This is a genomic window from Lichenicola cladoniae (assembly GCF_013201075.1).
In the GTDB taxonomy this organism is placed as follows: domain Bacteria; phylum Pseudomonadota; class Alphaproteobacteria; order Acetobacterales; family Acetobacteraceae; genus Lichenicola; species Lichenicola cladoniae.
Genome location: NZ_CP053708.1, coordinates 4,192,978 through 4,651,029 on the forward strand (window position 1 = coordinate 4,192,978; position 458,052 = coordinate 4,651,029).

A 458,052-nucleotide genomic window follows, 5' to 3' on the forward strand; every position below is an offset into this window, starting at 1 on the left:
GGTTCACGGCCGGGTTCTTCAACCAGCCGAACAACTCCACCTCTTGGTCAACTGACTGGGAGTATTCAAGAAGCTACCTTATTGGTGCGAAATGTGAGAAGAAGAAGAACTTCCGTGTTCAGTTGGAGGTTCCCGCCCATGATGTACTGAACCGCCTGCAAGCTATCGGTGCGATGCCGAAGTATGAAAGCACGCCTACTGGCGAGGAAGCTGCAACCTGGGGAACCGGCAGGACGGAAATCGGGCGAAAAGCTAATAACGAACAGAATGCTGGTCTGCATAGCCTCTACCTTCAGAGACAAGCCGACCTCATGGATACGAGCCTCCAGAACCTTTCGAAAAAGAATGCCTTGAGCACTAAGAACGCTAAGGAAGTACAGAACGCCCTTTTCAGGACGATGTTCAAGGACAAGGTGCCTCTGGCACGTGTTGTCGCACGTCTGGTTGGCTAGCTCGCAGGACAGAACTGTCAGACTACAGGATCGGGTACCCTCGGGTAGGTCTTGCCTAGGTTCGCCATTGTCGGCACGCAACACCGGCCATTGCGTCCCCGCATCGGCCTGATCAGGACGATGCGGGGACGCAATGCAGCCCGCTCCAGCAACACCGCCGAGTGTATCGGCTGACCAGATCGAGCTGCCGGTTGGCAGCCCTCTGCGGGTCGGGCCTGGCTGCGCTGCGCCAAGTGGTTGTGGCGCTAAGCAGATGCTTGGACTGCCGATCTACAACCGCTCGAGAACGGCCTGGAGCGTCGCCTCGACGGTGTCGTGTGCCACGACCGTCAGCGCCTGCTCGTCCGGACCGGGCTCTTCCAGCGTGCCGAGCTGGGTCGGCAACAGGCTGCTCGGCATGTAGTGGTGCGAACGATGGGCGAGCCGGTCCTTCAGCACGGCTTCCGGCACCTTGAGATACAGGAACCAGACGTCGGGCAGGCCTTGCGACAGGGTTTCGCGGTAGCTGCGCTTCAGGGCCGAGCACGTCAGCAGCCCGCCCTCGCCGGCATCGTGCCTGGCGCGTATCCAGGCAGCGCAGGTCACCAGCCATGGCGCCCGATCGGCATCGTCGAGCGGGATACCGGCGCTCATCTTGTCGACATTGGCCTTCGGATGAAGCTCGTCGCCCTCCTGGAACGGCCAGCCAAGCTGGTCGTGCAGTCCGAGTGCCACACTCGACTTGCCGCTGCCCGACACGCCCATGATCACCAGGATACGTTTCTGCGTCATGAAACCTCGTAGCGGACGACGCCGCCCTGTCCGGCGACGAGTGCCAGCGATGAACGACCGATGAACAGCCCGCACTCGAACACGCCGACGATCGCGCGGATCGCCTGCTCGGTGGCGGCGGGATCCTCGATCGGTCCCAATGCACAATCGAGGATCATGTTGCCGCCGTCGGTCACGAACAACTGGCCCTGCGCGCTCCGCCGCGGGGTCACGCGCGCACCGAGTTGTCCGAGCTGATGTGCCGCCGACTCCCAGCCGAACGGCGAAACTTCGACGGGCACCGGCGTATGCTCGCCGAGCCGGTGCACCATCTTCCGGTCGTCGGCAACCACGACCATGCGCTTTGCCGCAGCGACGACGATCTTCTCGCGCAGCAGGGCGCCGCCGAGCCCCTTGATCAGGTTCAGCGTGCCGTGCTCGATCTCGTCGGCACCGTCGATGGCCAGGTCGATGACCGGATGCGTGCCGAAGGTGACGATCTCGATCCCGAGCGCCCGGGCCCGCGCTTCGCTTCGCTTCGCGCCGAGCTGGGGATCCCGACGAAGCGGAGCCCCTGCTTCACCCGCTCGCCCAGGCTGTCGATCACCCGGTCCGCGGTGGAACCGGTGCCGAGTCCGACCACCATGCCATCCTCGACCAGGGCAGCAGCCTCGTCGCCGACCTGACGCTTGAGGGCAGCCTCGGCCTCGCTCTCCGGATCAGCCATTCGAGACCGTGCCGGCGGCGGCCTTGTCGAGCATCCAGATCAGCTCGCCATCCGTCGTGATATGGGTCGACGGCAAATCCGTGTCGCCACCGCGAACCGCCTTGACCACATCCGCCTTGCCGGCACCGGCGACCAGGAACACCACGAAGCGGCTGCTGGCGATGGCGGGATAGGTAAGGCTCAGCCGGGTGTGCGGCGCGTCGTCCGGAACGCAGGTGCCGACCCAGGCCTGGGTCTCCTGCAGGATGTCCGTGCGGGGGAACAGCGACGCCGTATGGCCGTTCTCGCCCAGGCCAAGCAGCACTACGTCGAACAGCGGACGGCCCGATTCCAACGTCACGGCGCCATACTGGGTATGCAGTTCGCGCTGATAGCGTGCAGCCGCATCCGCCGGATCGCCGTCGGTCGGCATCCGGTGCACGTTCGCCGATGGCACCGGCACCTTGGACAACAGCGCGAGATTGGTCATGTGGTAGTTGCTGGACTCATCCCCGGGCGGCACGAAACGTTCATCGCCGAAGAACAGCTGCACACGATCCCACGGAAACCGCGACGCATAGGCGGAACTGGCCAGGATCTCGTAGAGCCGCTTCGGTGTCGATCCGCCCGAGAGCGCGATGACGAACGGCCCCTGCTTCGCCACTGCCTGTGCGGTCAGGAAGTCCGCGGCAGCGACCGCCACCGCTTCCGCGTCGGCCAGGATCTCGACCCGGCCGTTGCATGCATCCTGGCTCAAGACGCCTCTCCCAGCACGTAACGCTCGATCGCCTTGGCGAAGCCCTCATCCTCAGCGGAGTCGCTGACATAGGTCGCCTGCGACTTCACCTCATCGCTCGCCTGGCCCATCGCGATCGACATGCCGCTCTTCTTGAACATCAGAACGTCGTTCGGCTGGTCGCCGAGCGTGGCGATCTCGGACGCCTTCACACCGAGCATCCGTTCCAGGCTTGTCACGACACCGCCCTTGTTCGCGTCGGGATGGGTGACGTCGAGATAGTAGGGCTGCGACCGCGCCGCGGAAGCGGTGTTGCCCAGTGCTTCCTGGGCGTCCTTCTCGACCTTCTTCATCAGCTCGAGATCGTCGCTGATGCCGACGATCTTGACGACACTATCGAGTGCGGCGCCGAAATCCTTCACGACCTTGGGCGGGAATTTCACCGTCCATTCCTCGCGCGAAACATGCGGCGCCTTGTTGTCGTGGACCAGCCAGTCCTCGCCGCTATAGACCCAGACATCGACCTTGTGATCGAGCAGGATCTGCACGGTCTTTTCGGCCGCATCCCTCGGCAGGGTCTTGGCCTCGATGATGGTGAGGTCCGGCTTCACGAACAGCCCGCCATTGAAGCCGGCGATCGGCTCGGTAATTCCGAGCGGGGCGATCAGCATGTTGGCACCCTTGGGCGGACGACCGCTGGTGATCGCGAACCGGATGCCGCGCCGGCGTAGTTCCTGCACCGCACGGATGGCGCGCTCGGTCAGCAGCTTGTCCTTGGTGACCAGCGTGCCGTCGACATCCGCCAGGACCAGGCTGATTTTCTGCAGGTCGGCCATTATGTCTCTCCCACCGCGCGCCCGGCTGCCCGGGGAAGGATCAGTGTTTCCACCGCTTCGGCCCAGCCATCCTGCTCGTTCGTACCGGTCAGGAAATGTGCCGAGGCAGCGACCTGTTCGGGAGCGTTGCCCATGGCGACCGACAGGGAAGCGGTGCTCAGCATCGAGATGTCGTTGTCCATGTCGCCGATGCAGGCCATCTCGGACGGATCGACCCCCAGCAGGGCCGCAAGCCGGTGCGCCGCGCGGCCCTTGTTGGCCAGCGGGTGGGTCACGTCGAGATACCAGGGAGACGAGCGACGCGAACTGACCCGGTCGCCGAGCATCGTCTGCAGCTCGATCTCCATGCGCTCGAGTAGCGGATAGTCGGTCGTGGCGCCCATGATCTTGCCGATCCGGTCGATATAGGGCTCGAACGAATCCACGACGGTCGGCTCGAACTGCACTGCCTTGCGCTCACGCGGAACATACGGCGCGGCGATGTCGCGGATCAGCCATTCCCGTCCGGTGAAGGCCCACGCATCGACATGATTGGTGGTCAGCGTCTCCACGGTCAGCCGTGCGACGTCGGCATCGAGCGACTGGGTTTCGAGAACCGTCCCGCCTGCGTCGACGATCTCGCCGCCGTTCAGGCCGGCCGACGGCGTATCGTTGCCGATCGCATGCATATACATCTGCATCCCGCGCACCGAACGGCTGCTCACCAGGCACAGCCTGACGCCTGCTTCACGCAGCTTCGCGATCGCGGCGAGGGTGGCCGGGGTGACTTCCTTATGGCCGTTGATCAGGGTCCCGTCGATATCGGACACCAGCAGGCTGATCCGCGACGAAGCCGGCGCGCGCGGGGGAATGATCATCCGTTCAACCTCAACCAGTGGCGCCCATCCCGGGCCAGCAACGCATCCGCGGCATCGGGGCCCGCCTTGCCGGCGGCATAGAATTGCAGCTTGCTCTGCGCGTTCCGGCCACCGTCTTTCCAGGCCTCGATCGCCGGCTGCACGACCTTCCAGCCGGCCTCGACGTTGTCGGCCCGCTGGAACAAGGTCGCATCGCCGATCAGGCAGTCGTAGATCAGCGTCTCGTAGCCGGTGCTGGGTCCTTCCTGGAACCAGTCCGCATAATCGAATTTCATCCGGACACCGCCGAGCTTCACGGTCGGCCCCGGCATCTTGGCCGAGAACTGCATGGTCACGCCCTCGGTCGGCTGGATCTGCAGCACCATGATGTTGGGCGTCAGCTTCTCGACCGGGGTTTCGCGGAACAATGCATACGGCGCCTGCTTGAAATGGATCGCGATCTCGGTCTTGCGCAGGGCCAGCCGCTTGCCGGTACGCACATAGAACGGCACGCCGGCCCAGCGCCAATTATCGATCGAGAGCTTCATCGCGATGAAGCTTTCCGCCTGCGAGTCTGGTGCGACATCCGGCTCGTCCCGGTATCCGGCAAGTGCCCGGCCGGCGATGCTACCGGCGGTATATTGCCCCCGCACGATGTCGTTGGCGGTAATGGGATGCACGGCCGCCAGCACCTTCGACTTCTCGTCCCGCACTGCATCGGCGTCGAACGAGATCGGCGCTTCCATGGCCACCATCGCCAGCAACTGCATGATGTGGTTCGGCACCATGTCCCGCAACGCGCCGGTCGTTTCATAGAAGCGCCCGCGCTTCTCGACACCGACCGTCTCGGCGGCGGTGATCTGGACATGGTCGATATTCTGGCGGTTCCAAAGTGGTTCGAAGAACCCGTTGGAGAACCGCAGAGCCAGGATATTCTGGACGGTTTCCTTACCGAGGTAATGATCGATCCGGTAGATCTGGCTTTCTTCGAGGGCGTTGCGCAACTGGGCATTCAACGCGCGTGCGGAGATCAGGTCGGAGCCGAACGGCTTCTCCACGACGACCCGCCTGAACCGGCTTTCGGTCTCTCGGGTCAATCCGGCCGCTTCGAGCTGCCCGACGATCGGGGCGAAGAACCGTGCTGCCACCGCCAGATAGAACACGCAGTTGCCGACGCCGCACAAGCTGGACAGCGTCTGGTAGGTCTGGCTGTCGTCGAAGCCGCCACGCAGGAAGGAAATGCGCTGGCTCAGCCATTCCCAGTCCGCTTCGTGCAGTTCGGACGCGCTGGAGCGGCGCTGCGCCACGAACTGGCGCATGGTTTCGCCGAGCTGGCTGCGCAGCGTCTCGGTATCGAGGTCCGACCAGTCCACGGCGATGATCGAGAAGCCCTCGTCGAGCAACTGCGACCCGACGAGATTGTAGATCGCCGGGATAAGCAGTCGGCGGGTCAGGTCGCCGCCGCCACCGAAGATCACCATGGTGCAGGGCGGGCTCCGGCGGGGCGCCGGATCCGCTTCCTCGGTATCGATCAGGTCGGACGCCGGTTCGATATCCGCGCGCGCGGAGTATTTGCCTTGCAGGCCGGGATGCAGATCGACGGGAGGCGACATGCCTATTCCTTCTTTTCCGACACCTCGCTGCCGTGCTTCTTCTCGGTCAGGTGCTGCTCGATATGGCCGCCGAACTGGAAGCGCATTGCCGACAGCAGCTTCTCGCCGAAATTGTTGCCCGAACGGCTGCGGAACCGTGTGAACAGCGCCTGACTCAGCACCGGGACCGGCACCGCTTCCTCGATCGCCGCCTCGATGGTCCATCGACCTTCGCCGGAATCGGCCACCTGTCCGGTATAGTCCGAGAGCGTCTCGTTCTTGGTCAGCGCATTGGCGCACAGATCGAGCAGCCAGGACGACACGACGCTGCCGCGCCGCCAGACTTCGGCGATATCGGGCATGTTCAGGTCGAAGCGCTCATGCTCGGGAAGGTCGCCCGAGTTCTTGTTGCGCAGAACGTCGAAGCCTTCCGAGAAGGCCTGCATCATGCCGTATTCGATGCCGTTATGGACCATCTTGACGAAATGCCCGGAGCCGGCCGGACCGCAATGCAGGTAGCCCTGCTCGGCGCGCGGATCGAGATGACCGCCCTCGCGACCGGCGGTACGCTCGACATCGCCGATGCCCGGCGCCAGCACCGACAGGATCGGGTCGATATGGTCGACCGCCTCCTTCGCGCCGCCGATCATCATGCAGTAGCCACGATCCAGGCCATGCACGCCGCCCGATGTGCCGACATCGACATAGTGGATGTTCTTCTCGCGCAGCGTCCGGGCGCGGCGGATGTCGTCCTTGTAGTAGCTGTTGCCGCCATCGATGATGATGTCGCCAGACTCGAGCAGGCCGGACAAGGTGTCGACGGTGTCCTCGGTGATCTTGCCGGCCGGCAGCATCACCCAGACGATGCGAGGCGCGTTGAGCTTGGACACGAGGTCCTGCAGGCCGGTGGCCTCCAGGCTCTTCTCGGAGCGGCCATGCACGGCGGAGACGACCGCCTGGTCCCGATCGAACAGAACGACCTCATGTCCATGTCGCGAGAGACGGACCGAGATGTTCCCGCCCATCTTGCCAAGTCCGATGATGCCGATCTGCATTTCAATTACCTCGTCAGAAACCGTATGGCGCTAAGCCGCACGGCGTGGGTCTCAATGAAACAAGGTGCCGCGACGTGTCAGTCGCGACACCATGATCGTCAGGCGACAGCGCTGGCGATCGCGCTGCCAAGCCGCTCCAGACCGGCAGACAGGTTGCCCTTGATGTGCACGCGCAGCGCACGACGTCCGCGCTCCGCCAGCACGTCGAAGTCGCCGCGAGCCTGGGCTGCCTTGACCACGCTGAAGCTGTAGGTCTCGCCGGGCACTGCAAGATCGGCCTTGTCGTCGGCAGTGATCTGCAGGAACACGCCGCTGTTCGGCCCGCCCTTGTAGGCCTGACCGGTCGAGTGCAGGAACCGCGGTCCGAACTCTGCTGCCGTGGCAACGTGCTTCGCGTCGCGAATCGCCAGGCGTGCCTTCTGGATCCAGGCGATCGTCGTAGAGTCGCGCTCGATATACGCGAGCAGCGCCGCATAGTCGCCAGCCTTGGCCCGTGCGAAGTGCGCCTTCACGACCGCTTCCAACGATCCACCCTTGAGGGCGGCAGCGTTGGTCTCGTCGGCGAAGAAGCTGAAATCGCCGTCGGTGCCGAACGGTGCCTCGGCCGGCAGCTTGCCGCTGCTGGCGTACGCATCGGTCAGCTTGCGCGTCTCGATCTTGCTGGCCTCGACGTCGGGCTGGTTGAACGCGTTGATCCCGAGGATCGACCCTGCCACCGCGGTGGCGAACTCCCAGCGGAAGAACTCCTGCGCAATCTGCATTTTCGATGCCAGCGAGATGGTGACGACCGGCTGGCCGGCAGCCTCCAGCGCCTTGATCGCCGCGTCCTGCGTCGCATCGGGACTATCGGTTAGGCGCAGATAGGCAAACACCCGGTCGCTGCCATAGACCGACGGCGCACCGAGCGTCTCGCCCTCGATCGGGATGATGCCCTTGCCGTCCTTGCCGGTGGACTCGGCAAGGAGCTGCTCGAGCCACGCGCCGAGGTCGGCAATTCCCGGTGACGCGACGATGGTGACCTTGTCGTGGCCGAGCTTGGCGCCGACCCCGAGCAGGGCTCCCAGCAACACGCCGGGGTTCTGGCCCGGCGGCGTCCCGGCGGAGCAGGCCTTCACCATGCGGTCTGCGTTCGACAGGAACTCGGCCAGATCGAGGCCGATCGCCGCCGCGGGTACGATGCCGAAGTTCGACAGCACCGAATACCGGCCGCCGATCGCTTTCTCGCCGTGGAAGATCTTCCAGAAGCCGTCCTTGGTCGCGACATCTTCCATGTGCGAACCAGGATCGGTGATGGCAACGAAGTGGCTGCCGGCCTTGTCGCCGACGGCCTTCTGCATCTTGTCGAAGAAGTAGGCCTTCAGGATGTTCGGCTCGAGGGTACCGCCCGACTTGGAGCTGACGATCACTAATGTCTTGGCCAGGTCGACCTTGGCCTCGAAGCTCGCGACCTGCTGCGGGTCGGTGCTGTCCAGCACATGCAGTTCCGGGAAGCCGGCACGCTGTCCGAATGTCTCCGCCAGGACTTCCGGCCCAAGGCTCGAACCACCCATGCCGAGCAGCAGCACGTGGCTAAACGCCTTCTCCTTCACTTCGGCCTGGAACGCCGTCAGCGCATCGAGGCCTTCGATCCGGTCGCCGACGATGTCGAGCCACCTGAGCCAGCTCGCCTCGTCGGTGCCGGTCCAGACCGATGCCTCGCGCTCCCACAGGGCGCGAACCTTGCCGGACTTCCGCCAGTCCTCGAGGCTCGCCTTGACGGCGTCATCGAGATCCTTGGGCAGCTTGAAGACGCTGGCGGCAACGGTGTCTCCGGCCATCTCGGCCTTTTTGGCGGCAACCGCGCCGAGCAATGCGTCGAAGGAGTCCGCGAACGAGTCGACGCCGTCCTTGACCAGCTTGTTGGTGACACCGGTCAGGTCGAGGCCGAGCCGCTCGGCTTCGGCAAGCACGTGCTTTGCGCCCTCTACGTCTTCGGTGATCGAGTTGCGCGCGGTGCCATGGTCGCGGAACGCATCCATGGTTGCCGGCGGCATGGTGTTCACGGTGTCGGCGCCGATCAGCTCCTCGACATACAGCACGTCGCTGTAGGCCTTGTCCTTGGTGCCGGTCGAGGCCCAGAGCAGGCGCTGCGGGTTTGCACCGATGGCCTTGAGAGCCTGCCAGCGCGGGCCGGCGCTGACCTCGACGTAATGCTGGTAGGCCAGCTTGGCATTGGCGATCGCCACCTTGCCGCGCAGGGTCTTGAGGATCTCGCTGTCCTTGTCGTTGGCAGCCAGGCGCGTGTCGATCGCCTTGTCGATCAGCCCGTCGATCCGGCTGACGAAGAAGCTGGCGACCGAAGCGATGTGGGTGATGTCACCGCCATTCTTGTGGCGCTCCTCGAGGCCGGAGATGTAGGCCTCCAGAACCTTCTTGTAGGCATCGATCGAGAACAGCAACGTTACGTTGATGTTGATACCCTCGGAAATGACCTGGCGGATCGCCGGCACGCCCGCGTCGGTGCCCGGGATCTTGACCATCAGGTTCGGCTTGCCGACCGCTTTCCAGAGGCGACGGGCCTCGATGATGGTCGGCTCGGTGCGCAGGCCGAGATAGGGGGAAACCTCGAGGCTGACGTAACCGTCCAGCCCTTTCGTCTCGTCCCAGACAGGCTTCAGCACGTCTGCGGCGGCGCGGATGTCGTCGATCGCCAGCGTCTCGTAGATCTCGGAGGCATCGGTATTGCCTGCCGCGACGATCTTCTTGAACTGGTCGTCATAGTCGGTGCCATGACCCATGGCCTTCTCGAAGATCGCGGGGTTCGAGGTGACCCCCTTGAGCCGGTCGTCGCCGACCAGCTTGGCAAGGCTGCCATTCTCGATGAACGAGCGCTGGATGAAGTCGAGCCATGGCGACTGGTGGAACTTCTCGAGCGCCTGCAGCGGATTGCCGGCATCCTGTGCGCCGGGTGGTTTCTGGACGACGTTCATGGGCCTTGGCTCCTACGAGGGCATGATCGAAATCATGCCCCTCAGGTTTGGATCGTCAGCGGACCTGTTCCGGACCGGCCCCCGGAACCTCAAATCTTGTGTCCGCCCAGCCTGTCGACCGGTCGAGATCAGTCGAGGCGGTTAGATCTTGCCGCCGATCGCCTTGCCGCCTTTTGCCTGGTTGCGCGCTGCCTCGAGCACCTTCTCCGGCGTGAAGCCGAACTTGGTCAGCAGGTCGCTGAGCGGTGCCGATGCGCCGAACGTGTGCATCGCGATGATCGCGCCGGTCAGGCCGGTATAGCGATCCCACCCGAAGGCCGCCGCCTGCTCGACGGCGACGCGACCCTTCACCGCCAACGGCAGCACGCTCTCCTTGTATTCGTCGGACTGCTCCTCGAAGAGGTCGAACGAGGGCATCGAGACCACTCTTGCCTTGATCCCTTCTGCGATCAGCGTCTCATAGACGCCAACCACCAGGGCCAGCTCGCTGCCGGTACCCATCAGGATCACGTCGGGCGTACCCTCGCAGTCGCCAACCACATAGGCGCCCTTGGCCAGCCCGGAGGCCGGCGCATACTTCGTGCGGTCGAGCGTCGGCAACGCCTGGCGGCTGAGGATCAATGCAGCCGGCTTCTCCTTCAGCGGCAGGATCACCCGCCATGCCTCGGCGACCTCGTTCGCGTCGCCGGGACGGATGGTCATGATGCCGGGCGTGGCGCGAAGCTGGGCCAGCTGCTCGATCGGCTGATGGGTCGGTCCATCCTCTCCAACGCCGATGCTGTCATGGGTGAAGATGTAGACGACCGGCAGCTCCATGATCGCGGAGAGCCGGATCGGTGCCTTCATGTAGTCGGAGAAGATCAGGAAGCCCGAGCAGTAGGGACGGATGCCGGACAGCGCGATGCCGTTCGAGATCGAGCCCATGGCATGCTCGCGCACACCGAAATGCAAGTTGCGGCCGCCGTAATTGTCGGGCTGGAAGCTGCCGGCGCCCTGGAAGGTCAGGTTGGTCTTGGTGGACGGCGACAGGTCGGCCGATCCACCGATCAGCCATGGCACATGCGGCGCGATGGCGTTCAGGATCTTGGCGGAGCTTTCACGCGAGGCCACGCCCTTGGCGTTGGTCTCGAACACCGGCATTTCCTGGTCCCAGCCGGCAGGCAACTCGTGCTGGTTCATCTGCTCGAGCTCGGCAGCGAGCTCGGGATACTCGGCCTTGTAGTTGGCGATCATCGACAGCCAGCCGGCATTCAGGCCCTTGCCGCGCTCGCCGATACCGGCCTGGAAATGCTCCATGACGCCATCGGGGACAAAGAACTTCTTGTCCTCAGGCCAGCCGTAGAACTTCTTGGTCCCGGCAATCTCCTCGTCGCCCAGCGGCTCGCCATGTGCAGCCGCCGTGCCCTGCTTCTTGGGGGCGCCATAGGCGATCTTGCTGTGCACGACGATCAGGGTCGGCTTGCCGTTGGGCGCGCCATCCTGGGCCCGTGCCATCTCGTAGGCACGCTTCAGCAGGTCGATGTCCTGTGCATCGTGCACTTCGACAACGTTCCAGCCGTAGCCTTCGAACCGCTTGTGCGTGTTCTCGGTGAAGGCAAGCTCGGTCGAGCCCTCGATGCTGATCTGGTTGCTGTCATAGAGCCAGGTCAGGTTCGACAGCTGCAGATGGCCGGCGATCGAGGCGGCTTCGCTGGAGATGCCCTCCATCTGGTCGCCGTCGCCGCTGAAGGTCCAGACATGGTAATCGAAGATCGGGAAGCCCGGCTTGTTGTAGCGGGTAGCCAGCCAGCGCTGCGCCATCGCCATGCCGACGGAGTTGCCGCAACCCTGGCCGAGCGGACCGGTGGTGGTCTCGACGCCCGACGTGAAGCGGTATTCCGGATGACCCGGGGTCTTGCTGCTGAGCTGACGGAACTGCTTGAGGTCCTCGAGGGTGAGCGACGGCGCATTGCGATCCTCGCCCTCGTTGACCGACTTCACGCCAGCCAGGAAAATCAGCGAGTAGAGCAACATCGAGGCATGGCCGACAGACAGCACGAAGCGGTCGCGGTTCGGCCAGTTCGGGTCGACCGGATTGTAGCGGAGGATTTCGTTCCACAGCACGTAGGCGGCCGGTGAGAGCGACATCGGCGTGCCGGGATGACCCGAATTGGCCTTCTGCACCGCATCCATGGACAGGGTTCGCATCGTGTTGATGCAAAGCTGGTCCATCGAGATGGAAGGCCCAGCGGCCGATCCATCGGGCGCACGCAGAAAGTCAAACTGGCCTGAACGCATGTATACGGTCCTTCGTCGTCTTGTGGGCGTTGCCCGCCGTCGCCGCCGGTCGCCCCGTTCTAGCTATGCTGCACTGCACTCTGCAAGCCGCCGCCTGATGTCAAAGTAGCCGGCCCCTCCATTTGGGGGGTCGCTGGCCATCTCTCGGCCCTCACAGGGAACGCCAGTTGCCTCCGTCTCGCCACGGTTCAGCTGATCACGAAACCTCGATCGGGAGCAACCCGACCATCATTCCGCTGCGTGATGATGATCCTTGGGTCCCGCCGTTCCGACCTGGGAGGCAATGCCGAGCTTCCGGTGGAACCACTCCCGCATCGTTTGGAAGGTTACGTAAAGCATCGGAATGATGAAGATTCCGACGCAGCTTGCGGCAAGCATTCCGGCGAACACCGGTGTCCCGACATCGCGACGACTGATCTGGGCGGCACCCGTCGCGGTCACCAGCGGCAAAAGGCCCAGGATGAAGGCGAACGAGGTCATCATGACCGCGCGGAACCGCATGTGGGCGCCCTGGATCGCGGCCTCCCGGATGCTTTCGCCTGCCTCGCGCCGCTCCTTGGCGAATTCGACGATCAGGATGCCGTTTTTCGCAGACAAGGCGATCAGCACGACGAGCCCGATCTGGGCATACAGGTCAAGCGCCAAGCCGGCGATCTTGATACCGATGAAAGCCCCCAGCACGGCAACGCTGACGGACATCAGCACCGGGATCGGGATAATCCAGCTTTCATAAAGGCCGACAAGGAACAGGTAGGCGAACAGGATCGCCATCGCCAGGATGATGCCGGTCTTCCCGCTGGCCTGGACCTGCTGGTACGCCGTGCTGGTCCACTCGTAGCCATAACCGGTTTTGAGGGTCCTGGCGGAGATCCGGGCCATGGTGTCGAGCGACGTGGCGGATGACACGCCCGCGGCCGGACTGCCCTGGATCGTCACCGCCCGATAGTTGTTGTACCGGGTGATTGCCTGCGGGCCGGTGATGGTCTTCAGGCTGGCCAGCGCACGCAAGGGCACGGTGCCGCCGCTGGAGTTGCGGATATAGAGCCGCCACAGATCGTCGATGGTCTGGCGATTATAAGATTCGCCCTCGACATTGACCTGCCAGACACGCCCGAACAGGTTGAAGTCGTTGACGTAGGTGCCACCCAGTGCCGTCTGCAGCGTCGTGAAGATATCGCTGATGTTGACGCCGAGCGCCTGCGCCTTGACCCGGTCGATATCGAGATAGAGGGACGGCGTGGTCGACGTATAGGTCGTGAAGACACGCGCTTCGTCGGGACTCTTGTTCGCCGCGGCGAGGAGCCCCTGCACCTGGGCTCCGAGAGCGCTCGGATCCTGACCTTCCAGAGCCTCGAGCTCGTATTCGAACCCGCCGCCCGGGGACAGGCCGATGATCGGCGGCAGGTTGAACGGGAACACCGAGGCCTGCCGAATGCCCTGGACCTCGCCGGCTACCCGGGCGATCAACGCGTTCGCACTCTCGGTCGCCTTGGTCCGATCCGCGAACGCCTTCAACCGCACGAACACGAACCCGGTGTTGGATTCCTGGACGGTGTCGATGATCGAATACCCGATCACGCCGAAGGTGTGTGCCGCCCCCGGCAGCGCCGCGGCCAATTTCTCGACCCGGCTGATCACTCCGCTGGTGCGGGCTACCGACGCGCCGTCGGGAAGCTGGACGTTGATGAAGAAGCCGCCCTGGTCTTCCTCTGGCAGGAAGCCGATCGGCATTGTCTTCTGCATGAAGCCGATGATCACCGCGCACGTCACGACGACGATGACGCCACCGAACGCAAACCCGAGCAGCCGTTTGACGACCCGGGAATAGCCGTTCCGGGTGCGGTCGATCGCACCCATCACCTTGGCCATGATACCGCGCCTCGGGCCGGAATGCCGCAGGAACACACCGCACAACGCCGGCGACAAGGTCAGGGCGTTCAGCGCGGAAATCAGCATCGCGATGCAGATCGTCACGGCGAACTGCTTGAACAGCACGCCTGACAGCCCCGGGATGAACGCGATCGGCACGAACACCGACAACAGCACCATGGTGATCGCGATGATCGGCCCGGTGATCTGCGTCATCGCCTTCTTGGCGGCGTCAGGCGGGGACAGATCAGGCTCCTCCTCCATGACCCGCTCGACGTTCTCGACCACCACGATTGCATCGTCGACCACGATGCCGATCGCCAGCACCATGGCCAGCAGCGAGACGGTATTTGCCGAGAACCCGATCGCGGTCATGCCGGCGAAGGCGCCGATCAGGCTGACCGGCACCGCCGCCGTCGGAATGATGGTGGCACGGACACTACCCAGGAACAGGAACACCACGAGGACGACGAGCAAAAAAGCCTCGCCAATCGTCTTGATAACTTCATGGATCGTGTCGTGCACGAAGTCGGTGCTGTCGTACGTGACGTTGTATTTGAGGCCTGCGGGGAAACGCTGGCTCAGCCGGCTGACCAGCTTCTTGATCGCGTCCGCACTGTCCAGCGCGTTGGCGCCTGGTGCGAGATAGATGGCGATCGCGACCGAAGGCTGGCCATCGAAACGGGTTTCCGAGTCCAGCGTCTGCGCACCGAGCTCGATCCTGGCCACATCGCGTAGCCTGAGAGTGGATCCATCGGGATTGGCGCGAATGACGATCTGCCCGAACTGTTCGGGGGTGACGAGCCGGCCCTGGGTCTGCACGTTGAGCTGGTATTGCTGGTTCGGCCCGGTCGGGCGCGCGCCGATCCGTCCGACCGCAGCGACCGTGTTCTGTGCCGAAACCGCTGCGGTAATATCCGAAGGCGACAGGCCGAGGTTGGTCAGGCGGTTCGCGTCGAACCAGATACGCATCGAGTATTTCTGGCGCGACAGCAGGGATGCCTGGCCAACGCCGGTGGTGCGGGCGATTTCGTCAATCACGTTGATCGTCAGGTAGTTGGCGATGAACAGCGGGTCGAACTTGCGGCTCGGGCTATAGAAATTGATGAACTGCAGGATCGCCGACGAACGCTTCTGGACAGTCAGGCCCTCGGTGTTGACGATCGCCGGCAACTGGGCCTCGGCGGTCGTCACGCGGTTCAGGACGTTGGTCGTATTGACGTCGGGATTGGTGCCCAGCAGGAAGCTGACGGTCAGGTTGTACGAACCGTCATTGCCGCTGACCGATCGCATGTAGATCATCTTGTCGACGCCGACGACCTGGGCCTCGATCGGCTGGGCGACCGATGCTTCGACGACCGCGGCGGACGCACCCGGGAAGGTCGCCGCGACCTGCACCTGCGGCGGGACGATATCCGGGAACTGCGACACCGGAATACGCGCCAGCCCGACGATACCAGCCAGCGTGATGATGATCGCAATGACGATCGCCAGCCGGGGCCGGTCGATAAAGACGCCGGAAATCATGAGCGGTCCTTAGCGCTGGCCGGGCGTGGCGCCGGGCGAAGGGCTACCCTGAGTGGCGGCCGCCTGGTTCTTCGTTGCCTGAGCTGCGCCGGCCTGGTTGGACTGCGCATGGGCCGCCGGTGCTTCCTGGCCCGGATCGGGTACGACCGCCTGCGGCGCCTCGGGAACAACCTGCTCGCCATCATGGATCTTCTGGATGCCGTCCACGACGATGTCCTGGCCCTGCTTCAGGCCCGACAGCACGACCGTATCGGCTCCGGTGGATTGACCGAGCTTCAGGTTCGTACGCACGACCTTATGCTGCGCATCCAGGGTGAACACGTAGTCTCCCTGCTGGTCGGACAGCACCGAGGCGCGCGGGATGATCATCTGCTCGACCGGGTTCGGATCCTGCACCGTCACGGTGACGAACTCGCCATCGACCAGTTGACGGGTGCTGACGCCGGCGCCGGTTTCGCCGCGCTTGGGATTGGCGACCGTCGCCCTCAGCGTGATGGTATCGGTCTGGTTCGACACGGTGGGTGCCACGTAGTCGAGGCTGGCGTTCTGATCGTAGGTCGTGCCGTCGCTCAGCTGGATCTTGATCGTCGCCTTGGACAGACCGCCGATCGAGCCGTACTTCTTCTGAAGGGTCAGCACGTCGCGGCTTGCTGCCGGAAATTCGACGTACATCGGGTCCTGGGTCACGATCGTCGCCAGCGTGCCGCTGCTGGGGCTGACCACGTTGCCCTGGTTGACCGAGGTCTCGGTGATACGACCATCCACCGGCGCACGAATCTCGGTATAGGCAAGCTGGATCTGCGCGCTCTGCAGGTTGCCCTGCGCGGTGAGTACACTGCCGGCACCGGTCTGCGCCGTCGCCGCTGCATTGTCATAGGCCTGCTTCTGGCCTGCAGGAGTGCTCAGCAGCGCCTTCTGCCGCCCGAAATTGACGCGCGCGTTCAGGACGGTCGCCTGCGCCTGGGCCAGCGTGCCTTGCTGCGCCAGCACCTCTGCCTGAAACGGCCCCTGCTCGAGCACATAGAGTAGGTCGCCCTTCTTGACCTCGGACCCCTCGTCGAACAGCCGCTTCTCGAGATAGGCGGTCACCCGCGGCACCAGAGCGACACGGTCGATCGCCTGGATGCGGCCGATATACTGTGAAGAACTGGTGACCGGAGCCATCCTGACCTGCGAGACGCCGACCGGCGGGGGTGGGGGCGGAGCCGGTGGCCCAGCTGCGAGCGCAGACCCGGTGATAGTCACTGCCGTCGCTAGGGAGAGAGCGGCAAGCGCGAGAACCGGCGCCGGAGTGCGCTGCATCCAGTATTTCCTCAATGGCACGCGACAAGAGATGGCCGGGGCTTGCATCCGGGCATGACGTATTACAGGCCGCAACGATGGCGCTGACCGTTTGGTCACTCGCATATAGACTTTATTCCGCAGTGCGCAACCAGACAGTCGTCACGACGTTGGCCAAAGCTGTTCCATGGTGACGGTAGGGCTTTCCGGACGCCAGAAGCTCACGGATTGCCTGCCGGATGACCGATATTTCCAACCAAGGCGGCTTGTCGCCCCAGGCATCCACGCTGCCATCCGGCACGCACCGGATCGTCGTCATCGGCGCGGGTTTCGGTGGATTTTCGGCGGCCCGGGCTCTCAAGGCCGCAAAAATCCACATCACGGTCATCGACCGGACCAACCACAACCTGTTCCAGCCACTCCTGTATCAGGTCGCGACCGCCGCCTTGAGTTCCAACGACATCGCCTTGCCAATCCGCTCCGTGTTCCGATCACGCCCCGAGATCATGGTCCTGATGGCCGAGGTGACCGGCATCGATCGTGCCGGAAAACGCGTGGAAATCGATGGCGCCACAGCGGTCCCCTACGACACCCTCATTCTCGCGACCGGCTCGGTCTATTCGTGGTTCGGCCATGACCGATGGGCGGTACGGGCTCCGGCGCTCAAGACCGTGGCGGACGCATTGTCCCTGCGCAACCGGCTGCTCGACGTGTTCGAGAGGGCCGAGCTGAGCGAGGATCCGGTCGAGACCACCCGGCTCATGACCTTCGTGGTCGTGGGCGCCGGACCGACCGGGGTCGAGATGGCCGGCGCGATCGCCGAACTCAGCCACAACACGCTGGACCGGGACTTCCGTCGCATCCACCCGTCCCGGGTCCGAATCGTGCTGTGCGATGCCGGGGACCGGGTGCTGGCAAGCTTTCCGAAGCGGCTTTCCGACTATGCGGCCAGGCGTCTCGAGACGCTCGGTATCGAGCTCAGGCTCAATGCCGGCGTCGAGGATATCGATGCGCGCGGGGTCGTGGCCGGCGGGCAGCGGATCGACGCCGAATGCGTGTTCTGGGCCGCCGGCACCAAGGCAACGCCGGTCGCCTCCTGGCTCGGCGTTCAGCCTGAACGGAACGGACTGGTCCGGGTCGAGCCCGATTGCAGCCTTCCCGGGCATCCCGACATCTTCATCATCGGCGATGCCGCCTCGCTGGCCGGTGCCGACGGCAAGCCATTGCCCGGACTGGGCTCCGTGGCGAAGCAGCAGGGCAAGTATGTCGGCAAGCTGGTCGCCGCCCGGCTCGGCGGCGGGCATCGCGTGGCCCCGTTCCGCTACAGGAACTGGGGCGAGCTCGCGATGATCGGCGGCTCCTCCGCCGTCGGCAAGTTCGGCCGGTTCCACCTGACCGGGTTTCCAGCCTGGGTCGTCTGGAGCATCATCCACCTGCTGTTGCTGGTCAGCGCCCGCAATCGCACCGTGGTTTACGTGAACTGGATCTGGGCTTGGCTGACGTACGGACGGGGAGCACGCGTCATCACCCGGACGCCGTCGCATATGCCCGATGACCAACGGTAAGCTGAGCAGCCTGCCCTTCCCGGTTTCCGACCATTGCGACGGGACCCGCTTCCACAACCCCGCCAATCCCGCCGACGCGTCCCCGCCCCAATCAGCCCGTAGCCTGCTGCCGATCCTGCGGTGGCGGCTGGGCGGCACGCGATCGCCATGGCCGGACCGGGTGATCGACCCGCCCCCGATGGGCAATCCGCTGGATTCGCCGCCCGACGGGATGATCGGCCTGACCTTCATCGGCCATGCGAGCTTTCTGCTGCGCATGGGCGGACTGACCATCCTGACCGACCCGATCTTCAGCGAGCGGTGTTCGCCGGTCTCCTGGGCCGGACCGAAACGGGCCCGGGCCCCGGGCAGGCGTCTCGACGAGCTGCCGCCGATCGACCTGGTCCTGGTCTCGCACAACCATTACGACCATCTCGACCTGCCCAGCCTGCGCGCCATCGTCGCGCGCGACCGGCCCGCCTTCGTCACGCCGCTGGGCAACCGGCGCCTGCTGCTCGAAACCGGCGCTGCCCCGATCACCGAACTGGACTGGTGGCAGTCGCACAGGATCGGCGACACCACCATCACCGCGACCCCGGCGCGGCATTTCTCGGCCCGCACCCCGTTCGACGCGCGCATGGCGCTCTGGTCCGGTTTCATGATCGAGCAGCCGGGCGCCCGGGTCCTGTTCGCGGGCGATTCAGGCGACGGGCCCCACTGGAGCACGATCGGTGACCGGCTCGGCACACCGGACCTGGCCCTGCTGCCGATCGGGGCCTACGACCCGCGCACGCTGATGGCAGCGGTGCACATGAACCCGGAGGAGGCGGTCGGCGCCCATCGTTCGCTGGGGGCACATCGCTCGGTCGGCATGCATTTCGGCACCTTCCAGCTGACCGACGAGGCGATCGACGAGCCGCCCATGCGTCTGGCCGCCGAACTTGCAAGAATCGGGCTGGCCGCCGATGCCTTCACCACCCTCGGTGCCGGAGACACGTGCCTCATCGCACCCGGATCATCATCGGGCACAGGCGGAACCGGGCGGCGCGAATAGGGTTCTCTGGCGGCAAGTCATCCGATCTTCCGCCCGAAGGAAACAGCGTGTCCGGTTTCATCAAGAACAACCTCCGTGAAGGTCTTCCCTACCCGCGAGGTGCCATGTGGGACGGCAAGGGGGTAAATTTCGCACTGTTTTCCGCCAACGCCACCAAGGTCGAGGTTTGTCTGTTCAGCCAGGACGGGCATACCGAGCTCGAGCGCATCACGTTGCCCGAGTATACCGACCAGATTTTTCACGGCTATCTGCCGAACATCGGTCCGGGGCAGGTGTATGGCTATCGTGTCCATGGACCTTACGAGCCGGAAGCCGGTCACCGCTTCAACCCGAACAAGCTGCTACTCGATCCCTATGCCCGTGCCCATGTCGGCGAACTGAAGTGGGATCCGGCGGTGTTCGGCTATACGCTCGGCCATCCGGACGACGACCTGAGCTTCGACGAGCGCGATAGTGCGCCGTTCGTGCCGAAATGCGTCGTGACCGACCCCAATTTCGACTGGCACGGGCAGGCGGCGCGCAACCCGATCGCCTGGGACAAGACCGTCCTCTACGAGACCCATGTGCGCGGCTACACCAAGCTGCATCCGGCTGTTCCGGAAGCGCTGCGCGGCACCTATGCCGGCCTGCACACCAAGGAAGTTCTCGACTACATCCGCTCTATTGGCGTGACCTCGGTCGAGTTGCTTCCGGTCCATAGTTTCGTCAACGACAGCCAGCTTCTCGAGAAGGGCCTCACCAACTACTGGGGCTACAACACGATCGGCTTCTTCGCACCCGACCCTCGCTATGCCCATGACCGCTTCGAGTGCCTGCGCGAATTCAAGGAGATGGTCGCCGGCATCCATGCGGCCGGGCTCGAGGTCATTCTGGACGTGGTGTACAACCACACCGCCGAGGGCAACGAGCGCGGTCCGACCCTGTCGTTCAAGGGCATCGACAACGCATCGTACTACCGTCTGACGGCCGGGCAGCCGCGCTACTACGTCAACGACACGGGAACCGGCAACACCGTCAACCTGTCGCATCCGCGCGTCATCCAGATGGTCACTGATAGTCTGCGCTACTGGGCCAACGAGATGCATGTCGACGGCTTCCGGTTCGACCTCGGCACCATCCTGGCCCGCGAGCCCAACGGCTTCGACAACCAGTCCGGCTTCCTGAAGGCCTGCGGCCAGGATCCGACCCTCGGCAGCGTGAAGCTGATCGCAGAGCCTTGGGATTGCGGTCCGGGGGGCTACCAGGTTGGTGAATTTCCGCCCGGATGGGCCGAGTGGAACGATAAGTTCCGTGACATCACCAGGGAATACTGGAAGGGCTCGGTGCCGGCGACCGCCCTGCTGCCCCGCCTGCTGGGCAGCCCCGGCGAGTTCGATCATCAGGGTCGCAAGCCCTGGGCCTGCGTCAATTTCATCACTGCCCATGACGGCTTCACGCTCAACGATTGCGTCACCTACGAGGAAAAACACAACGACGCCAACGGCGAGGACAACAAGGACGGCTCGTCCGACAACCGCTCGTCGAACTACGGGGTCGAGGGGCCGAGCGACGATCCGGACATCCAGCGCATACGCGCCCGGCAGATCCGCAACATGCTGTCGACCCTGCTGCTTAGCCAGGGTACGCCGATGCTGCTCGCCGGCGACGAGTTCGGCCGCACCCAGAACGGCAACAACAACGCCTACTGCCAGGATAGCGACATAAGCTGGGTGAACTGGAACATCGAGGAGAAGGGCCAGAGCCTGATCCGCTTCGTATCCCGGCTGACCGCGCTTCGCCGTCGTTTCCCGATCCTGCGCCGCGGCCGCTTCCTGACCGAGGCTTACAACGAGGAACTCGACATCAAGGAGCTGACCTGGGTCGATGCCGGCGGCGGCGAGATCGGACCGGATGGTTGGGATGGAACCCAGTGCTTCGGCCTGATGCTGGATGGCCGTGCGCAGCCGACCGGCATACGTCGCCGTGGTTCCGACGCGACGCTGCTGATGGTGTTCAACGCCTGGAGCGACCTGGTCGAGTTCAAGCTGCCGCCGACCATCGACGAACAGTGGAAGCTGCTGATCGACACCAACATCTCCGAAGAGGAGGAGGAGCGCGAGAACCAGATCTTCCCGTCGGGTCACACCTACGGCGTGACCGGCCACTCCTTCCTGATGTTCGAGCTCGAGCCGGACCATCATTCATGACGCACTCGGCCCAGCATCTCTCGCAGGGCGCCCAGATCGAAGCGGACGGTGTCCGCTTCCGGCTATGGGCACCCGGCTGCGACCATGTGTCGCTGTTCCTGGAAAAAGGCGAACGCGTTCTCGCGATGCAGCGGCAACCCGGAGATTTCTTCGAGCTGCTGGTGGAGGATGCCGGCCCAGGCACCCTCTACCGCTACCAGTTGCCGGACGGCATGAAGGTGCCCGACCCGGCCTCACGCTTCCAGCCGCAGGATGTGCACGGGCCGAGCGAGGTCATCGATCCGAACGCCTATGACTGGACCGAGACCTGGGGCGGCCTGCCCTGGGATCGTGTCGTCCTCTACGAGTTGCATGTCGGCGCCTTCACGCCCGAGGGCACCTTCGCAGCCGCTGCCGGGAAACTCGACCATCTGGCCGGGCTCGGGATTACCGCCATCGAGATCATGCCGGTCGCCGACTTTCCGGGTGGCCGCAACTGGGGCTATGACGGCGTCCTGCCGTATGCACCGGATTCAAGCTATGGCCGGCCGGAAGATTTCAAGGCGCTGGTCGAGGCCGCACACCAGCGCGGTATCGCCGTTCTTCTCGACGTGGTCTATAACCATTTCGGACCTGACGGAAACTATCTGCCTGTCTACGCGCCGCAGTTCTTTACCGACCGGCACAAGACCCCCTGGGGCGCCGCGGTCAATTTCGACGGCCAGCATGCCAAGCCCGTACGCGAGTTCATCATCCGGAATGCGCTGTACTGGATCGAGGAGTTCCACCTCGACGGGCTTCGGTTCGATGCGGTGCATGCAATCATCGATGATGGCGACAGGCATCTTCTCGATGAGCTCGCCGAGCGCGTCCGCGCCTCGGAAGATCGTCCGCTGCACCTTCTGCTCGAGAACGAGGATAACGACCCGGTCCGGCTGCAGCGGCGCGGCCGCGACCCTGTGCACTACACGGCGCAGTGGAACGACGATGTCCACCACGTGCTGCACACCGCGGCCACGCATGAGCGCACCGGCTACTATGCCGACTACGAAGGCAATACCGACCTGCTCGGCAAGGCCCTTGCGGAAGGGTTCGGATACCAGGGGCAGATGATGCCTTATCGCGGCAGTGCCCGTGGTGCACCCAGTGCGTCGCTGCCGCCGGGCGCGTTCGTCGCCTTCATCCAGAACCACGACCAGATCGGCAACCGCGCTTTCGGCAACCGGCTTGGCACCATCGCCAAGCCCGAGGCGATGCGGGCGCTGGCGGCGACCTATCTGTTGCTGCCGCAGACGCCGATGATGTTCATGGGCGAGGAATGGGGCGCCACCGAGCCGTTCCCGTTCTTCTGCGACTTCGAGGGCGACCTGGCCGACGCAGTGCGCAAGGGCCGCCGCGAGGAATTCGCCCGGTTCCCGGAATTCCAGGACCCCAAGCAGCGCGACCAAATCCCCGATCCGCTGGCGGACACCACGTTCGCCTCCGCCAAGCTCGACTGGTCGCATATCGACCGCAACCATCTGGCGCATTACCGGAACCTGATCGCGGCGCGCCGTCAGCATATCGTGCCGCTGCTTCCGCGCATCACCGGAGGCGGCACCGCAACACGCTTCGGCGACGAGGCGGTCCAGGTCCGCTGGCAGGCCGGTGCGGACACGCTGGTGCTTGCCGCGAACCTGTCGGCCCAGCGCGTCGATTTTCCGGCCGCTGCCGGCCTCGTCCTCTGGAGCGAAGGCGACACCATCCCCGCCCTCGGACCCTGGTCGGTCCGCTGGACCCTGGAGACCGCATGACCACGCCTGCTTCCGTAATGCCCAGGGCCACCTATCGCCTGCAGTTCCATGCGGGCTTCGGCTTCAAGGACGCCACCGCGATCGCGCCGTATCTGGGTCGCCTGGGCGTCAGCCACGTCTACGCCTCGCCTTACCTGAAGGCGCGGCCGGGCAGCACGCATGGCTACGACATCACCGATCACCAGGCGCTGAACCCGGAACTCGGCACCGAGGAGGATTTCTCCGCCATGGTGGCGGCATTGCGCCAGGCCGGGCTCGGGCAGATCCTGGATTTCGTGCCCAACCACATGGGTGTCGGCGGTTCGGACAATCCGCTCTGGCTCGATGTGCTGGAATGGGGTCCGGAGTCGGAACACGCAGGCTGGTTCGACATCGACTGGGATCCGGATCGCCGCTACCTGCTGAACAAGCTGCTGGTGCCGTTTCTCGGCGACCAGTACGGCGTCGAACTCAAGGCCGGCAACCTCGCGCTCAAATACGACGAGGACGAGGGCACTCTTGCGGTCTGGGCCTACGATACCCACAAGCTGCCGATCTGCCCGCTATTCTACGATCGCATTCTGGCGCATGAGAATGCGGGCCTCGACCGGCTCAGCGATCTGTTCTCCGACCTGCCGATGTGGCGGCCGCAGGTGGCTGAGCGCGCGCGTGCGCTGAAGGCCGAGCTTGCGGCGCTGCTGAACGACGATGCCGAGGCCCGTGCGGCACTCGACGCCCAGATCGCTTCGTTCAACGGGGATTGGAAGGCGCTCGACGCGCTGATCCAAGAGCAGTTCTGGCGCGTCGCGTACTACGGCGTCGCCGGCGACGACATCAACTACCGCCGGTTCTTCAACATCAATGATCTCGCCGGCTTGCGCATGGAACTACCGGCGGTGTTCCGCCATGCGCATGCGCGGATCATCCCCTGGGTCGAGGACGGCACGCTCGACGGCATCCGGCTCGACCATGTCGACGGGCTGCTCGATCCGAAGCGGTATTTCGACGATCTGCGGGCCGCCTCCACGCGCCCCTTCTATCTGGTGATCGAGAAGATCCTGGCGGCACACGAGCAGCTTCGCGAGGATTGGCCGGTCGAAGGTACCACCGGCTACGATTTCACCAACCTCGTGCTCGGCGCGATGATCAACCCGGCTGCCGAGGAAAGCTTCACCGAGACCTACAAGTCGTTCACCGGGCTGGTCACGCCGTTCGCCGAAATCGTGCGCGAGTGCAAGATCCGCATCATGGAAAACGAGATGGCGAGCGAGCTGAACGTGCTCGGCCGCGATGCCGGACGTGTCGCCCGCCAGAACCCGATGACCGCGGATTTCACCCGCAACATCCTGCAGCGCGCGATCAAGCAGATCGTCGCCAGCTTCCCGGTCTATCGCACCTATATCGACATGGACGGCGCCCAGGAGGATGCCGACCGACGCGATCTCGACTGGGCGATGGCGCAGGCGCGACGCGGCGATTCCAACATCGACCCGTCGGTGTTCGACTTCCTGCATGGCGCGTTGTCGGGCCAGGTGGTGGCCGCGCCGAAAAGCGGTTTCAGCCGTACCGCCGTGCTGCGGTTCGCAATGAAGCTGCAGCAGTATTCCGGCCCGGTCATGGCCAAGGGACTCGAGGACACCACCTTCTATCGCTACAACCGGCATGTCGCGCTGAACGAAGTGGGCGGCGAACCGGAACGCTTCGGCATCAGCGCCAACGCGTTCCACAAGGCCAATGCCCAGCGCGCGAAGAACTGGCCGCACGCGATGCTCGGCACCTCGACCCACGACACCAAGCGTGGCGAGGATACCCGCGCCAGGCTGGCCGTGCTCTCCGACCTGCCCGAGGAGTGGAGCCGCCAGGTCACCATCTGGAGCCGGCTGCTGCGTGCCCGCCGGGGCGATATCGGCGGGAACGCCCCACCCGATCGCAACGATGAGTACCTGCTCTACCAGCTTCTGGTCGGCTCCTGGCCGGTGGAACTTCTCGAGCAAACCGACGAGGCGGCGTTGCAGGTCTATGCCGAGCGTCTCAAGGGTGCGCTCGAGAAGTCGATGCGCGAGGCCAAGCTGCACTCGACCTGGACCGCCCCGGATACCGCCTACGAGGACGCGATGCAGGCCTTCGCCCGCGATGCGCTCGACACCAACCGTGGCGGCTTCCTCGCGAGCTTCCTGCCGTTCGCACAGCGGGTCGCCCGCCTCGGCGTACAGAACAGCCTGATCCAGACGGTGATGAAGCTGACCCTCCCTGGCATGCCCGACATCTACCAGGGCTGCGAGATGTGGGACCTGAGCCTGGTCGACCCGGATAATCGTCGGCCGGTCGACTACACCGTGCGGCAGGTGGCGCTGGCGGACCTCGAGCCCAGGCTGGAGCATGTCGAAGGCCGTGGCAGCCTGCTCGGCGAGTTGCTGCAGGACTGGCATGACGGCCGGATCAAGCTGGCCGTGACCGCGCTGCTTCTCGACCTGCGCCGGGAGCAGACCTCCCTGTTCGCGACCGGGAGCTATGAGCCGGTGTCGATCGAAGGCGGCAAGTCGGACCAGGCGCTCGGCTATATGCGCGGCGCCGACGACCAGCGGCTGGTGGTGCTCGTCGCCCGCTACCCGGGGCTGCGCGAGACCGATCCTGACTGGGGCGATACCGTGGCCATGCTGCCGGACGGGCGTTGGACCGACTGGTTGAGCGGCCGCGTCGTCGAAGGTGGCCAGGCGGTGAAGCTGGGCGAGTTGTTCGACGTGCTGCCGGCAGTGGTGCTGCGGTCGAGCTGATCTCCCCGCCCGTTCGCCACGTGTCCGCATGCCATGCGGATGACATCGGCGAGCGGGCAGGCTAGCCTCCGGGGCCAGAACCGGAGGATCACCCGATGCCCGATCCGCAGACCGACACCCACCCTGTTCCCGCGCCGCCGCTCGGCTTCACGCACGAACAGATCGAGGCGCTCTACTTCAACGCGGCGCGCGAAGGACAGGACGACCTCCTGGCGCAGTTTCTCGATGCCGGCGCAGACCCCAACCGGATCGACGGGAAGGGCTACACGCCGCTGATCCTGGCATCCTATAACGGTCATGCGGCGGCCACCGAGTTGCTGCTCGCTCGCGGTGGCGATCCGAAACTGCGCGACGGCAAGGGCAACACCGCTCTGTCCGGCGTCGCCTTCAAGGGCGACATCCCCATCGCGCGCCTGCTGCTCGAGGCGGGTGCTGCGATCGATGCACCGAATCATGTCGGCCGCACGCCGCTGATGTTCGCGGTGATGTTCGGCCGCGAGGCGATGGTGAACTTCCTGCTGGGACAGGGCGCCGACCCGACCATCCATGACGGCGAAGGCACCACCGCCATCATCCTGGCCGAGCGCCAGGGCAGCGTCACCCTTGCACAGAGAATGTCCACCCGGCGCTGAAACCCGCTTCAGGCTGAGCCCGGACCGACCCGGATCATGTCGATGAACGCGCGCAATGGCGCCGGGACCTGCCGCCGTCCGGGGTAGTACAGGTAAAAGTACGGCAGGACCGGACACCAATCCTCCAGAACCCGCGTCAGGCTGCCGTTCGCGATCTGCTCGGCTGCGATCCGCTCATAGACGTGGGCCAGGCCGACCCCTTCCAGGGCCGCCGTCATCATGAGCACGGTGTCATCGACGATGAGCCTACCCGTCACCTCGACCTCGATCACCTCGCCGTCCCGGGCAAATTCCCAGGAATAGTGCGTCCCGCTGGGGTAGCGGCGCTCGATGCAGGCGTGTGCATGCAGGTCCTGGGGCGCCCGGGGTTTCTCATGTCGGGCGAAGTAGGCCGGCGCTCCGACGACCGCGAAACGCCGCTGCGGCCCGACCGGCACCGCGATCATGTCCTGAGCCAGGCGGGCGCTCGGACGGATGCCGGCATCGAACCCGGCGGCCACGATATCGACCAGCCCGTCGTCGCTCACCACCTCCAGCCTGACGTCCGGGTAGGCTGCCAGGAACCTGGCCATCACCGGCCTCACCACCAGCTCGGCGGCCGTCCTCGGCACGTTCAGCCGCAACAGCCCGGCCGGCCGGCCGCGAACCGCCCGTGCCTCGCTGATCGCGTCGGCAATGTCGCCCACCGCCGGACCGATGCGCCTGAGCAGATGCTCGCCGGCCTCGGTCAGGCGGATGCTGCGGCTGGTCCGGTTGAACAGCCTGACATCGATGGTCTCCTCCAGCCCGCGAATGACATGGCTCAGCGCGGACGGGCTGACGTTCCGCTCCGCTGCCGCCTTGCGGAAGCTGCCGTGCCGGGCGACCGCCAGGAACGTTTCGAGCGCTGAAGAGGCTGGAAGCGCCATGGATGAGGATGCCTTCATCAGTCTGGTGAGAAGAACAACTATGTTCTCATCGTCGCCCCGACGTCCAATCTGGAGAGGACCGAAGCGCATCGACAGGACATGCCAGCATGCAACTCGATCTATCCGACAAGACCGCCCTGGTGACCGGAGCCAGTGCCGGACTGGGCGCAGCGATAGCCGGGTGTCTGGCGCGTGAAGGCGTGCATCTGGCGATCACCGCACGCCGCATAGACCCGTTGCGCAGCCTGGCGACCAAGCTTGAAGCCGGCGGCGCGATGCCGGTGCGTCTTATCCAGGGCGACCTCACCAGGCAGGACGATCTGGAGCGGATAGCCGCGGAGGCCATCCAGGGACTGGGCCGGGTAGACATCCTGATCAACTGTGCCGGCGCCTCCAGCCCGGTCTCGATCGAGGATGGCGACACGGTCTGGGACGAGGCCGCCATGCTGAACTTCACCGCGATCCGTCGCCTGACGCACCGGCTGCTTCCTGCCATGCAGGCGCGTCGCTGGGGACGGATCATCAACATCAGCGGCAGCATGGAACAGCGCCGACTCAATGCCGCGGCGGCCGCGAAAGGCGCGCTGCATATCTGGGCGAAAAGCCTGTCCTGCGTCGTGGCGAAAGACTGCGTCACCGTGAACACGATCGCGCCCGGCCGTCTCTGGAGCGAACAGATCCGCGAGCGGCTGCACCCCGACCAGCGGGAACGCGACGCCTTCATCGACGCCAACATCCCGATCGGCCGCTTTGGCGAACCGGAAGAGCTCGGCGTCCTGGCAGCGTTCCTGGCCTCTCCGGTCGCCTCCTACATCACCGGCACGGTGATCGCGGTGGATGGCGGCATGCAGCGATCCCCTCACTGAATTTCATATCGGCCCGAACCGGCGAAAGGATCTCCATCATGAAGCTCATCGAACTCACGGCTCCCCGCCTCGACGCATTCCGCACGGCGTCGCGCCCCACCCCGCGCCCGGCCCATGGCGAAGTACTCGTCCGATTGCGCGCCGCCTCCCTCAACTTCCTCGATATCGCCGTCGCGACCGGAGCCTATCCGGGGCCGGTATTTCCGATGGTCCCGGTGGCCGACGGGGCCGGGGAAATCGCCGAGCTCGGCACCGGTGTCGACGGATGGTCGGTCGGCGATCGTGTGGTCCCGCACTTCATGCCCGACTGGCAGGACGGAACGCTGACCCCATCCCTGTTTGGCGCCCGCCGCGGCGTGACTCGCCCAGGTAGCCTCGCGGAATACGTGGTGGTCCCCGCCGCCTCGCTGGTTTCCATCCCGGAACATCTGAGCTTTGCGGAAGCCTCGACGTTGCCGATCGCCGCGACGACGGCCTGGCGGGCGGTTCGCTCCGCGAAGCTCGGCCCACACTCCACGGCTCTCCTGCTCGGGACCGGCGGCGTCTCGATCTTCGCGCTGCAGTTCGCCAAGGCGCATGGCGCGAGGGTCATCGTCACCTCGTCGTCGGACGAGAAGCTCGAGCGCGCCCGCGGACTCGGCGCCGACCTCACCATCAACTATCGCGACATTCCGGACTGGAACACCGAAGCCCTGCGACTGACCGGTGGATCCGGTGCCGACCTGGTGCTCGAGACCGGCGGCACCGAGACATTCCCACGGTCGGTCGATGCCGCTGCACTGGCGGGAACCGTGTTCGTGATCGGCTTCCTGACCGGTACACAGCCCACCATCGACGTGCTGCCGATCATGGAGAAGGAACTGCGGATCCAGGGCAACAACACCGGTCCGGTCGCCGCTCTGCGTGCAGCCGCCGCCGCGATCGCCAGGCATCGTCTGGTCCCGGTGATCGACCAAAGCTTTGCGATGGACGACGTCGCCGAGGCCTACGCGCATCTCGCAGCCGGAGGACGGCATTTCGGCAAGCTGGTGATCACCATCGACTGACCTGCGCCGATCGATCCGGGATCCAGCTTTGCAGCAGCCTCGCCAGCACCCGCACGCCGAGCGCTGCATCGCCGGCCTGGATCGCCTCGGCGGGAGTGTGGCTGATCCCGCCCTTGCAGCGCACGAACAGCATCGCGATCGGACAAAGTGACGCCATCGCCATGGCGTCATGGCCGGCACCGCTGGGCAACCGTCGGGTCGCCACGCCCTCCGCGGCACAGGCCTGCTCGAGCCGGGACTGCAATGCAGTGTCGCATGGTGCGGCCGGGGCATCATGGACCGGTTCGATCGCCAACCGGACGCCATGCGCCTGCGCAATCGCGCCGATGTCGGCCCTGATCGCGTTCCACGCCTTTGTTCGGTCGGTGTCCAGCGGTGCGCGCAGGTCGAGCGTGAACATCGCCTGGCCCGGGATGACGTTCACAGCACCCGGCTGCACCTCGATCCGGCCGATCGTGGCGGTGACGTCCTGCAGGCCAAGGGCAATCCGCCTGATCGCAACCAGCATCTCGGCCGCTGCCGCCAGGGCATCGCGACGGCTGGCCATCGGCACCGTGCCGGCGTGTCCCGCCTCGCCCTCGACCAGCAGCCGGTAGCGGCCGGCCCCGTTGATTGCGGTCACGATCCCGAGCGCCAGACCCGCCTGCTCCAGCACCGGTCCCTGCTCGATGTGCAGCTCGACGAAACCCAGCACCGGGCCGGCGATCCGCGCCGTCGAGAGCCCATCCGGATCGCCGTCGAACGCCGAAAGCGCCTCGGCCAGCGAGATCCCGTCCGCGTCCGTGGCGGCAAGCTGGCGTTCGATGTCCAGCGTCCCGGCCAGCGCCCGCGATCCGGTCAGGGTGACCGGGAACCTGACCCCTTCCTCGTCCCCGAACGCCAGCAGCAGCACCCCGAACGGCAGCACCACGCCTCGTGCATGCAGCAGTTCCAGTGCAGCCAGCCCGCCGAGCACGCCGAGATTGCCGTCGAAGCGGCCGCCATCGCGCACGCTGTCGAGATGCGATCCGACCAGCAGGACCGGAACGCCCGGCGTCGGGCCGGCCAGCTCGCCGATCAAGCTCGCGGCCGCATCCATCCGCACCGACAGGCCTGCCTCGCGCATCCACCCGCCGACCAGATCGACCGCCCGGCGATGCGCCGGCGACAGGAACAGCCGGCTGAGCCCGTGGCCCGGCGTATCGGTGCAGTCGGCCAACAGGTCCAGCCGCTGCATCAGCCGCGCGGCGATCGCCTGCGCCTGCCCGTCATCATCCTGCCCGCCCACATTGCCTCCCGAAGCCGCGTCGCCGGTCTCTATGCTATCCCTGTGCCGAACCTCTACACCGGAACCAGGCCTCATGAGCGCTTCGACCACCGGACGGATCACCACCCATGTGCTGGACACCGCAACCGGGCGCCCCGGTGCCGGCATGGCGGTCACGCTGGTACGGTTGTCGCCCGGCGCCCGCGAGCCGATCGGCCGGTTCGTCACCAGTGCGGACGGCCGCTGCGACGGACCGCTGCTGCAAGGCGCCGCCATGACCTCAGGGGTGTACGAGCTCACCTTCGATGTCTCAGGCTGGCGAGGCGACGCGACCGGCTTCTACGACGAGATCCCCATCCGCTTCCGGGTCAGCGATGCGGCGGCACACCACCATGTACCACTAATCCTGTCGCCCTATGGGTATTCCACCTACCGGGGCAGCTGACGGCGGCCCACCATTTGCTTACGGCTTCGTGATCCTTCGACGCTCTGCCTGGAGACCGTTGTGCCCGACCAGATGACGTTCCCATCGAGCCCGGGTCTCGTTGCCCTCGAGCAACGGGTGCGGCGCGATCTCGCACTGATCGACTACCCCGCCCATGCCTGGGTGCCACCGCGTACGGGAGTGCTCGACGTGGCGATCGTCGGCGGCGGCCAGGGCGGCATCGCCACGGCTTTCGGGCTGATGCGCGAAAAGATCACCAACATCGCGGTGTTCGACCGTAATCCGGATGGGCGGGAAGGCCCCTGGGTGACCTTCGCCCGGATGCTCACGCTGCGCACCCCCAAGCATGTCACCGGCCCGGATCTCGGCATCTCCAGCCTGACGCCGCGTTCCTGGTTCGAGGCCACGCACGGTGCCGATGCGTGGGCGGCACTCGGCAAGATCACCCGCCAGGACTGGCAGGCCTATCTCGGCTGGTATCGGGGGGTGCTCGACCTGCCGGTGCAGAACGACACCGGCGTCGTGGCGATCGAGCCGCATCCCGGCCCTGACGGCGACCTTCTGCGCCTCACCCTGGACGGTCCCGGCGGCCGGCGAACGCAGCTTGCACGCAAGGTGGTGCTGGCGACCGGCATCGATGGCAGCGGCGCCTGGCACGTTCCGGACTTCATCCGCACGGCGGTCCCGGCCGACCGCTATGCGCACACCTCGGCGGACATCGATTTCGACCGGCTGCGCGGGCGGCGCATCGGCGTGCTCGGTGCCGGCGCATCGGCGTTCGACAATGCCGCCACAGCGCTGGAAGCAGGCGCTGCCTCGGTCACCCTGTGCCTGCGACGGCGCGACCTGCCGCGGATCAATCCGTATCGGTGGATGGAGAATGCCGGCTTCCTCGGCCACTTCGCCGAGCTGCCTGATCTGATGCGATGGCGTTTCATGCGTCGGATTTTCGACCTCAACCAGCCGCCCCCGCAGGACACCTTCTGGCGCTGCCGCCGGCACCAGAATTTTTTCCTGCGCATGGGCTGCCCATGGATCGGTGCCCGCATGGATGGCGACGAGATCGTCATCGACACGGGCGTCGGTTCGGGCGAACGCGAACTGCGGTTCGACCAGCTGATCGTCGGCACCGGCTTCCTGATCGATCTGACCCTGCGTCCGGAGCTTGCTCGTTTCGCTGGCGATATTGCCCTGTGGCGCGATCGTTTCAGCCCGCCCGACGCCGAAGCCCATGCGCTGCTCGGCAGCCATCCGTATCTCGGCGACGCGTTCCAGTTCCAGGAGAAGCATCCAGGGGCCAGCCCGGCATTACGCAATGTCCATAATTTTACCTTCGGTGCCACCCCGAGCATGGGCCTTTCCGGAGCCTCGATCAGCGGCATGCGCTACGGCATCTCGAGGCTGGTTTCCGGGCTGGCGCGGGACCTTTTCCTCGACGATGCCGGCCGGCATCTCGATAGCCTGCTCGCCTACGATGTCCCGGAACTGACCAGCCTGGACCCTCCACCTGCGTGACCTGTCGGCAACTTGCCAGAAGCTTGAGCCATGATTGGGGAACCACTGCCCCGGTACCGCGTCCGGAAGCAACCGGCATCGTTTCCGGTTGGCCGCGGCCATCCGATCGTGGTCTCGTTACGTGGAGTTTCCAGCATGGCGCGCCCGACTAAGCCCACCCCATCGCGCGCCGGAAAGGCCGCCTCCAAGCCGACCAAGGCTGCGACCCGACCGACGACTGCCGCGCGTGGAAAACAGGTTGCTGCTTCCCCCAGCAAGGACGAGTTGCGGGCTCGCGTCGAGAAACTGGAGCGCGCCAACACGATCCTGCGCACCAAGAACCGGGCCGGACTGGCCAATTTTCACGAGGCATCCGATCGCGTCACCGAGCTGGAGACCCGCTTGGAGAAGCTGGAAGTGCAGCTGTCCCGCTCTTCCGCCGGGACGAAGGCCAAGCCGGCAGCCGATGCTGCCAAGCCCAAGCGGTCGCCCAGTCGTCGGCAGCGCACGAACGAAAATTCGCACGATGCGGATGACGTTACCGCGATGAAAGACTCCAAACTCCATTCCGACCCGGACGAGACCGCGACAGCCAGCATGCAATAGCTGGCAGGCCAGCCACCCCCGATAGTCAGGTGCATTTTTATCCGATTGTTTTATCTCTCAATCGGATAAAACGCCTGTCGAAACAGCAAGCCGGGACTTTCTTCCTACCGGCCTGGGCCTGGGCCAATCCTCAGCGACGCTCGTAGGTCCCGACCAGCGTTCCGCGCGCGATCACATGCCCCCGCAGCGCATCCACGAGGGCGCCGCGGCCGGGCACGCTGCGGAACTCGGGCACCATGTCCAGCGCGAACATCTGGAACGAGTAGTGGTGCGGGCCGTGGCCGCGTGGCGGATCCGGCGGCAGCCACCCACGCTGCATGTAGGAGTTCCGTCCCATGCCGAGATCCTCGCCCTGGTGACCCGGGCTGGGTAGGGCGCCGGCGGCCAGTTCGCCATCGAACGGCTTCATGTCGGCCAGAATGGCATGCACCAGCGGACGCGGCGTCGGGCTGTCCTGGTCCTCGATCAACAGCACCAGGCTCTCGGCCTCGGGCGGCACGCCGATCCAGACCAGGGGCGGCGAGATCTGCTCGCCATCCGCCGTATAGAGAGCGGGGATGGCGGTGCCGGGTGCAAATGCCGGCGAGGTCAGCTGGATGATATCGGGAACCGCGGCGAAGGCCTCGTCGGCACAGACCAGTGTGTCGGAACCGGGTCGCACGCCCTGGAGGGCCCGGCCCAATCCGGCTGGAACGTTCTGCAGCATCGGTGTCTCTCCTGGTCTCTGCGGCCTGTACGTTGCGGTTCAGGCAATCCGTCTGAGGACGTTCGAGAGCGTCGACGGTTCTGACCCTCGCGACACCGTGCGTTCGGTTGCCTATATTCCGTCGAGCCGACCAACCCGAACCGACCGGATACCAGCATGAGCCGCTTCTGGAGTGCCCGCGTGCACACCCTCACCCCCTATGTTCCGGGCGAGCAGCCGAAGCGCCGCGACCTGGTCAAGCTCAACACCAACGAATGCCCATACGGCCCGTCGCCGCTGGCGCTGGCGGCGATCCGCGACGCCACCGACGACAGTCTGCGGCTCTATCCGGACCCGACCAGCACCAGGCTGCGCGAGGCGCTGGCGCGCCATCATCGGGTGACGCCGGACCAGGTGTTCGTCGGCAACGGCTCCGACGAGGTGCTGGCGCACATCTTCCAGGGCCTGCTGCAGCAGGACGCGCCGCTGCTGTTCCCGGACATCACCTACAGCTTCTACCCGGTCTATTGCGGCCTCTACGGCATCGGCTACGAGACGGTCGCCCTGGACGAGGATCTGCGCGTCCGGATCGAGGATTATCGCCGGCCCTGCGGCGCGATCATCCTGGCCAATCCCAATGCGCCGACCGGGATTGCCCTCGAACTCGAGCAGATCGAGAGGCTGCTCGAGGAGCATCCGGACCAGCCGGTGGTGATCGACGAGGCCTATGTCGATTTCGGCGGCCAGTCGGCAGTGACGCTGATCGCGCGCCATCCGAACCTGCTGGTGGTGCAAACCCTGTCCAAGTCGCGGGCCCTGGCGGGGCTGCGGGTCGGTTCGGCGATCGGCGCCGTGGCGCTGATCGAGGCGCTGGTGCGGGTGAAGGACAGCTTCAACTCGTACCCGCTCGACCGGCTCGCGGAGGCCGGCGCCACCGCCGCGATCGACGACGAGGACTGGTTCGAGGAGACCCGCGCCCGGATCATGCAGAGCCGTGACCGGCTGAGCGATGGATTGCGGCGCCAGGGGTTCGAGGTGCTGCCGTCATCGGCGAACTTCCTGTTCGCGCGCCACCCGCACCAAAGCGGGGCCGGCCTGCATGCGTCGTTGCGCGCACGCGGCGTGCTGGTGCGGCATTTCACCGTATCGCGCATCGTCGACTACCTGCGGATCAGCATTGGCACCGACGCCGAATGCGAAGCCCTGCTCACCGCGCTGGCCGGCATCCTCGACGACAACCGGGACTAGAACCTCTCCTGCTGACAGCCGCCACGCAGCCGGGGCCATTGCCGGCGGCGGGGCGAATCCGGCCACGGCCTCGTAAGCGTCACCGGCAACCGGAAACAGGCGCCCAGGCTGTCAGAAATGTCACAACTGCCCGGCTTGCGCCTGGGATCACGTAATAACGTTCGTCCCGCTATAGTCCATCCGATATAACGAAGCCGGACACTCGGGGTGAGACGATGACATCAGGATCGACGCGGCTGCTGGCCGTGGTGCTGGTGGCTGGCTTGCCGACCGGGGCCTTCGCCGCCCCTACAGCCGATGTTGCGCAGGCTCCGGCAGACGGCACGGAGCACATCCTGGTGCGCGGCGAAGCGCCATATGCATCCGTCGCGCAATACCACGCGAACACTGCACAACTCGGCCCGCTCGGTCAGACATCGATCCTGACGGCGCCGGTGTCGGTCACCGTGCTGACCCAGGACTTCCTCGCGAACCAGCAGCTGCGCACGCTGAACGATGCCCTCCGCGCACTGCCGTCGGTCGAGGTGCGCGACCAGCAAGGGCTCGAAGTTTCGCGCCCGCAATCCCTGGGGTTCCAGGGCTCGATCACCCAGAACACCCGGCTCGACGGCCTCAACATCATCGGCACAACCGCGGTCCCGGTCGAAAACCTCGACAGCATCCAGGTGCTGAATGGGCTCGGCGGCGCGTTGTTCGGTCCGGAAACACCGGCTGGGGTGTTCGACTACATCCTCAAGCGGCCGACCGACATGCCGCTCGCCCGCCTCGTCGGCAGTTTCGCGAGCAACGGGATGTTCACCACCGAGGGCGATGTCGGCGGCCGCGTCGGCAAGAACGGCTGGCTCGGCTACCGGATCGACCTCGTGCATGGCGAGGGCGAAAGCTTCGTGAGTGGCAGCTTCGCGGACCGCACGCTCGGCAGTGCTGCTCTCGACATCCATGTCGACGCCGACACGGTGATCCAGGTCAACGGCAGTCATTACGAAGACAGCGGCTACGGCCTGCCGGGTAGCATCGTCTATGACGGCGCCAGCACGAGTTCGACGAACAGGAACACGATCCTGCCGAGTGCGCCCGATCCGACCCAGCGCGGCCTCGGCCAACCGGGAGCAGGTACCGATCTCATCACCGACACCGGGCTCGTGAAGATCATCCATAATTTCGGGGGTGACTGGCGGCTCGAGCTCGGCGGGCTCTACCAGGACGCGCAGCGCAACCTGTTCGGCATCACCAACACGCTCACCGACAATCGCGGCAACTATACGACGACGAAGAACTTCACCGCCGTCCCGCATTTCACAGACGGCAGCAACGAGGCCTCTCTCAACGGCCACGTGACCATCGCCGGTATGCGGAACGACCTGACGCTGGCAACCAACGGCTTCATCAACGACCAGTATAATTTCCGCAATTCGATCGTCACGACGCTCGGCAGGTCGAACCTGGCCAACCCCGCGATCTTCCGTTACGTGGCGATCCCGTCGCACGGTAGCCAATATCTTGCCGGCGACCTGTTCCAGCAATCGATCATCGAGGGAGACACGCTGCATATCGATCGGCAATGGGCGGTGCAGGCGGTATTCAGTGAGTCCTTCCTCCGCTCGGAAAGCTTCAGCTCCAAGGACGTCCGGACGAGTGCGGGCAGTACGAACGGCACCTTCAGCCCGACGGTAAGCGGGATCTGGACCCCGACCGCCAAGGTCACTGCCTATTTCACCTACGCGAGCAGCGTCGAGGAGAGCGACCAGGCCCCGACGACCGCGATCAACGCCAACGCCTTCCTCGCTCCGTATCACGACGAGATGTTCCAGGCCGGGGTCAAGTACGCACCGTTCACGAACCTCTTGCTGACGGCGGACGCGTTCCGGATGACGCGGCCCTACGCGACCACGCTTAGCGACAATGTCTTCCAGGTGATCGGCGAGCAGCGCGACCAAGGGTTCGAGACCTTCGCGCAGGGAAACATCCTGCCTTCGCTGAGCGTGCTCGGCGGCTTCACCTATATCGATGCGCGACTGCTCGACTCGGGCAACGTGACAACGGATGGCGGAATGATCGTGGGCGTGCCGCAGTGGAAGAGCGATGTGACGCTCGACTGGCATCCGGCTTTCCTGCAGGGACTCGCCTTCACCGGCAGCGCGCATTACGAGAGCGAACGCGCGGCAACCGATACGAACAATTCCTTCGCGCGTCAGTACGCGACGCTCGACCTGGGCGTTCGCTACGCAACCCGCGTGCTGCGCCATGCGATGATCGCAAGACTCGGCGCGATCAACGTGACCGACAAGCATTATTATTCGTCGATCGCGGATGGCAACATCGTCGGCAGCCCCGGTGCCAACACCGCCTATCTCGGTGCACCGCGGACGGTGCTGGCGAGCCTCGAGTTCGACCTCTGATCGCGGTGCGGCTTGAGGATCCTGAAGAGCCGTGACCGGCATCGATCGATCAGGCCTCGATCGATGGACAGTTGCTTTCCCGACTCGATTGAGATCAGGCTGACCAACAACGCCTCGACGAGGCAATGATACCGGACCGGCCGGCAGCTTCGGGAAGACAAGATGCCACCAGATCACCGCCCCCCTCCCCGCGCGCCGCTCGGATCGCTGATTGTGATCGCGGCTGTCGTCGGCTGCACCGCCGCCGCGTTTGCCTACACCGCGGGCTGGCTGTCGCCGCACCGGCTCACTCCATCCCGGCTCGTGGCCGGTTTCGGCACGCCAACTGATCTGGGTCACCGCCGCAACCATGCGAAGGGCGTGTGCTTCACAGGACAATTCGAGTCCAGCGGCGCTGGTGCGGCCCTGTCCCGGGCGGTCGTTTTTGCGGCCGGCTCCTATCCGGTGGTGGGCCGCTTCAATCTCGGCACCCCGAACCCCGACGCCAAGGACGCCAGCGTCCGGGTGCGTGGACTCAGCATTCAGGTCAAGCCGCCGGGCGGACAGGAATGGCGCAGCGGGATGATCAACGCGCCGTTCTTTCCGGTTTCCACGCCGCAGGCTTTCTACTCGTTGTTGACCGCCAGTGGCTCGAAAGACCCGAATGCGATGGGGTCTTTCATCGCAGCAAACCCGGAGTTCAAGCCATTCGGCGTCTGGGCGAAGACCGGGCCGTGGACCGGCTCCTATGCCGAGGAACGTTATAACGGCTTGAATGCCTTCCGCTTCGTCGACGCCTCGGGCACGGCGCATGCCGTGCGCTGGTCTCTGTTGCCGGCGGCTCAGCCGGTCACGATCGATCCCGCCTCGCTCGACGCCGGCGGTGCCGACGTGCTGGAGCAGGAGATCACCAAGCGGGTGCAGGCCGGCCCGGTGCGCTGGACCATGCAGGTAGCGGTGGCCGACCCCACCGATCCGACCGCCGATCCTAGCAAGCCCTGGCCGGCCGATCGGCACACGGTCGATGTCGGCACGCTGGTGGTGAGCCAGGTGCAGCCGGAGCGCGACGGACCGTGCCGCGACATCAACTATGATCCGACCGTGCTCCCCGACGGGATCACCACCTCCGACGACCCCTTCCCGGCAACGCGGTCGGCGGCATACGCGGTGTCGTACGACCGGCGTACAGCCGAGGCAGCCCATTATCCCCGCACCGAGGGAGCCAATCCATGACCCAGGTCGCCACTGCCACGACCGTCCGGCGGCGCTTTACCCCGCTTCAGCGCGGGCTGCACTGGCTGATGGCAGCCTGCATCCTCGCCATGCTGTTCATCGGCGTCGGCATGGTCTCGACGGTCAGCCAGCGCTACCTGACCCTGGTCTCGATCCACAAGCCGCTCGGCATCGCCATCCTGCTGCTCGTGCTGGTCAGGATCGTGGTGCGCCTGCGCTCGGGCGCGCCGCCGCTGCCCGCAGACCTGCCGGAGCCGATGAAGCTCGCGGCGCATCTGTCGCACTACGCCTTCTATGCGCTGATGCTGGCGATGCCGCTGATCGGCTGGGGCATGCTGTCGGCGGCGGCCTATCCGGTGCAGGTGCTGGGCTTTATTCTGCCGCCGATCCTGCCGCAGAGCGACGCGTTGCACAGCCTGTTGTGGACCGCGCACCGTACCCTGGCCTTCGCGTTCTTCGCGTTGATCCTGCTTCATCTCGGTGCCGCGCTGTTTCATGCGCTGATCCGCCGCGACGGCGTATTCGAGGCGATGGCGCCGGTGCCGGACCATACCGTGGCTGGCCCGGGGGAATAGCCGGGACGACAGGCGTTTTGGCCCTATCGCCTGCGCATCGAGCCGTCGTCTTACGGGCATCATCGGACGACACGGTGGTCATCCGAGGCAGCGGATGCCCTATGGTGCTCGCAGCAATATTGGAAACATCCATCCCATGAAAATCAGCGCGCGCAACCAGATCAAGGGCAAGATCACATCGGTGACGAAGGGTGCGACCACGGGGCATGTCCACATCGATATCGGCAACGGCACGATCGTTCACGCGTCGATCACCAACGAAGCCATCGATGACCTCGCCCTGAAGGTCGGCGACGATGCGATTGCCGTCATCAAGTCGTCCGACGTGATGATCGCCGTCTAGCAATGGTCGGCGACCGCGCCCTGGACTCCCGCCAACGCACGGGCCCGATACTGGCCTCGCTTCTGCTGGTGGGCGGGTTCGTCGCGGGACATGGTTCGCAGGCGCGCGCAGCCGAGCAACCGGTGGCATCGGCCGGGCTGTCGATAGAGGGGCGCGTCGTCCACCGCCAGGTCGTCACGCTTGCGGAGCTGCAAGGCCTGCCCGCCGTCACACTGACGATCGACGATCCGGGGCATGCATCCGCGCACAAGGTCTATACCGAGGCGTTGCTCTGGACGCTCGTAAGCAAGGCCGGTCCCGTCGATGCCCCCGGCCAGAAGACGCGTCTCCAGCACGTGCTGCTCGCGCGTGGGCGTGACGGATACGCGGTGGCGTTGTCGCTCGCCGAGATCGACCCGTCCTTCGAGGGAAAGCAGGTCATCGTCGCCTATAGTCAGGACGGCACGGCTACGCACGACCTGCGCCTTGTCGTTCCGAACGACAGGAAAGCAGGACGCGCCGTGAAGAACTTCGCCGCTATCGAAGTCCGGTAGCGCGTCCCGCATGAAGCAGGTGGCTTCAACCGCGGGACGTTCGCCCCGCGCCCGGGACGCGTCGTCAGACCTGTTCCGTCATCTTCAACAGAACCAGCCTGCGCCGCTGGATAAGGCGCGACAGACCGACGCCGATCGCCGCCAGCGGCGTCAGCACGCCGCAGGCAAGCAGGATCCAGCCGGATCCGCCACACCAGATGGCGACCGGGACCACAAGCATCGCATCGTCGGGATCGAAGCTTCGGATCACCGGAGACCTCTGCCGCGTCCCGGCATGGGGAGGGTCCATTGCGAGCTGACCGAACGTAAGAACCGTCGACACCGCGCCCGACAGGCCGAGGACCGGTCCGGCCAGGGGCTGCAACCCGAGATCCAGTGGCAGCGCGGACGCCGCGCCGAACCCCAGCCCGATGAAGATCAGCGAGGTGGCGATGCAGTCGGAGATCAGGTCGAACCTGAACCCGAACTGGCTGAACCGGCGCGACTGTCTCGCCAGCTCGCCATCGGCACGATCCAGCAGGGCGGACAGAAGAAACAGCCCGGCTCCGACCATCATCGGTCCGCCGGCCTGGGTCACGCAGACGGCAGCCGCCAGCCCGGTGGCCAGGCGCAACAGGGTCAAGGCATCGGGGGTCACGGGTGTCTTGACGAGAAGGCCGACAGGACGCCGTAAGGCACGATGGATGAGTGTCTGGTGGCTCAGGATCGTTTCCTCTGTACCAACACAAATTGGCGTGTACGAAGGCCGCATGCAAGCCGGCATACCGCAGGGAAGGGCTTGGCCATGAACGGGCCCGTGGCGTAGAGCTTGAACCGAACCGGGCAGCTGGGCGTTCGGTAATCGGCCGTCGAACAAGGCCATCGATACAGACCCGGGCAAAAAGCGTCCGGGTCCAGGGGAGAATTCGCGTGCGCGCCTTTCAGGGACAATTTTCGGATAACCAGCCGATCCGCCGCAATGTGGTGGAAAAGCAGAAGCAGCTGCGCGACCTTCGCGAAACGCTCGCCACCATGAAGGCCCATACCGCGCCGACCTTGCGGGACAGCGTCCGCAAGCGGATCAACGAGCTCGAGATCGAGCTGCGCGGGACGACTCCGTCATCGCCACCGCCACCGCGCCGGCCAGCCTGAACGATCGGGCCAGGGACCATAATCCCATCGCAAGGCTTACGGGGCAGTCCCGTGCTTGTCGTGTAAGCGGGCATATCCGGTCGAACGATGCCGTCCGACCGGACTCTGCTTTAGTCGAACTCGGTCGGCAGGTCCGGCCGGGCGCGATGCTCGAACAAACGTGCGATCTGGTGCGACAGGATGCGTCCGGTCGAGAGGTCCTGCGGGATTTCGTCTCTTGCGAAGAACCGGGCGTCGCTGGTTTCGATGTTGGGCGCCATGCCGGCAGCCTCGTCGCCGGGAGCCTCGTCGAGCAGCTCGCAGATGAAGAACAGCTTGTAGATCGAGAACGGACCGGCCGGATGATGTCCCTGCCGGCCGCGGTCATGCACCAGGGCCAGCTTGGTCGCCCGGACTAGGTAACCAGACTCCTCGGCCACTTCGCGCACCGCGCATTCGGACGCGGTCTGGTTGACGTCGGCCCAGCCACCCGGAATGGTCCAGCGACCCTGGTCGGCCAGTTCGCGGACCATGAGCAGCCGTCCGTCCCGGTCGAACACCGCGCCGCGCACATCCACCTTCGGCGTCGCATATCCAGTCTCGGCTGCGAAAAGCTGCTGCAGTTCCGCAGCACTCCCCGCAAGCGGGCTCGAGGCCGCCATCATCCGTGCGGCCAGGGCGGTCAGCGACCGGTAGCGCTCGACATCGTAGGGGTCGCAGGTGAAGGCGAGGCCGCTCTGCGCCACCGCCTGGATCTCGCGTGCCCACAGCAGCCAGTCCGGCTCGCTATTCGTCATGACCAATTCCTCCATCCAGCACGACGATCGACACCGTCTTGATCAACGCGGTCAGTCGCGCCCCCGGGACCAGTCCGAGCCGGTGCACCGAGTCCCGGGTCACCCGCGCCAGGATGACTGCCGCGCCCGGACTTTCGCTGTCCGGTTCGAGCACCACCACCGCCAACGCATCCGTGCCGACCGGTTGCACGGCGCGCACCCTCACAGGGACCATGTTCTGCGCACTGGTGACGATCGGCACCGCCTCCGGAAGCCGCAGCAGCACGACCTCGCGCGCTGGGATGGTGAGCCGCAGCCTGGTGCCGACCGGATGCAGGGTCGGCTCCACCTGCCCGGCTGCCGGCTGGACCACAGAGAGGGTGAAGCCACCGGCCGATACGCTGGCCAGGCCGCGCTCGGCGTCCTGGCCACAGACGACCGCATCCAGCAAGGCGGACGCATCCTCGCGTTCGGCCAGCCGTCCCGATGCCAGCAGGTCGGCCACCGGTCCGCAGGCCTCGACGCGGCCATCCTCGACCAGGGCCAGCGTGTCGCAGAGCCGCACGACCTCGTCGAGCGCGTGCGTCACATACAGGATCGGCAGGAGGAGCCGGTCCCTGAGCCGGCCGAGATAGAACAGGATCTCGTGGCGGCGGGCCTGGTCCAGGCCGGATAGCGGCTCGTCCATCGCCAGCAGGACCGGCCGCGACAACAGGGCGCGCCCGATCGCGACGCGCTGCCGCTCGCCGCCGGAGAGCGCATGGGTACGCCGGCCAAGCAACCGTTCCAGGCCGAGCAGCACCGACACCTCCTCGAAACCGGGCAGGCCTTCGGCATGGCCGGGCGGAGGGGCCCGATCGGCGCCGTAGCGGAGGTTTCCGGCCACCGAGAGATGCGGGAACAGGCGGCTATCCTGGAAGACCATGCCGATGCGGCGCGCTTCCGGCCTGACCCAGATCCCGGAACCCGACAGGATGCGGGTGCCGACCCGGATGTCGCTGCGATCGGGCCGGAAGGTGCCGCACAGGGCGGCGACCAGCGTGCTCTTGCCCGCACCCGACGGCCCGAACAGGCCGACGATGCCGGGCAGCGGGGCGGACAGAGCGAGGTCAAGGGTCCGGCCGGTGGCGAAGCGGTGCCGCAGCGCGATCTCGAGCGTATCCGGTGTCACACCTGCCCGACCCGGCGGAGGCGGCGCAGCAGCAGTTCCGAGACCAGCAGCCCGGCCAGGGCCAGCAGAAGCGAGACCGTCGCCAGCCGGGCCGCGGTCGCCTCGCCACCGGGAACCTGCAGGGCGGCGTAGATGGCGAGCGGCAGGGTCTGGGTACGGCCGGGGATGCTGGCGGCGAAGGTGATGACCGCGCCGAACTCGCCAAGGCTGGCGGCATAGCCGATCGCCGCCGCGGCCAGCACGCCGGGAGCCGCGAGCGGCAGGGTGACGCTCAGGAACCGGTCGAGCGGCCTGGCACCGAGTCCGGCCGCCGCGTCGAGCAGTCCGGGATCGATCGCCTCGAGAGACAGGCGGATCGTGCGCACCATCAGCGGCAGCGTCATGACGCCGGTGGCCAGCGCGGCGCCGGTCGTGGTGAAGACCAGCCGGGCGTGGAACAGCCGCCACAACAGCCCACCGATCGGGCCGTGCAGCCCGAGCAGCACCAGCAGCAGCCAGCCGGTCACCACCGGTGGCAGCACCATTGGCAGGTGAACCAGCGCATCGAGCAGGGGGCGCCCGATCAGCCGTGGCCGCGCCAGCACCCAGGCCAGCAGCAGTGCCACCGGCAGCGTTCCCGCCACCGCCATGAATGCGACCTTCAGGGTGAGCCGGACCGCAACCCACTGATCCGGCTCAAGCAGCATCGACCCTCGAACCGTTTCCAAAGGCCCGCCTCTGGCGGGGTGTGGGGCAGAGCCCCACGCTCAAATCATTTCCCAACGGTCAAAAACCCCGCCTTGCGAAACGCCTGCTTCGCAGCGTCGGTGCTCAGGAACGCCAGGAACCGCCCTGCATCATCCGCGTCCCCGGCATTCTGCAGCACTGCCGCCGGGTAGACGATGGCGTCATGGCTGTCGTCCGGGAAGGTTCCGGCGATCCCGAGGCCGGGCGCTGCCGTGACGTCGCTGGCATAGACGATGCCGGCCGGAGCCTCGCCGCGCTCGACCAGCAGCAGCGCCGCGCGAACGTTCTCGGCAGGCGCCAGGCGAGCCGAAACCGAGTTCCACAGTCCGAGCTTGGTCAGTGCCTGCCTGGCATAGATCCCTGCCGGCACCGAGGCCGGATCGCCGACGGCGAGGCGCCCGCCCGGGCCGATGATGCCCACGAGATCCAGCCCCGGGGCGATCGTCACCGGCTTGAGCGCGTTGCTCCGTTCGACCAGCACCAGGCTGTTGCCGAGCAGGGTTTCGCGGCTGTCGGTGCGGATCAGGTGGCGGGTGGCGAGCCAGTCCATCCATTTGAGGTCGGCCGAGATGAACAGGTCGGCGGGAGCGCCCTGCTCCACCTGCTTGGCCAGCACCGAGCTGGACGCGAACGACAGGGTCGGCGCTGGAAGACCCTGGGCTACCCAAAGGGTGGCAATCTTGCGCATCGCATCGGTCAGGCTGGCGGCGGCGAACACGGTGACTGTGCGTTGGGGGGCCGGCGCCGCCTGCGCCGGACCTGCGATACCGAGCGCAAGCGCGAGCAGCATCACGATCCGCCGGCTGTTTTCACCCAATGTCATCGGTCGCTCCATCGTCCGCCACCATCTTAGCCTATAGCCCGGGTGCGCCCATCCGGGTGCTTGCGGATCGGACCTCCTGAATGGCAATATTTTCCGCCGCGTCATCCGCTGCGTCATCCGCTGCGTCGCCTGGCGCGGTTGCCGCCACGCTCCGGCGGGTGCGCGAGCGGGCGCCGCTCATACACAACATCACCAACGTGGTCGTCACCAACAGCACCGCGAATGCCCTGCTGGCGATCGGCGCGTCGCCGGCGATGGTCGAGGCGGCGGAAGAGGTGGCCGAGTTCGCACGGATCGCCGATGCGCTGGTGATCAACCTCGGCACGATGACGCCGGCACGGGGGCACGCGATGGACCTCGCTGCTGCCGCGGCGCGGGAGGCCGGGACACCGTGGGTGCTGGATCCGGTGGCGGTCGGGGCATTGTCCTACCGCTCGCAGGTCGCGGTCGGGCTGCTGGCGCATGCGCCGCAGGTGGTCCGCGGCAACGGATCGGAGATCCTGGCCCTGGAAGCGCTCTCGGCCACCGACGGAGACGGGGTCGGGGTCGGGGGCCGGGGCGTCGACAGCGCCCATGGGTCCGAACTGGCGGTGGAGGCGGCGATGCGGCTGGCAGCCAGGACCGGCGCGGTGGTTGCGGTCAGTGGGGCGACCGACCTCATCACCGATGGGTGCCAGGTGGTCGGCGTTCGCAACGGACATCCGATGATGCAGCGGGTCACCGGGCTGGGCTGCACGGCAACCGCCCTGATCGGGGCTTGCCTGGCGGTGGAGCCGGACGCGTTGGCGGCCTCGGTGCATGGCATGGTACTGATCGGCTTGGCCGGCGAGCTCGCCGCGGAGCGCTCGCGTGGTCCCGGTTCGCTGCAGATGGAACTACTGGATGCACTCTACCAGTTGGACGATGCCATGCTTACGGCGCGGACAATGATCGTTCCGGTTATGCCTGGTGACCAACTAATCAATCTTCATTCATGACTATGGAAACTTTTTGTGAAATCGCGACTGTGCCCCACGGTTCAAGTTGACAGCAGATGATCTATGCAGAAGAAGATCGGATATCGGGCTGAACGCGATTCAGCTCTATCCCCCTGGGATTATTCCAATTCGGCTGATCCGGCCCAAATACCTAGATTTGTTTTCAGCAACTGCCTGACGCGGCAATAACTTGTCTCTTCGTGCCCTGTCATGCAGCGGCCTTTCAGCATTGTAACACTGCCTCCGCTTGCCTTGCGGTCAGTATTAGGTATATTGGACCTCTGCTTGACGAAAAAGTGTATCCTCGTTCAGGATGCGCCCATCCTGAACCGGACGGTCATCAACTATACTCATGGATATGAACTGATCTTCAGGATCCATATCCGGGCGGCCATGCGATAGGACAATCGTGTTCCGATTGGACCGCATCCAAAGTGGTGGTCAGGCCTGCGGTTTCGAAAGCACCGGACGCAGAGAGCGCGACGGATCGTTGGACAAGCTTTTATTTACACACATGCAAAGACGTGGACTTTGAACAACAATAAACAGACGACCATCACACTGAATACGCCCCCTGATCAGGATGTCGCCTCGGATGAAAGGGTTCGCCAGTCGTTGAACCGGCTCGGACAGGTGCCGCTCCAGCGCCACTCATCGACCTCTTCTTCCGGGCCGTCGCCCCGCCACAGGTTCGTGCGCGATGGTGAAGTGCCGACGGTCTATACCAGCCGCAACTCCGAGCCTGCGAAATCCTCCGAACCCGCCGAGGCCATGACCGCAGTCCGGGCCGAGGTCTCGCGCGAGCGGGCCGCCCGGACCGAAGCGGAAAACGCGCTCGAAGACGCCAGGACCATGACGAGGAGCCTACAGACCCGGCTCGGCCACATGGAACTCGAACTCCAGGAAGCCAGGGCGCGCGCCGACAGGACCGAGAGCGAACTTCGGGCAGCGCGCGAAGCGATACCGGTGCGAGTTGCTCGGACGCGGCAGCCAAGCCCAGTCGCGGTGGCAGACGTCGCCGACGAGCCGGAGCCGGTAAAATGGTGGCTGAAATCCTGATCAGGGCGGAATGATGGTGTTCGGAACGTCCTCGATCCGGGAACCGTTCATTGGCTTGAATCCGAAATCGATCGGATGGATCTCGCAGATATAGTTTCCGGTCCGTGTTCCCTGCCCCTCGATCCTCAGGAAACGCCCCGCGACAAAAGCGAATGTCTGATAGGCCGCAGTGAAATCGAGATAATAGAGCTTGATGTCCAGTGCGGGGCTTTTGAAGATAACCACTTCGCCGGTATCACCGAGGACATGCGTCAGCATCACCCGACCCGGCTCGGATACGACGCCGAGGCTGGATTTGATGATGATCCGGGCATCGAAGATCAGCCGCCCCAGATCGTCGCGATCGGACGTAAAGCAGGCGCTGAAAGCCTGGAGTTGCGCGTGGTTGTGGATCTGCTCGTTCTTGCTGATCGCCAAGGTTCGCCGCCTCCGTTCATGACATCCGCCGTAGCCACCGTCTGGCGCCCGAAGCCCGGAGCCGCCACCGCTCCAGCGTAGCCGGGCTTCAGCATAGGCGGTCCGGCCCGCATAGGCAGGGCGCTGCCCGAAACAGCCACCCGAGTTGCCCGACCGTTTGACACCATAGCGTACCCGTGGTGGGTGCCCGCATTTGACTTGGCATTCAGGCTGCCTGCCCGAGCCAGGGCGCTCGAGATTCAGAGGCCGGTGATGAAACAGCTACGAACCGGCGGACGATTCTCGGATCCCGCATCCTGCATGCTGCTCGTCGCCCTTGTCGTCGCGCAGATCGTCCTGTGTCCGGCTGTCGGCCACGCTCAAACCGGACCCGCGATGCAGGCTAGCCCATCGACGGGTGCGACCGCCGACGAGCCAGCCGCAGATACGGGCCAGGAGCGTCCCGACTCCACCCGGGGCAGTGCCGACGCCACGGGGGGTACCGCACCCGCCGACGGATCCGACGCTCTCACGCCCGCCGAGCGGCAGCGCCTGAAGATCCTGCTGGCGCAACCACATCGACGGGACCCGGCACCGTCATCACACCCCGCATCCGACCCCAAGGCAGTCGCCACGACCGCGAAGCCGGCTCCGACCACGGCAACGCCTGCGGTTCCGGAAAAACCCAAGGTCGTCACGCTGGCCCCCGACAGCCTGGCCGGTGAAATGCTGGCCCAGGCGGCAACCGTACAGAAGGTGCTGCAGGCCCGGTCGCGCAACTTCAACATGATGTTCGGCGACATGGCGCTGGCCGGCCGGTGGTTGCACCGCGAGATGGTCGTTCCGTCCGCACGGGCGGCACTGCTCGACGCGTTGTGGCGCGGCGCCGCCGTGGTCCTGGTCGGCCTGGCGGTCGAGCACCTGCTGCTCCTTGCCCTGCGACGGCCGTTGCGCGGACTTGGACGCGATGCCCGCGCCGCCGAGGAGGAGCATGTCGAGGCGGCTCATGTCGAGGAACTGGCCGCGATCGAGTCGTCGGTCCCGTCGCCCGAGGATTCGGTCGCGTCCGGCCTCAATCCCGCCACGGCCGTAGCGACCCTGGTGCCGCAACTGGACGGCGCCCTGCCCGGCACCCCGGCCGAGCCGGCCACCCCGGTGCCGGAGGCGGTCGATCCCGCACTGCGCGCCGAGGCCGCTCAGCGCAGCGCCAAGCAGGCCGAGACCCGGTCGCTCGACGCCGTTCACCGCCGCCGGACCCTGAGGCTGTTCCGCAGGCTGCCGTATGCCGTGCTGCGGCTGGTGCTCAAGCTGGCGCCGCTCGCTGTGTTCCTGGCACTGGGCAACCTCGCCGCCACCACGGTCGCCACGCAGCCGAAAACGCAGCTGGTGATCGTGACCGTCACCAACATCTATGGTGTCGGCCGCGTGCTCTGGCTGCTGGCCGACATGATCCTGGCGCCGAAGGCCCCCGGCGTTCGGCTTCTGCGGATCGAGAACGACAGCGCCCGCTTCCTGACACGCTGGTGGAGCTGGCTGGTCGCGATCCCGGTGGTGGCGATCTGCTTCACCGATATCGGGCGCATCCTCGACCTGCCGACACGCCCCAGCCAGGCGATCACGCGGGCGGTCATACTGATCGAGCACGTGCTGCTCGCCGTCCTGATCTGGCAGACGCGCCACAAGGTCGCGGCCGCGCTGCACCCGCCGAGACGCCTCAGGGAGCGCAGTTTCGGCCGCATCCTGGTCAGGCTGGCCGATTACTGGTGGATCGCGGCGCTGTTCTTCGACGGTGCGCTCTGGGTGGTCTGGGCGGCACAGATACGCGGCGGCTACGCGAAGATGTGGCAGCTGTTCCTGTCGAGCGTGATCGTCATCGTGGTGTGCCGCCTAGTTGGCATCATGCTGCTCGGCGGACTCGCCCGCGCCTTCCGGGTCGATGCCGAAGCCGGGGCCGAAGCCGGGGCCGGACACACCGGGGTCGAACACCGGGCCAGCCGCTACTACCCGGCGATGCGCCGGATCGTGACCTGGTCGCTGTTCATCATTGGCGCGGTGGCCCTGGCGCAGGCCTGGGGCATACCGGCGATCGGGTTCTTCACGCACGGCACGCTCGGCACGCACCTGCTGTCGGCCTCGACCACCATCCTGGTGTCGCTCATCGTCGGCGTGGTGGTGTGGGAGCTGGTCAACGGCGCCCTCGACCGGCAGATCAGCCGCTTCAGCAACAGCGGCCAGGTGCCGCGTGCAGTCCGGCTGCAGACCCTGCTGCCGATCCTGCGCACGCTGCTGTTCGTGGTGCTGGGCACAATCCTGGTGCTGACCATCCTGAGCGAGATCGGCCTCAACATCGCGCCGCTGCTGGCCGGTGCCGGGATCATCGGTGTGGCGGTCGGCTTCGGCTCCCAGAAACTGGTACAGGACTTCATCACCGGCATCTTCCTGCTGGTCGAGAACGCGATGCAGGTCGGCGACAACGTGACGGTCGCGGGCATCAGCGGTGTGGTCGAACACCTCTCGATCCGCACCCTGCGCCTGCGCAGCGGCGACGGCTCGATCCAGATCATCCCGTTCTCGTCGGTATCGACCGTCGCCAACCTGAGCCGCGACTATGCGGTCGCCGCGATCACCGTCAGCATCGCGTTCTCGGAAGACACCGACCGGCTCTGCGACCTCCTGAACGACATAGGGCACGAGCTGCGCACCGACGCGGTATTCGCGGAGATGACCCTGGCGGATTTCGGCCTGAACGGCGTCGACAGTCTCGGTGAATATGCGGTCACCATCAGCGGCACCATCCGCTGCACGGTCGGCGGTCGCTGGCCGATCCAGCGCGAGTTCAACCGTCGCCTGCGCCGCCGCATGGCCGAGCTCGACATCGCCCTGCCACAGGCACAACGATCCATCTCCATGCCGAAGCTCGCCGCATTGCTGGCGGAGCATGCGATCCCGCCGAACCCGACCGCGCCGCACGCTGTGCCGCCCGCGGCCGATGCAGGCAACCACCAAGCAAACCCGGATACACGCCATGAGTGACCAGACGCCGGCGTTCCAACTTGCAGCGGTGGGCTATGCCTTCCTGCCGTCGGCGGATATGCGGACCCTGATCGAACAGGATGGCCTCGAACCGGATGCGCTCGATCGATGGGACAGTTTCGCGGAAAGCTGGGCGCATCTCGGCATCGATCGCTACATGGCCGACGGCGGCCGCTACCGCAGGCGTCGCCACGCAGTGTTCGCGGTCGGTCCGCAGATCATCGAGCGCAAGCCGCACCAGCCGCACTACCAGAGCCGCGACTACAACGAGCTCAATGGCGGCATCGAGCGCTGGTTCACACCGATCGAGAACCAGATCGCTAGCCATCCGACACTGCTGGCGATCCTGCGTGCCTGCCACACGCTGTTCGAGGGCCTGACCCCGCCGGTCGCCCGCCCGCCGGTCTGGCATGTCGAGCTGCACCAGTTCCGGATCGAGGCGCATGACGGTGCCGACGGGCAGCCGACCCCGGAGGGGCTGCATCGCGACGGCGTCGACTGGGTCCTGGTGCTGCTGGTCGGGCGCGAGAACATCGCCAGCGGCGTCACCAGCATCCACGACCTGCAGCGCCGCCTGCTCGGCAGCTTCACGCTGGAGACGCCGCTCGATGCCGCCTTGGTCGATGATGGCCGCGTCTATCACGGCGTCACCGCGGTGCATCCGCTCGATCCGGCGAAGCCTGCGCATCGCGACGTGTTGGTCGTGACGTTCCGCAGGCAATAGGCCGGGCGCGCCCATGCTGTTCAACAGCCAGCTCTTCCTGCTGGTCTTCCTGCCGATGGTGCTTGCCGCCTTCTACGGTTGTGCCCGGCTGCCCGAACCGGCCGGACGGACGGCGCGCCAGCTCGTGCTGGTGATCGGGTCACTGGTGTTCTATGCAGCCTGGAACTGGCTGTTCGTACCGGTGCTGGTGCTGCTGGCACTCGCCACATGGTGGATCGGACGGCGCTATGCCGACACCGGCCGCGCGATCTGGCCGATCGCCGGCATCGTGCTCAACCTCGCCATACTCGGCGTCTTCAAATACGCCAACTTCATCGCCGCCAACGTGGAGTCCCTGGTCGGCGCCAGCCACAGGGCCTGGTCGATCGTGCTGCCGCTCGGCATCAGCTTCTTCGTGTTCCAGAAAATATCATACCTCGTCGACCTGAAGCGCGGTGGCCACGACTATGCGCGCCAGCATCGCTACCGGCTGCTCGACTTCTCGGAATTCGTCACGTTCTTTCCCGCCCTGGTTGCAGGACCGCTGGTGCGGCACAACGAAATCATCCCGCAATTCGAGAAGCCGGTGCTGACTGCGCGCACCGCGGAAAACCTGTCGCGTGGCGCAGTGCTGTTCCTGATCGGCCTGACCAAGAAAGCCGGCATCGCAGACACCATCGCGCAGATCTGCGACCCGCTGTTCGCCAAGGCCGCTGCCGGAACCGTGCTGAACGGTGCCGAGGCCTGGGCTGCATCGATCGCCTACAGCATGCAGATATTTTTCGACTTTTCCGGCTATTCCGACATGGCGATCGGCCTCGCGCTGATGTTCGGCCTGACCCTGCCGGTCAATTTCAACGCACCCTACCGGTCGACCTCGCTGCGCGACTTCTGGCGCCGCTGGCATATCACGCTGAGCCGGTTCCTGCGCGACTACCTCTATATCCCGCTTGGGGGAAACCGATCCGGGCTGGCCAGGCAATGCGTCAATCTCGGCCTCACCATGCTGCTCGGCGGCCTGTGGCACGGTGCCGCCTGGACTTTCGTGGCCTGGGGCGGCCTGCATGGGTTCGGCTTGGCAGTGAACCATCTCTGGACCCGCGCCGGGCTTCGCATGCCATCGTGGCTCGGGTGGATCGTGACCATGCTGTTCGTGATCGTCGGCTGGGTCGTGTTCCGCAGCCCGAATTTCACCACCGCCTGGCATGTGCTCGGCTCGATGGCGGGGCTGCATGGGATCGGCGGGCTGCATCTCCGCAATGCAATCGTGCTCTGGATCGCGGTTGCCGTCGCACTGGTCGGGCCGAGCAGCCAGAAGGCCGCACTCTCGATGCTGCGCCCGTCGCCCTGGCTTGCCGTCCCGGCCGGTGCGGCCTTCATCTTCCTGCTGTTCCTGACCGGCGGCCGCGTTCCGAATGAGTTCATCTATTTCCAGTTCTGACCCGGAGCCCGCGCGCTGGCGGCAGTTCCTGCGCCTGTTAGCGGCAACCGCGGCCGGCCTCGGCATCGCCGTCTATGTGTTCATCGTCACGGTCGATCCGTGGAACATGCTGCCGTTGTCGCCACCCCTGGCACGCGCGCCGATCTCGACCAACGCGCGTTTCTCGATGCCGTCGCTTGCCATCAGCTCACGGTTCGACTCGGCGATCATCGGTACCTCGACCAGCCGGTTGCTCCGTCCGGACATGCTCGACCGGACGCTCGGCGCACGGTTTGTGAACCTGTCCATGAACAGCGCCACGCCCTGGGAACAGGGGCAGATGCTGACCCTGTTCGCACGCCACCATCCGTCGCCGAAGGCGATCGTGGTCGGGCTGGATAGTGCGTGGTGCCTGGCCCGCACGGACCAGCGCACAGTGACCGGCCGGCCGTTCCCGGAGTGGATGTACAGCGGCAGCCCCTGGCGCGGATATTTGCACATGGCCAATCTGTATGCGCTGCAGGAAGCGGCCAACCAGTTCATGCTGCTGATCCATGCCAAGCGACAGCGCTACGGATCGGACGGTTATACCGACTTTCTTCCTGCCGAAGACCGCTACGATCCGAAGCGGGTCGACCGGAGCTTCGCCGGATGGGATCCTCCCCAGCGGGAGCCGGCCGGCTCGGCGACGATCGATGCGCCGGCGCTGGCGATCCTGGCCGACCGGTTCCGGACACTCCCCGTACTCACCCTGAAGATTCTCTACCTGCCGCCGATCACGATCGAGCAGCTCGGCGCGGAGGGCACGATCGATGCAGCAAGATGGGCGTCGTGCCGGGTGGCGGCGACGCGGATCGCCGAGGCGACGCCGAACACCGTGCTGGTGGATTTCGCGTATCCCAACAGTGTCACCACCACCCGGTCCAGCTTCTGGGACCCGGTCCATTACCGTGTGCCTGTCGCCAACCGGGTGATGCAGGCATTGGCGCGTGCTGCGTTGACCGGCAAACCGGCCGCCGGCGATATCGACCGTGTTCTGGTTCGACCATCTCATCCAGATGAAAGGTGATGCAGCCAACATCTCGTTGTTGCGTTGATCTTCCCGCGACGCATGGGAGCACATCGATGGGAACCGCCTTCAAGATCTTCCTGACCGGAATGGCGCTGGCCGTCATCTCGACGGTGTTCAGCCACAGGATCGTCAGTCGAACACCACCGCTGCAGGACGATGCCGGCAACCCCGCGCCGAACTGAGCCAGAGGTTACGTCCGCGGGCATCATCCAGGCCGGATGATGCCCTACCGCGCGCCGGCACGCAGGGGCGGCTTGATCGTCGAACGGACCACGACGAACCGGCTCAGCATGTCGAACCAGAACGGCGCGCCCAGCATGACTGCGAACCCGGTGACGGCCCAGCCGATCAGCATCTGGATCACGGCCATCGGATCGACCCGTGTCACGGCATCGTAGCCGGTCTCCCCGGCCGCACCCGGTCCGTCCTCGGGTGCAGCGGTCTCGGCGCCTCGTTGCAGATGTTGCGGCGGCGGCTCCCAGCCGGTCGGGAACTGGATCAGGTTCAGATCGTGTTGCAGCGCCGAGAACGCGTCCTGGGCCTGTACCGACAGCGGATGCCCGTTGTCGCGTGGCAGCAGTTCCGTCGCCTGCGCGACCGCACCGTCCCGTAGCGCCTTGTCCTGGAACAGCGCCCGGCCGACGCTGAACGCATCGATATTCATCACCCCCGCGGTGACCAGGCCGATCGCGAACAGGATGATCTGGGTTCGCCGCTTATACCAGCCGGATACGCGGTCCATGCAGGCATCGAACCAGGCTTCGAGGTTCCGGCGCACCCGGTCCAGATCGCCGTCCGCAGTGTCGAGCGCACTCAACAGTGCCCGCCGGATACGGTCATCCGGCATGTCTCTTGCCGTCGCCTTCAATGATTCGATCGACATGACGCGCAGGACCGCTTCCGGGCCGCTTGGCGCATCACCGATCGGCCCGCGCAGGGTGATGTCGAGAAACGCGCGGGCGAAATTGGCAGCTGGTATGTATGCCGGCAGGCTCGCGCGTGCGCGGATCGGCATGCAGAGCCCGACCGTGCCGGCGAGCAGGCTGCGACGCGGCCGCAATCGGCCCGGGGCATAGGTGCCGGGATACAGCGAGAACACCAGCGGATGGTCATACAGCGCCCGCGCTGCGCCGACGCCGGTCGGGTCGTCGAGCAACTCGCGGATGCCACGCTCCAGGTCGGCGGCCCGCATGTTGAGCACAGCCTCGATCGCTTCGCGGATCGCCGAGCAGATCAGGCTGACGAACAGGAACAGCAGGCTGAGCCCGATCGCCACGTCCAGAACGACCGATCCGAACATCCCTGCACTCCCTGCCCTGGCCCATGCGAGCCGAGGCGGAGTCTGGCTGTCTCATCCTGTCAGCGCAACGTCCGCAACCGGCCGGCCCTATAGCCGACGGGCAGCCTGCCGCGCCACGATGGCCGTGGTGATCCCGAACAGCATGTGGATCAACCCGTGGATCGCGATGCTCGACCTGCTGTCCCGCCACAGCACCGGGCTTATCCTCGCCGACGGCCCGACCAGGCCATAGGCGAGAAGGTAGAACGCGCCCCCGAAGATCGAGCCCGCCACCAACGGCGACGCATCGTCCGGTGTCAGCGTGCCGTAGATCGCGCCGGACAGGCCCGAGAGCGCCAGGTGGCCGCCATGCACCGCCATCTGCTCGCCGATGCTGGGATCGGTATTATCGGCCTGCGCCGCGCCACCGAGATTGGCGATGCTGCGACGCTTGAGCTTGATCAGGTCCGAGGGCTCGCCGGTGGCAGCTTCGAGACCGGCCAGGACCGCGGACACCAGGATTCCGGCCGCCGTGGCACCGATGACGCCGGCGGTAATCCGGCGGGCGGCGGCGTTCAAAGGCTGGGTGATGGTACCCGGCCGTGCGTCCGGGGTATTCGGTCGGCGACCTTCACGGCCGAGCGCGCTGCCGAACGGGCACGCCGCCGCATCGGACAGCCCGATCGCCGCGGTCGGCTCGTGGATCGGGCAGCCATTATGCCTGGCCCGGAAGTCGGCGGACATCCTGTAGGCATCCTTGCGGGCGCGATTGATGGACCCGAGCGGCTGGTGGTCGGCGATGCCATGCCACGGGCTGAACGACAGGCCGTCATCGGCCTGCATCGCGCGTGCCTCGCTCCAGGCCGGCTGCGGCGCCACGGTGATTCGTGCCACCGCGACATACGGGCTCTCCGTCTCCGGCCAGGGCACCGAGGCATCCTCGACCGGCATGCTTTCCGGATTGGTGCGGAGCTGCACCCGCAGTTCCCATTCGCCGCCCTGGGCACCGAAATAGTCGATGACCGCGCCGCGCAACCCGTTCGGCTTGCCGGCGAGGTCGACCGGCTGGTCCTTGAGCCGCTTCAGCGTGGCGCTGACCGGCGCCAGCGACAGCTTCGCCACGTGCTTTCCATGGCGGTAGGGCGTCTGGGTGTAGAAGGTCTCGCCGAGCGGATGGGTCATCGGCTGGCCGCCCAATGCCTTCAGGGGGCCGGCATCCTTGCCGAGCGCACCCAGCGCGGCCACCGCGCCGCGCAGCAAGGCGGAGAAGCCCTTCTTCCACAGCTGGCCGGTGTTGGTGGTCGCCGCGAGCAGCTTCAGGCTCTTGTTGAAGTGGGCGGCGTCCGGCGCCACGAACGCCGACCCGTTCACCAGGATGAAATCCTGCGTTGTCTCGCCTTCGGAGCCGGGCAGCCGCTCGCCGTCCACGCCGATGATCTTCATGGCGATGCCACGCGGCGCAGACACCGTGTCGTCAAGGATGTCACCGGGATTGGTCGAGATCCGCAGCACCACCGGATAGGTGGCCGGACGCGCGAACACGCCCTGCGCCAGTTCCGGCGGCAATCCCTCAAGCACCTGTAACTCGCCCTCGAGCAGGCCATGGCTCTTGGCGTGCACGCTGCGAACCGAGTGACCGTAATCGCTCCAGGTGGTTTCCAGGATGCCCTGCATCAATGCGTTGATCGATGCGATCGCCTGTTCGTCGCCGGGCTGGGGCTGCTCGACGGATCGATCGAAAGGCAGCGGCTTGGACAGGGAAGTTGCAACCACGGGAAGCTCCGATCTCGCACGGGACTGACAATAACCCGTTGCAACGATGACCGGCTTAGGGAGGTTGCCTTCACGAACCCAGGTTTAACGCATCACGAACACGACCGGCCTTACAGCATATTTTATTGAAAAGTCGCAACGTGTGCACGGCAGATGAAGCGACATCGACGCCGAAGCGTCTCAGCCCGACAGGTAACAACCGCTTCATCACTTAAGTCAGCGCGGCGTGATATGTCGGTCCATGCACCCAGACTCCGACGCTCAGTAGACAGAGCCGGACGTGCCCACCGCAGGCCGGGCGCATCCATAGCGCGCCGCCAGTGTGTCGCTGCCGCGTGCCAGCAGCGATACGTCGGTCCCAACCGCAACGAAACAGGCGCCGGCGGCGATAGCCTGGCGTGCCAGCGTCTCGTCGCCCATCAGGATGCCGGCGGCCTTGCCCGAGGCAACGATCCGGCGAACCCCCTGGTCGATCGCCGCCAGCACCGCCGGCGCAGTCGGATTGCCCGGATGCCCAAGAGATGCGGAAAGATCCGCCGGTCCGATGAACAGCCCGTCCACCCCATCGACCGCGGCAATCGCCTCCAGATTATCCAGTCCGAGCCGGGTCTCGATCTGCACCAGCAGGCAGATCTCCGTAGCGGCCTCGCTCATGTAGTCACGCCGCCGATCGAAGCCGGACACCCGCGCCACAGCCGCCCCGACACCGCGCACGCCGTGCGGCGGATAGTGCACCGCCCGGACCAGCATCGCCGCCTGCTCGGCGGTCTCGACCATCGGCACCAGCAGGGTGCGGGCGCCAATATCGAGCAACTGCTTGATCATCCAGGTCTCGCCGGAGGGCGGCCGAACGACGGGATGCGATGGGTAGGCCGCGACCGCCTGCAACTGAGCCAGGATCGACCGCAGATCGTTCGGCCCGTGTTCCCCATCGATCAGCAGCCAGTCGAACCCGGCCCCCGCGCAGATCTCGGTGGTGTAGGAATTGGCGAGGGAGAGCCACAAACCGACCTGCAGGGTTCCCTGCCCCAGCCTGGTCTTGAAGGAGTCACCTTGTGCCGTCCGATCCGTCATGCCGACCTCGCTACGCTGTAACTTCATGATCAACCATTGTGCGCCATTGGAGAAATTCAGCACCCGATTTCCGTCGAGTGCGACCAGATCATCGGGTCGCTTCCCGATCGCAGCGATGTGCCCCCTCGCATCATCCACGTTCTCCACATCTGCTTGACCAATAACCTGCAAGTGTGTAGTTAGTGTGTGTGGATAGCCGACAGATTATCGCAGCGCTTCAGGTCGACGGATGGTCGCACGTCGCGACGAAAGGTGATCACTGGCAGTTCAAGCACCCGATCAAATCAGGCCGTGTGACGGTGCCCCATCCGAAGCGTGATCTGCCGATCGGCACACTGAAAAGCATCGAGAAACAGGCTAGGTTGAAGCTGAGGACATGAGGATGGCAACCTATATCGCGCTGCTGCGAAAAGACGCCTCCAGCGACTACGGCGTCGATTTTCCTGATCTTCCTGGTTGCGTGACCGCAGGCCGCACCCTGGAAGAGGCCCGCATCGCCGCCGCCGAAGCGCTCTCGCTGCATCTGGAAGGCTTGGCCGAAGATGGCGAAGCTGCCCCTGAACCTTCATCCACAGACCAGGTGATGGCCGATCCGCACAACCGTGACGCCGTAGCATTCCTGGTCGATGCCGCACCATCGACCAAGCCGGTCCGGGTCAACGTCATGCTGCCAAGCGACCTGCTGCGCCGGATCGACCAGACCACCCGGAACAGAAGCCGCTTTCTGGCCGAAGCCGCACGGGAAAAATTGGAGCATATCTGATCGGGCGGGTTTCGGGTCAGAGGGTGCCGACCTGAAGAACCTGCTCGACCGGCGCGTCATTGAGTTCACGAAAACCGACTGCCCGCGGCTTGGGAAAAGATGCCGACGTCTCCGCTACACCGATACCGAAGTTCACAGGAGCCGCCAGGGTCAGACACGCTGGTCTCGATCAGACCGAAAGAGCTAGCTCTTGTCCCGCCCCAGCAGGAACAGCGCCTGTTCGCCGAACAGGTTTGCCAGTTGCACCGACCGCTGCCACGGCGCACGGTCGCCCTTGTCGTCGACGGCCATCCAGCGCTGCACCGCATAGCCCTCCTCCGCGCACAAGGCGAAGAAGTCGCGGATCGTGCAGGGATGGATGTTCGGTGTCTCGTACCAGGGCCGGCCCCAGGCATCGGTCATCGGCATGCGGCCGCGCAGCAGCAGCTGCAGCCTGAGCTGCCAATGACCGAAATTCGGGAACGACACGATGGCGCTGGTCCCGATCCGCAGCATCTGGCGCAGCACTTCGCGCGGCCGCTCCACCGCCTGCAGCGTCCGCGACAACACCACATAGTCGAACGCGGCATCGGGATAATGCGCGAGATCGCTGTCGGCATCTCCGTGCATCACCGGCAGGCCATGCGACACCGAGCGCGTCACCTCGCCCATGTCGAGCTCGATGCCGCGCGCGTCGCAGTTGCGGGTGCGGAACAGATGCTCGATCAGCGAGCCGTCGCCGCTGCCGATATCGAGTACGCGCGTGCCCGGCTGGATCATTTCCGCGATCAGCTTCTGGTCGAGGCGCATGGCGCTAGCCGAGCCCCGCATGTTCGGCGCAACCGGACAGGAAGCCGCGTATGGTGCGGTCGAAATCCGGCTCGTCCAGCAGGAAGGCGTCGTGGCCCTTGTCGGTATCGATCTCCACGAAGCTCACGTTTGCGGCGGCCTTGTTCAACGCGCGTGCCATCGTCCGGCTCTGCGCGGTCGGGAACAGCCAGTCGGACGAGAACGACACGATGCAGAAGCGCGTCCGGGTGCCGGCGAACGCCGCGGACAGGTCGCCGCCATGGTCCATCGCCACGTCGAAATAATCCATCGCTCGGGTGATGGTCAGGTACGAGTTCGCGTCGAACCGGCGCACGAAACTCGATCCCTGGTGACGCAGGTAGCTCTCGACCTCGAACATCTCGCCGAACAGGCTCAGCGGTGCATCGGCATCGACGGGTGCCACGTGCGGATCGCGCCGGACCCGGCGGCCGAACTTCCGGGTCAGCGCTTCCTCTGACAGGTAGGTGATGTGCGCCATCATCCGGGCGACCGCCAGGCCACGCGCCGGCACCAGCCCGTCCACCCAGTAGCGCCCGCCGCGCCAGTCCGGATCGGCGAAGATCGCCTGCCGGCTGACCTCGTTGAACGCGATGTTCTGCGCCGAATGGAACGAGGCGGCGGCGATCGGCACCGCGGCGAACACCCGGTCCGGATAGGTCGCGGCCCAGGACAGAACCTGCATTCCGCCCATCGATCCGCCGATCACCGCGAACAGCCGATGGATGCCGAGATGCGTCACCACCTTCGCCTGCGCCGCCACGATGTCGCGTATGGTGACCGGTGGGAACTCGGTGCCCCACGGTTCCGCCACGCCGCCATCCCGCGGCGAGCGCGGTCCGGTCGAGCCCATGCAGCCGCCGAGCACGTTGATGCAGATGACGAAGAACCGGTCGGTATCGATCGGCAGGCCGGCTCCGATCAGCCTGGCCCACCAGCCCGGCTTGCCGGTGAGCGGATGGGTTTCGGCGGCATACTGGTCGCCGGTCAGCGCATGGCACACCAGGATGGCATTATCGGCAGCGGCGCTGAGCGTCCCATAGGTCCGATACGCCATCGTGAGGGGCGCCAGGGCGATGCCGCACTCGAGCTCCAGCCCCTCCCCGAAGGTGACGTGGCTATGCGGATTGTCGATCAGGGCAGCGGACTGGTCCATGGCTCGGGAGCGTTCTCTGGATGCGCAGGTCGGGACCGGCACAATGCAGCAGGCTCGCCCCCGCGTCACCAGACCTCCTCGTGACCCTGATCCGTGTTCGCGGCCCAGGTGACGGCAGGCGGACACCAACTGCACGCCGCCATTTGGCACGCTGATCACTGCCACCGCGGCACGGAGCCCACTTTTCCTATTGGTAACGAAACGACCTCTTGCTGTCCGGGGAGCCGCATGCCTAACGTTCACTAACGTTTCGTTACCGGATATCGACCAGGATCAATCATGAGCGTCGCCCCATGAGTGTTGTCCCATGAGCACAGGCCTGCTCGTGGGCCCGATCGGCAGCACGTTGGATCTGCTCGACCAGTCCGGCCTGTTCGACGTCGACTACTATGTCGCCTGCAATGCCGACATGGCCGGGCCAAGGCCGGAGGCGATGGCGCACTACCACGCGCATGGCTGGCGCGAGGGCCGCAAGCCCAACCTGTATTTCGATCCCGGCTGGTATCTGGCGGAGAACCCGGACGTCTCGGCCGAGGGGATCGACCCGCTGCTGCACTACATCATGCGTGGCGAGACCGAGGAGCGCCGCCCGAGCAGCTGGTTCGATCCTGCCTGGTACAACCGGACCTATACGGTGCCGCAGGGCATGCTGGCGCTGCGCCATTACCTGCTGCACCGGGCCGGCGGCCTGGTCAGCGCGATGGCTGAGTTCGACAGCCCGTTTTACCTGAAGGCCTATCCGGACGTCGCCGCCGCGGGGCTGGATCCGCTCGAGCACTACATGGTGCAGGGTTTCCGGGAGGCCCGGAAACCGTTCGCGGGGTTCGATCCCGCCTTCTACCGGCAGCGCTACCTGGGCGGCGACCTCGAGGCCAACCCGCTGCTGCACTACCTGGTCCACCGCGACCGGCCGGGAGTTCACCCAAGCCTGCCGTCCGGCGAAACCACTTTGCCGCGCGAGATGCGCCGCAACACCCAGGCCGGGCCGTTCTTCGAGACCAGGCGGGGCCTACCCGACACGGTCACGCGCCGGGCCCGGGTGATCGCCTACTACCTGCCGCAGTTCCACGCGGTCGCGCGCAACGACGAATGGTGGGGAACCGGCTTCACCGAGTGGACCAACATCGCCCGCGGGCTGCCGCGCTTCGCCGGCCATTACCAGCCGCGCATCCCGCGCGATCTCGGGCATTACCGGCTCGAGGGTACCAGCGTGCTGCGGCAGCAGGCGGCGATGGCACGCGCGGCCGGGATCGACGGGTTCGTGTTCTATTTCTACTGGTTCAACGGCGAGCACCTGCTGGACTTGTCTGTTGTTTTACAACTGGTTGGCTAGAGTATCGGGGAGATCTAGTTTGGATTTTTAAACGGTCGGGCTTCACTGGGGCTTCACCTCTTCTCAATCCGAAATTTCATGTTTGGCTGCCCGCCGCATGAAGCTCAGACACCACGGCCGGCGCTGGACCTACTCCCAGAAGCACCTCACCAGCGCGTATGCTGTTGAAAGTAGGTTCCTGCGGCGTCGATGCGTTGTGGATTACCCTCGAGGCTTGGCTGCCTCGACCATCGCCTGAACGCTCAGCAACCGCTCCCGTGCCACCGCCACAACCTCCGGTCCGAAACCTTTGTCTCTGGGCATCTCCTCCACCGACTGGATGGCTATGTCCATCATCGCAGCGACCAGTTTCTGGGGGAGCACCCCGGTTCGAATGAGAGCATGTAGGATTTGCGTTTGCAGCACGACTGCTGCCAAGGCGGTTCCGCTTGCGAGTGGATCGTCGTTCAATGGGTTTTTCCTTGTGAGGACGGTCTGCGTCAGATGGCGGGGCATTCGAAGACCAAACGTCAGCCACCAATCAGCTCGTCCAGGCTCATCCCCGTCACCTTCCGAAGCTTTGCCAGGATCTCCAGCGGTGGTTCCCGGTCCGCGCGCTCGTAGGAACCGTAGCGGTCCTTATCGATCCCCAGCAGCTCGGAGAAGGCGCGTTGGCTGAGAGGGCCGCGGCCGAGGTGGCGACCGTGGTCGGCGCGAAGCTCCTGGAGGCGAAGGGCGAAGCTCTGGCGGATAGTGCTCGGCACGTCATGCTGACGGATTTTGGGCATGGGAAGAAGGGTAAGCTGTCTCTATGAGAGGCGGAAGCTGTTCGAGACGCTGCGGGCGCTGATGGAGAAGTAGGGCACCTTCTGCGCCAGCCTACCGGCATGACGTAATCCCCAGCTTGGCAGAATCCAGCCTGAAACGTCTGGATACGTCGTAGCGATTGCATCACAGAGGGGCTCGCCCCATTATCATTTCGGAGTCAAGGTCTTCCAGGGCCACTCCCCAGACTACCTGGAAAACCGAGAGGGCCTTACCCGTGAAGCCGGCCGAAAACCTCATGGCGGCATTCAGCGTCGACCACGTTCAGCGACTGACGCAGCTGAGCAAATCGCAGCTGAAGTACTGGGATCGGACTGGGTTCTTCTCACCCTCATATCCGACGGACGAGCCCTTCGGCTCCAGTCCGCGGTTCTATTCGTTCCGTGACATTGTCGGCTTGCGCATCCTGGGCATGCTGAGGGTCCAGAACAACGTGCCCCTGCAGCACCTCCGCAAGGTCGCCGAGCAGCTGAGCATCAACCAGCCAGAGCATTGGGCCAGGACGAAGCTCTATGTCTTGAACCGGCGGGTGATCTTCCAAGAACCCGGCACCGGAAAGCCACAAGAGATCGTAGGCGGACAGTATGTCATCGGCATCCCGTTGAAGGTGGTGATCGATGATACCCGTCGAGACGTCGATGCGATGCGCCAGCGCACTGACGACCAGGTCGGGCATGTCGAGCAATCACGGTCGATAGCTCGCAACAAGCCTGTGGTCGCCGGGACCCGTATTCCCGTCCGTCTAGTGCAGCAGCTCCACGAGGACGGTTACGACATTGACCGTATCCGGTCCGAATATCCCGACCTGGCGGAGGCCGACATCATGGCGGCAATCAATGGATATGCGGCCGCCGCGTGACCGGCGAAGCGAAGCTTAAAATCTTCGCCGATCAGTGCGTTCCTGACTCTGCGGCCCGTACTTTCGAAAAAGCTGGCCACGAAACCCAGTTCTTGCGGATGGCCATAGCGGTCCGCACGCCCGATCCAATCGTCGCCGCCGTCGCCATGGCAAACCGGGCGATCCTATTAAGTGTCGACAACGACTTCCTGCAGATCGCGCGGGGTGCCGGGTTCAGCAAGAGCAAGGCGAAGAAGCTCCACCTCATCAAAATTAGCTGTCGCCCGGCTCGCGCGGCAGAACGCCTTGAGGCTGCCATGTCGTTTATAGAGAACGAATGGGCACTGTTCTTGCGGGGTGGCATGCCACGCCTATTTATCGAAGTGTCGGATGGATTCGTAAAATCTAATCGCTAATCATAAATGACCGGACGTAGCTGCCGGTCTTATGGGACGCTGCATGTAAGCATGACAAGCGCCAGCCCAAACCACCGTTCGACCAGACACGTCACTGCCCATTACGGGTCTCCCGATCGCCCCCTGCCTTGGCCGCTTTCTCACACTCGTAATCGCCCGCCGCGGTCCGCCCGAACCAGCGTTCGCCCTCGAGGTGGTAGACGCCGCTGTTCGTGTTGACCCACACGACGCGATCGCCGGGACACGAGATACCATAGGTGGTCTTGGCATAGGCCTTATGGTGATGGACGACCAGATCACCAGGTGTCGCTGGATTGAACGTCGAGCCGAGGCCGGACGCGCTCGTAGAGGTCTGGGCGCTGGCGGGGACAATGCCGGACCATATGGCGGCAAGGATGACGAGGACTGAGAGGCCGCGCACGATGGCTCCTGTTGATGTTGAAGGCGGAACGATCGGCTGCCGAAGGGCACGACGTCAAGCACATCAACCTGACCTGATCCGCGCCCCCAAAGTTTCTGAGCTAATTTCGGCTGAGCAAAAAGACTTGCTCGGTTATCACGAGTCAAACCTAACCCTGGACACAACAGAATGTCCACGAACAAGAGCGGACAGAAGGACAGATTGCGCTATATATTTCGTTAAGCTTCACTTTCCTTTCTTTTTTTGCTATATTGGAGGACGGACTTTCGCTTTAGAGCGAGAGATGAGAAGATTTAAGGAGTTCCACGTTGCGAACTTTTCTCCTGACAAAGCGTGAAGCAGCAGAGCGTGCGCGCGTCCATGTGGTGACGCTAAATACACTCATCCGATCTGGACATGGCCCGGCTGTCACAAGGCTCGGTGGGAAAGCGCTGATCCGAGAGGACTCGCTGCAGGCTTGGCTCGAGGCCTCAACCGAACGCTCACCGACGATGGTAGCCGAGTAGTGGCCGCCCCTATCCCACCGCCTGCCGGCGCCGAGCGCCAGGCGATCCTGGCGGACATGGCACGCGCCGGCACGCCGACGAGTAATCACGGCGGCCGCCCAGGCAATATGCTCATCGCCGCGCAAGCTCCCACGAGCCAGCCCGTAAGCGCCTTCGCCGGCAACCAGCTCGCGCCGGGCGCCGCGTCCGTTTCCACTATCCAGCCCGCGCCTCCGCGGATCGGTTCGGGCACGACGCCGGGCTCGCTGGTGCCACCGCCAGCTACGATATCCGCTGCACAACCGCAGCAGGCCAGTTCAGATCCCGAACAAGCGCTCGAGACGCTGATGCAGCAGATAAAGGCTGCGAACCTGACCCCAAGCCAGCTCGACCAGCATGCTGTTGCAACCGACGCGGCCGTTCACCACCTCGGAACCCTTCTTCAAAAAGGCCCGTCCGTAACCCATGGTGATATTATTCGGGAAGCCATGACTGCCGTGAAATCCGGAGCAGTCTCGCCCGAGGTAGCAGCTCGATTTGTCGACAAGATGAAGGGCTCGCCGTCGCAGTTGCAAGCCAAGCTTCAGCAAGCTGTCGGGGACGCAATGTCGATGAATGTCGCTTTGGCTGCGATCAAACAGAAAACGGGCGGTGCGACAGCATCAAGCGGGCAACCGCCAATTAACCAGACGGCGGGCAGGCAGTCATGAGCGGAAGTCTCTGGAGCCCACAACAATCTACCGTCGCGCTGCAGGCCGGCCAGGGCGTTGTGCCGCCGGGCAATCCGCTGGCGATTGCATCACAGGTGCAGGATTTTCAGCGCAATCAGCTCGCGATTCAAAGCGCAAAACAGACACTTGCGTCGCAGAACGCGCTCGGACGTATCGCGCAGTCAGCCATAAATGCGGATGGGTCATTCAACTCCCAAGCATTTGCAACGGGCGTGAAGAACGACCCGGATGCAGCGTATGGTGCAACAGAAGCCATCAAGCAGGGCCAGGGGCTCGCAGGTGGCCAATACGGCCTGAACCAGGACAGCCTCGCCCAGACGACCAACCGCACCAACGCAGTCGGTGCTGGCATGGCGGGTCTTCTTTCGAATCCGAACCTAGCGCCAAGTGATATCTACCAGTCGGTCGCCGGCCAGGCCGCTGCCGGGAAGCCGGTCGGCGCCTTCGTGCAGAGCGTCCTACCAAGCATGCCGACGCTGGGCAACGGTGAGGCGCCGTCCGCCTACTCTGGGCGTTTGAAGACTTGGCTAGCAGGGGTCGCAGGCCAGGCAGCTGGACCGGAGGCAGCGATCCGTACGCTTACTCCGAACGTCGCCACCGTGGGCCTTGGCGGTACGACGCAGACCATGGACGTCAACCCGTACACCAACCCGGGCGCGACCAACACGAGCTACCAGAACACGCTGAGCCCCGAGGGTCAGGTCGCACCGCAGACCGGTACTGCGGCTGACGGTAGCAGCTTCAGCATTCCGACGGCACTTCGTGCGGGTCAGGTCGGCCTCGGCAATCTGGTGCCCAAACAGTCGCCCTTTGGCACCGGCCGCATCCTACTGCCAGGCGGATCCGTCCCGGCTGGCGGTGCTGGAGCTCCAAGCGGCATTGGCGCCGCATCGGGACCGGCACCATCTGGCGATTCCTCGGCTCCAAGTGCGATCTATCCGACCGGCGCACCACCCGACAATTCGGGTTCGGGCCTGCCGGCTGGCGCCATGCCGACCGGGATCAGTCCTGCGGCAACCGCGGCACAAACGCAGGCTGGCAGTGGATCTGGCAGCGACCTGCACACGCTTTATTCCTCGGTCGCTGGCTCCGGCGGCCGCCTCTACCAGCTCGGCAAAGCTCTTACCTCCTTGCAGACTGCAGGTGCGACCGGACCTGGGAGCGAGACCACGCAGGCAATTGCATCGTTCTTCAACACCCAAACGCCGTTTGGTCTGGGTAAGTATCTGCCGGGTGTGAACCCGTCGCAGATCCAGAGCTATGACGAAGCGTCAAAGTACTTGACGCAATATGCATCGAACGCCGCCGGCGCGATGGGCTCAGATTCCAAGCTCGCGACCGCACTGTCCTCGAATGCCTCGACGAAGATCAGCAACCTTGCGGCGCAGGATGTGGTCAAGGCGACGATCGGCATTGAGCGACAGCAACAAGCCCAGGCCCAAAGCTTTGCGCAGACCGGCCTTCCACCGGATAAATACGACCAGTGGGCCACGACCTGGAACAGGACGGCCGACCCACGCGCCTACATCTTCGACGAGATGTCACCGCAGCAGCGATCGACCGTGCTCAATGGCATGTCACCGTCATCCAAGTCGGGCTTTCTCGATCAGGTGTGGCACGCGTCGCAGAACGGCTTTATCGACCCGACCAAGCTTGGGCTGGCCACCCCTGCCAGCACCACTCCGGCAGTCCCCGACAGCGGCCCTGCCGTCGCCGCCACAGCAACACCAGCGGCTGGCCCGCATGCCGTCCCGATGAACTGAGGCAAGCACATGTCCCAGACCGTGCCGTCGCTCGATACCTACGCTCCCGTTTTCCAGAAAGCCGGCCAAGCCTGGAACGTGGATCCCGATCTGCTTCGCGCCGTTGCCGGCGCAGAAAGTAACGGCAACGCAGCCGCGATTTCGCCCAAGGGTGCGATCGGCCTCATGCAAATCATGCCGGCCACCGCACAAGGGCTGGGTGTGAATCCGCACGACCCTGAGCAATCCATCTATGCCGCCGCAAAGCTGCTCAGCGACGGGATCGATCAATACGGTTCGCCGGACGCATCTCTGAAAGCCTATAACGCGGGGCCAAATCAAGCTCACTGGAACAACCCGGAGACTGCCGCGTACGGCGGCCGGGTCGCTTCTTTCTATCAGCCCGGCACCGTCGCCGCAGCGGTCGGTCAGTCGCAGAACAGTGCGTCGGCCGCAGCGCCGTACCAGATCGCGGCCGCCAACACCGGCAGCATGTCGGACGCCGCGCCGTCGCCAATGGCACCACCGTCATCGTCGGCTCAGCCCGCCACCCCGACTGCCGCCGGCCGGCCCGACGATCAAGCGTTCCAAGCCATGCTAACCGGCGGTGCCGCGCCAACCTCGTCCGCCAGCGGATCGTCTGCACCTGGCCGGCCATCCGACGAAGCCATGATGCAGGCCATGACCGGAAACGCCCCGCCTGCATCTGCTGGACCGTCCGCCAGCGCGCCAGCGTCCGCGACAGGAACCTTCGGCAATCTCCTGGGCGGCCTGAAGGCCGGGTATTCGAGCGTTGCCGGGACAGCCAACCGGCTCATCGGCGGTGCCGACCAGGCGATCCCGTTCCTGCAGACCTTGGACGATGGTCTCGGCTATACGGCAACCCGGCAGGCGCAGAACGACCAGCTGGCCAAGGATGATGCTGCCGCATATGCGGCTGGCCCCGGGCAAACCACCGCCGGCAAGGTCGGCAACGTCATCGGCCAGATCGCGACGTCGCTGCCTTTCATCGAGACCGGGGCCGGACTTGCAGGTGGTGCCCTCGGTGCGGGCGCTGCTGCTCTTGGCGGCGAGGCAACCGTGGCAGGACGAGCGGCACAAGCAGGCGCCACCCTGGCAACGGGTGCTGGTGCGCCCACCATAGCCGGGCGCGTCCTTTCCTCGGTAACGAGTGGCGCGCTTAAAGGCTCGATCGGTGGCGTCGCAACAAGTGACCCCGACCAGACAGGCGCTGATGCTGGTTGGGGCGCGTTGCTGGGCGCCGGGCTCGGTCCGGTTGGGCTTGCCGCGGCACCGCTGGCAAAGGGGATCGCCCTCTATACCGGCAAGGCTGGTGGCAGCCTTCTCGACATGCTGTCACCGGCCGCGAAAAACACCGCGGCAGAGGCGCCAGGTGCTGCAGCTGCAGGAACCGGTGGCGCGGCTGCAGATGCAGCGTCTCCAGATGCTGGGCCCGCCGGCCATACAGCCGGGGATGCGACTGCGGCTACCCCCTCGCCCTACGTAAACGGTCTCACGTCGGGTCCATCTGCGCCGACCAACCCACTTGCAGGAGCAGCTGACGGTTCTGGTGCCGGTGGCCCATCAATAACGGCGCCATCCCAGCCGCCCCAGGCAATCCCCACCGCAATCAAGCCGCAGGGTCTCGTGCTCACGCAAGGCGGGGCCGGCGATGTTGCTGACAAGCTTGTTCGGCTGTTTGCTCAAGGTGGCCCCACCGCCATTGCGCCGAGCAGTGTCCTGCCGGCGGGCGCTTTTGATGCAGCCGAGGCCACCGGCAATCCTGGTTTGGCCGCCCTGAAGACCTACCTGACGAGCAGCAATCCCGGCGCGGGCAATCTGTTCGCCGGGATCAAGGACACCAATAACGCCGCGCGCATGCAGGTGCTCAGCGGGATTATGGGGACGCCTGCCGACGTCGCGCAGATGGAAGCAGCTCGCGACGCAGTCACCTCGCAGGCGCATGATGCGGCGTTCTCGAACGCGCAGCCAGTCGACATCCAGCCATTTTCCGACCAGTTGCAGACCGCGATCGACAGTAAGAAGGGCTACCCGTCCGTCCAGAAGCCTTTGCTTGACCTCCAGCAGACGCTGCAAGACGTAACACAGACCGATCCCCAGACGGGCGCTGCGACGGCCGACCCCGAGCACCTGTGGAATGTCCGCCAACAGATAAATGCAATGATTTCGCCGAAGGCCGCAGGCACCGCGCAGGACGGGCGCCAGGCCGCCGCCCAACTGATTGGGCTCAAACCGGGCCTGGACGCTACCATCGAGCAAGGCGCACCGGGTTTCGGCAACTTCATCAAACAGTACAGCGATCTTTCGGCGCCGATCGACGGCATGAACTGGCTGCAGAAGCAGGGCATCGGCATCACGGACAGCCAGGGCAACATCACGCTCGCCAAGCTGGACAGCACGATCAAGACGCTGCAGCGGCAGCAGGAAGCGCCGGGCGCCAATACAGCTGATGGTGTAACACCTGACCAGCAGCAGGCCCTGATCGCGCTGCGGGAAAACCTGAGACAAGCCGGCGCGGCCGTTTACAAAGGCCGGCTGCCGGGCTCTGACACCTTCCGGAATCTCGGCTCGAACTCTCTGATCAACGCGGTCAGCAGTGGCGCCGGCATGCCCGGGCACATGGTGAACATGCTGTTACCTGGGGTCGGAGAGGTTGCTGCGGGTCCGATCGGTACGATGCTCGGCAGCGCTGCAGCAGCAACGCGATATGGCGCCAATGCCCTCGCCACCCGCGGCTCCAACATGGTCACTCAGGAACTGATCAATCGACTTACGAACCCGGCTGCCTATCAGAAGGCTGTTAACCCTCTTGCCGGCGGCGGGAATTAGTATGCTCGGGTCGATCGGCCAGGGAGATGCCCCTGATATGCCGGTAAAACCACATCGCGCGCAGCCTGTAGAAGGTCACGTAGCCCCACAACACGAAGCCGCTGCCAACTAGGAGCAGCAGGTGGGGCGGCAGATGGATGATCCAGGGGATCACACTCAACGATCCCTGAACGCCACGCTCTTGCTGTCCTCAAGCATGGCCTGCCGGATAGCTGCACGATTGCGCCAAGCAAACCGGGTCAGGAATGGTGCGAACGAGAAGCCCAGGATGAAGGCGAACTGCGGCAGCGTACAGTTTGCGCCGGCGAAAAGGCTCCACGCCACGGCTAGAGCAAGGCCGATGAACCACCAGCCGCAAAGCCAGAAGTAGAGGAAGCCAAGGCCGAGAAAGACTGCAGATAGTGCTGCCATAGCGACAAGCATAGCACTAACGCAATCGTCGGACCACGATCAGCCGGCCGAACTTTTCATCACGCCCTTGAACCTGGCTAGGATTCTAAGCTTAGGCGGAAGACGAGGAGCAGTCGGATGACAAGTTCCATTCTCCGTATCCTGCAGCAGGGCTGCACCAATCCGCCACTGTTTCTGATACCTGGTCTGGGCGGCAGCATGAATGAGCTACTGCCGCTGGCGGTCGCGATCGGCGCCGACGTCACGATCTACGGCTTCCACACGCCAGACCTGGATGTGGCGGGTTCGTCAAATCGTATTGAGCATCTGGCGGCGCTGTATGCGGACGCTTTAGCGACCCTGCAGCCTGATGGTGACTACATACTCGCGGGCTATTCATTCGGTGGCCTGATTGCCTTCGAAATGGCGCGTCGGCTGAAGCAGCGCGGATTGTCAATTCGCTTACTTGGCCTGATCGAGACCTGTCCGGACGAGGGCTTATCTATGCGGTTATTGAAGCGCAAGGTCGCCGGCATCTTCCGCACACCCGTTCAACAAATCCCCGGAAAGCTGATTGTCATACAGAAGAACCTACTGTTCCGGATCATGGTCAGGCTTGGTAGGCCGGTGCCCGGCCTATCTCAAGGCCAAACCATTTCGGCGGATCCGTTTCAAGCAGAGAAACTTATCAACAAAGCTGCCTTGCAAACCTATCAGCCAGCGAAATTTTCCGGCGACATGACGTTCTTCAAGGCTGCGATCCGGCTCGGTGAGTTTCCGCCTGACCCTGTGGGAGTTTGGAAACCATTGTTACGTCGATTGACAGTTGAACAGGTTGCCGGTGACCATCACACGATGGTGCGGGCTGAGGCCGCCTCGTTAGCTATTGCGCTGCGTCGGCATCTTCGTAAGCGTCTGACACCCATAGCTTGACGATCTGCGTCTGATCTTGCGGACACGATGGACGTGATCGGCTAAGTCGTGTGGATGCATCGTTCTGGTATTCTGCTTGCCCTGCTCTCCTCCGTCCTCTTCGGGGCGAGCACGCCGTTCGCCAAGCTCTTGCTCAGCTTGGTCGATCCGCATCTGCTAGCTGGATTGCTTTACTTCGGGGCAGGAACCGGCCTTGCCGTCGTCCACGTGTGCCGTGCCGCCTTGCGGTTGCCAGCCACCGAGGCGCCTTTGCGCCGATCGGACCTCCCTTGGTTGGGATTGGTTATCCTGTTCGGCGGCATCGGCGGCCCATTACTGCTCATGCTGGGCCTGACCCAATACCGCCGCCGCCATGGGGTCCTTGCTGCTGAACCTTGAGGGTCTGGCGACGATGAGCATCGCCTAGCTGTGGTTTCGGGAGAACGTCGATCGCCGCCTGCTCCTCGGCGCCTTCGCCATCCTGATGGGCGGTGTGCTGCTATCGTGGCAAGGACGAGCATCCTTCGAGTTGGGAGGATTGCTGATTGCGGGGGGCCTGCCTCTGTTGGGGCATCGACAACAATTTGACCCGCAAGCTCTCCTCGGCTGATCCGGTTTAGATCGCCATGCTCAAGGGCCTCGTCGCGGGCATCGTCAACCTATCGCTGGCGTTGGCGGGCGGCGCGGAGATCCCGGCAACCACAGTTGTCCTATCTGCCGGCGTCGTTGGTTTTTTCGGCTACGGCGTCAGTCTAGTGCTGTTCGTGCTCGGCTTGCGTCATCTCGGCGCAGCGCGGACCGGAGTTTACTTCTCCCTAGCGCCATTTCTCGGCGCTGTGCTGGCCGTCGTCATATTGGGCGATACGATCTCGGTGACGTTGTTGGCGGCTGCCGGACTGATGGGTGTCGGACTGTGGCTGCACCTGGCCGAGCGGCATGAGCACGAGCACTTCCACACGTTATTGGAGCACGAGCATCGTCATCGTCATGACGAGCACCACGAACATGATCATGCACCGGGCATTGACCAGCGTGAGCCGCATACCCATCCGCATCGGCACTCGCATTACCCCGACCTACACCATCGGCATGGGCACCAGCATGCATTGAAGATGAAGCTTGGGTAACAGCCATTGCGCTTGGCGGTCGGTCGATAAGATCTGTCGGGCCTAACATCGGCCGGCCGCGAAATGGCTAGGACGCGAGCGCCGAGCCTCCTGGACCCGCTTTTTCTTGGATTTAGCACAGCCACCTCTAGCTAGTGGGCTGCTTGAGCCGCTCCATTCACCACGGCTCCAGCGGGCGTCGGTGGTGGGGGCAAGCTGCCGGAGTGATGTGGATAAAGCACAGCGGCGAGCACCCCGATGATCACCGCTAGACCCGCGGCTGCAAGCAAGACTGGAAGCTGTGAACCTCTCATCGTCGCGCTGCCCACTAATTGAGACTCTCACCGTGCCGGGGTGGCTGATAGTTGTCCATGGGCATCCTGCAGGCGAGCCTCCCGTGCCCTAGGCAAATCTCGCCGGGCGGCGATCAAAAGTGGGAGTGCCAGCGTTCAGGCGGAGCTCACAGCGGCAGGCTTCGCGACTGAAGGCTCTATCAAGGAGTGGATCACCGATGGGATCGATCCGCCGCTGGCTTCGGCCACGCTTCCGGCACGTAAGCAGAAGGGCTTTCAGGGGGAGGTAACTAGCCCCGGCGCAAAAATATGCCCGGGAGACCCATTGGCGAGCAGCACCGTCATCTTGTGGAAGTCCGGCATTGGGCACGTTGTCGCTTGATACCTCGAGAGGACCGAGGCGCATATTGTCGCCATCAGTGGTGAAAAGACCAAGAAGCGGTTTGTTCGTTGGCCGTAGCCTTCGTTGCTCACCAGCAGGCAAGCTTCCTTCGGAGACAGCGCTGTCATCCATGGGCCCTGGCACGCAGCCATAATGCAGGCCTCATCTCTGGCCGACGACATGCTGCTCGTGAGTGCGATCATCATCCAAGGCATCAGGATGTTCCTCCTTTTACCGTGTCGAGCTCAGCTCAATCATCAGCAAGCGGGCTTACTCAGATCCAAGCAGAAGCTCCTCAAACTTTCGACTTGCGTTGAGGCTTTCCTTGGCTACGCGTATTTCACGACGAGCCTCGGCAATCTGATCGCGCATCCGGGCGGTGGCAGCCCGATGCTCAGCACGAAGTTGCCGGCCGGCTTCACGAAGTGCCTGCGACACTGCAATCTCTGCTTCTAGCCTACCCACCATCCGGGACCCCACCGCGATCAATCTCGGACGCGCTTCTACAGGGCCACACCTGCAATGGGTCTCACAAGCGCAGGAGGTGCGGTCGAGTGTGTAATTTGGCTTGTCCGCCCGTAGCAACCGCATTTAGCATTTTCGAGCGTTAACCAGCCGCGTTATACCGGCTTGCAACACACCTTCTTGGTGCCTCGCCAGATTTCGACGTAATTGCCCGTGGCCATAAGCATGCTGGCAAAGTTGAAGGCGTCATCATCGTCATTGTACTCAACGTCGGATCCTGCCCCCTTAATGTTCCCCGCCACGTCGAGCGGATAGACGCGGTATGTTGGCATGGACGATCCCTCTGGTACTTGCCTCTGGGTTGCCGAACGACGGGTCCCAGCTGTTTTGTACAGATCACGGGTCAGTGTGTCACGCTTTCGAGAGGGTGTCGCCGTGCATGGTGCGGACGTAGCCACGGGCTCTTGTCACGCCGTCCCCCACGTCGTCGGCCGCTTCGGGCTGGCGATCCGCAGCCACTCATTCCGCGCGCCGGTCTCGAAGGCTTCCGCCGCCAGATAGGCCTTCCTTCGAATATCCGGCCTCGAGCACCGCGTTCCGGATCAAGACGACCTGCTCGCCCAGGGCCAGCATGAGCGTGGCAGGATCCGAGCTGACGAGCACACGAGCGAACTGAACGCCGGCGACGAATGCCTAATCGGCGGCTACCGGGCGGCATACCTTCGTCTCTCAGTTGGAAACTACCTTTCTTCCGGGACGACATCGTGTTGGGGTTGGAAAATTCATCACCTGCTGAGATCCTCCGCCTATGCCGCCGGATACCGCCAACGTCACCCGAGAGGTCTTGTACGAGCAGGTCTGGTCCACACCCATGCTGCGCTTGGCCAAGGATTACGGCGTCAGCAGCAATGCGCTGGCAAAAACCTGTCGGAAGCTCGCGATCCCAGTTCCGGCTCGGGGGTATTGGGCCAAGCAACAAAATGGCAAGAAGGTGCCATCGAAGCCGCCGCTTCCTCCGGTCAGTCAGCCGCACCAGAACATGGCCACCATCACACGAACCGTTCCTGCCACACTGGAACTAGAACCACAGTCCGATCCTGTTTTGGTCGCATGCGTTCGATCTTTCGAGGTTGAGGAAAACCGCATCCGGGTTTCGGACGAACTGCGGAAGCCTCATCCCGCGGTTCGCCCAGCGCGACCTCTCCACCCGGCAGGCCGCGACCCGTATGGGCGCCACAACACCATCCCGGATGAGCCGAAGAGCCTCTCAGTGTCGGTTGTTAAGGAGCATCAGGATCGAGCGCTGCGCATCTTGGACGCCCTGGTGAAAGCACTTGAGGAACGAGGCTATCCGGTAACGGCGGAAGGCGTGCTGATTGAGGGTCACACGGTGAAGCTGGGCATCTTGGGCAAGCAGGACCGGACACCGCATATTCCCACCTCGGCAGAACGGCAGGACGAGGCCAGATGGGGCAAAAAGGTCCCTCTATGGGACTATTTTCCTAGCAGCCTACTAACCATTCATTCCGACAGCTACGTCTGGTGGCGCAGGGACCTTCGGAAGCGCTGGAGCGATACGAGAAGCGCGCGGTTGGAGGGCATGCTCGACAACATTCTCATAGGTTTGGTCGCTCTGGGAGTCGCGATGCGCCAGCGGGAGGACGAACAGCAGGCTGAGGCTGAGCGCCGCGCTGAACTGGCGCGCCAAAGGGAGGACCGTGAGTATCAAGAACGTCTGACGTTGGCCAGGCGAGACGACATCACCGCGGCCGCGAGATCTTTTTCCGACGCTGGATTGGTCTGTCGCTTGATCGAGGCCGTCGAGATGCGGGGAAAAGCCGACGGTCTACTGCCGCCACTGGAGGCATGGCTACAACGCGCTAGAGAAGTCGCTGTCGGCCTTGATCCCCTATCCGACGGGCTTGAACAGATGGTTGATCGGCACGATCGGACGGCTGCGGAAGAGGCGGAACGGAAGAAGCCGGCGCCAAGGCCGCATTGGGCATAGCATGGAACGACAAAACCACGCCGGTTGAGGGCGGGGTTTCTGCGGTGCCGACAAGCTTGTCATTGCCTGATCGTCGGACCCATCGGCTTCCTCACAGAGGCCTTGTAAGCCGGGCACGACCGAAGCCGTGGAGCGGGGGACTATCGAGAGGACGTGCTCGAACTCTTTGTGGGCGAGGACGAGGACGAAGAGGAGGACGAAGCGGCCGGTTTTACCGGAGGCATTGCAATGCGGAGACTAGACGGCGGTATCGCGCCGTCTTTAGCAAGAACAGCGGTTTTGGTCATACTTGTCACTTCTTACTCGTTGGCGCAGGCGCTGGCGGAGCGGCTGGCTTTACCGGCGGCATGCCGATCCGCAATGTCGAGGCTGGCACGATGCCACCTTTGATCTCTAGAGGCTCATGGATCAACGTCGGTCGATCGGTCATCGCAGCACCTCCATATCAAACAGTCCCTTGAAATAGGCAGCTGTCTCGGTCTCTGCCACCTTCAATAGGTCGGACCTGCGGGTTAGGCCGTAAGGAAAGTGTTTGGCCTGCAGGTCGTGTTCTACAGTCATGATACGCCGTCGCGCCGCAGAAATCTCCTCCTCTTCGAGTTTGCCCGCAGCGATCCGCTCCCACTCGAACTGCGCCTCGATGAATAGGGCATCCAGGCTCTGCGTGAGGCGCGCTGCACCCTCATGGACTTTCGCCAGGGGCAAGGTGCCTTTAATCACATCAGCGACCTGCGCGATCGCGATTACACCGCCCCAGACGAGAGGATGTGCCTGCACGATCGCCCACGCTGCGATCGCCCCGCTCGATGCTACTGCTTTGATCAGATCGAACAGCCATATCCGGCCCGCCACGCGCTCGCGATAAGCCTTAATGTATTCGGCACCGACCTTCAGTTGGACGAGCTGGTTCCAGTAGAGCGATTGCTGCCGGACGGGTGGCGGGTAATGTTCCAGGATCAACGTTACGTCGTTGGGCGTCATGGACGGTACGTTATTGCTCATTTTCGATCCGCCGTTGCGAGCATCCCCCGCCGCATCCACGCCAGCACCGCCTGCACGGTCCGGATCTCCTGCGCCGTCATCTCCCCGGCATGCAGCCGGATCGTGTGGGGCGACATGTCGAGCATCGCCGTTGCATCGCGCATGGCTCGGGCGTAGCCGGCGGCCTCGGCACCGTGTTCTTCGCCTAAGGTCATTCCCGCACTTTCGGCTCAGCAAGCCCAAGACGGTGAGTGGCCCGAACATCCCGGCATTCCGCCTCCGATAGCCGCCGCTTGGCCAGCAACGCATCGGCCAATATCCCAATCTCTGTCCACCATCCCGCGACAAGATCACGCGCCTGCTGATCCCACAGTCGAACCAGCAGATTGGCTGCTTTGGCAGAGCCGCCGCACAGCTCCATCGCCTTTACGGCTACTTCCTCGCGATCACCTTCGCCATGGTGCACGCGGATGCTGCGAGGGTTGTATCGTCGCTGAGCAGCTTCGCCTGCCATCGCGACCACCGCCCCCTTGTGAGTTGCTTCGAAGCCGGCATTGGCTCGCAAGAAACGAACATGTCCCGCTGATCCTCTCTGCATATCCGCCTCGACCGTCACGTAGTCGAACCGCACCCCTTTGAGGATCGCGGCGAAGGCATGCCCAGCCTCATGGTGTGCAGTGGCGGCAAGGGCGGATCGGGTCATGTGGCGCTCCTTCCCTGGCAAACCGCCTTTGCCTGCGCGATCCGCATTCACGACAGGCGCGCGTCGTCTGGTAGCTGCGGCAGAGTGACCTCAATCACCAAACAAATCTCCATGCCTGACCTCCCGCGCCACCGCCTGCGGCATCGATGCGGCCACCGCCGTCGCTGACCACCGCCCCCGAGCGGTCGCCACCCGCAGTCGTTGCGCCTCACCAAGCGGCCGGATCGAGGCCCTGCCCTCCTCGAAAGCCTTCAAGGCATGGGCCGCGCCTTCTTCCATGAGCGCCGTCATCGACTGCCTGGACCAGTAGGACGCAGCACGGAGCCGCTCGAACAGTTCGGGCTCAAGCATCAGGGTGATCTTGCGCCGCGGCACGAGCTTGCTGGTTGCCAAGAACGCCTGCCAGCTGCGGCGAAACCACTCAGCCGGGCCCATCGCACGCTTTGCCAGATTACAGGCGCCGTGCATGAGCTGCATGTTCTCGAAGATGTCTTGCCCACCACCAGCCAGCGGGACCACGTGATCGACGTGGATGTCCTCGCCAAGCGGCTTGTGGCAACCGGCGCAGCGGCCGCCCTGTTCAGAATATAGGACCGCCCAACGAACCCGGCTGATGTTAATCCTGGCAGGGCGGGCCATTGTTATGGGGTCTCGCTGGTCGGCTTCTTCAGGCGCACGCCTGCTCCGCCACCGTTTTCAGGGATGAATTGGACGCCGGCGGCTTCAAAGGCTGTTTGGAGAGCATCAAGCGTCCGTTCGTAGGGCTGACGGATCCCACGTTCGAAGTCGGCGATCGTCTTCTTGGCCACCTTCGCTGCCTTTTCCAAATCCGCCTGGGACCATTCGAGGAGCGCTCGAGCAGCACGGCATTGTGTCGCTTCAAAGGACAAAAGGTGTAACCTTACATCAAAGGAGTTGACCTACTTCGGTCGCAGGGTTACACCATACATGTAACCTAACTTCTGAGCAACCATGTCCTATCAGACCCGCCACCTCGAAGCAGCCGCTCACCCGCTCCGGTCGATCCCAATGTTTCGCCCGGCTAGCCCTCGGCGCCGCGTTCATGCCGAAGCAGGACCCTCTGACCATTGCCCGGCAGATGGCCGCTCGTACTCTCGAGCTCGCCCGTTTCGAGATTGCCGACGCTTAGGAGGCCTACGGCAAAGCGAAGGCCGCCATAGGCGGGGTCAACCGCATGAGCCGCAAGGACCGGCACGACAGGGCTATCTCGTCGGATCGCTACGTCGCCCGCCGCCGCAGCGAGGCTTTCTGCACCATGAACCGCCGTCGCGGACGCTTCCTGCGGGCCCACAAAGCGCTGTTCGCAGCCGACGCTGCCCTGCTGGCGCTGGCGAAATGAGATGATCAGCGTCCTCCTCCTGATCGTGGCCGCCGCCGCGGTTTTCGTCATCGGCTGGTGCTTCGGGTTCCGCGACGCGGCCAAGCAGGACCGGCAGACCATCGATGCGCTGACAGCACCATGGGACGGCACCGAGCGTCGCCAGGACACGAACGGGGCGTCGGTATGAACCGCTCGATCGCCATCCCGCCGATGCCGCCAACCCTGAATGCACCGGCCTACACGCCGCTCGCCCTCGCAGCCCGTGAGCGCTTCCTGCGCGACGCTGCATCGGCTTGGGCCCGTGCTGGTGATGCTCAGACGGCCCTGCTCCTGGCTCGTGATGCCGACGTGCAGCACCGCCGCCACCGCCCGGAGAAATGACGAAACAGATTGCTCGCCCGATTTGTGGTCGCCGCGACGCGCAGGACCAGGATCGGAATTGAGCCATCCGCCCGGGCGGAAACCCGGTGAGTCCTGCGACAGCGGGGCAAGGTCGGTGCGATCGAGGCTGCGCCCCCGATCGCACCTGACCCCAAGCAAGGTGATGAGACCATGCGAGAGGCTGTTTTAATTCCTACCATGTTGCGGCCGCGGGCCAGCAACATCATCCCGCTGCCGGTGCGCGAGAAGACGCTCGCCGTCTTGCGCGAGGCGGTTGCCGACCTCCCCGCCCACGAGCTGCCGGCTGTCGCTGCTTCGCTGGCCAGTCTGGCACGCACGGCACACGCCGCCGGCGAAACGGCCGATTTCTACGACCGTACGAAGGCAGCCTATGCCGCGCTCGAGCGCGTCCTCCGTGAAGGGGGGCGTATCTGATGGCCCGCACCACCCGCCGCGACCTGCTCGGTGCAGGCGTTGGCACCTTCACCTTCCTGACCGGCATTGCCGCGGTCGCGAACGCCAAGCCTGACACACAAGCTGGAGAGGCTGTCCCAACGCCACGAGACGATGCCGAGCTGATCATCATCGGTCGCGAGGCCGCCGACCTGATCGAGAAGCGTAGGCCGTTGGAAGCGCGGTGGTGGGCGCTTCCAGCAGACACTCGCCAGTACGACAATGCTCAGAGGGCCGAGCTTTACGCTGTCAGTGAAGCAATGCAGCCCATCGATGATCGGCTGTCTGAGTTGTCAGATCGTTCGGTTGTTCTGCGGGCGTTCAGCCGTGCGGCCATGATCGCGAAGGCCCATCTGATCCGTCATGAGATGGAAGTCGTCCATGTGACGGCCGGTGTTCTGGATCCTGAGATGTTCGATCCGCACGAGGCCATCGTGTGGTCGCTGCTCGAGGATCTTCTAGGAGGGTCGGTGTGATGGCTTCCCTGTTCGATCTCGGGCTCATCCCGTCCGACAACGCGCCACCCGACGCCATCCTCATGGCCCGTGTCGAGCGGTTCATCGACCTTCGGCCTCACGTAATGGCGATGGCTCCCGAGACAGCCACCGCGTGGTTGCGATGCGGGGAGAGGATGCTCGATGGCATGCCCTTCCCCGTCGCCGCCTACCTGTTCCATCGCGAGATCGGCAGCGGACAACGGGAGGCACAAAACGCTGTCGCCCTCGCAATCACCGGCACCGCGCTTGCCCCATCCTGGGCGGAAGCAGGCACCATCGCCCGACAGGCCAGGGTAGTCGCCAACCTGCGGCTGCAGAAGCAGGAGACGGCTCGTGCTCGCCGGAAGCGCATCCGTCAGGTCGACAAGGTCATGCGGCGCCTGGGGCGCCGCTGGCCGGCGGTTTTCACCGACCCGGTGCCCCTGGCGATCGGCGTCACCGTGCAAATCCGGGCCGGCATGGGAAAGGGCGTCACCACCACCGCGATCAGACGGGCGGTCCAGCGGTGGGTGACGTCGGTTGGTTACCTCAGCGCCCTGGCCGGCGGCGAGGAACGCAGGAACCTCGACGGCAGCCCGGCAGGCGCTCCGTCTCAGGAGCGCCGCCAGCGGGCACAGACGCAGCTGGGCACGATGTGTGCGCAGGTGACGGCATGAGCTCGGCACGCAGTTTCAGCGCCGAGCAGGACCGGTTGATCGTCGACGGTCGGGCCGCAGGCCGCTCCTGGACTGACATCGCGCGAGATATCGGCAGCACTGGCAAAGCTTGCCAATATCGTTTGTCCCGGGGTCTGGGGTTGCATGATCCGAAGGTTGTCCAGGTCGGTCGCAGGAAGGAACGGCGTGACTACGACGACCCAGACGAAGCGCAGCTCAAGCGCCCGCCCCTTCCGGCCGGGGACGCCGCGACCTGGCAGGCGATCACTGCCGGAACGTTGCTGGATGGGAGGGCTTTCCGATAAAGGCGGCCGAGCTCACATCCCAACTTCGGCAACTAAGGTCGTCGGCTGAGGCACTTACTCGACAACTTCCTATGGACGGTTCAACCTAATCGCGTAGATCCTGAGCTTCTGACATAGGCACGAACTCCGCTCTGGTGAGGCTCCAAACTTCGGAGAATAACGAGAATGACCCGATGAGCGAGTTTTCACCCAATCCGAGCTTCATCATTCGCGATAGAGAGGAGGTTCGAAGCCTCGTCGGTCTGACGCATGACTTAGCGATCCAGAAGGTTCAAAATAAGCTCGGCAAGCATGCCAAGGAATTGATCCGGCGCTCGCCATTCGTCTGTATCGGCTCCCAAGGCTTGGGAAGCGGAGCTGATGTAAGCCCCCGTGGCGATCCCCCCGGCTTCGTCCAGGTGCTAGATGATCGTACGCTAGCGATTCCCGATCGGCCTGGTAACAATCGCGTCGACACGTTGTTTAATATAATTGAAAATGACTGTGTGGGACTGTTGTTCGTCATCCCAGGTTTTGATGACACTTTGCGCGTGAATGGACGAGCAACCCTAACCAACGATCCAAGCTTATTAGCGGCGGATTCAAGTTCCGGAGCGAACACCCACGCCGAAGACTTTGTTTACACCAGCCTGCCCGGCCAGCAACATGCTGAATTGCTCGCTTGGCGTCGCGTAGTCGAGCGTCTTTCGAGGACGGCTATTCAGGCTGTCGGCAACGATGTCGAGATCGTCCTGATCCAAGCCCGACAGAGCCGTGCCTTTCGGGAAATACTGGCGCAGCAGACCATTGGTGTTTTCGTTGGAGCCACGCTGCCAAGGTGAGTGAGGGTCGGCGAAGAAGATCCTCATGCCAGTGCTCAGCGCCACGCTTTCGTGCTGTGCCATTTCCTTGCCTTGGTCGTAGGTCAGCGTCTTGCGCAAAGATGCGGGAATGGCATTCAGCGCGCCGGAGAAAGCGCTCGCCACCACATCGGACTTGCGCGTAGGCATGTGCACCAGCACCACAAAGCGGCTTGTCCGCTCGACCAACGTGCCGATGGCACTCGCTCCGCCGGTGCCCAGAATAAGATCGCCTTCCCAATGGCCCGGGACCAGCCGGCCCTCGATTTCCTCAGGTCGTTCCTTGATGTTGGTCATGTTGCAAAGTTTGCCGCGGCGTTCGCTGCCCTTTGGCTTGCGGCCGCGCATTGGCTTGTCCTGTCGCAAATACGAGATCAGCTCACGGCGTAGTTCACCGCGCGGCAAGGCGTAAATCGCCGTGTAGATTGCCTCGTGCGATACCGACAGACCAGGTGGCTGCTCCGTTCCCGCCTCCATCCGCTTACGCCTGCCCGATATCTGCTCGGGGGACCAACCCAGACGCAAAAGCCCCGCCACACGGCCGAACAGCTCACCATCATGCGCCAGAACAGGCCTGCGTCCAGTCAGGCGACGATCTGCCTCGGCCTGCGTCGCCGCAGCCTGCGCCCGGTAGGAGGTCGCGCCGCCATGCCGATTGATCTCGTCCGAAATCATGCCCGCAGAGCGATCCAAGTCGCGTGCAATCGCCCGCACGCCCCAGCTATCACAAAGGCGAACCTCGATCATCGATCGATCAAACACCGTTAGCTTACGTCGTTGCCCTGCCATCCCACCACCCTACACCCGTTGGCCCGGCGTGGGTGTTCGCTCCGGAACTTGAATCCGCCAGCTGAAATGACTGTTAACGGTCGCAGTCCTGAACTGGCAATCATAGTTCAAATAGACGAAGTTTTTATACACTGTGCAAAAGCGTTCAGACGCTCTCACCTCTGGAACCCTAATTTTTTCCAAGATCGCAGTGAAATGCCCTCGCTTGTAAAGATTGTGTCAGATGAAACAACAGAGCTAGTCTACAGTCCTGAAGAGCAACGGCAGATAGATGCAGAGCTAGAACAAGCCTATAAGACTACACTATATTAGAACAAGGCATTTGATAGAAATGTTTTTGAATACACTGACGGCGTTTAGTACGGTTGAAGGGATCGCCCGATCGTTGGCTTAGGTAGGGATGCGGGGCAGTCCCGCCACTAGACGGGGTAAGATTGCCATTCCGTTCAAAGCCCACGGGGAGCATTGCCACCATATTTTAAACCAGGGCTGTCGGGTCACAAACTCTGCCGTTTAGGCCGGAGTAAGACGCAGCATCTACCACTGCCAACCGTGGGGCGAGGCTTGCTTTGGCCAGGTGATCCACAAACTTGCGGCGCGATAACAGCCCGAACAATGCTTGAGGGTGTTGCTTACCGATGATGGACGAATGCGCCCTCCCCGCCTTCACCTCGGACGAACTGCTCGAGGTAGCGATCGAGCTTCGCCGCCATGCCGCCCGGCATGCCCGGACTGAAACGGAGATGACCCACTTTCTTGACCGCGCAGACGAGATCCTGGCTGAGGCTCGAGCTATGGTCGAATGCAGGCGTAGCAAACGTACAGCGGCTATGACCTGAAAACATGGCACGCGACAAGGGCCCTTCACCAGGGTTTCAGAACGGCGCCACCAGGCCTGCTGTCGCCGGCACAGCTTCTCGACGCGGCAAGATTCCTCACCCGCTTTGCCGATGCGGCCAGAGCCAGAGGAGAGCCGATCATGGAAGAGAAGTTCCGCCGCCGGGCGCATGAGCTGCGAACCAAAGGCCGTCGGGGCATATCTGGATGAGCGCGTCGGGTATCGACGTTCATATACGAACCACAAGGAGTAGCCGTGACCGGATTTAATCCAACACTTGCCGCCTTGTTCGGCAGCATCGCCACTGCCGCGGCAATCTTCGCCGGTGGATTAGCTGTCGAGTCCTACAAACGCGATCGCGACCGCGCCGGGATGGCATTGGCTCTTGCCGGCGCTATCGACGCACTTTTAAGCTTGATTGCGACCCGTGAAATGATTCAGGAGCTCATGGAATCACTGGAACCGTTAGATGCAGGTCAACACGTGACCTTCGGCTCGATCATTGGCGAGAACGCAGCGTTCAAAACCATGACCCTCGCCTACGCCGACCGGATCGGCCATCTCGGCCACGATTTGCCTTTCCGAGTTGCCCGTTTCTTGGCCTACACAGAAGGTCTTCTCCACGATCTCGCGCGGCTGAACCAGAACGGAGACAAGCCTCAGGTCCAGGCCATGCTTATTCGGCGCATGAAGCCGGTTTGGCTACAGACCGAAACGCTGGGCAAAGGGCTTGTGCTCGACCTGAAGCGAGAAGGCGCCTCTCGTAGTCGGCGTCCTGCTAAGAATTAGCAAAAAATGCGCGCCTCTCCTGCCAACGCTGACCGTGCTGGAGATGAATGACGTCGCTGCCGAAGAGGTAGACCCGCCGGATCAGGGGTTGCAAGGCGGTCCAGGTCGTCAGCGTGAGGCCGGTCCCGGAGACTAGAATTGAGGTGGGCTGAAGATCCAGCCGGCGGGAACAACCGGTTCATGAGGACCACCAAGCTATGCTGGCCAGGTAGGGGCTCGACGTGATTATGGGCAGGCGGAGCGGTCCTGATCCCAAAGCCATGCTGGCGTGCATGGGCGATCTCTGCCCGTCGCACCAAGCGCTGGCTGCCAGGGCTGGGGTCGGGCTGATGACGGTGGCACGGCACCTGGGCTTAATGGTGCCGCTGGAGCTCCTGACATGGTTCCGGCGACTAGTGCGCAGGCCACGGCCGGGGGGGTGGGCGTGGCGCGGTCCGTATGAGGTGCGACCTGCGGGGAGACACGACGTGGCCATCAGGCCAGAGCCCGATCCAGCGAAAGCCAACGCATGACGGCCCCGCGCGAGATCTACAGGTTCCGGCTTGGGCGAGATGCCAGCGGCGCCTATGTCGGCGAACTAGTCGATGATTGGGGTTGGGTGTAAACTCCCCACGCGGTCACGGCGGAATTAACTAGAGTTTAACATTTGGTAGCAACGATATGGCGGGGCGCGTGTTGAAAGGAAGCCGGTGCGCACGGGTGCGGAGTAGATCATGACATTCGACGATCCATCGATGGCAACTCTACTTGAGGCCATGGGCGATGCAGAAATCAATGACCTTGATTATGGCGTGGTAGGGCTCGACCAAGAAGGCCTGGTCGAATGCTATAACGTGCATGAGGAGCGTTATTCCGGCCTGTCACGTACCCGGGTGGTCGGCCGGCCTTTCTTTTTCGATGTAGCGCCGTGCATGAACAATTACCTGGTCGCGGAGCGTCTTGAGGAGGCCAGCCTCGACGTGACCCTACCGTACGTGCTGACGTTTCGTATGCGGCCGACGCCGGTAAAGCTCCGCCTGATCCGCACGCCGACGTTCCGACGTCGCTGGGTGTTGATTTCGCGTGTCTGACGCGTACACCCCAAGTCAGATCGCCGATGAACATGAGGCGCTGCTGCAGTTCCTCTATCTATGCCCGCACGGCATGGCCCAATTCGACCGCAGTGGCACCATTCTGATGCTAAACCCGGCTTTCACCTGCTTAGTGATGCCGCTGGTTGGGCCTGATATCCCCACATTCAACATCGTCGAGCTGCTGGAGCCATGGCTGCCGGAACTGCGCAGTCTACTGCAGGATCCCCGTCCGCGCGGCATGATCTGCGACGGCACACCGATATATCCGGGATCGGCGGCACCAGGACATGATCCGAGCGTGCTGGCGCTGACGGTAGTACGTATGGATGCCGACCGGCACATGGCGGTGCTGGCCGACGTGACCAAGTCGGTCGCTTTTAAGCGGGGCGTCCACGACAACTAGGACCTGTTGACGAAAGGCGGTAGCCAAATACGACTGGCGGCCAGTCGGAGAAAACCGAGAAAAGACACGGCGTTGTGTCGTATCGGGTAGCGAAGCGGTTGGGTGATCGCAATCCAAGCTAAAGTGGTCGACCAGGACGGCGCTAAGGTGTTTGAAGGGACTGGAACGTTAACAAATACACCTAGGCATAGCGATGGCTGAACGTATCATTGACCGCCTCCTGCCTTTACGAGAGGTCAAAGACCGGGTCGGGTTCAGCCATACGGCTATCTATCGCAAGATGGCAGCCGGCGAGTCCCCCCAGGCGCGCGCTGTCGGTCCGCGGTCAGTCCGTTGGCTCGAGAGCGACATTGAGAAGTGGATCCACGGCTTGCCGCTCACCTCGCACGCCCGACGGACGTAGCCAGAGTGAATAACTTCCAACCCCGACATTTATAATCCCCGGATCTGAGAATTTCGGCGAGACATGCTTAATGCCGGCTGATTCAGAGTAAGCGTTCGACCGGTGCGCGTTGAAGTCCGCAGTCCCACGGTCTAAGGATGCTTGGAATGGTCGCGTTCGCAAAATGATGGCAATGATCCTATTGATCGCGATTTCCGTATCTCTTCAGAAAAGTCGACATGCAGGGGATTGCAGTCACCCGATAGCGACGACAACGGGGGGTAGGCCTTGGAGGAAGCTTTTGAATTGCTGGAAGCCGACATAAACGGCCTGGAGATTGGCTCGACCACTTCGGGCATGCTGAGGGTCAACGTGTTTCCACCGGGCGTGTCGGTGGCTTTGAGCCTTTCCGCTGAGGAGGCTCGCTGGCTGGCCGGGGCACTCCGCTACTGGGCTGACGTCAGTGAGGGCAACGCAAGCCCACCTTTCGCGAACTAGCGGGTTCCTTGATTCAGACGCACGATCTAAGCTTCTAACGACAACCGATGTTGCCTCACGGGTCGGCTGTCATCCCGAGACAATCCGACGCGCACTCCGCCGCGGTGACCTGGCCTGCTACCGCACGCGGGGCTACACGAGGGTCTTTGAGGAGCAGCTTACCACCCACCTAGAACGTTCCATCCAGCATGTGACGGTGGGAGCGGCTGATTGCTCGACGCGCAAGGTTGCACAGGATTTCCAGCTTGATCGACGGATGCAACAGGCATTTGGCAAGCGATGACCGGTCCTTACGCCTACTCAGTTTCGCAGCTCGCCAAGGCTTGGGGGGTGTCCGACCGGACGGTTTACACCCTTGTGGCGAGCGGCCAGATCGGACACCTGCGCATCGGCAAGACGATCCGTGTGCGGCAGGCCGATCGGGATGCCTATGAGGCAGCGGCCTGGAATGCTCCAGCAGTGCCGCCACCAGCGCCGCCGGCGGTTACGCACGCATTTTCTGTTTCAGCTCCTACTGGCCGCGTGTCCCCCAATAGCGCGTTTCGTAAGGGACAGAAGTCGGCACGAGCCCGCTAAGGAGCACTTCTTCGCCCAACCACGGATCTAAGCCGAGGCTGTTTACGAGACCCGCTCGATTTTTACCCGGGCAAGTCCCTGCTTCTGCATCCCGAGATGCCGGGCGGCGCCTAAGCTAAGGTCGAGAGCATGTCCGCGACGGCCCACACGATCGGTCACCAGCACCAGCGCGTTCCGGTGGTTGGCCAAGTTCGTCACCCTCACTGTCGCACCTAGCGGGAGCGTGCGACTGGCCGCAGTCATTCCCAGAGGCCTGAAGCGCTTTCCATTCGCCATTCGCCGACCAGTTTGGCGCGCACCGTAGAAGCTGGCGGTGGTGCCGGCGGCGATGTGGTGACTATGGTTGCCAGGGTGTAACCGATGGTGCCGATGACCATGCGCCTATGCTGCTGTGGCGCCTGCGACAAGGAAAATGCAGGAGATTGTGAGGCTTTGAAGGTACGAAGACATAGTTCTAATTTAGGACTAATCTCAGCGGATGCGAATCATTTGTGCGACAGCATTAGGACGGTGTTGATGCGTCCCAGGTTAGTACACCCCGAACCCCTCCGGAATCGGCGGCGGAAGACTTTACGACATGTTATGTTCTGCGGCGGCGCTGCCGCAGTCGCCGAGTTGAGCGGGCAACCGAGGCACTGGCGCTACAGTAGCCGTTACCAAGTGACGTGCGGCGCGAAGCAGGATGGAGCCGAACCAGAATTCCGGGGTTACCATCACTGCTGTAAGCCTGAAACTGCAGTGCCGGGTTAAAAGGACATCTCGCTGTCGACCGTTTCGTGATTACTGAGTTTGTCGAGGTAATCTCCTAAACGCGCCGCGAACAGTGCCTGGTTGAGCTCGAGGCCGTGCCCTGACACCACGTCTCGATGTTGCGCAGCAGGGTCTGAAGTGGGGGCTCGGAGTGTTCCGTCGCAGCGTAGGCTTGAAGAATGCCGGTTATCCTCATTAAAGGATTGCTTGGCAGTTCGAAGGTAGCGGCCATGTTAGCTCCTGTAAAAACGGACGAGATAAATGGTCACCTCGGTCGGCCGCTTTTTAAAAGAAAAATCGTAGCCGCGAATGAAAATAGTTTTGAGATCGGTCCCGATAGAACCCCAGCTATGTGTTTCCTTGCCCAGGTAGAAGTGTTTCCTAACCCCGGTGAAGGTGTTTCTTCGGAACCCCAGCAAAGTGTTTCCTAACCCCCAACAGAGTATTTCTTTCTAAAGGAGTAACGGGGGGAGAAGGCAGAGCGCCTGAAAAACGGCTCCCGCCACGGACCGTCGGCAAGTCGAGCGCGACCAACGACGGTGGCCATTGGTCTGCTTGAACAGCGTGCCGCGACCCACCTCTGTCGATACAGCCAGATTTTGTCGTCCCATCGAGGTCGAGAAAACCAGAAACGCGGGCACACGCAGTATCGAGGGTGTGGATCGGCTGAGGCTCCGTCCGCAGTGTATCCTGTCGTGCGGCAATCCTTAGGCTGGCCAACCTGATCGATCTGGACCTGGTGCTTATAGGCTTGGCACGCCCAACAGGCTGTGCTTGCCTCCCTAGATGGTCGATGAAATCCCTGTTTGGTCGCCGGTCGCAACGAGGTCTGGCGCGATTGCGGTCGTGCTGATGGCTATGTGCATTGTGTTCCCGGCACACGCCGCACCTGCCAGCCTCCAGATCTCAGTTCCTGCGGCAAGCCTGCTGGTCGGAGATCGCATCCCGGCATCGGCATGGCCTGGTCGGCTCATTCGAACTCCTGATGAGGACGGCCAGTTCGAGGTCCTGGTGCGCAAGACCGCGGCGATTGGTGTCAACGCAGCAGCTTGCCATTCACCCTGGCTTCTGGTTCGGATGCCTGCGGTGCTGCCACCGGTCGATGCAGCCTACCACCCAACGGCGCGGGACCCGACGAACCAGCGGAAGCTCGATGAGGCGAGGGCAGAGTATGCACGCCTACAGGAGGCCGCCGCCGCCGGGCGGCCAGCGACGTTTCGGGTGGATGGGGGCCCCTATGCGACCAAGACAAGGCTTGGCCTGAGATTGTCTGGGTGCAACCTGTTCTTCTCGATGCCAGGGGGTTGAGATGACGACGCACGGTCGACGGCATCATCGACGACTGCCCGTATCGCGGATCGACGCGTCTGACTTCCTTCTGCACACGCTCCGGCCGACCCTGAAATCGATCGGGCTCTACTCGCTGGAAGCCGAAAAGCTGCTCATGGGGACGGCGGCTCAGGAGAGCAACTTCCGCAACGTCTCCCAGAACGGTGGTGGTCCGGCCAAAGGGCTATTCCAGATGGAGACCATCACGCACGACGACCTATGGACAAGGGTGGTCCGTCGACATGCAACGTTGGAATTGAGGATCCGCGCTCTGTTGAACGGCGCTGCCCCTTCGGCTCCAATGCTGTTGGGTAATGCGGCCTATGCCGTAGCTATGTGCCGCGTGAAGTACTGGAGCGTCCGAGACCCCGTCCCAAGGGACCTGGTCGGCTGGAGCCAATATTGGAAGCGGTGGTACAACACCCCGCTCGGCAAAGGGGCACCAAGCGAGTTCATCGCGAACTGGCATCTCTATGTCGACCCAGTCTATGCCCGGCTCCCAGATGACGCTGACCAGGCGGAAGATCAGGCTCCTAGCCTCGGAGTGCCAGCTTTTCCCTTTACGATCGTGATCTAGCGGTCCGTGGCCGATTGGATGGGCATGGCGAGCGGGTAGGAGGCGGCGTAGCCCGGCGCGCATTGCGATGCCGTATGAAGCGCGGTCACGCTGCTCGACGGATGCATCTGTCTATGGAACCTCGTTTTTGATGTTCACCGGACATGCACCCGGAGCCAGCGAGCCGTCGCGGCGCGTAGGCGGGCATATGTTGCACATGCGCAGAGATGACAATAGCACTTGTTCACGTTTCGTTCGTACGCGACCATGAGCTGCCATGGGACACAACACCTCACGCCAGAAGGCAGCCTCCTATGTTCGCGAGCAGCTTCTCGCTGGCTATCGGACTGGCACCTGATCGCCGACTGCGGCCGATGCTCGCGGCAAGGTGTCGTCCTGGTAGGGGTGCTGGTCAGGGGGCGGCCGCATATTACCATGTCACAAGCTTGGCGCGCTTACGGTGCGCTATTTGTTTGCCCCCCCCTCCCGGCGAGGTCCGGCTCGAGCGCAACGGTCGCGATCGCCGGGCTAGCGAGCTATTAGAATTACCGACTTTCTAGCCAGTAAGCGCGCTCTGCAGGCGCACTAACGAGTCCGAGACAAAGGATTGTACCGCTGGGTGAGAAACAGGTGGCGGATTCAAGTTCCGGAGCGAACACCCACGCCGAAGACTTTGTTTACACCAGCCTGCCCGGCCAGCAACATGCTGAATTGCTCGCTTGGCGTCGCGTAGTCGAGCGTCTTTCGAGGACGGCTATTCAGGCTGTCGGCAACGATGTCGAGATCGTCCTGATCCAAGCCCGACAGAGCCGTGCCTTTCGGGAAATACTGGCGCAGCAGACCATTGGTGTTTTCGTTGGAGCCACGCTGCCAAGGTGAGTGAGGGTCGGCGAAGAAGATCCTCATGCCAGTGCTCAGCGCCACGCTTTCGTGCTGTGCCATTTCCTTGCCTTGGTCGTAGGTCAGCGTCTTGCGCAAAGATGCGGGAATGGCATTCAGCGCGCCGGAGAAAGCGCTCGCCACCACATCGGACTTGCGCGTAGGCATGTGCACCAGCACCACAAAGCGGCTTGTCCGCTCGACCAACGTGCCGATGGCACTCGCTCCGCCGGTGCCCAGAATAAGATCGCCTTCCCAATGGCCCGGGACCAGCCGGCCCTCGATTTCCTCAGGTCGTTCCTTGATGTTGGTCATGTTGCAAAGTTTGCCGCGGCGTTCGCTGCCCTTTGGCTTGCGGCCGCGCATTGGCTTGTCCTGTCGCAAATACGAGATCAGCTCACGGCGTAGTTCACCGCGCGGCAAGGCGTAAATCGCCGTGTAGATTGCCTCGTGCGATACCGACAGACCAGGTGGCTGCTCCGTTCCCGCCTCCATCCGCTTACGCCTGCCCGATATCTGCTCGGGGGACCAACCCAGACGCAAAAGCCCCGCCACACGGCCGAACAGCTCACCATCATGCGCCAGAACAGGCCTGCGTCCAGTCAGGCGACGATCTGCCTCGGCCTGCGTCGCCGCAGCCTGCGCCCGGTAGGAGGTCGCGCCGCCATGCCGATTGATCTCGTCCGAAATCATGCCCGCAGAGCGATCCAAGTCGCGTGCAATCGCCCGCACGCCCCAGCTATCACAAAGGCGAACCTCGATCATCGATCGATCAAACACCGTTAGCTTACGTCGTTGCCCTGCCATCCCACCACCCTACACCCGTTGGCCCGGCGTGGGTGTTCGCTCCGGAACTTGAATCCGCCGGTAGATTAGGAACTGCTTGCTGGATCCAAGTTAATGTTTCTCGAATTGCATCTTCTTGTTTATCCTTTGCTACTTTCATGACCTTAACATCATCCTGAGCAGCGTCTGTTTGGTTCTTTGCTGTAGCTAAGACCTGTACTGCATTTTCTGAAGCGACCTTTGCGGTTTCGTTTGCTGTCTGCGCGCTTGCATTTGCTGCTTGCGCCGCTTGAGAACCGACATTTACACCAAAGTAAGTGCCCAGAATGGTTCCAAGAAACGTAGTCATCGACCCTACAATTGCCACGACATCGCTAGAACTTCTCGGCCTTGACAGGTAGTGACCTGCCTTGTCCGTCAGTGGGGTACCACCAACGTCAACTAAATAACCGCCAGGCTGCCAAAGGAGCGCCGCACAGACAACGAGCAGCGCGACCAAGACGCATACAATAACTATAAGCGCACGATACAGGGACTGGCGGTTCGAAAGATCTTCTGCCGTCATGTTCGAGACCTATCTATTTTGTTACCAACATCGACTTACTCATTCTCAGTACGAGATTCAGCGGTTGACATAAATAGGCTATTTTACTTTTATATTTGTTATATCAGAATTTATCCAGAGAAGCTGCTGGAGGCCGGATTGGCCGCAACCAACTCAACTTCCAGAGCCTCATCTGGATTATTGGTTTAGATTGGTGTTGTTATATCTAACAGACTCGGAAATTCTGGTTGCCGCTAACACGCCAGTTGGCGATGCTTCTCTATCAAAAATGCGAGGCGGAAATGTTTACTAGGGGCTTAGCTATCGGCTCACTCATACTCGTTACGGCTTGTTGTCAGGACCACGGAGGGATCCAGCCTGTGTCCTTTGAACAAGCTCTAGAAGGTGCATTGGCTGATATCAGAGCTGCGTATGCCCATGAGAAACCATATAGGGACGTTAAATATGCTCCAGGCTGGAGAGCATGCGAGCTTGATACGACGTTTAACGTCATTCTCGTGAACACCCACTCAAGTGGGGGAGGAGCCACTATTGGTGGGCCGGCTGGTGGAGCAACTATCGCAGGCAGCTACACCTGGGCAATCAGCAACAGCAAGACAGTTGGCAACGAACTTAAGCTGACTTTGAAGACAGACGACTGCTTAGATGCAAAGTCTGCGGCCATGTTACCTGGGCATAAACCAGGTGATTTTGTGCGAATGCAGATAATGGAGGTTCCCTGACCTTGCCCTCGCTCTGAAATAGAATCTTTTACCAGGAGACGGGTGATGAAGCGGTCAAGATTTACCTCATTGGGAAGCTTGGCCCTAACGGGGCCATCTGCCTGGCCGCTACCACGACGCTCCTGATTTTGAAATCGGCGCATTACCCTATCGATCTCAGCCCGGGACTGCGCCTCTGTTCTCGGCTGGCCTGGAACTCCGCAGCACGGACCGGTGCCGCTCCCGACAGTGCTGGAACCGATACCTCAGGCGCCTATCCGAACCAAGCCGATGGAACCCCCGAAAACCCCAAAGGCACCATGCCAGCAGGAAGGTGCACCACGTTGTGAATCGTCATACGCAGACGTTGAAAAACAATTCCGCGTCCCGCACCCTCGACCGTGCGGCCGGCACCGATACCTCGGGCGCCTATCCACGCCAAGCGGACGGTACGCCTGGCAACCCGCCAGGTACGGCTGTTAGTCGAGCGCTTGGCACGACCAACCCGAAATAACACCATCTAGTCTGTTAGCACCTGAATCCAGCGAGTGTGATCATTAGTGCTGTTGATTGAGAAGCTCCTTGAGCTGCTTGGATAAGCCGATTGCGGCCCAAGCAGTAGGGTGCGATTATCCGGCAATGACTCGTGATTACCTACTTGAATTCGAGGCCATTCTAGTCGGCCAGGAATGTGCAATCAGTCGTCGAGAGCATGATTGGCTTTTCACCTTGTCCGGTAAAGGAAGCCTAGCGGTTAGCGTTCCATGGAGGGTTGTTTCCCAGGAATGCATCGAATTCGGGTCGGAGGATCATGGGCATCTGTTCGGCTTATCAGTTCCAGTTGATGGCGAAGAGATATGCCGCAAGCTTATCGGCAACAGGCTTGTCACCTCAGCACTGGTCGACAGGCAGACGGCAGACCTTACGCTGCACTTTGGATCCGCGATCCGCATCGACATCTTCAACAATTCAGCTGGCTATGAGGGATGGGACGCTGGTGTTGATGCCGGATCCAAAAGCATGAGGGGGATCGCCCTCGGCGGCGGTGACGTAACGGTATTCTGTTAGCCTTAGGGCCTATTAGCACTTGATCCAGTCGCACGCGGCAGCGAGGCAGAGAATGCCCATGAAGGAGCGAGAGGTCTTCTCGTAACGTGTGGCGACCGCCCGCCACTCTTTCAATCTGGCCCACAGCCGCTCGACCTGGTTGCGATTATTATAGATCCAGGCCGGACAGGACAGCGTCTCCTCGTTCCTGCGCGTCGGGATCGCAGGACGTGCGCCCAGGCTCCAGATGTGCTCGCGAAAGCCGTGGCTGCTGTAGCCTCGGTCGGCGACTACCCACTTCGGCGCGCCGGGCAGCTTTGCCAGCAGCGGTATGGCATGAGGCAGTTCGTGGTGCTGGCCTGGCGCCAGAATAAAGGCCACAGCCCGACCAATGGCGTCTGTGATTACGCTTGCCTTGGTTCCAAAGCCGCCCCGAGACCGGCCCAGCGCCTCACGTTCGTCGCGTTGTTCTGACGTATCCCCTTTCGAGGCGCGCCTGCAGCCTTCTGATGGGCCCGGATATTGGTTCCGTCGAGGAACGTCATGCCCAGCTTCACCTGGTCCTTCTGGGCCAGGATCAGCAGCCGCTCCCACACGCCCAACCTGGACCAGCGGATGAACGTTTGAGCGGCCTTCCACCAAGGCCCCAGCACGTCTGGCACCGCCCGCCACTTCGCTCCGTTCTGATGGCGCCACAGGATCGCTCCCATCGTCTGGCGGAGATCCTTCGGCGCAACCTTCGCCCGCGGCCGGCACGCCTAGATCAATGGTTCAAGCGCCGCCCACCGCCCATCCGTCAGCATCCAGGTCATCCTCCCCGAAAGCCAGCACAACGCAAACAGCGCCAGATAGATTCAGGTGCTAACAGGCCCTAGACCACAATTGGCTTGGCCAACTAATCCATCTGGATCAAGATGCAAACCTTCCAGAGATCGTAAACTGGAATCCGTCCAACCATTGAGAATGTCTCATGAGCGAATCTGCCAAAGACTTTGTGCGCCAGTGGGTGGCAAAAAACATTCATGACGAAGCCTATGTTCGTGCCGACGCGCCTGATCCACGTCCCGTCGCACTCGCAACACGCTGTAAGGCAGATGGCGCGGTCGCCGGCTGGACAGATGAGCAGCTCGGCAAGGCTGTCAGCGATTTACATGGTGCCGGAAGCTTGGAAGCATGCATGGCACTTGAGATCGACCTCTGCGCTCAGAAGCACCTCGCTGAGGTCGGTCACCAGCATTCCTAATACTGCACTGAGATCGCGTGCCGATCGCTATTGTTTCAGCGGCTCAGCCTGGACGGCGGGCTTCATACCGAAGGGCCCCGTCCTCCAGCGCCAGAACGGCTTCGTGACGCTTTGATAGCTACCGCAGACCGGGGCCGTGAAGCTCTGGCGTGAGCAGGATCTCTCAGATGGCTCCGGGGACGGCGGCGTCGATCTGGGCAAGGGCGTGGTCTTGAATGTCGGACATGCCGCGAGCTTAGCATCTCCAGAACTGGAGGCATTAGCAGACCAATGGGCCTGCCGGCGCCGCATCCCGGCTCAATCAGCCGCTGACCGGCTGGCCTTCCAGGATGACCAACAACAGCCCGGCACCGCTCGGGATGGTGCCCGGCTCCCATACCGCAGAATTGAGCATCTGAGCCCGGTCCAACGGCTATGGCCAGGCGCCTATCTCCAGTAGATTGGTCGGCGGCCTCCGATGGGTCGAGTAGCGCCATCCTCTGTGCGCAACGGGCCAGACGATCGGCATTTTCAGTAGCATCTTCATGCTGTAACGCGGCGTCATGCGACTTGACCTGATGCTAACAGGCTCGGCACCCATCCTGCCAACTTCCAGGTCGCCGCAGGGCCACTGCAACTTAGTGGTGTCTACCTTGGTGCGTATTCCGTTGATGCTGATCAGCCATTCCAGCTGATCGTGATCACCGTTCATGGTGATCCGGATCACGGTGTTCACCCTGCCTGGGGAGGGCATGGCGGACAGCATGACGTGGTGCCGGTGAGCTACCACTGACGGTTGAACAGGTCTCACTTCTCCTTGGCGCTCGTCAAGCCTTCTGCCGTGTTCAGGACCTGGCGCTTGCGCAGACTTTCGCCTTTCAGCTCGATGCGATGGGACCGGTGAATGATGCGGTCGAGAATTGCATCGCCCAGAGTGGGATCGCCAATGATCTCGTGCCAGCGGCTCGTTGGGACCTGGCTGGTGATCAGCAACGAGCCTTTCCCATCGCGGTCATCGACGATCTCCATCAGGTCGCGACGCTGTTCAGCCGACAGCGGCTCCGGGCCCCAATCGTCGATGATGAGCAGGCGTGTGCGCTCGATTGTCCGCATCAGGCGCGGCAGGCGCCCTTCGCCACGCGCCGTGGCGATGTCGGCAAACAGCCGCGGCGCACGGCGGTAGAGCACAGCGTAACCTTCCCGGCAGGCTTTGTGTCCCAGCGCACAGGCCAGCCAGGATTTACCCACGCCGGTCGGGCCGACGATCAGCAGATGCTGGCTGTCGCGGATCCAACCGCAGGCCGCCAGGCTCTGGAACAGGCCACGATCGAGCCCGCGGGGCGTGCGCAGATCAGTGTCCTCGACCACCGCATTCTGGCGCAACCGGGCATGGCTGAGCCGCCGGCCGAGCCGCTTGTTGTCTCGCGCGGTCACCTCGCGATCGACCAGCAGGCCGAGCCAGTCTTCGCGCGACAGATCATCGGCCGCACTTTGGCGGCTCATTTCGATGAATGCGTCGGCCATCGCGGCCAGGCCAAGATCGCGCAGACGGTCCACCATGGGATGGATCAGCATTGTCTTTCCTTTCAATGATAGTAGCCAGGACCGCGAATGTTCTCGTGCATCAGGCTGGGCTGGTCAGTGATGGCGGACTTTTTCTCCTGGGCATTCTTCAGGATCGCGGCGACAGAGCCGTAGGAGCGGGTGCCGAGTGCCAGGGCCTTGGCACAGGCAGCGTCCACCCGTTCCGGGCCGTAACGGCCACGCAGGCCGAGGATACCGATGCAGGAGCGCAAACCCTGTTCGGGATGTGGCCGCGAGCGCAGCACGATCTCGATCAGAGCCGCGGTATCGTCGCCGGTTGCCATCGCCTCGCGTGTGATCCGCTCATGGGTCCAGTCGCGGTAGCGCCGGTGCGTGCTCGGCATGTGGTCGCTCACCGTGCTTGGCTGATGCTGGCGCACGCTGCGAAGATGCGTGGCCACGAGGCTGCCGCGGTGGAAAATCTCCACCGTCCTGGTTGTGATGCGTGCCTCCACAGGCTGACGGACCAGCCGGAACGGCACCGAATAGAAATGCCGGGCGATCTCGATGTGATAATCGAGATTAACCCGGCAGTACCGCCAGTCCGCATACTCGTAAGGCACTTCTGGCAACGCCAGCAGGGCCGGACGATCGAGCTGTTCATACAGGGCACGGCGCGTCGTGCCCCAGCCGCGCATCGGCCGGTCGTTGATCTGCTCGACCAGCTCACGGATCGCCAAGTTGAGATCGGCCAGCGAGAAGAACTGCCGGTTACGGAGCTGGGCCAGAACCCAGCGCTGGACCACCTGCACGCCGACTTCGACCTTGGCCTTGTCGCGCGGCTTGTAGGGCCGGGCCGGAATGACCGCACTGCGATAATGCGCCGCCATCTCGGCGTAGGTGCGATTGATCGTCGGCTCAAAGAAACAGGCCCTGGTGACGCCGGCCTTGAGATTGTCGCTGACGATCTGGTGCGGCACGCCGCCAAAGAAGGCCAGAGCGTTGACATGAGCCGAAATCCAGTCCGGCAGCGTCTGGCTCCAGGTCGCCTCCACGTAGACAAAACTCGACGCCCCCAGCACAGCCACGAAGATTTCGGCCTGATGCTTCTCCCCGCTTGCCCCGTCGATGACGGACATGCTCTGACCGGCGAAGTCGACGAACAGCTTTTCGCCGGCCGTGTGCACCTGGCGCAGCGTCGGTTTCAACCGTCCGGCCCACGCGCGATAGAGATCACAAAACCACGAGTAGCCAAACGCGTGAGCCGATCCTGCGCGGTATTCTTCCCATAACAGGGCCAGCGTCATGTTTGGCCGGCGCAAATCGCGGTGAACCGCCGCCCAGTCTGGCACCGGCCGCTGATCCAGCGGCACATCCGGCAGTGGCGGAAACAGCAGCGCCTCAAGCTGCGTGTCGTCCATGTCATCCGGTAATGGCCAATCCAGGCCAGCACGATGGGCCCGGCCCAGGTAATCACTGATCGTTCCCTGGCCCAGCCGCAGGCTCAGTCCGATCGTTCGCTGCGGCAGCCGCTGTTCCAACCGCAGCCGCAGAAGCTCGCGTATCTTGCGCATCGACACTCTCTCGCCTGGCATCCCGACCCCTTGCTCCCCGGCAACAGGTCGACACTACCCTCGGTTGAAGACTGTCAGCGGCAGCCGACCGGCATCGTCATCTCCAGCATGATCAGGATCACCGGAACCGATGATCGCCATCAAACGGAATGCATGATCGAGATCGAACGGATTCAATGATCACCATCAAACGGAATCAGTGATCAGGATCAGCCGGAACACGCATACCTTGGGGGGGCGCGACGCCTGGCTCGTGCAGAACATCGACGCGGTGGACGCCACGATCCGGCTGTTCAAGCCCGATCTGGATATCGGCATTGTTCGGGTACGCCCGACACCACGGCGCCATGCAGCGTTCCGGGGCGAGAGTAGCCGCCTGATCCTCGACATGCTGCGGGAGGCCAGCGAGCCGCTGAGCACTCGCGAGATCGTGCAGCGGGTCATGGAGGCGCGGGGGATCAATGCCGCCGATCGGCCGATGGCTGAGACGATGCGGATGCGAGTGGCTTCATCGCTCAGGGGGATGCGGGACCGGGGGACGCTGACGAGTTCGGCCGAGCGGGGGACGAATGTTCGGTGGGGGTTACTAGGTTGAATCGTTAAAATATCGTTAATCAAGCTACAATTATCCTGTGGATAACTGGGATAACTAGGGTTGCAACTTTGCAAGCTTCCGCCTACTTATCAATGCAGGCAATGCCTAGAGGTCTTCCGCATGGGGGCCGTGAGAAGGCCGGGTTCGCCCGGCCTTTTTCATTTCTAGCGCTAGAAACAGTAATATTTGATCCCGTGGGTTCGGTCTTCCTCTGTCTCCATCAGATGATGTTCAATGAATCGGCCGCTTGAACGAAGCGCAACGCTGAGACCAAAACTTGGATCATACTTTTCTTTAGCGATCGCATACACATAGCTGTCCGCTATCTGCATTAGGCGAGACTTCTTGTCTTTTCTTTCCATATCAATCAGCGTCATCGCCACAGACGCTTGATCTAGGGTCTGGTATCCAGCAGAGCTTGCGGGATTAAAACCCACTCCTATGCCCGATTTTAGAAGAGCAAAGTAGCCCCTTAACGCGTGGTCAGCCTCTTTGTTCGAGCCTTCATACTCAACTCTGAGGCGATGACCGCGAGCGTGAGCAAACTTAGCTGCTCTTTCTACAACTATGCCAAATGCGGAGCGGCATAAGTTCCATTTAGCGTCGCCGGTTCTGCTGCCATAACCTCGCGCTAAATATCCGGGTCGGTGTATGACACAAGCCATTCCAATAACCGGCAATGACGATAGAAAGGTTTCATAGTCTTTCCAGTAAGCCTTCTGCGAGTCAGGAGACTCGCCTTCAAGCCATGAAAAGCCACCTCTACGCGCGCGCATATCCGTCAGATGCAATGGCCCATTCATCTTGGGCCACCTCGCGTAAAGACTTGAATGCATAACTTTGCATGTTTGTTCGTCTTCTTGCTTTACAAGCATGCCACCAAGAGCAAACCATTGCGGGTGCTCGTTCGGCCTTGCTACTAACTTGTCGAGATGACGGCTTCCGGTATCGTCTATGTGTAATACGTAGATGGGCAAGCGTTTACCCAAGGCTCGCTCATTCATAGGTCAGCCAATGTTAGCGGAGCCCCATAAAATGGAACAAATGCAACTTCATTGCAACGCCCAACCGTTTATGCGGCGACTAACCGCTGCCAATATCCTGAAAAATCCACGCTCGTCCGCGCCTTGAGCGCCAGTCCGACCACACCGCGGACCTGCGAACCGTTATCAACCCGGCGATGATCCTCGCGCCACGCGCTCTCCTGGGCGTAGCGGGCAAGGTAGGTGCCGGCGATGTGGTGATGGTGGCCCTGCTCGGCCCGACGCATCCGGCTAAAGAAGCTCTCGGCGCCGTTCGGGCCAGGATGCACTGACGTCCAGAGGTCAAGAGAACGGCATCGCGACCAAGTCCGCCACGGCATGCTTTGATGCGCTTGCACCACTGCAGCAGCCGATGAGCACGTCGGCTCAACCAGACAGGAGCGCGCCCTCGGCAGCGCCGTGCCCAAGAACGAGAGGCGGTACACCACGATGTCCAAGAGCTGCTGCGCCTTGCTTTCGAGCAAAGCGAGGTTCGGTATAGATCTGCCTGGTATCCGGGTTCCTGACCTTATTGCACCTGTGGTGCTTTTCCTGGCGCCGTGCGCGGATCGCTGACAGGAACCGTTCCGTCACCATTGAGCCACCACACGCTACCGCTTATCACGAAGACCGGCGAGGCAGCGAAGACGAGCGGCATCCTCGCTACATAGAGAGCTCACTAGATTTCTGGACTGGCTCGTTCTGAGGGCGGCGAACATGCCGAACGGGCGCCTCACAGGGGCCTCACTAAGGGGCTTGCGACCATCACGAAGCGGTAATGACGATTGCAGTCTCCCCTAATGAGGTACGCCTCCAGGCCCAGTGAGTATTCTCAACATGCGACCACCAGAAAATGTCTCGGACGAACAGCGGCTGGCTTCTCTGGCCAGGTTCGAGATCCTCGATACAGCACCGGAACAAGGTTACGACGACATCGTGCGCCTAGCTTCGCAGATCTGCGACACGTCGGTGGCCCTGGTCAGCTTTGTCGCTAACGATCGCCAATGGTTCAAGGCCCGTGTCGGCTTCGAACCTTGCGAGACCGACCTGAGCCGCTCCGTCTGCGTCCACGCGCTCGAGGAGGACGACCTCCTCGTCATTCCCGATCTGTCGAGAGATCCACGGACCGCGTCCAATCCGCTAGTCACCGAGGCACCCTCCGTCCGGTTCTACGCCGGGGCCCCGTTGCGGACCGCCGATGGGATGGTGCTCGGGAGCCTGTGCGTCATCGACGGCACACCGCGCCCCATCGGCCTGACGACGGCGCAACAGGACGGGCTGCGCTCTCTCGCCTGCCACGTCGTCCATCTGCTTGAACTGCGGCAGGCGTTGGCCGATCGCCGCCGCGTCGAGGACGCGCTTCGCGCCAAGCAGCAGGAGCTGCAGGTCAGCGAAGCGCGATGGCGCGGGCTATTCGAGCGCCTGGGCGAAGGCTTCATCATCGGAGAGCTCGTCTGGAATAAGGCCGGTCGGGTCACCGACTGGCGCTACATCGACGTCAATGCCGCCTGGGGCGAGCTTGTTTCCATCGACCCCGGCCACGCTATTGGGCGCACGATCCGTGAGCTGTTTCCAGACATCGAGGAGAGCTGGATCCAGACCTTCGCGGAGGTCGTCGATACCGGCACCCCAATCGCCTTTACTCAGCAGGTAGGGAGTCTGCAACGCTGGTATGATGGCCGGGCCTTTCGAGTAGAGGAAGATCGGTTCGGTGTGCTGTTCCTCGAGGTGACGGAACGTGTCCAGGCGGATGCAAGGCGCGAGGCCCTCGTAGAAATCGGGGAGCGCCTCCGCGATCTGGCGACCATTTCTGATATGACCCGTTTCGTGACTGGGATTGTCGGGCGTGTCCTCTCGGTCCAGCGGGCGGCGTTCGGCCAGCTAACCGAAGACAAGACGTGCATTCAAGTGGAACTGGACTGGACCGCCCCGGGTGTGGACAGCATCGCCGGTCTGCATTGCTTCGCAGATTATGGTGACCTTGGCATCGAAATGCTCGACAGCGATCCCTTGGTCATCGCCGACGTATCCACCGATGATCGCACGACCGCCGGTCATCAGAGGTTCTCTGACCTCGGCATCCGAAGCTTGGTCAACATGCCAGTGCGAGACCAGAATCAGACCGTGGCCCTATTGATCGTCCACGATGACCATCCGCGTGCCTGGTCGTTGGAGGAACTCGGCTTTATGCGCAGTGTGGCGGACCGTCTTGAGTTCGGGGTTTCGCAGCTCCGTGCCAAGGCCGACCAGCTCATGCTGAACCAGGAAATCAGCCATCGCATGAAGAACATGCTGGCGATGGTTCAGGCCATCGCCCAGCAGACCATGAACGGGGTGGAAGATCAGGATGCGGTCAAGGCGTTCGGAAAACGCCTGTATACACTGTCGGCCGCGCACGACGTGCTTCTGCAGCAGAGTTGGGTGAGCACGCAGCTCGGCACCCTTGTTCGCGCCATACTGAGCACGTTCGGCGCCAACGACCGTTTCGACATAGCCGGGCCCGACCTTCTCCTGGGACCGCGGGCGACGCTGTCGCTCTCCATGCTGCTGCACGAACTGGCGATGAACGCGATCAAATACGGCGCGTTGTCGACAGCATCGGGCCGGATCGCTCTGCACTGGCGGCTCGCTCGCGTGTCGGCCCCGGAACTCGTCTTCTGCTGGGAAGAGACGGGTGGACCTTCCGTAGCGCCACCCACCCGAAAGGGCTTCGGCTCGCGGCTCATCCGGTCCGGTCTGCTGGGAACAGGTGGGGTTGATCTTCGCTACGAGGTAACCGGGTTTTCTGCGGAGATGCGGGCACTGCTGGATCAGGTGCAGTTATCGTGACAAGAACAAATAGACTTGTTGTTCTCGTCGTTGAGGATGAACCCATCCTTCGCATGATGGCCGTTGATATGGTCGAAGAGGCCGGCTTCGAAGTCGTCGAAGCGGCCGATGCGGGACAGGCAGTCGAGCTTCTTGAGAAGCACCTCGATATCCGGATCGTTTTCACTGATATCGACATGCCACGAGGCCTGGATGGCATACGCCTCGCCGCCCTCATCCGCGACCGCTGGCCACCCATCGAAATCATTCTGACATCGGGCGGCTTTCCTCCAAAACCCAACGAAATGCCCGAGCGTGGGGTGTTTTTCGCCAAGCCTTTCCAGCCAGAGCAGGTGGTCAATGAGATGCATCGGATGACTCGTGCTATCTCCTAGGCGGCGTTCGGGGTCGTGCTGGGCACACTGCTGCTGCAAGGGACGACGCTGCATCCGCTGCTTTGAGTGCTAACGCTGCAAGATAACATGTTGAGCGAGCGCGAGGTCGAAATGGCACGCGCCGAGACTGCTCGTGCGGCGGTGGCTGACCTCGAGAAGGCACCAGACACCGAAGCACGTAGCGCGCTGCTGAACGAATATCGCCGCGAGGGAGACGTGCCACGCGACGGCATGGCAGGGCTGCAGCCGACCGCGGTGCAGGCGCAACGCCGTGTGCTGGTGCAGCTGCGCAAGGAGGGCCGGATCGGTAAGGCGGCGTTCCACGAGCTGTAACCATTCGCTGAGCACCGCGGCATCATGTCTGATCAGTCAGCTTGGCCGATCGCGGTTGTGTTCGATTTAACCCAGCGCCACGGCAGCAGATCATCGAGGCGCTGCGCCGGATGTTCGGCGATGCGAGCCAGGACGTCGGCCAGCCAGGCTTGCGGGTCGACGTCGTTCATCTTGGCTGTGACGATCAAGCTGTACATGATCGCAGCACGCTGTCCGCCACGATCCGAACCACAGAACAGCCAAGACTTTCGCCCAAGCGCGATGCCCCTCAGCGCGCGTTCGGCCGCGTTGTTGCTGAGGCAGATCCGTCCGTCGTCCAGGAACCGCGTGAATGCCGTCCATCGCTTCAGCATGTAGTCGATGGCCTTGGCGACGTCGTTGCCATGCGCGAGCCTGACCCGCTGCTGACCCAACCAGTCCTGCAGGTCCATCACCAGAGGAAGTGTATCCATCCGCCGAGCACCACGGATACGCTTCAGGCGGCTGCGGCAGTCAGCGTTTTTGGCTTTGACCAATTCCATGGCAACAGATCGCCGAGGTCGCGATCGGGTTGATCGGCAATACGGCGCAGGACATCGGCGAGCCAGGCGCGCGGATCGACCCCATTCAGCTTGGCGGTGATGATCAGCGTGTAGACGTCAGCCGCGCGCTCGCCCCCACGATTGGATCCGGCGAACATCCAGGACTTTCGCCCGAGTGCAATTCCTCTGAGGGCACGTTCCGCGGCGTTGTTGGTCAGGCAGATCCTGCCGTCGTCTAGAAACCTGGTGAATGCAGGCCAGCGTTTGAGCATGTAGTCCATTGCCCGGCTGACCTCGTTGTGGCGAGACAGCCGGCTGCGCTCAGTGCGCATCCAGGCTTCCAGCTCTGCGACCAGAGGCACAACCTGCTCTTGTCGTGCGGCGCGCCGCTGTTCCGGTATGAGGCCGTTGATGGTGCGCTCGACGTCGAAGATCAGATCGATCTGGCGCACGGCCTCGATGGCGGTCGGCGCCTTGGCCACATCGGCCAGCACAAAGAATTTCCTCCGGCCGTGCGCCCAGCAGGCGGCCTCGGAGATCGCACCTGGTCTACGCCCGGGCAGGTAGAGCTCGTTGAATCCTGCATAGGCATCGGCCTGCAGAATACCTGCGTACTGCGCCAGGTGTCGGCGTGGATGCTCGCCGCCTCGGTCCGGTGAGTAGAAAAACATCGCCGCTGGTGGCTCCGGACCGCCGAATGGACTGTCGTCGCGGACGTAGGTCCAGAGCCGACCGATGCTCGTCTTGCTCTTGGCCAGTACCGGCACCGTGGTGTCGTCGCCGTGCAGCCGGTCTGCTGCCAGCACGTGCTTGCGGATCAACGCCAACAGCGGCGCGAGGGCCGCGGTGCACGCGCCGACCCAGCCGCCCAGGGTCGAAACGTCGAGGTGGATGCCCTCCAGAGCGTAGGTTTCGCTCTGCCGGTTCAGCGGCAGATGCTGGCCGAACTTCGCTTCCAGGATCATGGCCAGCAACTCCGGCCCGGCACGACCCCGGGCGATTGGATGGAACGGTGCCGGCGGCTGGGTGATCTTCTCGCAGGTGCGGCAGGAGAACTTCTCGCGCACTGTCTGGATGACCTTCCACTGGCGCGGGATCACCTCGAGTGTTTCCGTGATCGTCTCACCGAGCTTGACCAGCTGGCCGTGGCATTTGGGACAAGCGGTCGGGCCTGGAACGACGACGCGCTCGCGCGGAAGATGGGCTGGCAGCGGTCCCCTTACCGGCTTTGCCCGGCTCGAACCCGAACGCGGATCCCCGGGTGTTGCTGGCTCGACGTCAGCCTCGGCGGCATTGGCCTCCAGCTCCTCGAGCTGCAGCTCCAACTGGTCGAGCAGCCTGCGACTGCGCTCCGACGTTGGGCCGAACCGGTCGCGCTGCAGCTTTGCGATCAGCAGCTTGAGGTGCGCGATCATCGCCTCCGCACCGGTTGCCCGCGTCTCGGCTGACAACCGGGCCGCGCGCTCAGCAACGAGTGCCGCCCGCAGCATGTCGATATCGTCAGGCAGGATGTCGGCGTCGGGTGTCACGCCAGCGATTCAACCACATCCCGGCTGGCTTGTGTACTGATTGCCTCGCCGTCAGCCTGCGGCCTCGGGCCGCCAGGTCCGCTGTAGATGCCGCCAGTCGATCCCTTCCAGCAGCATCGAGAGCATCGCCGGTGTCAGCGACACCACGCCATCAGCCGCCTGCGGCCACACGAACCGGCCGCGCTCCAGGCGCTTGGCATACAGCGACATGCCGAGCCCGTCGTGCCACAGGATCTTCACCAGATTACCGCGGCGTCCCCTGAACACGTAGAGATCGCCGACATGGGGATCACGCTCGAGCGCCTGCTGCACCTGCAGGGCCAGGCCGTTCATGCCGCGGCGCATGTCACTGGCCCCGGCCGCCAGCCAGACCCGGACACCGGACGGAACCGGGATCATCCGCGCAGAACGGCCACGATACGCCGCAGGGCCGCCTGGTTGACCGTCTCATCGACCCGCACACATACGCCGCCCGGAAACTCGATCTCGATCAACGCAGGCTTTGTCGACGCTTTCGGTGTAGGCGGTGGCACCGGACGCGATTGGTCAGGCTGTTTCTCGGCAGCACGCGGCTCGTCAACGAGGTGAACCGGAACAAGTCGCAACGCGGATCCAGTCTTTACCACTGCGGCTCCTGCCCGCTCGCGGCGCCACCGGTAGACAAGGCTTGTGCAGATCCCGTGTCTGGCGGCGAGCTCTCGAATCCGGGTGCCGGGTACGTAGGAGTTCGCAACCACAAGCGCGCGAAACGCTGGATCATGGGCACGACGCCGGTCGCTGACGATCTCGATCCGATGCATCGAAGCTGCCTGAGTGGCTGCCACTGTGGCAGCCTCATCTGCTGTGTTCACCATGAGGCTAAGCAGATCGGCATCCGCTTATTCCAGCAAGACGTCACTCGCCGGGCGGATACGAGGAAGTGACAAAGCCTGCCGGATTGTCCGGCGCTCCTCAACGCTGTGGCCGTTGATGTCGCGTTCGATGTCGAACAGGGTATCGATGCGTTGCACGGCTTGCAGGCAGATTGGCGACAGAACCGCTGGGGCGTTGCCGTGCGCCACGCGCCGCGCACTGCCTGCAAGGTCTGCCAGCACGAAAAACTTCCGGCGTGCATGCGCCCAGCAGGCGGCTTCCACGATCGGCCCGGGTTTGCGTCCCGGTTCATAAAGCTTGCCATAGCCGCCGTAAGCGTCGGCCTGCAGGATGCCGGTGTAGGCCGCCAGATGGCTTTGCGGGTGTTTGCCGCCGCGATCGCGCGAGTAGTGGAACACAGCACCCGGCGGAGCGGGACCGTCGAACGGCTGATCGTCGCGCACATAGACCCAGAGACGGGCAATGTCGGTCTTGCCATGGGCCAGCACCGGCACCGTGGTGTCATCGCCATGCAGCCGTTCTGCCGCCATGACATGAGCAGCCAAGCGCCGAAACAGCGGCATCAGCACGGCTGTGCAGGCCCCGACCTGATCGGCCAGCGTCGACAGGCTGACCGCCACGCCCTCGCGGGCGTAGCGTTCTGCCTGACGGTTGAGCGGCTGATGCTGGCCGAACTTCTCGAACAAGATCATGGCCAGCAGGTTCGGTCCGGCCCAGCCACGGGGCGTCACGTGGAATGGCGCTGGGGGCTGGCTGATGCGCTCGCAATCGCGACAGGAGAATTTCTCGCGCACATGCTGGATGACTTTCCAGCTGCGCGGGATGACCTCCAGGGTTTCTGTGACGTCCTCCCCCAGCCTGGACAGGCGTGTGCTGCCGCAACAGGCGCACGCCGACGGACCTGCGATGACGACGCGCTCGCGAGGAAGGTGTTCCGGAAATGGGCGCCGGGCCGGGCGCTTGCGGGTAAAGCTGGTAACGGCCATGGTCTTGGCCGCGGCGGCCTCAGCAGCCAGCTCGTCCTCGGTGGCCGATGCTTCCAGCTCTTCCAGCTGCAGTTCCATCTGCTCCAGCAGGCGGGCGGTGCGCTCCGAGCGTGGCCCGAAGCGGTCGCGGTTGAGCTTCTCGATCAGCAGTTTCAAATGGGCGATCAAGGCCTGGTCGCTGGACTGCCGCGCCAGCGCCGCGGCGGCCTTGGCTATGACCCGGGCGACATCGGCTCGTGCTGCCAGGAGCGCTGCCTTGAGCGCGTCGATATCGTCCGGCAGGGCGGCGAGCTCGGTATCCACGCCCGCGATTGAATCACAAATCAGGGCGGCATAGTACCCGTTTCTCTGGCCCGGGCGACCGCATTATCCCGCCGATTGCGGCCGCCACGTCTGCTGCGGATTGCGCCAGTCGATCCCCTCCAAAAGGTAACTCATCTGGCCAGCGGTCAGCGCCACCACGCCATCCACCGTCTGGGGCCAGACGAAGCGTCCGCGATCCAGCCGCTTGGCATAGAGCGACAGGCCGATGCCATCGTGCCAGATCGCCTTGATCAGTGAACCGCTACGGCCCCTGAAAACAAAAACGTCCCCAGCGAATGGATCTCGGCCGAGCCCTTCCTGCACCTGCAAAGCAAGACCGCGCATACCCCGGCGCATGTCGGTATGGCCGCTCGCGATCCAGATCCGCACGCTCGCCGAAACTGGGATCACTCGCGCAGCGCCGCCAGCACGCGTCGCAACGCGCCAAGATTGACGTCGCTGCCAACGCGGACGTGCTGACCATTGCCAAGCTCAATCTCGATGAGCCCGGACGTCGGCGTGGATCGCAGGGACGCTGCCAAGGGCGGTGTTGGATTGGATGGCATGGATTCCGTGGGGGCCGCCCCGATCATCTGCACCGGCATGAACATCGCCATATCCGACGCCGCCCTCAGCACGCCCTCACGCACCTGACGCCGCCAGGTGAAAAGAAGACTTTCACAAATATCATGGCGAGCCGCGACAGCGCGGATCGCAACACCAGGCTCCTGCGTCTCAGCGACAATACGCAGCTTGTCCGGCGTGCTCCAACGCCGCCGACCCTCGCGCCCGGTGATGATCTCCATCACGCCATCCATCGACACACCTCAAGCGCCACCTAAAGTAGCAACTTAAGGTGGCGATCGATTCACGCCCAGGCGGCTCTCGGCGGAGGGATACCACGAGCTCGAAGCTACAATCGACAAGCTGGATATTGGCTCTGATGACGTCCAGCCGTGACACGACGCGAAGGTTTCGCCGTCAGGTCCGCCAATGGTTGCATCACCCAGATCGAGCCCCGACTTGGGTGCCGGCTATATAAGGCTAGTTGGTGCGAGAGAGGGCACGGTCAATCGCGACGTCTGAGGCCCCGCAAAGCTGGGGGTGCGGGATTTTTTTGGCTCAGAACAGCTAGGCTGGCGCCTACCTCGATACGGCGCCTCTCTCAGCTCCAATTATGACACCTTTCAGCTGGCATCCTCTGCGGCGTGTTTAGCGGCGTGCTTGGCATGTGAGGCTGCAGCTTCTGCCTCTAGCTCCTGCGCATGCTGGGCTTTATCATCAAGGATGTTGGTGTAGATCTGAGCCGCCTCGGTCGCATGACGGGTGCCGATCTCACTATGCTCCACTGCCGACGTAGCGTAGCGCTCAGCCTTCTCGTAGTTGCCAGACCCCATTTGCTTGGCTGCCTCCAGATGCGCCTGCGCCGCATGTTCGAAGGCGGCGGCTGCCGCCTCGTGATGTTCTACGGCCTGTTCCTTGGTCGCTGGCATTTCGTGGTCCTATCCCTGATCCATCGGCAACCTCAAATACGATCGAAAGGCACAGATCAAGAGGCTTCTGTCGAAATCTCCTGATTGTGTGGCTGAGTGAGATGATCCTGACCTGAGCCGCAGGCCTGTGGCATTTCAGTTGTCGAAGTTTCATGCATTACGTGACCGCCAATAACAGCCATCAAGGCGATCGCCCGCAGCGATCTCAACTGAATGAAGGACCATTTTCAATCTTCAGTCAGATGCTATTCTTTTTAACCGCACCTTAGCTTTATTTGCTCTACCAGCTGTTTTCATACAATGCTTTGCCGTCTTCAAAACCCCGCAGAAAGGCTGCTCGAGCGCCCCCGACACGAGCAAGCGCTTCAGCTTTACTACCCATCATAGCGCCGGCAGTGAAGCCGTCTTCATATGCTGCTTGAAACATTTCAGGCTTGTGGCTCGCGTCTGCGTCCGGCTGCCCGAACACGGACCCGCTCAGGTTTCTCCACCGCATGAAGAACTGCAGCAATCTCCTGATCACGAGCCCATGATTCCCAAGCGTTTGTTAAGCCATCAGCCACTGCACCAGACCACCCGGATCCCTTTTGCCGCCATTGGCAGTAGCGGTTTCTTCTCAATGCGGGTTGTTGTCGATGACGTGCCTCGTAGTCTAGGCGGCGAGGAGGCTGAAGGCGAAGATTCCGGCGATGAAGGCCCGGACGCTGCCTTCTAGTCCGTCCAACTATTCCGCCGGTAAGCCGGTCGGGGCCCGTGGGTGATGTGATCCTGGTCGAGAAAGACGCTGCCTGCTGTGCAGAACAGCGGCGGGCTCGCCCAGTTTCATCCAGTGTGGTAGCCGACCGACCACCAGACTGATCTGGCCCGGTGGATGGCATAAGCCAACAGTATGCCCTGCATGAACAAACGCATGAGCTAGACCCAATCAGCGGCGGAACTGGCCACATAGAACAGGGAGAACATCAAGCAGGATGAAATAGCAGCGTCGCGCCAGCTGACGACGGCTTTTGCGACCATCGGGGCTGCGACGCGGCGAGACGCCTCGAGGGGCGCCCCGACGCAGTACGCCGATGGTCAGTTCGGCAACAGCACGTGATCAATAACGTGGATCACGCCGTTCGACTGGTAGACGTCGGCGATCGTCACGGTCGCCATCCCGCCTTTAGCATCCGTCAACGTAATAGTACCCGGGCTTCCTATCATGGCAATTAGCGGTTCGCCTTCGATAGTCGTCAGAGTGGCCCTGCCGCCGCCTGCGGTGATCGCCGCCATCAGCGCCTTGGAGTCCATCGTGCCCGCGACAACGTGGTAGGTCAGCACCTTCGTGAGCATCGCCTTGTTCTCAGGCTTCAGCAGCGTAGATACGGTGCCAGCAGGCAGCATCGCAAAGGCTTCGTTGGTCGGGGCGAAGACGGTGAATGGCCCCGGGCTGGACAACGTATCGACCAGTCCAGCTGCTTTTACGGCGGTAACTAGCGTGGTATGATCTTTCGAATTCACTGCATTCTGGATAATGTTTTGCTGCGGGTACATCGCTGCACCACCAACCATGGGATCGGCCATCGATGCGGTAGCGGACGAGGGTTGCGACATCATCGCGTTGGAGCAACCTCCCATCAAGACAGCCGTCAGCGCAATTGATGCGATCGATTTTGTCCGGGACATAGTCATCTCCTCACCGAGGCGGGATCGGTTCATCCCAACCTTGCTATGGAAGGTCTACGCGTGCTGAGGCCGACTAGATGCAGGCTACCCAAGACACCAGCCGTCAAATGACCTTGCCGTACGCTGTTCCATGTCATCGAACAGAGAGATGACATTCAGCGATCGAATCAGAACCGATGCCTGAGGCTCTATTCGGCTTCCCAAAAAACGAGCTCCTGAAGCGAGCCATCGGATCGGCCAGCTCTGTCTACATCCGGAAGGGCAAGAAGGAGATGCGACGGGCGGCGGTGAAGAAATGCCTCAACCTCATTGAGAAGGAGGACCGGCGTCTTGTGGAGTGGAGCGGGCTTGATCCGGACGAGCTGATGAATCGGTAGTCACGTCAAGAATGGGCGTTTGGCCAAGCCCCATACCATTCCGAGGGGCGCGTTCCTTCCGCACCGGTTGGCGGCTCGCAGGGCTGAGATCGGAGGCGTAAATGGCAAGCATCGATTGCATCAGTGCATCCTGCTTGTCAGACGTTCCGTGGCTGCGAATGCTCGCCATGTCCTCGGCCGTCGGCAGGTGCCGGTAGACGCTAGACCGGGCGAGGCTAAGCGAGCGAGCAATCGCCGCCGGTTGCTCGCCTGCCAGGAAGCGTTTCCAGATGTCGACTGTATCAATTTCCTGCTTCCGTCCGAGATAGCGACCCTGGCCCTTAGCCTTGGCGATACCCTCCCGCTGCCGTTCAAGCATGATCTCCCGCTCCCAGGTCGCGACGCCGGCCAGGATGGTCAGGATGAGCTTGCTGGTCGGGTTCCGCGTGTCGATGCGCTCGCCACCCAGGGACAGCAGGATCAAGCCGATACCGCGGCTGGACAGATCCTGCTCGATCGCCAAGAGCTCAGCCGTATTGCGCGCCAGGCGGTCTGGCTTTGTCACCATCAGCACGTCGCCATCGCGGAGGAAGCGCAGGCACTCGTCCAGCTTCGCCCGCTGCGCGATGCTGGACACCTTCTCCGCATAGATCCGCTCGGCGCCGGCGGCGTGCAGGTCGCGTTCCTGAGCCTCGAGCCCGGCTGACTGGTCGGCTGTGCTGGTGCGTGCGTATCCGACGATCATAGCGCCTAGTCCGTCCCTTATGGGTCTAGGCTTTGTCGTCTCATGCGTCCGATAGGTCAATACCCATTCCAATCGGACGTCATTAAGCGCCTCTTCTGCATCTTTCGGTCTGTCCTGTTTGACCCTGCCCTATTCGGACGCTGCTTTGCTTATTGGCACATCCAGCCGTTTGCAGAATTGCCCTGGAACATCCTCGTTATGGCTGCATCAGTTTTGATCGGCCTCACGGATGCTCGGCTAAAGCGGAGCGACATCGATCCGTAGCGCGTGGCGCTCATGAGGTCGTCTCGCTCCTTTACCACCCGTCCATCCTTGCGGTGGTAGAGGCGGAACTCCTCAAACCAGTCGCCAAGATTCCGGAACACCTTCAAGCGGCCGGATTCCATCCGCTCCAGCATGTCGGCGAGGCCAGCCTCGACACCGTTTGTCCCATCGGTGAACTGCGCACGTTCCGGCAGCATCTTGAGGCCGTGCTTGCGGTATTGCTGAGCCAGCTGCTCGCCTGACCCTTTGTCATGCTGCAAGCCGTCATGAGGCCAAGCCCAGGGTAGTTCAGCGCCCCATGTCTTCAGGGTTGCAGCATGGACCAGCGGGGTGGCTTCACGCAGCCGGTGCGTCCGGGTGACGTAGACGATGTCCTGATCGCGATCCCAGGCGAGCGACACAGCCGCGGTCGGGTGATCCCAGCCGAAGTCGAGCGCGCCGATGCGCGTCCAGTGTGGCGGGATCGGGAATGGCTCGCAGGTGATGTCTTCTTCCGGCACGGGGAATACGCGGCCGGAACCCATAGTCGGTGTTCCACGGGTGCGGGCTTCCCGCTCGTGCGCCGGGTAGGACGCGATAATCCGGGCACGCTCTGCAGGCGGGATGTGCTCTGCATCGTCGATCGTCATCACGGTGTCGGAGCGATCAGGCGAGGATTCCTGCAGAAACCGCATCACAACGTCAGAGACCCCAAGCAGGGGCGTGAACGTCAGCCAGATCATGCCGCCGGTGGCATTCGTCCGGCTCATCCCTTCGAGGTAGATGTCGGCGGGCGGCTCTTCATCAAACCAGACCCACTCAAGGGTCGCGGCCTGCCACCGCTGCCGTCCCTGGTCATAGCTCTTGAGCTTGATCTCGCTCGTCTCCCCGCTCTTGTGCCGGACAGTAATCGTGTCGGCGAGGTCGCGGACGCCAGCGGCCCGTGTGACGTTGACGATGGATGCCTTCGGAATGGTGCCGGTGCCCCAATCGTCTGGTGGGCCTAGTAGAACCCGCTGCGGACCATCTCGCACCAGTTCGCCCGATGGGCCACCTAGCCATGCCCGTGTACGGCCCGGAAAGCGGCGACCTTGCCACCAGTCGGGATATTCGCCGGTCAGGTGGAACGCAGCCTCGGCACCTCCCGCGAAGGTCTTGCCAAGCTGGTTGCCGGCGCGAAGCAGGCGCTCCCGGAACAATGCGCCGGCCATGTGAAACGCAAGCTGCTTGCCATACGGAACGTAGTCGCGGATCCGGTTCTCACGCTTCCGGCGCGCTATCTCACCGGCCAGGTGCTTGCTGAGGTCGGCTGTCGTCATGCCCTTGGGCAGAGCGGCGAGTAAATCATTTGCTGCCACGGGGCAGATCCTCCCCGGTCGCTGCCGCTGCGATGCGCTGCAACACCAGAAGCTGGTCGTCTGTCATGTTCGCGAGGGGGTCTCGGACTTCGACCGTGCTGGATGCCAAGGCTGGCTTCTCGAACCGGACTGCCGCCTTCGCCGCGTCTATGCGCAGCTCCATGTCGCGAGTTGGATCTTTGTAGATGGCCACGAGGAACGCGTGAGCGTCACCGGTGAAGGCCTCATCACCCAGCACGTCCTGGATCTTCTGAGCGACTTCGGACATCGCCTTTTCTCGCGCAGCCGTACGGACGTTCTTCACGCCAGCTTGCCGTCCGCCTCGACGCTCTCCTGGCTGGCTACCCCTCGGCATGACAATTGCTCCTAGTCGATAGCTGACCGCTACAGATTGCTAGTATAGCAAATATCTGGCGGAAAACACCAGGTTTTGGTGCGTAGAGCCATTTCTTCTTAGGGCATCGCGATCTTGGGAAGTGTGAACTGCGGTGGGTTCTTGGGGACCAGCCGTAGATTGCCAACCACCATCATGGTCTGTTCGATCAGGATTCTTTTGACGGCATGACCGAGCTCCTGGAGGCCATGGACGTCGCAGGCGGATGAATTCGGGTCCGTGTCGCACGTCACCTCGATCACCAGGACGCGCGTAAAAACCCCATCCTCCATCTCCCATTCGAACCAGGTCCGGCTGACAAGTGGCAGCAGGGCGAGTTCCTTGCGGACAAAAGCAACGCCATCTTTCTCAACCATCGGTCACACCGTTCCTTCGCGGTTCTCACCACCCGGATACTGGCGGCGTTGTCGTTGGAAGACGTCCAAGGCCGGCGCAAGCGTCACGGCTAGGGCAAGCAGCTCATCTGCTCGCTTTTCGCTTTGGGCCCAAAACTCTGGGTTAGCCTGCGTCACCGCATTCGCAGACCTTTTGTCGAACATCACGTAGAGCTCGAATATTTCGATGGCGCTAAGCGGCAGGCTGATCAGCCCGGGCGTGGGGTATCTCGGCACGTATTCATTGCCGGCAACATCATACAGGACGGGCAGGATCTCCGGTTGGTCTACGGTAGTCATGACGGAATCCTTGGTCTGTTGGTGGTGGTGAAGCTCGATCACGATTTGACGTCATGGTGGTGGCCACGGTGGCACTGACGATACTCGCCAATGGGACTGCGGCATTAAGCTGTCAGCCAGGTTGTCGCCGCTGATCCACGAGAGATCGGACCAAAGACCTTCCGCAGCGTCTGGCGACGACAGATCTGCCTCAGACGGCTCCCAAGGTGGCGGGTCATCACTAGTGGCAAAGGGTGGTGGCGGTGGTTCGCGAGGAGGGTCGGTCACCTCGAACAGAGCCAGTGATCCGAGCAGTTCCTCAAGCCAATCCCGACAGCCGGCAAGCCGGGATTCCAGGACATGTGCTGACCTCGTCTGCTGACCTCTACCGACCGGGCGGTAGCGGATCATCTGGAACCTATTTCGGGGACATTCCCCTATAGATAGATCTATTATAGGGGTTTGTCCCCGAAATGCCGGGCACCGAAGAATAGCCTTCTTGGCTGCATCCTCGCTCGGGAACAGATCCGGATAAGCCTTCGCGGCGTCCTTCGGGCTCGTCAGGACAGCGCCCCGTGCTGCCATCCGCTGCACCACGTCTGGGGCTATCGTCGGCCAGTCGGTCACCTGGTGCACGGGGAACGGCGACGCGATGTCGTTCATCATCACCACGAGGACAGGGCTTTCCGCTGTCCTACGAACCCCGCGAGGCCTGCCGACACTCTGGACCACGTTGTTGTCGCTGATGGCCGTTCGGACGGCATCCATGTCCTCATCAGCGAAGCGTCGTGACCGGATGCCGTGATGTGATCCGTCTGCCATCAGCAGCCCGACCGTGACCTCCTCCGGAGCGGTGGGGTCGGCCCAGCGGCCGAACAGCTGCTTGCAGATCAGGGCGGTGTCACGAGGCCCGGGCATCGGACGGCCGAGGATCACGACCCAGGACACGTCCAGGAACGAGTTGAGCCCGCTGATCGCGTTGAAGTTGGCCGTTGCCACTCCTTCGAGCTCGGCAAAATACGGTCGCAAAGCCTTATAGGTGATCACCAATCCTGGCCCGATCCGCTGCGCCATGCCGGCGAAGAAGTCGCGCATCTCGGCAAGGCGCCGTTCCCGCCGACGGATCTCATCGTCTGCCAGATTCGGATCCGGAATGACGCTGGTTTTCCCGAAGCCGCCGCGGTTGTCCCGGGTGCTCAGCACCTGAACGACGGACATGTGCGGGGTTACCGCCTCGACTGGCGGTGGGACCTCCAGGCGCGACAGGTACATCCGCACCGCAGCAACCGGCATCGTGGCGTCCAGGTGAAGTACCGGGGCAGCTTGGGTGTGTGCGACGAAGTCCTTGCGACCATGGATCAACACCCGGCGCTCTGGACCTGCCTTCAGGTCGGCGAGTTCCATCTCGATCCGACCGCACTGCTGATCACCACTCTCAAGATGGTCGGCCAGCGCATGAAGCAGCGCAGCCATAGCGCGGAACTGGCGGTTGCGGCTACCCTGCTTAGCTGCATCTCGGCGGTCCTCGATCGGCATTCCTGGCACCATCGAGGCATGAACGATCCGGCTGAACTGTTCATGCGCGGCTTCCCGGCAGCGTGTGGCATCGAGACCGCCCAATTCCCGGCCAAGCGGTCGTCTGTCCGGCATCGCCTCCAGAATGCGATGGATTTCGCTCATCGTGGCGCGCAGCTGATCCGTCGCGAATGAACGCGGCTCACCTTCCTTGCCCAACACCGGAGCGACGTCGAAGTCGGCGACCAGCCGCTCCAGCGGAATCGAGCTCGTAAGAAGGCCTTGTTGCCAGAAGGATTCATCTGCGATCGTCAGCCCGATCCGGCGCTCAAGCGCAGCATCGAGGCGGTGGAACAGGGCAGCGTGGCTGGCGACCACTACGTCCGCTTTCCGGAGGGTCAGGTTGTTGACTTGAAACGGGCATACAGCCCGGAATTCGCAGCTGGGCTTATCCTTCTTTCCGCTGCCGCAGACGTGGGTGGAGACGGCCAGGTCGGCTTCCGTAGCGAGGCGGACGGCTGGAAGATCCAGGCACATGCGCCCAGCATCATCGTTCTCGTCTACTGGCTGAACCTCGGACTCTGGGTTCGGCGCGCGACGGCCACGATAAACGCCAGCCGTCGTCCCGGCCTTTCGATGATCGGCTGCCGTTTGGTCTGCCATCGCCAGCGTCGGCGCTGTCCAGAGAATGCCGTGCTTCACCTTGGCTCGCTTGGCAGCTGCGATGTAGCTGCGGGCGCCAAGGATCGTCCGGAACGTCTTTCCGATGCCTAGACCGACCTGCATCCCTCGCTGAGGTGGAATTGGCCCCACCTCGCGCAGCACGGCGTTGAGTTGGCGTTGCTCATCCGTCTCATCAGCTGCGATGAACTCCTGGTCCTCGTGGATCTCCTTCAGCCGAGCTTTGGCTCGCTTCTGACGGCGCCAGATCTCCGTGCTGGTGATCCGCCACTGAAGTGCATAGGAATAGAACCTGTCAGCCCCCTCCCTGACCCGCGCTTCGGCTTCCTCAAGCGAGAGCGTCGCCGCCTCAAATGCTGAGGAAACCTCCGGCAACGGTCCATGAAGCCGCAACGCCTCTGCGAGAAAGGCATAAGGGTCGAACGCTACATTCAAGCAGCCGCCCCTGACGCCTGCCCCATAGCCCAGTCAAAGACTTTGTAGGCCTCTTCGGCTTCTTTACCGGCGTGCTCGAGTGCGGCGCCTAGCGCAGATCGTACGTTACTTTCGTAGAGCCGTCCCTCATGGCAGAGGCAGGCGAGGTTAAAGGCCACTTTGACACAGGTGACGTGGCGTTTGTCGGTCGGCGCCGTTGCTACCGCCGCCACACCCCGACGAAAGGCATTTTCCGCCCACTCGGCAGCCTTGACGGCCGGGATTTCGAACGAAGCTCGACGCGGTCGCGGCGGCAACTGCAGCGCCTCGCTCGGCGGCACCGACACCTCGGACAGACCGGATAGCCGAGCAAGCCGGACCGGAAGATGGTCCGCCAGACCGACCTCGAACGCCGGTGCCGCCGTATAAATCACTTGCGCGGCCCGGAATGACACCGCATCGACCGAATGGCCGGCGAACCAGACCTCGAGCTCAGCGCGGCCGACCGGGCGGTCCAGCCAGAACCAAAGCCGCAACCTGCTGCCAGGCTTACGGCCATGACCGGCGCTTGCCTGGACAATGCAGGACACGCCGTAAAAAGCGCTGGGCAATGCTGGAATGACAACGCCGGCGCACCCGAGGAGGTCGGCCGCTTCTACACCGGCCGGGCGGTCGAGCCCGTCCATATCGAGCGCTACCCATCGTCGCGGCACCTCCCGCAGCGTCGGTTCGTCACCGGTCTCCGGATCCCTATGCAAGAGCCGCCGGATACCTCGCACGGCCGGCCCGTCCACCAGGGCGCCGCGGACAACGCACTGCTGCGTTTGACCCTGTAGGGTCTGGAGCCCGTTTGCCAACGCGGTCAGATCGGAGATGGCATGCTCGTAGGCGGAGAAGAGCCGCGGGCTGTCGTAGTCGACGAACGAGCCGTCGGCCTTCAGGAGCTTGGCTAACCGCAGTTGCGGAGCGCACCGGAGGACAGTGATGCTGTCGGCGCTCACCGCCCCACCTCGCGGTCCATAATCCGGTCATATGTGCGGGACAACACGTCCACCTGCTTCGGCGTCAGCCACGGCCTGGTCGCGACGGATCGCACGAACTTCTTCTCATAATCGGTCAAAAGCTCTGACCGGCGCAGCAGGAACGCAATCTCCTTGGACCAAACCGAGGCGGATGCGTTTTGCGATCCGGTTTGCTGCATCCTTTCCGGAAGCCTGGGCGCCGGCAGTTCAGCCGGAATCAGACTGTTCCAGTCCAGTCCGCGATCGCGCAGCATTCTGGCTGCAGTCCAGCCGGCAGCAGCGCGCTCACCGTCTTGATCAGAGGCGAGCAGACTGAGAACTTTGATGAGCCTTTCCCGGTCGCGACCGGTCAACATCGCGCTCATGTCGCGTTCTCGATCGGGTGGACGCTACCGGGTGGCGGTACCACCATGACGCTGGGAACGTCCGCCGCACGCAGCGTCGTCATCCAAGCCTCTGCCGCGTCCGAGCTAGTCTCGATTAGCAACGCCCGGCCGAAATCTTCTGCGGCCGCAACCGCCATCAAGTAAGATCGCTGATCGGCCCCTGCACCATGAACGACCGCAATGCGCGCCCAACTCACAAGCTGCGCTGTTGCTGCCCAACCGAGCGGGCCGGTGACTTGATCGTCGTCATCACCGACCAAGATCAAGGCTGGGCGTTTGGACTTGTTCAGCTGATAGAGGTTTGGTTTCGAAAGGCGGTGGGGCAGCGCGGTGAAAGCAATCCGCCCAGCAGCCGTCGCATTAAAGAGCGTAACGTGATGGTCTGCGCCGAACGTTTTGCAGAATGAGATCGCATGAACCATTGCTCGTGGGTCGGTGCGTTCATCCAGCACCGGTGGCATAAAGATGTTCATGCCAAACCTCCCGCCGACCATATCGCGGGACGGATCAGGTTGCTGGTACACGGCTGACGGTTCTTATCCTCATCCTCGAGGCGGCACCGCTCCGCCCAGCAGCCTCGGATCATTCGACAGGCTGCATCCACATCCGCTTCGGGGGTGACGCCTATGCCGCTAAGGGTTGCGATCAGCTTGGGATCGTCGTTGCCCGTCGTGCCAACAAGGAGCCGCCAGAACGCATCGCGGTGGTCGGGATCAGCGAATGCCTCGGCCGGCAGATCGTCGATGACGTGGCATGCGCTGATGCCAGGTTGGAGTAAGGCCCCTAGGACGACACGTTCAGCCTGCAGCAGGGCGCTCATCGCACTGCCTCGCGATGATCAGAGGCCCGCACTCGCCGACGTGCCCGTTGTGCTGACCTGACAGATTGAGTTTCGTTAAGCGCTGCCACAAGCGCGCCATGACCACCGATCTTGTTGGCCACGATTAGGATCGCGTCGGCGAGATCGCCCTTACGAACCGAATCCAATCGCCGCCTGAGCGCGGCCTGCTCGAAAATTGTCAATTTCTGGCTCCTGAGAGCCAGCGCATGAAGAAACGGGTTGAACCTGACGAACGGATCGCATAGATACGGGGCACCGCTGTCCCGCCTGAGCTTTCCGCCGCCGGCCCCGTTTCTCGGGCGCCGGCGGTTTCGTTAGGTAATGGATCCGTTGTGGCGGTTCTGGCAGCGCATCACGCCGCGGCCTTCTGAGCGCGAAGGGCGGCGGGTGGCAGTCGTTCAAGGTATGAGCGAAGGCTTTCGGCGGGGATGAGAGTTCGCCTACCCGACTTGACGGCAGGGATGTCTCCGTTCGCCATCAACTTGTAAAAGTGGGTCCTGCCAATTCCCGTCGCGGCCAGCGCATCCGGGACATTGTAGCTTAACTTTTGAAGGCCAGTGGACACTTGCATACTCCGCTGTTCGCTATTGACCGCGAAAAGGAGAATGCTTTCTCAAGCGTCCGGAATAAGAGGGGGGCTTTTCTAGAAACCTTGCTGGGCGAGGTTTACGATCCCTGCTTTTGCATTCTCTTTCGTATGTTTGAGTCCTGGGTCTGCTTCCATGTAAGCTTGAAGAAATCCCGCAAACGCTGATCGCATGAGCTCCGGGGCGCTCGTATCAGAGATAGTTTCGCGCCAATCCTCAACTCGTTTGATGTCCATTTTCAACCCGGCCGCTTTGGCCTCGGTTACAAGCCAGGCTTTCGCGGCTGAATTTTTTTCACCGCCTTTGATCATGACGTCGAAAAGGACCGCGATCAGTGCCCGTGGCATTGTGCGATAATGATTTGTTGGAGCTCCGCCATTGACCGGTTTTGGCTTATCGAAAAAAAGATCAGGCTTTGCGCCCTGGCAAAGGTCATGGAGCGCTACGTCTAGTACTCTTAAAGGATTGAGAAGCCTTACCTCGATAGCCTTGTCTTTTCTCAAGTAGTCAATGACTGCCATTAAGGCATATCGGGCAGCAAGTAACTCTCGCCCCTGCTGTGCGTCCAGATTGAAAGCGGCGGTGTCGAGTTTATCTAGAAGCTCTGCAAGAAGCCGATCGGACTGGCTCGGTTCCACGGCTAATGGCCCGAACGAATGCTGATAACCTTCGATTGCGAGTTTGCCTCAATCCCATCCAACGCATCAGCCAGCCGTTGCAGCGCCTCACCGACCTGGGGACGGTAGCGGCTCTGGTTATAAATCGTCGCAATCGCCGAGTGCACCGACACGTGGTTCAGCGCCGCCTCGATGACGTGCGGCAGCTCACCCATCTCGCCTAGCATCGTGGCACCGGTCCGCCGAAGATCGTGACGCGTCCAGCCAGTGGTTCCGCTAGCCTCCATGATGACCTTGGTGTCGCGATCCCAATTGGTAAGTCTGCCGCCGGTCCGTGTTGAAAAAACGAATGCGTTTGGTTGTCCAGGACCCACCTGCTTCAGAAAGTTCAAGGTCTGACGGGAGAGCGGCAGTTTATGCTCGACCTTGTTCTTGGCGATCGTCGCCTCGACCCGCCACGTACCAGCCTTGAGGTCGACGTCGCGCCATCGCGCCTGACAAACCTCCTCCCGCCGCAGCAATGTCATCAGCATGACACGCATTGCGCCAGCATACGGCCGGGTAGAAGCACGAAGCACCGGTAGGAGTGCCCGAAGCTCGGCGGCATCAAGCACACGCTCACGCCTTCGATTCTTTCCAGGCGCCTCGACCTCGGCCAGATCGGCCAGTGCGTATCCACGAGCAGACGCCCACTTCAGAACTGGACGGAGGCAGTAGGCGCCTCCCCTGGCTTGCTGCTGAGACGGGTAGGAGTCGATGGCTATCTGGAGATCTAGGCGGGCGATGGCGAGGAGAGGCTTCTTGAGCAGTTCCTTGAACACGACCTCGATCCGGCGCTTCGAGGGCGGCCATGACTTGATGGTCTTGCCGACCTTGACCTCGTAGAGCTCGAGCAGCGCGGCCAGAGTACCGAGGCCATCCTTCGCATTGTGGCCAAGAGCTCGCTTCTGCCGGCGATCAGCCACCGGGTCCGCACCCTTGCGAACGTCGACCCGAAGTTTGCGAGCCTCCTCCCGAGCCTCGGACAGCCCCATCTTCGGCCAATCTCCAAGAGGGAACCGTCGCATCCGACTGTGCTGGTCACGGCAAGCCAAAACCCATCCTGCCTTGCCAGTCGCGGCGATGCGCAGCCTGAGCCCTGGAAGCCCGGCGTCCGAGTAGTCCTTCCGCCCAATCGTGGCGGCATTGCCGACCGCGGCCTTGATGGCTGTCTCTGTTAACCGGACCGGCACCGCAGCTCCTGGGCTTCACTTGGGCTTCACGAAGCTGAAGATAGCAGCGACTAGCAGTGAACGTCCACGGACAACTTCAGGCAGGACATAGAGTGAACAACGCTGTCTCAGCTTGCCTTAAGTGATCGACGGTGAATACGGGCGAACAGGAGCGGAAATGCCTCAAACCTCGTAACCGGTTTTCTATTTCTACTGGTTCAACGGCGAGCGCCTGCTGGATGGACCGCTCGAGGCGTTGCTCGCCGACCGGTCCATCGACCTGCCGTTCTGCCTGCTTTGGGCCAACGAGAACTGGACCCGGCGCTGGGACGGCTCGGACGAGGATGTGCTGATCGCGCAGGATTTCCGGCCCGAGGACGAACTGCCACTGATCGACTGCTTCGCCCGCCACTTCGCCGACCCGCGCTACATCCGCGTCGGCGGACGCCCGGTGCTGATGATCTACCGCATCGGCCTGATCCCCGAGGCCGCTGACACCATCGCCCGCTGGCGCACCCTGTTCCTGGCACGGGCGAGCGAAGATCCGCTGTTCGTGATGTCGCAGAGCTTCGGCGACCACGATCCGCGCCCATACGGCGTCGATGGCGCGATCGAGTTTCCACCGCACAAGCTGGTCAACGGGCTGGCGACCATCAACGCGTCGCTGAACGTGCTGGATACCGACTTCCATGCCCAGGTCTACGACTACGACGAGGTCGTGCGCGCGTCCCTGGCGCAGCCCCCGTCGCCGTTCCCGCTGATCCGCACCGCCACGCCCTCCTGGGACAACGATGCCAGGCGGCAGGGCGGCGGCCTGGTGCTGCACGGCTCCACCCCGTTCAAATACGGCGCCTGGCTGGAAGGACTGGTGCGGGCTGCCGGCGCGCAGCCGTTCCATGGCGAACCGATCGTGTGCATCAACGCCTGGAACGAATGGGCCGAGGGCGCCTATCTCGAACCGGACCTGCATTTCGGCGCCGCCTACCTGAACGCCACCGGTCGTGCCGTCACCGGGTTCGGCCGGCCGTCGGCGCAGGGACGGGTCCTGCTGGTCGGGCACGACGCGTTCCAGGCCGGCGCGCAGTCGCTGCTGCTGGATGGCGGCGCCATGCTCGACGGCTTCGAGGCGGTCGGCCGCACCACGATCCTCGGGCCCGACGGTCCCCGCTTGGCAGCACATCTGACGGCTTTGCGGATCGCCGGTTTCTCCAGCGCCATCGTCAACAGCGCCGCCTCGGCCCCGGTCGGCCGCTCGCTGGTGCAGGCAGGCATCCCGTTCATCCTGCTGGTGCACGAGTTGCCGGCACTGCTGGGCGAGAAGAACCTGCTGCCGGCGCTTCGCGACGCCGCGACCCACGCGCGGCGGGTGGTGTTCCCGGCGACGGTGGTTCAGGAGGCGATCCAGGCGCTGGTGCCGGTGACCGCCAACCAGGCGGTGCAGATGCCGCAAGGGCTCTATTCCGACGTCCGGTTCTCGGTCCGCAACCGCCACATGTTCCGCAAGCAGTTCGGCGTCGAGACCGGCGACCTGCTGCTGATCGGCATCGGCTATGCCGACATGCGCAAGGGCTTCGACCTGTTCCTGCAGCTCTGGCGCGTGCTGGCCAGCCGGACCGGTGGAGGCCGCAGGCGGCATCGCCGGGTGCACTGCCTCTGGCTCGGCAACCTCGACCCGATGCTCCGCACCTATCTCGGCACCGAAATCGAGGCCGCCCGTGCCACCGGCACCTTTCACATGCCGGGCCACGTCCCGGACGCGCCGGACCATCTGAGCGCCGCCGACGTCTTCGTGCTGACCTCGCGCGAGGACCCCCTGCCCAGCGTGGTGCTGGAGGCGCTGGCGAGCGGCCTCTCCGTCGTGGCCTTCGACGAGAGCGGCGGCATTCCGGACCTGCTGCGCCGCTTCGGCACCGGCGCCCTGGTGCCCCTGGGTGATGTCGGCGCGATGGCACGGGAGGCCACCTCGCTGGCCCAGGAATGCCATGACGGCCGGGCCACGGATCGTGCCCGCACGGGCCGGGCCGTTGCCAGGCAGCTCGGTTTCGATCGCTACGTCTCGGGCCTGCTGGCCCTGGCGCAACCAGCGCTACGACGCATCTCGGTGGTGGTGCCGAGCTACAACTACGCGCGGTACATGCGCCAGCGCCTGGCCTCGATCTTCGCGCAAGGGCACCCGGTGCTGGAGGTGGTGGTGCTCGACGACGCCTCCGCCGACGACAGCGTGCAGGAAGCTCATGCGGCGGCACTCGAATGGGGCCGGCAGGTCCGGGTCGTGGCGCAGACCCGCAATTCCGGTTCGGTGTTCAAGCAGTGGCAGCGCGCGGCGGCCACCGCGAAGGGGGACTGGATCTGGATCGCCGAGGCCGACGATGCCGCCGATCCGCGCCTGCTGGAAACGCTGGCGCAGGCGCTCGAGAACGCACCGCGCGCCGTGCTCGCCTTCTGCGACAGCCGGGCCGTGGATTCCGAGGGGCTGACCGTGTCGGAAAGCTACAAGCCCTATTACGCAACCACCGCCGGCACGATCCTGGAAGCGGACGGCCTGCATGAGGGGCCGGCCTTCGTGCGGTCGTGTCTCGGCGAGCGCAACCTGATCCTGAATGTCAGCGGCGTGCTGTTCAATCGCACCGCCCTGCGCGCCGCCATGGCGCGGTGCGGCGAGGAATTGCTGAGCTTCCGGATGGCCGGCGACTGGCGGCTGTATATCGAGATGCTGAACCAGGAGGGCGCGCAGGTCGCCTATGTCGCCGAGCCGCTGAACATCCATCGGCGGCACGGCGACAGCACCACGCACCGGCTGGCGGCACAGAAGCATCTCGGCGAGGTGGCGCGCATCCATCGCCTGATCGGCAGGCAGCCGGAGCTGCTGGATGAAGACCGGATGCGCCAGCGCGCCTACCGCGCCCAGCTTGCCGAGCAGTTCGGCCTGAAGCTGGCGGGGGAGTAGCGCCAGGCGCGTTGGCGATCGCGATCTTGCGGGATCAGACGCGAGCGTGCGGACGAGGCGAGGGGACGACTCGGCGAGACGTTGCTGTCGGAGACCGGGGCGGCTACTGGAACGAGGCTCTCGTTGTTCTGCAGCCAGCTCGGCCGGAAGATGGGCGCTTCCATGAACCGGGCAATCGCCAAGGGGGTGAAGGCCCGTTACGAGTTTGGAACGAGCGTGTGAATCAGCACTCAAGCGGGACCCTCTCGCAAAGTTTTTGCTTCAGCATGCCGTCTTGCGATTTCGCGCCGGCCCGGGTCGTCGATGGGAATTAGGCGACCTGACGACGCGCTAATTCATTCAGTGCTGGGAATATCGCAGAAGGCTCAGGGCGCTTGGTATAATCGGCGTTTACCTCGGCGTATGCGATCGTATCATCCTGTCCTGTCATATAACGGGCGGGCATCGGCAAAGTCCAACTGTCTTCCCCGTTGAACTGCGTCAGATCCGCACCGAGGACTTTCTGGACCTCACGCAGATAGTCCGGCAGAGTCCAGCGCACGCTGAACCGAGCGGCGATTTCACCGCCATGGTCGACAAGGATCGGAAACCCAAGCCCGTTCTGCCTCTGCGATTTGCGGCTATTAGGCAATGTTTGTTGCGAGATCGCGACTAGGCTCGCACCGCGCGCCTCGATTTCCGAGCGGGCCTCTTCCAGCGCGCTCAGGTCGAAGTTGCAGAATGGACACCAGGCGCCGCGATAAAAGGCAACCACGAGCGGCCCTTTGGCAAGCAACACCTTAGATGAGATCGGATTGCCATTTCCACGGGAAGTCCTTCCAAGGCGTGTTGCGCTTGAGGATGGGCGGCTGGCGTTCCCGTTGCGCCAAGCCGCCCAAGCTTATCTCAGATTTGGAATCAAGAGCCGACGTGCGGCATTACTTGTGTGCGACGACCTGCAGGCGACTGATTTTAGCTTCGGAGAACAACTCGCCCGCCTTATCGACGAACTCTTGTCCTGCTTCGCCATTCAAGTGGGCTTCGCGGGCAGCTTCGTCGTCGAACGTGTCGAACACCCGATAGACCCCCGTTTCACCCTCGATCTTCGCGGCGTGCCACGTCAGGGTTCCAGGTTCGCCTTTTACGAGTGACGCTTCTTTTGCAAGAAACGCTTCAATCTCTGCTTCTTTTCCAGGTTTAGCCTTCATCTCAACCAGTAGAGCAAACTTAGCCATTGCTTTAGTCCTTTTGTTGACATGTGCAGGAGGTCGTGTGCAGCAACCAAGTTGGCTTCACATCGCCAGCTCAGTTTCCTTGACGTCGGCGATCGGGCCGAGGATCGACGGGTCGAAGTCGTTGAGGACGCCTCGATCGGACAGGCGCCTGGGTAAGTCGGGGTTCGCCAGGGCGCCTCGCCCTATGGTGATGATATCTGCACCATCGTTGAGCGCGGCTGCCGCCCGCTCGATATTGTGCAGACTGCCGTTGGCGAGGATCGCCGCTCTAGGCGCATAGCGCTGGGCGAGACGCATCAAGGAGGGACCGTTCTCGGCGAAAGCGGGCTGCCACGCCTCGAACTCGATTAAATGGATGAAATCGGCGCCGGCATCGGCCAGGCTGCCGAAGATGATCTCGGCATCTCGCTCCGCGCCCGCCCACTTGTGCTGGTAGTCGTTCACCTTGCCTTGAGAGAGGCGGATGCCGACCGGCACCTGAGCACCGACCCTCGCACGCACCGCCTTGAACGTTTCAAGGATCAATCGCACACGGCTCTCCGTGGCACCGCCCCACCGATCTGTTCTGTTGTTGGCATACTCCGTCAAAAACTGGTCGAGGAGATATCCATTGGCGCCATGGATTTCGATCGCATCAAAGCCGGCAACCTCGATTGCGCGCCCCGCCGACTCGGCGAAACCGTTGATTGCATCGCCGATCTGCGCCTCCGTCATCGCGGCCGGCAGAGCGTAGCGGTCTTTGCCGTGGTAGAACGTCATCTGTTCGCCCTTCGGCCGGACGGGTGACGGACCCATAGTGTTGTCGCGAAACCGATTGCCCTGGCTGATGGCGCCGGCGTGCATCAGCTGGGCGATGGCCAGCGTACCGTGCGCCTTGAGGCTGCTGACGACCGGCTTCCACGATTCAGCCTGCGCCAGGTCAGTCATGCCAGGCTGATGGATGTAGCCCTGCGAGAATGCCTGATCGGTGTAAATACCCTCGGTGATCACCGTCCCGAAGCCACCCCGCGCAAAACGCTCGTAGTAGCGGGTCATCCTTTCGGTCGCCCGGCCATCCTGGGTTGCCGATATGCGCGTCATTGGCGCGACAGACAGGCGGTTCTTCACGGCATGCAAATTTATAACGGTTGGGGCGAAAATCGCGCTCGTATCAATGTCCGTCATCCAGACCCCCAGAAGCCATTGACCATGCCGATCCGCATAAAACAGGCGGGCCGGCTCGGTGAACGTCGATTTAGTCTTCACAGGCGGGACGTGTTAGGTGACTTTGACGATAAGCAATATATCATTTAGCGTTATAATATGGATCTCTCGGATGTAGCTTTGTTTCGCACTATCGCATCCGTCGGCAGCCTGTCGGCTGCGGCACGTCAGATGGGCACGACGCCGATGTTGGTCAGCCGCCGGTTGGCAGGCCTCGAGGCGGAGTTGGGGGCCCGCCTGTTCCACCGCACGACACGATCCTTATCGTTGACGCCCGAGGGGGAAGCCTTTTTGCCTCACGCCGTCACCCTCATCGAAGCTCGCGATGCAGCGCTCGACTCGATCTCGTCCGGCGGCTCCGGCCTCTCAGGCGTGCTGAAGGTGACCTCGCCGAACGTGATCGGCCACTCTATTGTTGTCCCTGTCGTCGCTGAGCTGATTGCAGACAATCCCGCGCTTCGGGTTGATCTGACGTTGAGCGACGGTGTCATCGACATTGCGACGGCAGGACTGGATGTGGCCGTCCGCGTGGCGGTGATGAAGCCTTCGGACATGATCGCGACGAGAGTGGCCGACAACCCATTCACGCTATGCGCTTCGCCGGGTTACGTCGCACGCTTCGGCGAACCCACCACGACAGAGGACCTAGCGGCCCATCGGTGCATCAAACTGCACGCGATGGACACTTGGCCATTTACGCGGGACGGCGAACTGGACCGGGTGCGGATTGGTGGTCCCTTGTCGGCCAGCACAGTGGACGCAGTTCGGTCCGCCTGCATCGCGGGTGTCGGAATCGCCATGTTGACCTACTGGGATGTGAACAAACAGATCGCGAGCGGAGAATTGCGGCGTATCGTCCTTAATGACGTCAAGCCGCTTGAGGTAGGGATATGGGCCGTTTTCCCAACTCGCAGGCAGATGCCGGCCCGGGTGCGCGCATTCATCGACGCTTTGCGAGGTCGGCTGCTGGCTGGAACCGATGCAGAGTCCCGTACAACCTGAACAGTAATTTACTCCCAAACGAGGAATAGGAAGAATTTTACGAAGACATCTTTCTTTTGGAACTACCGCCGCTGCTTGTCGGGACCGCCCATTCCTCGATTGGGCTGGGTGGTTCAGGTAAGAACATATAGCCGTCTGCTTTGCCTATGGGTGGCATCCCTTGCGCCTGCTCTGGTTCCAACGGCAGCTCCAAACCTGCCTTTCTGCTTTCGGCCAACATCGGTCGAGCGGCTCGATGTCGAGAGTGCCCGGGCTATGGGTATCAACCGCAAGACTTTATTGGGTAGGAACCAATGAACGCGAATCTCGGCACCGCGATGCCTTCATGCAGAACCGCCTCGATCCACATCGCCAGCGGCCTGACCCAAAAGGTTCCGTTCGCCTCGGCTCGGTAGGTGACCAGCCACTCCTCGGTCTCGCTGTGCCGGCCGAGGCAGATCACCGTGTAGAGGCCGCCCTTGTAGTGCCTGTAGCGGCCCGGCTGTGGTTCGGTCGGCATCGTGTCGTGGTCGCTCATCGAGGCTGCCTTCTCACCATAGGATAGGATGGACCCGTCGGGGTCAGGGTATGCCGCGCGACCAGCACCCGATACCAGAGCTCAGGTCAGCGTCGCGAGATCAGCCGCCCACGGAAGCCCGGTACCTCCAAGAGATCCGGTAGATGCTTGCGCATACCCACGTCGCCAGGACAGGTGCCGGCCGGTCCGACGACCTGCCCAAGGCGTGCCCAGAACGGTCAGCACCAACCCCCGGCGGATGACGGTCTCGGCATCTGCCTCGATGATCGGGGCGTTGGACAGCCTGACCGTCTGGAGACCAGAAACCGCTTCCATGCCAATGCCATGCGACGCGCCGGCATACTCTCGTCGAGCCCGGCCGGATCCGCTTATAGTGGCAACGATCGCACTCCGGCGACGCTCCACGGATACGCCACATGACCCGCCGCATGCCGCTCCTGCTGCCGTTGCTGTTCCCGCTTGTGTTCGCCGCGCCGGCCTGGGCGGTCCATCACCGTCATGCCCGGACCGGCGCCGGCGGCGGCCTGGTGATCCTGACCCAGCAGACCGGCACCGCGCTTGATCAGGCGGCGCGCCTGCTCAACGCGGATGACATCGCCGGCGCGGTCAGGCGGCACGAGCAGCCGGTGGTGCTGATCGGGTCTGCCCCGCTATCGGTCAGGCACGGCGACGCCGCCCTGTTCGTGCAGGTGCAGTCGGCGAGCCTGTGCGGGTCGGCCGGATGCTCGACCTCGATCTTTCTCAGGCACGGTGCCGAGTGGACCAAGGTGCTGGATTCCGTCAGCGGCCCGATCAAGGTGCTCTCGACCACCACGAGCGGCATGCATGACGTGATGGTGGGCGACAAGGATCGCTGGGTCTGGAACGGCACCACCTACCGGGACACCCTGCCCGCCGCCCCGATAGGCAATCTGCGCAGGTCGGTCGAGCGTCACCAGGCAAAGGTCAGGGAGAGCGCCGCCCACTGAACGAGGCGGATGAGAGCGGGCCAGTCTGAAGCGACGGGTCTGGAGCGGCCGGTCTGGAGCGGATGGAGGGAATCGAACCCTCGTATGCAGCTTGGGAAGCTGCCGTTCTACCATTGAACTACACCCGCCTGTTTGACTGCCAGGCCCGTACGATCGACGGTTTATAAGTCGGGCTCCTTCGGTCCGCAACGGTGTCCGGGCGCGATCCTGGTCGCCGCAGTTGACGACCGCGCTCCGGCGCTCCTAGAACTTAATCGATCATCGTGGCCCGCACGCCGCCTGGTTCCTCGCAAATTGTCCGGCCGGCTTGCGGCGAGGTTAAACAAGCGCGCTAAAGAGGCCAGGACGGTCGCCGCGTGATGCGGCCCGTCATGGCATCCAGGCCCGGACATTCGCCACCATTCCGGAAGACGCGGCACGCTGCCATCGTCTTCGTCCGGTCGGGGAAGCCGAGATGAACAACGAGTCCGCCACCTATCGCCCCAACACGCTGCTGGTCCATGCAGGAACCGAGCGCACGCCGTATGGCGAGACCAGCGAGGCGATGTTCCTGACCTCAGGTTTCGTCTACGACGATGCCGAGCAGGCCGAGGCGACCTTCCTGGGCCAGGTCACCCACTACCAGTACAGCCGCTTCGGCAACCCGACCGTCACCATGCTCGAGCGCCGCCTGGCGATGCTGGAGGGTGCCGAGGCCTGCCGCGCCACCGCCACCGGCATGGCCGCGGTCAGTTCGGCACTGCTCAGCCACCTGAAGGCCGGCGACCGGATCGTCGCGGCCCGCGCGCTGTTCGGCTCCTGCCACTGGATCGTCGCCAACCTGCTGCCGCGCTACGGCATCGAGAGCGTGTTCGTCGATGGCGGAGACCTGGAGGCCTGGGCGCAGGCGCTGTCGGTGCCGACCACCTGCGTGCTGCTGGAAACCCCGTCCAACCCGATGCTCGACATCGTCGACCTCAAGGCGGTGTGCGACTTGGCGCACCAGGCCGGCGCCATCGTCGTGGTGGACAACGTGTTCGCGACCCCGCTGCTGCAGAAGCCGCTCGAATATGGCGCCGACGTCGTGGTGTATTCCTGCACCAAGCATATCGACGGCCAGGGCCGGGTGCTCGGCGGCGCGGTGCTGGGCCGCCAGGCCTGGATCGACGAGACGCTGCAGCCATTCATCCGCAATACCGGCCCGGCGATGTCGCCGTTCAATGCCTGGGTGCTGCTCAAGGGCCTGGAGACGCTGGGCCTGCGCGTGGACGCGATGACCCGCAACGCCGAGGCCGTCGCCGACTTCCTGGCTGACGCCCCCGGCATTGCCCGGGTCTGGTATCCGAGCCGGGCCGACCATCCGCAGGCCGAACTGGCGATGCGCCAGATGACCGCCGGCGGCACCCTGATCACCTTCGAGGTCGAGGGCGGCAAGGCGGAGGCATTCCGGCTGATGAACGCCCTCCGGCTGATCGCGGTGTCGAACAATCTGGGGGACAGCCGCTCGATGGTCACCCACCCCGCCACCACCACGCATATGCGGATCGGTGCCGAGGAGCGCGCCCGGCTCGGCATCACCGACGGGGTGATCCGGCTTTCGGTCGGGCTCGAAGACGTGCGCGATATTATCGACGACCTCTTGCTCGGACTCGCGTTGCTGCCACAGCACGGAGTAGTGAGCCAGGCAGCGGAATGAGCGTGGCCGTTCGTTGCAGGCGAAGCCGGGGCACGCAAAGCCGGGGCAGGCAAAGCAGGAAGGGGCAACCGTCATGAAGGACAAGGAACGCATGCCGGTACATCTGGCGATGGATACCGATCTCGGGCCGGCGACCGGTGACGATGGCGGCGGCGACTACACCAGCACCACACGCGACATCAAGGTGAGCGTGCGGTCGTTCTACCTCGAAGACCAGTCGCAGCCGGACGACCGCCAGTATCTGTGGGCCTACCGGATCCGTATCGAGAACCAGGGGCGGGAGAATGTCAGGCTGCTGCGCCGGACCTGGCAGATCACCGACGCCAGCGGCCGCATCCAGCACGTGCAGGGCGAGGGCGTGGTCGGCGAGCAGCCGCAGCTCGATCCCGGCGAGGCCTTCGAATACACCTCCGGTACGCCGCTCGAGACGCCGTCCGGCTTCATGTCCGGCGCCTACCACATGGTGTCCACCGCCTCCGGCGAGCGGTTCGACGTGGTCATCCCGGTCTTCAGCCTGGACAGCCCGCATCAGCCCGGCATCGTGCATTAGAGCCGGGATCCCTATGACGCGTCGTTTCGGACATTTCGAAACCCACCTGCTCCGCGATGGCGTATTCAGCGCGCCGGCCGACGTGCTGACGCATGTCGATGGCGAGGCCAGCCGGCGACAGGCAATCGAACGCCTGGGCAAGCCCGAAATCCAGATCGACGTGAACTGCTTCCTGCTCCGCAGCGCCGACGGCATCACCCTCATCGACACCGGTGCCGGCACCATCTGGGGACCGACGTTCGGCCAGTCGCGCCTGGCGATGAGCGAGCTCGGAATCGAGCCGGCCCTGGTCGATAGGGTTCTGCTCACCCATCTTCACGCCGACCACGCGCTTGGGCTGTTCGATGGCGATGCGGCGTTTTTCCCGAATGCCGAGATCTGGGTTCCGGACGTCGACCTCGCCTACTTCACCGACGCGTCTGCTCTGGAGGCCACTCCGGAAGCCGGGCGCAGCCCGTTCGCCATCGCATCGCAGCTGCGGCAGCTCTACGGCAACCGGATCCGGGCGATCGGCGCGGGACCGGTGCTGGACGGAATCGAGGCCTGGTCCCTGCCGGGCCATACCCCCGGGCACACCGGCTACCTGCTGCACGATCCCGTCCGCAGCCTGATGACCTGGGCCGACACGCTGCATCTGGCCGAGATCCAGCCGGGCGATCCGGCGACCGGGCTGGCGTTCGACCTCGATCCCGCCACCGCGGCCCGAACGCGTCTCTCCCTGCTGGAACAGGCTGCAGACGCAGGCTGGGTTGTCGCAGGCAGCCACATCACCGGTTTCAACCGGGTCGAGCGGGCTGGAAATGCGTTCCGGATCGTTCCCGACGAGAACCCAGCCTGATGTTTCAAGTCCGATGACAGGTAACAGCGATGACGCGCCGGCCGGGCGGCCCAGCCAGGCGGAAGCCGAGGATGCCGTGCGCGTTCTGCTGCGCTGGGCCGGCGAGGACCCCGCGCGCGAGGGCCTCCACGACACGCCACGACGCGTGGCAAGGTCATACGACGAGTTCTACCGGGGGTATGCCGAAGACCCGGCGGAAATGCTCAAGCGCACCTTCGCCGAGGTCGACGATTACGATGAGATCGTGCTGCTGCGCGACATCCGCTTCGAAAGCCATTGCGAGCACCACATGGTGCCGATCATCGGCCGGGCGCATGTCGCCTACCTGCCGCGCCGGCGTGTCGTCGGCATCAGCAAGCTGGCCCGCGTGGTCGACGTCTATGCCAGGCGCCTGCAGATCCAGGAGCGCCTGACCGCGCAGATCGCCAACACCATCAACGACGTGCTGCAGCCGCACGGGGTCGCGGTCATCCTCGAAGCCGGCCACCAGTGCATGACCACGCGCGGCGTGCACCGGCCCGGCGTGTCGATGGTGACCAGCCGGATGCTGGGGGTGTTCCGCGACAACTCGGACACCCGCAAGGAGCTTCTCTCCATGCTCGGCCGCCCGTCCGCGGCGACGCCGTTCGACTGAGGCCATGGTCCCCGCACGAGAAGTGCACCTCGCGCAGGGACGAAGGCCGAACGTTGCCCAATTACTCGTCGGCTTTTTCGGTCACCTTGAACACCATGTCGACATGTTGCGGCGTCGTATTGGTCCAGTCGGTGCTGACCACCGAGCCGATGTTGGACTTCTTGTAGAGCGCCGAGATCGCGTCCTGGGCCGCCTTGATCGTCTCGTTGGTGACGGTCTGGCCCGGCTTGATGTTTGCCGCGGCCAGGATGGCGGGTGTCTTGATCCTGGCGTTCCCGGTGACGCTGACATGATCGACGGTGATGCCGACATGGACGACGGTCGGGGCCAGCGGCGCCTGCTCGACGAAGGTGTAGGCGATGATCGCCTTGGTATGATGAATGATGGTCATGCTCTGGGTGATGTTGGTACCGACATTATGCTTCTGGTACACCTGCCCGATCGCGGCCACGTTCTCCTTCGCCCCGGCCTGGTCGATCGTCTGCCCGACCTGCACCGGCAGTGCCGCCAGCAATTCGGCGGTCGGCACCTGGACGTTGCCCTTGAACGTCACCTTGGTCAGCGTGTAGCTGCCGGTCGCGGCCTTGTCCTGCGCATAAGCAGCGGTCTTCATCACCGGCATCGCCAGTGGAACGGCCGCGCAGCCCAGCAGCACTGCCAGGAACTTTCCGGTCTTCATCATCGGTTCGCTTTCGTTCAGTAGGATTTGTAGGGCAGGAACTTGCCGCTCATGGTGATCGCGACCCGGTCCCCGGCAGTGTTCGGCTCGCGCTGCATGTCCATCCGGAAGTCGATGGCGCTCATGATGCCATCGCCGAATTCCTCGTGGATCAGCGCCTTGAAGGTGGTGCCATACACCGAGACCAACTCATAGAACCTGTAGATCAGCGGATCGGTCGGCACGGAGGTCGGCAGCGAGCCACGGTAGGGCGGCACCTGCAGCAGCTTGATCTCGAACGCATCGAGGCCGAGCTTGCCGCCGATCGCCTCGGCCGCCTGCTTCGGCAAGGTCATCTGCCCCAGCAGGCCCGCAGTCACGAACTCCTTCGACAGGTCGTCGGCGAGAGCGGCCAGCTCCGACCAGGACAAATCCTGCTCGATCTTGATGCGGACGATCTTTTCGGTCAGTTCCAGGCGTGTCGTCATGGGGTCGTATCCACTTGGTTGAACAGATTGAACGAGGAGCGCCGGCGATGGTCAATGCAGCCCGGTTGCTCGCCCTCAACAATGCGCATGCCGAGCAGACCTCGCTGCTCGATCCGACCCGCCTGCAACAGATGATCGCCGGGGCATTCCAGGTCGCCACGATCGGCGAGATCGAGTGCTTCCTGATCGCGTTCGACCAGGATGCCGACTACGACAGCCCGAACTTCCTCTGGCTGCGCGCGCGCCACGACCGCTTCGTCTATGTCGACAGGATCGTCACCGCCCCCGAGGCACGAGGCAGGGGCCATGCCCGCCGGCTGTATCGCGACCTGTTCGCGCAAGCAGTGGCGGCGGACCACGACCGGGTGCTGTGCGAGGTCAACCGCGTGCCACCCAATCCGGGCTCTGATGTATTCCACGAGCGCCTGGGCTTCACCGGGATCGGCGAAGCCACGTCCGCCTCGGGCAAGACCGTCCGCTTTCTCGAGCGGCGCCTGACCCCCGGGGACCGGGGCGGCTAACGCATCGTCCGATCGTCCCGATCCCGTTGAGCAGACCACGCGGGCGAAGGCGTCATCCTTCCTGAACGTGCTCTAGTATTACCAGGTGTTTGCGTCCGGACCACTGAGAGCCCTCATAACTGCACTCTTGAGACAGTGCTCGTTTTACCGAAAAGCGGATCTAGTCGATCGGACGATATAATGCGGGCACACCATAGACCGGTCGTTATACCTTTATTGCGGCGTTGGTTGCGATCGCACTCGCAGCCCGCACGAATCAGCGAGAGCGGTGGAAGCATGATGGATATCGCTCCTGCGCTCATAGCGCAGGACGAGGCTACGATACCGGTTGATCCAGGAGAAGGTGCGCTCGATGACACACCTGTGCTGTCCCTGCTCTCTAAACCGTGCCGTGCGATGGGGGCAGCGACCTGCGACGACGACAGGCCTGCCGGCACCGTCGATGGTCATAAGCCTTGTCAGGGTGGGAGCCTGTCTGGCCGGTGCAATGGCCGGCCCATCTCGCCGCCACTGACAGGATGCTGTCGAGGATTGAGATCGCTACATATGCTTACGGGACCGCTCGGCTTCTCGTTCGCAACAACGCGGCGTGCTAGGGGAAACGATGCAGGTTTTTCTCTCGTGCGTGCTGCTGGTGTTCTGTCTGGCAGGGTGCGGCTTCAGCAGCGGCGTGATGGCGGTGGCCCCGGACACATATGCCATGACGGAGGAGCGCGCACCCGTGCTGGGGGGTGGTCGCGAGGCAAACCGGTTGGTCCTGGCCGAGGCTGACCGCTTTTGTCGGCAGCAGGGCCGGGCCAGCGCAATTTTGGACCTCCGTCCTGACGGAGACCCTTTCACACCGTACTACCCGACCGCTTTCGATGTCACCTTCCGGTGTGTGAATGAAGCCCAGGCGAAAGGCGACCGATAGCCTTGAGGAAAAGCCTGACGAGGCTGGCCGAAGCATCGTCCTGATCCCGATGATCCCGGCACGGGCTCGTGCCATGGGAGCCGGCGATCATGCTCGAGCGGCAGAGGGCGCCAAGACGAAGAATGAGGGGTTGTCATCCCGGGCAGAAGCAGCGGAGCGACGCGGTTTATGAAACGAAAGCGCACATGACATTCCAGGACTTACGGTATGTAATTGCCATCTCGGAATATGGTCACTTCGGCCGCGCTGCCGCTGCATGTGATGTCGCGCAATCGACTCTCAGTATTCAAATCAAGAATCTCGAGTTACAGCTTGGCGTGAAGCTGTTCGAGCGCACCACCAAAGCCGTGAGCGTCACCGCCGTCGGTGCGGAAATCGTCGAGCGCGCCCGCAAGATACTGGGGGAAGTCGACGCGATCATGAGCGCCGGCCAGCAAACATCTGGCCCCCTGGCCGGCGATTTCAGCCTTGGCATCATCCCGACGCTGGGACCCTACGTCCTACCGTGGCTCGTTCCGGCGCTCAAGAAGGACTATCCGTCGTTGCGACTGGTGCTCCGCGAGGATCTCACAGCGCCCCTTGTGGAAAGGCTTTGTTCGCACTGCCTCGATGCCGCGTTGGTTGCGTTGCCGATCATCGGCGATCGCCTGGAAGCGCTGCCGCTCTTTGATGAACCGTTCTGGTTCGCCGAGCCGAAAGGCCGGAAAGCCACCTCCACGAAGATCATGGGGGAGGACGAGCTACGCGGGCAATCCTTGCTGCTGTTGACCGAAGGCCACTGCTTGCGCGATCAGGCCTTGGCAATTTGCGGGACGGCTGACGGTGAGGCGGAGGGAGACTTCCGCGCGACCAGCCTGGAGACCATCCTTCAGATGGTAGCAACTGGCTTGGGAAGCACGCTTCTGCCCGCGATGGCCTGTGGCGACGCTCGCACCCGCGCGGTCTCGATCCGGCCGCTGGCCGCCGGGATCGGGCGACGTATCGGTCTCGTATGGCGCCGCAGCTATCCCAAGCCGCGTGACATCCACCTACTCGCGCGAAGCCTGTGCAAGCATCTTCCGCCGGGCGTGCATCCCGTTTGACCGATGCGCGTGATAGATATGGTCAATGAATGCTTTGCGCTTAATCGATTTTTAAGCGGGGTAGGCTGGTGCTAACATGCCTATGCATCGGAAACAGCGGGCGGAGGCTCGGCTAGCTCCCTGCCATCTTTGGCAGGCGTCGCAGGCAGAGCGGATCAAGCCACATGATGGAACATAAAACATGGATGGAATGACCGATAAGACCAGCGGCGGGCAGTGCCCGGTCGCGCACGGAGGCTCCCCTGGAGCCCGCAAGGGCGCGCGCAGGGGCAATCGGGAATGGTGGCCGGAGTCGCTGAGCCTCAACACGCTGAGCCAGCATTCGCCGCGGGCCAACCCGATGGACAAGGGGTTCGACTACGCCGAAGCGTTCAAGACCCTCGACCTGAACGCCGTCATCCAGGATCTGCATGCCCTGATGACAGACTCCCAGGAATGGTGGCCGGCGGATTTCGGACATTATGGCGGCCTGTTCATCCGCATGGCGTGGCACAGCGCGGGCACATACCGCACGACCGATGGCCGTGGTGGCGCCGGTGGTGGCCAGCAGCGCTTCGCACCCCTCAATAGCTGGCCGGATAACGCCAACCTCGACAAGGCGCGCCGGCTCCTGTGGCCGATCAAGCAGAAATACGGTCTGGCACTGTCCTGGGCCGACCTGTTCGTCCTTACCGGCAACGTGGCGCTTGAGTCGATGGGTTTCAAAACGTTCGGCTTCGCCGGCGGCCGGGCGGATACCTGGGAACCCGAGGAGCTCTACTGGGGTCCCGAGGGCACATGGCTGGGCGATGAGCGCTACAGCGGCGAACGGCAGCTGGACAGCCGGCTCGGTGCTGTTCAGATGGGCCTGATCTACGTCAACCCCGAAGGGCCGAACAGCAATCCCGATCCGCTCGGCTCAGCCCATGACATTCGCGAGACATTCGCGCGCATGGCGATGAACGACGAAGAGACGGTCGCTCTCATCGCGGGCGGGCACACCTTCGGCAAGACCCATGGGGCCGGCGACCCGTCCTTTGTCGGCGCCGAGCCGGAAGGTGCGGTCGTGGAAGACATGGGGCTCGGCTGGCGCAGCAAGCACGGCACCGGTCATGGAGCGGACGCGATCACCGCCGGCCTTGAGGTCACCTGGTCACAGACGCCCATCCAGTGGAGCAACCACTACTTCGACAATCTGTTCAAGTTCGAATGGGAGCTGACGAAGAGCCCGGCCGGCGCCTGGCAGTGGCAGGCGAAGGATGCCGTCGCGGACATCCCGGACGCACATGATCCGTCCAAGAAGCGCGTGCCCACGATGTTGACTTCGGACCTGGCACTCCGGGTGGACCCGGCATACGAGAAGATCTCACGCCGGTTCTACGAGAACCCGGATGAGTTTGCCGACGCGTTCGCCCGCGCCTGGTTCAAGCTTACGCACCGCGACATGGGACCGATCCAGCGCTACATCGGCCCGCTCGTCCCCAAGGAGCGGCTGATCTGGCAGGATCCGATCCCGGCGGTGGATCATCCGCTGATCGAGGAAGCGGATATCGAGGCGCTCAAGGCCCAGATCCTTTCCACCGGCCTGTCCGTTTCGGAATTGGTCAGCACAGCTTGGGCGTCGGCTGCGACGTTCCGCTTCTCGGACAAGCGCGGAGGCGCCAACGGAGCGCGCATCCGGCTCGAGCCGCAGAAGAATTGGAAGGTCAACAACCCCGCCGAACTGACGGTCGTGTTGCAGAAGCTGGAAGCGGTCCAGGCCGCATTCAACGCTCAGGCCTCCGGCGGCAAGAAGGTCTCGCTCGCCGACCTGATCGTCCTTGGCGGCTGTGCGGGGGTCGAGCAGGCAGCAAAGGACGCCGGTTCGGACATCAAGGTGCCGTTCACGCCCGGCCGCATGGACGCATCCCAGGAACAGACCGACGCCGTATCGTTCGTGCCGCTTGAGCCAACGGCTGACGGCTTTCGCAACCACTACGAGGGAGCGCAGTTCATGGCTCCCGAGGAGGCTCTGGTCGACAAGGCCGAGTTGATGCGGTTGAGCGGGCCGGAGATGACGGTGCTGGTCGGCGGCTTGCGGGTCTTGGGGGCTAATTCCGGCGCTTCCAAACACGGCCTGTTCACCAACCGCCCGGGCAAGCTGACGAACGACTTCTTCGTAAACGTGCTGGACATGGGCACGGAGTGGGAACCCACGGGATCCGAGAACGCGTATGTGGGCCGCGACCGCAAGACCAAGGAGGAGAAGTGGACCGGAACGCGGGTCGACCTCATCTTCGGTTCGCAATCGCAAATGCGCGCCCTTGCCGAAGTCTACGCCAGTGCCGACGCCCAGCCGAAGTTCGTAAAGGACTTCGTCGCGGCTTGGAGCAAAGTCATGGACGCCGATCGCTTCGACGTCATGTGACGTCAGGCTCCCGCTTCCTGATAGACGCGGGATAAGTCGAAGGCGGCACTCGTCGAGTGCCGCCCGAGCCTTTCGTGGGGATTACTTTTTCGATTGTGCCACTTACGGCGTGATCGTACCGGTCGAGCGTTCTGCGATCGCATCACATCCGGGCCAACCGCGACCTATCGAGAACGCATCCGCCAAGTTGAAAGCGGTGCCGCGTAAAGCCGCCGCCCGTACCATTCAGGATCTCTAGGATGCAATCCGAGATGCCAGCCGGCAGTTCGGAACGATGCGATCCTGAGCTATTTCATATGCTCCTTCAGGCGGGGCATGAGCTCGACGAAGTTGCAGGGTGCGTGGCGGCTGTCGAGTTGCCAGACCAGGATGTCGTCCCAGCCATCCTTGACCGCCCCGGTGCTGCCGGGCAGCGCGAACAGGTAGGTGCCACTGGCCACGCCGGCGATCGCCCGCGACTGGATCGTGGAGGTGCCGATCTTCTGGTAGCTGAGCATCCGGAACAGCTCACCGAACCCCTCGATCTTCTTCTCGACCACCCGGTCATAGGCCTCGGGCGTGACGTCGCGGCCGGTGACGCCGGTGCCGCCGGTGCTGATCACCACGTCGATCTCCGGATCGGCGATCCAGCTGCGCAACCGCTCCGCAATGCCGCCGGCGTCGTCGGGTTCGATCGCCCGATCGGCCAGCACGTGACCGGCGGCCTCGACCCGGGCGGCGAGGATGTCGCCGGAGGTGTCGTTCGCCATGGTTCGCGTATCCGAAACGGTCAGGACGGCGATGCGGACGGGAAGGAAGGGTCTGGCAAGATCGAGACGTGACATGAACGAGACATCAGCAACGGCCAGGGCCGGGCGTCAATCCATCATGGCCCGTACGCCTGGCACCTCGACGCAGACGTGACCCGCTGCGCGCAGCTGGGCAGCCTCCCCCGGGCGGGGCGACAGGCGCACCAGCTTGCGGCCCTGCGCCGCCAATGCCGACAGCTGGTCCACCGCATCCCCGGCCGTGACCACCAGGCGGGACGCGTCGCGGCGAGCCAGTTCCAGTACTGCCTCGCTCTCAGACGCTTCGTGCACGATCACGTCCGCCTCCCCCAGCAGGCGCAGCGCGCGCAGGGTCAGCAGATCGGCATCGCCGGGGCCCGGATCGACCAGGTAGACGATGCCCTGCTCGGGATGGCGGGCGCCGTCCTCGGCGGCAGTCAGTGCCTCGATGTACGCCGACTCCGCCTCCGCATCCTGGCCGGCCAGCATGAGCTCCGCGACACGCCCGCTGAACGCTGCCTCCAGCATGCGGCGCCGGCGCAGCACATCCGGGAGACGGCGCCTGGTCTCGGGCTGCATGCGGTCGGCCAGGGATGCCAGCCGGCCGAAGCCGGTCGGCACCAGTGACTCGATGCGCGCGCGCAGTAGCCGCGCCAGCACCGGAGCGGCACCGCCCGAGGCGATAGCGATCTGCAGTGGTGCGCGGGACACCACCGCCGGCGTCGAATAGCCGGACAGCGACGGACGGTCGACCACGTTGTACGGGATGCCGCGCCGCCTGGCTTCCTGCGTCATGGCCTGCAGCATCGGGTCCGGCGCCTCGGCGCCGACCGCGATCGCGCAGCCATCGAGCATCGACGGCTCGAACACGGCCGGTTCCTGCCGGACCAGGGCACCACAGGCGCGCAGGCTGGCCACCCGCCGGTCCGCTGCCTCGCCGTCACCGAGGACCAGCGCATGGCGACCGTCGAGATCCAGGAACAGCGGCAGCAACGGCTTCGGCATGGGGAACATCCTGCTTTGCATGGAGTCGGACGGACGGGGCCGGGATCGGCCAGATCGATAATCCCCCACAACGATCGTCGCGTGCAGTGCAACCATGTAAGAGCGGCGAGGTGCGATTAACCTTGCCCGACGACAGCAAGCCCAGGGAGAGGCCAGGTTGACCAGCCGCTACGGACTGGAAATTCGTGCCGCCACCGCCGGCGATGCAGCCGGGCTCTCGGACCTGCTCGGCAGCAACGGTCACGCCATCGCCCCGCGCATCCTGGCGGACCGGCTGGACACGATCCGGCAAGACCAGGGCGCGGTACTGATCGCGCTCGAATGGGGTCCGCCCAGCGGCGTGGTGGTGCTGCACTGGTATCGGACGCTGGAAGCGCCGCAGCCGATCGCCCAGGTCACGATGCTGCTGGTCGGCGTCGATGAACGTCGGCGCGGCGTCGGCCGGCTGCTGATCAAGGCCGGCTCGCAGGCCGCGCGCATTGCCGGCTGCGGCGCGCTCGAACTGCTGGTTCCCCCGGAGCAGACCGGCCTTGCCGCCTTCTGCATGGCGACGGGATTCGCCGAAGCCGGCAACCGGTTTTCCAGGCCGTTGCGGAAGAGCCTGAAGACGGAATAGCTCGGCGGCTCGGGCTCGGGCGCAGGCCCGTCGCGCCGCAGCGATCATCGTCCGCCTGGTCCGGTTTCTGCCGAACCGGGTGCTCGACCGCCTGACCGGGCGCACGACGTCGAACCAACGCCCGGCAGGAGCGCCGACGATTTGTTTCTACGCTGTCGCAGCTCGTCGCACCGGACCGTTACGATTTCGGAATTTGAACAGGCGCAAGCATAGCGCGACATAAGGGCGCCGCTTCCTGGCGCGCCTCCTCGGTCAAGGTTAGTCGAAACAGCTACCCTGGCTTGCCAGACGGGTCATGATACAGTTGCGGGTAGAGTTGTTTCATCGTTTCTTGCAGCACGGCATTTCAGAACGATCCAAGGCTTTTAACTGTTTCTTTACGGCAACTGTTGAGGCCGACTCATTCTCTCCCGTTCACCAAGCAAACACTTGTGCCGCCCGATGGTTTTTAGTAACGTTTTGAGACACCCTCGATTTGATATCGGAACGGTAGGAAGCCCAAATGCTCGGTAGCATCGTCGAGAAGCCGAAGGTTGCACGATCCGATCACGATGATGCCAGGTTCGGAGATCTGGCAACCACGTTTGCCAAGGACGGCTACCTTCGCATCCCGGAATTCGCCGACGATGTCGAGGTCGCGTTCATCCGGACCAGGCTCGAGGCGATGTGGGCTTCGAAAACAGGTTTCGACCAGGGCTACCAGTTCGACCTGGTCGGCGACGACGACGAGAACAAGGCTCTCGCGTTTCCCCAGATCATTCACCCCAGCATGTTCGCACCCGAACTCCTGAAGACGAAGTTCTTCTCCCAGGCCGAGGAACTCGCGAAGGCGCTGTTGGGACCGAAGGCACGATTTTCCAGCGACCACGCACTTCTCAAGAAGCCGCTGATCGGGCCGGAAACCCCCTGGCACCAGGACCAGGGTTTCCGCGATCCTGCCTTCGACTATCATGAAGTCAGCATCTGGCTGGCACTTCAGCCGACCGACATGCAGAACGGCTGCATGCGGTTCATGGCCGGATCGCACCAGTGGGGCACGCTGCCGCACCAGCCCCTGAACGGGAACGAGAAGGTGCACGCCATGGAGTGCATCGGCGAATTCGATCGCGAGGGTGCCATCGCCTGCCCGCTTCCTGTCGGAGGCTGCACGGTGCATGGCGGCATGACTCTCCATTCCGCAGGTCCGAACCGGTCCACGCGTCCGCGCGCAGCCTGGGTCCTGATCTTCGAGCTTCCGCCAGTACCATCCGCCACGGTGCGCGCCGGCACGGGCGTGTCCCGCATGACCGCCCGCGCGCAACGGGAGAAGCACTGGAAACGACATGGCGGTGCCCTGGTCGTGCTGCGGCGACATCTCTCCCGGATGGATCTGCGGGATCCCCGCCAGATCATGGTGCTCATGCGGGTCATCGCGAGCGGCGGCTTCAGAATGATCACAAGCCGGGCCGGGAAATCCTGATCGGCAACGCGCGATATCAATAAGATTCAACAACGGGTGCTGATAGTTCAATCTGCCAGGGCCGAATAAGGGCATCGGCACCCGTCGCGACCTGATTATGCCGCGCCGGACTGTCGATAGGGTTGGACCTGTTCCGCGAAGGTCATCCCAGTTCCGGTATCCAAACGACCCATGCACGGAACGCATCGACAGCCTCGCTCCGAAGCCGCGCTGCCTGGGGCGTCTCTGCGGGCACGCGATTCTCACAGCGTCCGCCCGCCCGCGCACGCCCGGATAGCTAAATCCGGCAAGGGATGCGTAAACAGACCCTGGAACAGCCACGAAACGACACTGTGATGAGTATCGGCATCAGGAACCGGCGGATCGACCTGATCCGTGGCGTCTCGATCCTGCTGGTGCTGCTGCATCATTTCAACATCGCCTACCACTTGTCGGACACGCTGCTCGGCACGATCCTGACGCCGGGCGGCATCCGTGCGATCGTCAGGAACGGCAACTACGGCGTCACGATGTTTTTCGTCATCTCCGGTTTCCTGATCACCTCGAACGCGGAGAAACGTTGGGGCGAACTCCGACACGTCGGCATGCGCACATTCTATGGCCTGCGTATCGCACGGATCGTTCCATGCCTGCTGCTCCTGCTCGTCACGGTCGACCTGCTGGCATTCGGCGGCCTGTCGATGTTCCGGAGCCATGCCGAGGGAAGTACCGCACCGTTCTCGATGCTGCTGGTGAACCTGGCAGCCCTCACCTTCTGGATGAACGTGCTTCTCGCACAGTCCGGTTGGGTCAATTACCCGCTCGGCGTGCTCTGGTCGTTGTCGATCGAGGAGGTGTTCTACATCAGCTTCCCGATCATCTGCCTGGTGTTGCGGCGCGACCGGTTCATCGCGGCGTTCTGGCTCGTGATCGTCGCGATCGGGCCGCTCTACCGGCTGACCCATCAGGCGGACGAGTCCGGTTTTCTATACGCCTATTTCGCATCGTTCGACGGGATCGCCATCGGTTGCTGCACGGCCTTGCTGGCACGGCGCGTCAGGCTCGACGGCCTTACCGCGCGACTGCTGCAGCCGGCGATAATAGCCGGCATGGTGTTCCTGTATCTCATCGGTTCGATCGGCGAGACCAACGTCTATGGCGTGACGCTGATGGCGCTCGGCACCGCGACCTTGCTGCTTGCCGCAAACACCAATTCCTCGGGTCCGGCAGCCAGCCGCAATCGGGGCCTGCGGATGGTCGAGTGGTTCGGCCGGCTCAGCTACGAACTCTATTTGTTCCACCTGATCGTGCTCGCGCTGATGCGGACGATGTTGCCGCCTCGTGCCGTCGCCGGCCAGGAGAAGCTGCTGCTGCTGGCGGTTTTCCTGGCCCTGTCGGCGGCGCTCGCCATAGCGATCGGCCGCTTCTACGCCGAACCGCTCAACCGACGCATCCGCCGGCTCCTGGCGGTCGATCGCACACGAACCGATCCGGTGCCGGCCCGTTCCATGACCTGACGGAAACACGGTGGGATCATGTTCGGCTGGGGCAAACCGAAACGGCCGGCGGCAATCGCCTTCGATATTGTGGGAACGGTGTTCCCGCTGGCGCCGCTCCGGCCGGTGATCCAGGCACTCGGCCTGCCGGCAGGTGCGCTGGAGGGCTGGTTCGCCGCCGGGTTGCGCGATGCCTTCGCACTTTCCGCCGCCGGCGATTTCAAGCCGTTCGCGACAGTGCTCGAGAGCGCCCTGGACGAGGTGTTGGCCGAGCACGCACTGGTCCCCGCCAAAGGCGCACGGGCCGCGCTGCTGGAACAGTTCAAGCATCTGCCGGCACGGCCAGATGCCAGGGAGGCGTTCGAGATCGCAGCGAGGGCGGGCAAGCCGATCATCGCGCTGAGCAACGGAGCCGCCGCCACGACACGGTCGCTGCTGAAGAACGCCGGGCTCGACAAACTCGTCGCGCATGTCGTGTCCGTCGACGAGGTCCGGCTGTTCAAGCCGCGGCGCGAAATCTATGACCGCGCTGCCAGGGTCGCCAAGGTGAAGCGCCGCCGGTTGGCTCTGGTGGCCGTGCATTCGTGGGACATCAACGGCGCCAAGGCCGCTGGCCTGACCACCGCCTACGTGTCGGCGGACCGGCCGTTCTCGTCCGTCATGCGGACACCCGATGTGGAAGCCGGTTCGCTCTCGGAAGCTGTTCGGAGGCTGGCGACACTGTAGAGACGCTGTCGCCGCCGCTGCACAGTTCCCAAGGTCTGATCGGTATCCGGTGCAAGCCTCAGCCCGTTCAGGCGGTGGAGCGCGTGCCGCTCGTTTCGATGACATCATGGATTACGGGTATGGAGTCGGTCTCGATGAAGCGCGTGTTCCTAGCCAATCGGTGGCCGATCCTGTGGAACGGGCGTTCGACGAACTGATAGAGCGCCGCCGATAGTCCAATTGCTACCACGAGATAAACAGCGAGTGCGGCAAACATCGCCGGAACCGTATAAGTCAGTATAGCAGACTGGAACAGCCATTCGAGGACTGCAAACAGCGTCAAGTGGGTCAAGTAAAGCGAGAAGGATATTTTCCCCAGAAACAACACGATACGAGTTCTTAGGAAAGCATCGATGATGCCGCGCTGATAGCTCAGGCTCGCAATCAATGTCGCGAACGGGAACGGCATGAGAATCCCTGCCCTGGGATGTAGCGACAGCAATCCGATGAGAAGCACTGATCCCGAAGCAATCCGTGGCGGTATTTTTTCGTTCCAAACGACCAGGGACACGAAGCGGCACATGCCTATTCCTGCCGCGAATCCACCGAAACCACGCACGAGCCCGAGCCGGCTCGTCGTCGCGCCGTTCCGGTCTCCAAGAACCAGCAGAAGCAGAATCATGACAGTCAGGGAGCCAGCCGAGAATATCAGGCATCTGGCGGGTGACTTCGTCCTGCCCAGGAGGCTCGCAAGAACCGGCAACGACGTATAGGCGAACAGTTCAACGCTCAGGCTCCATGTCACCGGGTTCCACATGCCATAATCATGACCGAGCCAGCGTGAAGACAATGTCAAAGACTGAATGAACGCCTTCGCCGTATAGGCCTCCGTGTGGATCGTTTCGTAATAAGCCCTCATCCAAATTACATACGATGGCAGGGCAAGCACCAGTATCAGGATCAGGATCGATGCGGCAAAGCTCGCCGGATAAATACGAAAGATCCGCATCAGGGCAAAGGAACGTAGCTTTCCGGCGGCAATCGATGAGAAGTCCCGGGCGTGAACATGCATCATGATAAAGCCGGACAGGATGAAAAACAGATCTACACCCCTGAAGCCGTTCCTGAGAAGCGCCGATCCGTGCAACCACTGGCTGGTTGGCCAGGATGGAATTCCCTCCTGAAGATGAAAAAGCACAACCCAGAAGGCCGCGATCCCGCGGATTCCCGTCAATGACAAGATCGGCGATGACTTCTCTATCGACACACTTGGCATCACGGTAGAACCTAAAGCTCTCTGCCCCATGCCCGTGGCTACATTGCGTTACAATTGTCAACTTTCAATCGGAACGTTTTACTCGTTCCGGAACAGATATCAGTTTATTAATACTTTAGCGGTCGATCGCCTGAAGATTACCACAGTATTGCACATCAAACTGAACGACGGCGCCTTGCTCGAAGATAGGTCCGACTGACGATCGGCTCGGCAACCGGAAGCCTCCCTGGCGCCTGATCCCGACCGATCGAAATCGATCGACGGGTCTCAGTGCTGCACTCAGACGCTCTCCAGCCGTACCCGGGTTCCGCCGAGGCCAGCAGCCACGTCCTCGCGGCAGGTCAGCACCAGGATCTGCATGCGCCGGCCGGCATCGGCCAGGATGTCGAACATGCGTTCCATCCGGACCGGATCGGCGAAGGCCAGTGCGTCGTCCAGCACCAGGAAGGCGGGCTTGCCGGCTGCGAGCAGCATGTCAGCAAAGGCAAGGCGGGACAGGATGGCGATCTGCTCCCGCGTGCCGTGCGACAGCGCATCGAACGCTTCGCCATCGGCCTCCTCCGCGCCGATCGCGTCCAGGCGGGACAGGCCGGTGATCAGGAAATCCTCGCCCAAACTCAGGCGCGCACGCGGAAACAAAGCCTGAAGGTACGGGCTAAGCCAGGTCATCAGCGGCGCCAGGGTCCGCGCACGCGCCTCCCGGTCGGCCTGGTTCAACGTGTCGCGAAGCAGCATCAGGATGGCGGCCTCGCGCCGGAACGCATCGTGCTCGCGTGCCGCGGTCTCGCGCTGACGCGTCGCCGCCTCGATCTGCTCGTCGAGGCCGATGCCTTCCTCAGCCACGATGCGGCTTTCCAGGCGCGCGATATCCACCCGCAGCGTGCCGATCCGGGTGCGCCGGTTGGACTGCGCCTCCTCCAGCCGGCGGATCGCCGAGTCCGCCATCTCGGGCGTACCCTCCGGCGCCGATGCGGCCACCGACGCCAGTTCCGTGCGGCGTGCCGATACGGTTTCGGCGGTCAGCTGCAGGCGCAGGGCCAGCGTGTCCAATGGCTCGGCTGCCTCGTCGCGCGCCTGCTCGGCGGACAAACGCTGGTTTTCGAGTTCCTGGTCACGCCGCGCGAACTCGGCCTGTTTCAGAGCCGCATCGGCAATGTCGCGAGCGGCATCCGGCGACAGCAAGGCATCGCGCGCCACCACCGACGCCTGCCGGGCCTGCTCTTCCAGCAATAAAGCGGCATCGCGGTCGGACAATGCAATTGCTAAGTCCGGTGCCCGTTCGGTGCCGAGCGAGGCCAGGCGTTCCGACACATCCGCATCCAGCATCGCGACATGGCGACGCAGGGTCTCGATATCCGGCCTGGCCTTCGAGCCCGGCCCGACCGGAACCGCACCCGCCAGGCACTCGCCGAGTGCACGCTGCGCCTGGTCGAGCGCGGCACTGACGTCCCGGCGGCGCGACATCGCCTGCTCGGCCTGCGCCATGGTTTCGAGGCCGAAACCCTCCAGCCCACGCCGGAGTGCACGCGCGGTATCCTGGGCCGCGGCGTGCAGCCGCTCCTGGTCGCGCGCCGCCGGAACGATCCGCATGCGGCCGGCACCCGGGATGACGAGCTCCGCCGGGCGGGTCAGGCTGAGCCGCGCATCGCCGGGCGCCAGCGTCCGCGGCGGTTCACCCTCGACCAGCAACTGCGCACCGATGTCCAGCGACAGCTCGACCGACGTCGCCTGCGCCAGCAATGCCGCCTCGTTGCCGCGATGCGCGAGGGCGGCATCCTGCAGGCCGCGCATGCCGTTTTCGTCCAGGCGCAGATGCCGCAGCGCAGCCGACAGCTCGTCCACCCGAGCGGCCTCGATCTCGGCAAGCGCCAGCCGGGATGCAGCGGCATTGCGCACGTCCGACCGCCCGGCTGCCTCGAACGCCGCCACCGCCTTGCGCAACGTCCGTTCCGCCGCCTCGTGACGACGGCCCGCCTCGTCGTAGGCCTCGCGACGACCTTCGAGGGCAGCCTGTGCAGCCTGCGCGCGCGCGCGCGCCTCGGTCTCGTCCGTCGCCAGCTTGGCCAGGGCACGGCCGGTTTCCGCCAGGCGCGTCGCACGCAGGACGCGGCGCTCCTGTGCCGCGACAGCCTCCGCATGCGCCGACACCGACAGTGCGACAGCGGCCTCGGCCTGCTCCAGCCGGGCGCGGGTGCCCAGCACGGCATCGCGGTGCCGGCGCGCAACCGCCAGGGCTTCCGCAGCATGCTCGGCGATGGCCGGATCTTCATCGCGCGCAAGCTCGCGCCGGGCGGTCAGAGCCGCGGCGAGGTCGTCCTCGAGCACGCGGCGACGGTCCTGCAGCAACGCGATCGCGGCGATGGCGGCGTCCCGGTCCGCGATCGTGGCCTTGTAGCGGTCGCGCGGCTTGCCGTGCCCGTCCAGCAGTGCTGCGATCGGCGGCTGCACCTGCTTCAGCAGCCGGCCGATCACCGCACCACCACTGACGCTGCCGAGCTCGGCTTCGAGACACTCGGACAGGGTGGTGCGGGCGCCTTCGCCGAGCCTCGCCTGGGCGAAGCTCTCCCCCTGGGCCACGAGCAGCGCGCCCCAGATCGATGCTGTCTGCGCCGCATCCTTCGCGGCCCGCGACACGACCGACACACCGAGCAACCGGGCCAGCCGCTCCTCGGCGGCATCGCCCTCGTAGGCGGTGCCGTCCGACACCATGCGAGCACTCGGCCGCGACAGGAACCGCTTCTCGATCCGATGGGCGCCGCCCTCGTGCTCGAACTCCAGCGCCACCGATGGCGCGGTGTTGCCGCGATGGTTCTGGTAGCCGCGGATCGTCTCGGTACGCGAGCCGTGCCGGTCGAACAGCACGGCGCGCAATGCCGCCAGCACGGTCGACTTGCCGTGCTCGTTGGGCCCGCACAGCACGTTCACCCCGTCGCCCAGCCCGTCGACGCGCACCCTGCGGTCGAACTTGCGGAACTGGTCGAGTTCGATGGCGCGCAGCTTCATGGCGTCGTTGCCTCACGAGCGGCGAGAAACAGCAGCCGCTGCAGGGCCGCCTGGGCTATGTCGCGGTCGGGCTGCTGCTCGGACGCACGGACCGCCAGCCGGTCAGCGGCGTCGCGCAAGGCGCCCGCGGTTCCCAGGCTGGCCAGATCGTCCGGCGATGCGGTCAGCTCGAGGCGGGCGGCATCGATCCGCAGGGCCCGCAGCGCGCTGCCGACACCGGCGCAGATACGGTCCTCGTAGGCCGCATGGTCCTCGAGCCCGAGCGATCCCTCGACCGTCAGCCACGCCAGCACACGGCTCGGATCATCCCGGTCGATGCCGCGCAACCGGTCTTCCAGTGCATCGATATCGGCGCGGCCGGTCAGCATCGCGCGCTCCTGGCGCCACAGGAAGCGGCCGACACGATGCGGGACGACAGTCGGGACAGCATCGTCCAGTGAGACCAGCAGCACGCTGCCGCCGCCATCGCCGCCACGGTCGAACCCGTCCGGCTCCGGGGTGCCGGAGTACCAGCTGCGCTCGCCGGCCGCGACCATGCCGTGCCAGTCGCCGAGCGCCAGGTGCGCCAGTCCGCTGCACCTGGCGCGGTCCGGGGCGATCAGGTTGTGCGCGGATCCCGGATCGGAGCCGAAGCTGCGCACCGAGCCATGCGCCAGACCGATCCGCAATGCGCCGTCGGGCGTCGCCGCCTCGTCCATGCCGGCGGTCGGGTCGCCGAATGCGTGGCGGCGGTCCAGAACTGCCGGCAGCAGCCACGCCTCGCGTCCCGCCGCACCGGTCGCCAGCTGCACCGGCTGCGGCGACAAATGGGCATGCACATTGTCCGGCAGGCCGGCCCGCAGCAGCCGCTCCCACAACCCGCCGGTAAGGTTCGGATCGTGGTTGCCGGGGATAAGATGCCAGTGCACGTCGGGGAACTGCCGCATCCGCTCGACCGGCTGGCGCAGCGTGCGGTCGCTCGGCGCCGCCATGTCCCACGCGTCGCCGGCGACCAGCACCAGCCTGGCGCCCTGGTCGCGGGCCAGGCGGCCGATGCGCCCGATCGCTTCCAGCCGCTGGTCCTGCAGCACGGCCAGGGTGTCGTCGTCGGCGAAGCGGAAACCCTTGCCGATCTGCCAGTCAGACGTGTGCACGAATCGCATCCGGGCGATCATAGCGCAAACGCCGTGGCGCTTGCAGGAGGCCTCCCGGATACCGAACCGCGTGATAGTGGAACGCATGCACATCGACACCGAGCGCCGCCGCCTCTTCCTCGACCCGTCTGACCCCGCCTTCGTGGCCGACCCGTACGACGCCTACGACCTGGCCCGCGCCGCCGGGCCGATGCTGTTCTGGGAGCAGTACGGCCACTGGTGCCTATTCGACCATGCCGGCGTCACGGCTGCCCTGCGCGACCGCAGGCTCGGTCGCGAGATCCTGCACGTGGCGACCCGACCCGAGCTCGGTTGGGACGAGGTGCCGGCGCATCTGGCGCCGTTCTACGACGTCGACGGCCGGACCATGCTGGAACGCGAGCCGCCGGTGCACACCAGGCTGCGCGGGCTGGTCAACCGCGCCTTCGTGTCGCGCCAGGTGGAGCGCCTGCGGCCGCGTATCGCCAGCCTCACGCATGCGCTGATCGACGGCTTCGAGCGGGATGGGCGCACCGAGCTGATCGCCTCGTTCGCAACCCGCATTCCGGTGACGATGATCGCCGAACTTCTCGGCGTCCCATTCGGAGACATCGACCGGCTGCTCGACTGGTCGCATCGCATGGTGGCGATGTATCGGATCGGCCGCACCCGCGCCGACGAGGACCAGGCGGTGTCGGCCACGCAGGAGTTCGTGGCGTTCCTGCAGACGCTGGTCGAGGCCCGCCGTATCGCGCCACGGGACGACCTGATCAGCCGGCTGATCGAGGCAAGCGCGGACGGCGACCGGCTCTCGGAAGACGAGCTGATCGCCAGCTGCATCCTGCTGCTGAATGCCGGCCACGAGGCGACGGTGCACGCGATCGGCAATGGCGTCCGGACCCTGCTGGAGCAAAAGCTGGGCGCGGACGGCACGATCGACGACGCGACGATCGAGGAAACGCTGCGTCTCGACACGCCGCTGCACATGTTCACTCGCTACGCGCTGGAAGATCTGCAAATCGCCGGCCAGCGCTTCCGCAAGGGCGACCGGATCGGGATCATGCTGGGTGCCGCCAACCATGACCCACTGGCCTATCCGGACCCGCGCCGGCTCGATCCGAAACGGGCCGGCCCGGCGCATCCGAGCTTCGGCGGCGGCATCCATTTCTGTATCGGTGCGCCGCTCGCCAGGCTGGAATTACAGGTGGCACTGCCGATCCTGTTCCAGCGCCTGCCCGGCCTGCATCTCGCAGGGGAACCACTCTTTGCCGACAGCTACCATTTCCGTGGGCTGACGGCGCTCGAACTGGCATGGCCGGTGTCGTGAGGAGCTATCGACCCGGCGGAACGCGAGCGAACAGCATGCCCAGCCCCTCGGATACGGTCGGATGGGCCAGAATGGCGTCACGCAGCGCCGTGTAGGGCAGGCCCCCCAGCATCGCCATCTGCACCACGGCCATGACCTCGCCCGCCTGCACGCCCAGCATCGCGAAACCCAGAATCCGATCGTCGTCGGCCGCCACCAGCGCTTTCATGAAGCCGGTCCGCTCGCCGAGCGTGCGCGCACGCGGAACGATGTCCATCGGCATCTTTGCCAACCGGTATGCGATGCCGGCCTTCCGTGCCTCAGTCTCGCTCAAACCGACACGGGCGAATTCGGGATCGATGAACACTACGTAAGGCACCATCCGCCCAGCCGTGTTGTACGTCCCGCCGGCGATGCCGCTTTTTGCCACCCGGTAGTCATCGAGCGACACGTGCGTGAACATCGGGCTGCCGGCGACCTCACCCATGGCCCAGATCCCGGCGGCACTCGTCTTCAGGGTCTCGTCGACACGGATAAAGCCCCGCTCCGTCAGGTCCACCCCTGCAATGTCGAGCCCGATCCCGCCCGTCATCGGCGTGCGTCCCGCAGCCACCAAAACATGCGTCCCGGAGAAGGTGCGGCCATCCTCCAGACGAACCATCACGTCGGTGCCGGAGTGGCCGGATACCTCCGCAACACGTGAGTTGAACACAAGCTCGATACCGTCCCTCTCGAGCAGGCCGCCGATCGCTGCGGCGACATCCGCATCCTCGCGCGCCGCAAGCTGCGGTCCCGCTTCGATCACCACGATTTCGCTGCCCAGGTGGCGGAAGGCCTGCGCCATCTCCATGCCGATATAGCCGCCGCCGATCACCAGCAGCCGTGTCGGCAGGATCTCGAGCAGGAGCGCTTCGACATGGGTCAGCGGGTCCGCCTCGCGCAGGCCCGGGATGGGCGGGATCGCGGCCTTGGTGCCGAGATTGAGGTAGATCCGGTCACCGGTCACGCGTCGCGGGCCCGCTTCGGTTTCGACCTCGATGGTGCGTGGGTCGACGAACCGGCCCCAGCCAAGCAGCAGTTCGAACCCGCTCGCCTCGAACGCCGCACGGTTCAGGGCAACCATGCCGGCCACGATCTCGGCAGTACGTGCGGCGACGCGGCTCATGTCGAGCGCAACGGGGCCGGACTTTGACAGACCGAGCGTCGCCGTATGGTGTGAGAGCTCGACAAGTTGCGCGCTCCGCACCAGCGCCTTCGTCGGAATACAGGCGATGTTGATGCAGGATCCTCCGATCATGCCGGCCTCGACGACCGCGACACGCCTGCCGGCGCTAGCCTGATCCATCGCCAGCGTCTTACCCGCCTTGCCGCCGCCGAAAACCACGATGTCGTAATGCTCGGTCTCAACCATCAAATTTTCCCCTGATCAAACCCTGCAGCAGCTTATCTCCGCACAGTGGCACGATGCTCAGCGAGCCGCCGGATCAACCTGAGCCATGCGCCTGACAACCTGTGGTGGGTGACCGAGAACGCGAAGGAAAGCCCGGCGCATTCGCTCCTGATCACCGAAACCCGTCTCGTTGGCGATGAAGTCAACGCTATGCCGGCTCTGCTCTATCATCAGCCGCGCCGCCTCGATACGGATACTCTCGATTGCCTTGGCAGGAGAGAGACCGGTCTCGTTACGAAATGCGCGGCTGAACTGGCGAGGACCGAGACCAGCGATGCGGGCAAGGTCCTCCACTGAAAGCGAAGCCTGCAGATTACGACGCACATGCGCCAGTGCCGTCTGGATACGGTCTGATTTTGGGTTGATCTGGAACAACGCGGAAAGTTGCGGCTGTCCGCCCGACCGACGGTAATCGACGACAAGTATCCGAGCAACTGAACGTGCAAGGTCGTAGCCATAGTCGTTCTCAAGCATACAAAGCGTCAGGTCGATCCCGGCGCTGTTGCCTGCTGCGGTCCAGACCGATCCATCAACCACGAAAAGACGATTTGCTTCCAAACGAATCTTCGGGAAACGCGATTTCAACTCGTCGGTGAAAAGCCAGTGTGTCGTTACCCTCCTGTCATCGAGAAGTCCTGCATCGGCAAGTGCAAAAGCGCCGGTACAGATCGATGAGATGCGGCGCGAATTCTTTGCCGCCCCGGCTATGAAAGCGATCAACTTCGGGCTGGACGGAACGACACGTGTGTTACCGCCGATAATCAGCGTATCGAAGTGCTCGCTCCCGTATGCGGTTGTCTCCAGGCCCGTACCGGCAACCGTGGCGATCGACGCGCCATCCTCCGATAGCACTTGAATGTCATAGAGTTTCTTTTCCGCGCTGATGTTGGCGAACTCGAACACCGAAAGGGCTGCCAGGCTCATGACAGGAAAGCCCGGAGTGACGATAAAGCCTATCTTCAACATGCTTCAGGCCCATGACTTGAAAAGAGGGATGTACGACATTTGGGCATCGCAACGTAGGTGCTATTCCGTTTGTAATGCAACAGCCAGCACTGAAAGCGATATCGCCGTCATGACGATCAAAGAACGGACTGTTCTGATCACCGGTGCAACCGGAGACACCGGCCGCGCCGCCGTGGGCGAGTCGATCAAACGTGGTCTGACGGTCCGCGCCATGGTCCATCATCAGGACGTCCGATCCGAAGGCCTTGAGACTCTGGGGGCCACGATCGCTGTCGGAGACCTGCTGGAGATCGACACCGTCCGGGCGGCCATGGAAGGTGTTGATGCCGCCTATTTAGTGTGGCCCGTTCAGCCCGGTCTCATCCAGGCGACGGTAAACTTCGCACAGGCTGCCAAAGAAGCAAGCGTATCGGCTATCATCAACCTGTCACAACGCTCGGCAGATCGCTATTCCAAGAGCAACTCATGCCGGGATAGCTTCATCGCCGAGCAGGTTTTGAACTGGTCCGGGCTTCCCGTCATTCATCTCCGCCCGACCTATTTCCTGGAATGGCTGCTCTACCCCTGGCAGCTACCCTATCTGAAGCAGGGTATTCTCCGACTGCCCGTCGGCAAGGGACGCCATTCGCCGATCGCAGCCGACGATCAGGGTCGAGCCATCGCAGCACTTCTGCAAAATCCCGAACCCCATCTAGGCAAGACCATTCCACTCTCCGGTCCGGTTGAAATGGATCATGAGCAGATGGCTGCCGAACTAAGCGAGGCACTCGGTCGCAAGATCGTCTTCCAGAATGTGGCGATCGAGGACTATTGCGGGTCGATCGCGGCGATCGGTGTGCCACCCTACGTCGTCCAGCATCTGCGCTTCGCGATGGATGATTACCAACACGGCGCAATGTCGGGATCCGATGACAACGTCGAAAAGCTGACCGGACACCGACCGATGACCGTAGGCGAGTTCGCCCGGGCTCACGCGAATGTCCTGAACAGCACGTAAATCCGGCTATCGGCGGAACCGACATGATCAAGGCCGCAGCCATGGGGGTCTCCGCAATGGAATTCACAACAATGGTCTCGTCCGCGTCGCCAAGCCGGTCCGCCTCTACGATTGCCTCCGCTTCCGGCGTTCCGGTCACCAAGCTCTTGGCGATAGGAACGCTGACGTCGAAGGCGACCGAAGCCGGCGGACGTGCGTGAAACTGTCAAACTCTATCTGGCCGGAAAAACAGACCAGTGGTTCGTCAAGCAGGATCATACAGGGGTAATATTTATCTTGAACGTCACCAATCCAAGTAAGGGAAATGACCTTCTCGGGAACCTGCCCCTTCGCCGCGAAGGGCTGATGCAGTTCCAGATCATTCCGATTGGTCCACTGGCTCCGCTTGGTTTGCTTCTATCGAAATAGCTTCACCATCGAAGCCCAATCGCCTTCAGAGGAAAATCACGATGTCCGAAGTTCCAAACCCGCGCGTACATGCTCAGATTCTTCCTGCGATTGCCGCTGTTGCCACCAGAACCAACAAGATCCTGGCGATCGGTTCGGTAACCGCCAAGGGGACGCCCGAGGCGATCGCTCCGGTGCTTCCATTCGAGGTACGCGCGACCGTTCGTAATTATCTTGACGGCAAGATCGACTGCTGGTTCTTCCAGACCGAAGGATATGGCGTCGTGTTCATCATGAATGCCACCAGCCGTGCAGAAGCGCACGAGATCCTCGAGAAGCTTCCGCTGGGCGTTGCTGGCATGATGGACTTCGAACTGATCGCCCTCGGCCCTCTCGCGCCACTCGCCATGCTTATCGGCACACCACCGAGGCCTTAAAGGCTCGCAAACGGGTAGGACGAGCCGGGGGCAGGGATCGTAGCCGGTCAGAAGCCGAGGCGCTTCAGGTCCTCGGGTGCAAACATCTGGCCGCTCCGGTTCTTGACGCTCGGCAGCTCGGAGACCTTCGACCTCCAGGCCGACAGGGCCTTGTATTCGTCCGGGATGGCGATCCCGGCGGCATCGGCGAACATCAGTCCGGCAAAGAGGGTAATGTCGGCCATCGAAAACTCGTCGCCCGCCAAGTAGGGCCGGGTCTTCAGGACCTCGTCGAAGTATTTGGCTCCGGCCAGTGCCTTGTCGCGCTGCTGGTTGCCCCAGGCATTCCGGTCGATCCATTCGGGGTTCTTGTAGACCTGCAGGACCGGTCCAAGACCGGGCGTGGCATTGTGAAAGTAGTTGCCGACCGCATCGAGCATTTCGGCCTCGGCACGGCGCTGCATCATGTGGATCATCGCCTTCTCGCGCGGCGTTCTGCCGGTGAGGGTGGGATTGCCGTCGAGGTTGTCCAGATACTCGGTAATTGCCGTGCTCTCGGAGATAAAAGTGCCATCGTCGAGCTCCAGCACCGGCAGCACACCGGACGGATTCTTGGCCAGGAACGCCGTCTGCTTGTGCTCGGCGCCGATCAGGTCGATCGACACGAATTCGATCTTCGCATCAAGGTTCTTCTCCGCAAGAACGATACGGATGCGGGCCGGGTTGGGAAATCCGGGACGGTCGTAGATCTTCATGGTGGTGGCCTTTCTGCTCCGAGCCCGGTCCGGGTCCGATGCAGGGAGAGTTAGGCTTCGACACGTCCGAGGAAAACGCGGTATTCCTGCACAGGCCTTGTGAGAAAATGCACTGATGTTCGACTGGGAGGATATGCGGCACTTCCTCGCGCTGGCCGAGACCGGCACGCTGTCGGGTGCCGCACGCTCACTCAAGGTCGATCACGCAACGGTCGGCCGCCGGGTTTCCGCTCTCGAGCAGATGTTCGACACCTCGCTGATCGAGCGGCTGCCGAAACGGTGGGTGTTGACCGAAGCCGGCCAGCGGGTCGCCGTCCTTGGCCAGGGCATGCAGACTCAGGCCCATGCGCTGGAACGAGCGGTGAAGGCGCAGCATTCGCCTCTGTCCGGCACCGTGACGCTCAGCACGCCCCCGGCCTTCGCCAGTTATTTCCTGGCGCCTCGGCTGCAGGGTCTTCGCAGGCTCTATCCCGATCTTCATCTGACGCTGCTGGGCAACAAGTCGGTGGCCTCGCTGAGCCAGCAGGAGGCCGACATCGCCGTGCGGATCAGCCGGCCGCAGGAAGCCAGCAGCGTCGCGCGCAAGATCGGCACGATGGAGTTCTGGCTCTATGCCGCTCCGGGTTACGCGGATCGACCATCGGCCGAGTGGGAGTTCGTCGCCTACGACCACACGCTGGATCATGTGGTTGAGCAGAAGTGGCTCATCGCCTTTGCGGCCGGACGTTCCATCGTGTTCCGTGCCAACGATCTTGCGTGCCAGGCTGCCGCGGCACGAGCCGGGGTCGGCATCGCGATGCTGCCCTGCTTCCTTAGCTATCGGGATCCGGAACTGGTCGCGCTGTCGATCGATCTCGAGCGGGCCACGCGGGACATCTATCTCGTCGTTCATTCCGATCTGCGGCGCATGCCCGCCGTGCGGGCGGTGCTGGAGTTCGTGGCGGATCAGGTGAGCGCCGGGATGCCGCCAGCCGGCGCCTGACCCCGCGCCGGACCGAAGAATGACCGGAGTACGACGATGCAGGCTCGATGTGTTTGCGGCGCAGTGACGGCCGATCTGCCGGGCCCGTCATCGCAGATCTTTGCGTGCCATTGCCTTGATTGTCAGCGTCGCACGGGCTCGCCGTTCGGCGTTGGCGCCTATTATCCCGCCGGCATGGTGACATGCTCGGGCCAAGTCACGGAGTTCGTCCGGCCGACGGACGCAGGTGGCGAATTTCGTACCTCGTTCTGCTCCAGATGTGGAACGTCGGTCTATTGGAAGACCACCGGCAAGCCGGACATGATCGGCATTGCGGTGGGCGCAATCGGCGACCCGGCCTATCCTGCCCCGGCCGCCTCGCTGTGGGAGCGCTCGAAGCATCCCTGGATGTCGATAGAGACCGCGAGCGAGAATCTTCCCAGGGGCTGGGGCACCTATCCATCATGTGCCGGGTGACGCGACCTACGGAAGCGTGGCGGTCTCCACTGCGTTGATCGCCAGCAATCCTGCCGCGATCCGCACCAGGTAGCGGGCGGCATGGACACGCACCGCAGCCTGGCCATCATGGACTTCCGGCAGGGTGCAGCCGGCCAGCATGATCGCGGTGCCGGCGATGCGTGCTTCCAGCGCCGCGATCTGCATCGCGGCAGTGGCATCGCGGCCAAGCTCATGATCCAGCGCGTCGCCGGCCCGGTCGACCTCGGTCTCGACCCGCGCATCGTCGGCCAGCACGCCCATCATCTCGGCGGCCGGATCCGCATCCTCGCCGGCATGCAGTGCCAGCAGGCCGGTCGCGCCGACCAGCATGTGCATTGCGCCGGCCGCCTGGTCCTGCGACGCGAATGCTCCGTACGCGACCGCCAGGGCAGCCTCGCCGAGGGCTTCCCTCACCTCCGGGTCCATGGCCTCCAGGGTCTCGGAGGGCCCCGCCGCCGGTCCGCCGACCTTGGCCCCATCGGCATCGGCGAGCGTCGGGATGCCATCCTCGGCGAAGGATCGGCTGACAGCGGAGAGGGCGTCGAACAGCGCCTGTTCACGGATCATGGTCATCGAGCCTCGGTTCATCGGCGATCACACCAGGATCGCTTCGCCTAACTGGGATAGATCGAGCCCAGCACAAGCTCTCCGCTGGCCCGCAACGTCGCCCAGGCTCACGGCACGAGGATGCCGGCTTCCTCGATGACCAGCGCCGCGATCTCGGCCGCCGTGCCGATCAGGCTGATCGGACCGTCGAAGTCGATCGCGTTCTGCTGCATGCCGCGCGGCTTGTGCCCGGGATCGAGCACCATCGTCAGCCCGCCGCTGGCGTGGATCGCCGCAAGGCCGCGAGAGCCGTCGCTGAGCCAGCCGGACAGGACGATGCCGATCGTCCGGTTGCCGGCATGCAGCGCCAGCGAGTTGAACAGCGTGTCCACGGTGCGATCACGCAGCCGGTTGTCTTCGCCCGGGACCATGTGGGCGAGGTTGGTGTCGACCAGGGTCAGGTGTTCGTCCGGTGCACCGATATAGCAGGTTCCGGGTTCCAGGCTTTCGGTCTCGGTCGCGATTAGGACGCGCAACCGCGTGCTTCGGGCGAGCACCTCGCGCAGATGGCTGATCTGGTCGCTCGGCCGATGCAGCACGACCATGACGATCGCATCGAGCGTCGCCGGCAGCGCGCCCAGAAGATCCCTGATATCGTCCAGGCCTTCGCTGCCCGAGGCGCCGATCGCCACGAACATCGGAAGATGCGGCTGGGTCATTGCGGGATTGCCAGAAGCTGCCGATGCCGAACGGTACGGCGCCCGGAAGGGCCGGCATGATCATCGGCTACCAGCCGGATCACGCCCGGCAGCGACATGTTCGCTGGCATCCGCGTCATCGCCGTCTCCATTCGGAAGCTGCACCGGTGCCTGGATGAGCGCACGATGATGGCGCGCTCGCGCACCCTTGAATGGGACGATATACCGATCCGGGCTCGTCATGCACGATCGCGTTCCGGCAGGCACGGTCAGCCGGCTTCCGCGACGGCCAGCGCCTTGCGCATCAGGGTCGGCAGCGCCTCCCCGGCCAGCTTGCCGGCCGGACACAGGAACCGGCCGGCCACGGCCTCGGCCGGAATGGTGGCGCACCGGGCCCGCCTCACGTCCAGCGTGAGTGCGAAATGGGTGAAGACGTGCCGGACCGAGCCTGCCGAATGCCAGTCGGCCGCAATCGGCGCCAGGGCCAGGGTTTCACCGCCGGACCACGTCGCATCCCGCCATGGCGTGCCGGGCAGTTCGGTCATGCCGCCGAGCAGGCCCGTCGGTGGACGCCGCTGCAGCAGCACCGCACCCTGCGCGTCGGTCAGGTGGAACACGACTCCATGCCGCTCCGGGCGCGCCGGCTTGGCCGCCTTCACCGGCAGCGTCTCGGCGATCCCGCGTGCCCGCGCCAAGCAAGGGGACGCCCACGGACACAGCACGCAGGCCGGCCGCTTCGGGGTGCACAGCGTGGCCCCGAGATCGAACAGGCCCTGCGCGAAATCGGACGGACGGGCGCGGGCCAGGGGATCGGTCCCGAGTGTTGCCGCAGCCAGCGCCATCGCCTTGCGGCTGCCCGGCAGCGGCGCGTCGATCGCGAACAGGCGCGACACCACGCGCTCGACATTGCCGTCGACCGGCACCGCCGGGATACCGAAGGCGATCGCGCCGATCGCCGGCGCGGTATAGCCGCCGATGCCAGGCAGCAGGCGCAATCCGTCGATGCTGTCCGGGAACCCGCCCATCCGGGCCACTGCCTGCGCGCAGGCATGCAGGTTGCGGGCCCGTGCGTAATAACCGAGCCCGGCCCAGGCCTGCATCACCCGTTCCTGCGGCGCCTCGGCCAGCGCCCGCACGGTCGGGAACAACTCCAGAAAGCGCCTGTAGTACGGCACCACCGCCGCCACCGTGGTCTGCTGCAGCATGATCTCGCTGAGCCAGACGTGGTAGGGATCGGCGGTCTCGCCCGGCGCCGCGCGCCAGGGCAGGATGCGCCGGTGCCGGTCGTACCAGCGCAACAGGTCTCGAGCTTCGGGAGGCACGACGCGTCTATGGCGAAGGACGTCCCTACCGGCAAGCCGCCCGGCGCGATCCCGGCGCCGAATGCAGCGCCCTACCCGGCGACCCGGCATGTGTATGGCCCGCGCACGCTGGCGAGCCTGCTGCCGCCGATCACCCGGCCGGCCTTCAAGGCACGCTCGCCCGCGTCCGCGCAGTTGATGAGCGACTGGCCGGCGCTGGTGGGCCCGGTCACGGCCGCGATCACCTCGCCGCGACGCTTCTCCGGCGGCACCCTGACCCTGGCCGCGACCGGCGTGGTGGCACTGGAGCTGCAGCATCTGGCGCCGCAGCTCATTGCCCGTATCAACAGCGCGCTGGGGCGTCAGGTCGTGGAACGGTTGCGCTTCGTGCAGGATGACTCCATCACCGGTCTTGCCGACCAGGAGCCTCGCGCTCCCGAACCGGTGCCGGCCATGATCCCCGACCTTCCGGACGGACCGCTGCACGACGCACTGGCGCGACTCGGCGGGCGCATCGCGGCCGGCCGGAACCGTCGTTGACAATCGAAACCCAGCCGTGCCGCGGAGCCTGACGATGCCGATCCACCGCCGAACCCTGCTCGCCGGAGCGCCTGCCCTGTTGATGCCGCTACTGGGTGCCGGCCTGGTCCGTCCGGCGTTCGCGCAGCGGGCCGACGCAAGGATGGACCAGCGCGCGCTCGGCAGCCCGGACGCCAAAATCGTGGTCCAGGAATGGTTCTCGCTGACCTGCACCCATTGCGCCCACTTCGCGCTGACCGTGTTCCCCGAGGTGAAGGCGAAGCTGATCGACACCGGCAAGGTGTTCTTCGTGTTCCACGACTTTCCGCTCGACCAGCTCGCACTGGTCGCCGCCGCCGTGGCGCGCTCGTTGCCGCCGGAACGCTACCTGCCGTTCATCGACAGCCTGTTCGCCAGCCAGGATCGCTGGGCGTTCGGCTCCGACCCCGCGACCGAACTCGGCCATCAGGCCGCACTGGCCGGCATGGCGGAGCCGGCGTTCCAGGCGCTGGCGCACGACCCGTTGCGAAACGCGATCGTGGCCGAGCAGGATGACGGCCAGAAGCGCTACGACATCCAGGGCACGCCCACCTTCATTTTCGGCAACGACAAGGCCGGCCCGATCGAAACCTACGCCGAGTTCGCCGCAGCCACGGACAAGGCGCTGGCGACTCCGGGCTAGAGCGCGACGTCCGGCGCATCCGGATCTATTATCCTGGCCGACCCCTGCTGGAGTTTATCGTCGATGAGCCTGTTTCGCCGCACCCTGCTTCTTGCCGGCATCGGCCTGCCCGCCGCCGCTCTCCTGGATGGCGCTTCGCTCGGCTCGGCCCGTGCGGCCTCGGCCGATCCGCGCATGGCCGCCCGCTCGCTCGGCAAGCCGGATGCGAAACTCGTGGTGCAGGAATGGTTTTCGATGACCTGCACCCACTGCGCCCGCTTCAGCCAAGTCGTGTTCCCTGAGGTGAAGGCCAAGCTGATCGACACCGGACGGATCCGCTACGTGTTCTGCGACTTCCCGCTCGACCAGGTGGCGCTCACCGCCGTGATGGTCGCCCGTGCGCTGCCGCCGGAACGCTACGTGCCGTTCGTCGAGTCGCTGCTTGCCAGCCAGGACCGCTGGGCGTTCTCGCAGAGCAACGACCCGCAGGTCGAACTCGCGCAGATGGCGGCGCTGGCCGGCATGCCGCACGACGTGTTCCAGAAGACGATCGACGACCAGGGCCTGCGCCAGGCGATCCTGGACGAGCAGAACGTCGGCCAGGCAACCTACAAGATCGACAGCACGCCCTCGTTCATCTTCGGCAAGACGCTGTTTTCCGGCGAGATGGAATACGACACCTTCGCGAAGAAGGTGACCGAGGCCGGAGCCTGATCCGGGCGGCCTTCGAGAGTAGCGCGACCCCATGCCCGTCCGGTTTGCCCGCCTCCGCATCGCCGGCTTCAAGAGCTTCGCGGAGCCGGTCAGCGTGGAGATCCTGCCCGGCCTGACCGGCATCGTCGGGCCGAACGGCTGCGGCAAGTCCAACGTCGTCGAGGCGTTGCGCTGGGCGATGGGCGAGAGCAGCGCCCGCTCGCTGCGCGGCGGCGAGATGGACGACCTGATCTTCGCCGGTACCGCATCCCGCCCGGCCCGCAATCTCGCCGAGGTGGTGCTCACCCTCGAGGAAGCGACCGGACTGGCGCCGCCGCCGTTCCACGAGCAGCACGAGCTGCAGATCAGCCGGCGCATCGAGCGCGGCTCCGGCAGCTTCTACCGGGTGAACGGCCGCGAGGCCCGGGCGCGGGACGTGCAGACATTGTTCGCCGATCTCGCCAGCGGGGCGCGGTCGTCGGCGATGGTCAGCCAGGGCCGGGTGAGCGCCATCGTCAGCGCCCGCCCGGAAGAACGCCGCTCGATCCTGGAAGAAGCGGCCGGGATCACCGGGCTGCATGCCCGGCGCCACGAGGCCGAGCTGAAGCTGCGCGCCACCGACGGCAACATGGTGCGGGTCGAGGATCTGCGCCTGCAGCTCGACGCGCGGGTGCAGGCCCTGTCCGAGCAGGCGCAGCAGGCCGGCCGCTACCGCGAGGTCGGCACGCAACTGCGCACCGCCGAGACGACGCTGCTGGCATTGCTGCATGCCCGCGCCGCCCGGGCGGTCATCGACGCCGGCGCTGCCCGGATCGCGACCCGGAGTGCGCTGGAGGAGGCCGGTCACCATCTCGCCCGGGCAGTGACGGCCGAGCAGGAAGCCGAAGCCGCGGTCCCGGCCCTGCGCGAGGCCGAGGCCGAAACGCGCAGCCTGGCGGAGCGACGCCGGATCGAGGCGGAGACCGCGGCGCAGGAGGGCGACCGCGCCCGCCGCGAAGCGGAACAGGCGGACGCCCGGCTCGGCCACGCGGTGCGCGATCGCGACGAGGCCGCCGCCCGGCTGGCCGATGCGCGGGATGCCCTGTCGCGCCTTGCCGGCGAGCGCGATGCGCTCGACGCGGCTGCGTACAGCCTCCCCGGACGGCGTGACGCGGAAGAGGCCAGGCTGGTCCGGCTGCGAGAGCAAATGCAGATGGCCGAGCATGCGGTACAGGTAACGGCCGGCGCTGCGACCTCGGCCCAGGCGGCGCATGCGGAATCCGCCCGCGACCGGGCCGGCGCCGACGCACGCCTGTCGCGGGTGCAGGCGGTGCTGGTCCAGCTCGGGCAGGAAAGCACCGATGCGGAAGCCTTGCTGCCCGGTCCCGCGCAACTGGAGGCACACGAACAGGCCTGCATCGATGCGGCACGGGCCCTGGAGATGGCGGGCGACGCACTGGAGGCGGCCCAGGCAGCCCATGCCGGCGCCTCCCGCGCCGCCGATGCCGCCCGGATCGAGGCGGCGGAAACCCGCCGGCTGCATCAGCTGGCCAGCCAGGCGGTGCAGGACACCGAGACCCGGGCCGCGCGGCTGATGGCCGACCATGCCGCCCTCACCTTGCGCCTGCAGCAGGCGGAAGCCGGGTTGCTGCCATTGGCCGAGCGCGAGGCCGTCTCGGATGCGATGACGATGGCGGATGCAGCGCGCACTGCCGCCGCCACGGCCCTGGAGGGTGCGGAGGCCGGACGGGCTGCGGCGGTGTCGGCCCGGATCGAGAGCGGCGCCCAGCTGCAGGAGGCTGGCCGGCAACGCAGCCAGCTCGAAACGACGCTGCGCCAGGCGGAGGCAGCGCATGCAGGCGCCGTGGTCCAGCACGACACCGTGTCGCGCAATCATGCCGATGCGCTGGCCGCGATCCCGCCGGCCGAACTCCTCGACACTGCACGGAGCGCACGGGCGGCAGCGGACGCCACGCTTGGCGCAGTGCAGGCGCGGCTGGCCGACGCCGACGCGGCTCATGAGGCGGCGAACGAAGCGGCCCGCGACGCCGCAGCCGCGCTCTCGGCCTGTCGTGACGCGCACGGACGGCTGGGCGCGGAAGTGGACGGACTCGCCCAGGCCCTGGCGGTCGGCGACGACCACGGAGCCGCCTGGGACCAGGGTTGGCGAACACTGGCGGACGAGCTCGATGTTCCCGACGGGCTGGAGGCTGCGCTGGCCGCCTTCCTGGCGGATGGGCTCGAAGCGGCCTGCGACGCCGATGCACCGCGTGCCTGGCTCGACCTTCCGGCCATGGACCTCGAACCGCTGCCGGCCGGAGCCGTGGCGCTCGATACGCTCGTCGTCGCACCCGCCCGGCTGAGCCGTGCGCTGTCCCGGGCCGGGCTGACCGACAGTGCCGCCGATGCCGCACTCCGGCAGGCGGAACTGCAACCCGGCCAGTGCCTGGTGACGCGGGATGGCGGGCTCTGGCGCTGGGACGGCTATCGAACCATGCCCGGCCTCGCGAGCCAGGCCGCCCTACGACTGCAACTTCGGAACCGGCTGCGGGACACACGCGCCGGGCACCAGGACGCGGCGGCCGCCATCGCGCCGGCGGAACAGCGATCGGCACGCTGTATTGCGGACTGCGACGCCACCCTCGCCGAGGCACGCTCGGCCAGGACCGCCCGCGCCGTCGCCGAGCAGGTGCTGGATACCGCCAGGACCGGCGAGGCGGAGGCCGGACGACGCGACGCCGAGGCGCGGGTGCGACGCGATGCGCTGGCACCGCATCTGGCTCGCACCGTTGCCGCGCGCGACGAATCCGGGCACGCCCTGCAGGCAGCCCTTGCGGCCCTGGATGCACTTGCCGATGCGGCCACTCTCGCGGCGACGCATGCGGCATCCGTTCAGCTTGAGACGGAGGCCGTTGCGGCGGAGGACCAGGCACGCAGCGTGCGCCGGGCCGCCGAAGCGCGGCTGCAGCAGGCGCGCGCCGACGCCTCGGACCGGCTCGGGCGGCATGCCGAGAGCGAGAATGCCAGCGGGGCCCTGAAGCCGCTGCTGGAATCGACCCGGGACGAGGCCGCGGCCGCGACGGCACGGTTCCGTGCCGCGCAAGATGCCTTATCCGGGCTGACCGCACCGGACGTCGGCGACCTGACATTGCGGGATGCACTCGAGCGTGCCGCGTCGGCGAACCGGATGGAACAGGTTGCCCGGACGGAGCGCCGCACCGCCGAGGCATCTCTGGCGACCTGCCTGGCCGAGCGCGACCAGCTGGCCACCGCCGTTCGCGACGGAAGCAGCCGGCTGGACGCGCTCGCTGTCAGGCAGGAGTCATCGCTCGCTGAGCAGGACGAGGTCGCCCGTCTCGTCCGATCGTTGGCGGAGGCGGCCGCCCTGCTGGCCGACCCGGTCGAAGCCGCCACGCAGGCCAATTCGGCACGCGAGGATCTCGGTGCGATCCGGGTGGAGGAGCGCGAGGTAGCCGAGGCACGCGCAGCCCTCGGCGCCGAACAGGCCGGGCACGACGCCAGGCGCGGTCCGCTCGAGGCAGGACTGGCCGACTGGCTGGCGCGTACGGCCGCCGCCGAGGCCTCGCTCGGGTCCGCGGAGGCCCGGCTGGCCGACGCGATGACCGAGCAGGCCCGGCTGGCCGCCGGCCCGGCTGAGGCCGAGGCGCGCACCCTGGCGCTCGATGCCGCAGGCCGGCTGGCGACGGAGGCGCAACAGGCGGCCCACGACCGGCTCGAACAGGCCGATACGGCGCTGCACGACGCCCAGATCGAGCGGCGCACGCGGGAGGCAGGCCTTGTCGATGCCCGCGAGGGCGTATTGCGGGCGGATGCGCGACAGGAACAGGCGCAGGCAATTCTCGACCAGATCCTGGCCGAGACGCCGGAGCCGCCGGATTTCGTGCCGGCCGACCTGTCGGATTCGGCCGAGACCAGCCTGCGCCGGCGGATCGCCAGGCTCACCCGCGAACGCGACGAGATCGGGCCGGTCAATCTGCGCGCCGAACTCGAACTGCAGTCGGCGGTCGAGCGGATCGCCGTCATCGAGCACGAGGCGCTGGAAATCCAGGAGGCGGTCAATCATCTGCGCAGCCAGATCGACCAGCTGAACCGGGACGGAAGGGCACGCCTGCTCGCGGTATTCGAGATTGTCGACAAGCACTTCCAGGCACTGTTCGCGCGCATGTTCAACGGCGGTCGCGCGCATCTCGGCATGGTCGGATCGGACGACCCGCTCAGTGCCGGGCTGGAAATCTACGCGCAGCCGCCGGGCAAGAAGCTCGCCACCCTGTCGCTGCTGTCCGGCGGCGAGCAGGCGCTGACCGCGCTATCGCTGATCTTCGCCGTATTCCGCTGCAATCCCGCCCCGGTCTGTGTGCTGGACGAGGTGGATGCGCCGCTCGACGATGCCAACGTCGATCGCTTCTGCGCGCTGCTGGGCGACATGGTACAGGAAACCGGGACGCGATTCCTGGTGGTGACCCATCATCAGCTGACCATGGCGCATATGGACCGGCTCTACGGCGTCACGATGCAGGAGCGTGGAGTCAGCCGGGTTCTGTCGGTCGATCTGGCGCGGGCGACGGAGATGGTCGGTTAAATCTGGATTCTTGCCGGGCTGGGTGATCAGCATGGAAATCATCAAGATGATTATCGTCATGAGCGCCGTTACGGCTTTGGCCGGATGCGATGTGCAGTTCCATCCGAAATAACCGGGGGACACTGCCTGCCTCGACCGCCAGGTGAAGGACTTCCATGTTCCCGTCCATCAAGCTGTAGAGATCTGCGGCGCCCAGCTACCCGATCTGACCGGGGATGCCGACTTGCAGCGATATGCATCGGCCTACAACATCTCCTACCAGTACAATCCCCGGCTCGATGCTGAGATCAAGCACGAGAGCTGGTCGCAATCGATCCTGATCGGGACCCTGATCCCGAACGACTACAGCCTCAGCTTGGCCGAGATCTCAGGAACGCCGTGACGAACTACCGATCAGGCGGAGCTTCAACCGTCCCAGATCGCGCAGGAAACCGGTCACGCGCCATGATGTTGACTGCTGCATCGCAGTCAGTTCCCGGCGTAGCTGTTCGGATACTGCCGTAGCGGACGGGATCGAGCCATCGTCCGGGGTGGGCATGACCGGAACCTGCACGACCGGCGCTGCCGGTTCGACCGGCTTATCCGCCTCGACCGGCTCGAGCACGAACGCGCAGGCACGGCCGTAGCCGGGAAACGGATGGTGCGTTGTCCGCCAGCCGGCCCGGCGCGCAGCCTCGGTCAGGAACTCGCGGGTAAACCCGAGCTCCATCCACCCCCACCGCCGCATGCAGAACACCGACAATGCGTCCATCCGCGGGCCCCATGCGAACGGGATCGCCGGGATGACCGTATCGACGATGGGTTCGCCACACAGTATCAGCCGTCCACCCGGCTTCAGTCGCTGACGCAGCGTCTGCAGCAGCTCCTGGAAATCCAGCGCGTGGTGGAATGCCTCGAAAAATAGGATGGCATCGAAACGTTCGGCCTCGAACCCGGCGCCGAACCGCCCGCACTCGAGGTTGACCGGCAGCCCGAGAATATCGGCCTGCCGGCGGATACCGTCGAGCGCCGTCTGGTCGATATCGACGCCGTTCGCCTGTATGCCCATCCGCGCCAGCATCAGCAGCAACTGCCCGCTGCCGGGACCATATTCGAGGACGCTCTGCCCCGGCGAAACGTTCAGCAGTTGCAGGATGTTTCCCCACGCGAACATGAACTCGGCCAGCAGCTTCGGGTTCTTGAAGCTCCATGGGACCAGGCCGGTCCATAGATCCGCCGGCACGACACCGTTGCTCTCGGACGCCTCGTCGCGCTCGGCCACGTAGAGATCATCGTCTTTACGGGCACGCAGGGTCGCATACAGATCGAGCGCCGCGGTTCGATATTCGGCGGAAAACGGATCCAGCGTTGCCAGGGCCCGGGCCTTGGGATGCTCGAGGACGACCGTGGCAAGGCGAACATACTGTTCACCGTCGGGATGTTTGCCATCGAGCTCCGCAAGAACGGAATCGAACGCATCGGACCGCTCGGGCTCGTTCATCCTGGGCCGTTGAACGTGCCGTCGATCGATCGCATCATCGCTCGACTATGCGGATTATGATGCTGACATTCAAGTCACCATCGAAAAGCAGGTTTGGGGTAAAAACCTCGTTTCGTTCACGGACCGGAGTGCGGTTGGGCGCCGGAGGGCCGGCGGCTGCGAGCCAAGGTCCCATCCGGGCAGTGGCGCACAGTCTATGGCTCGTTCGAGATTTGGCGCGGCGCTTCCTGTTCCGGACCATCATGATGTCGAGCTGATGCTGGATTGCGAGTAGGCGGGGCAATGGCGCCCAGGGCTTCAAGGTATCGCCGCGCCGACGGATCGTGAAGCGGACCTGCGGCTGGATGACCCGTTGGCGTAGCCTCGTTCGTGACCATGAGCGCCGGATCGACGTGTCCAAGGCCATGATCTTCGTAGCCATGACCCCATGACCGAAAATCTACTGCACAAAAGTTCTCACCCAACACTTTCTCAACGGTCGTTACGACGGTTAGACTGTCAAGCCTCGGGTAGGATGCGCCTTGATAGGGTCATAGAAATTATTCATAATAGATTGCTGTGATCTTGCCAAACAAACCCAGTGCTCTCGTTAACAAAGATGGAAAACCATGGTGGAAGTTATTTCAATACATGTGACTAAGTGCGCTGGAAGTTCACTGAGACTAGCTTTAGAGCAGGCCTACGCGCCGGCGACCGTTTTTCTGATGCACGGTGACAATCCTGCAAATCCAATATCGAGAACTAATATTGATCCAGAGGGATCAGCAGAACGTACTCGGCAACTCTACGAAGGACTTGATAAGAACGTTCAGGCAATACATGGTCACTTGGACGTAAAAAAGTTCCGGTTTATTAGCCGGTCGGTTCGGCGAATAACGATACTTCGCCATCCGATCGAGAGAACGATATCGCACTACTATTTCTTTCGGCAGGATCATCCTTCCGGGCATCCGATCAGGGACTATTTACTACGTAATGACCTGTCCTTACTGGAGTTCGCGCGACTCCCAGTTATAAAGAATTTCTATCGACAGGTATTTTTTGGCGGTGTCGATCGATCCGAACTCGATTTTGTGTCTAGCATAGAAGCGCTTCCGCAGAGGCTGCCGACCCTGTGCGCGTTGCTTGATCGTGAAATCTCTTTGCCACGGGAGAATGTTGGATCGCTCCGCGCGATGAGTCCTGTCATTTCAGATGAAGTATTGGAGAGTTTAGCGAACCTTCTGACAGATGATATTGACTTTTATCAAGACTGGACAACAGCCTAGGTGTTTAATGCTGTGCCTGATACGGATCACCGAGTGGCACGCCGCCTTAGAACGGAATCCGGTAAATTATCCCCCATGGCTTGCAGCCGATAGAGCCAGAAAAGACCCGAGTAATTCCCGACACGCCGATGCCGCTATCGAACAGAAACGTTCCGAGATGCCCGGAGACGAAGGCATCGATCTTTTCGAGGCCTTCTGGGTCTACGGACAACCGAACCACATCGGGGGCCATGGCCGATGCGATAGGAACGGTAACTACCCCTAAAACCGCGAGTAGGCGTTGCAGACGTTGCAGGCGGATCTTCACTGGAGCCCCGTTGAACATGTGGCTCACACTTTTGGCAGCATGAGCGCGTGTGCACAATCAGGTGCGGAAAGCGACAGACGCATCGCCCGCTTCGGATAGATAGCTTCTGAAATGTCTTAAGTGCAGGTTTGCTCCTAAAATGCTGAAGTGCGCAATTTATGGTCGCGCCAGCGTCAACCTGCTTCGAGCGAGGATGATACCCTTTATCCCAGGTAAAGATCGGCCGATTTGAAGCAGAGCCAGTTAAGGAAAATCACGGCAGTGTTCTGCCGCAGATCTTCCGGATCGCAGCCCGGCTGTAGGCTCCAAGCCTAGAAAGTGGAGTTTCAGAGCCCGATCATGGCCTTTGCCGCCGCGAGGTAGGTGCGTCCGATCCGAACCTGCGTCCCGTCTGCAAGCGCCGCGCGCCAGGCGCCCAGACCGTCGTGATGGAGTCGCCTGATCACCGCGCGCCGCACGATCACCGATCGATGCAGCCGCAAAAAGTGCTCCGGATCGAGCTTGTGCTCCAGCTCGCTCAGCGTTTGATGCACCAGATAGCTGCGCGCGCCCACGTGCAGCCGCATGTAGTCGCGCTCCGCCTCAATCCGGTCGATCTCGGCAACAGAAACCCGGATCATTTCGGCCCGGTGTGGGACCCAGAGTTGCGCGACCCAGGGTGATGACGTGGTCCTGGCGCCGGCCGGCGCGGCGTCGCTTACGCGGGCCACCGCCTTGGCCAGCCGTTCGAGCTCCACAGGCTTGAGCAGGTAGTCGCTGGCGGCGACGTCGAAGGCGCTCACCGCGAACTGGTCGAACGCGGTGCAAAACACCACGGCTGGACGCACGGGTCGTCCCTCCAGGGCGCGGGCCACAGCCAGTCCGTCGAGGCCGGGCATGGAAATGTCCAGCAGGATCAGGTCGGGCGACAGCGCCCCGATCAGCCGCAACGCAGCCTCACCGTTGGACGCCGCCCCCACCAGCTCCACCTCATCCAGCTGTGCGCAGAGCACCTGTAGCCGCTCCACCGCCAGTGGCTCGTCGTCCACCACAAGGGTGCGCAGGTGGCGATCACCAGGCATGGCGCGCGAGCGGCAGGACAATCTCAACCCGGAAGCCGCCACGGGGCCTGCGCACCCAGCGGCAGCCAGCCGCGTCCCCGTAGCGGGCGGCGAGGCGATCGCAGACGTTGCGCAAGCCGACGCCCGTTCCCTCTGCTCCGCCCCTGTCGACCGACGCCCCGTCGTCGTCCACCGAGAGCCGAAGCATGGCCTCGGCCACGTCCGCGCGCAGCGTGATTGTCACTGGGCGCGAGGTCTTCGACACGCCGTGCTTGACGGCATTCTCCACCAACGGCTGCAGGATCAGTCCCGGCACACGCGCACTACCGAGTTCGGGAGGAACGTCGATGTCCACGATCAGGCGCTCGGGGAAGCGCACGGCCTCGATGTCGAGATAGAGCCGCTGCAGCGCGATCTCCTCGGACAGGGTCACGTCCTGGGTGGGATCGCCGCCAAGGCTGGTGCGGAAAAAGGTCGATAAATTGGCGATCATCCGCTCCGCCGCCTGCAAGCGGCCTGTCATCACCAGGCTGGAGAGCGAGTTCAAGGTGTTGAACAGGAAGTGCGGGTTGACCTGGTAGCGAAGGGCACGAAGTTCGGCCGACTGCGCGGCCGCCCGAAGCTCCGCGCCACGCCGCTCCAGGATGCGCACCTCGCCCGCGTACTGTAGCGCGAGGTAGAGGGCCGACCAGGCGATGAACAGAAAGTAGCCGTCCGCCGTGGTAACGATGATCTGCTCGGCCAGCGATTCGGGGTCGCAGTTGACCTGGCTGAGAGCTAGCCCGTCACCCGCCGACACACCGGCCGTGGTCCTTTCGACACGGGGGCATCCCCAGGCTTGGCCTGGGACCCGCCTCCCGTCATGCACGGTGATCGGCAAGGCCAAGACAAACGCGTTCAGGGACGCGTAGGCCAAGGCCGCCGGCAAGGCGATCGCGGCGGCGGCCACGACGCTTCGTTGCAACGACCCGACCATCCGCTTCAAAAACCGGTGGACCGCCCAAGTCACCCCCATCATCAGCAAGATGATCAAGGCGCGCCGGCCCATCATCTCCCATTGGCGCGGATGCGCGACGGCGATGGCGCGCACGGTGTTGACCACGAAGTAGAGTAGCCAGAAGCCGACGATCGAAGCCCAGGCCGTATCGAAGGATCGGACCCTGAAGGGTAATTGAGGTCTCGGTAAGCGCATGTAGAGACTTATAGCCCGCGGGCTGGGCCGACGCAGTCCTCCTCACGTCGTCCATCGAGCCCTGTTTACGGTTGGTCGAAGATCGGTTCCGGCCGGGCCGATCTCTACGCAGGATCTCGCAATGCACCTCCCCAATGTCTTCAAATTACAGCCAAGTAATGATGCGGATCATCTGCCGTGCGGCGTCAATAAACAAGGAACATCGATGGAAGAGGGTCTACCAAGTGGCGACATACCTGGCGGAACGCCTACCCCTTCGCGCCGGACGCTACTGCAGGCTTCTTTAGGCCTCGGTGCGTTCGGATTTGGGTCGGCCAAGGCAGCCTCGCAAATATCGATCGTGGTCGAGCCGCCACCCGCGAACGAGGCGGTGAGTGCTTTCCGCGTCGCCATCGCGCCGGACGCGATCGCGGATCTCAGGCGGCGACTCGCGATGACACGTTGGCCCGAGCGGGAGACTGTGAACGATGGGTCGCAAGGCGTACAGCTGGCGAGAGCGCGGATTCTTATCGAATACTGGCGGGATCGCTACGATATGGGACGACTCGAGCGAAGGCTCAACGCGTTTCCGCAGTTCCGGACTTCCGTTGACGGCCTGGGCATCCACTTTCTCCATGTGCGCTCCAAGCACGCAAATGCTCTGCCAATCATCCTCACGCACGGATGGCCGGGCTCGGTGGTCGAGTTTCTTGACGTGATCGGTCCGCTGACCGACCCGGAAGCACATGGTGGGCGAGCCGAGGATGCGTTCCACGTCGTCATCCCTTCGCTGCCGGGTTACGGCTTCTCGGATAAACCGAAGCAGGTGGGCTGGGACGTACCGAGAATCGCCACCGCGTGGAGCACGCTGATGAAGCGGCTCAACTATGATCGCTGGGTCGCACAGGGCGGCGACTGGGGAGCTCATGTAACCACATGGCTCGGCGTACAAAAGCCTGAAGGGCTAGCCGCAATCCACCTCAACTTTCCCACCCTTTCGCCACCGCCACTCGAAGGCGAGCCAACCGCCGAAGAGAAGGCCGCAATCGCTGAGCTCAAGGCGTTCTTCCGCACGGGAGTAGGTTATGGGGAGATCCAGGAAACCCGGCCGCAGACACTTGGCTACGGCCTCGTTGATTCTCCGGTGGGACAGGCCACCTGGATCTACGAGAAGTTCACGGATTGGACCGACAGCAACCGGAACCCGGAATCGGTGATTTCGCGCGATGCGATGCTCGACGACATCATGCTCTACTGGCTTACGGCGACAGCCGCCTCGTCGGCAAGGCTGTATACGGAAAACTCAGGGAACCAAATTTCGCGTCAGGTGGTGGATATCCCTGTCGGCGTCAGCGTGTTTCCGGGAGAGATCTACCGGCCGCCGCGCATCTGGGGTGAACGGACCTATCCGAAGCTCTTCTACTGGAACCAAGTGTCGAAGGGCGGCCACTTCGCGGCGTTCGAGCAGCCTGCGCTGTTCACCTCGGAACTACGGGCGTGCTTCGCAAGTATGCGGGTATAGCGAGCGTGACTGCGTCGGAAGTTCGGACGAGATGACCGACGGCGCGTCGCAACGACGGACGATCAGGTTCGATCATCGACCTTCACGCTGGCTCGGTAGGCCGCGGTCGTGGCGTTCCGTCGGCACACGTTGCTGCCGCTCGATGATTGCCTGTATGCTCCGCAGCCATCCTTGCCACACCTTACACGATCCAGTCTGCACCGATGTCTGCAGCACCATGACATCTCTCATTTTCCTGAGATCGACGGTGACAAAACTGGTAGGCGGAGGTTCAAGATCTACCCGATGCGCAGCGCGATCCCGCGACGTCGGCAGGCCTGGCGGCAGCGTCGGTGGTGATAGGCTTTGTCAGCGCGAAGCTTGTCCGGCCGGCACCATACACGGCCCTGCCTGCCACCTGAAGGTCGATCGCTGTGACACCATCCAGGGCTATTCGAGGTTACTGGTTGGCGAGGCTTGATCGCCCGGAGTGTGCATGGATCTCTCCATCAGGCTGGGGCAGTGTTCGTAACTCCATTAAGAATGACCCGGTCGGGCCACTACAAGCATTCGAGTAAAAACCGCACCTAAGGATCTTCGGTCTCGAGCGCGTCCGCATCCGGGTCGAGACCGGCAGTCGATGCCGGACCAAACAGACGTTTCCTGACGTCGCAGAATGCATCGGCGCGGATCGCATCGTGCAGCGCATCGAGGTCGCCGGCCAGCGAGCGATCCTCATCCAGGAAAGCCGTCAGCGAGCGAACCAGGGTCCTGTGCAACGACGTCCCATCACCGAGTACCAGGCCGGGCCGCAGATCGATCGCCTGCGCAGCGGTCATGAGTTCCGCCGCCGCCAGCAATTGCAGACGCTCTACGATGGCCCCGGTCTTTTCCACGACCGGAACCGCCATCGTGGCATAATCCTCGATGCCGTCGGCGACCGGCATGACCCAGGCGGCCATCGGCATCGCATCGTGCCCGATCCCGGCGACAAGGGCGGCGACGGTCTTCTGCAGCGGCGCCAACCCGCTTCGGCCATCCGGGCGCGGCGTCAGGAAGCGTGAAAGCCCGCTATTGCCGGACGACATCAATTGCATGATGCGGGCACCGCTCAGCGCAGCCACTCGCGACAGCGCCAAACCAAGCGTCTCGAACGCCATCGTCAGGTGGGTGGTATCAAAGCTCGCCGTGCCGACGATACGGTCCGGATCGGCCAGCACCGCAGGATTATCGTCCGACATGGCAAGCTCGAGCTCGACGGCGCGGGTGGCGGACCCGATCGCGTCCAGCGCGCAGCCCAGGACCGAAGGCGTGCACCGGAAGCTCAGCGGGTCGTGCAGCAGTCGTGCGGCATCCGGCCGATCGAGCGCACCGCGCTGCAGCAGCCCCAGCATCTCGCTGGCGATCCCAGCCTGTCCCGGCACCGGATGCAAGGCGACGACATCGGCGCGAAGCGGCAAGAGATTGGCGCGCTGGGCTTCGAAGCTGAGCGACGCAGCAGCCACAAGCGCCGCCATGGCGCGCTCTGCATCCGCCACCACCAGAGCGCCGAGGCCGCAGGACGCCGCGTTGGAAGACACCAGGGCGAGCCCGTCCTTCAGGCCGAGCTTCGGCGGAACCAAGCCGGCGCGCGCCAGGGCGTCGGCACCGGACAGCAACTCTCCGTCGAGAGTGGCCCGGCCGCCGCCCAGCAGCACCGACGCGATGTGCGCCAGCGGCACGAGATCGGCCTCACCCAGCGATCCGGTCAGCGGGACCTGCGGAACGATGCCGGCGTTCAACAGCGCCAGGTAGGCCTCGACGACCGCAACCGATATTCCTGCAGTGCCGACCGCGAAGCCGGCCAGACGCGCCAGCATGATGGCTCGCACCTGCTCGTCGGTCGCGAACGCGCCGACCCCGACGGCACGGGCCATCACGACACGGCGTTGCACGTCCGTGTCGGTGGCGTCGAGCTTCGTATCCACGACGGCACCCAGTCCGGTGGTGACGCCGTAGATCCGGGCACCGGAGGATGCGAGCCGCGCCACCACGCCATGCGAGGCCCGTATCCGTTCGAGCGCGTCGGGATACAGCCGCACCGCCTGGCCTGCGTGTGCCGCCTCGGCCAGACGACGCGCCGTCAGCGGGACCGGGCCGCCGATCTCCAGTATTGCCGGCATCACGCCCAGCGCAGCTTCTGGCCGATGCCGAGCCGAGCCGCCTTCTGCAGCATGGCGTGTCCCAGCGCGATGTCGGACAGCGACAGCCCGCGATGCCATAGCAGGATGGTCTCGTCCTCGGTCTCGCGGCCCGGACGCAGGCCGGCGACGATCTGGCCGAGCTCTGCATGCAGCGTGGCCTCCGACAGCAGCCCGGCCTCGACATGCGCGCGCAGGCTGCCGAACTTGCCGGCGCGGCACTGGCCCCAGTCATCGACCACCATCTTGTCCATGATGCCGGTCAGCGACAGCTCGACCGCACTCATGGTGCCGTACGGCACGACCAGGGCGCCCGGCTTGATCCAGTCGGTGTGCAGCAGCGGTTCTGGCGCCATCAGCCGCGACGCCTCGACCACGATGTCGGCGCCCTCGACGCAGCTCCGCCAGTCCGCCGTCACGATCACGGTCTTGCCAAGATCCTGGCTCAGCCGGTCGGCGAACGCGTCGCGGCTTTCCGGACGCCGGGAATGGATGCGGATCTCGTCGAAATCGAACAGCCGGTCGAGCAGCCGGACGTTCCAGTAGGCGGTGCCGCGCGCGCCGATATGGCCGAGCACCTTCGACGACCGGCGCGCCAGGTATTTGGCGCCGATCGCCGTCATCCCGCCGGTCCGCATGTCGGTGATGCCGCTCGCGTCCAGGATTGCCCTGGGAATGCCGGTGCCGGGATCGAGCAGCAACAGCGTCGCCAACTCGGAAGGCAGGCCGAGCGTGTAGTTGTCGACGAAATCGCCGACCACCTTGACCCCGGCCAGGTTGATCGGCGCCTTCAGGGCGCCGCGCAGCACGTTGAAGTGACCATTCGAGACGCCGGGCTCCAGGTGCATGCGCGGTTCGATGACCGCCTCGCCGCGACCCTGCGTCGCCAGGCTGGTCTCGATCGCCGCCAGGATCTCGTCATCGTCGATCGCCAGCGCCTCGACGTCGAACCGATTGAGAAAGTCGATATAGATCGGCTGCATGCAGACACAGTCTCCTCGTTCCACGGCCATCGCGGACACGACCAGAGCCAGGCGGCTCCGGCGGATCCGGGTGATCGCACTCGGTCTTCTGGTGATCGCCGGCTGCGTCAACTACCTGGACCGGTCGGCGGTCGCCATTGCCAATGCGCCGATCCGAGAATCGTTGGGCCTGTCGCGGATCGAGATGGGTATCCTGCTATCCGCCTTCTCCTGGAGCTACGGGCTGTCGCAGATCCCGGTCGGCATGCTGATCGATCGCTATGGCCCGCGCCGCCTGCTGACCATCGGCCTCTGCGTCTGGTCGGTGGCACAGGCGGCGGCGGGCATGGTCGGCGGCCTGATCCCGTTCATCGGCGCGCGCCTGGCGCTCGGGATCGGCGAGTCCCCGCTTTATCTCGCCGGCACCAAGGTGTGCACCGCCTGGTGGGGACCACGGGATCGCGCGCTGCCGATCGGGATCTTCAACGCATCCTCCGCACTCGGGCCGGCGATCGCGCCGCCGCTGCTGACCCTGCTGATGCTGGCGTTCGGCTGGCGCATCGCGTTCATTGTCATCGGGGCCTCCGGGCTGGTGGTCGCGGTCGCCTGGCACGCGCTGTACCGGGACCCGAAGCCCGGTGAGCGGCCGTTCGCGGATACACCGGCCACGATTGCGGACAGCGAGCCGACCAGTTGGCGCGACCTGCTGCGAACCCGGACCAGCTGGGCCATGGCGCTCGGCTTCTTCGGCGTCGTCTACACGATCTGGCTTTATGGCAGCTGGCTGCCCGACTACCTGCACAGCGTGCTGCATCTGACCCTTAGGCAGGTCGGCATCTGGGCCGCGGTGCCGCAGCTGTGCGGCTTCGGAGGCGCGTTGCTGGGCGGGGCGATTTCCCATGCGCTGGGCCGGCGTGGCGTGAGCCCGATCGCGTCATGCACCCGGCCACTGATCGCCGCCATGCTGCTCGGCGCGGCGGCCACGCTCGGCCTGGCCTTCTGCCATGCAGCCGGCCCCGCGATCATCCTGGCCAGCCTGGCGTTGTTCTGCGCGAACCTGGCGTCCTCTTGCGGCTGGGCACTGGCCGCGGTCGCCACGACGAGCGGTTCGGTCGCGACCCTCGAGGCAATCCAGAACGTCGGCGGCTCGATCGGTGGTGCACTGGCGCCGATCGTGACCGGCGGGGTGGTCCAGGCGACCGGCTCGTTCACGCCGGCCCTGGTGACCGGTGCCGCGATCGGGATGAGTGCTGCATTCGTCTACTGGATCGGCGTTCGCGACCCAAACGCCAGGACGGCGTTATAACCACATCACGAAGTTGTATGATGTATATTAGTAACAGTGCATTCGTATAAACCCGGAGACTACAGGGCGCAGCGTATCTAAGCTGCAACGAGGTGGCTAGGTATCGACCATCAGCCAGGTTCTACCTGACGAAGGACGAGACCTCCCATGTTCCCTGCCCTGCGCCGCTGCCTGCGTGTTCACCTTCTTGGGAGCTCTGCCATGCTGGCAGGTCTCGGCGGAGGAGTTGCGCATGCGCAGACGGCGAGCGTGGCCAGCCCAACCCCTGCCAGCACCACCGCACGCACGCTGACCACCACCGCCCCGGAGACAGTCAGCGTCTATGGCCAGGGCTCGACCCGCCAGCTCACCTCGGTCTCGGCGAAAACCATCCAGGCGGCCGCACCGGGCACCAATCCGCTCAAGGTGCTGGCGCAGCTGCCGGGGGTAAATTTCCAGTCCGCCGACCCGTTCGGCGCCTACGAGTGGTCGGCCCGGCTCTATATCCGTGGCTTCGCACAGACGCAGCTCGGCTTCACGCTCGACGACATCCCGCTCGGCGACCAGGCCTTCAACAACTATAACGGCCTGAGCGTCACCCGCGCGATCACCAGCGACAATGTCGCACGCGCCAACGTATCGCAGGGCTCCGGCGGGCTGGCGATCGCCTCCACCAGCAATCTCGGCGGCGCGGTGCAGTTCTATTCCGCCGATCCCACCGACAAGTACGGCGGCACGCTCGAACAGACGTTCGGCAGCAACGATACCTACCGGACGTTCATCCGGCTGCAGAGCGGCATCCTGAATCCGACCGGAACCAAGTTCTACGTGTCCTACGCTCACACCGATCTCGATAAGTGGAAAGGGGCGGGATACAACGAGAGCGACCAGGTCAACCTCAAGCTGGTGCAGCCGATCGGTGGCGTGTCTAGCCTGAAGCTGTTCTTCGACTGGAGCGCGCTCAAGCAATTCGACTACCAGGATGAATCGCTCGATTACCTGCAGACGCTCGGCGGCCGGGTGGATAACTACTATCCCGACTATACGGCCGCCTATCACGCCGCCCAGGGCATCTACACGCACGGCGAAACCCGCTCGCATGACCCGCTCGACGTTTCGTACTATGCCGGCACCGCGAAACGGCAGGATTTCCTGTCCGGCCTGACCTTCGACACCTTGCTGACCAACAGCCTGGACTGGAAGTCGACGATCTACGGCCACGGCGACAACGGCTACTCGACCTGGACCACGCCCTACACCCCATCCCCGAACGGCGCACCGCTCTCGATCCGCACGATGCAGCCGGCGATCACCCGCTATGGCCTGCTCTCGGCCCTGAGCTGGGATATCGGCCGGCACACCATCGAGAGCGGCATCTGGTACGAGTACGACCAGTTCACCGAGTCACGCTATTTCTCCGAGGCCCCGCTGCTGGGCCAGGGCACGCTCGGCGATCCGAACGACCACACGCCCGACCACCCGTTCGCGGTGCCATGGGCGGAAGTCTGGAACACCAACACCGTGCAGTATCACCTCCAGGATACCTGGCGGGTGCTGCCGAGCCTGACCCTGAACGCCGGCTTCCGCTCGCTGGTGATCCATACCGGCAACGAGGCCACCGCGCAGGACCCGGCGTATAACGGCGGCGCGCAGATCGGCACCGGCGCGCTGACCGCCTCGAACGGTTTCCTGCCGCAGTTCAGCGCCAACTGGCGCTTCGCGCGGCACCAGGAGTTCTTTGCCGACGTCTCGCACAACATGCGCGGCTATCCCGAGGACGGGTACAGCACCAACAGCTCCAACACACCCTGGAGCGCCAACGAAACCGCGTTCAAGCAGATCCAGAGCTCGATCAAGCCGGAAACCGACTGGGTCTACGAAGGCGGCTACCGGCTGACGACGAAGCCGTTCATCGGCTTGTTGTCTCTGTATCACGTCGATTTCTCGAACCGGCTGCAGACTATCTCGTTCGGCCCGGTCATCAACCCGACCACGGCGGTGCAGAATGTCGGTGGCGTCACCACCAACGGCGTCGAGCTCAGCGGCACCTTCTATCCGGTACGTCATCTCTCGATCTACAACTCGATCAGCTACAACCGGTCGACCTTCGACAACGACATCGCCACATCGAGCGGCGTCGACAATCTGCGCGGCAAGTCGATCCCGAACTATCCGACACTGATGTATAAAGGCAGCATCGCCTACCAGATCGGCCGGCTCGATGCGCATATCGACGGCAACTACTACTCGCACCGCTATCTGAGCTACCTGAACGACACCTCGGTGCCGGGCTACTTCATCGCCAGCCTCGGTGCCCGCTACGTACTCGGCGAGCATGGACCGCTGAGCCGCATCACCCTGCAGCTCAACGCGTACAACCTGTTCAACACCCGTTATGTCGCCACCACCGGCGAGAACGGCGACCCGATCTCGGGCGACTACCAGTCGTTCCTGATGGGGGCGCCGCGACAGTTCTTCGGTTCGGTCGGGGTTACTTTCTGACGCGGTCTAGCTGCATCAATATGTCCAGGGCCACCGTCACGCGCGCGGCAATTGGATAGTTCTTGTTCGCCAGCAGCACGATACCGAGCTTTCGATCGGGGATGAAGGCGACGTAGGCGCCGAAGCCGTTGGTCGATCCGGTCTTGTTGATCAGCACATCGCCCTTCGGCGGCAGCGGCGGCTCCAGCCTGGCGGCAGGATTGGCGTGCCGGCTCATCCGATCGCCGTTGCCGTCCAGCAAGGTCTTCAGGTCGACCGGATAGGAATACTGTTCCCAGACCAGGTCCTGCGTCATCGCGCCGATCCGGAAATAGCCGGTGTGGGTATCGGTCAATGCGCGCTGCCATTCCGGGTCGAGCGGCAGCATGCCCATGTTGGCCTCCACGAAGCGAAGCAGGCCGCCGGCATTGATCCTGACGCCGTAGGCCTCGGGTCCGAGAATGTCCAACGACATCCGGATGGGAACATCGGCGTCCGTGTAGCCCTGCGCGTAACTGTCCATCCGGTTTCGGGGAACGTGTATGAAGCTGTCCTTCAGGCCCAGGCCCGGGAACAGCCTGCCCTCCATCAGCGTCGCGAAATCCTCGTTCATGCTCTTCGCAGCGATGAGGCCGAACATCCCGATGCTCGGATTGGCGTATGTCCGATACGTTCCCGGTGCATAGGCCGGCTTCCAATTTCGGAAGTAGCTCATCAGCTGGGCGGTATCGTGGATGTCGTCCGGAAGCTGCAGGGGAAAGCCGCCAGGGGTGTGGGTGCCGAGTTCGAGCAGGCTCACCGCGTCGAATCTGCTGCCACGCAGGATGGGGAAATACTTGCCGGCAGTATCGGACAGCGAGAGGTGGCCGCCGAGCTGCGCATACGAGACCAGGGTCGCGGTAAAGGTTTTGCTGACCGAGCCGATCTCGAACAGCGTGCCACTCTCGACCGGCCGACCGGAAGCCTTTGAAGCCACCCCGTAATCGTAGACGTAGGTCTGGCCATCCAGGACGATCCCCACCGCCATGCCGGGGATGCCGTATTTCGCCATGACCGGCCGGATCGCGTGCGCCACGACCTCCTGGACAGCCGTGCGGCTTCCATCGGCCGCGTCGCCGGCGGTCGGGTGCAGGAAGCAAACGCACAGCACCGCGATGATTGCGCCCGGGATGTTCATTCGCATGATGCCGTCATGTCCTTGAGGCTGCAGCTTGCGATGCAGGAGGCTGGAAGCGGGCGTCGTCGCCGCGATCGCGATCATAGACCGGCACGCCCGCCACCCAGGTGGCCCGGACCATGCGATCGTCGCCCAGGGTCATCAGGGTGAACAGCAACTCCTCGACGCTGTCGCAGAAGCCGGTGCGGAAGGCGAGCAGCGGCGTCGCCTTCAGGTCCAGCACGCACAGATCGGCTTCGTAACCCGGCGCGACCCGGCCGATCCGATCGTCCAGCCGCAGCGCGCGTGCACCGCCGAGGGTCGCCAGCCAGAAGGCCTGGATCGCGTCGAGCGGATGCCCGAGCGACTGCGCAGTCTTGTAGGCCTCGTTCAGCGTGGCGAGCTGGGACAGGCTGGTCCCGGCGCCGACATCGGTGCCGAGCGCCACACGCACCGGCCGTCGCGGATCGAGCGCGTCGAACAGCCGGAACGCGCCGGAGCCCAGGAACCGGTTCGAGGTCGGGCAATGCGCAAGGGCGGCACCGGTGCGGTGGCAGGTGCAGAAATCCTGCTCCCGCAGATGGATCGCATGCCCGAAGATGGAACGCTCTCCGACCAGTCCGGCTTTCTCATAGACGTCGAGATAGGACGAGCTTCCCGGGAACAGCGTCCTGACCCATTCGACCTCGGCCAGGTTTTCGGCAAGGTGGGTCTGCAGGAACAGCCCGTCCGCCTGGCGCAGCAGCCCGGCGGCAGCGTCGAGCTGCGCCGGCGAGCAGCTTGGCGCGAACCGGGGCGTGACGGCATAGAGTTGCCGGCCGCGCCCGTGCCAGCGGCGGATCAGGGCCAGGCTCTCGTCGTAGCCGCGTTCGGCGGTGTCGAGCAGGGCGGGTGGCGCGTGCCGGTCCATCAGGACCTTGCCGGCGATCATGCGGGTGTTGAAGCGCTCGGATTCGGCGAAGAACGCATCGACCGAATGCGGGTGCACGGTGCAGTAGACGGCGGCCGTGGTCGTGCCGGCGCGGAGCAGTTCGCGGAGGAAGGTTTTCGCCACCCGCCCGGCATGCGCCGCGTCGGCGAACGCCAGCTCGGCCGGGAACACGTAGCGGTCGAGCCATTCCAGCAGTTGCGCGCCGTAGGCACCGATCATCTGCAACTGCGGATAATGCACGTGCGCATCGATGAAGCCGGCGGAGATGATCGCATCCGGGTAGGAGACGACGATGGCCGCGTCGGGAAGCTTCCCGCACAGCGCATCGTAGGGTCCGACCGCCTCGATGCGGCCGTCCCGGATGATGACGAGCCCATCGGGCTCGTGCATCAGGCAGTCGGCGGAAGCGCCTGCGAACGGATCGTCCTTGAAGCTGACGATCCGTCCGCGAAGCGCCGTGACGCTCAAGCGTTCAACCTGTAGCGCCGGCCGAAATCAGGCGGCGCGCTGGCCACCGGATGGACGACGCCCGCCGCCACCGTTGCGGTTGCCACCCGGCGCACCGCCCGGACCACGACCGCCGGCACCGGAACGCGAGGCTCCGTGATTCTGGCTGCCGGACCGCTGGCCACCCTGCTGGCCGCCACGACCGCGGCCGCCGGCACCCAGGACCGGGGGCTTCATGGTCGAGCTGGATGCCATCTCGGAATGGAACGGATGATCCATGAACACCGGCAACGGCATGCCGATCTCGCGCTCGATGTCGCGCAACCAGGCGCGCTGCTCGGCATCGCACAGCGACACCGCCCAACCCTCGCGACCGGCACGGCCGGTGCGGCCGATGCGATGAACGTAGCTTTCCGGAACGTTCGGCAGATCGTAGTTGAAGACGTGGCTGATCTCGTCGACATCGATGCCGCGTGCCGCGATATCGGTCGCGACCAGCACCTTGACGGCGCCGGAGCGGAACCCGGCCATGGCGCGCTCGCGAGCGCCCTGGCTCTTGTTGCCGTGGATCGCCTCGGCGGCGATGCCTTCCTTGCACAGGAACTCGGCGACCTTGTTGGCTTCGTGCTTCATAAGGGTGAACACGATGGCGCGCACGACTTTCGGCGACTGCACCAGCATCAGCACGGCCTGCTTCTTGTTGCTGTCGTCGACGAACATCACGGCCTGGCGGATACGCTCGACCGTGGTGGAGGGCGGCGTCACTTCGACGCGGGCCGGATCGCGCAGCAGGCCGCCGGCGAGTTCGGAGATGCTCTTCGGCATGGTGGCCGAGAACAGCAGCGTCTGGCGCTCCTTCGGGATCATCGAGACGACGCGGCGGATATCGCGCACGAAGCCCATGTCGAGCATGCGATCGGCCTCGTCGAGAACGAGAACCTCGACGTTAGACAGATCGATATGGCCCTGGCCGACCAGGTCGAGCAGGCGGCCGGGGGCTGCCACGAGCACGTCCACGCCGCGGCGCATCGCCTCGACCTGACGGCCCTGGCCGACACCGCCGAAGATCACCGCATGGCTGAGACGCATGTGACGGGCGTAGGTGACGAAGCTCTCGTCGATCTGGGCGGCGAGCTCACGGGTCGGTGCCAGCACGAGGACGCGCGGGCCTTTCGGGGTATGCGGGACCCGGTGCTGCGCCAGACGGTGCAGGATCGGCAATGCGAAGGCGGCGGTCTTGCCGGTGCCGGTCTGGGCCAGGCCGAGCAGGTCGCGGCCTTCGAGCAGAAAGGGGATGGCGCCCGACTGGATCGGGGTGGGCGTCTCGTAGCCTTCCTCGGTCAACGCACGAAGAAGAGGCTCGGACAGCTTGAGGTCTGCGAAAGTGGTCATGAGCAAATGGGCGCCTCCTGGCGCCGGATCCGGCCGCCGGCCTTGGCCGGTTCGGAAAAGATCGTTGATTTGAATGGAGGCCAAGTTAATGGACCGATGCGGCCACGAACCTTCAGGAGGATCGGACCGTGCCGGCTGTGTCGATCGATCGCAGCAATGGTTTTGGGTGAGGCGTCGCTCTTCCGGAAGTGACTGGCCCTCTGCGCCGGACCGCCCTTCTGTGGAAAAGAGGCGTCAGGCGCTGCGCAGGGCACCTCACGGGCTCCACATAGCGATCCATATCCTTAAGGACAAGGAAAAACGACGATGCCATGATCCCGCGGTCGATCCGGATTTGTAACGGACGACATCAGCAGCGGGACGACCAGGATGACCGACGAACTCGTTCTCTACACCAATCCGACCTCGCGGGGACGGATCGCGCGCTGGATGCTCGAAGAGATCGGACAGCCCTACCGGGCCGAAATCATCGACTATGGTCCGGGCACCAAGTCCCCGGAATTCCTGGCGATCAACCCGATGGGCAAGCTTCCGGTCCTGCGACACGGGGAGATCATCATCACCGAAGCGGCGGCGATCTGCGCCTATCTGGCCGATGCGTTTCCGGAGGCCGGCCTGGCCCCGCCTCCCCATGATCCGCGGCGCGGCGCGTATTATCGTTGGTTGTTCTTTGCGGCGGGCCCGGTGGAATCGGCCGTCACCAACAAGGCGCTCGGCGTGGCGGTGCCCGAGAACCGGCAGCGGATGGTCGGCTACGGCACCTTCGCCACGACGATGGACGTGCTGGAGCAGGCGATCTCAGCCGGCGACTACCTGGTCGGCGACCAGTTCACGGCGGCGGACGTCTATGTCGGCTCGCAGATCGGCTTCGGGCTGCAGTTCAATTCGATCGACCGACGACCGGCCTTCGAACGCTACTGGGCCAGGGTGAGCGACCGTGCGGCCCATCGTCGCGCCACCGGGATCGATGACGGGCTGATTGCCGCACGGCTGTAACGAGTTAGACAAAAATCCCGTCCCATCATAATGATGGGACGGGACCGTGCAGGCTCTTACTGGAAAGGATAGTAACGGAAGGAGAACATCACGATATTCTCGTCCGTGCTCGGATTGCCGCCGACGCCTTCGAAGATCGACCGCTTCGTATAGGAATACTGTACGCCGGTCTGCATGGTTCCGAAGTCGCCTTTCAGGAACTTCCACCAGGCGCCGGCGGTACCCTGGACAATGCCCTTGGTATTGGCCGTGCAGGTGCCGGCGCTCAACTCGGTATTGCACCCCGCATTCGAGTAGAGAGCATTACCGTAGCCGTAAGCCTTTCCGCCCGCATTGTACGACTCGCGGTGGGTGATCTGCTCGGTGCCGACATAGCCGTAGATGTCGATTTTCTTGGTCGCATGATAAACAAGGCCAGCCAGTGCCATGACTTCGGGCAGCGGCTTGGGCGAGCCGTCGCGGGCGATGGTGGCATCGTTGAGCTGAGATGCACCGTAGCGGCCGATGCCTTCACCGGCGAAGACGTTCGCCTGGAACTCGAGCTTCTTAGGAATCAGCGGCAGGATCATGCCGGCACCACCGCCGCCTGCCAGAACTGTCTTGCTGCTGCCACCGCCGAGTACGCTGACCCGATCATGCAGGAAGCGGGCGACGCCGAACAGTTCGTAGTGGCCCCAGCCCGGATCGGCGGTGAATTTTGCGATGACGTCAGGCGCGTATTCGGTCGAGTAGCTTGCGGTCGCGTTGAGCGTCGAGCCGTTACCGCCGAGACCCGGGTTGGTGGTGTTGATGGTCGCGCCGGCAATCGAGGTCGCAGCCTGAGTGTAGCTGCTTTCCGGGCTTTCGACTGCAAGACCGATATCGTACTTGTCGTGCTGGAAGCCCTTGACGACGCGCAGTCCGACGTTCCGGGTCCAGACGAAGCCTGGAACATACTGGGCATCGATGACCGCGGGGAGATCTTCGGTGCGCGGGTTCATGCCGGTCTTGGTCATCGTGGCCAAGCTCCAGGTCTGGCCGCCAAGGACGAAGAAGTCCTCGTCCTTGCGGGCATATTCGGCGTTCAACACACGCTCGCGCAACGTGTAGCTGTTGCTTTCGCCGGAGTTCGACGAGGTGCCGGAGCTGTTGAAGTCGGCTTCGTAATAAGCCGTGAGGGTCGTGTTGGAGTCCGGGTTACCCTCGGCGAGCAGCGAGATGCGGCTCTGCCTGGCGGACCCGCGGAACTCGCCCTGGTGATAGTTCGGGCTCTGCGGATACGGGATACCGGTGTTGAAGCTGGACGAGATGTCGGCTGCTTCGTTGCGGCTGCGATAAATGCCGGCTGCCTCGATGAACCCACCGAGCGTCACGCGGACACCGCCGAGTGCGAACTGGCCCTGCTTGAGCTTCGGGCCACTCGACACGTAGCTCGGATAACCGGCGACGTTCGGGTAGGGCGAGCCCGCATAGTTCGCGTAGCCGGGCGGTGCGGAAAGCGCGCTGGGCGGCAACGGACGACCGTTGGTGTCGTAACGGATCGGACCCATGCGCTCCTGCGCCTCGCGCGCCTGGCGGCTGGCGGTCGCCGCTTCGGAGCGGGCGGCCTTCACTTCCTGGCCGCGTTCGGTGAGGTCACGCTTCATGTGGTTCAGCTGACCTTCGAGCGCCCGGATCTGCTTCTCGATGGAGCTGATCTGGGTGGACGTCGTATCGGCCATTGCGGGAGCGATCGTGATGCTCGCGCTGCACAGAGCGGTGGCAGCCATCAGGCCGGCCTTTGGGAAGAAGCGTCTCGTCATCGGTTTCAAAGTTCCGTGCCCGACAGGACGTTCCCTGCCCTTCGGCTGCGGAACGAATACTCAAAAGCATCAATGCGGTGAGTGTCGGTTCGGCGAAGGTATGATGACCGTTTTGTGACCACGCGATTGTGATCTAGGCAGAGTTATCGATCATTTTGGCGTGGCACGTTTGACACGGTCTTGTTCCGCATCCCGTTCTACATCAGCGTTCGGGACGTGGCGCCGCCGGCAGCCACACGCTGAAGCGTGCGCCCTGGCCGGGTCTTCCCTCGATGGTCAGCCGTCCGCCATGCCGTCCGACGATGTGTTTGACGATGGCCAGCCCTAGACCGCTTCCCGACTTTGGCGGGCCGGCAGTCTCGACCCGATAGAATCGTTCGGTCAGTCGCGGCACGTGATGCGGCGCGATCCCCAGCCCGTCATCCTCGACCACCAGCACCACGCCGTTCGGCGAGGGGCCGTTCGAAGAGGGATCGAGGCCGACGCGCGCGGCATGCGCCGCCAGCATCACCTGCCCCTGACGCCCCGGGCGGCCTGCGTATTTAAGCGCATTGTCCAAAAGGTTCTGCAGCACCTGGGCGAGCTGGTCGGCATCCGCGACGAGCTGCGGCAGGTCGTCGTCGATCTCGATCGTGAGCACGACGCCGGCCGCCACCAATTGTGGCTCGTGTTCGTCGGCGATACGAAGCAGCAATTCACCCGGTGCGACACGACCGCTCGGTCGTTCGTGCTCGTGCATCTGGATGCGCGACAGGCTGAGCAGGTTGTCGATCAGCCTGCGCATGCGCGCCGCCTGCCCGGCCATGATGGCGAGGAAGCGTATTCGTGCCGGCGCATCGTCGGCCGCCGGACCCTGCAGGGTCTCGATGAAGCCGATCAGGCTCGCGAGCGGCGTGCGGAGTTCATGACTGGCGTTGACGATGAAGTCGGACCGCATCCGGTCGAGCGCGACCTGTTCCGTCCGGTCGCTGAGCGCCACAAGGATCAGCTGGATCCCCGATTGCGGCCGATCTGCCTGCAATGTCGCGCGCAGGACGCGTCGTACCGGAACATCGATGGCCATCTCGACCTCGACGGTGGTTTCGTAGGCGAGGCGCCGGATCGCGTCGCCGAGCATCTTGTGACGCAGCAGCGACGCCAGCGTATCCCCGAACTGCGCATGCGCGGAGCGGTTCGCGTGCAGGAGTTCGCCGTCGGGTCCGAGTGCCACGACCGAATGCGGCAGCAGGTCGAGCAGCTCGGCCAGCGACCTGCGCTGTTCCAAACCCGAACTGCGCTGCGGCAGGTCGGGCTCGTCCATGCCGGGCAAGGCGGCGCGATCCCCCGGACCGGAGCGTTCGCGGACGACAGACCTATGCTGTCTCCACGCCGCCAGGCCGGTTCCGGCGACCAGGACCGCGGAGCCGCAGGCCGGCAAGACGAACGACAGCATGGATGTCCCCCGATCGGGCTGCGAGACAGGGATCCCGAGATCCCCGTCCTGGTGTTTCGGCGAGCAGCTTCATCCGGTCGGGCAGCAGGACGATCGGACGATGCTCTAGACGGTCTCGAGGTCCAGTGCGTAGCCGGCGGTGCGGACGGTGCGAACGACGTCGATCTCGTCCGGCCCGTTCAGTGCCTTGCGCAGACGGCGGATATGTACGTCGACAGTCCGCGCCTCGACATGGATATCGGCACCCCACACCGCATTCAGCAGGTCCTCGCGCGAAAATACCCGGCGCGGATGCTGCATCAGGAATTCCAGCAGCCGGTATTCGGTCGGGCCGAGATGGACCGCGCGGTTGTTGCGCTGCACGCGATGTTCGCCGCCATCGAGCACGATGTCATGGAAGCGCAGCGTGCGGCCGGCCACCTGCGGCTGGGCCCGGCGCAGCAACGCGCGCACCCGGGCCGCGAGCGCTTCCATGCTGAAGGGCTTGGTAATGTAGTCGTCGGCGCCGATGTTGAGGCCGCGGATCGAATCCTGCTCCTCGACGCGCGCGGTCAGCATGATGATCGGCAGGTCGCGGGTCTGTGGCCGCCGGCGGATCTGGCGGCATACCTCGATCCCGGACAGGCTCGGCAGCATCCAGTCGAGCAGGACGATATCGGGCGCGGTCTCGGCCACGCGCAGCAGCGCCTCCTGCCCGTCGGCTGCTTCGTCGACCTGGTAGCCCAGCTTTTCCAGGTTGTAGCGCAGCATCACCGCCAGGGACGGATCGTCCTCGACCACCAGCACGCGCTGGCGGACCTCCTCGCGTGCCGACGACGAGCGCGACGCCGAGGCCCGCGGACTCGCCGACTGCGCCCGGGTCTGCATCGCCCCGTCTAGATTCATGACCTGGCTCATGATGCTGCTCCTTCCGGCGTGGTGCTGCTGCCGCCACGCGGACGGCCGAACGGCAGCATTTCGCCGGTCACGGCGTAGTGCACCCGCTCGGCGATATTGGTGGCATGATCGCCGATCCGCTCGAGGTTCTTGGCGATGAACAACAGATGGGTGCAGGCACCGATATTGCGCGGGTCTTCCATCATGTAGGTCACCAGCTCGCGGAACATGGCTGTGTACATTTCGTCGACCGCCTTGTCGGACCGCCAGACGTCGATCGCCTTGTCCTTGTCGTTCTGGCCGAGCGCGTCGATCGCCAGCCGCAGGCTTTCCTGCACCAGCCGGCTCATGTTGCGCAGTCCGCCGAGCGAGATATCGAGGCTGGCCGGCCCGAGCCGCAGCGAACGCTTGGCGACATTGGCCGCATAGTCGCCGATCCGCTCGAGATCGCTGGTGACCTTCAGCGCCGAAACGATCTCGCGCAGGTCCTGCGCCATCGGCGCGCGCAGGGCGAGCAGCTTGATCGCGCGCGCCTCGACCTCGCGCTCCAGCGCATCGACTTCCGGATCCTGCTCCATCGCCATCTGCGCGCTCTCGGCATTATGGTCGAGGATCGCCGCGATCGCATGCGCCGTCTGGTTCTCGACCAGCCCGCCCATGCGCGCCATCAGCGTCCGAAGCTGATTAAGCTCCTGCTCATAACTCTTGACGATGTGGCCAGGCTCACTGGGTGCCATGATCTATCCTCGAAACCGAAAGGCAGTCTTCTTGCTGCGTGCCGAACGAAGGGTCGTTTGCAAATGCGCTGTGCCGAGCGAGAGCTCTCCTTTTTGGGGAGCGCCCGTCGCGTCGGATCGCCGGCACAGTAGCATTTCCAAACGACCCTATCCGAAGCGGCCGGTGATGTAGTCTTGCGTCCGCTTCTGCTTCGGCGCGGTGAACAGCCGGTCGGCACTGTCCACCTCAATCAGCTCGCCCATGTAGAAGAACGCGACGCGATCGGCGCAACGGGCGGCCTGTTGCAGATTATGGGTGACGATGACGATCGTGAAGTCCTGCTTCAACTCGTCGAGCAGTTCCTCGATGCGCGCGGTGCTGATCGGATCGAGCGCACTGGTCGGTTCGTCCAGCAGGATGACCTCGGGCCGGGTGGCAATGGTGCGCGCGATGCACAGCCGCTGCTGCTGACCACCCGAGAGCGATCCGGCGTTGCTGCGCAGGCGATCCTTCACCTCGTTCCAGAGCGCCACCCGCTTGAGGGCATCCTCGATACGGGCATCCATGTCCGACTTCGACAGCCGCTCGTGCAGCTTGACCCCGAAGGCGACATTGTCGGCGATCGACATCGGGAACGGCGTCGGCTTCTGGAACACCATGCCGATGCGCGAGCGCAACTGGTTGGCGTCGACGCTCGGACCGATGATGTTCTCGCCGTCGAGCAGCACTTCGCCGGTGGCGCGCTGGCCCGGATAAAGATCATACATCCGGTTCAGCACACGGAGCAGCGTGGACTTGCCGCAACCGGACGGGCCGATCATTCCGGTCACCTGGCGCTGCGGAAAATCGATGGTGATCGACTTCAGGGCATGCGTCGCGCCGTAATGAAAATCGAGGTTGCGGATCGAGATCATCGCCGGGGTATCGGGAGTATTCGTGATCTGCCCGGCTTGCCCCGATACGAACGACGTCATTGCAGGTATCGGCACGATCCTGCGATTGGGCTCGTCCATCATCTATCCTCTCCGCGCAAGCCCACACGGGCGACGATATTGATCAGCAGGACGCCGGCGGTGATCAGCAGCGCCGACGTCCAGGCGAGCTGCACCCAGTCGTCGTAGGCCGATCCCGCATATTGGTAGATCGTCACGGGAAGGCTCGCCATCGGCTGGCCGAGCGATACCGACCAGTTGAGATTGCCGAGCGAGGTGAACAGCAGCGGCGCGGTCTCGCCGGCGATGCGCGCGATCGCCAGCAGCACGCCGGTCATCAGGCCGCGCTTGGCCGCCCGCACCGACACCAGCATGATGACTTTCCAGCGCGGCGCGCCGAGTGCCGCCGCGGCCTCGCGCATCGAGAGCGGCACCAGCCTGAGCATGTCCTCGGTGGTGCGGACCACGATCGGGATCACCAGGATCGCCAGTGCGGCGACCCCGGCGATACCGGAGAAATGCCCGAACGGCGCCACCAGGATCAGGTAGACGAACAACCCGACCAGGATCGAGGGAGCCGAGAGCAACATGTCGGAGACGAACCGGACCGCATTGGCGATCTGCGATCCGGCGCCGTATTCGGCCAGGTAGATGCCGGCCAGCAGGCCGACCGGGGTTCCGATCAGGGTGGCCATCGCGGTCTGGATGATGCTGCCGATGATCGGGTTGAGCAGGCCGCCGCCATTGCCCGGCGGCGTCGTCACGCGGGTGAGCGTCGAGAAGGTCAGGCCGCGTATGCCGTTGCTCACCAGGGTGAACAGGATCGAGACCAGGGCTGCCAGGACGATGAAGGTGGCGACGGCACACAGCGCGGTCACCACATGGTCGATGTTGCGGCGACGGCGCAGCAGGCCGGAGTGGCGGCGATGGGCGGCCGAGGCAAGGTCGGGCATCGTTGTGGACATGATCGCCTACCGGACCAGCCGGCCGCGTCGCAGCAGGGCGCGCGAGCAGGCCAGGGTGATGAACGAGATCACCATCAGCACGAAGCCAAGTGCCAGCAGCGAGGAGAGCTTGAGGCTGCCGGCCTCGCTCTCCGGAAATTCGAGCGCGATCAGCGAGGCGATGGTGTTGCCGGGCGAGAACAGGCTGGCGCTGATCCGGTTGGTGTTGCCGATGACGAAGGTGATCGCCATGGTTTCGCCGAGTGCCCGGCCGAGGCCGAGCATGATCCCGCCGATCACCGCGGTGCGCGACCACGGCAGCACCACCCGGCGCATCACGTCCCAGCGGGTCGAGCCGAGGCCGTAGGCGCTTTCCTTGAGCACCGGCGGCATCGAGTTGAACACGTCGCGCATCACGGCGGCGATGAACGGGGTGACCATCACCGCCAGGATCAGCCCGCCGGTCAGCAGGCCGGTGCCGAACGGGGCGCCGGAAAAGAACGGATGCAGGAACGGCACCCGGCCGAGGCTGTGGATCAGCGCCGGCTGGATGTGCTGCGCCATGATCGGCACGATCACGAAGAAGCCCCACATGCCGAAGATGATCGACGGCACCGCCGCCAGCAGTTCGACTGCAGTACCGAGCGGGCCGGAGAGCCAGCCCGGTGCCATCTCGGTCAGGCAGAACGCCACGCCGAATGCCAGTGGAACTGCGATCACCAGCCCGATGAACGAGGTGACGATGGTCCCGAACATCGGCGCCAGCGCACCGTAATGGTGCAGAACCGGGTTCCAGACCGAACTGGTCAGGAAGCCCAGTCCGAACGTCGAGAAGGCTTGGCGGCCGCCGAACAGCATCACCGCGATGATCCCGGAAATCAGGATCAGCACGGCGATGCCGCAGGCACGTGCCAGGCCGGCGAAGGCCGGATCCGCCCAGGAACGACGCACCGGAGCATGATGCTCCGGCCCTCCGGTCGTTCTGAGGCTCACCTCTGCACCCATGGGGTCAGTCTCCGCCGGTTTTGTTCAAGGCTCGCTTATCGGCTCATGTCGGGAGCGCCGGCAACGTTGGTCCAGGCATGCCGGACGTTGGTCTGCACTTCGGCCGGCAGCGGCACGTACTGGAGCTTGCGCGCAGTGGCGGCGCCGTTGGTGAACGCCCAGTCGAAGAACTTGATCACTTCGGCGCTGCGTGCCGGATCCTTCGGGTTGGTCGGGAGCAGCACGAAGGTGGCCGACACGATCGGCCAGGCGCCCTCGCCCGGGGTGTCGAGAAGGTCGACCGCGAAGTTCTGCGCACTGGCCCAGTCGGCGGCGGCAGCGGCCTTGGTGAAGCTGTCGAGGTTCGGGGCCACGAACGCACCGGCCTTGTCCTTGAGCTCGACGGTGGTCAGGTGGTTCTTGTCGGCATAGGCATATTCGACGTAGCCCAGGCCGCCTTCGGTGTTGCGCACGGTGGCAGCGACACCGTCATTGCCCTTGGCGCCGGCGCCGGACGGCCATGCGATCGAGCTTGCGGCACCGATCTTGGACTTCCAGTCCGGGCTGACCTTGGCGAGGTAGGAGGTGAACACGAAGGTCGTACCCGAGCCATCGGCGCGATGCACCGGAGCGACCGCCGTATCGGGCAGCTTCACGCCCGGATTGAGGGCGGCGATCTTGGGGTCGTTCCAGGTCGAGATGGCGCCGGAAAACAGCTCGGCGACCACTTCGCCGGTGAGGTGCAGCTGGTTCGGCGCGATCCCAGGCAGGTTCACGATCGGCACGACGCCGCCCATGACGGTCGGGAACTGGATCAGCAGGTTGGTCTGCAGCTTTGCGGCGGTCAGCGGCGCATCGGACGCGCCGAAATCGACGGTGCGCGCGATCACCTGGTTCTGGCCGGCTCCGGAACCCAGCGCCTGGTAGTTCAGCGCGACGCCGATCGAGGACTTCGCAACGGCGCCCCAGGCGCCGTAGATCGGAGCGGCGAAGGTCGAGCCGGCCCCGGTGATATCGACAGCCTGTGCGGCAGTAGCGGTGAAGGCGAGCCCGATCATCACTGTGGCGGCACAGCCGGACAGGGCAAGCCTGAATGAGGGAGCCTGCTTGGTATGGGCCGGCGTCGACGTGGAGCGCATCGATCGATTTCCTTCGGGATGAGGCCGCATTACAATAGCCTGCGGACGCGGCGGCTTTTATCTCTCAGCCATGGCGTCTCTGTTGCAGTAACATGACCGTTGCATGACAACGCTCGCCAGGCGGAATGATTTGGCGGACGGCATGGACTCTGCGCGGTGCCGGCCGCGCCCGCACTCGGCTCTTTTCACTGTAACAATCGGCGAGTCTCTGCGCAGACAGCGTATCTGGTCCGGCCCTCGATTTCGAAGAGATGTCGCCTTGCGTGGATTCACCAGGGCGCCCGACCGGACGCCTAAGGGCTCGACTGCCGCTGCTGCCCGTCACGAAGTGACGGCGGACCGGGGCGGCAGACGTTGCTTTTGGCCGGGATCAGCCTGGACCGATGCATCCGGGATGCCAACGTCCATATTATGATAGCGACTTGACGGGACCGGATGGGCGACCACATCGCCCGGGATCAGGGCTGCGGCATTCTCAGAGATCGTTTGCCGCTAGTTCGACCGCTCGATGCGAGGCGGCGTCCGGATCCGACCCGGCCGCCACCTCGCCGCCGAGGCGAAGCTCAGGACGCGCCGGGCTTGCGACTCTTGGTCACCTGGTCCGACCGCTGCTGCCAGAACGCCATGTCGGCCGCCTTGCTGAACATGACGCGGGCACCCTTGCCACCCTGGCTGACGCGGATCTTGCCGCCATTGCGAGCGCGATGATCGGCCAGCCACTCCAGCAGGATCGGGTCCTCGCTGGTGCGACCCTCGAACTCGAGGATGCCGGCGATTTCTTCCTCTTTGTGACGTCTAACCATGATCTGTCTCTCCTGGGCGCACCGCCCGGTATGGCCACATCGGCGCTATCGCGACCCGTCGCCCGGCATTACGAACTATGAATGTGACATGGTCGCTGAGGCTTTCGTCTGCATCCCGGCGATGTCGCCTGTTTGCAATGCAAGGCACATCAGCCCCGTATCCTGGATCCCCGGACGTTTGACGGATCGATCAGGCGTCCTGATCGCTGGACGCGGCTCGTCAGCGGCTTATGGCGGCATTCCACCGTAAATGTCATCCCGGCCAGCCGGATTATCTCAATCCAAGTCGCCTGATTCTGAGGGCCGGCGGCGGGACGGCCGGGTTCAGGGGGTCAGCGCAGTCCCGCCTCGGCCAGGAATCCGGTCAGGTTGCGGTAGCCGAGCCTGGCATAGGTGAGCGGATCGGCCTTGGCCGGGTCCTGCTCGGCCTCGACCACCACCCAGCCCGAGTAACCCCGCAACGCGCGGAACATGGCAACGAAGTCGATGCAGCCGTCACCCGGCACGGTATAGACGCCGGCCAGCACGCTATCGAGGAAGCTCCAGTCGTTCGCCTCGGCCTCGCGACGCACGTCCGGCCGGATGTCCTTGGTGTGCACATGGCTGATCCGGTCGCGGTAGCGCGCGGCGAGCACGGCCGGATCGGCCCCGCCCCAGGTCGCGTGCCCGGTATCTAGCAGCAGATGCACCGCCTCGCCGGTACGGGACATCAGCGCGTCGATATCGGCCTCGGATTCCACCACCGTGCCCATGTGGTGGTGATACACCAGTCGGACGCCCTCGCTCAGCAGCGCCTCGGCGAACTCTGTCAGCCTGGCACCGAATCGTATCCACTCCTCGGACCGAAGCGTCGGCCGGCGCGAAACCGGGATCGCGCGATCGGAATGGATGGCGTTCGAGGTCTCGGCGACGATCATCACCGGCGACCCCATCGCCTTCAGCAGGTCGAGATGCGGCCGTGCATGGCGCAGCTCGGTCGCGGCATCGCGCAGCAGAAGTTCCGACGAATACCAGCCGGACACACAGGCCAGTCTGAACGGCGCCAGTTCCGCCGTCAGCGCACCTGCGTCGCGCGGGAACTTGTGACCCAGCTCGATCCCCTCGTATCCCGCCTCGCGCGCCTCGGCGAGGCAGGTCCGCAGCGGCGTCCGGCCGCCCAGATCCTGCATGTCGTCGTTAGACCAGGCGATCGGATTGGTGCCGATACGGATCGTCATATGTGTCGTCCTCGCTGCTGGCGCAGGATTATGGAGAAGGAAGCAAGGTCATGTGGGATTTTCTGGTCCCACACAACCGTTCCAATATAACGTCCCTGTAGAAACATCATTCTATAGGTTTTTTGTGCGTTGCAAAACATGCAGAGTAATCGGCGAAGTGGCGCACCTGTAATTGACAATGTTATCCAAATACGGAAAATTCTTTCTAAATTCAGCCAGCACTTGTCGTGCGGCGTCCTCGCGAACAGGAAGACCCATGATCAGTCGTGGAGCACGTCGCAACCGGACACCACGGTGCAGAGATATCCGCGCATGAACACCGTCCAGATCACGCCTGAAGCCTCGACCGCCGCTCCGCCCAACGCGCCGGCGCCGACCAGCAAGGACGAGCGGCTTCGCCAGACCTCGTTCACGGTCAAGCTGATGCGCCGGCCGGAACTCGGCGCGATCGGCGGGCTGATCCTGGTCGTCGCGTTCTTTGCGGTGACGGCCAGCGGCTCGATGTTCACCCTCAACGGGCTGATGACGATCCTCAACCCGTCCGCCCAGCTCGGCATCATCGCGGTCACCGCGGCGCTGCTGATGATCGGCGGAGAGTTCGACCTGTCGATCGGCTCGATGATCGCCTTCGCCGGACTGATATTCGGTATTGCCCTGATCCAGTTTCACCTGCCGCTCGGGCTGGCGATCCTGGCGACGCTGGTGGTGGCGGGCCTGGTCGGGGCACTGAACGGGCAGATCGTGATCCGGACCCGGCTGCCCTCCTTCATCGTCACCCTTGCCTTCCTGTTCATCCTGCGCGGCCTGTCGCTGGTCGGGCTCAAGCTTGCCACCGGCGGCAGCACGCAGATGCGCGGCTTCCGCGCCGCCAGCGAGAACAGCGTGCTGACGCCGCTGTTTTCCGGCAACGCGTTCGGCGGCTTGTTCAGGTGGATGGCCGCGCACCACATCATCGAGCAGTTGCCGGACGGTTCGCCGGCGGCACCCGGCGTGCCGATCGCGGTGGTTTGGTTCGTGATCATCACCGCCGCCATCACCTGGTGCCTGCTGCGCACCAAGTTCGGCAACTGGATCTTCGCCAGCGGCGGCGATGCGAACGCCGCACGCAATTCCGGCGTGCCGGTGGATGGGGTGAAGACCATCCTGTTCGTGCTGACCGCCTGCTCGGCCGCCCTGGTGGCGGTGCTGACGGTGATGGATGCCGGCTCCACCGACGCGATGCGAGGCACCCAGAAGGAGTTCCAGGCGGTGATCGCCGCGGTCATCGGCGGCTGCCTGCTGACCGGCGGCTACGGGTCGGCGATCGGCGCCTTCTTCGGCTCGATCATTTTCGGGATCGTATCGATCGGCCTCAGCTACACCAACTTCGACAGCGACTGGTTCCAGGTGTTCCTGGGCGCGATGCTGCTGATCGCCGTGATCTTCAACAACGGCCTGCGCCGCAGAATTACCGGGGAGCGCTGAGCATGGACCAGGCTCACGTGCCGGGCACGCCCCCGGACAACGCCGATACGCCGCTCATCGAGATCCGTGACATACGCAAGGATTTCGGCCACGTCATCGCACTGGCCGGCGTATCGCTGGTCGTGCGGGCCGGTGAGGTGCTTTGCCTCCTGGGCGATAACGGTGCCGGTAAGTCGACCCTGATCAAGACCCTGTCCGGCGTACACCAGCCAAGCTCCGGGCATTTTTTGGTCGATGGAAAGGCCAGGCATTTCGCGGGGCCTCGCGACGCACTCAATGCCGGCATCGCCACGGTGTTCCAGGATCTCGCAATGATCCCGCTGATGTCGGTGACCCGCAATTTCTTCATGGGCCGCGAGCCGACAAAGGGCATGTTCCCGTTCCGCCGGGTCGATTTCGAGCAGTGCCGGCATGTCACGCATGACGAGATGCGCCGCATCGGCATCGACGTGCGCGATCCCGACCAGGCGGTCGGCACCTTGTCCGGTGGCGAGCGGCAGTGCGTCGCCATCGCTCGCGCGGTGTATTTCGGCGCCAAGGTGCTGATCCTGGACGAGCCGACATCGGCGCTCGGCGTGGCACAGACATCGATGGTGCTGCGCTACATCAACCTGGTGAAGGCAAAAGGCCTTGGCGTGATCTTCATCACCCACAACGTACGACATGCCTATGCGGTCGGTGACAGCTTCACGGTCCTCAAGCGTGGCCGCACGCTGGGCACGTTCGCCAAGAACGAGATCCAGATGGACGCCCTGCAGACCCTGATGGCCGGCGGCAAGGAGCTGCAGGAACTCTCCACCGACCTGAACGGCACCGTCTGAACAATCAGCCGGTTCGACAATCAACAAGGAATACCGGGATGAAACGCTTCCATACGGCCGCCCTGATCGCGCCGGCACTTGCTCTGACGGTAGCGGCGGCGTTGCCCATCGCAGCGGCGCGCGCGGCAGATAAAGAAATCACCATCATCCTGGTCGATCACGGCCAGGCCGCAGACCCGTTCCACAACGTCATCAAGCGCGGTGCCCAGGATGCGGCCAAGCAGATGGGCATCCACCTCGAGGTCCGGCAGCCGCAGAACTTCGACATGACGCAGATGGCGAACCTGCTCACCGCCGCCACCAACCAGCATCCGGACGGCATCATCACGACGATCCCGGACGCCGATGCGTTGTCAGGGCCGATCCATGCGGCGCTGGCGCAGGGGATCCCGATGATCGCCACCAACGGAGCGCCATCGACGGCGCACAAGGTCGGGATCACCATCAATGTCGGGCAGGACGAGCGAAGCGCCGGTATCGCAGCGGGCAAGGCGATGGAAGCGGCCGGCGGCAAGAAGGCGATCTGCGTGAACCATGAGGTCGGCAACTCAGCGCTCGACGATCGATGCGCGGGCTTCGCCGAGGGTTTCGGCGGATCGACCAAGGTGCTGCCGACCGAACTCGATCCAGCGACCGCCAAGTCGAAGATCGAGGCGACACTACGCTCCGATCCGTCGATCGACACGGTGATCGGGTTGAACGCGACAGTCGTCGGCGAGACCGCAGTCGAAGCGGTGCACGACCTCGGCCGGACCGGCAAGGTCAATGTCGCGTCGTTCGACCTGTCGCCGGGCATGCTCAAGGATGTCGAGGACGGAACGGCCTTGTTCGTCGTTGATCAGCAACCGTATCTGCAGGGCTACCTGCCGGTACTGTTCCTAGCGCAGAAGGCTAAATACGGCCTGCTGCCGGCGGGCGATATCGCGACCGGCCCGAGCCTGATCCGCAAGGACCAGGCCGGAAAGGTCATTGCGCTGTCGAGCCAGTCGATCCGCTAGCGAACCTCGACTGAAGTCACGAACCGGCTCGGCGGACTATGCCGGGCCGAAGCGTCTGGAAGGTCAGCGGCGAAGGCGACCGGCAGCGACATCGGCGATGTCGCCACGGCTGAAGCCGAGGTCGCCCAGCTCGCGATCGGAGTAGGCGTGAAGCTCCCGGCGGATCCGACGCTGCTCGCGGCGCTGCATCAGGAAGGCGCTCACATCCTGACCCATGCCGCGGACGAGCAACGAGAGGTCGATGGTGGAGCGGGGAGCGAAGGAAGTGACGTGAGCCATGGGGGTAAGCTCCAAAGGTATTGTGCACTGCAATATATCCCCTTCGCGGACGAACTCAAGCGTTTTGTGCACCGCACCATAAGTTGTCACAAAGCTGTAGCGTCCTGTCATGGCGGGCACATGATCGGTGGCGAGCCGAGATGATCGCGTCGCCGGGACCAGGGACCATCCGTCGCTAGGCGACGATGTAGGCCGCCAATTCGTCGGGAGACCCGGTTGGGAACGCCGCCTTGAGGTGGTCGAGGAACGCGGATACCCGGGCGCTGAGCAGCCGACGGGAGGGATAGAGCGCCCACACGGTAATGTTCGATTCTTCGATATCCCCCCAATGCACCAGGGTGCCGGCACTCAGGTCGTGGCCGACGAGCGACACGGGCAACCGCCCCGCACCGACGCCCGCCCGCACCGCGTCACGCACCATGACCAGGGAGGACAGGCAGAGGACCGGATCGATCGGGATGCTGGCCGGTCCCATGCGCGTGGTCACGGTCCAGGCCGTGGTGCGGTCGGCTGCGCCCCGTATCACCGCGGGTACGGCGACGTCGCCCGCAGGCCGGGCTAGAAGCGGGCTGGCCGCGACCACGAGGCGGTCGTGCAGGAAAATACGGCCGACCAGGGCCTCATCCGGATCCGGGTTGACGCGGATCGCGAGATCGCAGCCCTCCTCGATCATGTCGACGGCGCGATCCTCCGTCGTCACCTCGAGTCTGATCTCCGGGTATTTCAGTGCGAAAGCAGCGGCCAGCCGGCCCATCGCCATCTGCGAGAACAGCAGCGGCGCGCTGATCCGCAGCCTCCCTCGCGGCCTTCCACCACCCGACGCGATCGCCGCCGCCGTCTCGTCGATCTCGGTCAGCAACACTGTTGTCCGCCCCGACAGCGCGCGTCCTTCCTCGGTGAGCTTCAGGTCCCGCGCGCCGCGTTCGAACAGGCGCAGGCCGAGGCTGGCCTCCAGTTCGGCAACCCGCCGGGACAGCGTTGCCTTCGGACGCCCGGCCGCACGGGCCGCTTTCCCGAACCCGCCATGACGGGCCACCAGGTTGAAGTCGGCGAGCGCAAGCAGGTCCATGTGTTCCACCCATGAGACGATGGGTCTCGATATAGCGTCTATTGGCTTCGCCGTGGATCGCTAAATTGAGGTTCTGCCATCCAGGCAAGCCTCAGGAGTTTCCAAATGACCATCCTCGTCACCGGCGCCACCGGCAACATCGGCCGCAACGTGGTCGAACAGCTCGTCAACCGCGGCGCCGACGTCCGTGCCCTCGTGCGAAACCCAGCGAAGGCCGCTTTCCCCGCCGGCGTCACGGTCGTCCAGGGCGACCTGCTCGACGTCGATGCGCTCCGCAGCGCTTTCTCGGGCGTGTCCACCTTGTTCCTGCTCAATGCGGTAGTGCCCGACGAATATACCCAGGCCCTGGTCGCGCTTGCCCTGGCCCGCGAGGCGGGGATCGAGCGGATCGTCTACCTCTCGGTCATCCACAGCGAGGTGTACGTGAACGTGCCGCACTTCGCAGGCAAGTTCGGCGTCGAGCGGATGATCGAGCAGATGGGGATGAACGCCACCATCCTGCGCCCGGCCTACTTCATGAACAACGACATCACGATCAAGGACGTGGTGACGGGCCACGGCATCTACCCGATGCCGATCGGCAGCAAAGGCCTGGCCATGGTCGACGTTCGCGACGTCGGCGAAATTGCCGCCCTCGAGTTGATCCGCCGCGAACAGTCTGCCACGCCGCTTCCGCTCAGCCGCTTCAACGTGGTCGGTCCGGATACGCTGACGGGCACCGGCGTCGCCGCAATCTGGACGGAAGTCCTCGGCCGCCAGATCACCTACCACGGCGAAGACACAGCTGCATTCGAGCAGAACCTGCGACAGTTCATGCCGAGCTGGATGGCACTCGACATGCGGCTGATGGCGGAGCGCTTCATCACGGACGGCATGGTTCCCGATGCCGGCGACGTCGATCGCCTGACCACTCTGCTGGGCCGGAAGCTGCGCTCCTACCGCGATTTCGTCGCTCAGATCGCCGCCTGAGCCTCGCGCCCGACATCATCCCGACTCCGGAGACCTGCCATGATCTACTCGACCGCCACCGTTCCGGTGAACCCGGAAGGCGAAACCCCGCTGTCCCGAGCGCAGGCCTGGAAGGGCCTGGAGCTCAAGGCGCGCGATGCCCGCCTCTTTCTCCCACCTGGCCTCTGCACCCGTTGCGATGTTGCCGAGGACAGCGCGACCCACCTTGTCCGGGACGCCACGATCGGCGGCGTCGATCTGCGTGAGATCATCACCCTTGAACCCGGCAGCAAGGTCACCTTCTTTCAGGCGACCGGCCCGCGCGAAGGCGCGATCATCAACGAGCTGTTCGAGGATGAAGCAGGCGGGCTCCATCTGAAATTCTACTGCTACCTCGGCTTGCGCGGCAAAGAGCCGAACGGCCGCGCCGAGCAGGCCGAGCAGACCCAGTTCGACAGCGACAATGGCTACAAGGCCGCTCTCCTGTCGACGTTGAAGCGCACCCGCGAGCTGGTTGCCGACGGCAAGCTCTGACGACCTGCGCGGAAGTCCGGTCGGGTGCCGGATGGCGGGCGGCCCGGTTGGGACAAACGCCCGCTCCCGCACTTACCCTGGCCGCAGCCGAAGGTCGCCGATCCACCGGTGTCCGCCATCCGCGGGCAAGCATCATTGCGAGCGGCTGGACAGGGCACCGTCGATCTCGCTCAGCGCGACCCAGCGCTGCCGTTGCGACGATAGCCGGACCGCCTCCATCACCCGGGTGATCATCAGCGCATCGCCGAAGTCGGCGTCGCTGGGCGCCTTGCCCGCCACCGCATCGAGCAGGCGACGCACCTCGATCGTCTTGAGGTCGTTGAAGCCGATCTGATGGCCGGGTGCCGGGCAGAATGCCGCGTAGTCGCCATGCGCGGGCCCTGCATTGATCGTGGTGAAGCCCTTGCGGCCGGTCGGCTGGCCGGTCTTGTAGAAGCGCAGCTCGTTGAACCGCTCCTGGGTGAAGGACAGCGCCCCCCGGGTGCCGCTGATCTCGAAGGCAAGCTGCATGTCCCGGCCGCTGGCGAGCCAGCTCGCGCTGATGCTGGCCGTGAACGGCCTGCCGGCGAACCGGACCAGCATGTTGGCCTGGTCATCGACCCCGACGGCGCGTCGGCTGCCGTCCGGCAACGGCCGCTCGCCGTGGATGGTGTCCAGCCGGCCGCACACGCTCTCCACCTCGCCGAGCAGGCTGCGCGCCATCGACAGGATGTGGCTGCCGATATCCGCCAGCGCTCCGCCCGCCTGTTCCGGCTCGCAACGCCAGGAGAACTGCGCCTCGGGGTCGGCCATGAAATCCTCGGCATGGATGCCGCGAAAGCCGGTGATCTCGCCGATCTCCCCGGACCGCACGATCTCGCGCGCGGTATCGATGATCGGGTTCTTCAGGTAGTTGAAACCGACCATGGTGACGATGCCGGCGGCCTTCGCAGCACCTTCCATCGCGATCGCGTCCGCCAGCGTGGTCGCCAGCGGCTTCTCGCAATAGACGTGCTTGCCGGCCTCGATCGCCGCCAGCGCGATCGGCGCGTGCAGCCGGTTCGGGGTCGTGATGGCGACCAGGTCGATGGCCGGGTCACGTACAAGCTCGGTCCAGTCCCCGGTCGCCCTGGCGAAGCCGAACGACGTCGCCGCCTCGATCGCCCGCTGTTCGGGTGTGTCGGCCAGGATCTCGAGCCTCGGCTGCACCGCCAGCGGAAACACGCCGCCGACATTCCGGAAGGCCAGGGCATGAGCCCTGCCCATGAAGCCGCTGCCGATCAGTCCGATCCCGATGCCACGACCTCGTTCGATCACCTGCATGACCCAATCCCTCTCGACGTTATTCGCCAAGCCCTAGGACATTCCAATCACCCTTTGAAGTGGAAATTCTATTCCTTTTCGTCATTGTCCGATGCGAGGTGCACCCGCCGCTCGCCCAGCGCCACCGCCAGCGTGGTCGCCAGCACGAAGGTGGCGGACAGCGAGCGGAACCCGGCATGGTCGGTCTCGGCCACTTCCAGCCAGGTTTCCGCAAGCTGGGTCAGCGGCGAGAACGGGCTGTCGGTGATGGCCACCACCCGGGCGCCACGCCGCGCCGCCGCGGACGACAGGTCGAGCGTTTCCGCGGCATACGGGGTGAAGCTGACAGCCAGCACGACGTCCGTGCGATCGAGCAGCTCGATCTGCCGGTGGCCCAGGCCGCCGGCATTGTCGATCAGCTCGCAGCGGATGCCGAGCTTGCGCAGTGCGTAGGCGAGATAGAGCGCCACCGGGTAGACCCGGCGGTTACCGACCAGGCTGATCGAGCGCGCCTCGGACAGCAGCTGGACGGCCCGTTCCAGCGCCTGCCGGTCGACCGTCTGTTCCAGATGATCGAGCGACACCTGGGCGGCATGCACGAAGCCGTGCAGCAACGAGACCGGGTCGGCGCCGTGCGACTGCTCGCCGGAAGCCAGCGTTTCCAGCCTTTCCCGATAGTCCGGCCAGCGCTGCCGCGCATGCGCCCTGAACACCGCCTGCAGATCCGAGAACCCGGAATAGCCGAGGGTCTGGGCAAACCGCACCAGGGTGGATGGCTGGACGCCGGCTTGTGCCGCGAGGTCGGTGACACGGCCGAAGGCGATCTCCTGCGGGTGATCCACGGCGAAGTCGGCAACCTGCACCAGCCGCTTCGGCAGCATGTCCCGCCGGGCCACGATCAGGGCGCGCAGACTTTTGAAATCGCGCGGAATATCGGCTCCGGCGTCGGTACCGGCTCCCAGATCCTCCGGCCGGCCGGGAGGCGGCTCCTGCTCGTTATCCATCATGCGGCATCGTTGACAAAGCTCCGAGGCGAACGGAATGTAATTTCCAGTGATAGACCAACTAACCGGGTCTGTTCCATCCCGACATGCTGCCCAGCATGCCAGAACGGGTTGCGGCTGGCGACGCCGCACCAGAATCGTTTCCCGACCCCAAGGACATCGTCATGGTTCGCTTCACTGTTCTCGGCTGCGGCCGTATCGGCCGGATGCATGCTGCCAACCTGGCCCGCCACCCGGGCGTCGAGCTGGTTTCCGTGTTCGACATCATGGACGAGGCGGCCAATGCCACCGCCCAGGCCCTCGGCGTCCGCCGCGCGGCCTCCACCGCCGAGGCACTGTCCGATCCCAAGGTCGATGCCGTGCTGATCGCCACCCCGACCGCGACGCATGTCCCGCTGATCATCGAGGCTGCCCGCGCCGGCAAGGCGATCCTGTGCGAGAAGCCGATCGACCTGGACATCGAGCGGGTGCTGCAATGCCGGGACGAGATCGCCGGGTTCGATCCGATCGTCATGATCGGGTTCAACCGCCGCTTCGATCCGACGTTCGCGGCACTGCGCCGTCGCGTCGAGGCGGGCGAGATCGGCAGGGTCGAGCAGGTGGTGATCAGCAGCCGCGATCCGGCACCGCCGCCGCTCTCCTACATCAGGGGCTCGGGCGGCCTGTTCCACGACATGATGATCCACGATTTCGACATGGCGCGCTCCCTGGTCGGCGACATCGTCGAGGTGTCCGCGCTCGGCGCGGTGCTGGTGGATCCCGGGATCGGCGAAGCCGGCGACATAGACGCCGCCATGGTAACGCTGCGGGCCGCCTCCGGGGCGCTGGTCCATATCAACAACAGCCGCCGCTGCGCCTATGGCTACGACCAGCGGCTGGAGGTGTTCGGCGAGAAGGGCATGCTGCTGGCCGGCAACCAGCGCGAGACCACGGTCGAGGCGCATCTCGCCGACCGTACCGCCTGCCGCGACCCGATCCTGCACTTCTTCATCCAGCGCTACACCGACGCCTATGCCGCCGAGATCTCGCACTTCGTCACCGCCGTGGAGACGCATACCAGGCCGACACCCGGCTTTTCCGACGGTCTCGAGGCCCTGCGTCTTGCCGACGCGGCTGCGACCAGCCACAGCACCGGCCGCAGCGTCCGCCTCGACCAGGTGGCCGGCGAAGCTCTCGACAGCATGATGCGTTGACGAGCGGCACGCCGGATCTCGACCGTAACGGAATGCCGCTTCTTCCAACGCCGTTGCGAGACGGTCACGAGAAAGACCACTCGATGAATATCCCGCTGCCATCATACCCTGCGGATGAAGACGCACGATCCGAACCACGGGCCGTCACCCAGTCCAAGATCTATGGCCTGCTCCGGCTGACCCTGGCTGCGACCGTGGTGATCCTCGCGGTCTGGCTGCTCAAGGACGTGCTGACGGTGGTGTTCGCCTCGGCACTGTTCGCGGTGATTCTGCACGGGATCGCCAAGCTGCTGCAGCGCTTCACCCGGATGCCGTTCTGGCTGTCGCTGACCATCGTCATACTCGGCCTGGCTGGTCTGCTGGTCGGCTTCGTGCTGCTGGTCGGCCCGGGTCTCGGCGATCAGGTGGTCAAGCTGAAGCAGGCGCTGATAGAGCAGTCGCATGGGATCCACGACCGTCTCGATCGCACCCAATGGGGCCAACTCGCGCTGCAGCAAGTGCCGAGTTCCATGGGCGGCGACAAGGAGGGAGGCGGAAGCCCGGGCGTACCGTCCGGCCTGGCGGGCTCGGTCGCCGGTTTCCTGGGCTCGCTGTTCGGCCTGTTCGGCACCATCGTCGTGGTCATCATCGCCGGCCTCTATTTGGCGGCGGCACCGGCAACCTACGTGAACGGCGCACTGCGCCTGGTCGCGGAGAAGCATCGCCCGAAGGCCAAGGAACTGTGCCTTGCCGCCGGCTCGGCACTCTGGTCATGGAGCGCCGGCCAGGCGCTCGATATGCTGGTGGTCGGCATCCTGTCCGGCGTCGGGCTCTGGATCATCGGCGTGCCGCTGGCACTGGCACTCGGCGTACTGGCCGGGCTGTTCAACTTCGTGCCGTATATCGGTGCGATCATCGGCGCGATCCCGGCGATCGTCATCGCCTTCTCGCTTGGTGCCACCACCGGCATCGAGACGACGATCCTGTACTTGGTCATCCAGGGCTTCGAGGGAAACGTAATGGCGCCCCTGATCCAGAACCGCGCCGTGCATCTGCCGCCCGGCCTGACCATCCTGTCCCAGACCGCGTTCGGGTCGATCCTCGGCATTCCCGGGTTGATCTTCGCGACCCCGCTGACGGCCGCGATCCTGGCGGTCATGACGAAGGCAACCAAGCCGCTGGATCAGAACGACCACGTCTGACCGATGGTAACTGACTGCAGTGAGGGCAGAAGTGCCGGGGACGATCAAAACTTCGTCCCCGGCTTTTCTGCTGACGTCCCTGCTGCCCAGGAACGCGTAGGCCCGGCGCCAGCGACTGCTGAAGGCCTTTAGTTCAGGGGCTGGCGAGCAGCGGCGGTGTCTGCTGGTGCTGTACGACCCGCCATTCCTCGTGAGCCAGCCGGCGATAGGTCGAGGTGCAGTGCGCCTCGTACGGCGTGACTCCGTCGCGTTCCGCGCGTGCCTTGTAGGCGATGACGATCATCCCCTCCTGCGGGCGTGCCACCTGGCGTTCGGACAGTTCCACCTTCGACCAGCGCGGGGTCGCCGAGACGGCCTCGATCGCCTGCTGGCCGCTCATCACGAATGGCGGTGCCGGCAACACCATCAGGCACTCGTCGTCGATCGACGCGCGATAATGCTCGGCATCACCCACCCACAGGCTTTCCTCGAAGCTCCAGACCCGTCCATCGTCCATCGTCATGCATCCCTGGTTACGCGATGCTATCGCCACACGGGACGGATCGTTTTCACAGGCTCGCGAAAGCGTTTTCAGTGGGCGATGGCAACCGGGACGAGAACAGGTGGTGCCATCCGCAGATTCGCCGGAAGGCTGGCCATCTGGGTGAACATCCCCGGGGCAGGTTCCGGTCTTCCCAGGAGGTAGCCCTGCACCTCGCTGCAGCCGCAGGCGCGCACGAACTCCAGCTGTTCCGGCGTCTCGACGCACTCGGCGGTGGTCGGAATCCCCAACTGGCGAGCCAGTTCCACCGTGGCATGGATGACCGCCGCACAGTCGCGCCGGTGCAACGCTTCCTTCACGAAGGAGCCGTCGATCTTGATGCGGTCGAAGACGAAGGAGCAGAGGTTGGACAGGGACGAGAACCCGGTCCCGAAATCATCGAGCACCACCTCGATGCCGAGTTCGCGCAGCTGGCGCATGGTGTGGCTGGTCGTCCCCTCCTGGCCGAGCATCGCGGTTTCGGTGATCTCGATCGCCAGCCGTGCCGGTGACAAGCCGGCCTGATCGAGCGCCTGGACCACCACCGAGGTCAGCCGCTCGCTGCGCAACTGGAACGGCGAAACGTTCACCGCGACCTTGACGTTGTCGGCCCAGGTGGCCGCGTCAGCACACGCCTGGCGCAGCACCCATTCGCCCAGGGGAACGATCAGCCCGCTCGCCTCTGCCATCGGGATGAAGCTACCGGGACTCACCAGCCCGCGTTTGGGGTGATTCCAGCGCACGAGTGCTTCCCGGTCGGTCACCTTGCCATCGGAGAGCCTAACGATCGGCTGGTAGTAGAGCTGAAGCTGGTTCTCGCCCTCGCCCAGGGCCTTGGCCAGTTCGCTGCGGAATTGAATGAGGTCGTCCTCTCCCGCATGCAGGAGCGGGTCATACACCAGCACGCGCGCTCTGCCCGACGCCTTGACCGCATACAGGGCCCGGTCCGCAGCGGCGAGCAATGCATCGGCATTGTCGCCGTGCTCGGGAAACAGCGAGATGCCGATGCTGGCGTCGAGGCGCACGTCCGGCGCATTGCGGAGGATGTGCGGGATCCTGATGGACGCAGCCAGCGCCTCCGCCAGACGCAGCGCTTCGTCACGCTCCCCCTGTGGCAGGATGATCAGGAACTCGTCGCCACCCAGGCGCGCGACGGACCGGGCTGCCCTCCCCTCGACAGGCATGCAGACCTCCAGCAGGCGTCGTCCGGTCTCGACCAGCACAACGTCGCCGGCCGCATGGCCGAGCGTGTCGTTGATCGCCTTGAAGCCGTCCAGGTCGATCCAGATCAACGCGAAAATCGAATCGGGAGGGGCATCGACCAGCAATGCCTGGAGTTCCTCGTTGACCCGGACCCGGTTGGACAAGCCGGTCAGCATGTCGCGACGCGCCAGCTCGGCGTTCTTCTGCTGGGCATCCAGCATCGAGACGAGGTCCCGGCCGGATCGCCAGCAGACGCTGCCCAGCCCGATGACGACGAAGGGCGCCTGGAGCAACAGGACCTTGATCCAGAGCTCCGGTGCGAGGGCCGCCCCGAGAGAGGTGAAACCGATCCCGATGGCCAGTTGCGTCACCGCCAGGCGAGGCGTACTCGAGTTGCGGGCACTCAGGCCGGATACGGTGGACACGACGCAGGCGACCGAAAGCAGTTGCAGGGCCGGAACGCCGCTCATGTTGCAGATGAGGGCGCCACAGCCGAGTTCGATCGCCCAGACGATGCTCCCGACCGCCATCCAGCCGGCCGACACGCTGCGGCCAAGCCGCACCGATCGCCGTGCCATGAAGATGATCCCAAGGCGCCAGGCCAGAATGGTGAAGCCCGCGGTGGCCCAGGCGATAAAGACCGCGGTGCCCTGGAGAATGATCGCGATGGCCGCCACGATCAGCTCGCTGACCGCTGCCCCGACAAACGACGAAGTCCGCGTGAACATGATCTGGATAAGCCAGGATTGCTTTTCCGGGTCCTCGACACCAGGAAATGCAATAAGCCAGCGAAGCGCGCGCGTTTGAGGAAGAGTGTACTGGAAACTCACGGCTTTCTATCGACGCTCCACGGTCTTCCCAAGTATTGGTCGATGCTTCACCAGAACGACCTTACCCCGGCGGTAGTCTACGATCCGCACGAGAGGGGATCGCTGTAGGCGGTAGTCGAGAATTTCATGCGATTGTCATTCGGTGCGGTCGTTTAATAACCGTTCCGAATTCTGGGCCTGCGCGAATCGATGTCGGGCAGGTGCCCGGCACGATTCATAACGCGGGGACTACTTCGCACAGATTCGTAGATTTCGCGAACGTATCGAGCTGTCGCCGAAGCCCGATATGGTTTCGGAACGTAATCGGCGCTGACCGTCGATGGGGAATGCAGCCGTCGTCAGTCGGTTTCGACTGCGATCCTGGCGGCGGTCGCGATCTTGTCGACGCGTTCGTTATTGATGTCACCGGCATGGCCACGCACCCAGTGCCAGCTCACCTCGTGACGCTTGGCCGCGTCCAGCACGCGTCGCCACAGATCCATGTTCTTGACCGGGTCGCCGGAAGCGTTGCGCCAGTTGCGCCGTACCCAGCCGGTACTCCAGCGGGTGACGCCGTTGCGCACGTATTCGCTGTCGGTGTGCACGGCGATCCGGCACGGCCTGGTCAGCGCCTCGAGCGCTTCGGCGGCAGCGGTAAGCTCCATGCGGTTGTTGGTGGTCACCTTTTCCCCACCGGACAATTCGCGCTCATGACCGCGAAAGCACAGCAACACCGCCCAGCCGCCCGGACCCGGGTTGGGCCGGCAGCCGCCATCGGTCCAGACGGTGACGTCCGGCTTTGCGGAGTCGGCATTCACCGTCTCCAATTCGGTCTCGAGGGCGGATGACGTCATAGACCAAGTGCCTCGGGGGTGGCGGCGGCGAGATGAAAGCGCAGCCGGCGCAGGTATTCCAGCGGATCCTTGCGGGTCACCATGGCACCGGGCGGGGTGTTTACCCAGTCGTACAGGCGGGTCAGCAGGAAGCGGATCGCAGCCCCCTGCGCCAGCACCGGCAAGGCCGCGCGTTCGGCCGCGTCGAGTGGACGAATGCTTGCATACCCGGCCAAGAGCAGCTTGGCCTTGGTCACGTTGAACTCCATGCCGGGCTCGAAGCACCAGGCGTTCAGGCAGACGCCGAGATCGTAGGCGAGCAGATCGGTGCAGGCGAAATAGAAGTCGATCAGGCCGGACAATGTGCGGCTCCCGCCGGTCTCAAGGAAGAAGACGTTGTCCGGGAAAAGGTCGGCATGGATCTGCCCGCGCGGCAGATCCGATGGCCAGGCCGGCAGGATGCTGTCGAGCGCCCGGTCCAGCTCCGCGACCAAGCCCGGCTGAACCACGTCGCCCGTGCTGCGACAGCTCTCCAGCAATGGCCGCCAGGCAGCGGGACCGAGAGCGTTCGGGCGCTCGTGCCCGTAGTCGGCGCCGGCGAGATGCAGCGTTGCCAGTGCCACGCCGAGCAGCCGGCAATGCTCGGGCCGCACCCGTCTCGGCCAGACCCCGGACAGGAAGGACGTAATCGCCGCCGGCCGTCCGGCCAACATGCGCAAAGCTTCGCCGTCATGGCCGGCGACCGGCTGCGGACACGTCACCCCGCGCTGGGCGAGATGACGCATCAGCCCCAGGAACCAGGGCAGCTCACGCGGATCAACGCGCTTTTCGTAGAGGGTCAGGATGTAGTCGCCGGTGCCGGTCCGCAGCGAGAAATTGCTGTTCTCGACGCCTTCCGCGATGCCCCGGAACGCCACCAGTTCACCAAGCGCGTAATCGGTCAGGAACGAGGCGAGCGCCTCGTCCGACACGTCCGTATAGACCGCCATCAGCCTGCCGATGAACCCGCTGGAGTCAGCCGAGCGGCGCCGGCAGCTTGAAGATCACGTCCTCCAGCTTCACCGTCCGCTCCTCGATCTCGAGCTGGTAGCGGCGGCCGAGTGCGGTGACCATTTCCTGCACGAGCGCTTCGGGGGCCGATGCACCGGCGGTGATGCCCAGCGTGTTGACGCCGTCCAGCACCGACCAGTCCAGGTCGCGCAGACGCGGCACCAGCAGTGCGCGCGGGGCGCCGGACCGTTCGGCGACTTCGCGCAGCCGCTGCGAGTTCGACGAGTTCGGGCTGCCGATCACGATCACCAGATCGCAGCCGGGTGCGATCGCCTTGACTGCTTCCTGCCGGTTCGTCGTCGCGTAGCAGATGTCCTCGCGCTTCGGTCCCTCGATCAGCGGGAACCGCTCGCGCAGGATCGCCACGATCTCGGCGGTATCGTCGACCGACAGGGTAGTCTGGGTGATGAAGGCGAGCCGGTTCGGGTCAGCCGGCAGTACGCGACGCGCCTCGCCGGCATCGTTGACCAGTGTTACGGCACCGATCGGCAGCTGGCCCATCGTTCCGACCACTTCGGGATGCCCGGCATGGCCGATCATCAGGATATGGCGGCTCTCGGGCCCACCCTCGGCATAATGGCGCTCGGCCTCGCGATGGACCTTGCTGACCAGCGGGCAGGTCGCATCGAGATAGAGCAGGTTGCGGCGCTCGGCCTCGGCCGGGACCGTCTTCGGCACGCCATGCGCGGAGAACACCACCTGGCCGTCCGCCGGAACCTCGTCCAGTTCCTCGACGAAAATGGCGCCCTTGGCCTCGAGCTCCTCGACGACGGTCCGGTTATGGACGATCTCGTGGCGCACATAGACCGGTGCGCCATAGCGGCGCAGCGCCTCCTCGACGACGCGGATCGCGCGGTCGACACCGGCGCAGAAGCCGCGTGGCCCGGCCAGCAGCACCTTGAGCCGCGGCAGTGTATTCGTCTGATTGACGTCCCGAACAACGCTCTGGTTCGAGATCACCTGATCAATCATCTGGTCCGGCATCTTGTTCCCCAAACCTGCATCGCACTCTATATGGCGAGCTAGCCGTCCGGACGCCAGTCCGGGGCGTCGCCATCAATGCCGCCCTGCCTTACAGGGGAGGCTGGTCGAAAGTCGAGAATGAACGTGCTGCTGCAGATACGGACGCCCCGGCCGCCCAGCGCCCGCCGGACTCTTTTCCTCCGCCTGGCCCGCACCATGGCCCCTCTGGTCGCGATCGGACCGGCGCTGGTGCTGGTCGGATGCGGCGTGCAGGACCCGAACACGTTCGCACCCGCCTGTGCCCAGGTCGGCATCCTGGCGGCGGCTGCGGACTATAGCGACTATGGCGGCTCGGACGGTTCGCCCGACCTCAGCCGACTGGTCAGCCAGGGTAGCGTCACCGCGGTCACCGGCCATTGCAGCAGTGCCGACGAGGGAACCACCCTGCACACCGTGGTCCAGCTCCAGCTCGCCATCACGCGCGGACCGGTCGGCAGCAGCCGCACGGTGCCGGTGCCGTACTTCATCGCGGTCACCCAGGCCGGTACGATCATCAGCAAGCAGGAGCTGAGCGCGCTGGCGCAGTTCCCGGACAATGGCGACAGGGTGCTGGTCAAGACCGACGCGACGGTGCTGAATTTCCCGGTCACGCGCGCCAAGCCGGGCAACTCCTACAAGATCGAAGTCGGTTTCCAGCTCACAGCACAGCAACTCGACTACAACCGCAGCCATCTTCCGCGTTAAGCCCGCTCAGAGACAGCCGCACATCCGACAGGAGACCAGCAGATGGCCGAGATGCGCTACACCAAGGAACATGAGTGGGTTCGCCTGGAAGAGGATGGAACCGTCACGGTCGGCATCACCGATCATGCCCAGGAGGCGCTCGGCGACATCGTGTTCGTCGAGCTGCCCGAGAGCGGGCGTGTGCTCGCCGAGGGCGAGAGCTGCGCTGTGGTCGAGAGCGTGAAGGCGGCCTCGGACATCTATGCGCCGATGGCCGGCACCGTGCTCGACATGAACGAGCTGCTCACCGAAGACCCGTCCCTGGTCAATCGCGACCCGGAGGACGAGGCCTGGTTCTTCCGTCTGGACCCCACCAACCCGGATGCGCTGCAGGCGCTGATGGACGAGGAAGCATACCAGACCTACGTCGACACCCTCTGATCCGATGAAATAACGGACAGGTGATCGAAGGACATGGTTTCGCCACAGGATTGCCCGGGAACTGCCCCGACTGAATCGTCTCCTCATGTATGGATCAAGGAGGTCCAGCACATGCGCAAGATGATGACTGCACTGGCTCTCGCCGGCGGTCTGGCCGTTTCCACCGCCAGCCTGGCATCCGCGGCAAGCGTTCCCATGGTGGCTGCGGCAGTCGCGCCGACGCCACTGGTCGACGTTCAGTATTACCGCGGCGGCTATCGCGAAGGTCCGCGCCATCGCTATTGGCGTCATGAGAGATGGCGCCGTCACCATCGCTGGCATGACGGCCGTGGATATCGTTGAGGCGCCGGGGCTTTCGTGATGTGACCGGTGTTCGAGAGGAGGCGGCGATGAGTTATATCGTCGGCGCCTTTTTCTTGAACACAGCCACCGCCCGCACGAGCTGCGGCTCTCGTCAGTGGGCCGCCCCAACATAAGCCATCATGCCGTCGGCCTCGCTCGACTGCTCCTCGAGCCGGGCTTTCACGACGTCGCCGAGGCTGATCATTCCGACCAGGGTATCGTTCTCGGTGACCGGCAGGTGGCGCACGCGTCGCTGGGTCATGAGGATAGCCGCGTCTTCCAGCGAGGCGGACACGGCAATCGTATAGCGGGCCTCGGTCATGATCTGCGAAACGCTCATGTCCAGCACGTCACCTGCAAAACTGCTCGTCCCCATCGCTCGAATGACGTCCCGTTCGCTGACGATGCCCAGGATGTCCTGCAGCTGCGTGTTGGAGGGAATGGCCGCGGGGTCTACCACCAGGACGGCACCGATCCGGTGCCTGCCGAGTAATGCGACGACCTCGCTCACGTGAGCCATGGGCTCGATGCGCACGATGGCACGCCCCTTTTTGGCCAGGATGGCTGCAATCGTCATGATGTCCTCCTGTCGTTCCCAGAACCTGTCACACCGGGATCTGTGTCCCGCTTGCAATCACAAACATCTTTGCGAGCAGCCACGTCTACTCGCAGTCTCGTGATGTGACTGAAATCTCTTTCGTGACGGCGGTCGACCAGTCCTCGCGCGACGAGCCGCAGTGGCGACGCAACCTGTATGTCTGCGTGTTCGGCGCCTTCACGACGGTGCTGGCGATGACCCTGCTGCTGCCGTTCCTGCCGCTCTATGTCGAGCAGCTCGGCGTGCACGGCCATGCGGCGATCGTGCAGTGGTCGGGCATCGCATTCGGCGCGACGTTTCTGGCGGCGGGACTGGCGGCACCCGTCTGGGGACGGTTCGCCGATCGCTACGGACGCAAGCTGATCCTGGTCCGTGCCAGCCTCGGCATGGCGGTCTGCATGTCGCTGCTCGGCACGGTGCAGACGATCTGGCAACTGGTGGCGCTCAGGCTGCTGGCCGGGCTGCTCGGCGGCTATGCGTCCGGTGCCGTGGTGCTGGTGGCGACACAGACACCGAAGGCCCGCACGACCTGGGCGCTCGGGCTGCTGTCGTCGGGCGTGATGGCGGGTAGCCTGGTCGGTCCGCTGGTCGGCGGTGCGCTGCCGCCACTGATCGGCGTGCGCGCCACCTTCTTCCTGGCGGGCGGGCTGATCTTCATCGCGTTCCTGGCGACTGCCCTGATGGTGCGCGAAACCCACCGGCCGGTCCGGACCATGGCCGGGACACAAGGCGCTTGGTCACTGATCGAGAACCAGCGGTCGGTGCTGGTGATGCTGCTGACCGGCGCGCTGGTCACGCTCGCCACCATGTCGATCGAGCCGATCGTCACGATCTATGTGGCACAACTCATGCCGTCCGGAGCCGCGGTGACGATGATGTCCGGCGCGATCATGTCGGCCGGGGCGCTCGGCAGCGTCGTTGCGGCGCCGCGCATGGGCCGGCTTGCAGACCGGATCGGGCAGAGGAAAGTCGTGGTCGGCGGCCTGATCGCGAGCGGGCTGCTGCTGTTGCCGCAGGCTGCCGTCGGCAACGCCTGGGAGTTGCTGGGCTTGCGGTTCCTGATGGGGATCGCGCTGGCCGGACTGATCCCGGCGATCACCAGCATGATCCGGCATGCGGTGCCGGCTCGGGTGGCGGGCCAGATCCTGGCCCTGAACACCTCCGCCCAATATGTCGGGTTCGTCGCCGGTCCGCTGCTCGGAGGCTTCGTGGGCGCACACCTTGGCATGCGGCCGGTATTCCTGGCGACGAGTGCGGTGATGCTGGCAGGCGCCATCCTGGCCTCACGGCGGTGGTAAAGCGGCTGCCCGGGGCGTGGCACCTAATCGAAGCTAGCCGCGATCGCCGTTTCCACCCCCCGGACCCTGTCACGATGGTCGTACTCCCGAGCCGACCCTTGCCTCCGCAGCCCTTTTGCAACAATCCGGTCCCGGTGGGCGATCGCCCTGATGCCGGGAGCCATAGATGCCGATCCGTGAACTGACCATACGCGGGCTTGTGCTCGGCGCCCTGCTCACCGTCATCTTTACCGCCTCGAACATCTATCTGGGCCTCAAGATCGGGCTGACCTTCGCCTCCTCGATCCCGGCCGCGGTCATCTCGATGGCGGTGTTGCGGTTGCTGGATCGCCAGCGGGCCGGCGGAAGCGGCATTCTCGAGAACAACATGGTGCAGACCCAGGCATCCGCCGCGGGCACGCTGTCCTCGATCATCTTCGTGCTGCCCGGCCTGTTGATGATCGGCTACTGGCAGGGCTTCCCGTTCTGGCCGGTGGTGGCGATCTGCGGTGCCGGCGGCATGCTGGGCGTGTTGTTCACCATTCCACTCAGGCGCGCACTCGTCACCGGCAGCACCCTCCCCTATCCGGAAGGAACCGCCGCGGCCGAAGTCCTGCGTGCCGGGTCCGGCGGCGCGGACGGGCTCGGTGGGGAAAGCGGCCTGAAGGCCCTGGTGACCGGAAGCCTGGTGTCGGCCGGGTTCAGCCTGCTGAGCGGTGGCTTCAGGCTGCTGGGCGACAGCGCCAGCGTGACCTTCGCGGTGGGCAGCTCGATCTTCCGGCTCTCGACCGGCTTCTCGCTGGCGCTGGTGGGCGCCGGCTACCTGGTCGGCATCGGCGGGGGCCTGGCGATGCTGCTCGGCGCGGTGCTGAGCTGGGGGGTCGCGGTGCCGGTGCTGACCGCGATCACGCCGCATCCGGCGGGGGTATCGCTGGCGGCGTTCGCCACCGGGATCTGGTCGCACAAGGTCCGGCTGATCGGCGCCGGCACGATCGCGATCGCCGCGGTGTGGACGCTGCTGACCCTGGTCGGCCCTGTCACCGCCGGGCTTCGGGCAGCCTTCAAGGCCAGCGCACGCGGTCCGGCCACGGCCGCGACCGAAGACCAGACCGACCGGGACCTGTCGCCACGGGTGATCATGCTGCTGGGGTCGGCGCTGCTGCTGTGCCTGTTGGCCACGTTTGCCGCCTTCCTGTGGCATGGCGCCGCCGGCCTGGGCGCTTCGGCTGGCAGCATCGTCGGCATCGCCATCGTCTGCGTGGTGTTCTGCACGCTGTTCGGCTTCCTGGTGGCGGCGGCCTGCGGCTACATGGCAGGCATCGTCGGCTCATCCTCCAGCCCGATCTCGGGCATCGCGATCGTGGCGGTGCTGCTGGTGTCGCTGGTGCTGCTCGGTCTGGACATGGCAGGCCTGTTGCCGGCGGCATTCGACGCCAACGGCCGGATGCTGGCGATCGGCAGCGTGCTGTTCGTGACCGCCGCGGTGCTGGCGGCGGCGACGATCTCCAACGACAACCTGCAAGACCTCAAGACCGGGCAGCTGGTCGGCGCCACCCCCTGGCGGCAGCAGGTGGCCTTGCTGGTCGGCTGCGTGGTGGGTGCGATGGTGATCCCGCCGGTGCTGAACCTGCTCTACAACGCCTACGGTTTCACCGGCGCCCTGCCGCGGCCGGACATGGACCCGGCCCGGGCCCTCGCCGCCCCGCAGGCACTACTGCTGTCGACGCTGGCGCGCGGCATCTTCCTGCACCAGCTCGACTGGACGATGGTCCTGATCGGCGTGGCGCTGGGTGCGGTGCTGGTTGTCGTGGATGCGATCATGCGCCGCCGGGGCCAGGCCTTGCCGGTGCTCGCGGTCGGCATCGGCCTATACCTGCCGCCGACGGTGTCGGTCACGCTGGTGATCGGCGCGTTGCTGTCCTGGGCAATCGGCCGTGTGCTGGCGAAGCGCGAGGGTCCGTTGGCAACGGCGCACGCCGATCCCATGTTGGATGCGAAGAGGCGGCGTGGCGTCATGCTGGCATCCGGCTTCATCGTCGGTGAGAGCCTGATGGGCGTGGCGATAGCCGCCCTCATAGGCGGCACCGGCCGCGAAGACGTGCTGGCCCTGGTGGGACCAGGGTTTGCCAGCGCCTCGGAATGGCTCGGGGCGGCAGCGTTCGTCGTGGTCTGTGCCGGTTTTGTCCGGATGATCCTGCGCCGCTAGCAAAGGAAGATTTATCGCATGATTCCGTTTTCCGTCCTCGACCTGTCCCCGATCATCGAGGGGAGCGACGCCTCCGGCGCGTTCCGCAACACCCTCGACCTGGCACGGCATGCGGAAGGTCTCGGCTTCACGCGATACTGGCTGGCCGAGCATCACAACATGCCGGGCATAGCCAGCGCCGCGACGTCGGTGGTGATCGGGCATGTCGCAGCGGGGACTCGCACGATCCGGGTCGGCTCCGGCGGGATCATGCTGCCGAACCATTCGCCGCTGGTGATCGCCGAGCAGTTCGGCACGCTGGCCGCCCTGCATCCGGGACGGATCGACCTCGGGCTCGGCCGTGCTCCCGGGACCGACCAGCGCACCATGCGCGCGCTGCGTCGCGATCCGATGAGCGCCGACAGCTTCCCGCGCGACGTGGTCGAGCTGCAATCATATTTCCGGCCGGTACAGCCGGGCCAGGCGATCCAGGCGGTGCCGGGCGGTGGGCTCGACGTGCCGATCTGGCTGCTGGGATCGAGCCTGTTCAGCGCGCAGCTAGCGGCGATGCTCGGGCTGCCCTTCGCCTTCGCCTCGCATTTCGCACCGGAGCAGATGATGGATGCGATCCAGATCTATCGCAGCCGGTTCGAGCCGTCCGAAGCACTCAGGCGGCCGCACGTGATGCTGGGCGTGAACGTGTTCGCCGCCGAGACCGACGACGAGGCCGCGTTGATCTCCACGTCGGCCAAGCAGCAGTTGCTGGAACTGCGGCAAGGAACGCCGGGCAAGCTGAAGCCGCCGACCCACGATCTGGTCGAGGCGAAAGGGTCCGCGGCCGAGAGCCAGGTGCAGCGCGCGTTGTCGAGCTCGATCGTCGGTGGACCGGAGAAGATCAGGCAGCGTTTGGCCGCCTTCATCGCGCAGACCGGCGCCGACGAGCTGATGATCGCCGGACAGATCTTCGACCACACTGCACGGCTGCGGTCGTTCGGGATCGTGGCGGAAGCCCATGCCGCATTGGGCGCCATGGAGACGGCGTCGGTGGCGGCGACCGCGGCCTGACGCCAACCGCACCTCACGGCTGGATGGCGAAGCTCCCGACCGGTTCCGTGTGGGCAAGGCTTCCCTGGGTCACCATGAACTGCTCGAACGCCGCATAGCGGGACTGGTCGAGCAGCGCAGGGTTCTTGGCCAGCCGTGGCAGGCCGGCCAACCAGGCGGCATGGTTCAGCGTCGTGTCGAGTTCGGGCCGCTCCTTGATGAAGGCCTGCCACATCTCGTCCGGATGGTTGAGCAGCGTATTGGTGCCTTCCTGGAGTGCGGCCAGGAAACGCTTGATCCGTGGATCATGCATGTCGTCCTGGCGCGCCAGCAGGATCAACTCGTCATACAGCGGCACGCCGTGCTCTTCGGGAAAGAAGCCGACCGGCTTGAGGCCGCGCTGCCGCAGGTCGATCATCTCGTAGTTGCGCATGCCCCCGATGATGGCGTCCACGCGATGCGACATCAGCGCCTGCTCGAGCTGGAAATTGACCTCGGTGACGGTGACATCCGTCAGCTTGAGACCGACCGTCGCCAGCATCGCCTTCAGCAGCGTCTCGTCGGTGGCGCCAACAGAGGCGCCGATCCGCTTTCCCTTCAGGTCGGCGAGGCTTTTGACCGGTCCGTCGCCGAGCACGATCAGCGTGTTCAGCGGGGTGTCCTCCAAAGTCCCGACACGCACCAGCTTGAGCCCGGCCGCATCGAGCAGAGGCAGCTCCGGCTGGTAGCTGACGCAAAGATCGGCCTGGTGCGCCGCCAGCAGGCGCGGCGGCGAGGACGGATCGGTCGGCACGATGAACTGCACGTCGAGGTTCTGCCGCGCATACGCACCACTGTATTTTGCGGCAAACAGGGCCTCATGGTTCGCGTTCACGAACCAGTCTAGGATGATGCTCAAATGGTCGGCGGCGCATGCGGGTGCGCTCCAGACCAGCGCCAGAACCATTGCCAGGACAGAATGTTTCACGTGGAACATCGTTCTTCTCAGAATGCGGATGCGACGGTGAACAGAGCGGCGAACCCCGGCCCCAGATAATAGGTCGCCGGCGATCCGGCGATGACGGTGCCGTACCGTCCGACGACGTCACGCGCATTGGTGGTCGGGCTGGCGATACCGGACAGCACGTTGGTGTCGGTGACGTTGATCAGGTTGAGCCGGAACTCCGGATGCTTTGCAGGTCCAAGCGTCGGCAGCCTGATCCCGAGCGTGATATCGCCCTGGGTGTGGTCGGCGATCTTCTCGTCGTCCATGAAGCTTGCATATTGCGGGCCGACATATTTCATCGCGGCGCTGCCGAACACGATGCCGTCGTCGTAGGTGATGCCGAGTGCGCCCTGCCAGGCCGGGCTGCGGACAGCAACATGTCCCCTGGTCGGCAACAGGTCGCCATCGACGGACAGGTCGTTGTCGATCGTCGCGCGCAGATACTCACCTGACACGTATGGGCTGAGATGGTGCCACGGACGCAGGCCGAGTTCGGCATCGACACCACGCGATGTCTGGCCACCGGCATTGATGCTCGATCCGGTCAGTACGCCGTTCAGGTCGATCACCGTGGCGATCTGCCGGTTGGTGAAGTTGTAGTTGAACGCGGTGATACTGCCGATCAGCCAGTCACCGCTGCGCCGGTAGCCGATCTCCTCGCTGATCGAATACTCGTCGCGCAATCCGGTGGCGGCCCGGTTCAGCAATGCACCCGAACCCGGATCGAAACTGTCGAACAGCGTCGTTGCCGACGGTGTCCGGAAGTTGGTCGACACGCTGGCGAACAGCTGGTTTCGATGGTCGATCTGGAAGCGCATCCCGGCCCGGGGCAGCGGCTCTGCGCTGTTCACACCGGTGCGATAGGTGGCCCCAGGGATTGCGTTCCAGCCCTGCCGGGCCACCATCACCTCCTTGAAACCAAGTTCGATCGACAGCCGGTGATCCAGGAGCGAGATCGTATCGCCGATGAACAGCGCGTTCACCTGCGCGATGCTGTGGGTGTTCTGCGCGAGCAGTTGCCGCCCGTCGCCCAGGGTGATCGTGCTGCGCGACGAATTGAGCCAGATGTCCGACGGCGATCCGTCGGTGCCGAGCAGGCTGAATGGCGCCGGCTCGCGATCGTCGGAATAATCATACCAGGCGCCGGCCATGATCGTGTGGTTGCCCCAGACCCAGGTCAGTTTCGGCACCAGACCGGCCCGGTCGCTCGCCTGCTGGTAGTTGCCGACGACCGTCACCTGGCCGTTCTGGGCACCACGTGCGGGCAGCGTATCCGGCAGGGCTTCGTTGCCCTGGTACAGCCCGGTCGTCGGCAGCGTGGTGCCGCCTGGCGTGTTGCCGTAGCCGTATTGCGCATAGGGCGTGACATCGAAGCTCAGCGATCCGGTCACGCGAACATGCGTCGGTGCCGCGATATAGAACAACCGGTACGGCTGCTGATACAGGCGCCAGTAGTTGGTATCGCCCGGCGTATAGGTGCCGTCGTAATTATCCGGTCCCGAGCGGCCGTAGGTTTTCCAGTCGCCCTGGGTCGGCTGCTTGTATCCACTGGTCACCGCATCGTTCCAGGTGCCGATCAGCGAAACCCGGCTGTCGTCGCTCCAGTCGCGCACGAACTTGAAGTCGATATGCTGGCGCTTGTCCCGGCCGGAACCGCGCCAGTTGTCGGCGGCCGAATGCGAGTACGAGACGAAGCCGCGCAGCCCACTGTGCCCGAGTTCGCCGGTGTCGATCCGGACGAACTCCTTGCTTGTGTGATACGAGCCGTACGATCCTTCCACCAATCCGCCCGCCTGTTTCGCCGGGTCCCGGAAGGCCAGCGACAGCAATCCCCCGGCGGCGTTGATCACCGGCGTATCGAGGTCGCCGGTGCCCTGCGACAGGCTGATCCGGTCGAGGTTCTCGGTATCGGCGAACTGGCCGGGATAGCCGGTGTAGTAGGCGATGTCGTTGAGCGGCATGCCTTCGAGCAGGTAGCCGATCTCGTCGCTGCCGAGACCGCGCAGGCTCAGATCGTTTCCGGCCGAGAGCCCGAGCGGATCGGACGTCGCCACGTTGGCGCCGGGCAGCAGCGACACGAGCTGGAACGCGTTCTCGGTCGGCGCCTGCCGGCGCAGGAAGTCCGACGATACGGTGCTGGTCGATTTCACCGCTGTTTCAGCCCGGATCAGCCCGCCGCCGGGCTGGCCGCCGACCGGACCGTTCGCCGTATCGACCGCGGCATGCCCGGTCACGGTGATGGTTTCCTGCGAGCGGGCCGGTCCGGCAATGGTCCCGGCCAGGAGCGACCCGCCCAGGGCCAGGACGCGAGTACGGATGTGGTGCATCGACATGCCTCCCTTCGCTGGAATGACCCAGATCAGGTTCGACGGGTTTGATCTCAGCCCACGTTGGTGGGCACCCCGGTCATGCGGCTGTCACTCTTCCCTTGCGGGGCTCACGTCAAGTCGCTTCGCGGGCTGGTAGCCGGCCTCGCCGAACTGCCAGAGCAGGAAAGCGAACTCGTCGGCGGTCTCGTCGTCGCGCTGCTTGCGGGTGGAGCCGATGCCATGCCCGGCATCGAACTCGACCCGGAACAGCACGGGACGGCGGCTCGACGTGTCCGCCTGCAGCCGCGCGGTCATCTTCGCCGGGATCCACACCGTCACGCGCGGATCGTCGGCACCGCCGGTCAGCAGTACCGCGGGGTAGGCCGTCCCCTTGGTCACGTGGTTGTAGGCATCCATTGCCAGCATCGACGGAAACTGCGCCCGGTCCGTGGCCGAGCCGAACTCGGGAATATTGGCCGGGCCACCGGCGGTGTACTGCTCGCGCAGGGTGTTGGTGGCACCGACCCGGATCAGCGCCGCGCGGAACAGGTCCGGCCGCTGGGTGATGGCGCCGCCGATCAGGATGCCGCCGGCACTGGTGCCCTCGCCGCCGAGATGCCCCTTGTCGGTGTAGCCCTGGGCGATCAGCGCTTCGCCGGCGGCGATGAAGTCGTGGATCGTGTTCTGCTTGGTGGCGATCTTGCCGGCGTCGTGCCAGGCCTGCCCACCCTCGCCGCCGCCGCGCACGTGCGCCACCGCATACACCCCGCCACGATCGAGCCAGGGCAGGAAGGTGGGCGAGAAAGCCGGGTCGTAGGAGATGCCGTACGAGCCGTAACCGACCAGGTAAGTCGGACGCTTGCCGTCGTGGGGCAGGCCCTTCCTGGTGATGATCGAGAGCGGGATCTTCGTGCCGTCGGACGCCGTGGCGCTGGTCTCGATTGATTCGTAGCCGGACAGGTCGCGCGGGAAGCCGGGCAGGATGTGCGTGTCGGACACCGTCCCGGTTGCTGCGTCGTAGCGCAGCCACTGATGCGGCCTGACCCACGATTCCAGGCTGACGATCGCGCCGGGACGCTCGGGGTCGGTCACCAGGCCACCTGCCCCCTCATCGCCCGGTGCGATCGTGCCGGCGAACGGCAGCTTGATCGTCTGCGGCTGCCTGGCGCCTTCGCCGAGGCGGTGCAGGCTAAACACGGCGCCGTCTCGGCTTGCGAAATACAGCCCGTCCTTGGCCGCGGAAATCCCGGTCAGCACGCCGTCCGCCTCGGGCACAACGATCTTTGCCCGGGCGAAATTCGGGTTGGCGAGACTGGTTTCCACGACCTTGAAACGCGAGGCGTCCTTGTGCGTCAGCAGATCGATCCGGTCGCCGCGCACCGCGATCCCGATCACCCCATCGGACTGCAGCGCGACCTGCTTCCAGCCCGGATGGCCGGCCAGCAGTTCGGCCAGCGGCGCGGTGTAGAGCGTCACCTCCGGCGATACCCCGTCCGAGATGCTGGCCAGCGCATAGCCCGAGCCCGGGATGACGATGATGGCCGGAAACACTGCCGCCGCCTTGAACGGGAACGGCAGCCGGTCGGAGTCCAGCACCGAGACATCCTGTGCCGGATCGTCGCCGAGCACATGCCGGTAGACCTGCATGTGCGCATATTGCTGGTCGGCCTTGCCACCCGTCGCCGGGACCGGCAGCCGCGCAAAGAAGAAGCTCTTGCCGTCCGGCGCCCAGGACACGCCGGCGAATTGTGCGCGGTCGATCGTGTCGGGACGAAGCGTTTTCGTGGCTGTATCGATCACGTGCAGCGTGCTGTTCTCGGAGCCGCCGAGCGAGATCCCGTATGCAACCAGGGTGCCGTCCTGCGACGGCTGGAACTGGTCGATCTCGGCATGCTTGCCGTCGCGCCCCAACGCCGACGGGTCGACCAGCAGCGTCTCGTGCCCCGCCTGGTCGGACACATAGAGGCGGTCGATCTGCGCACCGGCATCGCGCTTCAGGTAGAAGAGCCGGCCACCGGCCAACTCGACCGTGTGGACCCGCGCCGCCAGCCCGCTGACCTCGCCGATCTCCCTGGCCAGCGCATCCCGTCCGGGAATGCGGGACAATACGCGGCGTGCATGATCGTCCTGTCCGTGCAGATACGCCATGAAGCGCGGCTTCGGTTCGCTTTCCATCCAGCGATAGGGATCGGTGATCATGGTGCCGAAATAATCGTCGGTCACAGGCTTTACCGGCGCCACCGGCGGGTAGTCGGCCGCCATGAGCGGGACCACGATGACAAGCGAAGCGGCGGCTCCGAACGTGATGATCTGGACCGCACGAACGAGTCGCATGCAATGGCTCCCGGGTCTGAAACGACCAGGAACCCTGTCGACCGGCTTATCCGAGGTCAAGCAGTGCCGAAGCCCACGCAGCAGGCGGCGGCCGATGCAGTCAGACGACGTGCTTGCTGATCATCCGGTGGAGCGCGCTGCCATCTTCGGCGGCAAGTGCCGTTCCGACACACGACATGAGTTCCTCGCAGACCCGCAGAGCTTCACCCGGCGTCATCTCGATCAGCGGCATGTTCAGCCGCATGAATACGGCACCCGGTGCTGCTGTCAGTGTAAGGCGCTGCGACATGATGGAACTGCACGCTCCCAAGCTTTATCGCGTTACTTTAACGTTAATCTGCGCCGGATAGCAAGCACTCCGATACGGATTGTCAACGGATTTGTCTGAGGCCATCCAGCCTGACCAGGCCCTCCTGGCTGGTGAATGCGAGTGTCTGTCCCTGGCTGTCCTGCTGCGACACGCCGCTGATGCGATGATCCCCGGTATCGTAGGTATCGAGCGTCCCGTTCAGCTCGATCAGCAGGCGCCGTATGCCGGGAAAGAAGGCGTAGCGCAGGTCGTTCTGCGATCCGCTCGACGACGGCTCACCCAGGTCGGCCGGCCACCAGGGCTTCGGCCCAGCCATCGGTTTCATTGGCTCCATCGGCTCCATGCGCTTCATCGGCTCCATCCACCGGCTCCCTGATCAGTGCGTGCCGTCGGGAGCGGGGTCGCTTCACGGCAGGCTGGCCGGCCAACGCAAAGGCGATCGGCTTGTTCCGGGAAACCTGCCAATGTCGGGTGCGCTGAGACGGACGACCGCGCCGCGCGCCGTTGAACCGAAGGGGAACTTCCTGCCCATGACCGGCCTCAGTTTTATCGTCGTGCTCGTCGTCCGCTACCTGTTGGTGATGCTGTTCTTTCCGTTCAGCGCACTCGACAAGATCTTCAACTTCAAGGGCGCGGTTGCGCAGGCACAACAGGTCGTTCCGGCTCGCAGTGCCGCCACGCTCATGCTGATGACCGGCCTGCTGGTCGAGATCATCATGCCGATCTGCATCCTGACCGGATATGCCGACCGCCTCGCCGCCCTCATCATGGCCGGCTACTGCATGATGACCGCCATCCTGTTCAAGCAGTTCTGGGCCACCGGCGACTTCTGGGCAGGCAGCGACAGCAAGGGCCGCGGCCTGTTCTGGGACTTCCTGAAAAACTTCTCCCTGGCCGGCGGTTTCCTGCTGATCACCCTTGGCAGCCTGACGCTGTCGAGCTTCCTGCATGATCCGCTTTCATCGACCCACCCGTATTCGTCGGCCGCCTATGGGCCGGTCGCGGGCGCCTATAGCGCGCCGTAGGCATTCGAAGATCCGTCTGGGCGAGGCATCCAATGACCATGAAAACAGTCGATCGCATCGCGCGATTCAGCCTCACGGTTGCCAATACCGGACAGATGGCGCGCTTTTATGTCGAGGCGCTCGGCTTCATGCCCGGCAAGACCGTGCGGGCGACCGCAGCCCCATACGGCGTGGACGGGCAGGCAACGATCCGGCGTTTGCGGCTTGGCCAGCAGGAGATCGAGCTGGTCGGCTTTGACGAGACCGGCGCGTTCTACCCGGAGGACAGCACCAGTCACGATAGCTGGTTCCAGCACCTGGCGCTGGTGACGACCGACATGGCGGCCGCCTATGCCCGCCTGTCCGCCAATACCGACTGGCGGGCGATTACCACGCGAGGGGGCACCACGGGCGGTGGACCGGTGACGTTGCCGCATGCATCGGGCGGCGTCACCGCGTTCAAGTTCCGGGATCCGGAAGGCCATCCGCTCGAACTGCTCGAGCTTCCGCCAGGCTCCGGCACCTCCGAAGCCGGCATCGATCACTCGGCGATCGTCGTCGCGCATGCGGAGCAGGCCATCGCCTTTTATGAAGCGTTGGGCCTCAAGGTCAGCAGCCGATCGGCCAACCAGGGGCCGGAGCAGGAAGCCCTCGACGCTGCACCGGACGTGCGGGTCGATGTCACCGGGCTGTCACCGCCGCAGGCCAGCCCGCATATCGAACTGCTGTCCTATCGGACGCCCGCCATACGACCGGGAATGGTCGGGCCGGCCGACATCGCCTGCACCCGTAGCGTGTTGATCCCGTCGGATCCCGGTGGCGCGGGACAGATGCTGATCGACCCCGACGGGCACAGGATAATGCTGGTCCTGGACTGATCTGCCGGACCGGCCGCTCAGAACGAGATATCGGCCGGCTCGGTGACACGAAGCACCGAGAGGTCGCCGGTGCGCCGCTTCCAGGCAGTTCGGATCGCCTCGATCTTCGCCCGGTTCTGCGTGGTATCCGGATAGTCGATGACCAGCATCTTCGAATGCAGCCGCTCCGGCGCGGCCTCGTGCGGACCCTGCCACTGGCCATAGACGTCCAGCACGCTCAGACCGTCCGGAAACCGTGACGTCACCTCGCGGTCGAGGAACGAGCGCCAGCTCGCCTCGCTGACGCCGGCCCCCGGCTGGTCCGCGGGGCCGAGCCCGAAATAGAGCCTGGTATCGACCCAGTTCGCGGTACGCCCGGGATGCGCCGGGTCAGGCGGCCGGGCAACGCAGCCGCACAGCAGCAAGACGACCATCGTGGAACATATCTTGCTTGGGTATGCGGGAAGCATGGGATCTCCGGGGCTTGTGCGGCCAGCGTCCCATGGATCTTGCCGGCGGTGTATCCCGGTTGCCCATCCTCCAGCACCCGGAGTGCCGATTGCCCGATTGCCTGACCGGCATCCTCCCCCAGTCTCCGTCGGTGGCCGACCTGCTGATCGCGGATACCGGCGATTTCGTCGGGCGCCGTGTGGCCAGCCTGATGCTGACCCTCGGCGGATTGCAGGGCGACCGGCACGAAGGCGAGACCCGGAAGTCCTGCGCCCGCACCCCCTGGCACAGCCGCGGAACGCGAATTGCCAACACACGTCAGCTTTCGCTGGTGTCGGTCGAGGACTGCCAGGACATTGCCGAGGCACTGGGGGTCGAGACGGTCGATCCGGCGCTGCTGGGGCCGAACCTGGTGCTGACCGGGATCGCAGCGCTGAGCCTGATGCCGCCGGCGACCAGGCTGCAGTTTCCATCCGGCGCCACGATATTCATTACCGAGCAGAACGTTCCCTGCCGGCATCCGGGCGCACGGATCGCGGCGGCCTATGGCAATCCACGCCTCGCAACCGCTTTTGCCCGCGCAGCGACCGGCCGGCGCGGGCTGCTGGCGCTGGTGGAGCGGGAAGGCGCGGTCCACTCTGGTGATTTCGTCCGCACGATCGATATGCGGATGGCACGACCGCATCTCCCACGTGTGACGGCGTGAGCCTCAGCCGATGAACTCGGGCAGCTCCGTTTCGTGGAGCAGGCGGACGCCACTGGCCGCGGCAAAGCTCCTCGCTGCCTTGGTGTAGCCGGCGTTGGACACCACTGCGGCAAGATTGGCGTCCTGGGCCCGGCGAACGATCAACGCCTCCTGCACCACCACCGATTCGAGTGGCTGCGTCGAAGGACGACATTGGATCGTCAGTAGGCGCCCGTCGCGCTTGGCAATGATATCCGCGGTGAGGCCACCGGCCGGAAAGCTTATCCGTGCCTGCCAGCCCGCCTCGCCGAGCGACTTCACGCAGCGCTGGCGATAATCCTGCGTATCGATCGGCGGCAAAACCTGGTCCGGGCTGCCGTCCGGCACGGCGGGCGCCTGGCTATCGAGCCGCTCGCTCAACGACAGCTCCTGCCGACGAAGGCCGACCCGGCGACGGCTCCGCCGGCGAAGCCCCAGGACGATCAGTCCGGCCAAGACGACCAAAGCAGCAACGAGGCCGATGGCCGGGGCGGTTCTGGTCGAAGCCAGGTTGGCGGGCGTGGCGACCGGGGGAGGCTGGATCGCGGGGATATCCGGTGGTGCCGTCCCGGTGGGCGCCGGCGTTGCACTCGGCACGGCCGCCGGCGGCTCCAATCCGGGTGATGCCGGGGTGGATGGGTCGTTTGCGGGCGGTTTCGACATCGAGTCCGGCGCTGCCACGGGCGGTATGCTGTCCGGAACCGGATCGGGCGCCGGTGGTATCGCCTCCTGGGCAGGCGGCACGGTCGTTACCAGTGCGGGTGCCGGTGCCGCTGCCGCTGCGACCGGATCGGTGGCAGGAGCCGGCTGGGGATTGGGCGGGCTCAGATCCTGCGACGATACCGCTGGAGCAACTGGAACCGGGAGCGGAACCGGGGCCGGCGCATCCACTGCGATACGCCCCCGCTGCAGATCGGTCGGGCGGAAGAACAGCGAGGTGATGCCGGGCGCCGACGGCACCGGTCGCAGCAGGAGAAGGCCATTGGTTCGGCCGATCTGCTCCCATTGCTGGTTCGGACCGACCATCCGGCACTGGCCACGATCGATGACATGCCTCAGCCAGCGGTAATCATGCCGGCGCGGATTGTGCTGGTCGTTCACCGCCCACGTCGTCCACGTCACGACGCAGCCGAAGCTCGGTGCACGGACCTGGTATCGGTCCGCCGCGAAGGAGGCATCGGACAGCACGAGCGTTAAGCTCGCCGCCGCCACAGTTAGCAAACGCATCGTCTTGCCTTCTGAGCTAGTCCACAAAATAAGATCTTATGGCGTTATTGGCTCCATTTGGCTAATTGACCGAAGAGGCATGGCGAGGATGCGGGCGAATGCAGGCCTTCAGCCGATCGGCAGGCCTCGGTTGAGGCGGCGCATTCCAGCGACGATCGCCCAGATGGTCCAGACCAGCCAGGCAAAACCGAGCGTCCACGGGATGACCAGGAACACCAGGCCGATCCCGAAGGTGATGGCACCCAGCCCGACGATCACCGCGTGCAGAATCCCGATCGCCAGGAACGCCAACACTCCGTGCCAGAAGATCCGGATCTGCCAGTCGAGATGCGCCCGGACGACCCCGACCGTTGCGCCCCGCCGGACATAGGCCAGCACGACCGCCGCGATCGCAGTGACACCGGTAAAGAAGCCGAGGATGTAGAGGACGTAGTTGAGGCTCGCGATATCCCGCCCGGCTTCGCGGATGGATCCGAACACTTCGTCGGTGGTCCGATAATATGCGCCTGATCGATAATTCACGAGGTTGCTCCCGAGACGATGCATCTTGGTCCCTGGTCGGTGTCGCAAGCGGCGTGCCAGGCCGGACCAGCAGCTGCCTTAAGCGCAGCCACTCAAGCTTTATCCAAAGAATATAAGGATTTCAGCGGGCTAGAACAAGCAGGCGCTGAACCAGCATGCTTTTCCCTATCGACGCGTTCGCCAGCTAAAATTCCTGGCTGGTCCGGAAGGCCACTTGTTGGCGTTTTCGAACGGTCAGTCTCGGCTCAGACGGACTGAATGAAGATTGACCGCCAATCTTCTCAGATCCGGACCCATGCCGAGTTCATTGGGAGAAACGGCTCTGGGAAGCGACAATTCGACCACCCCGCTCCCGGTTGCCAGCAGGGAGGCCGGTATGGTGATCTCGTAAGGACGATCGGCACCGCCCAGCACGTTCAGAGCTGTCAGGACATGGCCATCCACCGATACGGTCACGGTCTGCCCTGATCGTCCGGGCGGGACAAACGCCGTGGCGTCCAGGACCAGATGTGCGTCGCCGATCCAGCCGGCCGGCAGATGCAGAAGGATCTCGGCCCGTGACCCATCGCTCCATGTTCCCGCAGCTTCAGGTGCCGACCATCCTTCACCCAGGATCCGGCCTTCGCCCCCGGAACTCGTCGTCTCGAGTTCGGCGCCGACCGGGTAGGGATCGGCCCGTGCCGCCTGCAGACCGGGGGCCGCCGCAAGCAGCGGGTAGTTCCACACCAGGACGCGCGCATCCCCAAAGCTGAGTGTCTCCTCAGGGGTGCCGAACTGGCGTGTCACCGCGTGCACGCAAAGCGCCACGTTCCGACATCCGGAGTCATCATGGTCGGACACGACGAGGAAGGCCCTGTGCCGTCCGACCGGCACCCCCGCCGGCGAAAACCAAATGGGCGATGTCTGGCCTGTCCTGGGTCTGACGATCCCTGTCGCCTGGTCGAAGATGATCGGCCAGATCGTGATGCCGCCCCGGGTCGTCCAGGTCACAGCCCCTGCCTGCTGCCCGAAATAGCTTGAGAAGCCGTAATCGAGATTGTTCGCCCGGAGAAAGCCGATCAACCGACTGACGGTCCGGTCAACCGGCGGAACCGGCCGTGTCCACCAGATCGGCCCACCGCTGGTGACTCCGGACGTTCCCATAAGAATGCAAATGGTCCAGAGCAACCCGCGTGGCCCCGCTGCAAGCCTCGGCCACGCCCGCCCGGCGGCAGCGCACGACACCATGATGATCAGGACGTAGCTGGCCATGAAATACCGACCGGTCTGGATCGACTTATCAAGATGCAGGCCGACGAAGGCAGCGGTCGTACCGATGACCGACACGCCGGCGACGATGAACAGCATGTCGGTTGCGACGCTTTTCGACAGCTGCCTCAGCATGAGCGCCGACACACCTGCCAGAGTGATCCCAAGCAATGCTGCATCAAGCACGGTCTCGCCCACTGACGGGGACCACAAATACGACGTGCCGGCCAGCGGCAGCACATTGAACCACATGACGGCAAGGGTCGCGGTCAATGACAGTGACTTGAGCTGCTTTGGAACCGAGTCCAACTCGAGCGGGATGTTCGGTAAGAAGTTGAACAAACCGAAAAGCTTGGTTTGCAAAAGGATGCCGACACCGATCAGACAGACAAGCAGCGCCAGACTGCGTGCGAAGGATGCAGGGCTGACCGCGAGAAGGCCGAAACCGGCTGCGCAAGCGAGCGGCAGCAGGAAGGTCACGCGAAGCCACGGATCGGACAATCCGCACATCAGAAGCGACACGGTCAGCAGCGCGAGCCACCATGCCCTGCCATGCACGTTCCATCTGATGGCCGCATAGAGTGCAACGAGGCCACCAAGCATGGTCGCATTATGGGTGACCGGATAACTGAGAAACCCCATCGCCCCGATCGCGCTGCGATTGCTCAGCAGCAGGAGTGTCGCCGCGACACTTGCGGGAGTGTTCCCCGCAACATTCCTGACGATCAGATACGCCATCAGGACGCAGAGAATGAAGAGCGACCATCCAATCAGAATTACCGTGATAGGAGCCGTACCGATCGAGGAAAACACCATCCAGAAAAGCGGCAACGGCCAGAGCAGCCAGTTATCGGCCGTATATCGAAATGACGTCAGGAAGCCCGGTCCGTACTGCCGGAGCCCGCTCCAGATCAGGTACGGCGTCGCGATGTCGGATTCGGCACCCCAGGTCACCAGCGTATAGCGAAGACTGACGAACAGGCTCGCGACAAGAAGCACCAGAGCCGCACCGGCTCTCATTGCCATATAGTCTCGACCGGAGGCGGGATGACCGGAATCAACTAGCAGCTTTCGTATGTGCGGCCGACGATGGCACCTTGACGAGCTGCTGGATCCGTTCAGCCAGGGCAGTGCCTTGGGTGAAAGAGGCTGGGTTGCTCACGCCTTTCGCGATCTTCATGGCGCTCTGTCGCGCCAACCACATGGCCAGATGACGGGAGTGAAGCTCAGGCGCCTGCTCGGCGATGTCGAGCAGGCTTTGCGCATAGGATGCTGGATGATGATCTCGCTCCAGCAACGCACGCCCCTGCCTGCCCGCCTTGCGGAACCGCTGCGGAAACTGCCGGAACTCCCGGAAATACGCCTGCAGCTCGGACACCTCGTTTCCAGGCCGCACGTGGCGAACCACATCCGACGACAATTCACTGTACCAGCCGACATCGCTGACGAGGGACGGAAGCGCGTTCTCCCAGATGCGCAACTGGCTGCCGGATGCCTCGCCCATGGTCGGGTTGCGAAGATTGATCGCCAGATCTGCCTGTTCAAGTCCTTCGTCGAGGGTCGCGTCGGACACGAAACCATGACAGGTGACCTGATCCTCCAGTCCAAGCTCGCCAATCAGTTTCTCGACCGGCTCCGGATGCTCGAAGGTGCCGTAGATGTCGAGCGTATAGCTCCTGCGTTGCGGCAGGCCAGCAATCGCTTGCAGGATCTCCGCGATGCAGCGGTTGCCGCCGATGAAGCCGAACACGACAAGCCGGATCGGTGATCCTTCGGAGAATGTCCGGCTGTCCTCGAGCGGAGCGGGACGCATCGCCTTCGCTAGGCACAGCGGCACGTAGAATAGCGGCACCGTCCGGTTGTCCAGGAGCGGCTCCATCTCGGTGCGGTTATGAATGATGCCCGCCAGAGCCGGACGAAGCGCTGCCTGCGTCATCGGCTCGAGATCGGCTATAGTCGAGAAGGGAATCTCGCCGGCCACTAGCCGCCGTGCCGCCTGACCCAGCCCTACCTTATCCATCTCGGAGATGTAGTAGGCATGATCGACACTCTCTCTTTCCGAATAGGCGCCGAAGAAGTGGGCCAGCCTCACGTCATGCAGGATCATGACCCCAGGTATCTTACGGGCCACGTTGAAGATGTCACGATGGAAGAGCGCATTGTTGCCGACGTTGAAGAAGTTGACATCGGCCCAATTGAATTCACGGATCGGCAGATTGTCCGGATCGAATCGACGGATTTCGAAGCCCTTGTCGATCCCATCGCGCCACTCATGCTGCGGCGTCCATGCCCTTACCTCCGCAATGGCTGCAAGCTCGGGAAGGACCGACGCAGACATATTGGCGATATCCGTCGCCAATCCTGGAAGCGGCGAGAAGAAGTTGATTTTCATGATAGCAACGTGTCCACGACCTGGGCCCAGCTCAAATTCATTTTTTCATAGCCAGCCCTGCCCGCGCGACCCAACTGCCGTGCATGGTTCCTGTCGGCCCAGAGTTCATCCATGGCCCGTGCCAGGCTGGCCGCATCCGGCTCGCAGATCGTTCCGGTCTCCCCATTCACCACGAACTCGAGCGGGCCACCCGAGTCGCTACAGGTGATCACCGGTTTCGAGGACAACATCGCCTCGAGCGTCACATAGCCATAATCCTCGTCGAGCGTTGGCACGATGATACCGAGGCAGGACCCGAACAATCGCAGCTTGTCGGCAAGCGATACTTCTCCCAACCAATCGGCTCGGCCCGGGGCAAGCCGCCCAATCGTCCTGCGTACCGTATCCGCGTAGCAGGCTTCGTCAGCGCTACCGATGAACACGACGCGTATCGGCGAACGCGTCAGCTTGAGCGCCTGAAGCACGAGATCTTGCCGCTTGAGCGAGTTGATCCTGCCCGGAACCAGGAAGAAGTCTTCGACCTCGTTGCAGTCGTAACGATCCGCATAGGGTGGCGGGTGGTAGAGGGCCTTGCTCTCGATGTCGCAATACCGCCGCAACCGGTCGGCGACGTTGCGGGAATTTGCGTAGATACGGCGCGCCTTCGGAATCAATGTCCTGTCCGCGTCCATGATCAGCCGCGCCGCATGATGGCCATCCGCATAATGATGCAGATCTCCATATGGCTTCTCCCACAGATCGTACGCGCTGCGGTGCTGATGGAGTATCCAGAGAACCTTGTTCGGATGCGGGATGAGATAGGCCGGAAACTTCAGGCCGATGACCCGATCGATGCGCTTGCCGCAACTTTCCTCGACGTCGATCAACTGGCTCGCAAGGATCTGGTCTGCAAACACCGCCGGTGGATACCATTTGAAGGGGATCGTGATGATTTCCGCCTCGGCACCGGACGCGCGAATTGCCTCGCAGAGACTGCGCGCGTGCTCTTCCGCTCCGCCTCTGACGAACGGAACCTGGACGCTCAATATGCCGACCCGCATGTTTCTATCCTACGCGAGTAATTGGCTTACGACGCCTGACCATGCGAGCCCGAGGGCCCGATAGCTTTCGAGCCCGGCCGATCCGAGCCTCGCCGCCAGACCGGAGCGATCACTCCAGAGTTGATCGAACACGTCCGCCATCGCGTCGGGCTGCGGGGCGCAGATGAATCCAGTTTCACCGTCGATGACGAACTCGAGCGGACCACCCGAGTCGCTGAGGGTGATCACGGGCTTTGCCGAAAGCATGGCTTCCAGTGTGACATAGCCATAGTCCTCGTCGAACGCCGGAAAGACGACGGCTTTGCAGTTGGAATAGAGCGAGCGCTTCTGCTCTGGCGACACGAAGCCGAGCCACTGCACGCGGTCCTGCAAACCTGCCTCTGCACACCGGCGCAGCAGGGCCGCCTCGTAATCGGGCGCGTTTCCGCCACCCATGAAGATCGCGCGGACTGGCTGACGAGTGAAGGCGAGTGCCTCGATAACAAGATGCTGCCGCTTAGAGTCGTCGATGCGGCTTGGAACAAGAAGGTAGTCACCGTACTCACCCGGCCGAAGTTCGTCTGCGTCCGGCGGCGGATGATAAAGCGGTCGGCTATCGATGTTGTTGAACCGTTTCAGCCGGTCGGACACCACCCGGGAAAGGGTGTAGATCGCGCGATACTCGGGAATGAGTGCATCGTCGGCGCGCTTGATCGCGCTTTGGACCGAGCGCCCATCACTAGTATTGATCAAGTCACCGATGGGCGTGTCCCAGGTATCGTACGCAGCACGATATTGATGCAGCAACCACATCACCTTGTTCGGATGTGGCATCAGATAGGCTGGAAACTTCAGGCCGATGACCCGGTCGATCGCGACGCCGCAGGCCTCGTCGATTTTCATCAGCCGACATGCGAGCATGTTGTCGAGAATACGCGTCGGAGGATACCATTTAAACGGGATCGCCATGATCTCTGCCTGATGACCGGCCTCAATCAGCGCAACACGAAGATTATCCGCGAGGAACTCCGCTCCGCCACGGACGAATGGCACCTGGGTCGTTGCAATGATGACCCGCATGTTAGGCCTTGTAGGCAATCAGGGCATAATCCTGCGGGCCGTGCAGGAGTGCATCGAGCTGCCGCCCGAGCTGCTTGTCCATCGAGGAGAATGTTTGCGGCATCGGGTGCAACGGCACGATTCTCACGCGATCGAAGCCGCGCGCCTCGGCGATCATCGCAACCATCTCTCCCGGCAGGGGATTGCGATGCGTCGGATCGAGATAGAAAAAACGACTGCCGACCTGAAGGTTTGCCGGATTCGGTGTCTCGAACAGGATGACGCCACTAGGCGCCAGCACACGATGGGCCTCGTCGAGCAGGCTGACCATCGTGCGGAACGGCAGATGCTCGATCAGGTGGAAACCCGTCACCGCACCGATTGAGCCGGCCTCGAGCAAAGCCAGTTCAGCAACTGCGTCTCCCATGATGCAGTCGAGCCCGAGTGCCTTGCAACTGGCAACCATGGTACGATTGAGGTCGATCCCGCTTGCCTGCAAACCCTCGTCACGAAGCAGCTCCAGCCACTCTCCGCGTCCCGCGCCGACATCGATGATCGGCCGACCTTCGGCTCCGGCGCCGGCGGTGACCATGACATCGAGATGGACGCGCTGACGTTGCTTGATGAGATCGCGCGATCCGCGAAAGCGTGCCTCGAACTCTACGTACAGGGAGTCGAGCAGGTGGTCCTGCTCGTCTTCGACGATCGCATGTTGTCCAGCATCGAACGGTTCGGCACGCCGGCGAACCGTCTCCAGCAAGAGGCTCAGACGCCGGCTCTGGTCTCGCATGTCGTCATGCGCCTCCGCGGCTAGGCGCTCGGCGTTGCGTATGCGATCATCCTGAAGCTGCAGCGCCTCTGCCGCGCGTGCCACCAGGCCCGCCCCGGTCTCGGACCACCCTTCATGTTCGGCAACCGTAGAGAACGCCTGGGCGATGGTGGTGATTGCATCGCGCAGCATCCGGGCCTCGTCGAACGCCACCCCAAGGGTTCCAAGGCGCCGATCGGCCTCATCCTGCCGGTCCGCAAGCAACAAGAGAGGATCAGCCCAGGCCTCTGCTGCCAGCTCCGACCGGAGCGCTTCGATCTGTTCGGTCTGTGCGCTCTCGAAAGCTTCAACCCGCCGGGTGACTACAACGAGTTGACCACGCGAGACCGAGTCCGTGACACGCTTCTGAACCGAGCGCAGACGGTCCTGGATCTCACCGAGCTGGTTGTCGTAGCCGCGCCTGAGACCTTCGAGGTCCTGCCTCAGTTCTTGGCTCTGCCGCTGAAGGACCACAATGAAATCGTGCAGCATCTGCACGTCGGATTTCAGCCGGCTTACCCCAAGCAGCGAGACCATAATCCTTGCAGGGCGGCCGATGAAGGGGAGGGCATAGAGGCGGGCAAGACGGTTGCGGGGCCACAACCCGATCATCATGCTACCGAACTGTTCACCTTCCGACGTTCCTCGGAGCGATCGAACCAGATCGGACTTGTCGGCGCCGTTTGCGAGCAGACCGAGATGGTGGCGAAGGCCCGCTTCATCCGGTGTCCGGCCGAGCACCTGGTCATACAAGGCGATGACGAACTCGGGACCATGCAGCTTGAGCAGGTTCGGCACATCGACAATGCCGCCTGCAACCTTGGTGGCGACCGGCTTATCCAGGCTGGAGGATGAAGTCTCGTGTATCGATCGTTTCCCCGATTGCTCGATCTGGTCGATGAACTCGGACCGGATCTCGTCGACCGTTGGTGGGGAATGCTTTGGCTGGGACGGCAGGGACACGTTCATGCTGCTGAGCGCGGCTTGAGACGCGCCTTCAACGAATCTTTGTCCACGATCGCCTCCAGCGTTTCGAGCTCGGCTCGCCCGAAGATGTGGACGTATTCCTCAGGTGTGAAACTCTGTTCGTTCGCACCGCGATTGAGTTCCCTCAGGTATTCAGGAAGGACTGCGCCAGGCCAGATATGCCCGACCGGTTCGCACATAATGGCAAAAAATCCGCCCGGCTTGAGACGCACGCGCAGGCCTGCCAGCACGGTCGCCGGGTCCGGAAAGTGATGAAGCGACGCGAACACCACGATGACGTCGAAGAACTCGACCGGAAATGGAAGGTTTGCGGCGTCCGCACAGACGATCGTCATCTTTCGCCGCGCCTGTTGCTGACGCAGGCTGCAAATCTGCAAGCCGAGTAGATCCACGTCTATATTATAGAGGTCGCCTTCCAGCTGCTCGATCATCGGGATCGCGTTGCCGCCGATCTCCAGTATCCTCGGGCAGGGCGGAGCGAACGCCTTTACCCAACTGCGCAGCAGATCCAGCCCGCGATCATGGTCGGCATCATAACCCTGCACGCCATCGTCTCGGATCCACCAGCCCGCAGGAGTTGGTGGCGCCATCCGCGTGCTGACCTGCACGGACACGGTCAGCAGATCATCGTCAAGCCAGCGCACGTCCTCTTCGACCATGAGCAGGGTCAGCGTATAGGATCCGGGAGAATCCGGCACCCGAAGGCGGACGGGCAAGGTCAGCGAGCGGCCTGGCGGCAGATCGATCGGCAATGGCGTTCGGCAATCCTCGAGCTCCACCAGGGTACCAGCCGCATCATGCCAGCGCACTGCCAAGGTGTACGGGTTCGTGCCTGCATGGCGCATCGGCGCCGTACCAGCATTTTCGAACCTTACGTTGGCAAGCCGTGTTTCCCCGGCCGTCATTCGACGCGGTATGTAATTCATCAGCCAGTTCGGCCGGGCTGCGCCCAGGTCCAGCGGATCGGCTGCGGGTGGCTGCGTTTCGAGCGCATTGCAGTCCCCAAGATCCCAGCCGGTATTGCGGACACGATCGAGAAATTGTGCCGCCTCGGTCTCGATCAGCATTCCACCGTAGCACGCAGTCTGTACAAAGAGTCGACGCACCCGTTCGACGGCGATCGCATCCGCCGGGAGCGAGAATGCTGCCAGTATTTGCTTAGCGACCGCCGGCGTCGGTTTCTTACCGGGTAAAGCGGTGACATTCTCGAACATGATCGGGACGCCACCCATAATCGGGTAAGTGACGCCGCACTCTTGACAATCGAAGGCGTTAATACCGGCAATCAGAAATACCGCACGGCAATGAACACAACATAGTGAGTTGACCGATGCCATAACGAGCCAACTGTCCCGATCTGCGCTTGGCCCTTAGCAGGCCCACCCTTTCGACCGAATAGCGGTTCGTCAAACAGCCTGCAATGGCTGGCGTGCATGCTTGAAAGCTCTGTCAATCGTAGACTCGGCCATGCAGGTCTTGCGCCAGACCGAGTTGTATCCTCGATCCTTTGTCACAACACGCGTCGAGAAATTCAGGAGACACCACCTGTTTGTGATCTATGACACGGCAACGTGAACGAGCAGAAACAAAAGTATACCCCGTTATATCATCAACTCCGGTCTAATTTTTCCTCTGTTATTAGATAATCCCTGCAAACAACGCTCAACCATCAGTTCGGGCTCTTCCGGATTTACAAAGTAAGTCAATTGTATAACGTGGAGCTATTGTCGAATTGAAGTCGATTGTTTGTAGCTTGGCGTCGGTAAAGCTCTATGTCGTGCTGCCGGATCAATCAAAGGTGTAGCAGGTATGCGGACCGTATCGGGCACATGTAAAGCAACGATGCCGAAACTAGATCGATGACATCCCCTGCCGACGTCCGCTGGGCATACAAGTACTATCTCGGCCGCGACCCTGAGGATGCCGGCGTCATCGACTTCTATGTCGAGGCGACAAAAGGCCTAATCGATACCCTACGCGGCGCGCTGTTCGACTCGGAAGAGGCGCAGGAGAACGCCGGGTGCTTCTCTCCACAGGGAGAATTCTGTATCTGGCGACCGGGCAGGAAAAAAATCCTGATCATCGGGAACTGCATTGGCCCCAACCTCGGCCGCACTCTCGCCGCGATGGCCGACGCTTCGATCTATGCCATCGATATCCTGAGGACGGCGGCAACACCGCTCGCGATATCGCCTTTCATCGATGACGCCGACTACGTTCTGGCGCCTAATCTTGGCGAGGAATTTGGGCTGCTCGCGGGGAAGGCGCTCCGGGACCGACTAGGCGACCGGCTCGCCTTCTACACCCTTACCTTCTTCGCAGGTGTCCATCCCGACGTCACCTATCTGGGCGTGAGAGGGAAACGATTTCATTCACCCCTGGGAGACTACCACTCGAGAATTGTGGTCCGCTCGTTCGTTCGTGACCAGTCTTCTAGCGATTGCCGTCGGCTTTTCCTGGATAACAGTCTCTCCGAAGGTGACCATCGACGCACCTATGCGGAATCGGTCGAGGAGTATCTAAGGCGGGAAGGCGATTCCGACATCCGTATATCCGACTGGCTATTCAAGGAGATACGCCAGCAACCATTGCTCTACACGGTCAACCATCCGACCACCGCTGTTCTCACCGAAATCGCACGGAATGCGTGCCTGTGGTTCGGCCTTGGGTGGGTATTGCCGGTTCCAGTCCTGACATCCAACGACCTGTCCAGGGACATCATCTGGCCGGTCCACAGGGTCGTCGCGATGCAGGTCGGGCTGGAATACAGCACACAGGATGTGTTCTGGGTGAATCGCTACGTCATGGACCTCGATGAATTCATCTGGCGGTCATACCGGCTCTACGCGAACCAGGATCGGCAAGAATTCGCTGCTGCCGCAGCGACACGCGGGCTGGCCTGACAACGACGGCATAGCTGCTTCCCGGGATGCCTCTACCGTTCCACCTTGAACAGCTTCAGGTCCAGATGCTTGCCGGTCGAGTAGTTGATGCCACCGATCAGGGCCAGTTGCCGGACCGCGATGTCATGGGTCGCCAGCCTGGCGCGGAATGCGGCCTCGTCACGGGTGCCGATCAAAGCAAGACCACACGAGCGATCGCTCTCGAGAAAATCCGCAGCGCCGGCAGCGTTCACCAGCCTGGTCTGCTGGCCCACCAGGAACACCAGGCTCGGCTCGCTGAACGAGGCGGAAGCCAGTACGCTGGTCGGGCATGGCCTCACCAGATCGACCGTCTCCGCAATCCTGGGGCTCAGCCAGATGCTGGTGAGATGCGGCAGCACGACCCAGAACAGGCCGAAATAGACGACCACTGCCCCACCCGCGACCGACATGACCGCATCCTGCAGGCGCCCGCGGACCACCAGCCAGCCGGACAGCAGCACCAGCGGCAAGGAGAGCACCGGGATCAGCGCGGCTGCCGGTAGCCACTGATGCTGCAGCCGCCAGAGCAGCACCGGTCCGGCGATCGTCAGCGCGGTTCCGAGCGCCAGCCAGAGCAGCCCATACACGGCCAGTGCTATGCGACCCCAGAGCGCCGCAGGTGGACGCCAGCCACCGGCCTGTGTCACGGAAGCGGCGGCGAGCAGCGCGATCGCCGGGTAGGTCGGCAGGACGTAGTGCGGCAGCTTGGTGGCGATCAGCTCGAACACCAGCCAGTGCGGCACGATCCAGCAGAGCAGGAACCGCACCTGCGGCGTATGGCGGCGCATCCACACGAACGGGATCGCCATGGCTGCGAACAGCGAGCCCGGCCAGAAGGCGATTGCGAAAATCACCAGATGATAGCCGGGTGGCAGGCCATGCGATTGCTGGCCGGAGGCGACCTTGCCGAGGAAGTTGGTGCCGACCGCGCTTTTGAAGAACAGGCCGTGGCTGACCAGGGCGATGGCGATGCACCAGGGCAGCACGATCGCCAGCGTCAACGGCACGCCCCAGGCCGGGCGCAGCCGGTGCCACCAGTCGATGCGGCGTTCGACCAGGGCCAGGGCGGCCGGCGTCGCAAGTGCCGGGATCAGCATCACCGGTCCCTTGAGCATCAGGCCGATCCCGAGTGCCGCCCAATAGAGGACGGCGATGCCGGGCGGGGTCGATCGCGTTTCGTCGCGGTCGGACCAGGCGCGGAGCAGGGCCGTCTGCAGCGCCAGGATCGCCGCGAGTAGGCAGCTATCGATCGTGGCCATGCGGCCCTCGGCGGTCATCAGCACCGAGACCCCCAGCAGCAAGGCGCCGGTCAGTCCGGTACGGATCCCGAACAGTGCCGTTCCCAGGCGCGCCGTGAGCAACACCGAGATGATCACCGCGATCAGGGTCGGGATGCGGTAGGCCCAGACCTCGCGTTGTTCGAGCGTTCCGGTCGCGGCGACCGCCGCCGCCTCCAGCCAGTAGATCCCGGCCGGCTGCAGGTAGCGTGGCTGGTCCTGGAACCGGACATCGACGAAGTCGTGCGAGCGCAGCATCTGCGCCGTCGCTTCGAGATAGCGCGGCTCGTCGCGGTCGAGCGGCGGCAGGCTGGCCCGCCCCGGCAGGAACAGTGCGAGCACGAAGACTGCGACCAGCGCATAATGACGAGCCGTCAGGTTCATGGATCGCCTGTCAAAACAGGTTTCCAAAGGACGACCGTCCTTTGGCGGGGTGCAGGGGCAGCGCCCCTGCGGCTCAGGACTCGGTAACCCGCTGCGGAACCTGCGTTCGCGATTGCAGCCACATGACGCCCATCATGTCGCGCACCCCGACCATCGCGCGGTTGAGGTTGGTGTATTTCGAGCTGCCATGCAGCCGGGCCCGGTGATGGACTGGCTTGCAGATCAACGCGCTGCCGTAATGCTGGAACAGCGCCGGCAGGAACCGGTGCACACCCTCGAACTGTGGAAGCTGCAGGAAGTCGTCGCGCCGGAACAACTTCATCGGCGCCCCGGTATCGGGGCAGCCATCGTTCAGCAGGCGGCGGCGCAGGCCATTGGCGAAGCGGGTAGCGAAGCGACGGGACAGGTTGTCGTTGCGCTTGAGCCTGACGCCGACGACCAGCGGACCGGGCTTCACCGGTCCTGTCTCGAGGGCCAGCGCCAGCATCGAGACGATCTCGCGTGGATCATCCTGCCCGTCACCATCGATGGTGGCGATCCAGATGCCGTGCGCCGCCTCGATGCCGGTGCGAAGCGCGGCCGACTTGCCGCAACGCCGGTCATGGCTGACCACCCGGAGTTGGGGCAGCACGTCACGGGCGGCGATCAGCTCGGCCACGGTCGCATCGGTGCTGCCGTCATCGACGAACACCACCTCGTAGGGCTCGAGCCCGGCCAGCGACGTCGCGATCTCGATACAGACCGGACGGATGTTTTCCGCCTCGTTCAGCACCGCCGCGACGATGGTCACGAGTGGGGTATCGGTTGAAGACAACGAAGGAACTGCTGCCGGGGCGCCCGGATCAGGCGGCAATGCGGGTGGCGAACGAAGCCGGCAGTGCGGCGATCGCACGGTCGATCAGCGCGGCATCCGCTTCGGGGGTGAGCGCCTCCGCCACGACGGCACGGGCTGCCTCGGTGGCGATGTCGGCGGCAACCGCACGCACTTCGTTGACGGCCGCTCGCTCCGCCGCATGGATACGGTCCTGCGCCATACGCTCGCGCCGGGTCGCGGTGGCCTCGGCATCGCGCTGGGCCGTCTCGGCGATCCGCAGGGACTCGGCGCGGGCGTTCTCGATCAGCGCCTTCGCATCGGCGAGGGCGGCTTCACGCTCCTGCCTCGCCTCGACCAGCATGGCCTCGGCTTCGCGCCGGAGGCGGGCAGCCTCGTCGAGTTCGAGCCGCACCTGGACTGCGCGGGCATCAAGCATTCCAGCGAGTGGCGCCCAGATCCTGCGGCCGAAGATGATGAAGAACAGGAAGAACGCGACTGTGTACCAGAAGCGCGGCTCGTGCAGGAGGGTCTGGACGTCCATTGCGTTCTACCTCAAATGCCCGGATCAGGCCGGACGGGCGGCAAGAGCCGTATCCACCTTGGCCTGGACCAGGGCGTGATCGGCGGTGCCGCCGGTCAGGCGCTCGACCAGAAGCTGCGCGGTGTCGCTGGCGATCACCCGGAGCGAGCCGAGTGCCGTCTGGCGTGCCGCGGACACGGCCAGTTCGGCCCGCGCGATCTCCGCCTCGAGCCGCTGGTTCATGTCGCGGGTCCGGATGGCGGCCTGCTCGCGCGCATCGGCAACCACCTTGTCGACGATAGCGGTCGCCTCGACGGATGCCTGGCGACGCGCGAGCCGAAGCTCCGCGATGGCCGTGTCGGCTTCCCGGCGTGCGGCCTTGGCGGCATCGAGATCACCCTCGATCCGGCCGCGACGTTCAGCCAGGACCGATGCGACCCTCGGCAACGCCGACCGGCTCAGCAGCAGGTAAAGCACCAGGAAGATGATCGCGCCCCAGAACACCTGCCCGAGCGTGAGCGGGTTGTTGAACTGGAGCTGCGGCATGCCGGCGGCCGCTGCGGGACGGATCACGGCGATCATGCCAAGCCCGGACAGCACGCCCGGCAGCAGCAGGCTGCGGCCGATGGTCGCCTTCACGGCGTGTCCGGTCATGGATGCTCGCACCGAACCCGCCTCCGGTCTCAGACGAACAGGATGATGAAAGCGATGACCAGCGCATAGAGCGCGACGGCTTCCGTGAGCGCGAAGCCCAGGATGCCAAGGCCGAACACATGCGGGCGGGCGGCCGGGTTGCGGCCGATGGCGCTCACCAGGGCAGCGAAGATGTTGCCGATGCCGACGCCGACGCCGGCAAGAGCAATCACGGCGAGACCAGCGCCAATGTAACGTGCGGCAGCGAGATCCATGGGAGAGGTCCTTGTCTACGGAGAAACGGGTTAAGAAAGAAAATCGAGATCGTGCACAGGTCGAGGCGGAACGCCCCTAGTGCGCGACGGCCTCGCGCAGGTAGATGCAGGTCAGGATCGCGAACACGTAGGCCTGCAGGCCGCCGACCAGCAGTTCGAGCGCCATCAGGGCCACGTTGATCGCAAGCGGGGCGATGCCGAGCACCGGGCCGATGTAATGGATCCCACCGAGCATGATGGTGAAGGCCGCGAACATCTCGAACATAACGTGCCCGGCCATCATGTTGGCGAACAGTCGGACGGACAGGCTGATCGGGCGGGACAGGTATGACAGGATCTCGATCGGCACCAGCAACGGTGCCAGTGCGACCGGCGCACCTTCCGGCATGAAGTGGCCGAAGAACTTGAACCCCTGTTCCCGCAGCGCCACCAGCAAGCCGACCACGAACACCAGGATCGACAGGGCGGCGGTCACCGCGATGTGGCTGGTGAAGGTGAACGAGCCGGGGACCAGGCCGATATAGTTGCCGACCAGGATGAAGGCGAACAGCGTGAAGATGAACGGAAAGAAGCGCCTGCCTTCATGGCCGATCTGGTCGGTCGCCATGGTGTAGATGAAATCGTACATGATCTCGGCCGCAGCCTGCAGACGTCCGGGCACCAGCGCGCGCGGCCGCATGCCGACATAGAGCAGGGCCAGGATCAGCGCGGCGGCGATCACCATGACAAGGCTGGACTGACTGAAACGTAGCGAGGCGCCGAGCGAACCCAGTACCGGATGCAGCTCGAACTGACCGAGCGCGTCGATGGAATGTCCGCCGGCCAAGACTTGTTCTCCCCGTTTCCCGACGACCCTTATCCGGGTCGTTTGTGGTTCTGCCTAGCTCTTCCGGCCGGGCAGTGGCGGCGGCGCAACAAGGCGCCACACATTGATGATTCCGGCCACGCCACCCAGGAGCACGAACAGGATCAGGAACAACGGCTTGGTTCGCAGGAAATGATCCAGTCCCCAGCCAATCGCGAGGCCGACCAGAAGTGCCGAAACGAGTTCGACGCCGACCCGGAAGAACACCGCCATGGCGGAGGCATCGGGCAGGTTCTGGTCCAGCTTGGGAGGCGCCGGGTCCAGGCCTTGCCTGTTGCGTGCCTCCTGCAACCGCTGGTCGAAGGACTTCCCGGAGTTGGCCGTATCCTCATCCATCGATCGCACCTCCTGACGGGCGCAGGGGGTCACTACCGGTGGTGCAATGACCTGTCAAGGAAGCAGTCTACCTCAGAAACGCCTATTTCCTGATCAATAAGATGCGGTCTTTCCGGTACTGGAAGCCCCGGGCGCCGGCACCGAAGCCGGAGTGGCGGCGACAGATTTCAGGGACACATCCTTGAACAGCGCCTCGCCGATGAAGCTGCTGGGTTTCGTGCCGGTGCCGGGCGGACAGGCGAACAGGCCGCTGCCGACGTGGGTCGCGTACTGGTTCACCAGGTCGAGCTTCGACATCTTGTCGTAGATCTGCACGAAGCCGGTCCGGGGATCTCGCTGGTAGCACACGAAGAAAAGCCCGGCATCGTATTGCAGCCCCTGACGCCACGGTGGCCAGCGCTCGGCCACGAAGCTCAGCCCGTCATTATAGGAATAGCCGCGCCGCAGGATCTCGGCGCCGCCATTCGCCGCGGCCGATGCCAGCCGGACGTGCGCGTTCTCGGCGATGATCGGGTTGCCGTCCTTGTCGACGGCGTCCAGATCGATGGGATCGAACTCGCCCTTGCCGGTAAGCGGCGCGCCCGACTGCTTGCGCCGGCCGAACACCTCTTCCTGGAACGACAGGTCGGTGCGGTCCCAATGTTCGAGGAAGATACGGATACGGCGCGCGACCATGTAGCTGCCGCCGCGCATCCACTCCGGGCCCTCGCTCCCTACCCAGACCACCTTGTCGGCGGATCCCGGCCTGAAGCTCTTGCCGCCGGCCACCGCATGCACCTGGTCCGGCCGCGCCGAGACAGGGTTCTGCGTGCCGTCCTTGAAGCCCATCAGGTTGCGCGGCGTATCCTCGGCGGCAAACTGGGCGTTGTAGCCGTTCTGGATCCAGCGAAGCTGGGCGGTGCCGTCGGCGATGCGCGCCAACTGGCGCACGGCATGGAACGCCACTTGCGGATCGTCGGCACAGGCCTGGACAGACAGGTCGCCGCCGGTGTTGCCGGGCGCCAGCTGGTCGCCGTTGAAGTGCGGCAGGTCGATCAGCTCGGCCGGGCGCCTGGCACGCAGGCCATAGCGGTCGTGCCCATCCTTCTCGAACAGTCCGGGCCCGAAGCCGAAGGTAAGGGTCAGGCGCGCCGGCCCCAGCCCGACCGCATCGCCGCTATCCGCCGGCGGCCTGTCGGGATTGCCATCGACCGACGCAACGGTCTGGCCGCGGCTAAGGCGGCGCGCAGCCTCGGTCCAGAGCTTGAGCAGCCTGACCACCGAAGGACCGTCCTCGGTCACCAGGTCGAAGACCACGAAGCAGGTATGGTTCTGCAACGGCGTCAGGATGCCGCCCTGGTGCGGGCCGTCGAACGTCTCGACGATGCCGCGCGACGGGCCTCGGCTATCGGGGGTGATGCCCTTCGCCAGCTCGGCCGGACGCGGCAGCGACGCGGATGTGGCGCGCGCTCCGGAGAACGGACAGACCGCACCGGCGACTGCCAGGCTTCCGGCACCCCTCAGGAAGGCGCGCCGCGATGCTGCCGTCTCCGTGCTGTCGCCTTCGGCCTGGATCCTGCCGGTCTTGTCTTCCAACGCCATCCGTTCCTCTAAGCCCGCCGTAGGCGTCAATGCGCCAGGACGAGCGTGTTCATGTCGTCCTCTACATAATAGAAGCCGTCGCCTTTTGGAGTGACCGCCAGCCCGAACAGGTCGCCGCTACCGGGAGGCTGCTGTGCCTTGTCGACATCGACCCACTGGGCACCGACCTGCCTGCGCCCGACCGGATCGATCTCGACCACCTGCCCGTTGAGCCCGTTGGCTACCAGCAGGTTGCCGTTGGGCACGTTGACAAGCGCCAGCGGCCGCTTGAGCAGCCCATCCCTGGTGATCTCGGTGCCGGTTCCGGCACTGTCGGTCCGGGTCAGCGCATCGGGAATGCTGACGATCCGGTTGCCGATCGCGTCCGACACGTAGATCGAGCCCTTGGCACCGAGGGCGATCCCGGTCGGCCCGATGATGAACACGCTCTTGTCCGCCGCCTCGCCGAACCCGTCCGCCACCACCGTCATTGCGGTGACATGCGGCTTGCCGCCGTCGGGGATCTGCAGCTCGACCCGCACCACTGTCGCCTTGCTCACGATCGGGGCCGCGCCGGCCGGCGGCGCGCCGACACCGAAGCCGGCATTGCTGACGAACAGGGTGGCACTGGTGCCCTTGTCGATGACCGCCATGTTGCCCCATGGCCCGTTGATCTTCGGGCTGGTCCAGACGTCGGCGAGCTTTCCATCGGCATCGAACAGGAGCAGGCAACCGTCGCCCTTGGTGGCGGTGGTACCGTCGGTGCTCGGCAGGCTGCCGATGATCACCCAGCCGCTTTTCAGCACGGCAAGGGCAGTGGTCAGGCCGACCCCACCCGGGCACTTGTCGAGCTTCTGAGGTACCGAGGCGAACAACGAGATCGCCTGCGTGGCGGGATCGACCTGCACGATGGTGGTGCCGAGACCCTGCAGGTTGCCGGCATTGTTGAAATTCCCGACCAGCACCTGGTCCTTGACCAGGCGCCCCTTGCTGACCGGCGAGACGAACACCGCATAGGGGTTCTGGTCACCGTTCGCCGGTACGGTCGAGGCGACGGTCGTGTGATGCTTGAAGCGGGACAGGAACGACGGCGCCTCTGCCGCCATGCCGGGCGTCGTTGAAGCAAGCACGGCCATGCCGATGACGCAGAAGGCAGCTGGGAACCTGCCGGTCCGCAGTGATGCGGGCAGCCTTGCCGGCACCAGCCGTCGGGAATAGGTCATCGAAAGCCTCCGTCGGACCGTCTACAAGGCGCGGTCCGATAATGCAAATCATTTGCAACACGGGGATCTAGAGGTGTAGCTACGGCTGGTCAACTGCTTGCGCTCGGCAACGCCGGCAGCCCGGCTCAAGAAAACCGGTGACATGGACGATGTCGGGGGTAACGATGGTTCAGGACCCGGCCTGCACTGGCTCGAAACTCTGGTCATGACAGCACGCAGAAACCGGTCCGGCATCGGCCCTGCCCGAGCTGGCCTTGCCAGCTGCATGCTGCTGGCCGGCGCCGTGTCGACTGCCGATGCGCAGGATACGAGATCCTTGCCCGGAACGCCCGACCAGCCCGCGAACGATACGGCTGCAACGCCGGCGCCCCCCGGTGCATCGGCGGTCCAGGGTGACCTGATGACCCGGAGTGCATTGCTCGGCGACCCATGGGGCATCCGCTCGTCCCTGGCCGCGCGCGGAGTCAGCATCGGCCTCACCGAAACCAGCGAAGTCCTCGGCAACGCGACCGGCGGTTTGCGGACCGGTGCAATCTACGAAGGCCTGGCGGCCGCCACGCTCGGGATCGATACCGGAAAGCTGCTTGGACTGACCGGCGGCACCATCAGCGTCAGTTCCTACCAGCTCCACGGACGCGGCCTCAGCGCCAATAATCTGGACAACCTCAGCACCGTCAGCTCGATCGAGGCCGGCCGGTCGTTTCGGCTGTTCGAGGCCTGGTATGAGCAGTCGCTGTTCGGCGGTAACGCGACCGTCCGGATCGGCCAGCAGGCGGTCGACCAGGAATTCCTGATCAGCCAGTATGGCACCCTGTTCATCAACTCGCAGTTCGGCTGGCCGACGCTTCCGGGCATCGATCTGCCTTCCGGCGCCAATGCCTATCCGCTCGGGACGCCGGGCATACGGCTCAAGCTGCAACCGACCGAAGCACTGACTGCCCTTGTCGCGGCTTATAACGGCAGGCCGGGCGGCGAGGGCAGCGGCGACCCGCAGAAACGAGATGCAGACGGCACCAGTTTCGAGCTCGATGATGGCGTGTTCGTCGTCGGCGAACTGCAACTGGCGATCAACCAGGGCAAGGACCGGCACGGGCTGCCGGGAACCTACAAGATCGGTGCCTACTACAACTCCAACGCGTTCGCCGACCAGGAGACGGACAACCACGGACGGTCGCTGGCGGACCCGGACAGCAACGGCAACGCGCTGCTGCATCGCCGGGACTGGGGCATCTACGCGGTCATGGATCAGCTGCTTTGGCAGCACGGCAGCGGCGCCGATAAGGGCATCGGATTGTTCGGCCGGATCGTCGGCACGCGCGGCGACCGCAACCTCGTCTCGCTGTATGCGGAGGGCGGCCTGAGCTGGAAGGGCATGCTGCCCAGCCGCCCGGACGACTCCCTGGGCATGGCGGTCGGCTATACGAAAATCAGCGGCCGGGCACGCCAACTGGACCGCGACACCGCGTTTTTTTCCGGTAGCGCCTATCCGGTGCGGGATGCCGAGACGGTCATTGAGTTGACCTACCAGGCACCGGTCACCCCCTGGCTATCGCTGCAGCCCGACGCGCAATACGTCATCCATCCAGGCGGTGGCCTGCCCGATCCAGATGATGCCGGCCGCCGGATCGGCGACGAGGCGGTGGTCGGGCTGCGTGCGACGATTGCGTTCTAGGATCTAATCACATCGATTCTCAAGGCGAGCCTTGAGCGGGTTCAGGGCAGAGCCCTGACCTTCAATCCGCGGCCTCCGCGTATGCCTCAGGCGACGGGCAGGAACAGATCAGATTGCGGTCCCCGTAGCTGTTATCCAGGCGCCCGACCGGCGGGAAATACTTGTCCATCGCCACCCCGGCCGGGAAGCAACCGGCCTCGCGGTCGTAGGCACGGTTCCACTCGGACCTCACGACGTCGCGGATGGTGTGCGGCGCATGCCGGAGCGGAGAGTCCGCAACCGCGACATGACCATCCTCGATGGCGCGGATCTCCTCGCGGATCGCCAGCATCGCGTCGCAGAACCGGTCGATTTCGGCGCGGCTCTCGGACTCCGTCGGCTCGATCATGAAGGTGCCGGCGACCGGAAAGCTCACCGTCGGCGCGTGGAAGCCATGATCGACCAGGCGTTTCGCGATGTCGTCCACGGTGACGCCGAACTGGTCCTTGAACGGTCGCAGATCGATGATGCATTCGTGCGCCACCCTGCCCTGGGCTCCACGGAACAGCACCGGATAAGCACCCTCGAGCCGGCGCACGATATAGTTCGAGTTCAGGATCGCCACCTGCGTCGCACGTCGCAGGCCGTCATCGCCCATCAGCAGCATGTAGGCCCAGGAGATCGGCAGGATCGAGGCCGACCCGTACGGTGCCGCGGACACCGCATGCTCGCCGCCCTGGTCCGGGCGGCCGGGCAGGAACGGTGCCAGATGGGCGCGCACCCCGATCGGCCCCATGCCGGGACCACCGCCGCCATGCGGGATGCAGAAGGTCTTGTGCAGGTTGAAGTGGCTGACGTCGGCGCCATACTGGCCGGGCCGTGCCAGTCCGACCTGCGCGTTCAGGTTGGCGCCGTCGAGATAGACCTGGCCGCCCGCGGCATGCATCAGATCGCAGATCTCGCGGACGTTCTCCTCGAACACGCCGTGCGTCGACGGATAGGTGATCATGATCGCCGCCAGCCGGTCGGAATGCAGGCCGATCTTGGTCCGGAGGTCGTCGACATCGACGTTGCCCTCCCGATCGCAGCCGACCACCACCACGCGCATTCCGGCCATCTGCGCCGAGGCCGGGTTGGTGCCGTGCGCCGAGGCCGGGATCAGGCACACGTCGCGCTCGGCATGGCCGGTCGACCGGTGATAGCCGCGGATCGCCAGCAGCCCGGCATACTCGCCCTGCGCGCCGGAGTTCGGCTGCAACGATACCGAATCGTAGCCGCTGATCGCGCACAGGCGCTTTTCGAGGTCGGCGAACAACTCGGCATAGCCGGCAGTCTGCGCGGGGGGTGCGTAGGGGTGGAGGTCGCAGAAGCCGGGCCAGGTGATCGGCACCATCTCGACGGTGGCGTTCAGCTTCATGGTGCAGGAGCCGAGCGGGATCATCGTGCGATCGAGCGCCAGGTCGCGGTCCGACAGCCGGCGCAGGTAGCGCAGCATCTCGGTCTCGGAACGGTGCTCGTGGAACACCGGATGGGTCATGAACGGAACGGTGCGCTGCAACGCCGACGGGATCGGGCTTTCGCCGACCGCCAGCTTCGCTTCCATCGCCTGGACGGCACCGTCGGGCGCGAACGCCTGCCAGACGGCGCGGATGATTTCCGGCGTCGTGGTCTCGTCGATGCTGATGCCGATGCGGCCGGCATCGAGCCGGCGCAGGTTGATCCCGGCGGCGCAGGCCGCATCGATGATCGCCCCGGTCCGGTCGCCGGTCGCGACCGTGATGGTATCGAACACCATGTCGGTCTCGATGTCGGCGCCCAGCGCCCGCAACCCGGACGCCAGCACCCGGGCCAGCCGGTTCACCCGGCGTGCGATGGCCTGCAGCCCGTCCGGCCCGTGATAGACCGCATACATCGAGGCGATGACTGCCAGCAGCACCTGGGCCGTACAGATGTTCGAGGTCGCCTTCTCGCGGCGGATATGCTGCTCGCGCGTCTGCAGTGCCAGCCGGTAGGCCGGGCGTCCGGCGCTGTCGATCGACACCCCGACGAGACGGCCGGGCATCGAGCGCTTGAGGCCGTCGCGCACCGCCATGTAGGCGGCATGCGGACCGCCGAAGCCCATCGGCACGCCGAAGCGCTGCATCGAACCGATCGCGATGTCGGCACCGAGCGCGCCGGGCGGGGTCAGCAGGGTGAGTGCCAGCGGATCGGCGGCCATCGCCACCAGCGCGCCGGCCGCATGCAGACGACCGATCAATGCGCGCGGATCACGAACGAGGCCGGTGGTGTCGGGATACTGCAGCAGCGCCCCGAACACCGTGGAAGCGTCGAGATCGCCGTCGGGATCGCCGACCACCAATGGAATGCCGAGCGGCTCGGCACGCGTGCGCAGCACGGCGAGGGTCTGTGGATGGCAGCCCTGATCGACGAAGAACGACTTCGCCTTCGACTTCGCCATGCGGCTGGCCAGGGTCATTGCCTCGGCTGCCGCGGTCGCCTCGTCGAGCAGCGACGCGTTCGCGACGTCCAGGCCGGTCAGGTCGCAGACCAGCGTCTGGAAGTTCAGCAGCGCCTCGAGCCGGCCCTGGCTGATTTCCGGCTGATACGGCGTGTAGGCGGTATACCAGGCCGGGTTTTCCAGGATGTTGCGCTGGATCACGCCGGGCAGAACGGTGCCGTGGTAGCCCTGGCCGATCAACGAGACCAGCACCTGGTTGCGATCGGCGACCTGGCGTAGCCGTGCCAGGACTTCCGGCTCGGTCAGGCCCGCCCCGAGCCCGACCTGCTCGTGCCAGGCCCCGGCATCGATCCGGATCGACGCCGGCACCGTCTCTCGGGTCAGCGTTTCGAGGTCGGCCGCCCCGACCGCGTCGAGCATGGCGGCGATCTCCGTCTCGTCCGGCCCGATATGGCGCCTGGCGAATGAGTCCGAGGGAGGCCGTGCATCCTGCCAGAGACTGGAACCGGAGCTGTTCAGATCGATCGTGTTTGCAGACATCGCAGACTCACTCAACGCTTGTAGGTTGGAGAGACGAAAGGCATCGGGCAGACCGTCACCGGGACATGGCGGCCGCGCAACTCCGCCACCAGGGCGGTTCCGGGCTGGGCCAGTGCTGCCAGCACGTAGCCCATCGCAACCGGCGCCTGCAGGCTTGGTCCGAACGCGCCGGAGCTGACATTGCCGACCGGCTCGTCGAGATCGGCCGGCGAGAACAGCTTCGCGCCCGAGCGCAGGGGGGCGCGCCCATCCGGCCGCAGCCCGATCCGGCGCAATTTCGTGCCGTCGACGAGCTGGCGCAGGATCAGGTCGGCACCGGGGAAACCGCCAGCCCGGGCACCGCCAAACCGCCGGGATTTCTGGATCGCCCAGTCCAGGGCCGCCTCGATCGGCGTCGTGGTAGGATCGAGATCGTTGCCGTACAGGCAAAGGCCCGCCTCGAGCCGCAGGCTGTCGCGAGCGCCCAGGCCGATCGGCAACACGCCCGGTTGCGACAGCAGCGAACGCACGATCAGGTCCGCCCCATCGGCCGGCATGCCGATCTCGTAGCCATCTTCGCCGGTGTAGCCGGACCGGGAGACGGTGCAGGCATGGCCCTCGATCATGAGCAGGCGCACGTCCATGAAACGCATGCCGGCCGCATCCGGTGCCAGCGCCGACAAGGCAGCCTCGGCACCCGGGCCCTGCAGCGCCACCAGCGCGCGGTCGAACCCGGTTTCCACAGAACAGGCGTCGCCGAGGTGATGCCGGAGGTGGGCCAGGTCGGCCAGCTTGCAGCTCGCGTTCACGACCAGGAACAGGTGGTCGCCCATGTTGGCGACCATCAGGTCGTCCATGATCCCGCCTGCCTGGTTGGTGAACAGGGCGTAGCGCTGGCGTCCGGCTGCCAGGGACGCGATATCGGCCGGAACCAGCCGTTCGAGGGCCAGTGCCGCATCGCGCAGCACGCCGGACCGCGCACGCAGGATGATCTGGCCCATGTGCGAAACGTCGAACAATCCGCACGAGGCGCGCGTATGCAGGTGCTCGGTCATGATGCCGGTGCTGTACTGCAGCGGCATGCTGTAACCGGCGAACGGCACCATCCGGGCACCGAGCTCGACATGCAGCGCATTGAGCGGCGTCTGCTGGATCGTCTCGACGGAAGCTTCGTCCGCGACGATGACCTGCTGGATATCCTCTTGCACGTCCGGCGGCACGGTTCCCGGCATGATCAGGCTGCTCGATAGAGCGGGAAGCGGGCGCAAAGTGCCTCGACATCATGGCGCGCCGTGGTCTCGGCGTTTCCATTATCGTCGGGGTTGGCGACCAGACCGTCCAGCACATCGGCGATCAGCGTCGCCACCTGCAGGAACTCGGCCTCGCGGAAGCCGCGCGTGGTGGCAGCCGGGGATCCCAGCCGGATGCCGCTGGTCTGCGCCGGCGGGAGCGGGTCGTAGGGGATGCCGTTCTTGTTGCAGGTGAGCCCGGCCCGCTCCAGCGTCGCCTCGGCGGCCTTGCCGGTCAGGCCGGTGCGGCGCAGGTCGAGCAGGACCAGATGCGTGTCGGTGCCGCCGGTGACCAGATCGTGGCCCCGCGCCATGAGGCCCTCGCCGAGCGCCTTCGCGTTTGCCACCACCTGCGCCGCGTAATCCTTGAAGTCCGGACGCAGGGCCTCGCCGAACGCGACCGCCTTGGCGGCGATCACATGCATCAGTGGACCGCCCTGCATGCCGGGAAATACCGCCGAGTTGAATTTCTTGGCCAGCGCCTCGTCGTTGGTGAGGATCATGCCGCCGCGGGGACCGCGCAGGGTCTTGTGCGTGGTCGTGGTGGCGACGTGGGCGTGTGGAAACGGGCTCGGATGCACCCCCCCGGCGACCAGGCCGGCGAAATGCGCCATGTCCACCATCAGCAGCGCGCCAACCTCGTCGGCGATGGCGCGGAAGCGGGCGAAATCGATCTGACGCGGGATCGCCGAGCCGCCGGCGATGATCAGCTTCGGGCGATGCTCGCGCGCCAGCCGGTCCACTTCCTCGTAATCGAGCAGGCCGTCCTGGCGGCGGACGCCATACTGGATCGCCTGGAACCACTTGCCCGACAGGGTCGGCTTGGCGCCATGCGTCAGGTGGCCGCCGGCATCCAGAGACATGCCGAGAATGACATCGCCCGGCTTCAGCAGCGCGAGCAGGACGGCGGCATTGGCCTGCGCGCCCGAATGCGGCTGGACGTTGGCAAAGCCGCAGCCGAACAGCCGGGTCGCCCGGTCGATCGCAGCACTCTCCACGACATCCATCTGCGCACAGCCGCCATAGTAGCGGCGACCCGGATACCCCTCGGCATATTTGTTGGTCAGCACCGACCCCTGGGCCGCCAGCACCGCCGGCGAGACGATGTTCTCGCTGGCGATCAACTCGATTCCCTCGTCCTGGCGGCGCATTTCGGCGACCAGCGCATCGGCGATCAACGGGTCATCCGAGAGGACACGGCTGAAGAATTCGGACATCGGGTCTGGTCCTCTCAATGAACGGAAATGGACAGCGTCGGACCGACAACGCCCGGAACCCGGCTGCGGTCGAACAGACGGAGGCGACCAGGCAGGGCGTGCGAGGTTCCGGATGGGTAGATGTCTGTGTGAACGATAGTCATGGCGCCCCCATAAGCCGGAATCCCCGACCCGTTGCGCCCCTTCTGTCTCTTGTGCCTGAGATCGTTATCCCGTCGGCGGACGCCATCCTCGCAAATGCGGGGCGCCTCTTTCCAGAAGTTCTAGCTGAGCGGTCCATTTGCCTGAGAGTTTCCGGGGCGGTTGCTCCTTCGGCGCCGGCTCTCACCGGTCTCTCCCACGTCAGCGGTTTCTAAATCGCAGTGGTCATGCGGAGTGTCAACGACAAAGACCACACAATGAGAGATGGGGACGCTGCAACCTCTTGAAAAGGCTGCACTGGATCGAAAGCCTCGAATCCTCTACGTCGCAGGATGGGCTTCCTGAAAAACCTCGGCCGCGCCGTTGACCTGACCCGTCTTGCCGACAGGTTGCAGGCGATGGTTCTGCGCGGTGCGATCGCGATGCTGAGGCGTCTCGGACCGGTACGGGCGTCCAACCTCGGCGGCCGACTGGCCCGCTCCGTCGGACCGCATCTGTCGGTGTCGAAGGTTGCTCACCGGAACCTGGCTCAGGTCTTTCCCGAACTCGCCGCGGTGGATCGCAAGCGCATCATCCGCGGCGTCTGGGACAACCTGGGCCGCACTACCGCCGAGCTGCCGCACCTCGCCTCGTTCCACCGCACGGCGAGCGGTCCAGGCTGGGAAATCGCCGGCGAGCGACATGTCGAGGCCCTGATACGGGACGGGACCCAGGCATTGTTTTTTTCCGGCCATTTCGGGAACTGGGAGATGGTGCTTCCGATTGCCGGTGCCCTCGGCCTGACCGTGTCCGGGTTCTACCGCGCCGCCTCGAACACGACCGTCGACGCGATCATCCAGTCGATGCGGCAGCAGGCGCTGGGTTCGGGCATCTCGATGTTCGCCAAGGGTGCTTCCGGTGCCCGCGCCGCATTGTCGCATCTGCAGCGTGGCGGATCGCTCGGCCTGCTGGTCGACCAGAAGATGAACGACGGCATCGCTGTCCCATTTTTCGGGCGTGACGCAATGACCGCCCCTGCCCTTGCCCAGTTCGCGCTGCGGTTCAACGCGCCGATCATCCCCGTGCATGTGGTCCGGATCGGCCCGGCGCGGTTCAGGATGATCTGCGACGAGCCGATGGCCGTGACCTTGACTGGCGACCGCGTCGCCGACATCCACGCGATCGCCCGGGCGATGAATGTCCGGCTGGAGGACTGGATCAGGGCGGACCCGTCATCGTGGCTATGGCTGCATCGCCGCTGGCCGAAGACGGAGTCCGCTTCGGCCTGATTTCGGTCGCCAGCACCGCCAACGCCACCAGCCCGAGTCCTGCTCCGGTCAGCGAGGTGAGGTGCCAGCCGCCATAGGCGTAGGTGGTGGTGGCGAGCATCGAACCGGCTGCGCCGCATAGGAACACCAGCGTCATATAGACGGCGTTCAGCCGGCCGCGCAGCTCCGGCGCCAGGCTGTAGACCGCGCGCTGGCTGACGATCTGGTTCCATTGGATGCTCGAATCCAGGACGATCGCAGCCAGCACGAGGCAGGCCAGCGACCCCGACGCAGACGCCCAGCCGGCACCGAGAAAGCTCAGCATCATCACGACGAGTGCCAGGGCGGTGGAGGTTCGGGTCCAGCCCCGGTCGGCGACCCGGCCGGCGAAAGGAGCCGCCAGAGCACCACCGGCGCCGGCCAGCGCGAACAACGCGATGCCACGCTGGCCGAGGCCGAACTGGCTGCCGAGCAGCAGCGGCACCGCGGTCCAGAACATGCTGAAACTGGCGAACATCACGCCCTGGTAGGTGGCACGACGACGCAGCACGGGCTCGTGCTTCAGCAGCTGCCCCATCGACATCAGGATCTGGCCGTAATGCAGGCCCGGGCTTGGCTGGCGCTTCGGCAACAGCCGGCCGAGCAGCACTGCCAACAACACCATCACCACGGCGGCGATCAGGAAGATCGCCCGCCAGCCGAAATGATAGGCGACGATGCTGGCGACCGGCCGGGCCAGCATGATCCCGGCGATCAAACCGCCCATGATGTTGCCGATCACCCGGCCACGGATCGGGGCGGGGGCGAGATGGGCGGCGAACGGAACCAGGATCTGCGGGCCGATCGAGCACAGCCCGACCAGGAACCCGGCGATCAGGAAGGTCGTCACGGAGTCCGACATCACGAGCCCGATCAGCCCGATCGCCGCGCCGAGCAGCGTGACCTGGATCAGCCGGCGGTTCTCGATCAGGTCTGCCAACGGTACGAGGAGCAGCAGCCCGGCGGCGAAGCCGAGCTGGATCAGCGTCACGACGAGCCCGGCCGCGGCCCCGGTCAAGTGCAGGGACCTGCTGATCGGCTCGATCAGCGGCTGTACGTAATAGATGTTGCCGACCACCGCGCCACAGGCGAGGGCGAAGACGGCCGTCAGTCCCCGACCGATGACAGCGGTCTCCCCGGGGATGTCTTGCGTGGTGTCAGGCATGGGAGGCTTGTCGGCTGGATGATCGACTGCACACAAGCTGTTATGACAGGCAGCAGGCCTGCTCGTGCGAGCCTGCCAAGCTTCGAGGGGCACGCCGGATCGGGATGATCGACGATGCCCTGACCGACCTTCAAGTCAGCCTTGAACCGAGCCGGTCCATGAACTGTTCGTGAGCAGCCCGTTCAGGCCGGATGCATGTAGCTCCGGGTCAGTGGAACGGCGGCATGCTGGTGACAGAGCTGGATCTGGAAGTTCAGCTCTGTCTCCCGGCGGAAGGCCAGCTCTGATCCCACCAGATAGAATTCGAACATACGGCAGAACCGCTCGTCGTAGAGCGCCCGGATCCGCTCCCGATTGAGCGCGAACCGCTGCCGCCAGTGGGCGATCGTGCGGGCATAATGCAGCCGCAGCACCTCGATATCCGTGGCGATCAGCCCGGACTTCTCAACCCCCGGCATGATCTCGCTGAGGGATGGCGAGTAGCCGCCGGGAAAGATGTATTTCGCCAGCCAGGCGTTGGTCTCGGCGGGCGGGCCGCTCTGGCCGATGGTGTGCACCAGGGCGACGCCGTCCTGCCTGAGGCCGCGCGCAACGGTATCGAAGAAGCTGCCGTAATGGTTGATGCCGACATGCTCGAACATGCCGACCGAAACGATCCGGTCATAGACGGCAGTGACGCTGCGATAGTCGCGTAGCTCGAACCGCACCCGGTCGGCCACCCCCTCGGCGGCGGCACGTGCCTGGGCGGCCACCAGCTGTTCCTGTGAAAGCGTGATGCCGGTCACGCGTGCACCGTGGTCACGGGCCAGGCTGAGCGCCAACCCACCCCAGCCGCAGCCGATATCGAGTACCTCGAGGTCCGGCCGATTGAGCAGCAGCTTGGTGGCGATGTGGCGCTTCTTGGCAGCCTGCGCCTGTTCGAGCGTTTCATCCCCGGTCTCGAAATACGCACAGGAATATTGCAGGTCGGTATCGAGCAGCAGAGTGTAGAGGCGTGCGTCCAGATCGTAATGGTGGGCGACGTTGCGTTGTGCCTGCCGCGCCGGATTGAACTGCCGCACCCAGCGGCCGGCATAGCGCACATGCCGGCGGGCGCGCAGTATCGGATGATTTCCCCCGTGCGCGACGTTCAGCACGAGCAGGTCGAGCAGCTCGTAGAGGGTGCAGCCGATTGGCTCAAGTCTGCCATCCATGTAGGCCTCGCCGACAGCAAGTGCCGGATCCAGAAGCAGGCCTCGCACGGCGCGGCCGTCATGCAGGGCCAGCCCGGCCATTGGCATGTCGCCGGATCCGTAACGACGAATAGCGCCACCGGGCCAGGTCACGTCGAGCGTGCCTTCGCGGATCAGGTGCCTGAACACCATGTCGAGCGCGCGGCGAAGATCGATCGCGGGGCGCACGTGCTACCCCCCGGACCGGCGCGCACACAAGCCGGTATCGGCCTGCTTCGAGACGGGGCGGGCTTTTGTCACGTGTGGCTCTCGATGCAGGCAGACCAAGGCTGGTCTAGCCGATCGAGCAGGCCGGCGACCAGCCTAGGGAACAAGCCTCATCCGGAAAGCCGTGCATCCATCGTTCCGGGGAACCCGCCGGGCAGGACGCTACGGGAAGGCCGTCGGCGTCTCTAGGCTGCCGGGAAATCCGCGCCGAGTGTCACGTCCTTCCAGGTATCGAATTCTTTGCGTAACGAATCCAGTTTGGCGTAAGCGAGATCGAGCGCCGGCTTTCCCAGCAACAGATGCAAAGGCGGATTATCGGAGCAGACCGCGGTAATCACCGCCTCGGACCCGCGAACCGGGTCGCCGGCCTGTGTGCCGCTACGCTCGCGGGTCTGCTCGCGACGCTTGCCGGCGGTTTCCGCATAATCGTCGATCACCGTCGGAGATTCGATGATCGAGCGGCCGGCCCAGTCGGTCCGGAACGGGCCGGGCTCGACCACCGTGACCTTGATGCCGAGCGGGGCACCCTCGATCGACAGCGACTCCGACAGGCCTTCGACGGCATATTTGGTGGCGTGATAGTAACCGGTCGCGGCGAAGCTCACGAGGCCGCCGATCGATGAGAAGTTGACGATGTGGCCGCTCCCCTGCGCGCGCATATGCGGCAGTACCGCCTTGGTCAGCTCGATCAGCCCGAACACGTTGGTTTCGAACTGGGCGCGGATACCCTCATCCTCGCCTTCCTCGATCGCCGCCAGGTAGCCATAGCCGGCATTGTTCACCAGCACGTCGATGCGGCCGAACTTTGCCCTGGCCGCGGCGACGGCCTCGGCAACGCTCTGCTTGTCGGTGACGTCGAGCTTCAGCGCCAGGGCACGATCGTCATGGCCTGCAACCAGGTCCTGGAGTTGTTCCGGCTTGCGCGCCGTGGCAACCACCCGCCACCCCCGCTCGAGGATCAGGCGTGCGATCTCACGGCCGAAGCCGGTCGAGCAGCCGGTGATGAACCAGACGGGTGTCGCGAGATCGGTCATGATTATCCTGGAACCGGTGGGGTAGGTCGCAGACACACATGGCCTGCATGCCGTGCGGCGCAAGCACGGGCGAGCCAGGCCCGCCCGAAACCACCTTGGCGGATGATGCCGGCATGGTTGGCTCCGGACACGAAAACCGGCAAGGATCGATCCCGGATTGTCCGGCAGAGGAGAAGCGTGGCCGTTCAGCCCCCTGACGAGGCCCCCGGCCGTGCCGCGTCACCCGACGGCAGACACCCGGACTCCGGCTTCACGCTGATCGAGATGATCGTGGTGCTGGTGGTGCTGGCGCTGGTCGGCAGCATCGTGCTGGCACGCGGCCCGATGCACTCGGCAACGCTGGACCTGCGTGCCAGTGCCCGCGCCATGGCATCCGACATGCGGCGGACCCGGGCCGGGGCGATCGCCACGGACCACGACGTCGTGTTCACGGCAGATCCGGTCCAGCGGGATTACGGCATACGCAAGGGCGCCCGGCATGGTCTTGCGGCGGCTATCGCCATTGTCGGTATCCCCGCACCGATCGTGTTCCACGCCGACGGCAGCAGCTCGGGCGGCGTCGTCACGCTCGGCGAGATGGAGCGTCGCCTCTCCGTTCATGTCGACTGGCTGACCGGGAGGGTCGACGTCCGGTAGGGCTCAGGTGGCGGACGCTGTGGGTGCCGGGACCGGGCGGGCCGCGACGCTGGCTTTTCCGCATCCCAGATAATGCTCCCAGAAGCCCGGCGAGGTCAGCTCGGGCGCGGCGGCCTTCCAGGATGCGGCCACCTGATCGCCGTGCCGGAACAGTCGCAGCAGCACCGGCAGGGTCTGCCGGCTCAGGCTCCAGAACCGGCCCCGGTCACGCTGGTAGGCGGACATCTCCGGCTCCCACCCGTTGTCCAGCACGACGTGCTCGGCGTGACGCAGCCCGATCCACGAGAAGTCACTGGTCGCCACCAGCCTGGGTTTCGAGTTTGCCGTGGGCACCAGGGCATGTCGCAGCAGGACCACGATGAACCAGAACAGGAACACGCCGCGTGCCCGCGGGATCCGGGCCACCATGGCAGGATCCATGACCTCCTTCCGGCCGACCGCCCCCGGGCCGTAAAGGTGCCTGAGTGCGGTGATGCCGGCATGCAGCGGACGTGGATCCTGCCTCAGGATCGCCGGGCCGGCCAGGAAGTCGGCGACGCCGCGCATGATGAGGGCTGCGCCATAGTAGCGGAAGGTAAGCATGTGCAGCAGCCAGCTGCGCCCGGCACGGCGCAGGGCGGCGGCGCGGCCGAACCGGTCGTGCAGCGCCGCCAGCACCAGCAGGTTGCGTGTCTCGTAATAGAGCTGCCAGTTGCCGAGCTTCAGGTAGAACGGCTCGTGCCAGACCGCCGCACCTGGCAGAACCGTTGTAAATATCCCCTGTCGATAGAGGCGCATGCCGTATTCGGCATCGTCGCCGCGGATGAAGCATGGCATCGGCAGCCCGACCCGCCTGACGATGTCGAGCGATAGCGCGAAGCACCACCAGCCGTTGAAGTGCACCGATTGCGGCTGTGCGAGCAGGTTCAGCGCATCGGCCGATTGCAGATCGGTGTCGTGCTGCACGGCCCGTGGGAACCAGCTGAAGCTGTCGATCACCGCGCCGCCCTCGTACAGGCGGGTCGGCTGGACGCTGTCGAGCATTTGCCCCCCTACCGCGACGTTCTCCCGCGCCAGCGACAGGAATGCGATCAGCCGGAGCAGCGTGTCCGGCTCCAGGCGGATATCGTCGTCTAGAAAGGCGCAGTGGGTCAGCATCGGATCGGCCAGCGTAGCCAGCAGGCCACGGGTAAATCCGCCGGCACCGCCGAAATTGCCCTGCTCGATGATGGTCAGACGAGACCCCAGTCGTTCGGCCCATGGTGCGATGAGTTCATGCGCGATCAGACCAGGCCGGCCCTGATTGACGATGAAGACCCGGTCCAGGCGCGCCATGACCGCCGGGTCCGTCACCATAACCTCCAGCACCGCGGCCATGAAACTTTCGCGGTTGAACGTGCAGAAGACGATCCCGAGTGCTACCGGAGCGGGCGGCGTTTCACCAAGCCAGGCCGCCTCGATGAACTGCGCGCCAGACCCGGTAGCGGTCGCGGTGACTTCGAAATACACCAATCCATATTCGCGAAAGTTGCTGCTCTGATCAGGGATGTCGAACCTGACCGTCTGTTCCCCGGCATCACCGGCAACGTGCGTTTCGCCGAGCAGCATGTGCACGCCCATGACCCGGCGCAGCAAGCGAACGACGCAGGACCCATGCACCGTCACCGAAAGTGCCAGGCTGTGCAGCGTGGTATTCAACCGCCAGTGCGATTCGAAGAACGAGCCGAAATAGGTATCGAACAACAGCGTCGTACCTGGTAGTAACGCTATCGTTCCGTCCGGCTGTAGATGTGCGCCGTATGAGCCGAGACCTTCCGGCTCCAGACGCGCCGCACGCCAATAGAGCGGACGGAGTTCCGGTGCCCGGTCGGTCAACACGCGCTGCAATGTCTGCTCGCCACGGGCAGATCGATCGGTGCGAGCCGGATCAGCCAAATGAGCGAGTTGATCCATCGGAACTCCACACAGGTCGTTCAAAACCGGAACATCGATAGTATTGAGCCACTAAACAACCGAACACATGAGCGCCAGTATCAATTTTCAGTCAGGCATGCGGCTTTCTGGTCAAACCAGCGTTAAGTTGATGGCCGGACACTAAAATCTGTCGCCACGCAACCCAATGTGGCGACTTGAGAAGAAGATGCTCAATAACATCATAATTCAGAAAGGGTGGTAATGGACGGAATATCGACGCGGGCGAACATGTCTGCGTGTGACTATGACTGGCTTATCGTCGGTGCGGGCTTTGCAGGCTCGATTCTGGCCGAACGCCTTGCCGCGCATGGCCAGCGCGTGATGATCATCGATAAGCGTCCCCACATAGCGGGCAATGCGTATGACCGCGTCGATGAAGCCGGACTGCTGGTACATGAGTACGGGCCTCACATCTTTCACACCAATTCGACGATGGTGTTCGATTACCTGTCGCGCTTTACCGAATGGCGCTTCTACGAGCATCGCGTGCAGGGCCGTGTCGATGCGAAACTGGTTCCGATCCCGATCAATCTCGACACCGTCAATACTTTGTATGATCTGAAGCTGACATCCGACGAACTTCCGGGATGGCTGGCGGAGCGTGCGGAACCGGTTGCCGATATCAAGACCGCCGAGGATGTCGTGGTCTCCCAGGTCGGCCGCGATCTGTACGAGAAGATCTTCCGTTGCTACAGCAGAAAGCAATGGGGTCTCGATCCGTCGGAGCTCGATGCGAGCGTGACCGCACGGATTCCGGTCAGGCTGGATAATGAAGATCGCTATTTCACGGATCGTCATCAGTTCATGCCGCTGCACGGCTATACGAAAATGTTCGAGCGCATGCTCGATCACCCGAACATCACCATCTGCACGGGCACTTCCTATGAAGACGTGGTGGCCAAGGTTCCAGGCGCCCGCCTGATCTGGACTGGTCCGGTTGACGAGTTTTTTGGCTTTTCCGAAGGCAAGCTTCCATATCGGTCGCTGCGCTTCGTTCATGAAACCCGCGATGTCGAATTCATCCAGCCGGTCGGGACCGTGAACTACCCGCAGGACGAGGACTACACGCGGATCACCGAGTACAAGCACCTGACCGGTCAAACGCACGACCGCACCAGCATCATGTACGAGTATCCAGCCGCGGAAGGCGAACCCTATTACCCGGTGCCGCAGGCGGAGAGCCAGGCGACCTACAAGCGCTACCAGAAGCTGGCCGATGCGACGCAGGACGTATGGTTCGTCGGTCGGCTCGCGACCTATCGCTACTACAACATGGACCAGATCGTGGCCCAGGCATTGGCCACATTCACCCGCATCGAAGCCACCCTGCCGGTGATGCCGGGCATGAGCCCGGCCGAAGCGACCGGGTCGGTGTCGAACAGCGTTGTGAGCGATCAGACCCTGGTCGAGGCCTGATCCTTCGTAACTCTATGGTGCAGGGGCTCAGCCGCCAGTCGGCGGACCCTGCACCACTTCGACCAGGTCCTTCGGACGCAACCAGGCCTTGAAGGCTGCCTGGACCTGGGCGGCTGTCGTATTGAAGTAGTGCCTGGCCGCCACATCCGGCTGGTCCAGCGGCAGGCCCAGATCGACCAGGTGCAGATCCTCGTAGGCGATCGCGTCGAAGCTGGCGCGGCCCATCGGCAACTGTCGCAACAATGACGCCTTGGCCCGGGTCAGTTCGCCGTCCGTCACCGGCTGCTGCTGCACAGCCTCGAGATCGTGGATCACCAGGTCTCGCGCCTTGCCGATGTTCTGGGCGTCGGCACCATAGGAGACCGTGTATTCGCTCCGTGTGCGTGACCAGCCCAGCGAACTGCTGACACTGTACACATAGCCGCTCTTGACCCGGAGATCCCGATACAGCCGCGACGAGAAGCCGCTACCGAGGATCTCGTTGCCCAGCGAGAGGGTGAAATGGTCCGGATCGGTGACCTTCAGCCCGAGTGCTTCCTTGAGCACGATATTGGATTGCAGGCTGCTGCGGTCGGGCACGTAGGACCTGGACGCGACATTCAGCGGGATCGCCGGCATGTCGATCGCCGGCGTCGGACCGACTGCCTTCCAGCCTCCGAACGCCTGTTCGATCGCCGATCGTGCATGCTCCGGGGTGATGTCGCCGACAATGACGATGGTGGTGAGATCGGGCCGGTAGGCGGCGGCATAGAACGCCTTTGCGTCCGCCTCGGTCAGGGCCATCACGGTCTGGGGCGTCGCTTCACGGAGCGCCGGGTCGCCGGCGGGTACCACGGCCCGGGTGGTGGCGCGCTGGAACAGATAGTTCGGCGATCCGAGCAGGCCGGCCAGCCCAGCCGCAGTCTGGAGCTGCACCACCTTGAAGGCGTCGGCCGGGAACACCGGATGCAGTTCGTTGTCCGCGAGCAGGGCCAGGCCAGCGTCGAACTGGCGGGACAGGACCTTGAGCGAGAAGCTGCTGCCGGCATCCTCGTCGGCGGCGATGTCGTCCAGCGCCTTCTGGAACGCGAGCCGGTCCTTGCTCTCCGACCCATAGTCGAACATCCGCTCGACCAGGCTGGAAACGCCCTCCTGTCCCTTCGGCTCCTGCATGTCGGCCACCTGGCGGATCCGGCCATACAGCGAGACGGTGTTGGTGACGTGCTGCTGCTGCACGATGAGGCGCAGCCCGTTCGGCAGGATGCTGACGACCGGCACCGGCGATGGCTCGGGCAGATGTAGCGTGGCCAGTGCGGTGCTCGCCCAGTCCGGCAGCGGCACAGGCTTGTCCGGTGCGGATGCGAAGGATTCCGCGCCACCGAACCCCTTGCCGGCAATCGGCTTGCCGGAATCCTGCGGCGTCAGCATCGCGGTTACGACGTGCGCCGGATCGAACACCGTCGCCGCGATGCGGTTCACGTCGGCGACCGTCACCGCCTTGTAGGCGGCGGCCACCGCGTCCGGCGAGCTCAGGCCCTGGAAGGCCAGGGCGTTGGACCAGCTCTGCGCCAGCCCGCTGATACTGTCGTTACGGTTGCTGAGCTGGGCCAGCTCGCGACGGCGCGCCGCCTCGACCAGCTCGGGCGGCACGCCGTTATGGGCAATGTCGGCGATGATCCCGCGGATCCGGCCGAGCAGCTTTTCGCCGTCGCCACCCTTGGGGAACGCGCCCAGCGCCACGCCGAAGCCGACATCGGGCTTCGGCCGATACAGGAACTGCGCCGCCAGCGCCTCGCCGGACGGCACCAGCGCATACAGAGCGCCGCGCTCGCTCGACAGCACGTCGCCGAGGATGTCGGCCGCCGCGAAATCGGGCGATTTCGAACCGGGCATCCGGTAGGCCAGCGTCGCCAGCCCGATCGGGTAGTCGGTCGGCAGCGACAGGGTCTGCGGCTTGACCGCACCGAGGCTGAAATCCTTGCGGACCGGCAGGACTTTCGCCGGGATGTCGCCGAACGCGGCCTTCACGTTGGCCAGCGCCTTGTCCGGATCGACGTCGCCGGCGATCACCAGGATGGCGTTGTTGGGGGCATACCAGCGCGACCAGAAATCCCGCAGCAGCTTGGCATCGGTCTTGTCGAACGAGGGGCGGGTGCCGAGCGCGTCGTGCTCGTACGGCGTGCCGGCGAACATCGTCGCCTGCAGTTGCGACAGGTAGTTGTAGGCCGGGCTCGACAGGTCGCGGGACACCTCCTGCTCGATCGCGCCGCGCTCCTTGTCCCAGTCCGCCTGTTTCAGGCTGAGCCGGTTCATGCGCAACGCCTCGATCCGCAGCACCACGGCAAGATCGTCCGCCGGGGCGGTGTAGTAATACTGGGTGACGGTCTCGGTGGTGTCGGCATTGTACTCGCCGCCGAGCTTGGCGCCGAGCTCCGAAAGCTGGTCCTTGTCGAGGCCGTCGCTGCCACGGAACATCATGTGCTCGGTGGCATGCGCGGTGCCCGGAAAGCCCGCGGGCGCATCGTTCGAGCCGGCCAGGTAGTTGATCTCGGTGGTCACCACGGGCGCCAGCCGGTCCTGCACGATCACCACCCGCAGGCCGTTCGAGAGCGTGGCCCTTACGGCTGAATCGGGTGCGGTCGCGTGTGGTGTGGGAGCCGCCGCCGGCAGCATCGGCTTGGGGTCCGGGGCTCCCGGCAACACCGGGCCCGCGGCCAGCGCCGGACCGCCGATCGCAGCCAGCATGAGTCCGGTGATCAACGGCCTGGTCGTCATCCGGTCACGCATCTGGATCTCCGTCTCTGTCTGGTCCGTCCGGTCCAGGCGGGATCCGGGAGTATCGATCCACAAGATTAGGGGCCCGGGGCCTTGTCGCAAAGCCGCCAGCCTATGAAGGATATGTCACCTGGACGATGATGGCGCCGATGCTGATCCCCGAAACCCGATCGCAGCCCGGCTGCACCGAGCCACGCGCAGGCGGTTCCGGCGATTCCGGCTTCACGCTGCTGGAGGTGCTGGTCGCGTTCGTGATCGCGGCGCTGGCACTCGGCGTCCTGTTCGAAGGCGCCGTCGAGGGTATCCGCTCGACACGCATCGCCGATCGCACCCAGGAGGCGATGTCGCGCGCCCAGTCGCACCTCGCCACCATCGGGCATGGCGTGGCCCTGGGGCCATCGACCCAGGAAGGCGAGGACGGAAGCGGCTTCCATTGGAGCCTTCGCATCGTGCTGCTGCAATCCGCTACCATCGGTTCGAGCGACGGGTCGAATGGCGGGTTCGGCAATGGCGGGGGCGATTCCGGCGGCAAGCAGCCGCGGGCGGCCCTGTATGCTGTCCAGGTCACGGAATCCTGGCCCGACGAGGCGGCGGCGGGCGATCATACCCGGTCCGTCACGCTCCGCACCGAGCGGCTCGGCCAGCTTCAGGGTGCCGGTCCGTGAGGGTGCGCGCCCGGGCGGCCGGAGATGCCGGCTTCACCCTGCTCGAGATCATCGTGGCCCTGGTGGTGCTCGGCATCCTGCTGTCGACGCTGACACGCGGCGTGCAGTTCGGGCTCGCCGCGTTCGATCGACAGGACCGGATGATCCAGACCGGTGGCCGGCTGGAAGCCGTCGACCGGACATTGCGCCGCCTGATCGAGCAGCTCGACCCGGGCACGTCGACCGACGGCGACACCGTTGCCGGCGGGCAGCACGTGCTGGTGTTCCGGAGCCCGCTGCGCCTCGCCGGCTCAAGCAAGCCCGGCGATCCCCAGACCGACGGTCTGCTGAATTTGCGGTTGTCGGTGGATTCCGGTCACCGCCTGATCCTGACCTGGTCACCGTACCGCCATGTGATCCCGACCGGTCCCGCCCCCAAACCGCACGATGACGTGCTGATGACCGGAGTGGACCGGATCGACATCAGCTACTTCGCGGAGGGCGGCTGGCATACGCGGTGGCGGCAACCGGCACCGCCGGCGCTGATCCGCATCCGCATCGTGTTCCCGGACGGCGACCCCCGCCACTGGCCAGATATCGTCGCCGCTCCTGTGCGTGAGCAACCAGGCAATTGAGCCGATGACCCGTCGTGTCTCGCGCAGCGATCCTTGCTGACTCGTGGTCGCAACGCCTGCCAAAATTATTCCCACGGTGTAGATCCGGCCAGTTCATGAACGGGCCATCCTTGGACATCGACACGAGTCTCGACCAAATTCGTTGACGAACAAATGAACTCCTACGGACCTCTCGACAGTTCGGCATGTACGTCTGCATGCAACATCGACGGTGCATTCAACAACATGCTCTGGAAGAAGTCCGAGAATCGCCCGTGTGTTGACTGATCGTTCATCTAATATTTGTTACGATATAGGATCGAACCCATATCGGTGAACTGGAATTGTTGTTAATCTTGGATGAACACTCTGTGGATGACCGGGTCGCCATGCCTTGTCCGGACTTCATGCCTGCCGGGCATGAAGTCGTCCGGTGGCGGCAGGGGTTGGCCGGTGTCGGCTTGAACGCACTCGGCCGGCAGATCGGTCGCCGAAGTCGTTGAACCGGCAAATGGCATATTTGGCCCCGCCGGGGCCGCGTAAGCGGATTTCAACCGGGACGAGCTTGATCTATCGTTGGTCCCGATGATTGCGGATGTTCTGACCTGGTGGTCGCGCCAGATGCTCGAGCTGGTACCGGCGCGCTTTGCGCGTCCGGACCCGTCCGCCGTGGGCGCATTGCTGGTCGAGCCCTATCCGCGCGGCGACGGCATCCGTCTGGTCCGTCGCCAGGCCGGCGAGGAGACGGTGCTGGGCGATGTACCGCTGCGCCGTAACGGCTTCGGCGATACGCAGGACACCGGCGTCGCGACCGATCCAGACGGGACGCTGGATGCGGATGACGATGCCGGCCTGCGGACAGCCCTGTCCGCCGCCGGGGCCAATGGAGCCGGCGGCATGGTGCTGCTACGGCTGCCGGCGGGAACCGCGCTGCAGCGCGACGTGACGTTGCCGCTTGCCGCAGAGGCCGGGCTCGATCGGGTGCTGGCCTACGAAATGGACCGGCTGACCCCGTTCGCCGCCGACGACATCTTCTTTTCCTGGGCCGTGCTGCGACGCGACCGCGAGGCGGGCCGGATGCAGCTGCGTCTTTCGCTCGTGCCCAAGGCGCCGCTGCTGCCGCTGCTCGAAACGTTGCGCAGTGCGGGGGCCGGCCCGCGGGCGATCGAGATCCGCGGGGCCTCGCCCGGGTCGGCCCGGCCGCTACGCATTCCGCTCGCCCATGAGCGGCCGGCCTCGGCACGACAGGAGCGCCGCCTGCTGCTGATGGCCGGCGGATGCTGCGCGATGCTCGCACTGCTGGCGATCGTGCTGCCGTTCATCCTGCAGTCGGTGGCCGCACATAAGCTGGATCGACAGGTCGCCGGGCTGCAGCCCCGGGTCGACGCGGTGCAAGCGCTGCGTCGCCGGATCGCCGGCAGCACCGCCGGCGGCGATCTGGTCAGTACCGAACGCCGTCGCCTGGGCGATGCGCTGGGTGTGATGGCCGCGGTGACGCGGGTATTGCCCGATGACAGCTATCTCTCTGACTTCACCCTGCGCCAGGGCGTGCTGACGATCAGCGGCCAGTCGCCGGGCGCCGCCAAGCTGATACCGGCGATCAGCAGCGATTCCGCATTCTCCGCCCCGGCCTTCGCCGCTCCGGTCACCCGGATCGAAGGCCAGAACACCGACCTGTTCTCGATCCGCGCCGGTGTCACCCGCTGATGGCCACTTCCCAGCGCTCCCTCGGCACACGTGCCGGTTCCCTGCCCGAAGGCCGTGCGGGACGGGCCCTGGCGCTCGGCATCGCCGCCATCATCCTCCTGCTGCTGTGGGAGGCGGTCGGCAGTCCGTTGATCGACTGGTACCAGGACCGCGCCCAGGCCATCGCCGGCCGCCGTGCCCTGGTGGCCCACATGCAGACCCTGGCAGCCGACCTGCCCGCCCTGCGCCAGGCTGCCGCGTCCAGCGCCGCACGCACCGGCCCGGTGGCGCTGATCGAGGGGAGCAGCGATGCGGTCGCGGCGGCGGCCTTGCAGGAGAAGGTGCAGCAGATGGCCGCTTCACTCGGCGCCACCCTCTCCAGCACCGAAAGCCTGCCGGCGAGCCAGGCGGGCGCCTACCGGCGGGTCGGTGTGCGGATCTCGGTCAGCGCCACGTTCGAGGTGATGGTGCGGCTGATCGCGGCGATCGAGCAGGCGTCACCGTCGATGCTGATCGACGACCTGCAGTTGCACGGTTCGCGGATCCTGTTGCAGGCCTCGACACCGCTGGAAGGCGCCCTGACCGTCATGGCATTCCGCTCCGGCAAGCCGGATGCGCCCACTGCTGCAGGTGCCGGCGCGCCGGACGACCAGTCGCCATGAGCGCCCCGGTCCCCCGCCAGGTACGACCGCGGCCGCTGTTATGGCTGGCCTCCGGATGCGCATGCGTGCTTGTGGGGTTGCTGGCTCTTGAATATCACTCCGGCGTCGCTCGGGAGATCAGCCTGGCCCACCCATCAGACCATGTCGCGACCGCAGCCCGGGCGGCCGGCCCGGATGCGACTGCCGGTTCCTCGCCAACCCCGCTCGTCGTGCAGGACTGGACCAAGACCGTGCTCGCTCGTCCGTTGTTCAGCCCGTCCCGCCGTCCGGCCGCGACCGTAGCCGCAGGCCCGCAGCAGCCGCGTCTTGCAGGGATCGTCATGGGCCCGTCCGGACGCCGCGCGATCTTTGCAGGCGAGGGAGACGCCCGCGGTATCGTCGCCGAGGTCGGGCAACAGGCAGGTGCGTGGCAGATCCGGGCGATCAACGAGACCACCGTGCAGGTGATCGGTCCCGAGGGGCTTCGTACGCTCACCCCATCGCGTGACTCCACGGCCCCCGCCGATAACGATGGTTCGGCCGCTGGAACGCCGACACTTCCGACGCATCCGTCGATCCTGGATCTTCTGCGCAACCGGTCGCTCCAGATCGGACCGGCGAACGCGTCGATGCCGCATTTGCCAACATCATTGCAGCTGCCACGGACTCCACCCAACCGGGGTCCTATCGGCGACCAGGAATCACCGCCTTGATCGCTTCGTCAGATAGCCCGATGCCACGTCTGTCCCCGATGCGATCCATGCCCGTCTCCAGGCTCACGGCACTTCTCGCCACGGCGGGCCTGATCCTGTCCGGCTGCAATCGGGTCGAGCAGCCGGTGATCAGGCCGTTGCGGCCGCTGCAGTCCAGCATCAATGCCGCCCAGCCACGGACCGACGGCGATATCGGCGCGATCGATCGGGTGCAGGCGCCCCAGATCAGCTACGGCCGCAACCACCAACCGACCGTCAGTCGCGGCACCGGGCCGACCGGTGCGGGGTCGATCACGCTCAACTTCAGCGATACCGACATCCGCGACGTAGCCGCGCAGATCCTCGGCGGCCTGCTGCATGCAAATTACACGATCGATCCGGCGGTCAAGGGAACGGTGACGCTGCACACCTCCACGCCGCTCGACATCAGCCAGCTCGTGCCGACGCTGCAGGTGCTGCTGTCGCAGGTCGGCGGGACGCTCTACCAGTCCGGCGGCATCTATCGGATCGTCGCCACCACCGGCGGCGGACAGCCTGCCGGTGGTCCGCCGGGCGGCGGCGGCGGTAGCGGCTCGCAGGCGTTGGCCGAAGGCGCCGCCCTTGCCGGCAGTGCGATGGTGCCGCTGCGCTTCGCGGGTGCCGAGGATCTCGCCAAGGCGTTGCAGCCGTTCGTTCAGGCCGGCTCCCGCATCACGCCGGTCGCAGGGTCCAATGCGCTGCTGATCAGCGGGGACCCGACCGTCCGCAACACTCTGGTGAACCTGATCCAGGCCTTCGACATCGATGCGCTGGCCGGCCAGTCCTACGCGTTGCTGCCGGTCGATTCCGGGGATGCGAAGGATATTGCCACCTCGCTGCAGGAAGCGCTGCGCGGACGCGGTGGTTCGCTTTCGCAGGTGGTCCGGGTCATCCCGATGACCCGTGTCGACGCGGTCCTGGTGGTGGCCAACGACGCGAACTACGTCAACGACGCGCGGCGGCTGTTCATGCTCATCGAGCGGACCCGGCGCACCACGGTCCGGTCCTGGCACGTCTATTACCTGCAGAACAGCCACGCCAACGACGCGGCCTACGTGCTGCAGCAGGCCTTCACGCCGAACGACGTGACGGCGCAGCCGACGCCGACGCTGCAACCGAACATTCCCGGCTCGAACGGCCAGAGTGGCGGATCCAGCTCGGGCGGCCTGGGCTCGAGCGGCGGATCGAGCGGCGGGCTCGGATCCAGTGGTGGCCTCGGTTCCAGCGGCAGCCTCGGTTCCAGCTCGGGCGGCTCCGGATCGGGCGGTGGGCTCGGATCGGGACTTGGATCGAGCAGCGGCAGCCCGTCCGGAAACACGGGAAGCTCCGGACCGACCGGCGGTGGCCAGACCGCCGGCGCCAATCCGCTGCTGGGAGGCCTCGACAGTTCCGGCGGCGGCGGTGCCGAGGCACGGACGATGAAGATCATCTCCAACCCGCAGAACAACGCGATCCTGGTCTATGCCACCGACCAGGAGAACGACACGGTCAACCACATGCTGCGCAAGGTCGACATCCTGCCGCTGCAGGTACGGATCGACGCCGTCATCGCCGAAGTCCAGCTCAACGACTCGCTGCAATACGGCACCCAGTTCTTCTTCAAGTCGGGCGGCATCAACGGCGTGCTGAACACCGGAGCCGCGTCCGGCACGAGCATTACCGGCGCCCTGACCGCGGGAGCCTTGAGCAGCACCCTGCCCGGCTTCATCATCGGCGGCACCGGCAATGGCGGGGCGCCCTTCGCGATCAACGCGCTGCAGGCCGTCACCACCGTGCATGTGCTGTCCTCGCCGGAACTGCTCGTGCTCGACAACCAGCCGGCCCGGCTGCAGGTCGGGCAGCTCGTACCGATCCAGACCGGCTCGAATTCGAGCACCATCGGCACCTCGGTGTTCAACCAGTTCACCTACCAGCCGACCGGCGTGATCATGCAGGTCACGCCCCGGGTCAATAATGGCGGCCTGGTGACGCTCGATATCTCGCAGGAGGTGAGCTCTGTCGCGGTGAACGGCACCGCTACGACCAATCCGACCTTCAACGACCAGTCGGTGGTGTCGCGTGTCGTCATCCAGGACGGCCAGACGGTCGGTTTGGCCGGGCTGATCACCGACCAGAGCAGCCGCGGCAACAGCGGCATTCCCTGGCTCAAGGACATTCCGATCCTCGGCCTGCTCGGCGGGAGCCAGAACAATGTGCGGGCGCGCACCGAGCTGCTCATCCTGATCACTCCGCACGTCATGCACGACCAGCGCGATGCCCAGGCGCTGACCGAGGATCTGCGCGACACGCTGATCAACGCCGCCGCGGTGCCTGACGAGCTGACGCCGATGCGCCAGACCGGCAGCGCCGATCCGCAGCAGCGGGTGCGGCGACGCACCGGCCTCGACAACTGATCGGCAACCGGCACCGCCTCGTCGCCCGGGACCTCCGCGATCCCGGGTTCGCGTTGCTGATCGTGCTGTGGACGCTGGTGCTGATTTCGCTGCTGGTCTCGACCATCGCGGCATCCGGCAGTGGCCGGACCAGGCAGGCGGCCGACCTCAAGCGCAACGCCCAGCTTCGTGCCGAAGCGGATGGCGGTGTCGAGGAAGCGGTATTCCATCTGCTCGACGGCTCGAAGGCGCACTGGCCGGCGGACGGCGCCGTTCACGTGATCAAGCGCGGCGACACCGTGCTGACGATGCGCATCGACACCGAAGCCGGCAAGGTGAACCCGAACCGGGCTTCGCAGGACCTGCTGGCGGGACTGTTCCAGGCGCTGGGCCTCGATAGCCGCACGGCACTGGCCACCGCCACGCGGATGATCGTCTGGCGGTTCGCCGGCGCCCAGGGCGCGGCCGAGCATGGCGATGGCCGGGACTACCTGCCGCCCGGCGCGCCGTTCGAGTCCATCCCCGAAGTCGGGCTGGTGGCGGGCATCACGCCCAGCCTGCTGGCCCGGCTCGCGCCGCATCTTTCACTCTATCGCGATAACGACCCGGAACCGGCATCCGCCGATCCGGTTGTGCAACAGGCGATGGCGATCGCGGCCGGCACCGGCGACACCGCGCGCCAGAACGCGATCGCCGGCTCGAACCAGCAGGGCAACAACCGCGACGAAAGCGTCGTGTCGGTCATATCCGAAGCGAAGGACGCGACCGGACGGCGCTTCGTGCGACGGGCGATCGTGCTGGTCGGCTCCGACCCGCAGACGCGCGGAAAGCCCGACCAGCGTCCATTCCAGATCATGACCTGGGACGCCCCCGCCGCCTGAACCCGACAGCACCGGGCGTGCCTGGACGCTGACGATCGTTTGCGCTAACCGCTTGATCTGATCGAAATGAAGCCGGGATTCACTATGCGCACTGCCCTCGTTACCGGAATCACGGGCCAGGATGGCGCCTACCTCGCCGCCCTTCTGCTCGAGAAAGGCTACCGCGTCGTCGGCATGGCCCGACGATCGGCGTCTGCCGACATGGTCAGCGCGCGCCTGCGCTGGCTCGGCGTGCTCGACCGGATCGAGCTGGTCGATGGCGACCTGCTCGACCTGTCCAGCCTGATCCGCATCGTCAACTCGGTCGAGCCGGACGAGGTCTACAACCTGGCTGCCCAGAGCTTCGTCGCCGCCTCCTGGCAGCAGCCGTTGCTGACCGGGCTGGCGACCGGCATCGGCGCTGCCAACCTGCTCGAAGCCGTGCGGATCGCCCGGCCCCAGGCCCGTTTCTACCAGGCCTCCTCGTCGGAGATGTATGGCCTGATCCAGGAGAAGGTGCAGAGCGAGCGCACGCCGTTCTATCCGCGCTCGCCCTATGCCGTTGCCAAGCTCTACGCGCACTGGATGACGGTAAACTACCGCGAGAGCTTCGGCCTGCACGCCTCGTCGGGCATCCTGTTCAACCATGAGAGCCCGCTGCGCGGCATCGAGTTCGTGACCCGCAAGGTCACCGACGGCGTGGCGCGGATCAAGCTCGGGCTGGCCACGCAGCTGCCGCTCGGCAACCTCGATGCCACCCGCGACTGGGGCCATGCGCGCGACTACGTGGAAGCCATGTGGCTGATGCTGCAGCAGGACGTCGCCGACGACTACGTGGTCGCCACCGGCCGCACCACCTCGATCCGCGAGTTGTGCCGCATCGCCTTCTCGCATGCCGGGCTGAACTACCAGGATCATGTGGTCACCCGCTCCGACCTGATCCGGCCGGCGGAAGTGGACGTGCTGCTGGGCGATGCCTCGAAGGCCAAGGCAAAGCTCGGCTGGCAGGCCACCACCACCCTGGAAGTCATGATCGCCGAGATGGTCGAGGCGGATCTCGCCCGTCATCGAGCCACGGCCCGCAGCGCTATCGCCTGAGAGGGGAAGCGCCATGAGTGGGCGACGGATTCTGGTTACCGGACTGTCCGGGTTCGTGGGACGACACCTTCCGTACGCCATCGACGAGTTGCTGCCCGACGCACAACTCTTGCCGCTTCCGTGCGACATCACCGACGCGGCTGCGGTGCGAAACGCGGTCGTCGATCTGCGCCCTGATGCATGCCTGCACCTTGCGGCGATCGCGGCGATCCCGATCGCCCGCGCCGAGCCGGACCGCGCCTGGTCGGTGAACCTGCACGGCACCCTGAACCTGGCACGGGTATTCCGGGACGAACGGCCGGATGCGCCGTTCCTGTTCGTCTCCAGTGCGGACGCGTACGGCGCCTCGTTCCAGCTTGGCCGCGCGCTCGACGAGGACCTGCCGCTCTCGCCGATGAACACCTACGGCGCCACCAAGGCCGCCGCCGACCTGGCGCTGGGCGCCATGGCGGCCGAGGGTTTCCGCGCCATTCGGCTGCGTCCGTTCAATCATACCGGTCCAGGCCAGGCGCCGGATTTCGCCATTCCCGCCTTCGCACGGCAGATCGCGCTGATCTGTGCCGGGCGGCAGGAACCGGTGCTGCGTACCGGCAACCTCGCCGCGTTCCGGGACTTCCTGGATGTGCGTGATGTCTGCCGTGCCTACGCGCTTTGCCTGAAGCACGGCGACAGAATGGAACCCGGGATCATCCTGAACATCGCATCCGGTACAGCGCGCCGGATCGGCGATGTGCTGCAAGGGTTGCTGGCGATCTCCGGTGTCGCGGTCACTGTCGAAGCCGAAGCGGCCCGTGCCCGCCAGACCGACATCCCGCTCGCCGTCGGTAACTCCAGCCGCCTGCGCGACCTGCTTGGATGGACCCAGGAAATCGCCTGGGAGCAGACGTTGCGCGATGTTCTCGACGACTGGACAATCAGGGTTGCCGAACAGAGCTGAAGGCTTGATGCCGAGATCGTCATTCGCAGACGCTATGAATCGTTTCCCGGAACCATGACGAACCACTGGCGCTGATAGAGTAATATGGACGAACATAGTAACTTATGAGCAAGCCCTCTAACCGCCAGAAAATCCTTACCGAAGGCATGCGCGTGGTACACGAGCATGGTTTCGGCGGCTCCAGCGTACGCGACATCGTCCAGGCGGCCGGTGTTCCACAAGGCTCGTTCACGAACCATTTCGTATCGAAAGAAGCATTCGGCCTGGAGATCATCGATCTCTATTTTGCAGCAGCTCAGGCTGCGCTCGACGAGAGCCTGGGCCGCGAAGAGATATCGCCGCTGCAGCGCCTGCGCACCTATTTCCAATTGAACCGCGACAACCACAGTCGGAATGATAGATGGAACGGCTGTCTGCTTGGTAATTTTAGCGCCGAAACGAGTGAGCGCAGCCCGGCGATCCGGGTCCGCATCGGCGAAATCTTCGCAGAGTTCGAAGGTGCTTTCGCAGCCTGCCTGCGTGCTGCAGTCACGGCAGGCGAGGTTCCGCCCGACCTCGACTGCGACCAGGTGGCCGGCTTCATCGTCGGCTCGCTACAGGGCGCCATGCTGCTGGCAAAAGCGCAGCACAGTACATCCCCGTTCGACCGGTTCGAGGAAATCCTGTTCAGCCGGGTGCTTCGTCTTCCAGGACGTTGACACTTCAATACGGACGTCCATATTGGTTAAGGCGATACGGCGTGACTGCCGAAGCAATTCCTGAAGGATGTTCGCGATGACCAAACAGACCGTTCTGATCACCGGCGCACTGGCCGGGATCGGCCGCGCCACCGCGCTCGCCTTCGCACGTGACGGTGCACGTCTGGTGGTGTCCGGCCGCCGCGAAGAGGCCGGGCACGCACTGGCGTCTGAACTTCGCGACCTCGGTGTCGAGGCAGAGTTCATCCGCGCCGACGTCCGTCACGAGGACGATGTGCGCAAGCTGGTCGACCAGACCGTTGCCCGCTTCGGTCGTCTCGACGTGGCGGTAAACAATGCCGGCACCGAAGGCGTGCCTGGTCCGGTGGTTGATCAGACCGCGGAAAGCTACCACGCAACGTTCGACACCAATGTCCTGGGCGTGCTGCTCAGCATGAAGCACCAGTTGCGCATCATGCAGCCGCAGGGCAGCGGCAATATCGTCAACCTGTCCTCGGTCACCGGCAAGGCCGGCTTCGCGAACGCCTCGGTCTATACCGCAAGCAAGCACGCGGTCGAAGGCCTGACCAGGTCGGCGGCACTCGAGGCAGCCGCGTTCGGTGTGCGCGTCAATGCGGTCGCACCCGGTCCAGTCCAGACTGAAATGCTGGATCGCTTCACCGGGCACAGCGCCGATGCAAAAGCGGGTTTCGCGGCGATGCTTCCTCTCAAACGGATCGGCACCGTCGAGGAGATCGCGCAAACGATCCTGTTCCTGGCTTCCGATAAGGCGGCCTTCATTACCGGCCAGTCCTTCGCTGTCGATGGCGGCATGCTCGCCGGCTGACGACGTCCAGGATCCGTTCAGGCTGGCATCCGGTCACCGCGGGATGCCAGCCTGCAGGATGGCGAGGCGTTCCGTGGCAACGGAGCAGGATTATTCCGGCTTCAGCCCGCCGCCCAAAACGCGATACAGCGTCACGAGGTTCTGCAACTGGGCTTCCCTCACGGTGATCAGCATCTGCTGTGCTGCATACAGGGTACGCTCGGCATCCAGCGCCGTCAGGTAGGTATCGACGCCGGCCTGGAACCGCATGTTGGCAAGCCGGTAATAGTCGCTCGATTCATCGACCTGAGCCTGCTGCGCACGCGTCTGGTCGAGATAGGTCGCGCGGGCGACGAGTGCATCGGACACTTCACGGAACGCCGTCTGGATCGCCTGCTCATAGGCGACGACATCGAGGTCGCGTTCGATTTTCGCAAGGTCGAGGTTGGCGCGGTTCTGACCCCAGGTGAAGATCGGCACGGTGATCTGCGGCGCGAAGCTCCAGGTCGTGGCGCCCCCGGTAAACAGGTGGCTGAGCTTCAGGCTCTGCAACCCGTCCGACGCGGTCAGGGTAATCTGCGGGAAGAACGCAGCGCGTGCAGCACCGATATCGGCATAGGCACCCCGCAACGTGTGCTCGGCCTGCATGATGTCGGGACGTCGCGTCAGGAGGTCGGACGGCAGGCCGGCTGGAATATCGAGCGTCAGGGTCTGTGCGCCGAGCGGGTTCGGCGGCGGCAGGTCTGCCGGCAGCGGCTCACCGACCACCAGCACCAGGGCGTTCTCGTCCTGCGCGGCCTGACGCGTGTATTGCGCTAGGTTGGCCTGCGCCGTCGCCACCGATGTCTGCACCTGTCGCAAGGTCAGCAGCGTCGTGGCGCCGTGATCGAACTCGGCCTGGGTCAGCCGCTCGGTTTCCTGCTGCGTATGCAGAGTGTCGGCGGTCACCTTGAGCAGCGCCTGATCGGCCAGCAGGGCGATGTAGTCGGTGGCGACCTGCCCGACCACGGTCAACTGGACGGCGCGCCGGTTCTCCCGCTGCGCTAGGTAGTTCTCGAATGCCTGCCGGGTGAGCGAACGAAGCCGCCCGAACAGGTCGACCTCGTAGGACGAGAAGCCGACGCCGGCACTAAAGTAGCGATAGGTGCCGCCGCCCTGGCCGGTCGAGGTCGCGCTGGTCGAGGTGCCGGTGGAGGCGGACGTGCTGGTGCCGGTGCCGGTGCCGGTGCCGGTGCCGGTGGATGACGTGGCCCCGGTGCTAGCGCTGCCCCCGGAACTGGTGCCGACAAGACCGCTGTTGCTGAGACCCTGATACTGGGCGGCCCCGGTCAGGCCGATGCTCGGGAAGAGGTCGGAACGCTGGACGCGATACTGCGCCTGCGACTGGGCGATATCGAGCACCGCCGTACGAAGGTCGCGGTTGGAGCGCAGCGCGATCTCGATCAGGCGCCGCAGCCTCGGATCGATGAAGAAGTCGTGCCACCCCAACGCATCGGCCGAAACGACGAGGGCCGGTTGCGGCGCCACGGTCTTTGGATGATAGGCGGCGTTCGCAGGAAAGGTCGGTGCCGTCGGCAGCGACGGCTCATGATAGGCCGGCGCCAGGGTGCAGCCCGCAAGCAGGAGCATGGTCGCGGTCGCGGCCGGGAAACGGGCTCCGGGGCGGATCATCGTGCAGGCTCCGGGACCGTCGCAGGCTTCTCGTCGCGATCCTCGCCGGGCGTACCCGGCTTCACGCGGAACAGGCTCAGGATCAGCACGAAGAACAGCGGCACGAAAAAGATGGCGAGGAAGGTCGCCGACAGCATGCCGCTCACCACCGCGGTGCCGATCGCATTCTGCGAGCCCGAGCCGGCGCCGGTCGAGATCGCCAGCGGCAGCACGCCCAGGATGAAGGCGAGCGACGTCATCAGGATCGGCCGCAGACGCTGGCGCGCCGCATTGACCGCAGCGTCGAGCAGAGACTCCCCGCTATCGAAGTTGGCCTTGGCAAATTCGACGATCAGGATCGCGTTCTTGGCAGCGAGCCCGATCGTGGTGAGCAGCCCGACCTGGAAATACACGTCGTTCGACAAGCCGCGCAGCGACGTGCCGATCACCACCCCGACGATACCCAGTGGCACGACCAAAATTACCGCTGTCGGGATCGACCAGCTTTCGTAGAGCGCTGCCAGGCACAGGAACACCACGACCAGCGATAACGCATACAGCTTGGTCGTCTGCGAGCCTGCCTTCTGCTCCTCAAAGGACAGGCCGGTCCATTCGTAACCGAACCCGGCCGGAAGCTTGGCGGCCAGTTTCTGCATCGTCGCCATGGCGGCGCCGCTGCTCTGGCCGGGAGCCGGGGAGCCGAGGATTTCCACCGACGATACCCCGTTATAGCGTTCGAGCTTCGGCGAGCCGTAGATCCACTCGCCCTTCGCGAAGCTCGAGAACGGCACCATCTGCTGCTGGCTGCCGAGCACCGTGCCGGACGCGGCACTCGTCGCCGCGGTGTTGCGGACATACCAATGGTCGAAGTCGCCGGGCAGCATCCGGGACGCGGCGGTGCCCTGGATATAGACCCGCTTGACCCGTCCCTCGTCGAGGAAGTCGTTGACGTAGGAGGAGCCCCAGGCGGAGCCGAGCGAGGCATTGATGTCCGCCAGCGTGATGCCAAGCGCCGCCGCCTTCTCTCGATCGATGGTGATGCGATATTGCGGCTCGTCGTTCAGCCCGTTCGGCCGCACACCCATCAGCGTCTTGTCCTGCGCCGCCATGCCGAGCAGCTGGTTGCGCGCGGCGAGCAGCGCGTCATGGCCGAGATTGGCGTTGTCCTTCAGCTCGAAATCGAAGCCCGTTGCATTGCCGAGTTCCAGCACCGCCGGCGGCGTGAAGGCAAACACCTGCGCGTCACGAATTCCCGCAAAGTGCTGCATCGCCCGGGCGGCGACCGCCTGCACGGTGCCGGCCTTGGTCTTGCGGTCCCCGAACGGCTTGAGGTTCACGAAGGCGAGTGCCGAGGTCTGGCCGCGCCCGGCAAAGCCGAAGCCGTTGACCTCGAACACGCCGTTTACGTAGGCGCCCTCGTCCTTCAGCAGGTAGTTGGTGACATCGTCGAGAACCTTCTGGGTCCGGTTCGCGGTCGCACCCGGCGGGGTGGTGATCTGCACGAACATGACGCCCTGGTCCTCTTCCGGCAGGAAGCCGCCAGGAATGCGCAGGAACAGCACGGCCATCAGGGCGACGATGCCTGCAAAGGCCAGCATGGAGATCCAGCGGAACCGCAGCATCCAGCCGACGGCACCGATATAGAAGCCCGTCATCCGGCTGAAGCCGCGGTTGAACCAGCCGAACACGCCCTTCTGCTTGGCATCCTTTTTCGGACGGCGCAGGATCGTGGCACACAAGGCCGGCGTGAGGATCAGCGCCGTCGCCACCGACAGGGTCATCGAAGAGACGATGGTGATCGAGAACTGCCGGTAGATCACACCTGTGGAGCCGCCGAAGAACGACATCGGCAGGAACACCGCCGACAGAACCATGGCGATACCGACCAGCGCGCCGGTGATCTGGTCCATCGAGATGCGTGTCGCCTGCTTCGGCGTCAGGCTCTCGTCTTCCTCGAGCACGCGCTCGACATTCTCCACCACGACGATAGCGTCATCGACCAGCAGTCCGATCGCCAGGACCATGCCGAACATGGTCAGGCTGTTGATCGAGTAGCCGGCCAGGCCCAGCACGCCACAGGTTCCGAGCAGCACCACCGGTACCGCGATGGTCGGGATCAGCGTCGCGCGGAAGCTCTGCAGGAAGATGAACATGATGATGAAGACGAGGATGATCGCGATGAACAGCGTCTCGACCACGTCATGGATCGACAGCCGCACGAACGGCGAGGTGTCGTACGGATAGACCACGTCGAGCCCGTTCGGGAAGTTCGGGCGCAGCCGCTCGATCGTCTGCTTGACCGCGGTCACAGTGTCGAGCGCGTTCGCACCGCTCGCCAGTTTCACCGCGATGCCGGAGGCCGGCTTGTTGTTGTAGAGCGTGCTGATGGAATACTGCTCGGCGCCGAACTCGACGCGTGCCACGTCGCTGACATGTACCTGCGCGCCGGAGGTCGTCACCTTCAGCAGGATCTTGCCGAACTGTTCGGGCGTGTTCAGGTAGGACGGCCCGATGATGGTGGCGTTGAGCTGTTGCGTATCGAGCGCCGGCAGACCGCCGAGCTCGCCGGCCGCCACCTGCACGTTCTGCCCCTGGATCGCCAGGGCGACGTCCGCCGGCGTCATCGCGTAGTTGTTGAGCTTGGCCGGATCGAGCCAGATCCGCATCGCGTATTCGGTGCCGAACAGCTGGAAGTCGCCGACCCCCGCGGTGCGGCTGATCGGATCCTGGATGTCGGAGGCGATGTAGTTGGCGATGTCGGCCGAGTTCATGCTGCCGTCGGTCGAGACGAAGCCTGCGATCAGCAGGAAGTTCTTGGTCGCCTTGGCAACGCGGATACCTTGCTGCTGCACCACCGTCGGCAGGCGCGGCTGGGCCAGTTGCAGCTTGTTCTGCACCTGCACCTGGGCAATGTCCGGATTGGTGCCCTGATCGAAGGACAGGGTGATGGAGATCGAGCCGTCCTTGTCGCTCTCGGACGAGAAGTAGAGCAGATGGTCGATGCCGGAGAGCTGCTGCTCGATCACCTGCACCACCGTCGACTGTACCGTTTCCGCGGACGCGCCCGGGTAGGTGACGGAAATCGAGACCGCCGGCGGGGCGATCGACGGATACTGCGCGATCGGCAGGCTGGTGATCGAGATGGCGCCGCCGATCATCATGATGATTGCCAGCACCCAGGCAAACACCGGGCGGTCGATGAAGAAGCGCGACATGCCGATGGTCCTAGTGGGCTTGCGGCGGAGTCTTGGCCGGCGCGCCAGGTTCGGGCTGCACCGGCTTCAGGTCGCTGCCGTCGACCGTCACCTGGCGCGTCTGCACGGCATCGCCGGGATGAATGTTCTGCAGCCCGTCGACGATCACATGGTCGCCGTCGGCGAGGCCTTTCGACACGAGCCAGTCGTTGCCGATCGCGCGGTCGGTGGTGACGCTGCGCTGCGCCACCTTCCCGTCCTGGCCGACGACCATCGCGATCGCATCGCCATGCTGGTTGTGGGTGATACCGCGTTGCGGGACCAGCAGCCCGTTCTGGCGAACGCCCTCCTGGATCTGCTCGCGCACGAACATGCCCGGCAGCAGCAGCCCCTCGGCATTGGGGAACAAGGCCCGCAGCGTCACGGAGCCGGTGGTCGGGTCGACGCTCACCTCGGAGAACAGCAGCCGGCCAGGATGTTCGTAGCGGCTGCCGTCATCGAAGATCAGGCTGACCTCGGCGGCGCCGTCCCCGGCACGCTTCAACTGGCCCGCCGCCAGTTCGCGTTTCAGCCGCAGCAACGTCGTGCTGTCCTGGGTCACATCGACATAGATCGGATCGAGCTCGGTGATGGTGACCAGCGAGTCCGTCTGGTTCTGCGTGACGAGCGCCCCCTCGGTTACGCTCGACCGCCCGGTACGCCCGGTGATGGGCGCATACATGCGGGTGTAGGCGAGGTTGATGGACGCGGTCTGGACCGACGCCTCGCCGCTACCGATATTGGCCTGGTCCTGTCCGAGCGTCGCCACCGCGTTGTCGAGGTCTTGCTTGCTGACGGCGAAGGCCCGGGCCAGCGGCTTATACCGATCGACGGTCATCTGCGCGGACACCACGGTCGCCTTGGCGCCGGCCAAGGTCGCCTTAGCACTCGCGAGGCTCGCCTGATAGGGCTTGGGATCGATCTGGTAGAGCTGCTGGCCGGCTTTGACCGTGTCGCCTTCGGTGAACATGCGCTTCAGCACCAGTCCATTCACCTGCGGCCGCACCTCCGCGATCCGGTGCGCCGCCAGTCGGCCGGGAAGCTCGGTGGTCAGCGTCACCGGCGCGGTGTGCAGGGTGACGACATCGACCGTGACCACCTGCTTGGCCTGCTTGGGCTTCTCGGCCTTGCCGCATCCTGCCATCGGCACCGCCACCAGAAGAGCAAGGCAGCATGCGGCACTACGGGTGACGGTCATGGCGGTCTTTCACGGTCCTTGCCCAGATCCATAAAACCGGAAACAGGCATAATTTAGAAACCGCGCGGTTTCTATTTCGAAAACTAACCAGTTTCCGGATCATCGTCAACGGTTCTATATCCGGCTGCATGGGCACACGGCATTCAAGAAACAACGGGATCATCGATCCGGCGGACGGCGTATCCGCGAACAGACTGGCCGCACCGCAGCGCGCCGGCCGCCCATCGCTCTCCGGCGAGGTGCGTCGAACCCGTCTTCTCGAAGCAGCTGCGCGCATCTTCCTGGAGAACGGCTATGTCGCCACGACCATGGCCGCGGTCGCCGAGGCAGCCGGGATGTCGAAGAAGACGCTCTACCAGGTGTTTCCGTCCAAGCTCATACTGTTCGATGCGTTGCTGGAGGCCCAGTTCTACCAGCTGCCGATACCGCCAGACCTGGGTGGCGATACCCAGGAAGAGCAGCTGGCACGACTGATCGTCGCCATCGCGACGATGCTGATGCATCCCGACCGCGTGGCGCTGGTCCGCCTGATCATCATCGACGGCCAGATCCTGCCGGAATTGGCGACGGCGTTCGAGCGCCTGGAGCTCAGTCGCGACCTGAACGATCTGGAAGCCTGGATCGGCCAAGAGATGGCAGCCGGCAGGCTGTGGGTCGAGGATGTGTCCGAAGCCGCCAATCTGCTGTTCGGCATGACCGTGGCGGAGCCGATGCTGGCCAAGCTCGTGAAGGCGCCGCGCCACGACACCATGGAACTGCTCGAGCGTCGCATCCGAAAGGCCGTCGCGGTATTCCTGCGCGGCATGAACGCCCTGGCTTATGAAAGGCCGGCGGACGATCCGGCAGGATCAGCGCGGCTCGACGCAGAGCCGGCCAAGCTCGCCTAACTCGCTCTCGGTGAACACCCTGCTGCGGGTAAGAAACCGGACACCCTCCGGCGCCTCCAGCGAAAACCCGCCGCCCCGCCCCGCCACCAGGTCGATGATCAACTGGGTATGCGACCACAGCGCATACTGGGCTGCACCGATATAGACCTCGGCACCCTCGATCGCCCCGAGATGGACATCCTGCGCCCCGGTCCGAAACTCCCCGGCCGGGTAGCACATCGGCGACGACCCATCGCAACACCCGCCCGACTGATGGAACATGAGCGCCCCGTGTTGCGCTGCAAGCTGCCGGATCATCCCGACCGCCTCCGCCGTCGCCACCACCCGCTCAACCACTGCTTACTTCCTTATTCGCGGCGAGATCGCGCGTGACGGTGGTGTGCCGAGCGAGAGCTCCCTCTTCGGGAGCGCCCGTCGTTACTGTCGAGAACCGGAGCGGAGCGGCCGTCGGGCCGTGAGCACCGGAAGCGCAGACAGTGGCGTCGGATCGCCGGCACAGCGCCGTCACGCGTGATCTCAGAAGAAGCCGAGGGCTTTGGGGCTGTAACTCACCAGCATGTTTTTCGTCTGCTGGTAGTGGTCGAGCATCATCTTGTGGGTCTCGCGACCGATACCGGACTGCTTGTAGCCGCCGAACGCCGCGTGCGCCGGATAAAGATGGTAGCAGTTGGTCCATACGCGCCCAGCCTTGATGGCGCGGCCGAAGCGATAGGCGCGGGTACCGTCGCGGGTCCAGACGCCGGAGCCGAGGCCGTACAGCGTGTCATTGGCGAGTGCCAGTGCTTCCTCGTCATCGCGGAAGCTGGTGACCGACAGCACCGGCCCGAAGATCTCTTCCTGGAACACGCGCATCCGGTTGTGCCCTTCGAGCACGGTCGGCTGCATGTAGAACCCCTCGGCGAGGTCCGGACCGAGATCGGCACGCTCGCCGCCGATCAGGGTTTTCGCACCTTCCTGACGGCCGATATCGATGTAGGACAGGATCTTCTGCAGCTGGTCGTTCGAGGCCTGCGCACCGATCATCGTGGACATCTCGAGAGGATTGCCCATCTTGATTTTCGCGACACGGGCGATCGCCTTCTCCATGAAGCGGTCGTAGATGCTTTCATGCACCAGCGCCCGCGATGGGCAGGTACACACCTCGCCCTGGTTGAGGGCGAACATCGAGAACCCTTCGAGGGTCTTGTCGAGGAAATCGTCGTCCTCTGCCATCACGTCGGCGAAGAATATGTTGGGCGACTTGCCGCCGAGCTCGAGCGTGACGGGGATGATGTTTTCCGACGCGTACTGCATGATCAGCCGGCCGGTGGTGGTCTCGCCGGTGAACGCAACCTTGGCGATGCGCGGGCTCTGCGCCAGCGGCTTGCCGGCCTCGACCCCGAACCCGTTGATGATGTTGAGCACGCCGGGCGGCAGCAGGTCGCCGATCAGGTCGGCCCACACCATGATCGACATCGGCGTCTGCTCGGCCGGCTTCAGCACGACGCAGTTGCCGGCGGCGAGTGCCGGGGCGAGCTTCCACACGGCCATCAGCAGCGGGAAGTTCCAGGGGATGATCTGGGCGACGACGCCGAGCGGCTCATGGAAATGGTAGGCGACGGTGTCGCGGTCGATTTCGGACAATGCCCCTTCCTGCGCGCGCAGGCAGCCGGCGAAATATCGGAAATGATCGATTGCCAGCGGAAGGTCGGCCGCCGTGGTCTCACGGATCGGCTTGCCGTTATCGATGGTCTCGACCAGGGCGAGCAGGTCGAGCCTCTCCTCCATGCGGTCGGCGATGCGCAGCAGCACGCGGGCACGATCCATCGGCGAGGTCTCGCCCCAGGCGTCGCGTGCCTTGTGGGCGGCATCCAGTGCCAGTTCGACGTCTTCCTTGGTCGAGCGGGCGACGCTGCAGATCACCCGCCCGTCGATCGGCGAGATATTGTCGAAGGTCTGGCCGCGGGTCGCCGGGACCCAGGTGCCGCCGATGAAGTTGTCGTAGTGCGGCCGGATCGCGATTTCCTTGGCGAGCTGGGCAAGCGTTTTCTCAACCATGACGGTCTCCCTCGTTTTCAGCCAGATTGCGCCTTATGACCGGCGCTGTTCCAGGTTGAATTCATTAAATTCGGCACCGGTCGCGAATGCCTTCTGGGTCCCGGCGCGGGTCACCGAATGGGCGGCGTATCGGACCGCCTGGTCCAGTGCGGCATGAAGGTCGTGGTGAACGACATAATGTGCCGCGAACGCCCCGATGAACGCATCGCCGGCACCGCTGGTATCGCGCACCTGCACCCGGACCGGCAGGATGTGCCGGGTCTCGTCGCGTGTGACCAGCAATGCGCCTTCGGCACCGAGTGTCACGATGATGGTGCCCATGCCGCGCTGCAGCAGAAGACGGGCGGCGATCTCGGCCTGGTGGCGATCGTCGGCGGGCAGACCTGTCAGGATCGACAACTCGGTCTGGTTCGGCATGAAGAAATCGACGCCGGCAATACGGTCGAGCGACAGCGCGGTGGTGGCCGGCGCCGGGTTCAGCAGCACCCGCTTGCCGTTCGCCCGCGCCCAGTCGATCGCGTGATAGACGCTGTCGAGCGGGATCTCGAGCTGCAGCAGGATCAGGTCGCAGCCGAGCAGGTCGGCGGCGGCCTGGTCGATGTCGGCCGGCAGGAGATGGTCGTTGGCACCCTTGACGATCAGGATGCTGTTGTCGCCGCGTGCGTCGACAAAGATCGGCGCCACGCCGCTGGATACGCCCGGCACCGCACGCACGTGGGTGCTGTCGATGCCAAGTGCGTGGAAGTTGGCGATCGTGTTGCCGCCGAACAGATCGTCGCCAACACGGCTCACCATCAGCACGTCGGCACCTAGCTTGGCGGCGGCGGCTGCCTGGTTGGCGCCCTTGCCGCCGGCGCCCATCTCGAAATGCGGCGCCTCCAGCGTCTCGCCGATGCGCGGCATGCGGTCGATCGTAGTGACTAGGTCGACCATGTTGCTGCCGATGACGCCGATGCGTGCGCTCATGAACCCTGTCCGCCTGGGGTGTTCAGCGCGGCGATACGCTGCGCCATGTGCCCGGCTTCGCCGCGGTCGAGATGGCCGAGGGTCAGCGAGAAGTGTGTCTGGCCACCCGGCGGCACCAGCCGGACGTTGCCCTTGCGTTTTTCCGCGGTGTAGCCCTCCGGCTCGCAGGTGGAGGGCAGGGCGAACGCGGCGACACCCTGGTCCGGATCGTCGAGGAGCCAGCGCACGCAATGCGGAAACTCGGCCGGGGCATAGGTGAGCGCGAAGGCGTCGCCATCCGGGCGCTGCAGCATCAGCGACGTGCAGCCCGCTTCGTCGGTGTTCAGGCCCTTGATGTAGAATACCTGCTCGGGATCGTAGCGGTCCGGCTCGTCCAGAACCTGCATGCGGTCCGGTGCCGAGGCCAGGGTGTCGATCAGGGCGCGATAGGCGTCGGTCGGCTGCACATGCCCCGGGATCGCGCGCCGCACGACGACCGCTTCGGGCGTGAACGGCACCGGCTGGACGATCCGGCCGCCCGGCACGAAGGCGAAGTTGACGTGCGCCATGTACATCAGCTCCATCGGCCGGCCGGAGCGGTTGTCGACCGACAGCGCCAGATCGAACAGCGCCGAACCCTCGGCCAGGGTGATGCTGGGGCGCGCCCGGTAGTGCGGACCGAAGCCCATAACGTGGTCGCGCTCGCTGGTCAGCCGCAAAGACAGCCTCCCATCCTGTTCCAGCAGTTCGAGCCAGGCGCTGCGCATGCGGGCGCAGGGAAACTCGCCATGTGCCGCATGATCGTCGCCGGCCGCCGGAACGCCGTTGCGAAGCAGGCCGCTATGGAAGGCGAAGCATCCATAGGTGCCGCCGATGGTGTCCGACGGCAGCGGCATGTCGAAGCCGCTGCGCATGGCGAGGTCGACGCCGTCGAACGTCGCGTCCCAGATCATCTGGCCGAACCAGGGCAGGACCACCAGCTCGCCGCGTTCGTTGCGCAGCCGCAGGGCCTCGATGCCGCTCTCGTAGCGGAACAGCGCGGCGGACAGGCCGCCCGCCTGGATCACCGGGCGGTCCATCGACGAGAGGCCGTCGCGATGCAGCGGGATGGTGGCGAGGATGCGCATGGATCAGCGCCTCGTGCGCAAGGCGTTGAGGGCGATCGACAGCAGCAGGAACGCGCCCCAGATGAAGTCGACCAGGAAGTTGCTGAACCGCATCAGTTGCAGCCCGGATGACAGCAGCATCAGCGCTAGCAGTGCCAGGATGATGCCCGGCACCGATCCGCGACCGCCGGCCGGGTTAGTGCCGCCAAGCACGGCGATCAGCACCGCCTCGAGCAGGTAGGACACGCCGTAGTCGGACTTGGCGGCGTTGGTCCGGCCGGACAGGATAATGCCGGCGATGCTGGCGAGCACGCCGCTCAGCATATAGGAGAAGAAAACCGTGCGGCTGGTGCGCAGGCCGGCAAAGGTCGCGGCGCGCATGTTCGTGCCGATCAGCTTCAGGGCAATGCCGAACGAGGTGCGGGTGAGCAACACCATCACCAGGGCGGCCACCGCCAGGAACACCAGCAAGGGTGCCGCCACGCCGAACAGGCGCCCGTTGCCGATCGCGCCCCACGCGGCCGGAAACCCGACGATCGCCGGACCGCCGGTCAGCACCAGGGCGATGCCGGTGAAGATCTGGCCGGACCCGATCGTCGCCAGGATCGGGGTGATCCGGGCCCGCGATACCAGGAGGCCATTGATCGCCCCGGCGACCAGTCCGACCCCGAGTGCCATGCCGATGCCGGCCAGCACCGGGCCGACGCCCATATGCATCAGCCCCGGCCCGTGCGCTCCGCCATAGGCGTGGAAGAACAGGCCGGCGACGATCCCGGACAGGTTGGCGATGCCGATGACCGAGAGGTCGATGCCGCCGGTCAGCATAGCCAGCATCATCGCGATCGACAGCAGGCCGAGTTCCGGCGCGACGTAGGTGATCGATTCGAACACATACGGGCGCAGGAACTTCTGCGGATTGAGTACCGCCATGGCGCCGAAGATCACCACCGTCAGCGCCACGAGTTGCAGCAGGGCCGGGTCGAGGCCCCTGATGCGACGGGAAAGGCGGTTCATGCGCCGCGCCTCCGGTCGCGCCAGGACGTCGCACCGGCCGCGACGATCACCACGAGGCCCACGACGATGCGCTGCCAGGTGGTGTCGATATGCATGATGATCAGGCTGTTGGTGAGCATGACCAGGGTGAACACGCCGAGCATGGTACCGACCACGCTGCCACGGCCGCCGAAGATGCTCACGCCGCCCAGCACGACCGCGGCGATCACGTCGATCTCCATCCCGACCATGTCGTGCGGATTGGCGATCCAGATCATCGAGCCATGCAGCAGCCCGGCGAACCCGGCCAGCGCGCCGGCCAGGCCATAGATGAAGAAGGTGGTGCCGCGCACGCTGAAGCCGGCGCGCCGGGCCGCTTCCTCGCCGCCACCGAGCGCGTAGATGCTGCGGCCGATCAGCGTGTAGCGCAGCATCATGTGCACCCCGAAGGCCAGGGCGAGATACACCAGCACCATCGCCGACAGCCCGGCCGGCTGCCCGCCGGCCTGGCTCACATGCAGGATCTGGGTGCGGCCGAAGGCGATCAGCGCGGGCGGCATCTGGTCGATGTTGATCTGGCTGGGACTGACCGCGCCGAGCAGGAAGCCGCGCACCGCGGTGCCGGTGCCGAGCGTCACGATCAGCGGGATCATGCGCAGCCCGTGCACGAACATCGCGTTCACCAGGCCCAGCGTCAGGCCGATCGCGGTCGCCGCGATGAAGGGCAGCAGCACCCCGTCATAGGGCAGCGCGATCATCGCCTTGATGGTCAGGTACATCGCGGCGATCGCGAAGGCCGGGAACGACACGTCGATCCCGCCGGACAGCATCACGATCATCACGCCGAGCGCCAGGATGCCGGTGATGACGTTGGCGCGCAGCAGGCTGAACAGGTTGGCCGCGTCCCAGAATGCCGGGTTGATCAGGCCGATGACCACCATCGACACCAGTGCCAGCAGGGCGACCGCCATCTCGGGCCGGCGCAGCAGGAGGCGCAGGGTGCCGGTGCGCGCGGGTGTCGCGATGGTGGCGCTCATGTCAAAGCCTTCAGGCGCTCGGAAAGCCGGCGCTCGCGCAGGCGCGGCGGCTCATGCCCGGCCAGCTCCTCGACCAGCCGGCCGCGATGCATGACCAGGATGCGGTTGCAGTTGCCGACCAGCTCGGGAAGGTCGTCGGAAATCATCAGCACGCCGAGACCGCGCTCGCGGGCCAGGGCACGGATGGTGCGGTGGATACCCGCCTTGGAACCGACATCGACGCCGACGGTGGGGCCGTTCAGGATCAGCAGACGGGGCTCCTGCAGCAGCCATCTACCGATCACCACACGCTGCTGGTTGCCGCCGGACAGTTGCATCACCGGCCGGTCGCCGGTCGGCGTGGCGATGGTCATGTCCCTGATCGTGCGGGCGGCGGCGTCGCTGGCGGCCCGGGTGCGCATCAGGCCGAACCGGCTCAGCACGTCGAGGGAACTCGCGATGATGTTGCGGTCGATGGTCTCCGGCAGGAACAGGCCCTCGGTGAGGCGATCTTCCGGGACGTAGGCGATGTGCTGATTGATCGCACTGCGCACGCTGTCGAGCCGGATCGGCCTTCCATCCAGGCTGATGGTCCCACGATAGCGAGGGCGCATGCCGAACAAGGCCAGCGCGAGCTCGGTACGGCCGGAACCGAGCAGGCCGGAGATGCCGACGATCTCGCCCGGCATCAGTCGCAGCGACACGTCCTGCAGTTCGCCGGGAACGGTTAACCCGTCGACTTCGAGCAGCGGGCTCACCTGCGAATCCGCCGGCGGTTCCCAGAGATACGGTTCCTCGGCGATGTCGGTGCCGGTCATGGCGCGGGTGATCGCCACCTCGTCGAAATCGGCGATCGGGCCGTTGGCGACCACCCGCCCGGACCGCATCACGCTCAGGCGCTCGCTGATGTCGAGCATCTCGCGCATCTTGTGGCTGACGAACAGGATCGCGATGCCGCGCGCCTGGATGTCGCGAACCACGCCGAACAGGGTGGCGACCTCGCGGCCGGTCAGGGCCGTGGTCGGCTCGTCCATGATCAGCAGTCGCGGATCGGCCATCAGTGCGCGCGCGATGGCAACCAGCTGACGTCCCGACACCGGCAGGCTGTCGACGGTTGCGTCGAGATCAAGATGCACGCCGAGCCGCTGCACCGCCGCCTCGGCATGCTCGCGCATGCGGCGCCAGTTAACGATGCGCCGCCGGTTGCGCAACTCGGCGCCGATCGACAGGTTCTCGGCGACCGTCAGGTTCCCGAACAGCGAGAAATCCTGGTAGATCACCTGCACCCCGAGCGCGATCGCCTGGCGCGGCGTCATCGCGCCGACATCGGCGCCGTCGATCAGGATGGCACCCCGATCGACCGCGTTGATGCCCGAGATCACCTTGATCAACGTCGATTTTCCGGACCCGTTCTCGCCGGCCAGGCAATGGATCTCGCCGGCGCCGATGCTGAGCGACACGCCGTCGAGCGCCTTCACACCAGCAAAGTGCTTGGCGACATCGCGCAGTTCGAGAAGCGGAACGGTCATGACCGGAACAACCAGTTAGAAGTTGTACTCGCCCATGTTGGCCTTGGTGACCCCGACCCAGCCCTGCCCGGCGAAAACGTTCGGCCGCTTGGGGTCGTTGTTCTTGATGTCTTCGTACCCCTTGAGGCCGAGATTGAGCCCTGCCTTGATCGGCTTCTTGGCCAGCGCCATCACCGCGAGGACATTCATCGCATAGCCGGCGATCGCCGGGTCCCAGAACTGGATGTAGTCGATGTCGCCATCCTTGAGATACTGGCCGGCGACCGACACCAGCCCGGTGCCGGAAAAGAACAGTTTCCCCTTCAGGCCGCGCTCGGCAATGAGCCGTCCGGCGCCGGCGGAGGTCGGCATCGGTGCGCCCAGGATGCCGCGCAGGTCCGGGTAGGTGGTCAGGATCTCTTTGAGCTTGTTGTAGTCGGTGGCGGCGTCGTCGTTGGTCTCGATGCGCTGCGTCGCCTGGCTCATCTTGGGGAAGTTCTTGACCTGATAGGCCACGGCGCCATCGATCCACTCGTTCTGCGACGTCGAGGTGAGGCTGCCGACGGTAGCGATATACTTGCCCTCGCCACCCATCTGCTGGCCGAGATTTTCCATCAGCTTGGCGCCGTAGGCGTGGTTGTCGAACGCCTCGATGTCGTAGTCTGTCGCTTGCAGGTTCGATGCCTCATGCGAGATAACGATGATGCCGCGGTCGCGCGCCTTCTGCAGTACCGGCTCGACCGCCTCGACCGAGAACGGAACGATGCAGATCGCATCGACGCCCTGGGCGATCAGGGTCTCGACGATACCGACCTGTGCGGCGGCATCGGCCTGGCTCGGGCCGACCATCCAGGTATCGTGGCCGTTATCGGCGCCGAACTGCTTCACGCCCACGCGCATGCGGTCGAACCAGGCGATGCCATCGAGCTTCACGACGGTGGCGATCGAGTATTTCTTGGTAGCCTTCGCGGTGATGTCCTTGGGCACCGCGGCCGCATCGACGGCGCTGGCGGCCGCGGCGGCGAAGCCCGGCTGCGCGAACCCGGCGCCGGCGACAAGTCCACCGATGCCGGCGGTGGCCATCAGAGAAAAGCTGCGGCGTGTAACCTTGATCATGAGTTTCGTCCCTGTTGTCTGCCGGCGTTCAATGCGCTGTGCTTGACTGTTCTCGTATAGCCCGGCGTGTCCGGCCCCGTCAGTAGCTGCCGGCAACCGGCGCGGTCTGGGTCACCAAAGCGATACCCGAACTGGTGCCGATCCGGTTGGCGCCGGCGGCGATCATCGCATGGGCCGCCTCGAGCGTGCGCACGCCGCCGGATGCCTTCACCCCCAGCGACGGCCCGACCACCGAGCGCATCAGCGCGACGTCCTCGATCGTCGCCCCGCTGGTCGAGAAGCCGGTCGAGGTCTTCACGAAATCCGCGCCGGCCTGAACGGAAAGCTCGCAGGCGAGCCGCTTCTCGGCATCTGTCAGCAGGCAGGTCTCGATGATGACCTTGAGCACCTGGTTCTTGCAGGCGGCGCGCACGGCGACGATGTCGGCCAGCACTATTTCGCGCAGGCCTTCCTTCAGTGCACCGACCGGGATGACCATGTCGATTTCCTCAGCACCCGCGGCGACCGCCTCGGTGGTCTCGATCGCCTTGACCGTGGATGGCATGGCGCCGAGCGGGAAGCCGACCACCGAGCACACGCGCACGGTGCTGCCGCGCAGCTGTTCGGCCACCAGCGGCACATGGATGGAATTGACGCAGACCGAGCGGAACCCGTGCGCCTTGGCCTCGTCGCAGAACTGGCGAACCTGCGCCTGGGTCGCGTCCGGCTTCAGGATGGTGTGGTCGATCAGCAGTGCGAGATCCGTAGCAGAAATCACATCGGTCATGACGATATCCTCGTTACAACAGGCGTGACGCTGGCACCCGTTTGTTAAAACTCTCACATTTGGTAGTCTGCTCACATCGTCCATGTGCCAGTCAAGCCGACGGGTGTTCCGGAGACCCAATGATCCAGCCGCCATCTTCGAACCCTGAGCCACCGATACCGGAGACCGGGGCCGCAGCCCGTCGTGCCGTACGACTGGAGCGCCTGCGGGCACTGGCCTCGGGGGACGGCGCACTTCGGCTGGGCGATGCGGCGCGGGCACTCGACGTATCGACGATGACGCTGCGCCGCGATCTCACCGAGGCCTCCAGCGGTCTCGAACTGCTCGGCGGCTATGTCGTGGTCCGGAACGGGTCGACCGCATCGAACTATACGCTGGATGCCGAGCAGGACGTCCATATCCAGGCAAAATCCGAGGCCGCACGGCGGGCGGCTGCTCTGGTCGAGACCGGCGATACGATCTTCGTCGACTGTGGCACGACCATGCCGCATTTGCTGGCGGCACTTCCCGCACATGCCGAGATCACGATCGTCTGCTACGCGCTGAACGTTGCGAACGCAGCGTGTCGTCTTGCGCGGGCGCAGCTGTTCCTGCTGGGCGGGCTGTTCCATCCCGCATCGGTCACCTTCCTGTCGGAGGAGGCGCTACGCAGCCTGCAGCACCTGAACATCAACAAGGCATTCATCTCCGCGGGCGGACTGCACGAAGTGCGTGGCGCAAGCTGCTCGAATTTCACCGAGGTGCCGGTCAAGCGGGCGGTGCTCGAGCGCGCGATCCGATCGTTCCTGGTGATCGACAGCAGCAAGCTCGGCCAGGTGAAGCCGGCGCATTTCGCGTCCGTGCAATCGTTTGAGTCCGTCATTACGGAAATCGCTTAACTCCCTGGTCTCATTCCGCACTGCACAATGCGCATTCAGCATTGACAGCGCTCGGCTAGCTACCTACCGCTAGTCCCATAAGAGCGAAAAATGCTCGAATGTGAGGAAATGAGTATGAGTGATTTCATGAAACGGCGCGCTCTCGGAACGGCCGGGCTCGGGCTTCTTGCTCTGGCCACCGGCCTCGGCGTCGCATCCACCGGCGCGCATGCGAAAGGCCTGTTGATCGGCTTCAGCCAGGCGACGTTGCAGTCGCCCTTCTATGTTCAGCTCAAGACCGGTGCGGAAGCCGCTGCCAAGGCCTCCGGCGACACGCTGATCGTGCTGGACGCGAACGGCGACGTGAACAAGCAGAACAACGACATCCAGGACCTGATCACCAGGGGCGTGAAGGTGCTGATCATCAATCCGGTCAATCCGGATGCTGTGGCACCGGCCCTGTCGGCGGCATCGGACGCGCATATCCCGGTGATGACCGTCGATCGTGCGATCCATGGCGACGTCGCGACCTATGTCGGCCGCGACAACGAGACGATGGGACGGATCGTGGGCGAAACGATGGCCGCGCACCTGAAGCCCTTTCCGGGCGCCAAGATCATCGAGATCCAGGGCGATGCCGGTGGCACCGTGATGGCGGCCCGCCGCGACGGCTTCAACAAGGCGGTGCAGGCCGCAGGGTTCAAGGTCGTCCTGGGTCCATACGCGGAGTATGTGCGCGCCAACGCGGTGACCGCGATGCAGGATCTGCTGCAGTCCAATCCGGACGTGAAGGCGGTCTACGCGCATAACGACGACATGGCGCTCGGCGCCCTGCAGGTGTTGCGCGAGAATAATCGCAAGGATGTGCTGGTCGCCGGCGTGGACGGCCTGTCCGAGGCGGTCAAGGACATCGCCGACGGCAACCAGTATGTCGCAACCGCGTCGAACGATCCGATCCGGCTCGGCCAGGTCACGGTCGAGACCGCGCAGAAGGTCGCCGCCGGACAGAAGGTCGCACCGTTCATCGATGCCGGCACGGTTCTGATCGACAAGCAGTCGGTCGGAAAGTTCGACACCAGCGGCCTGTTCGCCCACTCCAAATAAGTTCGCGGCCAACCGCCGCAACGCGTGGACGATCGCAGGATCGTCCACGTAAAAAGGAATGAATGCAGATGCGCGCAGCAGTGATGTACGCTCCGGGGGATATTCGCGTCGAGGACGTGCCGATGCCCGTCGCCGGTCACGACGACGTCCTGGTGAAGGTAGCGGCCTGCGGCGTCTGCGGCTCGGATATTCCGCGCATGCTGACCAAGGGCGCGCACCGTATGCCGATCATCTGCGGGCACGAGTTCTCCGGCCATATCGTCGAGCTCGGCGGCAACGTCGAGGACTATGCGGAAGGCGAGCTGGTCTCGGTGGCGCCGCTGATCCCCTGCCGTCGCTGCGACCAGTGCCTGACCGGGAATTTTTCGCGCTGCCGCGACTATGACTACTTCGGCAGCCGTCGTGACGGCGCCTATGCGGAATACGTGGCGGTCCCGCGCGGCAACCTGCTGAAGACGCCGGCCGGGATCGATCCGCGCGCGGCGGCGATGACCGACCCCGCGTCCATCGCGCTGCATGCGATCTGGAAGCATCCGATCACCATCGGCGATACCGGCGGCGTGGTCGGCTGCGGCCCGATCGGCCTGTTCGCGATCCAGTGGATGCGCCTGATGGGTGCGTCGCAGGTCGTCGCGGTCGACGTCTCGGAACAGAAGCTCGAGCAGGCACGCGAGGCCGGCGCCACCCATACGTTCCTGAGCCACGGCCCGAAGCCGGAGGTTCCGCCCTGCGACCTGATCATCGAGGCGGCCGGTCATCCCTCCACTGCCAACCTGGCGGTGCGCATGGCGGGCCCGGGCGGCCATGTCGTGTTCATCGGCATTCCGACCCAGGATGTCGGACTCGAGATCGCGACCTTCAACCATATGCTCCGTCAGGAGATTTCCCTGCATGGCTCATGGAACTCGTTCGGAGCGCCCTTCCCCGGCCCGCAATGGACAACGACGCTTGAGAAGCTCGGCAGCGGCGACCTGCGATGGGAATTCATGATCACCCATGAGCCCGGTCTCGACGAGCTTCCCGGCATCATGAACAAGTTCAGGGAGCGGAACGAATTCATCTCCAAGGTGATGGTGAAGCCGTAAGGCCGGGCCCGAGGGCATCGCGACGTGAGCCTGCTCCTGGGACTGGATTTCGGTACCGGCGGCATTCGTGTGGGCCTGTTCGATCCGGACCGACGCACGATCGTCGCCACCGCCGAGGAAACCTATGCCACCCGGCATCCGCAGCCGGGCTGGGCCGAGCAGTCGCCCGGCGAATGGTGGGACGCGCTCGGGCGCGCCTGCCGACGCGTGATGACACAGGCCAACACTCCCGAGATCGCCGGCATCGCGGTAGCGACCACCGCCTCCACCGTGGTGGTGTGCAGCCGCGACGGTACGCCGTTGCGACCGGCACTGCTCTGGATGGATTGCCGCGCCGGCATCGAGGCGCACCGGACCGGACAGAGCACGCATCCCGTAATGGCACAGAGCGGCGGCAGCGATGCGGCCGAATGGCTGGTGCCAAAGGCGATGTGGCTCGCAACGCATGAACCGAAGCTCTACGACGCCGCCGAAATCATCTGCGAATGCGTCGATTGGGTGAATTTCAGGCTGACCGGCCAGTGGGTCGGCAGCCGGATGAATGCCACCTGCAAATGGAACTATGACGGCGCGGCCGAGCAGTTCCATCCAGAGCTATACGAAAGCTTCGGGGCGCCGGGCCTCGTCGACCGGCTGCCGCAGCGGATCGTCCGGGTCGGCGATGCGATCGACCGTCTCTCGACCGCGGCGGCCCTGCATCTCGGGCTGGGCGACCAGCGCCCGGTTGTCGCCCAGGGCGGCATCGATGCCCATATCGGCATTCTCGGCGCCGACACTGTCGCACCTGGCAAGCTACTGCTGATCGGCGGCACGTCGGTCGTGCATCTGTTCCATCTGGCCGACGACCGGCCGGTTCCCGGCTTCTGGGGGCCCTATCCCGGCGCGCTGATCGACGATCTGTGGCTGGTCGAAGGCGGCCAGGTATCAGCCGGCTCGGTGCTGTCCTGGCTGAGCGGCCAGATCTTCCAGCTCGACAATGACGGCACCCAGCGCCTGATCGAGGAAGCGTCGCGTCGCCCCGCGCAGGATAGCGGCCTGCTCACACTCGATTATTTCATGGGCAATCGCACACCCTATCGCGACCCGCATCTGCGTGGCGCGATTCTTGGATTGTCGCTGGGCCATGACCGGGCCTCGATGTATCGCTCTGCGGTCGAGGGCGTGGCGCTGGCGTCGGCCAACGTGGTGGCGCAGGCACAATTGGTCGGCGTACCGGTCGATCGCATCGTGAGTGCGGGCGGCTACTGCAAGAACGCGCTGTGGCTTCGCGCGACCGTCGACGCGATCGGCCTGCCGATCCAGCTTGCGGCCGAGGAGAACCTGACCATCGTCGGGACGGCGGCGGCGGCGGCGACCGGTGTCGGGCTGTTCCCGGATCTGCGGTCCGCGGCCGCCGCGGTCGCTCGCGACGGCAGGCTGATCGAGCCGGACATGGTGGCGCACCGTCGATACGTGGAGAGCCTAGAACGCTACCGGGATGCCACCACGATCCTGACCCCGATCCTGCACCGCCTGTCCGCCGGGCCGGACCGCCGGGAGGACCGGCCGGATGTCGCGTCGCGCTGACCAGGACACCGATGTCGACCTCCGCAACCTCTCCACCGAGGGGCGCGAGATGCTGATGCTGCAGGCGGCCAAGGGCTATTACGACCTCGACCGGACCATGGCCGACATCGCCAAGCAGATCGGACTGACCCGCTGGCAGGTGGCGCGCCTGCTGAAGGAAGCCCGCGAAATCGGCGTGGTGCGGATCGAGATCGTGCCGCGTGCACAACGCCTGCCCGAGCTCGAGAGCCGCCTGCAGCGGAGCTACGGCCTGCGCGAGGCGATCGTGGTTCCCGCCATGGGAACCAATGCAGCGGACGCGGGCGAGGACGACAGCCTGGCAGTGGACAGCGTGGCGCAGGCAGCCGGCCAGTTCCTGGCGGCACTGACGCCACGCCCATCGCTGGTCGGCGTGTCGTGGGGCCGTACGATGGCGGCCGTCGCGCACTGGCTGCCGCGTCGCTGGAACGACGGCGTCGAGGTGGTGCTGCTGAACGGCGCGATGAACACGCGCGGCACCGTGAAGCACACCAACAACATCGCTGAATTGTTCGCGCTGGCTGCCAACGGACGGGCGACGCTGCTGCCGGTGCCGGCGATCGTCGGGCTGGCCGAAACGCGCCAGGTGCTGGAGCGCGACCCGATCATCGCGACCGTGCTGGCCCTCGGCCACGAGGCAAAGGTGGCATGCTTCGGCCTGGGCAGCATGACAAGCTCCTCGGTGCTGGTGCAGTCCGGCTACCTCGATGCGAGCGAGATCGCCCGCCTCCGCAAGGCCGGCGCGATCGGCGACGTGCTCGGCCGGTTCATCGATGCCGACGGCCGCATCGTCGATCCCGTACTGGACGCGAAAACCATCGGGCTGACACCGGACGCGCTGCGACAGAAGGCAATCTCGATCGGCGTGGCGGTTGGAACCCGGAAGCATGCGGTGGTGCTGGCGGCATTGAGAGCCCGCCTGATCAACGTCCTCGTCACCGACGAACTGACGGCGCTCGCCGCCCTGGAGGCCGCCAATGCAGCCTGACACGATTTCAGTATCCCCGCCGAGGATCGTTCTCGACGTCGATCGCGCGGCAAAGATTTTCCCCGGCAATATCGTTGCGGTCGAGGATGCATCGCTGTCGATCCGGGCGGGCGAGGTGCATTGCCTGCTCGGTGCCAACGGCGCCGGCAAGAGCACCCTGCTGAAGATCATCGCCGGCGCGCATTCCCTTACCCGCGGCACCATGACGCTGGACGGCGTGGCCTGTCGTTTCCGCACGCCGCACGAGGCCGCAGCCGCCGGCATCTCGATGATCTACCAGGAACTCGACCTGGTTCCGCAGCTCACGGTCGCGCAGAACATGCTGCTGGGACGCGTGCCGGGGCGCTGGGGCCTGATCGATCGTGCCCGTCGTACCCGGATCGCCGAGGAGGCGCTGGCGAAAATCGGGGCCGGCTTCAGCGCGAACGCCACGGTCGGGTCGCTGTCGATCGCCAACCAGCAGCTCACCGCGATCGCACGCTCGCTGACGATGGACGCCAAGATCATCATCATGGACGAGCCGTCGGCGGCGCTGAACGAGACCGAACTTGCGCGCGTGTTCGAGGTGATCCGCGACATCACCGCCCAGGGCGTGGCGATCCTGTATGTCAGCCACCGCCTCGGCGAGATCCGCGCGATCGGGGACCGGGTGACGGTCCTGCGCAACGGCAGCACCGTCGACACCTTCGACGTTGCCAGCACGACCGAACAAACACTGATCGAAGCCGTGCTCGGCCGCAACCAGGCCTTGCTGGAACGTAGTGCGCGAGCACCGGCCCGCGAGGCGGTGGCCCTCGATGTGAAGCGGCTGCGTGGCCCGCACGGGCTGGATATACGCGACCTTCGTGTCCATGAAGGCGAGATCATCGGCCTGTCCGGGCTGAACGGGTCCGGCCGGACCAGCTTCCTGCATGCGCTGTTCGGCGACCTGCGGTTCCAGGGCGAGATCCAGCTCGGCGGCGCGCCCTACAGCCCGCGGCGCCCGGCTGATGCGATCAGGCGGCGCGTGGCGCTGGTGCCGGAAGACCGGAAGACCCAGGGCCTGATGCTGGACCATGCGATCTATCGGAACGCGATGCTGCCCTCGCTGCGCCGGCGCCGGCTGATCACCCACGAGCGGATGCGCACAGCCGCCCGGCCGGTGCTGTCGGATCTGTCCACCCGCTACAGTTCGCTGGACCAACCGGTGCGCCAGCTTTCCGGTGGCAACCAGCAGAAGGTGGTGTTCACCAAATGGGTGGTCGAGGGCAGCCGCATCCTGCTGCTGGACGAACCGAGCCGCGGCCTGGATGTAGGCGCCAAGGCCGAGCTTTATGCGCTGATCCGCGGACTGGCCGAGGATGGCGCCGCGATCATCGTGGCCAGCAGCGAACTCGACGAGATCTACGTGAATTGCGACCGGATCTGGGTGTTCCATGAGGGACGCAACATTCACTGCTTCGATCCGACGCTCGCCTCGCGAGACGACATCCTGAAGGCCGGACTGGTCGGTACCGCCCCTGTCGATACCGGCTCCGGCGGGCCCGGCCATTCTGCGGAGACGCACTCATGAATACGCTGACCGACACCATGCCGAAGCGCGCCGCCGGGTCGCTGTCCGGCCGGCGCATCGTCGAACTGATGCTGCGCTATAATTTTATCGTGATCTTCTTCGCGGTGGTGGTGATCGCGACGTTGCTGTCGGATAACTTCCTCACCTTCCGCAACATCTCGAACCTGTTCCAGCAGGCGAGCATCGTCGGCATCGTCGCGGTCGGCATGACCTTCGTGATCCTGACCGCCAACATCGACCTGTCGGTGGGCAGCGTGGTCGCCTGCGGCGGCATGGTCGCGTCGCTGCTGATGGCCGCGGGTACGCCGCCGCTGCTGGCGGTTGCGGCGGCGATCGGCGTCGGTGCCGCTCTCGGCGGGGTGATGGGTGCCATTTCCGCCTATGCCGCGGTCCCGAGCTTTATCGTTACGCTGGCGGGTCTGGTCACGGTACGGGGCGTGACCTACCTGATGTCGAACGGCGTGCCGATCGGCGGCCTGCCGGCGGGTTTCGGCCAGTTCGGGTCGCTGGAGGTACCGATTTTCCCGGGCGTGCATTTCCCGGTACTGGCCTTGATGTTCCTCGGCGTATGCGTCGTGGCGGCCCTGGTGCTGCGCTACACGGTGTTCGGCGAGTACGTGTTCGCAACGGGCGGCAATGCCGAAGCGGCCCGGCTGTCCGGCCTTCCGGTCAAGCTGATCGTTACCATTGTGTTCGCGATTTCCGGCTCGCTTGCCGCCTTGTCGGGCGTGCTGCTGACGGCGCGGCTGCGAATCGGCCAGCCGACGGCGGCACAGGGTCTGGAGCTCGACGCAATCGCAGCGGTCGTTCTGGGAGGAACCAGCCTGTTCGGTGGTCGCGGGAGCGTGATCGGAACGATCTTTGCGGTGATGCTGCTTCAGGTTTTACGCAATATATTCAATCTTTTGGGTCTGGGATCGTTCTACCAGATGACCATGACCGGCTTGATCATCATCGCCGCGATCCTCCTGAACCGGGCAATCGATAGCCGGCAGGGCCGCCGCTGAAAGCGGCATTTGTTGGACAAGTGTGCTTTCTGTACATGCACAGCCGGTTGATTGACAACATCCTCTAGCGCGGCGGCGAGAGGATGGTAATCTGTCAAGGCTCGGGCATCCGAACGGCGTAGCCCAAAGGCTATGCTGGAAAAAAAGTGGGGAAACAAATGAACACAACACGGAAGTGCGCCGCGCGTGGCGTCGCAGGAAAGATCTGGGTCGGCAGCCTCGCCATGGCGCTTGCGAGCACCGCCCTCGGCTCGGCCGTCGCGCAGACGTCGCTGAACCCGAGCTCGCGTGTTGCAACACCGCTTCCGATCAACGGCGGCCCGATCAACGAGGGCAGCATGGTTCCGCCGCTGCCCGCTCCCGAGGCCCTGTTCCCCGGTATCTTCGGGGTCGGCACCTACCTGCGGGATAAGGGCATCGCGGTCCTGCTCGACAACGTCGACGAATTCGACGGTATCGTAAAAGGCCAGCATCACGGTTCCGCCAACGCTGGCCAGTATGGCCTCGAGACGGACATCGACTGGGAGCGGCTCGCTGGCATCACCGGCTTCTCGACCCATACCGTCATGGTCGGTCGCTACGGTATTCCGGCCAGCCGGATTTTCGGTGACAACCTGAACCCCAGCCAAGAAATCTATGGCGCCGGCGGTAACGTGGCGGTCCATCTGGTCTATGCCTACGGCGAAGAGACTGTCGCCAACGGCCGCCTCGACGTTGCTTTCGGCCGCATGCCGGTGCTGAACGACTTCGCGTCGTCGCCGCTGTACTGCAACTTCATGAACAACTCCTTCTGCGGAAATCCGAAGGCCTCTTCGGATAACGGAGCAGTATCCTCTTATCCTGACGCCGGCTGGGCCTTCCGCGTTCGCGTTCGCCCGACCCAGGCAACCTACATCCAGAGCGGTATCTTCTTCTCGGAAGCCAACATCTACAGCGCGACCAACGGATACCGCTCGGGCTTCCGCTTCAACTCATCGCAGATCAGGGGCGAGACGTTCCCGGTCCAGGTCGGCTACGAGCCAGCCTTCGGCCCCGATCATCTGCCCGGCCATTACAGCGTCGGTTTCATCTATGACAACGTCAATCATGCAGATGACTACTTCGATGCCAACGGCAGCGCATTCGCGCAGTCCGGCTTGCCCCAGCGAGTCCGCAAAGGCCAGACCGCCGAATATGCGTTGGTCGACCAGATGGTTCTCCGTCACGGCCCGGGCGCCAATAACGGCCTGATCGCCTTCGGCGCCGTCTACCATAACGACAACAGCACCTCGATCCGCACCAGCGAACTCAACGTTGGCCTGATCGATCACGGGTTCTGGAAGGCACGTCCGGCGGACGGCATTTCTGCCGGCTTCAGCTACCTGGAAGTGTCGGACAAGCTGGGCAAAACCGAAGCCCTCCAGCAGGAGCTCGGCCTGCCGATCACCGGCGCGAATGGTCCCTTCTACAACGGGCAGACGACCGGCGTGCAGAGCCACACATACGTGTTCGAAGCCAACTACCAGATCCACGTTTTCCGCGGCGTAACCTTCGCACCGGACTTCCAGTACTTCATCCGTCCGAACGCACAGGCCAATCTGCCGAATGCAGCCGTCATCGGCTTCAAGAGCCACATCGAACTGTTCTAAATCCACTCCATCGGATCGAACATGGCGGCCGTGCGGGATACCCCGCACGGCCGTTTTTTTGTTTCGGACCCGGCCGGACCGCTACGCCAGCCGCGGATAGCCAGCGTTCCTCGCATCGTCTTCCAGACGTTGCACCGCGTCGTAGGCGTCGCGGTCCAGTTCGACGAACCCCTCGATCAATAGCGCCCGGCAAGTTTCACGGTGCGCCGGATCGGTGGCGATTTCAGTCAGCGCGCGCCTGAGCGCGAGCCGCGTCGCTTCGCCCTGCGCGGTCACGAGCGGCAATCCGGGTGAGGCGACGGTCCAGTCAAGCAGACGAACCCGATCGACCAGCGCCGGACGGTAGCGCCGCAGCAGCGCGAACGTGACGCAATCGATCGCCGCCAGGTCCGCCGTGCCACGCCCGACCGCATCGATGCTGGCTGCATGGCTGCCGGTGACGATGAGGTCGCCGAAGAACGCATTTTTGCCGGCGAGGGGGGCCACCGTAACGCGGAGCAGGTTCATTCCCGAATTGCTGTCGATCGAGTTGATCGCACAGACACGCCCGCGCATCGCCGACAGCGACCCGGCCTCCGCATCGCGATGCACGATGATGGCGCTTCGGTAGCGCGGCCCCTCGCAGCCGGGCGCTTCGTAGACCGGGGTCGCAACCACCCGCACATGATCCGGCAGCGAAAGCAGCGGATAGCCACAGGTCTGGGACAGCAGCACGGCCGGATCGCGCCAGTGGGCCGCGAGATCGTCCGGCTGCCCCAGCACCGCCGGCGCCGCAATGCCCGCCCGCCCGATCACGCCGGCGATTGCCTGCCAGAGCGCCTGGGTGTGCGGCCGCAGTTCGGGAAGATCGTACATCGGCAATGCAGCGATAAGCGCCACGGAATCGTAGTTCATATTAATTACCGTTGCGGTTCGTTGATATCGTGATAATCTTGGTCAACCACTAGAGGACGACGTTTCAATACCATGCAAGCTGCACCCGTCGCCGCCGACCGGCCCGCCAAGACCGAGTGGCCGACGCTGGTGTTGGCCGCGTGCATCTATGGCGGCTGGATGGCCCTCACCTTCTATGCCGGCCGGATAGCCTGGTGGCTCCTGCCCCTGCCGGGCGCATGGTTGATCGCCTGGCACATGTCGTTGCAGCACGAATTGATCCACGGCCATCCGAGCCGCTTTGAATGGCTCAACGACTTGATCGGCAGCGTACCCCTGGGCTTGTGGTTGCCCTACGAGCGGTACAAGGCGAGTCATCTCGGCCATCATCGCGGTGATAACCTGACCGATCCGATCGAGGATCCCGAAAGCCATTACGTGACGGCCGAGCGATACCGGCAGATCGGGCCGGGCGGACGCTGGCTGCTTCGAGCCGGCAATACCCTGCTCGGCAGGATGATCATCGGTCCGGCTCGCGCGATCGCGACGTTCCTCGAGCATGATGCGCGGGCACTCCTGACCGGTGATGCCGACGTTCGCCGCGCCTGGCTGCTGCATCTGCCAGGCGTCGTGCTCGTGCTGGCCTGGCTGCTGCTGGTCTGCAACCTGTCGCTGGTGCGTTACGCCACCCTGTTCGTCTATCCCGGCCTCTCGCTGGTCCTGATCCGTTCGTTCGCCGAGCATCGGGCCGCGGACGAACCAGGGCACCGGACCGCTATCGTCGAGCATGCCCCGGTGCTGGGCCTGCTGTTCCTGTTCAACAATCTGCATGTCGTGCACCATTTGCGGCCGGGGCTCGCCTGGTATCGCATCCCGGCCGCATACCGGATGAACCGGCCGGCGCTGCTGCGGGACAATGGCGGGCTGGTGTATCGCGGCTATCTCGACGTCGCCCGGCGCTACCTGGTGAGACAGCATGATTTGCCGGTGCACCGCACCCACGGTTGGACACAGGGGCATAACCCCATGCGATGATGGCGGCCTCCGTCGACAGGACCCTTCATGATGCCCACCCTGGAAGACCAGCTGGTCACCCGCCTGTTCCGCTATCTCGCCGTCACCAGCCAAAGCGATGCCAAGGCCACCACCCTGCCGAGCACGCCGGGCCAGTGGGACATGGTCAGGCTCCTGGCGGGCGAACTCGAGGCGCTCGGCCTCGCCGACATCCATACCGACGAGAATGCGGTGCTCACCGCGCGGCTGCCGGCAACGGTCCCGGGCCGGCCGCGGATCGGCTTCTGCGCGCATGTCGATACCGTCGATGTCGGGTTGTCACCCCATATCAGGCCGAGCCTGGTGCGGTTCGGCGGCGACGATCTCTGCCTCAACCCCGGGCGCGACATCTGGCTGCGCACCGCCGAACATCCCGAGATCCTGCCCTATGCCGGACAGGATGTGGTCGTCGGCGACGGCACCAGCGTGCTCGGTGCCGACAACAAGGCGGCGGTGGCGGTGGTGATGACGCTGCTGGACCGGCTCGTGCGCGACCGGCCACCGCATGGCGATATCGTCGTCGCCTTCGTGCCGGACGAGGAGATCGGCCTGCGCGGCGCCCGGGCCATGGCGCTGGAGCGGTTCCCGGTGGATTTCGCCTACACCATCGATAGCTGCGCACTGGGCGAGTTCGTGATCGAGACCTTCAATGCCGCCCAGGCGACGATCACCATCGAGGGCGTCACCGCGCACCCGATGTCGGCCAAGGGCGTGCTGGTCAATCCGATCCTGGTCGCCGCCGACCTGATCGGCCGGTTCGATCCGCTGGACACGCCGGAACATACCGAAGGCCGCGAAGGCTATTGCTGGATCAACGGCATGACCGCCAATGCTGCGACGGCAACGCTCAGCCTGTCGATCCGCGACTTCGACGACGCCATGTTTGCCGGACGCCAGCAGCGTGTGCGGGATGCCGTCGCGGAGACGGCCGAGGCGAATCCCGCCGCGACGATCGCCTGCCGGATCGAGGAGGTCTATCGCAACATCGCCTCCAGCCTCGGTGACGACCGGCGCAGCGTCGAGCTGATGGCGCAGGCCTATGCCGAGCTGAATATTCCAGCCAACATCATCGCGATGCGTGGTGGCACCGACGGCTCGGCCCTGTCGGCGCGCGGCATCCCGACCCCCAACATGTTCACCGGCGCGCATAATTTCCACTCGCCGTTCGAGTTCCTGCCGGTCCCGTCGTTCGTGCGCTCGTTCGAGGTGGCCGAGCGGATCGTGGCACTCGCCGCGGCCGCATGACCCGCACGCTGCTGCTCCGGAATGCGACGGTCCTCGTCACCATGGACGCCGAACGCCGCGAGATCGCCGGCGGCGGAGTGTTCATCGAGGGCAACCGCATCCTGGCGGTGGGCACGACGGAGCGGCTCCCGGCGACCGCGGACCGGGTGATCGATCTCGCTGGCCATGTGCTGATGCCGGGCCTGGTCAACACGCATCACCACATGTTCCAGACCCTGACGCGGGCGGTGCCGGCGGCCCAGGATGCCTCCTTGTTCGACTGGCTGCGGGCGCTCTATCCGATCTGGGCGCGGCTGACCCCCGAGATGATCCGCGTCTCCACGCAGACCGCGATGGCCGAGCTCATCCTGTCCGGCTGCACCACCTCCAGCGACCATCTCTACCTGTTCCCGAACGGCAGCCGGCTCGACGACCAGCTCGAAGCCGCGGAGACCACCGGCCTGCGCTTCCATGCGGCCCGTGGCGCCATGAGCGTCGGCGAGAGCCAGGGCGGGTTGCCGCCGGACAGCCTGGTCGAGGCCGAGCCTTCCATCCTGCACGACACCAGGCGGCTGATCGAATGCTTCCATGATCCGTCCCGGTTCTCGATGCGCCGGATCGTGGTGGCGCCCTGTTCGCCGTTCTCGGTAAGCCGGGGGCTGATGCAGGATGCAGCGTCGCTGGCGCGTGCGACCTCGACCATGCTGCACACCCACCTGGCCGAAAACGACACCGACGTCGCCTATAGCCGCGAGGCTTTCGGCATGAGCCCGGCCGACTATGCGGACTCGCTCGGCTGGGTTGGACCGGACGTGTGGCACGCCCACTGCGTCAAGCTCGATGAACCGGGCCTTGCCACCTTCGGCCGTACCGGGACCGGCGTGGCACATTGCCCGTGCTCGAACATGCGGCTGGCGTCCGGGATCGCGCCGATCCGGAGGATGCGGGCGCATGGCATCCCGGTCGGGCTTGGCGTCGATGGTTCGGCATCCAATGATGGCAGCCACATGCTCGGCGAGGCCAGGCAGGCGATGTTGCTCTCGCGGGTGCTGCACGATCCCGATGGCCCGGACCGTCCTCGCATGATGGGTGCCCGCGAGGCGCTCGAACTGGCGACGATCGGGGGGGCGCGCGTGCTGGGGCGGGACGATATCGGCCATCTGGCGCCAGATATGGCGGCAGACCTCGTGGCCTTCGATCTCCGGCATCCTGCCTATGCCGGAGCGCTGCACGATCCGGTGGCGGCGCTGCTGTTCTGTGCGCCGCAGACTGTGTCATTGAGCATGATCGACGGGCGCGTCGTGGTGCAGGACGGGAACCTGCTTACGCTGGATGCACCGGTGCTGGCCGAACGCCAAAACGCGTTGGCCGGCCGGCTGGTGAACGGATAGTCTACGATCCGGACGCTTTTCGGGCGTTGCGGAACGGGATCAGCTTGCTCTGCTTGGCATCCCACAGTGCGAGGCGTGCGCATTTCAGACTGCCGAACAGGGTCAGATGCGGCACCTCCTGCAGGGCCGGGTTCTCCTCGTGGCACGCCCGCAGCCGGTAGTTCGGGATCCTCGAGGACAGGTGATGGATATGGTGGAAGCCGATATTCCCGGTAAGCCAGTGCAGCGGACGCGGCAGATCATAGAACGATGAGCCCTGCAGTGCCGAAGCCTTGAAGTCCCAGTTGGGCTTCAGCTCCCAGTAGGCATCTTCGAACTGGTGCTGGATGTAGAACAGCCAGATCCCGATCGTCGCCGCCAGCACCATGACCGGTAGCCAGCCGAGCAACAGTGGCAACGGTCCCAGGATAAGCACCAGGATCGTGAGTCCACCCAGGAGGGCGACATTCGTTCCCAGCACGCTGGCCCAGCTCTGCCAGCTTCGAATCGGATGGCCTCTCGGAATGCGCTGGTTGATCAGGAACTGCCAGGCAGGTCCGACACCGAACAGCACCAGTGGATGGCGATACAGCCGATAGGCCAGCCGGCCACGCCGGGGCAGAGCGGTATATTCATCGAGCGTCAGGGTCGTCACGTCACCGATGCCGCGCCGGTCCAGATTGCCGGTCCCGGCGTGATGCAGCGCATGGTCGCCGCGCCACGCCTTGTAGGGCGTGAGAGTGAACACGCCGAGCACGGAGCCCAGCAGATCATTGGCCCAACGTGCCGGGAAGAAGGATCCGTGGCCGCAATCATGCTGAAACATGAACAGCCTAATCAGCAGGAAGGCGGCGAAAGGGATCAGCAGCAACGCCTCCCAGTAGCCGTAGCCGACTCCCACCATGATTGCAGCCATCACGCCGATGAAGAGCACCCCGGTATTGGAGAGCTGGATCAGCGCACGCCGCCAATCCGGCTTCAAATAGGGCGCGACCATTGCACGCCAGGTCGAGGACGAAACGGGCATCGAGTCAGGATTGGACATTCAGCTCTGGCAGGTCTGTTCGGGGAGTTGAAAGCAATTCCGCGGCTACGGTTCGCCTCTAACCTTTATATTAGGACAAATCCGAGGGCCTGTCCCGCGAAGTCTTGCCAGGACCGGATGAAGGTTCGGTTAAGTCACGATGGCCGCCCCGATGAACCGCGGACACCGGCAAGCGATCTCCTCAAGGGGATCGAGGAATGCAACCGCCATGGATCAGACCAGACAGGCGCCGGTTCGGTGCTACAGCCCGCTTGCTCACCGCATTCCTATCGCGATCGCTGATTGGACTGGCGATTGCGATGCCGATGCTGTCGGGTTGCAAGGATAAAACCCAGGTTTCGGGGCAGCCCGACGGTGCAACGGCGGTCCGGGCTCGCGACGCCGGCGAGCGAAACATCCGGTCGAGCGTATCGTCCCGGGACGCCCGCTTCCGCGGGGTCCAGGTGTATGCCCAGGCGCTTCCGGCGCACTGGGCCGTCTGCGGCCAGGTGTCGCCATTCGCGGAGGATGCCAATATTTTCGTGCCGTTCGTCTCTGTGGTCACGCTGGCAACGGAGAAGGGGCATGCGGTCGAGCGGTTCGAGCAGTCCATCGGGACCACGACCGCGGAAGCCAACCGGGTCTATATCGCGCTGGTCGCCGACTGCTACGACAAGGGCGGTCCTACCTCCGGCCCGTTCCAGAGCATCTCCCCGCTGCCGCCCCTGCCGGACACGGTCACAGCACCGGAACACCCTGTCGTGTCGGCCGGCCAGGCCCCCACCCGGACCGCGACCGGGCAGACCAGGATGTCCGCCGCCCCACCAGCCGCGGCCCGCACGGAACAGGCTCTACCGCCTTCGGCCGAAACTCCCGCGTCGGGGCGGGTCGCCATGCGGCAAAACGCGAACCTGCACGCGGCGCCGCATGGTCCGCCGGTCCGGGTTGTGCCGCAGGGCACGGAAATGCACGTCTTTGCCCAGGCGCCGGGCGGCTGGTACGAAGTAGGCGACACCGCACCATGGGGCTGGGTGCACGAAAGCATGCTCGAACGGCATTGAGAGCGGCTGAGCCACTGCAAAAAAGTCTTTGGTTTCGTGAGTTGGGGGTCGTCCCCAACCGACGGGAGCCCTGCAGGCCGACCTGAAGATCGGCCACAGCGACATCAAGGCAACGTCATCGCAATCGGTATTGGCCAACGCAGTCGCCAACAAACTACCGCTCCGGTTTGCCAGGGATCCGGCGGAGTATCGACCCGGCGAGCTTTAAACCGACGCCACGCCGTTGCGGTAGATACGCGATGCAGGCCCGCAGCATCTGTAACGGCCGCAGCAGGCGAGGCGCACCTCGACGTCTGCGCAGTTGCTTTGCCTAGCCGCCGGATACGATCCGGTCAGCCGAGCGTCGGCATCACGAACTCGGCGCCGGCTCGGATGCCGGTGGGCCAGCGCGAGGTCACGGTCTTCAGCTTGGTGAAGAACCGCAAGCCTTCCGGACCGTGCATGTGGTGGTCGCCGAACAGCGACGATTTCCAGCCACCGAACGAATGGAACGCCATCGGCACCGGGATCGGCACGTTCACGCCGACCATGCCGGCCTGGACGCCGTGCACGAACGCACGCGCGGTATCGCCATCGCGGGTGAAGATCGCGGTGCCATTGCCGAATTCATGGTCGTTGACCAGCTTGAGCGCGGTGTCGAAATCGGGCGCGCGAACCACGGCCAGCACCGGGCCGAAGATCTCTTCCTTGTAGATCCGCATGTCCGCCGTCACGTCGTCGAACAGCGTGCCGCCGATGAAGAAGCCGCCCTCGTAGCCCTGCAGCTTCAGGCCGCGACCATCAACCACCAGCTTGGCACCCTCCGCGATACCGATATCGACGTAGCCGCTCACCTTCTCCAGATGAACCCCGGTGACCAGCGGGCCCATCTCGCTCTCGGGATCGGTGCCACTACCGATCCTGAGTGCACGCACGCGCGGCGCCAGCGTCTCGACCAGCCGGTCGGCCACGCTGCCGACCGCGACCGCAACCGAGATCGCCATGCAACGCTCACCGGCCGAGCCGTAGGCCGCCCCCATCAGCGCGTCCACGGTCTTGTCGAGGTCGCAATCGGGCATGATGACCGCGTGGTTCTTGGCGCCGCCGAGCGCCTGCACCCGCTTGCCCTGGCCGATCCCGGTCTGCTGGATATAGCGGGCGATCGGCGTCGAGCCGACGAAGCTCACCGCCTGCACGTCGGGATGATGCAGGATCGCGTCGACCACTTCCTTGTCGCCGTGCACAACCTGGAACACGCCGTCCGGCAGCCCGGCCTGCTTCAGCAGGTCGGCCAGCATCATCGACGCGGACGGATCCCGCTCCGACGGCTTCAGGATGAAGCAGTTGCCGGCGACCAGCGCCATCGGCGCCATCCACAGCGGCACCATCACCGGAAAATTGAACGGGGTGATGCCGGCGACCACGCCGAGCGGCTGGCGCATCGAATAGGCATCGATATTGCGTCCGGCCTGCTCGGTGAAATCGCCCTTGAGCATCTCCGGCGCACCGGTCGCATATTCCACGACCTCCATGCCACGGGTAACCTCGCCCGCCGCGTCGGACAGCACCTTGCCGTGTTCGGAGGTGATGATCGACGCGAGATCGTTGGTGTGCTGCTCGATGAGGTCGCGGAACCGGAACATCACCCGGGCGCGGGCCAGCGGGGTGGTCGCGGCCCAGCCCGGGAATGCCGCCTTGGCAACCTTCACCGCACTGTCGAGATCGGCCACCGTTCCCAGGATCACCTGCCGGGCAACCGCGCCGGTCGTCGGATCGAAGATGTCGGCGCGGCGTGTGCCGCCACCATCGTGACGCGACCCGCCGATGAAATGCTGAACGATGTCCATGGTAACTCCTGCGGGTGCGTAGGCCGGATCAGTAAGGAAGGTGAGCCTGGTCCGGGTCCATGCTGAATTTCCACTGGCGGACCGGACCGGCCATCACGTTCAGATAATAGAGGTCGAAGCCATGCGGCGCACCGACCGGATGATAGCCCTTCGGGACCAGGACGACATCGCGATCTGCGATCGCCATCGTCTCGTCGAGCGATCCGTCCTTGGTATAGACACGTTGAACCGCGAACCCGGAACCGCGCCGGAGCCGGTGGTAATAGGTTTCCTCGAGGTAGGTCTCGTTCGGCGCGTCGTCGGTATCGTGCTTGTGCGGCGGGTAGCTCGACCAGTGCCCACCGGGCGTCACCACCTCGACCACCAGAAGTGTCCCGGCGGCCGCGGTGTCGGGAAGGATGTTGCGCACATACCGCAGGTTGGTGCCGGTGCCACGCTCGATCTGCCCGACATCGGCCGGCGTGATCAGGCGGGACGGCAGCCCGCCCTTAGCCGGCGAGGCGCAGATCGCCAGCTCCAGCTTGCCTTCCGCACGAACCGTGAACGGCATATGCGGCGGCAGGTAGACCGCATAGGGGCTGGCGTCGAACGGGCTCGAGCGCTCGCCGAGCAGGCCATAGTCGGTCTCGCCGGCGGTGATGCGCGCACGGCCGGCGACCAGCACCAGGCACAGCTCGTTATCGTCGCCCGGCCGCGACAGCACTGCACCGGGCGATAGGTCGATCGCCTCGAAACCAACGTAACCCCAGCCGGCGGTTTCCGGGGTGACGCGCTGCACGACGCCGCCGACATCGTCCAGGCGCGGGTGGATCAGCAGCTTCGACATGAGAACTCTCCCGTTCCGATCACGGTCAGTCGCCGACGCGCTGGTTCAGGCGTGCGGTGACCTGCTGCGCGTGCGCATCGTTCACCGGGGGCCGGATCGACACTTCCGGCACCGCCACGTCCCACCAGGCGCCACCGGCATCGGTGGTGGCGACCGGGTCGGTATCGATCACCACGACGTAGCTGCGGTCGCTGGCGCGAGCCCGCTGCATTGCTTCGGCAAGCCCAGGCAGGTTGGCCACCTTCTCGGAGGTGGCTCCCATGGACCGCGCATGCGCCGCGAAGTCGATCGCCGGGAACTCGCGCATCTCCTGGCTGTCGCACCAGAGATTATTGAACGGCGCGCCGCCGCGTTCCTGCTGCAGCCGGTTGATGCAGCCGAACCCGTGATTGTCGAGCAGCACGACGACGAGCTTGTGCCCGAGCATGACTGAGGTCTGCAGCTCGGCATTCAGCATCATGTAGGAACCGTCACCGACCATCACGATGACCTCGCGGTCGGGACAGGCCATCTTCACGCCCAGCGCACCGGCGATCTCATAGCCCATGCAGGAGAAACCGTATTCCATGTGGTAGCCGCCGGCACGCTCGGGCTGCCAGTGCTTCTGCAGCTCGGCCGGCAACCCGCCGGCGGCGCACACCACCACGTCGCTCGCCAGGGCACCGCGTTGCACCGCGCCGATCACCTGCGCATCCGACGGCAGCGCCTGCTGGTTCGGCGCGGGCAGACCGGTGTAGCGCGACGCTGTTTCGAGCCACGCGCCGCGCGCAGCCTCGGCCAAGCCGGTCCAGCCGGACTCCGCGCGCCAGTCGCCGAGTGCGGCCGAGAGCGCCGCGAGTCCCGCCTTTGCGTCGGCGACCAGCGGCTGAGCCCGATGCTTGGCCGCATCGAAAACCTGCGTGTTGAGGCCGATGATCTTCAGGTCCGGATTGCGGAACAACGCCCATGAGCCGGTGGTGAAATCCTGCAGGCGGGTGCCGATGGCGAGGATAAGGTCCGCGTCCGCCGCCATCTCGTTCGACGCGCTGGTGCCGCTGACGCCGATGCCGCCCATGTTCATCGCGTGCGAGGTCGGCAGCGAGGACTTGCCCCCCTGCGTCTCGCCCGCCGGAATACCGCGCTTGGACAGGAAGGCGGCGAGATCGGTGTCGGCGCCGGAGTAAAGCACTCCGCCGCCGGCAATCACCATCGGCCGCTTCGCTGCACGCAGCAGTGCCACCGCCTGGTCGAGCTCATAGTCGTCCGGGCGCGACCGACGGGGGCGATGGATGCGCTCGGCGAAAAAACTCTCGGGATAGTCGAACGCTTCCGCCTGCACGTCCTGGCACAGTGCCAGCGTGACCGGCCCGCATTCGGCCGGGTCGGTCAGCAGCGTCATCGCACGCAGGAAGGCCGGGATGATCTGCTCCGGCCGGGTTATGCGGTCGAAATAGCGCGACACCGGGCGGAACGCGTCGCAGGCGGTGCTGGTGCCGTCGCCGAAATCCTCGAGCTGCTGCAGCACCGGGTCCGGCATGCGGTTGGCGAAGGTGTCGCTCGGCAGCAGCAACAGCGGCACCCGGTTGACGTGCGCGACCGCGGCGCCGGTCACCATGTTGAGCGCGCCCGGCCCGATCGAACTGGTGCAGGCCATCGCCCGGCGGCCGCGCGACGCCTTCGCGAAGCCGGTGGCGGCATGCACCATGCCCTGCTCGTTGTGGGCGCGCAGCGTGGTGATGTCGGAGCGTGCGCCATGCAGCGCCTCGCCCATGGCAGCCACATTGCCATGGCCGAAGATCGCCCAGACACCGGCGAAGTACGGCACCACGACGCCGTCGATCTCGACCTTCTGCGCGACCATCGCCCGGACCAGGGCCTGCGCCATGGTGAGTTTCACGGTCTTGCTTGATGGTGACTGCATCGTCGTCATTCCTTCAGGCGCCGGCCTGGTATGAGCGCGCACCCCAGGCTTGGACCAGGGCCTCGAATCGTTCGGCCATCGTGTCGACCGCCTCGGCATCCTCGATGCGGCCCGCGAGCCAGGCTCGGGCCGGATCGATGAAGATCGTACGGCCGATGGCGAAGCCCTTGACCCACGGCGTTGCCGCGGACGCCGAAAAGGCGGCGATCAGATCGTCGGCCGGCGCGTCCAGCCCGAGCATCACGACACCGCGGCACAGCGGATCGCCGGCCTCGATCACCTGCCCGGCCGCACGCCAGGATGCGCCGGAACGCAGCGGTTCGAGCTTCCACCAGTCCGGCTTCAGGCCGATCGAATACAGCCGCTCCAGGATGCGCGGCACGGTATCGTCGGTCAGCGGACCATGCTTGCCGGCGATGATCTCGATCAGCAGGTCGCGGTTCTGGCGGCGGCAGGCATCCTGGATGCGGGCCAGTTCGCGCTCCTGGCGCAGGCGCAGCGCCTCGTCATCGTCGGGATGATAGAAGCACAGGCATTTCACCACCTGCTCGGTCGGCCATTCGACCAGCTGCGCGCCGATGCTCCCGAAGCCGTTGCGCGCATCGCGCTCGAACTCGACCGGGCGCGAACCGGTCTGTTCCACCGGACGGGCCACCCAAAGGCCGGCATGCGATGCATCGAACAGCGCCTCCTGCCCGTAGCGTCCGTCGAGAAACATCCCGAAGCCGGGCCGGCCCTTGGCCACCCGCGCGGCGGCCTGCACGGCGAGCCGCTTGAAGGCGCCGATGCGGTCGAAAGAGGCACCGACCTCGGTGGCCACCGCTTCGAGCTGGATCCGATGATCGCAGGCGAATGCCAGGATCGGCGTCGGCTGCACCCGGCGCGTGGTTGCCCAGTGCAGGTGGTTGATGTCGGCATCGTGCCGGAGGCTGCGCGTCGGCGAGCCGTGCTGCAGGAAATACTGCAGCTCGACGAAGGTCGGGATCTCGGGCGAACACAGCAGCCGCGAGACCGCGAGCGCTCCGCAGGCATTGGCATAGGCGCAGCAGGTCTCGATCGGTTCGTCGCGCAGCCAGCCGCGCAGGAAGCCGGACATGAAGGCATCGCCGGCGCCGAGCGTGTTGTAGACTTCGACCGGAAAGCCCGGACCCTTGATGCCGTCATCGAGACTGTCCGGGATCGCATCGTCGAACACCACGCACCCCATCGGGCCGCGCTTGCAGACGATGACCGCACCGGGTGACAGGCGGCGGACGATGCGGATCGCCTCGAGCGTGTCCTCGCTGCCGGCAGCGATGTGCAGCTCTTCCTCGGTGCCGACGATCAGGTCGCACTCGGGCAGGATCTCCCGCAGCAGGGCGCTGACGCCCTCGGACCGTACGTAGCGGGACTCGCCCTCGTCATGGCCGGCGACACCCCACAGGTTCGGCCGGTAATCCACGTCGAACAGCACCTTGCCGCCGGCCTCATGCACCAGGCGCATCGCCTTGCGCTGCGCCGCGGCACTGTGCGGGCGGGAGAAATGCGTGCCGCTGACCAGCACCGAGCGGGTGCGCGCAATGAGCGCCGGATCGATGTCGGTCTCGTCCAGGGCGGCATCGGCGCAATCGGTGCGGTAGAAGATCAGCGGGAAGGTGTGGCTGTCGCGGACGCCGACGAAGGCAAGCGCGGTCAGGCGGTTCGGGTCGGTGTGCACGCCTTCGGTGGCGACGCCCTCGCGTCCCAGTTGCTCGCGGATGAAGCGGCCGAACGGCTCGTTGCCGACGCGGGTGATCAGGCCGGAGCGCAGGCCGAGGCGCGAGGTGCCGATCGCGATGTTGGTGGGACAGCCGCCCACCGCCTTGCTGAAGCTGGCCATGTCCTCGAGACGGGTGCCGATCTGCTGGCCGTACACATCGATGGAGGATCGTCCGATCGTCACGATCTCGAGCTCAGGTTCGCTCATCATGTCCCTCCCGCGCGAGGACCGAATAATCGGAGCATTCCATACAGCCGTCAATACGGAACGGATGTTCCACGCCGTGCGGGCGATCTAGTGTGCAGGCACGGCAGGCATGCCCGGCCTGGAACCCTCGTTCCAGAACACGTCACCATACCGAATGAGCTACTGCGCCAGGTCGTTCAGGCTCAGCATCGCCAGCAGCAGCGACGACACGATGCCTGCAATGGCGGCACCCATGATGACCGTGATGATCGGGACCAGCAGCGCCACCAGCCGCCCAACGCGCACGCGCACCTGCTCCTCATGGATTTCGGCCGCGCGCAACGCCATGGTGCCGAGCTGGGCGGTTTCCTCGCCGAGGCGAAGCAGATGAATCGCGCGAGCGGGAAAGATCCCGGCCTTGTCGAGCGTGCGGGACAGCCCGGCTCCGCCCTTGGCGCTTTCGGTCGCGTGGTCGATCGCACCCAGCACCGCGAGGTTCCCGATCACCTCTCGCACGATCCCCATCGCGGCAATCAGCGGAACACCGTTTCCCAGCAACGTTCCGAGAGTGCGGGTGAAACGCGCCGCCAGCACTTCGCGCATCAGCAGCCCGATGATCGGCAGGCGCAGCATGGCCCGGTCGGCGACCAGCCTGGTTCGTTCCTGCCGCAGCATCTGACGCGCCAGGACCGCGAGCAGCACCAGGCCCAGCAACAGGAACAGCCCGTAGCTGCTCAGGATGTTGCCGGCTGTGATCAGGAACTGCGTCGATTTCGGCAGGGCGGCGCCGTTCTGCTCGAACAGCGGCACGAACTGCGGCAGCACCTTGGTCAGCAGCAGGACGATCGAGCCGATCGCGGCCAGCGACAGCATTGCCGGATAGATCATCGCCGATTGCAGCGTGGTGACCAGCGCACGCTCGCGTTCCATCAGCGTCGCCAGCCGTTCCAGCGTCGAGGACAGGTCGCCACCCGCCTCGGCAGCACGGATCAGGCCGATATAGAGGCGCGGAAAACTGTCCGGATAGCGCATCAGCGCCGCATTGAGGGTCGAACCGTCCCGCACCGCCGCACGCAGCCCGTCCAGCACCCGGCCGACGCGCGGGTTCGGCGCGGTTTCGACCAGGAAGCGCATCGCCCGGTCCAGGTCCTGGCCGGCGCCGAGCATGACCGACAGCTCGCGGGTGAGGTTGGTGACTTCCTGCCGGCGCAACGAACTCCGGCTCAGGCGTCCAACCTCGAAGCGTAGGCCCGCCTCGAGCAGCCCGCCGCCGGACGGCTCGGCCCGCATCGGGATGTTGCCCTGCCGCCTGATCCAGGCGACTGCCTCGGCCTCGGTCGCGGCCACGGTGGTGCCCCGCACCGTCTCGCCGGTCGGGGTGATGGCAGTAAAGCGGTAACTAGCCACCCGCCTCAGCCCCCCGACGCTTCGCCGAGATCAGTGAGCGTTCGAGAGTGTGGTGTGCCGAGTGAGAGCGAAGCGCCCGTCGTGGCTGTCGAGAACCGGAGCGGAGCGGCCTCCTGGCCGTGAGCACCGGAAGCACAGACAGCCGCGTCGGATCGTCGGCACAGCGCGCTCTCGAATGCTCACCCATCCTGGTTCTCGGAGCGGATGCTCCTTGCCACTTCCTCGATCGTTGTCGTACCGGCCAGTGCCGCATCGATGCCGGCATCGAACATGGTGATCATGCCGCCGGCGATGGCGGCGCGCTCGATCGCGCTGTGGTCGGTGCGGGCGAAGATCAGCCGCTCGATCTCGGCATCGGGGGCGAGGAACTCGGCGATCGCCTGGCGTCCGCGATAGCCGGTACCCCGGCAGTTCGGGCAGCCGACCGGGTGGAACAGGGTGAGCGGCCGGCGCTCGGTGCGTGTGTCGAGGCGGAACCGCTTGATCAGCTCGGCCGGCGCCGGCTGCTCGGTCTTGCACAGGTCGCAGAGCCGGCGGACCAGCCGCTGGCCCATCACGCCCCGCAGCACGGCGGTCAGCAGATAGTCCTCGACGCCCATGTCGCGCAGCCGGGTGATGGCGGCGGCGGCGGAATTGGTATGCAGCGTGGACAGCACCAGATGGCCGGTCAGGGCCGCCTGCACCGCGATCTGCGCCGTCTCCAGGTCGCGGATCTCGCCGACCATGATCACGTCCGGGTCCTGGCGCAGGATCGACCGCAGCAGGGTCGCGAACGACAGGCCGATCTGCGGCTTGATCTGGATCTGGTTGATGCCGCTGAGCTGGTACTCGATCGGGTCCTCGACCGTCACCACCTTGCGGGTCACGGCGTTCAGGGTCAGCAGGCCGGTGTAGAGCGTTGTGGTCTTGCCCGAGCCGGTCGGGCCGGTGACCAGCACGATGCCGTTCGGCAGCGCCAGCATCTCGTCGAGCCGATGCACAACCTGCGGAGCCAGCCCCAGCTTCTCGTAGTCGAAGGTCACCGCATTGCGGTCGAGCACGCGCAGAACCACGGTCTCGCCGTGCAGCGACGGGATGGTCGAGACGCGGAAATCGATCTCCTGCCCGCGCACCGCGAGCTTGATCCGGCCGTCCTGCGGCAGCCGGCGCTCGGCGATATCGAGCCTGGCCATGATCTTGATGCGAGACGTGATCGCCGGGATCAGGCGTGGGCTGGGACTCTCCATCTCGTGCAGCACGCCGTCATAGCGGTAGCGCACGCGCAAGCGATCCTCGAACGGCTCGATATGGATGTCCGATGCGCGGGTCTCGACGGCACGGAAGATGATCTGGTTGACCAGCCGGATGACCGGCGCCTCGGACGCGAGATCCTTGAGGCGCTCGGCATCCTCCTCGAGCGGGACCGCCTCGTCATCCGGATTGGTGTGGGTTTCGCCCTCGCGCGGATAGAGCCGGTCGAACGCCGCCTCCAGCTCGATCGGCACGGCGATCTCGGTCCGTACCGGATAGCCGGTCGCGGATGCGATGGCGGCAGGGGCGAACAGGTCGAGAGGGTCGACCACCGCCACGACCAGTTCACCGGCCTCGAGGGCGATCGGCAGGGCCCTCACGTCGCGCAGGAAGCGGGGCGTCAGCTTCTCGGGCAGCAACGGTTCCTCGGGCGGATAGCGGTCGGTGGAGACCACCGGCATCCCAAGCAGTTCGGCATAGCCGTCGGCCAGGCCGCGCTCGGACACCAGCCCGAGCTGCAGCAGGATCACGTCGAGGCGACCGCCGCTTTCGTCCGCGGCGCGGTTGGCGCGGTCTAGGCTGCGGGCATCGCAGCGGCCGGTTTCCACCAGCAGCCGGCCGAGCCGGGCAATCGGCGGTTCGTCGGTCCCGACGGGTTCGTCGCTGATGGCAGGCACGTTCGGAATGAAGTTCATGGTCTGCCTCCGAGGCACTGCTGCATCGTTCAGGTGGCGCCGATCATAGACACGGCCGGAGCATACAGCCACACCGTGAACAGCGAGAAGGCGAGGCCGGGTCCGAACGGGATCGCGATTTCGGGCCGCGCTCGCCGGCCCGGCCAGGCCGCGACCAGGGTGACCAGTGCGGCCACCAGCACCAGCACCGGCAGCGCCGCGAGGCCGACCCAGGCGCCGGATGCCGCCAGCAGCTTGGCATCCCCGGGACCGAGCCCGTCGCGGCCGCGCAGCCGGCGATAGGACCAGGCCAGGCCGGCGAAAGCGACATATCCGACCAGGGCGGCGGCGGCATGTTCAGGCAGCGCGTTCCGGTCGAGCATCCAGCAGGACAGCAGGCCAAGCATGAGCAGCGGCAGGGTCAGCACGTCCGGGAGACGAAGGCAGCGCCAATCGATCCAGGCCAGCGCGAGTGCCGTCCAGCCCAGGACGCAGCCGGACCAGAGCCAGGCGACCGAGGCGCTGTGGAGCCACCAACCCACCACGACCAGGCCGGCAACCAGCATCGCGGCGAGCTCGATCGCCGGGTGGAAGCGCCCGATCGGCGCCCGGCAATGGCGGCACCGGCCGCCCAGGACGAGGTAGCTGAGCAGCGGGACAAGGTCGGGCGCGGCGAGGGTGGTGCCGCAACTCGAACAGGCCGAGCGGGCCATGGCGACCGGCTGGTTCAGCGGCAGGCGCACGACCAGCACGCCCAGGAAGCTGCCGACGATCGGCGAGACCAGGAGCGGCAACAGCCAGTCCGGCATGCTACTTGTTGCAAATCTCGGCGGACGTATCGTTGGCACGGCCGCCGGGGCCGGTGGAGCACAGATCGTAATCGTGCCCGTCGCGGTTGGACGGGTTGCGATAGATGTAGGCATGATTCCAGGGGTCGAGTGGGGTCTGGTTGCTCTTCACGTAGGGGCCGTTCCAGTTCTCGGCGCTGGAAGGCTTGCTGACTAGGGCCTGCAGTCCCTCATCGGTGCCGGGGTAGTTGCCGACATCGAGCTTGTAGAGGTCCAGGATCTGCCCGATGCGCTCGATCGACTGCTTGGCGATGGACAACTTGGCGCCGCTGAGCTGCCGCAATACGGCCGGTGCCACCAGGGCGATCAGCAATCCCAGGATGGCGATTACCACCAGCAGTTCGATCAGCGTAAAGCCACTATCGCGGGCTGGGCGGCGATCGGTCATGGTCGAAAACCCTCGAGGTGCTGGAAGACTGGCGTTGTACCCCTGCCCGTATAATCACTGTATGAGCAGCGTCGAGGTAAGATAGAATAGGTAGATGATCATCGCGCTGTCTGCTGGCTGATGCCTGTCCCATATCTGACCTGTATGGCTCTGGTGGCCTCAATATACCATTTGCCTCCGCGCGTCCTGCCGTCGGTCCAGGGGGTCGAAGGCGGGTGGGTGGGCAGCACGCACCGGAATACCAACAATACCGAGGATCTGGGTGTGATGCAGGTCAACACGACCTGGCTGTCGCCGCTGGCACACTATACGCATACTCCCGTTGCCACGGTCTACACGCGACTGCGCGATGATGCGTGCTACAATATCGCTGCCGCCGGTGCTATCATGAGAACTTATCTCGACGAGACCGGTGGCAATCTGATGCAGGCGGTCGGCAATTACCATTCGCATACGGCGACGCTGAATGTAGCCTATCAGGCACTGGTGATCAGATCTGCAAAGCGGCTGTTTTTGCCGAATGGAGTGAGTAGTTCCATTCAGCGCAGTCCGGCAGAGCGTATTGCGCTGCAAAAACGCCTCGTTCGCATCGCTAAACGCGAACGAGGCTGATTTTATGGATTAAGCGATCGCACCGTTCAGCTTGTTCGGGAAGAACAGATAACCGGACGCCGCACCACCACCGTAGACGATGTTCAGCACCTGAGCCGTCGTGCGACGGAAAGCCAGACCGTTGCTGTCGTTGGCGACGAAATTATAGTCATTTCCCGGGATCAGCATGCGCTGCTCTGCCTCTCCACCCGGGACGATCTGTGCGGACAGAGCGCCACGCAGGTCGGAAATCGCGTCAAATGCGACGCCTGCACCGATGTCGGCAAGCAGAGTACGGATCGAACCTGAATGGTACGCTTCGACCGCAAGAATGCCGGCAGCAGCCTCGAGGTAATCGGGATTGGTAATGTAGCGGGCCGCACCCGCATAAGCGGTGACCCCGACATCTTCGAATATCGACGCACCCAGCAGGAAGCTGATCTCGTCGGCGAACGGGTTGAAAGTCTGACCGGACGTGATCAGGCCGGCAGCCTGGGCAAGCACGGTAAAGCTGGTCGACAGGTTGATCGTCGGCTCTGCAACTGCACCGGTACCGAGAACAGTGCGAATGAAACGGACATGTGACAGTTCGTCGACCGCGATGCGCTGTGCATACTGCTGGATCGCCGCCGACTGGAACGGAACCGCCGAACCGCCGGTTACAGTTCCCTGGGTGCCGGTGCCGGTAACAAGCATGTTTCCGGCGAGCGTCTGACCAATAGCGCGAAGATAGAATTCGGCTTCCAGGTATTCAAGGTTAAGCGCGAAGTTGAAGATATCGCCATCAATGTCGGGGGTTGTGATGGTGGCGGCGCTTGCAGACTGGCTGCCGAGCATCATTCCGCCAGTGCTGAGCGCACTCATGGCCGCAACACCGGCCAGCCCGGCACCGGCGCGCTGGAACAGACGGCGACGGTTCAGCTCGGCAACGGTCGGAAGAAGCGCTTGGGCCTCTAGATTGTCACTCATTGGGACGTCCTCTCGATCGGATTGATGACGCCGCCAAAATGGAGCTCCAGCGTCCGACCAACTGTTACGCACCAGCCACCCGTTACGGATGCATGCTCTTCGGCTTATTTCTCGACGTCCCCAATAACGTTTTCGTTACCTGAAACAGGCCTTCGCAAGGGTCCGGCCGATCGAGATAGAGGGTCGCTCGACGAGCCTGTGCAAGATGATCGCGAGGGCCAGCAAGCTTATCAGCGCGGTGATCAGGCAACTCAGTGGCGACCATCCGAAGCGCAACAGCAACAGTTTCATAATCGACGCGCCGACGATCATGTGAACGACATAAATCGGGTAGCTGATGTCCGCAAGACGGTCGAGCAGCCACGCCCGCCTGATCCGCTTTCGAAACAGAAAACTCGCTGAAAACAACATCAGCGCGTAGCCGTAGTTGAAAAGGACAATCGGATATTGCTCAGCCTGTGGTCCGATGCGCCAGCAAAAGACGAACAGAACAAGCAACACCATGATGGAGCCGAGAAGCCCGGCGACCGTCAGGCCTCCGTTTGCTACCGATCGCAGCCTCAGCGTGAAGAGCATGCCGATCAGCATGAAGACGAGATAGACGCTCTCCATCCGGAGCGTCTGCCGAACAGTGTCGAACGAGGAAGCAACGACGCCCGATCCCGGTGAGGGCAGTCGTAGCAACAAGGCAATCACGGTCAGCACACTGCCGATCGCAACCGGAAGCCAGAGCTTCCGACGTCGCAAGGCCGGCGCAACCAAGGCGGCAATCATATAGAATTTGAGTTCAATGCTGAGCGACCAGTTCACCAGGTCGATGCTCGGCGATCCGGACACTGTATGAACCAGCAACAGATTGGCCAGGATAGTCCCGGTCGAATACGGGAACTGCTTGTTCCAGAACCAGCCGTTCAGGTGCAGGACCAGAATCTCAATCAATAGGGCAGCGATGTAGGTCGGATAAATGCGCAGGATCCGGGCCAGCAGGAAGCCGCGCGTGCTCAGCCGGTCGAGCGAAAACGGAATGACCAGCCCGCTGATCAGAAAGAACAAGGCTACCCCGAACGGGCCTGCCATGAACCATGGACTCGCGACAATCGCGGTAAAACCGGGGCGCGTTCCCTGCTGCACGGGCGTACTGGTTGCAAGCGCGATAAAATCGCGAGACCACCAGAATACCCCTACGAGATGGCTGACGACGACCGCGAGAGCAGCAATACCGCGAAGCTGGTTTGCGAATACCAGGCGCGGCGTACCACCCATTTCATCCGGCTCAAGCACACCCAGACGCGCCGTCTCCGACCGCATCGTCGACAACCGGCGCGACGCTGCTGCCGTTTCGGCTATCACCGGTTCAATGCGCCTGTCCGAACCAGCCCGGTCATCATGCCCTGGAGAAGGTGCGCGATATCGCCCCACTGCCGATCGGCAATCCAGGTCTGCGCGGACGCCTGTAGCTGCTCGCGCAGATCGGCATCCGAGATCAGCCGGTCCAGCCCAGTTGCGACCGACGATGCATCGATGCCGGCGAAGCGGAACACCGCATCACCGGCCTCGGCGAACAGTTCGATCGGCGTCACGGCCACGGGCACGCCGGCGGTCATGGCGGTTCGGAGGGCCGCGCTCGACGCCTCCTTCGACGGCAGATAGGGCAGCGCCAGCACGTCGCACATCGCCAGCAATTCGAGCGACATGTCGTTCGGCATGAACCCGGTGCGAAACGTCACCACCTCGTCCAGCCCAAGGCTGCTGGCCAGGTCAAGGCAGCGGGCGATCTCCTCGCGCGAGATGTCCGCATCGTACTCGGCATTCACCAGCAGCAGCCGCGCACCCGGCCAGCGCTGGCGCAGCTCCGCCATCGCCTGGATCAGGGTGTCGATGCCTTTGCCGGGCAGGAAGAAACCGTAGCAGCCGATCAACGGCGGTCGGCGGGTTATCTCGTACTGCCACTGCTCGACCGCATGCTCGAACCGGTGAACCGGCGCCGGCGGTAGCGACACCGCCGCGCCGTGCGGCAACAGGGTGAGGTTCGACAAAATTCCCAGGCCCTGCAGCCGCCGCAGGTCCGCAACGGTATGGACCAGCACCCGGTCCAGCCTGGCCAGCGCGGCGAGCACATGCGCGAGTTCTGCCGGCACCAGCTCATCCAACAGGCGCGTGTTGTGGAGTGTCGCCAGCAGGACCCGCCCGGCGAGGGCCGGATGGGCTATCAGCTCGGCCAGCGTCATGAACGACAGCAACCCCGGCTGGTGCTGAAGCATGACCGCATCCGCATCGTCCGCGGCGATCGCTGCAGCCAGCGGATGCAGCGATCGTGGGTCGCCCATCTGCCAGCATGGCCAGAACCGGTCGGCTTCCGCAGGCACGGAAGGTGTACGCGTGTCGCACAGCACTCGGACCCGGAAACTGCCCTCGCCGGGCGCACCGGCGAGCCCGGCCAGGAGCTGGCGGGAATATTCGGCGACACCGCAGCGCTGGCTCCAGCTCGATACCCAACTGACACGCACCGGCATCCGGGGCGGCGCCAGCAGCAGATCGATTGCCAGCGCCGCGTAGGCCCCGGCCAGAGCTTCGGCATCCGGCAATACGGGTGGCTGGACCTCGACGGACCGTGGGGATAGCGCCTCGTGCAGGGCGACGACCAGGTCGTCCTCGTCCGGTTCGAGCCAGAGCGAGTGCGGCGTCGCCAGATGAGTTTGCGACGGCTCGGACCGGCAGCGCAGCAGGCGTACCCCCGGATGCGGCGCGTCGCCGTCCGCGCAGAACTGCGTGTGCCCGCCACGACCGGTGACGATTAGATGGAGGCCGGCCGAGAGCGCTTCCGCCGCCGGCAGGTTGAACCCCTCGCCGCGGGTCGGCAGCACCATGGTGTCGGCATCGCGATATAGCCCGACCAGCTCGGCCGGCTCGAGGTCGCGATCGACAAGTTCTATCGGCGCCAGTTCCGGATCGGCGTGCCGCAGTGCCGCCAGCATTGCGGCGACCTCGTTATGCGGATTGGGAAAGCCCTTGATCAACAGCCGGACCGGATCGCCCGCCCGGAATGCCCGAGCCCACGCCCGCAACAGCACGTCCACGCCCTTGCGCGGAAAACACGACGACACATGCAGGAACCGATGCGTGGCGCCCACCGGCTCGACGGCGCGGATCTCGCGCAACGCTGCGAATTGGCCCAGCGCGACCGCGGGCGGAATCACCCGGACCGGAATACCCAGGCCGCTCTCGATGAGCGCATCGCGCACGAAGCCGGTCGGCGCCACGACGGCGCGGAAATTCGCGGCCAGCAGATCGATCGTCCGGGCGGGAAGCAACGACTCTTCCCAGAACAGCGTCGCCACCGACACGTCGCCCGGCCGCGGCGGGACATGCACCGGATAGTGCTGGCTGATGACCAGTTCGGGTCCGGTCGCGTGCGGCTGCCGATGCACCAGTGCGGCGATCGCGTCGGCCTGCTCCGACGGCACGCCGGACAGGTCGAGCGTCGTCGTGCCTTCGACGGGAAGCAGCCTGACCCGGCCGGGGCGAGCCGCCTCGAGATCGAGAGCGAGGTCGCGATTGATCGCGGCCAGGCTGTAGCTGCCATTGACGTGGCCGGTCACCGAGAAACGTAGGTTGGCGCCCAGCATCGACGCCGTCGTCCGGTTCAGCGGGAGCGCAGCACCGGCGCGCAGCAGCGCCTGCTGCAGCACCACGCATTGTCGGTCCAGCCCCAACCCATCGAGCCGTGCGGCCTGCCGCGCGCGCTGCGACATGCGTTCGCTTTCGTCCGAGGCCAGGTCCAGCATCGCCGTCGCGACCGTCTCGGGCGCGGTGTCGTCGAGCAGGCGTCCGGCGCCGGCGAGTGTGTAGGGCACCGCACCGCCGGGCCAGGCCAGCACCGGCACGCCGTGCGCCATCGCCTCGACCAGCGGCACGCCGAACCCTTCGTGCCGGCTCAGCGACACATACAGGTCGGCCGCGCCGTACCAGGCATCGAGCTCGTCGTCGGTCACCCCGCCGGTGAGCAGGACACTCGACTCCAGGCCGAGCGTTGCGATCCGCTCGCGAAGCAGCCTGGCATAGAGATCGTCGACGCCGCCATCGCGGCCGACCAGCACCAGTCGGGCGGGAGCCTGGTAGCGGGTCCGGAACACCGCGAACGCCTCGACCAGGGCGAGCTGGCCCTTGGCATCGTTGATGCGGCCGACGAACAGGATGGTGAACCACGCGCCGTGCCCGGACCCGGCGTCGCGCAGAACCAGCGCCGCCGGGACGGCCGCCGCGGCGCGGGCACGGAGGGCGTCGACATCGAAAAGCAGCGTGCAGACCCGCACCGGCGCGATGTCGAGGCGGTGCAGCTCGATCGCGTTGAAGTCGCTGTCGGCCAGGCTGACCGACACCTGGTTCTTGAAGGCGCCGAGTTGGCTCCGGCCGAGCCGGGCGTAGTGGGCGAGGTGCGGGTGCCGGACCAGCAGCTCCGGCGGAGTTATGTTGTGATAGAACAGGATCTTCGGCGCCGGCAGGTCGAGCACCTGAGCAAACCGGTCGTAACCCATCGAGTGCCTGACGATCAAAACGTAGCCGTCATGGCGGGGCAGTTCCTCGAATGGCCGCAGCTCGTGCGCCAGCGCCTTGGGCGGATGCTCGGTATAGATCTCGCTGCGATAGCCCATCGAGCGAAGCAGGCTGCGGGTCAGCAGCATCGCATTGGTGATCGCATCGCCGACCGCAGAGCCCGAATGGAACTGGTGCACCGCCAGCAGCCCGCCCGACATCGCCTGCCCGGGCTCGAGCCGCGTCGAGCCGGGCGGCGGCAGAATCGGCAGCGCGGGCTGTGCCGGGGGCTGCGACGCCGGATCGTCCAGCTCCGGCTCCGGAAGCGGGTCGGGCGTCTCGGCCTGCACCTCTTCCGGGGCTGCGACCGGTGGCGGCCGGTCCGCTGGGGGCTGCTCCGGCACGTCCTGAACCGGGTACGGTTCGAGCAGCGCCGGCGCCACGACGGGCACCTGCGGGTCCGGGTCGCCGGTCCGGCGGGTGATCGACACCAGGCGACGCAGCGGTTCGGTCAGGCGCCAGGACGTGCTGTGACGCAGCGCATGCAGGGTGTCCCGGAGGGTCGCGGCATCCAGCTCCACCGCCTGGATCTGCAGATGCGCCTGCTGTAGCCGCATATGCGTCTGTTGCAGCTGCAGCTGCGCCTGTTCCCGCTGCAACAGGGCCTTCTGCAGCCGCAGATGGGTCTGCTGCAGCTCGTGACGGCTTGCATGCAGGGTGTGGCCCATATCCGTGATGATGCGATCGGCGTCAGCCTTCGCTGTCAGCACCTCGGCATCGCGGTCCGCGACCGCCTGGCGAAGCTGGGCGATCTCATGCCCGGTTCGTGCAACCAAGCGCTGCGTCAGCAAGGCCTGCTCATGCAGGGCGGCATCGGCAGCCTGCAGGCGTACCTGCAGTGCCTCGCGTTCAGCCTCGGCGGTTCCGAGCCGGCCGATCAGGCTGCTGTCGTTGGCGCGCAGGAAATCGTCGAACACGTTCGGCGGCGTGCGGAAGCATGGTCCCAGCGCATCGAGCCGTTCGCGCGCGACGTAGTAGCGGTTGAGCCCGTCGAACCAAACGAACACGTAGTCGACCGCGGTGAGCAACGGCTCCCACACCGCATGCGTCTCGCGCGTTGAGAGCGGCGCCGTCGCCTCCGCCAGAATGATCCACGGCCGGAACGAGACCAGGTCGGCACCTTCGAGCACCGCCCGCTCCGCACCCTCGACGTCGACCTTGAGAAAATGGATGTCGGGCGGGGCATACAGCCTGCAGATCTCGGCCAGCGTGAGGACCGGGATCGTCGTCTCGCGAACCTTATGCGCGGTGCCCGCATACGTCGCCGCGACCGCGCCATCCAGAGTCGAGAGGCCGGTTCCGTCGACGACGTGGAACGGCGCTTCCCCGGCCTGCGCACCGAGGGCGATCTGCAGCGTGATGTCGCGCGGCCGTGCCGCCTGTAGCCGGGACGCCTGTTCCACCACCGGCTCGATGTTCACCCCACTCCAGCCGCGATCGTAGAAGGCGCGGGTGACGCTGTCGGTGTCCGGATGCTGCGCACCCACGTCGATGTAGAAACCACCCGCGACATGGCCGAGGGCACGCCACAACAGCACGTCCTCACAATTCTGCGCGTAGGAAATGAACGTCATGGACGGTTCGATCGCATGGCTTGCTCTACGTGCGGGGCGGCAGGACGATCATGATCGGGCGCCTGTCGGGAATTATGCGCGTCCGCTACGCCGTGGCAACGCCTTCGGCGAAGGCGTCGGCCACGGGCAGGCGGTTCCGGCCGTGGTCGATCGCCCTCAGGATGGCGCGTGCGGATTCGTCCCAGCTGACCGGCCGGAACTCCGATGCAACCCGCTTGCTCCAGGCCTCGGTACCGTCCGGGTCCTCGATCGCTTGCCGGATGACGCGGCAGGCTTCGGTGCCGTTCTCGGGGTCGAAGTAGCGTGCCAGCGGGCCGCCGGCTTCGGGCAGGGCGCTCGCATTGGAGATGATGCAGGGACGTCCGAAGCTGAAGCTCTCGGTGACCGGCAGGCCCCAGCCCTCGTAGAAAGACGGGAACACGGTGAACAGGCAACCGTCATAAAGCCGCTCCAGCTCGCCATCCTCCGGATTCTCCACTAGCAGGATCTTGCCGTCGAGATACCGTGCATTCGTCAGCTGCTGCATGAGGTCGGCGACCAGCCAGCCGACCCTGCCGGCGAACACCAGCGTCGGCACCCGGTCTGCCGGCATCTCGTCGAGCAGCCGGCGCCAGACCCTGAATAGCAGCGCATGGTTCTTGCGCGCCTCGATCGTCGACACCATCAGCACGTAGCTGCGCGCCGGCGGCAACCGGTCGGTGCGCACGACCGGCACGGCGTGGTCGGAATGACCGACCGGCCGACTGAAGCCGGTGCCGATCGGAATCACCGACGGTGTTGCGCGCAGCGGCAGTTTCCGCCGGTCCGCGACCGCGAGAATGTCATGGGCACTCGCCTGGCTGATGGTCAGCAGCGTGTCCGCCAGCGACAGCATCCCACAGGCCCAGATCTCGAACCGGTCGACGAGGTTGCGATCGCACCATTCGGGCCGCAGCAGCGGGATGATGTCGTAGATGAGCAGGGCGATCCGCATCTGCCATTTGTCGCGCACCCGCGTGATCATCTGGTTGTAGAACGGGTGGAACCAGGGCGAGCCCAGGATGAGCAGCACGTCGCCGGGCCCGGCACTGGCGTCGAACGTGGCAACGGTGAGCCCGTCGGCAGCCGGCACCGTGGCCCGGCCGCGCGCGACGGTGGTGCGTAACTTGGAGACACGGCCGGCCGCGGCACCGGTCAGCTTGCCGGCAGCCCGCACGCTCTCGCGCTGGGCCTTGAACAATCCGACCATGGGCGTGCGCAGATCGAGCGGAATGCGGTAGGCGACCCGCCGGGCCAGGCTGCCGAGCACTTTCGACCCGGTGGCGACGACTGCCGACCCGGGCGTCGCCGGGGCAGCATCCGAACCATGCGCCGACGGCGGCATGCTGGCGTCCGCGGACGCAGTCATCCGGGCATGGAGCGCGTCGATCTCGGCGAACGGGATGGTCTGGAAGCTGTCCTGCGCCGAGGCATGACGGATGAAGCCGACCCGGTCGCGGGTTTCCGGCATCAGAGCCAGCGAACGGCACAGCTCGAACTGGATCCGCTGAATACCGCTCGGCCGGGCATTGAAGGCCGAGTACTGGAACAGATCCTCGACGTCGACCCAGATCCTGTTGGGCAAGCTTGTCTCCCGCCTGTGATCCTGTTCAGCGCGGGAGTGCGCCGAGAAATTCGTAAGTGTCGCGTCACGAGGTTGCGACCGAAGTCATCATACCCGAAGCCACGGACGGCGCTTTGCGCTCGACGAAAACCGCTGCCAGTATTCGTCGCATCACACCCTGCCAACCCTGGCGGGGGTGCGCCAATCGGAGCAGCCCGTCAACGTGGCCCTGTTGCAGACAGAGACCGGCAAGCGACTGGCAGAGCCCTCGCCCCCGGCACCAATGCATGAACCCTGGACCGGCGGGTTTTCGCCTCGTGCGACCGAAGCGGACATCTACCATTGTTTCCGGCTGCTGTTGGGACGTCTGCCAAATCGCGAGGAGTGGCCCGGGCACACGGCGCGTATCGGCGAGCCGCTCGATCAGGTGGTGGCGAGCTATGCCGGCTCCCTGGAATTCTCCCGGCGCGGACTGCATCGATCGGTGGCACTGGGCGAGGTGCAGCTGGCCGAGTTGGCGCGGTTCCGCATCTACACCCAGGACGACGATGCCTCGGTCGGCCACCATGTCCGCGAGGATAATTACGAGACCGACGTGAGCGCGGTGTTTCGGCACGTGCTGCGGCCCGGTTCCAACGTGCTCGATCTCGGTGCGAACATCGGCTACTTCACGATGTTGTCAGCAGAACTGGTCGGGCCGACCGGATCGGTCATCGCGGTGGAGCCGAACCCGACCAATGCACGCCTGATCGAGGCGAGCCGGCGTGCCAACGGCTTCAGCCAGGTGACCATCATCCAGGTCGCGGCTGGTCCGGCCCCGGGTCTGCTGGTGTTGCACCGGGCGCACTCGAACGGCACCACGTCGGTGCCGCCCGACGATGTCGCGGCGCTGCTCGACTCCGAAACCGTCGGCTGCGTACGGGCCGATACGCTGGTGCCGGAAGGCAGGCGCATCGATCTCATCAAGGTCGATGTCGAGGGTGCCGAATATTTCGCGCTGAGCGGCTGCACCGGCATCATCGAGCGCGACCGTCCGGCGATCGTAACCGAGTTCAGCCCGTCGCTGATGCCGGGAATTTCCGGGATCAGTGGTCGTGCCTATCTCGACTGGCTGATCGGGCATGGCTACCGGCTACGGATCGTGATGCCGGACGGCAGCCTGCGCACCGCCGAGCCGAATGCGATCATGGCCGAACATGCAGCCCGCGGCACCGATCATCTGGACCTGCTGGCCGAACCCCTGCCCATGCCGCCGAAGCCGGCAGCCCCAAGACGGGTCGGCCTCCTCACCCGGATGCTGCAGCAGCGCAACCCCGGTGCCCCGACATGAACCGCCGCCACCCGACGACCCTGCCCAGGATTCTGCTCGCCGCCGCGACCGTGGCAACCCTGTCCGGCTGCGCCACCCGCGGCTGCGACAACCCGTATGTCCTAGACTATATCGACAACGCCGACAGGAGCAGCGACCTCGCCTATCTCGGCCTGGTACGCGACGCCGTGCGAACCGACCCTGGCCCAAAGCCGAACACCGCCTATTGCTCGGTCTGGCAGCGCATCAAGAACCCCGCCTACGGCAGCACCCCGACCCAGCCCGAGTCCCTGCTACGCCCCCAACATTACACGATCACCCAGTTCGACCACGGCTGGCGCATCGTCCCCACGATCCCCTGACACAGCCAGGGGATCGAGCGAGGACTACCTCCCCGGCACCCTTCCGGCACCGAGTTCGCCCAATGCGCTGTGCCGAGTGAGAGCTCCCCTTGGGGGAGCGCCCGTCGTGGCTATCGAGAACCGGAGCGGAGCGGCCTCCCGGCCGTGAGCACCGGAAGCGCAGAGAGCCGCGTCGGATCGCCGGCACAGTAGCATTCAAACGTGGGAAAGGCCGTGGTAGGCGCGGGCGAAGTAGACCAGCGCCGCTGCCGGGTCGCCGAGACGGATGTCCTGCACGTGGCAGAAGATGACGCTGTGCGTGCCGACCTCGACAACGCTTGAGACCAGGCAATCGAACGAGACCAGCGACTGCTCGAGCACCGGGGCGCCGGTGACCAGCGTGGTCCAGACGCCTTCGGTAAAGCGTTCCTCCATGTCCAGCTTGCCGGCAAACGCGACCGATATGTCGCGCTGGGCGTGGGCGAGGGTGTTCACGCAGATCGGACCACCCTCGATGAAGGCGGCCCGCGAGCGAGAACTGCGATTGATGCAGACGAGCAGGGTCGGCGGGTCGTCGGTCACGGAGCAGACCGCCGACGCGGTCAGCCCATGACGGCTGACTCCATCGCCTGTGGTGATGACGTTGACCGCTGCGCCAAGCCGCGACATTGCCTCGCGATAGATCGTTGTATCGACGCCCATCGTGCTTCTCTCCCTGCTGCCAGACGTGGCGCCCATGCTCGACGTGCTTCATGTTCGAAGCGCGTGACGTTATCAACCATCCTTCGCACAGGGCGGGCTCACGGTTATTGGCGCCGCTGTGATTCACATATATACGCGCATCCCGACGTAGATCACGAAGGCGGCTCTCCGCATGCATCGACGCACCCTCCTCGGACTTGCAGCCGGCCTGGCCATGCCGGCGCTGCACGCGCGTGCCGACAGCGCGCCGCTGTCCTTGCGGGTCGGGATCATGTCCGGACCGGAAGAGGACATCGCCGAAGCTGCGCGCGGGATCGCGGCAGCGCATGGTTTGACGCTCAAGCTGGTGACCTTCGAGGATTACACGCTGCCGAACGAGGCTCTGGCGAGTGGCGATATCGATGCCAATGCATTCGAGCACAAGCCGTTCCTCGACTCCCAGATTCAGGCGCGCGGCTACCATATCGTCCCGCTCGGGCTGACCTATGTCGAGCCGATGGGGATCTATTCGAAGAAGCTCCATAGGCTCGACGCGCTGGCGGATGGCGCACGGATCGCGGTGCAGAACGACCCCAGCAACCAGGGGCGGGCACTGAACCTGCTGGCAGCGCATGGGCTGATCGCGCTGGCGCCGGGGCGCGGCCTGCTGCCGTCGCTGGCCGATGTCACCGGGTCGGCCAAACATCTGCGGCTGATCGAGCTCGATGCCGCGCAGTTGCCGCGGGCACTCGACGACGTGGCGATGGCGTCGATCAACACCAACTACGCGGTCAGCGCCGGCCTCGATCCGGCCGCAGCCCTGATCCGCGAGCCGCGCGAGAACAATCCCTATGCCAACATGATCGCGGTACGTGCCGGCGACACCAACCGGGCCGGCATGAAGACGCTGCTGGCCTCGTATCAATCGCCCGAGATGGCCGCTTTCCTGGCGTCGCATTTCAAGGGCGCCATCCTGCCATCGTTCTGAAGCGCCTCCATGGATGAAGCGCCTGCCCTGATCCGCTTCGAGCGGGTGACACGGCGCTTCGGCGGCCATCCGGCGATCGCGGACATATCGTTCTCGGTCGGGCATGGCGAGATCGTCGGGGTCATCGGCCGGTCCGGCGCCGGCAAGTCGACGCTGCTGCGCTGCCTGGCCGGGCTGGAACGGCCGGACGAAGGCAGGATCGTGCTCGATGGGCAGGACCTGGCGCAGCTCGGCGAACCGGCGCTCCGGGCGCGGCGGCGTCGCATCGGGCTGGTGTTCCAGCACTTCAACCTACTGTCGTCACGGACCGCGGCGCAGAACATCGCGTTGCCGCTCAAGATCGCCGGCTGGACACGGGCCGATCGCGCGCGCCGCACCACGGAGTTGCTGGAGCTGGTCGGGTTGCCGGACCGGGCCGGGCATTATCCGGCGCAACTGTCCGGCGGTCAGAAGCAGCGTGTCGGCATTGCGCGCGCTCTGGCCGCGAGCCCGGCGCTGCTGCTGTGCGACGAGGCGACCTCGGCGCTCGATCCGGAAACCACGCATTCGATCCTGGCGCTGCTGCGCGACATCAACGCGCGGCTCGGCCTGACCATCATGCTGATCACCCACGAGATGAGCGTGGTCAGGGCGGTGGCGGACCGCGTGCTGGTGCTCGAGGCTGGTCGCCTGGTCGAGGATGTTCCGGCGGCGCGCTTGTTCGCCCATGTCGAGGCCGGCAGCATGAACGAGGCTACCCGGAGCCTGCTGCGTGACCAGCGCCCGTCCCTCCCCGGCTTCCTGGTCGATCGGCTGACGCCGGAGCCGGCCGCCGGCAGCCACGCGGTGCTGGAACTGGGGGTCGGCGGCGACGCGGCGCATTTGCCGATGATTGCCCGGCTGGCCACCGAAACCGGGATCGAGGCGACGTTGCTGGAAGGCGGCGTCACCCATATCGGACAGGAGCCGATCGGTGCGTTGTTCCTCGCCGTGCCCTCGGACCGGGCCGACGAGGCCGAGGCGGCCTTGCGCCGGTTCGGCGCCGACACGACGGAAACCTCGTTGCGGAGGCTTGGCCATGTCGTCCTACCTGATTGACCAGATCGCGCTGGCACTCTGGCAGACGGTGGAAATGACCCTGGCGTCCGGGGTGATTTCGCTGCTGCTCGGCCTGCCGCTGGCGATCCTGCTGGTGGTGACTGCGTCCGATGGCCTGAAGCCGATGCGGCTGGTCAACCGGGTGCTGGGCGGACTGGTCAATGCGGTCCGGTCGCTGCCGTTCATCGTGCTGCTGGTGGCGTTGATCCCGCTCACACGGCTGATTGCCGGCACATCGATCGGCACCGAGGCGGCGATCGTGCCGCTATCGCTCGCGGCGACACCGTATTTCGCCCGTGTGGCCGAGGTTTCGCTACGGGAGGTGGACCAGGGCCTGGTCGAGGCGGTGCAGGCGATGGGCGGGAGCAGGCTCTCGATCATCCGCGAGGTGCTGCTGCCGGAGGCGTTGCCCGGGCTGATCGCCGGCTTCACGCTGACGCTGGTGACGCTGGTCGGCGCTTCGGCGATGGCGGGCGCGATCGGCGCGGGCGGGCTCGGCGACCTGGCCATCCGCTACGGCTACCAGCGGTTCGAGACCAACGTGATGATCGCCGTGGTGGCAATCCTGATCGTCCTGGTCTCGGCGCTGCAGTGGGCCGGCGACCGGGCGGCGCGCCACGTCGACAGACGTGCCTGATACCGGCGTCGACAGACGGGCCTGATACCGGCGTCGACAGGCTCCTGTCGTTCGATCGTATCAGGTCGATACCGCCATCCGGGTCGTACGGGTTTTGACCGGCGGCGCGAGACCGAACATCGCCAGAAGATGCAGCCGCTTCATCACCAGGTGAATGCCGACCGGGATCATGACCCCGGCACTGGTGCCGACTACCAGGTAAAGCCACGGGTCCGCCACGACATGCAGCTTGAGCATGATTACCCGCGCACCCGATCCGGCGATGACGTGCAACACGTAGATCGTCATCGACATGACGCCCACGCCTGCCAGCCAGCGATGCCCACGCTGATCCAGCACCTTGCAGACCAGCACGATGCCGGCAATTCCCGTGATGCATGCTGGCAGCGAGAGGAGGCTTACCGGGTCTCGACCGGAGAGCGTCCCGCCGGCCCAGACCATCAGCGCGAAGGCGAACCAGACCAGCGCCGCAACGGTCCAGCCGCGGATACGATCGGGCTGCCAGCGCGCGAGCATCGCTGGTCCGTAGAGGCCCGCAACATAGAAAGGAAGATCGTAGAGCGTCATCGACAACTGTGTCGGTATCGGAACGGCCTGGTAGATTGCGAAACCAGCAAACGCGATACCGATCAGGGTCAGCCGCGACGGCAGCAGCACGACGAGGACATGGCAGATCATGATGGCATACAGGAACCAGAACTGCCCGATCGGCTGATACCAGATCTTGGCAAGGTCGGTGAACGTCATCGGGGTGTTGACGTCATGCGCCAGCATGATGATGACGCAGCCCTGCAAGACGGACCAGAGAAAGTAGGGATAGGCGATCGTCCAGACTTTGTTGACGAGAAAGGCCTGGTTTCCTCGTCGGAGACTGTGCTGGACATTGAGACCGGCCAGGAAAAAGAACAGCGGCATATGGAAAGCATACACCGTGTAGTCCATCCATCCTGCCAGCGTCAGGTTGGAAAATACTCCGCTTTTGACGATCCCACGCAGGGAGTGGCCGAACACGACGAGTATAACGCCGATCCCACGTGCGTAATCGATCCAGACCTGGCGTTCGGACGGAGTTGATGCAGTTGCGGTAACAGAACGACTAATCTCTCGATCCAAAAGCACAGCCGCGTCTCTTTCAAATTGCAGGGTCTCGGCGATCATTCGACACGGCGCTCTATTATTTGCGACAGCCCGTCGATATCAGCCGTCGACCTTACGATGAGTTCCCGGAACGATCTCATTGTTATAATACGTTCTCGACCGTAAAGAACCACCTCATTAGGAGTAGTCAGCTTTTGCTTGTCTGATGTTAATATAATGATCTTTCGTACAACGCAGACGGTTTCCACGGCGGTATAAGTTTTGCGACCGTTGTTCCGATATTGGCGATCGGGCCGCCCTTGTTCCAAACGGCGAAACAGTCGTGGGGGTTTACTCGCGATCCGTGCGCGCTAAAGCAGGCATCAACACTATCGATCGGTCACATCAGCCGCAGATGTCGGCCCAGATTAATAAATGTTGCCCTGCCTCAAGAACTCGCCACGGATCACGAGAGCCTGCTTTGCTGGTCGCAGTCGTGATGGTCAGGGGGCGATCTGATTCCCGGTCTGCCGGTCGGTTTCAGCATGTCCATCCCTAAGACCTGCCGATCAGCTCGGTGGGCGCTGGGCGAGGCATTGCCGTCAGCCCGCGGCCAGGCGGCACCGGGAGGTTTGTCACCTCCCAGGCCGCCGTCCCGGCCTCCGGCAAGCCAAATCGTCGATCGACTTTGCGCCGATACTGCGGAAGCGCCCTTAGAGCCTCAGGCCAGGGTCTCGGAGAACAGCTCCTACATGGCCGCCCAGGACCGCGCATCGGACTCCGGGCTGTAGCGGATCGCGTCCGGCATGCCGCGCTTGGCGGCCTCCTGATTGGTGAAGCTGTGCACGGTCTTGCCGTACACATGCATCTGCCAGTCGATACCGGCGTCACGCATCTCGGCCTCGAACTCGGCCCGCTGCTCGGCCGGGATCATCGGGTCGTCGGCGCCGATGCAGACCAGGATGCGGGCCCGGATCGCCTTGGCATCGGATTTCGGCGCCTTTGTCCCGAGGCCGCTATGGAAGCCGACCACCGCCTTGATGTCGGCGCCCGACCGCGCGAGCTCGAGCGACATGGTGCCGCCGAAGCAGAAGCCGATCGAGGCCACGCGGCTGGCATCGACCTCGGTGCGCCCGGTCAGCGCGGCTAGGCCGGCGCCGGCCCGGGCACGGGTGCGGGACGGATCGGCGAACAGCGGCTGCAGCAGGCCGATCGCCTCCTGGAGATCATCGACCATCCGACCCTCGCCGTGCAGGTCGCAGGCCAGCGCTACGAAGCCCATTTCGGACAGGCGCTTGGCTCGCCCGATCGCATGTTCGCTCAGGCCGAACGCCTCGGGAAACACCAGAATGCCCGGACGGGGCGATTCGCTGGGCTCGAAAAACAACTGGCTGCGCATCGTCAGCCCATCGGCTTCATAGGTCAGGATCTCGTGGGCCATCATCTCGTTCCTCGAGCAGAACCAGCCCGGATCGAGCCGATCTATCAGCCTACGTGACTGATAAAAATAGGGTTTTCAAGCACTGGAACCGCCTCCTGACTTCATCGTCGCGTGATGGCCGGGTGAAGATGATGGTCGGTGCGTCGGTACCGTGACTCGAATTTGCCTGATTACAGCCATGGTCGGCGTGCTTCTGAAGCAGATGCTGACGCTTAAGGAGGCAGCGGGTGTTGTCTTTTTCGGCGCTGGGGCTGACTCTCAACCCCCTCGGCATGGCTTATCGACGCTTCGGCATCGAAACCTTACGCACGCCGGACGTTGCTGCTCATCACATACCCGGAGGAAATCTCGTGAATCACGCCGATCTCGTGGCCAAGGTTGCCTCGAACGCCGACCTGTCCAAGGAAAGCGCTTCGCAGGCGGTGGAAGCCGTTGCAAAGGCCATCAGCGAGTCATTGAACGCAGGCGAAGAGGTCCGCTACTCGGGCCTCGGCATCTTCGACATCTCGGCTCGTGCTGCCCGTCAGGGACGCAACCCGCAGACCGGCGAGGCCATCGCCATCGCCGCCAGCAAGGTTGCCCGCTTCCGTGCCGCCAAGTCGCTGAAGGACACCCTGAACGCCGGTGGCGACGACAAGAAGGCCGCAAAGCCGGCAGCCGCCAAGGCCGCGCCGAAAGCCGCAGCCAAGCCGGCCCCCAAGAAGAAGTAGTCAGGCCGACGCGTATCGGGCGAGTGCTGCATCCACAGCCTCGCCCGATGGCACCCTGACCCCTTCGCCACGCAGGACTGCCTCGAGCGCTGCCAACGTGGCCATCACGGTATCCTGCCTGCAGTTGTAGCCCATCGTGCCGATGCGCCAGATCCGCCCCGCCAGCGGGCCGAACGAACTGCCGATCTCGATCCCGAACTGCACCCGCATCCTGAGGCGCACCCGCTCGCCATCGACCCCGTCCGGGATCTCGATGCCGGTGACGTTGTGCATGGCGTACGCCTGGTCGCCGAACAGGGTCAGCCCCATGGCCTGCAGGCCGGCCCTCATCGCCTCGCCGGCCAGGCGATGCCGGGCGATGCGGTCGACAAGGCCCTCCTCCATCACCAGCCGGGCGCATTCACGGGCGCCGTACAGCATGGTCGTCGCTTCGGTATGGTGGTTCAGCCGCCGCTCGGACCAGTAATCCATGATCATCGCCAGGTCGAAGTAGTTCGAGGCAATGCGCCGTCCACCGGCAGGACGGTCGGCGCCCGAGGCTATCCCCTGCTCGACATGGCGGCGCGAGGCGATGCGCGCGGCCGCCTGGTCCGAGATGGTGACCGGCGCCGAGCCGGACGGGCCGCCGAGGCATTTCTGCAACCCGGCGGTGACCACATCCGCCCCCCACTCGTCGACCGGAACATCCATGCCCGCCAGGGTCGCCGTCGCATCCAAGTAGAGCATCGCACCATGCCGGGCGCAGATCCGGCCGATCTCGTGCATCGGCTGGGCGATCGTGGTCGAGGTGTCGCCGAACACCGCCGCCACCACCCGCGGCCGCACCCGGGCCACCGCCGCCTCGACCGCTGCAGGCGTGACGATCCCGCCCCACTCGCCCTCGACCATCGTCACCTCGGCACCGCAGCGCTCGGCGATCTCGCGCAGCAGCAGCCCGAACCGACCGGCGCTCAGCACGACGATCGCATCACCTGGTTCCAGCAGCGACACCAGGGCGGCCTCGATCGCGGCCCGCGCGGTGCCGTCGATCAGGAAGGTCCAGCGGTTCCGCGTCTGGAACACCTGGCGATACAGCGCCATGGTCTCGTTCATGTAGGTGGTGAATTCGGGATCGAACTGGCCCAGCAACTGCGCCGACATCGCCCGCAGCACGCGCGGATGCGCATTCACCGGCCCAGGCCCCATCAGCAGGCGCGGCGGCGGGTCGATCTCGCCGAAAGACGATGGCGAGGCAGTCGGGGTTGAGGTCATGGTCCATCCATCTTCATGGCCGAAGCCCGGTACCCGCCTTGCCGCGGCTGCCGGCGGTGGCGCGTACGGTTGCGATCCGGGCAACAGCGTCTCACATTGGACCACACGACGCTCGGGAGATCAGCAATGGACACGCATGTCAGACCCACGCACCCGGTGCCCCTGACCCATGCGGCGCAGCTCGACCGCCTGGCCGAAATCTCCGTCCGGGTCGGGCTGAACCTGGCGCACGGCCAGGAGCTGGTGATCACCGCACCACTGGATGCGGCACCGCTGGTGCGACGCATCACCGAACATGCGTATCGTGCAGGCGCCACGCTGGTGACCACCTTCTACAGCGACGACGAGAGCAAGCTCGCCCGCTTCAGGTTCGCGCCGGACGACGCGTTCGACGTCGCCGCCGGGTGGCTGGCGGACGGCACCGCGCAGGCGTTCCGCGGCAACGCGGCGCGGCTCGCCATCACCGGCGAGAACCCGTCGCTGCTGGGCGGGCAGGATCCGGACAAGGTGGCACGCGCCAACCGGGCCAATTCGCGCGTCAACCGGCCGTCCCTCGAGCTGATCACCAACTTCGCCATCAACTGGAACATCGTTGCCTATGCCACGCCGGCCTGGGCCAGGACGGTGTTCCCGAACGAGAGCGAGGCGGTTGCCGTCGAGAAATTGTGGGCGGCGATCTTTGCGGCGTCGCGCACCGATGGCGACGACCCCGTGGCGGCCTGGGCCGCGCATAATGCGACGCTGGCGACCCGGGGCCGCAGCCTGAACGAGCGCAATTTCTCGGCGCTGCATTTCCGTGGTCCGGGGACCGACCTGGTGGTCGGTCTGGCGGACGGGCATCTGTGGGCCGGCGGTGCCGAAGCGGCGATGAACGGCATCGTCTGCAACCCGAACATCCCGACCGAGGAGGTGTTCACCACCCCGCACCGAGCCCGCGTCGACGGGTTCGTGCGCAGCACCAAGCCGCTCTCGTATCAGGGCACGCTGATCGAGGACATCATGGTCCGGTTCGAGGATGGCCGGATCGTCGAGGCGCATGCGTCGCGCGGCGAGAACGTGCTGACCCGCGTGCTGGGCACCGACGAAGGTGCGTCCAGGCTCGGCGAGGTGGCCCTGGTGCCGCACTCGTCGCCGATCTCTCAAAGCGGCGTCCTGTTCCAGAACACGCTGTTCGACGAGAACGCCGCCAGCCACCTGGCGGTCGGGCAGGCCTACACCAAGTGCCTGAGCAATACCGAGGGGCAGGATGCCGCGACCCTGGCGGCACGCGGGGCCAACAGCAGCCTGATCCATATCGACTGGATGATCGGCTCGAACGAGATCGACGTGGACGGGATCACCCAGTCCGGCGACCATCAGCCGGTCATGCGGCGCGGCGAGTGGGCGTGACCTCCTGATCGCCAGCTAGGCACCGAGCAGATCCAGGGTGCGGCCGACGATCAGCGTCTCGTCATAGAGAGTGCAGGCCCTGATACGCCCGGCCTCGCCCATGCGAGCACGCAGCGGCGCATCCGCCACCAGCCGGCGGAGCGCCGCCGAGAGCGGTGCCACCGCCATCGGCGGCACCAGAAGGCCGGTTTGCTCCGGCACCACCTGCTCGCGGGGGCCGCGAATATCGGTGGCGATGACCGGCAAGCCGCATAGCATCGCCTCGATCACCGACATCGGCAGCCCCTCGAAATGGCTGGGCAGGGCAAAGATGTCGGCAGCCGCCAGCAGGTCGGCGATGTCGGTCCGATAGCCGAGCCGGCGCAGGCGGGTTCCGAGCCGGTCGGCATGCGCGGCAGCGGTGAAGGCGGCTTCCAGGGTCTCGCCATGGTCCGACGGCAGCCGGTCCCCGACAACCCAGAGTTCGGCGTTCGGGACCTGTTCCATCGCCGCCAGCAATTCGGGATGGCCCTTGTGGCGCACCAGCCGGGACACGACGATGACCACGATCGTCGCCTCCGGAACGCCCAGTTCCGCGCGCAGCCGGGTTCGCGCCTGCGCATCGGGGTGGAAGCGGGCGGGCGGGCGGCCATTGCCGATCGCGATGGCCTGCGAATGGATGCGAAGCCGGCGGGCGTCGCGGGCTTCCTCTTCCGAGACGGTGAGAAAGCGATCGGTCACCCGTCCGGCGCACCATTCCAGCACGAGGGCCACGATCCGGCGCGGCCACCTTCCCGGCTGGTTGAACAGGAAGCCGTGGCACGTGTAGGCGATCACCCGAACCCCGCACAGGCGGGCGGCAAACCGGGCCAGCACGCCGCTGATCGGCATGTGCGCATGCACCAGATCGGGCTGCTCCGCACGGATCAGCCGCACCAGCGCCCCAAACGCGCGCAACTGGGCGACTGGCGACAGGCTGCGGGCCATCGGCAAGGCCTCGACGCGAAACCCGTCGGCACGGACATCGGCCAGCAACGGCCCGTCCGCACAGACCCCGACCACCTCGTGACCGCGTGCACGCAGGCCCTGCATCAGCGGCAGCAGGAAATGCCGCAGCGAGAAATCGACGTTGGTGATCTCGAGGATCTTCACCGCGTGGGTCGGCTCAGCCCTCGACGCGGCTGATCGCCCAGCGGATCGTCTGCAGCCTGGTTTTCTCCTCGTCGGGCGCGACCTCGGCCGAGGCATCGGGTGCTTCCACCGGCTCGTCCGGGGCGGCACCCTCAGTGTCGGCGGCAGCCTCGTCAGCGACCGGAGCAGCAGCCTTGGCGGCCGCAGCGCGCGGCACGACCACGATCTGCGACGTCCGAGCGGGGCTATCCCCACCGAGATAGATGCTTTCCTCGATGCTCAGCCGGCCGCTATCGGCACGCAGACGCCATACCGAACCGGACGGCAGCGTCATCAGCACGGCACCGCCCTCCTCGTCCGAACCGTCCTGGCCTTCGCGCACCGGTTTGACGGTCGGATGCAGGTGGAAGCGCAGGGCGAACGCCACCGGATTGTCGGCGGTGACCATGTCCTCGCCGCGCACATCCTCACCGCCGTCGGCGACATAGATGCGCCGCTGATGCACCGCGCCGAAGCCGGGCACGTAGCCGTCCTGGCTCAGATCCAGCCAATGCGCCCCGTTCGCCTGCCGGTGATCGATGACCACGTTGGCCGGACGCCGCACCACCGTCCCCGCCCGGAACTCCGATGAACTGGTATCGCACACGACAAGGGTCGAATGGGCAGCCGTCGCACGCAGGGCGTCGCGCCAGGCGGGCAGCACGCCGGCGCCGCAATTGACGATCAGGCGTTCGCGGCCGACCGACATCTCGAACGACAGGGTTCCGGCATGCGCGTCGCCATCGAAGCCGGACGGCGCCGGCGGGCCTGCATCGAGCAGCAGCAGGCTGCGCCCGGACTGGATGCGGATGAAGCCGCCATCGGGCATATCGGCGGCGACCAGACGGCCCCGCGTCGCCTGCGACAGCACCAGGTCGATCTGCGCCGGGCTTTCCTCGTGGCTGCCGTTGAACAGCGCCAGGCCGCCATCGCCGTGACGCAACGCGCGCAGCACCGGGGTCATGCGGTCGAGGGCAGCTGAGAGCGCCAGAGGTTGCGCGATCTGCCCGGTCTGCATCAGCGCCCGCATCTCGGCGAGTTCGCGCAAAGCGGCGAATTGCGCCCCCGGGGTGCGCTCGGCATGGCTGCCGTCGGGCAGGATCTGGCGGCCGATCTCCGGGCCGATATGCCGCATGGTCCGGGTCAGGAAGCCGGCCTGCTCGGGCATCGCCACCGCACAGGCGAGCAACCCCTTCAGGCAGGCTAGGGCGCGGTGGTCATGGATCGCGGTCGGGATATCGGCGGCCAGGGCCCGGGCATCGACCATCAGCCGGGTCATCAGCCGCTGGCGGAAGGCGTCGTCGGCAGAGGCCGCGAAGAAATCGTAATGGGTGAGCCAGGCGGTGACGCGGGATGCCACCACGTAGGGCGTGCGGGCGACCGGGTCGTTCGGTGGGCGCGCCAGCCATTCCGAAGCCAGGGCACGGGCGCGGAGCCGGCCGGCATCGGTGCCGAGTGCCCGGAGGTCGCGCAGCCAGGAAAAGCCGTGCGCATGCGCCCGCAGCAGCGGCGGCACCAGGAGGTCGTTCCACTGGCTGGCGGTGCCCGTGGCGGCAACCGAGCGGTTCGGCTGGAGCTGGCTGATCGCGCCGGAAAAAACCAGCTCGCCCTTCATCAGCCGGGCACCGCGGCCGGTATCGCCGGGCCACAGGTCACGGATCGAGACGGACGGGGCGTCCGGCACCCGCGAGCCGCCGAGACCGGGGAGCCGGGCTAGCGAGAGGCGTGCGTCACGTGCGATCCGGCGTACGACCATCAGGGTGCTGCCTTGCCTGACCCTGTTCCGGACCCGCGCCGATACCGGCCGGATCCAGACAACATCGGGGTGGTTTCAGTTACCACGCAGCGCCGCGATCGCCGCTGCATAGTTTGTCTGTCCGAACACCGAGGTGCCGGCGACCAGCGTGTCGGCCCCCGCGGCGATGCATTGGGCTGCGGTCGTCACGTCGATGCCGCCATCCACCACGATCCGGATGTCCCGCCCGGTCGCGACCACGAGTTCGCGCAGCCGGACGATCTTGGCAAGCTGGCTGTGCAGGAAGCTCTGGCCGCCGAAACCGGGATTGACCGTCATCACCAGGATCAGGTCGGCGATATCCAGCACCGGCGCCACCGCATCGGCGGGGGTGGCCGGGTTCAGCGCGATACCAGCCTTGAGCCCCAGCGACTTCACCACCTGCAGCGAGCGGTGGGTATTCGGTCCGGCCTCGATATGCAGGTTGATGTGGTCGGCGCCGGCCTCGGCAAAGGCAGCCAGGTACGGATCGACCGGGGCGATCATCAGATGGACGTCGAAGGTCAGCTTGCTGCGCGGACGCAGCGCCTTGATGAGCTGCGGCCCGAACGACAGGTTCGGCACGAAATGCCCGTCCATCACGTCCAGGTGCAGCCAGTCCGCCCCCGCCGCCTCGACCGCGGCGACCTCTTCGGCCGCCCGGCCGAAATCCGAGGCGAGAAGGCTCGGCGCGATGATCAGGCGCCTGGACGCGGAAGCTGGATAGATCGAGGAAGCGCACATGCGACCGTGTTTAGCAGGAAGTCGCGAGACTGACACAAGAGCGCATGAACTCCCGCATCAGCGCCGCACGAACCGGGCGGCAAAGAAACCATCCATGCCACCAAGTTCGGGCCACAGGCCGGGATGGGTTCGCAACCAGCCTTCCGGCGTCCGCGCCTCGGGCAGTGCCGCCAACTCCTGCGTGGTGAACGGCTCCAGCGACAGTCCGAACCGGTGGGCGGCCTCGGCGCGCCGGTCACCTTCCTCCGGTTGCAGCGAGCATACCGCATAGACCACCCGCCCGCCCGGACGCAGCATCCGCGCCGCCGCCTCGATCAGCCGGTCCTGGCCCTCGACCAGGCCCGCAATGTCGGACTGGCGCTTCAGGCGCAGCACGTCCGGATGGCGGCGCGCGGTGCCGGTGGCGCTGCACGGCGCATCGAGCAGGATCGCGTCGAGCAGCTCCGGCGGCGTCCAGACCAGGGCATCGGCTTCGACGATCTCGGCCTCGAGCTGCAGGCGGGTGAGGTTCTGGCGCAAACGGCGCAGGCGGTTTCCGTCGCGTTCGACCGCGAACACCTGCGCACCGGCGGATGCGAGCTGGGCGGTCTTGCCGCCGGGGGCCGCACAGAGATCGGCGATGCGCTCGCCGGCCTGGGGCGCCAGCAGCCGGGCCGGAATGGCGGCGGCTGCGTCCTGGACCCAGAAGCCGCCCTCCGCATAGCCGTCGAGTTCGGCCACGCGGGTGCCGGCGGGCAGCCGTACCGAGCCGGTCGGCAGCAGCACCCCGCCCTCCGGCGTCGCACCGCCCGGCCGCAGGGTGAGATCGAGCGGCGCCTCGCGCGCCAGGCCTTCGGCGATCTGCCGCGCAAGCCCGCCCCAGGACGACCAGAGCCAGGCGGGCACGTCCAGCCTTGGACCGTCGAGTGCATCGAGTGCCGCCACCCCGGCGCCGGCAACCTTGCGCAGAACCGCGTTCACCAGGCCGGCGAAGGGCGCCAGGCTGCGCTCGCGCATCAGCGACACCACCGTGCCGACCGCGGCATGCGGGGGGGTTTCGAGGAACAGCAACTGGGCCGCGCCCATCATCAACGCCAGCTTGACGCGCGGCGGCGGCGCCTTGGCCAGGAACGGCTCCAGCACCGCCTCGAGGGTGCCCATGCGACGCAGCACGGTCGCGGCCAGACGATGCGCCGCCGCACGGTCGCGCGACGGTACCTGGGCGCCCGCCATCCCTGAAGGCCGGGCCGGATCGGCGTGATCAAGCGCTTCCTCGATCGTGCGCCGTCGTTCGGTGACAGCGACCAGCACGTCGAACGCGATCGTGCGGGTGGGATCGGAACCGGCCTTGCGGGAGCCGGCATCGCTTAATCGGTTGTTCATGCGTCCATTATAATATGTCGGCGGGACAGATGGCACGTGGCCGGCCGGCCGACCAGGGCTGTGCCGGCATGAGCAAGCGCGGATGGCAGGGTGAGCAACGCATGACCGGGACCTGGCCTGCCGGCAAAACGCCGGTGCCGATCGTGCCGGGCGTACACCTGCCGTTCACCGCGCCGTTGTTGAGCGGTGCACGAGGCCGCCTGCGGGATCGCTCCATCGACTACATCCTGCCCAACCCATCCGGCGGCCGTGGCGCCTATGTGGCGCTGTGGAGCATGGTGAGCGACTTCGCGACGCCGACCCTGCACGACACGATCCTGGCCGGGCGCCTCGTCGCATTGCCGAGCCTGACGCCGCCCCTGGTGCGCGCCGCCGCCCGCATCGTCGCCGCGGAGGGATATGCCGGGCGTGCCGCGGCGGTGGCGGCAGTCCGGGCGAAGGCCGCTCTGGATACGGAGGCGCTGCGGCTCTGGGCGAGCCTGCTGATGGCGCTGATCCGGCGCAGCGACATCCCGGCACACGAACAGTCACTGGTGCCAACCGGGTCGGCCGGGCTGGTGCCCAGCCAGGCGACCGATGGGTTCCCGGTCCTGGCGCAACGGCTCGGTTGGGATCCGGTGATGTTGTCGGCGGCACTCGAACAGCTCTCGACCGCCTTCGTCCCGATCGCCCCCGGCATCGGCGACGCCGGGGGCGGGCGCATCCGGCGGCTGCTTGCCCTGCTGCAGGGCCTGCGCACGTCGCTGCGGGAAGAGCAGGCACACCACACCATGCAGCAATCGGCGTGCCTCACGATGATCCTGAACCGGCTCGGGCAGTGCCTCGACCAGGCCGGGACGATACTCGTCTCGGCCGCAGCTGCATTGGCCGATCCGTCGGCACTGCTCGATCGCTGGCAGAAGAGCCCGTCGGCAGCGGTTGCTCCGATGTCGCTGCTCGAGGCCGGGCTCGACGGGTGGGACCGGATCGGCCTGCTCTGGCTCGATGCACGAACCGTTTCCGCCCGGATCGGCCTGATCGATGAGTTCGGCCGGCTGGTGCCGCTGGCGGGATCGTCCCCGGTAATCGACAGCGAGGGCATGCCGACGACCGAGCGGATCCCGGCAGTCCGGCCAAGGCCCGTCGCCGGCCACTCCGACCCGTCGCGGTCGAACCCGCTGCCGGCGGGATCGATCGAACGGAACGAGCGCATCAGGTGCGACGAGCTGGCCCTGGACGACGTGCATGGCTGATCGCGCAGGACGGGCCGGCAGCACCCGGGGCGATACCCTTCAAGCGTTGTCCGAGGAGTTGCGGCATGCGGACAACCCGAAGCTTCTCGAAATAACCCACATGATCGACCTCTTGCCCGAACGGGGGGCGGCGGACCTGCTGCTGGCACCTGTGCGCAACCGGCTTGCCGGCCTGCGGCCGCCACGACAGGTGACCCGCGTCCGCCTGCTGTTCATGCCGTTCGATCCGGTGCTGGTCGCCGCCGGACACTGGAAGCCGGGCGACCTTGCCATCCCGCGTTCGATCATCAGGCCACTCAGCGCCCTGGTTCTCGACGAGGCGCCGTCGGTTGCCATACCCGCAGCCGACGAGGCCGACGAAGCCGCACTGACACGCGCGGGCCGGCCGATCTGGGACGCGGTTGCCGTGCGATTGGCGAACTTCGTCATTCCCGAAAGCTGGGGCACGACGGCATGGCAGTCGGCGCATGGGCTGACCGTGCCGCTGGTCGGGCAGCTGATCGCGGTGATCCGGCTGGTCCTGAGCCGGGCGGCCGAGATCCGCTCGTTGCCGCCGCAATCCGACCCGGCCTCGGACCCGGCCATGTCGGCGTTGCTTTCGGATGCGGCACGGACCGGGCCGCTGGGCTGGGGGATCATGCTGGCTCTGCTGCTGGACGCTTCGGCACCGGATAGGGTGGCCGCCGCCGCTCTGGCGCTCGCACGCGGCAACCGGTTCGCGGCCGTACTTCATGCCGGGCTGGATACCGCCGCGTCCGACGCCCTCGACCGGATGAAGACGGTGATCGACGATCCGGTGCCTCCCGATCTGCTCGATCCGAGCAGCCTGGAGGCCAGGCTCGCCCTGATCCGCCGCGTCGAGGCATTCGGGCGGCTGGCGCATCGTTCGCCGGTCGAGCAGAGACGCGTATCCGGCCTGCGCCAGGCCTTGTCGGCGGCGAACCGGCTGGCGTTCGAGCACACCCTGCGGGCACGGTTGCCGGGCGCTGAAACAACCGCGTCCGAGCTGACCAGCTCCGCCCGGATCGGCACGCTCGAGGCCGGGGCCCGCCATCTGCGCCGCTTCGCACAGGCGGCGTCCAGGCTCGGCGACGGCGAGCAGTACGAGCGCCTGCTCCAGGAGGCGGCATCGCGCTATGCCGGCGCCGACCCGTCATTCACTACCGCCGACCGGATGCGCCTGACCGAATTGCTGATCGGCAGCGACAAGGCGGCGCGGGCGTTCGGCATTGCCTGACCATTGCATTCGCGTCGTCGCCGGTGCCGACCGTCGAACCGGATGCGGGTTGAAGGCTTCTCTCGGACATGGCCTTGACCAAGACGATGCCGCGCAGGAGCCTGGACGTCATGACGCCTCTCGCATCGAACACCGGCATGGTCGACCCGGACCAGCCCGACCCGCGGATCGGCGCGGCACTGGACCATATTCGCAACCGGATCGCGCACGCTGCACGGGAAAGCGGACGTGATCCTGCCGGCGTGACGCTGGTGGCGGTTTCCAAGACCCATCCCGCCTCGGCGGTGGCGGCGGCACTGGCATTCGGCCAGATCGTGTTCGGCGAGAACCGTGTGCAGGAAGCCCAGGGCAAGTTCCCCGAACTGCGGACTGCACGATCCGGGCGCGGCGAGCCCGGTCCGCTGCTGCACCTGATCGGTCCGCTGCAGACCAACAAGGTCGCGGATGCAGTGCAGCTTGCCGACGTGATCGAGACGCTGGACCGCCCACGCCTGGCGGACGCGATCGAGGCAGCTGCACAGAAGGCCGGCCGCATGCCGGAGTTGCTGATCCAGGTGAATATCGGCGAGGAACCGCAGAAGGCCGGCATCGCGCCGGACCAGGCCGACCACTTCATCGAAGCCTGCCACCGGCGCTTCGGCGACGCCCTCACCGGGCTGATGGCGATCCCGCCGGCCGATATCGATCCGGCGCCGTTCTTTCGCCGGCTGGTGGCCATGGCGGACCGGCACGGACTGGCCCGGCGCTCGATGGGCATGTCGGGCGATTTCGAGCAGGCAATCGCGATGGGAGCGACCTCGGTCCGGATCGGGACCGCGATCTTCGGCGGCCGGCCGGCCCCGGCATCGACTGCTTCGCCGGACACAATGCCGGCCGGCTCCGGAAGCCGGCTTGCGTCGCTGCCGGACTAGGTCGTATGGGGCTGCGTCGGGCACCAAATCGAACGGGCCCCAGGGCCGGAGCGTGGCTGGATGAGTGATGTCGCCGGAGCTTCTGGCGCGGCCCCGTCTGGCTCTGCCACTGGCGGCGCCGCGGCCGGTGTTCATGACAGTACGACCGAGCCGGCACCCGGTACCGGTCATGGCGGGAAGCGCAATCGTGCCGTCACGATCGGCTCGCTGCTCGCGGTGCTGGGCGTCGTTTACGGCGATATCGGCACAAGCCCGCTCTATGCGCTGAAGGCCACGCTGCAGATCGTCAGCCCGCATGCGAATGCGGTCACCCGCTGGGAGGTGCTCGGCCTCGAGAGCCTGATCTTCTGGTCGCTGGTCCTTGTCGTCACCATCAAATACGTCACGTTGATCATGCGTGCGGACAATAACGGCGAGGGCGGCATCCTGGCGCTGATGGCGCTTGCCCAGCGCGTGTCCCCCGGGCCGCAGATGCGGCGCATCCTCGGCTTCGTTGGCATCATCGGCGCCTGTCTGTTCTTCGGCGACGGAACCATCACGCCGGCGATCTCCGTGCTGTCGGCGGTCGAGGGGCTCGAGGTCAGCATGCCCAGCGCCGCCGAGGTGGTGCTGCCGATCGCCGTTGTGGTCATCGTGGCGCTGTTCAGCATGCAGTGGCGCGGGACCGGCAGCGTCGGCCGGATATTCGGGCCGATCATGCTGCTCTGGTTCGTCAGCATCGGCATCCTTGGTGCAGTTCAGGTGGCGCGGTTTCCCTTCGTGCTGCAGGCGCTGCTGCCGCATCACGCCGCGATCTTCATCTGGCACCATGGTTGGCTCGCCTTCGTCGCACTCGGCGCGGTGGTGCTGGCGGTGACCGGTGCCGAGGCGCTTTATGCCGACATGGGCCATTTCGGGCGCAGGCCGATCAGGGTCGCCTGGCTCGGCCTCGTCCTGCCCGCGCTGGCCCTCAACTATCTTGGCCAGGGCGCACTCATCATCGAGCATCCGGGCGCGATGGCGAACCCGTTCTTCCTGCTGTGCCCGCACTGGCTGCGCCTGCCGATGGTCATCCTGGCTACAATGGCCACCGTCATCGCCAGCCAGGCGATGATCACCGGCGCCTACTCCATCGCCCGCCAGATGGTGCAGCTCGGCTACTTCCCGCGGATGCGCGTGCTGCACACCAATGCCGACGAGGAAGGCCAGATCTATGTGCCACAGGTGAACTGGGCGCTGCTGGTCGGCGTGCTGGTGCTGGTGCTGTCGTTCCGGTCCTCGGATGCGCTGGCCTCCGCCTACGGCATCGCGGTGACCGGCACCTTCATGTGCACCTGCGTGCTGGCGATGGTGGTATTCCGCCGGATCTACCGCTGGTCGAAGTTCGCCGCCCTGGGGACGTTCGGCACCTTCTTCGTGATCGACGGCGTCTTCTTTGCCGCCAATGCACTCAAGATCCCGCAGGGCGGCTGGGTGCCTTTAATGCTTGGCACGGTGCTGGCCACCCTGATGACGACATGGAAAACCGGTCGCGGCCTGATCCTGGCGCGCTGGAAGCAGGACAGCCTGCCGCTCGCCTCGTTCCTGGCGCGCCTGCCGCAGTCGCGCACCCTGCGCGTGCCCGGCATCGCCATCTTCCTGACAGCGAACGCCGACTTCGTCCCGGCCTCGCTGCTGCACAACCTGAAGCATAACAAGGTGCTGCACGAGCGCATCCTGTTCGTCACCGCCCAGAACCTGGACCAGCCGGAAGCCGACGCCGGCGGCCGCATGATGGTCGAGGAGATGGCGCCGGGGATCCACCGGGTGACGCTTCGGTACGGCTTCATGGAAAGCCCGAACCTGCCGCGTGCGCTCGAGGAGCTTCGCGCGCACGGCGTCGCGTTCGACCCGATGCAGGCGTCCTACTTCGTCAACCGCGAAGTTCTCGTGCGGGCGGCGATCCCGAAGATGCCGCTCTGGCGGATGTCGCTGTTCCTGGTCATGGCGCGCAACGCGGTGCCGGCGATCGAATTCTTTCGTATTCCGTCCGATCGCGTGGTGGAGCTCGGCGTCCGCGTCGCCATCTGACCGGAATGGGTCTCGCCCTCTACATCCACTGGCCGTTCTGCCTGGCCAAATGTCCCTATTGCGACTTCAACAGCCATGTCCGGGACGCCATCCCGCAGGCCCGGTTCGCCCGGGCCCTTCGTACCGAGCTCGCGACCGAGGCTGCGCGGCTGGGCCGCCGGCCGCTCTCGTCGATCTTTTTCGGTGGCGGCACCCCGAGCCTGATGGAGCCGCAGACGGTCGCCGACCTGATCGCCGATGCCTGCCGCCTGTTCGAGCCGATGCCGGACCTGGAAATCACCCTCGAAGCCAATCCGACCAGCGTCGAGCTCGGCAAGCTGAACGGCTTCCGGGCGGCCGGGGTGAACCGGATCTCGCTCGGCGTGCAGAGCCTGGAGGCCGAGGCGCTGCGGATGCTGGGGCGCGAGCACTCCGCCACGCAGGCGGTCGCGGCCCTGGAAACGGCGCGCGCCATATTCCCGCGCATCTCGTTCGACCTTATCTATGCAAGGCCCGGCCAGACCGTCGAAGCCTGGCGCACGGAACTCGACCGCGCGCTGGCCTTGGCCTCGGACCATCTCTCGCTCTACCAGCTGACCATCGAGCCCGGCACCCGCTTCGAGGCGCTGCATCGGCAGGGGCTGATCGCGATGCCGGACGAGGAACTCGGCGCCGCGCTGTATGAGGAGACCGCCGAGGTGGCCGCCCGACACGGTCTGCTCGCCTACGAGGTCTCGAACTATGCCCGGCCCGGTTCGGAAAGCCGGCACAACCTCGCCTACTGGCGCTACGCCGATTATGTCGGCATCGGCCCCGGCGCGCACGGCCGCATCACGCTGCCGGACGTCGAGGGTGGAGCTCCCGCGCCATCGCCTGCCATCTATGCGACGCGCCGGCACCGTGCTCCGGAACCGTGGGCGGAGCGGGTCGAACGGCTGGGCCACGGCCTTACCGACGAGACGCGGCTGATCGCACCGGAGCCGGCGCGCGAAATGCTGCTGATGGGGCTGCGCCTTTCCGAGGGAATCGACGCCGCGCGTTTCGCCGCCCGCACCGGCACCACGTTGATCGATGCGGTCGAGCCGGTGATCCTCGAGGCGGCGATCGAGGAGGATTATCTCCGGTGGCACGATGGTTGCCTCGTGGCGACCTCGGCCGGACGGCTTCGGCTGGAGGCGCTCCTCGGAGCGCTGGTGCGTTAGGGGATAATCGGTGGTTCGGACGAGTTTGATGACCGGAGTTCTGGTGGCGGGGATTGTTGCGGGGCTTATGGCTGGCGTCGCGACGCCGGCGGCGCATGCAGCGGCCCCGATCTATGTCATCGAGGATAACGACTTCCTGGGCCCCGGCGGCTCGGACGTTCAATCGGCGCTGCCGCTGCTCGCCAACCCCGACGTCACGCTGCTCGGCCTGACCGTCGCGACCGGCGACGCCTGGGAAAATGCCGAGGCCGCCCATATCCTGCGCTTCCTCGAGATCGCCGGCCGGCCGGACGTGCCGGTCGCCGACGGCGCGGTCTATCCGCTGGTCAACAGCGTCGCCCGCATGCGCGAATGGGAGCATCGGTTCGGGCCGATCCAGTGGAAGGGCGCCTGGGGAGAGACCGGCTCGATCGACCACATCCCGGCGGTCGAGCCGCCGATCGGTCCGTTGAAGGCCGGCGCGCCTCATATCCACACCATCGCCGAGCCGGCGGCCCTGTTCCTGATCCGCCAGGTGCACGCGCATCCGCACCAGGTGACGATCGTCGAGGCCGGGCCGATGACCAACCTCGCCCTCGCCATCCGCCTCGACCCGACCTTCGCCGCCACCGCGAAGCAGCTGGTGTTCATGGGCGCGCTGATCGACACCAACATGATGGCGGTGACCGGCAACGCGGACTTCGCCTCCGACTTCAACTTCATCTTCGATCCGGAAGCGGCCCACATCGTGCTCACCGCCGACTGGCCGAAAATCGTCTCCCTCGGCAACGTGTCGAACGGCGTGATGATGACGCCCGCGCTGATGGACCGGATCGCCGCGGTCAAGACGCCGCTCACCACCTACCTCAAGCAGTATTTCGCGCCGCTGCCGCTGTGGGACGAGATGGCCGGGGCCGTCGCAGTCGATCCGTCCCTGATCACGAAGTCGGTCGATGCAATCATGGACGTGGACCTGACCGATGGGGTGAATTATGGCCATGCGCATGTCTGGACCGCCGCGTTGGCTCCGAAGGGGATGGGCCTGCGTGCCGTCACGATCGTGCAGGACATCGACACCAAACGGTTCGTGGACGGCTTCGTGAAGGACGCGCAGTTCACCCCGCCCCATCCGACACACTGACGGGAGCGCTCATGACCAACGATGCAGCATCGGCCAGCGGCGAAGGCCGGACCGCCCTTCTGGTCGGCACCTCGCGAGGGCTAGGCCTCGGGTTGGTGCAGCAGCACCTCGCGCGCGGCTGGCGGGTGATCGCCACCGTGCGCGACCACTCGCCCGCGCTGCAGGCGCTGGCCGAACAGGCGGGCGACCGGCTCTCGATCGAGATCCTGGACATCAACCTGCCGGCACAACTCGAGAGCCTCGGCCAGCGTCTTGCGGGCACCCGGCTCGACCTGCTGTTCGTGATCGCTGGCGTGGCACACGACCCGGCGCAGACAATCGGCACGATCGCGGACGACGAGTTCATCCACATCCTGCGCACCAACACGCTGAGCCCGATGCGTGTGGTGGAACGGCTCGAGGCACTGGTGCCGTCGTCCGGCACGATCGCGGTCATGTCGTCCAGCCTCGGCAGCATCTCCCTGAACGAGTCCGGGGGCTACGAAACCTACCGCGCCAGCAAGGCGGCACTGGACATGCTGCTCCGATCGGTTGCCGCACGACGCAGCAAGAGCCGGCGCACCTTCCTGGCGGTTGATCCCGGCTGGGTGCGCACCGACATGGGTGGTCCGGACGCAACTCTCGACGTGGACACCAGCACCATCGGCATGACCGACATGCTGGAAGCCCGGCGCGGCACCCCGGGCGTGTTCTTCGTGACCTATCGCAACGAGGAGCTGGGCTGGTAGTCCAGCTTCCGCCCGGGGCCTCCGCATGGCGCTGAACCTGATCAAGCTGGCCGTCGGCGTCGCCACGCCGGAAGCCCTGGCCGAGCGCCAGGCCATGCGGTCGCACGAGACCGGCGCCCATGACGGGCGACCGTTCTTTCGCACCCGCAGCTTCCCGCGCCGCGCCGCCGAAGTGCTGGATGGCGGCTCGATCTACTGGGTCACGGCCGGGATGCTGCTGTGCCGGCAGGAAATCCACGACATCGTCCAGGACCGGCGCGACGACGGCACGCCCTGCACCGGCGTCGTGCTGCATGCGTCGATCGTTCCCGTGGTGCCACGCGCGGTCCGGGCCTTCCAGGGCTGGCGGTATCTCACGGAACCCGACGCACCGGTCGACCTGGTCGGGAACCCGGCAACCGGCGATGAACTGCCGCTCGCGCTGCGCCGTGAGTTGCTGGCGCTTTGCCTGCTTTGAGGGAAGGCCAGGGGCCCTGCCCCTGGACCCCGCCAAAGGCTGGCCTTTGGGATCTGCTTGCAAGGTTGGCGGGTTGCGGCCCTGGATCAACGAACGGCGGCAAGTGACTGTGGCTGATCGGCAAGTGTGGCCGGGATTCGCTGCCGGGTTGCACGCACTGGTTGATTAGGAGGCGCCGGTTCGCCACGATGCCGGATCATGGCCGCCGCTCAGACGCAGGATGATTTCCAACCCGGACGCGACCTGCGCGCCCTATGGCTGTTGCCGTTGCTCTGCATGTTGGCAGCCTGCGGCGGCGGGAATTCGGCGCGGATGACCAGCTATTCCCCCGCCAGCATGAGCTACCCTGAACCGGGGCCACCGGAAGATCCCTGGCGGCCCTACATCCGGGACGCTTCCGGACGCTTCAGCGTGCCGCAGCAATGGATCCGGGCGGTGATGCACCAGGAGTCCGGCGGCCACGAATACCTGCACGGACGGCCGATCACCTCCGGCGCCGGTGCCATGGGACTGATGCAGCTGATGCCGGCGACCTACGCCGACCTGCAGGCCCAATACAACCTCGGCAACGACCCGTTCGAGCCGCATGACAACATCCTGGCCGGCACCGCCTACATCCGGCAGATGTACCAGAAATACGGCGCCCCGGCGTTTCTCGCGGCCTATAACGCCGGCCCGCAACGGCTCGACGACTACCTGTCCAGCGGACGCTCGCTGCCGAACGAGACGGTCGATTACGTGGCCTCGATCGCACCCAACCTTGGGACCGAACTCGCCATGAGCGGCCCGCTCGCCGCATACGCCAGTGGCGGATCTCCCGGTCGATACAGTCCGACCAGTTATGCACCGGTCCGGCTGGCATCCTATCGGGTCGCGACCCGCCGCCGCAGCGGCGGGGGTGCCTGCTGGCACGATCCGGACGCTGCTTACGATCCCGATGCGCCGTGCCAGGCGGCGCCGCCCGCGCCGATCCAGGTTGCGCAGGCTGCACCCTACGTGCCGGTCCAGTCGGCGATCGCCTACACACCGCCGCCATCCTATTCGGGATCGACCGGTTCCGGCTCTTCCTATGGCGGTGCGGGCTGCATTCGTGACCCCGATGCCGCCTACGATTCAGCCTGCAGTCCCCGCCCGGCGCGGTCCTATGCGCCGAGGCCGACATTCGCTGCCGCCGTGATCCCGGTATCGGCGGTGTCAGGCCCGCCATCCTTCGGCAGCTGGACGATCCAGGTGGGTGCATTCGACACTGTCGACCAGGCGCGCTTTGCCACCACCATGGCGCGGCAGGCGGATTTCACCCGGCTTGCCGGTACCCAGAGCGTCGTGCAGCAGACGACTCCCTTCGGCCACGGCGTACTGTATCGTGCGCGTCTGGCCGGTCTCGCCCGTGGCGATGCCGGAAGCGCCTGCGCCACCCTAAAGGCGCAGAACATTCCCTGCATGGTGGTCACGCCAGGCGGCTGAACCGCGTCGTCCAGCAGCCGTTTGCGTCGTGCCTTCAAGGAGAACGACATGACCGAGATCAGGACACTGCAGCCGCATGATCCGCTTCCCGACGGCCCTGCCATCGTGTTGATGCGCCGGTTCGAGGAGGAGGACCCGATCCGTGCGATGATCGAGTTGATCGTCATCCACCGGAACCAGTCCGAGGAGACCAGTCGCCTGCTGACCGAGGCCGGTGAACCGCTGCCATGGGACGATGCGACGACGCTGGCGGCGGGACAGGCGAAGCAGGCCGGCCTGCATCATGTCTATCACGTGGACCGGACCGCGGGCCCGCGCGAGCGCGAGATCGCCGAGCATGGCGGAGATCACTCGGTCGCAATGGACACGCTCGACGACGACGACCTCGAAGACGGGGTGAAGGGCAGCGACATGCGCGACATGAAGCTGAACGAGGCGCCCCGGAAGTTCTGACCGGCGGTCTCGACCGGGGCGTCGTCGCTCCGGCATCCGGTTGGTTTCGAGAACGGCATCCGCTCGTTTCCCGATCCGACCGGATGACGCCATCCTCGGCACGATGCGCTAGACGGCGATCCGGATCTGCCCGTCCATGCCCGGCCAGTCGGAATAACCGACCGAATTACCACCGTACCAATATTCCTTGGGCGACTCCGCCAGCGGTCCGCCGTTGCGAAGCCGATCGACCAGATCCGGGTTGGCAATGAAATTGCGGCCGAAACTGAAAGCGTCGGCCGAGTTCTCAGCGATCGCCTTTTCGGCCAGTTCGGTCGTGTAGTTGTTGTTGCCGATCCAGGCACCCGAAAAGCGTTTGCGGAGTGCTGCGAAATCCACGTCGGCCGGATGATCGCGGGTCTGCTGGGTGACGCCCTCGATGGTGTGGACGTAGGCCAGTCCGAGCGCCGACAGCGCATCGAGGTAGGTGCCGTAGGTTCCCATGACGTCGCGGTCGAGCGGTGTCACGCCGGGCATGGTGGTGGTCGGCGAGATCCGGATGCCGACCCGGTCGCCGCCACCCCAGGCGTCGATCACCACGCGAGCAACCTCAAGCGGGAAGCGCAGGCGGTTTTCCAGCGAACCGCCATACTGGTCGGTGCGGAGATTGGTACTGTCGCGCAGGAACTGCTCGAGCAGGTAGTTGTTGGCCGAATGGATCTCGACACCATCGAAGCCGGCCTCGCGCGCACAGGTCGCCGCATGGCGATAATCCTCGACGATCGCCTGCGTCTCGCCGGTCGACAAGGCACGCGGTGTCACATGGTCCTGCATGCCCTCGTTGGTGAAGGCCTGGCCGGTCGGCTTGATGGCCGAGGGTGCCACGGGCAATGCGCCTCCGGGCTGCAGGCTCGGATGTGAAATCCGGCCGGTGTGCCACAGCTGCAACACGATCAGGCCGCCCACAGAATGCACGGCACGGGTCACGCGCTGCCACGCGGTCACCTGCGCCGCGTTCCAGATGCCCGGGGTGAGCGCGTAGCCGCGCGCCTGGGCCGAGATGTTGGTCGCCTCCGACACGATCAGGCCGGCGCTGGCGCGCTGCGCGTAGTAGACGGCAGCGTAGTCGGGCGGGATGCCGTCGTCGCTGGAACGGCTGCGGGTCAGCGGCGCCATGACGATGCGGTTGCGGAGCGCCAACGCACCGATCTGGAACGGTTGGAACAGCGGGCTGTCGGGGCTGGTGGACATCTTGTTTCCTCGAAACGGCGAGTTGGTCCTGCGCATCCGGCCTGTCATGGTGACACGCCGAAGCCTGGGGCAATGGATCCAGCCGCGGATTGGGTATGGTTCGCGTGTCGGCAACGCGAACCGGTCGCCCAAGGTGCAGTGCCATTGTTTTTTACCAACGATGACGTCCGAGTGAGTTTCTGCCATGATCCATAGTCAACGATGCACATGGGCACAGGGGTGATGTTGGATACGCTGCGGCCTGGGCTTCCAAAGACCGATGCGGTGCTGCTGCGGCTCCAGCTGATCGGCCGAATGCAGGCGACGACGCTCAACAACGAGAGCGTCCTGCCGCTCGGTCGCAAGACCCGCGGACTGCTGGCGATCCTGGCTCTGTCCGGGCGGCGCCCGGTGCTGCGTTCGAAGCTGGCCGAACTTTTGTGGAGTCGCCGCTCCGAGGAGCAGGCCAGGGCATCCCTGCGTCAGGAAATCCATCGCCTGCTGGAAGCGCTGTCCCCGATCGGGACGGACATCATCACCGTCGAACGCCACACCCTGGCTCTCAAGCCGGCCCTGACTTCGGTCGATGCCGAACGTATCCGAAACGCCAACGCCAACCAGGCCGAGAGTTTGCCGCCGATCGACGGCATTCTGCTCGACGAACTGACCGGTACCGACCCGGCGCTCGACCAGTGGCTCGACCAGGAACGCACCCGCCTGCGCGAGCACGCGATCGGGCTGTTCGAGACCATGCTGCGTCGCCAGCGCGACACGCGCGGCATGCTTGCCGCCGCACGCCAGTTGCTGCTGCTGGACGGGCTTCATGAAGGTGCATGGCGCGCACAGATCCAGGGTCTGCTTGCCCAGGGCGAGACCGGGCTTGCGTTCCAGAGCGCCCAGCGTTGTGCGAGCGCCTTCGCCGCACGCAATGCCGTCGAACCCGGCCCGGAAACCCGCCTGCTGCTTTCGGAACTCCTGCGCGGCAACGGCGCAGCCAACTCGTACCCTGCGGCCGATTCGCACCCTTCGGTCGCGGGCGCATCGAGCCTGGACGGGGCGGCTTCTGCGCCCATGTCCGTGCCGACATCATCGGGCGACCAGCCGGATGGACCCGCCAGCCACGGCGCGTCGCTCGACGCCAGTTCACAGCAGCCCGCGCGGTTCGGCGAGGGTTTCAACCGGCTGCGACGCACGACAGTGCAGGGTCTGCCGTTCGTCGCCGTCCTGCCGTTGCTCGACCTGAACGACAGCGCCGCGTTCAGCACGATCGCGCAAGGTCTTGCCGATGATCTGGTGTCCGGGCTTGTGCAGTATGGCGGCGTCAAGCTGCTGCAGGGCAGCGAGCTGCAGGAGAGCCTGGCCGAAGGCCGCGACGATGCCGTGCTTCGGCGCAATTTCGGCCTCGACTACATACTGGACGGCACGCTCCAGCGTACCGGCGGCCGGATCCGGGTCATCCTGCGCCTGACCGATATCCGCCAGTACGGCCAGATCGTCTGGGCCCAGCGCTTCGACCTGCCCGAAGGCGACGTGCTGACGCTGCAGGACATGATCACCACCCGGGTTCTGGCGCAGCTCCCCTGGGAGATCATGCTGGTCGAGAGCCGCCGCCTGCATCACCGTCCGGCCGCGGAACTCGATTCGCACGGGCTCGTCATGCGCGCGGTGTCCTACATCCTGCGGATCGACCGCATCCAGAACGACCATGCCTGCGCCCTGCTGCGCCAGTCGATAGAGCTCGATGGCAATCATCCGCTGGCGCACATGATCATGAGCCTGGCTTGCCTCGTTCGCTTCATGCAGCGCTGGGACGACCCGGCGGTCATGGCGAGCCGTGTCGACGCCGAGACCAGCGCGGTGCTGGAACGGGATTCGACCATCAATGGCGGGCTGACCATGAGCGGCCTGATCAGGAGCGAGGTACACGACGAGCCGGAAGCCGCGCTGATCCTTCTCGAGCGCGCGCTGGCGGCGCATCCGTCGGCCGCTGCCGGCTGGGCGGCCATGGCGTTTGCCCAGGTCAGGCTGGGCCGGCTGGACGAGGCGGAGCAGAACTTCCACCACTACAAGACGCTGTTCCCGACCCATCCCATGGAGGTCATGCTCGACCAGCCCAGTATCATGATCCCGCTCCTGCAGGGGCGGTTCGAGGATGCGGCGCGGATCGGAGCGGTGCTGGTGGAAATGCGCCCAGGGTTCGCTCCGAACCTCGTGCCCTACCTGGCCACCCTCGGCCATCTGGGCCGCGTGGCGGAGGCGGAGAGGATCCGTACGCGCCTGCAGACCATGTTGCCGGCGGACGGGATCGCCTCGCTGGTACACGGCGCCGGCCTGCGCGTGACCGAGCATCGCCAGCGTCTCGAGGATGGTCTCCGATTGGCCGGCATCAGCCTGTCGCTCTCCGTTCCGGGTGAGCCGGCCGGGCCGCTTGGCGTGGCACGGCGAGCAGGATAGATAAGCCACCCTTCCCGCATGGCTCCCCGTCACCACGCGGGACCGGCCTCCTCCAGGTCCCCCCAGAGGCTTCATGAACAACGGCTCGATATTTCTCCGCCCGTTCCCTCCCGCCATGCTCGCACTGGTCTGCCTGGGCAGCCTTGCCGCATGCCATGGTTCCGGTGGCCGCAGCCAGGCGGTGGCCGGCGATACGGCCGCGCTGGCGACACCGACGCACGAAAACCACCTGATGGGCGAGGATCGCAGCGCCACCGCCGGTGACCAGACCGCGGTCGGGGTGAATGCCTATCTGTGGCGTGGCGCGATCGACACATTGTCGTTCATGCCGTTCGCATCGGCAGAACCGGCCGGCGGCATCATCATCACCGACTGGTACAGCCCACCGACCACCAGTGGCGAGCGCTTCAAGGCCAACGCCTACATCCTGGGCAAGCAGCTCCGGTCGGACGCGATCCGGGTGTCGATCTTCCGCCAGATCCAGCAGGACGGTCAGTGGGTGGATGCGCCGGTTGCCGCCAACACTGCCGCCGACATCACCAGCAAGATCCTGGCCCGGGCCCGCCAGCTGCGCACCGACGCCGGCGCCGGTTAGGTCGGCGACCAGGGCGGGCTGCGTTCCATGAGCGACAGCGATTTACACCCCATGAGCGACAGCGAACCGCGGCCGGCTGGCGAGATAGAGACGCGCTACAGTTTCTGTGAGGCGGAGCCGCGCTGGCAGACCGCCTGGAACGACAGCGCCTGCTTCGACGTGCCCGACGTTCCGCCCGCGGACCGGCCCAAATACTACGTGCTCGAGATGTTCCCGTATCCGAGCGGCCAGCTGCATATGGGTCACGTCCGCAACTACACCCTCGGCGACGTGGTCGCCCGCTACAAGCGCGCCCGGGGCCATGCGGTGCTGCATCCGATGGGCTGGGACGCGTTCGGCCTGCCGGCGGAGAATGCCGCCCGCGAGCGCGGCATCAACCCGGCAGACTGGACGCTCGCCAACATCGAGACGATGCGCGGCACCCTGAAGCGGCTCGGCCTGTCGCTGAACTGGGATCGCGAGATCGCCACCTGCCTGCCGGATTACTATGGCCAGCAGCAGAAGCTGTTCCTGGACATGGCGGCGGCCGGCCTGGTCGAGCGCCGCGATGCGCTGGTGAACTGGGACCCAGTCGACCAGACCGTGCTGGCCAACGAGCAGGTGGTCGACGGGCGAGGCTGGCGATCCGGCGCGGTCGTCGAAAAGAAGCGGCTCAGCCAGTGGTTCTTCCGGATCACCGAGTTCGCCCCCGACCTGCTTGCGGCACTCGACGGGCTCGACGAGTGGCCGGAGCGGGTACGCCTGATGCAGGCGCACTGGATCGGCCGCAGCGAGGGCGCGCGGGTGCACTTCCCGCTGGCACATCCGCCGGCCGGGCTCGATCCCGACCTGAACGGGCTCGAGGTCTACACCACCCGCCCGGACACGCTGTTCGGCATGTCGTTCCTGGCGATCGCGCCGGAGCATCCGCTGGCGGCCCATGTCGCCCTGAGCGATCCGAAGGCTGCTTCCTTCATCGCCGAATGCCGCAGCCTCGGCACCAGCGAGGCGTCGATCGAGAGCGCGGTCAAGCGCGGCTACGATACCGGCCTGCGCGTTGCCCACCCGTTCATGCCGGAGGCCACCTTCCCGGTCTGGATCGCCAACTTCGTGCTGATGGAATACGGCACCGGGGCGATCTTCGGCTGTCCCTGCGGCGACCAGCGCGACCTCGATTTCGCACGTCTCTACGATCTTCCGGTGCCGGTGGTGGTGCTTCCGCCGGGCGAGGAGGAAGCCGGCTTCTCGATCGGGCGGGTGACCCATGACGGACCCGGCACCCTGATCAACTCCGGCTTCATGGACGGCCTGTCCACGGAAGCCGGTCGCAAGGTGGCGATCGAGCGGCTCGAGGCGATGGGCGTCGGCCGCGGGGTGGTGAACTGGCGCCTGCGCGACTGGGGAATTTCGCGCCAGCGCTACTGGGGTTGCCCGATCCCGATCATCCATTGCGCGAGTTGCGGCCCGGTGCCGGTGCCGGACGACCAGCTGCCGGTGCGCCTGCCCGACGACCCCGATTTCTCGGTCCCCGGAAACGCGCTCGACCATCATCCGACCTGGAAGCATGTGGACTGCCCGTGTTGCGGCCAGCCGGCGACGCGCGAAACCGACACCTGCGACACGTTCGTCGACAGCTCCTGGTACTTCGCGCGCTTCACCTCGCCGCGGGCGCTCACGCCCACGGTACGCGCCGCGTCCGACGCTTGGCTGCCGGTGGACCAGTATATCGGCGGCATCGAGCACGCGATCCTGCACCTGCTGTATGCGCGCTTCTTCACCCGGGCGATGCATGCGACCGGCCATCTCGGACTGGACGAGCCGTTCGCGCGGCTGTTCACCCAGGGCATGGTGAATCACGAGAGCTACCGCGATCCCGACGGCACCTGGCTCCATCCGGAAGAGATCGACCGAAGCAGCACCGGCGCGGTGCGCCGCGACAATGGCGCGGCAGTGCAGGTCGGCCGGGTCGAGAAGATGTCCAAATCGAAGCGCAACACGGTGTCGCCCGAGGCGATCATCGACCGGTTCGGCGCCGATACCGCGCGCTGGTTCGTGCTGTCCGACAGCCCGCCGGAGCGGGACATGGAATGGACCGAGGCCGGCGTCGCCGGGGCGGCGCGCTTCACCCAGCGGCTGTTCCGGCTGGTCGGCGCGGTGGCCGCGGACACGCACCCATCGGCCGCGCCGGAGAGTTTCGGCGAACCGGCGGACACATTGCGCCGCGCCACCCATCGCACCATCGCGGCCGTGACCGAGGCGCTGGAGGCCTTCACCTTCAACGTGGCCGTGGCGCGCCTGCACGAGCTTGCATCGGCGATCGCGGACGCCGCCCAGGCCACGCCGGCGGCCGACCTCGATTGGGCGCGCCGCGAGGCTGCCGGCACCCTCTGCCTGCTGGTGGCACCGATGATGCCGCATCTCGCCGAGGAACTGCTGGCCCTGCTCGACCCCGATGCGGCACTTGCCGCAGTGCAGCCCTGGCCGATCGCGGACCCGCTCCTGGTGGCGGCCCGGCGCGTGACCATCGCGGTGCAGATCATGGGCAAGCTGCGCGGCACCATCGAAGCCCGGCCCGACGAGGCCGGCGACGTGGTGATCGCCGCCGCCGAGGCGGAACCCAACGTCGCGCGCTCGCTCGAAGGCCGGCGCGTGGTCAAGCGCATTCACGTGCCCAACCGGATCGTCAACTTCGTGGTGGCAGGATGATCAGTCGTACGCCGCTCGCCGTCGTGCTGATGCTGCCGCTGGCCGTGTCCGCATGCGGCTTTCATCCGCTCTATGGCGATGGCAACGAGGCAGCCTCCGCGAAGCTGCCGGACATCTTCGTGCAGAGCATTCCGGATCGCGCCGGCCAGGAACTTCGCCTGGCGCTGCAGCAGCGGCTTGCCGGCACCAGCGAGGCGGAACCGCAGGGCTACCTGCTCGCGGTCAGCCTGGCCTCGTCGTCGGAGTCCATCGGTATCCACGGCGACAACACGTCCGAGCGCAACCGCGTGGTCGGCCGGGCGCACTGGAGCCTGTCGGCGGTCTCACCCGCGACCACCCCGGTTGCCAGCGGCGATGTCCGCAGTGTCGATGGCTACAACGTCATCAACGAGCAGTATTTTGCGGCCAGCATCGCCAGCGAGACCACCCAACAGCGTATCGCCAACAATCTGGCCGATGCGATCACTCTGCAGCTCGCCACCTGGTTCACCAACCATCGCCCGCCCGCGACGGCTGCGAAACGTGCCTCGACCGCCTCCTTCCTCACCCCCAGCAACGTACCGGGGGACACCGACCAGACGCCGCTCACCACACCGGGCGAGGATGGCCTGCCGTCCAGCGCGATCGGTCGCAGCAATCCGACCCCGTGACCGGGCTGCCCCGGTAGCTCGATGAAGGTCGATGCGCGGCAGGCCGGGCGGCTGCTGAGTGCGCCCGGAGCTTTGCGCGCCATCCTGCTGCATGGCGAGGATACTGGCCTGATCCGCGAGCGCGCCGCCGATGCGGTGCGCGCGGCGGCGGGTACGCTCGATGATCCGTTCCGTGTCGCCACCCTCTCCCGCGATGCGCACGAACGCCTGGAGGAGGAGGTTACCGCGCTCTCCCTGACCGGCGGCCGGCGCGTGGTGTGGGTTCGCGATGCCACCGACGCGCTGGTGGCGCCGCTGAAGCGCGCCCTCGGAAAGCCGGGCGATACCCTGGTGGTGCTGGAGGGACCGGGCCTGGTCTCGCGTTCCAAGCTGCGCGCGCAGGTCGAGGCGATGCCGGACGGCGCGTCGATCGCCTGCTACCCGGAAGAGGGGCGGGCGCTGGAGGCGCAGGTGTCGCAGATGCTGGGCGCGAACAAGGTGCGGATCGACCCGGACGCGCTGGTCTGGCTGTGCTCCCGGCTCGGTGCCGACCGTGCGGCGACGCGGGGCGAGGTGGAAAAGCTGGTGCTGTATGCAGGCGGCGCCGGGGATGGCGAGGGAAGCATCACGCTGGAGGATGCGATGGCCTGCACCGGCGATGCCGCCGGCGCCTCGCTGGACGATGCCGCATTCGCCGCGACCGCCGGCGACCGGGCCGGCGCCGACCTCGCGATCGAGCGCACGTTGGCCGAGGGGTCGAGCCCGATCGCGGTGGCGCGTGCGCTGTCGGGCCATCTGCACCGGTTGCGGCTCGCGCGGCTGGTCATGGAAGAAAGCGGCCAGGGCGCGCAGGACGCGATGCGGGCCTTGCGTCCGCCCGTGTTCTTCAAGCGGACGCAGGCCTTCGCGCAGGCGCTGTCGCTATGGAGTGCCGCCGGCCTGCTGCGGGCAGCCGAGCAGACCCAGGCGCTCGAACTTGCCTGCAAACAGACCGGATCGCCCGACCTGGTGCTGTGCAAGCGGCACCTGGCAGTGATCGTAGGCCAGGCGCAGGCGAGCCGAGGCGTCCGGCATTGACGGAGCATGTTGCCCGGAGCTCGGGCGTCGGCCTATAAGCGGCCTGGTTGTCCGCGTAGCTCAGCCGGATAGAGCACAGGATTCCTTGTCACCAACTGGGCGTCACGATGGGAAACCGCGTGATGGATCCGCTCAAAGTCGGGGAAAGCTGAGGCGCTCTATGCGCCGTGCCAATCCCGAGCCAAGCCCATCCGAAAGGATGGGAAGGTGTAGAGACTGGACGGGCGGCACCTAAGGGTTCCGGCCTAGGGTGAAGGGACAGTCCAGACCACGAACGCCACCCCAACGGGTGGCGGCGGCGAAAGTCGAAGTGGGATGAATCCTGGGGCCGTGGGTTCGAATCCCGCCGCGGACACCAATTTTCCCGATGACGACTAGCGCTTGCCGGGATCGAAAGCCCGGCGCCGACCGGAACAGGAAGGGCGCCGGTTTATCTTGCTCAGAACTTGCCGGTGACACCGAAGCGGAACGCGCGGCCGAGGATACCGGCGGTGGCCCAGGCCGGGTTGTACTGGTAGCCGCCATATGTGCCGGTATCGAGCGGCGGCCCCTTGTCGAAGACGTTGTAGATGTTGGTGTAGAGGTTGAGCCTGTTGGTCAGCGCATAGTTGATGGTCAGGTCGACGTCCACGAAGCTGGCGACGCCACAGCGCAGCGGATCGCCCGAAAAACCCTGCTGTGCCATGCTGCAATCATTCAGCGTGCCGCCTCCAGTAACGTCTTCGGCGGTGAGCTTGTAGCCGCTGGTGTAGTTCATCGTCGCAGTCACCGCGAGGCGCTTGTAGGTGAAGGTATTGGCCCAGTTGGCGCGCCAGCGCGGCGTGCCGGAAGCTGAGCTGATGTTGGCTGGTCCGAGCGAGCCGGCATAGGACTGAAGGCCGGTGCCCGGGTATGTGATGGTATAGCCGAGGATGTAGGTCGCCTGGCCTGTGCTGGTCCATTTGATGTCCTGCAACGGGCGCGGCAGCGGGATGCGGGCCCCGAGCGCCAGGTCGATCCCGGACGTCACCAGTTTGGCGGCATTGATGTAGCCGAGATTGACGATCCCGGGACGCAGGATGGTGGCTTCCGGATGATCCGGATCGGCAACGTCGGGCGTCACGCTGATGCCGGAGGGGTATTCCTTGTTGGTGAAGTAGTTCGCCACCGGTCCGCTATAATCGGCCGTCGTGATGAAGTTGATCTTCTTGATATGGTAATAGTCCGCGGTCACGTTCAGCCAGGGCAGCGGGGTCAGCACGGTGCCGCCGGTGAAGCTGGTCGATTTTTCCGGTTTCAGCGCGGGATTGCCGACGCTGTTCAGCCCGAGGTTATAGGTTGACGCATAGGTATCCGGCCCGGTGCCGGAGCTGTTCTGGTGCTGAGCCAGGAAAGCGGCATCGGTCGGTGTGTAGCTGATGTAACCGACTCCCGGCACCGCGTTGGTTTCCGGGAAGCTCGGTACCCGGAAACCCTTGGAGAAGGTGCCGCGGAACATGACCTTGTCGATCGGCCTCAGGATCACGCCGATCTTGGGCGCGAAATTGCTGAACCCTTCCGAATAGTTGTCGTAGCGGCCGGAGACGTTCACGTTGATCTGCTTGATGAACGGGATGTCGGCCTCGAAATAGCCCGATCCCACCCGGCGGCTGCCGACGGCGCCGAAGCTCCTGAGCTGCGACAGATACTGCGCATTCGGGTTGGACGGATCGTCCGGATTGGGGGTCGGGTCGTTGACCGATTCGTAACGTGCGTTGCCGCCAATACCCAAAGTCACCATGCCACCGGGCAGGCTGAACAATCCTTTCGAGAGCGTGACGTCGAGCGAATATTCCTGGCTGCTGTCGTTCTGCACCGATTTCGGCGCGATCGCATTGCGGACCGCGGCGCTGTTCTTCGACGGATCGACGAAATTATAGCTGCCTGTATTCACCGCGTTCAGGATGCCGGCGAAGGTCGGCACCCCGGTGACGGTCCGCTGCAGCGTATCGACCATGCCGACAAAGGACGCGTTGTACATCCAGTCGCCGCCCCAGCCCGAGTCGATCGACCCGTTGAGGCCGGTGGAGCCGCGATAGGTCTGGTTGAGGACCAGGTTCGTCGTATTGAGATCGGCGAACCGGTAGTAGATCTGCGCCGGCAGGCCTTGCGCCGCGAACGGATTGTTCGGATTGAGCGTGCCGTTGGCAAGGTTTACGGGCAGCACGATGTCTGTCAGGTCCGCATCGCCGGACGCGCTCTTCTGGCGGATCGAGCTCGGTCCCGAGACCGATCCGGTTGTAAAGACCTGGTTCTGGGCATAGCTGAACATCGCATAGGCCTGCGCCCGGTCGCTCAAATTCGCAGTACCACGCAAGTTAACGCTGATTCGCCGGTCGCTTGGGAACAGCAGCCGATAGTCGCCGACCGTGTTCTGTTCGCAGACCGTGCCTTGTGCGACCACGTGTGTCGCGAGACCATTGCATCCGAGCGTCGGGCTGATCGGCTGCAGCAGGCCGGTGCTTCCATCGGCGTTGACCGGCCGCACCTGGGCGACGCGCGTCGAGCCGATGCCTGAAATAGTGCCGTCGTTCTGGATGCCGTTCTCGTTGCCGTTCGACCCGGACAGGCCGCGTAGGTCTCCGGTATCGTAGGGATAGCCACGGTCGCGGTTATAGATGATGTCGTCGTTCTGGTACTCGCCGTTCAGATAGACGTTGTAGCCATCGCGATTGAGGTCGCCGACGCCGTAGGTCGCATACAGTCGCTGATGGCCGCCGTCGGCGCGCTGGCTGAGGCCGCCTTCCGCGCCGCCCTCGAATCCCTCGATCTGCTTGCGGGTGATGATGTTGACCACGCCGGCCACCGCGTCGGCGCCGTAGGTCGCGGATGCGCTATCCTGCTGCACGTCGATGGTCTGCACGATCGATTGCGGGATCGTATTGAGATCGACGAAGTTGCGCTGGCCGTCATCCGCCAGCGGGTAATAGGCGGCGCGCTGGCCGTCGATCAGCACCAGAGTCGAGTCGACCGTCAGGCCACGCAACGAGGCGCCGCTCGCGCCGATGGCGAAGGCACCGTTGCCGGAAAATGCGGCCGGCAGGCTGCCGCCGTTATTGGACGAGACCTGCGAGAGCGCGGCAGCGACCGTGGTGATGCCGCGGACCTGCATGTCCTTGGCGGTCAGATGCGTGACGGGCGAAGCGCCCGACAAGTTCGGGTTGCGCAGGATGGAGCCGGTGACGGTGACAGTCTCGGCGGCGTCCTTGGTCGGTGCCGCGTCCTGTTTCAGCGCGGACGTAGCCGATGTCGTGCCGGCCGTGGTGCTGTCGATCGCCTGCTTGCCGGGGACAACAGGGGCCTGGGCGAGCGCCGGCGTGGCGATGCCAAGCGCAATGCACCCGGCGGTGGACAGCAGGAGAAGGTTTCGAAAGCCAACGAAAGCACTCATAGGCCTTGGGTCTCCGGTCTCTCGGGGGCATGCGCCGCAGGACACCGCGTTACGCAGAGCAACATTTGGTTGCAGACCGATCAAAATCGTTCCAGCACCGATCCGCAATGCGCAACCTGCCATTCATAGCCCATGGCAATACGGTAGTTGTTTTTGTGCAACAGTGCCATGCGTTGGTTGCGCGACAAGCAGGGTGACGGCTGAGCCGCTGTCTCTGCCGCAACCGCTTCTTCGCCTTTACTTGAGGCTAAATACCGAAGGGAGCGGCCGTCGGTGCGACCGCAACCACCGGTGTGCCGTCATGCATGACGCCCCGACCCCGCCACCATCGCGAAAGCAATTGCTGCGATGGCTGATAGCTCAAGAGAGGAAGCAGCGCGCGCCTGGTGCGTCGCGCTCCCGGCTGGTACGCGTGCCGTTGGCTCCAGGACTACCAGGAACCGAATATATGTTGTCGAGCAGGCCATCGTGGCTTTGTGCTCGCGCTTGCATATCGAAAAGCCCTTTTGACGGCGCGGCCACAACCTTGAATGATGCTGACCTTCAATCGACGTGCTCGATAAGTCCCCGAGCACCTTAACCCCGCGCGAACCACCAGCTGGCAGCATGCAAAGGTCTCTGCTTTCCGAACTTTGTTACGGGCGGTCAGAGAACTAATGCCAGGTCGGACCATCCAATCCATCAGCCGGGTAGCCATCGACCGGTTGAGGCCCCCACTCGCGCACCCTGTGCCTGAAGTTGCTGACACTCGTGCTCATGGTGCCCTGCTCAGACAGAAGCGACGAACGCTGGCGTGGTGCCACCGGCTCGGCTCCTGATGCCATCCCGCCGGACGCCTTTCGGCGCAGTCCCGCAACTCACGACTTGGGTCCGATGAACTTAGCCGTCCGACCGGACTTGGAAGGGTCGTAGTTCCGTTCCAGAGGATCAGCTGATGCCAAAGATCGCAGTCATCACCGGCGCAGGCGCCGGCGTGGGGCGGGCGACCGCGGAAGAGTTCGCACGCCAGGGCTACGATGTCGCCCTGCTCTCCCGCGACGAGGACCGGCTCGAGCGGGCTGTCGGCCAGCTTCGCCTCCATGGCATCCGCGCTCTCCCGATCCCGACCGATGTCGCCGACGCCGAAGCTGTCGAGGCCGCGGCGACGCGGGTCGAGGAAGAACTCGGGCCGATCGACGTTTGGGTGAATGTCGCGATGGCCACGGTGTTCGCGCCGGTCAGCAAGCTGACCGCAGCCGAGTTCGAGCGCGGCACCAAGGTCACCTATCTTGGACAGGTGCACGGCACGATGGCGGCCCTGTCGCGCATGCGGACGCGGAACCGGGGCACCATCGTCAATGTAGGCTCGGCGCTAGGCTATCGGTCGGTGCCGTTGCAGTCGATCTATTGCGGAGCGAAATTCGCCATACGCGGATTCACCGACAGCCTCCGTTCGGAAATCATCCACGACAAGCTCGATGTGCACCTGACCATGGTCGACCTGCCGGCGATCAACACGCCCCAGTTCGACTGGGCAATGAACAAGATGGGCTTCAAGGCCAAGCCGGTGGCGCCGATCTACCAGCCAGAGGTTCCGGCGCGTGCAATATTCTTTGCAGCCACACACAAGCGACGGCAAATCTGGGTCGGCTATCCGACCGTGCAGGCGATCCTCGCCAACAGGATCGCGCCCGGGCTGATCGATCGCTATCTGGCCAAGGCCGGCTATAGCGGACAGCTGACCGGCACGCCGCTTGCCCCGGATGCGCCGGCAAACCTGTATGAGCCGGTACCTGGCGATTACGGCGCGCATGGCCGGTTCGACAAGAGGTCGAAAACCGGAAGCTGGGAAATGTTCACCGATCGTCACCGCATGGCATTCTGGGCAGCCGCCGGAATCGGACTGGTGGCCGGCATCCACCTGATCGCCAGGCGACTGGACGTCTGATGAGCAATCCCATCGAGGATTACGCACTGATCGGCGACGGCGAGACCGCAGCGCTGGTCAGCCGCGAGGGATCGATCGACTGGCTATGCTGGCCACGCTTCGACGACGATTCCTGTTTCGCGGCGCTGCTCGGCACGCCGGAGAATGGGCGCTGGCTGCTCAGGCCGGCCGTGACGGTCGTGTCAAGCAGCCGGCGCTACCAGCCCGATACGCTGGTGATGGAGACCGACCTGGAGACAGCGGATGGAGCGATCCGGTTGATCGATTTCATGCCGATGCGGGAAGGATCGACATCTTCGCTGGTACGAGTGGTTGTCGGGCTTCGTGGACAAGTGGTCAGCCGCATGGAGCTGCAACTGAGGTTCGACTACGGCACGCTGCCGCCCTGGAGCGAGCAGACCGCGGACGGAATTGTCGCGAAGGTCGGGCCCGACCTGATCGTTCTGCACGCACCCGTGGCGATCGAGGTGCAGCAGCATATGAGCCAAGCGACATTCACTGTCGAAGTGGGGCAGCGCCTCGCCTTCGTGCTGAGCTACAGCCCGGCACATCTGCCGGTGCCATCGCGGATCGATGCGGAACGGGCGCTCACTATCACCCAGTCGTTCTGGCGTGAATGGTCCGGCCGCTTCGATGACAGCAGAACCCAGTGGCCGGAAGCGGTGCGCCGTTCGCTGATCACCCTGAAGGCAATGATCCACCGGCCGAGCGGCGGCCTGGTCGCCGCCCCGACCACATCGCTGCCCGAAGCGCCCGGCGGCAAGATGAACTGGGACTACCGCTATTGCTGGCTGCGCGACGCGACGTTCACCCTCGGCGCGCTGCTCAATGCCGGCTACCGGCACGAGGCGGAGCAATGGCGCGACTGGCTGCTGCGGGTGATCGCCGGATCTCCCGAACGGGTGCGGATCATGTACCGGATCGACGGCGCCCGGCATCTGAGCGAATGGTCGGTCGACGACCTGCCTGGCTATCGCCATGCGGTCCCGGTCCGGGTCGGCAACGCAGCGTCCACCCAGCACCAGATCGACGTGTTCGGCGAAGTGCTCGATTGTCTTAGTCTGGCTCGCGAAGGCGGCGTGCCGGCATCGGCCCAGCAGGCTTTCGCCGAGCGCAGGATCGTCGAGCATCTCGAGAACGTCTGGAACACCAAGGGATCCGGCGTGTGGGAGTCCCGCGACGAGTTGCGGCAATATACCTATTCCAAGGCCATGGCATGGGTCGGCATCGATCGGTTCCTGCGGGAGTATGGCGAGCGCCTGTCGGCATCGGGGGATGAAGATGCGGCCCTGGTCCATCGATTGTCGGCTCTGCGCCAGACCATTCACGACGAGGTCTGTCGCGAGGGCTGGAACGAGGGGCTCGGCACCTTCACCCAGTATTATGGCGGCCAGGAAATCGACGCGAGCCTGCTGCTGATGCCGCTCGTCGGGTTCCTGCCGGCAGACGATCCGCGCATGAGATCGACGATCGACACCATCCAGCGAGAGCTCAGCGAGGACGGCCTGATCCGGCGCATGAAGGCAAAGTCCGATGGCCCCAATGAAGGTGCATTTCTTGCCTGCTCCTTCTGGATGGCGGACTGCCTCAACCTGCTGGGCCGAACCGATGAGGCCAAGGCCCAGCTTGAGCGAGCGTTGTCGGTCCGCAACGATGTCGGATTGCTGTCCGAAGAATACGACGTACCGGGTAGACACCTTGCCGGCAACTTTCCGCAGGCGCTTAGCCACCTGGCGCTAGTCAATACCGCCCTGGGGCTATCCGGCCCCGTACTGAATCGCGGCGGCGCATAACGGGATACGATAATTCTGGTTGCGCCGAAATCACCGCCACACTTTTAAGTGACCATTAAAGTCAAACATGGTTGATCTATTATGGATCAGATCCGGGTCGTACCGCCGAAGCGTTTGCCATTCGGGGTCGGCCATGCGAGCTTCTTCGAGGCGGAGCCGGAAGGAAAATCGGGTGTTATATCGCTCTCTTCCTTGCGCGGACTGGGTGCGCAGAATGGGTGTATTATATAACGCACCGCTATCGGGACTCACGCGAGCGTGAACATTGACCGAATGCAGGCTTCAACGATTGCTTGCAACGCGATGCTCCTGCCGCTGCACTGCTCCTGATCGATGCGGCAGCTATTCGCCCCCGGCGCGGACGCGATCCTTCGCCTGGTATTCCTTGTTCTGGCCGTCATGGTCGTCGGAGGGCTGGCTGTCGTCAACGGTGTTTCCCGATCCGACTATTTCTATGGTGTCGGGGTGGCACCCGAGCAGCCGGTCCCGTTCAGCCACAAACATCATTCCGGCGAACTCGGGCTCGACTGCCGCTACTGCCATACGTCGGTGGAGGTTGCGGCGACATCCGGGATCCCGCCGACCTGGACCTGCATGACCTGTCATTCGCAGATCTGGACCGGGTCGCAGATGCTGGCGCCGGTCCGCGAGAGCCTGGCCAACAACCGGCCGCTGCACTGGGCGCGCGTCAACCGGCTGCCCGAATACGTTTATTATAACCACTCGATCCACGTGACCAAAGGCATCGGCTGCTCGAGCTGCCACGGCGCGATGGACACGATGCAACTGACCTACCGGGCCAACGCCTTCAAGATGGAGTTCTGCATCACCTGCCATCGGAACCCGGAGAAGTTCATCCGGCCAGCGGCGGAAGTGTGGAACATGTCGTGGAAGCCGGCGGCGGATCAGGCCGTACTCGGCAAGATGCTGGTCATGCAGAACCATATCCGTCCGGCAGCCCAACTCACCGACTGCTCGATATGCCATCGATGACACAGCCCAGCCACGAAGGGATCATCTGATCATGGCAGCCGATCCGGACGATATCGGCGCACTCCGTGCAGCTCTGCGAGCACGCGGCGGTGCCGGCGGTCCGACCGCGTGGCGCAGCCTGGAAGACCTGGCCGGGACGCCCGCCTTCCGCCGTTTCCTGAAGGCCGAGTATCCGGGCGTCGCCAATGTTGCAGGCCCGGGCTCGACGCTGCTCGGCAGCCCGATCGATCGCCGGCGCTTCTTCCGGGTCATGGCTGCCTCGCTGGCACTGGCCGGGCTCGCCGGTTGCGACGACGACAGCGACACCGATGGCCGCACCGAGGAAATACCCTACGTCCGCGACCCCGCGCATATCATTGCCAGCACGAACACGCGGTATGCCACGGCGACGCTGACCGACGGGTTCGCCAACGGCGTGCATGTCGTCACCCGCAACGGACGCCCGCACAAGATCGAGAGCAACACCGAGCATCCCTGGACACGTGGCGGGACCGACGTGCTCGGACAGGCCTCGATCCTCGGACTTTACGATCCGTTCCGCTCGCAGACCGTGCTGCGGTCCGGCCGGCCCACCGACTGGGACACGTTCCGGGCGATGATGCTGGCGCCGATCGCCGTCGCGCGGGCGCGGCAGGGCGACGGATTGCGCCTGCTGACCGGGCCGATTACCTCGCCGTCCCTGGCGGCGCAGATCGCCCGGTTCCACACCGAACTTCCCGGCCTGCACTGGCACAGCCACGAACCAATCTCGCGTGCCCCGATACGCGACGGCAGCCAGCAGGCGTTCGGCCGATCGCTGGAAACACGCTGGCGCTTCGACAAGGCCCATGTCGTTGTGGCGCTCGACGGGGATTTCCTCGATCCTGGCCCGCAGCAGGTCGGCGCCTCGCGCGACTGGATCGAGGCACGCCGCGCATCCGCCAGGTCCGCAACCCTGTTGACGCTGCATTCGTTCAGCCCGACGCCCAGCCTGACCAGCGCGAAGGCCGATTATCACGCACCGATGTCCGCGCGCGAAATCGCCAGCCTTGCCGACTGTCTCGCCACCGGCCAGGCCTGGACCGGCCCGGCATCGGCGGCGGTGCAGCAGGCGATCGCCGCGCTGGAAGGCGCCCGGGGCCAGGGCATCGTGCATGTCGGCGTGTCGCAACCGGCTTCGGTGCATGCGGCTGTCCATCGCGCCAATGCCCGCCTTGGGAATCTCGGTGCGAGCGTGCTGCAAACCGAGAGCCCGGTCGCGGCAGCCGAGGATGTCGCATCGCTGCTGGCCGCGATGCAGGCGGGACAGGTGCAGACGCTGGTGATGATCGGCACCAACCCGCTCTACGACATGCCGGCCGATCTCGATTTCGCAGCCCGGCTCGAACATGTACCGCTCAAGATCCATGCTGGCGACTACGCGGACGAGACCGCGGAATCCTGCGACTGGCACCTTCCGCTGGCTCATCCGCTGGAGGCCTGGGGCGATGCACGCGCCTTCGACGGCACCGTGTCGCTGATGCAGCCGACGATCGCGCCGTTCTATGAAGGAAGGTCGCCGCAGGAGATCCTGTCGTTGCTGACCGACCCCGAGCCGCAAAGCGGTCAGGCGCTGCTGAAGGCCTATTGGGGAACCCAGTGGGGCGACGCCACCGACAATCGCTGGCATTTGTCGCTACGCCGGGGCTTCGTTGCCGACAGCGCGTTCGCGCCGGTGCCGGTGTCGCTTATCCGGGCAAGCACCTCGCCGGTGGCCGCACCCGACGCCGCCGGGCTCGAACTGCTGTTCCGTCCAGACCCGAGCATCCGCGACGGCGCCAGCATCAACGCCAACAATGCGTGGCTGCAGGAACTTCCCAAGCCGCTCAGCAAGATCGTCTGGGAAAACGTGGTGGCGATCTCGCCGCGCCTGGCGCAGCGCGAGGGGCTCGGCAATGGCGACCTGGTGACGCTGGAGGCCGGTGGACATCGCATCGAGGCACCGGTCTGGATCACGCCGGGACAGGCGGAGAACACCCTGACGATGACGCTGGGGTATGGCCGGCGCACCGCCGACATGCTGGCGACAAATCTCGGCTACGACGCCTATGCGTTGCAGCGCGGCGCCACGCCCTGGGGCCGCGACGACGCGACGCTGCGGAGAACCGGCCGCCGCGCGCAGATCGCGACGACGCAGGACCATTCCTCGATGGAAGGCCACGAGTTCGTCCGGATGCAGCAGCCCGGTGCGCGCCAGAACGACGAGGCCTCGCTGAAACCGGCCACGCTGTATGCCTCGGGCGGAGTCGAGAAGCCGGGCGATGGCCGTGCCTGGGGCATGGTGATCGATCTCGACAGCTGCATCGGCTGCAATGCCTGCGTGGTCGCCTGCCAGTCCGAGAACAACATCGCCGTGGTCGGCAAGGACCAGGTGATGCAGGGGCGCGAAATGCACTGGCTGCGGATCGACCGCTATTACGAAGGCGATCTCGATGCGCCTGATACGCGGTTCCAGCCGGTGCCGTGCATGCATTGCGAGGACGCGCCCTGCGAAGTCGGCTGCCCGGTGGAAGCCACGCTGCACGACCATGAAGGGCTGAACCTTATGGTCTACAACCGGTGCGTCGGCACCCGCGCGTGCTCCGGCTACTGCCCGTACAAGGTGCGGCACTTCAACTACCTGGATTATTCCGCCGGCGCGAAACCATCGATACAGGCCGGGCGCAATCCCGACGTCACCGTCCGCGCCATCGGCGTGATGGAGAAATGCACCTACTGCGTGCAGCGGATCGCCGAGGCGCGGATCGACAGCGACAAGTCCGGACAGCCGATTGCGGATGGCGTGGTACAGACCGCCTGCCAGACATCGTGCCCGACCCGCGCGATCAGTTTCGGCAACCTGGAGGACCCGACCGCGCAGGTCACGGCGCAACGGCGTGACGACCGGAACTACGCCCTGCTCGGCGAACTCGGGGTCAAGCCGCGCACCACCTATCTCGCCGGGCTATTGCCGCCGGCGACGACGCAGCCTGCGACCGACGGCAAGTCGTGACCATGAAGAACGACATGCCGTCCGGCACCACTGCGTTCCTGGACCCGCAGGAGACCTACGAGAGCATCGGCCTGCAGGTGGAGCAGGCGACGTTCGGCGGTATCGGCCTGACATGGTGGCTGGCGCTGCTGGCAGCACTCGGATTGATCGGTGTCCTCGTCGTATCCGTGCTCTGGCTGCTGTATGAAGGCGTCGGCATCTGGGGCAACAACGTCCCGGTCACCTGGGCGCTCGACATTGTCGGATACGACTGGTGGATCGGCCTCGCGACCGGCTCGCTCGGGATCTCGGTCATCCTGTTGCTGCTGAACCAGGGATGGCGCAGCTCGATCAGCCGTATCAGCGAAACCGTCGCGGTGCTGGCGGCGGTCGCGGCCGCGATCTACCCGATCATCCATCTGGGGCGGCCATGGTTCTTCTACTGGAACCTGCCCTATCCGAACACGCTGCTGTTGTGGCCGCAGTTTCGCAGTCCGCTGTACTGGGACGCGATCGACATCGTCAGCTACCTGACCATCAGCGTATCGTTCTGGTATCTCGGCATGCTGCCGGATTTCGCCAGCCTTCGCGATCGCGCCATCGACCGCATGCATGCCGAGGATGCGGGCAAGTTCGCGAAACGGGTGGCCCAAGCCTATGGCGTCGCAGCACTGGGCTGGCGCGGTTCGGCGGCGCATTGGCATCGCTGGAGCCTGGCGCTGCGCACCATCGGCCTGCTCGGGCTGATCGTCGTCGTCTCGTTGCAGACCGGCGCCGCAGTGATGTTTGCGGGCAGTCTCGAGCCGGGCTGGCACGACACGATGATGCCGGTCACCTTCGTTATCGACGCGCTGTTTTCCGGGATCGCCGCGACAGCGGTGGTCATCGTCTTGCTGCGCAGCGCCTTCTCGCTCGGCGGCCTGATCACGAGTGCCCATCTCGACCGGCTGGCCTGGCTGCTGCTCGGGTTCGGGCTTGCCGATCTCTATTGCCTGGCCACCGAGAATTTCGGCACCCTGATCACCGGCGACAGCTACGCGATGTCGGCCCTCGGGCAGCGAGTGCATGGGCCGCATGCCTGGGCGTTCTGGATCATGCTGCTCGCGGCGATCGTGCCGGTGCAGCTGTTCTGGCTGCGTGGTGCGCGAAAAGCCGCACCGTTGCTGCTGCTCGTCGGGCTGTCGGTCTGCATCGGCAGTTGGGCCGACCATTTCATGGTCATCGTCGCCACGCTGCAGCGCGATTTCCTGCCGTCCGTCGACAAGGGCTACAGCATCGGCATCTGGGGCGCCGCCACCTTCGCCGGCTCCTGCGGCCTGTTCCTGTTCCTGCTGCTGCTCGGGCTTCGGGTGCTGCCGATCCTGTCGCTGGTCGAGACGCGCAGGCTGACCCATCCGGGTGCGGAATCCACACGCACGCCGGTCGCCTCCGACACGCTCGACCTGCCCAAGGATGCACCGATCTGGGGCGTGGCCGGTGAGTTTGCAGAAGCCTCGGACATGATTGACGCAGCTCGGTCCCTGCGCGGCCGCAGGCTCGGCCGCGTCGACCTCTATTCGCCGCTGCCGGTTACCGACGCGCCCGCGGTGCTCGGAATGTCGCGCCGGCCGATCCAGCCCTTTGCCGTGGCCGGGGTGATCGTCGGTGCGGCCGCGATGATGGGGATGTGCCTCTACGCCACCGGCTACGACTACGTCTTCAACATCGGCGGACGGCCGCGTTTTTCCTGGCCGGCCTTCATGGTGCCCACGGTCTCGTTCGCGATGATGGCCGGCACGATCGCCACGGTGGCCGCGATGCTGTTCCAGAACCGGCTGCCCCGGCTCAACCACCCGGCCTTCAACATCCCCGGGATCGGCGGTGCCAGCCGGGACCGGTTCTTCCTGGTGGTCGAGAAGCAGGGCGAGGACTTCGATGCCGGCCGCGTGGAACTCGCCTTCCAGGCGCTGCCGGAGCGTCCGCTCGTGGTGCATCGGGTGCGGCGATGATCCGACGCCGGCCGCGCACGCGCATGACCCTGCTGCTGCTCCCGGTGCTGGCTTTGCTGCCGGCGGGCTGCAAGCGGCATGACATGTATAGCCAGGGCAAGGCAAAAACCTGGGACGCCAGCCGGTTCTTTCCCAACCAGCAATCGATGCGCCTGCCGCCCGAGGGCGCGGTGCCGGTCGAGGAAGCCAATCCCGACGTCGCACAGCCGCCTGTGGCTACCCAGGCGATGCTCGAACGCGGCGAGCAGCGCTTCAACATATTCTGCGCGCCCTGCCATGCGCGCAGCGGCGACGGCGACGGCATGATCGTGCAGCGCGGCTTCCCGCACCCGCCCTCGTTCAACGGCGACCGGCTGCGCCAGGCATCGGCCCAGCATTTCTATGACGTCATCACCAATGGATACGGCGTCATGTACAGCTACGGCGAGCGGGTGAGCTCCGCCGATCGCTGGGCGGTGATCGCCTATATCCGTGCATTGCAGCGCAGCCAGGGGACTCCCGTATCCGCACTGACCGCGCAGGACCACGCGGCACTCGACGCGGTGCCTACGCAATGAACCGCCGGCCGTTGCTGATTCTGGGGACCGGGCTGGTGCTGCTGCTGGTGCTGCTCGTTGTCGGCCTGGCTGGCGTGCGGGTGATGCCATCGTATCTTTCTGCCTGGCTGTTCGTGATGTCGGTGCCGATGGGCGCCTTGCTGCTGGTCAGCGGCCTGGAGGCCCTCGGAACGCAGGCGATGCCGGCGTCGGACCATTCGCCAACGCTGGCGACGCTGCTGCCGCCCTTACAGATGTTGCTGCCGCTGCTGCCCGTGGTTGCAATGTGCGGCCTGCCAATCCTGCTGCTGTCTCCCACCCTCTACGACCCGGCCGCATGGCCCGCCGGGGGGATCGGCCGCGGCTGGTTTGCGCATGGTCCGTTCAGCGTGCGGATGGTGGTGTTTCTCGCGGCCTGGAGCGTTCTGGCTCTGCTATTCAGCGTACCGGCGCGGTCCGGCAGCCGTCCCGGCCTCGCCGGCTTCACCTTCGCGATCGTGCTCGTAACCGGCACCCTTGCGGCGTTCGACTGGACGATGGCGGTCCAGCCGGGCATTGCCTCGTCCTCGTTTGGATTGCTGGTGCTGGCCGGCGGCGCGGTCTCGGCCGTTGCCGTTGCCAGCCTGCTGCCGGTTCCGGGTTCGCGCAGCTTCGCAATACCCCTGCTGTCGATGCTGGCAATCTGGATGTTCCTGCATTTCAGCCAGTTCCTGGTGATCTGGTCGGCAAATAAGCCCGACGAGGCGACCTGGTATCTGCAGCGGATCGGCGGGTTCGGTGCAGTCTGGCTGTGGTTCGCGACGCTGATGTTCGTGCTGGCCCTGGTGCTGTTGCTGCCGAACCGCGAGGCCTGGCGACGACCTGTAACGATCGTTGCCAGCCTGGCGCTGCTGGTCCGGCTGCTCGAAAGCTTCTGGCTGATCACCCCGGCTTTTCGCGGCAGCTTTTCCGTGTCGATCGTCGATGTGCTTGCCGTGTGCGGCCTGGTTGCGGTGGTCGTCGGCGTTCGAATCGGTGGCTGGCTGCCGGCAGGCAGGGGACATCGTCATGTCCGCACCTGAACAGAAACAAGGTCATCGCCGTCGCAACGGGATGGTGCTGCTGTTCGCCGGCGCCATCGGCGGGGTAAGCGCGCTGGTGATGGGAAAGGCCGCCCGACGCCGGTTCCAGGCGACCGGCGACGACCCGTTCGGCGAGGAAACCGGTCGCGGCGAGCCCGCGACGCCGCCCGCTCGACAGGCCCTCGAGAAGGGGTTCGAGACCGAGGATATGAGTGCGGCCACGATGGGCATGCTGACGGTCGGGCTCGGGGTCGCGATCGCTGTCGCGATCTGGCTGATGGTGATCATGCTGCAGGGCTTCAGGGCGGATCGTCGCGAGGCGCCACCGCTTACGGCACAGCAGACCGCGCCGCTCGAACCGCCATCGCCGCGTGTGCAGAAGGACCCGCTGGGCGATATCGCGGCGCTACGGCAGCGCGAAAACGTGCTGCTGAACCACTATGGATGGGTGGATGCGACCCACCAGCGTGCCCGTATCCCGATCGGCGTCGCGGTGAGCCGTACCATCGGCCAGAGGCTCGATAGCGCGCCATGAACGGGCAATCCCCGGGCCCGTCGGATTACCCGCTGCTGCTGTGGCCGCAGGCGGCATCGGCGGACGCGGTGCAGTCGGACCACCTGATCTGGAGCTTCACGCTCCTGACCCTGGTGCTGACGGTGCCGATATTCCTGTCGATCGCCTGGTTCGCCTTTCACTTCCGGGCCGGCAAGGAAGCGCACCGGCAATATTCGGACAAGCGAAGCCGCCTGCTCGAGGTGAGCTGGATGCTGATCCCGTTCCTGCTCACGCTCGGGTTCTTCTACTGGGGCGCCAAGCTGTTCGACCGGCACAAGCACGCACCGGCGAATGCGCTCCGGATCGAGGCGATCGGCCGGCAATGGATGTGGAAGTTCCAGCATCCGGGTGGGCAGGCCGAGATCAACGACCTGCATGTGCCGACCGGCCAGCCGATCCTGATCAACATGATCTCGCAGGACGTCATCCACGCATTGTACCTTCCGGCGCTGCGCATCCAGATGGAGACGTTGCCGGGCCGCTATACCCAGCTCTGGTTCAAGGCCGACAAGCCCGGCGTGTATCGGCTCTATTGCTCGGAGTATTGCGGCACCGATCACTCCAAGATGGACGGCCTGCTGACGATCATGACACCGACCGACTATTCAAACTGGCTCCGTCGCAGCGGTAACTCAACGTCGCTCGCATCGCAGGGCAAGATGCTGTTCTCGTCCTATGGTTGCGCCGGCTGTCATGACCAGGGCTCGGTCGTCCGGGCGCCGTCGCTGGCCGGCCTGTTCGGCAGCCCGGTGCCGCTCGAGGCGGGCGGCACGCTCATCGCCGGCGACGGCTATATCCGCGACAAAATTCTCTATCCCGATCACAACCTGATCGCCGGATACAAGCAGGTGATGCCGTCCTTCAAGGGCGTGGTGCAGGAGGGCGACCTCGTACTGCTCACTGCCTACATCAAGTCGCTTCCCGCACCCGGCGCCGCCGGCTCGACCCCCGGACCGGAGAAGACCCAATGAGCCCGTCCGATCTCGTTCTCGGCCGCGTCTCCGAAGGCGTGCGCGAGCCCCATCCCGGGCGCACCACCATCGATCGCGAGCCGGACTACCTGCATGACGAGCACACGCTACGCTCCTGGCTCGGTTCCACCGACCACAAGCGCATCGGCATCCTGTACCTGCTGAGCATCACCTTCTTTTTCATTATTGGCGCCTGTGCCGCAGGCCTGATCCGGCTGTCGCTGGTGGTGCCGAACGGACAGATTTTCAGCAACGACACCTACAACAAGCTGTTCACCATCCACGGGGTGGTGATGGTGTGGTTCTTCCTGATCCCGTCGATCCCCGCGACATTCGGCAACTTCATCATGCCGATCATGATCGGCGCCAAGGACGTCGCGTTCCCGCGGCTCAATCGAACCAGCTGGTACATCTTCATGACCGGGGCGTTCTTCACCCTGTTCACGGTCGTGGTCGGCGGTGTCGATACCGGATGGACCTTCTATGCCCCGTTCTCGACCACCTTCTCCAACACCTGGGTGGTGCCGGCGCTGATCGGGGTGATCGTGGTCGGGTTCTCCTCGATCCTCACCGGGCTGAACTTCATCGTCACCATCCACACCATGCGCGCACCGGGCATGACCTGGTTCCGCATGCCGATCTTCGTGTGGACCATGTATGCGACCAGCCTGATCTTCCTGCTGGCGACGCCGGTCATCACCATCGCGCTGATCCTGCTGGTGATGGAGCGCGCGTTCCATATCGGCGTGTTCGATCCCGCCCTCGGCGGCGACCCGGTATTGTTCGAGCACCTGTTCTGGTTCTATTCGCACCCGGCCGTCTACATCATGGTGCTGCCGGGCATGGGTGTGATCAGCGAGATCGTGCCGGCCTTCGCCCAGAAGAAACTGTTCGGCTACCGCTTCGTGGCCTACGCCTCGATCGGTCTCGCCTCGCTGACCTTCTTCGTCTGGGGCCACCACATGTTCGTCAACGGCGAGAGCGAAACCTCGGCCGTGGTGTTCTCGGTACTGTCGTTCGCGGTCGCGGTGCCGTCGGCGGTCAAGGTCTATAACTGGACCGCCACCATCTACAAAGGCAGCCTCAAGCTCGACACGCCGATGCTCTACGCGATGGGCTATATCGGTCTGTTCGTGGTCGGCGGACTGACCGGGCTGTTCCTGGCGACGCTGGCGGTCGACGAGCACGTGCACGACACCTACTTCGTGGTAGCGCATTTCCACTACATCATGGTCGGCGGCACGGCGCTCGCCTTCCTGGGCGGGCTGCATTACTGGTGGCCGAAATTCACCGGCCGGATGTATCCGGAAGCTCTGGGAAGGTTATCTGCCTTCTTCATCTTCATCGGGTTCAACACGACGTTTTTCCCGCAATTTTTGCTCGGCTATCTGGGCATGCCACGGCGCTACCATAACTATCCGCCGGAATTCCAGCTGCTGAACATCCTGTCCTCGGCCGGCAGCGTGGTCCTGGCGCTTGGCTACCTGTTCCCGATGTTCTACCTCACCTGGTCGCTTCGCTACGGCAAGCGGGCTCCGGCCAACCCCTGGAATGCCAAGGGCCTGGAATGGACGACGTCGTCGCCACCGCCGAAGCATAATTTCGAGACGCCGCCGACCGTCGATTTCGAGCCCTACGACTACATCGCCCGCGAGGACCGGGTGTGAGCGGCACGGTCGCCCATCTCAATACCGGTCCGACAGCGGAAGTCGGGCTCGAGCGCGAGGAACATTTCACCACCGACGGGCAGCAGATCCATGCCGCGAAATTCGGCCTGTGGTGCTGGCTGCTGACCGAACTCCTGCTGTTCGCGGGCCTGTTCCTGACGGCTCTGGTCCTGCGCATCATGCATCCGCAGGCGGTCACCGAGGTCGCCAAGCACCTGAAGTTCTGGATCGGCGCCACCAATACCGCCGTGCTGATCGTGTCCAGTTTCACCATGTCCGGGGCGATCGAGCTGTCCCGCCTCGGCTGGCAGCGCGGTATGGTGCGCTGCATGTTGGCGACCGCAGCGCTCGGATCGCTGTTCCTGGTGCTGAAGGGATACGAGTATTACGAGGACTGGGACGAGCACATGATGCCGTTCCTGTCGTCGCGTCCGTACGTGTTGACACAGGACCCATCCAGCAGGCTCTTTACCGACCTCTACTATATAACTACCGGGCTGCACGGGCTGCATCTGTTGACCGGCGTGTCGATCCTGCTGGTCATGACATGGATGGCGAGCCGGCCCGGCTTCCTCGGCCGGCGTCAGAACCGGATCGAGATCTTCGGCCTGTACTGGCACTTCATCGACCTGATCTGGATTATCGTGTTCCCGGTCCTCTACGTGTTGAACCGCTGATGGCACTCGTCGCGCTTACCGAAGCAGACCGCCGCCTGCTCTGGTCCAAGATGCGTACGCCGGCGATCGTGCTGGTCGTGCTGCTGCTCATGCTCGGCACGATCGTGCTGCTGGGCGCCTGGCTGCCGTTCCGACAGGCCTGGATCATCGAAGCAGTGCTTACCCTGCTCATGGTCGGGACAGTGTTGATCGTCTCGATGGAGCTCGGCGCGGAGCCCCCGATCATCCGCTTCTTCGCCGTCGTCGGCTTCTTCTGGGTCGCCATCCTGTTCGGGATGACGCTGCTGGACTATTTCACGCGCTGACAGTCGCGACCGCGATGGATCAACGCTGCTGGATCGCCTGCGCCTGACCCGGCTGCGGCTGCGGGACGGGCGACGTCCGATGTGAAAAGCATCCGGCCTCATAGCAACCAATCAGCGCGACCGCGCCGATGCCGATCGCCACCTTGGTACCGGTCGACATCCCGTGCGATGCAGGCTCGTTGTCCCGACCCGGCCGGCCATCGCCGTCTGTCGTGTTTCCCAGGGGCCCGAGCGTCACGTTCACGCGCTGGGCCTGCTGTGGCCCGCCCCCGGCCGGCATGTAGTCGACAGCCACCTGACGGCCGGGCGGTATCGCTGCGACATAGGCGGCGAAGGTCACGATGCTGGGAAACACCCGGCGATCGATGGCGATGATCTGGTCGCCGACGTCGAACCCAGCCTGGGCACCGGCCGATCCGGGCCGGACCGCCTTCACCCTCATGATTTCGAAGATCATGCCACCGTCCGAGATCTGCTGGGCTCGCTCGACATCCAGGCCGAGCCTTCCGCCGCTGTGCGGAAGGCTGGACGCCTCCTGGGGCGAAAGGAGCTGATATCCCATCCGGTTTTCGGCCCGAGCCGGTTGCGGCAGCAACTGCGGAAACAGGAAGGATGCCGCCACAAGCGGGCCGACGATGCGTGGTGTCATTTCCATTCGTCCCGATGAGTCCGGCGCTCTCGATCAAGCGCGATGAACGACGATGGCTCCGGAACAAACCCTGCGATCGGCGGCCGGTGCCAGTATTCCGAATGGGCCCGATCGGCAGGCTAGACCGAGACGGTGCCTTCGTCCGGTATCTGGCCGTTCGGTGTCATGCCATGGACGGCGTTCGGCAGATGCTGGCTGAGCTGGGACAGGAAGTCGCTGGGCTGCATGCCGGCCTGGCTCGCCATGCTCTGGACCTGGTCCTGACCGAACACGCTCTGCAGTTGCCCGGGTGATACCGACTGGTTGGCACCGTTGCCGATCCAGGATTCGGCAATATGGCCGAGGCCGGCCTGCTGGAAGCTGGACAGCAAGCCACCGATGCCACCGGCCATGCCCTGGCCGCCCGCCATTCCACCCATACCCTGTCCGCCGGCCTGGTTGCCGCCGCCAAGCATGTTCATCAGGATGCCACCGATCGGGGAGGCGCCACCGCCGGAACCGCCCATCAGGCCGCCAATCACCGAATCAAGAAGTCCCATAGTCGCAGCCCTAATGGTTGATGTTCATTGACTAGAACCGAGCCCGGCAAGGTCTCGAAGACGATTCAACACTGTGCAAAACCGTCCGGTCCCGCCCTTCCGATTTACTGAAATCCGTCCGGCCTTCGATATAATGGCCGTTTTCCAGTCAAACCTGGGGGACAGTCCTGTAACCCGAAGGCTGCGGAGAGGTTTCAGCGGCTCGACGATAGTTTCCGTCGTGACACTGGCCGTGCTCCGCCACCGGCAGGATTGTCTACTGCGTATCGAGCGGGACCGCGGTGATCGAGTTGTAGGGGCTGCCCCCCGTCGTCAACGCCTTGGTCGACCAGGCCAGATAGAGCAGTACGCGCTTGTCGCGGTCATAGATCCGGGACACGCGCAGCTCCTTGAAAAAGAACGAGGTGCTCTGGCCGAAAACGACCTCATTATCGGGCAGGTTGCCCGTGGGGATCGGCTTACCGGTCGCGCGGCACGCGAGCGAGAAGCGCGACGGGTCGGTCGCCAGCCCAAGCGAGCCTTTCACGCCACCGGTTTCCGCGTGCGAGAGGTAGCACGACACGCCGCTGACCTTGGGGTCGTCGTAGCGATCGACCACGATCTTGTCGTTTCGGCCCACCAGTCGGAAGGTCGTGCTGACCGCACCGATCCGGACGCCATCGTCGGCCAGGGCGGCGGGAATGGTCGCGAGCAGGGCCAGCGTCGCGCCGGCACTTATGCGCTTCAGACGTGTCATGCGTTCAGCCTGCCCTTGATATGATCCGCGACGCGGAGTGCGTTGGCGATGATGGTCAGTGTCGGGTTCACCGCGCCGATCGACGGAAAGAAGCTGGCGTCGGTGATATAGAGGTTGTCGAGCTGGTGCGCCTTGCAGTCGAGATCGAGCACCGACGATTTCGGATCGGGACCGAAGCGGCAGGTCCCGGCCTGGTGCGCGGTCCCACCGATCGGGATATCCTTGCCGAGATACAGGTTCCGGTCGATCAGCCCCGGCCACGCCCCCATCGGTGCCACGATCTTCTTCAGCTTGGCCCGCAGACGCCTGGCCGCCTCCTCGCTGCTCTCCTCGACCTCCAGCACGACCCTGTCGCCATCGTAGCGGACGCGGTTTTCCGGCCGCGGCAGGTCCTCGCTTTGCAGCCAGAAATCCATCGAATGCCGGGCCATCATCTCGAACGGCATCTCCGGCATCCATGACAGGAAGCCCGGCAATGCCTCGCCGCGAATCTGCTCGCCATGCGACGCGGCGCACATCTGGATCAGGCCGAGCGGAAACTCCCAGTCGTCGGCTCCGAAATAATAGTCGCTGAGCGCCAGCGTCTTCTGGAACACGGTGTCGTTCGGCTCCTTCAGCAGCGCCATCACCACCGACATGGTATGACGCATGTAATTACGGCCGACCTGGTCCGAGCCGTTCGCGAGTCCGGTGGAATGGGTGTCGGACGCGGATCGCAGCAACAGCAGCGCCGAGCTGAGCGCCCCGGCGGCCACCACGACGATATCAGCGGAATACTGCTCGTCCCGGTTCTCGCGGCGTACATGGACACGGCTGACGCTCCGGCCGCTGGCATCGGTTTCCAGCTTCGTCACGTAGGCGCCGGTCAGCAGCGTGAAGTTCGGATACGCTGCGCGCGTCGGATCGACGCAGATCACCTGCGCATCCGCCTTGGCATTCACCGCGCAGGGGAAGCCGTCGAACGCATCGCATCGTATGCACGGGCTGTAGGTCGTGGCGCTGCCGTCGGGGTTCTGGTCGAGCTTGATGCCGAGCGGCAGATGGAACGGATGCAGGCCCTGCCGCTGCAGCACATCGCTCAGCTCCTGCACGCGCGGCTCGTGCTTGACCGGCGGGTAGGCGTACGGTGCGCTCGACCATGGCTCGGTCGGATCCTCGCCACGCTGGCCATGCACGTGGAACAGCGTCTCGGCCTGGGTATAATATGGCTCGAACACGTCGTAGCCGACTGGCCAGGCCGGCGAGAGTCCGTCCTTGTGCTGGATTTCGCCGAAGTCGCGCTCTCGCAGCCGAAACAGGGCGGAGCCATAGACCTTGGAATTGCCGCCGACATAGTAATGCAGGCCTGGATGAAAACTCTCACCCTTCCGGCCGTACCAGGTTTCAGTAGCCTGATAGGTCCCGTCGACGAACACGGTCTTGGAGTCCCAGTTGCTTCTCGACCGCGGCAGGTAGTCGCCGCGCTCGAGCATCAGGATGCGCTTGCCGGTTGGCGCCAGCCGTTGCGCCAGGGCACCGCCGCCAGGTCCGCTACCAATGACGATAATGTCGTAATGGTCGCCAGTCGCTGCCATGATCCGTTATCTTCCAGTTCTCGAATTTGTCAGGTGATCAACCTCTGGGTTGCGATCCGGTTCGCAGGGCCCGGTCGGGTCAAAATCACGCCACCGTCGATGCAGGACGCACCTTGCGGCGCCCATGACGTTAGGAGCCATGGAAAAGCGACCGCAACCGGAGACACGAGCATCCCTAGTCCATTCGCCTCCAGGCACGACCTGATCGTCCACTCCCACGAGCCCTATAATGCCGAGCCGAGACTCGACCGGCTCAGGGCGGCGTCGATAACCCGGCAGTCGGACTTCTATGTCCGCAGCCATGGCAATATCCCGCAGCTGGACGGGGCCGGACACCGATTGAAGGTCGGTGGCCTCGTGCGGACACCTCTCGAACTGACGGTCGATAACCTCAGGACCCGGTTCACCGAGCGATCGGTCATGGCTGTCATGCAATGCGCCGGCAACCGCCGCGCCGATATGCAGGGGGTGAAACCAACCTCCGGGGATCCCTGGGCGCCGGGTGCGATCGGCAATGCTGTCTGGACCGGCGTCTCGCTGCGCGACGTGCTGCATGCGGCGGCTGCCGAAGCCGATCCGGCCCTGCATGTGGCATTCGACGCCTGCGACGATGTGGACATGCAAGGGGAAGGGCACTTCAAGTACGGCGTTTCGATCCCGATGCCCAAGGCGGTTTCACCGGACGTGTTGCTTGCCTATGCAATGAATGGCGAGGCACTGGCTCCGGAACACGGCTACCCGTTGCGTGTCGTGGTGCCGGGCTTTGCCGGCGTGCGCAGCCCGAAATGGCTGTCGCGGATCACCGTGCAGGATGCGCCATCCGACAATCATATGCAGGCCCGGGACTACAAGCTGCTGCCCGCGGATGTCACCGAGGGCACCGTCGACTGGGACCAGGGCGTCACGATCTACGACATGCCGCTCAATTCGGCGATCTGCGAGCCTGCGGCAAACTCGGTTCTGGATGCCGGACGAACCACCCTGCGCGGCTATGCGGTCGTGACGGCACGCACGATCGTCCGCGTCGACGTTTCGATCGATGGAGGCAGGAGCTGGAGCCAGGCCAAGCTCGAGCACGACGCCGCCGCACTCTGGAGCTGGACCTTCTGGAGCATCACCCTCGATCTTCAGGAAGGCTCGCATGAGCTGGTCGTCAGGGCCTGGGACTCAGCCGGTCAAACCCAGCCGGCACAGCCGGACGATGTCTGGAACTTCAAGGGCTATCTGAGCGCCGCCTGGCACCGCATCCAGGTGTCGGCACGCTGAAATCTTCTCCATCATCCGCGACCGGTACAACCGATCGGGACCACGCTCGGGCGTTCGTTCCGGTCGAGGATCCATGGACCACGCTGCTCGCACGGCGGCAGACCGTCAGGCGATATCCGCTTCATCGGTGATGGGGGCGACGTTGCTCATCAGGCAGGGCGAGAAGAACAGGTCGCCACGCCAGGCGCCCAACGCCGTGCGGCTGAATACAATGATCCACAGCATCAACAGCAACCCGACCAGGACAATGCCGGCGTTGGCGAGGATGGCCAGATGGGTTTGCCGTGCGAGCGCCAGCGTTGCCACTGCATAGACTCCGAGCGGGAATGTGAATCCCCACCAGCCTATATTGAACGGCATGCCGTCGCGCAGGTATCGGATCGTGACCATGATTGCCAGGGCCAGCCACCAGATTCCGTAGCCCCACAGCATGGTGCCGCCGATCACGCCGATCGCCTGGGCCACGATGCCGACCGATTGCATGCCGACAGCTGCAAATACCGAGGGCGCATCCTGTCCAAGCAGCAGCAGCCCCAGAGCGCCGGTACCGATCGGACCAAGTGCGAGCCATGCGGACGCTGCCATATCCTTGTGTGGCAGCTTGTGCAGGATCAGGCGCAACACCAGGACGACCAGGATGCTCAACGCCAGCGGCACCGAGAACGCCCAGAGCGCATAGCTGAGCATCAGTATCCTGAACGCCACCTGCGGATCGGCCAGATGCGGGACGAGTTGAGCTCCGCTCGCGGCGGCGACCTCGGCTGCCACCACCGGCAACAACCAAACCGCCGTCATCTTTTCGATGCTGTGTTCCTGGCTGGTGAACATCAGAAAGGGGATCACCAACCCCGACGCCAGAGACATCGCCACGTCCACCCACCAGAGCGCATGTGCGATCGGCAGGGATGCCGGCCCGATGACCGACGCTCCAAAAACGAGGAAGCCGTTGATGATGGTGGCCAGCCCCATCGGTATGGCGCCGAAGAACATCGACATAACGGAATGACCGAAAATGCGCTTGGCACCGTCGAAAAAAAATATCCAGCGCGCGGCATAGAGTCCGCTGAACAGCACGAACAGGACGATGTCGAACAACCAGAGGCCGCACGCCAGCTGATGAAGGCCGGGTATCGATACCGGAATCTGGTTCAGCGCCAGGGCAAGAATGCCGGTGCCCATCGTCGCCGTGAACCAGTTCGGGGTGAATTGACGCACCAGTTCGCGGGAACTGCTCAGCCGGGTGAGCGGGCGGGGAAAAATAAGTATTGGGGAGGGAGTCATCGGTTTCCGGTCCAAACCTGTCGGCTGCTATGCCCGCGCGAGCATGCTCTAATAGAACCTTTCTGATGAATACACGAAAGGTCAGGAGCGTTTGCTTTTTGGGACGGCTCGATTTGCAGCCGTCCACCGGGCCGGAGGCAATAATTAGTGAGTTGTCTATGCAACTGAACTCGATCGCCATCGATTATTACGACAGAAAGCCTTGTCGCTTGCACGTCCAGGCTATACTCACCGGCAACGTCTCATCATTACAGGATTTATAATGGCTCGCACGACCACGAAGACGACTCGGGCTCCTGCCAAGCGGACTCCCGAGCCGGCACCGAAGAAGCGGGTTGGCCGTCCGGTCGGTTCCAAGAACCGCGTTCCGGCTCCCGTAACGAAGGCAAGAAGCGCCCCCGCTCCGGTAAAGCGCACTGCGGCTCGCAAGCCCGCTCCGGCTGCGCCGAAGCTGAACAAGGCCGAACTCGAAGCGCAGGTCGTGAAGCTCGAGCGCACCATTGCCCGCCTGCGCAAGCAGAATGCGGAGATGAAGCAGACTGCCCGCCAGCCTGCTCCGACCCCCGAGCCCGCCCCGACGGTCGCAGCGACACCCGAGAAGAAGTCGAAGCGTACCGCCGCCGCCACGCCGAAGACCCGTCGTTCGTCGAAGCGCGATGCCGCGCAGGACACCGACACCTCTGCCGAGTCCGACGTAAACTCCGAGGACTAAGGTTATTTCAAGACCTGCCGAGGCTGTCGTCATCGACAGCCTCGGCAGCACCTTTCGCTTCTGACAGTCGCAGCCCCATTTCGCCCCGGCCCTCTATCGGAGTGCCCAGCTATCCAGCGAAACACAGGTCACGCGATGGGCGCCGAGCCAGCTGGAAGCCCGGGCAGGGTAATCAGGCAAAAGCAGCGCCCTTTATGGTCAGGACTATTCGGGATGCCAGCTGCCTGAACAGCTGAGCGTCAAAGCTCTCATGCCGCGACCTCGGTTGGTCGACGAACCGGTCGATTGTGACAAAGTATGGAAGCGGCCACCGGGATGAATTTCGTCCGAACCCGCCCACCAATCTCAAAAACACAGCTGCTCGATTGCTCGCCGATATAACGACCAGCGCCAGGCATTCCTGCTTCTTCAGCAGGACCTTGCACGACTGGCGGGTCTCATCGCACAGCCATGCTCAACCTGCTGCTGACCGCTGCCTTTGTTCCCGGGATCGTAGCCGAGCTGATGATTTCAGCCATAGGACTTAATCCGACTCCCGCCGCCGTTCCGCAGCTGGACGGTGTTGTGCCACTGCTCGCGACCAGCGTCATAACGACAATCGGGCGGCATCGCGGCATGCTACGAGCTGCTGCGTCATCACCCGCTATAGGCAAATCGTTGCGGTCCGGGCACGGCGGCGATTGCAGTCTCTGCCGATACGCGTTTCATTCTCGACGCAGTCAACCAAGGTCATGCTGACGCGGAGCTACTCAGAACGTGGCCTTCGAGACGCTCGCTTCAGGCCCGATACCAGCGGTCGACCCTTTCGGCTCGACCGCTGGGAGTAATCGGAAAGATCAGTCGGACGGCGTTTCGCCAGCCTGGTGCAACGCGTGTTCCTGATCGTGCAAAGCGGTCAGTTGCGCATGGATGCTTGCGGCCTTGGCGATCTGATCCGAGGTCAACAGGTTGCGGACGGCGATCTCGCTCGCAACATGCTTCGCACCGAGCTGCTGCATGAGCGACGTCTCCTGCTGCTCCAGCGGCGCAATCGTCGCCTCGGTCACGTCGCCGGCCGACAGCAAAGTCGTCTCGATCTGTTCGTGGATCGCATGAATCTGGTCCCGAAGGCTCTTCGAGTCCTGATGCTCGGCCTTCATCAGTGCATGCACCTTGGTTTTCTGGGTGTCGGTCAGCGTCACGCCGTCGAGCAACCCGTCGCCGTGGTGCCAGCCACCGGGCCCGCCGCCATGACCGGGCTGTGCGAAGGCGGCTCCGGCACTTGCGACGCCGAGCACGGCCGCGGCAGCAATTATCTTGAAGGTGAACATCCTGGGGCTTCCTTGGGCTGATCCATCCCGACACGCGGGACCTGCACCCATGATGCCAACAAGTTGTAACGACCCCTATCGCGTTCAGAAACCGATTGTAACCTCGCGACCTCCCCCCTCTGCCCGCCGGTGCTGCCTCCATGGGGGACGATCCTGCCCGCGCCGGCGGTGCATTCCAGCCACGATTTGATACCCGGACCCAGCTTGTGGAGAATGCGCAAAACCGGGCAGTCGATCGCAGGACGCGCCCCAGGAGAAGACGCCAGATGGACGAGAACTTCCGCCGCGCGGCGCTGGACTACCATCGGTTGCCGAGACCCGGGAAGCTGGCGGTGGTTCCCACCAAGCGCATGGCCACCCAACGTGACCTGGCGCTCGCCTATTCGCCGGGCGTTGCGGCTGCCTGCGAGGAGATCAAGGCCAACCCCGATACGGCCCGTGACTATACAGCGCGCGGCAACCTGGTCGGGGTGATCACCAATGGCACCGCGGTGCTGGGTCTCGGCAATATCGGGCCGCTGGCCTCGAAGCCGGTGATGGAGGGCAAGGCGGTCCTGTTCAAGAAGTTCGCCGATATCGACGTGTTCGATATCGAGATCGAGGAACAGGACCCGGATCGTTTCGTCGATATCGTGGCGTCGCTGGAGCCGACGTTCGGCGCCATCAACCTCGAGGACATCAAGGCGCCGGAGTGCTTCGCGATCGAGCGAGCGTTGCGCAAGCGCATGCGCATTCCGGTGTTCCATGACGACCAGCATGGCACCGCCATCGTCTGCGCCGCCGCCATCACCAACGGGCTGATGCTGCAGGGCAAGACGCTTTCCGACGTCAGGCTGGTCACCTCCGGTGCCGGTGCGGCGGCGCTGGCCTGCGTGGATCTGCTGGTGGCGATGGGGCTGCGGCCCGAGAACGTGACCCTCACCGACGTCAAGGGCGTCGTGTTTGCCGGGCGCGATACCGACATGGGCGAGAACATGGCCCGCTACGCGCACGCGACGGACGCCCGCACTCTGGCCGAGGTGCTGCCGGGCGCGGACGTATTTCTCGGGCTGTCGGCGCCGCGCGTGCTCAAGCCCGCGTGGCTGGAAACGATGGCGGCGAAACCGTTCATCCTGGCGCTCGCCAATCCGGAGCCGGAAATCCTGCCCGACCTCGCGCGTGCCGTACGGCCGGACGCGATCATCGCCACCGGCCGGTCCGACTACCCGAACCAGGTCAATAATGTCCTGTGCTTTCCGTTCATTTTTCGCGGCGCCCTGGATGTCGGTGCGCGCGAAATCAACGAGGCGATGAAGGTCGCCGCCGTCGAGGCGATTGCCGAACTGGCACGCATCGAGGCGAGCGAAGTGGTCGCTGCGGCCTATGGCGGCGATGCCCCGGTCTTCGGTCCGGAATACATCATCCCGGCACCGTTCGACCCGCGCCTGATCCTGGTGGTGGCGCCGGCGGTGGCGAAGGCGGCGATGGATAGCGGCGTTGCCGAGCGGCCGATCCTGGATTTCGACGCCTACCGCGAAGACCTGAACGACGTCGTGTATCGCTCGGGTCAGGTGATGCGACCGGTCTTCGAGGCAGCCCGCAAATCGCCGAAGCGCATCGCCTATGCCGAAGGCGAGGACGAACGCACGCTGCGTGCCGCCCAGACGGTGGTCGATGACCGCATTGCCCGCCCGGTGCTGCTGGGACGCCGCCACGTGATCGAGGCGAAGCTGCGCAGTCTCGGCCTGAGGCTCGATCTCGACCATGATGTCGAGGTGATCGATCCCGACACCTCGGACCTATTCGATCCGCTGGTCGAAGAATACCAGCAGCTGGTCGGACGGCGCGGCCTGCCGATGCAGGCGGCCGGGCGTGCGTTGCGGCGGCGACCGACGATTTCGGCCTCGATGCTGCTTCGGGCCGGACTGGTGGATGCGGCCGTGGTTGGCGGTCTCAACAGCTGGTGGCAACAGGTCAAGTACGTGCTGCCGGTGATACCGCCCTTGAAGTCGGCCAACCGGATCTACGCGCTGACCGCGCTGATCCAGGGCAACGGCGCGTTGTTCTTCTGCGACACCCACATGGTGGTCGATCCGACCCCGGACCAGCTTTGCGAGATGACGCTGCTGGCGGCGGAGGCGGTCCGGATGTTCGGGATCGTGCCGCGTGCGGCATTGCTCTCGCACTCGAACTTCGGTTCCAGCGACAGCCCGTCGGCGCGGAAGATGCGCAGCGCACTGGCGCTGATCAGGGCGGCCGCTCCCGATCTCGAAGTGGATGGCGAGATGCAGGCCGACACCGCCCTCAGCGAGGCGCTCCGGATGCGGACAGTGCCGGACAGCAGGCTGACCGGATCGGCAAACCTGCTGATCATGCCGTCGCTCGATGCGGCCAACATCAGTTTCTCGCTGCTGAAGGCCGCAGCCGAGGGCCTGCAGGTCGGGCCGATCCTGCTCGGGGTGAGCAAGCCGATCCATGTGCTGACCCAGAGCGTGACCGCGCGCGGCATCGTCAACCTGACGGCGCTGATCGGCGCACAACTGGTGGCGACGCCCTGACCCGCATCCTGGTGACTGCGTTCGAGCCATTCGGCGGCGAGACGGTCAACCCGTCGCAGACGGCGGTCGCCGTGCTGCGCGGGTTGGCGCTTCCGGGGATCGAGCTGCGCACCTTGTCCCTGCCGACCTGCTTCGGGCAGTCGCTGGCATTGATCGAGCGCACGCTCGATGACTGGCCGGCCGATGCTGTGCTGGCGGTTGGCCTGGCCGGCGGACGATCCGGGCTGAGCGTCGAGCGGGTCGCGATCAACCTCGACGATGCAAGGATCCCGGACAATGCCGGGCAGCAGCCGATCGACCAGCCGGTGGTGGCAGGCGCACCGGCAGCCTATTTCAGCGCGCTCCCGGTCAAGGCGATGGTTGCCGCCATCCGGGACGCCGGTATCGACGCCGCGGTGTCGCACAGTGCCGGCACGTTCGTCTGCAACCATGTGTTCTTCGGCCTGAGCCATATGGCGGCGACACGCAGGGCCGGCCTGCGCTGCGGTTTCATCCACATTCCCTGGGCGCCGGAACAGGCCGAGCATCATGGCGGGCCGTCGCTGGATGCGGCGGGCGTGGCGCGAGGGCTTGCCGCCGCGTTGATGGCGATCGAGACCGGTGCACCCGAACCGACCGTTTCGGAAGGCGCGCTGTCGTAAAACATCGGGTTCGTATCGCAGGTTCTTCCTGCGATAATGGCCCATGAACGACTTCATCATTGCCCACACCGCTATCGCCACCGCGCCGCTGGTCCCGGAAATCCGCCTGCATCTCGCCACCGATATCACCCCGATCTGGCAGGCGTCCGAGGACTGGCTGCAGAAAACCGGGATCGAGCCACCGTTCTGGGCATTCGCCTGGCCCGGCGGCCAGGTGATTGCCCGGCATGTGCTGGATCATCCCGAGACGGTCGCGGGACGGCGTGTCCTCGATTTCGCGGCGGGTGGCGGAATTGCCGCGATCGCCTGCGCGCGGGCCGGTGCGGCCCACGTCGAGGCTGCCGAGATCGACCCTCTGGCGATTGCCGCGATCGGCATCAACGCAGCGCTGAACGAGGTCGCGGTGTCACCGCTTGCCCAGGATGTGGTTGGCGCCGCGGCTCGCTGGGACCTGATCCTGTGCGGGGACGTCTGCTACGAGGCGCCGATGACGCGCCACATCCTGCCTTGGCTTCGAACGATGGCGGCAACGATAGAGGTGTGGGTCGCCGATCCGGGGCGAGCCTACCTGCCGGCCGATGGACTGGTGGAAATCGGCAGCTGGAACGTGGAGACATCGCTTGAGCTGGAGGATCGCACGATGCGGCCGACACGCCTGTTCAGGTTGCAACTGGAACGATGATCAACCCCGGCATCCACCGTGATCGGTAATTTTCACGGCGGACGCAGCCATAGCGTGCTGTCTTGCGTTGCTGTCCGGAACACGCTTCACGTCTTCGGGATCCCTTTCACGCGGTCTGAATTTTGCCTGATTCTATCGCGATGTTGTCGTTCGAAGCGAGATCGCGACACGAGACCGGAAGCGGCTTGCAACCAATAGATCGAGGTTAGTCATGAAGAAGTTTCTTACAGTGCCGATCGCCCTGGCAGTGTCCCTCGGTGCCGCCATGCCGATCGCGCCTGCGTCGGCCGAGCCGGGCGGATGCCTCAAATACGGTGCCGCCGGCGCCGTTGGTGGCCATCTCGCGCATCATGGCGTGCTGGGCGCGGCAGGTGGTTGTGCCACGGGCATGTATGTCCGCCATCGCTACCGGAAGCAGCAGCGCCACGATGCGGCTGCGTATCGCCAGGGCCAGACACAGCAGAATGCGAATCCCCAGTATCAGAACGGGAACCAGGACCAGACGACCAACAATCAGCTGCGGTAGAGAGCCGGTATATTCGACAAACAACAGGCCGCCTTCGGGCGGCCTGTTTCGTTTCATGTGCAGGATCGACATTTCATGTGAAACGATCAGTCGTCGTCACCATCCTCGTTGTTCCCACCTGTCCGGGTCAGGGTGCCGGTAACGTGTGGCACCGAAACATCACCGGTACCGTGATGGATCACCGTCCCGCTGCCTACGATGGCCTGTACCACAAGGTCGCCGGAGCCACGCCGGGCCGCGGCCAGCTTGCCGATCGTGCCGGCGCGTATGGTGATGTCGCCCGATCCACCACCGGTCAGCCGGACAGCGTCGGCCGTTACCGACGCGATGGTGATGTCGCCGCTGCCCGACGTGCCGGCATCGAGGCCACCGGTAACCATGCCCATCGTCAAATCACCGCTCCCGGCAAGTTGGACCTGCGCATTGTCGATCACCGCATCGCCCGTGGAGAAATCACTGCTGCCGGCGGCGGTAGCCGACATGCTCGAAACATGTCCATGCCTGATCTGCAGTTCGCCGGAACCGGACAAAACCACGTCCAGTCTGCCGGAGATGTCGTCGATGATCACATCGCCACTTCCACGCTGGTGGTCCGAAAGACCTCCCACGCCCGCCAGCCGAACCGTGCCGCTGCCCAGACCGTCGATCGCGACCGGGCCGGTGAAACGGCCGCCGTGGATCTCGATGTCGCCGTGCTGCACGACGCGGAGAGATCGGCCCGGATCTACCTGAAGGGTGAAGTCGGCATCGCTGCCACCGCGGCAGGAGCTGGGCTGGGTGACCGTGCCGCCGGCGGTGGTGACGGCCTGTAGCGTCTCTTCCTGGCCTTGCCTGACCGACAGGGTTGCCTCGTTGCCGAGATCCGTCGCCGGCATGAGCGTCACGGATGTGGCGCAGGACAGATCCAGGGTCAGCGTGTCGCCTTCGATCGCAAACCGCCGTGACGGACCGCCGGGCAAGGATTGCGGCAGCTCTGAGATAACGACCCGCGGCAGCTTGATATCGGACAACGCCTTGTCGATCCTCAGGTCGAAAGGGTCCGATGTGTGCTGGCGACGAGATTCGCGATGCGCGGGTCCGCTGAACAGCATCCAGGGCAGTGCCACGATGCCGACGATCAGGAACGCGGCACGACGACGACGCATCCGGATATCGTCGGCACGCGCGAAATCGTGGATCGGGAACAACGGCATGCGCCTACTTGCCCATCCGGCCGAAACCGCGATGCAGCTCGAAATCCGACGAGGTCACGAACGCCTCTATATTCTTGAGCCTCGGTTCCAGTGTCTCGAAACGATGTTGTAGCAACGCCCAGCTTTGGCCGAGCGGTGCGCCGGCACCCGAACTCCGGCGTTGGCTGCTGGATTGCCCGGCGCTCTCGTAGCGGGAGCGCTGTGCAGGCAGGCGCCGGCGCAGCAACATCGCCAGCGCTAGATAGGCAAGCCCGGTGGGCAGGATCATGAAGATCACCGAGATGGCCCTGATCAACGGCAGCGGGAGATCGAGATCCTCGGCCAGGCCGGCGCAGATGCCGGCAGCGACCGCGCCCTTGTCCTGGCGCCAGAAGCGGGGCGGGATGCCGTGGGGGAACGGGTCGTTCATGACTGCACTCCCCGCCTCACAGTGGCATCCGGCTACGCCAGCCGGCGAGTTCGGTATCCAGGATGCGCTCCAGGTTCTCGACCCGCTGTTCCATGCGCCGGGCGATCTCGTTCATGTCCTGCAGCACGCGCTGGTCCTCGACGCCGAGCCCCTGGGCGCCGATCGCCCTGATCGTGCGGTCGTGCCTCAGCTTCACGATCCAGGCGACCAAGGCAAACGGCGCGATGACCGCGATCAGACCAACAAAATCCACGATATGATTCCCGCCAAGAACGGCTGCTAGAGGGACGATATCCATACGCACATACCCTTAAGATCAGGAACCCGGCGCCTCGATACGGCCACGCAGCCTGGCTTTCATCGCATCGAGCTCGCTATCGACCGCGGTGTCGGCCTCGAGCCCCTCGATTTCCTGCTCCAGCGTGCGCTTGCCGAGATCATACGACTCCGCGCGCCCTTCCAGGGCATCCAGATTGCGCTCGATCTGCTCGAAGCGGCCGAATGCATCGCTGATGCGTCCATCGTGCAGGCGCTCGCGCAGCTTCACCCGCGAGGTGGCGATGCTGGTTCGGGACAGCAGCGCCTGCTCACGCGACTTGGCGTCGGCGAGCTTGGCCTGCAGCTTGGCGATGTCGTCGTTCTGGTGCGACAGCCCGGTCATGATCTGCGACAGCTGGCCCTGCAGAGCCTCGCGCGTCTTGATCAGGTGGGTTCGCGCCTGCAGGGCACCACGCGCCAGATCTTCGCGACCATGCGTCAGGGCGAGCTCGGCCTTGCGCTCCCATTCCGCCTCGTCACGGGCCAGGGTGCCGATCCGCCGTTCGATCTCCTTGCGCTCGGCGATGGTCTGGACGGCGGAAGAGCGCACCTCGACCAGGGTATCCTCCATCTCCTGGATGATCAGGCGGATGATCTTCTTCGGATCCTCGGCGCCGGCGACGATGGCGTTGATGTTGGAGTTCACTATGTCGGACAGGCGGGAGAAGATGCTCATGGCGGCCTCCATCACGAGGGTCGGACGCGAAGCTCGTCCTTGATGTTCGGAAGAGCAGCTTCCGTGCCAACTTGCCGCGGCTTGAGCAGACTGTCCAACCGATTGATTCGCTTGACTGAATTCTGCGGCTTGCACTGCCGGTCGATGCCAGCGACAGTAACAAATAAGGCCTCGATGGCCCGGAGACCCACATATTGGCGCGTTCGGCCATCCTGCCTGCTGATAATACGACGCCGATCGGGGAAGCGACAGCCTTTCGCGAAATGCTGGCACATATCTCTCTTGCCGCCCCACTGAACCGGCCGGTCCTGGTGGTGGGCGAGCGTGGTACCGGAAAGGAATTGGTGGCGAGCCGCCTCGCCTATCTGTCGTTGCGCTGGGACAAGCCGTTCATCAAGCTGAACTGCGCCGTGCTCGGCGAAGCCCTGCTCGACAGCGAGCTGTTCGGCCACGAGGCCGGGTCGTTCACCGGCGCCTCACGCCGCCGGGCCGGACGGTTCGAGCTGGCCGACGGCGGTACGCTGTTCCTGGACGAGATCGCGACCGCGTCGATGGCCGTGCAGGAGAAGCTGCTGCGCGTTATCGAATATGGTACGTTCGAGCGCGTCGGCGGCAATGATCCGCAGCAGGTGGATGTGCGCGTAGTCGCCGCCACCCATGCCGACCTGCCGGCACTGGTCAGGGCCGACCGGTTCCGCGCCGACCTGCTGGACAGGCTCGCGTTCGACGTGGTCGTGGTGCCGCCGCTGCGCGATCGTCCCGAGGATATCCCGCTGCTTGCCGGCCACTTTGCACTGCGCATGACGCGCGAACTGGGTCGCGACCTGTTCGCCGGGTTTGCCCCGGACGCGATGGCAACGCTGAAGTCGCACGAATGGCCCGGCAACGTCCGCGAATTGCGGAATGCGGTCGAGCGCAGCGTCTATCGAATGCAGGACCCGAAAAAGCCGCTGTCCCGGATCGTGCTCGACCCGTTTCCGAAAAGCTCGGCGCCGGCGGCGGTGGCAACGTCATCGGCGCCGTCCGTTTCCAGACCGGTGGCAGCCGATCCGGTCTCGGGAGACTTCCTTTCCCGCACGAGACAATACGAGTCCCGGCTGCTGAGCGAGGCCATGGAAGCGAGCCGGTTCAACCAGCGCGTCGCCGCCACATCCCTCGGCCTCACCTATTACCAGCTTCGCCACTACCTCAAGGTGCACGGGCTGCCGGGGCGCCAATCAGGCGTCCCGGTGGCGCGCGAACCGTGAGCTACATGATCTTGTTGGATGCCAAGGTCAGACGCGGGGTCTCGGAGTAGTCCTGGGGAAACAGCTGCTTCAACGCCGCGACCTTCGGCATGTCGTTGATGACGATGTAGCCGGCGTCCGGGTTATGGGCGAGATAATCCTGGTGGTAGGACTCCGCCGGATAGAACCCGCCGATCGGATCGACGCGGGTGACGATCTTGCCGCCATAGGCATGCGCCGCATCGAGCTGCGCGATGTAGGCTCGCGCCGCACCCGCTTCGGCCGGGGTAGAGGTCCAGATTTCCGAGCGATACTGGCTGCCGCTGTCCGGGCCCTGTCCGCCGACCTGGGTCGGATCCAGTGCTACCGAGAAGAAGATCTGCATCAGCCTGGCACGCGAGATTTGGGCCGGATCATAGGTTACCTGGACAGACTCGGCATGGCCCGTTGTGCCGGTGCTGACCGTCTCGTACTGCGCGGTGTCGGCCTGGCCGCCGGTGTAGCCGGAGACCGCTCGCGTCACGCCTTTCACATGCTCGAATACGCCCTGGACACCCCAGAAACAGCCGCCCGAGAAGGTGATGCTCTGCGGACCGGCAGCCGCTTCCGCGCCTGCTGCAGCCGGAGCGGACTGCGCGAACGCCGGTACCAGGCGGGGTGCTTCCTCCGCACGGCTGGGACCGGTTCCCGCCAGCAACAAGGATGCCGGCAATGCCGCAACGGCACCTAGCAGCAGCACCCGCTTGGACAGACGAGAGATGTTCATAACCATTCCTCCACTTACGCCCCTTGGGGCGGCTTGACGCCGGGTGCCGGCTTGAAGCTCAGCGCGACGCCGTTCATGCAATAGCGCAGCCCGGTCGGAGCCGGCCCGTCATCGAACACGTGGCCGAGATGGCTCGCGCAGCGGGCGCAATGGACCTCGGTACGCTGCATTCCCATCGATCCATCCTGGCGCTCGATCACCGCGTTCGGCAGTGGTTTCCAGAAGGACGGCCAGCCAGTGCCGCTATCGAACTTGGTTTCGGACGCATAGGCAGGATTGTTACAGCCAAGGCAGTCATAAGTGCCCTTGGAGTAGAAATGGTTGAGCGGACTGGAAAACGGCGCCTCGGTGCCTTCCTCGCGCAACACGTCGAACTGCGCCGGCGACAGCATGCGGTGCCACTCTGCATCCGTATGCCGGACCGGGAAGGATGCCGCACTCGGCATCGCGACCTGGCCGGCGGCTAGGGCCCGGAACGTCGCAAGCTTCCATGCGACCGCGCCAATGGCCAGGACAGAGGCCGTCTGCAGAAGCTGCCTTCGAGTTCCGGTTGACGCCACGATCGATTGTCCTCTTGCGCTGAGCTCAGGATATTGGGTGTCGAATGGACTGAAAACAGCGGCTCTGCTGTGCAAAATAGCATGGTAATGCTGCAGGCTGGGCTGCATCCATTGTGCTCTCGACAGCGTAGTGGCGCCGGCGCACGGTTACATGGCCAACGGATATGGACGCCATGACCCTGCTGCTTGGCCCGATTGCCATCCTGGCGCCGATCGGAATGAGCGTCCTCATCTCGCGCCCGGTGGACGGCATCGCCGGCCTGGGCGAGGTGATCAAGGCTCTCGGCACCGATCGTCCGCGCGAGCTGGCACCGGCGACCGGTTCATACGAGACCATCGGCGGCTTCGTCATGCACCGGCTACGGCGGGTGGCGCGCAAGGCCGACCGGATCGAGGCTGCCGGCTTCATCTTCGAGGTGGTGGATGTCGAGGGCTTCCGCATCAACCAGCTGCTGGTGACCCGCCGGCCATGAGCCCCGGCCCCACCAGCAAGGAGCTCCTGAAACAGGCGAAGCAGAGCCTGGACGATGCGCGCCTGCTGGCCGAACACCGGCGTCGCAACGAGGGCGTGCTGACACGGCTGGCGCTGCACCAGGCGCTGCAGGCGATAAGCATCTCCGAAGGTCTCGACGCCAACGACGATCTTCGGCTGGACACGCTGCTGAAGCGCGTGCCTGAGGACCATCCACAGGCGGCCCTGCTGGCGACGCTGCGGTCGGAGGATGCGCAAACGATCGCCGCCGTGGCTGGACTGGTCGAAGCGCTCGACAGGCCGAAAGCGAAGCCGACCGCCACGCCGAAGCCTGCACCGGCGCCGGTAACGGAACCGGGCGAGGACGATACCAACGATGCTCCGGAGACCGACGAAACCAGGTTTGACGACCTCGACCCGTCCGCGTTGACGGCGCTGGGAACATCGCCACAGGGCCATGGCCGCGCCGACCCTGCGTCGAGTTTCCCATCGGCGGCGTTCTGGTCGCTGATGGATCGATGGGGGATCGAGGATCTCGATGCGTTGGCACTGGTCGGGCATGCGGGCGGCCTGACCAAGAAAGGCACCCGTCCGCGGTTCCGGTTGCAGGGTGCGGAGGCCCATCGCTACGCGGCGTTGCGCGCGCTGGATACCGCGCTCTCAACGCTGGGGCAGGAGCCGGCCGACTTCCTCCGTGCGAAGCAGACGCGGGCACCATTCGACGGCGATACACCGCTCGCCGTGTTGCACCGGGACGGGGCCGACGGTGCGCGATCCTTGATCCGTGACCTGACCCGCCAGGGTTTCCAGGCCGGACTGAAACGGGCACTCGAACAGAACTAGACGGTTCGGGCTGGTCTCACGGGAGGCTCTACCGATCGACTCATCCTGCACGACATGGTCGGGGGAAGTTTCCGGCATCCGAAGCGCCGCAGAGAATACCGAACGCTTTCCAGAGTACCTTCGGATTTATCACGATCAGCAGCTTTTTTCCCGCGACTGCACGCAGAAGCCGAGGCAAGCCTCGATCGCGCCAGCCGGAATGATTGCGGATTGCATGATCGGGCAACGGGCTGTCTAATTCGGAGGCCGCAGAGATGGACGTCGACTCACCCTATGCTCGATCTTGTTTGGAAAGGCGTGCTGATCGGGATCGGCGCCACAGTGGTCATGGATATCTGGGCGATCGTCCTGGCCCAGTTGCCGGGAGAGAGCATGCCGAACTGGGGCCCGGTCGGGCGCTGGTTCTGTCATCTGCCGCGTGGAACGGTCTTTCATCCGGACATCGGAGCATCGGAAGCCCATCCCTACGAGTCCGCAGTCGGCTGGATCGGTCATTACGCAGTCGGCATCCTCTATGGCGTCGTGTTCCTGCTTGTCATGGGGCAGAACTGGCTTGAACATCCGACGTTCCTGCCTGCCTGGGTGTGGGGAATCATCACTGTCGCCGCCGGCTGGTTCCTGTTGCAGCCAGGATTGGGAATGGGTTGGGCTGCATCCAAAACAGCGAACCCGACAAAAGTACGGGTTATGAATCTCCTGGCGCATAGCTGGTTCGCCGTAGGGCTGTACGGCACGGCGCTGCTGCTCCGCTAGCGTTACTCCACCCGCTGGTCTCGAAACGGTTACGCAACGGGGTCCACGCTTCGTTCGCGACGCAACCTGACATGCCCGCATCATCATCCCGCAAGCTGTGGTATCCCGTCTGGCTGCTTGCGTTGTCGATGCTGATGGCGGCATGGCCCTGCGCGGCCGACACCACCGCGCTTGAAATGCCTGCAACCCTTCCGGCCCCGGCCGCGATCGACGCATTGGCCGAGCGTACGTTACGACTATTCAACGTTCCCGGCCTGGCGCTTGCGATCGTCCAGGACGGGCATACGGTGTTCGAACGCGGCTACGGATTGCGCGATCGCGACCGAAACAGGCCGGTCGATCCACAGACCCTGTTCGGCATCGGCTCGATCACGAAATCATTCACCGCCGCGTCCCTGGCTCTTCTCGTCGATCAGGGAGCGATCGGGTGGGACGACCGGGTCATCGACCATCTGCCCGAGCTGCAGCTTTCCGACCCTTATGTGACGCGTGAGCTGACGATACGCGACCTGCTCTCGCACCGGAGCGGCCTCGGCGAAGGCGCCGGCGACCTGATGCTGTTCTCGCGGAGCCAGTTCACCCGCGAAGAGGCCGTGCACAATCTTCGCTTCCTGCCTCTATCGACCAGCCTGCGATCGCATTTCGCCTACAACAACATGATGTTCGTGGTCGCCGGCCTGCTGGTCGAGCGTGTTTCCGGCGAGCGCTGGGAGCGGTTCGTGCAGAAGCGTCTGCTCGATCCGCTCGGCATGAGCGGATGTCATGCCGACCCGGTCGCGGCGCTGGCCCATCCGGCACAGGATGCGGACATCGCGGTCGGGTATCATGAAATCGGCACGACGCTGATGAAGCTGCCGTCGGACCCTCTCAAGGCGGCGGCGCCGGCGGGTGGCATCCTCTGCAATGCGGACGGCATGGCGCGCTGGATGCGCCTGCAACTCGGAGCCGGTTCCATCGACGGCCGGCAGATCCTGAGCCGCACGCAGCGTGATGCGATGTGGACGCCGCAGACGATCTTGCCACCCGGTCCGACCGCGGCCCTGAGCCGGCAGCATTTCCGCAGCTATGGACTCGGCTGGTTTCTCGAGGACTTCAAGGGCGACGAGCGCATCTGGCACAGCGGCACCGTCGCCGGCATGGTCAGCCTGGTCTCGATGCTGCCGGAACGTGGCACCGGCTTCGTCGTGCTGACCAACCAGGAGGACAGCAACGCGACCAACGGACTCGTGGCGGCACTCACCGAGGCGGTCCAGGGCGGCAGCTTCGACTGGCTCGGCGAGTACAAGCGTCGCGAACAGGCAGCGGGCGCGGCAAGGGATCGCCGCGCCGTCGATCTGCCCGGATCGGCGGCCCGCCCGTTCCTGCACCCTCCGGCGACGGAGCTTGCCGAGTATGCCGGGAACTACCGCGACTCCTGGCGCGGACTCTTTTCCATCAGCCTGCAGGGGGACCATCTAAGCCTGCGTGTTTCAAAAGCCGACGATCTCGCGGGTTCGATGGACGCGTTGCCGCATGATCTGTTTGTCGTGCATTGGGACGACCGTGCCTTCAACGGCAGCGATGATGCCTACATCCAGTTCCAGCGGGATCCCGACGGCAGGATCGTGTCCGCGACCATGCGCCTGATCGGGTCGGATTTCAGCTTCGACGTCCAGGATCTGACTCTGCGCCGCCAGCCGTCCTGATTTCGGATCGCCGATCGAAGCCGCCGGACGACAGGTTCGCAGCGCGTTCCGGGAGATCGTCCATGGTCGGGCCGATATACGGTGATGACGGCGGCAGCTGCGTCTCCCGGAACCGGCGCAGCCGGCGCAGCACCTTTGTCCGGGCATTGCGCAGATGCACCAGCAACGCGTGCGCTGCAGCTTCTCCGTCACCCTGCTGCAGCGCTGCGAGAACGCGATCATGTTCGCGCATGAACGGGTCGCCTGCCGGCAATGCTCCGGCATGATGCAGGATGTGCTTGCTCGAGATGATGATGCAGCGGGTTCGCGTCAGCGCTGCCAGCAGTTCGGGATTGCCGGCAAACGACGGACAGACGACATGCAGGTCGTGTTCGAGCCGGTCGAGTTGTTCGGCGCCGGCGTCCGGATAGACGAGCATGGCGTCCCGCAGCCCGTTCCGCATGTGCAGCAGAACACCGGCGGGGATTCGGGTCGCGGCCAGGCGCAGCATCGCCGGCTCCAGCAGTTCGCGCAGCGCATAGAGGTCGCGCACGCGCTGGTCGTCCAGCGGCACGGTGATCCAGTGCGCACGCCGGTCCTTGGTCAGGATGCCGGTCGCCTGGATGCGCACCAGCACGTCGTGCCCGACCGTGCGGCCGATGCCGTAATGGCGCGCGAGCTCGACCTCGTTGACCCGGTGGCAGCCGAACACCGACGCACGTACCAGCTCGTGCTCGACCGCCTGATAGACCGTTTGCCAGGCCCAGACCTTGGCCGGCGCTTCCGGAAGCTGCCCGATGTCGGCCGGGTCCAGCCGGCGTCGTTCGGGGGCGACGCTGCCATCGCCCACCACGACGCCGCGGCCCTGGAAGCGACTGACCGCATTCTCGTCCAGCAGCAGGTCCAGCGCCTGTCGCACGGGCGTGCGGCTGGAGCCGAACAGCTCGGCGATACCGCCTTCGAGCAGCACCGTGCCCGCGGACAGGCGGCCGGTCCGGATGCTCTGGCGCAGCGCCTCGGCGATGACCTCGTAGCTGCGGCGTGCCGCCATGCCTACATCACGGCGCCGATCTGCCACGGCACGAACTCGTTGTCGCCGTAGTCGAGCTGTTCGCTCAGGCTGGGTTCGCCCGAGGCGATCGCCAGGATGCGCGCGAAGATGCGCCGGCCGGCGGCCTCGATGCTGTCGGTACCGTCGACGATGCCGCCGCAGTCGATATCCATGTCATCGGCCATGCGCTGGAACATCGGCGTGTTGGTGGCGATCTTGATGCAGGGAGCGGGCTTGAAGCCGGAGGTCGAGCCGCGGCCGGTGGTGAAGCAGATGATGGTGCAGCCGCCTGCCACCTGCCCGGTCACCGCCGCCGGGTCGTAGCCGGGCGTGTCCATGAACACGAAGCCATGCGCGGTGATCGGCTCGGCATATTCATAGACCGCCTCGAGCTGGGAATGCGGACTCTTGGCGACGGCACCGAGCGACTTCTCCAGGATGGTGGTCAGGCCGCCCGCCTTGTTGCCGTGCGACGGGTTGTTGTTGAGCTCGGCATCGTTGCGCGTCGCATAGTCGCGCCACCAGTCGATCCGGGCGAGCAGCTTCTCGGCGACCGCCGGGGTTGCCGCGCGACGGGTCAGCAGGTGTTCCGCGCCATAGATCTCGGGGGTTTCCGCCAGCACGGCGGTACCGCCGTGCCTTACGAGCAGGTCGGCTGCGTGTCCCAGTGCCGGGTTGGCGGAAATACCGGAATATCCGTCCGAGCCGCCGCACTCGAGCGCCAACACCAGGGCGGAGGCCGGCTGGGTGGTGCGGACCGCGGCGCCGACGGTGTCCAGCATCGAGTTGATCGCCTCGATCGCCGCGGCGATGGTTTTCCGCGTGCCGCCGGTTTCCTGGATGGTCATGGTGCGCAGCAGCGGGCCCTCGGCCAGGCCGCGCGCCTGCATGAATGCCGGGATCTGGTTGGTCTCGCAGCCGAGCCCGATCATCAGCACGCCGTTGACGTTCGGACTGGTGGCGTAGCCGGCCAGCGTCCGGGTCAGATAGAGATAGCCTTCGGTCTTGATGTTGATAGCGCAGCCGCCGCCATGCGTCAGCGCGATGACGCCATCGACGGTCGGGTGGTTGGCGAGGCCGCCCTTGTTGTTGAAATGGTCGGCGACGGCGCGGCAGACGGTGGCCGAACAATTCACCGACGAGATCACCGCGATGTAGTTGCGCGTGCCGACCCGGCCATCGGCGCGCAGGAAGCCCTGGAACGTCGCGCGCTCGGCTTCCGGCAGCAAGGCGGCCGGCTCGGCATCGACGCAGAACTCGTGCGCCAGGGCGAAGTCGCGCATCTCCAGCCGCTCGGTGTGCACGTGCTGGCCCGGCTCGATGTCCTGTGTCGCGGTGCCGATCACCTGCCCGTACTTGCGCACGGTCTCACCGGCGGCGATGCGCTGGATGGCGACCTTGTGACCCCTCGGCACCGGCTCGGACGCACGCAGCCGGTCCGGCTCCAGCCAATCTCCCGGACCGATGCTTTGCCTGGCGACAGCCACGTTATCCCGGGCATGCAGGATGATGATCGAGGACACCATGACGTTCCTTTGGATTTCCGAACGCTGAAGTTCGGGCGGTCCGGCTCGTGCCGAATGTCTTGCGTCCGGCAATTAATGACTTTCGCACGCAAAGCGCAAATTTTTCGTGGGAGGCCGTTGCGTCCGTCCCGTGATCTGCGCAATGGTTCCGGCAGACAGAACCGGCGCAAGTCCGGTCGTTGGGAAACAGATCCATGACCAAGGAAACCGGCATGATCCGCAGCCGTCGCCTGCATATGTCCATCCTGGCTGCCGGGCTGACCGCCTGCGTGGCCGCACCGGCGATCGCCGCGGATGCGGGGCAGTGCTTCCAGCCAGCCAGCAGCACCAGTGGCACGGTGAGCCTGCCGGCCAAAAAGGGTCCGTATCGGATCGCGTTCGCCAACGGCTTCATCGGCAATGCCTGGCGCGTGCAGATGCTGCAGTCGCTGAAGGCCTACGCGTCCCAGCCGGCCGTGGCCGCCCAGATCAAGGAACTGCGCATCGTCAGCGTCGGTACCGACGTGTCGGCGCAGATTGCCGCGATGGACAACTTCATCAGTGCCGGCTTCGACGCCATCCTGATCGACGCCAACAGCCCGACCGCCTTCAAGCCGGTGATGCGTCGCGCCAAGCAGGCCGGCGTGCTGATCGTCAGCTTCGACAACACGCTCGATCGGACCGGCAAGGAGACCAACCTGGTGCAGGTCAACCAGGATCAGGTCGCGATGGGCAAGATGATGGGTGACTGGCTCAACCAGAACATGAAGGAAAAGAAGCACGTCCTGGAAGTGCGCGGCGTGCCGGGCAACAGTGTCGATCGCGACCGGCATGACGGCTTCCGCCAGGCCATGGCGGCGGACCCCGGCATCCAGATCACCGAGGTGGTCGGCAACTGGGATGACGGCACCGGCCAGAAGGCTGTCGCCGACTCGCTGGCAGTGAACGGCGCCGTCGACGGCATCTACACCCAGGGCGGCAGCACCGGTGTCACGCATGCGCTGCTGGACAGCCACAAGCCGCTGGTCCCGATCGCCGGCGAAGGCGAGAACGGCTTCCGCAAGCTGATCGTGGCGAACGCCAAGGATGGCCTGCTGGGCGAGAGCGCCGGACAGTCCCCTGCCCTGTCGGCGGTGGCGCTGAAGGCGGCGATCGCGGTGCTGCAGGGCCAGACGGTTCCCGGCGAAATCCGCGTGCCGATCCCGGCGGCCAACTACAAGACGTTCGAGGCCGGAAAGAACTACTTTCCGGATCTCAGCGACACCTTTTTCGCGGCGCATGACTTCCCGATCTGCGACATCAACATGACGGCGAACGACATCACCGGTCAAAACGCCAAATGAGTGCTGCCGCTTCGTCCTCGCTGACGACGGAGCGGCAGCCTCTCCTGGAGCTCTCCGACATCGTCAAGCGCTACGGGCCGGTCACGGCCCTGGCGAAGGGGATTTTGCGGTGCGAAGCCGGCTCCATCCATGCGGTCATGGGTGAGAACGGGGCCGGGAAAAGCACCCTCATCAAGGTCATCGCCGGTGTCGTGGCACCGACCGAGGGCGAGATGCGTGTCGATGGCGTGCCCGTCCGGTTTCGCGGGCCGGCCGACGCGCAGGAGCACGGCATCGTCTGCGTGTTCCAGGAATTGTCGCTGCTGCCGGATCTCAGCGTTGCCGACAATATCAGCATCACCGCGCCGCCCCGCCGTTTCGGCCTGATCGACCGGCGGGCGCAGAACGCGCGGGCGGAGCAACTGCTGGCCGAGATCGGTTGCGAGGGGATCGATCCACGCGAGCGGGTACGCGACCTGCCTCTGTCGCGCAGGCAGATGGTGGAAATCGCCAAGGCGCTCGGACGGAAGCCGCGCCTGCTGATCCTGGACGAGGCGACGTCGGCCCTGACCGCCGACGACGTCGCGCGCGTCGTCACCCTGCTGAAGCGGCTGCGCGCCGAGGGCATGGCCATCCTGTATATCTCTCACCGCATGCACGAGATCCGCGAGCTTGCCGACACCTGCTCGGTATTCGCCAACGGCCGCCATATCGAGACATTTGCCCGCGGAGAGCGCAGCGAGGACGAGATCGTCCGCATGATGATCGGGCGCGAACTGTCGCAGATGTTTCCGCCGCTGCCGGTCCGCCCCGAGGGTGTGCCGGCGCCGGAGCCGGTTCTGGAAACCCGTGACCTGTCATGGGAAAATCATCTGCGCGGTGTTTCGCTGTCGGTGGCGCCAGGCGAGATCCTCGGGCTCGGCGGACTGGACGGCCAGGGGCAGCGCGAATACCTGTTGGCGCTATTCGGCTGCCTGTCCGGGGTGACCGGCGAGATCCGTATCGACGATATCCCGACCACCCTCGGTAGTCCCCGGCAGGCCATGGCGGAGCCCTCGCGGCTCGCGCTGATCCCGGAGGATCGCAAGACCGAGGGTCTGATGCTGCCGATGAGCGTGGCCGAGAACCTCACCGCATCGACCCTGTCGCAATGGTGCCGCGGCCCGTTCCTGAACCGGGCGCGAGAGCGCGAGGCGGTGCAGGACATCGTCCGGCGCATGCAGATCAAGGCGGTGGTGGATTTGCCGGTGAGCACCTTGTCGGGCGGCAACCAGCAGAAGGTGGCGATCGGCAAATGGCTGCTGGCCGGCCCGCGCGTACTGCTGCTGTGCGACCCGACCCGCGGCATCGATGTCGGCACCAAGCAGGAAATCTACCGGCTGCTGCGCGAGCTGGCCGCGAACGGAACCGCGATCCTGCTGTACACCACCGACTACGACGAGCTGATCGGCCTGTGCGACCGGGTCGCGATCTTCTACTCCGGCCGCATCACCCGCCTGCTGACGCGCGCGCCGGATGGTAGCGGCATCACCGAGGAGGCGATCATTTCCGGGGCACTCGATATCGGCGGCGAAATGCGGGAGCATGTGGCGTGAGTGGCTCGGCGTCCCGGCTGTTCCTGCGTCACAACGCGCTGCCGTTGCTGGCGGGCGCGATCTTCGCCGCCATGTTCGGGCTCTATCTCGCGTTGCAGCCGCACGGCATCCACACCGACGTGCTGATTACCGCGTCCAATAAGGGCGTCCTACTGGCCCTGGTCGCGGCGGCGCAGACCCTGCCCGTGCTCACCGGCGGGATCGATCTTTCGGTCGGCGCGATCGTGGTGCTGTCCAACTGCGTCGCCTCGGTCCTGGTCAGTGGCAGCGGCTTGCAGATCGGGTTCGGCGTGCTGGCGGTACTGGGCAGCGGCCTGGTCGCCGGGCTGTTTAATGCGCTGGCGGTCGTGGTCGGCCGGTTGCAGCCGATCATCGCGACGCTGGCGACCAGCACGATGTTCTATGGCGTGTCGTTGCTGGTGCGGCCGAACCCGGGAGGCAACGTGGACGACGATTTCGCCAGCGCGATGACCGGAGCCGTGTTCGGCGTGCCGGTCAGCATGCTGGTTCTGGCCACGGTGCTGGTCCTGCTATGGATGCCGTTCCGCCGGTCGCTGACCGGACGCGGCGTCTATGCGGTCGGGTCGGCCGAGGCATCCGCGTACATGTCAGGTGTGAAGGTCGTGCGCTCCAAGCTCGCGGCCTATGTAGGCTCGGGTCTGCTGGCGAGCCTGGCGGGACTGCTGTTGACGCTGATCGCGGAGTCCGCGCAGGCAAGTGCCATCCAGGCCGGCGACCTCACCCTGAACAGCATCGCCGCCGTGGTGATCGGCGGCACCTCGCTGTTCGGTGGCGTCGGCGGCATCGTCGGCTCCATTCTCGGCGCGTTCATCCTGCGCACCATCGGCGACCTGCTGTTCGTGCTGAGCGCCTCGCCGCTGTGGCAGCCGCTGTTCCAGGGCCTGATCCTGCTGGTGGCGGTCAGTTTCGGCGCGCTGCCGATGCTGCGTACCCGCAACCGGTTGGAAACCTACCGATGAGCGAGGTGCCGGCGGGTCCGGCCGTCGTCATGGCGCAGTCCCGAAGCCTCATGCTCAAGGACAGGCTGCGCCGGCTCGACCTGCCGCTGGTTGTCGCCAGCGCCTGCATCGTCGCGATCCTGCTGGGCGGCTCGCTGTATAATTCCAGCTTCCTGTCACCGCATTACCTGATCCAGCAGCTGCAGGTTGCGTCGTTCCTCGGCATCGTCGCCGCCGGCGCCATGCTGGTGATCCTGCTGGGCCATATCGACCTGTCGGTTCCCTGGACCCTCACCGCCGGCGCGATGCTCGGGACCGGTCTTGCCGGCAGCACGCTCGGTGGCGTCGAGGCGATCCCGATCGCACTCGCGGTCGGGGCGGGGATCGGCCTGGTCAACGGGCTCGGCGTGGCGTTCCTGCGTGTCCCGTCGATGATCTTCACGCTCGGCGTCAATGCGGTGCTGCAGGGATTGATGGTGCTCTACACCGGCGGGTCCGCACCGGCCTCGTCGGCGGCGCCGATCGTGCGCTGGCTGTCCGGCGGCCAACTCGTGCCGGGCCTGCCGAACGCGATCCTGGTCTGGGCTGCAGCCGGGGTGTTCACCACGGTGTTGCTGCGCGCGACGCCGTTCGGCCGCTCGGTCTATGCGATCGGCAATCGCGAGCGTGCAGCCTACCTCTCGGGCATGCCGGTGAAGCGCATCGTCTGCCTGAGCTTCATGCTCGCCGGCAGCGCCAGCGCGCTCGCCGGCGTGCTGCTCACCGGATACGCCGGCAAGGCGTTCCAGGGCATGGGCGATACCTACCTGCTGCCGGCGATCGCGGCGGTGGTGCTGGGTGGCACCAGCATCGCCGGCGGCCGCGGCACCTACACCGGCACCATCATCGGCACCATCCTGATCGTGCTGCTGCAAAGCATGCTGGCAGTGATGCAGATGCCGGATGCCGGGCGCCAGATCATCTACGGCGCGGTCATCTTCGTGATGCTGCTGCTGTATGGACGCAGCCGCGCAGGCCAGGCGTGACCGGTCGCAGCCCGCCGCTTGCTACCGTGTCCCGTCGATAGACCGGACTAACTCGAGCTGACCCTGTGGCCGGCGATCGTGCAGGGAACCCTGCGGGGGACTCCGGTCGTTCAGGGTCCCACACTCAATCAAGGAGACGACATGGCATCCGAGACATCACCCGTCTGGTTCATCACCGGTTGTTCGACCGGGTTCGGTCATGACCTGGCGAAGCTCGTGCTCGCACGCGGCTGGCGTGCCGTCGTGACCGCGCGTGATGCGGAGCGCGTGAAGGAACTGGTCGAAGGCGTGGACGAGCGTGGCCTGGCGCTGTCGCTCGACGTGACGGAGCAGGGCCAGATCGATGCCGGCGTGAAAGCCGCGCTGGACAAGTTTGGCCGCATCGACGTGCTGGTGAACAATGCCGGCTACGGATACCAGGCCTCGGCCGAGGAGGGTGTGGACGCCGAGATCCGCGCCCAGTTCGACGCCAACGTGTTCGGCCTGTTCGCCATGACCCGGGCGGTGCTGCCGACGATGCGCAAGCAGCGCTCGGGCAACATCATCAACATCACTTCGGTCGCCGGCCTGGTCGGGTTTCCGGGATCCGGATATTACGCGGCGAGCAAGCATGCTGTGGAAGGCTGGTCGGATGCGCTGGCGACCGAGACGGCGCCGCTCGGGATCAAGGTGACCTGTGTCGAGCCGGGACCGTTCCGCACCGACTGGGCGGGACGCTCGCTGAAGCAGACCCCGAGCACGATCGCCGACTACGCAGACACCGCCGGCAAGCGTTTGAAGAGTACGTCCGACATCAGCGGCAAGCAGGCCGGCGACCCGGTCCGCGCCGGCGAGGCGATGATCCACATTACCGAGATCGACAATCCGCCGCGTCATTTCGTGCTGGGCCGGTGGGGCCACGATGCGGTGCTGAAGCAGATGAAGGAACGCGTGGCCGAAATCGAAGCCTGGCGCGATGCCGGCCTGGCGGCTGATTTCCCTGGTTCGTAGCAGACTTCTCCCGGCCGACGCCTGCACCGATACGAGACGTCGCTTTTTACGAAGGCCGGCTTCATGAAGCCGGCCTTCGTTCAATCAGGAAACGACCGGTCCTTCTTCGGTCATCCGCGCGGGCTGGCGGTGCTGGCTCTCACCGAGGGCTGGGTCGGCTTTTCGTTCTACGGCATGCAATCGCTGCTGGTCCTGTACATGACCGGGCAGCTGCTGCGGCCCGGGCATGTCGAGCACGTGTGGGGCTTCGGCGGATTCCGCGCCATGCTCGGGGTCCTGATGGGGCCGCTCACCGGTGCGCCGCTGGCGTCGGCGATCATGGGCCTCTACGCCGCGTCGATCTGGGCGACGCCGATCCTGGGCGGGCTGGTGGCGGACCGCCTGCTCGGCCGCACCCGCACCATCGTTCTCGGCAGCGTGCTGATGACCGCCGGACATTTCCTGCTGGCGTTCGATGCGAGTTTCCTGATTGCGCTCGCGTGCCTGATCGCCGGCAGCGGGTGCGCCGGCTGCCTGAAGGCGCAGGTGGGCGCGCTCTACGGGCCTGCGGATGCCAGGCGCCCGGACGCGTTCCAGCTCTACACCCTGTCGGTCAGCGTCGCCGTGGTGCTGTCGCCGCTGGTCTGCGGGACACTGGGCGAGCGGTCTTCCTGGCACCTGGGCTTCGCCGCTGCCGGGGCCGGGATGCTGATCGGGCTGCTGACCTACCTGGGTGGGCGGCGCTGGCTGCCACGCGAGCCGGTTGCTGGTCGTGCGGCAGGAATCGTCACACCCCCGTCCGGACTGTCGGGGTCCGACAAGCGCATCCTGCTGGTGCTGGCAGCCATGCTGCCGGTGCTGGCGATGGCATCGGTCGGCAACATGGAAATCTTCAACGGCTACCTGCTGTGGGGCCAGCAGAACTACGCCCTGTCGTTCGGCGGACAGACCATGCCGGTCAGCTGGCTGCTCTCCCTCGACGCGTTCTTCGGGATCGGCACGCTGCTGTCGTCGATGCTGTTCTGGCGCTGGTGGGAGCGGCACCGGCGGATGCCTGACGAGATCGTGCGGATGGCCGGGGCGAGCGTGCTTCTGATGCTTGCACCGCTGATCCTGGCGCTGGCATCGTTCGAGGCAGGCGGGCACAAGATCGGGCTCGTATGGGGCGTCGCCTTCCATCTGGTCAACGATTTCGGCTTCTCGAACTTCTATCCGGTCGGGATGGCGCTTTATTCGCGGCTCGCTCCGCGTGCGTTGGGTGCCACGGTCGTCAATGGCTTCGTGCTGCACCTATTCCTGGCCAACTTGCTCGTCGCTCGCCTGGCCGGGCTGCTCGGGCAGATGTCCGGAACCCGGTTCTGGCTGTTGCATGCAGGGCTGATCGGTCTGGCGGCGATCCTGATCGGCGTTTTTGCGATGCTGTTCCGCAGGATGCTGGCACCTCCGCACGCTACCGCATGAGCCGATTCCGGTGTCGGGCTTCGGCTCTGCCCGGGCAGCAGAAGCGGCTGGTGATCGCGGGTCCGGAGCGCGACCTGCTTCTGCATCTGGCGTTGTCGTGATCGCCGTGCCCATGCTGGCGGCACGAACGACGAGGAGACGGACCGATGGCCGACTGGACGCTTGCCGACATGCCCGACCAGACCGGTCGCATCGTCATCGTGACCGGTGCCAGCAGCGGCATTGGCGCCGAGGCGGCGCTGGCGCTGGCCGGCAAGGGTGCGCACGTCGTGCTGGCGGTTCGTGACCAGGCGCGTGGCGATGCGACGCTGGCGCGGATCCTCAAGCTGCACCCTGCTGCACAGGCCGTGGTGTCGCTGCTCGATGTCGCCGATCTCTCCAGCGTCAGGGCTTTCGCCGCACGCATGGAGACGACGTTCCCGCGGATCGACGTCCTGCTGAACAATGCCGGGCTCGGAATGCAGTCGGTTCGCGCGACGACCGTCGATGGGTTCGAGCGTCAGTTCGGCACCAATCATCTCGGCCATTTCGCACTGACCGGCCTGCTGATGCCACTGCTGTTGCGCGCTCCGGCACCACGCGTGGTGGCGATCAGCAGCATCGCCCACCGCCGCGGGGCAATCGATTTCGACGATCTTCAAGGTGCGCGCACTTACAATGGCAGCAAGGCGTACAGCCAGTCGAAGCTCGCCAACCTGATGTTCATGCTCGAACTCGACCGGCGTGCCCGCATCGTGCAGTCGCGGCTGATCAGTGTGGCTGCGCATCCCGGCATCGCCACGAGCGGCTTCATCAATGCGATCGGGATGCCGCGTCCGGCCGCGGCCGCGATCAATTTCGGCGTCGGCCTGCTGGGCAACGATGGCGCCCGCGGCGCCCTGCCGGGCCTGTATGCGGCGACGATGCAAGGCGTCAAAGGCGGGCAGTATTTCGGGCCGGACGGATTCAAGGAGATCCGTGGCGCCCCGAAGCTGGGGAAGATCTCGACGCACGCGCTGGACAAGGAAGCGGGCCGCAAGCTCTGGACCGTGTCGGAAGACCTGACGCACGTGGTCTACCCGCCACTCGCCTGAACCCGGTCCTAAATAGGACGATAGCCGCAGGCCCGTAGCGCATCGATCATGTGCGCAGGCGGCTGTGCCGTCGCCGAGACCGGCGGATCGAGCGGCAATAGGATCGAGCGGGCCAGCAGCTGCAGCCGGCCTGCCGCCGACGGCTGCGGTCCATAGACCGGGTCGCCGAGGATCGGCCATCCGGCCACGGCGCAATGCACGCGTGCCTGGTGCGTGCGCCCGGTGAGCAGGCGCAGTTCAACCCAGGCGAGCCCCGGTGCGCGGCCGAGCACGCGCCATTCGGTATGCGCCGGCTGGCCCTTGGGGTCGGCGCGCATGGCCCAGCCATCCTGGGTCACGTGCTTGGCGAGCGGCCGGTCGACCACGCCGGTCTCCGCCTCGGGGCCATCGCCGACCACCGCCCAGTAGGTCTTGGAGGCACGGCCTTCCGCGAAACAGGCCTGTGCCTGGATCAACGGCGTCTTGCGGAGTGCCACGACCAGACAGCCGGCGGTGTCGGTATCCAGCCGGTGCGCCAGCCATGGCCCGTCCTTGCGCTTGCTGAGGAGCGAGAAACAATCCTCGATCGACTCGCCGCCCCGGGGCCCGGGATGCACCGGCAGCCCGGCCGGCTTGTCCAGCACGACGAAATGGATATCCCGGAACAGGATCGGCGGGACGATCAAGCCGTCCGCTCCCGCGCGTGATCCAGGTTCGGCAGCAGCACGGTCAGCATCCCGAGGGCCGGCAGGAAGGCGCAGGCGCTGTACACGAAGTCGATCCCCCTGACGTCCGCAAGCACGCCCAGCACGGCGGCACCGAGACCGCCCATGCCGAATGCAAGCCCGAAGAACAGGCCCGCCACCATCCCGACCCGCCCCGGCAGCAACTCGGTCGCGTACACCAGGATCGCGGAGAAGGCCGAGGACAGCACCAGCCCGATCACCACGCTGAGGCCGATGGTCCAGCCGAGCCCGACATGCGGCAGCGCCAGGCTGAATGGCAGGACCCCCAGGATCGAGACCCAGATCACCGCCTTGCGGCCGATCCGGTCGCCGACCGGACCGCCGATCAGCGTGCCGGCCGCGACGGCGCCGAGGAACACGAACAGGTCGGTCTGGGCTTCCATGGTTGACAGGCCGAACCGATGGATCAGGTAGAAGATGTAGTAGCTGGTGAAGCTCGACAGGTAGAAATATTTGGAAAACACCAGTGCGATCAGCACGGTCATGGCCCCGGCGACACGGGCCTTGCTCAGGCCGGTACCGCCGGCCTTGCCGCCGCGCGGGCCGGCAATCGGCTGTGCCGCATACCAGCGGCCGACATAGGCCTGCAGCACGCCGCCAAGCACGGCCAGCAGGCAGAACCAGCCGAGACTGGCCTGGCCCAGCGGCAGCACGATGAAGGCAGCCAGCAGCGGGCCGAACGAGGTGCCGAGATTGCCGCCGACCTGGAACAGCGACTGCGCGAAGCCATGCCGGCCACCGGAGGAGAGCCGGGCGATCCGGGAAGATTCCGGGTGGAAGATCGACGAGCCGATGCCGAGCAGGGCGGCACCCACCAGCAGGTGTGCGTAGGTGTGGGCCAGCGACAATCCGGCCAGCCCGGCGAAGGTGAATGCCATGCCGGCGGTCAGCGACCAGGGCAGCTTGCGCTTGTCGGTATAGTGCCCGATCAGCGGCTGCAGCAGCGAGGCGGTCACCTGGTAGGTGAAGGTCAGCATGCCGATCTGGCCGAAGCTGAGGCGGAAGTCGCGCTTCAGCAGCGGGTAGATCGCCGGCAGCAGCGCCTGCATCGCATCGTTGAGCAGATGGCAGCCGGTGATGACCAGCAGGATGGCGAACGCGGCACGCGCGGCCGGGTCGGTAGGAGTGGACTGCGTGGCGGCAGGCCGGTCGGCGGTGAAACCCTGGCTACGGTTCATGAGCGTCCGTCCTTGCGGCTTTGCCCGCTCTTATGGGGCAATGCTGCGCCGCACAGGAATAACGGAGGGCGCATGGCTGGCCGGCAGGAGATGGCAGCACATGGCGTCGGAAACCCAGCGACTGCCATTGATACGCCGCGACGCGCAGAATGGCGCAAGCCGGACATATGCCAGAAGGGCGCCGGCCTAACGGCCGAACGGGTGCTCCAAGCGGATGGCCGGCTCAGCCGTGATCATAATTGGCCAAGCGTCCCATCCCTCGCCTTAATCCTCCTCGGGGGCGGCGCGACGCACCAGCACCTCGCGCTTGCCGACATGGTTGGCGCTGCTGACGATGCCGTCCTTCTCCATCTGCTCGATCAGCTTGGCTGCGCGGTTGTAGCCGATCGACAAATGCCGCTGGATGAAGCTGGTCGAGGCCTTGCCCTCGCGCGCCACCAGCGCCACCGCCTGGTCGAACAGGGCGGTATCGCCGTCGAAACCGCCGCCACCGAGCCCGTTGCCGGAACCGCCGCCGGAGCCGCCCGACGAGCCCGAACCGCCATCATCCTCGAACAGAGACGTCACCTCGTCGACATAGACCGGCTCGCCTTGCGCGCGCAGGTGGCGCACCACGTCCTCGACCTCGAGGTCGCCGACGAACGGTCCGTGCACGCGGGTGATCCGGCCGCCGCCGGCCATGTAGAGCATGTCGCCCTGGCCGAGCAGCTGCTCGGAACCGCCCTCGCCGAGGATGGTGCGGCTGTCGAACTTGCTGATCACCTGGAACGAGATGCGGGTCGGGAAGTTGGCCTTGATCGTGCCGGTAATGACGTCCACCGATGGCCGCTGAGTCGCCATGATGACGTGGATGCCGGCGGCACGCGCCATCTGCGCCAGGCGCTGCACCGTGGTTTCGATCTCCTTGCCGGCGACCATCATCAGGTCCGCCATCTCGTCGATCACCACGACGATGTAGGGTAGGTTCTCCAGCGAGAGATTCTGCTCCTCGAAGATCGGGCGGCCGGTCTCGGGGTCGAACCCGGTCTGCACCTTGCGGGTCATGGTCTCGCCGCTGGCGCGGGCGGCGGCGGTACGCTCGTTGTAGCCGGCGATGTTGCGCACGCCGAGCTGGCTCATGCCACGATAGCGGCGCTCCATCTCGCGCACGGTCCATTTCAGCGCCATTACCGCCTTGGCCGGATCGGTCACCACCGGCGCCATCAGATGCGGGATGCCGTCATAGATCGACAGCTCCAGCATCTTCGGGTCGATCATGATCAGCCGGCACTCTTCCGGCGACAACCGGTAGAGCAGCGACAGGATCATCGAGTTGATGCCCACCGACTTGCCGGAACCGGTAGTGCCGGCGATCAGCAGGTGCGGCATGCGCGCCAAGTCGGCATAGACCGGGGCGCCGGAGATATCCTTGCCGAGGGCAAGGCAGAGGCGGGCCGGATTTTCCACCCAGGCATCGCTGTCGAGCAGCTCCGAGAAATATACCGTCTCGCGCTTGGCGTTCGGCACCTCGATGCCGATCACGTTGCGGCCGGGCACCGTGGCGATACGCACCGCGGTCACCGACAGCGAGCGTGCGATGTCGTCGGCAAGCCCGATCACCCGCGCCGACCGGATGCCCGGTGCCGGCTCGAGCTCGTACAACGTGACCACAGGTCCCGCATGGATGTCGCCGATCGCGCCCTGCACGCCATAGTCGGAGAGCACGGTTTCGAGCAGGCGGGCATTGGCGTGCATGCTCTCGGCGGATGGGCCGGTCGATTCGCGTGGCGGTGCCGGCTTCAGCAGCGACAATGGCGGGAGCCGCCACTGTGCATCGTCCGGGTAGGCTGGCTTGCGCGCCGACTGGGCCGGAGCGCTGCCATTGCCCGATCCGGACCCGGATGGCGGGGTCGACCCGAACAGACCCGGACCGGTCGGGCCCGACCTCGACTGGACTGGTCCGGCCGGACGTTGCGGCGCCGGCTCGCGGGTGCCGAGCAGCCGTGCGATCGACAGCATTCCGCCGGTTTTCGGAACCGCGGCAGGTACCGGCTCGTCGGCCCGGGCAGTTGGCTGCTCGGACGCGCGGTTGAGCCTCGAATCATCGATGGGCGCGCCAAGTCGGATCGGCGGAGATTCCGGCAGCGGCGACCGCGTGGCCTTGATCGCCGAGCGCGACCGCATCGGCAGCACCGGCATGTCATCGGGCTCCTCGGCGGCACCCGGTGGCAGCACCCAGCCGCTCGACCCAAGCTTGGGACGCGCCGCCGGCTTGTCCGCGCGACGCCCGAGCAGGCTGGGCTCCTTGCGATCGACGCGCGGACGTGCGGCTGCGTCCTGCGCGACCAGGGCTCCCGAACCACCCATTGCCGAATCGGCGAAGCCCCTTCCATCGCCGGCCGTCCGTCCATTGGCGCGCATCGCATCTGCCGCGAACGGCGACTCGCCGGGCATCACGTGGTCGAAATCATCCTCGTCGGTGAATGCACGCGCCGCGGGTCCGGCCGGACGCCGGCTGAACCGGCTCAGCAACGACCGGCGCGGGGTATCCTCCCGGTCCTGCCGGCGGGCGCGGGCGATCGGATAGCGGACCGTGCGATGCGCGCTGCGACCGACGGCGCGCCATTCCCGCGCCGACAGGCCGAGGCACAAAGGGATCAGCAGGATCGCCAGCGCCAGGGTCAGCAGCCAAACCAGCACCCCGCCGAAGGCGCCCAAGGCGCCGCGTCCGGCATCGATCGCGGCCTGGCCGAGCGAGGTCCCGACAGCGCCGCCGAAGCCGGCCGCACCGGGCCATCCGGCATGCACCAAACCCGTCATCGGCACGGTCAGCTTCAACAAAGGGCCGGCCGCTGCCGTGTGCGGCAGCAGCATCGGCGCCCCCGCGAGCACGGAGGCCGAAACCGGCAATACGAAGACCAGCGCCACGAGCCGCAGGGTCAGGCTGCCGAGACCGCCGCGTGACGCGATCCGCCAGGCCCACGCCAGCAGCGCCAGCACCGGCAACAGCCCGGCGACGCCGAAATACTGCAGCATCAGGTCGGCGAACGCGGCGCCAACCGGCCCGGCCAGGTTGCTCGGCTGGACCATGGTCGCGGTATCCGGCGACGGATCGCGCGGATTGTAGCTGACGAGCGCCACCAGCATGGCGATGGCGATCGCGGCGAGTGCCACGCCGCCGAGTTCGGCCAGCCGACGCCGGATCGAGGCCTGGAGCTGCGGCGACGCGAACCGCTCAGGGATGAACCGGCTGGGTAGGGCAAGTTGCATGAGCGGTGCTCTGGCCTTTCTTCGCAAACAGCATGAAGCATAGCCTGGAACATGTTGTCGGAAGAAGCGCAGAGGTGTCGAAACCAGTCGGTCTCGTGCCCTTGCTTCGAAATGCTGAGGTCGAACGTGACGATATTCGTCTCACGCACTGAGGATTTATCGGCAGAGGCGTCGGGCTCATTCGGCTGGCCTCAGCCGGTGCGGGAAGACCATTTTCCAGACCGGCTTTCGGAGCCCGAGGCGACCAAGTCCCGGCAGCTTCAAGGCGGGACGCCTGATGTCGAAGCCCGCAACCGCCCCGAACAGGTTGAGCTCGAGGCCTTCGACCCAACCAACCGTTAGTCCGACATAGCCGCGGTAGGTGATCCGCAAACCAAGACGCGACGGCGTCCGCCGCAACCAGCGCCCGTCATAGGGATAGTCCTTGCCGACCGCCGTGGGCGGCAATGTCATGCGGATTTCAGGCGCCGCATCCATGATGGCGGTGACGAAGGTGTTCGAGTTGGGACCGGGCCAAGCGCGATAATCGCCGGCTTTTGCAAATGCATATGCCCGAATCGCCTCCTGCATCCTGGGGATCAGGGCGTCCGCTGCCGCCCCGTCGGCCGCGAAAACGATCTCCGGCGCGCTCCCGAACCAACGTCCGTCCGGCTCGAAACCGTTCAGGCGGATCGGCGATCCCCACGCGGTGTAGTCATAGCGCATGTAGCGGGTGGCGCCCGCCTGCTTGAACACGATCCAGCAATGGGTCGCGAAGATGCCTTTCCAGCGTACGGTGGGTGCCGAAAAGACGCGGACGACCGCCTCCGGGTCCCTTGCCGGCGGAAGGTGCCCGATGCTGGACCGATCGGCCGTCTGCCAGCCAACATCGGTTGCCCGCGACCGGTAGAGCGCGAACGCAACGCCGATGGGAAGCAGGTAGAACAGGAAAAACACCAGGAAAAGCCACGCCAGCACATCGAGCATCCACAAGAGATTGGTGCTGCGGCCCGTGGAGCCAACTCCGCAACGGCGCCAGGCTCAGTGACGTCCGGCCCGTTCGAGCGGAGCCCGCAGGGACCCGGGAAACCGCTGCGCCAAGGTCTCCGCCGCCAGTGGGGCACAACTCGCCCCCGGCCGCGACGAGGGCATCCGGATTGGAATTGCGTTGCCAAGGTCCGGCCGATCGACCCCGGAATTTATCGCCGCGTGTTTCACGCAAATCATGGACTTCCTGCGCGATATGCGCAAAATAAAGGACCTTGAATGAAGTCGCCGCGCGAGATGACGCGGCACCGTCCGGGAGGAACATGGCGTATTTCGAGATCAGCGGGCCTCGCTTCAGCGACCTCATCATCGCGCCCTCTCGGCTCGAGCGTCTCTCTACGGACGCGCGGTCGGCCGACGATCGCGACCTGCTGGCCAGCGACATCCCGAGACCGAGCAGGTCAACCTGTTCCGCTGCCCATCGAACCGTGTCCATCGCGGCGAATTGGATAGCGGCGAGACACGTGTCTGCGCCGATGATTTTGATAAACCTCACCATGTTCCGGCCGTCGACGTGACCGCTGGCGGTATGGATTGGTCCACGCCTGGAGACCAGTCGATCGGCAAGATCGTGCCGGAGCCGGTAGTAGCCATAGCTTCGGCAATCCGTGGGACAACCGGCTCTTCATCACCGCGAGTAGTCCTCTCCATGCGGTGTTCCTGAACACGACCGGATTACAAACTCCCCACCGAATTCCTGCCGACAACGAGAAGCCAAAGGATGAATGCCGTGAAGAAGTCTCTGCTCATGCTGACCGGTTGCCTGCTGGCGTTTGGAAGCGCCGCTCGCGCCGCGGACATCCTGTCGGACGAGACGCTGGCGCAGTGCTTCGTGAAGGCGTCCCCTTCGACCATTGCAATCGCGCCGAAATCGAAGACCGGGCCATTCCGGATCGCCTTCAGCAACTCGCTCTACGGCAATAACTGGCGCACCGAGATGCTGAACTCGGTATCGGCGTATGTGAAGCAGCCCGACGTCGCGTCCCACGTCAAGGAGTTCAAGATCTACAACGCAGGCAATGACGTCGCCCAGCAGATCGCGCAGATCCGCGAGATGATCCTGTCGGGCTACGACGCGATCGTCGTGAACGCGGCATCCTCGTCCGGTCTGGATAGTGTTCTGAACCAGGCAGCCAAGCGGGGCATCGTCGTGGTTTCGTTCGACAACGTCGTCACCACCACGAAGTCGATCAATGTCAACGAGGACCAGCGCGAGATGGGCCGCCAGTGGGCCGAGTTCCTGGTCGGCAAAGTCGCCGACGGCAAATCGATCCTGATGGTGCATGGCCTCGCCGGCACGACGGTGGACAACGACCAGGCCGACGGCGCCATGTCGGTGTTCCGGCAGCACCCGAACCTGAAAATCATCAACGTCTACGGCAACTGGGATGTCGGCACCAACCAGAAGGTGACGGCGGATGCGCTCTCGACGAACCATGATATTGGTGGCGTCTGGGGTACCGAGGGTGCTACCGGCGCGTTGCAGGCCTTCCTTCAACTCAACATGCCGGTCGTGCCGATGACCGGCGAATCCGACAATGGCTTCATGCGGCTGGCCGCGGAGCATCATGTTCCAGCGCTGGTCATCGGTCAGTCGCCAAGCCTGGCCTCGGCCGGCGTGCTGGCGGCGATCGCCTCGCTCTCCGGGAAATCCCTGCCGCAGTCGGCCAGCATCCCGCTTGCACCGGTGACGACCGACCAGATGAAGCCTGCTGCCGACTACTTCCCGGACCTGCCGGGAAGTTTCGTGACCGACATCAACATAGCCAAGTGCGGCATAGCGATCCCGGTCGGCGCCGTCGTCAAATAGGGGAAACCGGGATGGGGGCCGTTCTGGACGCAACCGGCCTGCACGCCGCCGGGTTGACCAAGCGCTATGGCGGCATCACCGCGTTGCAGGATGTCTCGCTGAAGCTCGTGCCCGGTGAGGTGCACGCCTTGCTGGGCGCGAACGGTGCCGGCAAGAGCACGCTGGTAAAGATCCTCGCCGGTATCATCCAGCCGGACGAGGGAACCCTGGAGCTCAACCGCGAGCCAATCCGTCTCGGCTCCCCGCAGGCTGCCTACCGCGCACGGATCGCCACGGTGCATCAGGAGCTTTCCTTGTTCCCGGGCCTGACCGTCGCGCAGAACGTGCTGATCGGGCGCGAGACGCGCGACCGCATAGGCTGGATCCGGGAAGCCGCGTCGATCGATACCGCACGTGCCCTGCTGGAACAGCTCGATGTCCAGGACATCGCGCCGACAGCAATGGTCTCCGATCTTTCTCTTGCGCAGCAGCAACTGGTCGAAATTGCCAAGGCGATGTTGTTCGATCCGCTGGTGCTGATCCTGGATGAACCCACCTCGGCACTCGGACGAAGCGATGTCGAGCACTTGCTTGGCGTGGTGCGCAAGCTTCGCGGACGCGGCTGCGCCATCGTGTTCATTTCCCACCGAATGGACGAGATCACGTCGATTGCCGACCAGGTGACCGTGCTGCGCAACGGCCGCAAGGTCGGGGAGATGAGCCGGGCCACGTTCAACCCGGCGAAGGCGCTGGAGCTGATGCTCGGAGATACGCCGCGCCATCTTCAGCGGCTCAAGGCCCCTGCATCGCCTGACCTGCAGCCGCCTCTGCTGGACGTGCGTGACCTCACGGTGCCGGGCCGACTTGCGGGCCTGTCGCTGGAGGTGCGGCCAGGCGAAGTCGTGGGTTTGGCCGGCCTGGAAGGACAGGGACAGAAGGAGGCTTTATTCGCCTTGTTCGGGCTGTTCCGGCGTGGCCTGAGCGGATCCGTCAAGGTTCGTGGCAAGCCCGCGCGGGCCACGCGACCCCGCCAGGCGATCGCCTCCGCCTTTGCGCTGATCCCGGATGATCGCAAGGCGATGGGCGGTTTCGTCGGCCTCGGGGTCGGCCGGAACATCTCCATCACGGTTCTCGACCGGCTCCGCAGCCTCGGCGTCATCAGCCCGGGGCGAGAACGGTCCCTCGTGGCAGGGCTGGTGGAGCGTTTGCGTATCAAGTGCGCCTCGCCGGCGGTGCCACTCGGCAGTCTCAGCGGCGGCAACCAGCAGAAGGTGGTCGCCGCCAAGTGGCTTGCGCATGGTGCGGATGTCTATCTTTTCTGCGACCCGACCCGTGGGGTCGATGCCGGCGCCCGGGAGATTCTCTACGAAACCATTCATAGTCTTGCAGCCGAGGGACGCTCGATTCTGATCTACTCGACCGACATGAACGAGTTTGCGATCCTTTGCTCGCGCGTGCTCGTGTTTCGCGGTGGCCACGTCAGCGGAAGCCTGGTTGGAGCGGAGATCACCGAGGAGAATATTCTTGGCCTCTCTTTCCATGAGGCGGCGCACGCAGCATGACCGGTTCACCCACGCCATTTTCAAAGATCGGCCCACCTTCGCGTTTCAAGCAGGCGATCCGGCATTTCGGAGGCGCCGCGTTCTGCGGTATCGGACTTTTTCTTCTTCTCGTCGTTTATTTCTACGAGCAGCCCCTCGCCCTTTCGAGTTTTGGAATCTCCAGCCTGGCCAACGCTTCCTTGGCACTGGTGCTGGTGGCAGCGGGCCAGACCTGCGTGCTGCTCGGCGGCGGACTGGACCTGTCGATCGGCGCGATCGTGAGCCTGGTGAACTGCTTTGCCGCCACGCTGATGGGAGACAGCATCCTGAGCGTGGCACTCGTCGTGCTCGGCTCGCTGCTGCTTGGAATGCTGGCCGGCGCGGTGAATGGGCTGCTCATTGCCTATGGTCGGCTGGAGCCGCTGATCTCGACCTTCTGCACCCTGTTCGTCTATGGCGGACTGGCGCTGACCATTCGTCCTCAGCCGGGCGGCCATGTCTCCGACGACTTCGCGACCCTGCTCACCGGTAACCTGGGCGTGCTTCCCTACGCGGCGATCGTGCTCGCGGCCATGCTGCTACTGGTCTGGATGCCGATCTTCCGCTCCCGGCTTGGCCGGTTCATCGTCGCCGTCGGCGATAACAGCGACAGCGCCTATGCCTCCGGTCTCCCGGTTCGGCCAGTGCGTCTTGCGACCTACGTGATTTCAGGTCTGTTCGCCGCGGTCGCGGCGCTTTTCCTGACGGCGGAAACAACCTCGGGCGATGCCAGCATCGGCGCCAGCTACACCCTGAATTCTCTTGCGGCCGCCGTGCTGGGTGGGGTGGCATTGACCGGTGGGCGCGGCAGCGTAGTCGGCGCCATTCTCGGTGGCATCGTGCTGTCCCTCATCCTGAACCTGCTCAGCGTGTTGGGCGTACCTGCTTTCTGGCAGGACCTGATCGAGGGCTGCCTGCTGGTCCTCGTGCTGGCTGCCGCGGGAGTGCAGCGCCTTCGCATCGACGACTGGACCAAGCTGCTCGGGAAGGGCCGGTCATGAGCGACGCGGCGCATCCCATCAAGATGCCAACGCGGTTGAAGGACAGGCTGACGAGGAGACCGGGCAGCAACCTATCCTGGGTCATCCTTGCGGTCGTGTTCGCACTGAGCGTGGCGATCAATCCTGCATTCCTGACCTGGGGCACCATTCGGCTGCAGCTGGTGCAGGCTGCGCTGATCGGCATCGTCGCGATCGGCGAAACGCTGGCGATCCTGATCGGTCACATCGATCTTTCGATTCCATGGACCATCACCCTCTCGGGTATATTGTCCGCCGACGTCTACGCCGCACACCCATCGGCGTGGGTACCGTTCGCTGTGGTCATTGCGGTGGGCGTGAGCGTAGGCTTGGTCAATGCCTTCGGCATCTACCTTCTGCGTGTCCACTCGCTGATCTGGACGCTGAGCGTAAACCTCATCCTGCAGGGTCTGACCCTCGTCTACACCAACGCCACGGCCTCCGCGCCAAGCGTGCCGCCGGTCGCACGCACGCTGGCGCTGGATAATTGGGGCGGGTTTCCTGTTGCCAGCCTGGTCTGGGCGGCCTGCGCAGTCGCGGTGATCCTGGCGCTACGGGCCCTGCCGTTCGGCCGCCATGTCTATGCGGTCGGAAGCAACGAGCTGGCTGCGCTGATGTCCGGCGTTCCCACGGGCCGAACCTACGTTGTCGTGTATGTCATCAGCGGGCTTTGCGCCGCGTTCGTCGGGCTGATGATCAGCGGCTACGCCTCGCAGGCCTATCTCGGCATGGGTGACAGCTACCTGCTGCCACCGGTGGCAGCCGTCGTTATCGGAGGCACCCGGTTATCGGGCGGAAGCGGAGGCTACGCCGGCACCATCAGCGGCAGCCTTTCGGTCATCCTGCTGCAAGCGATGCTGGTAAGCCTGAACATATCGGAAGGCCTGCGGCAGATCATATTCGGCGTCATCCTGCTGGGCCTGGTTTTCTTGTTCACCCGTCAGCGTAAATGACCCCGACGAACCCGATCTCCGGCATGCTCCTTAACCAAGATTTCGAACTCGCTATGGGACGGGGCCGAAGAATTTAGCTTCGTCCGGCCTGGTCGAGCACATCGCGCGCGGAGGTCCAGGGCACCACCCCGTAACGATCATTGTCGAGCTGTTGCAGCTTGCCGCGGCCGCTCGCCATGTCACGTAGATACTGCATGCCCTGCCAGACCGAAAAGACTGCGTCACGCTGCGGGGCCAGCTTGCGAACGACCCGAATGACCATGCTGAGACGACCGATCCCGCCGGCGCGGAGCAGTCCGAAGCGCTTCCCGGTCATCTGGGTCATGGTGTCCGCGAGCGATCGGGGGGTGACCACCTCACCGGCTATGCGCAGGTAGCGCGGCGCTTCCGGATCCAGCGCCGCCGCCGCCGTATATCGGGCCACGTCGTCCTTGGTCGTGAAATCCATCGGCTGGTCGGCGTCTCCCCAATAGAGAACCTTCCTGACTCCACGAAGAACGATCGGCGCCTGCCCGGCCAGCATATCGGCGAAAGCTCCGTTCAGGATGGAGGTCGCCCTGATCGGCGCACTGTCGACCTGCGCCATGAACTCGCGCCGCAGGTCCATGTTCCGGTTATCGCCCGGCCGGGTCCGGGTATAGTCGAGCGAGAAGTCCGACGGAATGAAGCGTGGCACCCCGCTGGCGACGGCAGCCTGCAGGATACGCCCCTGCATCCCGATGATGATCGGGCGCAAGCCGTTGAGCGCCGACACGACGCAGGTGGCGCCCCGGCAGGCATCGATCAATTCGTTCGGATGATCGAAATCAACCTCGATCACCGTCACGCCGAGCTTCGACAGCCGGTCACGCTTGTCGCCTGACGTTCCGGAATGGACGAGCGCGCGGACCTGCCCCCCCCGGTCCACGAGCGACCGCGCGATCCGTCCACCGAGATCGCCGGTTCCGCCCGCAAGAACAATGGCTCGGGTCGTGTTGCTCATCACGTTCATCCTTCGATCGTCATTGGTTTCGAGCTCCGGATGCAACGGCATATGCGGTGTCCCCATCGATGATCAGCCCCCGGACCACTCCGGTCCGCAGCAGGGAATGGACTGCCGCCATTTTCTGCAGGCCGGCGGCGGCAAGGACAACGTCGCGACCCCGCAGCTCGGTAAAGTCGACCGCGAGGGTGCGGCGGGTCAGCTCGTGATCGACCTCCGCCCCATTCCTGTTGAACAGGCGACCCAGAGAGTCCGCGACCGCACCTTTGGCCCGCACACTTCGAAGTTCGGAGGCCGAAAGCATGCCGTGTTTTCGCAGGAACGCGGTGTCGCTCAGCTCGCCGACGCTGATCATGTAGACATCGGCGGATCGTGCCAGGGCCAAGGCTTCAGCCACGGTGCGCTGGGACATGAAAACCGCCCGGTCGGCTTCCGTATCGGCGATGAACGGCACCGGCAGGAAATGCGCCTCCCCGCCGGTCCGGGCAGCCAGCGCCTGTACCACCTCGAACGGGTTGGAGGCCGAGTTGCGGGTCAGCGACCCCATGAGCGACACGAAGCACGCGCGCGAGTTCTGCACGCCCGACAGGTGCAACGCCATCTGTTCCAGCGTGCGTCCCCAACTTACGCCGACGGTGACGGCGCCGCGACCGGTCAGCTTGCCCTTGAGGAAGTTGGCGGCAGCGGCACCGACCGCACGTCGTGAGATCATGTCCTGGGCGGCGGCGAGGTTCGGCTCGTCGGTCGCCAGCTCGAAACCCATCCGGGGCGTCGCGATGCAGAAATCCAGCCCGTAGCGGCTGGTCAAGGTATCCTCGACTTCCAGGTCGCGGATCGTCTCGTGGTTGATGGTCACGCTGACCAGGCCCTTCTCGCGCGCATCGCTCAACAACCTGACGACGCGCGTGCGATGCACGCCGAGACGCCGGGCGACCTCCTCCTGGGTCATGCCGCCGACATGATAGAGCCAGGCTGCCCTGACCATGATGTCCGCGTCGGGTTCATGGCCCAGGTTCAAGGTCATCATCGGGGTCCTGCTCATCGGGCGATAATACCCATTGACTTCTGTCGCGCCTAACGACGATTGTCGGCTCAAGAGCAAATGTCGTCCAGTGCATCATATGTGCAGATGGTACGACGTGGATGGGTCCGGGTGATGGTCTACGTAATCGGCATCGATGGCGGGACGGAGAGCGTGCGTGCGACGGTGTTCGATCTGGCCGGCCGCCGGATCGCCTCTGCCTCGTCCGCGTATCCAACGCAGTTTTCCGCAGGCGCCCGTGCCGAGCAGGACCCGGAATCATGGTGGTCGGCTCTAGGCATCGCGGTACGGCGCGTCGTGGAGGAAGCCGGTGTCGGAATCCACGATGTCGCCGCCATCTGTGCCACTACGACCTGCTGCACCGTCGTTGCCCTCGACGAGGCAGTGCGTCCGTTGCGCCCGGCGATCCTCTGGATGGACGTGCGGGCAGGCAAGGAGGCCGATGCCGTTCTAGCGACCGGGGATCCGGCACTGGTCCTGAACGGAGCCGGCCAGGGTCCGGTTTCAGCCGAGTGGATGATCCCCAAGGCCTTGTGGCTGGCACGGCATGAACCGGAGATCTTCGAGGCTGCGCATACGATCTGCGAGTACCAGGATTTCATGAACTGGCGCCTGACAGGGCGGCGGACGGCGAGCCTGAACAATGCCTCCATACGCTGGCATTACCGTGACGATGCAGGTGGCTGGCCCGACAGCCTGCTCGACACGCTGAACCTGTCGGAACTTCGGAAAAAATGGCCTGCAGAAGTGCTGCCGCCCGGGGCTGCGATCGGCACGCTGACAGCCCGCGCAGCCGATCATCTTGGACTCGCGGAGACCGTGCTGGTGTTGCAGGGCGGCGCCGATGCGCTGATCGGCATGATCGGGTTGGCCGTTGCGCGCCCCGGCCAGCTCGCGCTGATCACCGGTTCGTCGCATCTGCAGTTCGCGGTCGGCGACCGGACCACCAGCGTCGCTGGACTGTGGGGAACCTACAGCAACGCGGTGTATCCCGGCCGGACGATCCTGGAGGGTGGCCAGACATCGACGGGATCGATCGTCGCCTGGTTGCGCCGGCTCATGGGCGACGGTTTCGATCTCGACGCGCTCAACCTCGAGGCCGGCCGGCTGGAGCCGGGAGCCGATGGCCTGCTGGTGCTCGACCATTTCCAGGGAAACCGGACTCCGTACACCGATCCACTGGCGCGCGGCGCGATCACCGGATTATCCCTGCACCATACCGGTGCGCATCTGTTCCGGGCCACGCTGGAAGGGATCGGTTTCGGTACCCGCGCCATCCTGGACCGCATGGCCGAGGCCGGTTGCGGCGCCGCCGAAATCACCGCCGGTGGCGGCGCGACACGCTCGCCGTTGTGGCTGCAGATCCACGCCGACACGTCGGGCCTGCCGGTGGTCGTCCCCGAAGTGGCCGAAGCGCCGTCGCTGGGGGCCGCGGTGCTGGCAGCCCACGGCTCGGGACATTTCGCCAGCATCGACGACGGCATCGCCGCGATGGTCCGCACCGGCCGGCGTATCGAGCCGATCGCCGAGAACGTCGACCGCTACCAGTCGATCTACCAGCGCTACGTCGAGCTCTATCCTGCCCTGAAGCCGCTCCGAGAGGTTGTTCCTGCATGACGCTACCGAACACGATGCTGCCGGACCTGTATCGCACGATGCGGCGCATCCGGACCTTCGAGGAGCGGGTCGCCGAGTTGTACGCGCGAGGCCTTTCCGCCGGTTCCATGCTGCATCTCTCTATCGGCGAGGAAGGGGCCGCGGCCGGCGTTGCGGCGGCGATGCAGCCGCAGGACAGCTTCACCACACATCATCGCGGGCATGGAATTTTTCTGGCGCGTGGCGCCGATCCGGGCCGGATGATGGCTGAGATCGGCGGCAAGGATTCCGGCTATTGCCGCGGCAAAGGCGGGTCGATGCATATCGCCGACATGGCGCTCGGTCATCTCGGCGCAAATGCGATCGTCGGCGGCGGTATTCCCCACGTCGTCGGTGCAGGCCTCAGCTACAAGAACCTGAAAAGCGACGCGATCGCGGTGGCATTCTTCGGCGACGGCGCGATGCAGCAGGGCGTCCTCTACGAGAGCATGAACATGGCGGCACTCTGGGACCTGCCGGTGCTGTTCGTCTGCATCAACAACCAATATGGCATGGGCACGCGCATCGACCGGGCCACCCGCTCGATCGAGTTCGACCGGCGTGCCGAGGCGTTCGGCCTGGCTGCGGCAATGGTCGACGGGGAAGATGTCGAGGCGGTGACGCAGACCGCACGAACTCTCGCCGACGGCGCCCGTGCCGGCAGGCCGGGATTCATGGCGGTGTCCTGCTTCCGCTTCTTCGGTCACGGCCGGATGGACAAGTCGCCGTACCGGACGGCGGATGAGGAAAGCATCGGCCGCGCGCGGGATCCGGTTATCCGCGCCCGCAGCACGTTGCTGTCGAGCGGGCAGAGCGATAGCGCCACGCTCGACGTGCTCGATGCCGAGATCGCGCTCGAAATGGACGCGACGATCGATTTCACCGCGGCAGCGGAAGCTCCCGCCGCAGCCAGCATGTTCCGCGATGTCTATGGTCCCGGCGAAGCCGAGCCCGAACCGCTTGCCAAGCGCCTCGACCGTATCCTCGCGGCCTGATCGGACACCGAACCATGGCGACCATCGAGATCACCTACCGCGACGCGCTGCGAAAGGCGTTGCAGGATTCCATGCGCGAGGACGAGACCATCGTCGTCATCGGCGAGGAAGTCGGCGCGTATGGCGGCGCATACGGCGTCACCAAGGATCTGATCGGCGAGTTCGGGGCGACGCGCCTGATCGACACCCCGATCAGCGAGCCGGCCATCGTCGGTGTCGCGGTGGGTGCCGCGATGACCGGGCTGCGGCCGGTCGCCGAGCTGATGTATGTCGATTTCCTCGGCCTGGTAATGGATCAGCTTGCAAACCAGGCCGCGAAGATCCGCTACATGTTCGGCGGCCAGATCGGCGTGCCCATGGTCCTGCGCACCCAGGGTGGCACCGGCCGGTCCGCCGGCGCACAGCATTCGCAGAGCCTCGAAGGTTGGATCATGCATACGCCGGGCCTGCGCCTCGCCATGCCGGCGACCGCGGAGGATGCCTACCACCTGCTGCGCCACAGCCTGACCCTGCCCGATCCTGTTGTGTTCATCGAGCACAAGTCGCTCTACACGCGGAAGGAAATGGCCGACCTGGACACGCCGGCAGCCCCGTGGGGCAAGGCCATCGTTCGCCGGGCGGGCACGCAGGCGACGCTGGTGACCTATTCCCGCATGGTGCATTCGGCACTTGCGGCGGCGGAGATCCTGGAAAAGCAGGGCGTCTCGATCGAGGTGATCGATCTGCGTACGCTCAACCCGCTGGATATGGAGACGGTGATCGCCTCCGTGGAGCGCACCGGGCGTGCGATGGTGGTGAGCGAGGGGCCGCTGACGGCGGGCGTCGCCGCCGAGCTGGCCGCACGCATATCCGAAGAGTGCTTCGATTATCTCGAGGACCCGGTGATCCGGATCGCCGGTGAGGATATTCCGATCCCGGTTTCGCCCGCGCTCGAGGCGGCCAGCATCCCGACCCCGGACCTGATCGTGCAGACCCTGTTGCGGATGCTGCGCCGGTGATCGCCGAACTGACCCTCCCTCGTCTGGGAGAAACCATGGAGACCGGCCGCGTCAGCGCATGGCTGAAGCAGCCGGGCGAGTCGTTCAAGCGCGGCGAGACGCTGGTCGAGATCGAGAGCGACAAGACCGTCGTCGAGATGCCGGCCCTTGCGGATGGAGTGCTGTTTGAGATCGTCGTCGAGGCCGGGCAGGATGCCGATGTCGGGGCCGTGCTCTGCCGCTATGAAGACGGCCGCGCCGCAACCTCTGTCCCGGACTCCAGGCCGGAACCGATTCGCGACCCGGTTCCGGTCCAAGCGACGGTCGCGCCGGAAGCGCCCGGCAAGGGCGTCTCGTCCGGAGGCACTCGTGCAACCCCGCTGGCCCGGCGCGTGGCCCGGGACGGCAACGTCGCACTCGACGGTCTGATCGGCACCGGCCGGCGCGGCCGGATCGAGGCTGCGGACGTGCGGCGGTGGCTTGCGCAGGCGCCCGGCGCGGAGACGCCGGCAGCCCGGATCTCGAGCCTTGACGTCTCGGGCGGACGTCTCGATCGGCGTGACTGGGCAGCAGCGAACGCAACCGGTCCACGCATCGTGCTGCTGCACGGGCTCGCGGCGGACGTCCAGAGCTGGTCCGCGCTCGCCTCGATGCTGATGCGCGCAGGCCGGAGCGTGACGGCGATCGATCTACCCGGGCACGGCACGACCAGTCTCGACGCAATCTCCGTCGATCACGCTGCGGACACCGTCGCGGACTTCCTGAAGACGCTCGGCGGCGAACCGGTGGAACTGGTCGGGCACTCGCTCGGCGGCGCGATCGCGGCGCGGGCGGCACGATCCGCCTCCGCCCAGGTGCGCCGCCTCACGCTGCTGGCCCCGGCCGGCCTGGACCGGGCGATCGACGTCGACTTCATCCGGAACATCGTCCGGGTGCGTTCGAGCGGGGCGCTCCAGCATCTGCTGCGTCGTCTGGTGGTTCGGCCGGCTCTCCTGACCGCTGCACAACTCGACGCACTCGCAGGCGAACTCGGCCGCGGACGGCTGACCGGTCTTGCGGACACGCTGGTGGACGAGGGCGGCCAGCAGATCGACATCACCGCCGACCTGCGCGCGCTGACGATGCCGGTCCGGATCGTCTGGGGCGTGCAGGACCGCATCATTCCATGGACCCAGGTCAGCCAGGCCGGAAGCCGGTGCGCCATCCACCTGATCCAGGATGCCGGACATGTCCCGCACTGGGATCAGCCGGCGGAGGTTGCGGCCTTGTTCTGACGTGCCCGACCACTAGAAACCAGGGAGGTAAAAAACGATGAGCAACGACTCACGCATTATCCAGCCGACCCGTCGCAGCCTGTTGCGCGGCATGGGACTCGGTGCCGCCGCCGTCGGTGGAGCGCAACTGGCACAGTTCGCGTTCGGCAGCACCGAAGCCCACGCGCAGACAAACACCAGGCCGGTAAAGCTCGCAGTGGTGGCGCAACAGATGTCCGCGCAATCGGATCAGCGCAGCTGGGCCGGGTTCCAGCAGTGGCTGAAGACTACCGGGCTCGACAAGAGCTGGGAGGTCAACATGAGCGATGCCAAGGGCGATCCAGGCGCGCTTGTCAGCCAGATCGAGAATGCGATCACCGCGAAATCCGATGCGATCCTGGTGATGTATGGCACGCTGACCGCGGCACACAGCGCGCTCGATGATCTCGCCAAGTCGAAAATACCGTTCTTCAGCCTCGATAGCGGCTGGCAGTCGCCGGCGATCGCCGACATCACCAGCAACAACTGGGTGATGGGCGGCCAATACACGCAATACATGGTCGACCGGCTGCTCGGCGACGGCAAGCAGACAGCCAACATCTGCGCAGTGGTCGCCAACTTCCATCACGGGACACGCAAGCGCGGCAAGGTGATGCGGGCGGTGCTCACCGAAAACGAGTGGATCACCCTCAAGGCCGATCGGGTCATCCAGTATTCGGCCTTCTACGAGACCACGCAGAACGTGGTGAATGACTGGCTCGCCCGTTATGGCAACGATCTCGACGCGATCTGGTGCCCTTGGGACGAACCCGGGATGGCGGCAGCGGAGGTCATCAAGTCCCGCAACATGCAGGACAAGGTGTTCGTCGTCTCTGCCGATGGACAGTCGACCGCGGTCGACCGGATGCGGGACCTGAGCTACCCGCTGAAGGCGACCACGGCCCAGGCCTTCGAGGTGTGGGGCGCCTATACCGGCTGGCTGATCAACGAGATCGTCGGCAAGGGCCGCCCGGCCAAGGAGGTGGTGCCGGTGCCGACCGTCGAGTTCCCGGCGCCGCTGCTCGTCAACGGCATCAACGTTCCGCCGGCCGGCAAGCCGACATACGAAGCGACCGACCTGTACTACATCTATCGCGATCGGGCCCTCGCCGGAATGAAAGCCTGACCGCCATGCCGGGCAGCACCGCCGCATCGTCCAGCCTGTCCGATCCCGGCGGGCTGGATACTGCGACAGCGCGGATCGCGGCAGGCGCGCCGCTGCTCCGGGTTCGTGGCGCCGGCAAGAGCTTTGCCGGAACCGCGGCGCTGACCGGCGTCGACCTCGATCTTCGGGCGGGCGAAATGCTCGCCCTGGTTGGAGCCAACGGCGCCGGCAAGTCGACGCTGGTGAAGATCATCTGCGGCGCGGTGATGCCGGACGCGGGGACGCTGGAGGTCGGCGGACGCACCGTCCATCTCCGCACCGTCGCCGACGCGCTCGCCGCCGGCATCGCGGTCGCGCACCAGCAGGTCGCGATCATTCGCCAGTTGACCGGCGCCGAGAACATCATGCTTGGCCGTGAGCCGTTGCACGGGGGCCTGATCGACAGGCGTGCGCTCACCGCCGCGGCGCAGGAATTGGCGGATCGGTTCGATGTGCGGATCGACCTGTCGTGCGAGTGCGACACGTTGAGCCTCGGCGAGCTCAAGATCCTCGACATTCTCAAGGCCCTGGCCACCACGCCGCGCATCCTGATCCTGGACGAACCCACCGCGTCGCTGACCCTGGCCGAAACGCAGCGCCTGTTCGCGTTCCTGGCCGACCTCAAGCAACGGGGTATCGGCATCCTGTTCATCTCGCATCACATGAACGAGGTGTTCGCGCAGTGCGATCGCGTGGTGGTGCTCAAGGACGGGCGAAAGGTCCATGACGGCGATCTCGCCGACACGACCCTGCCGGCCGTGGTGCGTCTCATGGTCGGGCGGACGATCGAGGAAACGGACTGGACCAGTCATGCCGTCATCGGCAAAAGCGACGACGACGTCATCTCGATCAGGGGCCTGCGCATCGGCCGGCTGGGGGTTCCGGACCTCACGGTGCGCCGGGGCGAAGTGGTCGGTGTCGCGGGGGTGCTCGGCGCGGGGCAGACCGAACTGCTGGAATGTCTTGCCGGCGCCGCCCGTCCGGTCGATCCGGGACAGGTACGGCTTGCCGATCTTGGCCGCCTGCCGCGCAACGTCGCGGACGCGGTCGATCACGGCATCTACCTCGTTGCCGACGACAGGCTGCGCAAGGCGATCTTTCGCGGCCTGTCGGTCGAGGAGAACATACTTGCCGGCTCGCTCGCGCAGATCAGCCGCCATGGTTTCGTCCAGGGCCGGACTGCGATGGCAAGCGTCCGGACCATCATCGAGCGCCTGCGCGTCAAATGCAGTGGTCCGCACCAGGAGGTCCTGCAACTTTCCGGCGGCAACCAGCAGAAAGTGATTTTCGGTCGCTGGCTTGCGCGGATCGGTAGCGGCGCCACGCCACCGGTACTGCTGCTGGACAATCCTACCGAGGGCGTCGATGTCGGCAGCAAGGCCGAGTTGTATGCCCTGATCAGCGACCTTGCGCGGCAGGGGGCCGCGATCCTGATCGCCTCGGCCGAATTCTCGGAGCTCATCACGCTCTGCGACCGGGTCTACTGCATCACACATAGCCGGACCGCCGTCTGCGTCCCGCGCACCGAACTTTCCGAAGACCGGCTCCTGCTCGAGGTGAACTGATGTCCGTCACTACGTCGGCGCCCACCCGTCGCCCTATCGATACCGGCGCGCTGGCAGCCCGCTACGGTACGGTTGCTGCGGCTGTGCTCATTTTCGTGGTGTTCGCGCTTTCCAGCAGCCAGTTCACCTCGGCCGCCAACATCAGCAATATCCTGGTGCAGATCTCGGTGCTGATGGTGATCTCGTCAGGTGTCACCGTCGCCGTGGCGAGCGGCGAGTTCGATCTGTCCGTCGGTCAGATCGCCGGATTGTCGGGCGTGCTGGTCGCCGGGTTGATGGCATGGTCCAAGCTTCCGATCCCGCTTGCCATCGTCCTGGCGGTGCTGGCGGGCGTTCTGCTTGGCGCACTCAGCGGAGTCCTGGTCACCAGGCTGCGTATTCCCTCGCTGATCGCCACGCTGGCGATGGGACCGATCGCACTCGGCCTGAACTACGCCTATGACGGCGGAGACTCGATCTACACGCAGTTCCCGAAGCCGTTCTATGTGATCGCGACCGGGCGAGTGTTCGGCGTCATACCGGTGCCGATCATCATCGCCTTCGTGGTGGTGACCGCCTTCTACGTCCTGATCAACAAGACCCGTCTCGGGCGGGCCCTGGTCGCCACCGGATCCAACCTGCAGGCAGCCCGGCTTTCGGGGATCAACGTCAACCGGTGCCGGATGCTGGCGCTGACCTTGTCGGCACTCGGTGCGGCGATGGGCGGCATCATGCTCACCGCCCGGCTCGGAACCGGTCAGCCCGGCGCGGGCGAACCGTATCTGATGGACAGCCTGACCGCGGTATTCCTCGGCATGACCGCGTTCAAGCCGGGCCGTGCCACGGTGCAGGGCACGCTGGTCGGCGTCGTCATTATCGGCATGCTCGATAACGGGCTCAATCTCCTGGGCGCGCCGTTCTACCTGCAGAACGAGGTGCGAGGCGTGGTGATGATCGCCGCCGTCAGCCTCGCCGTGCTTCGCGGCGAAATACGTTTCTTCTGAAGGAGGACCAGACATGGCAAAACCGGCAAACGGTCGCACTGCCCTCGTAACCGGCGCCAGTCGCGGTATCGGCCGGGCGATCGCGCTCGGGCTCGCCGGCGACGGGTTCGACATCGTGCTGAACGATATCGAACGGCAGCGGGACGAACTCGAAGCCGTCGCGGGCGAGATCGCCCGGATCGGACGGCGTGCCATCCCGTTATTCGCCGATGTCGGGAATCGCGACCAGGTGCGGGCGATGGTTGCAACCGGACTTGCGCAGGCCGGGCGGATCGACGTCGTCGTCAACAATGCCGGCATCCTGATCCCGAACCTGGTGGAAAACCTCCTCGAGCAGGAATGGGATGCGGTGATGGACATCAACGCGAAGGGCACATTCCTGGTCGTTCAGGCTGTGTTGCCGCACATGCGCGAACGTGGTTACGGGCGTATCGTCAACATCGCCTCGATCGGCGGCAAGCATGGTGCGCCGGAGCAGGCGCATTACTCGGCCAGCAAGGCGGCGGTCATGGGTTTCACCCGGGTGCTCGCGCAGGAAGTCGGACAGTTCGGCATTACCGCGAACTGCGTCTGCCCCGGCATCATCGTCACCGACATGGGCCGCACCAACCTGTCCGAGCAGGCCAGCATCGATAAATGGGTCGGCATCACGGCGTTGCGTCGCCTGGGCCAGCCCGAGGATGTCGTGGGGCCAGCCTGCTTCCTGGCTTCCGATGCGTCGGCCTTTGTCACCGGCCAGTCCCTCAACGTGTGCGGCGGTATTACCCTGAGCTGAACCGGCAGCTTTGGTCTTCGGGAAAGTCGACGACAATGTACATGCGGAAATTGCGTCTCGATGGCCGGGTCGCGGTGGTCACAGGTGGAGCCGGCGGTATCGGGCTCGCCTGCGTACACGCCCTGGCCGAAGCGGGTGCGCATGTCGTCATCGCCGATCTCGACATGACCCAGGCCGAAGCCGGGGCGCAGGCTGTCAAGGAAGCCGGCGGTCAGGCAAGCGTCGTCGCGCTGGACGTCACCAGAACGACAAGCGTCAAAGAGGCCGCTCAGGCTGTGCTCGCAAGGCTGGGCAAGGTCGATATCCTCGTCTGCAACGCCGGGATCGTCGTCTCCGAGATCAAGGCGGAAGACCTCGATGACGAGGTCTGGAACCGGCATATCGACATCAACCTGGGCGGCGTTTTTCGCTGCTGCCGCGAATTCGGCCGCAGCATGCTTCAGCAGCAACGGGGCTCGATCATCAATATCGGGTCGATGGCAGGATCCATCGTCGTCAGGCCGCAGGAACAGGCGGCCTACAACGCCTCGAAAGCCGGGGTTCATCAACTCACCCGGTCGCTGGCCGCGGAGTGGGCGATGCGCGGCGTTCGCGTGAACGCCGTCGCACCGACGTACATCGAAACGCCACTGACGCGTTTCGGAATGGCCAAGCCGGCGCTCTATGATCAATGGCTGGCGCACACTCCAATGAACCGGGTGGGACAACCAGACGAGATCGCCTCGGTGGTCCACTTCCTGGCATCGGATGCCGCAAGCCTGATGACCGGCAGCATCGTGTATGCGGATGGCGGCTACACCGTCTGGTAGCCGACGGTATCCACGTTCACGCCTGGTCGGAGAACCACCCGGCGTACGGGGTGTTGCGGGCCATGTGCCGGTTATAGTCGGGCGCGCCGTCGGTCCACCACACGGGACCACGTTCGCCCAGCGCTTGCTTTGCGGCATCCACACGCGCCCGGGCCGTTTCCCGCGCTGCCTTGTCATCCTGGCGCATCGCGGTCTGCTTGGCGCGGCGTGCGGACATGAGTTCGTGGGTGAGGCTGGCCCGGGTATCGTCGTCGAGGCCGGGGTTGGTGCAGCGCCACAACCGGCCGCGCACGACGAAGTATCGCCCGTCCGGCGTGACCGGGTAGCGCATGGCGGCAGGATCAGCCGGCACGCCAGATGCAGAGCCGCGCGGCGCCATGCCGCCGCTCCGCCAGCATCTCGATGCCGGTCGGCGCGGGCTCGTCGGCGCCGACCTCGGCAACGATCAGCGCTTCCGGCCCGATCCAGCCTTTCGCCGTCAGAGCCGCCAGGGAGGGTGCGACCAGGTTGCCGCCATAGGGCGGGTCCAGGAACACCAGCCCGGCGGCGCCCCAGCCGTCGCGCGCGGCGGACGGGCGGGTCGCGTCGCCCGGCACCACAAGGCACTGGGCCTCCACGCCGCAGGTGGCGACGTTGGCGCGCACGCAGGCCAGCGCGAACCGGTCCCGCTCGATGAAGGTGGCGCGGGTGGCGCCGCGCGACAGCGCTTCCAGGCCGAACGCCCCGGTTCCGGCGAACGCGTCGAGCACCGGGCCGTCCAACGCATCCTCGGCCCACTCGGCGTGGCGCAGCATGTCGAACAGCGCCTGCCGCACGCGGTCCGCGGTCGGGCGCGTCGCGTCTCCCTCCGGCATGGAAAGGCTGCGACCGCGCAGGCTGCCGGCAACGATGCGCATGGGCGGCCTCTCAGATCTTCGGGATCTGTTCGCGCAGGACCTTGCCGGTGACTTCCTCGAGCTCAGACTTGGCCAGCGTACTGAGCTGGAACGGGCCGTAGGAGGTCCGGATCAGCCGGCTCACATGGAAGCCCAGGCTGATCATCACGCGGCGGATCTCGCGGTTGCGGCCCTCGCGCAGCGCGATCGTCAGCCACGCATTATCGCCCTTCTGGCTGTCCAGCCCCGCCTCGATCGGGCCGTACTGGACGCCTTCCACCACCGGACCGTCGGCCAGGGCGGCCAGCTGGCGCTCGTCCACCTGGCCGAACACGCGCACCCGGTAGCGGCGGATCCAGCCGTTCGAGGGCAGTTCGAGCTGGCGGGCCAGTGCGCCGTCGTTGGTCAGCAGCAGCAGCCCCTCGCTGTTGAGGTCGAGCCGGCCGACCGACACCACGCGCGGCAGCCCCGGCGGCAGGGCGGCGAACACGGTCGGACGACCCTCGGGGTCCTTGTGCGTCGTCACCAGCCCGTCCGGCTTGTGGTAGCGCCACAGCCGGGTGCGGTCCGGCTGGTCGATCACCTTGCCGGACACCTGCACCATGTCGCCCGGCTGCACGAAGGTCGCCGGATGGGTGATGACCCGGTTGTTCATCCTGACCTTGCCCTCGGTCAGCAGCTTCTCGGCATCGCGACGGCTGGCGACACCGGCCCGCGCCAGCCACTTGGCGATGCGCTCGCCGCGGCCGGGAGCCTCTACCTCGGAAGCGTCGGGCGCCTGCACGACGACGTCGTCATCATGGTCGTCATCGCCGGGCGGAATCGTGTCGGTCATGTTCTAGCCCAATGCCGCGGAAACCAGCGCCTCGAACACCCGGCGGTCGCCGGGGTCGATGCCGAACTCGGGATGCCATTGCAGCCCGAGGCAGAAACGGCGGGCTGGATCCTCGATGCCCTCGATGACCCCGTCCTCGGCCATCGCATTGACGCGGCCGCGGCCCGGATCGCGCACCGCCTGATGGTGCGACGAGTTCACCTGCATCTCGCCGGTGCCGACGATGCGCGCCAGCAGCGTGCCGGGCTCGATCCGCACCGGATGGCCGGCCTCGTGTCGCGGGTTGGGTTGTTCGTGCGCCAAAGCGCCTTCGATGCTGTCGGGGATGTGCTGGATCAGCGAGCCACCGAGCGCCACGGCGAGCAATTGCTGGCCGCCGCAGATACCCAGGATCGGCATGTCCCGCTCCAGCGCGCCCTGCAGCAGGGCCAGTTCGGCGGCGGTACGGCCCTGTTTCAGGATCACGGTCTCATGCCGGTCGCCATCGCCGTACAGGCCGGGATCGACGTCGAACGCGCCGCCGGTGACCACCAGGGCATCGATCGTATCGAGGATCTGCGCGGTGAGGCTGGCATCGTGCGGCAGCGCCATCGGCAGGCCGCCGGCCTCGATTAGGCTGCTCATGTAGTTCTCACGCAGCGCATACCAGGGATAGAGCGAGTAGGCTGGGCTTTCCGAAGTGCCAGCCCTCTCGCTATCGAGGGTGACGCCGATGACGGGACGGGTTCGTTTCATTCGCCCTGGTTAAAGCAATATCGTCCTCTAAGGAATTCTCCGGGAGTGGGTCATGACGCCGGACGATGACACGGGAAGCCTGACGCCGATGCAGTCGGCACTGCAGCAGGCCCGTGCGGCTGCCGATCGTGGCGAGGTCCCGGTCGGTGCGCTGGTGCTGGCACCGGACGGCACTGTTCTGGCCGAGGCCGGCAACGAGGTCGAGGCGCGTGGCGATGCGTCCGCCCATGCCGAGATGCTGGTCATGCGCGCCGCCGCCGCCCGGCTCGGCCAGACCAGGCTCGAGGGCTGCACCCTGGTCGCAACCCTCGAACCCTGCCCGATGTGCGCCGCCGCCGCCTCGCATTTCCGGGTGGCGCAGGTCATGTTCGGCGCCTACGACCCCAAGGGCGGCGGCATCGAGCACGGCCCGCGTCTGTACGAACAACCCGGCTGCCTGCACCGCCCGCACACCATCGGCGGCATCCACGAACGGGAAGCCGCCAGCCTCCTCCGCCATTTCTTCCAGGCGCTCCGCAGCTAGTTCTTCCGCGATCATCCAGGATCGAGAGGGAATGCGCTGTGCCGGGTGAGAGCTCCCGCTTCGGGAGCGCCCGTCGTGGGTGTCGGGAACCGGCGCGGAGCGGCCTCCTGGCCGTGAGCACTGGAAGCGCAGGCAGCCGCGTCGGATCGCCGGCACGGCGCATTCCCGTTTGATCCCTTACGGAGGTTTCATCGGGGGGAAGGGCTGGCGCACAGCGTCCCGGCGCATTGTCTGTTGCAGTGTCGGAATTGGTCCCAGCACCGTTACTGATTGCACGGGCCCCAGAAACAGCAGGAACTCCATGTTTGATCCATCGCTCAAGACCCCCGCTCCTCGCGGCAACAGCCTGCTCCGCAACCCCAGGCGCTCCGCCCTGGCGCTCCTGGTCGCCGGCACCGCCCTGGGCGGTATCGCGGTCGGGACCATCGAGGGACGCCCGGCAGTCGCCCAGACCGCCATCCAGCCCAGCGGCATGGCGCAGAAGATCCCGGACTTCGTCGGACTGGTGAAGCAGGTGAAGCCGGCGGTGGTGTCGATCACCTCCACCCTCAAGGACGATGGCTCGGACGACGACAGCAGCCAGGGTGGAAGCCAGGGCGGCGGTGGCCAGGGTGGCCAGCAGATGCCGTTCCCGTTCCCATTCCCGTTCCAGATGGCGCCGCAGGGCCACGCCTCCCGCACCGTCGAGGCGCGCGGATCTGGCTTCATCATCTCGGCCGATGGCTTCATCGTCACCAACAATCACGTGGTCAAGGGCGCCACCAGCGTCAGTGTCACGCTCGATGACGGCACCGTCCTCAAGGCCAAGGTGGTCGGCCGCGATGCCGGCACCGACCTGGCACTGCTCAAGGTCAAGCCGTCGGCCAAGCTGTCGTTCATCGCACTCGGCGAAAGCAACGATGTGGAGCCGGGCCAGTGGGTGATCGCGGTCGGCAACCCGTTCGGACTGGGCGGTTCGGTCACTGCCGGCATCGTCTCGGCGCGCGGCCGCGATATCGGCGACGGGCCATACGACAGCTTCATCCAGGTCGATGCACCGATCAACCGCGGCAACTCGGGCGGCCCGCTGATCACCCAGGACGGCAAGGTGGTCGGCGTGAACACCGCCATCCTGTCGCCGTCGGGCGGCAGCATCGGCATCGGCTTCGCGATCCCGTCCGACGTGGTGCGGACCGTGGTGGCCCAGCTGCAGAAGACCGGCCACGTCACGCGCGGCTATCTCGGCGTGACCGCACAGGAGATCTCGCCCGGCATGGCCAAGGCGCTGAGCCTGCCGGCGACTTCGGGCGGTCCCGCGGCAGGCGCGCTGGTCGCGAGCGTGCAGGATAACAGCCCGGCGGAGAAGGCCGGGATCAAACCGGGTGACGTCATCACCCAGCTAAACGGGCAAAAGATCGCCAACCCGAAGGAGCTGGCGATCAAGGTTGCCGACGTCGTGCCGAACAGCAAGGTCACGATCTCCTACCTGCGCAACGGCACCACGCAGACCGCCGACGCGACGGTGGCCAACCTCGCCAATCGCGGTTCGAGCTCGAACGGCCAGTCCGGAGGCCAGTCCGGCAATCCCGCCGGCAACGGCTCGATCGGTGTCTCGCTGTCGCCGCTGACCCCCGAGCTGCGCCAGCAGCTCGGCATCAACGACGGCACGCGCGGCGTCGTGGTGCGTTCGGTCCGTTCGGGATCGCCTGCGGAAACCGCCGGCATCCAGGCCGGCGACGTCATCGTGGCCGTAGGCAACACGATGGTGAACAACCCGCACGAGGTGGTGGACGCGGTACATGCCGCCCTCAAGAAGGGCGATGTGGCGCTGCGCATCCTGCACAACGGACAGATGGCGTTCGTTGCCGTCTCGCCTGAAACCAGCTCGGCGAGCAACGGGGCCAACAGCAGCGGTGCCGGCAGCGACGACGATAGCGGCAACTCGAACAACGGCGACGGCAGCAGCGACCAGGACAACAACGACAGCGGCAACAGCAACGGCGGCGACCAGCCGGGCTGACGCACCGGAGCATGCTCGGCTGGGGGGCCTCCGGGACCTTCAGCCGAGCAGCTTCACGCCCACCACCACCAGGATCAGCGCGAGTGCCGGGCGAAGCACGCGTTCCGAGATCCGGGTGCCGATCAGGCTGCCGATCACCACGCCCGGGATCGAGCCCACGATCAGCGACGCGAACAGGTGCCAGTCGACCGAGCCGATCAGCCAGTGACCGGCACCGGCGAGCAATGTCAGCGGCACCGCGTGGGCGATATCGGATCCGACCACCCGCGCGATCGGCATCGTCGGATACAGCAGGATCAGCGCGGTCACCCCGATCGCCCCGGCGCCGACCGAAGAGATCGTCACCGCCACACCGAGATACAGGCCGAGCATCACCGTCAGCAGCGCAGCGCGCCGGCTGCCCGGGTTGAGGTCGTGCTGCTGCGCCCACCTCATGATGCGGTCGCGGAACACCAGGCTGGCTGCGGTGAGCAGCAGCGCCACGCCGAGCGCCACCGACAGCAGGTGTCCGGTCGAGGCCAGGGGCGGGCCGAGCCGGTAGATGATGGCCAGTGTCGCTACCGTGCCGGGCAGGCTCCCGGTCGCGAGCAGTCCGACCACGCGCCAGTCCACGGTGCCGGCGAAGCCATGCACCAGCGTTCCGGCGGTCTTGGTGGTGGCCGCGAACAGCAGGTCGGTGCCGATGGCGGTCGCCGGATGGAAGCGGAACAGAAGCACCAGGAGCGGTGTCATCAGCGATCCGCCGCCGACACCGGTAAACCCGACCAGGATGCCGACCAGCAGTCCCGATACGGCATAGGCAGGCGAGATCAACGGGTTCGTTGGCATGAAGCAGTCCTGCAGGGCAGCCCGGCACGAGACATCAGGGAGCCCGGTCTGTCCATCGCCGTCGTTTGCGGCCAAGGTCGACGCACATAATCGGTCCTGTCTCCAGGAGCCGAAGCGATGGCGACACGTTCCGTCAACGGTCGATCGCTGCCAAGAAGTGAGTGCGCCATGTCCAGCTCAGCTGCCCTTTCCCACAGTTCGGCCAGCCCGCCGATACCAACCCGGGCATTTGTCATCTGCGGCCTCGCCAGCCTCGCCGGCCTGATGTTCGGCCTCGATATCGGCGTCATCGCCGGGGCGCTCGACTTCATCGGCAAGGCGTTCAACGCCTCGCAGCGTACCCAGGAATGGATCGTCAGCATCATGATGGTCGGGGCCGCGATCGGTGCGGCCGGAGCCGGCACTTTGTCCTATGGGCTCGGCCGCAAGAAATCCCTGCTGATCGGGGCGATCCTGTTCGTCATTGGCGCGATCCTGTGCGCATTCGCGCCGTCGGTTGCGACCCTGATGATCGGGCGGGTGATCCTGGGACTGGCAATCGGCATCGTCGCCTTTACCGGGCCGCTCTACATCTCCGAGGTGGCGCCGGCGCATTGGCGCGGTGCCATGGTGTCGCTCTACCAGCTGATGGTGACGGTGGGCATCTTCGCGGCATTTGTGTCCGACAGCCTCCTGACCGCAAGCGGCAACTGGCGCCTCATGCTGGGCATCATCGCGGTGCCTGGGGTGGCGTTCCTGGTGGCGGTGGTGTTCCTGCCGGAAAGCCCACGCTGGTTCCTGCTGCGCCAGCGCCCGGAGGAAGCACGCGCGGTTCTCTACACGCTGCGGTCGGACAACAAGGCCGTGGATCGCGAGATCAGCGAGATCAGCGACCAGCTCAAGGTGCGCCAGCTCGGCGGCAGCCTGTTCCGGAACAACCCGAACTTCCGCCGGTCGGTCTATCTCGGCATCGGGCTGCAGATCATCCAGCAGCTCACCGGCATCAACGTGATCATGTATTACGCGCCGAAGATCTTCACGATCGCCGGGTTCGGTGCAGGTGCCGCGAACTGGGCCACGGCGATCGTCGGATTGACCAACGTGCTGGCGACGCTGCTCGCGATCGGGTTCTCGGATCGCCTGGGCCGGAAGCCGATGCTGTATGCAGGCTTCGTGACCATGGCGATCGGCATGGCCGCCGTCGGCATCCTGCTCTCCAGCGGTGTGCACAGCGATGCCGCACGCTACCTTCTGGTCGGCATGGTGCTGGTGTTCATCGTGGGCTTCGCCGCTGCCCCCGGTCCGCTGATCTGGACGTTGTGCTCCGAGATCCAGCCGTTGCAGGGTCGCGACTTCGGCGTCGGCTGCTCGACCGTCACCAACTGGGTGGCGAACTGGCTGGTCGGCAACACCTTCCTGACCATGCTGAGCGTGCTCGGCCAGGCCAACACTTTCTGGCTGTTCGCGGTCCTGAATGCCGGCTTCATCCTGTTCATCGTGTTCCTGGTGCCGGAAACCAAGGGCGTGTCGCTCGAGGCGATCGAGCACAACCTGATGGACGGAAAATCACTCCGCCATATCGGCGCCTGACACAGCCGGCCTCTGCGCAAGGGTATTGCGCAGAGGCCGTTTCGGGTCGGGTATCAACTCCATACATTTCATGGCAGCTGAGTTTAAAGCCGGAAGAATCGGCGGCAGGTCGATCTCACCTGTGGTGCCCAGAGCTTCGGCAGAAAGCCGTCATTTCCGTTGGCGAATTTCTTGAGCAGGCAAATCATCAAAGTTGATAGAAAGCTTCTATTGCTGAACTTGATCCCACCACCAGACTGCACGCTAACCAAGCCGCTCATCGTCGAATAACGATCATCAAGAAGCAGCGTCACAGGCATACGATAGAGTCTTGCCACTGGAGCGATGACAGTTGTGGTCCACGACCCAGGATCTTTCGCCCAATCTGGGCTCCCGGGTCCTTCCGCTTAGCTAAGCATCGCCAAGATGAGGCATTGACAAACTCGGACCAAGTTGATTCAACCCTAAACGGCGCGGGAGTTCCATGGCAGCCTGATGGGAGACCGCAATGTCAAGGCGTCTGCGACTCACGAAATTTCGGGATCTTTCTATTGATGACCCGTTTTTCGATAGCCTGAAAGCAGGTTACACCGAATTCCCTCGCTGGTTCTGTAGCAAGGCAAATGAAGATCTCTACGTCGTTGATGACGACGATGAACTGAGTGGGATGATCTATCTTAAGCGAGAAGATGGTGTTGTCGCTGATGTCATTCCGCCGCTACCAGCAAAGACTTGGTTGAAGGTCGGGACTTTGAAGATCGTCTCAAGGGGGACAAAGCTCGGCGAGCGAGTTATCAAGAAGATTTTTGATACTGCCCTCGATTTAGGCGCTGAAGGCATCTATGTTACCATCTTTGATGTCCACAATGATCTGATTGCACTCTTTTTGCGATACGGCTTCCAGCAAACTGCTGTCAAGATAACTCCAAATGGTACGGAAAGTGTTCTCACGCGCTCACTTACAGACTTTACAGGAGATCGACTTAAAGATTACCCGTTTGTCCACACTGTCGGCCAAAATTACTGGTTGTTAGCAATTTATCCGGACTACCACACGCGATTGCTGCCTGACTCCATTCTAAGAAATGAGGCACGAGAAATAGTCCAGGACGTGTCGCATTCGAATACGATCCATAAAGTCTATATTTCCGGTCTATCCCTTCAAAGAATGTCACCAGGAGATGTTGTCGTTTTTTACCGGACTACCGATCGACAGGGTCCAGCGCATTACAGGTCTGTGGTTACTTCGGTGTGCGTTATCGAAGAAGTAAAACTAAAGCGAGATTTTCGAGATATAGCGTCGTTCCTGGCCTACACTATGCCGCGAAGTGTTTTCTCAGAAGCAGAGCTACGTGAACAGTTTACAACGAGGAAGCGCCTTAGTGTCGCTAAGATGACTTATAATGCGGCCTTTAACCGCCGCACGACCCGCGGGCGCCTTATAGACGACGGCATAATGACGGTTCAACCGCGTTGGGATCTCCGGCGTTTAGACGAAGATCAACTCATGTGTATTTTAGCCGCAGGAGAAGTGAATGCGCGTCTTGTTGTCAATTAATCCGATTCACGTAGAAAACATTTTAAAGGGTATAAAGACTTTTGAATTTCGGCGCCGACTTTTTGCCCGGCGAGATATAACTACTGTATTGATCTACTCGACAATGCCGGTGGGTCGCTTTGTAGCAGAATTCGACATCGCAGATATCCTTGAAGATGACCCGGAACGCTTGTGGAAGTTCACTCAAAAAGGATCAGGAATCTCTAAACGTTTCTATGATACTTATTTCGCTGGTCGACAAAAAGCTTTTGCACTTCAAATCGGCGAACTACGTGTCTTTGACAAACCTATCAACCCTTTAGATGTGTTAGTGAATTTTACGCCTCCCCAATCATATATGTATATCGGTGGGCGTGGCGAGGACATCAGACGTCAACAACAATTAGTCCTCGTGTAAGATGGGACGTGCACACTTAATCATGGTCTTCGGCATCTCGGGAGTGGGCAAGACGACGGCATGCCAGTCATATGTAAATGTTCACCCTGATTATTTATATCAGAGGGCGAGTACGATCTTGCAGACAGCACATGGTTTGGCTGCTGAAACTCTCCGGACGGCACTTCCAAGCTCCGTAATATCGAATCAAGATGTCCTGGCTTCGGCGATTACGTCATTCAAGGACGCAAACCCTGACAAGAACATACTGCTAGACTCGCACGCAGTGATTGACAACGATGTCGTTCTGATTGAAATTCCGTTAGAAATTATTGCTGCGCTAGCACCGGACGGATTTATTTTGCTTGAAGCAGATGCGTCTTTAATTAAAGATAGAAGAAAGAAAGGATTACGAAAACGCCCGTCTCGCATGATTAATCAGATCCAAGCGGAAGCAGAGGCAGAGCGACGGGTCGTTATGTCATATGCGAACAGCCTTGACAGGCCTCTAGTAAGAGATACGGTCTACTATGGTTTCGACCTCGCGAATGCAGTTAATCAACTGAAAGCCAAGATGGCGCTGTAGGCTTCTGCGGAGCGTCGGCTTTTTGATCTTTCTCATTAAAACCCAACTCTATCGCTCGTGGCAAATAAAGATCAGTTTTACTAGAGGTTCGAGAAAATCCATAGTAATCAAAGATTCGCTCGAACATTGGCAACTTAGAGCTGTTTATGGTCAGGTGAGGCTTATCATCATCAAGCCATGTGAGTAGTTTATCAAATATTCGAACGCCTATCCCACGACCCGCGTGGGACGGCGCTACACGGACCGTGCAAATTTTGCGTTCATCATGATCTCTCTTCGCAATCCCCAGACCGACTAACTCCCCGTCTCGCTCGACGCGGAGAAGCATTCGCGAGCCAGACCGCAGACCAGGTATGACTCTGCCAGCGAACCACCGATCAATGCCAGGGTAATCGGCGGACAACGGGAGGAGGAATTCTAAGGCCTCGGCTTCAGACGGCAGCAGATCGGCTTTCGATCTCCCGCTGGAGGCCGACGGCCTAGAAAGTTTGGTAGATATGCGCAAAATCATCACTCCCCATGCTTATCACGTTCTAAAGCACCGGTGGTAGCTTCGGGATACCCTAATTTAGGGCGATGTAGAGCACCTGAGGGCATAGCTTCCATCGTCCATGTGGTTGCAGCATCAAGTCCTTTCTGGACATAATTGGCAGCTAAGTTCCCGAGTACCCCAAATGTGAACGCGATAACAATATAGGCCAAGTATATCTGTTTACCTGATCGACGAGTCATCAACTTAACAAACGCGGTGAAGTCGTTGATTTCACCCACAATAGCGCCTCTTTCTAAAGTGATTCCCGGGCTATTGAGAGATCGCTTCCAATGGTAGACCATCATACCTTCAGGAATTCCACCCGGCATGTAAGTATTCCAAAGATCATGTTCAAGCAGTCGCATTTTATGGGAAGGTGTATTCGAAATGGCTATCTCCGACTGAACTGGAATGGCTGTCAGGAAAGCTACGAGACGTAGCTTGACGCCAACACCTTGCTCAGTTCTCATATCCATTTCAATACGGTCTGGAAGTGTCCGTGCTTCGTTTACTCTAAAGTCTAAATACTCTATTTCTTCGTAACTGCTTTGGAAAAAACGGTCCGGTGTTGGGATCACTCGAACGAAAGGATTGTGTCTGTCGAAGTTGAGCGATACGCGGAGTCGGAAATAAGCCGGGACGCCCGGGGTCCAGAGGTTCGTTGCATCATTCAGAGCACCACGCTCAATCGACAACAGGGTCCCACCGTCTCGCTTGATGACTGTAAGTTCAGTAGGCGCAAATTCCTGTTTCGAAAGAGTAAAGCTATGTATCCTGCTAAAAGTTGAGTTGTCTGCTCTCAACAATTCAATGCAGCGTGGCCCTGCAGCGGCAGGCCCTGCACCACGTAACACATCGTTGAATATACCCTGGGCAATATCCGCAGCTCGAAAATAGTCTGAGCAATCAGATATTGCCTTCTCCTTGACTTCGAAAGGCATAAATATTTTGATTGCATCAATATTGGTTGGATCGTCTACAAGAACACCAAACTCAATGAAATCAAGCGCCGGCTTTCGGTCACTCCTGCGGAAAGCGCGGTCACCTGCAACGTGCCAATAGTTGAAATGCGCTTCAATCTGGGTCGTGGCCGAGTGCTGCTTGGGCTTGCACCAAATCGCAAAGCTCACATTAGACGTCATTTCTTACTCGCGACTCTGTTCTGCCGACATTCCAGCTTGTCTATATTGACGAAAATTTGGCTGAAGGGAAGTCCTTGCCGGCCTGAACCCCTTAGTGACCAACAACTGTGGGTGTATGCCTTCCAGGCAGCGGTTAAGTGTTCACTCGACGCGGCGGTGACCGTTGCTTGCACAGATATCGCTCGTGCAGCTTCAAGACAGAAAGTGAATCAGCCAAATGTTTTTTAAACAGAACTGTTTCTGAATTTTCAGCTCGGCACCAACGCATGCTCGTGCAGCATGATATCGATGGCGGCCATGACCTTAGCTTCGTCGATCCTGAAGTTACAGATCGACGGGATGAAATCATCACCGAGCCTGACCACCAGTTCTGCATCCGGCATGTCCTCGACGGCATCCTCGGGGATGAACGTCAGCGGTGTCGGATTCTCCATCGCATCTGGGTGGTGGTAGATGAACCGGTCGCCGAGATGGCCGAGGTTCCACCGGTTGGTCAGCAGCAGTCCGGGGATGTTGCAGACCCAGCGGTATTTCGCGAGCCCGGCGCCCCAGATGGCGATCAGCGCGTCGGCTTCGTGACCGCAGGCCAGGCTTTCGGTGATCGGCAGCCCGATGGTATCGACGATCTCGATACCGGTGTCTTTCGCGGCATCCCGCATCGCCATCACCAGGTCGCGCTCGATCATGATCGGGCTGCGCACGGCACCGCGTTCGCCATGGCTCCGAATGAAATCGTCCCGGCTGCCGATCCGGCTGTTATGGCCGTCCACGACCAGCACCGCCTTGCCCAGCGTGCGTGCCAGGTGCGTGACCAGGCTGGTGCAGAAGCTTTCCAGCTCGACGATGGTGCGGTTCTCGACCCGCACCCCGAACATGATGACCGGCACGCTGTCGATGCGCGCCTCGCGGCAGATCGACGCTGGCGAGGTCGGGCCGAGCGGCCGGATCGTCGCCAGGATCCGCGTCCGCATATCCGCGGTCACCTTCATCGAGGATGAACGGATCAGGGTCTGGCCGTTTTCGTAGAAGGACGGGATCGCCTCCATCAACGAGTCGGTCCGGCGATCGACGAGACCGAGCAGCTCCGGGAAGATCGCATCGAGCGGGCCATACATCTCCGGCTCGTACTGCGCCTCGAACACCATGAAGCGCGGCAGCTTCGCCCTTGGCACACCGGACACGATCGAGCCGATACCCGAGATGTCGTTCCACAGCACGTGGCCGATATGCATCGCTGTCACGCCGCGCCAGGCATGCACCGGTTTTGTGGTTCCGCGAGCGAAATAAGGTCCAAGCAGGTTCCCGTGCTGCATAATTCGGGCAAAGAACTCGCGGAACAGATCCGGCATCTGCGCGCGCATCCCGGCCGGATCGAAGCCGACGAACACCCGGCCTGCGGGAATGAAGATGCCGGCGATCCGGAAATAGATCTCGCTGGCGATCAGGAACATGACGGTCCCGGTACCCGCGTCAACCGCGCGATAGGCATAGATCACGCCATGCAGGATGAGCGCGTGCCGGACGATCATCGGCCGGCCGTCGATCGGCGAGGGAAACGTCATGTGCCCGAGCTCGATGAAGGCCAGGTTCTGCTGCTGCAACGCGCCCGAGTTGAGCAGCGCGTGCAGGTAATTGCTCTGGAGCGGCTGCCGGCGCGAACCGAAATCGATCACCTGGCTGCCCGGATGCCCCGGGCTCATCTCATCGACCGGGACATACCGGGTGCCGGTGTCGAAGCTGCCCAGGAACAGGCCCAGCAGCTCGGCGCGGCTGCCTTCGGGCAGACGGTAGAACGCCTCCTCGCGTTCATCGAGCGCCGGCGGCACCGACGTCTCCATGATCTTTGCCCAGAGCCCATCGAACAGCGAACAAGTCGCCTCGGTCAGGATCCGGCTTGCGTCCGGCGGCAACTCATGGACCGAACCACCCAGCCGGTTGAGGTTCTCGTCCAGGTACCAGGTCGCAAGATCGCCTCCGTCATGCTGGAAGCACAGGATCACCAGCGGTGCCAGACCGAGATAGGCGATGGTCGGTGTCCAGCCGGGAACGTAGATCGCGGGTCTGCCGTCGTTCCGCACTTCACCGAGCTGGTCGACATCGACCAGCATGCCGTCGTGTAGCAACATGACCGCTGGACCTTCTCAACCTGGAACCGCCGGCTTCCACAGCCGGAGATGAAGGCGGCATTGTCGCCCGGCCCGGTTGATCGGCCAAGTCATGACAGCCCGGATGGCGGTCCGACGGCTGCCTGCCACCGGCTCACCCGGACCCATTCCGTCTGGACAACGGCTCGCATCGGGTCACCATCCACCAGGACGGTGCCGCCGACGATCGCGGTGCGATACCGGACAACCATGCATCGGGAACCATGCGATGATCATCACCAGTGACGAGACCGCGGACATCCCCGTTCCCGGCGCGTCGTCTTCGATGCGGTTGCACCTGTTCCGGCCGGCGATGCCTGGCCGGTATCCGGGCATCCTGCTGTTTTCCGAGATCTACCAGGTAACCGACCCGATCCGCCGGCTTGCGGCGATGGTCGCCGGGCAGGGCTACGTGGTGGCGGTGCCGGAGGTCTATCACGAGTACGAACCGGCAGGTACCGTTCTCCGCTACGACGCACCGGGCACCGAGCGGGGCAACGCGCTCAAGTTCGCCAAGCCGGTCGCCGGCTTCGACGCCGATGCTCGTGCGGCGGTCGGGTTCCTGCGCGACCACCCCGCTTGCACCGGCCGGATTGGCAGCCTCGGCATCTGCCTCGGCGGCCACCTGGCCTATCGGGCGGCCCTCGATCCGGCAGTGTCGGCAGTGGCCTGCTTCTATGCCACCGACATCCATTCGAAATCGCTCGGCGAAGGCCGGAACGACGACAGCCTGGCGCGGATGGACGAACTCAAGGCTGAGGCGCTGTTCGTCTGGGGCCGGCAGGACCCGCATGTCCCGTTCGCCGGCAGGCAGGCGATCCGCGAGCGGCTGGAGGAGGTCGGCGCGCGCTACGAGTGGCATGAGGTCAACGGCGCGCACGCGTTCCTGCGCGACGAGGGCCCGCGCTACGACCCGGCCCTGTTCCTGCAGGCGATCGGCTGGACGCTGGCCCTGTTCCAGCGGACGCTGGGCGGACATGAGCCAGCCGGCCCGGCAGCGGGCTAGATCCGTTCGGGGACACGGCCGCCCGAGCCGTCGTCCCCGATCGCCAGGACCGGTGGGGCGATTACGGCTTGCGGAACTTCAGCACGAAATTGTCGGCCTCGCCGATCGCCGCGTAGCGGTCATGATCCTTCGCACCGAGCGCGAAGGTGGGCGGCAGGGTCCAGACCCCTTCCGGCCAGTCGGCGGTGTCTTTCGGGTTGGCGTCCATCTCGGAGCTGGCCACGAACTTGAAGCCGGCCGCACGGGCCTGGGCGATTGCCGATTGCTGGCTGACGTAGCCGTCCTTGGCCTGCGGGTCATAGGCCCCGGTGCGATGGCCGCGATGGTCCTCGATGCCGAGGATGCCGCCCGGCTTGAGCGCCCGATAAAAGGCTGCGAGCATCTGCGGCGCATCGCCCTGCTTCATCCAGTTGTGCAGGTTGCGGAACGTCACCACCAGGTCGGCGCTGTTGGCAGGTGCGATGTCGGCCGCTCCACCCGCCTGGGTGATCTTCACGTGGTCATAGAGGGCAGGTTGCGCCGCGAGCTTCTGGGCAAAGGGCGAGCCCGGCTTCATCGGCGCGCCGACCGCCGCGTAGTACGTGCCATGATCGTGCAGGTAGGGCGCGAGGATCTCGGTCCAGTAGCCACCGCTGGGCCAGATCTCGACCACCGTCTGGTTCGGCTTCAGCCCGAAGAAGGTGAGCTCCTGCACCGGATGCCGCGCCTCGTCACGCTTGACGAAGGCCGGGTCGCGGGCGGGGTTAGCGATTGCCGACTGCAGCGCAGGGTCCGGCTGCAAGGCGATCCCGGCGGTCGCGGCCCGGGCGGCGGTCGCGGGCACCAGCGCCAGACCGATGGCCACCAGCCCGAGCAAGAATGGCCCGGCCAGGGCAGGCGTGCGTGCAGGCGACAGGCGATCGTTCAAGCTTCGGGTCATGCGGAAATTCCTCGGTGCTTCGCGCAGGCAGGATGAGCGACCTGCGTATTTCGCACAACTTGGCTGGCATGATCATCGGTCCTGACCGATCATGCGACGGCATGCAGCGCGGCCTCTTCTTCTTCGAGCGGTTTCTTCTCGTCGGTGGCCGCCGTCCCTGGAACGTCTTGCTCGCGGCCCGCCTGGCCGGAACCATCGAAGCCGCAGAGCTGCACCGGGCGCTGG

At 64.9% G+C, this 458,052-nt stretch carries 421 protein-coding genes, 1 tRNA gene, 12 pseudogenes and 3 riboswitches (2 of these 437 cut by a window edge); of the genes and pseudogenes, 220 read left to right on the forward strand and 214 right to left on the reverse strand.

The genetic code is table 11. The annotated features are described in order from the left end of the window. On the forward strand, positions 1-452 hold the 3' portion of the coding sequence (locus HN018_RS18940) for a hypothetical protein (RefSeq protein WP_171835776.1). 157 nt of this gene lie to the left of the window's left edge; the window shows 452 of its 609 coding nt (coding positions 158-609); its start codon lies beyond the left edge, outside the window; its stop codon occupies positions 450-452. A 270-nt stretch (positions 453-722) separates the two neighbouring features. On the opposite strand, the gene HN018_RS18945 is transcribed toward HN018_RS18940, so the two are convergent. From HN018_RS18945 to HN018_RS18995, 12 genes are all read right to left on the reverse strand, one after another. After that, positions 723-1,223 carry a gluconokinase gene (locus tag HN018_RS18945; protein ID WP_171835777.1) on the reverse strand — a complete coding sequence of 167 codons (501 nt, stop codon included), beginning with the start codon at positions 1,221-1,223 and terminating at the stop codon, positions 723-725. Beyond that, on the reverse strand, positions 1,220-1,708 hold the full coding sequence (gene rpiA / locus HN018_RS18950) for a ribose 5-phosphate isomerase A (protein ID WP_338034026.1): 489 nt from the start codon (positions 1,706-1,708) through the stop codon (positions 1,220-1,222). The genes HN018_RS18945 and rpiA overlap by 4 nt, the downstream gene beginning before the upstream one ends. Then, positions 1,627-1,929, reverse strand: coding sequence for a hypothetical protein (locus tag HN018_RS29235; protein WP_338033994.1), 303 nt, complete (start codon positions 1,927-1,929; stop codon positions 1,627-1,629). Before HN018_RS29235 ends, rpiA begins: the two co-directional genes overlap by 82 nt. After that, positions 1,922-2,665 (reverse strand): 6-phosphogluconolactonase, encoded by a 744-nt coding sequence (gene pgl, locus HN018_RS18955; protein ID WP_171835778.1) that lies wholly within the window; start codon positions 2,663-2,665, stop codon positions 1,922-1,924. Before pgl ends, HN018_RS29235 begins: the two co-directional genes overlap by 8 nt. Continuing rightward, positions 2,662-3,480 carry a Cof-type HAD-IIB family hydrolase gene (locus HN018_RS18960; RefSeq protein WP_171835779.1) on the reverse strand — a complete coding sequence of 273 codons (819 nt, stop codon included), beginning with the start codon at positions 3,478-3,480 and terminating at the stop codon, positions 2,662-2,664. Before HN018_RS18960 ends, pgl begins: the two co-directional genes overlap by 4 nt. Next, entirely contained in the window at positions 3,480-4,337 is an 858-nt protein-coding gene (locus HN018_RS18965; protein ID WP_239478832.1) for a Cof-type HAD-IIB family hydrolase, read from the reverse strand. Before HN018_RS18965 ends, HN018_RS18960 begins: the two co-directional genes overlap by 1 nt. Further along, positions 4,334-5,797, reverse strand: coding sequence for a glucose-6-phosphate dehydrogenase (zwf, locus tag HN018_RS18970; protein WP_239479343.1), 1,464 nt, complete (start codon positions 5,795-5,797; stop codon positions 4,334-4,336). The genes HN018_RS18965 and zwf overlap by 4 nt, the downstream gene beginning before the upstream one ends. A 134-nt stretch (positions 5,798-5,931) precedes the next feature. Continuing rightward, on the reverse strand, positions 5,932-6,963 hold the full coding sequence (gene gnd, locus HN018_RS18975) for a phosphogluconate dehydrogenase (NAD(+)-dependent, decarboxylating) (RefSeq protein ID WP_171835781.1): 1,032 nt from the start codon (positions 6,961-6,963) through the stop codon (positions 5,932-5,934). A 98-nt stretch (positions 6,964-7,061) separates the two neighbouring features. Continuing rightward, positions 7,062-9,932, reverse strand: a complete 2,871-nt coding sequence (locus tag HN018_RS18980; protein WP_171835782.1) for a bifunctional transaldolase/phosoglucose isomerase — start codon at positions 9,930-9,932, stop codon at positions 7,062-7,064. A 141-nt stretch (positions 9,933-10,073) separates the two neighbouring features. Further along, complete coding sequence (gene tkt, locus HN018_RS18985) at positions 10,074-12,119, reverse strand: transketolase (protein ID WP_408886728.1); 2,046 nt, start codon at positions 12,117-12,119, stop codon at positions 10,074-10,076. A gap of 318 nt (positions 12,120-12,437) precedes the next feature. Continuing rightward, positions 12,438-15,605: an efflux RND transporter permease subunit gene (locus HN018_RS18990; RefSeq protein ID WP_171835784.1), complete on the reverse strand. Its 3,168-nt coding sequence runs from the start codon at positions 15,603-15,605 to the stop codon at positions 12,438-12,440. 9 nt (positions 15,606-15,614) lie between these two features. Further along, positions 15,615-16,907: an efflux RND transporter periplasmic adaptor subunit gene (locus tag HN018_RS18995; RefSeq protein WP_171835785.1), complete on the reverse strand. Its 1,293-nt coding sequence runs from the start codon at positions 16,905-16,907 to the stop codon at positions 15,615-15,617. A 218-nt stretch (positions 16,908-17,125) separates the two neighbouring features. Between HN018_RS18995 and HN018_RS19000 the strand changes: the two genes are divergently transcribed. The 6 genes from HN018_RS19000 to HN018_RS19025 all read left to right on the forward strand — a co-directional run bounded on the left by HN018_RS19000 (position 17,126) and on the right by HN018_RS19025 (position 26,827). Beyond that, positions 17,126-18,451, forward strand: coding sequence for an NAD(P)/FAD-dependent oxidoreductase (locus tag HN018_RS19000; RefSeq protein WP_171835786.1), 1,326 nt, complete (start codon positions 17,126-17,128; stop codon positions 18,449-18,451). Further along, positions 18,438-19,484, forward strand: a complete 1,047-nt coding sequence (locus HN018_RS19005) for an MBL fold metallo-hydrolase (protein WP_239478833.1) — start codon at positions 18,438-18,440, stop codon at positions 19,482-19,484. The genes HN018_RS19000 and HN018_RS19005 overlap by 14 nt, the downstream gene beginning before the upstream one ends. A gap of 47 nt (positions 19,485-19,531) precedes the next feature. Further along, a complete protein-coding gene (gene glgX, locus HN018_RS19010; protein ID WP_204259579.1) occupies positions 19,532-21,670 on the forward strand; it encodes a glycogen debranching protein GlgX in 2,139 nt (712 codons plus the stop codon). Continuing rightward, entirely contained in the window at positions 21,667-23,442 is a 1,776-nt protein-coding gene (gene treZ, locus HN018_RS19015; protein ID WP_171835787.1) for a malto-oligosyltrehalose trehalohydrolase, read from the forward strand. Before glgX ends, treZ begins: the two co-directional genes overlap by 4 nt. After that, complete coding sequence (gene treY / locus HN018_RS19020) at positions 23,439-26,195, forward strand: malto-oligosyltrehalose synthase (protein WP_171835788.1); 2,757 nt, start codon at positions 23,439-23,441, stop codon at positions 26,193-26,195. The genes treZ and treY overlap by 4 nt, the downstream gene beginning before the upstream one ends. Before the next feature lie 95 nt (positions 26,196-26,290). After that, positions 26,291-26,827: an ankyrin repeat domain-containing protein gene (locus tag HN018_RS19025; RefSeq protein ID WP_171835789.1), complete on the forward strand. Its 537-nt coding sequence runs from the start codon at positions 26,291-26,293 to the stop codon at positions 26,825-26,827. Between the two features lie 8 nt (positions 26,828-26,835). On the opposite strand, the gene HN018_RS19030 is transcribed toward HN018_RS19025, so the two are convergent. Beyond that, on the reverse strand, positions 26,836-27,735 hold the full coding sequence (locus tag HN018_RS19030) for a LysR family transcriptional regulator (RefSeq protein WP_171835790.1): 900 nt from the start codon (positions 27,733-27,735) through the stop codon (positions 26,836-26,838). Between the two features lie 107 nt (positions 27,736-27,842). On the opposite strand from HN018_RS19030, the gene HN018_RS19035 reads away from it, so the two are divergent. Together HN018_RS19035 and HN018_RS19040 are read left to right on the forward strand one after the other, a co-directional pair. Further along, positions 27,843-28,601 (forward strand): SDR family NAD(P)-dependent oxidoreductase, encoded by a 759-nt coding sequence (locus HN018_RS19035; protein WP_171835791.1) that lies wholly within the window; start codon positions 27,843-27,845, stop codon positions 28,599-28,601. Between the two features lie 38 nt (positions 28,602-28,639). Further along, the gene (locus HN018_RS19040; protein WP_171835792.1) at positions 28,640-29,647 is read left to right on the forward strand and encodes a zinc-dependent alcohol dehydrogenase family protein; all 1,008 of its coding nucleotides are present in this window, start codon (positions 28,640-28,642) and stop codon (positions 29,645-29,647) included. Here the strand turns inward: HN018_RS19040 and HN018_RS19045 are convergent. Further along, complete coding sequence (locus HN018_RS19045; RefSeq protein ID WP_239478835.1) at positions 29,634-30,914, reverse strand: allantoate amidohydrolase; 1,281 nt, start codon at positions 30,912-30,914, stop codon at positions 29,634-29,636. The two genes, HN018_RS19040 and HN018_RS19045, sit on opposite strands and share 14 nt — an antisense overlap. Positions 30,915-30,987: 73 nt before the next feature. Between HN018_RS19045 and uraH the strand changes: the two genes are divergently transcribed. The 3 genes from uraH (at position 30,988) to HN018_RS19060 (ending at position 33,438) form a co-directional block, all read left to right on the forward strand. Further along, positions 30,988-31,338, forward strand: coding sequence for a hydroxyisourate hydrolase (gene uraH, locus HN018_RS19050; RefSeq protein ID WP_171835794.1), 351 nt, complete (start codon positions 30,988-30,990; stop codon positions 31,336-31,338). Between the two features lie 72 nt (positions 31,339-31,410). Next, positions 31,411-32,853, forward strand: a complete 1,443-nt coding sequence (locus HN018_RS19055; protein ID WP_171835854.1) for a SidA/IucD/PvdA family monooxygenase — start codon at positions 31,411-31,413, stop codon at positions 32,851-32,853. Between the two features lie 135 nt (positions 32,854-32,988). Beyond that, positions 32,989-33,438 (forward strand): hypothetical protein, encoded by a 450-nt coding sequence (locus HN018_RS19060; protein ID WP_171835795.1) that lies wholly within the window; start codon positions 32,989-32,991, stop codon positions 33,436-33,438. 130 nt (positions 33,439-33,568) lie between these two features. Here the strand turns inward: HN018_RS19060 and HN018_RS19065 are convergent, their stop codons facing one another. Then, positions 33,569-34,144 (reverse strand): YbhB/YbcL family Raf kinase inhibitor-like protein, encoded by a 576-nt coding sequence (locus HN018_RS19065; protein ID WP_171835796.1) that lies wholly within the window; start codon positions 34,142-34,144, stop codon positions 33,569-33,571. A gap of 156 nt (positions 34,145-34,300) precedes the next feature. On the opposite strand from HN018_RS19065, the gene hisC reads away from it, so the two are divergent. The 6 genes from hisC (at position 34,301) to HN018_RS19095 (ending at position 40,433) form a co-directional block, all read left to right on the forward strand. After that, on the forward strand, positions 34,301-35,371 hold the full coding sequence (gene hisC, locus HN018_RS19070; protein WP_171835797.1) for a histidinol-phosphate transaminase: 1,071 nt from the start codon (positions 34,301-34,303) through the stop codon (positions 35,369-35,371). A 215-nt stretch (positions 35,372-35,586) separates the two neighbouring features. After that, positions 35,587-37,770: a TonB-dependent receptor gene (locus tag HN018_RS19075; RefSeq protein ID WP_171835798.1), complete on the forward strand. Its 2,184-nt coding sequence runs from the start codon at positions 35,587-35,589 to the stop codon at positions 37,768-37,770. A gap of 162 nt (positions 37,771-37,932) precedes the next feature. Next, the gene (locus HN018_RS19080; protein WP_171835799.1) at positions 37,933-38,982 is read left to right on the forward strand and encodes a catalase family peroxidase; all 1,050 of its coding nucleotides are present in this window, start codon (positions 37,933-37,935) and stop codon (positions 38,980-38,982) included. Then, positions 38,979-39,557, forward strand: coding sequence for a cytochrome b (locus tag HN018_RS19085; RefSeq protein WP_171835800.1), 579 nt, complete (start codon positions 38,979-38,981; stop codon positions 39,555-39,557). The genes HN018_RS19080 and HN018_RS19085 overlap by 4 nt, the downstream gene beginning before the upstream one ends. Before the next feature lie 136 nt (positions 39,558-39,693). Beyond that, positions 39,694-39,900 (forward strand): TOBE domain-containing protein, encoded by a 207-nt coding sequence (locus tag HN018_RS19090; protein WP_171835801.1) that lies wholly within the window; start codon positions 39,694-39,696, stop codon positions 39,898-39,900. Positions 39,901-39,902: 2 nt separating this feature from the next. Beyond that, on the forward strand, positions 39,903-40,433 hold the full coding sequence (locus tag HN018_RS19095) for a molybdopterin-binding protein (RefSeq protein ID WP_171835802.1): 531 nt from the start codon (positions 39,903-39,905) through the stop codon (positions 40,431-40,433). A gap of 64 nt (positions 40,434-40,497) precedes the next feature. Here the strand turns inward: HN018_RS19095 and HN018_RS19100 are convergent, their stop codons facing one another. Then, positions 40,498-41,070 (reverse strand): CDP-alcohol phosphatidyltransferase family protein, encoded by a 573-nt coding sequence (locus HN018_RS19100; RefSeq protein WP_171835803.1) that lies wholly within the window; start codon positions 41,068-41,070, stop codon positions 40,498-40,500. A gap of 272 nt (positions 41,071-41,342) precedes the next feature. Here HN018_RS19100 and HN018_RS19105 point away from each other — a divergent pair, with 272 nt between their 5' ends. Beyond that, positions 41,343-41,564: a hypothetical protein gene (locus HN018_RS19105; protein WP_171835804.1), complete on the forward strand. Its 222-nt coding sequence runs from the start codon at positions 41,343-41,345 to the stop codon at positions 41,562-41,564. 110 nt (positions 41,565-41,674) lie between these two features. On the opposite strand, the gene HN018_RS19110 is transcribed toward HN018_RS19105, so the two are convergent. From HN018_RS19110 to modA, 4 genes are all read right to left on the reverse strand, one after another. After that, complete coding sequence (locus HN018_RS19110) at positions 41,675-42,340, reverse strand: NUDIX hydrolase (protein WP_171835805.1); 666 nt, start codon at positions 42,338-42,340, stop codon at positions 41,675-41,677. Beyond that, positions 42,330-43,490: a molybdenum ABC transporter ATP-binding protein gene (modC, locus tag HN018_RS19115; protein ID WP_171835806.1), complete on the reverse strand. Its 1,161-nt coding sequence runs from the start codon at positions 43,488-43,490 to the stop codon at positions 42,330-42,332. Before modC ends, HN018_RS19110 begins: the two co-directional genes overlap by 11 nt. Then, a complete protein-coding gene (gene modB, locus HN018_RS19120) occupies positions 43,487-44,176 on the reverse strand; it encodes a molybdate ABC transporter permease subunit (protein WP_171835807.1) in 690 nt (229 codons plus the stop codon). Before modB ends, modC begins: the two co-directional genes overlap by 4 nt. Positions 44,177-44,241: 65 nt before the next feature. Continuing rightward, a complete protein-coding gene (gene modA / locus HN018_RS19125; protein WP_171835808.1) occupies positions 44,242-45,039 on the reverse strand; it encodes a molybdate ABC transporter substrate-binding protein in 798 nt (265 codons plus the stop codon). 80 nt (positions 45,040-45,119) lie between these two features. Between modA and thiM the strand changes: the two genes are divergently transcribed. After that, the gene (thiM, locus tag HN018_RS19130) at positions 45,120-46,016 is read left to right on the forward strand and encodes a hydroxyethylthiazole kinase (RefSeq protein WP_171835809.1); all 897 of its coding nucleotides are present in this window, start codon (positions 45,120-45,122) and stop codon (positions 46,014-46,016) included. A 531-nt stretch (positions 46,017-46,547) separates the two neighbouring features. Then, complete coding sequence (locus tag HN018_RS19135) at positions 46,548-47,075, forward strand: hypothetical protein (RefSeq protein ID WP_172443495.1); 528 nt, start codon at positions 46,548-46,550, stop codon at positions 47,073-47,075. Here the strand turns inward: HN018_RS19135 and HN018_RS19140 are convergent, their stop codons facing one another. Continuing rightward, the gene (locus tag HN018_RS19140) at positions 47,076-47,492 is read right to left on the reverse strand and encodes a hypothetical protein (RefSeq protein WP_171835811.1); all 417 of its coding nucleotides are present in this window, start codon (positions 47,490-47,492) and stop codon (positions 47,076-47,078) included. It abuts the gene before it with no gap. Between the two features lie 252 nt (positions 47,493-47,744). On the opposite strand from HN018_RS19140, the gene HN018_RS19145 reads away from it, so the two are divergent. Genes HN018_RS19145 through HN018_RS29125 form a run of 5 tightly spaced genes read left to right on the forward strand, consistent with a single transcriptional unit; the run spans position 47,745 to position 53,881 of the window. Continuing rightward, positions 47,745-50,504 (forward strand): mechanosensitive ion channel family protein, encoded by a 2,760-nt coding sequence (locus tag HN018_RS19145; RefSeq protein ID WP_171835812.1) that lies wholly within the window; start codon positions 47,745-47,747, stop codon positions 50,502-50,504. Beyond that, positions 50,497-51,228, forward strand: coding sequence for a 2OG-Fe dioxygenase family protein (locus HN018_RS19150; protein WP_171835813.1), 732 nt, complete (start codon positions 50,497-50,499; stop codon positions 51,226-51,228). The genes HN018_RS19145 and HN018_RS19150 overlap by 8 nt, the downstream gene beginning before the upstream one ends. Before the next feature lie 13 nt (positions 51,229-51,241). After that, positions 51,242-52,648 (forward strand): MBOAT family O-acyltransferase, encoded by a 1,407-nt coding sequence (locus HN018_RS19155; RefSeq protein WP_171835814.1) that lies wholly within the window; start codon positions 51,242-51,244, stop codon positions 52,646-52,648. Further along, positions 52,623-53,696, forward strand: a complete 1,074-nt coding sequence (locus HN018_RS19160; RefSeq protein WP_171835815.1) for a hypothetical protein — start codon at positions 52,623-52,625, stop codon at positions 53,694-53,696. The genes HN018_RS19155 and HN018_RS19160 overlap by 26 nt, the downstream gene beginning before the upstream one ends. A 56-nt stretch (positions 53,697-53,752) precedes the next feature. Beyond that, positions 53,753-53,881, forward strand: a complete 129-nt coding sequence (locus HN018_RS29125; RefSeq protein WP_275434156.1) for a hypothetical protein — start codon at positions 53,753-53,755, stop codon at positions 53,879-53,881. 44 nt (positions 53,882-53,925) lie between these two features. Here the strand turns inward: HN018_RS29125 and HN018_RS19165 are convergent, their stop codons facing one another. The 3 genes from HN018_RS19165 to hpaI form a co-directional block, all read right to left on the reverse strand. After that, positions 53,926-54,999, reverse strand: a complete 1,074-nt coding sequence (locus HN018_RS19165) for a hypothetical protein (RefSeq protein ID WP_171835816.1) — start codon at positions 54,997-54,999, stop codon at positions 53,926-53,928. A gap of 87 nt (positions 55,000-55,086) precedes the next feature. Continuing rightward, positions 55,087-56,751 (reverse strand): catalase family protein, encoded by a 1,665-nt coding sequence (locus tag HN018_RS28475; RefSeq protein ID WP_204259580.1) that lies wholly within the window; start codon positions 56,749-56,751, stop codon positions 55,087-55,089. Positions 56,752-57,012: 261 nt separating this feature from the next. Further along, a complete protein-coding gene (hpaI, locus tag HN018_RS19175; protein ID WP_275434157.1) occupies positions 57,013-57,963 on the reverse strand; it encodes a 4-hydroxy-2-oxoheptanedioate aldolase in 951 nt (316 codons plus the stop codon). Positions 57,964-58,013: 50 nt separating this feature from the next. Between hpaI and HN018_RS19180 the strand changes: the two genes are divergently transcribed. Further along, positions 58,014-58,205 carry a type II toxin-antitoxin system HicA family toxin gene (locus tag HN018_RS19180; RefSeq protein ID WP_171835817.1) on the forward strand — a complete coding sequence of 64 codons (192 nt, stop codon included), beginning with the start codon at positions 58,014-58,016 and terminating at the stop codon, positions 58,203-58,205. A 2-nt stretch (positions 58,206-58,207) separates the two neighbouring features. Then, the gene (locus tag HN018_RS19185; RefSeq protein WP_171835818.1) at positions 58,208-58,588 is read left to right on the forward strand and encodes a type II toxin-antitoxin system HicB family antitoxin; all 381 of its coding nucleotides are present in this window, start codon (positions 58,208-58,210) and stop codon (positions 58,586-58,588) included. Between the two features lie 183 nt (positions 58,589-58,771). Here HN018_RS19185 and metW read toward each other — a convergent pair whose 3' ends face one another. Both metW and metX read right to left on the reverse strand, forming a co-directional pair. Then, on the reverse strand, positions 58,772-59,377 hold the full coding sequence (gene metW / locus HN018_RS19190; RefSeq protein WP_171835819.1) for a methionine biosynthesis protein MetW: 606 nt from the start codon (positions 59,375-59,377) through the stop codon (positions 58,772-58,774). 4 nt (positions 59,378-59,381) lie between these two features. Beyond that, positions 59,382-60,551 (reverse strand): homoserine O-acetyltransferase MetX, encoded by a 1,170-nt coding sequence (gene metX, locus HN018_RS19195; RefSeq protein WP_171835820.1) that lies wholly within the window; start codon positions 60,549-60,551, stop codon positions 59,382-59,384. A gap of 307 nt (positions 60,552-60,858) precedes the next feature. On the opposite strand from metX, the gene HN018_RS19200 reads away from it, so the two are divergent. After that, the gene (locus HN018_RS19200) at positions 60,859-61,884 is read left to right on the forward strand and encodes a glycoside hydrolase family 99-like domain-containing protein (protein WP_171835821.1); all 1,026 of its coding nucleotides are present in this window, start codon (positions 60,859-60,861) and stop codon (positions 61,882-61,884) included. A 201-nt stretch (positions 61,885-62,085) separates the two neighbouring features. Here the strand turns inward: HN018_RS19200 and HN018_RS19205 are convergent, their stop codons facing one another. After that, a complete protein-coding gene (locus HN018_RS19205; protein ID WP_171835822.1) occupies positions 62,086-62,334 on the reverse strand; it encodes a hypothetical protein in 249 nt (82 codons plus the stop codon). 59 nt (positions 62,335-62,393) lie between these two features. Continuing rightward, positions 62,394-62,651, reverse strand: a complete 258-nt coding sequence (locus tag HN018_RS19210; protein WP_171835823.1) for a helix-turn-helix domain-containing protein — start codon at positions 62,649-62,651, stop codon at positions 62,394-62,396. Positions 62,652-62,905: 254 nt separating this feature from the next. Here HN018_RS19210 and HN018_RS19215 point away from each other — a divergent pair, with 254 nt between their 5' ends. Together HN018_RS19215 and HN018_RS19220 are read left to right on the forward strand one after the other, a co-directional pair. Continuing rightward, on the forward strand, positions 62,906-63,547 hold the full coding sequence (locus HN018_RS19215) for a DUF433 domain-containing protein (protein ID WP_172443496.1): 642 nt from the start codon (positions 62,906-62,908) through the stop codon (positions 63,545-63,547). Then, entirely contained in the window at positions 63,544-63,942 is a 399-nt protein-coding gene (locus HN018_RS19220) for a DUF5615 family PIN-like protein (RefSeq protein WP_171835825.1), read from the forward strand. Before HN018_RS19215 ends, HN018_RS19220 begins: the two co-directional genes overlap by 4 nt. 91 nt (positions 63,943-64,033) lie before the next feature. On the opposite strand, the gene HN018_RS19225 is transcribed toward HN018_RS19220, so the two are convergent. Further along, the gene (locus HN018_RS19225) at positions 64,034-64,363 is read right to left on the reverse strand and encodes a hypothetical protein (RefSeq protein ID WP_171835767.1); all 330 of its coding nucleotides are present in this window, start codon (positions 64,361-64,363) and stop codon (positions 64,034-64,036) included. Between the two features lie 308 nt (positions 64,364-64,671). Between HN018_RS19225 and HN018_RS29435 the strand changes: the two genes are divergently transcribed. From HN018_RS29435 to HN018_RS19245, 5 genes and pseudogenes are all read left to right on the forward strand, one after another. After that, positions 64,672-64,869: a helix-turn-helix domain-containing protein gene (locus HN018_RS29435; RefSeq protein ID WP_171835826.1), complete on the forward strand. Its 198-nt coding sequence runs from the start codon at positions 64,672-64,674 to the stop codon at positions 64,867-64,869. 56 nt (positions 64,870-64,925) lie between these two features. Then, entirely contained in the window at positions 64,926-65,558 is a 633-nt protein-coding gene (locus tag HN018_RS19235; RefSeq protein WP_171835827.1) for a hypothetical protein, read from the forward strand. Then, a complete protein-coding gene (locus HN018_RS19240) occupies positions 65,555-67,342 on the forward strand; it encodes a hypothetical protein (protein ID WP_171835828.1) in 1,788 nt (595 codons plus the stop codon). The genes HN018_RS19235 and HN018_RS19240 overlap by 4 nt, the downstream gene beginning before the upstream one ends. A gap of 9 nt (positions 67,343-67,351) precedes the next feature. Further along, positions 67,352-67,654, forward strand: a pseudogene (locus HN018_RS29440) (lytic transglycosylase domain-containing protein); the annotation flags it as partial. A 522-nt stretch (positions 67,655-68,176) separates the two neighbouring features. After that, positions 68,177-70,171: a hypothetical protein gene (locus HN018_RS19245; RefSeq protein ID WP_239478837.1), complete on the forward strand. Its 1,995-nt coding sequence runs from the start codon at positions 68,177-68,179 to the stop codon at positions 70,169-70,171. 156 nt (positions 70,172-70,327) lie between these two features. Here the strand turns inward: HN018_RS19245 and HN018_RS19250 are convergent, their stop codons facing one another. Further along, positions 70,328-70,582, reverse strand: coding sequence for a hypothetical protein (locus HN018_RS19250; RefSeq protein WP_171835830.1), 255 nt, complete (start codon positions 70,580-70,582; stop codon positions 70,328-70,330). Positions 70,583-70,699: 117 nt separating this feature from the next. On the opposite strand from HN018_RS19250, the gene HN018_RS19255 reads away from it, so the two are divergent. From HN018_RS19255 to HN018_RS19270, 5 genes are all read left to right on the forward strand, one after another. Next, positions 70,700-71,494, forward strand: coding sequence for a thioesterase domain-containing protein (locus tag HN018_RS19255; RefSeq protein WP_171835831.1), 795 nt, complete (start codon positions 70,700-70,702; stop codon positions 71,492-71,494). A 48-nt stretch (positions 71,495-71,542) separates the two neighbouring features. Next, a complete protein-coding gene (locus tag HN018_RS29735; protein ID WP_456307002.1) occupies positions 71,543-71,872 on the forward strand; it encodes a hypothetical protein in 330 nt (109 codons plus the stop codon). A 227-nt stretch (positions 71,873-72,099) separates the two neighbouring features. Further along, the gene (locus HN018_RS29740; RefSeq protein ID WP_275434158.1) at positions 72,100-72,600 is read left to right on the forward strand and encodes a DMT family transporter; all 501 of its coding nucleotides are present in this window, start codon (positions 72,100-72,102) and stop codon (positions 72,598-72,600) included. A gap of 807 nt (positions 72,601-73,407) precedes the next feature. After that, positions 73,408-73,710: a hypothetical protein gene (locus HN018_RS19265; protein ID WP_171835832.1), complete on the forward strand. Its 303-nt coding sequence runs from the start codon at positions 73,408-73,410 to the stop codon at positions 73,708-73,710. 817 nt (positions 73,711-74,527) lie between these two features. Continuing rightward, positions 74,528-75,727, forward strand: coding sequence for a hypothetical protein (locus HN018_RS19270; protein WP_171835833.1), 1,200 nt, complete (start codon positions 74,528-74,530; stop codon positions 75,725-75,727). Positions 75,728-76,153: 426 nt separating this feature from the next. Here the strand turns inward: HN018_RS19270 and HN018_RS19275 are convergent, their stop codons facing one another. From HN018_RS19275 to HN018_RS19295, 5 genes are all read right to left on the reverse strand, one after another. Then, positions 76,154-76,729, reverse strand: a complete 576-nt coding sequence (locus HN018_RS19275) for a hypothetical protein (RefSeq protein ID WP_171835834.1) — start codon at positions 76,727-76,729, stop codon at positions 76,154-76,156. Beyond that, entirely contained in the window at positions 76,726-76,923 is a 198-nt protein-coding gene (locus tag HN018_RS19280; protein ID WP_171835835.1) for a hypothetical protein, read from the reverse strand. Before HN018_RS19280 ends, HN018_RS19275 begins: the two co-directional genes overlap by 4 nt. Beyond that, the gene (locus HN018_RS19285; RefSeq protein WP_171835836.1) at positions 76,920-77,411 is read right to left on the reverse strand and encodes a hypothetical protein; all 492 of its coding nucleotides are present in this window, start codon (positions 77,409-77,411) and stop codon (positions 76,920-76,922) included. The genes HN018_RS19280 and HN018_RS19285 overlap by 4 nt, the downstream gene beginning before the upstream one ends. Positions 77,412-77,501: 90 nt before the next feature. Further along, positions 77,502-78,050 carry an HNH endonuclease gene (locus HN018_RS19290; RefSeq protein WP_171835837.1) on the reverse strand — a complete coding sequence of 183 codons (549 nt, stop codon included), beginning with the start codon at positions 78,048-78,050 and terminating at the stop codon, positions 77,502-77,504. A gap of 2 nt (positions 78,051-78,052) precedes the next feature. Then, entirely contained in the window at positions 78,053-78,301 is a 249-nt protein-coding gene (locus tag HN018_RS19295; protein WP_171835838.1) for a helix-turn-helix domain-containing protein, read from the reverse strand. A 305-nt stretch (positions 78,302-78,606) separates the two neighbouring features. On the opposite strand from HN018_RS19295, the gene HN018_RS19300 reads away from it, so the two are divergent. The 8 genes and pseudogenes from HN018_RS19300 to HN018_RS19335 form a co-directional block, all read left to right on the forward strand. Beyond that, a complete protein-coding gene (locus HN018_RS19300) occupies positions 78,607-78,771 on the forward strand; it encodes a hypothetical protein (protein WP_171835839.1) in 165 nt (54 codons plus the stop codon). Between the two features lies 1 nt (position 78,772). Further along, a complete protein-coding gene (locus tag HN018_RS19305) occupies positions 78,773-78,940 on the forward strand; it encodes a hypothetical protein (protein ID WP_171835840.1) in 168 nt (55 codons plus the stop codon). Continuing rightward, positions 78,937-79,134 (forward strand): hypothetical protein, encoded by a 198-nt coding sequence (locus HN018_RS19310; RefSeq protein WP_171835841.1) that lies wholly within the window; start codon positions 78,937-78,939, stop codon positions 79,132-79,134. Before HN018_RS19305 ends, HN018_RS19310 begins: the two co-directional genes overlap by 4 nt. Positions 79,135-79,305: 171 nt before the next feature. Then, positions 79,306-79,569 carry a hypothetical protein gene (locus tag HN018_RS19315; RefSeq protein ID WP_171835842.1) on the forward strand — a complete coding sequence of 88 codons (264 nt, stop codon included), beginning with the start codon at positions 79,306-79,308 and terminating at the stop codon, positions 79,567-79,569. Next, the gene (locus HN018_RS19320) at positions 79,569-80,063 is read left to right on the forward strand and encodes a hypothetical protein (protein WP_171835843.1); all 495 of its coding nucleotides are present in this window, start codon (positions 79,569-79,571) and stop codon (positions 80,061-80,063) included. The genes HN018_RS19315 and HN018_RS19320 overlap by 1 nt, the downstream gene beginning before the upstream one ends. Continuing rightward, positions 80,063-80,740, forward strand: a complete 678-nt coding sequence (locus tag HN018_RS19325; protein ID WP_171835844.1) for a ProQ/FINO family protein — start codon at positions 80,063-80,065, stop codon at positions 80,738-80,740. Before HN018_RS19320 ends, HN018_RS19325 begins: the two co-directional genes overlap by 1 nt. Further along, positions 80,737-81,045 carry a hypothetical protein gene (locus HN018_RS19330; protein ID WP_171835845.1) on the forward strand — a complete coding sequence of 103 codons (309 nt, stop codon included), beginning with the start codon at positions 80,737-80,739 and terminating at the stop codon, positions 81,043-81,045. Before HN018_RS19325 ends, HN018_RS19330 begins: the two co-directional genes overlap by 4 nt. A gap of 173 nt (positions 81,046-81,218) precedes the next feature. Further along, a pseudogene (locus HN018_RS19335) lies at positions 81,219-81,611 on the forward strand (pyridoxamine 5'-phosphate oxidase family protein); the annotation flags it as partial. A 15-nt stretch (positions 81,612-81,626) separates the two neighbouring features. On the opposite strand, the gene HN018_RS19340 reads toward HN018_RS19335, so the two are convergent. After that, a complete protein-coding gene (locus HN018_RS19340; protein ID WP_172443453.1) occupies positions 81,627-82,673 on the reverse strand; it encodes an IS30 family transposase in 1,047 nt (348 codons plus the stop codon). 1,093 nt (positions 82,674-83,766) lie between these two features. Between HN018_RS19340 and HN018_RS19345 the strand changes: the two genes are divergently transcribed. The 7 genes from HN018_RS19345 to HN018_RS29460 all read left to right on the forward strand — a co-directional run bounded on the left by HN018_RS19345 (position 83,767) and on the right by HN018_RS29460 (position 87,232). Next, positions 83,767-84,300 (forward strand): hypothetical protein, encoded by a 534-nt coding sequence (locus HN018_RS19345; RefSeq protein WP_171837900.1) that lies wholly within the window; start codon positions 83,767-83,769, stop codon positions 84,298-84,300. A gap of 713 nt (positions 84,301-85,013) precedes the next feature. Next, the gene (locus HN018_RS19350) at positions 85,014-85,370 is read left to right on the forward strand and encodes a phosphonate transporter (RefSeq protein WP_171837901.1); all 357 of its coding nucleotides are present in this window, start codon (positions 85,014-85,016) and stop codon (positions 85,368-85,370) included. Beyond that, a complete protein-coding gene (locus HN018_RS19355; RefSeq protein WP_171837902.1) occupies positions 85,363-85,776 on the forward strand; it encodes a hypothetical protein in 414 nt (137 codons plus the stop codon). Before HN018_RS19350 ends, HN018_RS19355 begins: the two co-directional genes overlap by 8 nt. Positions 85,777-85,969: 193 nt before the next feature. Beyond that, positions 85,970-86,179, forward strand: a complete 210-nt coding sequence (locus tag HN018_RS29450) for a helix-turn-helix transcriptional regulator (protein WP_171837903.1) — start codon at positions 85,970-85,972, stop codon at positions 86,177-86,179. A 285-nt stretch (positions 86,180-86,464) separates the two neighbouring features. After that, on the forward strand, positions 86,465-86,656 hold the full coding sequence (locus HN018_RS19365) for a hypothetical protein (protein WP_171837898.1): 192 nt from the start codon (positions 86,465-86,467) through the stop codon (positions 86,654-86,656). Continuing rightward, positions 86,622-86,939: a helix-turn-helix domain-containing protein gene (locus tag HN018_RS29455; RefSeq protein WP_171837904.1), complete on the forward strand. Its 318-nt coding sequence runs from the start codon at positions 86,622-86,624 to the stop codon at positions 86,937-86,939. Before HN018_RS19365 ends, HN018_RS29455 begins: the two co-directional genes overlap by 35 nt. Continuing rightward, on the forward strand, positions 86,936-87,232 hold the full coding sequence (locus tag HN018_RS29460; protein ID WP_171837905.1) for a helix-turn-helix domain-containing protein: 297 nt from the start codon (positions 86,936-86,938) through the stop codon (positions 87,230-87,232). The genes HN018_RS29455 and HN018_RS29460 overlap by 4 nt, the downstream gene beginning before the upstream one ends. 42 nt (positions 87,233-87,274) lie before the next feature. Here HN018_RS29460 and HN018_RS19380 read toward each other — a convergent pair whose 3' ends face one another. Beyond that, a complete protein-coding gene (locus HN018_RS19380; RefSeq protein WP_171837906.1) occupies positions 87,275-87,508 on the reverse strand; it encodes a septal ring lytic transglycosylase RlpA family protein in 234 nt (77 codons plus the stop codon). Beyond that, positions 87,472-87,609, reverse strand: coding sequence for a hypothetical protein (locus tag HN018_RS19385; protein WP_171837899.1), 138 nt, complete (start codon positions 87,607-87,609; stop codon positions 87,472-87,474). Before HN018_RS19385 ends, HN018_RS19380 begins: the two co-directional genes overlap by 37 nt. Before the next feature lie 552 nt (positions 87,610-88,161). Here HN018_RS19385 and HN018_RS19390 point away from each other — a divergent pair. Together HN018_RS19390 and HN018_RS19395 are read left to right on the forward strand one after the other, a co-directional pair. Further along, positions 88,162-88,413, forward strand: coding sequence for a hypothetical protein (locus HN018_RS19390; protein WP_171837907.1), 252 nt, complete (start codon positions 88,162-88,164; stop codon positions 88,411-88,413). Between the two features lie 878 nt (positions 88,414-89,291). Next, on the forward strand, positions 89,292-89,888 hold the full coding sequence (locus HN018_RS19395; RefSeq protein WP_171837908.1) for a hypothetical protein: 597 nt from the start codon (positions 89,292-89,294) through the stop codon (positions 89,886-89,888). A gap of 618 nt (positions 89,889-90,506) precedes the next feature. Here HN018_RS19395 and HN018_RS19400 read toward each other — a convergent pair. Together HN018_RS19400 and HN018_RS19405 are read right to left on the reverse strand one after the other, a co-directional pair. Next, complete coding sequence (locus HN018_RS19400; protein ID WP_204259518.1) at positions 90,507-91,511, reverse strand: IS30 family transposase; 1,005 nt, start codon at positions 91,509-91,511, stop codon at positions 90,507-90,509. A 22-nt stretch (positions 91,512-91,533) separates the two neighbouring features. Beyond that, positions 91,534-92,097 (reverse strand): hypothetical protein, encoded by a 564-nt coding sequence (locus HN018_RS19405; RefSeq protein ID WP_171837535.1) that lies wholly within the window; start codon positions 92,095-92,097, stop codon positions 91,534-91,536. Positions 92,098-92,456: 359 nt separating this feature from the next. Here HN018_RS19405 and HN018_RS19410 point away from each other — a divergent pair, with 359 nt between their 5' ends. Next, positions 92,457-92,819: a hypothetical protein gene (locus tag HN018_RS19410; RefSeq protein WP_171837534.1), complete on the forward strand. Its 363-nt coding sequence runs from the start codon at positions 92,457-92,459 to the stop codon at positions 92,817-92,819. 570 nt (positions 92,820-93,389) lie between these two features. Then, on the forward strand, positions 93,390-93,866 hold the full coding sequence (locus HN018_RS19415) for a hypothetical protein (RefSeq protein WP_171837533.1): 477 nt from the start codon (positions 93,390-93,392) through the stop codon (positions 93,864-93,866). Between the two features lie 12 nt (positions 93,867-93,878). Here the strand turns inward: HN018_RS19415 and HN018_RS19420 are convergent. Then, positions 93,879-94,648 (reverse strand): annotated as a pseudogene (locus HN018_RS19420) (IS5 family transposase). 167 nt (positions 94,649-94,815) lie between these two features. On the opposite strand from HN018_RS19420, the gene HN018_RS19425 reads away from it, so the two are divergent. Continuing rightward, complete coding sequence (locus HN018_RS19425) at positions 94,816-95,088, forward strand: hypothetical protein (protein WP_171837532.1); 273 nt, start codon at positions 94,816-94,818, stop codon at positions 95,086-95,088. 786 nt (positions 95,089-95,874) lie between these two features. On the opposite strand, the gene istB is transcribed toward HN018_RS19425, so the two are convergent. Together istB and istA are read right to left on the reverse strand one after the other, a co-directional pair. After that, the gene (istB, locus tag HN018_RS19430; protein WP_171837390.1) at positions 95,875-96,642 is read right to left on the reverse strand and encodes an IS21-like element helper ATPase IstB; all 768 of its coding nucleotides are present in this window, start codon (positions 96,640-96,642) and stop codon (positions 95,875-95,877) included. Positions 96,643-96,653: 11 nt separating this feature from the next. Next, positions 96,654-98,165, reverse strand: a complete 1,512-nt coding sequence (gene istA / locus HN018_RS19435; protein ID WP_408886729.1) for an IS21 family transposase — start codon at positions 98,163-98,165, stop codon at positions 96,654-96,656. 229 nt (positions 98,166-98,394) lie between these two features. Between istA and HN018_RS19440 the strand changes: the two genes are divergently transcribed. Continuing rightward, a complete protein-coding gene (locus HN018_RS19440; RefSeq protein ID WP_171837970.1) occupies positions 98,395-98,760 on the forward strand; it encodes a Rho GTPase-activating protein in 366 nt (121 codons plus the stop codon). A 170-nt stretch (positions 98,761-98,930) separates the two neighbouring features. Here the strand turns inward: HN018_RS19440 and HN018_RS19445 are convergent, their stop codons facing one another. Beyond that, positions 98,931-99,749, reverse strand: coding sequence for a hypothetical protein (locus HN018_RS19445; protein WP_171837971.1), 819 nt, complete (start codon positions 99,747-99,749; stop codon positions 98,931-98,933). A gap of 83 nt (positions 99,750-99,832) precedes the next feature. Continuing rightward, positions 99,833-100,057 (reverse strand): annotated as a pseudogene (locus HN018_RS29465) (transposase); the annotation flags it as partial. A 547-nt stretch (positions 100,058-100,604) separates the two neighbouring features. Here HN018_RS29465 and HN018_RS19455 point away from each other — a divergent pair. From HN018_RS19455 to HN018_RS19465, 3 genes are all read left to right on the forward strand, one after another. Next, positions 100,605-102,611: a GAF domain-containing protein gene (locus tag HN018_RS19455; protein WP_171837972.1), complete on the forward strand. Its 2,007-nt coding sequence runs from the start codon at positions 100,605-100,607 to the stop codon at positions 102,609-102,611. A gap of 68 nt (positions 102,612-102,679) precedes the next feature. After that, a complete protein-coding gene (locus tag HN018_RS19460; RefSeq protein ID WP_239479345.1) occupies positions 102,680-102,985 on the forward strand; it encodes a response regulator in 306 nt (101 codons plus the stop codon). Positions 102,986-103,072: 87 nt separating this feature from the next. Next, entirely contained in the window at positions 103,073-103,318 is a 246-nt protein-coding gene (locus HN018_RS19465; protein ID WP_171837974.1) for a hypothetical protein, read from the forward strand. 32 nt (positions 103,319-103,350) lie between these two features. Here the strand turns inward: HN018_RS19465 and HN018_RS19470 are convergent. The 9 genes and pseudogenes from HN018_RS19470 to HN018_RS19510 form a co-directional block, all read right to left on the reverse strand. Next, positions 103,351-103,779: pseudogene (locus HN018_RS19470) on the reverse strand (IS66 family transposase); the annotation flags it as partial. 14 nt (positions 103,780-103,793) lie between these two features. After that, positions 103,794-105,329: an IS66 family transposase gene (tnpC, locus tag HN018_RS19475; protein WP_172443516.1), complete on the reverse strand. Its 1,536-nt coding sequence runs from the start codon at positions 105,327-105,329 to the stop codon at positions 103,794-103,796. A gap of 90 nt (positions 105,330-105,419) precedes the next feature. Continuing rightward, the gene (gene tnpB / locus HN018_RS19480; RefSeq protein ID WP_172443498.1) at positions 105,420-105,767 is read right to left on the reverse strand and encodes an IS66 family insertion sequence element accessory protein TnpB; all 348 of its coding nucleotides are present in this window, start codon (positions 105,765-105,767) and stop codon (positions 105,420-105,422) included. Then, entirely contained in the window at positions 105,764-106,168 is a 405-nt protein-coding gene (gene tnpA / locus HN018_RS19485) for an IS66-like element accessory protein TnpA (protein WP_171837671.1), read from the reverse strand. The genes tnpB (HN018_RS19480) and tnpA (HN018_RS19485) overlap by 4 nt, the downstream gene beginning before the upstream one ends. A gap of 108 nt (positions 106,169-106,276) precedes the next feature. Further along, positions 106,277-107,530: pseudogene (gene tnpC / locus HN018_RS19490) on the reverse strand (IS66 family transposase); the annotation flags it as partial. A gap of 63 nt (positions 107,531-107,593) precedes the next feature. Beyond that, entirely contained in the window at positions 107,594-107,941 is a 348-nt protein-coding gene (tnpB, locus tag HN018_RS19495) for an IS66 family insertion sequence element accessory protein TnpB (RefSeq protein ID WP_172443499.1), read from the reverse strand. Beyond that, positions 107,938-108,336: an IS66-like element accessory protein TnpA gene (tnpA, locus tag HN018_RS19500; RefSeq protein WP_171833609.1), complete on the reverse strand. Its 399-nt coding sequence runs from the start codon at positions 108,334-108,336 to the stop codon at positions 107,938-107,940. The genes tnpB (HN018_RS19495) and tnpA (HN018_RS19500) overlap by 4 nt, the downstream gene beginning before the upstream one ends. Positions 108,337-108,717: 381 nt before the next feature. Continuing rightward, entirely contained in the window at positions 108,718-109,023 is a 306-nt protein-coding gene (locus HN018_RS19505) for a hypothetical protein (RefSeq protein WP_171833610.1), read from the reverse strand. Between the two features lie 280 nt (positions 109,024-109,303). Further along, positions 109,304-109,534, reverse strand: coding sequence for a hypothetical protein (locus tag HN018_RS19510; RefSeq protein WP_171833611.1), 231 nt, complete (start codon positions 109,532-109,534; stop codon positions 109,304-109,306). A gap of 18 nt (positions 109,535-109,552) precedes the next feature. Between HN018_RS19510 and HN018_RS19515 the strand changes: the two genes are divergently transcribed. Next, positions 109,553-109,738, forward strand: a complete 186-nt coding sequence (locus tag HN018_RS19515; protein ID WP_171833612.1) for a hypothetical protein — start codon at positions 109,553-109,555, stop codon at positions 109,736-109,738. Positions 109,739-110,097: 359 nt separating this feature from the next. Here HN018_RS19515 and HN018_RS19520 read toward each other — a convergent pair whose 3' ends face one another. The 7 genes from HN018_RS19520 to HN018_RS19550 all read right to left on the reverse strand — a co-directional run bounded on the left by HN018_RS19520 (position 110,098) and on the right by HN018_RS19550 (position 116,117). Beyond that, a complete protein-coding gene (locus HN018_RS19520; protein ID WP_171833613.1) occupies positions 110,098-110,688 on the reverse strand; it encodes a fasciclin domain-containing protein in 591 nt (196 codons plus the stop codon). Between the two features lie 306 nt (positions 110,689-110,994). Beyond that, positions 110,995-111,789 carry a recombinase family protein gene (locus tag HN018_RS19525; RefSeq protein ID WP_171833614.1) on the reverse strand — a complete coding sequence of 265 codons (795 nt, stop codon included), beginning with the start codon at positions 111,787-111,789 and terminating at the stop codon, positions 110,995-110,997. A gap of 149 nt (positions 111,790-111,938) precedes the next feature. Continuing rightward, on the reverse strand, positions 111,939-113,243 hold the full coding sequence (locus HN018_RS19530; RefSeq protein WP_204259581.1) for a terminase large subunit domain-containing protein: 1,305 nt from the start codon (positions 113,241-113,243) through the stop codon (positions 111,939-111,941). A gap of 133 nt (positions 113,244-113,376) precedes the next feature. Next, positions 113,377-113,694, reverse strand: a complete 318-nt coding sequence (locus tag HN018_RS19535) for a hypothetical protein (protein ID WP_171833615.1) — start codon at positions 113,692-113,694, stop codon at positions 113,377-113,379. A gap of 149 nt (positions 113,695-113,843) precedes the next feature. After that, positions 113,844-114,140, reverse strand: coding sequence for a hypothetical protein (locus tag HN018_RS19540; protein WP_171833616.1), 297 nt, complete (start codon positions 114,138-114,140; stop codon positions 113,844-113,846). A 3-nt stretch (positions 114,141-114,143) separates the two neighbouring features. Beyond that, entirely contained in the window at positions 114,144-114,500 is a 357-nt protein-coding gene (locus HN018_RS19545) for a hypothetical protein (protein ID WP_171833617.1), read from the reverse strand. 9 nt (positions 114,501-114,509) lie between these two features. Then, positions 114,510-116,117, reverse strand: coding sequence for a hypothetical protein (locus HN018_RS19550; protein WP_171833618.1), 1,608 nt, complete (start codon positions 116,115-116,117; stop codon positions 114,510-114,512). A 120-nt stretch (positions 116,118-116,237) separates the two neighbouring features. Here HN018_RS19550 and HN018_RS19555 point away from each other — a divergent pair, with 120 nt between their 5' ends. Beyond that, positions 116,238-116,726 (forward strand): hypothetical protein, encoded by a 489-nt coding sequence (locus HN018_RS19555; RefSeq protein WP_171833619.1) that lies wholly within the window; start codon positions 116,238-116,240, stop codon positions 116,724-116,726. A gap of 338 nt (positions 116,727-117,064) precedes the next feature. Here the strand turns inward: HN018_RS19555 and HN018_RS19560 are convergent, their stop codons facing one another. The 7 genes from HN018_RS19560 to HN018_RS19590 all read right to left on the reverse strand — a co-directional run bounded on the left by HN018_RS19560 (position 117,065) and on the right by HN018_RS19590 (position 121,732). Further along, positions 117,065-118,048, reverse strand: a complete 984-nt coding sequence (locus HN018_RS19560; protein ID WP_171833620.1) for a hypothetical protein — start codon at positions 118,046-118,048, stop codon at positions 117,065-117,067. After that, positions 118,045-118,434 carry a hypothetical protein gene (locus HN018_RS19565; protein WP_171833621.1) on the reverse strand — a complete coding sequence of 130 codons (390 nt, stop codon included), beginning with the start codon at positions 118,432-118,434 and terminating at the stop codon, positions 118,045-118,047. The genes HN018_RS19560 and HN018_RS19565 overlap by 4 nt, the downstream gene beginning before the upstream one ends. Beyond that, the gene (locus HN018_RS19570; protein WP_171833622.1) at positions 118,431-118,928 is read right to left on the reverse strand and encodes a hypothetical protein; all 498 of its coding nucleotides are present in this window, start codon (positions 118,926-118,928) and stop codon (positions 118,431-118,433) included. Before HN018_RS19570 ends, HN018_RS19565 begins: the two co-directional genes overlap by 4 nt. After that, positions 118,925-119,275 (reverse strand): DnaB-like helicase N-terminal domain-containing protein, encoded by a 351-nt coding sequence (locus HN018_RS19575; protein WP_171833623.1) that lies wholly within the window; start codon positions 119,273-119,275, stop codon positions 118,925-118,927. Before HN018_RS19575 ends, HN018_RS19570 begins: the two co-directional genes overlap by 4 nt. A 373-nt stretch (positions 119,276-119,648) precedes the next feature. Next, positions 119,649-119,867 carry a helix-turn-helix domain-containing protein gene (locus HN018_RS29140; protein WP_171833624.1) on the reverse strand — a complete coding sequence of 73 codons (219 nt, stop codon included), beginning with the start codon at positions 119,865-119,867 and terminating at the stop codon, positions 119,649-119,651. A gap of 72 nt (positions 119,868-119,939) precedes the next feature. Next, on the reverse strand, positions 119,940-120,521 hold the full coding sequence (locus HN018_RS19585) for a hypothetical protein (RefSeq protein WP_171833625.1): 582 nt from the start codon (positions 120,519-120,521) through the stop codon (positions 119,940-119,942). Positions 120,522-120,523: 2 nt separating this feature from the next. Next, complete coding sequence (locus HN018_RS19590; protein ID WP_171833626.1) at positions 120,524-121,732, reverse strand: tyrosine-type recombinase/integrase; 1,209 nt, start codon at positions 121,730-121,732, stop codon at positions 120,524-120,526. A gap of 190 nt (positions 121,733-121,922) precedes the next feature. Between HN018_RS19590 and HN018_RS29240 the strand changes: the two are divergent. Both HN018_RS29240 and HN018_RS29150 read left to right on the forward strand, forming a co-directional pair. After that, a pseudogene (locus tag HN018_RS29240) lies at positions 121,923-122,696 on the forward strand (glycosyltransferase WbsX family protein); the annotation flags it as partial. Between the two features lie 507 nt (positions 122,697-123,203). After that, the gene (locus HN018_RS29150; protein WP_338034027.1) at positions 123,204-124,658 is read left to right on the forward strand and encodes a glycosyltransferase; all 1,455 of its coding nucleotides are present in this window, start codon (positions 123,204-123,206) and stop codon (positions 124,656-124,658) included. Between the two features lie 310 nt (positions 124,659-124,968). Here HN018_RS29150 and HN018_RS19600 read toward each other — a convergent pair. The 3 genes and pseudogenes from HN018_RS19600 to HN018_RS19610 form a co-directional block, all read right to left on the reverse strand. Next, positions 124,969-125,454: pseudogene (locus HN018_RS19600) on the reverse strand (peroxiredoxin-like family protein); the annotation flags it as partial. Between the two features lie 121 nt (positions 125,455-125,575). Further along, positions 125,576-125,872 (reverse strand): putative quinol monooxygenase, encoded by a 297-nt coding sequence (locus HN018_RS19605; RefSeq protein ID WP_171833628.1) that lies wholly within the window; start codon positions 125,870-125,872, stop codon positions 125,576-125,578. A gap of 57 nt (positions 125,873-125,929) precedes the next feature. Then, positions 125,930-127,117 carry an NADH:flavin oxidoreductase gene (locus HN018_RS19610; RefSeq protein ID WP_204259582.1) on the reverse strand — a complete coding sequence of 396 codons (1,188 nt, stop codon included), beginning with the start codon at positions 127,115-127,117 and terminating at the stop codon, positions 125,930-125,932. A gap of 57 nt (positions 127,118-127,174) precedes the next feature. On the opposite strand from HN018_RS19610, the gene HN018_RS19615 reads away from it, so the two are divergent. Beyond that, a complete protein-coding gene (locus tag HN018_RS19615; RefSeq protein WP_171833629.1) occupies positions 127,175-128,077 on the forward strand; it encodes a LysR family transcriptional regulator in 903 nt (300 codons plus the stop codon). A gap of 262 nt (positions 128,078-128,339) precedes the next feature. Here the strand turns inward: HN018_RS19615 and HN018_RS19620 are convergent, their stop codons facing one another. Beyond that, positions 128,340-128,594 carry a DUF1653 domain-containing protein gene (locus tag HN018_RS19620; protein ID WP_239478840.1) on the reverse strand — a complete coding sequence of 85 codons (255 nt, stop codon included), beginning with the start codon at positions 128,592-128,594 and terminating at the stop codon, positions 128,340-128,342. Positions 128,595-129,010: 416 nt separating this feature from the next. Between HN018_RS19620 and HN018_RS19625 the strand changes: the two genes are divergently transcribed. Then, positions 129,011-129,562 (forward strand): hypothetical protein, encoded by a 552-nt coding sequence (locus HN018_RS19625; RefSeq protein ID WP_171833630.1) that lies wholly within the window; start codon positions 129,011-129,013, stop codon positions 129,560-129,562. A 54-nt stretch (positions 129,563-129,616) separates the two neighbouring features. On the opposite strand, the gene HN018_RS19630 is transcribed toward HN018_RS19625, so the two are convergent. Continuing rightward, positions 129,617-129,690: transfer RNA gene (locus HN018_RS19630), tRNA-Gly, on the reverse strand. 148 nt (positions 129,691-129,838) lie between these two features. After that, positions 129,839-129,918: riboswitch (SAM riboswitch) on the forward strand. Positions 129,919-130,016: 98 nt separating this feature from the next. Here HN018_RS19630 and metZ point away from each other — a divergent pair. The 4 genes from metZ to folE all read left to right on the forward strand — a co-directional run bounded on the left by metZ (position 130,017) and on the right by folE (position 133,259). After that, a complete protein-coding gene (gene metZ / locus HN018_RS19635) occupies positions 130,017-131,237 on the forward strand; it encodes an O-succinylhomoserine sulfhydrylase (protein WP_171833631.1) in 1,221 nt (406 codons plus the stop codon). Positions 131,238-131,346: 109 nt separating this feature from the next. Next, positions 131,347-131,787 (forward strand): Co2+/Mg2+ efflux protein ApaG, encoded by a 441-nt coding sequence (gene apaG / locus HN018_RS19640; RefSeq protein WP_171833797.1) that lies wholly within the window; start codon positions 131,347-131,349, stop codon positions 131,785-131,787. Positions 131,788-131,800: 13 nt separating this feature from the next. Next, positions 131,801-132,625 (forward strand): AidB family quorum-quenching N-acyl homoserine lactonase, encoded by an 825-nt coding sequence (gene aidB / locus HN018_RS19645; protein ID WP_171833632.1) that lies wholly within the window; start codon positions 131,801-131,803, stop codon positions 132,623-132,625. A 13-nt stretch (positions 132,626-132,638) separates the two neighbouring features. Beyond that, positions 132,639-133,259, forward strand: a complete 621-nt coding sequence (folE, locus tag HN018_RS19650) for a GTP cyclohydrolase I FolE (protein ID WP_171833633.1) — start codon at positions 132,639-132,641, stop codon at positions 133,257-133,259. Positions 133,260-133,320: 61 nt separating this feature from the next. On the opposite strand, the gene HN018_RS19655 is transcribed toward folE, so the two are convergent. Both HN018_RS19655 and cynS read right to left on the reverse strand, forming a co-directional pair. Then, positions 133,321-133,941, reverse strand: coding sequence for a POTRA domain-containing protein (locus HN018_RS19655; RefSeq protein ID WP_171833634.1), 621 nt, complete (start codon positions 133,939-133,941; stop codon positions 133,321-133,323). 14 nt (positions 133,942-133,955) lie between these two features. After that, complete coding sequence (gene cynS, locus HN018_RS19660) at positions 133,956-134,405, reverse strand: cyanase (RefSeq protein WP_171833635.1); 450 nt, start codon at positions 134,403-134,405, stop codon at positions 133,956-133,958. Positions 134,406-134,452: 47 nt separating this feature from the next. Here cynS and HN018_RS19665 point away from each other — a divergent pair, with 47 nt between their 5' ends. Further along, the gene (locus tag HN018_RS19665; RefSeq protein WP_171833636.1) at positions 134,453-134,926 is read left to right on the forward strand and encodes a GNAT family N-acetyltransferase; all 474 of its coding nucleotides are present in this window, start codon (positions 134,453-134,455) and stop codon (positions 134,924-134,926) included. A 213-nt stretch (positions 134,927-135,139) separates the two neighbouring features. On the opposite strand, the pseudogene HN018_RS19670 reads toward HN018_RS19665, so the two are convergent. Continuing rightward, a pseudogene (locus tag HN018_RS19670) lies at positions 135,140-135,432 on the reverse strand (IS5/IS1182 family transposase); the annotation flags it as partial. Positions 135,433-135,530: 98 nt separating this feature from the next. On the opposite strand from HN018_RS19670, the gene HN018_RS19675 reads away from it, so the two are divergent. The 3 genes from HN018_RS19675 to katG all read left to right on the forward strand — a co-directional run bounded on the left by HN018_RS19675 (position 135,531) and on the right by katG (position 139,307). Continuing rightward, positions 135,531-135,839 (forward strand): hypothetical protein, encoded by a 309-nt coding sequence (locus tag HN018_RS19675; protein WP_171833638.1) that lies wholly within the window; start codon positions 135,531-135,533, stop codon positions 135,837-135,839. A gap of 185 nt (positions 135,840-136,024) precedes the next feature. Then, positions 136,025-136,921, forward strand: coding sequence for a hydrogen peroxide-inducible genes activator (locus tag HN018_RS19680; RefSeq protein WP_171833639.1), 897 nt, complete (start codon positions 136,025-136,027; stop codon positions 136,919-136,921). 190 nt (positions 136,922-137,111) lie between these two features. Continuing rightward, positions 137,112-139,307, forward strand: a complete 2,196-nt coding sequence (katG, locus tag HN018_RS19685) for a catalase/peroxidase HPI (protein ID WP_408886730.1) — start codon at positions 137,112-137,114, stop codon at positions 139,305-139,307. A 287-nt stretch (positions 139,308-139,594) separates the two neighbouring features. Here katG and moaB read toward each other — a convergent pair whose 3' ends face one another. Both moaB and HN018_RS19695 read right to left on the reverse strand, forming a co-directional pair. Next, entirely contained in the window at positions 139,595-140,131 is a 537-nt protein-coding gene (moaB, locus tag HN018_RS19690; protein ID WP_171833641.1) for a molybdenum cofactor biosynthesis protein B, read from the reverse strand. A gap of 33 nt (positions 140,132-140,164) precedes the next feature. Continuing rightward, positions 140,165-141,079, reverse strand: a complete 915-nt coding sequence (locus HN018_RS19695; RefSeq protein ID WP_171833642.1) for a siroheme synthase — start codon at positions 141,077-141,079, stop codon at positions 140,165-140,167. A 157-nt stretch (positions 141,080-141,236) separates the two neighbouring features. On the opposite strand from HN018_RS19695, the gene HN018_RS19700 reads away from it, so the two are divergent. The 4 genes from HN018_RS19700 to HN018_RS19715 all read left to right on the forward strand — a co-directional run bounded on the left by HN018_RS19700 (position 141,237) and on the right by HN018_RS19715 (position 145,355). Further along, positions 141,237-141,695, forward strand: a complete 459-nt coding sequence (locus tag HN018_RS19700) for a GNAT family N-acetyltransferase (RefSeq protein ID WP_171833643.1) — start codon at positions 141,237-141,239, stop codon at positions 141,693-141,695. 502 nt (positions 141,696-142,197) lie between these two features. Continuing rightward, positions 142,198-143,154, forward strand: coding sequence for a phytanoyl-CoA dioxygenase family protein (locus tag HN018_RS19705; RefSeq protein WP_171833644.1), 957 nt, complete (start codon positions 142,198-142,200; stop codon positions 143,152-143,154). Between the two features lie 335 nt (positions 143,155-143,489). Then, positions 143,490-144,650 carry an acyltransferase family protein gene (locus HN018_RS19710; RefSeq protein ID WP_171833645.1) on the forward strand — a complete coding sequence of 387 codons (1,161 nt, stop codon included), beginning with the start codon at positions 143,490-143,492 and terminating at the stop codon, positions 144,648-144,650. A gap of 18 nt (positions 144,651-144,668) precedes the next feature. Continuing rightward, entirely contained in the window at positions 144,669-145,355 is a 687-nt protein-coding gene (locus HN018_RS19715; protein ID WP_171833646.1) for a haloacid dehalogenase type II, read from the forward strand. Between the two features lie 67 nt (positions 145,356-145,422). Here HN018_RS19715 and HN018_RS19720 read toward each other — a convergent pair whose 3' ends face one another. The 3 genes from HN018_RS19720 to HN018_RS19730 form a co-directional block, all read right to left on the reverse strand. Further along, on the reverse strand, positions 145,423-146,610 hold the full coding sequence (locus HN018_RS19720; protein WP_171833647.1) for an acyltransferase family protein: 1,188 nt from the start codon (positions 146,608-146,610) through the stop codon (positions 145,423-145,425). A 279-nt stretch (positions 146,611-146,889) separates the two neighbouring features. Further along, positions 146,890-149,613, reverse strand: a complete 2,724-nt coding sequence (locus HN018_RS19725; protein WP_171833648.1) for an AAA family ATPase — start codon at positions 149,611-149,613, stop codon at positions 146,890-146,892. After that, complete coding sequence (locus HN018_RS19730; RefSeq protein ID WP_171833649.1) at positions 149,610-150,755, reverse strand: metallophosphoesterase family protein; 1,146 nt, start codon at positions 150,753-150,755, stop codon at positions 149,610-149,612. Before HN018_RS19730 ends, HN018_RS19725 begins: the two co-directional genes overlap by 4 nt. Before the next feature lie 76 nt (positions 150,756-150,831). On the opposite strand from HN018_RS19730, the gene HN018_RS19735 reads away from it, so the two are divergent. Next, positions 150,832-152,052 (forward strand): cytochrome P450, encoded by a 1,221-nt coding sequence (locus tag HN018_RS19735; RefSeq protein ID WP_171833650.1) that lies wholly within the window; start codon positions 150,832-150,834, stop codon positions 152,050-152,052. A gap of 4 nt (positions 152,053-152,056) precedes the next feature. Here the strand turns inward: HN018_RS19735 and HN018_RS19740 are convergent, their stop codons facing one another. Further along, positions 152,057-153,442 (reverse strand): FAD-dependent oxidoreductase, encoded by a 1,386-nt coding sequence (locus HN018_RS19740; protein ID WP_171833651.1) that lies wholly within the window; start codon positions 153,440-153,442, stop codon positions 152,057-152,059. A 57-nt stretch (positions 153,443-153,499) separates the two neighbouring features. Continuing rightward, positions 153,500-154,447, reverse strand: a complete 948-nt coding sequence (locus tag HN018_RS19745) for a GlxA family transcriptional regulator (RefSeq protein ID WP_171833652.1) — start codon at positions 154,445-154,447, stop codon at positions 153,500-153,502. Positions 154,448-154,556: 109 nt separating this feature from the next. Between HN018_RS19745 and HN018_RS19750 the strand changes: the two genes are divergently transcribed. The 3 genes from HN018_RS19750 to HN018_RS19760 all read left to right on the forward strand — a co-directional run bounded on the left by HN018_RS19750 (position 154,557) and on the right by HN018_RS19760 (position 156,268). Then, the gene (locus HN018_RS19750) at positions 154,557-155,444 is read left to right on the forward strand and encodes an NmrA family NAD(P)-binding protein (protein WP_171833653.1); all 888 of its coding nucleotides are present in this window, start codon (positions 154,557-154,559) and stop codon (positions 155,442-155,444) included. A gap of 192 nt (positions 155,445-155,636) precedes the next feature. Continuing rightward, positions 155,637-155,852 (forward strand): hypothetical protein, encoded by a 216-nt coding sequence (locus tag HN018_RS19755; protein ID WP_171833655.1) that lies wholly within the window; start codon positions 155,637-155,639, stop codon positions 155,850-155,852. A gap of 41 nt (positions 155,853-155,893) precedes the next feature. Beyond that, entirely contained in the window at positions 155,894-156,268 is a 375-nt protein-coding gene (locus HN018_RS19760) for a hypothetical protein (protein ID WP_171833656.1), read from the forward strand. A 47-nt stretch (positions 156,269-156,315) separates the two neighbouring features. Here HN018_RS19760 and HN018_RS19765 read toward each other — a convergent pair whose 3' ends face one another. Beyond that, positions 156,316-157,002, reverse strand: a complete 687-nt coding sequence (locus HN018_RS19765; protein WP_171833657.1) for a glutathione S-transferase family protein — start codon at positions 157,000-157,002, stop codon at positions 156,316-156,318. Positions 157,003-157,117: 115 nt separating this feature from the next. Here HN018_RS19765 and HN018_RS19770 point away from each other — a divergent pair, with 115 nt between their 5' ends. Beyond that, positions 157,118-157,984 carry a LysR family transcriptional regulator gene (locus HN018_RS19770; protein ID WP_171833658.1) on the forward strand — a complete coding sequence of 289 codons (867 nt, stop codon included), beginning with the start codon at positions 157,118-157,120 and terminating at the stop codon, positions 157,982-157,984. A gap of 36 nt (positions 157,985-158,020) precedes the next feature. Further along, positions 158,021-158,440 carry a GFA family protein gene (locus HN018_RS19775; protein WP_171833659.1) on the forward strand — a complete coding sequence of 140 codons (420 nt, stop codon included), beginning with the start codon at positions 158,021-158,023 and terminating at the stop codon, positions 158,438-158,440. Positions 158,441-158,446: 6 nt separating this feature from the next. Here the strand turns inward: HN018_RS19775 and HN018_RS19780 are convergent, their stop codons facing one another. The 4 genes from HN018_RS19780 to HN018_RS19790 form a co-directional block, all read right to left on the reverse strand. Then, positions 158,447-159,034, reverse strand: a complete 588-nt coding sequence (locus HN018_RS19780) for a hypothetical protein (protein ID WP_171833660.1) — start codon at positions 159,032-159,034, stop codon at positions 158,447-158,449. 101 nt (positions 159,035-159,135) lie between these two features. Next, positions 159,136-159,726, reverse strand: a complete 591-nt coding sequence (locus HN018_RS19785; protein WP_171833661.1) for a chemotaxis protein CheB — start codon at positions 159,724-159,726, stop codon at positions 159,136-159,138. After that, positions 159,723-159,845 (reverse strand): hypothetical protein, encoded by a 123-nt coding sequence (locus tag HN018_RS29155; protein WP_275434159.1) that lies wholly within the window; start codon positions 159,843-159,845, stop codon positions 159,723-159,725. Before HN018_RS29155 ends, HN018_RS19785 begins: the two co-directional genes overlap by 4 nt. A 129-nt stretch (positions 159,846-159,974) precedes the next feature. Then, positions 159,975-161,027, reverse strand: a complete 1,053-nt coding sequence (locus tag HN018_RS19790) for an A/G-specific adenine glycosylase (RefSeq protein ID WP_239478841.1) — start codon at positions 161,025-161,027, stop codon at positions 159,975-159,977. 9 nt (positions 161,028-161,036) lie between these two features. Here HN018_RS19790 and HN018_RS19795 point away from each other — a divergent pair, with 9 nt between their 5' ends. The 5 genes from HN018_RS19795 to HN018_RS19815 all read left to right on the forward strand — a co-directional run bounded on the left by HN018_RS19795 (position 161,037) and on the right by HN018_RS19815 (position 167,840). After that, positions 161,037-161,546, forward strand: a complete 510-nt coding sequence (locus HN018_RS19795) for a DUF721 domain-containing protein (protein ID WP_171833663.1) — start codon at positions 161,037-161,039, stop codon at positions 161,544-161,546. A gap of 34 nt (positions 161,547-161,580) precedes the next feature. Further along, entirely contained in the window at positions 161,581-162,207 is a 627-nt protein-coding gene (locus tag HN018_RS19800; RefSeq protein WP_171833664.1) for a thioredoxin domain-containing protein, read from the forward strand. 63 nt (positions 162,208-162,270) lie between these two features. After that, complete coding sequence (locus HN018_RS19805; protein WP_171833665.1) at positions 162,271-162,900, forward strand: thioredoxin domain-containing protein; 630 nt, start codon at positions 162,271-162,273, stop codon at positions 162,898-162,900. A 31-nt stretch (positions 162,901-162,931) separates the two neighbouring features. Then, positions 162,932-167,458, forward strand: coding sequence for an AAA family ATPase (locus HN018_RS19810; RefSeq protein ID WP_171833666.1), 4,527 nt, complete (start codon positions 162,932-162,934; stop codon positions 167,456-167,458). A 142-nt stretch (positions 167,459-167,600) separates the two neighbouring features. Then, a complete protein-coding gene (locus HN018_RS19815; protein ID WP_171833667.1) occupies positions 167,601-167,840 on the forward strand; it encodes a hypothetical protein in 240 nt (79 codons plus the stop codon). On the opposite strand, the gene HN018_RS19820 is transcribed toward HN018_RS19815, so the two are convergent. Next, positions 167,826-168,938 carry a class I SAM-dependent methyltransferase gene (locus tag HN018_RS19820; protein ID WP_171833668.1) on the reverse strand — a complete coding sequence of 371 codons (1,113 nt, stop codon included), beginning with the start codon at positions 168,936-168,938 and terminating at the stop codon, positions 167,826-167,828. The two genes, HN018_RS19815 and HN018_RS19820, sit on opposite strands and share 15 nt — an antisense overlap. A gap of 272 nt (positions 168,939-169,210) precedes the next feature. On the opposite strand from HN018_RS19820, the pseudogene HN018_RS19825 reads away from it, so the two are divergent. Next, positions 169,211-169,369 (forward strand): annotated as a pseudogene (locus HN018_RS19825) (IS5/IS1182 family transposase); the annotation flags it as partial. Between the two features lie 177 nt (positions 169,370-169,546). Next, a complete protein-coding gene (locus tag HN018_RS19830; RefSeq protein WP_171833669.1) occupies positions 169,547-170,206 on the forward strand; it encodes a sulfotransferase family 2 domain-containing protein in 660 nt (219 codons plus the stop codon). Positions 170,207-170,252: 46 nt separating this feature from the next. On the opposite strand, the gene HN018_RS19835 is transcribed toward HN018_RS19830, so the two are convergent. The 3 genes from HN018_RS19835 to HN018_RS19845 all read right to left on the reverse strand — a co-directional run bounded on the left by HN018_RS19835 (position 170,253) and on the right by HN018_RS19845 (position 172,655). Next, complete coding sequence (locus HN018_RS19835; RefSeq protein ID WP_172443500.1) at positions 170,253-170,513, reverse strand: hypothetical protein; 261 nt, start codon at positions 170,511-170,513, stop codon at positions 170,253-170,255. 326 nt (positions 170,514-170,839) lie between these two features. Beyond that, positions 170,840-171,574 carry a LytR/AlgR family response regulator transcription factor gene (locus tag HN018_RS19840; RefSeq protein ID WP_171833671.1) on the reverse strand — a complete coding sequence of 245 codons (735 nt, stop codon included), beginning with the start codon at positions 171,572-171,574 and terminating at the stop codon, positions 170,840-170,842. Next, positions 171,564-172,655, reverse strand: a complete 1,092-nt coding sequence (locus HN018_RS19845) for a sensor histidine kinase (protein WP_204259584.1) — start codon at positions 172,653-172,655, stop codon at positions 171,564-171,566. Before HN018_RS19845 ends, HN018_RS19840 begins: the two co-directional genes overlap by 11 nt. A 211-nt stretch (positions 172,656-172,866) precedes the next feature. Between HN018_RS19845 and HN018_RS19850 the strand changes: the two genes are divergently transcribed. Continuing rightward, positions 172,867-174,246, forward strand: a complete 1,380-nt coding sequence (locus HN018_RS19850; protein ID WP_239478843.1) for an epoxide hydrolase family protein — start codon at positions 172,867-172,869, stop codon at positions 174,244-174,246. A gap of 99 nt (positions 174,247-174,345) precedes the next feature. Next, positions 174,346-174,534, forward strand: a pseudogene (locus HN018_RS19855) (IS481 family transposase); the annotation flags it as partial. Here HN018_RS19855 and HN018_RS19860 read toward each other — a convergent pair. The 3 genes and pseudogenes from HN018_RS19860 to HN018_RS19870 all read right to left on the reverse strand — a co-directional run. Further along, positions 174,531-174,641, reverse strand: a pseudogene (locus HN018_RS19860) (IS5/IS1182 family transposase); the annotation flags it as partial. The pseudogenes HN018_RS19855 and HN018_RS19860 sit on opposite strands and share 4 nt — an antisense overlap. A 171-nt stretch (positions 174,642-174,812) precedes the next feature. Beyond that, positions 174,813-176,387 carry an HAL/PAL/TAL family ammonia-lyase gene (locus HN018_RS19865; RefSeq protein WP_171833673.1) on the reverse strand — a complete coding sequence of 525 codons (1,575 nt, stop codon included), beginning with the start codon at positions 176,385-176,387 and terminating at the stop codon, positions 174,813-174,815. Beyond that, positions 176,387-177,388, reverse strand: coding sequence for an ornithine cyclodeaminase family protein (locus HN018_RS19870; RefSeq protein WP_171833674.1), 1,002 nt, complete (start codon positions 177,386-177,388; stop codon positions 176,387-176,389). Before HN018_RS19870 ends, HN018_RS19865 begins: the two co-directional genes overlap by 1 nt. Here HN018_RS19870 and HN018_RS19875 point away from each other — a divergent pair. Continuing rightward, positions 177,387-178,673, forward strand: coding sequence for an MFS transporter (locus tag HN018_RS19875; RefSeq protein ID WP_171833675.1), 1,287 nt, complete (start codon positions 177,387-177,389; stop codon positions 178,671-178,673). The genes HN018_RS19870 and HN018_RS19875 overlap by 2 nt on opposite strands. A 201-nt stretch (positions 178,674-178,874) precedes the next feature. Further along, positions 178,875-181,154: a TonB-dependent receptor gene (locus tag HN018_RS19880; protein WP_239478845.1), complete on the forward strand. Its 2,280-nt coding sequence runs from the start codon at positions 178,875-178,877 to the stop codon at positions 181,152-181,154. Here HN018_RS19880 and ampC read toward each other — a convergent pair. The 3 genes from ampC to HN018_RS19895 are packed head-to-tail and all read right to left on the reverse strand — an operon-like array spanning position 181,144 to position 185,059. Beyond that, a complete protein-coding gene (gene ampC, locus HN018_RS19885; protein ID WP_171833799.1) occupies positions 181,144-182,310 on the reverse strand; it encodes a class C beta-lactamase in 1,167 nt (388 codons plus the stop codon). The two genes, HN018_RS19880 and ampC, sit on opposite strands and share 11 nt — an antisense overlap. Before the next feature lie 13 nt (positions 182,311-182,323). Then, positions 182,324-183,688, reverse strand: a complete 1,365-nt coding sequence (gene guaD, locus HN018_RS19890) for a guanine deaminase (protein ID WP_171833677.1) — start codon at positions 183,686-183,688, stop codon at positions 182,324-182,326. Between the two features lie 27 nt (positions 183,689-183,715). After that, positions 183,716-185,059 (reverse strand): DEAD/DEAH box helicase, encoded by a 1,344-nt coding sequence (locus tag HN018_RS19895; protein ID WP_171833678.1) that lies wholly within the window; start codon positions 185,057-185,059, stop codon positions 183,716-183,718. Between the two features lie 369 nt (positions 185,060-185,428). Between HN018_RS19895 and HN018_RS19900 the strand changes: the two genes are divergently transcribed. Continuing rightward, a complete protein-coding gene (locus HN018_RS19900) occupies positions 185,429-186,055 on the forward strand; it encodes a glutathione S-transferase family protein (RefSeq protein WP_171833679.1) in 627 nt (208 codons plus the stop codon). Positions 186,056-186,111: 56 nt separating this feature from the next. Here the strand turns inward: HN018_RS19900 and HN018_RS19905 are convergent, their stop codons facing one another. The 10 genes from HN018_RS19905 to iolE all read right to left on the reverse strand — a co-directional run bounded on the left by HN018_RS19905 (position 186,112) and on the right by iolE (position 196,880). Further along, on the reverse strand, positions 186,112-187,836 hold the full coding sequence (locus tag HN018_RS19905; protein ID WP_171833680.1) for a FlxA-like family protein: 1,725 nt from the start codon (positions 187,834-187,836) through the stop codon (positions 186,112-186,114). A gap of 202 nt (positions 187,837-188,038) precedes the next feature. Further along, entirely contained in the window at positions 188,039-189,268 is a 1,230-nt protein-coding gene (locus tag HN018_RS19910) for a sensor histidine kinase (protein WP_171833681.1), read from the reverse strand. Between the two features lie 105 nt (positions 189,269-189,373). Continuing rightward, entirely contained in the window at positions 189,374-190,165 is a 792-nt protein-coding gene (gene phoB / locus HN018_RS19915; RefSeq protein ID WP_275434160.1) for a phosphate regulon transcriptional regulator PhoB, read from the reverse strand. Further along, positions 190,162-190,881: a phosphate signaling complex protein PhoU gene (gene phoU / locus HN018_RS19920; RefSeq protein ID WP_171833682.1), complete on the reverse strand. Its 720-nt coding sequence runs from the start codon at positions 190,879-190,881 to the stop codon at positions 190,162-190,164. The genes phoB and phoU overlap by 4 nt, the downstream gene beginning before the upstream one ends. 147 nt (positions 190,882-191,028) lie before the next feature. Further along, complete coding sequence (gene pstB, locus HN018_RS19925) at positions 191,029-191,775, reverse strand: phosphate ABC transporter ATP-binding protein PstB (protein ID WP_239479348.1); 747 nt, start codon at positions 191,773-191,775, stop codon at positions 191,029-191,031. A 98-nt stretch (positions 191,776-191,873) separates the two neighbouring features. Continuing rightward, the gene (gene pstA / locus HN018_RS19930; protein ID WP_171833683.1) at positions 191,874-192,758 is read right to left on the reverse strand and encodes a phosphate ABC transporter permease PstA; all 885 of its coding nucleotides are present in this window, start codon (positions 192,756-192,758) and stop codon (positions 191,874-191,876) included. Between the two features lie 6 nt (positions 192,759-192,764). Beyond that, the gene (gene pstC, locus HN018_RS19935) at positions 192,765-193,742 is read right to left on the reverse strand and encodes a phosphate ABC transporter permease subunit PstC (RefSeq protein ID WP_171833684.1); all 978 of its coding nucleotides are present in this window, start codon (positions 193,740-193,742) and stop codon (positions 192,765-192,767) included. Between the two features lie 35 nt (positions 193,743-193,777). Continuing rightward, positions 193,778-194,779, reverse strand: coding sequence for a phosphate ABC transporter substrate-binding protein PstS (gene pstS, locus HN018_RS19940; protein WP_171833802.1), 1,002 nt, complete (start codon positions 194,777-194,779; stop codon positions 193,778-193,780). A gap of 644 nt (positions 194,780-195,423) precedes the next feature. Further along, a complete protein-coding gene (locus HN018_RS19945; RefSeq protein ID WP_171833685.1) occupies positions 195,424-195,663 on the reverse strand; it encodes a hypothetical protein in 240 nt (79 codons plus the stop codon). 332 nt (positions 195,664-195,995) lie between these two features. Next, positions 195,996-196,880, reverse strand: a complete 885-nt coding sequence (gene iolE / locus HN018_RS19950; RefSeq protein ID WP_171833686.1) for a myo-inosose-2 dehydratase — start codon at positions 196,878-196,880, stop codon at positions 195,996-195,998. 312 nt (positions 196,881-197,192) lie between these two features. Here iolE and HN018_RS19955 point away from each other — a divergent pair, with 312 nt between their 5' ends. The 3 genes from HN018_RS19955 to HN018_RS19965 are packed head-to-tail and all read left to right on the forward strand — an operon-like array spanning position 197,193 to position 200,163. Further along, complete coding sequence (locus HN018_RS19955) at positions 197,193-198,344, forward strand: ABC transporter permease (RefSeq protein WP_171833687.1); 1,152 nt, start codon at positions 197,193-197,195, stop codon at positions 198,342-198,344. A gap of 2 nt (positions 198,345-198,346) precedes the next feature. Beyond that, entirely contained in the window at positions 198,347-199,165 is an 819-nt protein-coding gene (locus tag HN018_RS19960) for an ATP-binding cassette domain-containing protein (RefSeq protein ID WP_171833688.1), read from the forward strand. 38 nt (positions 199,166-199,203) lie between these two features. Further along, positions 199,204-200,163: a sugar ABC transporter substrate-binding protein gene (locus HN018_RS19965; protein WP_171833689.1), complete on the forward strand. Its 960-nt coding sequence runs from the start codon at positions 199,204-199,206 to the stop codon at positions 200,161-200,163. 63 nt (positions 200,164-200,226) lie between these two features. Here HN018_RS19965 and HN018_RS19970 read toward each other — a convergent pair whose 3' ends face one another. Together HN018_RS19970 and HN018_RS19975 are read right to left on the reverse strand one after the other, a co-directional pair. Continuing rightward, positions 200,227-200,442 (reverse strand): DUF1127 domain-containing protein, encoded by a 216-nt coding sequence (locus HN018_RS19970; protein ID WP_171833690.1) that lies wholly within the window; start codon positions 200,440-200,442, stop codon positions 200,227-200,229. A gap of 175 nt (positions 200,443-200,617) precedes the next feature. Then, complete coding sequence (locus tag HN018_RS19975; protein ID WP_171833691.1) at positions 200,618-201,511, reverse strand: LysR family transcriptional regulator; 894 nt, start codon at positions 201,509-201,511, stop codon at positions 200,618-200,620. Between the two features lie 105 nt (positions 201,512-201,616). Between HN018_RS19975 and HN018_RS19980 the strand changes: the two genes are divergently transcribed. Together HN018_RS19980 and HN018_RS19985 are read left to right on the forward strand one after the other, a co-directional pair. Continuing rightward, entirely contained in the window at positions 201,617-202,480 is an 864-nt protein-coding gene (locus tag HN018_RS19980) for an SDR family oxidoreductase (RefSeq protein ID WP_171833692.1), read from the forward strand. A 39-nt stretch (positions 202,481-202,519) separates the two neighbouring features. Continuing rightward, the gene (locus HN018_RS19985; protein WP_171833693.1) at positions 202,520-202,993 is read left to right on the forward strand and encodes an SRPBCC family protein; all 474 of its coding nucleotides are present in this window, start codon (positions 202,520-202,522) and stop codon (positions 202,991-202,993) included. Positions 202,994-203,125: 132 nt separating this feature from the next. Here HN018_RS19985 and HN018_RS19990 read toward each other — a convergent pair whose 3' ends face one another. Together HN018_RS19990 and HN018_RS19995 are read right to left on the reverse strand one after the other, a co-directional pair. Beyond that, a complete protein-coding gene (locus HN018_RS19990) occupies positions 203,126-204,295 on the reverse strand; it encodes a Gfo/Idh/MocA family protein (RefSeq protein WP_171833694.1) in 1,170 nt (389 codons plus the stop codon). Between the two features lie 68 nt (positions 204,296-204,363). Then, a complete protein-coding gene (locus HN018_RS19995; RefSeq protein WP_239478846.1) occupies positions 204,364-205,281 on the reverse strand; it encodes a MurR/RpiR family transcriptional regulator in 918 nt (305 codons plus the stop codon). 161 nt (positions 205,282-205,442) lie between these two features. Between HN018_RS19995 and iolG the strand changes: the two genes are divergently transcribed. Then, the gene (iolG, locus tag HN018_RS20000; protein WP_171833695.1) at positions 205,443-206,471 is read left to right on the forward strand and encodes an inositol 2-dehydrogenase; all 1,029 of its coding nucleotides are present in this window, start codon (positions 205,443-205,445) and stop codon (positions 206,469-206,471) included. Between the two features lie 83 nt (positions 206,472-206,554). Next, the gene (locus tag HN018_RS20005; protein WP_171833696.1) at positions 206,555-207,652 is read left to right on the forward strand and encodes an AI-2E family transporter; all 1,098 of its coding nucleotides are present in this window, start codon (positions 206,555-206,557) and stop codon (positions 207,650-207,652) included. Positions 207,653-207,785: 133 nt separating this feature from the next. Here HN018_RS20005 and HN018_RS20010 read toward each other — a convergent pair whose 3' ends face one another. From HN018_RS20010 to ispH, 5 genes are all read right to left on the reverse strand, one after another. Next, complete coding sequence (locus HN018_RS20010; RefSeq protein ID WP_171833697.1) at positions 207,786-208,148, reverse strand: DUF4440 domain-containing protein; 363 nt, start codon at positions 208,146-208,148, stop codon at positions 207,786-207,788. Between the two features lie 74 nt (positions 208,149-208,222). Continuing rightward, the gene (locus HN018_RS20015) at positions 208,223-210,103 is read right to left on the reverse strand and encodes a putative bifunctional diguanylate cyclase/phosphodiesterase (protein WP_171833698.1); all 1,881 of its coding nucleotides are present in this window, start codon (positions 210,101-210,103) and stop codon (positions 208,223-208,225) included. 440 nt (positions 210,104-210,543) lie between these two features. After that, positions 210,544-211,038, reverse strand: a complete 495-nt coding sequence (gene rnhA, locus HN018_RS20020; protein ID WP_171833699.1) for a ribonuclease HI — start codon at positions 211,036-211,038, stop codon at positions 210,544-210,546. Beyond that, positions 211,035-212,006, reverse strand: a complete 972-nt coding sequence (locus HN018_RS20025; RefSeq protein WP_171833700.1) for a homoserine kinase — start codon at positions 212,004-212,006, stop codon at positions 211,035-211,037. The genes rnhA and HN018_RS20025 overlap by 4 nt, the downstream gene beginning before the upstream one ends. A 25-nt stretch (positions 212,007-212,031) precedes the next feature. Continuing rightward, the gene (gene ispH / locus HN018_RS20030) at positions 212,032-213,051 is read right to left on the reverse strand and encodes a 4-hydroxy-3-methylbut-2-enyl diphosphate reductase (protein ID WP_408886731.1); all 1,020 of its coding nucleotides are present in this window, start codon (positions 213,049-213,051) and stop codon (positions 212,032-212,034) included. 117 nt (positions 213,052-213,168) lie between these two features. Between ispH and HN018_RS20035 the strand changes: the two genes are divergently transcribed. The 3 genes from HN018_RS20035 to HN018_RS20045 all read left to right on the forward strand — a co-directional run bounded on the left by HN018_RS20035 (position 213,169) and on the right by HN018_RS20045 (position 214,536). After that, entirely contained in the window at positions 213,169-213,774 is a 606-nt protein-coding gene (locus HN018_RS20035; protein ID WP_171833701.1) for a hypothetical protein, read from the forward strand. Positions 213,775-213,816: 42 nt separating this feature from the next. Beyond that, complete coding sequence (gene gcvH / locus HN018_RS20040) at positions 213,817-214,194, forward strand: glycine cleavage system protein GcvH (RefSeq protein ID WP_171833702.1); 378 nt, start codon at positions 213,817-213,819, stop codon at positions 214,192-214,194. Between the two features lie 111 nt (positions 214,195-214,305). Further along, positions 214,306-214,536, forward strand: a complete 231-nt coding sequence (locus HN018_RS20045) for a hypothetical protein (protein WP_171833703.1) — start codon at positions 214,306-214,308, stop codon at positions 214,534-214,536. Positions 214,537-214,648: 112 nt separating this feature from the next. Here the strand turns inward: HN018_RS20045 and HN018_RS20050 are convergent, their stop codons facing one another. Continuing rightward, positions 214,649-215,113 (reverse strand): CBS domain-containing protein, encoded by a 465-nt coding sequence (locus HN018_RS20050; protein ID WP_171833704.1) that lies wholly within the window; start codon positions 215,111-215,113, stop codon positions 214,649-214,651. A 104-nt stretch (positions 215,114-215,217) separates the two neighbouring features. Between HN018_RS20050 and HN018_RS20055 the strand changes: the two genes are divergently transcribed. The 3 genes from HN018_RS20055 (at position 215,218) to HN018_RS20065 (ending at position 219,661) form a co-directional block, all read left to right on the forward strand. Further along, positions 215,218-216,432 (forward strand): MFS transporter, encoded by a 1,215-nt coding sequence (locus HN018_RS20055; protein WP_171833705.1) that lies wholly within the window; start codon positions 215,218-215,220, stop codon positions 216,430-216,432. 166 nt (positions 216,433-216,598) lie between these two features. Next, positions 216,599-218,617 carry an OPT family oligopeptide transporter gene (locus HN018_RS20060; protein WP_171833706.1) on the forward strand — a complete coding sequence of 673 codons (2,019 nt, stop codon included), beginning with the start codon at positions 216,599-216,601 and terminating at the stop codon, positions 218,615-218,617. 18 nt (positions 218,618-218,635) lie between these two features. Further along, positions 218,636-219,661, forward strand: a complete 1,026-nt coding sequence (locus tag HN018_RS20065; RefSeq protein ID WP_171833707.1) for an LLM class flavin-dependent oxidoreductase — start codon at positions 218,636-218,638, stop codon at positions 219,659-219,661. 13 nt (positions 219,662-219,674) lie between these two features. Here HN018_RS20065 and HN018_RS20070 read toward each other — a convergent pair whose 3' ends face one another. From HN018_RS20070 to HN018_RS20090, 5 genes are all read right to left on the reverse strand, one after another. Further along, positions 219,675-220,616 (reverse strand): ABC transporter substrate-binding protein, encoded by a 942-nt coding sequence (locus HN018_RS20070; RefSeq protein ID WP_171833708.1) that lies wholly within the window; start codon positions 220,614-220,616, stop codon positions 219,675-219,677. A gap of 8 nt (positions 220,617-220,624) precedes the next feature. Beyond that, positions 220,625-222,958: a TonB-dependent receptor gene (locus tag HN018_RS20075; RefSeq protein WP_239478854.1), complete on the reverse strand. Its 2,334-nt coding sequence runs from the start codon at positions 222,956-222,958 to the stop codon at positions 220,625-220,627. After that, a riboswitch (TPP riboswitch) is annotated at positions 222,945-223,040 on the reverse strand. Its footprint overlaps the gene before it by 14 nt. Before the next feature lie 2 nt (positions 223,041-223,042). After that, complete coding sequence (locus tag HN018_RS20080; protein ID WP_171833709.1) at positions 223,043-225,268, reverse strand: prolyl oligopeptidase family serine peptidase; 2,226 nt, start codon at positions 225,266-225,268, stop codon at positions 223,043-223,045. Positions 225,269-225,368: 100 nt separating this feature from the next. Continuing rightward, the gene (locus HN018_RS20085; RefSeq protein WP_171833710.1) at positions 225,369-225,557 is read right to left on the reverse strand and encodes a hypothetical protein; all 189 of its coding nucleotides are present in this window, start codon (positions 225,555-225,557) and stop codon (positions 225,369-225,371) included. An 82-nt stretch (positions 225,558-225,639) separates the two neighbouring features. Next, a complete protein-coding gene (locus HN018_RS20090) occupies positions 225,640-225,930 on the reverse strand; it encodes a hypothetical protein (protein WP_239478855.1) in 291 nt (96 codons plus the stop codon). Between the two features lie 178 nt (positions 225,931-226,108). Between HN018_RS20090 and HN018_RS20095 the strand changes: the two genes are divergently transcribed. Continuing rightward, on the forward strand, positions 226,109-226,603 hold the full coding sequence (locus tag HN018_RS20095) for a DoxX family protein (RefSeq protein WP_171833712.1): 495 nt from the start codon (positions 226,109-226,111) through the stop codon (positions 226,601-226,603). Positions 226,604-226,635: 32 nt separating this feature from the next. Beyond that, a complete protein-coding gene (locus tag HN018_RS20100; protein WP_171833713.1) occupies positions 226,636-227,460 on the forward strand; it encodes a VOC family protein in 825 nt (274 codons plus the stop codon). Between the two features lie 17 nt (positions 227,461-227,477). Here HN018_RS20100 and HN018_RS20105 read toward each other — a convergent pair whose 3' ends face one another. After that, positions 227,478-227,873 carry a DUF3574 domain-containing protein gene (locus HN018_RS20105; RefSeq protein WP_204259587.1) on the reverse strand — a complete coding sequence of 132 codons (396 nt, stop codon included), beginning with the start codon at positions 227,871-227,873 and terminating at the stop codon, positions 227,478-227,480. Positions 227,874-227,998: 125 nt separating this feature from the next. On the opposite strand from HN018_RS20105, the gene HN018_RS20110 reads away from it, so the two are divergent. Beyond that, positions 227,999-228,595 (forward strand): MOSC domain-containing protein, encoded by a 597-nt coding sequence (locus HN018_RS20110; RefSeq protein ID WP_204259588.1) that lies wholly within the window; start codon positions 227,999-228,001, stop codon positions 228,593-228,595. Between the two features lie 3 nt (positions 228,596-228,598). Here HN018_RS20110 and HN018_RS20115 read toward each other — a convergent pair whose 3' ends face one another. From HN018_RS20115 to HN018_RS20150, 8 genes are all read right to left on the reverse strand, one after another. Then, positions 228,599-229,840 (reverse strand): restriction endonuclease, encoded by a 1,242-nt coding sequence (locus HN018_RS20115; protein WP_171833715.1) that lies wholly within the window; start codon positions 229,838-229,840, stop codon positions 228,599-228,601. A 108-nt stretch (positions 229,841-229,948) separates the two neighbouring features. Further along, entirely contained in the window at positions 229,949-230,362 is a 414-nt protein-coding gene (locus HN018_RS20120) for a DUF4870 family protein (RefSeq protein WP_239478858.1), read from the reverse strand. 234 nt (positions 230,363-230,596) lie between these two features. Further along, positions 230,597-232,636, reverse strand: a complete 2,040-nt coding sequence (locus tag HN018_RS20125; protein ID WP_171833716.1) for a hypothetical protein — start codon at positions 232,634-232,636, stop codon at positions 230,597-230,599. Positions 232,637-232,667: 31 nt separating this feature from the next. Further along, positions 232,668-234,002 carry a glycosyltransferase gene (locus HN018_RS20130; RefSeq protein ID WP_171833717.1) on the reverse strand — a complete coding sequence of 445 codons (1,335 nt, stop codon included), beginning with the start codon at positions 234,000-234,002 and terminating at the stop codon, positions 232,668-232,670. After that, positions 233,999-235,042: a glycosyltransferase family 4 protein gene (locus HN018_RS20135; RefSeq protein ID WP_171833718.1), complete on the reverse strand. Its 1,044-nt coding sequence runs from the start codon at positions 235,040-235,042 to the stop codon at positions 233,999-234,001. Before HN018_RS20135 ends, HN018_RS20130 begins: the two co-directional genes overlap by 4 nt. Positions 235,043-235,051: 9 nt before the next feature. After that, positions 235,052-236,101: a glycosyltransferase family 4 protein gene (locus HN018_RS20140; protein ID WP_171833719.1), complete on the reverse strand. Its 1,050-nt coding sequence runs from the start codon at positions 236,099-236,101 to the stop codon at positions 235,052-235,054. A 1-nt stretch (position 236,102) separates the two neighbouring features. Next, positions 236,103-237,851, reverse strand: a complete 1,749-nt coding sequence (locus tag HN018_RS20145; RefSeq protein WP_171833720.1) for a methyltransferase domain-containing protein — start codon at positions 237,849-237,851, stop codon at positions 236,103-236,105. Between the two features lie 2 nt (positions 237,852-237,853). Next, positions 237,854-239,212, reverse strand: coding sequence for a class I SAM-dependent methyltransferase (locus HN018_RS20150; protein WP_171833721.1), 1,359 nt, complete (start codon positions 239,210-239,212; stop codon positions 237,854-237,856). Positions 239,213-239,734: 522 nt separating this feature from the next. Between HN018_RS20150 and HN018_RS20155 the strand changes: the two genes are divergently transcribed. After that, positions 239,735-240,778 (forward strand): WcbI family polysaccharide biosynthesis putative acetyltransferase, encoded by a 1,044-nt coding sequence (locus HN018_RS20155; protein WP_171833722.1) that lies wholly within the window; start codon positions 239,735-239,737, stop codon positions 240,776-240,778. Between the two features lie 32 nt (positions 240,779-240,810). Here the strand turns inward: HN018_RS20155 and HN018_RS20160 are convergent, their stop codons facing one another. The 9 genes from HN018_RS20160 to HN018_RS20200 form a co-directional block, all read right to left on the reverse strand. Beyond that, positions 240,811-242,460, reverse strand: coding sequence for an ArnT family glycosyltransferase (locus HN018_RS20160; RefSeq protein ID WP_171833723.1), 1,650 nt, complete (start codon positions 242,458-242,460; stop codon positions 240,811-240,813). A 73-nt stretch (positions 242,461-242,533) separates the two neighbouring features. Further along, a complete protein-coding gene (locus HN018_RS20165; protein ID WP_239478859.1) occupies positions 242,534-243,250 on the reverse strand; it encodes a glycosyltransferase family 2 protein in 717 nt (238 codons plus the stop codon). 52 nt (positions 243,251-243,302) lie between these two features. Further along, on the reverse strand, positions 243,303-243,815 hold the full coding sequence (locus HN018_RS20170) for a F0F1 ATP synthase subunit B family protein (protein ID WP_171833725.1): 513 nt from the start codon (positions 243,813-243,815) through the stop codon (positions 243,303-243,305). Between the two features lie 24 nt (positions 243,816-243,839). Then, the gene (locus HN018_RS20175; RefSeq protein WP_171833726.1) at positions 243,840-244,448 is read right to left on the reverse strand and encodes a F0F1 ATP synthase subunit B family protein; all 609 of its coding nucleotides are present in this window, start codon (positions 244,446-244,448) and stop codon (positions 243,840-243,842) included. A 29-nt stretch (positions 244,449-244,477) separates the two neighbouring features. Beyond that, positions 244,478-244,702 (reverse strand): ATP synthase subunit C family protein, encoded by a 225-nt coding sequence (locus HN018_RS20180; protein ID WP_171833727.1) that lies wholly within the window; start codon positions 244,700-244,702, stop codon positions 244,478-244,480. Between the two features lie 76 nt (positions 244,703-244,778). Next, positions 244,779-245,528 carry a F0F1 ATP synthase subunit A gene (locus HN018_RS20185; RefSeq protein WP_171833728.1) on the reverse strand — a complete coding sequence of 250 codons (750 nt, stop codon included), beginning with the start codon at positions 245,526-245,528 and terminating at the stop codon, positions 244,779-244,781. Between the two features lie 54 nt (positions 245,529-245,582). Continuing rightward, positions 245,583-245,903: an AtpZ/AtpI family protein gene (locus tag HN018_RS20190; protein ID WP_171833729.1), complete on the reverse strand. Its 321-nt coding sequence runs from the start codon at positions 245,901-245,903 to the stop codon at positions 245,583-245,585. Between the two features lie 93 nt (positions 245,904-245,996). Beyond that, positions 245,997-247,478: a Dyp-type peroxidase gene (locus HN018_RS20195; protein ID WP_239478861.1), complete on the reverse strand. Its 1,482-nt coding sequence runs from the start codon at positions 247,476-247,478 to the stop codon at positions 245,997-245,999. Between the two features lie 32 nt (positions 247,479-247,510). Continuing rightward, positions 247,511-248,686: an NHL repeat-containing protein gene (locus HN018_RS20200; RefSeq protein WP_171833731.1), complete on the reverse strand. Its 1,176-nt coding sequence runs from the start codon at positions 248,684-248,686 to the stop codon at positions 247,511-247,513. Positions 248,687-248,891: 205 nt separating this feature from the next. Between HN018_RS20200 and HN018_RS20205 the strand changes: the two genes are divergently transcribed. Continuing rightward, positions 248,892-250,358: a carbohydrate porin gene (locus HN018_RS20205; protein WP_171833732.1), complete on the forward strand. Its 1,467-nt coding sequence runs from the start codon at positions 248,892-248,894 to the stop codon at positions 250,356-250,358. A gap of 61 nt (positions 250,359-250,419) precedes the next feature. On the opposite strand, the gene gcvP is transcribed toward HN018_RS20205, so the two are convergent. The 3 genes from gcvP to glyA are packed head-to-tail and all read right to left on the reverse strand — an operon-like array spanning position 250,420 to position 255,820. Further along, positions 250,420-253,335, reverse strand: coding sequence for an aminomethyl-transferring glycine dehydrogenase (gene gcvP, locus HN018_RS20210; protein ID WP_171833733.1), 2,916 nt, complete (start codon positions 253,333-253,335; stop codon positions 250,420-250,422). An 11-nt stretch (positions 253,336-253,346) separates the two neighbouring features. After that, positions 253,347-254,546 (reverse strand): glycine cleavage system aminomethyltransferase GcvT, encoded by a 1,200-nt coding sequence (gene gcvT, locus HN018_RS20215; RefSeq protein WP_171833734.1) that lies wholly within the window; start codon positions 254,544-254,546, stop codon positions 253,347-253,349. A 2-nt stretch (positions 254,547-254,548) separates the two neighbouring features. Continuing rightward, on the reverse strand, positions 254,549-255,820 hold the full coding sequence (glyA, locus tag HN018_RS20220; RefSeq protein WP_171833735.1) for a serine hydroxymethyltransferase: 1,272 nt from the start codon (positions 255,818-255,820) through the stop codon (positions 254,549-254,551). A 262-nt stretch (positions 255,821-256,082) separates the two neighbouring features. After that, positions 256,083-256,171, reverse strand: a riboswitch (glycine riboswitch). 122 nt (positions 256,172-256,293) lie between these two features. On the opposite strand from glyA, the gene HN018_RS20225 reads away from it, so the two are divergent. Continuing rightward, positions 256,294-257,229, forward strand: a complete 936-nt coding sequence (locus tag HN018_RS20225) for a lysophospholipid acyltransferase family protein (protein WP_171833736.1) — start codon at positions 256,294-256,296, stop codon at positions 257,227-257,229. Here HN018_RS20225 and HN018_RS20230 read toward each other — a convergent pair. From HN018_RS20230 to HN018_RS20240, 3 genes are all read right to left on the reverse strand, one after another. Further along, the gene (locus tag HN018_RS20230; protein WP_171833737.1) at positions 257,159-258,412 is read right to left on the reverse strand and encodes an MFS transporter; all 1,254 of its coding nucleotides are present in this window, start codon (positions 258,410-258,412) and stop codon (positions 257,159-257,161) included. The two genes, HN018_RS20225 and HN018_RS20230, sit on opposite strands and share 71 nt — an antisense overlap. Before the next feature lie 182 nt (positions 258,413-258,594). Next, positions 258,595-259,776: an SAM-dependent methyltransferase gene (locus tag HN018_RS20235; RefSeq protein ID WP_171833808.1), complete on the reverse strand. Its 1,182-nt coding sequence runs from the start codon at positions 259,774-259,776 to the stop codon at positions 258,595-258,597. Between the two features lie 260 nt (positions 259,777-260,036). Further along, a complete protein-coding gene (locus HN018_RS20240; RefSeq protein ID WP_171833738.1) occupies positions 260,037-260,885 on the reverse strand; it encodes an oxidoreductase in 849 nt (282 codons plus the stop codon). A 177-nt stretch (positions 260,886-261,062) separates the two neighbouring features. Between HN018_RS20240 and HN018_RS20245 the strand changes: the two genes are divergently transcribed. After that, positions 261,063-261,521 carry a prepilin-type N-terminal cleavage/methylation domain-containing protein gene (locus HN018_RS20245; protein WP_171833739.1) on the forward strand — a complete coding sequence of 153 codons (459 nt, stop codon included), beginning with the start codon at positions 261,063-261,065 and terminating at the stop codon, positions 261,519-261,521. A gap of 3 nt (positions 261,522-261,524) precedes the next feature. Here the strand turns inward: HN018_RS20245 and HN018_RS20250 are convergent, their stop codons facing one another. Beyond that, the gene (locus tag HN018_RS20250; RefSeq protein WP_171833740.1) at positions 261,525-263,453 is read right to left on the reverse strand and encodes a glycosyltransferase; all 1,929 of its coding nucleotides are present in this window, start codon (positions 263,451-263,453) and stop codon (positions 261,525-261,527) included. A gap of 249 nt (positions 263,454-263,702) precedes the next feature. Here HN018_RS20250 and glf point away from each other — a divergent pair, with 249 nt between their 5' ends. Then, positions 263,703-264,890 carry a UDP-galactopyranose mutase gene (glf, locus tag HN018_RS20255; RefSeq protein WP_171833741.1) on the forward strand — a complete coding sequence of 396 codons (1,188 nt, stop codon included), beginning with the start codon at positions 263,703-263,705 and terminating at the stop codon, positions 264,888-264,890. A gap of 27 nt (positions 264,891-264,917) precedes the next feature. On the opposite strand, the gene HN018_RS20260 is transcribed toward glf, so the two are convergent. Then, complete coding sequence (locus tag HN018_RS20260; RefSeq protein ID WP_171833742.1) at positions 264,918-267,656, reverse strand: M16 family metallopeptidase; 2,739 nt, start codon at positions 267,654-267,656, stop codon at positions 264,918-264,920. Positions 267,657-267,793: 137 nt separating this feature from the next. Here HN018_RS20260 and HN018_RS20265 point away from each other — a divergent pair, with 137 nt between their 5' ends. The 11 genes from HN018_RS20265 (at position 267,794) to HN018_RS20315 (ending at position 278,751) form a co-directional block, all read left to right on the forward strand. After that, positions 267,794-268,309 carry a type IV pilus modification PilV family protein gene (locus HN018_RS20265; protein WP_171833743.1) on the forward strand — a complete coding sequence of 172 codons (516 nt, stop codon included), beginning with the start codon at positions 267,794-267,796 and terminating at the stop codon, positions 268,307-268,309. After that, a complete protein-coding gene (locus tag HN018_RS20270) occupies positions 268,306-268,923 on the forward strand; it encodes a prepilin-type N-terminal cleavage/methylation domain-containing protein (protein ID WP_171833744.1) in 618 nt (205 codons plus the stop codon). Before HN018_RS20265 ends, HN018_RS20270 begins: the two co-directional genes overlap by 4 nt. A 564-nt stretch (positions 268,924-269,487) precedes the next feature. Next, positions 269,488-270,609, forward strand: a complete 1,122-nt coding sequence (locus tag HN018_RS20275) for a PilN domain-containing protein (protein ID WP_171833745.1) — start codon at positions 269,488-269,490, stop codon at positions 270,607-270,609. Continuing rightward, positions 270,609-271,250 (forward strand): type II secretion system protein GspM, encoded by a 642-nt coding sequence (gspM, locus tag HN018_RS20280; RefSeq protein ID WP_171833746.1) that lies wholly within the window; start codon positions 270,609-270,611, stop codon positions 271,248-271,250. Before HN018_RS20275 ends, gspM begins: the two co-directional genes overlap by 1 nt. Then, a complete protein-coding gene (locus HN018_RS20285; RefSeq protein WP_172443501.1) occupies positions 271,247-271,942 on the forward strand; it encodes a hypothetical protein in 696 nt (231 codons plus the stop codon). The genes gspM and HN018_RS20285 overlap by 4 nt, the downstream gene beginning before the upstream one ends. 47 nt (positions 271,943-271,989) lie before the next feature. Further along, positions 271,990-274,353 (forward strand): type II secretion system secretin GspD, encoded by a 2,364-nt coding sequence (gene gspD, locus HN018_RS20290; protein ID WP_239478862.1) that lies wholly within the window; start codon positions 271,990-271,992, stop codon positions 274,351-274,353. 62 nt (positions 274,354-274,415) lie between these two features. Beyond that, a complete protein-coding gene (locus HN018_RS20295; protein ID WP_239479351.1) occupies positions 274,416-275,213 on the forward strand; it encodes a type II secretion system protein GspK in 798 nt (265 codons plus the stop codon). Positions 275,214-275,297: 84 nt separating this feature from the next. Continuing rightward, on the forward strand, positions 275,298-276,290 hold the full coding sequence (locus HN018_RS20300; RefSeq protein ID WP_171833749.1) for a GDP-mannose 4,6-dehydratase: 993 nt from the start codon (positions 275,298-275,300) through the stop codon (positions 276,288-276,290). 13 nt (positions 276,291-276,303) lie between these two features. Next, positions 276,304-277,227, forward strand: a complete 924-nt coding sequence (locus HN018_RS20305) for an NAD-dependent epimerase/dehydratase family protein (protein WP_171833750.1) — start codon at positions 276,304-276,306, stop codon at positions 277,225-277,227. Positions 277,228-277,331: 104 nt separating this feature from the next. Beyond that, complete coding sequence (locus HN018_RS20310; RefSeq protein ID WP_171833751.1) at positions 277,332-277,925, forward strand: TetR/AcrR family transcriptional regulator; 594 nt, start codon at positions 277,332-277,334, stop codon at positions 277,923-277,925. 76 nt (positions 277,926-278,001) lie between these two features. Beyond that, complete coding sequence (locus HN018_RS20315) at positions 278,002-278,751, forward strand: SDR family NAD(P)-dependent oxidoreductase (RefSeq protein WP_171833752.1); 750 nt, start codon at positions 278,002-278,004, stop codon at positions 278,749-278,751. Between the two features lie 90 nt (positions 278,752-278,841). Here HN018_RS20315 and HN018_RS20320 read toward each other — a convergent pair whose 3' ends face one another. From HN018_RS20320 to HN018_RS20330, 3 genes are read right to left on the reverse strand one after another with little or no spacing between them, the layout of a single operon-like run. Continuing rightward, positions 278,842-280,401 carry an efflux transporter outer membrane subunit gene (locus HN018_RS20320; RefSeq protein ID WP_171833753.1) on the reverse strand — a complete coding sequence of 520 codons (1,560 nt, stop codon included), beginning with the start codon at positions 280,399-280,401 and terminating at the stop codon, positions 278,842-278,844. After that, complete coding sequence (locus HN018_RS20325; protein WP_456307028.1) at positions 280,398-283,601, reverse strand: efflux RND transporter permease subunit; 3,204 nt, start codon at positions 283,599-283,601, stop codon at positions 280,398-280,400. Before HN018_RS20325 ends, HN018_RS20320 begins: the two co-directional genes overlap by 4 nt. 4 nt (positions 283,602-283,605) lie before the next feature. Further along, complete coding sequence (locus HN018_RS20330; protein WP_171833755.1) at positions 283,606-284,811, reverse strand: efflux RND transporter periplasmic adaptor subunit; 1,206 nt, start codon at positions 284,809-284,811, stop codon at positions 283,606-283,608. A 128-nt stretch (positions 284,812-284,939) separates the two neighbouring features. Between HN018_RS20330 and HN018_RS20335 the strand changes: the two genes are divergently transcribed. Continuing rightward, complete coding sequence (locus HN018_RS20335; RefSeq protein WP_171833756.1) at positions 284,940-285,698, forward strand: TetR/AcrR family transcriptional regulator; 759 nt, start codon at positions 284,940-284,942, stop codon at positions 285,696-285,698. Here the strand turns inward: HN018_RS20335 and HN018_RS20340 are convergent. From HN018_RS20340 to deoC, 9 genes are all read right to left on the reverse strand, one after another. Continuing rightward, positions 285,660-286,034 (reverse strand): DUF779 domain-containing protein, encoded by a 375-nt coding sequence (locus tag HN018_RS20340; protein ID WP_239478863.1) that lies wholly within the window; start codon positions 286,032-286,034, stop codon positions 285,660-285,662. The two genes, HN018_RS20335 and HN018_RS20340, sit on opposite strands and share 39 nt — an antisense overlap. Before the next feature lie 180 nt (positions 286,035-286,214). Then, positions 286,215-287,735: an aldehyde dehydrogenase gene (adh, locus tag HN018_RS20345; protein WP_171833757.1), complete on the reverse strand. Its 1,521-nt coding sequence runs from the start codon at positions 287,733-287,735 to the stop codon at positions 286,215-286,217. 33 nt (positions 287,736-287,768) lie between these two features. Beyond that, the gene (gene rbsK / locus HN018_RS20350) at positions 287,769-288,701 is read right to left on the reverse strand and encodes a ribokinase (RefSeq protein WP_171833758.1); all 933 of its coding nucleotides are present in this window, start codon (positions 288,699-288,701) and stop codon (positions 287,769-287,771) included. Then, the gene (locus HN018_RS20355; RefSeq protein WP_171833759.1) at positions 288,698-289,807 is read right to left on the reverse strand and encodes an aldose 1-epimerase family protein; all 1,110 of its coding nucleotides are present in this window, start codon (positions 289,805-289,807) and stop codon (positions 288,698-288,700) included. The genes rbsK and HN018_RS20355 overlap by 4 nt, the downstream gene beginning before the upstream one ends. Positions 289,808-289,810: 3 nt before the next feature. Continuing rightward, positions 289,811-290,800, reverse strand: coding sequence for an ABC transporter permease (locus HN018_RS20360; RefSeq protein WP_171833760.1), 990 nt, complete (start codon positions 290,798-290,800; stop codon positions 289,811-289,813). Beyond that, on the reverse strand, positions 290,797-291,816 hold the full coding sequence (locus HN018_RS20365) for an ABC transporter permease (protein ID WP_204259590.1): 1,020 nt from the start codon (positions 291,814-291,816) through the stop codon (positions 290,797-290,799). The genes HN018_RS20360 and HN018_RS20365 overlap by 4 nt, the downstream gene beginning before the upstream one ends. Next, the gene (locus HN018_RS20370; RefSeq protein ID WP_171833761.1) at positions 291,813-293,324 is read right to left on the reverse strand and encodes a sugar ABC transporter ATP-binding protein; all 1,512 of its coding nucleotides are present in this window, start codon (positions 293,322-293,324) and stop codon (positions 291,813-291,815) included. The genes HN018_RS20365 and HN018_RS20370 overlap by 4 nt, the downstream gene beginning before the upstream one ends. Before the next feature lie 15 nt (positions 293,325-293,339). Next, the gene (locus HN018_RS20375) at positions 293,340-294,419 is read right to left on the reverse strand and encodes an autoinducer 2 ABC transporter substrate-binding protein (RefSeq protein ID WP_239478864.1); all 1,080 of its coding nucleotides are present in this window, start codon (positions 294,417-294,419) and stop codon (positions 293,340-293,342) included. A gap of 79 nt (positions 294,420-294,498) precedes the next feature. Beyond that, on the reverse strand, positions 294,499-295,185 hold the full coding sequence (gene deoC / locus HN018_RS20380; RefSeq protein WP_171833762.1) for a deoxyribose-phosphate aldolase: 687 nt from the start codon (positions 295,183-295,185) through the stop codon (positions 294,499-294,501). Positions 295,186-295,304: 119 nt separating this feature from the next. On the opposite strand from deoC, the gene HN018_RS20385 reads away from it, so the two are divergent. The 8 genes from HN018_RS20385 (at position 295,305) to HN018_RS20420 (ending at position 304,990) form a co-directional block, all read left to right on the forward strand. Next, positions 295,305-296,063: a DeoR/GlpR family DNA-binding transcription regulator gene (locus HN018_RS20385; protein ID WP_171833763.1), complete on the forward strand. Its 759-nt coding sequence runs from the start codon at positions 295,305-295,307 to the stop codon at positions 296,061-296,063. 126 nt (positions 296,064-296,189) lie between these two features. Further along, positions 296,190-297,146 carry a substrate-binding domain-containing protein gene (locus tag HN018_RS20390; protein ID WP_171833813.1) on the forward strand — a complete coding sequence of 319 codons (957 nt, stop codon included), beginning with the start codon at positions 296,190-296,192 and terminating at the stop codon, positions 297,144-297,146. Positions 297,147-297,214: 68 nt separating this feature from the next. Then, a complete protein-coding gene (locus HN018_RS20395) occupies positions 297,215-298,231 on the forward strand; it encodes a galactitol-1-phosphate 5-dehydrogenase (RefSeq protein WP_171833764.1) in 1,017 nt (338 codons plus the stop codon). A gap of 24 nt (positions 298,232-298,255) precedes the next feature. Next, positions 298,256-299,797: an FGGY-family carbohydrate kinase gene (locus HN018_RS20400; RefSeq protein ID WP_171833765.1), complete on the forward strand. Its 1,542-nt coding sequence runs from the start codon at positions 298,256-298,258 to the stop codon at positions 299,795-299,797. Further along, entirely contained in the window at positions 299,781-300,803 is a 1,023-nt protein-coding gene (locus HN018_RS20405) for a sugar-binding transcriptional regulator (RefSeq protein WP_171833766.1), read from the forward strand. Before HN018_RS20400 ends, HN018_RS20405 begins: the two co-directional genes overlap by 17 nt. After that, the gene (locus tag HN018_RS20410; protein WP_171833767.1) at positions 300,793-302,355 is read left to right on the forward strand and encodes a sugar ABC transporter ATP-binding protein; all 1,563 of its coding nucleotides are present in this window, start codon (positions 300,793-300,795) and stop codon (positions 302,353-302,355) included. The genes HN018_RS20405 and HN018_RS20410 overlap by 11 nt, the downstream gene beginning before the upstream one ends. Continuing rightward, positions 302,352-303,362, forward strand: coding sequence for an ABC transporter permease (locus tag HN018_RS20415; RefSeq protein ID WP_171833768.1), 1,011 nt, complete (start codon positions 302,352-302,354; stop codon positions 303,360-303,362). Before HN018_RS20410 ends, HN018_RS20415 begins: the two co-directional genes overlap by 4 nt. A 158-nt stretch (positions 303,363-303,520) precedes the next feature. After that, entirely contained in the window at positions 303,521-304,990 is a 1,470-nt protein-coding gene (locus HN018_RS20420) for a carbohydrate porin (protein ID WP_239478866.1), read from the forward strand. A gap of 81 nt (positions 304,991-305,071) precedes the next feature. Here the strand turns inward: HN018_RS20420 and HN018_RS20425 are convergent, their stop codons facing one another. Continuing rightward, positions 305,072-305,884, reverse strand: coding sequence for a phosphate/phosphite/phosphonate ABC transporter substrate-binding protein (locus HN018_RS20425; RefSeq protein ID WP_171833769.1), 813 nt, complete (start codon positions 305,882-305,884; stop codon positions 305,072-305,074). 72 nt (positions 305,885-305,956) lie between these two features. Between HN018_RS20425 and HN018_RS20430 the strand changes: the two genes are divergently transcribed. From HN018_RS20430 to HN018_RS20440, 3 genes are read left to right on the forward strand one after another with little or no spacing between them, the layout of a single operon-like run. Continuing rightward, positions 305,957-306,898, forward strand: coding sequence for a fatty acid desaturase (locus HN018_RS20430; protein ID WP_171833770.1), 942 nt, complete (start codon positions 305,957-305,959; stop codon positions 306,896-306,898). Between the two features lie 27 nt (positions 306,899-306,925). Continuing rightward, complete coding sequence (pepT, locus tag HN018_RS20435; RefSeq protein ID WP_171833771.1) at positions 306,926-308,161, forward strand: peptidase T; 1,236 nt, start codon at positions 306,926-306,928, stop codon at positions 308,159-308,161. Then, on the forward strand, positions 308,158-309,531 hold the full coding sequence (locus HN018_RS20440) for an 8-oxoguanine deaminase (protein ID WP_171833772.1): 1,374 nt from the start codon (positions 308,158-308,160) through the stop codon (positions 309,529-309,531). Before pepT ends, HN018_RS20440 begins: the two co-directional genes overlap by 4 nt. A gap of 1 nt (position 309,532) precedes the next feature. Here HN018_RS20440 and HN018_RS20445 read toward each other — a convergent pair whose 3' ends face one another. Continuing rightward, positions 309,533-310,555, reverse strand: coding sequence for a fatty acid desaturase (locus HN018_RS20445; RefSeq protein ID WP_171833773.1), 1,023 nt, complete (start codon positions 310,553-310,555; stop codon positions 309,533-309,535). A 299-nt stretch (positions 310,556-310,854) separates the two neighbouring features. On the opposite strand from HN018_RS20445, the gene HN018_RS20450 reads away from it, so the two are divergent. Continuing rightward, the gene (locus tag HN018_RS20450; protein ID WP_171833774.1) at positions 310,855-311,595 is read left to right on the forward strand and encodes an SH3 domain-containing protein; all 741 of its coding nucleotides are present in this window, start codon (positions 310,855-310,857) and stop codon (positions 311,593-311,595) included. A gap of 332 nt (positions 311,596-311,927) precedes the next feature. Here HN018_RS20450 and HN018_RS20455 read toward each other — a convergent pair whose 3' ends face one another. The 8 genes from HN018_RS20455 to gspG all read right to left on the reverse strand — a co-directional run bounded on the left by HN018_RS20455 (position 311,928) and on the right by gspG (position 322,618). Then, positions 311,928-313,421, reverse strand: coding sequence for a CoA-acylating methylmalonate-semialdehyde dehydrogenase (locus HN018_RS20455; protein WP_171833775.1), 1,494 nt, complete (start codon positions 313,419-313,421; stop codon positions 311,928-311,930). 28 nt (positions 313,422-313,449) lie between these two features. Then, positions 313,450-314,247, reverse strand: a complete 798-nt coding sequence (gene iolB, locus HN018_RS20460) for a 5-deoxy-glucuronate isomerase (RefSeq protein WP_171833776.1) — start codon at positions 314,245-314,247, stop codon at positions 313,450-313,452. A 25-nt stretch (positions 314,248-314,272) separates the two neighbouring features. Beyond that, positions 314,273-316,147 (reverse strand): 3D-(3,5/4)-trihydroxycyclohexane-1,2-dione acylhydrolase (decyclizing), encoded by a 1,875-nt coding sequence (gene iolD / locus HN018_RS20465; protein WP_171833777.1) that lies wholly within the window; start codon positions 316,145-316,147, stop codon positions 314,273-314,275. Positions 316,148-316,160: 13 nt separating this feature from the next. Beyond that, positions 316,161-318,095, reverse strand: a complete 1,935-nt coding sequence (locus HN018_RS20470; protein ID WP_456307003.1) for a bifunctional 5-dehydro-2-deoxygluconokinase/5-dehydro-2-deoxyphosphogluconate aldolase — start codon at positions 318,093-318,095, stop codon at positions 316,161-316,163. 156 nt (positions 318,096-318,251) lie between these two features. Next, positions 318,252-319,478 carry a type II secretion system F family protein gene (locus HN018_RS20475; RefSeq protein WP_171833778.1) on the reverse strand — a complete coding sequence of 409 codons (1,227 nt, stop codon included), beginning with the start codon at positions 319,476-319,478 and terminating at the stop codon, positions 318,252-318,254. A gap of 179 nt (positions 319,479-319,657) precedes the next feature. After that, positions 319,658-321,403 (reverse strand): GspE/PulE family protein, encoded by a 1,746-nt coding sequence (locus HN018_RS20480; RefSeq protein WP_171833779.1) that lies wholly within the window; start codon positions 321,401-321,403, stop codon positions 319,658-319,660. Between the two features lie 29 nt (positions 321,404-321,432). Next, positions 321,433-322,191 (reverse strand): prepilin peptidase, encoded by a 759-nt coding sequence (locus HN018_RS20485; protein WP_171833780.1) that lies wholly within the window; start codon positions 322,189-322,191, stop codon positions 321,433-321,435. Between the two features lies 1 nt (position 322,192). Beyond that, positions 322,193-322,618: a type II secretion system major pseudopilin GspG gene (gspG, locus tag HN018_RS20490; RefSeq protein WP_171833781.1), complete on the reverse strand. Its 426-nt coding sequence runs from the start codon at positions 322,616-322,618 to the stop codon at positions 322,193-322,195. Between the two features lie 144 nt (positions 322,619-322,762). Between gspG and HN018_RS20495 the strand changes: the two genes are divergently transcribed. Next, the gene (locus HN018_RS20495; protein WP_239478868.1) at positions 322,763-323,230 is read left to right on the forward strand and encodes a lytic transglycosylase domain-containing protein; all 468 of its coding nucleotides are present in this window, start codon (positions 322,763-322,765) and stop codon (positions 323,228-323,230) included. Between the two features lie 9 nt (positions 323,231-323,239). Here HN018_RS20495 and HN018_RS20500 read toward each other — a convergent pair whose 3' ends face one another. The 4 genes from HN018_RS20500 to HN018_RS20515 form a co-directional block, all read right to left on the reverse strand. After that, the gene (locus tag HN018_RS20500; RefSeq protein WP_204259591.1) at positions 323,240-324,049 is read right to left on the reverse strand and encodes a ferritin-like domain-containing protein; all 810 of its coding nucleotides are present in this window, start codon (positions 324,047-324,049) and stop codon (positions 323,240-323,242) included. A 264-nt stretch (positions 324,050-324,313) separates the two neighbouring features. After that, positions 324,314-325,486, reverse strand: coding sequence for an acyltransferase family protein (locus HN018_RS20505; protein ID WP_171833783.1), 1,173 nt, complete (start codon positions 325,484-325,486; stop codon positions 324,314-324,316). Between the two features lie 38 nt (positions 325,487-325,524). Continuing rightward, complete coding sequence (locus HN018_RS20510) at positions 325,525-330,345, reverse strand: FkbM family methyltransferase (RefSeq protein WP_171833784.1); 4,821 nt, start codon at positions 330,343-330,345, stop codon at positions 325,525-325,527. An 85-nt stretch (positions 330,346-330,430) separates the two neighbouring features. Continuing rightward, the gene (locus HN018_RS20515) at positions 330,431-331,948 is read right to left on the reverse strand and encodes a glycosyltransferase family 4 protein (protein ID WP_171833785.1); all 1,518 of its coding nucleotides are present in this window, start codon (positions 331,946-331,948) and stop codon (positions 330,431-330,433) included. A gap of 202 nt (positions 331,949-332,150) precedes the next feature. Between HN018_RS20515 and HN018_RS20520 the strand changes: the two genes are divergently transcribed. Further along, positions 332,151-333,257, forward strand: coding sequence for an FkbM family methyltransferase (locus HN018_RS20520; protein ID WP_171833786.1), 1,107 nt, complete (start codon positions 332,151-332,153; stop codon positions 333,255-333,257). Continuing rightward, a complete protein-coding gene (locus tag HN018_RS20525) occupies positions 333,254-333,598 on the forward strand; it encodes a hypothetical protein (RefSeq protein ID WP_171833787.1) in 345 nt (114 codons plus the stop codon). Before HN018_RS20520 ends, HN018_RS20525 begins: the two co-directional genes overlap by 4 nt. Positions 333,599-333,793: 195 nt before the next feature. Here HN018_RS20525 and HN018_RS20530 read toward each other — a convergent pair whose 3' ends face one another. Next, on the reverse strand, positions 333,794-334,279 hold the full coding sequence (locus HN018_RS20530; protein ID WP_171833788.1) for a flavin reductase: 486 nt from the start codon (positions 334,277-334,279) through the stop codon (positions 333,794-333,796). Positions 334,280-334,451: 172 nt separating this feature from the next. Between HN018_RS20530 and HN018_RS20535 the strand changes: the two genes are divergently transcribed. The 3 genes from HN018_RS20535 to HN018_RS20545 are packed head-to-tail and all read left to right on the forward strand — an operon-like array spanning position 334,452 to position 336,960. Beyond that, positions 334,452-335,246, forward strand: coding sequence for a MetQ/NlpA family ABC transporter substrate-binding protein (locus HN018_RS20535; RefSeq protein ID WP_171833789.1), 795 nt, complete (start codon positions 334,452-334,454; stop codon positions 335,244-335,246). Positions 335,247-335,255: 9 nt separating this feature from the next. Beyond that, positions 335,256-336,323 (forward strand): methionine ABC transporter ATP-binding protein, encoded by a 1,068-nt coding sequence (locus tag HN018_RS20540; RefSeq protein WP_171833790.1) that lies wholly within the window; start codon positions 335,256-335,258, stop codon positions 336,321-336,323. Then, the gene (locus tag HN018_RS20545) at positions 336,304-336,960 is read left to right on the forward strand and encodes a methionine ABC transporter permease (RefSeq protein ID WP_171833791.1); all 657 of its coding nucleotides are present in this window, start codon (positions 336,304-336,306) and stop codon (positions 336,958-336,960) included. The genes HN018_RS20540 and HN018_RS20545 overlap by 20 nt, the downstream gene beginning before the upstream one ends. 60 nt (positions 336,961-337,020) lie before the next feature. On the opposite strand, the gene HN018_RS20550 is transcribed toward HN018_RS20545, so the two are convergent. Further along, positions 337,021-338,118 carry an acyltransferase family protein gene (locus HN018_RS20550; protein WP_275434161.1) on the reverse strand — a complete coding sequence of 366 codons (1,098 nt, stop codon included), beginning with the start codon at positions 338,116-338,118 and terminating at the stop codon, positions 337,021-337,023. A 667-nt stretch (positions 338,119-338,785) separates the two neighbouring features. Next, positions 338,786-339,481, reverse strand: a complete 696-nt coding sequence (locus tag HN018_RS20555) for a dienelactone hydrolase family protein (RefSeq protein WP_204259592.1) — start codon at positions 339,479-339,481, stop codon at positions 338,786-338,788. A gap of 224 nt (positions 339,482-339,705) precedes the next feature. Here HN018_RS20555 and HN018_RS20560 point away from each other — a divergent pair, with 224 nt between their 5' ends. Next, complete coding sequence (locus tag HN018_RS20560; protein WP_456307004.1) at positions 339,706-340,188, forward strand: HU family DNA-binding protein; 483 nt, start codon at positions 339,706-339,708, stop codon at positions 340,186-340,188. Here the strand turns inward: HN018_RS20560 and HN018_RS20565 are convergent, their stop codons facing one another. Further along, positions 340,189-341,439 (reverse strand): pyridoxal-phosphate-dependent aminotransferase family protein, encoded by a 1,251-nt coding sequence (locus HN018_RS20565; protein ID WP_204259593.1) that lies wholly within the window; start codon positions 341,437-341,439, stop codon positions 340,189-340,191. Positions 341,440-341,565: 126 nt separating this feature from the next. On the opposite strand from HN018_RS20565, the gene HN018_RS20570 reads away from it, so the two are divergent. Then, positions 341,566-342,828 (forward strand): aminopeptidase, encoded by a 1,263-nt coding sequence (locus HN018_RS20570; protein ID WP_171837054.1) that lies wholly within the window; start codon positions 341,566-341,568, stop codon positions 342,826-342,828. A 15-nt stretch (positions 342,829-342,843) separates the two neighbouring features. On the opposite strand, the gene HN018_RS20575 is transcribed toward HN018_RS20570, so the two are convergent. From HN018_RS20575 to HN018_RS20590, 4 genes are all read right to left on the reverse strand, one after another. Then, a complete protein-coding gene (locus HN018_RS20575) occupies positions 342,844-343,959 on the reverse strand; it encodes a glycosyltransferase family 4 protein (protein ID WP_171837053.1) in 1,116 nt (371 codons plus the stop codon). Between the two features lie 13 nt (positions 343,960-343,972). Beyond that, complete coding sequence (locus tag HN018_RS20580; RefSeq protein WP_171837052.1) at positions 343,973-345,733, reverse strand: heparinase II/III family protein; 1,761 nt, start codon at positions 345,731-345,733, stop codon at positions 343,973-343,975. Positions 345,734-345,808: 75 nt separating this feature from the next. Further along, positions 345,809-346,495 (reverse strand): ribulose-phosphate 3-epimerase, encoded by a 687-nt coding sequence (gene rpe / locus HN018_RS20585; protein ID WP_171837051.1) that lies wholly within the window; start codon positions 346,493-346,495, stop codon positions 345,809-345,811. A gap of 57 nt (positions 346,496-346,552) precedes the next feature. Continuing rightward, complete coding sequence (locus tag HN018_RS20590; protein ID WP_171837050.1) at positions 346,553-347,857, reverse strand: RsmB/NOP family class I SAM-dependent RNA methyltransferase; 1,305 nt, start codon at positions 347,855-347,857, stop codon at positions 346,553-346,555. 29 nt (positions 347,858-347,886) lie between these two features. Here HN018_RS20590 and HN018_RS20595 point away from each other — a divergent pair, with 29 nt between their 5' ends. From HN018_RS20595 to HN018_RS20640, 10 genes are all read left to right on the forward strand, one after another. Continuing rightward, the gene (locus HN018_RS20595) at positions 347,887-349,089 is read left to right on the forward strand and encodes a hypothetical protein (protein ID WP_171837049.1); all 1,203 of its coding nucleotides are present in this window, start codon (positions 347,887-347,889) and stop codon (positions 349,087-349,089) included. Further along, entirely contained in the window at positions 349,082-350,326 is a 1,245-nt protein-coding gene (locus HN018_RS20600; RefSeq protein ID WP_171837048.1) for a hypothetical protein, read from the forward strand. The genes HN018_RS20595 and HN018_RS20600 overlap by 8 nt, the downstream gene beginning before the upstream one ends. A 137-nt stretch (positions 350,327-350,463) precedes the next feature. Next, the gene (locus tag HN018_RS20605) at positions 350,464-351,237 is read left to right on the forward strand and encodes a YggS family pyridoxal phosphate-dependent enzyme (RefSeq protein ID WP_171837081.1); all 774 of its coding nucleotides are present in this window, start codon (positions 350,464-350,466) and stop codon (positions 351,235-351,237) included. Positions 351,238-351,297: 60 nt separating this feature from the next. After that, positions 351,298-353,286: a potassium transporter Kup gene (locus tag HN018_RS20610; protein ID WP_171837047.1), complete on the forward strand. Its 1,989-nt coding sequence runs from the start codon at positions 351,298-351,300 to the stop codon at positions 353,284-353,286. A 5-nt stretch (positions 353,287-353,291) separates the two neighbouring features. Continuing rightward, positions 353,292-354,467, forward strand: a complete 1,176-nt coding sequence (gene hemW, locus HN018_RS20615; protein WP_171837046.1) for a radical SAM family heme chaperone HemW — start codon at positions 353,292-353,294, stop codon at positions 354,465-354,467. A gap of 28 nt (positions 354,468-354,495) precedes the next feature. Further along, complete coding sequence (locus tag HN018_RS20620; RefSeq protein WP_408886733.1) at positions 354,496-355,587, forward strand: nucleoside hydrolase; 1,092 nt, start codon at positions 354,496-354,498, stop codon at positions 355,585-355,587. An 11-nt stretch (positions 355,588-355,598) separates the two neighbouring features. Next, a complete protein-coding gene (locus HN018_RS20625) occupies positions 355,599-356,315 on the forward strand; it encodes an SDR family oxidoreductase (RefSeq protein ID WP_171837045.1) in 717 nt (238 codons plus the stop codon). Between the two features lie 25 nt (positions 356,316-356,340). After that, the gene (locus tag HN018_RS20630; protein ID WP_171837044.1) at positions 356,341-356,772 is read left to right on the forward strand and encodes a DUF1489 family protein; all 432 of its coding nucleotides are present in this window, start codon (positions 356,341-356,343) and stop codon (positions 356,770-356,772) included. Positions 356,773-356,970: 198 nt separating this feature from the next. Continuing rightward, a complete protein-coding gene (locus HN018_RS20635; RefSeq protein ID WP_171837043.1) occupies positions 356,971-358,236 on the forward strand; it encodes a lytic transglycosylase domain-containing protein in 1,266 nt (421 codons plus the stop codon). A gap of 48 nt (positions 358,237-358,284) precedes the next feature. After that, the gene (locus HN018_RS20640) at positions 358,285-358,689 is read left to right on the forward strand and encodes a hypothetical protein (RefSeq protein WP_171837042.1); all 405 of its coding nucleotides are present in this window, start codon (positions 358,285-358,287) and stop codon (positions 358,687-358,689) included. A 108-nt stretch (positions 358,690-358,797) separates the two neighbouring features. Here the strand turns inward: HN018_RS20640 and HN018_RS20645 are convergent, their stop codons facing one another. After that, a complete protein-coding gene (locus tag HN018_RS20645) occupies positions 358,798-359,919 on the reverse strand; it encodes an alkene reductase (RefSeq protein WP_171837041.1) in 1,122 nt (373 codons plus the stop codon). Between the two features lie 201 nt (positions 359,920-360,120). On the opposite strand from HN018_RS20645, the gene HN018_RS20650 reads away from it, so the two are divergent. From HN018_RS20650 to holA, 5 genes are all read left to right on the forward strand, one after another. Then, complete coding sequence (locus tag HN018_RS20650) at positions 360,121-362,352, forward strand: BTAD domain-containing putative transcriptional regulator (protein ID WP_171837040.1); 2,232 nt, start codon at positions 360,121-360,123, stop codon at positions 362,350-362,352. A 73-nt stretch (positions 362,353-362,425) separates the two neighbouring features. Then, a complete protein-coding gene (locus HN018_RS20655) occupies positions 362,426-362,947 on the forward strand; it encodes a DUF3576 domain-containing protein (RefSeq protein WP_171837039.1) in 522 nt (173 codons plus the stop codon). A 51-nt stretch (positions 362,948-362,998) separates the two neighbouring features. After that, positions 362,999-365,632: a leucine--tRNA ligase gene (gene leuS, locus HN018_RS20660; protein ID WP_171837038.1), complete on the forward strand. Its 2,634-nt coding sequence runs from the start codon at positions 362,999-363,001 to the stop codon at positions 365,630-365,632. Then, entirely contained in the window at positions 365,629-366,282 is a 654-nt protein-coding gene (locus HN018_RS20665) for an LPS assembly lipoprotein LptE (RefSeq protein WP_171837037.1), read from the forward strand. Before leuS ends, HN018_RS20665 begins: the two co-directional genes overlap by 4 nt. Before the next feature lie 21 nt (positions 366,283-366,303). Next, entirely contained in the window at positions 366,304-367,338 is a 1,035-nt protein-coding gene (holA, locus tag HN018_RS20670) for a DNA polymerase III subunit delta (RefSeq protein ID WP_171837036.1), read from the forward strand. Positions 367,339-367,777: 439 nt separating this feature from the next. On the opposite strand, the gene HN018_RS20675 is transcribed toward holA, so the two are convergent. Further along, positions 367,778-370,747, reverse strand: a complete 2,970-nt coding sequence (locus tag HN018_RS20675; RefSeq protein ID WP_171837035.1) for a TonB-dependent receptor domain-containing protein — start codon at positions 370,745-370,747, stop codon at positions 367,778-367,780. A gap of 934 nt (positions 370,748-371,681) precedes the next feature. Between HN018_RS20675 and HN018_RS20680 the strand changes: the two genes are divergently transcribed. The 12 genes from HN018_RS20680 (at position 371,682) to HN018_RS20735 (ending at position 386,210) form a co-directional block, all read left to right on the forward strand. Beyond that, positions 371,682-372,674: an SDR family oxidoreductase gene (locus HN018_RS20680; RefSeq protein WP_171837034.1), complete on the forward strand. Its 993-nt coding sequence runs from the start codon at positions 371,682-371,684 to the stop codon at positions 372,672-372,674. Then, entirely contained in the window at positions 372,674-374,467 is a 1,794-nt protein-coding gene (locus HN018_RS20685; RefSeq protein WP_171837033.1) for a glycoside hydrolase family 15 protein, read from the forward strand. Before HN018_RS20680 ends, HN018_RS20685 begins: the two co-directional genes overlap by 1 nt. A 333-nt stretch (positions 374,468-374,800) precedes the next feature. Beyond that, entirely contained in the window at positions 374,801-375,460 is a 660-nt protein-coding gene (locus tag HN018_RS20690; RefSeq protein WP_171837032.1) for a cytochrome c3 family protein, read from the forward strand. A 31-nt stretch (positions 375,461-375,491) separates the two neighbouring features. Next, complete coding sequence (locus tag HN018_RS20695; protein ID WP_171837031.1) at positions 375,492-378,470, forward strand: TAT-variant-translocated molybdopterin oxidoreductase; 2,979 nt, start codon at positions 375,492-375,494, stop codon at positions 378,468-378,470. Between the two features lie 2 nt (positions 378,471-378,472). Continuing rightward, on the forward strand, positions 378,473-380,437 hold the full coding sequence (locus HN018_RS20700) for a quinol:electron acceptor oxidoreductase subunit ActD (protein ID WP_172443503.1): 1,965 nt from the start codon (positions 378,473-378,475) through the stop codon (positions 380,435-380,437). After that, positions 380,434-380,994 (forward strand): c-type cytochrome, encoded by a 561-nt coding sequence (locus tag HN018_RS20705; RefSeq protein WP_239478871.1) that lies wholly within the window; start codon positions 380,434-380,436, stop codon positions 380,992-380,994. The genes HN018_RS20700 and HN018_RS20705 overlap by 4 nt, the downstream gene beginning before the upstream one ends. Positions 380,995-381,005: 11 nt before the next feature. Then, complete coding sequence (locus HN018_RS20710; protein WP_172443504.1) at positions 381,006-382,034, forward strand: hypothetical protein; 1,029 nt, start codon at positions 381,006-381,008, stop codon at positions 382,032-382,034. Continuing rightward, positions 382,021-382,569 carry a hypothetical protein gene (locus HN018_RS20715; RefSeq protein ID WP_171837028.1) on the forward strand — a complete coding sequence of 183 codons (549 nt, stop codon included), beginning with the start codon at positions 382,021-382,023 and terminating at the stop codon, positions 382,567-382,569. The genes HN018_RS20710 and HN018_RS20715 overlap by 14 nt, the downstream gene beginning before the upstream one ends. After that, the gene (coxB, locus tag HN018_RS20720) at positions 382,566-383,561 is read left to right on the forward strand and encodes a cytochrome c oxidase subunit II (RefSeq protein ID WP_171837027.1); all 996 of its coding nucleotides are present in this window, start codon (positions 382,566-382,568) and stop codon (positions 383,559-383,561) included. Before HN018_RS20715 ends, coxB begins: the two co-directional genes overlap by 4 nt. Then, complete coding sequence (gene ctaD / locus HN018_RS20725) at positions 383,558-385,228, forward strand: cytochrome c oxidase subunit I (RefSeq protein WP_171837026.1); 1,671 nt, start codon at positions 383,558-383,560, stop codon at positions 385,226-385,228. Before coxB ends, ctaD begins: the two co-directional genes overlap by 4 nt. Beyond that, positions 385,225-385,905 carry a cytochrome c oxidase subunit 3 gene (locus tag HN018_RS20730; RefSeq protein ID WP_171837025.1) on the forward strand — a complete coding sequence of 227 codons (681 nt, stop codon included), beginning with the start codon at positions 385,225-385,227 and terminating at the stop codon, positions 385,903-385,905. Before ctaD ends, HN018_RS20730 begins: the two co-directional genes overlap by 4 nt. Further along, positions 385,905-386,210, forward strand: a complete 306-nt coding sequence (locus HN018_RS20735; RefSeq protein ID WP_171837024.1) for an oxidase — start codon at positions 385,905-385,907, stop codon at positions 386,208-386,210. The genes HN018_RS20730 and HN018_RS20735 overlap by 1 nt, the downstream gene beginning before the upstream one ends. A 19-nt stretch (positions 386,211-386,229) precedes the next feature. Here HN018_RS20735 and HN018_RS20740 read toward each other — a convergent pair whose 3' ends face one another. The 4 genes from HN018_RS20740 to HN018_RS20755 all read right to left on the reverse strand — a co-directional run bounded on the left by HN018_RS20740 (position 386,230) and on the right by HN018_RS20755 (position 389,708). After that, a complete protein-coding gene (locus HN018_RS20740; protein WP_171837023.1) occupies positions 386,230-386,859 on the reverse strand; it encodes a PDZ domain-containing protein in 630 nt (209 codons plus the stop codon). Between the two features lie 119 nt (positions 386,860-386,978). Further along, positions 386,979-387,398, reverse strand: a complete 420-nt coding sequence (locus HN018_RS20745; RefSeq protein WP_171837022.1) for a YidB family protein — start codon at positions 387,396-387,398, stop codon at positions 386,979-386,981. Positions 387,399-387,654: 256 nt separating this feature from the next. Next, on the reverse strand, positions 387,655-388,134 hold the full coding sequence (locus HN018_RS20750) for a CreA family protein (RefSeq protein ID WP_171837021.1): 480 nt from the start codon (positions 388,132-388,134) through the stop codon (positions 387,655-387,657). After that, complete coding sequence (locus tag HN018_RS20755; protein ID WP_171837020.1) at positions 388,131-389,708, reverse strand: GMC oxidoreductase; 1,578 nt, start codon at positions 389,706-389,708, stop codon at positions 388,131-388,133. The genes HN018_RS20750 and HN018_RS20755 overlap by 4 nt, the downstream gene beginning before the upstream one ends. 33 nt (positions 389,709-389,741) lie before the next feature. Here HN018_RS20755 and HN018_RS20760 point away from each other — a divergent pair, with 33 nt between their 5' ends. Beyond that, entirely contained in the window at positions 389,742-390,974 is a 1,233-nt protein-coding gene (locus HN018_RS20760; protein WP_204259594.1) for a sulfite oxidase, read from the forward strand. Positions 390,975-391,079: 105 nt separating this feature from the next. Here the strand turns inward: HN018_RS20760 and HN018_RS20765 are convergent, their stop codons facing one another. Then, complete coding sequence (locus HN018_RS20765) at positions 391,080-392,255, reverse strand: TDT family transporter (RefSeq protein WP_171837019.1); 1,176 nt, start codon at positions 392,253-392,255, stop codon at positions 391,080-391,082. A 262-nt stretch (positions 392,256-392,517) separates the two neighbouring features. Here HN018_RS20765 and HN018_RS20770 point away from each other — a divergent pair, with 262 nt between their 5' ends. Then, on the forward strand, positions 392,518-392,967 hold the full coding sequence (locus HN018_RS20770) for a hypothetical protein (RefSeq protein WP_171837018.1): 450 nt from the start codon (positions 392,518-392,520) through the stop codon (positions 392,965-392,967). 836 nt (positions 392,968-393,803) lie between these two features. On the opposite strand, the gene HN018_RS20775 is transcribed toward HN018_RS20770, so the two are convergent. Then, complete coding sequence (locus tag HN018_RS20775) at positions 393,804-394,277, reverse strand: Spy/CpxP family protein refolding chaperone (RefSeq protein ID WP_171837017.1); 474 nt, start codon at positions 394,275-394,277, stop codon at positions 393,804-393,806. Positions 394,278-394,543: 266 nt separating this feature from the next. On the opposite strand from HN018_RS20775, the gene HN018_RS20780 reads away from it, so the two are divergent. From HN018_RS20780 to HN018_RS20795, 4 genes are all read left to right on the forward strand, one after another. Beyond that, a complete protein-coding gene (locus tag HN018_RS20780) occupies positions 394,544-396,814 on the forward strand; it encodes an NADP-dependent malic enzyme (RefSeq protein WP_171837016.1) in 2,271 nt (756 codons plus the stop codon). Positions 396,815-396,825: 11 nt separating this feature from the next. Next, positions 396,826-397,455: a pyroglutamyl-peptidase I gene (gene pcp / locus HN018_RS20785; protein WP_204259595.1), complete on the forward strand. Its 630-nt coding sequence runs from the start codon at positions 396,826-396,828 to the stop codon at positions 397,453-397,455. Positions 397,456-397,498: 43 nt separating this feature from the next. Beyond that, on the forward strand, positions 397,499-398,137 hold the full coding sequence (locus tag HN018_RS20790) for a class I SAM-dependent methyltransferase (RefSeq protein WP_171837015.1): 639 nt from the start codon (positions 397,499-397,501) through the stop codon (positions 398,135-398,137). A 265-nt stretch (positions 398,138-398,402) separates the two neighbouring features. Beyond that, positions 398,403-398,663, forward strand: coding sequence for a hypothetical protein (locus tag HN018_RS20795; RefSeq protein ID WP_408886812.1), 261 nt, complete (start codon positions 398,403-398,405; stop codon positions 398,661-398,663). Positions 398,664-398,749: 86 nt separating this feature from the next. Here the strand turns inward: HN018_RS20795 and HN018_RS20800 are convergent, their stop codons facing one another. From HN018_RS20800 to pspA, 4 genes are all read right to left on the reverse strand, one after another. Then, on the reverse strand, positions 398,750-399,856 hold the full coding sequence (locus tag HN018_RS20800) for a GIN domain-containing protein (RefSeq protein ID WP_171837014.1): 1,107 nt from the start codon (positions 399,854-399,856) through the stop codon (positions 398,750-398,752). 4 nt (positions 399,857-399,860) lie between these two features. Beyond that, positions 399,861-400,265, reverse strand: coding sequence for a PspC domain-containing protein (locus HN018_RS20805; protein ID WP_171837013.1), 405 nt, complete (start codon positions 400,263-400,265; stop codon positions 399,861-399,863). 16 nt (positions 400,266-400,281) lie between these two features. Then, positions 400,282-400,518 carry an envelope stress response membrane protein PspB gene (gene pspB, locus HN018_RS20810; RefSeq protein WP_171837012.1) on the reverse strand — a complete coding sequence of 79 codons (237 nt, stop codon included), beginning with the start codon at positions 400,516-400,518 and terminating at the stop codon, positions 400,282-400,284. Between the two features lie 63 nt (positions 400,519-400,581). Next, a complete protein-coding gene (gene pspA / locus HN018_RS20815; protein WP_171837011.1) occupies positions 400,582-401,259 on the reverse strand; it encodes a phage shock protein PspA in 678 nt (225 codons plus the stop codon). A gap of 194 nt (positions 401,260-401,453) precedes the next feature. Between pspA and pspF the strand changes: the two genes are divergently transcribed. After that, a complete protein-coding gene (pspF, locus tag HN018_RS20820) occupies positions 401,454-402,506 on the forward strand; it encodes a phage shock protein operon transcriptional activator (RefSeq protein WP_275434162.1) in 1,053 nt (350 codons plus the stop codon). 1 nt (position 402,507) lies between these two features. Here the strand turns inward: pspF and msrA are convergent, their stop codons facing one another. Further along, positions 402,508-403,251, reverse strand: a complete 744-nt coding sequence (gene msrA / locus HN018_RS20825; protein ID WP_204259596.1) for a peptide-methionine (S)-S-oxide reductase MsrA — start codon at positions 403,249-403,251, stop codon at positions 402,508-402,510. Positions 403,252-403,265: 14 nt separating this feature from the next. Next, positions 403,266-403,697, reverse strand: coding sequence for a peptide-methionine (R)-S-oxide reductase MsrB (msrB, locus tag HN018_RS20830; protein WP_204259801.1), 432 nt, complete (start codon positions 403,695-403,697; stop codon positions 403,266-403,268). Between the two features lie 287 nt (positions 403,698-403,984). Here msrB and HN018_RS20835 point away from each other — a divergent pair, with 287 nt between their 5' ends. The 4 genes from HN018_RS20835 (at position 403,985) to HN018_RS20850 (ending at position 407,564) form a co-directional block, all read left to right on the forward strand. After that, positions 403,985-404,284 carry a transporter associated domain-containing protein gene (locus HN018_RS20835; RefSeq protein ID WP_408886734.1) on the forward strand — a complete coding sequence of 100 codons (300 nt, stop codon included), beginning with the start codon at positions 403,985-403,987 and terminating at the stop codon, positions 404,282-404,284. Continuing rightward, positions 404,281-405,126 (forward strand): hypothetical protein, encoded by an 846-nt coding sequence (locus tag HN018_RS20840; protein WP_171837008.1) that lies wholly within the window; start codon positions 404,281-404,283, stop codon positions 405,124-405,126. The genes HN018_RS20835 and HN018_RS20840 overlap by 4 nt, the downstream gene beginning before the upstream one ends. Before the next feature lie 273 nt (positions 405,127-405,399). Next, the gene (locus HN018_RS20845; RefSeq protein WP_171837007.1) at positions 405,400-405,879 is read left to right on the forward strand and encodes a DUF2938 domain-containing protein; all 480 of its coding nucleotides are present in this window, start codon (positions 405,400-405,402) and stop codon (positions 405,877-405,879) included. 71 nt (positions 405,880-405,950) lie between these two features. Further along, positions 405,951-407,564, forward strand: coding sequence for a serine hydrolase (locus tag HN018_RS20850; RefSeq protein ID WP_171837006.1), 1,614 nt, complete (start codon positions 405,951-405,953; stop codon positions 407,562-407,564). Here HN018_RS20850 and HN018_RS20855 read toward each other — a convergent pair. Both HN018_RS20855 and HN018_RS20860 read right to left on the reverse strand, forming a co-directional pair. After that, positions 407,518-408,594 (reverse strand): GntR family transcriptional regulator, encoded by a 1,077-nt coding sequence (locus HN018_RS20855; RefSeq protein ID WP_171837005.1) that lies wholly within the window; start codon positions 408,592-408,594, stop codon positions 407,518-407,520. The two genes, HN018_RS20850 and HN018_RS20855, sit on opposite strands and share 47 nt — an antisense overlap. A 2-nt stretch (positions 408,595-408,596) precedes the next feature. Further along, positions 408,597-410,120 carry a UxaA family hydrolase gene (locus HN018_RS20860; RefSeq protein WP_171837004.1) on the reverse strand — a complete coding sequence of 508 codons (1,524 nt, stop codon included), beginning with the start codon at positions 410,118-410,120 and terminating at the stop codon, positions 408,597-408,599. Between the two features lie 194 nt (positions 410,121-410,314). On the opposite strand from HN018_RS20860, the gene HN018_RS20865 reads away from it, so the two are divergent. From HN018_RS20865 to HN018_RS20895, 7 genes are all read left to right on the forward strand, one after another. Continuing rightward, positions 410,315-411,442, forward strand: coding sequence for a sugar ABC transporter substrate-binding protein (locus tag HN018_RS20865; protein WP_171837003.1), 1,128 nt, complete (start codon positions 410,315-410,317; stop codon positions 411,440-411,442). After that, positions 411,439-413,016 (forward strand): sugar ABC transporter ATP-binding protein, encoded by a 1,578-nt coding sequence (locus HN018_RS20870; RefSeq protein WP_171837002.1) that lies wholly within the window; start codon positions 411,439-411,441, stop codon positions 413,014-413,016. The genes HN018_RS20865 and HN018_RS20870 overlap by 4 nt, the downstream gene beginning before the upstream one ends. Next, entirely contained in the window at positions 413,013-413,996 is a 984-nt protein-coding gene (locus HN018_RS20875) for an ABC transporter permease (RefSeq protein WP_204259597.1), read from the forward strand. Before HN018_RS20870 ends, HN018_RS20875 begins: the two co-directional genes overlap by 4 nt. Next, complete coding sequence (locus tag HN018_RS20880; RefSeq protein ID WP_204259598.1) at positions 413,993-415,000, forward strand: ABC transporter permease; 1,008 nt, start codon at positions 413,993-413,995, stop codon at positions 414,998-415,000. The genes HN018_RS20875 and HN018_RS20880 overlap by 4 nt, the downstream gene beginning before the upstream one ends. A 141-nt stretch (positions 415,001-415,141) precedes the next feature. Next, on the forward strand, positions 415,142-415,990 hold the full coding sequence (locus HN018_RS20885) for an oxidoreductase (RefSeq protein WP_171837001.1): 849 nt from the start codon (positions 415,142-415,144) through the stop codon (positions 415,988-415,990). A gap of 63 nt (positions 415,991-416,053) precedes the next feature. Further along, the gene (locus HN018_RS20890; protein WP_171837000.1) at positions 416,054-417,430 is read left to right on the forward strand and encodes a peptide MFS transporter; all 1,377 of its coding nucleotides are present in this window, start codon (positions 416,054-416,056) and stop codon (positions 417,428-417,430) included. A gap of 146 nt (positions 417,431-417,576) precedes the next feature. Further along, the gene (locus tag HN018_RS20895; protein WP_171836999.1) at positions 417,577-418,503 is read left to right on the forward strand and encodes an oxidoreductase; all 927 of its coding nucleotides are present in this window, start codon (positions 417,577-417,579) and stop codon (positions 418,501-418,503) included. Between the two features lie 8 nt (positions 418,504-418,511). On the opposite strand, the gene HN018_RS20900 is transcribed toward HN018_RS20895, so the two are convergent. The 4 genes from HN018_RS20900 to HN018_RS20915 all read right to left on the reverse strand — a co-directional run bounded on the left by HN018_RS20900 (position 418,512) and on the right by HN018_RS20915 (position 424,621). Further along, positions 418,512-419,168, reverse strand: coding sequence for an RluA family pseudouridine synthase (locus HN018_RS20900; protein ID WP_338033997.1), 657 nt, complete (start codon positions 419,166-419,168; stop codon positions 418,512-418,514). After that, entirely contained in the window at positions 419,165-420,406 is a 1,242-nt protein-coding gene (locus HN018_RS20905) for an MFS transporter (RefSeq protein WP_171836998.1), read from the reverse strand. The genes HN018_RS20900 and HN018_RS20905 overlap by 4 nt, the downstream gene beginning before the upstream one ends. A 264-nt stretch (positions 420,407-420,670) precedes the next feature. Continuing rightward, positions 420,671-423,655 (reverse strand): DNA translocase FtsK, encoded by a 2,985-nt coding sequence (locus HN018_RS20910; RefSeq protein ID WP_171836997.1) that lies wholly within the window; start codon positions 423,653-423,655, stop codon positions 420,671-420,673. A gap of 177 nt (positions 423,656-423,832) precedes the next feature. After that, on the reverse strand, positions 423,833-424,621 hold the full coding sequence (locus HN018_RS20915; protein WP_171837072.1) for a DUF3750 domain-containing protein: 789 nt from the start codon (positions 424,619-424,621) through the stop codon (positions 423,833-423,835). 790 nt (positions 424,622-425,411) lie between these two features. On the opposite strand from HN018_RS20915, the gene HN018_RS20920 reads away from it, so the two are divergent. From HN018_RS20920 to HN018_RS20935, 4 genes are read left to right on the forward strand one after another with little or no spacing between them, the layout of a single operon-like run. Next, positions 425,412-426,491, forward strand: coding sequence for a substrate-binding domain-containing protein (locus tag HN018_RS20920; protein ID WP_239478873.1), 1,080 nt, complete (start codon positions 425,412-425,414; stop codon positions 426,489-426,491). An 11-nt stretch (positions 426,492-426,502) separates the two neighbouring features. Further along, a complete protein-coding gene (locus HN018_RS20925; RefSeq protein ID WP_171836995.1) occupies positions 426,503-428,032 on the forward strand; it encodes a sugar ABC transporter ATP-binding protein in 1,530 nt (509 codons plus the stop codon). After that, complete coding sequence (locus tag HN018_RS20930; RefSeq protein WP_171836994.1) at positions 428,029-429,051, forward strand: ABC transporter permease; 1,023 nt, start codon at positions 428,029-428,031, stop codon at positions 429,049-429,051. Before HN018_RS20925 ends, HN018_RS20930 begins: the two co-directional genes overlap by 4 nt. Further along, the gene (locus HN018_RS20935) at positions 429,048-430,022 is read left to right on the forward strand and encodes an ABC transporter permease (RefSeq protein ID WP_171836993.1); all 975 of its coding nucleotides are present in this window, start codon (positions 429,048-429,050) and stop codon (positions 430,020-430,022) included. The genes HN018_RS20930 and HN018_RS20935 overlap by 4 nt, the downstream gene beginning before the upstream one ends. A 73-nt stretch (positions 430,023-430,095) precedes the next feature. On the opposite strand, the gene HN018_RS20940 is transcribed toward HN018_RS20935, so the two are convergent. Continuing rightward, complete coding sequence (locus HN018_RS20940; RefSeq protein WP_239478877.1) at positions 430,096-431,004, reverse strand: aromatic alcohol reductase; 909 nt, start codon at positions 431,002-431,004, stop codon at positions 430,096-430,098. Between the two features lie 19 nt (positions 431,005-431,023). After that, on the reverse strand, positions 431,024-432,031 hold the full coding sequence (locus HN018_RS20945; protein ID WP_204259600.1) for a sugar-binding transcriptional regulator: 1,008 nt from the start codon (positions 432,029-432,031) through the stop codon (positions 431,024-431,026). A 129-nt stretch (positions 432,032-432,160) separates the two neighbouring features. On the opposite strand from HN018_RS20945, the gene HN018_RS20950 reads away from it, so the two are divergent. From HN018_RS20950 to HN018_RS20990, 9 genes are read left to right on the forward strand one after another with little or no spacing between them, the layout of a single operon-like run. Beyond that, positions 432,161-433,663 (forward strand): FGGY-family carbohydrate kinase, encoded by a 1,503-nt coding sequence (locus tag HN018_RS20950; RefSeq protein ID WP_171837069.1) that lies wholly within the window; start codon positions 432,161-432,163, stop codon positions 433,661-433,663. Then, positions 433,660-434,676, forward strand: a complete 1,017-nt coding sequence (locus HN018_RS20955; RefSeq protein WP_171836992.1) for a thiamine pyrophosphate-dependent dehydrogenase E1 component subunit alpha — start codon at positions 433,660-433,662, stop codon at positions 434,674-434,676. Before HN018_RS20950 ends, HN018_RS20955 begins: the two co-directional genes overlap by 4 nt. 14 nt (positions 434,677-434,690) lie before the next feature. Then, the gene (locus HN018_RS20960) at positions 434,691-435,674 is read left to right on the forward strand and encodes an alpha-ketoacid dehydrogenase subunit beta (RefSeq protein WP_171836991.1); all 984 of its coding nucleotides are present in this window, start codon (positions 434,691-434,693) and stop codon (positions 435,672-435,674) included. After that, positions 435,671-436,927 carry an acetoin dehydrogenase dihydrolipoyllysine-residue acetyltransferase subunit gene (locus HN018_RS20965; RefSeq protein ID WP_171836990.1) on the forward strand — a complete coding sequence of 419 codons (1,257 nt, stop codon included), beginning with the start codon at positions 435,671-435,673 and terminating at the stop codon, positions 436,925-436,927. The genes HN018_RS20960 and HN018_RS20965 overlap by 4 nt, the downstream gene beginning before the upstream one ends. 37 nt (positions 436,928-436,964) lie before the next feature. After that, entirely contained in the window at positions 436,965-438,071 is a 1,107-nt protein-coding gene (locus HN018_RS20970) for a sugar ABC transporter substrate-binding protein (RefSeq protein ID WP_171836989.1), read from the forward strand. A gap of 5 nt (positions 438,072-438,076) precedes the next feature. Then, on the forward strand, positions 438,077-439,654 hold the full coding sequence (locus tag HN018_RS20975; protein WP_171836988.1) for a sugar ABC transporter ATP-binding protein: 1,578 nt from the start codon (positions 438,077-438,079) through the stop codon (positions 439,652-439,654). Continuing rightward, positions 439,654-440,637 (forward strand): ABC transporter permease, encoded by a 984-nt coding sequence (locus HN018_RS20980; protein ID WP_171836987.1) that lies wholly within the window; start codon positions 439,654-439,656, stop codon positions 440,635-440,637. Before HN018_RS20975 ends, HN018_RS20980 begins: the two co-directional genes overlap by 1 nt. A gap of 13 nt (positions 440,638-440,650) precedes the next feature. Beyond that, positions 440,651-441,412 (forward strand): SDR family NAD(P)-dependent oxidoreductase, encoded by a 762-nt coding sequence (locus HN018_RS20985; RefSeq protein WP_171836986.1) that lies wholly within the window; start codon positions 440,651-440,653, stop codon positions 441,410-441,412. A 35-nt stretch (positions 441,413-441,447) separates the two neighbouring features. Continuing rightward, positions 441,448-442,221, forward strand: a complete 774-nt coding sequence (locus HN018_RS20990) for an SDR family NAD(P)-dependent oxidoreductase (protein WP_171836985.1) — start codon at positions 441,448-441,450, stop codon at positions 442,219-442,221. Between the two features lie 16 nt (positions 442,222-442,237). Here HN018_RS20990 and HN018_RS20995 read toward each other — a convergent pair whose 3' ends face one another. The 4 genes from HN018_RS20995 to HN018_RS21010 are packed head-to-tail and all read right to left on the reverse strand — an operon-like array spanning position 442,238 to position 444,666. Further along, entirely contained in the window at positions 442,238-442,600 is a 363-nt protein-coding gene (locus tag HN018_RS20995; RefSeq protein WP_239478878.1) for a hypothetical protein, read from the reverse strand. Then, positions 442,563-443,117: a 16S rRNA (guanine(966)-N(2))-methyltransferase RsmD gene (rsmD, locus tag HN018_RS21000; protein ID WP_171836983.1), complete on the reverse strand. Its 555-nt coding sequence runs from the start codon at positions 443,115-443,117 to the stop codon at positions 442,563-442,565. The genes HN018_RS20995 and rsmD overlap by 38 nt, the downstream gene beginning before the upstream one ends. Positions 443,118-443,127: 10 nt before the next feature. Continuing rightward, positions 443,128-443,931 carry a pseudouridine synthase gene (locus HN018_RS21005; protein WP_171836982.1) on the reverse strand — a complete coding sequence of 268 codons (804 nt, stop codon included), beginning with the start codon at positions 443,929-443,931 and terminating at the stop codon, positions 443,128-443,130. Between the two features lie 3 nt (positions 443,932-443,934). After that, complete coding sequence (locus tag HN018_RS21010; protein ID WP_171836981.1) at positions 443,935-444,666, reverse strand: gamma-glutamyl-gamma-aminobutyrate hydrolase family protein; 732 nt, start codon at positions 444,664-444,666, stop codon at positions 443,935-443,937. A 52-nt stretch (positions 444,667-444,718) separates the two neighbouring features. Between HN018_RS21010 and HN018_RS21015 the strand changes: the two genes are divergently transcribed. Both HN018_RS21015 and HN018_RS21020 read left to right on the forward strand, forming a co-directional pair. Beyond that, positions 444,719-445,189 carry a nucleoside deaminase gene (locus HN018_RS21015; protein ID WP_171836980.1) on the forward strand — a complete coding sequence of 157 codons (471 nt, stop codon included), beginning with the start codon at positions 444,719-444,721 and terminating at the stop codon, positions 445,187-445,189. 301 nt (positions 445,190-445,490) lie between these two features. After that, complete coding sequence (locus HN018_RS21020) at positions 445,491-447,188, forward strand: Do family serine endopeptidase (RefSeq protein WP_171836979.1); 1,698 nt, start codon at positions 445,491-445,493, stop codon at positions 447,186-447,188. 39 nt (positions 447,189-447,227) lie between these two features. On the opposite strand, the gene HN018_RS21025 is transcribed toward HN018_RS21020, so the two are convergent. Further along, a complete protein-coding gene (locus HN018_RS21025) occupies positions 447,228-448,016 on the reverse strand; it encodes a sulfite exporter TauE/SafE family protein (protein ID WP_171836978.1) in 789 nt (262 codons plus the stop codon). Positions 448,017-448,184: 168 nt separating this feature from the next. On the opposite strand from HN018_RS21025, the gene HN018_RS21030 reads away from it, so the two are divergent. The 4 genes from HN018_RS21030 (at position 448,185) to HN018_RS21045 (ending at position 452,084) form a co-directional block, all read left to right on the forward strand. Beyond that, positions 448,185-449,585: a sugar porter family MFS transporter gene (locus HN018_RS21030; RefSeq protein ID WP_171836977.1), complete on the forward strand. Its 1,401-nt coding sequence runs from the start codon at positions 448,185-448,187 to the stop codon at positions 449,583-449,585. A gap of 487 nt (positions 449,586-450,072) precedes the next feature. Further along, positions 450,073-451,122, forward strand: coding sequence for a GNAT family N-acetyltransferase (locus tag HN018_RS21035; protein WP_171836976.1), 1,050 nt, complete (start codon positions 450,073-450,075; stop codon positions 451,120-451,122). Further along, positions 451,100-451,519 (forward strand): hypothetical protein, encoded by a 420-nt coding sequence (locus HN018_RS21040; RefSeq protein ID WP_171836975.1) that lies wholly within the window; start codon positions 451,100-451,102, stop codon positions 451,517-451,519. The genes HN018_RS21035 and HN018_RS21040 overlap by 23 nt, the downstream gene beginning before the upstream one ends. 22 nt (positions 451,520-451,541) lie before the next feature. Further along, complete coding sequence (locus HN018_RS21045) at positions 451,542-452,084, forward strand: ATP-binding protein (RefSeq protein WP_171836974.1); 543 nt, start codon at positions 451,542-451,544, stop codon at positions 452,082-452,084. Here HN018_RS21045 and HN018_RS29470 read toward each other — a convergent pair. The 3 genes from HN018_RS29470 to HN018_RS21060 all read right to left on the reverse strand — a co-directional run bounded on the left by HN018_RS29470 (position 452,053) and on the right by HN018_RS21060 (position 455,884). After that, the gene (locus tag HN018_RS29470; protein ID WP_171837068.1) at positions 452,053-452,595 is read right to left on the reverse strand and encodes a GNAT family N-acetyltransferase; all 543 of its coding nucleotides are present in this window, start codon (positions 452,593-452,595) and stop codon (positions 452,053-452,055) included. The genes HN018_RS21045 and HN018_RS29470 overlap by 32 nt on opposite strands. Continuing rightward, on the reverse strand, positions 452,595-453,746 hold the full coding sequence (locus HN018_RS21055; protein WP_171836973.1) for a hypothetical protein: 1,152 nt from the start codon (positions 453,744-453,746) through the stop codon (positions 452,595-452,597). The genes HN018_RS29470 and HN018_RS21055 overlap by 1 nt, the downstream gene beginning before the upstream one ends. 260 nt (positions 453,747-454,006) lie before the next feature. Then, positions 454,007-455,884: a hypothetical protein gene (locus tag HN018_RS21060; RefSeq protein ID WP_171836972.1), complete on the reverse strand. Its 1,878-nt coding sequence runs from the start codon at positions 455,882-455,884 to the stop codon at positions 454,007-454,009. Between the two features lie 247 nt (positions 455,885-456,131). Here HN018_RS21060 and HN018_RS21065 point away from each other — a divergent pair, with 247 nt between their 5' ends. Further along, positions 456,132-456,908, forward strand: coding sequence for a dienelactone hydrolase family protein (locus tag HN018_RS21065; protein ID WP_171836970.1), 777 nt, complete (start codon positions 456,132-456,134; stop codon positions 456,906-456,908). 61 nt (positions 456,909-456,969) lie between these two features. Here the strand turns inward: HN018_RS21065 and HN018_RS21070 are convergent, their stop codons facing one another. Then, positions 456,970-457,827: a class I SAM-dependent methyltransferase gene (locus tag HN018_RS21070; RefSeq protein ID WP_171836969.1), complete on the reverse strand. Its 858-nt coding sequence runs from the start codon at positions 457,825-457,827 to the stop codon at positions 456,970-456,972. Between the two features lie 101 nt (positions 457,828-457,928). Here HN018_RS21070 and HN018_RS21075 point away from each other — a divergent pair, with 101 nt between their 5' ends. Continuing rightward, positions 457,929-458,052 carry the start of a condensation domain-containing protein gene (locus HN018_RS21075; protein ID WP_171836968.1) on the forward strand. The gene runs 1,184 nt beyond the window's last position, so the window shows 124 of its 1,308 coding nt (coding positions 1-124); its start codon is at positions 457,929-457,931; its stop codon lies beyond the right edge, outside the window.

Bases quoted from the DNA above. Each gene is read 5' to 3' on its own strand.
- HN018_RS20850 (WP_171837006.1), top strand. From the start codon at position 405,951: ATGCCCGCATCATCATCCCGCAAGCTGTGGTATCCCGTCTGGCTGCTT.
- HN018_RS20180 (WP_171833727.1), bottom strand. From the start codon at position 244,702: ATGGATCTCGCTGCCGCACGTTACATTGGCGCTGGTCTCGCCGTGATT.
- HN018_RS20845 (WP_171837007.1), top strand. From the start codon at position 405,400: ATGCTCGATCTTGTTTGGAAAGGCGTGCTGATCGGGATCGGCGCCACA.
- HN018_RS19615 (WP_171833629.1), top strand. From the start codon at position 127,175: ATGGATCTCTCGGATGTAGCTTTGTTTCGCACTATCGCATCCGTCGGC.
- HN018_RS20755 (WP_171837020.1), bottom strand. From the start codon at position 389,708: ATGGCAGCGACTGGCGACCATTACGACATTATCGTCATTGGTAGCGGA.
- HN018_RS20375 (WP_239478864.1), bottom strand. From the start codon at position 294,419: ATGATCAAGGTTACACGCCGCAGCTTTTCTCTGATGGCCACCGCCGGC.
- gcvP (WP_171833733.1), bottom strand. From the start codon at position 253,335: ATGTCTGCAAACACGATCGATCTGAACAGCTCCGGTTCCAGTCTCTGG.
- HN018_RS19900 (WP_171833679.1), top strand. From the start codon at position 185,429: ATGACCGACGAACTCGTTCTCTACACCAATCCGACCTCGCGGGGACGG.
- HN018_RS19810 (WP_171833666.1), top strand. From the start codon at position 162,932: ATGCCCGTCCGGTTTGCCCGCCTCCGCATCGCCGGCTTCAAGAGCTTC.
- HN018_RS19570 (WP_171833622.1), bottom strand. From the start codon at position 118,928: ATGAACATCTTTATGCCACCGGTGCTGGATGAACGCACCGACCCACGA.
- HN018_RS20080 (WP_171833709.1), bottom strand. From the start codon at position 225,268: ATGCGACTCGTTCGTGCGGTCCAGATCATCACGTTCGGAGCCGCCGCT.
- rpe (WP_171837051.1), bottom strand. From the start codon at position 346,495: ATGTGCGCTTCCTCGATCTATCCAGCTTCCGCGTCCAGGCGCCTGATC.
- HN018_RS19875 (WP_171833675.1), top strand. From the start codon at position 177,387: ATGCAGACACAGTCTCCTCGTTCCACGGCCATCGCGGACACGACCAGA.
- tnpB (WP_172443498.1), bottom strand. From the start codon at position 105,767: ATGATCCCGGTTCCGTCCGGTGTCCGGGTCTGGCTGGCGGCCGGGGCC.
- HN018_RS20580 (WP_171837052.1), bottom strand. From the start codon at position 345,733: ATGGTCGTACGCCGGATCGCACGTGACGCACGCCTCTCGCTAGCCCGG.
- HN018_RS19715 (WP_171833646.1), top strand. From the start codon at position 144,669: ATGTTCGGCTGGGGCAAACCGAAACGGCCGGCGGCAATCGCCTTCGAT.
- HN018_RS20305 (WP_171833750.1), top strand. From the start codon at position 276,304: ATGAGTGGGCGACGGATTCTGGTTACCGGACTGTCCGGGTTCGTGGGA.
- HN018_RS20530 (WP_171833788.1), bottom strand. From the start codon at position 334,279: ATGGGCGTCGATACAACGATCTATCGCGAGGCAATGTCGCGGCTTGGC.
- HN018_RS19550 (WP_171833618.1), bottom strand. From the start codon at position 116,117: ATGAGCGAAATCCATCGCATTCTGGAGGCGATGCCGGACAGACGACCG.
- HN018_RS20625 (WP_171837045.1), top strand. From the start codon at position 355,599: ATGACCAACGATGCAGCATCGGCCAGCGGCGAAGGCCGGACCGCCCTT.
- HN018_RS19820 (WP_171833668.1), bottom strand. From the start codon at position 168,938: ATGAACGAGCCCGAGCGGTCCGATGCGTTCGATTCCGTTCTTGCGGAG.
- HN018_RS20330 (WP_171833755.1), bottom strand. From the start codon at position 284,811: ATGACCGTCACCCGTAGTGCCGCATGCTGCCTTGCTCTTCTGGTGGCG.
- metW (WP_171835819.1), bottom strand. From the start codon at position 59,377: ATGCGCCTCGACCAGAAGCTGATCGCGGAAATGATCCAGCCGGGCACG.
- HN018_RS20695 (WP_171837031.1), top strand. From the start codon at position 375,492: ATGGCAGCCGATCCGGACGATATCGGCGCACTCCGTGCAGCTCTGCGA.
- HN018_RS29125 (WP_275434156.1), top strand. From the start codon at position 53,753: ATGGGAACCGCCTTCAAGATCTTCCTGACCGGAATGGCGCTGGCCGTC.
- gspG (WP_171833781.1), bottom strand. From the start codon at position 322,618: ATGACCGATCGCCGCCCAGCCCGCGATAGTGGCTTTACGCTGATCGAA.
- HN018_RS19385 (WP_171837899.1), bottom strand. From the start codon at position 87,609: ATGGTCATCGGCACCATCGGTTACACCCTGGCAACCATAGTCACCACA.
- HN018_RS19150 (WP_171835813.1), top strand. From the start codon at position 50,497: ATGAGTGACCAGACGCCGGCGTTCCAACTTGCAGCGGTGGGCTATGCC.
- HN018_RS29450 (WP_171837903.1), top strand. From the start codon at position 85,970: ATGGCTGAACGTATCATTGACCGCCTCCTGCCTTTACGAGAGGTCAAA.
- HN018_RS20225 (WP_171833736.1), top strand. From the start codon at position 256,294: ATGGGCTTCCTGAAAAACCTCGGCCGCGCCGTTGACCTGACCCGTCTT.
- HN018_RS20805 (WP_171837013.1), bottom strand. From the start codon at position 400,265: ATGAACGACCCGTTCCCCCACGGCATCCCGCCCCGCTTCTGGCGCCAG.
- pstB (WP_239479348.1), bottom strand. From the start codon at position 191,775: ATGATCTCGATCCGCAACCTCGATTTTCATTACGGCGCGACGCATGCC.
- rbsK (WP_171833758.1), bottom strand. From the start codon at position 288,701: ATGAGCGCACGCATCGGCGTCATCGGCAGCAACATGGTCGACCTAGTC.
- HN018_RS20620 (WP_408886733.1), top strand. From the start codon at position 354,496: ATGACCGGAGTTCTGGTGGCGGGGATTGTTGCGGGGCTTATGGCTGGC.
- HN018_RS19910 (WP_171833681.1), bottom strand. From the start codon at position 189,268: ATGCTGTCGTTCGTCTTGCCGGCCTGCGGCTCCGCGGTCCTGGTCGCC.
- HN018_RS20285 (WP_172443501.1), top strand. From the start codon at position 271,247: ATGAGCGCCCCGGTCCCCCGCCAGGTACGACCGCGGCCGCTGTTATGG.
- HN018_RS19795 (WP_171833663.1), top strand. From the start codon at position 161,037: ATGGCGAAGGACGTCCCTACCGGCAAGCCGCCCGGCGCGATCCCGGCG.
- folE (WP_171833633.1), top strand. From the start codon at position 132,639: ATGACAGGTAACAGCGATGACGCGCCGGCCGGGCGGCCCAGCCAGGCG.
- HN018_RS20525 (WP_171833787.1), top strand. From the start codon at position 333,254: ATGAACCGCCGCCACCCGACGACCCTGCCCAGGATTCTGCTCGCCGCC.
- HN018_RS19060 (WP_171835795.1), top strand. From the start codon at position 32,989: ATGGCGCGCCCGACTAAGCCCACCCCATCGCGCGCCGGAAAGGCCGCC.
- HN018_RS19075 (WP_171835798.1), top strand. From the start codon at position 35,587: ATGACATCAGGATCGACGCGGCTGCTGGCCGTGGTGCTGGTGGCTGGC.
- msrA (WP_204259596.1), bottom strand. From the start codon at position 403,251: ATGAACATCTCTCGTCTGTCCAAGCGGGTGCTGCTGCTAGGTGCCGTT.
- HN018_RS20260 (WP_171833742.1), bottom strand. From the start codon at position 267,656: ATGCGTGACCGGATGACGACCAGGCCGTTGATCACCGGACTCATGCTG.
- HN018_RS21060 (WP_171836972.1), bottom strand. From the start codon at position 455,884: ATGTTGCTACACGACGGCATGCTGGTCGATGTCGACCAGCTCGGTGAA.
- HN018_RS20320 (WP_171833753.1), bottom strand. From the start codon at position 280,401: ATGATCCGCCCCGGAGCCCGTTTCCCGGCCGCGACCGCGACCATGCTC.
- HN018_RS19080 (WP_171835799.1), top strand. From the start codon at position 37,933: ATGCCACCAGATCACCGCCCCCCTCCCCGCGCGCCGCTCGGATCGCTG.
- HN018_RS18990 (WP_171835784.1), bottom strand. From the start codon at position 15,605: ATGATTTCCGGCGTCTTTATCGACCGGCCCCGGCTGGCGATCGTCATT.
- HN018_RS20045 (WP_171833703.1), top strand. From the start codon at position 214,306: ATGCGCAAGATGATGACTGCACTGGCTCTCGCCGGCGGTCTGGCCGTT.
- HN018_RS19290 (WP_171835837.1), bottom strand. From the start codon at position 78,050: ATGGCCCGCCCTGCCAGGATTAACATCAGCCGGGTTCGTTGGGCGGTC.
- istB (WP_171837390.1), bottom strand. From the start codon at position 96,642: ATGCTGATCCATCCCATGGTGGACCGTCTGCGCGATCTTGGCCTGGCC.
- HN018_RS19095 (WP_171835802.1), top strand. From the start codon at position 39,903: ATGGTCGGCGACCGCGCCCTGGACTCCCGCCAACGCACGGGCCCGATA.
- gspM (WP_171833746.1), top strand. From the start codon at position 270,609: ATGGCCACTTCCCAGCGCTCCCTCGGCACACGTGCCGGTTCCCTGCCC.
- HN018_RS20100 (WP_171833713.1), top strand. From the start codon at position 226,636: ATGACCATGAAAACAGTCGATCGCATCGCGCGATTCAGCCTCACGGTT.
- iolB (WP_171833776.1), bottom strand. From the start codon at position 314,247: ATGTCGAAGCTGCTGATCCACCCGCGCCTGGACGATGTCGGCGGCGTC.
- HN018_RS20115 (WP_171833715.1), bottom strand. From the start codon at position 229,840: ATGCGTTTGCTAACTGTGGCGGCGGCGAGCTTAACGCTCGTGCTGTCC.
- HN018_RS20600 (WP_171837048.1), top strand. From the start codon at position 349,082: ATGGCTGATCGCGCAGGACGGGCCGGCAGCACCCGGGGCGATACCCTT.
- HN018_RS20890 (WP_171837000.1), top strand. From the start codon at position 416,054: ATGAAGCCGGCCTTCGTTCAATCAGGAAACGACCGGTCCTTCTTCGGT.
- HN018_RS20590 (WP_171837050.1), bottom strand. From the start codon at position 347,857: ATGAACAACCGATTAAGCGATGCCGGCTCCCGCAAGGCCGGTTCCGAT.
- HN018_RS19350 (WP_171837901.1), top strand. From the start codon at position 85,014: ATGACATTCGACGATCCATCGATGGCAACTCTACTTGAGGCCATGGGC.
- HN018_RS20420 (WP_239478866.1), top strand. From the start codon at position 303,521: ATGAACACAACACGGAAGTGCGCCGCGCGTGGCGTCGCAGGAAAGATC.
- HN018_RS19540 (WP_171833616.1), bottom strand. From the start codon at position 114,140: ATGGTTGAGAAAGATGGCGTTGCTTTTGTCCGCAAGGAACTCGCCCTG.
- pstA (WP_171833683.1), bottom strand. From the start codon at position 192,758: ATGTCCACAACGATGCCCGACCTTGCCTCGGCCGCCCATCGCCGCCAC.
- metX (WP_171835820.1), bottom strand. From the start codon at position 60,551: ATGGACCAGTCCGCTGCCCTGATCGACAATCCGCATAGCCACGTCACC.
- HN018_RS21020 (WP_171836979.1), top strand. From the start codon at position 445,491: ATGTTTGATCCATCGCTCAAGACCCCCGCTCCTCGCGGCAACAGCCTG.
- HN018_RS19250 (WP_171835830.1), bottom strand. From the start codon at position 70,582: ATGGCAGCACTATCTGCAGTCTTTCTCGGCCTTGGCTTCCTCTACTTC.
- ispH (WP_408886731.1), bottom strand. From the start codon at position 213,051: ATGCCGGACCAGATGATTGATCAGGTGATCTCGAACCAGAGCGTTGTT.
- modB (WP_171835807.1), bottom strand. From the start codon at position 44,176: ATGCTGCTTGAGCCGGATCAGTGGGTTGCGGTCCGGCTCACCCTGAAG.
- HN018_RS20545 (WP_171833791.1), top strand. From the start codon at position 336,304: ATGTCGTCCTACCTGATTGACCAGATCGCGCTGGCACTCTGGCAGACG.
- HN018_RS20895 (WP_171836999.1), top strand. From the start codon at position 417,577: ATGGCCGACTGGACGCTTGCCGACATGCCCGACCAGACCGGTCGCATC.
- HN018_RS19980 (WP_171833692.1), top strand. From the start codon at position 201,617: ATGACCATCCTCGTCACCGGCGCCACCGGCAACATCGGCCGCAACGTG.
- tnpA (WP_171837671.1), bottom strand. From the start codon at position 106,168: ATGCATCGGATCGAGATCGTCAGCGACCGGCGTCGTGCCCATGATCCA.
- HN018_RS19850 (WP_239478843.1), top strand. From the start codon at position 172,867: ATGCACCTCCCCAATGTCTTCAAATTACAGCCAAGTAATGATGCGGAT.
- HN018_RS19745 (WP_171833652.1), bottom strand. From the start codon at position 154,447: ATGTTGAAGATAGGCTTTATCGTCACTCCGGGCTTTCCTGTCATGAGC.
- HN018_RS20485 (WP_171833780.1), bottom strand. From the start codon at position 322,191: ATGCCGGACTGGCTGTTGCCGCTCCTGGTCTCGCCGATCGTCGGCAGC.
- moaB (WP_171833641.1), bottom strand. From the start codon at position 140,131: ATGTCACGTCTCGATCTTGCCAGACCCTTCCTTCCCGTCCGCATCGCC.
- HN018_RS20360 (WP_171833760.1), bottom strand. From the start codon at position 290,800: ATGAACCGCCTTTCCCGTCGCATCAGGGGCCTCGACCCGGCCCTGCTG.
- treZ (WP_171835787.1), top strand. From the start codon at position 21,667: ATGACGCACTCGGCCCAGCATCTCTCGCAGGGCGCCCAGATCGAAGCG.
- HN018_RS20395 (WP_171833764.1), top strand. From the start codon at position 297,215: ATGCGCGCAGCAGTGATGTACGCTCCGGGGGATATTCGCGTCGAGGAC.
- HN018_RS19990 (WP_171833694.1), bottom strand. From the start codon at position 204,295: ATGCAGGTGATCGAACGAGGTCGTGGCATCGGGATCGGACTGATCGGC.
- HN018_RS20735 (WP_171837024.1), top strand. From the start codon at position 385,905: ATGGCACTCGTCGCGCTTACCGAAGCAGACCGCCGCCTGCTCTGGTCC.
- HN018_RS19525 (WP_171833614.1), bottom strand. From the start codon at position 111,789: ATGATCGTCGGATACGCACGCACCAGCACAGCCGACCAGTCAGCCGGG.
- HN018_RS20445 (WP_171833773.1), bottom strand. From the start codon at position 310,555: ATGTCCAATCCTGACTCGATGCCCGTTTCGTCCTCGACCTGGCGTGCA.
- HN018_RS20250 (WP_171833740.1), bottom strand. From the start codon at position 263,453: ATGGATCAACTCGCTCATTTGGCTGATCCGGCTCGCACCGATCGATCT.
- HN018_RS19320 (WP_171835843.1), top strand. From the start codon at position 79,569: ATGGCCCGCACCACCCGCCGCGACCTGCTCGGTGCAGGCGTTGGCACC.
- HN018_RS20095 (WP_171833712.1), top strand. From the start codon at position 226,109: ATGACCGGCCTCAGTTTTATCGTCGTGCTCGTCGTCCGCTACCTGTTG.
- HN018_RS29140 (WP_171833624.1), bottom strand. From the start codon at position 119,867: ATGCAAGTGTCCACTGGCCTTCAAAAGTTAAGCTACAATGTCCCGGAT.
- HN018_RS19725 (WP_171833648.1), bottom strand. From the start codon at position 149,613: ATGAAGCTGCGCGCCATCGAACTCGACCAGTTCCGCAAGTTCGACCGC.
- HN018_RS21065 (WP_171836970.1), top strand. From the start codon at position 456,132: ATGATCATCACCAGTGACGAGACCGCGGACATCCCCGTTCCCGGCGCG.
- HN018_RS29155 (WP_275434159.1), bottom strand. From the start codon at position 159,845: ATGACGCGGATGCCAGCGAACATGTCGCTGCCGGGCGTGATCCGGCTG.
- HN018_RS19040 (WP_171835792.1), top strand. From the start codon at position 28,640: ATGAAGCTCATCGAACTCACGGCTCCCCGCCTCGACGCATTCCGCACG.
- ctaD (WP_171837026.1), top strand. From the start codon at position 383,558: ATGAGCCCGTCCGATCTCGTTCTCGGCCGCGTCTCCGAAGGCGTGCGC.
- HN018_RS20265 (WP_171833743.1), top strand. From the start codon at position 267,794: ATGCTGATCCCCGAAACCCGATCGCAGCCCGGCTGCACCGAGCCACGC.
- HN018_RS18945 (WP_171835777.1), bottom strand. From the start codon at position 1,223: ATGACGCAGAAACGTATCCTGGTGATCATGGGCGTGTCGGGCAGCGGC.
- glf (WP_171833741.1), top strand. From the start codon at position 263,703: ATGTCTGCGTGTGACTATGACTGGCTTATCGTCGGTGCGGGCTTTGCA.
- HN018_RS20130 (WP_171833717.1), bottom strand. From the start codon at position 234,002: ATGAAAATCAACTTCTTCTCGCCGCTTCCAGGATTGGCGACGGATATC.
- HN018_RS19665 (WP_171833636.1), top strand. From the start codon at position 134,453: ATGGTCAATGCAGCCCGGTTGCTCGCCCTCAACAATGCGCATGCCGAG.
- HN018_RS20860 (WP_171837004.1), bottom strand. From the start codon at position 410,120: ATGGTGTCCTCGATCATCATCCTGCATGCCCGGGATAACGTGGCTGTC.
- HN018_RS20150 (WP_171833721.1), bottom strand. From the start codon at position 239,212: ATGGCATCGGTCAACTCACTATGTTGTGTTCATTGCCGTGCGGTATTT.
- glyA (WP_171833735.1), bottom strand. From the start codon at position 255,820: ATGTCCGAATTCTTCAGCCGTGTCCTCTCGGATGACCCGTTGATCGCC.
- HN018_RS20440 (WP_171833772.1), top strand. From the start codon at position 308,158: ATGACCCGCACGCTGCTGCTCCGGAATGCGACGGTCCTCGTCACCATG.
- HN018_RS19395 (WP_171837908.1), top strand. From the start codon at position 89,292: ATGACGACGCACGGTCGACGGCATCATCGACGACTGCCCGTATCGCGG.
- HN018_RS21040 (WP_171836975.1), top strand. From the start codon at position 451,100: ATGCGCGTCTTGTTGTCAATTAATCCGATTCACGTAGAAAACATTTTA.
- HN018_RS19305 (WP_171835840.1), top strand. From the start codon at position 78,773: ATGATCAGCGTCCTCCTCCTGATCGTGGCCGCCGCCGCGGTTTTCGTC.
- HN018_RS20355 (WP_171833759.1), bottom strand. From the start codon at position 289,807: ATGCGCATCCTCGCCACCATCCCGCTGCATCGCGACGGCCTCTCGTCG.
- HN018_RS19740 (WP_171833651.1), bottom strand. From the start codon at position 153,442: ATGGTTGAGACCGAGCATTACGACATCGTGGTTTTCGGCGGCGGCAAG.
- HN018_RS20275 (WP_171833745.1), top strand. From the start codon at position 269,488: ATGATTGCGGATGTTCTGACCTGGTGGTCGCGCCAGATGCTCGAGCTG.
- HN018_RS20010 (WP_171833697.1), bottom strand. From the start codon at position 208,148: ATGGACGATGGACGGGTCTGGAGCTTCGAGGAAAGCCTGTGGGTGGGT.
- HN018_RS20480 (WP_171833779.1), bottom strand. From the start codon at position 321,403: ATGAACTTCATTCCGAACGTGCCTGCCATCAGCGACGAACCCGTCGGG.
- istA (WP_408886729.1), bottom strand. From the start codon at position 98,165: ATGCGCAAGATACGCGAGCTTCTGCGGCTGCGGTTGGAACAGCGGCTG.
- HN018_RS19865 (WP_171833673.1), bottom strand. From the start codon at position 176,387: ATGCCGGCAATACTGGAGATCGGCGGCCCGGTCCCGCTGACGGCGCGT.
- HN018_RS20740 (WP_171837023.1), bottom strand. From the start codon at position 386,859: ATGACACCACGCATCGTCGGCCCGCTTGTGGCGGCATCCTTCCTGTTT.
- HN018_RS19145 (WP_171835812.1), top strand. From the start codon at position 47,745: ATGAAACAGCTACGAACCGGCGGACGATTCTCGGATCCCGCATCCTGC.
- HN018_RS19090 (WP_171835801.1), top strand. From the start codon at position 39,694: ATGAAAATCAGCGCGCGCAACCAGATCAAGGGCAAGATCACATCGGTG.
- msrB (WP_204259801.1), bottom strand. From the start codon at position 403,697: ATGCCGAGTGCGGCATCCTTCCCGGTCCGGCATACGGATGCAGAGTGG.
- HN018_RS20065 (WP_171833707.1), top strand. From the start codon at position 218,636: ATGATTCCGTTTTCCGTCCTCGACCTGTCCCCGATCATCGAGGGGAGC.
- HN018_RS19830 (WP_171833669.1), top strand. From the start codon at position 169,547: ATGGTGGAAGTTATTTCAATACATGTGACTAAGTGCGCTGGAAGTTCA.
- HN018_RS20200 (WP_171833731.1), bottom strand. From the start codon at position 248,686: ATGACCTATTCCCGACGGCTGGTGCCGGCAAGGCTGCCCGCATCACTG.
- HN018_RS19750 (WP_171833653.1), top strand. From the start codon at position 154,557: ATGACGATCAAAGAACGGACTGTTCTGATCACCGGTGCAACCGGAGAC.
- HN018_RS20365 (WP_204259590.1), bottom strand. From the start codon at position 291,816: ATGAGCGCCACCATCGCGACACCCGCGCGCACCGGCACCCTGCGCCTC.
- HN018_RS18980 (WP_171835782.1), bottom strand. From the start codon at position 9,932: ATGAACGTCGTCCAGAAACCACCCGGCGCACAGGATGCCGGCAATCCG.
- treY (WP_171835788.1), top strand. From the start codon at position 23,439: ATGACCACGCCTGCTTCCGTAATGCCCAGGGCCACCTATCGCCTGCAG.
- HN018_RS19185 (WP_171835818.1), top strand. From the start codon at position 58,208: ATGGCAACCTATATCGCGCTGCTGCGAAAAGACGCCTCCAGCGACTAC.
- HN018_RS19800 (WP_171833664.1), top strand. From the start codon at position 161,581: ATGCCGATCCACCGCCGAACCCTGCTCGCCGGAGCGCCTGCCCTGTTG.
- tnpC (WP_172443516.1), bottom strand. From the start codon at position 105,329: ATGCTGCGGGCGGCACTCGTTGCTGAGCGCGCGGCCCGGTTGTCAGCC.
- HN018_RS20665 (WP_171837037.1), top strand. From the start codon at position 365,629: ATGATCAGTCGTACGCCGCTCGCCGTCGTGCTGATGCTGCCGCTGGCC.
- ampC (WP_171833799.1), bottom strand. From the start codon at position 182,310: ATGAACATCCCGGGCGCAATCATCGCGGTGCTGTGCGTTTGCTTCCTG.
- HN018_RS20430 (WP_171833770.1), top strand. From the start codon at position 305,957: ATGCAAGCTGCACCCGTCGCCGCCGACCGGCCCGCCAAGACCGAGTGG.
- HN018_RS20090 (WP_239478855.1), bottom strand. From the start codon at position 225,930: ATGAAGCGCATGGAGCCGATGGAGCCAATGAAACCGATGGCTGGGCCG.
- HN018_RS20855 (WP_171837005.1), bottom strand. From the start codon at position 408,594: ATGGCGGCACGCCGCAGCTACGAGGTCATCGCCGAGGCGCTGCGCCAG.
- gcvH (WP_171833702.1), top strand. From the start codon at position 213,817: ATGGCCGAGATGCGCTACACCAAGGAACATGAGTGGGTTCGCCTGGAA.
- HN018_RS19110 (WP_171835805.1), bottom strand. From the start codon at position 42,340: ATGACGAATAGCGAGCCGGACTGGCTGCTGTGGGCACGCGAGATCCAG.
- HN018_RS20765 (WP_171837019.1), bottom strand. From the start codon at position 392,255: ATGACTCCCTCCCCAATACTTATTTTTCCCCGCCCGCTCACCCGGCTG.
- HN018_RS20680 (WP_171837034.1), top strand. From the start codon at position 371,682: ATGCCAAAGATCGCAGTCATCACCGGCGCAGGCGCCGGCGTGGGGCGG.
- HN018_RS20745 (WP_171837022.1), bottom strand. From the start codon at position 387,398: ATGGGACTTCTTGATTCGGTGATTGGCGGCCTGATGGGCGGTTCCGGC.
- HN018_RS19520 (WP_171833613.1), bottom strand. From the start codon at position 110,688: ATGTCCCGGACAAAATCGATCGCATCAATTGCGCTGACGGCTGTCTTG.
- hisC (WP_171835797.1), top strand. From the start codon at position 34,301: ATGAGCCGCTTCTGGAGTGCCCGCGTGCACACCCTCACCCCCTATGTT.
- iolE (WP_171833686.1), bottom strand. From the start codon at position 196,880: ATGACGATCCGTATCGGCACCAATCCGATCGCCTGGTCTAACGACGAC.
- HN018_RS20700 (WP_172443503.1), top strand. From the start codon at position 378,473: ATGAAGAACGACATGCCGTCCGGCACCACTGCGTTCCTGGACCCGCAG.
- HN018_RS21045 (WP_171836974.1), top strand. From the start codon at position 451,542: ATGGTCTTCGGCATCTCGGGAGTGGGCAAGACGACGGCATGCCAGTCA.
- HN018_RS19955 (WP_171833687.1), top strand. From the start codon at position 197,193: ATGAACACCGTCCAGATCACGCCTGAAGCCTCGACCGCCGCTCCGCCC.
- uraH (WP_171835794.1), top strand. From the start codon at position 30,988: ATGAGCGCTTCGACCACCGGACGGATCACCACCCATGTGCTGGACACC.
- HN018_RS20410 (WP_171833767.1), top strand. From the start codon at position 300,793: ATGCAGCCTGACACGATTTCAGTATCCCCGCCGAGGATCGTTCTCGAC.
- HN018_RS21005 (WP_171836982.1), bottom strand. From the start codon at position 443,931: ATGACCGACACGATTCCGCCCGGCGATGACGACCATGATGACGACGTC.
- HN018_RS20915 (WP_171837072.1), bottom strand. From the start codon at position 424,621: ATGCTCGATGTGCTGGCGTGGCTTTTCCTGGTGTTTTTCCTGTTCTAC.
- HN018_RS20500 (WP_204259591.1), bottom strand. From the start codon at position 324,049: ATGATGCTCGGCAGCCAGTCTGCAAGCGCCGCCACCATCACAACCCCC.
- HN018_RS20610 (WP_171837047.1), top strand. From the start codon at position 351,298: ATGAGTGATGTCGCCGGAGCTTCTGGCGCGGCCCCGTCTGGCTCTGCC.
- HN018_RS20160 (WP_171833723.1), bottom strand. From the start codon at position 242,460: ATGAACCTGACGGCTCGTCATTATGCGCTGGTCGCAGTCTTCGTGCTC.
- HN018_RS20880 (WP_204259598.1), top strand. From the start codon at position 413,993: ATGAGCGAGGTGCCGGCGGGTCCGGCCGTCGTCATGGCGCAGTCCCGA.
- gspD (WP_239478862.1), top strand. From the start codon at position 271,990: ATGCCCGTCTCCAGGCTCACGGCACTTCTCGCCACGGCGGGCCTGATC.
- HN018_RS19895 (WP_171833678.1), bottom strand. From the start codon at position 185,059: ATGACCACTTTCGCAGACCTCAAGCTGTCCGAGCCTCTTCTTCGTGCG.
- rnhA (WP_171833699.1), bottom strand. From the start codon at position 211,038: ATGACGTCATCCGCCCTCGAGACCGAATTGGAGACGGTGAATGCCGAC.
- HN018_RS20800 (WP_171837014.1), bottom strand. From the start codon at position 399,856: ATGCCGTTGTTCCCGATCCACGATTTCGCGCGTGCCGACGATATCCGG.
- HN018_RS19315 (WP_171835842.1), top strand. From the start codon at position 79,306: ATGCGAGAGGCTGTTTTAATTCCTACCATGTTGCGGCCGCGGGCCAGC.
- leuS (WP_171837038.1), top strand. From the start codon at position 362,999: ATGAGCGACAGCGAACCGCGGCCGGCTGGCGAGATAGAGACGCGCTAC.
- HN018_RS19465 (WP_171837974.1), top strand. From the start codon at position 103,073: ATGTTGAGCGAGCGCGAGGTCGAAATGGCACGCGCCGAGACTGCTCGT.
- HN018_RS20690 (WP_171837032.1), top strand. From the start codon at position 374,801: ATGCGGCAGCTATTCGCCCCCGGCGCGGACGCGATCCTTCGCCTGGTA.
- HN018_RS19760 (WP_171833656.1), top strand. From the start codon at position 155,894: ATGTCCGAAGTTCCAAACCCGCGCGTACATGCTCAGATTCTTCCTGCG.
- HN018_RS19255 (WP_171835831.1), top strand. From the start codon at position 70,700: ATGACAAGTTCCATTCTCCGTATCCTGCAGCAGGGCTGCACCAATCCG.
- HN018_RS19275 (WP_171835834.1), bottom strand. From the start codon at position 76,729: ATGAGCAATAACGTACCGTCCATGACGCCCAACGACGTAACGTTGATC.
- HN018_RS19765 (WP_171833657.1), bottom strand. From the start codon at position 157,002: ATGAAGATCTACGACCGTCCCGGATTTCCCAACCCGGCCCGCATCCGT.
- HN018_RS19235 (WP_171835827.1), top strand. From the start codon at position 64,926: ATGGCACGCGCCGGCACGCCGACGAGTAATCACGGCGGCCGCCCAGGC.
- HN018_RS19085 (WP_171835800.1), top strand. From the start codon at position 38,979: ATGACCCAGGTCGCCACTGCCACGACCGTCCGGCGGCGCTTTACCCCG.
- HN018_RS20905 (WP_171836998.1), bottom strand. From the start codon at position 420,406: ATGAACCGTAGCCAGGGTTTCACCGCCGACCGGCCTGCCGCCACGCAG.
- HN018_RS19285 (WP_171835836.1), bottom strand. From the start codon at position 77,411: ATGACCCGATCCGCCCTTGCCGCCACTGCACACCATGAGGCTGGGCAT.
- HN018_RS20075 (WP_239478854.1), bottom strand. From the start codon at position 222,958: ATGTCGATGCACCACATCCGTACTCGCGTCCTGGCCCTGGGCGGGTCG.
- HN018_RS19330 (WP_171835845.1), top strand. From the start codon at position 80,737: ATGAGCTCGGCACGCAGTTTCAGCGCCGAGCAGGACCGGTTGATCGTC.
- HN018_RS20705 (WP_239478871.1), top strand. From the start codon at position 380,434: ATGATCCGACGCCGGCCGCGCACGCGCATGACCCTGCTGCTGCTCCCG.
- HN018_RS19770 (WP_171833658.1), top strand. From the start codon at position 157,118: ATGTTCGACTGGGAGGATATGCGGCACTTCCTCGCGCTGGCCGAGACC.
- HN018_RS18965 (WP_239478832.1), bottom strand. From the start codon at position 4,337: ATGATCATTCCCCCGCGCGCGCCGGCTTCGTCGCGGATCAGCCTGCTG.
- HN018_RS20865 (WP_171837003.1), top strand. From the start codon at position 410,315: ATGACCAAGGAAACCGGCATGATCCGCAGCCGTCGCCTGCATATGTCC.
- HN018_RS20085 (WP_171833710.1), bottom strand. From the start codon at position 225,557: ATGTCGCAGCGCCTTACACTGACAGCAGCACCGGGTGCCGTATTCATG.
- HN018_RS20390 (WP_171833813.1), top strand. From the start codon at position 296,190: ATGAAACGGCGCGCTCTCGGAACGGCCGGGCTCGGGCTTCTTGCTCTG.
- HN018_RS20940 (WP_239478877.1), bottom strand. From the start codon at position 431,004: ATGAGCAACACGACCCGAGCCATTGTTCTTGCGGGCGGAACCGGCGAT.
- HN018_RS20975 (WP_171836988.1), top strand. From the start codon at position 438,077: ATGCCGGGCAGCACCGCCGCATCGTCCAGCCTGTCCGATCCCGGCGGG.
- HN018_RS20235 (WP_171833808.1), bottom strand. From the start codon at position 259,776: ATGGTGTTCAGGCACCTGATCCGCGAAGGCACGCTCGACGTGACCTGG.
- HN018_RS20455 (WP_171833775.1), bottom strand. From the start codon at position 313,421: ATGGACATCGTTCAGCATTTCATCGGCGGGTCGCGTCACGATGGTGGC.
- HN018_RS20035 (WP_171833701.1), top strand. From the start codon at position 213,169: ATGAACGTGCTGCTGCAGATACGGACGCCCCGGCCGCCCAGCGCCCGC.
- HN018_RS19030 (WP_171835790.1), bottom strand. From the start codon at position 27,735: ATGGCGCTTCCAGCCTCTTCAGCGCTCGAAACGTTCCTGGCGGTCGCC.
- HN018_RS20015 (WP_171833698.1), bottom strand. From the start codon at position 210,103: ATGTTCACGCGGACTTCGTCGTTTGTCGGGGCAGCGGTCAGCGAGCTG.
- HN018_RS19515 (WP_171833612.1), top strand. From the start codon at position 109,553: ATGATTCCCAAGCGTTTGTTAAGCCATCAGCCACTGCACCAGACCACC.
- HN018_RS20405 (WP_171833766.1), top strand. From the start codon at position 299,781: ATGTCGCGTCGCGCTGACCAGGACACCGATGTCGACCTCCGCAACCTC.
- HN018_RS20650 (WP_171837040.1), top strand. From the start codon at position 360,121: ATGCACATGGGCACAGGGGTGATGTTGGATACGCTGCGGCCTGGGCTT.
- HN018_RS19840 (WP_171833671.1), bottom strand. From the start codon at position 171,574: ATGCCTGGTGATCGCCACCTGCGCACCCTTGTGGTGGACGACGAGCCA.
- HN018_RS19065 (WP_171835796.1), bottom strand. From the start codon at position 34,144: ATGCTGCAGAACGTTCCAGCCGGATTGGGCCGGGCCCTCCAGGGCGTG.
- HN018_RS20715 (WP_171837028.1), top strand. From the start codon at position 382,021: ATGTCCGCACCTGAACAGAAACAAGGTCATCGCCGTCGCAACGGGATG.
- HN018_RS20970 (WP_171836989.1), top strand. From the start codon at position 436,965: ATGAGCAACGACTCACGCATTATCCAGCCGACCCGTCGCAGCCTGTTG.
- HN018_RS20025 (WP_171833700.1), bottom strand. From the start codon at position 212,006: ATGGCGGTCTATACGGACGTGTCGGACGAGGCGCTCGCCTCGTTCCTG.
- HN018_RS19720 (WP_171833647.1), bottom strand. From the start codon at position 146,610: ATGCCAAGTGTGTCGATAGAGAAGTCATCGCCGATCTTGTCATTGACG.
- HN018_RS20135 (WP_171833718.1), bottom strand. From the start codon at position 235,042: ATGCGGGTCGGCATATTGAGCGTCCAGGTTCCGTTCGTCAGAGGCGGA.
- HN018_RS19390 (WP_171837907.1), top strand. From the start codon at position 88,162: ATGCCGGTTATCCTCATTAAAGGATTGCTTGGCAGTTCGAAGGTAGCG.
- HN018_RS20060 (WP_171833706.1), top strand. From the start codon at position 216,599: ATGCCGATCCGTGAACTGACCATACGCGGGCTTGTGCTCGGCGCCCTG.
- HN018_RS20510 (WP_171833784.1), bottom strand. From the start codon at position 330,345: ATGACGTTCATTTCCTACGCGCAGAATTGTGAGGACGTGCTGTTGTGG.
- HN018_RS20315 (WP_171833752.1), top strand. From the start codon at position 278,002: ATGACCAAACAGACCGTTCTGATCACCGGCGCACTGGCCGGGATCGGC.
- HN018_RS21070 (WP_171836969.1), bottom strand. From the start codon at position 457,827: ATGACCCGAAGCTTGAACGATCGCCTGTCGCCTGCACGCACGCCTGCC.
- HN018_RS21010 (WP_171836981.1), bottom strand. From the start codon at position 444,666: ATGAAACGAACCCGTCCCGTCATCGGCGTCACCCTCGATAGCGAGAGG.
- HN018_RS21030 (WP_171836977.1), top strand. From the start codon at position 448,185: ATGTCCAGCTCAGCTGCCCTTTCCCACAGTTCGGCCAGCCCGCCGATA.
- HN018_RS20300 (WP_171833749.1), top strand. From the start codon at position 275,298: ATGCGCACTGCCCTCGTTACCGGAATCACGGGCCAGGATGGCGCCTAC.
- HN018_RS19675 (WP_171833638.1), top strand. From the start codon at position 135,531: ATGCAGGTTTTTCTCTCGTGCGTGCTGCTGGTGTTCTGTCTGGCAGGG.
- HN018_RS20685 (WP_171837033.1), top strand. From the start codon at position 372,674: ATGAGCAATCCCATCGAGGATTACGCACTGATCGGCGACGGCGAGACC.
- hemW (WP_171837046.1), top strand. From the start codon at position 353,292: ATGGGTCTCGCCCTCTACATCCACTGGCCGTTCTGCCTGGCCAAATGT.
- HN018_RS20140 (WP_171833719.1), bottom strand. From the start codon at position 236,101: ATGCGGGTCATCATTGCAACGACCCAGGTGCCATTCGTCCGTGGCGGA.
- HN018_RS20960 (WP_171836991.1), top strand. From the start codon at position 434,691: ATGGCGACCATCGAGATCACCTACCGCGACGCGCTGCGAAAGGCGTTG.
- HN018_RS19775 (WP_171833659.1), top strand. From the start codon at position 158,021: ATGCAGGCTCGATGTGTTTGCGGCGCAGTGACGGCCGATCTGCCGGGC.
- HN018_RS19680 (WP_171833639.1), top strand. From the start codon at position 136,025: ATGACATTCCAGGACTTACGGTATGTAATTGCCATCTCGGAATATGGT.
- iolG (WP_171833695.1), top strand. From the start codon at position 205,443: ATGGTTCGCTTCACTGTTCTCGGCTGCGGCCGTATCGGCCGGATGCAT.
- HN018_RS20335 (WP_171833756.1), top strand. From the start codon at position 284,940: ATGGGCACACGGCATTCAAGAAACAACGGGATCATCGATCCGGCGGAC.
- HN018_RS20385 (WP_171833763.1), top strand. From the start codon at position 295,305: ATGATCCAGCCGCCATCTTCGAACCCTGAGCCACCGATACCGGAGACC.
- HN018_RS19620 (WP_239478840.1), bottom strand. From the start codon at position 128,594: ATGAGCGACCACGACACGATGCCGACCGAACCACAGCCGGGCCGCTAC.
- coxB (WP_171837027.1), top strand. From the start codon at position 382,566: ATGAACGGGCAATCCCCGGGCCCGTCGGATTACCCGCTGCTGCTGTGG.
- HN018_RS20205 (WP_171833732.1), top strand. From the start codon at position 248,892: ATGACAGCACGCAGAAACCGGTCCGGCATCGGCCCTGCCCGAGCTGGC.
- HN018_RS20775 (WP_171837017.1), bottom strand. From the start codon at position 394,277: ATGTTCACCTTCAAGATAATTGCTGCCGCGGCCGTGCTCGGCGTCGCA.
- HN018_RS20190 (WP_171833729.1), bottom strand. From the start codon at position 245,903: ATGGATGAGGATACGGCCAACTCCGGGAAGTCCTTCGACCAGCGGTTG.
- modA (WP_171835808.1), bottom strand. From the start codon at position 45,039: ATGACATTGGGTGAAAACAGCCGGCGGATCGTGATGCTGCTCGCGCTT.
- HN018_RS18960 (WP_171835779.1), bottom strand. From the start codon at position 3,480: ATGGCCGACCTGCAGAAAATCAGCCTGGTCCTGGCGGATGTCGACGGC.
- HN018_RS19565 (WP_171833621.1), bottom strand. From the start codon at position 118,434: ATGAGCGCGATGTTGACCGGTCGCGACCGGGAAAGGCTCATCAAAGTT.
- HN018_RS19035 (WP_171835791.1), top strand. From the start codon at position 27,843: ATGCAACTCGATCTATCCGACAAGACCGCCCTGGTGACCGGAGCCAGT.
- HN018_RS29460 (WP_171837905.1), top strand. From the start codon at position 86,936: ATGACCGGTCCTTACGCCTACTCAGTTTCGCAGCTCGCCAAGGCTTGG.
- HN018_RS19530 (WP_204259581.1), bottom strand. From the start codon at position 113,243: ATGGCCGGCGCATTGTTCCGGGAGCGCCTGCTTCGCGCCGGCAACCAG.
- HN018_RS19340 (WP_172443453.1), bottom strand. From the start codon at position 82,673: ATGGCAGGGCAACGACGTAAGCTAACGGTGTTTGATCGATCGATGATC.
- HN018_RS19985 (WP_171833693.1), top strand. From the start codon at position 202,520: ATGATCTACTCGACCGCCACCGTTCCGGTGAACCCGGAAGGCGAAACC.
- HN018_RS20655 (WP_171837039.1), top strand. From the start codon at position 362,426: ATGAACAACGGCTCGATATTTCTCCGCCCGTTCCCTCCCGCCATGCTC.
- HN018_RS19265 (WP_171835832.1), top strand. From the start codon at position 73,408: ATGCAGGCCTCATCTCTGGCCGACGACATGCTGCTCGTGAGTGCGATC.
- HN018_RS20005 (WP_171833696.1), top strand. From the start codon at position 206,555: ATGAATATCCCGCTGCCATCATACCCTGCGGATGAAGACGCACGATCC.
- HN018_RS20910 (WP_171836997.1), bottom strand. From the start codon at position 423,655: ATGCAACTTGCCCTACCCAGCCGGTTCATCCCTGAGCGGTTCGCGTCG.
- HN018_RS20550 (WP_275434161.1), bottom strand. From the start codon at position 338,118: ATGATCGCCGAGACCCTGCAATTTGAAAGAGACGCGGCTGTGCTTTTG.
- HN018_RS19400 (WP_204259518.1), bottom strand. From the start codon at position 91,511: ATGATCGAGGTTCGCCTTTGTGATAGCTGGGGCGTGCGGGCGATTGCA.
- HN018_RS20635 (WP_171837043.1), top strand. From the start codon at position 356,971: ATGGCCGCCGCTCAGACGCAGGATGATTTCCAACCCGGACGCGACCTG.
- HN018_RS19805 (WP_171833665.1), top strand. From the start codon at position 162,271: ATGAGCCTGTTTCGCCGCACCCTGCTTCTTGCCGGCATCGGCCTGCCC.
- HN018_RS20790 (WP_171837015.1), top strand. From the start codon at position 397,499: ATGAACGACTTCATCATTGCCCACACCGCTATCGCCACCGCGCCGCTG.
- HN018_RS19970 (WP_171833690.1), bottom strand. From the start codon at position 200,442: ATGGCTCACGTCACTTCCTTCGCTCCCCGCTCCACCATCGACCTCTCG.
- HN018_RS19460 (WP_239479345.1), top strand. From the start codon at position 102,680: ATGGTCGAAGAGGCCGGCTTCGAAGTCGTCGAAGCGGCCGATGCGGGA.
- HN018_RS19960 (WP_171833688.1), top strand. From the start codon at position 198,347: ATGGACCAGGCTCACGTGCCGGGCACGCCCCCGGACAACGCCGATACG.
- cynS (WP_171833635.1), bottom strand. From the start codon at position 134,405: ATGACGACACGCCTGGAACTGACCGAAAAGATCGTCCGCATCAAGATC.
- HN018_RS20425 (WP_171833769.1), bottom strand. From the start codon at position 305,884: ATGAACTACGATTCCGTGGCGCTTATCGCTGCATTGCCGATGTACGAT.
- tkt (WP_408886728.1), bottom strand. From the start codon at position 12,119: ATGCGAACCCTGTCCATGGATGCGGTGCAGAAGGCCAATTCGGGTCAT.
- HN018_RS19880 (WP_239478845.1), top strand. From the start codon at position 178,875: ATGCTGGCAGGTCTCGGCGGAGGAGTTGCGCATGCGCAGACGGCGAGC.
- HN018_RS20945 (WP_204259600.1), bottom strand. From the start codon at position 432,031: ATGATGACCTTGAACCTGGGCCATGAACCCGACGCGGACATCATGGTC.
- zwf (WP_239479343.1), bottom strand. From the start codon at position 5,797: ATGGTGATCTTCGGTGGCGGCGGCGACCTGACCCGCCGACTGCTTATC.
- HN018_RS19780 (WP_171833660.1), bottom strand. From the start codon at position 159,034: ATGACCATGATCCGTGAACAGGCGCTGTTCGACGCCCTCTCCGCTGTC.
- HN018_RS20175 (WP_171833726.1), bottom strand. From the start codon at position 244,448: ATGACCGGACACGCCGTGAAGGCGACCATCGGCCGCAGCCTGCTGCTG.
- HN018_RS20595 (WP_171837049.1), top strand. From the start codon at position 347,887: ATGGCACGTGGCCGGCCGGCCGACCAGGGCTGTGCCGGCATGAGCAAG.
- HN018_RS20870 (WP_171837002.1), top strand. From the start codon at position 411,439: ATGAGTGCTGCCGCTTCGTCCTCGCTGACGACGGAGCGGCAGCCTCTC.
- HN018_RS20605 (WP_171837081.1), top strand. From the start codon at position 350,464: ATGGTCGACCCGGACCAGCCCGACCCGCGGATCGGCGCGGCACTGGAC.
- HN018_RS20310 (WP_171833751.1), top strand. From the start codon at position 277,332: ATGAGCAAGCCCTCTAACCGCCAGAAAATCCTTACCGAAGGCATGCGC.
- HN018_RS20240 (WP_171833738.1), bottom strand. From the start codon at position 260,885: ATGACCGATCTCGCGACACCCGTCTGGTTCATCACCGGCTGCTCGACC.
- HN018_RS19965 (WP_171833689.1), top strand. From the start codon at position 199,204: ATGAAACGCTTCCATACGGCCGCCCTGATCGCGCCGGCACTTGCTCTG.
- HN018_RS19270 (WP_171835833.1), top strand. From the start codon at position 74,528: ATGCCGCCGGATACCGCCAACGTCACCCGAGAGGTCTTGTACGAGCAG.
- HN018_RS19000 (WP_171835786.1), top strand. From the start codon at position 17,126: ATGACCGATATTTCCAACCAAGGCGGCTTGTCGCCCCAGGCATCCACG.
- HN018_RS29150 (WP_338034027.1), top strand. From the start codon at position 123,204: ATGTTCCGCAAGCAGTTCGGCGTCGAGACCGGCGACCTGCTGCTGATC.
- HN018_RS20645 (WP_171837041.1), bottom strand. From the start codon at position 359,919: ATGTCCACCAGCCCCGACAGCCCGCTGTTCCAACCGTTCCAGATCGGT.
- HN018_RS19160 (WP_171835815.1), top strand. From the start codon at position 52,623: ATGAGTTCATCTATTTCCAGTTCTGACCCGGAGCCCGCGCGCTGGCGG.
- HN018_RS20835 (WP_408886734.1), top strand. From the start codon at position 403,985: ATGACCCTGCTGCTTGGCCCGATTGCCATCCTGGCGCCGATCGGAATG.
- HN018_RS19425 (WP_171837532.1), top strand. From the start codon at position 94,816: ATGAGCGAATCTGCCAAAGACTTTGTGCGCCAGTGGGTGGCAAAAAAC.
- HN018_RS29235 (WP_338033994.1), bottom strand. From the start codon at position 1,929: ATGGCTGATCCGGAGAGCGAGGCCGAGGCTGCCCTCAAGCGTCAGGTC.
- HN018_RS21025 (WP_171836978.1), bottom strand. From the start codon at position 448,016: ATGCCAACGAACCCGTTGATCTCGCCTGCCTATGCCGTATCGGGACTG.
- HN018_RS20125 (WP_171833716.1), bottom strand. From the start codon at position 232,636: ATGGCAATGAGAGCCGGTGCGGCTCTGGTGCTTCTTGTCGCGAGCCTG.
- HN018_RS20985 (WP_171836986.1), top strand. From the start codon at position 440,651: ATGGCAAAACCGGCAAACGGTCGCACTGCCCTCGTAACCGGCGCCAGT.
- HN018_RS19785 (WP_171833661.1), bottom strand. From the start codon at position 159,726: ATGACCCAGCCGCATCTTCCGATGTTCGTGGCGATCGGCGCCTCGGGC.
- HN018_RS20565 (WP_204259593.1), bottom strand. From the start codon at position 341,439: ATGACCTCAACCCCGACTGCCTCGCCATCGTCTTTCGGCGAGATCGAC.
- HN018_RS19300 (WP_171835839.1), top strand. From the start codon at position 78,607: ATGAGCCGCAAGGACCGGCACGACAGGGCTATCTCGTCGGATCGCTAC.
- HN018_RS20540 (WP_171833790.1), top strand. From the start codon at position 335,256: ATGGATGAAGCGCCTGCCCTGATCCGCTTCGAGCGGGTGACACGGCGC.
- HN018_RS20415 (WP_171833768.1), top strand. From the start codon at position 302,352: ATGAATACGCTGACCGACACCATGCCGAAGCGCGCCGCCGGGTCGCTG.
- phoB (WP_275434160.1), bottom strand. From the start codon at position 190,165: ATGAGCCAGGTCATGAATCTAGACGGGGCGATGCAGACCCGGGCGCAG.
- HN018_RS21015 (WP_171836980.1), top strand. From the start codon at position 444,719: ATGACGCCGGACGATGACACGGGAAGCCTGACGCCGATGCAGTCGGCA.
- HN018_RS19055 (WP_171835854.1), top strand. From the start codon at position 31,411: ATGACGTTCCCATCGAGCCCGGGTCTCGTTGCCCTCGAGCAACGGGTG.
- HN018_RS19325 (WP_171835844.1), top strand. From the start codon at position 80,063: ATGGCTTCCCTGTTCGATCTCGGGCTCATCCCGTCCGACAACGCGCCA.
- adh (WP_171833757.1), bottom strand. From the start codon at position 287,735: ATGGTTGAGAAAACGCTTGCCCAGCTCGCCAAGGAAATCGCGATCCGG.
- HN018_RS20495 (WP_239478868.1), top strand. From the start codon at position 322,763: ATGGCTCTGGTGGCCTCAATATACCATTTGCCTCCGCGCGTCCTGCCG.
- HN018_RS19200 (WP_171835821.1), top strand. From the start codon at position 60,859: ATGAGCACAGGCCTGCTCGTGGGCCCGATCGGCAGCACGTTGGATCTG.
- apaG (WP_171833797.1), top strand. From the start codon at position 131,347: ATGGATACCGATCTCGGGCCGGCGACCGGTGACGATGGCGGCGGCGAC.
- HN018_RS19735 (WP_171833650.1), top strand. From the start codon at position 150,832: ATGCACATCGACACCGAGCGCCGCCGCCTCTTCCTCGACCCGTCTGAC.
- HN018_RS20980 (WP_171836987.1), top strand. From the start codon at position 439,654: ATGTCCGTCACTACGTCGGCGCCCACCCGTCGCCCTATCGATACCGGC.
- HN018_RS20630 (WP_171837044.1), top strand. From the start codon at position 356,341: ATGGCGCTGAACCTGATCAAGCTGGCCGTCGGCGTCGCCACGCCGGAA.
- HN018_RS19705 (WP_171833644.1), top strand. From the start codon at position 142,198: ATGCTCGGTAGCATCGTCGAGAAGCCGAAGGTTGCACGATCCGATCAC.
- gnd (WP_171835781.1), bottom strand. From the start codon at position 6,963: ATGCAGATCGGCATCATCGGACTTGGCAAGATGGGCGGGAACATCTCG.
- HN018_RS20105 (WP_204259587.1), bottom strand. From the start codon at position 227,873: ATGGTCGTCTTGCTGCTGTGCGGCTGCGTTGCCCGGCCGCCTGACCCG.
- HN018_RS20230 (WP_171833737.1), bottom strand. From the start codon at position 258,412: ATGCCTGACACCACGCAAGACATCCCCGGGGAGACCGCTGTCATCGGT.
- iolD (WP_171833777.1), bottom strand. From the start codon at position 316,147: ATGCAGTCACCATCAAGCAAGACCGTGAAACTCACCATGGCGCAGGCC.
- HN018_RS19380 (WP_171837906.1), bottom strand. From the start codon at position 87,508: ATGGCGAATGGAAAGCGCTTCAGGCCTCTGGGAATGACTGCGGCCAGT.
- phoU (WP_171833682.1), bottom strand. From the start codon at position 190,881: ATGGCACCCAGTGAGCCTGGCCACATCGTCAAGAGTTATGAGCAGGAG.
- deoC (WP_171833762.1), bottom strand. From the start codon at position 295,185: ATGACCGATGTGATTTCTGCTACGGATCTCGCACTGCTGATCGACCAC.
- HN018_RS20770 (WP_171837018.1), top strand. From the start codon at position 392,518: ATGGCTCGCACGACCACGAAGACGACTCGGGCTCCTGCCAAGCGGACT.
- holA (WP_171837036.1), top strand. From the start codon at position 366,304: ATGAAGGTCGATGCGCGGCAGGCCGGGCGGCTGCTGAGTGCGCCCGGA.
- pstC (WP_171833684.1), bottom strand. From the start codon at position 193,742: ATGGGTGCAGAGGTGAGCCTCAGAACGACCGGAGGGCCGGAGCATCAT.
- HN018_RS20370 (WP_171833761.1), bottom strand. From the start codon at position 293,324: ATGACCGTTCCGCTTCTCGAACTGCGCGATGTCGCCAAGCACTTTGCT.
- HN018_RS20170 (WP_171833725.1), bottom strand. From the start codon at position 243,815: ATGGACGTCCAGACCCTCCTGCACGAGCCGCGCTTCTGGTACACAGTC.
- HN018_RS20640 (WP_171837042.1), top strand. From the start codon at position 358,285: ATGACCGAGATCAGGACACTGCAGCCGCATGATCCGCTTCCCGACGGC.
- HN018_RS19710 (WP_171833645.1), top strand. From the start codon at position 143,490: ATGAGTATCGGCATCAGGAACCGGCGGATCGACCTGATCCGTGGCGTC.
- HN018_RS20155 (WP_171833722.1), top strand. From the start codon at position 239,735: ATGACATCCCCTGCCGACGTCCGCTGGGCATACAAGTACTATCTCGGC.
- HN018_RS20935 (WP_171836993.1), top strand. From the start codon at position 429,048: ATGAGCGACGCGGCGCATCCCATCAAGATGCCAACGCGGTTGAAGGAC.
- HN018_RS19605 (WP_171833628.1), bottom strand. From the start codon at position 125,872: ATGGCTAAGTTTGCTCTACTGGTTGAGATGAAGGCTAAACCTGGAAAA.
- HN018_RS20780 (WP_171837016.1), top strand. From the start codon at position 394,544: ATGGACGAGAACTTCCGCCGCGCGGCGCTGGACTACCATCGGTTGCCG.
- HN018_RS19870 (WP_171833674.1), bottom strand. From the start codon at position 177,388: ATGCAGCCGATCTATATCGACTTTCTCAATCGGTTCGACGTCGAGGCG.
- HN018_RS19505 (WP_171833610.1), bottom strand. From the start codon at position 109,023: ATGCCAGCGACCAAGGAACAGGCCGTAGAACATCACGAGGCGGCAGCC.
- HN018_RS21035 (WP_171836976.1), top strand. From the start codon at position 450,073: ATGTCAAGGCGTCTGCGACTCACGAAATTTCGGGATCTTTCTATTGAT.
- thiM (WP_171835809.1), top strand. From the start codon at position 45,120: ATGGCAATATTTTCCGCCGCGTCATCCGCTGCGTCATCCGCTGCGTCG.
- HN018_RS20885 (WP_171837001.1), top strand. From the start codon at position 415,142: ATGGCATCCGAGACATCACCCGTCTGGTTCATCACCGGTTGTTCGACC.
- HN018_RS20840 (WP_171837008.1), top strand. From the start codon at position 404,281: ATGAGCCCCGGCCCCACCAGCAAGGAGCTCCTGAAACAGGCGAAGCAG.
- HN018_RS19155 (WP_171835814.1), top strand. From the start codon at position 51,242: ATGCTGTTCAACAGCCAGCTCTTCCTGCTGGTCTTCCTGCCGATGGTG.
- HN018_RS19730 (WP_171833649.1), bottom strand. From the start codon at position 150,755: ATGCGATTCGTGCACACGTCTGACTGGCAGATCGGCAAGGGTTTCCGC.
- HN018_RS19005 (WP_239478833.1), top strand. From the start codon at position 18,438: ATGACCAACGGTAAGCTGAGCAGCCTGCCCTTCCCGGTTTCCGACCAT.
- rsmD (WP_171836983.1), bottom strand. From the start codon at position 443,117: ATGCGCATCGTTGCCGGCAGCCTGCGCGGTCGCAGCCTTTCCATGCCG.
- HN018_RS19405 (WP_171837535.1), bottom strand. From the start codon at position 92,097: ATGACGGCAGAAGATCTTTCGAACCGCCAGTCCCTGTATCGTGCGCTT.
- HN018_RS20925 (WP_171836995.1), top strand. From the start codon at position 426,503: ATGGGGGCCGTTCTGGACGCAACCGGCCTGCACGCCGCCGGGTTGACC.
- pspA (WP_171837011.1), bottom strand. From the start codon at position 401,259: ATGAGCATCTTCTCCCGCCTGTCCGACATAGTGAACTCCAACATCAAC.
- HN018_RS20070 (WP_171833708.1), bottom strand. From the start codon at position 220,616: ATGTTCCACGTGAAACATTCTGTCCTGGCAATGGTTCTGGCGCTGGTC.
- pepT (WP_171833771.1), top strand. From the start codon at position 306,926: ATGATGCCCACCCTGGAAGACCAGCTGGTCACCCGCCTGTTCCGCTAT.
- HN018_RS19945 (WP_171833685.1), bottom strand. From the start codon at position 195,663: ATGGTTAGACGTCACAAAGAGGAAGAAATCGCCGGCATCCTCGAGTTC.
- HN018_RS19280 (WP_171835835.1), bottom strand. From the start codon at position 76,923: ATGACCTTAGGCGAAGAACACGGTGCCGAGGCCGCCGGCTACGCCCGA.
- HN018_RS20505 (WP_171833783.1), bottom strand. From the start codon at position 325,486: ATGCGGTCGGAGACGGCGCGTCTGGGTGTGCTTGAGCCGGATGAAATG.
- pstS (WP_171833802.1), bottom strand. From the start codon at position 194,779: ATGATCGGGCTCGCCTTCACCGCTACTGCCGCACAGGCTGTCGATATC.
- HN018_RS20050 (WP_171833704.1), bottom strand. From the start codon at position 215,113: ATGACGATTGCAGCCATCCTGGCCAAAAAGGGGCGTGCCATCGTGCGC.
- HN018_RS19240 (WP_171835828.1), top strand. From the start codon at position 65,555: ATGAGCGGAAGTCTCTGGAGCCCACAACAATCTACCGTCGCGCTGCAG.
- HN018_RS20995 (WP_239478878.1), bottom strand. From the start codon at position 442,600: ATGGCGCCGCGCGGCTCTGCATCTGGCGTGCCGGCTGATCCTGCCGCC.
- HN018_RS19310 (WP_171835841.1), top strand. From the start codon at position 78,937: ATGAACCGCTCGATCGCCATCCCGCCGATGCCGCCAACCCTGAATGCA.
- metZ (WP_171833631.1), top strand. From the start codon at position 130,017: ATGAACAACGAGTCCGCCACCTATCGCCCCAACACGCTGCTGGTCCAT.
- HN018_RS19625 (WP_171833630.1), top strand. From the start codon at position 129,011: ATGACCCGCCGCATGCCGCTCCTGCTGCCGTTGCTGTTCCCGCTTGTG.
- HN018_RS29740 (WP_275434158.1), top strand. From the start codon at position 72,100: ATGCTCAAGGGCCTCGTCGCGGGCATCGTCAACCTATCGCTGGCGTTG.
- HN018_RS19975 (WP_171833691.1), bottom strand. From the start codon at position 201,511: ATGGACCTGCTTGCGCTCGCCGACTTCAACCTGGTGGCCCGTCATGGC.
- HN018_RS19025 (WP_171835789.1), top strand. From the start codon at position 26,291: ATGCCCGATCCGCAGACCGACACCCACCCTGTTCCCGCGCCGCCGCTC.
- HN018_RS20535 (WP_171833789.1), top strand. From the start codon at position 334,452: ATGCATCGACGCACCCTCCTCGGACTTGCAGCCGGCCTGGCCATGCCG.
- HN018_RS29470 (WP_171837068.1), bottom strand. From the start codon at position 452,595: ATGATTTTGCGCATATCTACCAAACTTTCTAGGCCGTCGGCCTCCAGC.
- HN018_RS20555 (WP_204259592.1), bottom strand. From the start codon at position 339,481: ATGATGGCCCACGAGATCCTGACCTATGAAGCCGATGGGCTGACGATG.
- HN018_RS20470 (WP_456307003.1), bottom strand. From the start codon at position 318,095: ATGATGAGCGAACCTGAGCTCGAGATCGTGACGATCGGACGATCCTCC.
- HN018_RS20955 (WP_171836992.1), top strand. From the start codon at position 433,660: ATGACGCTACCGAACACGATGCTGCCGGACCTGTATCGCACGATGCGG.
- HN018_RS20750 (WP_171837021.1), bottom strand. From the start codon at position 388,134: ATGACACGTCTGAAGCGCATAAGTGCCGGCGCGACGCTGGCCCTGCTC.
- HN018_RS19655 (WP_171833634.1), bottom strand. From the start codon at position 133,941: ATGATGAAGACCGGAAAGTTCCTGGCAGTGCTGCTGGGCTGCGCGGCC.
- HN018_RS20570 (WP_171837054.1), top strand. From the start codon at position 341,566: ATGGACACGCATGTCAGACCCACGCACCCGGTGCCCCTGACCCATGCG.
- aidB (WP_171833632.1), top strand. From the start codon at position 131,801: ATGACGCGTCGTTTCGGACATTTCGAAACCCACCTGCTCCGCGATGGC.
- HN018_RS19905 (WP_171833680.1), bottom strand. From the start codon at position 187,836: ATGACGAGACGCTTCTTCCCAAAGGCCGGCCTGATGGCTGCCACCGCT.
- gcvT (WP_171833734.1), bottom strand. From the start codon at position 254,546: ATGCCGGGAACCGTGCCGCCGGACGTGCAAGAGGATATCCAGCAGGTC.
- tnpA (WP_171833609.1), bottom strand. From the start codon at position 108,336: ATGGAGATCATCACCGGGCGCGAGGGTCGGCGGCGTTGGAGCACGCCG.
- HN018_RS19575 (WP_171833623.1), bottom strand. From the start codon at position 119,275: ATGAGCGCCCTGCTGCAGGCTGAACGTGTCGTCCTAGGGGCCTTACTC.
- HN018_RS19210 (WP_171835823.1), bottom strand. From the start codon at position 62,651: ATGCCCAAAATCCGTCAGCATGACGTGCCGAGCACTATCCGCCAGAGC.
- HN018_RS20990 (WP_171836985.1), top strand. From the start codon at position 441,448: ATGTACATGCGGAAATTGCGTCTCGATGGCCGGGTCGCGGTGGTCACA.
- HN018_RS19995 (WP_239478846.1), bottom strand. From the start codon at position 205,281: ATGATGGATAACGAGCAGGAGCCGCCTCCCGGCCGGCCGGAGGATCTG.
- HN018_RS18995 (WP_171835785.1), bottom strand. From the start codon at position 16,907: ATGCAGCGCACTCCGGCGCCGGTTCTCGCGCTTGCCGCTCTCTCCCTA.
- HN018_RS19165 (WP_171835816.1), bottom strand. From the start codon at position 54,999: ATGTTCGGATCGGTCGTTCTGGACGTGGCGATCGGGCTCAGCCTGCTG.
- HN018_RS20950 (WP_171837069.1), top strand. From the start codon at position 432,161: ATGGTCTACGTAATCGGCATCGATGGCGGGACGGAGAGCGTGCGTGCG.
- HN018_RS20795 (WP_408886812.1), top strand. From the start codon at position 398,403: ATGCCGATCGCGCCTGCGTCGGCCGAGCCGGGCGGATGCCTCAAATAC.
- HN018_RS20450 (WP_171833774.1), top strand. From the start codon at position 310,855: ATGCCGATGCTGTCGGGTTGCAAGGATAAAACCCAGGTTTCGGGGCAG.
- HN018_RS20675 (WP_171837035.1), bottom strand. From the start codon at position 370,747: ATGAGTGCTTTCGTTGGCTTTCGAAACCTTCTCCTGCTGTCCACCGCC.
- HN018_RS20930 (WP_171836994.1), top strand. From the start codon at position 428,029: ATGACCGGTTCACCCACGCCATTTTCAAAGATCGGCCCACCTTCGCGT.
- katG (WP_408886730.1), top strand. From the start codon at position 137,112: ATGACCGATAAGACCAGCGGCGGGCAGTGCCCGGTCGCGCACGGAGGC.
- HN018_RS19695 (WP_171833642.1), bottom strand. From the start codon at position 141,079: ATGCCGAAGCCGTTGCTGCCGCTGTTCCTGGATCTCGACGGTCGCCAT.